Below are 461,373 nucleotides of genomic sequence, written 5' to 3' on the forward strand. Positions count from 1 at the left end.
GCACGGTGGTAGCATCCGCCATGGCAGACCGCCGCGCAACAGATACAGGATCGCCTCGACAATTCGCCTGAGCGGCCATTTGCGCGGACGGCCCACATGCGACGGCGGTGGCAAAAACGGCTCAAGCAGCGCCCATTCGGCGTCGGTCAAATCACTTGGCAAAGCCAAGTCCGCGCGGGCATACTGCGCCCGAGTGGTGTCGGTCCACATCCTTGATCTCCGGTAGTCTTCGCAAAACCACCTGAATCAACGACTTGGGCTCGCGTCAAGCTAACCCACTGATACCACTCAACTTAGTTTCGGATCAGGCTCTAAGATGCATGGCTGATCCCGGCCTCGGGGCTAATGTCGGCCACGACAACGCCTTCCGCTCGCTGCGTCGAAATCAACGCCTTCTGCGCATCTGAGAATCTCGATGCCTGCATTGGTCCTTCGCTCGCCCCACCCAAGGGAGATTGCAACGAAGAACTCTAACTCCAAGTGATCCGGCTTTCCAGGATCAGGTCAACACCCCACGACCCCAAATCGTTATGTCATATACCATATGGGTCATGTCAAACCTGCAACATCGCTTACTCATGCCTCCGAAGAGCTCTCGGTCAATCGAGCAGTGCCGCAGGGAGATAGTTCTAAATGGCTTTTTCACGTCAACTGTTGATTGGTGCAATGACCGCTGCGCTGGTCGTGCCAATGCCGGTGCTGGCCCAACAGCAGCTGCCTGCACAACTGCTCCAAGGGGCTGGCTCGGAAGTCCCGGTCGCCACGCAGGTGATGCGCTGGCACATGAACGACGCCGACGTGAATAGCTTTGCTTTCCGCAATATGGACCAGCTCTTTACCACACGCACCGTCCCCCATTCCGGGGCGGTCTGGACCTTGCCCAAAGTCGAACGCGCCGCAGACTTCACGTATAACTTCGGCGGAAAGACGATCACCGCGCAGGAGGCACTTGAGCGTACCTACACCAATGCCCTTCTGATCATGAAGGATGGGCGGATCGTCACCGAGATTTATCGCAACGGATCAAACGAGCGCACCCGTTTCATGGGCTGGTCGATGACCAAGTCCGTCACATCGACACTGGTTGGAGCAGCGCTGGAAGATGGCTTGATTGCTTCGCTTGACGATCAGATCACCCGCTACCTCCCCGAGCTCAAAGGCAGCGGCTATGACGGCGTAACCATTCGCCAGATTCTGCAAATGCGTTCTGGCGTTGCCTACGAAGAGCGTTACGATTTCGCCAATCCCGGCATTGCTGCCAGCAATCACATCAATGCCCTGGTCAAGAACGTCGTGCGGTTTGCCGACGCGGCCCGCACGATCAAGCGCGCGCACAAGCCGGGCGAGGTCTTTGCCTACAAGACTATCGACACCGCCGTACTGGGCTGGCTGATCGAGCGCGTCAGCGGTGGATCGGTTGCCGCCTATACCGCGCGCAAGCTGTGGGAACCACTGGGCACCGAAGCCGACGGATTTTACATCATGGACGGCCAGCCAGGCACAGGCCGCGAATTCAGCGGCGCCGGCTACAACGCAACGCTGCGTGATTGGGCACGCTTCGGACAGATGATGCTGAACGGCGGCATCGCCAATGGCAAGCGCGTGGTAAGCGAGGAATGGGTGAAATTGGCGCAAGCCCCTGCGGGCGCCGAAACCGGCGTTCTGGGAGGCTATGGCTACCAATGGTGGACCATGCCGAATTCGGCCGCTTACTCGGCCATCGGGCTGCAAGGCCAGTACGTATACATCGATCCGACAAGCAGGACAGTTGTAGTCAAGCTCAGTTACTTCCCGCCGCAGGAAGAGGCCGCTGAGCAGGAGACTCTGGCGTTCCTTGCTGCCGCATCGGCGTGGACGCCGAAAGACTAATCAAAGAAACGGGAGGTAGATTTGAAAACACAATCCATGATGGGAGGAGCTCTTGCTCTCGCCCTTGCAGCGCAACCGGGAATTGCACTGGCGCAAGCGCAAGGCGCGAACGTCGGCGATTCCTCCGTCACCGGCAACGCCGATGAAGAAGGCGTTGGCGAAATCATCGTCACCGCGCAGCGCCGCAAGGAAAAGCTGCAGGATGTCGCCGTCTCAGCCACTGCCTTTGACGCCAGTGCGCTGGCTGACAAGGCCGTAACCAACCTCGCCGACCTGCAGAACGCCAGCCCGGCGCTGTCGATCTCGGACGGTGGCATCACCCAGTCGATCAACATCCGCGGCATCGGCCTTGCCAGCAACTCGCCGGCCGTGACTGCGGGCGTCGCCACCTACGTCGACGGCCTGTTCCAGCCGCCGATCGTGCAGGCCAACAGCTTCTACGATCTTGCCAGCGTGGAAGTTCTGCGGGGGCCGCAGGGCACGCTGGTCGGCTCCAACTCGACCGGTGGCGCAATCTTCATCAACACCCAGAACCCGCTGCTCGGCGAGGGCCTCGGTGGCTATGCGATGTTCGGTGGGGGCAACTACAACTCGGTCCAGTCCGAAGCTGCCATTAACCTGCCCGTCTCGGACACGTTCGGTTTTCGCGCGGCAGGTTTCTACCGCAATCGCGATAGCTTTTACAAAAGCGTCGGGCCGGTCGGCAACGACGCGGGCAAGCTGCGCGAAGGTGGCGGCCGCTTCACCGCAATGTGGAAGCCGGGTTCGTTCCAGGCCGTTGCCAAGGTCTCGTTTAACGACCGCGACTCCGGCGGTTACGCCTATCGCCCGATCCTCGGCACGCCGTCAGCTGCATTTCGCGTGGGTGACATCCGGACCCTCAGCTACGATACTCCGGTTGCTGAACGCCAGAAGGCCTTCCAGGCTAGCCTCGAACTGCGGCAGGAACTGGCCAGCGGCATCACGCTGCGCTCCGTCACCGGCTATCAGAACAAGAGGATCAAGGCCCTCAACGATCTTGACGCCTCGACCGATCCGAATGGTATCACCGAAGATTACTTCGCCGGCGAGAAAGTCTACACGCAGGAAATCAACATCATCTCGCCGACCGAAGGCCGGTTTGACTGGATCCTCGGTGGCTATTTCCAGCGCAACGACATTGATGTCCGCATTTTCCAGGATCAGAGCGGTTTCCTCACCGACATCGTCCCCAAGAACCAGCGCACCACGACCGGGTTGTTTGCCCAGGGCAATTACGAGCTCGTCCCGGGCCTCGAGGCGCAGCTTGGCGTGCGCTATTCGACCTACAAGGCGACCGGCAGCGGTGACGTGAAGATCGGTCGCGGCATTCCGGGCTTCCCGCCCGAAGGTGCCTCGGTTGCCGATCTGGGCGGCAGCCACAAGGATTCGCTGGCCACCGGCAAGTTCGCCCTCAACTGGAAGGTCGATCCCGACAACCTGCTCTACGCGCTGGTCGCCCGCGGCTACAAGCCGGGCGGCTTCAATTCGCCCACCTCCAACTTCGATCCTGAACGCGTGATCAGCTATGAAGCGGGTTGGAAGTCCGCCTTCCTGCGCAACCGCATTCGCACCCAGATCAGCGCGTTCTACAACAAGTATTCGAACTTCCAGTTCAACGTGGTTGAGCCCACCACCGGTTTTGCCGGGGTGGAGAACATCTCGACCGTGGAGATCAAGGGCGTGGAAGCGCAGGTACAAGGTCGCTTTGGCGGCTTCGGCTTCGATGCCAACGTGGCCTATGTCGACTCCGACCTGGCCAGCGTCACTTTCGTCAACACCCGGACGTTCGGCGGGGCCGCGCTCGGCCCGCAGTGCCCGACCGGTACGCCGTCATCGCCGCCGGTCTGCTTCAACTATACACCGTTCATCCAGACCACCGGCGGCGGCCCGAACCTCTATGCTCCGCGCTGGACCTGGGGCGGCGGCGTGGAATACGAGATCCCGCTGGGTGGCGAAATGTCGCTGACGCCGCGCGTGAACTATGCCTACGTAGGCGAGCAGTTCACCTACATCGGCTATTCGCCGCTGTCTGACCGGCTCAATCCGCGCGGACTGCTCTCGGCGATCGTGACGCTCAGGATCAACGACAAGCTGAAGCTTGAGGCCTGGGGCACGAACCTGACGAACAAGGAGTACGTCACCGGCCAGCTCAACTCGAACGAGTTCTATGGCGCCCCTCGTGAATACGGGGTCAAGTTGCACGTAACATTCTGATGTCAAAGGGCCGAAGTGGTTAACCCTGCTTCGGCCCTTCTGATACGGAATGCGGTTTGAACCCCGATCTCTAAAGCCGTGCGAGGGACTGGCAAACCTGCCGGACCAGATCGGCCTGCCGCCCCACACCTGCCTTTGTCAGCGCGCTCTTGAGCTGCATCCGGGCTGTACCCTCGGCAATGCCGCGATGGGCCGCAAACTCCTTGACCGTCATCCCGCCGACCAGATGCGTGGTCAGCGTTGCCTCTGCCATGGTAAGACCGAACAGATGCGCCACTTCAGTGGCATCGATACGCGGAGCTGTGCCCGGAGAACATAGGGCAATCAGCGCGAGATTCCGGCCCCACCGGCGCTTGTCCGCTGCATCGCGGCGAAGGACACGCAGATGCAGGACCTCAGAAGGCTGATCTCCCTCCACTCTGCAGGTATCGCCACGCTGCCCGTGTATTACTCCTCGAACCATGGACATACCATCGTTCGACCGGAAACGCAGCCTGCCGTTCAGTTGCGCCACTTGAGGCAATCCGTTGACCAGGCTTTCGGCAGCGGCATTCATCCAATGAACCCCAAGGTCCATGTCGCACGCTACCAGCGCCAGACTGGTGGAGTCCATGAAAGCTTCCGCCACTGACAGTCGAGCCTTGATTCCCGCAACATCTGTAAGAAGCCGCGACATTTGCCGAAAATGCGGGAGGAGCAGGTTCATAAAATGCAGATCGGCGTCTGTCATGTCGCGCCCGTCACCCGGATAGCGATGAAAGATCATCGTCGTGTGCTCACCTGGGGCAGTTCGGCAACCAAGCCAGAAGCCGGCACCAAGGCCACAAGCCGCGAGCCCCTGCTTCAGGTTTTCACGGTCTGTTGCGCTGAATGCAAGGCAGCGGTGGTCGCTCTCGATCTCATCCTGCCCGCGAGGCTCGGTATCGCGCCGGAAACGGGGGTTGAGCGGGGAATTAGCCCAAGCATCATGACGGGTCGCCTCCTGCGTGGACCACGTATCGCGAAGGCTGATTACCGGAATCAGGTCATCCCTGTCGGCCACAAGGCGCTGGAAGACCGCGCTCGCGACACCCAACCGCGATTTGAGCGCATCAAGGACCTCGGTCCAACGAGTGTCCTCGCTGACCGTGCCATACAATGCAGCAATCAGGTCGTTGTCGTCCACCGCCCGCCTGCGCTCCCTACCCTCACGTACCCGATGCCTTCTTATCCCATATTCTCCCTACGCGCGACATAACCTTCAGGCTGATTGGACCTTCGGATCGCGAGCGGCGATATGGGAGACTGCGTTGATGCGTCTGATGTGTGGCGAGCGATGCTTCGCACGTTACCGTGCCCTCCCCTGGGGACAATAGCACATCGAGATGTGATTTGAATTGACGCTTGCCATGTCGATGTGCGACATCCCGAATCATGGCACAGGACATTGTGGCGCGTGCGCGCAAGCTCATCGAGGATCGGGTCATTTCGCGGGCGGCGCTTGCCCGCGCGGCAGGTCTTCATCCCAACACCTTGCGCGACGCGCTGTCGCCGGACTGGAACCCCACCGCCGACACGCTGACCAAGCTCGAACGGGCGATGGACGACAGCGACGACGATGACTTCAGCCTCGCCACGGTCGAGGAAATCATCGCAGACGTGCGCAATGGGCGCATGGTCATTCTGGTAGACGACGAAGACCGCGAGAACGAGGGCGATCTGGTGATCCCCGCGCAGATGGCAACCCCGGAATCGATCAACTTCATGGCAACGCACGGTCGTGGCCTGATCTGCCTGTGCCTGACCAGCGACCGCGCCAACAAGCTCGGGCTCGAACTGATGAGCCGCAACAACGGCACGCGCCATGGCACCGCATTCACCGTTTCGATCGAGGCGCGCGAGGGCGTGGACACCGGGATTTCTGCGGCAGACCGCGCCCGCACCGTTGCCGTGGCCGTTGATGCCACCAAGGGCCGCGACGATATCGTGACGCCGGGCCACGTCTTCCCGCTGATCGCACGTGACGGCGGCGTGTTGGTGCGCGCCGGTCACACCGAGGCTGCGGTCGACCTGCCCCGTCTTGCCGGGCTCAATCCTTCGGGCGTGATCTGCGAGATCATGAACGACGACGGCACGATGGCTCGCATGGATGACCTGATCCCCTTCGCGCGCAAGCATGGCCTCAAGATCGGCACGATCCGCGACCTGATCGCCTATCGCCGCAAGCATGACCACCTCGTCGAGTGTCTCGAGCAGGCGCCGTTCTATACTGATTACGGCGGTGACTGGACGATCAAGACCTATCGCAACAAGGTCGACGGTTCGGTCCACCTGGTGCTGCAGAAGGGCCCGATCCTGGCCGACAAGCCGACGCTGGTGCGCATGCACTCGATCTCGGTCCTGTCCGACGTGCTCGGCCAGCCCGGCCCCCGCAAGCGGATCCTGCAGCGGGCGATGAGCGAAATCGGCGAAGCGGGCTCGGGCGTGATCGTGTTGCTGATGCCGACCGATCCCGAGCAGCTCCAGCGCGAAGTCAGCGGCACGGCCGGACACGACATGGAACTGCGCAGCTATGGTATCGGCGCGCAGATCCTTGCCGACCTTGGCATCCACGACATGGTGCTGCTGACCAATTCCCACCACAATCTGGTGGCACTGGAAGGCTATGGCCTGAACATCGTGGGCGAGCGGGCGATTCCTTCGATTTAAGCCGGGCTACCGGTACTGGTAGCCCACATGCTTGTCGTGATCGCGAGCGTAGCGAAGCAGTCCGGAGGTCGTTTCAGGCCGCGCTGGATTGCTTCTCCCTCCTTGCGGGCACTGAATGACGAAGGGAAGTTCTCAGCAGGTGGCGCTTGCAGCCATGACTTGCCTGCCATCATGGGCGAAGGCGGCAAGCTCGATGACCTCCCCTTCCCCACGCATGACTAGATGCAGGGGCTCGTTGCAGATCGCCGGTGACAAGCCGCGGAAAGCGAAGCCTTTGAGCGCGTTGTCGCCGAGTTCGGCCTGCGCAAGGTCCAGCAGCAAAGTGGCGGTCAATGGGCCGTGGACGACGAGGCCACGATAGCCCTCTTCCTGCGTGGCATAGGGCAGATCGTAGTGGATGCGGTGACTGTTGAAGGTCAGCGCCGAGAAGCGGAACAGCAGGCGTTCGTCTGGCACGATGGAACGGTGAGCGGACCATGGTGATGGCTCGAAGGAGGTGTCGGCGGGTGGCGGCGGCACCGCAGGGCTGCCGGCTGCTGCTGCGTCGCGATAGACGATGGTCTGCATCTCGCGCACCGCAAGCTCGCCCTCGCACCGGGTTTCGTGTGCGATGTCGACGAAGACCAGATGGCCACTGCTGCCGCTTTTTTCGCTGATCGCCATGACGGTGGAGAGGCGTTCTACCCGTGCCAGAAGCGTGAGCGGAGCGAGGAACTCGACCTTGCTCGAGGCCCACATGCGGCGGGGAAGTGGCACCGGGGGCAGGAAGCTGTCGGGACGTTCGTCACGCCGGGGATGCCCGTCGGGGCCAAGCTGCGATGTTGGCGCATCAGGTGTGCACAGGCACCAGTGGAAACCCTGCGGCATGGTGTTGCTGGCGGGCGCTTCACGATCGAGCGTGGCAAGCCAGCGCATGGCAAGGCTACTGTCGACCCGCTCGGTGCGGCGCTCGCTCCTACCGATCCACGCGTCCCACATGCCCGTCAATTGCGCCCCTCCAGCAGGCCCTTCGCGATCACCTGTGCCTGAATTTCTGCGGCACCTTCGAAGATGCTGAGAATGCGCGCGTCGCACAGCACGCGGCTGATCTCGTATTCGAGGGCATAACCGTTGCCGCCGTGGATCTGCAATGCGGCATCGGCATTGGCCCATGCGGTGCGCGCGGCGAGGAGCTTGGCCATTCCCGCCTCGATATCGCAGCGCTTGCCCGAATCCTTGGCGCGGGCGGCGGCATAAGTAAGCTCGCGGGCCATGACGACGTCGACGAGGCTCATCGCCAGCTTGTCGGCGACACGGGGAAATTGGACGATAGCCTTGCCGAACTGCTTGCGATTCAGCGCATAATCCAGTCCGAGTTCCAAAGCGCGACGGGCTACGCCGACGGCGCGGGCAGCGGTCTGGATGCGGGCGCCTTCGAATGTGCGCATCAGTTGCTTGAAACCCTGCCCTTCCTCGCCACCGAGCAGGGCATCGGCGGGCGCGGCCATGCCGTCAAACTGCAGCGCATATTCGCGCATGCCGCGATAGCCGAGGACTTCGATCTCGCTGCCGGTCATGCCCTGGGCGGGGAACGGCTCGGCCTCGCTGCCGCGTGGCTTGGGGACGAGCAGCATCGACAGGCCGGCATAGCCCTTGGCTTCCGGCAACGTGCGGGCGAGCAGGGTCATCATGTCTGACCGGGCGGCGTGGGTGATCCAGGTCTTGGCGCCGTCGATAACCCATTCGCCTGACGCAGAACGGCGCGCGCGGGTCTGGAGCGAGCCGAGGTCGGAGCCGGTATCGGGTTCGGTGAAGACGGCGGTGGGCAGGACCTCTCCGCTGGCGATGGCCGGGAGCCAATGGGCCTTCTGGTCTGGTGTGCCGCCGAGCACGATCAGTTCCCCGGCGATCTCTGATCGGGTGCCGAGGGAGCCTGCGCCGATCCATCCGCGCGACAGCTCTTCGGTGACAACGCACATCACCAGCTTGCCGAGGCCGAGGCCGCCGAACTCTTCGGGAATGCACACGCCGAAGGTGCCGAGATCGGCCATGGCGTGCACGGTCTCATCGGGGATCAGGGCGTTGGCGAGGTGCCACTTGTGTGCGTGGGGCAGGATCTGCGCATCGGTGAACCGGCGGAACTGGTCACGGATGGTGTCGAGGTCGGCATCGCCGAAGCTGTCGGATGGCCACTGGCCCTGAGTGAGCGCGGCTGCGATTTCGGCGCGGGTCTGGGCATGGTCGACAGCGATCATGTCGGCGCAGGTCTCGGCCAGGACGCGTGCGGCTTGGCCAAGCCCGAGGTCTGCAGGGCGGACAATCTCGTTCTGCCCCATCGGCAACCCGCCGACGAGCTGTGCGAGCGTTTCGGCAAAGGCGAGGCGGGCGACGGCATGGTCGAGCGCGGAACCGCTGCGCGCAGCCCATGTGGCAGTAGCTTCGAGTGCGGCAACGCTGGTGGCGATCCAGGCGAAGCCGTGGGCTGCGCGTTGGCGCTCGTCAATGCGTGAACCCTCCAATAGCGCTGCCAGAGCAGCCCTTGCCGCTGCCTGATAGTCCCGCGCTGCGACCAGTTCGCTATTGAACATTCTGCTCTTTTTCCGGATTGAAGATTGTAAGCATTGCTATTATCGCCACAGTATGAATGTCAACGTGGCCTTCTTGTCATCTGATATCGGACGCCTGTTCCGCAAGCGGTTTGCCGCGAGCGCGCAGCACTTCGGCGTGACCGGGCCGCAGTGGCGGATGCTGGCAGCGATCCTGCGCGAGCCGGGCACCAACCAGGGCGCGCTGGCAAACTGGCTCGAAGTCGAGCCGATCACGGCCGGCCGAATGATCGACCGGCTCGAGAAGATGGAGCTAGTCGAGCGGCGGCACGATCCTTCGGACCGCAGGTGCTGGTGCCTGCACCTGACGGCGAAGGGCGAGGACCTTGTCAGGCACATGGCGCCTCTTGCCCAGCAGGCGATCAACGAAGCGGTTTCGGGACTTTCCGACGAGGACCATGCCCTGCTGCTCGCCCTGCTCGAGCGAGTCCGGTCCAACCTTTCCAACGATGCAACTCCTGAAGCGAACCTGATCCATGGCTGAGGCTGACCCCTTCCCCAACCAGACCAAGACGGCCGAGACCACGCCTGCGGCGCAAGCGGCCAGCGACCATGCCGGAGCGACGCGTTCGAAGCGGATGCGCACGATATTGATGATCCTGGGACCGGTTGCGGCGGTGGCCGGCGGCCTGTGGTACTGGTTCGGCAACCCAGGCGTGGTGGAAACCGACAACGCCTATATCAAGCAGGACATTGTTGCCGTGGCGGGCGAGATCACCGGGCTGATCACGCAGGTAAAGGTGCGTGACAACCAGCACGTGAAAGCGGGTGACGTGCTGTTCACGATCGATCCTTCGACCTTTGCCGCAACCGTTCAGCAGGCCGATGCCCAGATTGCGACCGCGCAGGCCAGAGTGACCGCACTGAACGCCGATGTTGCCGCCAAGGCTGCAGACCTCGCTGCGGCGGGCGACGATCTCGCGCTGGCGCAGGCCAACCTCGCGCGCGAAAAGGCTTTGATGGACAAGGGGTTCAATACTCGCGCGCGGATGGATGCGGCAGAGCATGCCGTGGCCGTGGCGCGCGACAAGATCGTCTCGATCCGCGCCGAGGTGGAACAGGCACGGGCAGAACTGGCCAACGGTGCGCAAGTGCCGGGGGTCAATCCCGCGATCGCCGCGGCGCAGGCCAACCGGGCCAAGGCGACGCTCGATATCGAGCGCACGGTCGTCCGCGCGCCGGCCGATGGCGTGATCACGCAAGTCTCGCGACTTCAGGTGGGGCAGATGGTGTTCCCTGGCGTGCCGATGCTGTCGATCGTGCGCGATGGCAGTGCTCGGGTGGAGGCGAACTTCAAGGAGACCGACCTCAATCACATGCGCCCGGGCCAGCCTGCCGAGATCGAGATCGACGCCTATCCGGGGCTCAGGCTGAAGGGCCATGTCGATTCCATCGGTGCTGGCACGGGGTCGGAATTCTCGGTGCTTCCGGCGCAGAACGCGACGGGCAACTGGGTCAAGGTCATCCAGCGCGTGCCGGTGCGCATCGCCATAGACAGCAAGTCCGAGCGGCCACTCATCGCGGGGCTGAGCTCCGACGTCACGGTTCATGTCGGGAAGTAGCGCGGAGATACCGCCACTCGTCTCGCGCAACCGGCCGCTGATGCTGGTCGGCGCGATGGCGGCGATGGTCATGTACACGCTCGACACGACGATCGCGAACGTTGCGCTTCCGCACATGACCGCCTCGCTCGGCGCGACTCAGGATACGATCACCTGGGTGCTGACGAGCTACGTGCTGGCCTCGGCCGTCGCGCTGCCCCTGGCGGGTTGGCTGGTCGACAGGTTCGGAATCCGCACGATGATGCTGGCCTCGGTCCTGCTGTTCACAGCCGCGTCAATGCTGTGCGGCGCGGCGCAGAGCCTGGAGCAGATGGTGTTGTTCCGCATCCTCCAAGGGCTTGGCGGCGCGTTCCTGTCGCCACTGGCGCAAACGGTCACGCTCGATTCGAGCACGGCTGCAGAGCGGCCCAAGATGATGGGCATCTATACGCAGGGGGTGATGCTCGGGCCGATTACTGGTCCGATTATTGGCGGGTTCCTGACAGACAATTACAATTGGCGCTGGGTGTTTTATGTGAACCTGCCAGTCGGCCTGATCTGTTTCGTGCTGCTGTTATTTTACCTGCCCAAGACGCCGACCAAGCAGCGTCGGGTGGACTTTACGGGCTGGGTGCTGGTGGCGCTCACCGTGTCGGCGCTGCAATTGATCCTGGACCGCGGTCTGACGCTTGACTGGTTCGCATCTGCCGAGATCGTGACTTATGCCGTTGTCGCCTTGGCCTGTGCCTGGCTGGCCGTGTTCCACTTGTCGGGCACAGCCAATCCGCTGTTTCCGGCAGGCCTGTTCCGCGACCGCAACTTCTCGGTGGGACTTGCCTTCATGTTCCTGGTCGGGCTCGTCATCATGTCGGTCATGGCGCTGCTGCCGGGACTTCTCCAGCAGATCTATGGCTACACGCCGATGCAGTCAGGCATGCTGCTCGCGCCGCGCGGGATCGGCATGCTGGCGTCGATCACGCTGTTCGGGCGCTTCATGGACAAAGTGGATGCCCGCGCGCTGCTGGCGCTGGGATTGCTGCTGATGGGCGCATCGTTGTGGTTGATGACGGGATGGTCGCTGACAATGCCCCGCGGCCCGATCATCGCGGCCGGTTTGCTACAGGGCCTTGGCCTCAGCTTCACGTTCATGCCAATGAACCTGATCTCGTTCGCGACCCTGCCACCGCAATACCGAACCGACGCTGCAAGCCTTGGCAACCTGATGCGCAATCTCGGTTCGTCGATCGGGATTTCGGCGGCCTCGGTGGAACTTGCACGGAATATCCAGGTCAACCATGCCGAGTTGGGCGCGCACGTGACGCGCACGCTGGTTCCGTTCGATCTTGACCGGATAACTGCCTATGGCGGGGCGGCCGACGCGATGCTGCGAGTGATGGATGGCATGGTCAACCAGCAGGCGGCGATGATCGCCTACATCAACGACTTCTACGTCTTGTCTCTAGCTTGCTTCCTCGCAATCCCGATGTTGGTACTGGTACGCCCAGCCAAGCGACAGACAGAGCCCAAGCTCTCAAAGTAAGAATCAAGAAGACAAAAAAGGGGGCTGACTTGCGCCAGCCCCTTGGAAAGTTTGGGAGAGGATGCCTGAAAGGCACCCCCTCTATCCACTTTGGCGCCCCATGCTGCAAGTGCGAACGGCGCTAAGTGAGTTGCAAATCATGCATGCGATGCGCGCTTCGCGGCCAGAACCGTGTTGCTAAGCAGACAAGCGATGGTCATCGGGCCTACTCCGCCGGGTACGGGCGTAACTGCCTTGGCATGGTCAAGCTCATGCGTGGCGCAATCGCCAACGATCCTGGTGTTGCCATCGTGATCGACCACGCGGGTGATGCCGACATCGATGACCACCGCGCCGGGCTTTACCCAGTAGCCGCGCACGAGATGCGGGGCACCGGCTGCGGCGACGATGATATCTGCCTTGCGCGCAACATCGGGCAGGTCCTTCGTTTCGATGTGGGTGACGGTGACGGTTGCCTCGCGCTCCAGCAGCAACATCGAAACGGGCTTGCCGACGATGTTCGACTTGCCGATGACCACGACGTTAAGGCCACGATAGTCGTCGATCACGCTGTCGAGCAGGAGCATGACGCCAAGCGGGGTGCAGGGCACGAGGCCACCGGTGCCGGTGGACAGGCGGCCGACGTTGACCGGATGGAAGCCGTCGACGTCCTTGCCGGGGTCGATCCGGTCGAGCACCAGCGCGGCGTCGATGTGCTTGGGCAGCGGAAGCTGGACGAGGATGCCGTGGATCGCGGGATCGGCGTTCAACTCGTCGATCAGGCCAAGCACGGTTTCTTGCGGCGTATCGGCGGGCAGACGGTGCTCGATCGAGCGGATGCCGGCCTTGCGGCACTGACTTATCTTGCGACCGACATAGACTTCGCTTGCCGGATCATTGCCGACGAGGATGACGGCAAGACCAGGTGCCGTGCCGCCGCTCGCAACGATATCCGCCACGTCCTGTGCGGTGCGCGCCAGCACTTGCGCAGCAAGCGCCTTTCCATCGATAATCTGGGCCATTCCTGTTCCTCAACCGATAATTTGTATGTGTTGCATACAATATTAGCGGTGGGCGTCGCGGAACGCAACCGCCTCTGGCACGACATCAGCCAGGACATGGGCCAGGGCGCGGGCGTTGAGATCCTGCGCCTTCTCCTCGCTTTCCGCCTCACTGTAGCAACGCAGTTCAGGCGCATTCCCCGAGGGTCGGAAGTGGATGATCGCGCCATCGGCAAAGGTCATGCGATAGCCGTCTGTCGTATCGATGGCGGTGGGGAAACCGGCAATGTCGCCGAACAGGCGGGCGATGCGGGCGAGTTGTTCGTCCTCCGGCCCATGCGACAGGAAGGCGATGAGCGCGGCGCTGTTGTCCTGCGGGAAATCGGCGACGCGATCGGAGAAAGTGAAGCGCGGGGGCAGTTCGGCTACCACATCGGCAAGCGGGCGGTCCTTGGCGTTCAGCACAACTGCGATGATCGGCAGCAGGGCGTCGCGCGTCGGCAATGCGGCCAGATCGTCCACCTTGCTGCCGAGCAGGAAGCCGCCATTGGCCTCATAGCCGCAGACGCGAGCGGCAGGGTCGGCCTCGGCAGCGTCCATCATCGCGCGGATCACATAGGGCGAGCCGATCCGGGTGCGCACTACGGACGGAGCCGTGCTGCTGAGTTCGAGAACGGTGTTGGAGCTGACCGGCGTGACCACCACGTCTGCAGCCACTGCGCGGGCGCAGAGAAGGCCGACGATGTCACCCCGCAGCCAGGTGCCTGTGGCATCGGCGACCAGCGGACGGTCGGAATCGCCATCGGTGGAAATGATCACGTCGACCTTGTTCTGAGCAGCCCACTGCGCGGCAAGATCGATGTCCTCCTGCCGGATCGCCTCGGTATCGACCGGCACGAAGACCGTCTCGCGCCCGAAGGGCACGGCTGTGGCGCCCAGTGCCTCGACCGCGCGGACGAGGACGTCCCGACCGACTGCTGTGTGCTGATAGACGCCGATCGTCATCCCGGCGAGCGCATCGGCACCGAAATGGCGTACGTAGCGCGCAATGTATTCGTCAACGACCTCGGTGACGGCGGGCATTTCGACCGGGTCGAGCAGGCTGTCATCATTGCCGAAGCGGGCCGGGTCCTGCGCCACGCGCTGGGAGACGATGCCGCCTTCGTCGCTCTTGAGCACTTCGCCATGGGGGCGATAGAACTTGATGCCGTTGCGGTCTGCCGGGATGTGGCTGCCGGTGACCATGATCGAGGGCATGCCGATCCCCATGGCGTGGAAGGCCAGCGCAGGTGTGGGCGTGAGGCCGCAGAACACGACCTCGCCACCGCAATCGCGCACGGCCGTGGCGCAAGCGGCGAGGATGCGGGGCGTGCTCACGCGCAGATCACCGGCAAGAGCGACGCGATCACCGGAAGAGAACTCTCCGATCTGGCGAAGATACTGGAGAAATGCCGTTGCATAGGCGTGGCAGAGCTTGTCGGTCATGGCCACGGCCAGACCTCGCACGCCGCTAGTGCCGAAGGGCACCCCGCTGCTTGCCATGAGTTCGGCTACAGTCACGCCGCCTTCGATCGACATATCATTCATATACAACAGTTTTCCATTTCAAAGCCGATGCGTACCGAGCAGCTGCAGCACGCACCCACGATCAGACCGGCTTAACCACACCGGAGATGCCTTGGCAAAGGCGCACTCCTCCTCACCGAACCGGACGCTCCGTTGTCGGTTCCCCCGGATCGTAATCTTGCCGCACTATTTCGGCTTTGTGGCAGACCCGTGTCCGGGAGGGGCTCTTGCAGTTCAGCAAAAAAAGTTCACACAACATTGCCACAAAGACATCAAAGCGCCTCCACTTGTGCTGCACTTGCGAAGATTGGATTAGCCCAAGATCATGGCCGTTGCCCACTCCGAAACGTCAACGGGAGCGAACCATCACCACGTACCGACGGTCCGCGACTTTTTCCGCTGGTCGAATCAGGTACTTGCCCCTGATGGCGCGTTTATCCGGCTGGCACTGCTGTTCGGTGCTGCAATATCGCTGCTTTCGCTGGCGACGCCGATTTCGGTGCAATTGCTGATCAATTCGGTCGCCAACACCGCCCTGCCCGCTCCGCTGCTGACGCTGGCGGCGATTCTCTTTGCCCTTCTCTTGCTGTCCGGCATCCTCAGCGCGTTCCGGGTGCATCTGCTGGCCAAATTCGAGCGGAGGTTCTTCGCCCGGCTCGTGGCAGAGATCACATTGCGCGCGGTTCACGCCCAGAACCCGTTCTTCGTCGATTCCCGACGCGGAGACCTGTTCAATCGCTTCTTTGACATGGGAGTGGTGCAAAAGGCGCTGACCAGCCTGCTGATCGGCGGCTTCACCATTGTCCTGCAAAGCTTTGTGGGGCTGCTGGTGACGAGCTTCTACCACCCGTTCTTCCTTGCCTTCAATCTGGTGCTGGTGCTGCTGGTCCTGCTCATCTGGCGCGTCTGGGCGAATTCTTCGATCGCCAGCGCCGTGACCAAGAGCCACGCCAAGCACGCGACCGCACATTGGCTGGGCACGGTGGGCGGCTCCAACGGCGTCTACAAGTCGAGCCGGCACATGGCCTATGCCATCCGCCGGTCCGAGGACATGACCGCGAACTACGTGTCGGCCCATCGCCGCCACTTCCGCTATACCTTCGGCCAGACCCTCGCTCTGCTGCTGCTCTATGCGCTGGCGAGTGCGGGTCTGCTGGCGCTGGGCGGGTGGCTGATCCTTCAGGGTGAGCTTTCGATCGGCCAGCTGGTGGCTGCAGAGCTGATCCTTTCGGGCGTGTTCTACGGCATCGCCCAGCTCGGCACCTATCTCGAAGTGTTCTACGAGCTGGCGGCGAGCCTCGAGGAGTTGAACCTGTTCTGGGAAGTGCCGCAGGAAGGCGCGCCTCTCGCCGGGACAGAGGGCGACGCTGCGCGGCTGGTGGATGGGTCTATCCGCCTGCGCCAGGTCGAACATGGCCCGCATCGCTTCGACTTTGCCGTGCCCGGCGGCGCGCAAGTGGGCGTGCTTGCCGCGCCCGGCGTGGAGCGCACGCTGGCGACGCTGCTAAAGCGGCTGGAAGTGCCACGCAGCGGCTTCGTCTCGGTCGGCGGCGCGGACCTTTCGACATTCGACATGTACCGCCTGCGTTCTGACGTGATCGTGCTCGACCGCCCGACCATCGTCGAGATGTCGGTGCGGGAATACCTCGGCCTCAGTGCACCCGACCGGCCCGACGCGATGATCCAGGCGCTGGAGCTTGTCGGGCTCGACCGGCGCGTCGGAGCGCTGGATGGCGGGCTCGATGCCCTGCTTTCCAGCACGGGCTTCCCCTTGACGGTGGGCGAAACGATGACGCTGAAACTGGCGGGGGCCGTGCTGGCGCGTCCGCGCGTGCTGATGCTTTCACCGATCTACGACATGCTGCCGCCCGAACGGCTCGATGGCGTGTTCGCAGCGCTGCGCGAGCATGGCACAACGATCCTCCAGTTCACCGCCCGCCCCGAGGGACTGATGCGCGACCGCTGGTTGTGGCTTGGCCCGAACGATCAGCGCGAAGGCGCCTGCCTTGAAGATATCGAGCCGTTCGTCCGCGGCGAAGGTTTCGCGCAGGGGGAGCGCTAAGCCATGGCCATGATCCCTGGAACGTCAGTGCGACACGACCTGTCCGCCTTCCCGACGCTGGCCGGCCTGAAGGTGCCGCGCACCACCCGCACGCTGGGGCGGATGATCGCGGTGGCCATTCCGCTGCTGCTGATCCTGCTCTTCGCAGTGAAGTGGGTCCAGACAGCGCCCGGCCGGGGCGAGGTCATCGCGCTCAACCCCGAGGACCGCGTGCAGCAGGTGACCGCACTGGTGCCGGGCAGGGTCGAGCGCTGGTTCGTGGTCGATGGCCAGCAGGTAAAGAAGGGCGATCCGATTGCCCGGATCATCGACAACGATCCCGACCTGCTTGCCAGCCTTGCTGCCGAGCGCGCGCAGGTAGTAGCGCAGATTGCGGCAGCCGAACAGGCGCTGGCGACGGCGCGACTGGACGTGACGCGCACGTCGCAGCTCTATGCCGACGGTCTTGCCGCCCGCCGCGACTACGAAAACACGCAGATCAAGGTGGCCGAGATGGAAGCCAAGCTGGCCGAAGCGCGGGCCAAGCTAAACAAGGCCAACATCGGGTTGAACCGTCAGTCGGCACAGCTGGTCCGCGCGCCGCGTGACGGGCGCATCCAGCAACTCAACACCGCCGCCGGTGCAACGCTGGTCAGCGCGGGCGACTGGCTGGCGACGATTGCCCCGGAGCGCCAGCAACGCGTGGTCGAACTTCTGGTCGACGGGCGCGACGTGGCGCTGGTGCGGCGTGGACAGCCGGTGCGCTTGAACTTCGAGGGCTGGCCCGCAATCCAGTTCAGCGGCTGGCCATCGGTGGCACAAGGCATGTTCGACGGGCGCGTACTGGCAATCGACCCCTCGGCGCAGAACACCGGGCTGTTCCGCGTGCTGGTCGAGCCGATGCCGGGCAAGCCTGCCTGGCCGGACGACAACTACGTCCGCCTGGGATCGAAGGTGCGTGGCTGGATCCAGATGGAGACGGTGACCATCGCCTACGAACTGTGGCGGCAGCTCAATGACTTCCCGCTGGAATTCCCGGTCCCGGTAGATACCGGCCCACGCAAGGGCACCGCGCTCAAGGCGCTGACCGACAAGGAAGCGACCAAGGGCAAGAGCGGCGGCAAGTCGGACAGCTATGGCGGTGCTGATTACGGCGGGGGCGAGGAAGAGAAATGATCTTCCGGATCGTGGCCGCGATCCTCGCCTTCCTGTCGCTTGCGGCTCCGGCAGCGGCGCAGGCAGTCAAGGAGGGCGAGCTGTCCTTGCGCGAGGTGTTGCAATCCTCGGCCACGCACGCGCCGCAGATCCTCGAGGCGATGGCGCGGCAGCGGCAGGCCGATGCCCGTGCGCTAAGTGCCGAAGGACAGTTCGACCTTGTGTTCAATGCCGAGGCCATGGCGCGACCGCTGGGCTACTACAACGGATCGACGGCGGAAGTTTCGGCCTATCGTCCGCTGCAGAACAACGGCGGACAGGTCTATGGCGGCTATCGCAAGTCGTTCGGCGACTTTGCCTCCTACGAGGGCAAGTCGATCACCAACGAGCTGGGCGAGATCAAGGCCGGGATGCTGTTCTCGCTCCTGCGCGACCGGGTGATCGACGAACGGCGCGGGCGGCGCGAACTGGCAGGAGCAGACATCGAACTGGCCGAGCTGGACCGCGATCTGGTCGCCATCGGCGTCCAGCGGCGCGCCATCGAGGCCTATCAGCTGTGGGTGGCTGCGGGCATGCGCGTGCGCATCTATCGCGAGATCTACGATCTGGCCAAGGAACGGCAGGCTTCCATCGAACGCCAGATCGAACTGGGCGCCCGCCCCTCGATACTCGGCACCGAGAACCAGCAGAACATCGTCCGACGTCAGGCACTTTTGGTGCGCGCAGAACAGGATCTGGAGCTGCAGGCAAATGCGCTTTCGCTGTTCCTGCGCGACGGGCTGGGGCAACCGGTCGTGCCGTCGGCGGAGCGCCTGCCGCCGAGACTGCGTGACAGCGTCACCCCTCGCCTTGTCGACCAAAGCGCGGCCATCGCAGCGCGACCCGACCTGCAGTCGCTGCTCACGCGGATCGAGCAGGCGGGCATCCGCGCGCGCCTTGCGGAGAACGACCTGAAGCCGCGTCTGGACGTGCGCGTGGAAGCATCGAAGGACATCGGCGCGGGATCGCCCGTTCGCACGCCGACCGAGGGGATGGTTGGCCTGCGCTTCTCGGTGCCGCTCGAACAGCGGGCAGCCAAAGGGCGGATTGCCGAGGTGGCGGCGGAGCAGGATGCCCTTTCGCTGCGGCTGCGCCTTCTGGAGGAACAGATCGGCGTTGAGATTGCCAACCTCCGCACGCAAGTGAAGGGCGCAGAAAAGCTCGCCGGGCTCGCCACCGCCGAGGCCGCCCTCGCCCGCAAGATGGCCGAAGCCGAGCGCCGCCGCTTCTCCCTCGGCGCAAGCGACTTCCTTGTGGTGAACCTGCGCGAAGAATCGCTGGCCGATGCCACCGTGCGCGAGATCGACGCGAACTATCGCCATGCCGCCTCGCAGGCGGAACTCGTTGCCGCTCTGGCCGACCGGGAGCAGCTGGGGCTCTAAAGCATTAAGCCGGTTTTTTCGGCTTCTCGTGGATACTGCGCGGCGGAGGAGGGTTCAGCGTGGATGGGTCGGCGGTTGCGTCGACCGCTTTGCGGAGTTTTCCATGGCGAGCCTGACCGGTACCAATCTTTCAGACGCACATACCCAGCAGCCAGCCCTTGCGGGCAAGCGCGTAGTCGTGACTGGCGGAACGACCGGCATTGGACGGGCAATCGCAGTGCTGCTCGCGAGCGAGGGCGCGCAGGTTTTCGTGTGCGGCCGGGACGAGAACCACCTCGCCGATGCTCTGGCGCGCATCAACGAAGTGGGCCGTGGCGATGGAGTCGCGGTCGATTTGGCCACGCCCGAAGGCATGCGGCGCTTCTGGAGCGCAGCTGATGCAGCCTTGGGTGGCGCGCTAGACGTGGCGATCATTAACGCCGCCGTTCCGGCCGGGACCGCGATGGAGGTGAACGAGGAGGAACTGCGCTACCAGCTCGAGACCGATCTCGTCGCCTACGTGATCGCATCGCGTGAGGCGGCGCGGCGGATGAGTGGAAGCAGCGACACGGGGGGCGACATCGTTCTGATCGGATCGATGTCCGCCGTGTCGCGGGGCAAGGGCAGCTCAACCTACGTGGCGGCCAAGTCTGGCGTGCAGGGCTTTGCCGCCGCCTTCCGAGAGGAAATGGCGCCGAAGAACATCAAGGTAGGCCTGATCGAGCCGGGGCTGACTGGTGCAGACCTCCAGTATCCCGAACATTCGGCGCAAGACCAGCGCGACATGATCAATGACGGGCAGATGCTGCGCGCCGAGGACATCGCCACGGCGACGTACTTCATGCTCACCCAGCCCCGCCGAACGGCGGTTTCGCTGATACGGGTGGAACCGCGGCTGGATCAGCGCTGATGGCATGCGGCCTCTTGCCCCGACTTGGGCCTCGCTTCGCTCAAAGCCTTTTTTTCACGACCTGTTGAGGCATCGAGACAGAAAGGCGGGCGGAGCTATTGCCCCGCCCGCCTGCTGTTTGCCGCCCTGATTCCACGCTGGTCCAGGCTGGCGAGGGAGCCGAGTTCAGAACTTGATGCCAGCGCGCACGCCGTAGGTGCGCGGATCGGCAAGCTGGACTGTGCCATTTGCACCCGAAGCGATGGACGAGACGGTCACGTTGTCTTCCAGGTTCTTCACGAAGAGCTGGAGATAATAGTTCTTGTCTGGCGCGTTGTAAGTCAGGTTCGCGTCAGTCTTCGAGAAGCCCGGCTGCTTGAGTTGCTGGACGTTGGCAAGGCCCGCCAACTGGTAGCTGGTGCTGATGCGCGTGCGAATCTGCGCATCGATGGTGCCAGCGCTACCGATATCAAAGGTGTGGACGTAGTTGAGGTTGACCGTCCAGCGCGGCGAACGGTCCAGGTCGAGACCCTTCCAGTCACGCTCGACGGTAGCTCCGCTGATGATCAGGTTCGGCTTGAAGTTGCCATAGCGGGCATTGAGCCATGCCACGGCAACGTCGAAGTGATCGTTGTCGCCAGCCTGGATATTGCTTTCGAGTTCGATGCCGTCGACCTTGGCAGTCGCCGCATTGGTCGTGACCTGGCACTGGCCGCCTGCAGGAGTGCACGTGGCGACCTGGCTGACCTGCAGGTTCTTGTAATCGTAGTGGAAGCCCGAGAGGTTGAGACGGACACCGCCGCCGAGACGCGTCTTCAGACCGGCTTCGTACGAGGTCAGCGTTTCTGGCTCGTAGTAGAGCGCGCCGAGCGTGCGGTTCTGGTTGCACGAAGCGTTCTCTGCAGTGTTGCAACCGTCGTTGAAGCCGCCTGCCTTGTAGCCGGTCGAGACGGTGGCGTAGAGCAGCGTCGTGGCGTTCACGTCATAGTCGAGGCCGAGACGCCAGGTGGTCTTGCTGAACGAACGCGCGGCGTTGTTGTTGGCCTTGGTATCGGTCGGCAGGTTGCAGGCCACGGTCGAGCAGGTGACGGTGTTGCCGATGCGCGACTTGTCATCGTGCGAATAGCGGATACCGGCTGTGAAACGCAGCGAATCCTGCAGGCTGTAGGTGGCCTGCGCGAACCCGGCATATGACTTCGCCTTGGTCGGATCCTGCGGGAACCCGAAGACGTAGCCCGGCGCGTTGGGGGTCGGGTTGAGCAGGCCGAGCAGGTAGAAGCCGATACCCGACTTCTCCTCGAAGTAGTAGCCGCCGATCTGGGCCTTCAATGGACCATCGCCATTGGTGGCGAGGCGCAGTTCATGGCTCTGCTGCCAGTATTCGCCATCAAACCGGGTAGCAATGGCACGGGCACCGAGGCCACGGATGTTGATGCCATCTTCGTGGCGTTCGAATTCGCGGTAGGAGCCGAGGTAGTTCACCGTGACCGGGCCGAGGTCGTAGCTGAAGTCAGCCATCACGCCCCAGGTCTTGTTATTGCGATCAGTGCCGAAATTGGCAGGCACGTTGAGCGTGCGCAGCTCGCTCGAGGAACGGTCACCGCCGATGTAGGTCGGATTGACGAAGTTGGTGGTGACGTTCGAGTAGACGTTGCTGAGTGGCAGGGCGTTGACGGTCGTGCCATCGATGTTGGAATAGTCAGCACGGACGACGAGTTCGCCGCTACCCAGGTCAAAGAGGGCCGAGCCGCGAAGCGACAGGTTTTCCTTGAACGGGCTGAGGCGTGAGGTGAACCCCGTGCCCGCCTTGAGATAACTGTCACGGCGATCATAGTTGACCGCGCCGCGCAGCGCGATCTTCTCGCTGACCGGGACGTTGATCACGCCAGTGGCCTGGAACGTGTTGTAGTTGCCATAATTGAGGTCGACCGATCCTTCGAACTTGTCGAGCTTCGGCTTGGCAGAGATCACGTTGACCACGCCTGCCGTGGTGTTGCGACCATAGAGCGTACCCTGCGGGCCGCGCAGCACTTCGACGCGGCCGATGTCGAAGAATGAGACTTCCTGAACCTGCGGGCGGGCAATGTAGATTCCGTCAAGCATGAATGCAGCGGAAGGATCACCCTTTTCGGTGCCGTCAGTGCTGGTCACGCCCCGGATGGTGATCTGCAGGCCGTTGGCACGGTCGATAGAAAGGTTGGGGACGGTTTCGGCCAGGGCGGTCGGGTTGGTGATGCCTTGGCTGACGAGGGCCGTACCTGCCACTGCAGTGAGCGCCACAGGCGTCTTGGAAGCAAGTGACTCGGTACGATTGGCGGTAACGATGATGTCGCCGCTGTCCACGGGCTGTTCGGCCGCTTCCTGTGCAAAGGTCGATGTTGCAGACAGGGCCAGAACCGAGGCCAGGCAGGTGAGTTGCAGTTTTCTCATTGGTATCCTCCCACAAAGCAGATGCTGCCGCGAGACATCGCTGTCATGCGAGGGGGATCCAGCCTCCATTCCGGACGATCTGCTTCAGGCCTCCCCTCGCGTTGCAGTGTGTATGCACGCGAACGTTATGGGCCTTGCCTTGCATACCGACTTTGACAGCGCAAGGCAAAAATGCACAGATCGATACATATCGATCCTGCGCATGCTAACCTATCGATACTTTGGCTTTGTGCATGCAACTAAGGTCAGTAAGATTTCTTCTCGACCTGACGAGCAAAGCCTTCGAGAGCGCTTGAGGCATTGAACATGTGCGCGCGCATCAGCTTGGCCGCTTCCTCGCCATCACCGCGCATCACAGCCTCGACAAGTTCGCCATGTTCGTGCCGCGACCGCTCGGGCCGTCCGCTCTTGCGCAGCTGTGCGCGACGGAAGGCAGCCATGCGTTCCCGCAGAGCCTTTGCTTGCTCGACGATATAGGCATTGTGCGTGCCTTGGTAGATCGCATCGTGAAAGCGCCAGTTGAGCCGATCGTATTCATCGACATCACCACGCGCGACGGCGAATGCAGAATCCTCATGAATTTGCCGCAAAGCGCTGCGCTCAACCGGCGTCATGCGCCATGCTGCAAGGCGAATGCACATCGCTTCGATCTCGGCTGACAGCTCGAACATCTCGAATATGCGCTCAGCGGTCATTTCTGCGACGACCGCGCCGCGGCGAGGCCGCATTTCGACAAGGCCGGACGCCGCCAACTGGCGCAGCGCTTCTCGCACCGGCGTCCGAGAAGCGCCGAAGCGATCTCCAAGCAACTGTTCGTCCAGCTGTGCCCCGGGGAGAAGCGCCCCAGTCGTGATCTCGTCAGCCAGGGCCAGCCTGATGCGATCGGATAGCAGCATGGCAGGGCCCACGTCAGGTTCGGATTTCATGTTGATGCATGCTCGATAATGTGATTATTGGAATATTGCATACACATTGGCTGCAAACAACCTTATCCGGCAAGATGCCTCAAGGACTTTACTGTTGTCCCAATCCGCTGCTCAGGACGTTCTGTCCCTCTTCCTTGCCAATTGCACCAGCAACCCGGACGCGCCGTTCCTGATCTCGCCTGACGGAGCTGCCCTGAGCTATGCTGCAGCACGCGGGAAGTCTGCCCGACTGGCGCATGCCTTCCGCGCGGCAGGCGTCAAGCCTGGTGACCGCGTGGCGATACAGGTGGAGAAATCACAGACCGCGTTGCTGACCTGGCTGGCGGCACTTCAGGCAGGCGCGGTCTATCTGCCGCTGAACACGGGCTACACCGTGGGCGAGTTGCGCTATTTCCTGGGCGATGCAAAGCCTGCGCTGGTGCTCTGCCGGACAGAGGACGAAGCGGCAATGGCAGCGCTGTGCAGCGACCTGGGCGTTCCCGCCCTGCTGACGCTCGATGCGGCGGGCACCGCCGGATCGCTGGTCGATGCCGCTGTGGGGCAACCGGACACTTTCGATGCGGTGCCGGTTGAAGCCGGCGATCTTGCGGCGATCCTCTACACCTCCGGCACTACCGGTCGCTCGAAAGGGGCCATGCTGAGCCATGCAAACCTCACCTCCAATGCGCTGACGCTGCTCGATTACTGGCGCTTCACCAGCGCAGACCGGCTACTCCATGCCCTGCCTATCTTTCACACGCATGGCCTGTTTGTTGCCACCAACCTGACGATTGCCGCAGGCTCTGCGATGATCTTCGTCGAACGGTTCGATGCCGGTGAACTGGTCAGGCTCATGCCCCAGGCCTCGGTGCTGATGGGCGTGCCGACATTCTATTCCCGCCTGCTCGCCCAGCCCGGTTTCACGCGCGAACTTGCGCAGGGGATGCGCCTGTTCATCTCGGGCTCGGCACCGCTCTCGGCCGAAGTGCACAAGGATTTCAGCACCTTGACCGGCCATGCCATTCTTGAACGCTATGGCATGACCGAAACCAACATGAATACCTCGAACCCTTATGAGGGCACGCGCAAGCCGGGCAGCGTCGGGTACCCGTTGCCGGGCGTGGCCTTGCGCATTGCCGATCCGGAAAGCGGGACGGCGCTGGCTCAGGGCGAGATCGGAGTGATCGAAGTCAAGGGCCCCAATGTCTTTGGGGGCTACTGGCAGATGCCCGAAAAAACCGCCGAGGAATTCCGGGCAGACGGTTACTTCATCACCGGGGACCTCGGATTCATCGATGCGGATGGCTACGTCCATATCGTCGGGCGGGCCAAGGACCTGATCATTGCAGGGGGCTTCAACATCTACCCCGCCGAAGTCGAAGCCGCGCTGGACGAGATTCCCGGCATTGCCGAGAGCGCAGTGATCGGCGTGCCCCATGCAGATTTGGGCGAAGCCGTCGTCGCGGTAGTGAAGGCGACAGATCCTGCACTGGATCAAACGGCCGTGACCAGCGCCCTTGCCGACCGCCTCGCCCGTTTCAAGCAACCGCGCGCGGTGGTGTTCGTGGACGAACTGCCGCGCAACACGATGGGCAAGGTGCAGAAGGCGTTGCTGCGCGAGGCTCACGCGGGCCTTTTCGCGGGTTGAGCGTAGCGCGATGATCCTCCTGTCCATCGCGATCCTCGTCGCGATCTTTGCTGCGGCGGTTTGGCTCCCAGTCAACATGGGGCTGATCGGCCTTACCGCAGCGTTGGCTCTTGGTGTTTTCGGCGCAGGCCTTCCGGTCAAGGACATTCTGGCAGGATTCCCGGCGGACCTGTTCCTGACCCTGCTCGGTATTACCTACCTGTTCGGCATCGCAAGCCGGAATGGTGCGATCGACTGGCTGGTCGCGCGGGCCGCAGCACTGCTTGGACGCCATACGGCTCTGGTGCCGCTGCTGGTGTTCATGGTCGCAGGCACACTGACCGGCCTTGGCGCGATGGGGCCTGCTGCCGTTGCCATTGTCGCGCCGGTGGCCATGAGGCTCGCGCGCAGCCATGGCTTCTCGCCGCTGATGATGGGCCTGCTCGTCGTTCATGGCGCGCAGGCGGGCAGCTTCTCGCCGATCTCGATCTATGGCGGCATCACTGCCAAAGTGCTCGGGCAAAGCGGTATCGCGCCCGATGCGCAGTACCTGTTCCTTGCCAGCGCTGCGTTCAACGCTGCCATTGCCCTGCTGGTCTGGGCATTCTTCATCCGGCGTGAAGCGGTGGCGGGCGCCGGGCATGAATCCCACCTCGAACCCGTTGAACTTGATCGCAACGGTGCATGGACACTTGCTGGCCTTGCCACGCTGGCAGCAGGCGCGCTGCTGTTCAAGATCGACATCGGGTTCATGGCACTGCTGGTGATCCTCGCCCTAGCCGTGGTCGCGCCGCGCACGCAGGATGGCGCGCTAAAGCAGGTCGACTGGTCGACGATCCTGCTGATTTCGGGGATCGTGATCTATGTCAGCCTGCTTGACCGGATCGGCACACTTGATGCGGTCAGCGCGATGATCGAACGCGTCGGCTCGCCGATGCTGGCGGTGCTGCTGTTGTGCTATCTCGCAGGCGTGGTCTCGGCCTTCGCCTCCTCGACAGCGCTGCTGGGCGTGATCATTCCGCTCAGCCTTCCGATCCTTGCCGCAGGACAATTGCCGGTGATGCCGGTTGTCGCCGCCATCTGCATCGCAAACACCATCGTCGATACTTCGCCCTTCTCGACCAATGGAGCGCTGATCGTCGGCAATGCACCTGAGGACGAGCGGCCCGCGATGCTGCGCAAGCTGCTGGGCTATGCCGCGATCATCGTAGGCATAGGACCGTTGCTGGCCTGGGCGGCATTTGTGGGACTTGGCAGCCTCTAGAGCTTCACCACCCGCATCGATGGCACGATGTTCTCAGCCGCATTGATCCAGCGCCAAAGGCCAGTGCCCGAGCGATGGCCCGCTAGGTCGACCCAGTTGCCAAAACCGGGGTCCGCATCGGCGCAGACCACGACCACGCGGCCATCCGCCTCGTACTTTGCCATGGAATTGTTGAGCCAGACCTTCTGGTGAACGTGGTCCAGCGATTCCATCCACCAGTTGTCGATCTGCAAGTTCCACATGCGGCAGTCGGGGACTGGCGTCTCGATCACGAGAGCCTCGCCCGGCTGGAGATCGAAGTAGAAGTGCCCGTACCATATGTTGGGATCGCCGCCTGCCTTCCAGAATATCTCCTGCGGGGCGTCATAGAACTGGTTCGGGTGGGCCTTGAACCATTCCGACCAGTTGGCGAAAGTGTTCGCGGTTCCCTTGGCCCATGCGGCTGACGCCATGAGTTGCTGTTCGATCAGTTCGGGCGTCAGCAAAGCGGGCACTGCGGGCCCTGCGCTGATCCGCTCGACCGTGATGTCGGCGGGGACTTGCGTCTTCTTGTCGTCAAAGGTCTGACGCACGATCAGCAGAGTAGTGTCATCGGCCATGGGCAGCCAGTTGCCCGGTTGCGGATCGCGGCTGGCGATGATCTCGAACGTACCGTCCGGGCCGAATTCCATCTGCGCAAACTCGATCTCGCCGGTCGAGGCCATGGTGCCGTCGATGGCGTAACGGTTGGCCTTGCTGCCGATCGAGAAATAGGGGACCGAGTTGCGCTTGCCGGTGATGCGATAGGTGCGATCACCGCGCACGACGCACTGCTGGTAGAGGTTGTCGGGATTGTCCGCACCGATCTTGATCTTGTCGTCGCACAGCAGGAACAGGCGCGGAAAATCGGGGTCAGCGCTGTCGACCAGCATGTTGAGCGCCGTGCGCGCAAGGCGGCTAAGGTAACGCAGGCCCTCAGCCTGATCGAGCGCGCTCATCGGCGTGGACGGCCGGGCGAGAACGTCACCCGCTTCGGCCAATTGTGCGCAGAACTTGCGCCAGACATGGTCCAGAGAACCAACATTGGTGGAGGGGGCAGTCACGGTCTCATCCTGCCAATTGACCGCCATCGACCGTAAACAGCGAGCCGGTGATCTTGCGCGCCTTGTCGCTGGCCAGGAATGCAAACATCTCGGCGATGTCCTCGGGCTGGCACGCACCGTCAACCAGCTTGGGCGCGTTGCGCATCATCAGTGCCCAGTCCACGCCCTCGGGGGGAAGGGTGTTCTGGGTCATCGGGGTGATGACATGCCCCGGACAGATGGCATTGATCCGCACGCCTGCCGCCGCATATTCGATGGCGAGGCCCTTGGTGATCGCCGCCACCGCGTGTTTCGATGCCGAATATGCCGCGTTGTAGGGCTGGCCCTGCAGCGCTGCAGTCGATGCGGTGTTGACGATATTGCCCTTGCTTTCGAGCAGGTGCGGCATCGCTGCCTGGCAGATCACGAACACGCTGGTTGCGTTGACGTGCATCAGAAGGTCGAAGTCTTCCGCTGCGAACGTGTCGGACGGACCCCACTTGAGCAGACCGGCAATGTTGCAGACGATGTCGAGACCGCCCTGAGCGGCGGTAGCCACCAGCGCGCGGCACGAACCGTAGTCAGTCGCATCATAGGCCTGCACCACGGGCGCAGACTGGCAAGCGGCGGCAATCATCGCCGCCGTCTCCTCGAGCCCTGCAAGGTTGCGATCGCCGATGGTGAGCGCAGCGCCCTCCGTTGCAAAGCGGATGGCAGTGGCGCGGCCTATTCCAGAGGCCGCGCCGGTCACCAGCGCCCTTTTGCCCGCAAAGAGCATCAGAACTTCACGCCCAGCGTGAGGCCATAAGTGCGCGGATCGGGGAAGTACCCCACCGTAAGGCCGCCAAACCCCGGACCGAAGTCGATGAAGTTTGAGGGATCGCGTTCCTTTGTCAGGTTCTTGACCCACAGCGCGAGCTCGGCCTTGGCCCCGCCCAGCGGCACTTCCGAAACTGCAGCGCGCAAGTTCACGATCGTGCGGCCTTTCGACCTGGTGTTGTTGGCGTTCTGTGCCGAAGGGTTGGTCGTCACCAGCGCATAGGGGAAGGTGTAGTAGCTGGAGACATAATTGATATCGCCGTTGACGTTCAGGCGCCCCCAGTTGCCCTGCGCCACCCGAAGATCGACGCCTGCTGCAGCCGTCGTCTTGGGCGTGTGCGGGAAGGCGCGGTTCTTGGCAACGTTGGTATCAACGCCGTTCACCGCCTCGATGTAGTTCTTGTACTGTGGGTCGAGGAACGCGAGCGAGCCATTGATCGTCAGCACGTCGATCGGACGGAGTACCGTCTCGATTTCGAGACCCCGGATGCGGGCCGAGGCGGCGTTCTTCACGATCGAGGAGGCAGCGCCATTGGCCGTAAAGACCGAAAGCTGGATGTCCTTGTGCTCGTCCCAGAAGCCGGCGACGTTGAAGATCACCTTGCCATCGGCGAGGCGGGTCTTGACGCCGACTTCGTAACTGTCGACCGTTTCGGGGCGATAGGGATTGCAAAGCTCGAACGCGCCGGTTGGGCACGAAGCGGTCGGCGCACGGAAGTCGTTGGTTTCACCGTTGAACCCGCCAGACTTGAAGCCTTGCGCGAAGCGCGCATAAAGGTTGATGTTCTGGTTTGCCTGATATGCGAGGGTAATGGCCGGGTTGAAGCGGTTGTACTTCGCATCCGGCACGCCGCCATAAGGGATGTTCGCCGCCACTGTGGGCGCGAAAATGCCGTTTGCCGGATCGAAGTTGACGCGCAGGAAGCGGCGCACGTCCTTCTTTTCGTGCGTGTAGCGGCCACCGAGAGTGACCTTCAGCGCGTCGGTGAAGTTGTAATCAAGCTGGGCGAATACCGCGAAAGCCTCGGTGTTCGAGCCATAATCCGACTGATAGGATGCACCGCCGCCAAAAAAGCTCTGCGGCCCCAGTGTTTCAGCCTTTTCCTTGTAGTAGAACACGCCCGCCACGTATTTGAGCTTGTCGCTCATGGCCTGTCCGGAAACCTGCAGTTCCTGGCTCCAGCTGTGGAAGCTGGTATCGCGCTGGGTCAAAGCCACGGGCAGCGGCGAACCATCAAGGTCAATCGAGTCCGCCCATTTCAGGTTGCGATAGGCCGTGATCGACTTGACCGTAGCACCGCCCAGATCAAGCGCGAGTGTCAGCGCATGTCCATATGTCCGTGAACGTTCGTAAAGCGGGTTGGCGTCAAGCGAGGCGGTCGACTGGCGGTCGGCACGATCGTAGAAATTCAGCGGAAAGAACGCACCGCCGAAAGCATAGCCTGGCGAGTTGGGATCGAAGATGTCTTCCGGGCGACCATTGCGGTTCACGCGGATCAGCTGGGCATAGTCCGGGCGCTGGTCGAACTTCGAATAATCGAACATGTAATCGGCAGTGAAGTTGCTGCCTTCGGGCTTGAACCGCAGCTGCACCATGCCGCTCTTGCCGTCGAGATCATTTGTGCGCCCTGTGCGGGCAGGCCCTGCGGCAACTGCCTGCGGATAGGGATTCGGCGTCAGCTTGATGAAGCCGTCGCGCTTCTGGATCTGGCCGGAAAGCTTCAATGAGAACGGACCCATCGCCGGAAGGTCGAGCACGGCGCGACCCTTCCAGTAGTTGAAGTTGCCGTAGCTGACCTCTCCCTTGAAGCCCAGTTCGCCGCTCGGCATCTTGGGCACGAGGTTCACGGCACCTGCCAGCGCATTGCGGCCATAGAGCGTACCCTGCGGCCCGCGCAGGATTTCGACGCGCTCCAGATCGGCCACGTCGAAGATCGAACCCTGTGCCTTGGCGATATAAACACCGTTCAGGTAGAGGCCGACCGCCGGTTCCCAGGTCACTGCCGGGTTGATCGTGACCGAGCCGCGAATGGCGATCTGCGAGATCGTCTTGTTTGACGGCGCGCGCTCGAACTTCACGTTCGGCGCGATCGAGCCGAGGCTGTCGATCGAGGTGATGCCGCGCGTCTCTAGGAACTGGCTGCTGACCGCCGAGATGGCGATCGGCACGTTCTGGATATTCTCCGAACGCTTCTGCGCAGTGACGACAATCTCGCCAATGCCGGAGTCGTTCTGGGCAGCACTATCCTGAGCAGCGTCCTGCGGGGCAGCCTGTGCGAATGCGGGGCCTGCGATAAAGGCAAGCGAGCTCAATGCCGTGGCGGCAAGCAGATTCCTCACGATGTCCTCTCCCTCTCGTGGATTCGTTCAGATACGCCGTTGCGTATTCCAATTCGGTTGAATGTCTATGTTTTTGAAACGAGATTGACAAGCGATTCTTGAAAATCGTAGCTGAATGCGTTTTTTGAATAGCTAATGTCTGCGCAGAATGGCCATTGCAGCAAGGAGGGCGACCCATGGAGCAGGCACGCGGCAAGGCAGGGCCGCTTCATCCGGAAAGCGTTTGGCGCACAAGCACTTGCACAGCATTGCCGCCACCGGGATCTCCGATACGGAGTTGGGGCCTTGCCATCGACGCGCCACTTCGTCTCGGTGACGCCGATGCGCACGACTGGGCTGGCGAAGCAGACGTGGTCATCGTCGGGCTGGGCGGCGCCGGGGTGTCCGCAGCGCTTGAAGCGCTTGAACAGGGCCTGTCGGTGATCGCGCTCGACCACTACGACGGCGGCGGCTCCTCGGCGGCAAATGGCGGGGTCTATTATGCGGGTGGAGGCACATCGATCCAGCGCGAGGCCGGCGTCGAGGATGATGCCGAGCGGATGGAAGCCTACTTGCACACAGAAGTGGGCGACGTGGTGCCCGAACACGCGCTCAAGGACTTCTGCGAGCGCAGTGCCGAGACGTTCGAATGGTTGCGCAGCCACGGCGCGCCTTTCAGCGCCACCCTCTATGGCAAGAAGACATCCTACCCGCCGCTCGACCGGTTCCTCTATCACCCCGACAGCAGCCTTGCCGAACCCTTCCGCAGCCACACCCCGCCCGCCGCGCGCGGACATCGCACGGTCCGGCGCAACGGCAACAAGCCCTGGGGCCTGGGCGCCGGGATCTGGGAGCCACTGCGCGATGCGGCGTTGGCGCGCGGCCTGCAACTCCACACCCAGGCCGAAGCGCGCCAGCTCGCACTGGATGAGACAGGGCGGGTCATCGGCGTGCGCGTCGAGATGTTCCGCGATCCAGCCATACGAGCGAAGCATTCGCGCCTTGTGGGCAAGGCCAACGCATGGATGGCGATGTTGCCTCCCACCTTCCCGGGCGCACGGTTGACCTATGCGCGGGGCTTCAAGTTCCTTGCCAAGGCGCGGGCACTTGAAAAGACAAGCCGCAGCAGCGCATGGTTCCGGGCGCGCAAGGGTGTGGTGCTCAGCGCGGGTGGCTTCATCTGCAATCCCGAAATGGTCCGCCATTTCGCTGCACCCTATGCTGCGGGCCTGCCCAACGGCACGCTGGGCGACAACGGCAGCGGCATCATGCTTGGCGTCACGGCCGGGGCTGCAACCGGCCTGATGGAGCGCGTATCGGCATGGCGCTTTCTCTCGCCGCCTGCCTCGTGGGGGCGCGGCATGCTGGTCGACGGAACCGGTGTGCGCTACGTCAACGAGACATGGTACGGCGCAAGGATCGGCGATGCGATGGTCGAGCGCCACGGCGGCCTGGGCTGGATCGTGCTCGATCGCAAGCTCTTCCGCCAGTCGCTGCGCGATGCCTTCGCACCCGAGACGTTAGCCTTCCAGCGCGACATCACGCTGGTCAACGCGCTGTTCGCAGCCGTGAAGGCCGGTTCCCCCGCCGCGCTTGCCGCAAAGCTCGGGTTTGATCCGGCGGTCTTCTCGCAGACCCTGGAGACCTACAACAGAGCCGCGCGGGGCGAGATCACCGATCCCCTGTACAAGACCGAGGCAGACCTGGCCGTGCTGGATGAAGGCCCGTTCTATGCCATCGACGCCTCGGTCGATGCACGCATGTTCCCCATCGCCTGCATGACAGTCGGCGGATTGCTGGTGGACGAGCGGACCGGCGCGGTCAAAGCGCTCGATGGTGGCCGGGTCGAAGGGCTTTACGCGGCGGGGCGGAATGCGGTCGGCATCTGCTCCAACCTCTATGTCAGCGGGCTGTCCTACGCCGATTGCGTGTGGTCAGGCAGACGTGCGGCACGGGCATTGGCTGCGCTCGAACTGAAACCGGGCAGCACGCAGGTCGAGGGAGAATGAAGTCATGATTCCAAGATTGCTGGACCGGGCCATGATCGTCGTCGGGGCGGGCACAGGAATTGGGGCGGCAACAGTCGAGCGCCTCTGTGCCGAAGGCGCTCGCGTCTGTGTTGCAGACGTGAACCTTGCAGCCGCGCAAAGCGTGGCAAACCGCATGACCGAGGCCGGGTACGAAGCGCACGCCAGTGCGGTTGACATCACCGACGAAGCCGCGGTCCACGCTTGCTTCGCCGATGTCGTCGCAAGGTTCGGCCGGCTTGATGGTGCGCACATCAACGCAGCGGACTTGCGCACGATCTTCCTCGATTCCGATGCGCTCTCGCTTGATCTGGCGGCATTTGACCGCACTCTGTCTGTAAACCTTCGCGGACATCTGCTGTGCACCCGCGCGGCGCTGCCACACCTGCTGCAAAGCGAACATGGCGCGATCGTCTATACGAGTTCGGACGCGTGGCTATCAGGCGAGCCGGAGCGGCCCTCCTATGCCGCTTCGAAAGGCGGCCTGAACGCTCTCATGCGGCATGTCGCAAGCAAATGGGGCAAGCAGGGTTTGACCGCCAATTGCGTTGCGCCGGGCTTTGTGATGACACCTGAGATGGTCGCAGGCGGCGCTGTCCCGCAAGACTGGATAGATCACTGCATCGCCCAGACCCGCAGCACCCGCCTTGGCAAGGTGGAGGACATCGCAGCAATGGTCGCCCTGCTGCTGTCGGACGACGGACGGTGGATCAACGGTCAGGTCATCCATGTGAACGGTGGCGCCCTGCTGACCTGACAGGTCAAAGGTCCAGGGTCAGGGTCCTACGGGCAGAATCACCGGCGCGAAGGTCGAGAGCAGTGCGGCATCGAGAACCTGTGCCTGCCCTGTAATGAACCCGGCAGCCGGGCTCGAAAGCCATAGCGCCACTTCCGCCACGTGCTGGGCGCTGCCCATGCCGCGCAAGGGCACCCGCGGAAGGGCCTGCGGATCGATCATGGCCACGTCAGCCGCACCGATCAGTGGCGTCTCCACGCCACCCGGGCAGATCGCATTGATCCTGGCCCCGCGCGCCGCAAAAGCGTCGACGCAGGACTTCACCAGCCCGACGATACCGTGCTTGGCCGCGCTATAGGCGGGATTGGCCGGATGCCCGACCACGCCTGCCGCCGAAGCGGTGACCACGACTGCGCCGCCCTGCGCGATCACCGGCTGTACCGCCTTGATGCCGCCGAAGGTGCCCTTCAGATTGATCGCCACGACCTTGTCGAAAAACGCCTCGTCCACGGTGTCGAGCCCTTCGGCAGCACCGTAGAAACCTGCGTTGAGAAAGGCGATGTCGAGCTGGCCTGCCTGCGCCAACACTGCGTCGACCATCGCCTGGTTGCTGGCATAGCTCGCAACATCGACCTCCACGGCACTGGCATTGCTGCCGATCTCGGCCGCAACCGCTTGCGCGCCTGCGAGATTGAGGTCCGCACAGAACACCCGCGCGCCTTCCTGAGCAAAGCGGATCGCCGCCGCGCGGCCGATACCCGATGCCGCGCCCGTGACCAGCGCGACCTTGCCTGCGAAAGTTCCGGCCATCCTCTTGTCTCCCTTATCGCCTCTCAGCCACGCAGTTCGGTCTTGAGTACCTTGCCCGCCGCATTGCGCGGCAGGTCCTCGACCAGCACGAAGCTGCGCGGCACCTTGTAGTTCGCCATGTTCTCGCGCGACCACGCGGTCAGCTCTGCTTCGGTCGCAGCCGCGCCGGGGCGCAGCACCACGTAGGCGCGGCCCACTTCGCCAAGCCGTTCGTCCGGCACGCCGACGACCGCCGCCATGCCGATCGCGGGGTGCTCGGCGAGCAGCTTCTCGACTTCCGCCGGATAGACATTGAAACCGCCCGAGATGTAGAGATCCTTCATCCGGTCGGTGATGCGCACATAGCCGCGCTCGTCCATCGTGCCGACATCGCCGGTATGGAGCCAGCCCTCGGCATCGATGGCCTCGGCAGTGGCTTGTGGGTTGTCGAGATAGCCGAGCATCACGCCTTGCCCCCGCACCTGCACCTCGCCGGTCTCTCCGCGCAGCACCTCGTTCCCGTCGGCATCGGCAATGCGCACCTCGTTGCCGGGGAAGGCCTTGCCGCAGGTGCGTGCGATGGTTTGAGCATCGTCACCCGGCACGCAAGTGGTGATATTGACGCACTCGGTCATGCCATAGGCGGTGATCAGGTCCACCATGCCAAGGTCGTTGCGGATGCGCTCGACCAGCGCTGGCGGCACGCTGGCCGCTCCGGTCGTCCCACCGCGCAAGGATGAGCAATCCCACTGCCGCTTGTCGAGTTCGGCCAGCAGCATCTGGAAGATCGTCGGCGGCCCCGGCATGAACGTGATCCGCTCACGCTCGATCAGGTCGATGGCCTGCGCCACGTCGAACTGCGGCATCGGAACGGCCACTGCACCCGCAAGAATGCAGGCCACCCAGCCCACCTTCATCCCGAAGGAATGGAAGAACGGATTGGCGATCAGGTAGCGGTCACCCTTGCGCAGGCCCGTATTCCGGCACCAGATCGCCGCCTGCGGCAGCACGCGGCCATAGGTCATCAGCACGCCCTTGGGGCTACCGGTCGTGCCGCTGGTAAAGAGGATGTCCGAAACCGTATCGGCATCGATGCCCGCCAAAGCGGCATCGACGGCCGGATCGTCGGCACCATTCCCACCCTGCGCCAGATCGCTTTCCGACAGGAGCGTCACTTCGAGCGCAGGCAGATCCTCGTCCGCGATCAGCGCGCGGTAATCGATGCCGAGGAAGCCCTCGACCGTGAACAACAGCTTCGCATTAGTGCGGCGCAGGATGTCCCCTGCCTCGCGCCCTTTCAAACGGGTGTTGAGCGTGACCACCGCCCCGCCGCAGGTCATCACCGCAATCGCGGCAACAATCCACTCGCGCGAATTGGGTGCCCAGATCGCCACCCGATCCTCTGCCCCAACGCCACGTGCCAGCAAGGCAGAAGCCGCCGCTCGGCTCCGCTGCCAAAGTTCGGCAAAAGTCCAGACCTCTCCATTCTCCAGCACCGCCGGAGCATCGGGCCAGGTCTGCGCCGCTGCCTGCGCAGCGTGGGGTATCGTCAGCGGAAGCGGATCGAGCACGACGGGTCAGGCCACTTCGAACAGGCCGGCAGCACCCATGCCGCCCGCCACGCACATCGATACAACCACGTATTTCACGCCCCGGCGCTTTCCCTCGATCAGGGCATGGCCGACCAGCCGCGATCCGGTCATGCCGAAGGGATGCCCGATGGCAATGCCGCCGCCATTGACGTTGAGCTTTTCCGGATCGATCCCAAGCTTCTGCTGACAATAGACCGCCTGCGAAGCGAAGGCCTCGTTGATCTCGAACAGGCCGATATCCTCGATCTTCAGGCCCGCACGGTTGAGCAGCTTGGGGATTGCGAAGACCGGGCCGATGCCCATTTCCTCCGCCCCGCAGCCTGCCACCTGGAAACCGCGATAGATGCCCAGCACCGGACGACCCTCGGCCTTTGCGGTATCGAGGTCCATCAGCACCTGCGCCGAAGCGCCATCAGACAACTGGCTGGCGTTGCCTGCCGTCACATGCTTGCCTTCAGCGATTACCTGTCCGTTCTTGAACACCGGCTTGAGGCCCGCCAGCGCCTCGTAGGTCGTGCCTGCGCGCACGCCCTCATCCTTGGCGAGCATAACCTCTTCCTTGCCGGTCTCGTTGCCTTCCTTGTCGAACAAGGCCTTGGTCACGGTGATCGGCACGATCTCGTCGTCGAACTTGCCCGCTGCCTGCGCAGCAGATGCGCGCTGTTGTGAAAGAGCCGCGAACCGGTCCTGCTCCTCGCGCGTCACGCCATAGCGTTCGGCCACGATCTCGGCCGTCTCGATCATCGCCATGTAAGCATACGGGTCTGCCGCCTTGATGAATTCTGAACGGTTGCGAAAGGTGGGCGCGCGCTTGTTCAACGTCAGCGAAATGCTTTCCATGCCGCCCGCCACGGCCACGTCGATCTCGTTGCACATGATTCCGCGCGCAGCCAGCGCGATGGCGTTGAGGCCGGAAGAACACTTGCGATCGAGCGTGAAACCGCCGGTCGTATCGGGCAGGACCGATCCGTGCACGGTCAGCCGCCCAAGGTTGTAGCTCTGCGTGTTCCAGTGGTTGCCGACGCCGAGGTAGACATCATCCACCCGCGCAGGATCGATCCCGGCCCGTGCGATGGCAGCATTGACCACGTGGGACGACAGGACCGGAGCTTCGGTGTCGTTGAAGGCTCCGCGATAGGCCTTGCCCACGCCGGTGCGGGCGGTCGAAACGATGGCGGCTTCACGCATGTTTGCGTCCTCTCAGGAAAATCCGTGCATGTTGGTCGGCCCGAAATAGGCCCGCATTTCGACGACCTTGCCGTCGTCGTTGAACTTGAACGTATCGATCACGTCGACATGCATGTCCTTGCCGCCAAGGTTCAGCAGGACCGAGAACGCGAAGGCGGCATAGGGCCCGCAGACGCGGATCGGCCCTTCGAGCCGCAGCTTCGCGCCCGTCTGCATCGAGGCGATGTAGAATTCGAGGATCGCGGCCTGCCCCACCTTGGGCTCGGTCCCGACCGGGTCTTCCACGCTCGCGTCGTCGGAAAAAAGCGCGGCCACCCGCTCCGGAGAACCGGCATCGAAGGCCGCGACATATTCGTGGACGGCGGCTTCCATGGTCTTGGCATCGGTCATCGCACTTACTCCGGAAAATAGCGGCTGATGGTATCGAGCACGCAGGCGGGCTTGTCCTGCCCCTCGATCTCGACGGTGACGCGCACGACCGACTGGATCGCGCCTTTCACTTCCGAGACCGAGACGATCTCACCCACACCGCGAATGCGGCTGCCGACCTTGACCGGCGAAAGGAAGCGCAGGCGGTCCGCGCCCACGTTCACCGCATGAGCAAAGCCGCGCACTTCGATCAGTTGGGGCAGGAAGTAGTTGACCAGGCTCATCGTCAGGTAACCGTGCGCGATGGCCCCCCCGAATGGCCCATCCTTCGCGCGCTCGACATCAACGTGGATCCACTGGTGATCGCCGGTCACATCGGCAAAGCCGTTGACCCGGTCCTGATCAATCGGCAACCACTCGGTCGGCGGCAGCTGCGTGCCTTCCCTGCCCAGCAGATCAGCCGGTTTCTCGAATACCACCGCCACGATCAGGCCCTCTGGCTTGAGACCGGGACGATCTCGCCGGTCATGTAGGAGGACAGGTCAGAGGCAAGGAACAGCATGACGTTGGCCACTTCCCACACCTCGGCGGGCCGCCCATAGGCCTCGGTCTTGACCAGCTCTGCAAGGCGCTCCTCGGTCGTCACCTTGGCAAGGAACGGATGCATGGCAAGGCTCGGCGCCACCGCATTGATGCGCACGCCATGATCCGCTGCCTCAAGCGCCGCACACCGGGTAAAGGCCATCACGCCAGCCTTCGCCGCCGCATAATGGGCCTGCCCCTTCTGCGCGCGCCAGCCCAGCACCGAGGCGTTGTTGACCATCACGCCCTTCTTCGCCGCATACATCGAAGGCAGGAACGCTCGCGTCATCCGGAACAGACTGGTCAGCGTCACGTCGAGAACGCGGCTCCACTGCTCGTCGGTCATGTCGATCACGTCGACTTCGCCGCCAAGACCGGCATTGTTGATCAGCACATCGACCGAGCCAAGTGCGGCCAGCGAGGCATCGCGAAGGCCCTGCACCGCTTCTTCGCTGGTCACGTCGCAGACGAATGTGGCCGGACGCTCGCAGCCGACTTCGGCGGCGATGCGGTCTGCCGCCTCGCCCAGACGACGCTCGTGGAAATCGCTGATGAGGACGCGCGCGCCCTCTTCGGAGGCACGTTTGGCGACCGCGAAGCCGATGCCGGTGCCGGCAGCGGCAGTCACGACCACCGTCTTGCCCTTCAGCATGCCTAGTGGCGTCGGATAAGGAGGAACGGGAACGCTCATGCTTGGCCTCTCGGTTCAAGTCTGGTCATTGCGAGCCACGAGGCTCGCGAGGAAGTCCCAGGCCGCGCTCGGCGATCAGGTTGCGCTGGATCTGGTTGGTGCCGCCGTAGATCGTGTCGGCACGGGCATAGAGAAACAGGTTGGGCAGTTGCGGCCACCCGTAGTGCGCGCTGGCCGAGACTTCCCCGGCCTGCCCCAGCACCTCCATGCCCAGCTCACCCAGATCGCGCCGCCACGTTGCCCACTGGATCTTGTAGGTCAGCGCAGCGCCGTCGATGGCGGCAAGATCGGTGCCCGAAAGCATCCGCAGCGCGCCATAGCGCATCAGGCGAAGGCCGATTTCCGCCCGCGCGATCTTCTGCCGCAGCACCGGATCGGAAGACTTGCCGTTGGCCTTGGCCGCATCGATCACGGCGTCCAGCTCGTTCCTGAACTGCATCTGCTGGCCCAGCGTGGAGACCCCGCGCTCGAACGCCAGCAGCGCCATCGCCACTTTCCACCCCTCGCCCTGCGCCCCCAGCATGGCATCGGCCGCACAGCGCGCGTCGGTGAGGAAGGTCTCGTTGAACTCAGCCTCCCCGTTGATCTGGCGGATCGGGCGCACCTCGATGCCCGGCTGGTCCATGTCCATCAGCAGGAACGAAAGCCCCTTCGGCCCCGCCGAACCCTCCTCGCTGCGCGCGACGACGAAGATCATGTCCGAATAGTGCGCAAGGCTGGTCCAGACCTTCTGGCCATTGACCACCCACTGCCCATCCTCCAGACGCGCCTTGGTCTTCACGTTGGCAAGGTCGGAACCGGCATTCGGCTCGGAATAGCCTTGGCACCAGATTTGCCGCCCCGCCGCGATCTCGGGCAGGTAGCGCGCCTTCTGCTCGTCTGATCCGAAAGCAAGGATCGTCGGCCCAGCCAGTTCCACACCGATGTGATTGATGCGGTTGGGAGCGCCCGCACGCGCATATTCCTCGGCAAAAATCACCTGCTGCGCGATGGTGGCATCGCGGCCACCCCATTCGCGCGGCCAGCCAATGCAACCCCAGCCCGCCTCGCCCAGCCGCTGCTCCCATTCCTTGCGACGCGGGATGGCGTCGCACAGGTTCGGAATGCCGCGAATGTCGGCAAACTCCCCTGTCATTTCCGCCTGCAGCCATTCCGCGCACTCGGCGCGGAAAGCTTCATCAGCCGGGGAAAAGCCGAGCTTCATGCAGCCGCGCCCAAAACTGCCGAGGCAACCTGCTCACGGTGCCACTGCCCATCGCCCAGCAGCGTCTGGATCGAACGTGCCCGCTTGAAGAACAGGTGCGCGTCATGCTCCCAGGTGAAGCCGATCCCGCCGTGAAGCTGGATCATGTTGCCCGCACACATGAAATAGGTGTCCGCGCAGAACGCCTTGGCCGAATGCAGCGCCACTTGCGCCTCGTCCGACCCTTCGTCCACCGCACAGGCCGCCCAGTAGACGGCAGAGCGCGCCTGCTCGATCTCGATCATCATATCGGCAAGGCGGTGCTTGTAGGCCTGGAACGAACCGATCTGCCGCCCGAACTGCACGCGCTCCTTCGAATACGCCACCGTGCGGTCAAGCGTCGCCTGCGCCCCGCCCAGCGCCTCGGCGGCAAGGCATATCCATCCGGCGGCAAGCGCGCCCGCAATCGCCGCATCGCCATCGGCCAGCCGCTCGCCCTGCGCGCCGTCGAGCGTCGCGGTGGCAAACGGACGCGTCTGGTCCATCGTGACATGGGCCTGCACGCTCACGCCCGCGCCCTTGAGGTCGACGATCCACGCCTCGCTGCCCGAATGCACCAGCAGAAGGTCAGCCGAAGCCCCATGCGGCAGGAACGGAAAGGTGCCCGAGATCCGGGCATCCATCACGCTGAGTTGCGGCGCCCATGCCACCGTCGCGATCAGTTCGCCCGCAGCCAGACGCGGCAGCCACTCGGCTTTCTGCGCTTCGGACCCACCGCGCGCGATGGCTTGCCCGATCATCACGTGGCCCAGCAACGGTAGCGCCGCCACCTGTGCCCCTGCAGCCTCGGCCACCTGCGCCATCTCGACCATGCCCAGCCCGGCACCGCCATGCTCTTCAGGCAGGCCGATCCCGGCAAGGCCAAGCTCGGTGGCGAACGAAGTCCACAACTCGCGGTCGATACCGTCCGCCGCCATGGCCCGCCTCGTGCGCTCGCTCGTCGCGTTCTCGGCAAAGAAGCCGCGCACGGTATCGGCGATCATCGCCTGTTCGTCGGTGAAGGCAAATTCCATTGTCTCTATCTCCGTCCGGCTCTCAGGCCGTGCCCCAGACCTTGCGCGGCGGAACGCGCGCCTCGATCAGCTTCGCCACCGCATCGCCCACTTCGGCGGGCTCCCAGCGCGCGCCCTTGTCCACCACCGGACCCTCGCGCCAGCCATCCTCGAGCATGATCTTCCCGCCTTCGAGTTCGAAGACGCAGCCAGTCACATCGCGGCTCGCGCTGCTGCCCAGCCACACCACCGTCGGCGCGACATTGGCCGGGTCCATCACGTCGAAGGCCTGGCCCTCTGTCGCCATCTTCTCGGCAAAGGCCTGCTCGGTCATCCGCGTGCGGGCCGAAGGGGCGAGCGCATTGGCGGTGATGCCATAGCGGCCGAGCTCTGCTGCCTGCACCAGGGTCAGCGAGGCAATGCCGCCCTTCGCCGTCGAATAGGCCGCCTGCGCGATCGAGCCCTGAAGCCCCGCGCCGCTTGACGTGTTGATGATCCGCGCATCGGGATCGCGCCCGTCCTTCTGCTTGGCCCGCCAGTAGTTCACCGCATGGCGCGCAATGCAGAAGTGTCCCCGCAGATGGACGTGCATCGTCGCATCCCATTCCTCGAGCGTGGCCGAAACGAACATGCGGTCACGCACGATGCCCGCGTTGTTCACCACCACATGGAGATCGCCGAAAGCATCCAGAGCGGCCTGAACGATGCGGCCCGCTGCATCCCAATCGGTGATGTCCTCATAGTTGGCCACGGCCCTGCCGCCTGTCGCCACAATCTCGGCCACCACGCCATCGGCGGCGCTGGTATCACGGCCTTCGCCGCCCAGCGATGTGCCGATGTCATTTACCACCACGTTCGCACCCTCTGCGGCAAAGGCCAGCGCATAGGCCCGGCCCAGCCCGCGTGCGGCTCCGGTGATGATGACGGTGCGGTTCTCGCAAATGCCCAAGGCAATTCTCCCGTAAGGTTCTTCAGCCGACCGGCAGCAGCAGGTGCTGCGAAAGGTCGCCGATGTAATCGAGCATGGAATAGTCGCGCGTGGCGAAGCGCCAGGCTCCGTCCACGCATTCGAAGGTGTCGTGATAGCGGCCCGAGGCGATGGCCTGCAGCGGCAGCTCCGGCGCTTGCTGGAACACGGTATAGACCGAGCGACAGCTCGCCCATCCCGCCGCCTCGTCGATCTCCACGATCGGGTTGGTGATGACGTGCCGCGTGCGCGGCGTGCCGCAAGGGTGGATGCGCACGAACGCCCGCCACTGCTCCAGCATCGCCGCACTGCCTTCCACCACGCGTCCACCACCGAGAGTGACGCGCGCATGGCTGAACATCGCGGCGACCTCCTCGAGCCGGCCTGCATCCATCAGTTCCGCGTAGCGGTAGAGCAGGTTGGTGATGGCGGTGGCGGACCCCATGACGCTCAGAGCCGCTCGATGATGGTGACGTTGGCTTGGCCCCCGCCCTCGCACATCGTCTGCAGGCCATAGCGGCCACCAGTGCGCTCCAGCGAATTGAGCAGCGTCGTCATCAGCCTCGCCCCGGTTGCGCCAAGCGGATGGCCCAGGGCAATCGCCCCGCCGTTCACGTTCACCTTCTCATGCGGAATGCCCAGCTCCTTCATCCACGCCATGGGCACGGACGCAAACGCCTCGTTGCATTCGAACAGGTCGATGTCGGCCACGGTCATGCCCGCCTTCTTCAGCGCGTGCTGCGTCGCCGGGATCGGCGCGGTCAGCATCCACACCGGATCGTCGGCGCGGACAGAGATGTGGTGAACGCGAGCGCGGGGCTTGAGATTATGCTCCTTCACCGCCCGCTCGCTCGCCACCAGCAGCGCGGCGGCGCCGTCGCAGTTCTGGCTGGCAACGCCTGCGGTGATCACCCCGCTTTCCTGCACGGTGCGCAGCGAAGCAAGGCCCTCCAGCGTCGTGCTCGCACGGATGGTCTCGTCATGGGCAAGGCCGTTCAGCGGTGCGATCTCGCCCGCAAACCAGCCCGCATCGGTGGCCGCCTGCGCACGCTGATGGCTGGCGAGCGCGAAGGCTTCCATCTCTTCGCGAGAGATGCCCCACTTGGCCGCGATCATCTCGGCCGAATTGATCTGGTTGAGAAGCCCATCCCCATACCGCTCGCGCCACGCGACCGAGCCGGTGAACGGATCGCCAAAGCCATACTGCTCGCCTGCGAACATCGCCGCCGAGATCGGGATCGCGTTCATCGCCTGGCTTCCGCCTGCAACGACCAGATCCTGCGTGCCCGACATCACCCCTTGCGCGGCAAAATGCAGCGCCTGCTGGCTCGATCCGCACTGGCGGTCGATCGTCGTGCCCGGCACATGCTGCGGCATTCCGGCGCAGAGCCATACGGTGCGGCCGATATCGCCAGCCTGCGGACCGATGGTATCGCAGCAGCCCCAGACCACGTCGTCCACCAGATTGGCGTCGATCCCGGTGCGCTCGACCAGCGCCTTGATCGGATGCGCGCCAAGGTCTGCCGGATGGACTTCCGCAAGACTGCCCTTCTTGCGCCCGATGGGGGTGCGGACGGCGTCGATGATATAGGCTTCGGGCATTGTCCGTCCTTCAGGCAAATGTGTGTTCGGGGCCGATGGCCAGTGCGCCACCCAGCACGGCATCGTCGATACGGGCATAGTGAAATGCGCGGTCGCCCCACGCCCCGGCCAAGGCCCAGGCGCGCTTCATCCAGAAGTGCAGGTCCACCTCATAGGTGTACCCCATCGCGCCATGGACCTGGATCGCTGTCTCGGCGGTGAGCATCGCCGCATCGGTGGCTGCAAGCTTGGCATGGCTGACATGGACGGCAGCGCTGGCCGCACCGTCCTGCAAGGCCGAGGCCGCGCGCCACACCACCGGCTTGGCAAACTCGATAGCCACCGAGCATGACGCCAACTGGTGCTTCAGCCCCTGAAACGCCCCCACCGGTTGTCCGAACTGGGTACGGATCTTGGCGTATTCCACGGCTTGGGTCAGCATGGCGTCGACAAGCCCGACCAGCTGCGCCGCGCTCATCAGCGCGCCAAGGTTCAGGAGGTCCGCATCGTCTGTCGCCTCGCCATCGCGCAGCGCAAGGTTGCGCAAGGGATCGACGCTCTGCACCGGCGCGCCTTCGCCGTCGGCCACCCATGGGTTGATCGCATGGCTCAGCGCAATACGGCGCTCACCGGCAACTACGGCTTCCAGCCCCTCGGCTTCACCCCGACCCACCAGCCACGGCACGCCGACGAAGGCGGTATCGACCAGCGGTTCGGCCAGACAGGCGCGCCCGCATTCCGCAGCAATGAGCGCGGCCTCGACCAGCCCCATGCCAAGGCCACCCTGCGCTTCGGGCACCAGCAGCCCCGTCAGCCCCATCTCGACCAGGCCCTGCCAGATCGCCGGATCGCGATTGCCCTCGGTATCGAGGCGGCGCAGCACTTCGGGACCATGGGTGCCAGCCAGATAATCGCGCACGCTTTCGGCAAGGGTCAGCTGGTCGTCGGTGAAACGGAAATCCATCAGCCTGCTCCCACACGCGGCAGGCCAAGCAGCCGCTCTGCGATGATGTTGCGCTGGACCTCGTTCGATCCGGCATAGATCGGGCCGGAGAGCGAGAAGATGTATCCCTCAAGCCACTGGTTCACGCGCCCATCGTCGAACCGCTTGAGTTCGGCCGCTGCCCCCAGGAGTTGCATGGCAGTCCGGTGCATGTTGCGGTCGAGTTCCGACCAGAAGATCTTGTTGAGGCTCGCCTCTGCGCCGATCTTGCCGCCCGCCATGATCTTCGAGGCGACCGCATACGTGTTGTAGGCATAGGCCTGCGCCGCGCCCCAAGCCTGCAACACCGCTTCGCGCGCGGCGGGCGAGGCCTTGTGGCCATGCTCGCGGTAAAGCTCGACCAGCCGCTTCGCCGTCGCCTGAAACCGCCCGGGCGAGCGCAGCATCAGCCCGCGCTCGAACCCCGCCGTCGCCATCGCCACGCTCCAGCCCTGCCCTTCGCCCGCCAGGCAGTTCTCCACCGGCACGCGCACTTCGTCGAAGAAAAGTTCGGCAAATCCGGTGTCGCCATGCAACTGGCGGATCGGGCGGCGGGTGATGCCAGGCGAATTGATGTCGAACAGGATGAAAGTCAGGCCCTTGTGGCGCTTGCTTTCAGGGTCTGTGCGGAAGATGCCGAAGCCCCAGTCGGCAAAGGCCGCGCGGCTCGACCAGGTCTTCTGCCCGGTAATCACGTAATGATCGCCATCGCGAACCGCCTTTGACTGGATCGCCGCCATGTCGCTGCCCGCGCCGGGTTCGGACCACGCCTGCGCCCAGATCACCTCGCCCCGCGCCATCGGCGGCAGGAAGCGCGCCTTCTGTTCGGGCGTGCCGAATTCCATGATCGTGGGGCCAAGCAGGAAGATGCCGTTCTGGTTCGCCCGGTTCGGCCCCCCTGCGCGGAAGTATTCCTCCTCGAAGATCAGCCATTCGATCAGGTCCAGCCCGCGCCCGCCGAACTCTTCGGGCCAGGTCACCATGCCCCAGTTGCCGCTCGCAAGCCTGCGCTCCCATTCGACGTGGCTGTCATATCCTTCGCGGCATTCCAGCGTGACGAGCGGCTCCTTCGGCACGTTCGCTTCCATCCACGCGCGCACTTCGGCGCGGAAGGCCTGCTGCCTGGGGGTGTAGGTCAGGTTCATCGGTTCAAATGTCCTTCGTCACCCCCGCGCAGGCGGGGGTCCAGTCAAGGTTGCGCGCTGGATTCCCGCCTTCGCGGGAATGACGAAATCGAGGGCACATTTGCTGCATCAGAACGTCGCCGCCTTGCCGGTCTCGACGAAGGCATCGCGTGCCTTCTGGCTGTCTTCGTGCATGTACATTTCCAGCGTGAAGCCCTGCTCCCACCGGTAGCCACGATCCACGTCGCGCGGCTCCAGGCCGTTGAGCGCCTCCTTGGCGATCACCAGCGCCTTGCGGCTCTTCGACGCGATCACGGCGCAGAACGCGCGCGCTTCCTCGACCAGCTTGTCGCGCGGCACCACCTTTTCCACCGCGCCCAGCCGATAGGCCTCTGCCGCCGGGATGTTGCCGCCGGTAAAGAACGCGGCGCGCACCTTGTGCAGCGGCAGCATGCGCGAAAGATGGCTGGCCCCGCCCATCGCGCCACGGTCCACTTCGGGCAGCGAGAAGAACGCATCGTCCGCAGCAATGATCGTGTCGCTCGCCCCGCAGATGCCGATGCCCCCGCCGATGACGAACTTGTGCGCGGCCACCACCACCGGCACTTCGGCATCGCGAATAGCCTTGAACGTCAGGTAGTTACCGCGATTGAGCACGGTGATGCGCTCGGGGTGCGCCTGCATCTCCTTGATGTCCACCCCGCCGCAGAAGCCCCGCGAGGATTCAGCCGCGCGGATCAGCACCACATTGACCTCCGGATTGCTCGCCGCCGCCGTGATGATCGCGGGCAGCGACATCCAGGTCTCGCTGTCGAAGGCGTTGACCGGCGGCACATCGAAGACAATCTCGGCAATCCGGTCACGGATTTCGGTGGTAATGGGCATGGGTCAGTTCCCGTTACAAAGCGCGGCTATCCGCCCGCGCGCTTCGGTTTCGATCTCGTTCAACAGGTCGGCGCAAGTCGGCAGGTCCTTCAGCCGCCCGGCAACGACGCCGGTCGCCATCAGCCCGTTCTCGGCATCGCCCGATACAACGGCGCGCATGATCATCATCGGCGCTGCTGCTGCCATGATCGCCTGTGCCAGAGGCATCTCGCCATGCGCGGTCATGGCGCGGGCGGTAGCGATCACCTGCCCCCAGCTCATGCCATTCTGGCGCTTCATCTCCAGCCCCGCTTCCATGGCCCGAACCCACATCGCCAACTTGCCTGATCCTTCGATGCGGCGCAGCAAGGGGTTCAGGATCATGCGCTGCGGAATGCCATCGACCTTCGTGGAAATCGCAATGTCCGCCGTCCCGGCCTTGACGTAAGCGGCCTTGGGACCTTGCGGTACCGGGCTTTCCGCCGTCATCAGGAAACGCGTGCCCATGGCAATGCCGACCGCGCCATAGGCAAGCGCCGCCGCCAGCCCGCGCCCGTCGCCAAATCCGCCTGCGGCAACCACCGGAACGCCAACCGCATCCAGCACTTGCGGCAAAAGCACCGTCGTCGGCACCGCGCCGGTATGCCCGCCGCCTTCTCCGCCCTGCACGGTCACCATCTCGCAGCCGAGCTGGACCATCTTTTCGGCATGCTTCACGGCACCCACGGTGGGGATGCACAGGATGCCGGCATCGCGGAATGCGCCGATCATCTTCGCATCCGGCCCGCGCCCGAAGCTCACCGCACGCACACGGTCCTTGTTGGCAAGGATCAGCTGGACAATCTCGGCGGCACCCGGCTGGAAGCTGTGAAAATTCACACCGAACATGTGCGGGGTCAGGTCCCGCAACCGGGCGATTTCCTCGGCAGCTTCCTTGGGCGTCATCACTGCTGCCGCAAGAAACCCGAAAGCCCCGGCGTTGCTCGATGCTGCCACCAGCTCCGGCTTGGCGACCCAGCCCATCGCGGTCTGGATCACCGGCAGCCGGCAGCCAAGCCGCTCGGTCAGGACAGTGGCAAGCGGATCGGCCATCAGGACTTGTCGGCCTTGCCAGAGTCACTCTTATTCGCAGCCGCCGCCGATTTGCCGCTCACCCCGGCAATCGAATTGCCGGTGACGAGATCGTTCTGGGCATGGGCGAAGTGGTGCATGTGGTACACCGCGTCCATCGCCGCACGCTTGCCGCGCAGTTCCTCGACGTGGTTGACCGACTGCTTGGTCAGCCAGTTCCCCAGTCGCCCCTGCCCCGCCAGCTTGTTCGCCCAGGCCGCCGTCGCCTCGCGCAGTTGCTCGCGCGGGACCACCTTGTTGACCATGCCAAAGCTGTAGGCGCGCGCCGCCGGCATGCGCTCGCCCAGCAACAGGAATTCCTTGGCCACGCGTGGCGGCAGTTCATAGGCGTGGGCGAAGTATTCGACGCCTGGAATGCCCATCAGCGGGTTCACCGGATCCTGGAAGAACGCATCTTCCGATGCCACGATCAGGTCGCACACCCAGGCCAGCATCAGTCCTCCGGCCACGCAGGCGCCCTGCACCATGGCGATGGTCGGCTTGGAGATGTCGCGCCAGCGGCGGCACATGCCGAGGTACTGTTCCTGCTCGCGGGTATAGAGCAGTTCGGCGCCCGGCTTGTTGGTGTGCGGCGGGAACATCAGCCGCTTGTCGAACTCGTGGTGCAGGTCGCGCCCCGGCGTGCCGATGTCGTGCCCGGCCGAGAAGTGCTTGCCCTCGCCTGCCAGCACGATTGCCCGCACGTTGTCGTCCTGCACCGCGCGATTGAATGCATCGTCGAGCGCGTAGGTCATCTGCCCGTTCTGGGCATTGTTGAACTGCGGCCGGTTCATCGTGATCCAGGCCACGGCGTCGATCACCTCGTAACGGACGGGCTCTTCCGTCTCATAGACGATGTCGACCTTCTTCGGCTCGACGAGGTCGGTCATGCTTTCATCTCCCTCAGGCGGCGGCGCGAACGGCGGGCGGATTGTCCTTGAGCACCGAGGCGCGGACGTTGTGCGGATCGAGGCTGGCGATGACGGCCAGTTCCTCCGCCGTCGGCAGCGGAGTCACTTCCACGTTTTCGGCTTGGGCCAGTTCGAAACCGGTCGCGGCCTGCACTTCCTCGAAGGTCACGCCCGGATGCAGCGAGATCACGCGGATCTGGTTGTCCGGCCCGCCGAAGTCCATCACGCACAGGTTGGTCACGATCCGGCGCAGGTTCACACCCGAGAAGTTGCCGCCCGGAACCCGCTTGGCCGGATTGTATCCAACGCCCGAGATCATATCGACCTGCGGGACAAACACGCGCGGTCCGTGTGCCGGGAAGAAGAACGAGTTCGGGTGATAGATCGTGTTCCCCGGAAACCCGCGCACGCCCAGCATCTGGGTCTTCGGCTTGTCGTAGGTGCCGCCCATATAGGACAGGTTTATCTGGCCGAAGCGGTCAAGCTGCGTCGGCGTGACCATGGCATGACGACGGCCGGACCACACTGCACTGTCGAAGAAGCGCGAGAACGGTAGGTAGCCCGCCGGCTTGCGGTCGTCGTACTTGCGCGGGCCCAGCGGCACCGGCTGCTCGACGAGATAGGCCTCGCCATCGGTCATCATCAGCTCTGGTGTATGGGTCAGCTTGGCGAGCCCAGCCGCAAGCCGCGGCACAGGGCCAACGCCGGTCGCCACGATCTCGCCATTGCCCCGGAAAGCTTCCGAACAGGCGACGATGCACAGGTCTACAAGAGTTATGTCGCTCATCAGAAAATCGGCAGCGAAAGAGCCGCTACCGCCTCCTTTCCGCCAATGGATTCAAGATATTCGGCTTCCGAAGCGCCTACGAAACGGTCTGCCACGGCCGACCAGTCGCCCGGATCGCGGGCGGCGTCGGCGTAAGCCTTGAACGCCTTCATATCCCAGCCATAGTGCGGCGGCATCGAGCTTGGGTGCGCCCCGCATGGCATTTCGACCACGCCGGAAACGAAGCACCGCTCGAACAGGTTGTCCTGCGCGCCTTCGGGGTAATGGTCCTCCATCCGGTCGACCAGCTCTTCGCACGAAACGTAAGCCTTGGTCGCCGCCTTGGCGAACCACTCGTCGTAATAGACGTCCGGCCCGAACACCTGCACGTTGCCGCGCCAGTCGCTGCGGTTGACGTGGATCAGCGCCGCATCGAGCTTGAGCGCGGGCATCGCGATCAGCGTCTCGGCATCATCATAGGGTGACTGCACGGTCTTCAAACCGCCCAGCTCGGCAAGATCGGTGCCCAGTCCCACCCGCGTCGGCAGGAACGGCAGGCCGAACGCAGCCGCCTTGAGGCCCCACTGGAACATGCCTTCGTCCAGTTCCAGCACCTGCAGCACGCCGCTCTCGCGGGCCTTGCGGAACCATGGCTCCAGCGGAATCGCATCGAGGCTGACGAAGGCGAAGACCAGCTTCCTGACCTTCCCCGCCGCGCAGAGCATCCCCACATCCGCACCGCCATAGGCGACCACGGTCAGGTCCTTGAGATCCGATCGCATGATCTCGCGCACCAGCGCCATGGGCTTGCGCCGAGGCCCCCAGCCACCAATGCCGATGGTCATGCCATCGGACAATTGCGCGACGATCTCCGCCGCCGTCATCCGTTTATCGAGGCTCACGCCTGTTCCCCCTGCTGTTCTTTCATGGCTTTCTGCCAGGCCCATTCGTGCCCCCACACGCTGATCGCTTCGTGGCGGGTCGTCTCCCAGTTGGCCGGATCGATCACCAGGCTGTCGCAGCCGATTTCCAGATCGAAGCCCGAGGGCGTCTGCACATAGAAGCCGGTGGTCTCGTCATTGACATGCCGCCCCAGCGTCGCGCTTTCCGGATATCCGAAGCGCTTCATCCGGTCGTGCGCCTTGCCCACGTCGATCAGCGTCGGCAGCTCCAGCATGATGTGCACCGCGCCCGAAGGCGGGATCGGCCCTTCGCCGAACGCGATCGAATGGTGCCGCCCATTGTCGGCATGAAGGAAGGCAAAGCCCATCGACGGACCTTCCGGGCCGAACAGCTGGAACCGCGGCATGTCGGTCTGGCCAAAGCCCAGCACGTCGCAATGGAAGGCAATCGTCTCGTCAAAGTTCGGCGCGGAGAACACCGCATGGCCCATGCCCATTGCGCCGGTAACGAATCCGGGGACTCCTATGGGCGAGACAAAGGGCGCATCGGTGCGCGCATCACCGCAGTACAGCTCCAGCCCGTTGCCGGCCGGATCGCTGGTGCGGAACATCGCCTCGGCACCGCGCCCCTTGGCCTGAGCTTCGTCCGCCCATTCCACCGGACGGCCCGCGGCTGCAACCTTCGTCGCCAGCGCATCAAGCGTCGCGCGGTCGTCCACTTCATAGCCCGCCGCCACGAACCACTCGCGAGAGCCGCTCTCGATGCGGAAGCGAAACACCCGGTCGTCCACGCGATAGAGCGCCGCGCCGTCACTAGCATCGGCTACCCGCATGACCCCGACGAATTCCGTCAGGAAGCGGCCCCATTCTTCCGGCTTTGCGGTTTCCACCACGACATAGCCAAGCGCCTTGATCGACATGGCTGCTTATCCTTTCACGAGGTCGAGGAAGTATGGCCGCTCGCCCCCGCCATCGACGTTGATGCGCGCGCCGCTCACCCACGAGGCGAGGCTGGAACTCAGCCACAGCACCGCGCCCGCAATGTCCGCACCGTCACCCATGCGCTGCAGCGGCAATGATCTGGCGACCGCAGCCTGCGCCGCGGCATCGCCATAGGTTTCTTCCGCAGTCTCGGTCTGCATCAGCCCGACGATGATCGCGTTCACACGCACCCCGTCCGGCCCCCACTCCTGCGCCAGGCTCTGCGTCAGGCTCAGCAACCCTGCCTTTGCAGCACCGTATGCTGCCGTCATTGGCGAAGGCCGGATGCCCGAAACGCTGGCGATGTTGACGATGCTGCCCGCACCCGCCTTCGCCATGTGGGCATAGGCATATTGCGACATGTACATCGCCGCATGTAGGTTCAGCTTCACGATCGCGTCGAAGAAGCGCGGGCTCGACGTGGCAGGCGCGTGCGGCGATCCCCCGGCATTGTTGACGAGGATGTCGATGCGACCATGCTGCATCGCCACCGCCTCGACCAGCGCATGGGCCTGTTCGGGATCGCGAATGTCGGCGGCCCGGAACGCAACACCCGCAGGCAGGTCCGCAGGTTCGCTTCGTCCGCAAACCGTGACGTCCGCTCCGGCCCCGGCAAGGGCCTCGGCGATATGCCGCCCCAACCCTCGCGTACCGCCCGTGACGATCGCAACCTTGCGCGACAGATCGATGTGATCAGTGCCCTCCACGGGGCCGCTCTCCCTTTGCTCTTGTTGATACGGGCAAAACCCTCATCAACAGATTCGAAATCGCCAATATCGAAAGGCGATTGGGTTTTTAATTGACGATTTGCGTATCCAATGCAATCTGAAATTACGAATGCGGTGCAGAAATGTCGAATTGAGTCGGGCCAGGCCCCTTGCCGGGGCGGCCTCTGAACGGCGGACAAGACGATCCGCGATGGCTTGGGAGCGGAAGACCGGAATGACAGCCTATTCTCAATATCGGCCACTGCCGCTCGCGCAGGTTCCGCAGTGGGATTTCGAGACGGACGTCGCCATCGTCGGCTTCGGCGCAACCGGTGCCTGTGCCGCGATCGAGGCCCGCACAGCAGGCGCGCGCGTCATGCTGTTCGAACGCAGTTCGGGAAGCGGCGGCGCATCGGCCCTGTCGGGCGGAGAAATCTACATCGGCGGCGGTACCGATGCCCAGAATGCCGCAGGCTTCGACGATACTGTCGAGGACTTTACCGCCTATCTCAAGCTCGCCGGCGGCCCCTGCGCGGACGACGCCAAGTGCGACCGCTACGGCCGCGAGGCCCTCTCGCATTATCAGTGGCTCAAGGATCAGGGCGTGCCCTATCGCGGTAACTTCCTGCCGGGCAAGATCATCGAACCCACCGACGATTCAACCCTGATCTGGTCGGGCAGCGAGGCAGCCGCGCCGTTCTACAAGCTGGCCAAACCCGCCCCGCGCGGCCACGTGATCCAGCACATGGGCTGGGGCGGCGGACGTCCGCTGGTGGATATCCTCGAGACCCGCGCCCGCGATCTCGGCACCGAGATCCACGTCGATGCCCGCGCCGTTGCCCTGATTACAGAAGGCACCCGCGTTGCAGGCGTGGTCGTGCGGATCGACAACAAGGACCGGTTCGTACGCGCGCACAAGGGCGTCGTCCTTGCCACCGGCGGCTTCGTGTTCAACGATGCGATGCGCCGCAAGTACTGCCCCGAAAGCTTCAGGGTAAACAGCCCCATCGGCGACAAGGACGACGGCATCGGCATCGAGCTTGGCGCTTCGGTCGGCGGCGATCCGATCCACATGGACCAGTTCTTTACCACCTGCCCATGGACCATCCCGGAAGAGCAGGCCTATGGCGTCTTCGTCAACGTCGCCGGACAGCGCTTCATCAACGAGGACTGCTATCACGGCCGCGTCAGCCGTTGCGCCGTCGACCAGCCGGGCGGCAAGGTCTACCTCCTGCTCGACAGCGCGCACTTCACCCAGCCGCTCGACCTTGCCGGCATAACCATCGCCGGCACGGGCGAGACCTGGGAGGAAGTCGAAGCCGAACTCGAAATGCCTGCCGGAACGCTCTCGGCAACGATGCACTTCTACAACACCCACGCGCGCGAAGGCCGCGACCCCCTGTTCGACAAGCAGGCACCGATCCTCAGGCCCCTCGACCAGTCACCCTTCGTCGCGCTCGAGTGCAACTTCGAGACGAGCTACTTCAGCTTCTTCACGTTGGGAGGCCTAAAGACCTCAGCCGATGCCGAAGTGCTCGACCGCACTGGCCAGCCGATCCCCGGCCTCTTTGCAGCAGGCCGCTGCACTTCGGGCCTGCCCGCCTGGGGTCACGGCTATTCCTCGGGGATGAGCCTTGCCGATTGCACCTTCTTCGGACGCTACGCAGGCATGAACGCCGCGAAAGGCTGACCCTGCGGTCCTGAAAGGATTACCAAGATGCTCTCTCGCGTAACCTTGAACAACACCGACCTCACCGTCAGCCGCCTGTGCTACGGCACCAACATGCTCGGCTGGATGCTCGATCAGGGCAAGGCCAACGCCATCCTCGATACTTATGCAGGCCTCGGCGGCAACTTCATCGACACTGCCCGGAGCTATGGCGACTGGATCCCCGATGCGCCTGTGGGGGCCAGCGAACGCGCGCTCGGCGCGTGGCTCAAGACGCAGAAGCGCGACGACTTCGTGATCGCCACCAAGGGCGGCTTCTATGACATGCGCGTGGGCGATTGGCGCAACCGCGTCACCTCGGATGACGTCGCGGCAGACTTGGCGCAAAGCCTCGATCACCTCGGCGTTGATACCATCGACCTCTATTTCCTGCATAGGGACAACCCGGAAAGCCCGGTCGAACCGATCATCGACGCACTGATCGCCCACCGCGAGGCAGGCCGCATCCGCCATTTCGCCGCGTCGAACTGGTCAGCGTCACGCATCAGCGCCGCCAATGCCTATGCCGCCTCCATCGGCAAGGAAGGCTTCGTCGCCTCGGAAACCTTCTGGGGCCTTGCTGTCCCCGATACCGCGGCCGCCGCGCAGCAGGGCTACCAGCACTACTATGAAGGCGAATACGAAGACCTCCACGCCTGCGGCCTGCCAATCGTCGCCTATGCGGCGCAGTCGGGCGGGTACTTCACCAAGCTCGCCTCAGGTTCGGTCGGCGAACAGCTTGCCGCGCGCTATGCCAACCCGGCCAACGAACGCCGCCTTTCTGTCGTTCAGTCATTGGCCGAAAAACACGGCGTGTCGATCAACGAGATCGTCCTGTCCTACCTGCTCAGCCAGCCCAACCAGACTGTGGCCATCTTCGGCGGATCCTCGCCCGAACAGGTGACCGACAGCGCCAAGGCCGACGCCCTGACCCTGACTCCAGAAGAGCTCACCGCCCTGCGAAGCGCCTGACCTTAACCTGTAGCAGCGCGCGCGCTATCGACGGCGCGTCGCGCACGCGTCGCGGTAGTCTCGGTACCGACCGCGTGGTTGCGCGGGATTTCCACGCTTATCGGGCACCCTTCCGGCAGTGCGCGCACGAAGCCCGCAACGTCGAACGCGCCCTGCCCGCACAGCAGTCGTTCCGACGAAGCTTCCTCTCCGGGGTCTTCGGGCGCCAGCGCAGGACCATCGGCCACCTGCCCATAAAGCACATACCCTGCCGGAACCGCTGCCAGTTCGCCAATCGTGCCGCCCGAGCGAATGAGGTGCAGCAGATCGACATTGATTCCGACCCGTTCTGGCCGCGCCACCTGCCCCACAAGATCCAGCGCGGCAGCCAGAGAAGGCACCTGGCTTGGCGGATAGAACTCCACACCGACCCTCAGCCCAAAGCCATCCGCCATGTCGCAGAAGCGCGCGAACGTATCCAACCGGCGCGCCGGATCGCGGTCATAGAGCAGCGCATTGATCATCCCGGCGCCAAGCTCTGCCGCACATTCCATCGCCGTGGCAAAGGCGGCAACATCGGTGCGGCCGGTCAGGGTGAAGGGATAGGCAAGGTCCAGCGAAACGCCCAGATCGCGCATTACCGACTTCAGCTCCGCCCGCGTGACCGGGTCGCCGCAAATGTCGAATTTCGGCATCAGTGGCAGGACGTCCATCGGCTCCATGAACAGGCACATGCCATCGCAACCGACAGCCCGCGCCGTCTGCGCCAAGTGGATCGGCGTTGTGTCAATGGCGGTCAGGTGATCGAGAGCAAGACGCTTCATCAGCCAGATCCTATCGCCTCAACCGCATGCACGCCACCGATTTCAGATACGCATTCGGATGACATAATCTTATTCATATAATAATATTCGAACATTGATCGATTCATTCATACGCATTTTCATAAAAGCGCAGAGTTGAAAATGCTACGGCAGGTAAGCCGCGGTGAAAGGCTGCGTGGAGAGGAAAGGCTCACATGGCAACGACTGCACCCGAAATCGCGATCTCCCCTATCACCGATGGCGGCCTGTCGATGGGCCACCTCGCCCTGCATTACGGAAAGCCGGAGGACGGCCCCACTGCCTCGCGCCTGCTGCAGATCGCGGGCCTCAGGGAAACGCAGGTCCTGCCCCTGCCCAGTGGCAGCTTCTACCGCTTCGTCGTTTCGGGCCGCCACTTCGCGCGCGGCGATGGCATCATTTATCTCTCATGCCTGCCCGAACCCCAGCAGAAGCTGATCGCCGCGATCCACGCCGCGTTGCGCGTCGGCACCGATGACGAGCACGAAGCGGTCAAGGCCTACCGCGCGATGATGGCGCAGGACTTCGAAGCCAGCTTCCACTTCGGCTTCCTCGTCGAATCTCTGGAAGAGCTTGAGAAGATGGTCCTGACCCTTCAGGATCTCTCCGAGAATGACCCCACCTTCAAGGGGCGCCTCAACATCGGCTTGAATCGCGCCCGCCGTGGCGATGACGCGATCGATGCCCGCTTAGATGCCTCGCCCGTATTCGGGAAGGCGACCCGCTACGCCTACGGCAGCGCTGGCGTGCAGGTCTTCGTCGAGACCGATCTGATCTGCGCTGGCCCGCTTGGCGAGAGCATGGTTCTCGAGTTCGATTACGTCTTCCCGGACAAGCAAAGCCACATCCTCTCCGTCGTCGAACTCTGACCCGGTTCGGCGTGGCGACCATGGAAAGCCTCGAATTCGACTTCGTGATCGTCGGTGCCGGGGTGGCCGGATGCGTCCTCGCCAATCGCCTCTCCGCCGATCCGGAGTGCCGCGTGTTGCTGCTCGAAGCGGGCGGCAAGGACAACAGCCCGCTGATCGCCGCGCCGGGAGGCTTGCTCCCGATCATGATGTCAGGCGCCTACGCCTGGCCCTATGTCTCGGCGCCGCAGCGTCATCTCGATGACCGCGTGCTCTACCTGCCGCGCGGCAAGGTGCTGGGCGGCGGCTCCTCGATCAACGGCATGGCCTACGATCGTGGATTCCACTCCGACTACGATCGCTGGGCGCAGGCCGGTAATCGCGGCTGGTCCTTCGCCGATGTGCTTCCCTACTTCCGCAAGCTCGAAAGCTACGGCCCTGCCCGCAATGAATGGCATGGGACCAATGGGCCGATCCACGTCACCCGCGCCGCACAGGACCATCCCTTCGCCCGCGCCTTCCTGAAAGCCGGAGCCCAGGCAGGCTATCCCCTGATCGGAGACCTCAACGGTGAGACCCGCGACGGCTTCGCCGCGGTTGACCTCACCGTCGGCAAGGGTCGCCGCTCCAGCGCTTCCTCGGCTTACCTCCGCCCCGTTCTGAAACGCCCGAATCTGTCCGTGCTGACCGAAGCCCACAGCCGGCGTATCCTGTTCGAAGACGCCCACGCCACCGGTGTCGTGTTCCGCCGCGCAGGCATCGACGCACTTGCCAAGGCGCGGCGCGAAGTGATCCTCTGCGCAGGCGCCATCAACACACCGCAACTGCTGATGCTCTCGGGCGTCGGCCCCGCCGCTCACCTCGCCGAACGCGGCATCGCGCTGGCCCACAACCTCCCCGGCGTCGGCCAGGGCCTGCAGGACCACCTCGCCGCGCACGTCAAGTACCGCTCGACCAAGCCGTGGTCGATGCTGCGCTTCCTCAATCCTGTGCGCGGTGCGCTGGCGATGGCGCAGTACCTTGCCTTCCGCAGCGGCCCGCTGGCCGATCCCGGCATGTCGGTCGCCTGCATGGTGCGATCCGACCCGGCGCTGGACGAGCCTGACATCAAGATGCTGCTGGTCTCGGCACTGTTCGGCCAGAACGGACGCAAGATGGTGCCGATGCATGGCTTCTATGCGCACATCAACGTGGCGCGCCCGGAATCGCGCGGCAGCGTCACGCTTGCCAGCGCCGATCCCGATAAGCCCCCGGTGATCGACCAGAACTACAACGCCACGCAAAGCGATCGCCGCGTCATGCGCGAAGGCATACGCATCGCCCGCCGCATCTTCGGCCAGAACGCCTTCGACGAAATGCGGGGTGAGGAACTCAACCCCGGCCCGCAAGTCCAGTCAGATGACGAGATCGACGCCTACATCCGCGGCCATGCCGAAGCCGATTACCACTCGACCAGCACTGCCCGCATGGGCTCGGATCCGATGGCCGTGGTGGACGATGCGTTGCGCGTGCACGGCCTCCGGTCGTTGCGCGTGGTCGATGCCTCGATCATGCCGCACCTGCCCGGCGGCAACACCGCCATCCCGGTCGCCATGATTGCCGAGAAGGCCGCCGACCTGATCCTCGGGAAAGGCCCGCCCCCATGAAAACCAGAGCAATGGTCTGCCACGCACCCGGTACGCCGCTGGTCGAGGAATTGCTCGACCTCGCCCCTCCCGGCCCCGGAGACGTGCTGATAGAGATCATGGCGAGCGGGCTGTGCCACACCGATCTCAGCCAGATCGAAGGCAAGGCCGCGCCCTATCCCTTCCCGGTCGTCGTCGGCCACGAGGGCGCCGGGATCGTGCGCGAAGTCGGCGCGGAAGTCACCTCGGTCAAGGTCGGCGATCACGTGATCCCGGTGGGCATCGGCGAGTGCGGCACATGCCGCAATTGCCGGTCGGGCAAGACCAACCTGTGCGAGGCCTTCCTCGGCGACATTGCCCTCCAGCCCAGCCCGTTCTCGCTGAATGGCCAGCCGGTTTCGGCCTATTCCGGCGTCGGCAGCCTTGCCCAGTTCATCGTCACGGCCGAGCGCAACGTCGCGGTGATCCGCAAGGACGTGCCCTTCCACCTTGCCTGCACCGCGGGGTGCTGCGTGGCAACGGGCATCGGCGCCGTGATGAACACCGCGCATGTCGAAAGCGGCGCGACCGTTGCGGTCTTCGGCCTCGGCGGCATCGGCCTCAACGTTGTGCAAGGCGCACGCCTTGCCGGGGCCTCGCGGATCATCGGCGTGGACATCAATCCCCTGCGTCACGAACAGGGCCAGCGCTTCGGCCTGACCGACTTCATCGACGCGCGCGAGGGTGATGTGGTTGCGGCGATCCAGGCGCTCACCGATGGCGGCGTCGATTACGCGTTCGAGTGCGCGGGCAACGTCAGGCTGATGGCCCAAGCCTTCGAATCCACGCGGATCGGCTGGGGCTGCACCGTTGTCCTCGGCGTGCCGCCCGATGGGCAGGCGATGGAACTGATCCCCTTCCAGCTCCAGCTCGGACGGCGGGTGCAAGGCTCGTTCATGGGCAACGTCAAGGGCCGCAGCCAGTTGCCCAGCCTGCTCGATCATTTCGCCGCAGGCCGCCTCAACCTTGCCGACCTTGTCACCCATCGCCTGCCGATGAGCGAAGTCAACGAGGGCTTTGCCCTGATGAAGCGCGGGCAATCGCTGCGCTCTGTGGTCGCCTTTTGAAGACGGCCTGTTTGTTGATGAAATGTTTCCCCGGGGAAACACGTCGAAGGCTGCACCACTTCAACCCCTGACATCTAAAGTTGCAGAATAGAAAATCTCCTATTCTACGCAAATGGCAATTTCAAAGCAAAATATATAAATAACTGCACATGCATTGCAGCCATTTGGAAGCGCATTTCAACTTGCTCCTCTCCGAACGGTCGAGTAGCTTCTCTGAAAGAAGATGGGAGAGCGACGATGACCGCAAAGGCCGACCTGCTGATTCGCGGGGGAATGATCGTCGATGGCACCGGGACAGAGCCCCATTTCGGCGACGTGGTTCTGCAGGGCGACCGCATAATCCAGGTCGGCGGCTCGTTCGCAGGAGCCGCGGCCGAGGTGATCGAGGCCGAGGGGCTGGTCGTGACCCCGGGCTTTGTTGACATCCACACACATTACGACGGGCAGGCGATCTGGTCCGACACGCTCTCGCCAAGCTCCTCGCACGGCGTGACGACCGCTGTGCTGGGCAACTGCGGGGTCGGCTTCGCGCCTTGCCGCACTGCTGATCACGAGGCGCTGATCCAACTGATGGAAGGCGTGGAGGACATACCGGGCGTGGTGATGGCAGAGGGCCTGCCGTGGGACTGGGAGACCTTTCCGCAATACCTCGACGCCCTCGCCGCCCGCCAGCGCGACATCGACGTGGCCTGCCTGCTGCCGCACAGCCCGTTGCGCGTGTGGGTGATGGGCGAGCGGGCCATTGCGCGCGAAGAAGCGACGGATGAGGACTTGGCCCGGATGCGGGCTATCGCTCTCGAGGCGCTGGAAGCAGGGGCCGTGGGCTTTGCCACGTCTCGCCTAAACATTCACCGCACCAAGGCAGGCGAACTGATCCCGACGTTCAACGCCGAAACGCGCGAACTGTTGGCGATAACCGGAGCGCTGGCCGAGGCCGGGACCGGCGTGTTCCAGGCGGTGCTCGACGCGCCGTTCCAGAGCTGGGAAGAGGAGATGGCTCGGCTCCTTGCCGTGACCAAAGCCTGCGGCCGGCCTTCCACCTTCACGCTGGGGCTGGTCAACAGCGGTCCACGCAACTGGGAAGAGGCGCTCGACAAAGTCGACGAGGCGCGCGCGCAGGGCATGGAGATCTGGCCGCAGGTGCTTCCGCGCCCGATCGGACTGATCTCAGGCTGGGCGCTTTCGACCCACCCGTTCTGCCTCTGCCCTTCGTATCAACCGCTTGCCGCCCTGCCGCTCGAGGAACAGCTGCCCCGCTTGCGCGATCCGGCGTTCCGCGAACGGCTGATCGGCGAAATGCCACAGGAGGGCCATCCGCTGGCGATGCTGACCCGCATCTGGGACTGGATGTTCCCCTTCGGCGATCCCCCGCAGTACGAACCCGCGACCGACCAGAGCATCGCCGCGCTGGCCCGCGCGCAGGGGCGCTCGCCCGAGGACGTCGCCTACGACGTGCTGATGGAGCGTGACGGCACGGGCATGATCCTGAACACGCTCGGCAATTTTCACGAAGGTCGGCTCGATGCCCTGCTCGACCTTGTGCGCCGCCCGGATACCGTGATCGGCCTTGGCGATGGCGGCGCGCACTACGCCGCCATCTGCGACGCGAGCTATCCGACCTTCATGCTGACCTACTGGGTGCGCGACCGGGCAGGTGAAAGGCTGTCGCTGGCCGAGACCGTGGAGATGCTGGCCGCCCGCCCCGCGAAGGTCATGGGGCTTGAGGATCGCGGCCTGCTGCGCGTGGGCTACAAGGCAGATATCAACGTGATCGACCTGGAGCGCCTGACGCTTCACGCCCCCGTCATCCGCCATGACTTGCCGGGCGGAGGACGCAGACTGGACCAGACCGCAACCGGGTACTGCGCAACCGTCGTCAGCGGTCAGATCATACGGCGCAATGACCGGCCAACCGCGCTCCGGCCGGGTCAGGTCGTGCGCGGGGTGCAGAAGGCTTGCGCCGATCCGGTCGGGTCAGGCGAAGACGTTTTGCCTGATCCAGTCCACGCTCATCGCGGTCGTCGCGAGCCGCTGTTGCCCGAGCACCCGTGACCAGTAGCCTTCCGAGCCATCGGCCATGCGCCATTCGTGCAGGCGGCGGGTGAGGAGCTGCAGGTCGTATTCCTCGCTGATGCCGATGGCACCATGGACGGCGTGGGCAGTGGCGGCGATGCGCGGGGCAGCAGAAGACGTGGTGATCTTGGCGGTGGCGGCGGCGGCGAGCGGCACTTCCAGACCATGCGACGCGCCAAGCTGAGCGGCGATCCGGCAGGCGATCATGTCCTCGGCCATCACGGCCAACATCTGCTGCAGCGATTGCTGGCGGCCGATGGGCTTGCCGAACTGCACGCGTTCCGAAGCATAGGCCGTCGTCACATCGCACAGGCGCGCGGCGGCACCGGCGATCAGCGCGGCGCGCAGCACGGCCGCGATGGGGCGCAGGCCAGTGCCGGGGCGCGGTAAGGTCTGGCCTTCGGGGTTGCCGGAGATGCGGGCTGCGAGCGAATTCGTGACGCCTGTCTGCTCGGGCGAAAGCTGCGCCATTTCGCACAGCACCAGTGCATCGCCGCGATCGAACAACACGGCCTGCGCCACCAGTCCGCAGGGAACCGGTTGAGCCAGAGAGGTGACCAGCGCGATCGGCCCATCCGGCGCAGCCACGCCCGCCGACGCCAGCAGGGCGCGCGCCACAATCGTCTCTGCCACAGGCAGCGGCACGGCGCGGGCGCCGAGCGCCTCTATCAGCGGCTCGATATCAGCAAGGCTCAGCCCTGCTCCGCCGTACTCTTCGGCAACCAGCGCATCGAGGAAGCCGGACTGGGCGATTTCGTCCCACAGTGCGGCAGCGGAACCGCCGTGTTCGATGGCGCGCACCACTGCAGGGGGCGCCGCCGCATCAAGCATGCGGACGAAGGGTTCGAGCAGTTCGTTGATGTCCATCTTGTCCTCTCGCTTCAACGCAGGCCCATGCCGCGCGCGATGATCCCGCGCAGGATCTCGCGCGTGCCGCCGCGCAGGCTGAAGCTTGGCGCGATGTGCGTGACGTAGAGCAGCGTGCGATACAGCTCCTCGCTCACCGCCTCGTCCGGGTGCGCGGCAAGATCGTCAGCGATCACCACCGGCAGTTCCTGTTCGAAGCCGGTGCCACGATCCTTGACGATGCTCGCTTCGACCACCGGGCTTTCCCCCGCCACAAGTCGCGCGGTGCAGGCAATCGACATGGCGCGCAGCGTGGCGAGTTCGGCGGTAAGCCGCCCGACCAGCGCTTCGCAATCCTTTCGGCCCACTGCCTGCACGTGCTTGATCCAGGCATCGAGCAGGACGGCGCTGGAATAGATGCGCTCCGGCCCCGATCGTTCGAACGCGAGTTCGGCGACGACCTGCTTCCAGCCCTCCCCTTCCTGCCCGACAAGGGCATCATCGCCCAGTTCCACATTCTCGAAGAACACTTCGGCAAAGTGGGCATCGCCCGTCAGGTCAACGATGGGGCGCACGGTCACGCCGGGCGCCTTGAGATCGATGATCAGCTGCGACAGGCCTCCCTGCCGGTCCGCCGAGGTGCCGGACGTGCGGATCAGCGCGATCATGTAGTCCGAATGCATGGCATTGGTGGTCCAGATCTTCTGGCCATTGACCACCCAGCCGCCACCCGTGAGCTCTGCCCGCGTGCGCACGCTGGCAAGGTCGGAACCCGAACCCGGTTCGCTCATGCCGATGCAGAACAGCTGCTCGCCCCGGCAGATTGCGGGAATGTGCTTGCGGCGCTGCGCCTCGGTGCCGAAGTTCAGGAGCAGAGGGGCGCTCTGCCGATCGGCGATCCAGTGCGCCGCCACTGGTGCGCCAGCGCTCAGCAGTTCCTCGACCACCACGAAGCGGGCGAACGGACCCTTGCCGTGCCCGCCGTATTCCTTCGGCAGGGTCAGGCCAAGAAAGCCCGCCTGCCCCAGCGCACGGCTGAACTCCGCGCTGAAGCCCTGCCATGAACGCGCGCGGCGATCCATCGGGATGCTGGCGATGTGTTGGTCTATGAATGCGCGGATGGCGGGGCGCAGTGCCTCGTCCTCGGGCGGAAGTTGGGCAAGCGTCAGGGTATCGAACACGGAAGGGCGGCTCCTGTCCCGGGCGGTGCATCATGCCACCGCTCCAGGGGGTCGAGCGATGCGCCCGCAGACCCTCTGCATCAAATATTTATTTTGCCCTGTCCGATAGCGATCGAATATCAATCTTGACAGCCGGCGAGGGCGGTGCGCACGAAATTCTGTGCCAGCACCGATGGTTCGTTTGCCCGCGCGATGCCCATTGCGATCGGCAACGGCTCTGCCAGGGTGACGATGCGCACGCCCTCCCCGGCGAAGCGCGCACTGCGGCCGGGGATCAGCGCCACGCCAAGTCCTGCTTCGACAAGACTGAGAATGGTCTGCACCTGCACCGCCTCCTGCGCGACGCGCGGGGTGAACCCGGCGCGGTGGCAGGCGAGGCGGATCGTGGCATGGAGTACGCTGACGGGACTGTAGATGATGAAGCTGCGGTCAGCCAGCGCGCCAAGGTCGAGCGTCTTGCGCCGGGCGAGCACGTCGCTGGCGGGCAGGACGGCCACCAGTTCGTCGGTCTCGATCACATCGAAGGCGACGGGCGCGGAGTCCATCACCGGCAGGCGCACCAATCCGACATCCAGCCGGCGCGCGGCGATGGCACGGACGATCTCGACGCTGTTCATCTCTTCCAGCGCCAGTTCAACTTCCGGGTAGGCCTGGCGAAAGGGCGAGACGATGCGCGGCAGCAATTCGCCGATGGCCGAGCCGATGAAGCCGATCGACAAGCGCCCACGCAGGCCTGCCGCGCCCTGTCGCACCGATTCGCGCACTTTCTCCGCCGCCGCCAGTGCCTCACGCGCAGGGGCAACGGCGGCGAGGCCCGCAGTGGTCAGGCGCACTCCGCGCGGATCGCGTTCGAACAGGGCGACGCCGAGTTCGTCCTCCAGCTTGCGGATGGCAACTGTCAGCGGTGGCTGCGATATGTGCAGGCGCTCTGCCGCACGGTGGAAGTTCAGCGTCTCGGCAAGGGCGCTGAAATAGCGCAGCTGGCGCAGGTCCACGATACATACTCACTATCGAAGCTGGAAAATTCAATATTAGCCCGTAAGAGCACCGGGGCCTAGCTGTTTTGCCCAAGCAATAGCCCATGGAGTGTGCGCAATGTCCGAAACCCCCTTCCTGCTGATCGAACGCGATGGCCCGGTGGTGATCGCCACGCTCAACCGGCCGGACACACGCAACGCGATTTCGGAAACCGCGCACAGCGAGGAAATCGCTCAGTTCTGCGCCGACGTGACCCGCGATGCCTCGGTGCGCGCTGTGGTGCTGACGGGCGCAGGCAAGGCCTTCTGCGCGGGCGGCAATGTCAAGCACATGGCGGAGAAGACCGGCATGTTCGGCGGATCGCCCTTTTCGATCCGCAACCAGTATCGCACCGGCATCCAGCTGATCCCCACAGCGCTCTACGACCTTGAAGTGCCTGTCGTCGCCGCCGTCAACGGCCCGGCTATTGGCGCGGGGCTCGACCTTGCCTGCATGACAGACATCCGGATCGCGTCGGAGTCCGCGCTCTTTGCCGAAAGCTTCGTCAAGCTTGGCATCGTGCCGGGCGATGGCGGCGCATGGCTTTTGCCGCGCGTGATCGGCATGGCCCGCGCCAGCCTGATGACCCTGACCGGGGACACCATCGACGCGGCGAAAGCGCTGGAATACGGCCTTGTCAGCGAAGTCGTTGCACCAGACCGGCTGCTGCCGCGCGCACTGGAAGTGGCCCACGCCATCGCCGCCAACCCCGGCCACGCCACGCGCATGGCCAAGCGCCTGCTGCGCGAAGGGCAGGACATGAAGCTTGCGCCGCTGCTCGAACTTTCCGCTGCCTATCAGGCGCTGGCCCATCATACGCATGACCACCATGAGGCCGTCAGCGCCTTCCTCGAAAAGCGCACGCCGGAGTTGAAGGGCGAGTGAGGGAACCGCAGGCTGCCGGCCCGCTTGCCGGAATTACCGTCCTCGATCTTTCGCGCGTGCTGGCTGGGCCGTGGTGTTCCCAGGTTCTGGGCGATCTTGGCGCAGACGTGATCAAGGTGGAACAGCCGGGTCAGGGTGACGATACCCGCAAGTGGGGCCCGCCGTTCCTTGACGATGGCAGCCGCGATGCCGCCTATTACCTCTGCGCCAACCGCAACAAGCGCTCTGTCGCGATCGACATGGCAAAGCCTGAAGGCGCCGACCTGATCCGCCGGTTCGCCGCGCGGGCAGACGTGGTGATCGAGAACTTCCGCGTCGGCGGCCTTGCCAGGTACGGGCTGGATTTTGACTCGCTGCGCGCGATCAAGCCGGACCTGGTCTACTGCTCCATCACGGGTTTCGGCCAGACCGGACCCTTGCGCGATACGGGCGGCTACGATTTTCTGATCCAGGGCATGAGCGGGCTGATGAGCGTGACTGGCCTGCCCGATGGCGAGCCGGGCGGCGGGCCGATGAAAGTGGGCTTGCCGGTGTGTGATCTCCAGACCGGGCTTTACGCCGCCATCTCGATCCTTGCCGCGCTCCACCACCGCCACGCTACCGGAGAGGGCCAGCACATCGATCTTGCCCTGCTCGATACCCAGGTCGCGCTTCTGGCCAATCAGGCGTCCAACTGGCTGAACGGTGGCGTCACCCCTCGCCGCATGGGCAACCTGCATCCCACGGTGGTTCCCTATCAGGATTTTGCATGCGCCGATGGCGATGTGCTGGTGGCAATCGGCAACGACCGCCAGTTCCGCCAGTTCATGGACCTCCTTGGCCTTGGCGCGCTGGCCGACGATCCGCGCTTTGCCATCAGCAGCGGCCGCTGCCTCAATCGTGATGCGCTGATGGACGTGATGCGGCCGGTCATCGCGCGATGGCAGGCGGCAGACCTGATCGCGGCGATGCAGGCCGCAGGTCTGCCCGGCGGCAAGGTCAACGAGATCCCGGAAGTGCTGGCGCATCCTCAGATCGAGGCTCGCGGGCTGGTGCACGAAATGGCGCGGTCCGATGGCACGCCGGTCAAGGTGCTGGGCTTCCCGGCACAACTTTCCGCAACGCCCGCGACCTATCGCCACGCCCCGCCGCGTTCGGGCGAGGACACCGTAGCGGTCCTTGGCGAAAGGCTGGGGCTGGACCGCAACGAGATCGACCGCCTGCTGGCTGCGGGCGTGATTGCGGAGCGACTATAGTCGCTCAATCCACCGCGATCTGGCGGGCGATGTCGGGCATGATCGGCGCGATCTGCTCCTGCAGGAACTTCACCCGGCCGCCGATGATCTGCTTGCTCATCTCGGGCTGGCTGTGAACCCAGAACCTGTTCTGCGCCATCTGTTCAAGGAACAGGCGGCAGCCTTCGTCCAGGTCCATGCCATGGTCGCGCATCATCTCGAACATCGCGCGGCGGTGTTTCGCTGCGTTGTCGGGCTCGCCTTCCCCCGCCTCAGCGTTGAAGATATTGGTGCGCATCATGCCGGGTACGATTGCCGATACGTGGATCGGCAGGGCCTTCAACTCCATCTCCAAATAGAGGCATTCGCTGAACGCCTGCACCGCGTGCTTGGTCACGGTATAGGCAGTCTGCCCCGGCATCTGGCCGAACGCGCCGACCGACGACAGGTTGCCGATCCACGCTTCCTTGCCGCTGGCGATGATGCGCGGCACGAACGCGCGCACGCCATGGATCACGCCATGCAGGTTGATATTGAGCGTGGCCTCCCAGCGCGCGGCTGGCACTTCCCAGCTGTTGCCGACGGTTTCGATCCCGGCATTGTTGATCAGCAGGCGCACTTCGCCGTGCCGGTCGAACACCAGTTCGGCGAGGCGGTCCAGTTCCCCGGGGACTGACACGTCAACCTTCTCGGCCTCGGCCCTGCCGCCTGCTGCCTCGATTGCGGCAACTGTTTCGGCCGCCGATGCCTCGTTGATGTCGGTCACGACCACAGTCATGCCCAAAGCGCCTGCGCGCCGCGCAAGGCCTGCCCCGATGCCCGATCCGGCGCCGGTAACAACGGCCACTCCGCCGGAAAATACGTCCTTGTCGGGTGCCACCTTTTCTACTCCTGAATGTCGATCGATTACCGCGCGATCGGTGGAGGACACCACGCACGTGAAGCAAGACTGCTTCGCGGATCGGGCCGACCAGCGTGGTGAGGTCGTCAACGACGACGCCAACGATATCTTCGTAGGAGAATTGATTATCCTATACGCAAATGCAAGCATCAAGGGGAGCATTTTGGGCAGATGTAGGATTTCCTGGCATTCTGATGCACGGTATCCTTTATGAGCGCTTGCCCTCGGAGAGGAGATCCGAGGACCTTGCGTGCAAGACTGACGCTTCCGCGCTGTGTCCAGCCCACCTCTGACTGCCGCCCACGCACCAGCAACGCCGTTCATCGGCAAAATTCGCGAATATCCGAAGTGTATTGGCTTTTTGATTGACCATTTGCGTATCTTGGATCATTTTGAATTACGAATACGGAGGACGCCAATCGGGAAACGAGTCGCCGTGCAGTGAACGTGATTTGGGAGAGATGGGGACCATGGCCAGCGCTGTCGCAATTTCGCAGACGGATGCGATTCCATCGGGCGAGGAACTGGTTGCCCGCGCCAGGGCGATGATCCCGACCCTGCGCGAACGGGCCCGTGCCTGCGTTTCCGGCCGGGACGTTCCGGCACAATCGATCGCGGAGTTCCAGGAGGCAGGCTTCTTCCGCATCCTCCAGCCCAAGCGCTGGGGCGGCTACGAAATGCATCCCAACGTGTTCTACGACGTCCAGCGCGCGCTGGCCGAAGGCTGCATGTCCACCGGCTGGATGTACGGCGTCGTCGGCTGCCACCCATACGAGATCGCCCTGTTCCATGAAGAGGCGCAGGCCGAGGTCTGGGGCAAGGACACCTCCACTCTCGTCTCCTCGTCCTACCAGCCCGTCGGCAAGGTCACCCCGGTCGACGGCGGCTATCGCCTTTCGGGCCGCTGGGGGTTCTCGACCGGTTCGGTCCACTGCCAGTGGGTCGTGCTCGGTGCGATGGTCCCACCGCGCGAGGCGGGCGGCGCGCCCGACATGCGCGCGTTCCTGTTGCCGCGCGCCAACTACGCCATCGACACCGACAGCTGGCACGTATTCGGCCTTCAGGGCACCGGCAGCCATGACGTGATCGTCGATGACGTCTTCGTGCCCGAGCACCGCACCCACCGCTCGATCGACGGGTTCCTCTGCACCAACCCCGGACAGGAGACCAACACCGGCCCGCTCTATACCCTGCCATGGGCGCAAGTGTTCATGCGCTCGGTCTCGACCGCAGCGTTCGGTGGCGCGCGTGCGGCCATTTCCGCCGCGATGGACATCGCCCAGAGCCGCGTCTCGACCAACACCGGAAAGGCATCCAAGAGCGACCCCTTCCTCCTTGCCGCCATCGCCCGCGCGCAGGCCGAAGTGACCGAGATGGAGCAGACCCTGCGCCTGACCTTCGAGGAACTGATGGCGCTCGCCGAAGCGGGCAAGCCGATCCCGATGGATAAGCGCACGCTGTTCGCCTACAATTCAGCCAGCGTCGTGCGCCGTATGGCCGACCTTGTCGACGACATGGTCAAGCTGCTTGGCGGCCGTGCGATCTACACCTCGAGCGCGATCATCCAGCCCTGGCTAGACCTCAACGCTGGCCGCGCCCACGTTGCCAATGATCCGGCCAACCGCACGCTCGATGTCGTGGGCGCAATGCTGGGCGAAGCGCCCACCTTCACATTCCTTTGATCGGAGCGCCCCTTGGCTGACCTGACCCAGACCACGCATCGCGTTTCCGGCGGCTACGACATCGTCATTGCCGAAGCGGGCGATCCGTCCGCACCTGCCGTCGTTTTCCTGCACGGCAGCGGCCCCGGCGCTTCGGGCGCATCCAACTTCCGCCAGAACATCGATGCCTTCGTCGGTGGCGGATACCGCGTGATCCTGCCCGACCTGATCGGCTACGGCGGCTCGTCCAAGCCCGAGGGGCTGGACTACACGCTGCAGCTCTTCACCGACACAGTGCATGAAGCGCTTGTTGCCCACGGCGTGACCAGCGCCAGCCTCGTCGGCAATTCGCTGGGCGGCGGGATTGCCCTGCTGATGACGCTGGATCACCCGGAGTTCACAAGGAACCTCGTGCTCATGGCGCCGGGCTGCGTGGCCGAGCGTGAGGCCTATTTCGTGATGCCCGGCATCACCAAGATGGTCTCCAGCTTCGGCGGGCCGGACTTCAACCTTGCCGAACAGAAGCGTCTCGTCTCGAACCTCGTCCACCCCGATTTCGCGAGCAAGATTCCAGATGCGCTGGTGGAGGAACGCTTCGCTGTCGCCCGCACCCAGCCCAAGGACGTGCTGGTGCGCATGCGCACGCCCGATCTGTCGCCGCGCCTGCCGGAGATCACTCAGCCCGTCTTCGTGCTCTGGGGCCTGAACGACGAATTCTGCCCCGAAGCCCACTCTCGTCTGTTCCTTGAACACTGCCCGGACGTTCGTGCGATCACCTTCGGCCGCACCGGCCACTGGGTGCAAGTCGAGCGCGCCGCCGAATTCAACGCCTATGCCATCGAGTTCCTCAATGCCCGCCGATAAGATCCAGCATTTCGGTGCCGCGCTTTACGAAGCGCTGCGCGCCCGCAAGACCATTGCCCCGCTGATAGAGCAGGACCCCTCGCTGACGCTCGACGATGCCTATGCGATCAACCTCGATTTCCTGTCGCGTCGCGTGGCTGATGGCGAGAAGGTCGTCGGCAAGAAGATCGGCGTGACCAGCAAGGCCGTGCAGGACATGCTCGGCGTGCATCAGCCCGATTTCGGCTTCCTGACCGACTGGATGCATGTCGCAGGCGACATCGATATCGACGCCAAGGCCCTGATCGCCCCGCGCGCCGAGGCCGAGATCGCCTTCATCCTCAAGAGCAGCCTCAACGGTCCCGGCGTCACTGCCGCCGACGTTCTCGCCGCCACGGAGAGCATCGCCCCCTGCTTCGAGATCGTCGACAGCCGCATCGACGACTGGAAAATCAAGATCGTCGACACCGTGTCGGACAACGCATCATGCGGGGTCTACGTGATCGGCGAAGAGCGGCTTGATCCCAAAAAGCTCGACCTTCCCAACCTACACGTCGCCGTCACCAAGAATGGCGAGCCCCTGTCCGAAGGCTATGGCCACGCTGTGCAGGGCGATCCGGCGCAAGCGGTGGCGTGGCTCGCCAACACGCTCGGTGCCTATGGCGTGACGCTCGATGCAGGGGACGTGATCCTGTCCGGCAGCCTCGTCCCGCTCGCGCCCGCCGTGAAGGGCGATCGCTTCGAAATGACTCTCAGCAACGATGCGGGGCCGCTCGGCACCTGCGTTGCCAACTTCGTTTAAGGAACTCCGAATGGCACGCGTGAAAGCGGCAATCATCGGCTCGGGCAATATCGGCACCGACCTGATGATGAAGATGATCAAGTACCCGCAGAACATGGACCTCGCCATCGTCGTCGGCATTGACGAGAAGTCCGAGGGCCTGGCCATGGCGCGCGCGCACGGCATCGCCACCACGCACGAAGGCCTCGAAGGCCTGCGCGCCCATCCGCTCTACAAGGACATCGGCATCGCCTTCGATGCGACCAGCGCCTATGCCCACAAGGTCCACGACGAAGCCCTGCGCGCCGATGGCATTCAGGTCGTCGACCTGACCCCTGCCGCGATTGGCCCCTTCATCGTGCCCCCGGTCAACATGGAAGCAAACCTCGGCGCCTCCAACGTCAACATGGTGACCTGCGGCGGGCAGGCTACGATCCCGATGGTCGCCGCCGTCAGCCGCGTCGCCAAGGTTCACTACGCAGAGATCGTCGCGTCCGTGTCCTCGCGCTCGGCCGGTCCCGGCACCCGCGCCAACATCGACGAGTTCACCCGCACCACTGCCCGCGCCATCGAGCAGGTCGGAGGCGCGACGCGCGGCAAGGCGATCATCATCCTCAACCCGGCCGAACCGCCGATGATCATGCGCGATACGGTGTTCACCCTGTCCGAAGGCGGCGACGAGGACGCCATCCGCCAGTCCGTGAAGGACATGGTCGCCGAAGTGCAGAAGTACGTCCCCGGCTACCGCCTCAAGCAGGAAGTCCAATTCGAACGCTTCGGCGACAACAACAAGCTGAAGATTCCAGGCCAGGGCGAATTCAGCGGCATCAAGGCGATGATCATGCTCGAAGTCGAAGGCGCAGGCGATTACCTGCCGCCCTACTCCGGCAACCTCGACATCATGACCGCGGCCGCCAAGGCCACCGGCGAACTGCTCGCCGCCCGCCGCATGGCCGCTGCAGCCGCCTGAAGGAGAACGGACGATGACTGCCACCTTCAACGTCGAACGCGGCGACAAGCTCTACATCCAGGACGTGACCCTGCGAGACGGCATGCACGCCATCAAGCACATGTACGGCATCGACCATGTCCGTGCGATCGCCTCGGCCATCGAGAAGTCTGGCGTCGACGCCATCGAAGTCGCCCACGGCGACGGCCTCTCGGGCGCCAGCTTCAACTACGGCTTTGGCGCACACACCGATTGGGAATGGCTCGAAGCCGTGGCCGATGTGCTCGACAAGTGCGTGCTGACCACGCTCATCCTGCCCGGTGTCGGCACGGTCGAGGAACTGCGCCGCGCCTACGACATCGGAGTCCGCTCGGTCCGCGTCGCCACGCATTGCACCGAGGCTGATGTTTCCAGACAGCACATCGGCATCGCCCGCGATCTGGGCATGGACGTCTCTGGCTTCCTGATGATGAGCCACATGATCGAGCCCGATGCGCTGGCCCAGCAGGCCGTCCTGATGGAAAGCTATGGCGCGCAGTGCGTCTATGTCACCGACAGCGGCGGCGCGCTCGACATGGATGGCGTGCGCGCCCGCTTCGAGGCCTATGACCGCGTGCTCAAGCCCGAAACCCAGCGCGGCATGCACGCGCACCACAACCTCGCATTGGGCGTGGCCAACTCCATCGTTGCCGCGCAGTGCGGTGCCGTGCGCATCGACGCCAGCCTCACCGGCATGGGCGCGGGCGCGGGCAATGCCCCGCTCGAAGTGTTCATCGCCGCCGCCGACCGCAAGGGCTGGAACCACGGCTGCGACGTGATGATGTTGATGGACGCCGCCGAAGACCTCGTGCGGCCCCTGCAGGACCGCCCCGTCCGCGTTGACCGCGAGACGTTGGCGCTGGGCTACGCCGGGGTCTACTCCAGCTTCCTGCGCCACGCCGAAAAGGCTGCCGAAACCTACGGCCTCGATACGCGCACGATCCTCGTCGAACTCGGCCGCCGCAAGATGGTCGGCGGGCAGGAAGACATGATCGTCGATGTCGCGCTCGACATGCTGAAAGAGCGCGCCTGACTTGAACCAAACCAACCGGCGAGAGGGCGAAACGCCCCCGCCCTACCGGGAGAGAATGCGATGATCCTCAAGGACAAGGTCGTCATCATCACTGGCGCTGGCCCCGGCATGGGCCAGGCTGCCTGCCGGGGGGCCGCGAAAGAAGGCGCAAAGGTCGTCGTCACCGCCCGCTCGAAGCAGGCTATCGAGGAGGTGGCGCACGAGATCGTGGCCGCAGGCGGTGAGGCCATCGCCGTCCCGCTCGACGTGACGCAGACGGACCAGTGCCAGGCCGCTGCCAAGGCCGCGCTGGACCAGTGGGGCCGCATCGATGGTCTGGTCAACTCAGCCTACTACCACCCGGACTGGGGCCCGCTGATCGAACATGACATTGACCAGGTCCTGCAGGCCTTCAACGTCGGCGCGGCAGGCGCGCTGCGCATGGCCATGGCGGTGTTCCCGACGATGAAGGCGCAAGGTTCGGGCTCGATCGTCAACATTTCCACGCTCTGCACCCGCAAGCCGATGCCCGGCGAAGGCGGCTACGGCATGGCCAAGGGTGCATTGAACCACATGACGCGCCACCTCGCGATCGAGTTCGGCGGCACGGGCGTGCGCGTCAACACCGCGCTGATGGGCTGGATGATGGGGGCGCCATTGGAAGGCTTCATCCAGAGTCTCGGCGAAGGGGCTGAAGCCTTCCGCAAGCAGCGCGCCAGCGAAATCCCCGTCGGCCATATCCCGCCCGACGCCGATTGCGCGAAGGCGGTCTACTTCCTGCTCTCGGACTACGCATCGGAAGTGACCGGCGCGATGCTAGACGTCAACGGTGGCGACTGGGTCGCGGCATAAGGAACCTCGCGCCATGCTGCTCGACTGGATGAAGAGCCACCCCACCCTTGCCGACGATCCTGTATCGGGCTTCGATCCCGATGCGGTTACGGTCAGCGAAACGGTGGAGATTGCGGCCCCGGCCAGCGTGGTCTGGGCCGTGCTCACCGACATGCCGCGCTACAACGAATGGAACCCCTTCTGCGTGCGCGCCTCGTCGACGCTCGAAATGGGAGCGGCGGTCGACATGACGCTGATGAATTACGCGGTGCCCGGCACGCTCGTGCCCAACTGCGAATACATCTGCGCATTCGAACCGGAGCGCATGATCTCGTGGGAGATGATCCACTCCGATTTCTGGCCCTACCCCGCCCGCCGCGATCAGGTGATCGAGCCGACGGGCGAGGCCTCCTGCCGATATTTCTCCACCGACGCCTTCCTTGGCGCCAACGGCATCCACGTCTTCCGCTTTGCGGGACCGTGGGTAAAGCGTGCCTTCGACGACAGCGCCCGCGCCCTCAAGGACCGCGCCGAAATGCTCTACGCGCAAGAACAGAAAGCCTGATTTCGCAATGCCCTACACCCTGCAGCAGCTTTCCGACATGGAAGAGATCAAGGTGCTCAAGCACCGCTACTTCCGCGCCATCGACACAGGCGATTTCGCCGCCCTGCCCGCGCTGTTCACGGCAGACGTTGCCTGCACCTACAACGGTGGCACCTACAAGGTCTCGCTCTCGGGCCGCGAGGCGATGGTCGAGTTCCTGTCCAACTCGTTCCATTCGGGCGCGCTTGCCATGCACATCGGCGTCATGCCGGAAATCAACGTGACCGGCGACAACAGCGCCACCGGCCTGTGGTACCTGCAGGACGTGTTCATCGACCTTGAAAAGGACGCCCACACCTTCGGCACCGCGATCTACACTGACGCCTATCGCCGCGAAGGCGGCGTGTGGAAGATCGAGTCCACCTACTACGACCGCGTGATCGAGGTCCTGCGCAAGTTCAGCGAAATGAAGGGCAAGCCCACCGTCCAGCGCCTCGCCACCACCGGCCGCAAGCCCCACGAACGCACCGACATCAACCATCTCATTCACTGGGACGAATGACCCGAAAGACTGCGCGCTACTTCAGTCCATAGCCCGCATATTCCTCGACGAGGCCGGGCATGACCTTGCGAAAATAGGCAAGGTCGGCCTTTGCCTCCGGTTTTCCCAGGCCATTGGCCACCCAGGCTCGGACATATTGCGTCGAGACCTGCCCCGGGGACACTTTCAGAGCGGCCTCGGCGTCAACCAGAGCATTCGCCAGATTGCCTTGCGCGATCCACGCCATCGCCCGGCTGTCGAGCACCGCAGAGGCATTGGAAGCACGCTCCACCGCCTGATTGCACACCTCCATCATGCCTTCGGCTCCCACGCGGAACCGTGCCCGATACCAGCATGAGGCATTGAGCAGCGAGGTATCGCCGGGCTTTTCGTCGATCAGTCCGTCAATTTCCTTGAGGCCCTCGGCCACCTTGCCGCCACGCGCAAGCACATCGGCACGGATCTGCACGACCGAGGAGTGCTCGTCACCCATGTCATCGTACTCAGTCAACAGGGCCAGCGCTTCGTCGGTCTTTCCGGCAAAGCCCAGCAGATCGGCCAGCGGCAGCGCGGTGTCGATCGAAGGCGACAGCTTGAGCGCCTCGCGCAGGTCGGCAATCGCAGCCTCGGTCATCGCCAGCTGCTTCTTGAGATAGCCGCGCCGAATGTAATTGCCTGCATCAGGGCCCAGTGCGATGGCCTTGTCGTAATCGGCAATGGCACCCTTCAAGTCATAGGTCCCGGCGCGGAAGCTTGCCCGCGCCACCAGCGCCGCACCCTGCTCTTCCGCCGGATCGCGAGCGATAGCGAGCGCATAGGCTTCCTCGACCGGCGCGATCCGCGCGCGGTAGGCCGGGGCCTGATAGCGCCAGGCCCGCGCTGCCGTCACCGGAGCGATCAAGAACGGCACGGTATTGCGCAGCCGCAGCGCCTTGGCCTTTTCGGCGGGAATGTCGGCCGCGGCCAGTTCCCCGCCCAGTGCCGAATGCTCCTCGCTCACCACGAACCGCGCGCCATCGAGCAGGCCCTTGCGGACCACCGTCGTCCCGGCAAAGCTCGCCTCGTAGTCCGCCTTGCCGCCGGGCTTGTATCCCGGCTCGTCCGCCGGAAGAAGCACTTCCACGTCCTCGCGCGTGCGACGTGCCGCGCCGAGATCGACCGGCAGCGCCTTCCAGGCCGCGCGACTGCGGTCGAAATCGAGCGAGAGGTTGGCACTTGAAAGCGCGCCCATATCCATCCGCTTTGTGCCGTCGCGGGAGACGAACTGGGTCGTGACGATGCCTTTGACAACAGCAGTGGCCGTCCCCGTCTCGGGATCGAATGCCATGCTGCCGTCGGTCACCAGCCCGCCATTCTTCGAAAGTGTGCCAAACATCGACCCGGCAAAGGCGTCGATCATCTGCTTCTTCTGTTCGGCACTCGCCTGACCCAGCGCCGCGCCAAGGTTGCTCCCCAACATTCCCGAAAGCGTCGTCGTCGCCGTGACCAGCGCCGGAATGTCCACCCCGGCGCGCTGGTCAATCACCATCTTGACCGCCACCATCGGCACTTCGGGCACGCGCGGTGCAATGGCGATCAGGCCTGCGCCTTCCGCCCGGATCGGCAGGGCATGGCGGAACGGCGGCGTCTCGCCGATCGTCGCAAGGCGCGTCCCCGTGGCGGTTCCGTCAAGCCAGTAGGTGACGCCGCCGATCTCGGCCCGCACGATCACGTGGTCGAAAGCCGCAGGCATCGGCAGCGAATCCGGCACGGCATCCCCGGTCTGGCTTTTGACCGCCACGACTTCAGCCTTGATGCCCAGCGCTTCGAGCAGCGAGAGCAGCAGCAGCGACTTCGCCTTGCAATCGCCGAAGCGCGAAACCCATGTCTCGGCAGGTGCCTGCGGCACGTAGTTGCCGCCGGACATGCCGTTCATCAGATAGCTCACCTGATCCTGCACCAGACGGGTGGCGAGCGCGGCGCGGGTCAGCGGGTCCGGGCTTGCAGCGGCGATCTTCGCCACTTCCGCCGCCAGTGGACTGCCCGCAGGAATGGCGTCTTTGGTGGCATAAAGTGGCGCGAACACGCGCGAGACTTCTTCCCAGCTGGCAAAGTTGGTCGCCTCGATCGTCGGCCCGCGCGTGAAGCGCGAAGGCACGCCCGATGGCATGTCCTCGCGCTTAGGCAGTGGCAGCGCCACGCTCACCGTGTGCCAGCCGTTCTTCACCGCCTCGCTTGCCGTGCCGACGGCAGGCCCTGCCCGCCACTTGACGCTTGCGCCCTCCGGCCAGGAAACCGTCGTCCGGGCAAAGCCGGCTTCCACTGGCAGCGTCAGCAGCGGCGTGTCGATCTGGACCTTGCCCTGCAGCGCCTTGTCCCGCGTGGTCTGGCTGTAGGCGATGCGCAGCACGTCGCCCACCTGCAGGCCCGGAATGGCGAGCGTCGCGGTCAGTTGCCCGTCGATCTGACGGCGCTCGAGCCCGGTCTCGCGTCGCAGCACCTGATAGCGCGCGCCGCCCTTGATCACGTCGATCACCTTGCCAGCGCGCAGGATCTCGACGCGGTGAACCGTAAGATCGCCCTTGTCGGGCATCCATGCCGCCGTGCTCGTGCCGCCCTGCGTCAGCGATTCGGGGCTGGCCAGCTTGTAGGCCTGGTCAACATAGACCGTCAGCGTCTCGCCCTCGATCCGCTCCTGCACGTCGTACAAGGCAAGCGCCGTGTTCGATGCTGTGTCGATCTTCGCCCCATCGCGCACTTCAGCCCATTTCGGAGCAGGGCCATAGAGCACGGCCTCACCGGCAAGGGCGGGCGCGGTCGTGCCCAGCAACCCCATGATAACAGACGCGAATCTTCTGCCCACGCAAACCCCCTGAACACAGGGGACTTACCTGCCCGCGATCACGGTCTCTGGCAATTGCCGTTCAGGCTTCGGCGGGCAACGCGGCGATGCGGGATAGCACCATTTCGGCGTGTTCCTGCCGGCAGATCAGCAGGTCGGGCATGTAGGTGTCGGCCTGGTTGTAGACCAGCGGGCTGCCGTCAATGCGGCTGCAATGCAGGCCATGCGCCAGCGCCACGGCCACAGGCGCGCAGGAATCCCATTCGAACTGCCCGCCCGAATGGAGATAGATGTCGGCATCGCCAAGGATCACCGCCATGGCCTTGGCCCCGGCGCTGCCCATCGGCACAAGCTCGGCACCGATCGCCTCGGCCACGGCCACGGCCTCACGCGCGGGGCGGGTCCGGCTGACGACCATGCGCAAGGTTTCCGGCGCTGGCGGAACAGCGCGCGGCTGATCAGTGCGCAGCACTACGCCAGCGCCCGGCAACGCTACCGCGCCAACCGTAGCCACGCCATCGACCGCCAGCCCCACATGCACCGCCCAATCGGTCCGCGCCTCGCCATATTCCCGCGTCCCGTCGACCGGGTCGACGATCCACGTGCGCGCAAACTGCAGGCGGTCGAGGTTGTCCTTCTCTTCTTCGGAAAGCAGCCCATCCTCGGGACGCTGTTCGCGCAGGGCGTGGACGAGGAACTGGTTGGCCGTGGCATCGCCCGCCTTGCCCAGCGCCTTCAGGCTGAGCATCCCGCTATCCCGCACCGTCAGCAACAGCTTGCCTGCCACCTCGGCAAGGTGGGCGGCCAACTGAGCATCGGTCATCGTATCGGTCATCTCGGTATCCATCTCTCAGGCTCGCCTTGCAATTCATCGCTTCGCCCTTAAACCAAAGCTCCCATATGGGAGGAAAAGGTAGTGTTCAATCACAGTGACCAGCAGGAGCTGTTCCTGCCCTTGGTCGAAGGCGTGCACGAAACCCCGCCGTGGGGCGCGTTCATGCGCAATCTGGTTGCCCGCACATATGCCCGCCGCGCTTTCCTGATCATTACCCTTGCCAGCGCCATGCCGACGCAGGAACCGACCGTGATCCACGTCTCGGCCCCCCGCGCGGTCAAGGAACCGCCGCTCGACTTCCGCCGCCTCGACGGCCTCGGGCTGCACCCCTACGGCCAGCTGCGCCCCGGCCGGGTCTATGCGATCGACGAGGTGCTCGATTTCGACAATGCCGAGCGGCTCGCCTTCCAGCGCGCTGCACTGGCCGAGATGGGCATACGCTATGGCCGCTGGTTGCGCGTTACCGCAGGCGGCGCGGCCGATGCCTGGCTTCTGCTGGTGCGCGAGCGCGAGGACTTCAGTTCGAGTGCCGTCTCCACCCTCGCCGCCATCGGCCCGCACCTCACCGCCGCGCTGCGGACGCTCGCCGCGCTCACCCAGCAGCGCCTGCAGACAGCGATGGCGCAATCGGCGCTGGCGCGGCTCGGCGTCGGACAGCTGGCCTTCGATGCCGCAGGCCGCGTGATGGCGGCAGACCCGGTGGCCGAAGAGCTCCTGCCCTACTCCAACGCACCCGAAGCTCGCGCCGGTCGCCGCCTTCAGCTCCTGCCAGCCGTTTCGTCCGCGCTCGAACAGGCCTGCGCTGCCATTGCCGAGGGCCGATCCGAAGGCGGCACCCTGCTGCTGCTAGACCCGTCCCGAAACCTCCACTTGCTGCTGCGCAAGTCCGACCTGAACCTGCCCGAGCCCCGCGCCGTGCCGGCGGTCATCGGCACCCTGCGTATCGCCCGCCGCGAGGACGAGCGGGCTGGCGCACTGGTCCTGCGCGGCATCCATGGGCTGTCGGACCGCGAGGCAGCGCTCGCCGAGAAGGTCAGCCGTGGCGAAACGATCACCGACGCTGGCCGCACCCTGCGGCTGACCGACGAGACCGCGCGCAACTACTCCAAGCGGATCTACGCCAAGACCGGCACGCAAGGTCAGGCAGATCTTGTCAGGGATATCCTCAGCGGACTGACGCCTCTGGCATGATCTTGCGCGTATAATAACAGTTTCGCCGCTCTGTTCAATTTTTGCGTATTGAAGTATTCTAAATGATACGCATCATGAAGGGAGAGTCGGCATGATCAAGGCTATTGCGCTGCTGCGCCGCAAGCAGGGGCTCACCCGCGAAGCTTTCATCTCCTACTACGAGACCCGCCACGCACCACTGATCCGCTCGCTGCTGCCCGGCATCGCCGACTATCGGCGCAATTATGTGGACCGTGCTGGAGCTTTCGAAAGCCCGATTGCTGCCATCGACTTCGACAGCGTCACCGAAATGCGCTTCGTCGATCGCGCCACGTACGACGCGTTCCTTGCCCGTGCTGCTGACCCCGAAATCGCCCGCCGCATCGCCGAGGATGAGGAACACGTATTCGACCGCGCCGCCACGCGCATGTTCGTGGTCGAGGAAACGCCAGCCGCGCCTTCCTCTGCGGCACTCGGCGAACTTCTTGCCGAACGCGCCATCCGCGAAGGCCTTGCCCGCTTCGCCCGCGTGCTCGACCGCAAGGACTGGGCTGCCTTGGGCGAAGTCTTCGCGCAGGACGCGACGTTCGACTATGGCCTTGGCGAACAGGCTGGCCTGCAAGCCCTGACCGCCAACATGCGCCGCTTCCTCGACATCTGTGGCCCCAGCCAGCACCTGATCGGCAGCATCACCGTCAGCGTCGATCCTGGCCATATTGCAGCCACCAGCCGCGCCTACGTGCAGGCCCGCCACCAGCGCTCCGGCGACAGCGGTGGCGCGGTGTTCGACAGCAATGGCGAGTACGTCGACCGCTGGGAAAAGCGCGGCGAAGGCTGGCGCATCATCCGGCGAGACGCACTCTGGCAGACCCAGAGCGGCGATGCAGCCATCATTTGGTCTGGCGAACCGTCAGGCGGCTGATCAGCCCCCGCGCGAAACCGGGATCAGCGCGCCCGAAATCGCGCGCGCCGCAGGACCTGCAAGGAACACGATGACCTTGGCCAGCGCCTGCGGGCTCACCCATTGCGAGAAATCGGCGTCAGGCATGTCAGCACGGTTGGCCGGGGTGTCGATGATGCTCGGCAGCACGGCGTTCACCGTGCAGTCGGTGCCCGCGAGTTCCGCCGCGAGGCTCTCGGTCAGCTTGTGCACGGCCTGCTTGGACGCAGCATAGGCCCCCATTCCCGCACCGGCGACCAGCGCCGAACCGGCACCGATATTGACGATGGCCGCGCCCTTGGCTGAGCGCAACAGCGGCAGGGCCGCCGTGGTCATCGTCACGCAGGTCGTCGCGTTCATCGCGAACATCCGCGCCCAGGTACCCGGAGCCTCGTTGCCCACGGTCTCCCACGTAAAGCCGCCAGCCACGTTGACCAGCACGTCCACGCCGCCATGCGCCGCCTTGACCTGATCGACAGCCGCTGCCGCCTGCGCCGCATCGGTCAGGTCCACTCCGCCAAGGTCCAGCCCGCCGGGGTTGGCATCGGCGGCCGATGGCGCAAAGTCAATCCGCGCCACCTTGTCGCCGTTGTCGCGGAAAGCCTGCGCCACCGCACGGCCCAGCACGCCGAACCCGCCTGTCACGATTACGGAACGCATGTCTTCTGAAGCTCCTTCAAGGCCGCTGCGAATGGCGGATGCCACCATCGACGACGATCTCCGCCGCTGTGATATAGCTGGCCTCGTTCGACAAGAGGAAGCGTATCACAGATGCAATTTCCTCAGACTTGCCAAACCGGCCGATGAAGATACGCGGCCCGTAAAGCTGTGCCATTCCGTCGCGCATCTCGCCAAGGATCGGCGTGTCGATCATGCCGGGGCTCAGCGCATTGATGCGGATGCCGTCCAGCGCCAGTTCGTCGGCCATCGATCGCACCAGCGAGATCACCGCGCCCTTTGCGGCCGTGTAGATCGGGATCATCCCGCTGCCGAACCACGCATTGATCGAGGAGATGGCAACGACCGATCCGCCGGCATGCGCCTTCAGATCCTCGCGGAAGGCCTGTACGAGTTCGATCACCGCGCGCACATGCAATGCCATCCCGGCATCGAAGTTTTCAGGCGTTACCCCGCCGATCCCGGTCTGCAACGCCGTGCCCGCACCATGGACGATGCCTCCCACGCTGCCTAGCGCCTCGCGCGTTTGCGCCGCTGCGGGCGCCACGGCCTGCGGATTGCGCAAGTCCACCACCAGCCCGATCGTCGCCACGCCATGGCGCGCGGCGATGTCGGCCGCTGCCGCCTTCACGCCCTCGGCATTGATGTCCCACAATGCCACCGGCCGACCCACTTCGGCCAACGCATGGGCTGCGGCAAGGCCGATGCCCGATGCGCCGCCGGTGATGACGACGCCGGTACCCGGCGCGCCCAGTCTTTCGTCGCTCACCCTCACGCGGCCTCCTTCTCGGGCCCGAGCCCGGCAAGGCATACTGTGTCGAAGCCGAGCACGTGGGCCACGCGGCCAAGTCCTGCCCACGCCGCCGTACAATGCGCCAGATCGACGATCTCGCCATCACTGAACGCGCCGTGCATCATTGCCCAGAAGTTCTCGTCCGATGCCAGCGCCTGTGGCTCCGTTCCGAAGCGTTCGGCAAATTCGATTGCCAGCCGCTCGCGCTCCGAGAACAAGCCTGAGGTCCGCCACGCGCTGACCGCGCCATAGAAATCCTCGTCAGGTCCGGGTCCGTTGGCCGTTACCAGCCGGTTCGCCTCGTCTGCATCGCCATAGATCTTGGGCACATCGCGTTGTGCGCGGAAATCCCGGCAGATCATGCAGCCGTTGATCTGCGCCGTGCGCATCCTTGCCCCTTCGAATTCGCGCAGGGAAAGCCTGCTCTCGCGATAGACCGCCTCTGAAAAGGCAGCTCCAGCGGCCATGATCGGCACGGCATGGTTGCGAGCTGCGTAGCCATAGGGATTGGCCTGTTCGTCATCCGGAATCGCTATTCGCGCCATGGCACTCATCCTCTCTTTCACTTCTTTGACGGCAGACGCCGCGAATTCACATGCCGGGCGAGCCGGGGAAGCCCATGTAGTAGGTTCCAACCGTCATTCCGCCGTCGACCACGAGTTCCGCACCATGCATGTAGGAAGCATCGTCGCTCGCCAGGAACGCGCTGGCCGCGGCCACTTCCTCAGGGCCGCCGATGCGCTGCAGCGGCACGTTGGCATAGCCCTTGTCCACTTCCGCGCGCGGCGCGGCATTGTGGTTTGACATCACCGTATCGACGCCGCCGGGATGGACCGAGTTCACGCGCACGCCCTTGTGGCCAAGCTCCATCGCCGCAACCTTAGTCAGCCCGCGCACGCCCCACTTGGACGAGGCATAGGCGACAAGGCTGTTCGCGCCCTTCATCCCGTCGACCGACGAGATGTTGACGATCGAGCCCTTGCCCCGCGCAATCATCCCCGGCGCCACCGCCTTGATGCCAAGGAATTCGCCGACAAGGTTCACGCCCAGCACCCGCTCGTAATCGGCCTTGGTCGTCTCGAGCAGGCTCTTGAACATCAGGATGCCGGCATTGTTGACCAGCACGCTCACCGGCCCGAGATCGGCCTCTACCGCCGAGACCACCTTTGCCCAGTTCTCTTCGTTGGTCACGTCCAGCCGGTAGAACCGCGCCGCGTCACCCAGCTCTGCCGCCAGCGCCGAACCTTCCGCCTCGAGCACATCGGCAATCGCCACTTTCGCACCATCGGCCACGAAGCGCCGCACCGTCGCCGCACCCATCCCGCGCCCACCGCCGGTGACGATGGCAACCTTGCCTTCAAGCTTTCCCATGATCTCTCCCAAATTGTGCCTGCTGTCAGCAAATCTCAGGCGGAGGCGCCATCGGCGGGACGTTGTGCGTCCAGCCCATCTCCTCGTAGCGCTCGGCAATGCGCCAGCCTTCGGCCGTGCGCACCAGCCGGTCGCGGTACCAAAGCCCGATGAAGAACACCTGTTCGGTCCCGTCCTGCGCCTTGTACGTCATCGGGTTGAACAGGATCGTCCGGCTGCGCGCCTCGTCACCTGCCAGCTCCAGCTTGGTCGTCGCCACCATGTGCTGGAACATCGGAAAGCGCTCGAGCGCGACCGGCAGCCAGGCCTTGATCTCAGGCAAAGTGCCCTTCGCCCCACCCGTCTCGGTGTAGTCAATCCGAGCATCGGGCATGAACACCGTGTCGAGCGCGTCAAAGTCGCGCTCGTCGATGGCAAAGCTGTAGCGTGCGAACAGATCCTGGATCTCGATCCTGTCCGAAATCTCCTGCAGCGAGAGCACGTGCCGAACTCCCCTTCAGGCGACCTTCTGGCCCGGTCGTTTGTCGAGCGTGACGTGCAGTCCGTTGACGCGGTCCTGTATCTCGGGCGCCTTGTCCCGCGGATTGTAGAACTGGCGGTACCACAGCCGCACCTTGGCGTAGGGACCATCCTTGGGGATCGCCAGCGGGTTTATGCAGGCACGCTTGTTCGCCCAGATCTCCACGTCCTGCGCAAAGGCAAGGCGGCTGCCTTCCTGATAGGCCAGCGCCATCTCGCGATCTTCCCTGGTCGTCTCGCGGCTACCATCATGAACCTTGACCATCAGCGCATGCCAGCACCGTGAAACCCCATCCTCGATCGGCGTATTGGCGATCATGATGAAGCTGTCGAACGTGCCCGCCATCTCCGACTGGAGGAAGCCGGGGCCTTCGTACCAGGTGTCGAGCACCAGCGCGTCTTCCGGATTGGCCGTCAGCGTGCGGTGCCCGGCGCTGTAGTACTGGTGCAGATGGCCACCCATGAACTCGTTGGCGAAATACTGCCAGTCGGTCGCCCCGTGGATCGGGACGAAGTGTCCGAAGTCGGCCATGTTGTCGACGATCTCGATGCCGTGGCTGCCCAAGTCGCCCATGTAGTCGATCTTCCATTCGACCCAGCCCGGCTCACCATAGTGGCCGCCGAAATTGGCCAGCTCGACATCAGGCTCAAGACCTTCGGGATCGTGCCACATCCACACGATCCCGGCGCGTTCGATCACCGGATATGTGGCCAGTTTCGCCGCCTTGGGGATGAAGTCCGAGTATGGAATGTGGTTGCACGCGCCATCGGTGCCAAAGCGCCAGCCGTGGAACGGGCAACGGATAGATTCCCCTTCCACATGCTCGCCGTCGCGCACGATATAGGAGGTGCTGTTCTTCGCCAGATGCGCGCCCATGTGCGGGCAATAGGCATCGACGACATAGGCCTTGCCGCTCTCGCCGCGATAGATCACCAGATCCTTGCCGAAATAGCGGATCGGCGCGGGCGTGCGCGTGGCATCGGCAGAGGTGCCGATCATGAACCAGCCGCGCGGGAAATCGAACTCACCCAGGCCATACTCTTTCGAGGTTGCCATCTGCATCACTCCTGTAACCGGTGCGCCGCTTCCAATTGGCTGCTACAGCGCATTTTATGGTCTTTCATCCGAATCATACGCGATTTGCGAAACCATTTTAGGCTTTCCGTGCCGCACGAAGATGACACGCCTTCGTCACCAGAGCAAGAGACCGCTTTGCCTGATGCTGCGTTGACCAGCATCTTCTCAGTTACGCAAATCGTTTGCCTTGACGGTTTTTCATTCTCAATTGCGTCTGGATTTTTGGTTTGCAGTTTGCACCATGCCATGGCAACAATCCGAAAAATGCGTATCGAAACGCTCTCGTCGCTACGCACCCCGGGAGAGACCAATGACCGCAGCCACCCTCCGGTTCGACCGTGAAACCCTGCTCGCCGCCGCGCGCGAACGCACCGGCCTGACCGACTTCGGCAACACCTGGTTTCTGGAACCGATGGACCGCTACATCCAAGCCGCCAATGCGCAGGGCAACCTCACCGAAGCAGGCTTTGCAGGGCAAACCGAGTCCATCCTCAAGGGCCTCGCCAGCCGCCTGCGCATGGTCGAGGACATCCGCCTCCACCCAGAAATCCTCGACGAGAAGGTCGAAGTCGCCGCGATCATTCTCGGCCTGCCGCGCACCGGCAGCACCATCTTCCACCGCCTGCTCGCCTCCGCTCCCGGCATGACCGCGATCCGCTGGTACGAAGCGCAGAATTACGCCCCGCTGCCCGGTGACGAGCCCGGCAACCCCAAGGCACGCCGCGCCTATGCCGAAGCGATGATCGAAGGCTGGCTCAACCTCTCGCCCGAACTCGCCTCGATCCACCCGCTCGATCCCGATGCGCCTGACGAGGAGATCATCATCCTCGGCCAGTTGTTCATCACCACCATGGTCGAGGCGATGACTTTCGTCCCTGACTTCGCCTCATGGCTCAACGGCTACGACCAGTCGCAGGGCTACGAGGATCTCAAGGTCATCCTCAAGTACCTGCAATGGCAGGACCCGTCGCGCCGGGGTCGTAAGTGGGTGCTCAAGAGCCCCTCGCACTTGCCCTATACCGAAGCCGTCGCAAGTGCCTTCCCGCAGGCTGCGCTGGTGATGACCCACCGCGATCCATTGGAAGTCGTGCCCAGCTACGTCTCGATGGAAGCCGCGCTCTACAAGCTGAACTCCACCCATTCCGACGAAGCGGTCGGCGCATTCTGGTTCCCCCGCCTTGCCGAATGGATGCACCGCTTCGAAGAGGCCCGCGCCCGCATCGGCGAAGACCGCTTCATCGACATCGACTACCGCGAAGTCGCCCGCCAACCCCTCGCCCAGGCCACGCGCGTGCTCACCCACATCGGCATTCCGGTCGATGATCAGGTCGAAGCCGCGCTCGCCGAATTCATGGCCGGCAACAGGCGCGAACAGCGCCCGATGCACGACTATTCCCTCGCCCGCTTCGGCCTTGACGAAGCCACCGTGCGTGACGCCTTCACCAGCTACCGCCAGCGCTACATCACCAAGGACTAGACTTGCCGACCTCGCCCGGCTTTTGTAAGTGTTACTAACAAAACAAGGGCAGAGGAGCCGCAGCGTGCAAGACTTCGCAAATCAGATCGCGTTCATCACCGGCGGCGCCTCGGGTGCCGGGCTCGGCCAGGCGCAAGTCTTTGGCCGCGCAGGCGCAAAGGTCGTCATCGCCGACATCCGCGCCGAAGCGATCGAGCAGGCCCTCGCTTCCCTACGCGCCGAGGGCATCACCGCCCACGGCCTCGTGCTCGACATCATGGACCGCGCCGCCTACGCCCGCGCCGCCGACGAGGTCGAAGCGGTGTTCGGCGCCCCGCCCACGCTCCTGTTCAACACAGCCGGCGTCAACAGCTTCGGCCCTGTCGAGAACACCAGCTACGACGATTTCGACTGGATCATCGGCGTCAATCTTGGCGGCGTTATCAACGGCATGGTCACATTCGTGCCCCGCATGATCAGGAGCGGCAAACCCGGCCACATCGTCACCACCTCGTCCCTGGGCGGCCTGATGGGCAGCGCGCTTGCCGCGCCCTATTCGGCAGCCAAGGCGGCAGTGATCAACCTGATGGAGAGCTACCGCCAGGGCCTCGAAAAGCATGCAATCGGCGTCTCGGTCCTGTGCCCTGCCAACATCAAGTCCAACATCGCCGAAGCCAGCCGCCTGCGCCCCGCCCAGTTCGGCCAGAGCGGCTATGTCGAAAACGAGGACTCGATCGCCTCGCTCCACTCGATCCACCAGCACGGCATGGACCCGGTGGAACTTGCGCAGCACGTCAAGCGCGGCATCGAGGCGAACCAGCTCTACATCATCCCCTATCCCGAAGCGAAAGACGGCCTGCGCGCCCACTTCGACCAGATCGTGGACTCCGTCCTCCCCCTCGAAGCCGACCCCGAAGGCGCACGCATCCGCACCGAAGCCTTGCAGAACTGGGCGGCGGGCCGGGCAAAGGTGTTCATGGAGAAAGGAGGCTGAACCCGCCTCGGGCTGATCGCTGCATGAGCCAGCGGGTGACGCAGACTGGACGAAGGCCGAAACCACAAACTTTGCGTCCGAACTTGAAATAGCCTGATTATCGCCCTCCTGATCCACTAGAGCCTGGTGGTCAAAGCCCAGCGGTGGAGACGTTAGCCGCCTTGGGCAGCATGGAGTGGTCTTATGATAGGTTCAATTCTGCGAGCGTTGCGCGGTTGCGATGGCCGCGAGGCTAGCTCGCGTGCAACAGCTGATCCTGCCATTGGCGACATCACCCGATCGGGCTTTCTGAAGCTGGTGGCGGGTACGGCAATGGCCGCGGGGCTTGGCGATGCCGCGTCGGCACACAGACGGCACACCAAACCCAAGATTCCGCCCGTCACCGACATCGACAAGCTCTACGACGCCTGGCAGGACCGCATGAACGTCGGCGATCTTGAAGGGTTGGTCGATCTTTACCTGGATGACGTCACGTACGTGAACCCCGATGGCAAAGTGCTCCATGGCAAAGCTGCAGTGCGCGAGGATTTCACCGCGATACTGGCGCTCAAGCCGCAGATCGTCCTGGGAGATCGCAAGCACCTGCTGTGGCGCGATGTGGCGCTGACGACCAACCATTGGCGCATGACCTTCGCTGGCCCCGACGGCAAGGAGCAGGTCCTGACCGGTGGTGGCATCGAAGTGATGCGCAAGCAGGCCGATGGCGGCTGGCGCTACATCATCGACGACGCTTCAAGGTCGGCCTCAAAGTAAAGGCAAAGGGCGCGCTGGCCACTTTCGGCCGGCGCGCCACTCGCTCATTCCGGCGCAGGCGCAAGCCTCAGGACAACCGCATTGTCCTCGTCCGTCACGGCATAGAGCAACCCGTCCGGCCCCTGCCGCACATCCTTGAACCGCTGGTGCAGGCCATCGAACAGCACTTCCTGGCGCAGCTCCTGCAGCTTGTCGTTGAAGACAACGCGGATCAGCGCACCCGTGCCGTTGATCTGCCCGCGCCTGGCACTGGCAATGAACAGATTGTTCTTCCAGCGCGCAAACCTCTCACCCGAATAGAAGGCGATGCCCGAAGGCGCGATGGCGGGAAGCCACACCATGTTCGGCCCCTGCGTCCCTGCCTTGACCGGCGCGTGGGGCAGCGGTGACCCGCCATACTCGTTGCCATAGGTCGAGATCGGCCAGCCATAGTTGCGGCCCGGCAGGATCTGGTTCAGTTCGTCCCCACCCTGCGGCCCATGTTCGGATGCCAGCAGTGCACCGCCTTGCGGGTCGATCGCCATGCCAAGCGGATCGCGATGCCCATACGTCAGGATCTCGGCACGCGCACCCTTGCGACGTGCAAACGGGTTGCCGGAAGCAGGTGTGCCGTCATCGTTCAGCCGCAAGACCTTGCCGTAGATATTGTCCACCCGTTGCGCCGACATGATGTCGCCCGTGCTCAGGGCCCCGACCGATACATGAACAAGACCATCACGGCCGAACTGGATGCGCGATCCACCCGCACCGATCACCGGCTCACCCGTCATCAGGTCCTTCATCTCGACAAGGCGCATCCCATCGAGACGGGCGCGCGCCAGTATCGTCGCGACGGTAAGCCGCCCGGCCTTGGCATCGAAAGCCATTGGCTTGTTGTAGGTAAGATAGATCAGCCGATTGCTGGCAAAGCCGGGATGCAGCGCGATGTCCTGAATGCCCAGCACATCGTCGGGATGAACGTGCTCCTGCCTGCTGTAATCCGGCACGCCGCCAAGGCCATCGGCAACAAGGTCCGGCTTATCGGAGATCGCCCCGCGCAACAGCCGCAAACGCGAACCACGTTCTACCAGCAGCGCGTCACCATCGGGCAGGAAGGCAAGGCTGTAGAGATGCGAAAGGCCACGGGCGATCACCCGTGCGCTAACGCCATGCTGTTCGGCGCTGTCGAAGCGGTACTCCCTGTCTTCGACGGCAACGGGCTTCAGACCGACTTCTTCCTCTCCAGCGGCCTGTGCCACTCCAGAGCTTGCCAGCAGCGTGACCGCGAAGCCTGCCTCAACCACGCGCCTGAAAACCGCAGCCCCCATTCCCAGCTCCATATCCTTGTGCGCAGGCCGGTGACCCGCCTCGCAACCACCGGCCAATGGTAGTCCGCCTGCGCAACCGGGTGTGATTGCGCAGGCGGTCATCGTCTTGTCATTACGGGCCAGCCCGCTTCAGGCCACGCCCTTTGTTCAATCGCGCAACGATAACGTGAGCCCGATCGTGCGTGGGCGGAAGCTGCCAGCACGGAACCACACCGAATCCGGCGTGTCATGATAAAGCGCGAGAAGCGGCTGTTCGTTGGTCACGTTGTTGATGAACAGACTGAGATCGGCCTCTGCCTTGCCGCCAAGCTTGAACCTGCCGCCAAAGCGCAGGTCGAGCTGGGAAGTCGCGGGCGGACGCGGCAGCGCCGGATCGACCAGTGGCGAATTGAGGTCGATCGGCTTGTTGTTCTTCGATGAGTAGGAGAAGTCTGCACGGCCATAGACTTCGCCATCGCCCACCGGCTGCGTCCATTGCCCGTTGAGCTGGATGGACCAGGGTGCGGTGGGGAAAGGCTCACCCGCACGGCGGATGGTCGTGGCGTTCGGTCCTGGAATGTTGGTCGAATACCGGGCGTTGGTATAGGCGACCGAGGCCCCGATCTGCAGCTGATCGATCGGCTTTACCGCCAGCGAGAAATCGAACCCGTCGATCTTCGCATTGCCAAGGTTGAGCGTGGTGTAGATCGTGCAGACCGGCAACGGCAGCAGCGTCTGGACGTTCTTCCAGTCGATGTGGAATGCCGAAGCGTCAATTGCCAGCTTGCCGTCGAACAGGCGGTTCTTCGAACCCACCTCGTAGCTCCAGATCGAATCCGGCTTGACGTTGACCGAACGCAGCGGATCGAAGCCAACCGCAGCCGCGTCGTCCGCGCAAGTCGCACCCACCGGCGGCGAAACGCCGGGGCCGCGCACGCCCTTGGCTGCGCTTGCATAGAAAAGATTGTTCCGGTCGGCCTGGAAGGACAGGCCAAGGCGCGGCGTGAAGTCCTTGCTGGTGACGCGCAGGTTCTCGGTCTGCCCGTCGGTGGTATAGAACGGACCCGCGCTGAAGCCCTGGAAGCGATACTTCGCGATGGTGTAGCGCCCGCCCAGCGTAACCTTCAGGCGCGGCAGGATTTCGTAATCGGCCTGGGCATAGGCAGCGATCTGCTCGTCGCGGTGAATGTTGCGCTGGAACAGGCTGAACTGGCCTTGATAGAGCTCAACGCCGAACGCATCGGTCAGGCTGTCGAACCGCGGCTCGCCAAGATTGTCCTGGCCGAGGTTGAGCACATCGAGAAGGCGCAGATCGCGGCCTGCATACTGATCACGCACGTAGGACTTCTGGTAGAATGCACCGACGATCCAGTTGAACGGATCGTTCGAACTGTCGTTCTGCAGGCGCAGTTCCTGGGTGAAGGCGGTCTGCTTGGTGCGGCTGCCGGTCGATGGCACATAGTCGACGAAGCCTGCCGGGAATGCACCCGAAGTCTGGCCAAGCAATGCAATGCCGAGCGTGGAATCATCGCTCTGCGTGCTCGTGGTGCGATAGAAGTACGAGGTGTCAGAAACCAGCGTGGCACCGCCCAGTTCAAGCTCCACCTTCAGCGCCGGAAGATAGAAATTGTCCTTGTGGTTCTCTGGCTGGCGGTTGAGGCTGAGGCGCTGATCGCCGCTGTCGAGATCGCTTTCCGCAACCTCGAAGCGCGCACCATCGCGGATGGTCTGGTGCTGATAGTACATCGACGGCGTGATGGTCAGCGCCTCGGTGGCCTTCAGGCCCACCGCGATGCGGGCGGTGAAGGAATCCGAACTGTTGATGTCCTTTTGCACCACCTGCTTGGTCACACGATCGAGCCGGTCGATGTAGCCGCCATCGCGGCGATACCAGGCGCTGGCACGCAGGCCGATCTTGTCGGTCACGATCGGCGCGCCCACGGCAAGGCCTGCCTCGTAGCTTGCGGCGCCGTGCTTGGTCGCGGCGATTTCGGAGCGACCGTAGATCGCCAGATCGTCATAGCTCGGCTTGGGCATGATGAAGCGCAGCGCGCCGCCCACCGACCCGCTGCCGAACAGCGTGCCCTGTGGCCCGCGCAGCACTTCAACGCGATCGAGGTCGAACACCTGCGGATAGGGATTGGAAAGCGACGGGCTGACCCCGACGCGCGTCTGCACCGGAGTGTCATCGATGTAGATGCCGGTAGTGGGAATGCCCGACGATGAATCGACACCGCGAATGGCAATCGTGGTCTGGCCCGTGCCGTAAAGCGTGGCGCTCTGGCCGAAGCTGATGCCCGGCGTGATCTGGGCGATGTCACCGACCGAGCGCACGCCCTGGACGTCGAGTTCTTCCTGCCCCTTGGCAACGATGCTGGCAGGCACGCGGCTGAGCGACTGAGCCTTGCGCGTAGCGGTGACGATGATCTCGCCCACGCCAGCGCCCTCGCCAGCTTCGGCGGAATCCTCGGCTCCAGCCTGCGTCGCTTCCTGCGCTTGTGCGGAATGAGAAACGATCATCAGCGCGATTGCACAGCCGCCCAGCAATCTGTTGCGGAATGCGGTCGCGGCTTGGACGGTTCTTGTGCGTGCCATTTTCGTGTCTCCCTTTTCGTGCTGTTCCAGAGAGCCTCGGCCCCTCGAACTGGGTGCGCGATACCTTGCCCAGCCGTCGATCACGGTCCGGCCTCCAGCGGCGGGCATCCCCTGTGCCTGCCGACTCGTATCTGGACGTCGATTTATTTTAGACCTAAAATAATTGCAACTGTATGTTGCGTCTCGATTCCATTAAGACTCGATGCGATCAGGCACGGCGGGATTTTCGGGACCCTGGAAAGGGGAGGTTTGAGCTTGGAATCGACAAACGATGGCAACTCCACGCCCTTCCCGCCGGAAATGGAGCGTGAAGTTGCGCGCTTTCGTGCGGCGCTTTCGGCAAGTCGTTCCGCTGCCCAGCTCAAGTTGTTCGATTTCCTTGCCGAACGTTCGGCCGATTCCCGGTCGCCCAAGGAAATCGAGATTGCCATCGCCGTTTTCGGCGGAGAAGGCAGCCTGCCCGATGGCGCTGCGGATTCGGGCGTCAGGGTCTATGTGCACCGGCTCCGCAAGCGCATCGACGAGTTCTATGCTGGCGAGAACGGCGCACGCCTGGTCATTCCCAAAGGCGAGTACCGGCTGACCCTGCAACGTCCTGCTGCGGTCGAGCAGAAGCAAGGACTGGTCGAGCGCGCTCTGGCATCTTTGGCACGCCCGACCCGCTGGCACTGGATCGCCTTGGGCGCTGTGCTTTGCCTTATCGTGGCAAGTGCAATCTTTCTGCCCGCAGGCGGTACTGCCGACGATGATGCGCGCAAGCTCGCAGCGACGCGCTTCTGGAGCGGGCTGGATGACACAGCCCCTGTTACCTTGCTCGCAGGCGATTCCTTCATGCTTGCCGAGACGCGCGACCAGAACAGGGTTGATCGCATCATTCGCGACAGCGCCATTCAATCGCGGGAAGACCTTGGACAGCATCTCAAGTCCCATCCCGAAGCATTCTATCGGCTCTATGATCTGGATTTGCACTATGCTCCTGCAAGCACCGTTCAAGCCGTTTGGGATTTGCAGGCATCCTTCCCGCCAACCCGCTCAGGCAAGACGAGAAAGCTCTCGGTTTCATCGCTGTCCGGGGCTGACGGCTCGATCTTGCGGGCGCGGACGATGCTCTATGTCGGCCGACTGGCCGATCTTGGCACGCTGCGCGACACTTACCGTGCGGTTTCCAAATTCGTGCCTGAAGGAGATAGCTCTATTCGCGACATTGCCAGCGGCAAGGTGCTGGGCACCTCGTCTCCCGAAGCTGGTTCAAAGGATGCCGCCAGAACGACCGACATCGGTACCATTGCCAGCATGCGTGCGCCTGATGGCCGCAGGTTGATCTTCATCTCCGGCCTGGGCGATCTTGCCCTTGCCGACATGGTGCGCCTTGTCACTGATCCGGTGGCGCTTGGGCAGCTTGAGGCAAGAGCAAGAAAGGGGCGCTATTACGAAGCATTGTTCCAGGTGCGCTCGGTCGATGGAATCCAGACCGATCGCCAGCTGGAGGCTATTCACCCGCTCGGCTGATGGAGCAGTGATGATCGAATCGATGCTGGGATAAGCGACAGAATACAGGCCGATCCCGTCAGAACCCTGCGCGCCGCAGCTGCGCGCAATGACAAGGGCCGGCTCGTACCGCCACCCGATATCCTCGGTCACGCACAGGCGATCCGGTTGTCGGCAACGACGCGATCAGGCAAAGCCAGACCCGTTGTACGGATGACATTGGGGACGGAGATGGAAGAACGGTCGGCGCGAGAAGAGCCTGCAGGCGCAGGGTCTCCCGAGCTGCGCCTGTGGGTGCGCTTGCTGCGCTGCGCCAAGATTGGCGAAAAGCAGTTGCGGCGCAATTTCGAGGACCAGTTCGATACGACCCTGCCACGCTTTGACGTGATGGCCGCCCTCCATCGCGAACCCGATGGCATGAGCATGGGTCGCCTGTCGAAGGCGTTGCTCGTATCCAACGGCAATGTCACGTCCATCGTTCGCCAGCTGCATGCTCAGGGACTGGTCCTGTCGCAGCCCGATCCTCAGGACGGCCGCTCGGCCATCGTCTCGCTGACAGAACAGGGCGAACGTCAGTTCAGGCAGTTGGCGGAGGCCCACCACCGCTGGATCGCAGACATATTCCGGGACGTCCCGCCAGCCCGCATCTATCAGCTGGTCGACGGGCTGGGCGAAGTGCGAAGACTGTTGGGGGACAAGACTTGAGCGCCGATCTGGCTACAACGGCGCACCCCAGGCGCTGACCGGAACGATATCGAGGCTGCTGACCCGCCCGTCGGCCGTTTCGATCAACCGCAGGTCCAGAGCGCCACCGTCATAGCGCGCACGCAGGCGCGATACCACGCCGCCGCAGCCTTTTTCCGTGGCGAACACCGCAACCTCGCGGCGGGCGCCCAGCGGTGCGATCGTGCCGGCGTATTGCGCCACCATCTCCAACAGGTCGACCTTGGCATAGTCGGCGTACTTCGCCGGGATCACGCGGTTGGCGGCAAGATCATCGAGCAGGGCCTCGACGCGCGCGATCTGGTGCGGATCGTTTGCGGCAACCGGTGCCGCTCCGTTCGATCCCGCCTGCCACAGCCCGGCGATCCTGCGCCCAAGCGTGGGCGCGTCGGCCGCCTCGCCATTGGCAAGGACAACCACTGTCATGTCTCGCGCAGGATTGCGCAGCGCGAATGTCTGGAAGCCCTGCCACGATCCCGCATGCGACCAGACACCGCCGTCCTGATACCAGCCAGGACCGTAGCCGCAGCGGCTGCCGTCCCGAAGCTGCGCAGGCTGCGCCATCTTCTCCCACGATGCCGGGGAAAGAATGCCCTTGCGCGCCATCACCTGCGCCCATGCGGCATAATCGAGCACCGAGAGATATAGCGACCCGTCCGCCGTTGAATTGGCCGTGGCCGAAATCTTCTCTGCATTGCGCAGCTTGCCATCGCGCACTTCATAGCCCGACGCGCGGTCAGGAATGATCGCCAGTTCATCGATCCCGCGCACCCGGCCCATGCCTGCCGGTGCGAACAGGCGCTTCTGAAGATAGGTGGCAAAGTTCTCGCCGGTCACTTTCCGGATGACGAAGCCCATCACCACATAGCCCGCATAGCTGAACCGCCAGCGCTCTCCCGGTTTGAAATTGGTCTCCTGCCCGCCGATGATGGCCAACAGTTCGGCCTCGGTGTATTCCTTCTGAAAATCGCCGCTGGGCGTGGCAGGAACGCCGGACGTGTGATTGAGCAGCTGCCGGATCGTTACCCGGGCCCAGGTCCTGGGCAAAGCCGGCAGGTATTTGCTAATCGGATCGTCCAGGTCGATCTTGCCGTCCTGCGCCAGCAGGAGGATGCCCGCCGCGGTGAACTGCATGCCGGTCGCACCGGCCTTGAACAGGGTGTCGGGATGGACCGGCGCTTGCAGTTCGATATTGGCAAGGCCATAGCCCTGCACCTTGCGCAAGACGCCATGTTCGATCACGCCCACCGCAATGCCCGGCACTTGCCCCCGCTTCATTTCTGCAGTGACCAGATCGTCGACGGGATCGGCCTTAGCCATTGAAGGGATTGCGGCAAGGCTCAGGAACGCGATTGCGATGTGCAGGTGGATCTTCATGCTGCCATCCTGCCCTGTCCGATGCCAGAGCCGTATTGCCGAACCGGACGTTTCCTTTTCACACCCGGCCATGCCTTCATCGCGGCGTGGCGCTCGGTGCAGCGATGGGGCGATATTCGGGCGTCGTGGCAGAACGATCCCAGATGCCCTGCGTCCGGATCGCCCGCTGAAACACGGGCGCCGCCCCGAGATTGACGCTCCCCAGGGTGCGGACCTGATAAAGCGCCTCGAACCCTTGCGAAGACAGCACGGCCTGGGTCCGAAGCGGTGCAAGGCGTGATGGATCGACCACAAGTTCCGCCATTTCCCTTAGGCCGGGATCGCGCAGGGCCGCGATGACGATCAGGGTATTCCCCGCAGGCCCGGGAATTCTCGCGACATAGCCATAATCGCGTCGCGATATCTGTTCGTCGCGCAGTTCGACCCCGTCCGATCGATACTTTCTGCCAGTGGCCATGTCTGTCACGCTGACCAGATCGTCATCCAGCCGAAGTGGTGACGCCTGCACCAGTGGATCGCGCAGGATCGCGCTGACCCCGCTGAGCTGGCCGATGTAGATCACGTCGGTCGATTTCAGCAGGTCTGGCGAAAGCTGCGATGCTGAGATCAGCCGTACCTCGCGCTTACGGAACACGGCGTCGCGCCGCAGCGCTGCCCGAACAGCAAACGCACCGGCAATCGTCCCTGACGAAACATAGTGCTGGTTCGTGTCGAGCACGCGATCGGCCTTTTCCGGGTTGAGCATCTGGTAGATGATCAGGTCCTCGGGGGTCGGCACCTGGCGATCCCACACAAGTTTTCGCGTATCCGGCCTGCGCTGGTTCTCGCCCGCAGCATCGGGCAGGCTTTCGTAGAAATAGTAGTCGCCCATGACCACCGTGATCGGACGGCTTGATCCGCTGATGGCCGCCCAGGGCATGGAATCGGCCAAGCGCGTTTCATCGGCCGGCTTCAACGCGAACCACGCCGCCAGCCCTGCCATTGACAGCAACACCAGAACGGCGCTCCACCGGAAGACGGGACGGGTGAGCATGGGACGCGGGGCAGCCGGAACCGCCGCAGCAATTCCGCCGGCATCCGAATCCTTTTCCGTAGCATCAGTCACAAGCCGCAGCAGATAGCTTCCAACCGGCAGATCCAGCCGGTCGCCATCAGTGCCTGGGGGAAGTTCCTTCAGCACCTTGCGCAGGCGATGAACGTAGACCCTGACATTGGCGTCCCCACGCGGCGCATTGGTGCGTCCGGTGGAGAAAACCTCGTCCGCGATCTGCTGCTCCGTGGGGGGATGCCCCTCGAGACTGCGCTTGAGGAGGAAGTCGAACAGGCGAAGCAACTTGTCGGATCGGTTGCCTTCCAGTCCAGGGCGCACGCATGCGGCCGCAGCGAGGAACCTTGCCTCGTCAAGCGCCGCTTCGTCGCCATCCTGTCTCAAGTCAGCCATTGATCAAATATCAACAATCACTTTCAAAGGGCAAGGACCGTTGAAAAATGTGAACTTGCGCCGAAGCCCTGTGACAGACGTTACACGAACCTTTCCAGCCCTGAAACCAAGGATTTTCAGCGCTACTGTAACGGTTTCACAACTGTAATCGGCTTCGCTCCTTCGCAGACTCCGCTCACCATCGGTTGCAGGTCGCCGCCAGATGACAAGATGCCCTTCGCCAGCCGACTCAGCTGGCAGGCAAATCGGCATTGTTACGGCGCACGTCATCGTTCGAGAGGAGTACATATGATCCGCATCCGCAAGACCACCGCTGCCTTCATTGGTGCAGCAGCGCTTGCTGCAGGCGTCGTGTCGCCAGCCATCGCCCACCATTCCTTTGCGATGTTCGATCAGACCAAGATCACCACCAAGGTGCGCGCCACCGTTTCCGAATTCCGTTTCACCAACCCGCACTCGTTCGTGGTCGTGAACGTGAAGGAAGGGGCAGGCGTCACGCGCTATGCTTTCGAATGCAGCAGCGTGAACATGATGAGCCGCGCTGGCTGGAAGCACAACACGCTCAAGGCGGGTGACACGGTGGATGTCACCTTCTTCCCGCTGCGCAACGGCAAGCCGGGCGGCATGCTCAAGACCATCAAGGTTGCCGACGGCCGCACGCTCAGCGGCTGGTAAGCCGATCAGTTACCGGGGGCGACGGATGCAGTCGCCCCTCCTTCAAGCAACAAGCAGATGCGGGCGGCGAAGGATCGGGCCGGATCGCACGGGAGAATCTTGCATGCGTCTTATCGCCATCAAAGCTCTGGCTGGCGTCGCTGCGCTTGGACTTGCCAATTCGGCTCTGGCTGCAACGGCGCCTGCCCCTGTGCAGCCGGCCGTTCAGGCGAACAAGGCCGAACCTGACATCAACGGCATCTGGGAAATCTACCCGGACCCCTTCGCAGGTGAAGAGAACACCTTCCTCGAGCTTCCCGTCCCCGGAGACGGGCCGAAGCTGCGCGAGCCTTATGCGACCGAGTGGAAGACGCTGCGCGCCAATCGCGATGCAAAGCTGAAGGCCGGCACGCCTCTGGTCGATCCCAGCACGCAATGCACACCTGAAGGCATGCCTTCGGTCATGGGCGCGATCTTTCCTCTCGAATTCCTTCAGACGCCCGGCCAGGTCACCGTTCTGGCGGAATTCATCACGCAGACCCGCCGCATCTACCTCAACAAGAAGATGCCTGCGCTCGAAGAGCTGACGCCCTCTTATTACGGCATGTCCGTCGGCAAATGGGAAGGCGACACGCTGGTCGTGAAGACCATCGGCGTAAAGGAAGAAACCCGCTTCTTCGAAATTCCGCACAGCTACGAAATGACCATCACCGAACGGATCAAGGTGACCGGCCCCGGCCTGATCGAGAACGAGATCACGATCGATGATCCCAAGGTCCTGCTCGAACCCTACCGCTTCACCTACGGATACAAGCGCAATCCCGAATACCAGATCATGGAATACTACTGCGATCGCGAAGATCCGCTGTTCAAGGTCAAGGAAGACGGAACCGTAGAGATGAAGACCGCGGACGAGATCAAGTAACGCCATGACATCCCGCCGCGAACTGCTCGTCCAAGGGCTTGTTGCATCCGTCGCCCTTGCCTCGCCGGCAATGGCACGCAGATCGGTTCGCGTCGTCTCGGCGACAAGGCGCGATGACACGATCCGCAATCTTGGCGGGCTTGGCGATGGCTACAAGATGACGGTGCGGCCCGATGGGTCGCACCTCATCGCGGTCAACGATGGACCGGGCTGGGCAGATCCGCCCAAGGCCTTTTACACAACCCGGACATGGCAGATGGCTGGCGGGCCCGGGGCGGTCAAGTTCGCCGATCTTGCAGGCTACCCGATCCTCAATCGATCGGAGCGCCCGCCCGAGGCACCGCATTACTACGGCCACGGGCTGGTGCAGGTCGGGAACACGATCTACCAATTCCTTGGAACGCTCGATCATGCCGAGGACCGGCCGCGCCGCTGGACCGGGGCCAAATTGATCTGGTCTTCCGACAACGGCGCCACCTGGCGCAACCAGGATGGCTCGACGCCGGTCGTGTGGGAAGACTGGAAGGACCAGTCCCGCACCAGCATGGCCTTCTTCGAGCCCGACGGCTGCTTTTCCCTGCTTTCGATCCTGCAATATGGCGCAGGAAAGGCTGGCCCTGACGGCTATGTCCATGTCTATGGCCTCAACGGCAGCGTCGATGGCAAGATGAACGAACTGGTCCTGTTCCGCGCCAAACCGCAGGACCTTGCCAGAAGAGCCGGTTACCAGTTCTTTGCCGGCCATGACCGCGCCGGCCGGCCGCGCTGGAGCGCTGATATCCTTGAGCGCAGGCCCGTGCACACCTTTCCGCTGGGCTGGGTCAACAGCGTGAACCTGTTCCCCGGCGATCTGGTCGTTGAGTCATGGCTGCCGAGCGTGGTCTACAACGCTCCACTTGGCCTTTACATGATGTCCAGCGCAGGCATCGGTGTTGCATCAGATGGCACTGAGTTCGGCAAGGCCAGCTACTTCGGACTTTGGGTTTCACAGCATCCCACCGGCCCATGGCGGCAGATTCACGAAGACACCGCATGGAAGCCGGGCGGAGATCCACAATCGCTGGCCTATGCTCCACAGATCGCACCCGGCTGGATCGCACCAGATGGCAAGTCCTTCTGGCTGGTCTGGCCCGATCTCAGGGGTATCCGTGAATTCGGCGCCAATGGCGAAGGCGAGCTTGAAGCAGCTCTGTCAAAGGCGAACACCGCCGAAGAGCGCACCGTGATCGAAACTGGCGTTGTCAGGCGCTTCATGCCCGGCTTCAGCATGAACATGCAAAGGATCGACCTGACATTGGCTTGACCTTCTTTATATCTCAATTTATGCATTTGCATATTAATTGGGACTCGGAGAAGGATTGCCATGGCCGAACGCTCTTTTGCAAAGGAGGTCGAACACCTCCGCCTTGGCGAGGGTGAGACGTTCAAGGGTGAAGCGATCCTCGCAATCACCAAGGGGCTGTTGCAGGCTGGCGTGTCCTACGTCGGCGGCTATCAGGGGTCGCCGATCTCGCACCTGATGGACGTGCTGTCGGATGCAAAGGACATCCTCGACGAACTGGGCGTGAACTTCCAGAGTTCAGCCAACGAGGCCACCGCCGCAGCAATGCTGTCGGCGTCGGTGATGTACCCCTTGCGCGGTGCAGTTGCGTGGAAATCCACGGTCGGCACCAACGTCGCGTCAGATGCCCTTGCCAACCTCGCTTCGGGCGGCGTGAAGGGCGGCGCGATGGTAATCATCGGCGAAGACTACGGCGAAGGCTCCTCGATCATGCAGGAGCGCACGCATGCCTTCGCGATGAAGTCGCAGATGTGGCTGCTCGATCCCCGGCCCGATCACACCTGCATCGTCGATCTGATCGAAAAGGGCTTCCAGCTATCGGAGGCGTCGAACACGCCGGTCATGCTCGAAGTGCGCGTGCGCACCTGCCACATGCACGGCAGCTTCGTGGCCAAGGACAACGTCCGCCCGGCCTTCACGCTGCAGGATGCCCTCAACAATCCCTCGCGCGATCTCGATCGCATCGTGCTTCCGCCTGCCGCCTATCAGCACGAACAGGAGAAAATCCACCATCGCCTGCCTGCCGCCATCGATTTCGTGCGCGATAACAGGTTGAACGAATGGTTCGGCCCGGAGCAGGGCAAGGTCGGCCTCGTCCTTCAGGGCGGCATGTACAACAACGTGATCCGCGCGCTGCAGTACCTCGGTCTGTCCGATGCCTATGGCAACACCCAGGTCCCGCTCTACGTGATGAACGTGACCTACCCGGTCATCGACACCGAGATCGTTGATTTCGCCACCGGCAAGGATTCGATCCTGATGATCGAGGAAGGCCAGCCCGAATACCTTGAACAGGCCGTCAACACGATCCTCAAGCGCAAGGGAATTGCCACCCGCGTTCAGGGCAAGGACGTGCTGCCGATGGGTGGTGACTATTCGGTGCAGGCCCTGCTCAGCGGCATTGGTGCATTCCTCGAGGAAAACCACCCCCACCTGCTCGGCAACCGCCCGCCCTTGCCTGATGCGCGCGACGTGCTGACATTGCCCCAAGTCGAAAATCTAAAGACCGTCGTACCCAGCCGCCCGCCGGGCCTGTGCACCGGTTGCCCCGAACGCCCGATCTTCGCCGCAATGAAGCTGGTCAATCAGGACCTAGGCGAACACCACGTATCGGCCGACATCGGCTGCCACCTCTTCTCGATCCTGCCGCCGTTCAACCTTGGCAACACCACCATGGGCTTTGGTCTAGGCGCGGCATCGGCAGCGGCGTTCGGCCAGAAGGGCGGCAAGCGCTCGATCGCGGTGATGGGCGATGGCGGCTTCTGGCACAACGGCCTCACCAGCGGCATCGGCAACGCCGTGTTCAACAAGCACGACGGCGTGTTCCTGATCGTCGACAACTACTATTCATCGGCGACCGGCGGGCAGGACATTCTCTCCTCCCGCGCGAACAACCGCAATCGCAAGACCAACAACCCGATCATCAAGGCGGTCGAAGGCGTCGGCGCGACATGGGTCCGCGAGGTCGATCGGACCTATGACGTCGGCAGGATGAAAGAGGTGCTGACCGAGGCCCTTACCACCAAGGAGGAAGGGCCGAAGATCATCATCGCTTCATCGGAATGCATGCTTAACAAGCAGCGCCGGGTGAAGCCACTGGTCACCAAGGCGATCAAGGACGGCAAGCGCGTGGTCAAGGAGCGCTTTGGCGTGGACGAGGACGTCTGCACCGGCGACCACGCCTGCATCCGCCTGTCGGGCTGCCCCTCGCTCTCGGTCAAGCAGCTTGACGATCCCCTGCGTGACGATCCGGTCGCGGCGATCGACAATTCCTGCGTTGGTTGCGGCAATTGCGGCGAAGTGTCGGAGGCGGCGGTGCTGTGCCCTTCGTTCTATCGCGCCGATGTCATTCACAACCCCACGTGGTGGGACAAGTTCAAGGCGAGTTGGTCGTTGGCCCTCGTGAGTTACCTGCAAGTTCGCCGTTCGCGCCGTAGAGTTGGAGTTCAGTTCGCATGATGCGCGATGACACGGTTCGCCTGCCCCTCGCCCCTGCCGGAGATGCCACAGAACGCCCGATTTCCCTGGCTATCGTGGCCATGGGCGGCCAGGGCGGCGGGGTCCTGACCGGCTGGGTGGTCAAGCTCGCCGAGGATGCGGGCTGGGTTGCCCAGTCCACCTCGGTTCCCGGCGTGGCCCAGCGCACGGGCGCAACGATCTACTATGTCGAGATGATGCAGGCCCAGAACGGGCGGAAACCTGTTCTCGCCCAGATGCCCACCCCCGGCGATGTCGACGTGGTGCTGGCGTCCGAGTTCATGGAAGCGGGCCGTTCCATCCTGCGCGGCATAGTCACGCCGGACAAAACGACCCTGATCGCCTCGGATCATCGCTCGCTCGCGATTTCGGAAAAGAGCGCGCCAGGGCTTGGCATTGCTGACAGTGACGCGGTGACCGAAGCAGTAGGCGTGGTGGCGCGTCAGGAGATCGTGTTCGACATGAACGCGCTGGCCATCGAGAACGGCAGCGTGATTTCCGCCGCGATGTTCGGTGCGCTTGCGGGATCGGGCGCCCTGCCCTTCCCACGCGAGGCGTATCACGCCGTCATCGGTTCGGGCGGCAAGGGCGCTGCGGCAAGCAAGCGCACGTTCGACGCGGCCTTCGATCGCGCCTGCGCTCCCGCAAAGCCCGCCGAGGCAGTTGTCGCCACACCACCGCCTGCCACTATACCCCGCTTCGAAGATCGACGCATGGCTGCCCTCGGCCAAAGGATCGAAGCACTTGGCCTGCCGTTGCGGGTTACAGAAATGGCACTGCACGGCCTTGCAAAAGTGGTGGATTTTCAGGACCTTGCCTACGGCACCGAGTACCTCGATCGTCTCGAAGCGATCCACAGGACGGACCGAGCGCTGGACGGAGCAAGCCAGGATTACGATCTGACCTTCCAGGCCGCAAAGTACCTCGCCAATGCCATGACCTATGACGATATCGTGCGCGTGGCAGACCTGAAGACACGCGCCGCACGCCGTCAGCGGATCGTTGACGAGATCGGCGCAAAGCCCGACCAGATCCTGCACACGACCGAATACATGCATCCGCGGCTGGAAGAGCTGGCAGGCATTCTCCCTGTCGGTCTGGCCCGATGGCTGAAGCACAGGTCCGGCCTGTACAACTGGCTAGATCGCAGGATCGACAAGGGCCGCCGTGTGCACACATATTCCGCCGGCTGGTTCATCCTGCTTTATGTAGTTGGCGGGCTCAGGAGCTGGCGGCGCAGATCGCTGCGCCATGCCTCGGAGATGGCGCATATCGCAGAATGGCTTCAGCAGGCGCTTCACGCAGCCCAGCAGGATTATGAACTGGGCGTCGAGATCATGAAGTGTCGCCGCCTGATCAAGGGCTATTCCGACACGCACGAGCGCAGCCAGTCGAAGTTCTCGAAAGTCATTGCCACGATCCAGCAGTTGCAAGGCCGCGATGATGCCGCGCAATGGGCCCGGCGGCTTCGGGAAACGGCTATCCGCGAAGGCGAAGGCGGCGATCTCGACGGACTGATCAGGACCATCCGCTCGTTCGCCTGATCTGCGCTGGCGTGCTTGCCTCGCAAGGAGCAACGCTGCAAAAGCCCCGAAAGGCATTCCGCAAAGGCAGACAGTCCCGATTATGCACGATCGCAGTTTGGAAGTCCGCGTCTGGGTCGCTGCGCTGTCGTTTCAGTCCGAGTTCTATGTTCGCCTCAATCGCGCTCTGATGCGCGAATGCGGGCTGACCTTGGCAAAGTATGATTTTCTTGCGCAGATATACGGCGTCGACGACGGCCTCACTCTCGGGGAGCTGACACGCAAGCTCAAGGTTACAGGGGGCAATGTGACCGGGCTTGGCAAACGCCTTGTTGCCGATGGCCTCGTCACCAGGGAAGCCTCGCCGACAGACCGCCGATCGTTTATCGCCCGGATCACGCAAAAGGGCTCCGAAGCCTTCGAAGCGGCACGGGCTTACCATGACAGTCTGGTGGACGATTGGCTGGGCGAGAGCGTGCCGGAAGGAAACCTTGAAACGACGCTCGCCTCGCTGGAGATGCTGCGGACCGCGCTTGGCAGGAAAGGCAAGGCCAATGGCAAGTGACGCGGCCCCTCCCGCTACCATTGAAGCGCTGGAAGCGCAGCTTTCGTACCTGATCAATCGCCTTGCCAGCCACGGCCAGTCACGGTTGGGTGCGATGCTGAAGCAATCCGGTGCATCGCTGATCGTGCTGCGGACGCTGTCTGTCCTGCACATCGAAGGCGGGCTGACGATCAACGAAATCGCGGAACGCACGTTCAGCGAGCAGTCCAAGGCCAGCCGCACGATTGATTCGATGGTCGCGGCCGGACTGGTCGAACGCCACACCCCGGACAATGATCTCCGCCGCCGCGAAGTGGTGCTGACGCAAGCCGGGCGCAAGCTGCTGCTGGATTGCTGGCCCCAGATGGAACTGTTCAATGCCCTTGTCTGCAAAGGGATTTCCGAAGAGGATCTGGCAACGACCCGGCGCGTGCTGATGGCCATGACAGCAAACCTGCGCCCCTGACAAAAGCCTCGGAAGCGTATGACAGGATCACTTGACGAAATTTAGTTTATAGCTCAATTTATGCATATAGATATTTATCAGGGGAGTGACGCGTGAGTCTGCAAGACCGGAATGGACCGGGCGAAACCGTATTCTCGCGCTTTGCCGCCACTGCTGCGCGCTATCCCGCCAAGCCGTTCCTGAACGTCCTGCCCGAAACAGCTGCGATCTATGGCATCGCGGCGGGCGAGATCACTTATGCCGCAATGTACGAAGCTGCCGCGCTGCGTCGCTCGGCGCTTGCCGCGGCCAATGTCGGCAAGGGCACACGCATCGGCCTGCTGCTCGAAAACCGCCCGGTCTTTCTCGAGATTTTCCTCGCCGCCAACAGCCTCGGTGCCTCGATCGTTCCGATCAATCCCGATCTGCGCGCTGCGGAACTGGAATATCTTGTCTCCCATTCCGAAATGGCGCTTGCCTTCGTGACGCCCGCTCGGCGCGCCGAACTATCGGCCGCAGCGAAAGCCGGCGGGTGCCCGATCCACTGCATCACGCCAGACGACGCGGTTCCGGCACTGCAAGGCGCTGCCATGGCCAATGCGGTTCTCGGCCCATCAACGGAAGCCGCGCTGCTTTACACGTCAGGCACCACGGGAAGCCCCAAGGGCTGCGTGCTTTCGAACGAGTACTTCCTGCATTCGGGTGACTGGTATCGCGATACGGGCGGGCTGATAACGCTGGTCGAAGGCGAGGAGCGGATGCTTACGCCCCTGCCCGTGTTCCACATGAACGCGCTTTCGGTTTCGGTCATGGCGATGATCACCGTGGGCGGATGCCTTACCATCCTTGATCGCTTCCACCCCCGCACGTGGTGGCAATCGGTGCGCGACAGCGGCACAACCTGCCTCCACTACCTCGGTGTGATGCCTGCGATGCTGATGAGCGCCCCGGAGAGCGATGAAGATCGCAAACACTCGGTGCGCTTCGGCTTTGGCGCCGGCTCACCGCGCGAACTGCACACACCTTTCGAAGCGCGTTTCGGCTTTCCGTTGATCGAGGCATGGGCCATGACCGAAACCGGCAGCGGTGGTGTGATCAGCGCCCACAACGAACCGCGCAAGGTCGGCACGAGCTGCTTCGGTCGCCCCGGCCCGCAGCTCGAGATCCGCATTGTCGATGATGCAGGCAACGACGTCGGCCATGATGCGCCGGGCGAGCTTCTTGTTCGCCGCGCCGGTGACAATCCCCGCTATGGCTTCTTCACCGAATATCTCAAGAATCCCGAAGCCACCGCCGAAGCGTGGGATGGCGGCTGGTTCCACACCGGTGACATCGTCCTGCGCGATCCCGAAGGCGATCTTCACTTCGTCGACCGGAAAAAGAACGTCATCCGCCGCTCGGGCGAGAACATTGCCGCGGTCGAGGTCGAAGCCATCCTTGCCCGTCACCCCGGCATCCGCGAAGTTGCCGTCGCCGCTACGCCCGATCCCGTTCGGGGCGATGAGGTTGCCGCACTCGTCGTCAGCAACGATGCCGAAAACCCCGCCGAAACGGCAAGCGACATCGTGCGCTGGGCGCTGGGCCAGATGGCCTATTACAAGGCGCCCGGCTGGCTTGGCTTCGTCAGCGAACTGCCGCGCACGCCCACCGAGAAGATCCTGCGCGCCGCACTGAAAACGGTCGTCGCCGAGAAAATGGAGCGGGGCGAGTTGCACGATACCCGCGCGCTCAAGAAGCGGCAGCCATGAGCAGGGCCCAGGCCCCTTACACCGGCGTCGCAGTCTGCGCTCCGATTACGGTGCCGTATCAGCGATTTTCGGCTGAACCTGCACACTGGTGGGCGGGCCGTGCCTTGCGGTTGCTGCACGAGAACACGGGCCTGCGCCCGGCAGACATCGATGGGTTCTGCTTCTCAAGCTTCTCCTGCGGCCCCGATACTGCCGTGGGCATGACCCAGCATCTGGGCCTGACTCCGCGCTGGCTCGACCATATTCCGACCGGGGGCGCCAGCGGCGTGATGGCCCTGCGCCGTGCCGCCCGCGCTGTGCAATGCGGCGATGCCGAACTGGTCGTCTGCCTGGCAGCGGACACGAACCAGATCGACAGCTTCCGGCACAGCCTTGCGGGCTTTTCCCGCTTTTCGCAGGACGCGGTCTACCCTTATGGCTTCGGTGGTCCGAACGCCACCTTTGCCCTGATCACCGACGCCTACATGCGCGAATATGGGGTGACGCGCGAAGACTTCGGCAAGCTGTGCGTTGCCCAGCGCGCGAATGCAGGATCGAACCCGCTGGCCCTGCAGCGCAAGCCTTTGTCGCTGGACGCCTACATGGCGGCGCGGCCGATTGCCGATCCGGTCCACCTGTTCGATTGCGTGATGCCCTGTGCCGGGGCGGAGGCATTCATCGTGACCACACCCGAACGTGCCGAAGAGCTGGGCCTGAAGATGGCGCAGATCCTCGCCACGATCGAACGGCACAATGCCTTCCCGGAAGATCCGGTGCAGCTTCGCGGCGGTTGGGCCATGGACATCGAGGGCTTTTGGCAGACCGCCCGGATAACGCCGGCAGAGGTCGATACCCTGCAGGTCTACGACGATTACCCGGTGATCGTGGCCATGCAGATCGAGGACCTTGGCTTCTGCAACAAGGGCAAGGTGGGTGAGTTCATCCGTGCCAATGAGTTCACGATCGATGGCGACCTGCCGCTCAACACCAATGGCGGCCAGCTTTCCGCCGGTCAGGCGGGCGCAGCCGGCGGTTTCCAGAACGTGACCGAAGGCTTGCGCCAGATCCTGCACGCGCCGCTGGGCGATCAGGTGCCCGACGCCAGCATCGCGGCGATATCTGGCTTTGGCCTCGTGAATTACGATCGCGGTGTCTGCACGGCCGCGGCATTGCTGGAGGCTCTGCCATGACCGCCGCTCGCGAAAGACGCGATCCGCTTGCCCGCAAGAAGCTGCGGCATGTGCCATCAGGGCTGCGGAGCCGCGCTATGCATGCGCTGTCTGCCCGTGCGGCCCAGGGACTCTTTGCGTTGCAGGCCTGCACCGAATGCGGGACCGCAACCTACCCACCGCGCGATGCCTGCCCGCTGTGCTGGGGGGAACTCGCTTGGACAGAGCAGCCCAGTGGCGCGAAGGTGCTGTGCGAGACGACCATCCGCGTTTCGACCGACCTTTATTTTCGCGAACACATGCCCTGGCGCATGGGCAAGGTCCTGCTTGATGCCGGGCCTGTCGCCCTTGTCCACCTTCATGCCGCCTTGCATCCCGATGACCGCGCAGACGTGCGCATGATGATCGACCGGGGCGGCAACGCCGCGCTTTTCGCCGTACCCGCAGGAGACACCGATCTGATGAGCGATCCGCAGTGGCGCGAATTCATCGTGCCGATCGAAGGCCGCATCGTGCTGGTCAGCGATGCACGCAATGCCATCGGCAGGGCCATGGTGAAGGAACTGCAGGCAAGAGGTGCAGAACTGATCGTGGCAGGCCTGCCCGGCCCCGCGCTGGCATCGGATGCCACCGATGCCGTGCTCACGCTCGACCGGGTGCAGGCCATCGCGCTTGACGTTACCGATGCGACATCCGTTGCCGAAGCGGCCAGCCGGATCGGTGGTCCGCTCGATATCGTGGTGAACACCGCACGCCATGTCCGCGCCGGGGGCGTCAGCGCCAATCCCGGTTTCGTCGAGCAGCGGAGGGCGTTCGAAGTTTCGGCCATGGGTCTGTCGCGCCTTGCCAGCACCTTTGCTCCAATGCTGGCAGGCAGGCCGAACGGCGCCTTTGTCGATGTGCTGTCGTCGGCGGCACTGGTCGGCGATGCTGCGCAGGCTGGTTTCGCGGCGGCAGAGGCTGCGCGCCATTCCCTGCTGCAATCGCTCCGCCATGAGATGCGCGGGGCAGGCGTTCGCGTCATGTCGGTGTTCACCGGCCCGGTCGACGACGCTGACCATCAGGCCCTACCGCCGCCGAAGGTTGCGCCTGCGCGCATTGCCGCCAGCGTCGCCGAAGCGCTTTTGAACGGGCGTGAACAGACCTGCGTGGGCGATGTCGCCCAGGACGCGATGGAACGCTGGCTGGCCGACCCTGCCCTTCTTGCCCGGGAGAAGAACCTGTGACCGACGCGCGCACCCTGATTGCCGATCTTGCCAGTGCCATTGCCGGCGGCGGGATCGAGATTGTCGACCTGACAAACGTGCTCTCTCCCGATTTCCCGGTGATCGTGCTGCCGTCGGAATTCGGCCAGTGCGAACCGTTCCGCATGGAAACAGTCTCTCGCTATGATGGCAATGGACCGGCGTGGTACTGGAACAACATCTCGATGAACGAACACACCGGAACGCATTTCGATGCACCGGCGCACTGGATCACCGGCAAGGACGTGCCCAACGGCACGGTCGATGCCGTTTCGCCGCAGGATTTCTTCGCCCCTGCCGTGGTCGTGGACATCTGCGCCGAAGCTGCTGCGGACGAGGACTTCATCGTTACCCGCCCGTTCCTCGAAGCCTGGGAGCAGGCCAACGGTCCGATACCGCCTCGCCACTGGGTGTTGCTGCGCAGCGACTGGTCGAAGCGGGTCGGCACGCTGTCCTATCTCAACCTGCGCGATGATGGCGCCCATTCGCCCGGCCCGGATGCCGATGCCATGCGCTTCCTGGTGCATGAGCGCGACTGCGTGGGGCTGGGCGTGGAAACGGTTGGCACCGATGCGGGACAGGCCTCGCACTTTGACGAGCCGCTCCCCGCTCATTCCATTCTCCACGGCAATGGCCGCTTCGGCCTGCAATGCCTAACGGGCCTTGATCGCCTGCCCACGTTCGGGGCGATGATCGTGGCGATGCCGCTGAAGATCAAGGGCGGTTCGGGCAGCCCCTTGCGCGTGGCAGCGATGATCCCCGCGTAGCGCAAAAGCGTGGCTGGCCGGATTTACAATCCAATCCGGTTGAAGCGCTATAAGCCTCGTCCGCCAAATGTGGCACTCTTCCTGCAAGCGACAATACGCTCAACCCAGCAAACGAGCATCGATGTCCAGCACTGATCAAGACGTTTCCGCAAAAGGCGGTCTGCTTCCCGGCATGCTGGGAACGGGCGACATCATCTTCATGATCCTTGCCTGTGCCGCGCCGATGGGCGTGCTGGCGGGCATCATCCCGCTTGCGCTGGCGTTCGGCAATGGCGCAGGGATGCCCGGCACGCAGTTGATGATCAGCGCGGTCATGGTGCTTTTTGCCGTGGGCTACGTGCGGATGATCCCCCACGTTCGCAACGCCGGTGCGTTCTATGCCTACATCGCGGTCAGCCTGAACAAGGAGGCGGGCATCGCCGCCGCCTATACTGCGGTGGTGGCCTATATCTGCGCGGCGGCTTCGGTTCTCGGGGCGATGGCATTTTTCGCCTCGGACCTCGTCAAGACCGCCTTCGATATCGAGACGCCCTGGCTCCTCTGGGCCATGCTCGCCATCGCGGTGATCTCCTGGCTCGGTTATCGCAAGATCACCATGGCCGCCAAGGTGCTGGCTGTTGCCCTGCTTCTGGAGGTCGGCCTGATCCTGCTGGTCGACGCTATGATCCTTTATGATCGCGGCTGGGCCGGGCTCGATTTCAGCAGCTTTGCCCCCTCATCGATCTTCGCACCGGGCCTTGGCATCGCCGTGATCTACGCAATCAACGGCTGCATCGGGTTTGAGGCTACCGCGATCTATCAGGAAGAAGCGCGCGACCGGGAGCGCACGATCCCGCGCGCTACGTATGGCGCGGTACTGGTGCTTGGCACGTTCTACGTGCTCTCTGCCTGGTGCCTTGTCCTTGCGGAATCCCCTGCCCGCATCCAGCAGGTCGCCGCTGCCGACCCCGGGCGACTGGTGACCGGAATTGCATTCCGCTATCTTGGCAGCTTCGGGCGTGAGGCGCTGAATTTGCTGACGGTGACCAGCCTGTTCGCGGCGGCTCTGGGCTTCTTCAACAACATCGCCCGGTATTTCTTTGCCCTGTCACGTGATGGGCTGATCCCGCAAGGGTTGGGCCGGGTTCATCCCGTGCACGGCTCGCCATACAATGCCTGCAAGCTGCTTACAGCGGTGCTGATCACGATCATCGCGCTGTTCGCAATCGCGGGCCTTGATCCGCTGCTGAACCTTTCGACCAGCCTGTCCTCGATGGGTGCGGTCGGTCTGGAAATCCTGCTGACGGTCACCTCGCTGTCCATCCCGGTGTTCTTTGCGCGGCGCGGGGAGTATTCCCTCGGCAAGACTTTGGCCCCGCTGCTCAGCGGCGTGATCATCGGCATTGCCACGATCCTGTCACTGGCCAACTACCATGCGCTTACCGGAACGACGCTGCTGATCGTCAACAGCCTGCCGCTGCTGTTTCTTGTCACGGCCATGGCAGGAGTGATCCATGGCGGATACCTCCGCCGCAAGGCTCCGGACACTTATGCCCGCGTCGGCACCACGCAAGTCGAGGGCGATGTCGCCCCTGTTGCTGCCTGACCAACGATCAATCCCTTCAGGAGCTTTCCATGGCCACCGCTTTGAACGCCCGTCCCCAGACCCTGCCAAGCGGCCTGATCCTGCTCGACGGCAAGCTGGTCGAGCCCATCCGTCCGGACCGGATGATAACCTCGATCGATCCCGCCACGGGCAAGCCGATCATGCAGTTCCACGCCTGCGGGCCGGAGGATGCCGATCGCGCGGTGCAGGCAGCCCAGCGTTGCTTCGAAAGCGATGCCTGGCAGAACATGCGCCCGATCGACCGCGGCCGCCTTCTGGAAAAGCTTGCCCTGCTGGTCGAGCGTGACCGCGAAGAGCTGGCCGCGCTTGAATCGCTGGATAGCGGAAAACTGCTGTTCGTCACCAACGCGGTCGATCTTCAGTTCACCATCGATGGCCTGCGTTACTTTGCCGGCTGGGCCTCGAAGATCGCGGGCGAATATGTTTCGCATTCGCCGCTCATGCCCGAACCGGCGATCTATCGCGCCTATACCCAGCGCCGCCCTGTTGGCGTGGTGGCCGGAATCACGCCGTGGAACTTCCCCATCGGCCAGGCAATCCAGAAGATTGCGCCTGCCATCGCGTTTGGTTGCACGGTCGTGCTCAAGCCGTCCGAGGAAACCTCGCTCACCACGCTGCGCCTTGGCGAACTGATCGTCGAGGCAGGCTTCCCGGCGGGCGCAGTCAACATCGTTACCGGCTATGGCGCGGAAGTGGGCGCGGCGCTGGTGGATCATCCCGGCGTGCGCAAGATCGCCTTCACGGGTTCAACCGCCACCGGCCAGCGCATCATGGAATCGGCCGCCCGATCGATGAAGCGCGTAACACTGGAACTGGGTGGCAAATCGCCGTCAATCGTCCTGCCCGATGCGGATCTCGACCGCGCCATTCCGGGCGTTGCCGGGGCAATCTTCGCCAATTCGGGCCAGATCTGCACGGCAGGTTCGCGCCTGCTGGTTCATTCCTCGATCTATGACCGCGTGATGGAAGGCGTGTGTCGCATCGCTTCGGACATTCGCATCGGATCCCCGTTCGATGATGCAACGCAGATGGGCCCGCTGATTTCTGCCCGCCAGCGCGACCGGGTTGCCGGACTCGTCGCCAAGGGCCTCGACGAAGGCGCAACCGCGCTTGCCGGCGCACGTGTTCCGGATGGCAGTGGCTGGTACTACACGCCAACTGTGCTGGGCGGCGTGGAGCGGGACATGACCGTGATGCGCGAGGAAATCTTCGGGCCGGTGGTCTGCGCGATCCGCTATGACGACGTGGCCGATGCCATCCGCATCGCCAATGACACGCCCTTCGGCCTTGCCGCCAGCATCTGGACGCGTGACCTTGATCGTGCGCATCTTCTGGCAGACAGGATCGATGCAGGCACGGTCTGGCTGAACACGCACAACGTTCTCGATCTTGCCATGCCTTTCGGTGGCAACAAGCTTTCCGGGGTTGGCAGGGAATTCGGCAGCGAAGCGATGCAGTCCTTCACCGAACCCAAGGCGGTCTGCATGCGGTTTGATCTGCCTTCGGCAGGGTTCTGACCGATCAGGCCACCGCGCGAGCGGCGTAGCGTTCTGCCAGCATGACCCCGCCGATGACCAGCAAGGCCCCCGGCAACATGGCAAGCGTTACCCGCTCTCCAAGAAAGAGAACCGCAAGCGCGGCGGCAACAACCGGCAGGCCGTTGAAGAAATTGGCCGCGCGCGCTGGCCCGATGCGCACGATTCCGCCCATCCAAAGCAGCGGCGCCGCAATCGATGCAAGCACGGCTGCATAAAGCACGATCGGCAGATTGGCTGCATTCACGCCCGTCCGGTGTGAAAGCGCGAAAGGCACGGCCAGCACGATCGAAGCGCTTGTGGCCTGAAGTAACAGACAGGTTACCTGCGGCAAGGCGTTGCGCCATTTGCGGACCAGCGTGCTGTAAAGGGCAAAGCAGGCGGTGGCCGCCAGCATGAACGCATCGCCGGGGTTGATCCCTTGCGCGATCAGCCTTGCGGGGTTGCCCTGCGTCACCACGACCGCCACGCCCAGCAAGGAAACCAGGGCACCGATCCAGACCACGGGCGAGAACGTCTGCCGGAACAGAACCATGGCCAGGCCAAGCGCCATGATCGGCATCAATGCCTGGATCACCCCCATGTTGATCGCGCTGGTATGGGCGGCGGCCAGATACATCAGCGTCGGGAATAGCGCTGAACCCAACAGCCCAAGTACGGCTTGCCGACCAACGCTTTCCCGCACCTCAGCCCACTGCGCCTTCAGGGTTGGCAGGGCGAAGGGCAGGAGCACCAGCGCTGCGATCAGCCAGCGCCAGAAGGCGATCTCGGCCGCGCCGATAACCCCTGCCGAAGCCTTGGTGACAACCGCATTCCCGCCCCAAAGCAGCACTGCGGCAATGGGAAAGGCATAAGCGCCGCGCAGGCTCATCAGGCCCTGAAGCGTTCGAGCCGGTACGGCGTGGGATCGATCAGCGGCTTATCGCCCATCACCAGATCGGCCACCAGATGTCCGGCTGCTGGCCCTGTGCCAAAGCCGTGCCCCGAAAAGCCGGTGGCCAGCGTCAGGTTCGGCAACTTCTTCACGCCACCGATCACCGGGAGCGAATCCGGCGTGACATCGATCATGCCACCCCATTCCTGCGCGATCTTCGCCTTGGCGAATACGGGCCATGCTTCGATGAGATTGTGCATGGCCTCTTTGTTCAGCGCATGGTTGATCGCCGGAGACATGGTGCGCACCTTCTCGAACGGCGATGTGCCATCGGCCTTCCACCGACGCGGCAGGCCAAGGTCGGCAAAGAACTCCTTGCCAAACGAGACGCGGAGGTTCTTCCATTCGGCCTTGAGTACCGGAAGATAATTCATCCCGATCATCAGGTGATCGAGCGTGAGTGGCGCAAACAGCGCGCCGCGCTGGGTAATCGTGTACCCGCCGTCCAGCCGCTTGCGGAACGAAAAGTTGGAAGCTCCAACCGCGCAATCGGCAGGGCCTTCGAACGGCTCGGTCCTCAGCACCGCTGCAACAAGCGGCAACGTCAGCAGTTCAACCCCGTGATTGGCCAGAAAGCGGCGTGACCACACGCCACCTGCCAGCACCACATGATCGCAGGCAATCTCGCCATGTTCGGTCACCACGCCCGTGACCGCACCGCCAGTCTGGACAAGCGTACGGACGGCGCAATTCTCGATGATCACCGCGCCCTTGGCCATGGCCGCGCGGGCAATGGCGCTTGATGCCAGCTGCGGCTCGGCGCGTCCGTCCGATGGCGTGGTGATCCCGCCAACCCAGTCGACCGTGCCGCCCGGCACCATCTCTTCGATCTCACGGCGCGAAAGCATGCGGGAATCGAGCCCCGCGCCCTTCACCGTCTCCAGCCAGCCTTCGTGCTTGGCCATTTCCTCCTGCGTGCGCGAGACATAGGTGATGCCCGAATGGCGAAAGCCGCAATCGCTGCCGACGCGGGCCGGCATTTCGGCCCACATCCGCTCCGCCTCGATCGCCATCGGCAGGTCGGGGATCGAACGCATCACCTTGCGCACCCAACCAAGGTTGCGTGAAGATTGTTCGGCCGCGATCCGCCCCTTCTCCAGGACGACCACGGGCACGCCGCGTTCCGCCAGGGTGAGCGCCGTCGAAAGGCCGACGATGCCGCCGCCGATCACCACCACCGTGGTGCGCGGCGGCATGACGACGGACGTTTCGACCGGGTCGATCTGCGGCCCCATGCTCACAGCGTAATCTGGATTTCGCGAACGTTCGCCTTCGACGCACCGCGATAGGCAACCACGTCGATCTCGACCTTGTATTCGGTCGATCCCAGCGGCGGACAGGTCATTGTCAGCGTGGGATTGATGCCGCGCATGCGTTCGCCATAGGCCGTCATCACCGCCATCACATCATCCGGGAACTGCACGAAGACACGTGCCGAAACGACATCTTCCAGCACGGCATCGACCGAGGCCAGCGCCGCCGAGATATTATCGAGCACCTGGTTGGTCTGCTCGGCAAGATCGGTCGGGATTTCCCTGGTGCGCGGATTGCGGCCGGCGGTGTTCGATACGAAGATAAGATTGTCGACCGCCACGAGGCGCGAATAGCTGCCGTGTTCCTCGAACTTGTTGCCGGTCTTGACCTTGATGACTTCAGTCATTGTATTTTCCGTTCAATTGAATTGGGACGCCACAGCTCACTTGAGCGCGGGTTCGGTCCAGAGGTTGAGGCGTGTGCCGATCCCTTCGGCAATGGCCCGCCGGTAAACGTGCGTGCCCCAGGCCACGTCTTCCACCGCCATGCCGCCAACCGAGAGCATGATGATCTCGTCGTCATTCTGCCGACCCGGCGCATCGCCGGAAACGATCCGGCCGAGGTCTTCAAGACTTTCGCGCGCGATACGGCCTTCTCCGGCAAGGTCGAACCAGCGCACGCCGACGGCGGGAATGAAGCGGTGGACCGGCGCGGGCATTTCCTCCTCGTAGGCTTCGTAAAGCCCCGTGAAATCAAGCACCTTGCGGATCTCGGGTGCTTCCATGCCCTGATCGATGTTGCACGGGGCCGGCATCGAAAGAAATGTGCCGGGCCGCACCCATTCGCGGCGGACAGTCGGGTAGATCGAAGGATCGCCTGTGGCGACCGAGGCGCAGAAGGTAGCGATATCGGAATCGCGCACGGCTTCCTCCTCGGTGCCGACCACGCGCACCGTGGTGATCTGCGGGAACTTCTGCGCCACCCACGAGCAGAACGCCTCGAGGTTCGCCTGCCCGCGCCCCTTGATCTTGACCGTATCGATGTTCGGACACGTCGCCATGAACGCTTCAAGCGAGGTGCGAGCCATCACGCCGGGGCCGACAATGCCCACCACGCGCGAATCCTTGCGCGCCAGATGCCGCGCCCCGACGCCTGGCACGGCCCCGGTGCGGTAGGCCGAGAGCAGGTTGGCCGACATGTAGGCCAGCGGTGCCCCGGTATCGGCATCGTTCAGCACGAACGTGAGGATCGAGCGCGGCAAGCCCTTGTCGCGGTTCTCGATGTTCGATCCGTACCACTTCATCCCGGCGGTGCGGAAGCTCCCGCCAAGGTAGGCCGGCATCGCCATGAACCGGCGGTCCGTCGTCGGCTTGGGCATGTCGGGAAACGGGGAATCGTCGGGGAAGACGATGATCGCGCCGTGCTGGTTGTTGTTGCCGCCTGCCATGCGATAATCGCCGCGGTGCAGCAGGCCGAACATCTCTTCCATCGCATCGACGCAGGCTGGCATGTCGGTCACGCCAGCACGGATCATGTCTGGTTCGGACAGGTAGATGAAATCGATGGCTGGCAGCGCCGCGGCACGATCTGCAGAACTTGCCAAGTCGGCCAAAGCACTCTTCCCTTTGGATAAGGTGTTGACAGAGGCATCCGATCCGGAGACTTCATTGACGATTATCTGATCAGACACTCACGCCTCACTTTCCGCGCATTCCGGTGATTTTCCGGTATCGATCGCCGGATTTCCAAACTTTGGCGGTTTTCGGATTTCGCACAGGCAGAGTAAATTGCAGGTCGGGATGACCCCTTTGCAGAATCGGCCAACTCGGGGAGAAGAAACAATGACGGACGATGTTCGGGACAATACCGTCGAAGCGCCTGCCAAGGGCAGTCAGGCCACGATCCGCCTGCTGTTTCTCAGCGCGCTGTTCACCGCGCTCGAGGATGTTGGCCGCCGCATCGACCCGCTGTTGCGGGATCACGGCATGTTCCATTCGCAGCAGGAAACGCCATACGAACGCGTGCCGTTGCACCGCTATGTCGCCTTGCTGGAAAGCGCCGCCGCCAAGTTTGACCGCCCTTATCTTGGCCTTGCCATGGGGTCCTCGTTCGGGCTGACCGAGCTCGGCCCTTTCTATGCCTTGCTGCGGGCCTCAGGCACCTTGCGCGGTGCACTCGATTACCTCGCGCTGTTCCAGTCCCGGTTGCAGAGCCAGACACTTTTCGAAAGCACGATCGACGACGAAACCACGACCTACAGCTACCGCATTCAGGACGCCAAGATCTGGCCACGCGTGCAGGACGCAGAGTTTGCGATTTCGGGCTACGTCAATCTGGCCAAGCAGCTGACCTCGTCGAAGTGGAACCCGGTGGAAGTTCATTTCGAACACTCCATCGCCGGGCGGCAGGATCAACTGGTGCAGCATTTTCGCTGCCCGGTCCATGGCAATCAGATCGCCAACGGGCTGGTTCTGCGCAATGCCGATCTCGACATGCCCTTTGCCAGCGCGATCCCTTCCGAGGATCGCAAGCTGCGCACCATCCTCGAATGGCACCTGCTCGATCTGATGGGGCCCGAGGCCACGCCAAGCGACAGCTTCGTCGATCTCACGCGCGATGTCATCGCGCGCTGGCTGGGTCGAACCCATGTGGACTGCGCATCGGTCGCGGCGGAACTGAAGCTGTCCGAGCGCTCGCTGCGCCGACGCCTGACCGAAGAGGGCACGTCGTTCCGCGAACTCCTGCAGGAAGCCCGGCAGGAACGCGCCAAGACGATGCTTTCGAAGTCGGGAATTTCGCTTGCCGTGGCGGCCGAACAGCTCGGCTATTCCGACACGGCCGCCTTCTCGAGAGCGTTCAAGGAATGGACCGGGGTTTCCCCCGGCCGCTTCCTTCGGCAGGATGATCCGCCGGAATAGGCTTCAGAACAGAACGTCGAGCGTGAAGCCGATCCAGCGGCCCAGCACGATGACAACCGTCCACAGCGCCAGCGACAGGAAGCCGGAAACGCGGGCGGCGGCCGGGGGCGGCAGGTCCGTATCCCAATCCGCAATGCGGCGATGGGCGGTTGAATGGAAGATGGCCATGTTCACCCCGGCCAAGGCAATGGCCACAAGCTTGAGCTGGAATTCAAGGTTGGCGGCATAGGCAGGCGCGTTGGAAACGAACATCAATACGCCGGAAATCACGGCAAGGGCAAAGGCAACCCAGGTATAGGGCAGAAGCTCGCGGATCAGCCGGTCCGCGCTGCGGCGATGGGAAGCAACGCCGACAAGGCGCAGATCGACGATCAGGATCGTCCCGAAGACGAGCGTGATTGCCAGAACATGCAGGGATTCGATCAGCGGAAAGGCGTTGACGTTCTCGCGGATCGAAGCGGAAATCGGCAGGTCATAGATCTGCTGGAGCGTGGTTTCGAGTGACATGGGCGGGTATCTCCCCCTGAAAACTGGTGTGTGCTTGGGCGCTTGGCGAAAGGCTCAGGTGTAGGCGATGAAACGGCCGCAGAAGATCACGACCACCCAGACCGCCAGCAGCAGAAAGGCGATCGGCTTTGCCGGTGTCGCAGCATCACCTGCCTGCGCAGCCAGCAAAGGCCGCCGGAAGGCCAACGTCAGAACGAAGGCACCAAGTACCAGCGCCATCTTGACCCAGAAGATCGTGTTGCCCAGCGTACGCGCCGGCTCTGCCACGATCAGCAGCGTGCCGCTTGCCAGCAGGACGATCAGGGCTCGCCAGATCCACGGCAGATAGCGCCGCACGACATTGCCGGGTGCCTCATCCGTGGCGATCAGGCCCGCCAGGCGCAGTTCGGAAACCAGTGCCGATCCGATGACAACCGCAATGGCAAGGATGTGGATGCTCTGCACCGCAGGTATGACCCACGTGATATCACGAAAGGTCGTCGATATTGGCGTATCGTAAAGCCATTCCCCGAAGGACTGGATGAACATGCCTCATTCTCCCGAAAAACTGATGTGTGGCCATTGCGCCGTACCGGGCGCCTGCGTGCCCACGATCCATGCAGAACCCACGGCGGCAAACACAGATTGAAACGGTACGATACCGCGACACACGCTGGCGAAACGGTGTGCCATGGTGTTCAAAACGCTGCAGAAAGTGTGACACGCAGCGAACGCGGCTCGAGCGGGTGGAAGTGCAGATCTTCCGCGCCTTGGGCGCCCTCGCCATTCAGCCTGCTACGGTAATAGTAGTCGGCCGCGTTATCCTTGCTGCCAAGCAGGTTGAACACCTCCGCCCGCAGCGTCAGGTGCGAACCAAGTTGACGGGCAAGCGCCAGGTTGACCTGCGAATAGCCGGGGGAGCGTACCGAGTTGTCCTCGACCAGCGGATGCGCACCCAGCTTCCGCCAGACCAGACTGCCCGACCAGGGGCCGAAACCATCGACCAGGATTCCTGCAGATCCGATGAAGCCCGGCGCATCCTCGATAAAGCGGGTTGCCAGCGGCCCGTCGGTGTAACGCGCGTGGCTGAAGGCGAGGTTGCCGTTGATTTCAAGCCAGGGTGCCGGACGATACTGGGCAGTGAATTCCACGCCCCTGCGTCTGCTTGGCCGACCTGCCTCGGTCTGCCCCGCATCGGCTGAATAGGTCAGCTCTGAATCGAAATCCATGCGGAAGGCCGTTGCGGTAAGCGTCAGGCGTGGGATCACATTGCTGCGCACTCCCACTTCATAGCTGCTGGAACGGACCAGCAAGGGCGGCCGGACATAGCTGGCCTGCCCCTGCTCATCCTCGATCAGCCCCGCCCTCGCATCGTTGGAATGGAAGCCACGCCCGGCTGAAAGGTAGAATTCGGTGTGCTGCCACGGAGCCAGCACGACGCTCGCCTTGGGCTGGGCCAGAGTGGCGTTTTCACGACCCACCGTGTCGCGCAGCCTGTCCCGGTCGGTGGTACGGAAGTGATCCCCGCGCAAACCGATCACCGTGCGCAGCCACGGCGTCCACTGGGCGCGATGTTCCATGTAGGCCGAAACGCTCAGCTCATCGACGCGATTGTCGCGGTCGACCGAAAAGGGCACCCGCTGTTCGGTCGATGCAAGATCGACGTCGATCACATCGGCACGCACCTGCGTTCCAAACGTAAGGGTGTGGCTTGCGCCAAACGCCGTAAAGGGCACCCGCAGCGTTGCGCCTCCGCCGCCGATCCACCTGGCATCGTTCTGCGCGCGTTGGTCGCCACGTACCGGGTTGTCGAGATAATGGGTGAAGTTGCTCCACAGCGTCATGTGCTGGCGCACGCCATAGGCGGACATCTCAAGGTCGCATTCACCCAGTTCCTGAGCCAGCCTGAACGACAGCGAATAGCGCGAGGCCTTTCCTCCGTCGCTGGGGTCCAACGAGCCGAACCGCCCGATCAGACCCGCTTCGACCGCGCGCAAGGGCTGGTCTGTCGTTGCGTTCCACCTGCCGTCGTAAGCCATCGCCGTTATCGATGCGCCGCTGGCCTGGGTGCCGGTAGACCAGCGCAACACGGCGTTGAACCGGCGCAGGCGGTCAGGATTGTCCCATGGCCCATCGAGGCGAAAGTGCTCTGCTGCGGCCAGCAGCCTGCTGCCGCCGGGCAAGTCGGTCGATCCGCCCGCAAAGACGCGCCGGTCGCCCACGGTTCCCGCCCCCAGACCTAGCGTCAGCGGCATCGTGTCACGCAACCAGAGATGCGCGCTGCCGACTGCCGCAAAGTCACCTTCGGATGCAAAGTAGGCACCCTTTGTATAGTCGATCCCGCCGATCATTTCCGGCAGGAGGAAGTTGACGTCGGTGTAGCCCTGGCCATGGGCGTGGGTGCGCTGGTTGACGGGCATTCCGTCAATCCAGGTGGCAAAATCGGTTCCGTGATCCAGGTTGAACCCGCGCAGCAGGTGCTGGTTCGCCTTGCCCTCGCCACTGTGCGACGTGACCGACAGGCCGGGTATCGATTCCAGATACTGGCCGACGCGATAGGCCGGGCGCTGCTCTATCTCCTGCCGGGTAATCGATCCTTCGCTGGCAGTTGCGGCCACGCCTATCATGTCGAGCTTCGAAGCGGTGACGACGATCTGCCCTCTGGCACCGTCGGCAGCATCGTCCTCTTCAGCCCTGACCGCAGCAGGAAAAAGGACCAGGGTCAGAAGGCACGTCCCCCGGAGCAGGCGTGACGCGCTAGATGACGCTCTTGTGGCATCTTGCATGTGGATTCTCCCCAAGGCTGACAGTCAGCCAATGCCCTCGGGGTTGTCCGCGATGATCACGCAGACAAGTTACGAACGGTTTGCAACGGCCATGGCCTGCCGGAGCACTCACCCCCTTCACGCAGTTCCGTCACAGGTCCATTTGACAAAACCTTTTAATTTCATCGTGATAGAGTTGTGTAACGAGGGTGTAACTGCCCGGTTACCGGAAAAATCTACGGCAATCCTGTCAATCCGGGCACACTTGCGACGACGCCGAAGGATGTGCGTTCCGGGAGGGACCCAAGTGAAACTGAAATCCGCTGCTCCACTTCTGCTTGCCCTGGCTTCGGCAGGTTGCAACAACCAACCGACGCCGGTGGCCTTTGATGTAAAGGCGCTCATGGCCACGCAGGTGCAACCAACGGCCGAGACCTACTGGAATTCGGTACAGTACATTTCCGATGCCGCCGGATCGCGAAAGATTGAACCCAAGACCGATGCCGATTGGGCGCGCACGCAGGAAGCCGCCGCCAAGCTGCGCGAATATGGCGAAAAGATGAAAAGCCCCGCCGTCTCGGCCGGGCGCGGAACCGACTGGGCCGATTACGCGCAGGGCCTCACCGATATTGCCACACAGGCCGAACAGGCCGCGAAAGAGCGCAATCCCGACAAGGTCTTCCAGATCGGCGGATCGATCTACAACGTGTGCAGCGCCTGCCACGAGGTCTACATGCCATCACCCGGTGGCGGCAGTCCTGCCGTAGCAGGGGCAACTGCCGCGGAAACACCCGCGAAGTGATCGGGAAGCCGGGCGACCGATGGCCATGCTTGCCGGTCCTTCCGGCTCTGGCCCTGCTCGCGCTGATAATCGTCCTCGCGCCCGACAGCGCCTTTGCGCATGACGTGGCGCGCAGCGACCGGGCTTTCGTCCAGACGGTAAGCGGGCCGGCATTCTTTCCGTTCTTCTATCTCGGTGCCAAGCACATGGTGACGGGGTACGACCATATCCTGTTCCTGCTTGGCGTGGTCCTCCTCCTGCGTGCCTTCCGCGATGTGGTGCTGTATGTTTCGATGTTCACCATCGGCCATTCAACCACCCTGCTCCTGGGCGTGCTGACCGGCATCGGCGCGAATGCCCACATTGTCGATGCGATCATCGGATTGTCGGTGGTATACAAGGGTGTCGACAACCTCGGCGGCTTTGCCCGTCTCGGTCTGCGCCCTGATCAGCGCCTCGTCATCCTTGTCTTCGGCCTGTTCCATGGCCTCGGGCTTGCCACCAAGCTGATCGATCTGGCGATGCCTGCGAATGGCCTTCTGACCAATCTTGTTGCCTTCAACCTTGGCGTCGAAACCGGGCAGATCCTTGTTCTTCTGCCCCTTGTCGCCCTGCTTGGCCTGTGGCGCAGCGGGGCTTCGTTCACCAGTGCCGCCCGGCTGACCAGCGCACTGCTCGTCGCCTGCGGGCTCATCATCATGTTCCAGCAAACATCGGAGTACATAGCCTCATGACCAGCGAACCGGCTGACCGGCCATCACGCCGCGCGCTCTTCTGGGGGACAGCCATCGCTCTGGCGGCAGGTGCCGCAGCAGTAGTGCTGTTCGTCCTCCCCGCCGAGACCGGCATCGATCCGACAGGCTTCGGGAAAAGCAGCGGGCTCTCGTCGATGGCAAATCCACAGGCCGATGAGGCCCTGAAGCGCGGGCAGCAGCACCCGGACGCCTTCACGCCCGGCAATGGCACGCAAGCGGCAGAACCGGGTCCGAAGGACCGCTTTACATACGAGCTTGCACCTTACGAGGAGATCGAGCTCAAGTACGTGCTCGACAAGGGCGCACCCATCACCTTCAGATGGAAGGCCGATGGCCCACTGAACTACGATATGCACGCCCACCCGTTCGAAGGCGGCGAGGCTCTGACCGAAAGCTACGCCGTTACCCGCGCCGACCAGCAGGCCGGGCGCTATGTCGCCGCCTTTTCCGGCATCCATGGCTGGCATTGGCAGAACCGCACGCTTTCGACCGTGCGCATCACGCTCGACACTTCGGGCAGGATCAGCGGCTCAAAGCTGTTCGGCCCACATGGCGAGCAGGATCGCGCGCTGACACCGCCAGCAAGCTGATCCCGGATTGCAGCCAAAGGAAAGGCCGCAGCAGTCGCGCACCGCTGCGGCCTTCAAGGTATCTGCCAGCCCTGTCTTTCGGCAAGGCTGGCAGAGAGAGAGCCGTCAGAACTTCACTTCTGCGTTGATCCCCACCGTGCGGGGCTGGGAATAGTTGAACCAGTTCGTGTTGTAGCTCGTTTGGTTCCAGAAGCCGCCGCCGATCACGCCGCGCTTGTTGGTCAGGTTCTGCACATAGGCGCTGAGCGTCAGGTTGCGGATCTCGAGCGAGGCATTGAGATCGAACTGGACATAGCCCGGATAGGTCGCCCGCAGCGGAGCCGCTGCCTCGAACGGCACGAACTCACCCTTGCGCTCGCCCACGTACGTCGCCGCGCCGCCGAACGAAAGCTCGGCCTCTTCATCGACCATCGTCTTGTAATCGAACGAGAAGCGGCCCGAATGCTGGCTGGAGAACGGCAGGCGATCGCCCGCTTGCGCAAAGAAGTTCGCATCGACGAATTCCTCGCGGAGCTTGGCATCGACGTAGGAGTACCACGCGCTCAGCGTCAGGCCGTCGGCCGGGCGCAACGAGAACGAGGCTTCGAAGCCGCGGCTGCGGGCACGGCCGGCGTTGCCGTTATAGGTGAACACATCAAGCACCTGGACGATCTGGATGTCCTTCCAGGTGATGTTGAACACCGAAAGGTCATACGAGAACAGGCCATTGGCGAACTGGCCCTTGGCGCCCACTTCGTAGTTCACCGTCTTGTCCGGCTTGAACTGGCACGGAACATTGGCCGGCAGCGCCAGCGGGCCACAAACTGCATTGGTGCCACCGGGACGATAGCCGGATGCCAGACGGCCATAGATCATGTGATCGGGCGAAGGCTTGAAGCGCGGCGAGATCTGGTAGGTGAACGCGCTGCCGCTGGCCTGCGGACGGTTCGTGGCTTCGACTGGCGGGTTCGGATAGGGATCGAACTGGAACCACTCGTGGTGGAACATGTCCTGATCGTTGTGGCTGTAGCGACCGCCGAACTGCACGTCGAATTGATCGGAAAGACGCACGGTCAGGTTGCCGAAGCCTGCATACTCCTTGAACTTGATGGTATCGCGCCAGACGATGATCGTGCCGCGCTGTGGGCCGGTGCCATCGTTGATCGGGACACCCAGCGTGGCGCCCGTGGCCGGATCGACAGCATAGTTGTCAAGATCGTAGTTCGCGTCTTCGTTGGTGTAGAAGCCGCCGACGATCCAGTCGACGTTGTCGCCGAACGAACCCGAGAAGCGGGTTTCGTGCGAAACCTTGTCGACATTGTAGCCTTGACGAAAAACGTCACCGATCGGGCTGATTCCGGGAAACAGGATCGGGAAGATCGGCGCAAACTCGACCAGCGGCGAGGCGGTGAAATCAAGGAAATCGTAATTCTGCGCACGTGAGTAGGCCGTGATCGAGGTTACGTCGATTGCGCCCAGTTCCGCCTTCAGCTCGGCCGTGTACATCTGTGTTTCAGAGCGGCTGCGGCCCGAACCGATCTGGTCGGTCTGCTTGTAGAGCGAACCGGTCGTGATATCGACGTTGGACGAGCCATAGATATCGCGAATCTGGTAAAGGCCGCTCAGCTTCAGCGAGAATGCATCCGAAGGCTTCCACAGCGCCGAGACGCGTCCGCCCCAAACCTTGGAATTGTTCGCATCCTTGACGCCACTGCGGACGTTGTCGATGTAGCCCGCTTCCTTGCGCACGAACGCGCTGCCGCGAACCGCCAAGGTTTCACCGACCGGAACATTCAGCGCACCGCGCAGGTTGTAGCCCGCCTCGCCACCTTCCTTGATCAGGTTTGCACCGGCGGCAACCGAACCGCTCAGGGCCTTGGTGTCCGGATCGACCGTCACGTACTTGACAAGGCCGCCCATCGAGCTTGCCCCATAGAGCGTGCCTTGCGGACCACGCAGCACTTCAACGCGCTGGAGATCGGAAGGATCGAGATCCGGTGCAGATCCGAACAGGCCGCCCTGCCCGGTCGAAGCTCCGAACGGGGCATCGTCGATGGTGTAGCCCACCACCGGGTTGCCGCTGACAGGGCCGGTGGAAATGCCGCGAATGGAAAGCTGGGCGCGGTTGTTCTGGAACTGCAGGTTCACGCCCGGCACGCTGGCGAAGAAATCCTGCGCCTTGGTCTGGTTCTGGGCGATCAGATCGCCACTGCCGACGGCAGTTACCGGCACCGGCACATCGCGCAGGCGCTCCTCGCGCTTCTGTGCCGTCACGATGATTTCATTGGCACTGCCGGTGTCCTCGGCCGCCGATTGCGCCGCTGCCGGCGATGCCAGCAGGGCCAGCGCGACCATGCCGGACAAGGGCACGGCCGTGCATTTCAGTACTTGCTTGAACTTGCCACTCATTACGTTTTCCCCTTCACGTCTTTATTCTGGTTTTGGAATTGAAGTGCTCGCCATCGGCGAAACCCTTGGTCTGGCGGGCCGCTGGCTCCGCCGGCGCCACCACAGCAGCACGCCGGTCATCGAGATGCCGACGACGATCAGCCCGAATATCGAAACGGCGATCTGCCAAGCGCGTCCGCCGATGGCCGCCACGTGCAGCGCAATGATCCAGCTGGTCACCGTGTTGCCTGCGCGCTGTCCGGTCGGCAGTTGCAGCCCCAGCATCCGTCCGGTGCTTGCATCGATGGCCAGCGTTGCCGCGGTCGCGGGGGAGTCCGTCTCCGTCGGATTGCCCTGCGCGTCCAGCAGGTCACGCGATGTGTGCATCAGGAAGAAATAGACGCCCAGATCGCGCCGGTATTCGATGGCGGCTGCTTTGCCGAGCGTGAAGCCTTCTGCCTTTGCCGCTTCGGCGAAATAGCGCTGGCCCAGTTCCGCCGCCTCGAACCAGTCAATCGGCGGATCGATCAGGGGCACCGGCAGCGGCGCGCGCGGCGGCAGTTCCTGAAAGTGCTCGTACGGTGCGAAAAGCTTGAGGAAGCTGCCGTAATAGCCACCAAGGTTCAGGGCAAAGCCGGTCACCGCGAACATCATCAGCAATGGCCATAGCCACAGTCCGCTCGCGCGGTGCCAGTCCAGCAGCAGGCGGTTGCCGTTCGCCCCCTGGCTGATTTTCCACGATGTCGCCCAGCGCTTGTGGAATGGCCGGGGCTTGTTGCCGGCCTTGCCCCGCTTCACTTTCGCGGGCAGCGTCAGGTACAATCCCGTCAGGCTCGCCACCGCCCAGACCAGTCCCAGTACCCCGATCATCAGGATGCCGATGCCCAGCGGGAATATCAGAGCGTAGTGCAGGTAATAGAGGAACGATGGCACACCCTGCGGGCGCAGCGTCGGTTTGCCGATGATCCTCTGCCCCAACCTTTCGCCGGTGTAGGGATTGGCGAAGACCTCGTCATAATCGATCACTGAGACTGCGCCCGAAACCGGGTCGATGGCGGGCATCACGCGCGAGAACAGCGGCTCATCGGGCCTTTGCGGGAACTGCAGCGAGAAGACGTGCGCGCGCGGGTCTTCTTCCTCGAGCCGCGCACGGATCTTCAGTGCATCGGCGATCGTGACCTCCCTTGCCTGCGGAGCGACCACACGCATCCGTGAATTCAGGACGCGCTCGAGATCGTCGTAGAAGGCAATCACGCTGCCCGTCGCAGCAATGATGATCAGGAAAAGCGCAAGCAACAGCCCGAGGTAACGGTGAAGCGTCACCGTCAACTCCCGGATCTGACCTGCCTTTGCCACTGCCCTAAAACCCCCGGTTCAAGATCATGACGCGCAGCAGCCTGCAGCCGGGAAATCGCGCATGCGCGCGTCCCGGTTTCCCGATCCCGCATACGCGGTCCGGAGTGCCAAAACTGTCGTCATCAGGCGCCTGGCGTTAAGCCATCAGCCTTGTCTCGAGTTTGTCATGACCCCGCGCTGGCGGTATTGCGGCGGCGGTCCGATAGATTGTATTTTCGGCCAGAGGCAAAAAGGGTGGCCGCTTTTGATGGCTTCGAGCGCCTTTGTTTCCAGCTATTCCGGCCGCTCGCCCACCGATGGACCGGCGCTGGCAAGTTCGGCCTCGTATTCAGCAAGAGCTTCGGCGGCGATGCGCGTGGAGTCTATTCCGGCGGGAATTCCGCAGTAAACGGCCACCTGCAGCAGGGCCTCCCGGATTTCCTCGTTCGTCAAGCCATTGCGGCGCGCGGCCTTCACGTGAAGGCGCAGCTCGTGCGGGCGGTTGAGCGCGCTGATCATGCCAAGGTTCAGCAGGCTGCGCTCCCGCCGCGAAAGGCCGGGACGGGACCATATCTCACCCCAGCAATAACTGGTCGAAAGCTCCTGCATCGGCCGGGTGAAATCATCGGCCCGCGCCATTGCATTTTCGACATAGGACGCGCCGAGCACGTCCTTGCGCAGGGCAAGGCCACGCTCGAACCGATCTTCGTCACCGACCTTGCCCACGCCTATGCCCTTTCGTGTTGATGGCAGGTCAGACCCCGCCGACCAGGCAATACTTCACGTTCATGTAATCGGCCAGACCGTGGCTCGATCCTTCGCGGCCAAAACCGGATTCCTTGATGCCACCGAACGGGGCGACCTCGGTCGAGATCAGCCCGTCGTTGACCCCGACCATGCCATATTCCAGCCCTTCCATCATCCGCCACTGGCGTGCGGCATCTGCTGTGAAGACATAGGCGGCAAGGCCGTAGGGCGTATCGTTGGCAATGCGCAGAGCTTCGGCCTCGGTATCGAACCGCAGGACCGGCGCGACAGGTCCGAAGATCTCTTCGCCCGCAATCGTCATGCCCTCGGTCACGCCTGCCAGCACCACCGGAGGGTGGAACGCGCCATCGGCGGGAACGGCATGCACTTCGCCAACACGCCTTGCGCCTTCACCCACCGCCTGTTCGACCAGTGCCGATACACGTTCAACCGCACGCTCATCAATCAGTGGGCCCATGGCCCCTGGCGATGCCACGCCATCATCCACCTTCAGTGCCGCAACTGCAGCTGCCAGCTTCTCGACAAAGGCATCGTGCACCCCTGCCTGAACCAGGAAACGGTTGGCGCATACGCAGGTCTGGCCAGCGTTGCGGAAACGCGAAGCCATTGCTCCGGCAACGGCAAGATCGACATCGGCATCGTCGAACACGATGAACGGCGCATTCCCGCCCAGCTCAAGGCTCAGCCGCTTAACCTGCCCGGCAGCCTTGGCCATGATGACCTTGCCCACCTCGGTCGATCCCGTGAAGCTGATCTTGCGTACCAGCGGATGGGTGCAGAACAGGTCACCTATTGCGGAAGACTTGCGCGCCGGGGCCACGCGGAACAGGTCTTCGGGCACGCCTGCCCGGTGCGCCAGCGTTTCCAGCGCCAGTGCCGAAAGCGGCGTGGCTTCGGCCGGCTTGACCACGATCGAACACCCCGCCGCCAGCGCCGGAGCCACCTTTCGGGTGATCATCGCCAGCGGGAAATTCCACGGCGTGATCGCGGCACAGGTGCCAACCGGCTGCCGCAGCGTCAGCACGCGCTTGTCTGTCGCAAATGTCGGGATGACCTCGCCATAGGCGCGCCGCGCTTCTTCGGAAAACCATTCGATGAACGAAGCGCCGTACTTCACCTCGCCCCGCGCCTCGCCCAGCGGCTTGCCGCTTTCAAGCGTCATCAGCAGCGCAAGGTCCTCGCCGTGCGCAACCATCAGGTCGTACCAAGCGCGCAGCACGTCGCTGCGCTGCTTGGCGGTGCGCGCGCCCCATTCGCGGCGCGCCACATCGGCGGCATCGATCATCGCGGCGGTCTCGTCCACGTCATAACGGCGGACCATCGCCACCAGCGCGCCATTGGCGGGATTGAGCACCCGCAGACCTTCGTTTGCATCCAGGGTTTCCGGACGCAGCAGTCCGAGGGCAGAATCTGCCGTCATGTCATTCGCCTTGATAGTATGATTGTCGGGGTCAGAGCATCCGCGGCAGGACGTCGGTTTCGCCGCCCTTGTCGAGAATGCGATGCTTTATGGCGCCTGCAGCATGGAGTGCGACGAGCGTGAGCAGCGCATAGGCACTGTACTTGTGGAGTGCCTGGAAGATCTCGAACGCATTGTCGTTCTTCGGCAGGATTTCCGGCAGTTCCCCAAAGAAGAAGAACGGCACGCCGTCGCTCTGCGTGAAGCTGGCCGACATTGAATAGCCGAGCAGCGGGATCAGCACGGTCAACAGCATGATCAGCCGGTGCACGGCATGCGAAAGCGTCTTTTCCCAGGGCTTCAGCGCTTCGGGTTCATGCGGCAGCGTTGCCCGGTTGCTCCAGCGGATCGCCAGATGCACCAGCGCCAGCAGCCATACCAGCACGCCGAACTGCTTGTGGTTGGGGTAGAACAGGTCGAAGGTGGCCATCGGCGTGTCTTCGGGAAGGCTGGTCATGTACCAGCCCGACCAGATCAGACCGAGGATGATGACAGCGCGCAGCCAATGCAGAACGCGCATTGAAAGCGGGTACTTCGTTGCCTGAGCCATTTCGCCTGCCATTGTCCTTGTCCCCTTCAAAGATAGATGCCGCGAGAATATCCACCATCGACTGTCAATGACTGGCCGGTAATCGAACAGTCGGGCGCACCTGCAAGGAACGCCACCATCCGCCCCACGGCATCGACATCGAGAATGGCGCCGGTCGGGATGTCCGCCGTGAATTCGGCCTCGATCACTTGGGCATCGACACCCCGCTCCTTGGCCATCTCGTCGAACAGTTCGACCAGATGCGGCGTACGGACGATGCCGGGATGCACCGCATTCACGCTGATGCCGAAGGGACCGAGCTGATCGGACAGGACCTTGGTCAGGTGCACCACGCCCACGTTGCGCAATCCGCTCAAAGTGTCGCTCGATCGACCGGTCAGCCCGCCGATGTTGATCACGTGACCTTCCCCTTGCGCCTTCATCACCGGGACGATGCCCTGAATATAGCGCAAGTATCCGCCGACCTTGATGTCCACATCGGTCATCAACATGTCGATATCGACCTGTTCGATCGCTCCGCCGATCGGGTTCGAACTTGCCGCGGCGTTAACCAGCACGTCGATCCGGCCAAAGCGCGAAAGCACGCTGTCGACCATGTGCCGGATGCTCACCGGATCGGTAGCGTCCGAGCCAAGCGCAAGCACAGTTCCATGCTTGCCCAGTTCCTCGGCCGCAGCCGTCAGCCGCTCAAGTCCGCGCGCGGTGATCACGACGACAAACCCCGCATCGCACAGCGCCCGCACGATGCCCGGAGCGATCCCGCCGCTCCCACCTGTCACGATGGCTACGGGATCGGTGCTCATGGCAGCTCAGCCTGGATCAGCATTGGGCCATCGTGCGCAAGGCCATCGCGCAAGGCTGCTTCCAGTTCGCCAGAAGTCGTCACGCGAACCGCCTTCACGCCATAGCCCGCAGCCAATGCGGTCCAGTCAACGCGTGGATTGTCGAGCCGGGTCAGCCCCGCGATCACCGCATCGTCCAGCGGCGCATCGGCGCGGGTCAACTCGGTCTGCAGGATCGCATAGCGATGGTTGGCTGCCATGATGACAGTCACGGCAAGGTTCTCGCGCGCCATCGTCCACAGCGCCTGCAGAGTGTACTGCGCACTGCCATCGGACTGCAACGAAACGACGCGCGCCTCGGGCTCAGCCAGTGCCGCGCCGACTGCGCAGGGCAACCCTTGCCCGATGGCGCCGCCGGTGTTGGTCATCACCCGGTGCCTGCGCGCACGGTGCGCGTTGCGCAGCCACGGTCCGCCAAGCGTCGAACCTTCCAGCGAGATGATCGCATCGTGCGGCAGCTGTGCCAGCAGTTCCTCGACCACCAGCGCCGGGTTCAGCGGCGCATCGCGATCGGCTGTCGGCGCCGCAGGATCGGGCGCAGGCTGCACGGCAAGCGTTGTCGCGCCCAATGCCTCGCCAAGATCGAGCAAGGCCCCGACAGCGTCGTGCTCCGGCCCGGCCAGGCGGACCAGGCGTTCCTCTGCAACCAGCTGGCTTGGCCAGCCTTCATAACCGAAGTAGCTGATCGGCATCCGCGATCCGGCCAGCACGACCGTGGCGTTGCCCATCTGCGCGATCACGTCGTCCGGGAAGTAGGCCTGGCGTTCCACCGCGGGCAAATCGCCGCCCAGCGTGACGATGGCGGGATAGGGCTCCATCAGCAGCCGCCCGCCAAGGCGCGCGGCCAGCGCCGCGCCAGCGCGCACGCCTGCTTCGGTCAGGGCATTGCCACCCAGCAGCACGATGACATCGTCCGCCGCTGCCAGAGCTGCCCTTGCCTGCGCAATCTTCTCTTCCCCCACGGGCTGGCCGGACCATGCCCGTGCAACAAGCTGCTGCACGTCTCCCGAAGCTTCCGCGTCGATCACGTCGGTCGGCACGATCAGGGTGGCCGCGCCACCTTCCGCTTCGCAAGTCGCCGCAAAGGCCGCGTCAACGTCCTGTGCGATGGCTGCAGTCGAGGCCATGCGGATGACCTGCCGCGAAACGGGCGAGGCAAGCGATTCAATGTCCGATGTCAGCGGTGCATCGTATTCCAGATGCCAGGTCGCATGGTCGCCGATCACGTTGATGATCCGCGAACCCGCACGGCGCGCATTGTGCAGGTTGGCAATGCCGTTGGCAAAGCCGGGGCCAAGATGCAGCAGCGTCAACGGCACCTTGCCCGAAACGCGGTTGTACCCGTCTGCCGCTCCGGTGCACACGCCTTCGAACAGGCTCAGCACCGATCGGATCTTGCCGTTGCGGGCAAGCGCGCTGACCATGGTCATCTCGGTGGTGCCGGGATTGGCAAAGCAGATCTCCGCCCCGCCCTGATAAAGCGCGTCGAACATCACATCGGCGCCGGTACGCTTGCTCATGCCTTGTTACCTTCTGCAGATGCAGCGCCAACTCCCGCAAGGAAGCCTTCTACCAGTCTCAGGAAATCCTGCGGTGCATCGTCGTGTACATAATGCGATGCGCCTTCAACGGTCGCATGGCGCAGAAAGGCATTCCGCCCTTCCAACTGGCGCACGGATTCGAGATTGCAGAAATCCGATCTGCTGCCGCGAACGACCAGCGTCGGCACCGCAATGCCTGCGATTACCGGCCAAAGGTCCACCACCCTCGCCGGATCCGGCGAAACCCGAGTTTCAGCAATGCCTTCTGCGTCATAACGCCAGATCACCGATCCATCGCTCTGGCCGCGCATGCTTTCCCACAGGCGCTCTTCGATCGCGGCATCGCCCACGTTGGGCCGCAGCTTGCGCCAATAGGCCCGCGCCTCGCCCCAATCGGCAAAGCGCGTTGGCAGCGCCTTCATCTCGGCGACGATCCGTTCGAACCCGGCACCCGAAACGGACGAGCCAGCGGTGATGTCCTCCACCACCAGTGCTACAAGCCGCTCCGGGTTCTGGTTGGCATAGACATAGGACGTGGTCCCGCCCATCGAATGCCCGATCAACGTGAAACGATCGAGCCCGAATGCTGCCACCACCGCTTCCAGATCAGAGACATACGCGTCGGTATAGTAATTCCGGCCTTGGTCCCAATCGCTCTCGCCACGTCCGCGCGCATCGAAGGCGATCATGTGGAAGCGGTCGGACAGGGCCCGCGCCAGATTGCGCCAGGTTCCCGAATAGCCGCGCAGACCATGCAGCAGGACAAGCGCCGGTTTTGCCGGATCGCCCCACTCGCGGACATGGATGTTCACCGCCCCGTTGGAGACCGTGCGCGTACGCTCACCAACCAGCAGGGCAACCGGCTGCGGCGGAGAATCGAGAACCTGTGCAGTCATCGCCAGCCCCTCAGGTCAGGCCATTGCCTTCGGCGTCTTCTGCGCGAAGGCCACCAAGACGGGCGTTGAGACGGCCGCGCGTGGCAAAGGCCCAGCACACGATCACTTCGTCGCGGTTCGGACCATCGTCGAACGAAACGCTCATCGTGTCATAGTGCGAACGCACATAGAGCGCGTCCTTGTGACCCAGCGGAATGTCGAGGATCGTGCCCGGCACGCCGCGCTTGCCGGTGCTCGGCACCCACGAGGCGCCACCGCCAACCGCGTCACGGATGGGATTGGCAGCGGGATTGGTCAGCAGGGCATTGCCGTGCTCGTATTCGCCATCGATGCCAACCAGGATCGCCTTGCCATAGCTTTCGATCTTGGCATTGCCCGAAAGCGCGTTGAGCCGGCGGCCGATTTCGACGCCGAGTTCCGGCGATGCATCGATCCAGCCTGAAAGGTCCTCGACGAACTGGCCGGCGTAAGGGTTCTTGATGCAGGCACCGATCATGTACTTGAACACGGGCGCGCCATCGGCGGCAGCTCCCGTTTCGCCCGCCCAGATTTCCTGAACCTGCGCATACCAGCGGCGAATGTGAAAGGCGCCAAAGTTGGCGGCATAAGTCGTCATGATAACTCCCCAGTCAATTCTGGTCGTGGCCACCTTTGCGGCAGCTCACGACGTCAATCTTGCCATCAGAGGCTGGTCGGATCGGCCTGCCCCTGGTTCCGGTTCAATTCGGCCTGCGACAATCCCCCTGCCTGCGGCACGCGCTGGCAGAACACCTCAAGCATGTGGCCGTCGGGATCGTAGAAATAGATCCCCACCGACACGCCATGATCGAGGATCTCGGCGATCTCGACCCCGCGCTCGTTGAAGAAGGCATAGTTGGCGCGCAGGTCTTCCATGCTGGTGCTCTTCAGCATCAGGCCGACATGCTCGAACTCCTTGCCCTTGGTGGCGCCTTCCTCGGCCTTGAACAGGGCAATGTCGTGGTCGCTCTCGCCAAAGCTCATGAACACGCCGCCCTTGTAGGGGCCATCTCCCGCGCGCGCGGTGATCTTCATGTTCAGCACGTCGCAGTACCACTGCGCCGAGGCTTCGGGATCGCGCACGAACAGGACGATGTGCGCGATGCGATCGACATTAATTGGTGACATGCGGCAACCCCAGATCCTGCGGCACACCTTCAACCCAGGCGAGATCGGTGATCTCGTTGAATTCGCGCCATTCCTTGGTCCAGTTCCGACCACCGTCGGTGCTCCGGTAAAGATAGCCGAACTTGCTTGCGGCAAGCAGGAAATCCGGATCGGCAGGGTTTGAACCGAACGCCCACATGCACGAGTTCGATGGCTTGTCGAGCGCGGCATGGGTCCAGGTCAGGCCCGCATCGTCCGATGTCAGGATCGCTGCGGTCGTGCCCGGCGTGCCATCGCCGATGCCTACGGCAATCTGCGTTGCACTGCCCGGCTTGCGCAGCATCACGCGCGAATAGCGCAGACCCCAAGCGGCCTTCGCTGGCGTGCGGTCCCAAGTCTTGCCATCATCGGTCGAACGATAAAGGGCAATGACGGTCAGTGCCAGATGCACCGTGCTGCCATCATCCTGCGGCAGGATCATGATGTCGTGCAGGTCCGAATTGCCACCGAACTCCGACCACGTCGTGTCGATGCGGTCCCAGGTGTCGCCGCCATCGCGGCTGCGCCACAGGCCACCTTCCTCGACGCCCGCCCAGACATCCTTCGGATCATGCGGATCAACAACCACCGCCAGCATACGCGGGCGGTTCACGCCTTCGCAGAACTCGGGCATTTCCAGCGTGGTCTTTTCCCAGGTCTGTCCACCGTCGATCGAACGGAACAGCGCCGAACGCGATGGTGCGCCGGTTCCGGCATACATCACGCGCGGATCGCTTTCGCTCACCGCCAGTTTCCACACGGCATAGCCGTTCAGCGCGCAATCGATCCGGCGCCAATGGACGCCACAGTCTTCGGAATAGAACAGGCCCTTTTCAGCACCTGCAAACACCGCTTCCGGGTTTGCGGGATCAACCAGCAGGCAACGCACCCGGTCATCGTATTCAAGATCCTGCCGGATATTGATGCGATACCAGCTCTTGCCATCGTCGTGGCTGCGCATGACGGCCTGTCCGTCGGTTGCGACTATGAGTGTCTTGCTCATGGTTTTCGTGTTCCTGCTGCCTTGGCGCTTCTTGACGGATCAGCTGAGGTTGACCCAGACGCTCTTCACTTCGCTGTAGAGTTCCATCGCCTGTCGGCCGTGTTCACGGCCCCAGCCCGATTGCTTGAATCCGCCGAACGGCGTCGCATTGTCGACCAGGTTGAAGCAGTTGACCCACACGGTCCCCGCCTTCACCGCAGCGGCCATGCGATGCGCCTGCTTGAGGTTGTTGGTCCAGATGCCTGCCGAAAGGCCGAAGTCGGAATCGTTGGCCTGGGCCACCAGGTCTTCCGGATCGGACCAGCTCAGCGCGCTCAGCACCGGGCCGAAGATCTCTTCGCGTACGATGCGCATGTTGCTGGCCGCATTCGCCATGATCGTCGGCTGGAAGAAGAAGCCTTCGTTCAGGCCCTGCGGACGCGATCCGCCACAGACCAGTTCGGCACCTTCACGCTGCCCGATCTCGACATAGGAGCTGACCCGATCCCACTGCTCTTCCGAAACCAGCGGGCCGAAGTTCACAGCAGGATCAAGCCCGTTGCCGATGGTCAGCTTCGCTGCATGATCGGCAATGCGGGCAAGCAGATCGTCGTGAATGTCGGAATGGGCATAAAGGCGCGATCCTGCCGTGCAGGTCTGGCCCTGGTTGAAGAAGATACCCGCTGCGATCGAAGCCGCTGCCGCATCAAGGTCTGCATCGGGCAGCACGATCTGGGGCGACTTGCCGCCCAGTTCGAGGCTCACCTTCTTGAGGTTGCCGGTGCTGCCGCGCACGATCGCCTTGCCCACTTCGGTCGAACCGGTGAACGCCACCTTGTCCACGCCGGGATGATCGACCAGAGCCGCGCCCGCTTCACCAAAGCCGGTGATCACGTTGAACACGCCCGCCGGAATGCCTGCTTCCAGCGCCAGTTCGGCCAGCCGCAGTGCGGTCAGCGGCGTCTGCTCTGCGGGCTTGAGGACCACGGTGCACCCGGCGGCCAGGGCCGGAGCGACCTTCCATGCAGCCATCGACATCGGGTAGTTCCACGGCACGATCAGCCCGCACACGCCCACCGGCTCGCGCACGGTGTAGTTCAGGATCTTTGCGCCACTGCGCGGCGAAACCGGCAGCGTCTCGCCACCGAACTTGGTCGGCCAGCCGGCGAAATAGCGGAAGGTCTTGATCGACCCTTCGATCTCGACCGCCTTGGTCAGCGTGGCAGGCTTGCCGTTGTCGATGCATTCCAGCACCGCCAGTTCCTGCGCATCGCGCTCGATCAGGTCAGCAAGGCGATTGAGCAGGAGCGAGCGGTCCACCGCGCTCATATCGCGCCATGCCGGATTTTCCAGCGCACGGCGCGCCGCCCGCACGGCGAGGTCGACATCTTCTACCCCGCCCTCGGCCACCTGGCAGATTTCCTTGCCCGTGGCCGGATTGTGCGTGGCAAAGGTCTTGCCCGTGACCGACTGGACCGACTTGCCATCGATGATCAGGCCGCGCGGCGCGCCCTTCAGCCCGGCTTCAAGCCGTTCGGCAATGGAATACGCATCGGATGCGCTGGCTTGTGCGAGTGCAGACATTGCCCCTCCTCATAATTTCCACCGGCGGGATAACCGGGATCGGCCAAAGCCTGCGCTGCGAGAAATCGATGCGCGCAGGCCATGCCCCGTCAACTTCGAATCACCTGATAACGCACCTTCATGAAGTAAACAATGCTGGATTTTTAAGTTTGGTTGTTTCATATGATCGACAATGCAGAAGCGCGCTGCCGATTTGCCGTGGGCCGCGTGCGCAATGGGGAGAACGCGGCATGACAGATACCGGGGCAACCCTAGAAGGCCTCCTGCTGGATGCTCGCGCGCGTAGCGCAACCTTGCCGCTTCCGGCGGTTTCACCATCTCTATCAGAGGCATACGCCGTGCAGCGCGCTCTCATGAGCGCGACCAACCTGCCGGTCATGGTATGGAAACTCGGGCTGACATCGCCCCCTGCGCGCGAAGCGTTCGGGGCAAGCGAACCTGCAGTCGGACGTCTGGCGGCCAGCGCGATTCTCAATACGGGAACCGAAGCGCGGCAGGTCTGGCCGGAAACCTTTGCCGAAGCCGAGATCGTCTTCGAACTCGGCGCAGACCTTCCGCCTTCCGGCGCGCCCTACACGCGCGAGACGGTCCTGCCGGCGATCAAGGCGATCCATGGGGGCATCGAACTGGCCGCGCCGCGGTATGACACGTCGGACCTGCCGCTTGGCCTCTTCGTCGCCGACAATGCGATGGGCCATGCTCTCGTCCTCGGAAAGCGCCTTTCTCATGCCTGGGAAGACCGCTTTGCCGACATGGCCGTCGACATTCTGGTCGATGGCCAGGTGCAGGAGCACGGCAGCACCACGCGCGTCATGGGCAACCCGCTCGATGCGCTGGTGTGGCTTGCCAACTGGCTTTGCGAGAACGGCGAAGGCGGCCTGCGCCGTGAGCAGCTCGTCACCTCGGGCAGCTGCACCGGGGCCACGCCAGTCGCGGCCGGAAACATCATCACCGCCGCCTTTGGCGGCATCGACGCCGCGCGCGTCACTCTTGTATCGTGAACATATCTGGAGATCTGAACATGAACCTTGATTTGGGACTCGACGGCAAGGTTGCCGTCATCACCGGCGGCGGCGTCGGCATCGGCAAGGAAACCGCACGCAAGCTGTTGCTTGCTGGCGCCAAGGTCGTCATCGCTGCCCGCACTGCATCCAAGCTGGAAGCTGCCGCCGAGGAACTGCGCGCCAGCACCGGCGGAGAGATCATCGCCGTGCCGACCGACACGACGTCCAAGGCGTCGGTCGAAGCGCTCGTCGCAGCCGCGGTCGAGAAGTTCGGCGCCGTCCACATCCTCGTCAACTGCGCCGCAGCCCCTGGTGGCCTGGTGCGCAACGCCATCGAACTGGCTGACGAGGACGCGCTGATGCTTGATCTCAACACCAAGCTGTTCGGCTATTTCCGCACGGCCAAGGCCTGCGTGCCGCACATGCGCAAGGCAGGCTGGGGCCGCATCGTCAATGTCGGCGGCCTGACCGCGCGCTGCACCGAGGCGCTTTCGGGCATGCGCAACACCGCGCTGGTCCACTTCACCAAGACCCTGTCCGATGAAGTCGGCAAGGACGGCATCACCGTCAACATCATCCACCCCGGCGTGACCCGCACCGAACACATCGAGGAATGGTTCGCCGAGATGGCTGCCGAGGAAGGCACCACCGTCGACGCCATCGTCAAGCGCGAGGCCGGCGATCCCGCCGCGCTCAAGCGCATGCTCGAAGTCGAGGAAGTGGCAGATCCGATCGTGTTCCTCTGCTCGAAGCTTGGCAGCGGCATCACCGGTGAATCCATCGCAGTCGATGGCGGACTTTCGCGCGCGGTATTCCTGTGACGCGAAAGGGGCGCCGATCGCAAGACCGGCGCCCCTTCCCCTCCCAACCGGAGCAATCTGAATATCGGCGGCTCAGGCCGCCTTTTTCGTGCCTGACGTGGCCCAGATCGTCGCCACCACGCTCAGCACCAGCACCACGCAGCATGAATAGAGCATCAGGTCGAAGCTGCCCGTGGCAAGCGTCGCCGCCGCTGCCGCAGGCCCGAGCCCGGTGCCGAACGTCTGGATCGAACCCATCGCGCAAACCACCCGCCCGCGCTTGCACGCCTCCGAACAGATTCCGGAAAGCAGCGGCTGCGCAAAGTTCCAGCTGAACATCATCAGCACGCAGGCGATCACGAAGGCGCCGTTCGTCACCTGCCCGCGGAACATCAGGAAGCCGATGACCCCGGCGATCGCGCTTACGATCAATGGCCCCGCCCGGCCCCAGCGCTGGGGCAAGAAACCGGCAAGCCCGGCAGCCACTACGCCCGCCATTGTCCCGATCGAAAGGCCGCTTGCGATGGTTCCGGTAGGCACCGCGCTTTCAATGCCGATGCGTTCGGAATAGCTCCATCCCGCACCCATCGCGAAGAACAGCAGGAACACGCCGACCAGCGAACCGAACGCGATCCGCCGGTCGAGCGCGCCGCCCCCCGCAAAGATATCAGCCTCGTCTTTCGAACCATCCGGCAGCGCCTTCAGCGAAAGGATGACCAGCAGGCTAGCCCCTGCGATCGTCGCGAAAACGGTGCTCGGGCTGAAGGCCGACTGTATCTCCGGCAAGGCATAAAGGAACATCGTGCTGAACAGCGCGCCAGCCACCAGGTAGATGGAAAAGGCACGGTCAGGGTTACGCGCCCGGCCAAGCGCCGCGAATGCAAAGCCGACCGCGATCCCCGCGCCCGCCCCTGCCACAACCCGCGCCGCCGCCATGGCGAAGAAGCTTGTCGTCAGCCCGGTCAGCAGGTTGCCAGCCGCGATCAGCACCAGCCCCAAGGCCACGGCAACACGCCACGAAACGCGTGAGAGCGCGAAGGTGCTGAGGCCGATCGTCACCCCCATCGCGTTTATATCCCACGCGACGAGATAGCCCAGCTGGTCGTTGTCGAACCCGGTCTGCTGCGCGACAAGCGCGAGGAAGCCGGGCGTCACGAAGATCACCAGAGCACCGATGATGCCCACCGCGACGGCGCTTGCAAGGCCGGCGGGCGTCAGGCGCGCCACCGTCATCTCCGGTGGTGCAACCTGCTCCATCATCACTGCCTGTTCCATCGTTCCACCCACTCCCCGCGCTTCACGTTCTGATTATCAGGCGGGCAGCACGTCCTGGACAGCCAGCGCAAACTTGTCGACCAGCTCGTCCACCTCGGCGCGGTTGATCACCAGAGGCGGCGCGAAGACCAGCGTATCGCCCAGCGCACGCGTGATCAGGCCCCTCGCCGCCGAAGCCTTGAGGATCTGGCGTCCGGTGCGGTTGGCCATCGGGAAGGTTTCCTTGGCCCCGCGATCCTTCATCAGTTCGATGCCGATCATCAGGCCCTTGCCGCGAATGTCGCCGACATGGGCATGCTGGCCCAGGCGGTCCTTCAGCTGCTGGAGCATGTAGGGCCCGACATCGGCCACGTTGTCCACGACCTTGAGGTCGTCGATCAGCTTCAGCGCGGCCAGTGCGGCTGCCGCACCCACCGGATGTGCCGAATAGGTATAGCCGTGGCCGAACAGTCCTGCCGTGGCAGCCGCACCTTCGATCACGTCCCACACCTTGGGCGAGATGAAGCAGACAGACATCGGGAAGTAACCCGAAGTCACGCCCTTGGCCGACGTGATCAGATCAGGCTCGTAGCCATAGGTCTGGCTGCCCCAGTAGGTGCCAAGGCGACCGAAACCGGACACGACTTCGTCGGCCACCAGCAGGATGTCATGCTTCTTCAGGATCGGGCCGATTTCCTCGAAGTAGCCTTCGGGCGGCGGGATCAGGCCGCCTGCGCCCATCACTGCTTCGGCAAAGAACGCCGCGATCGTATCGGCGCCTTCACGCTCGATCGTGTCTTCCAGTTCCTTGGCCAGCTGCTTCGAGAAATCCCGCTCGCTCATCCCTTCGGGGGCATTGCGGTAATAGTAGGGCGCGCTGACGTGGATGATCGGGCCCTTGGGCAGATCGAACAGGGTGTGCATGCCCGGCAGGCCGGTCAGGCTGGCCGTGGCCACGCCCGAACCGTGATAGGCGTTCCAGCGGGCAATGATCTTCTTCTTTTCCGGCTTGCCGCGCAGGTTGTTGTAATACCAGATCAGCTTGAGCTGGGTTTCGTTGGCATCGCTGCCCGAAGCGCCGAAGAACACGCGCGACATCGGCACCGGAGCGCGCTTCAGCAGTTCCTCGGCACACTCGGCAACCACGTCGGTCGACATGCCGTTGAACGTATGGAAGAACGAGAGCCGCTCGCTCTGCCTGGCGATGGCTTGGGTGATCTCCTTGCGGCCATAGCCCAGGTTGACGCACCACAGGCCTGCCATGCCGTCGAGGTATTCCTTGCCGTCAACATCGGTGACGCGGACGCCAGAGCCACTGGCCATGACGGTCGGGCCATCGGCCATCAGATCGGTTATGGAAGTGAAAGGATGGAACTGGCTGCGCTGGTCGCGCAGCGCGGCCTCTGAAAGCTGGCCCTCTGAAATCTGGGTCGCCATGTGGTTTCTCCCCTTGCCGTCCCTGTCTCGCCAATCGAATCAGAGCAGCACATCTATGACACGGCACCCTTCGCGCATTTGATCCGATTACGCAACAGTGATAGTTTTATGATGTTCGTTTTCCCGTTTAGTGAACAATCAACAGCCGGTCGGATTGGCAATCCCGGCGTAACAATACCCGTCCTGAGCGCAGTCGCCATTGACTTGCAGCCAAGCCTGAATGAGTAGGAAGCATGGACGAGAAACCCGATCTTGGTAACGTCATGGCGATGATGTCATTCGCCGCAGTCGTCAGCACAGGCGGCTTTTCCAGCGCGGCCGACATGCTGGGATATTCAAAGGCCGCGGTCAGCCGCCAGATCGCCAAGCTGGAACAGAGCATCGGCGTGCGCCTGCTCGATCGCACGACCCGGTCGGTCACGCTCACCCCCGCCGGGCGTGAAATGTATGCCCGCTGCGCCCGCATCGTCGAGGAAGTGAGCGAGGCCAACCAGATCATCAGCGGCATGGTGTCCAAGCCGCGCGGCGAACTGAAGGTCAACGCGCCGGTCGTCGCCTCGCTGTTCGATCTTACCTCGATCATGCCGCGCTTCCTGCAGACCTATCCCGAAGTGCGCCTGTTCGTGAACCTTTCAGACAGCAAGGTCGATCTGATCAAGGGCCGGTTCGACGTTGCCTTCTGGATGGGGGACACGTTCGACAGTTCGCTCGATTCCGTACGCCTGCGCCACTACCCGATGGTCCTCGTCGCCTCGCGGCCCTACCTTGACCGTTCGGGCCGTCTCAACGCGGCAAACGATCTCAAGGACCACACCTGCATCGTCGAAACGCACATCTCCAAGGTCGGCGAATGGCGCCTGTCGGAGGACGTGACCGTGCCGATCAATCGCGGTCCGCTTACCAGCAACTCGGTGCGCATGGCCCGTGAAGCCACGCTCGAAGGCCTCGGGATCAGCTACCTGCCACGCTTCCTGGTTGCGGACGACATCGCCGCAGGCCGCCTCGAACCGCTGCTGCCCGATCTGGTGACAGAGCGTATTCCGCTGCACATCATTTTCCCGCGCGGCAACTATGCCCTGTCGAAGGTCCGCGCCTTCGTCGATTTCGTGCGCGAGGAAATGCGCGACGAGGACGCGCCCGCTTCGGGCAACGTCCTCGCGCTGGCATCGGCTATCTGAACCTTACAGGTCCATGCAGTCGTTCTCGTACCCGAACGCCATCGCGCCCACGTTGCGCGCATAGGGGTACGGGTTGTTGGCCACATGCGCGCGGGCGCAGTGGATATCCAGGAACGCACGCTGGATCTGGTTGCCAAGGTAGATCGCCTTGCCGCCGGAAAACAGCATCAGCAGGTCGATCGCCTTCACGCAGTTGTTGACCATCGAAGTGGTGTGATGGCCAAGTTCTGCCCGTCGCTCGATCGGCCAGTCGTTGGCTTCGGCGCGGGCATCCAGTTCGGCAAGGTCGCTCTTCAGGCGCAGTTCCATGTCGTTGAGGATCACCTTCACCTCGGCCACGGCTTCCTGGATGGTTGTATCCGCAGCAAGACGCGCGCCGGTATACGTCGCACGCTTTTCACGCGTTGCCTGCACGAACGTCTCCAGCGCGCGGCGCAGCGAACCCAGCGACGTGGTTGAAACCGTGCGGTTGAAAATCTGCGCAAACGGAATGCGATAGAGCGCACCCGGATTGGCATGCTTGCCGGGGACATCGATGTTGAACATGTCCTTTTCGCGCATCACACGGTGTGCGGGCACGAAGGCATCGTCCACCACGATGTCGTTGCTGCCGGTCGCGCACAGGCCCATCGTGTGCCAGGTATCGATGATCTGGTAGTCCGAACGGGGGATCAGGAAATTGAACGGTTCGGGCGCACCGCCCTCCTCTGCCACCATGTTCGCACCCAGCAGCACCCAGTCGCAATGCTCCGATCCGCTGGAGAAGGCCCAGCGCCCGCTGATGCGATAGCCACCTTCTGCCTTCGTCACCTTGCCCATCGGCATGTAGGACGAACTGATCAGCACTTCGCCATCATCGCCCCACACATCCTCGGCCGCCTGCGGATCGAACAGCGCCAGCTGCCAGTTGTGGACCGCCACCACGCCATAGACCCAGGCGCTGCTCATGCAGCCTTCGGCCAGCGTCCGGGCAATCTCGCAATAGACCGCGGGCGACATCTCGTAGCCGCCATAGCGCTTTGGCTGCAGCACCTTGAAAAAGCCCGCGTCGATGAAATCGCGAATTGTCTGCGCCGGCACCTGGCGGGCGGCAATGGCCGCGCTTTCCCGATCGCGCAGCACCGGCACCATGGCACGGGCCCGCGCGATAAGTTCCGCTCCGCTCGGCATCGTGGCGCCGCTGGCGTTTGCCACATGTGCGACGGAGCCTGTTGCTGCAGTTGCCATGATCTTTCCCAATCCCTCTTTTCGTTGACGCTCCGAATCTGCGAATCCGACTTCGGCAGTGGCTGTACAGTTTGCGAAGGCAAAAGCCCGCCGTGCTGCCACCCTGTCCGTTTCGCGCAACTCACTCCGGCTCGTCGTTTGACACCTCTGGTTGAACCTATTCCACTCAAATCAGCCGGTTTGCAGGGGCTTCCGGCTGATCGAATCAGCTCATTCCGTCGTTTCCCTTACGCAACAATAATGCCTGATTGCCAGTCACTGTAAACCATGTAATAACATGAGCCGTTCAGCAACATGAACAATCGGGCACGACACCAAGCGCGTGAGAGGGAGACGCCGTCGTGCAATCGGGGAGAAAGTCACGATGAAACGTACTCAGAAATCCGCGCGAATTGCCGCGCTTATGCTATCCACCGCGGCCCTCGCCGCAGCGTCTGCCGCCTTCGCGCAAGAGGCCCAGCCGCAGGACCAGAATGCCCAGGCCGAATCGGGCGAGAGCGGCGGCCTTGCCGATGCGATCGTGGTCACCGCCAACAAGCGCAACGAAAGCCTGCAGAAGGTTGCGATCTCGGTCAGCGCCTTCTCGGGTGAGCAGATCGATCGTCTCGGCATCACCGAGACAACCCAGATCACCCAGCAGATTCCGTCGCTGCGCGTGAATGCCTGGTCGCCGAACCTGACCATCTTCAGCTTGCGCGGCATCTCGCAGAACAACTTCACCGACAACCTCGAAGCGCCGGTCGCGGTCTATCAGGACAACGCCTACATCGCCTCGATGAACGCGGTTGCCGGCCAGCTGTTCGACATCAAGCGCGTGGAGGTTCTGCGCGGACCACAGGGGACACTGTTTGGCCGCAACGCCACCGGTGGCCTGATCCACTACCTCAGCGAAGATGCCAGCAAGGACGATTTCAACGGCTACGCCCAAGGCGAATATGGCCGCTTCAATTCGTGGTCGCTGGAAGCCGCTGCTGGCGGTGCGCTTGCACAGGGCGTGCGCCTTCGTGTTGCCGGCCGTGTCGAGAAGGCTGATGGCTACATCAAGTCGCGCGACACGCTCGATTCCAACGGCGCGCTCATTGCGCCCGGCAGCGGGCAGGACCTTGGCGGCAAGAACGGCTGGGCGGCGCGCGCCAACCTGCAGTTCGACCTTGCGCCTTCGGCCACGCTCAGCCTGTGGTACAAGCATTCGGAAGACAACAACGTCGCCACCGGCGGCTACGTGTTCGAGAACTGCGAATACCTCGCCAACGGCTATTGCGACACGAACGCTGCCGGCCTCAGCGACAGCCAGAACGGCGTCATCAATGGCGTGACCGCTGAGAAGGCCAGCCCGTGGGAGCACTTCGGCGAACGCCCCGGCCGCCTCGATCGCGTGATGAACAGCTACCAGGCCCAGCTCGACTGGGATCTGGGCGGCGTGGAACTCACCTCGATCACCAACTACCTGAAGATGGACAAGACCTACGCCGAGGATGGCGATGCCTTGCCCTTCACCATCGTGAACGTCGATTCCCGCGTGAACTTTGACCAGTTCTCGCAGGAACTGCGCCTCGCGGGCGAAACCGGCATGCTCAAGTGGCAGGTCGGCGGCTATTACCTCGACATGAAGTACGATGGCTCGCACGCCGTCACCGGCGCGCCGATTCTCGATCTTGCCGTTGCCGGCAACGGTGGCTTCTCGCTGCCCAAGGTCGATCAGCAGTACGTGCTGGATTCGAAGAACTGGTCGATCTTCGCGCAGGGCGATTTCCGCTTCACCGATCAGCTGACGCTGACCGTGGGCGGGCGCTACTCGAAGGACAACAAGAAGATCGATTACAAGAACATCCTGATCGATCCGACTTACGCCCCGCAGCCCAATCCGAAGCTGCTGTTCACCGGCAAGGACCTGGCCGCAGTGGTTCCGGGTGCTGACGAAGATCACTATGGTGATTGGGCGGCACGCGTTTCGCTGAACTACCAGGCAAACCCGGACACGCTGGTGTTCGTATCGTGGAACCGCGGCATCAAGGGCGGCAACTGGTCGCTATCATCGAACATTGCTCCGCAGGACTTCCGCCATCGTCCGGAAACGCTGAACAGCTTCGAAGGTGGTTTCAAGACCACGCTGATGGGCGGCAAGATGCGCCTCAACGGCACCGTCTATCACTATATCTACGACGATTATCAGGCCTTCTCGCTCGCCGGTGGTGTGCCGAAGGTCTACAACAGCGATGCGCGCGCGACCGGTGCGGAACTTGAAGCGTTCCTTTCGCCCTCGCGCAACTTCGATGCGGTGTTCGGTGCAACCTACGAAACCTCGTCGGTGGACAGCATCCCCGGCACTGGCGTTCAGTTCGGTCCGGAATTCTTCCCCGGCGCGCCTGATACGCAGTACTGCACCAATCTGGGTGGCGTGTTCCGTTGCGATTTCCCGCAGGCGAACATCACCAAGGCCGAACTGCCCAACGCCCCGCGCTTCAGCTTCAACTACCTGCTGCGCTACAACCGCGATGTCGCGGGCGGCAATGTTGCCGTGCAGGTCGATGGCGTCTGGTACGATGACCAGTTCCTTGAAGTGACCAACGGCCTCGGTTCGCTGCAGAAGGCCTACAACGTCACCAACGCATCGTTGACCTATCGCCACGAGGACACCGGCATCTCGCTTACCGCCTGGGGCCGCAACGTGTTCAACAAGGCCTATCGCGCCTACGCGCTCAACCTTGGCATCCTTGGCGTGACCTCGATCTACGCTCCGCCGGCAACCTATGGCGCCACCTTGCGCATTCCCTTCGGCGCAAGCCGCTGAGGCCCGGATGAGAAAGGGGTGCCGGTCGCGCATTGCGCCGGCACCCTGATCGTCCTTATCTGATCCGAACTGATCAGATAACCTATTTGGAGTGTTTCCCCGGGAAAACACTCCATTTTTGTTCTTGGCGTTCCAGCGTCCCCACAGGGATGCAGGCGGATCAGACGTCGCCGATGGTCTCGATCTTCCGGGCCATTGTCCGCGCCAATGCCAGCCGGAGGCCGTTGATCAGCGCATCCAGCGCAAACCGGAACGCCTGATCGTGGTCATAGCTTTCCGTGGGCCGATCGGCGCGCTGCCGTTCGCTATCCTCGTGCAGTTGCCAGCCGACCATGAAGCGCGTGATCAGCTTCGAGCCGTAGATCGCGTGTTCTTCCGAAAATCCCGCTTCGCGCAACGGCTTTGACAGCAGGTCACGCGGTTCGGTTGGCAGCGAAGCCGCCACGAGCCTGGCACCGTCGCGGTAATCAAGCACGACCTCGTAGCTTCTGGTCGCCACCGCGCGAAGCCATTCGTCCCACGGCTCTCCCGGGTGCGGCGCGCGCAGAACAGGCAGCAGGATCGCCGCGGCCATATGGTCAAGCAGCACGGCCTTGCTGGGAAAATGGCGATAGAGCGCAGGCCCTTCCACGCCAAGGTGATCGCCCAGTCGGCGCGTGGTCAACTTGTCGAGGCCGATCTCGTTCAGCAGCACCAGACCAGCTTCGACGATCGTCTCCCGCGTCAGGGTTGCCTTCCGGTCCAGTTCCTTGCTCTTGCGGTCCATCAACGCCTCGTCACGCCATGGCCGCAAAGGGAGCGGCCACCGGCAGGGCGCGGGTTAGCACCAGAAACATTGCAAGTAACCCGGTATTCTGCCCATATCGGCAAGGCAGGACGGGGAAGGATGGCCACCACCCTTCCCCGCCATCATCAAAGTGCCGCGATTTCCGCCTTGGCAGCAGCAACTGATGCTGCGCGCATTTCGGGGCCGAAGCCGATCTTGTCTGCCCGCACGATCGTCAGGTCCGTCACGCCGATGAAGCCGAAGAACACGCGCAGCAGGCTTTCCTGATGCTCTGCCGCATCGCCCGCTTCGTACATGCCGCCCTGCGTGGAAGCGATGATCACGCGGGTGTTCCCGGCAAGGCCCTTCGGGCCGGCTTCGGAATAGGTGAACGAAACGCCGGGCACGCCAAGCCGGTCGATCCATGCCTTGAGCTGCGATGGCACGGTGAAGTTGTACATCGGCGCACCGATCACGGCCACGTCCGCGCCCATGAACTGCTGCAGATAGGCGAGTTCGGCCGGAGCCGCAGCCTTCATCGCATCGCTTTGCGCCTCGGGCGGCAGGCGCAGGGCGCCCGTCGTCACGTCGTCAAGATGCGCAACGGGATTTGCCACAAGATCAAGGCGTTGCACTTCTGCGCCGGATGTCTTCGCGGCCAGATGCGTTACGATTGCCGCGGTAAGTTCGCGGCTGACCGAATCCGGGCCGGTGGTTGAACTGTCGATATGCAGGATCTTCATTTTGGTCCTCACAGGTTGGAAACTTCAACTTTGGCCAGTGCCCGCGCAAAGGATTCGAGCAGGTGATCGGCCTCGGTCACATTGATCGGAAGCGGCGGCCGTATCTTCAACGCGGCATTCCCGCGGCCCGCTGCTCCGATCAACACGCCGCCACGCCGCATGGCATTGACGATTGCGGCCGCAATATCGCCAGAAACGGTCTGCACCCCGATGAACAGGCCCGCGCCGCGCAGCCCCGTCAGCGCAGGTGACGCTTCAATCATGGGAGCAAGGCCGGCCATCAGGCGCTGCCCGATCCGCGCGGCATTGGCGATCAGCCCTTCGTCCTCGATCACGTCAAGCGTGGCAAGTGCAGCCGCGCATGAAACGGAGCTTCCGCCAAAGGTGTTGAAATACCGCTGCATTCTGGCGAATTCCAGCGCCAGCATATCGCGCATCACCAGCGCCGCCACAGGCTGTCCGTTGCCCATCGGCTTGCCGGTGGTGACCAGGTCCGGCACGATGCCATGCCGCGCAAAACCCCACATGCCAGCGCCAGTGCGGCCAAAGCCCGGCTGGACCTCATCGGCGATGAACATGCCGCCTGCCTTCCGAATGGCATCCACCCCGCCCGCCAGGAAGCCCGGCGGATCCGCAATCGCGCCATCACTGCCAAAGATCGTATCGACGAGCAGCGCTGCCGGGCGAATGCCATCGGCTTCCATCCGCGCAATCGCCTCGCCAACAAGTGCTGCGAACTGCTCAGGCCCCTCCGGCGCAAGTGGCATGGTGATCGCATGAACATCCGGCCCTAGAGGCAACCCGGTGACCGGCGACATGCCCTGCAAGAGATCGGACGTACCATGATAGGCGCAATCGGTGACGATCACGCCGCGCCTGCCTGTCACCATGCGGCTGATCCGGATCGCCAGATCATTGGCCTCGCTGCCAGAATTGGTGAGGATCACCTTGCCCAGGGCATCGGGAAGTGTGGCCAGGAGCCGCTCTGCCAGAAGGATCGGGTGTTCGGTCAGGTAGCGGGTGTGCGTGTTCAGCACATCGCCCTGCTGCGCCATCGCCGTGACGATCCGCGGGTGGCAGTGCCCAGCCACAGGCACGTTGTTGTAGGCATCGAGGTAGCGCTGGCCATCCGCGTCTTCGATCCAGCACCCTTGCGCGCGCACCGCATGGACCGGCTGCTCGTAGAACAGCCGGTAGCTGGGGGAAAGCACACGTTCGCGCCGGGCAAGAAGATTGGATGTATCACGATTCATCGACTTGCCGGGCCTTCTATCGATCAGAAGTTGCGCGTCAGCGTCAGTGCCCACTGTCGTGGTGCGCCGGGCGAAACCGAAGTGAGCCCCGACTGCTGCGCCTGATCGAAACGCGTGTTTTCGTAATACCGGTTTCCGAGGTTGGTAACTTCCAGTGCCAGCCCCCAGTTCCGGTCTTTCGACTTCCAGGAAAGGCGGGCCGTGGCAAGAAAGTACCCTTCGATCCGGTTTGTGGGCCCGTTGAGCGCTTCGGTAAAGACATGGCTCTGGTACGAACCGTCCGCGCGCAGGCTGAGCAACCCGGCATCGCCATCGAGGATATCGTACTGGATACCGGCAGCGCCCTTCCATTTCGGAGTGAACGGGGTGACCATGTTGAGCGCGATGAACGTGGCCGGATCGGTCCGCCGGTACTTGAAATCAAGGTAGCTACCCGAAAGATCGAGCGAGAGGCGATCAGTCGGATAGGCGGAAATCTCCACCTCCACGCCCTTTACCTTCGCAGTACCGGCGTTGTTGGGCTGGAAGCACGGGGCAATCGGGCAGGCCAGGACATTAAGGATGATGTCCTTGTAATCATTCACGAAGCCCGCAACGTTGAAGCGCAAGCGGCGATCGAACAGATCGGTCTTGAACCCGATTTCATAGGACGTGATCGTCTCTGGCTTGAACGACTTGAGCTGACCCACATCGAAGGGCACGCCATTGAACGGATCGATCTGCCCGTTGGCGACCGGCAGGATCGTACCCGGTGCAAAGAACGGGCGCGGGTTGACGCCACCGGCGCGATATCCGGTCGACACCTGGCCATAGACCAGCACTTCGTCGGAGAAGCGATAGTCCAGCGCCACGCGCCAATCGAAGCGCTTGCCTTCGTACCCGTCCGTCAGTCCATTCAGACCAAGCAGCGCGCAGTTGGGCGCATTGGCCGGATCGAAAGGTGCGCGGCCGGGGAGACAGGGCGTGGCGGGGATCGTGCCATCGGGGTTTGAGCGGAAGTATTCCTGCGTCTTGCGGTCCCAGGTATGGCGGATGCCGCCGGACAGGCGCAGGGCATCGGTCAGTTGGTAATCGCCATTGAGGAACAGCGCGGTCGATTTGCTGCTGCTGTCCTCTGGCCCCTGGTTGAAGTTCAGGCCAACGTACGTGAGGGCAAGCCGCGCGGCAAAGGTTGCCGTGCCGCGGAAGTGGAAGGCGCCTGCCGTCAGGTTCAGCTTGCCGTCCATCAGCCGGGCATTGGCGCGCAGTTCCTGGCTGAACTGCCAGTTCTTCAGCTTCTGCAGCGCCAGCTGGTTCATTACCGGGCTGCCATCGGCGTCTTCGGCAAAGGTGGCCGTGTAATCGCGGTATGCTGTGATCGAGCGGACCTGGAGATTGTCAGACACGTCCCATTTCACGTTGCCCGAGATGCCATAGCTGTCCAGGTGCGACACGATGGGGATGCTGAACGGGGTATAGGGGTCCTGCCCCGTGGGTGCGCGCGTGTCGGTGAATGTCGAATAGGTCCAGTATCGGTTGCGCCCCGCCGTATCACACGAATTGGGCCCATAAGGCACGAAGCGGCAATCAAACGGCACCGGCGGCGTTGCCGGGTTGCCATCATCGATCGTCAGGCGCGGATTGTTGGCAAAGCGCAGGACATCTGCACCTGCCTCCGAACGATCACGCGTGAGATCACCGATCAGGCTGACATCGAGGTTGCTTGCCGGCAGCCAGCGCAGATAGATGCGCCCCGCGGCCAGCGACTGCCCGCCCAGCGTACCAAGCTGGCAACCATCGCCAAGGTTGGGGGCGGCGGAAACACCCGATCCGGGATGGGTGCAGGCATAGTCCATCCGCTTCACGAAGCCTTCCCGGCTGCGCGAAACAGCCGAGACGCGGGCAAAGAGCTTGTCCGGCGCGATCGTGAAATCGGCCATGGCCCGCGCATCGAAGCGCTTGAAGGCGCCACCGGTAACGGACACCATGCCTGAATTGTCGCCCGATGGGGCCTTGGAGAACATCTTCACGGCGCCGCCGATGGAATTGCGCCCGGCCAGTGTGCCCTGCGGACCGCGCAGCACTTCGACGCGATCGAGATCGAGCAGTTCGACGAGCGATCCGGTGAGCGTGGAATAGTACACGTCATCGACATAGATGCCGACACCCGGTTCCAGCGCGGGGATGAAATCAGACTGGCCGACGCCGCGGATGAACGCCAGCATGGTCGACCCGAAGGCCTGCCCTTGCGGGGCGAGCGTGACGCTGGGCGCCTGGCGGGCGATTTCATAGACGCTGGTCTGGTTGCGTGCCTGCAGCATGTCTCCGGTGACGGCCGTGATGGCGATCGGCGTGTCCTGCAGGCGTTCGTTGCGCAGGGTTGCGGTGACGACGATCTCTGCGCTCTTGGCACCTTGCTGTGCGGCAGCCGGATCGGCGTTCTGCGCAAGAGCAGCTGAAGATGCGAACGTTGCGGCCATGGCCAGAGCCGACGCGCCAAGGCGCGCAGACATGGCATTGCGGCGTGACACTTGATGCTGTGCTGACATGTTTCCCCCCTCTTTTCCAAGAAGCCGTTCTCGTTCCTGCGCCTTCCGATCCATCATTTTTGATTGTTACGATCAGAAGCTTGTTAGCAGTGGTATCATTACGATTGTTTCGTGCAAAGAACAAATTTCACGATGCGCGGATCGGCCTGGCAGGGCAGGGCACGCAGCCCTTGCCTTGCGCCCTGCAGCGCTATCAGGTGTGACGGCGGATCAGATCCTGCACAAAGGCCACGCGCCACCCGAAATAGGCCTCGTCAAAGCCAGAAAAGTGCTCGGATTCCGCGGCTTCCTGCTGATAGAAAGCTGTCATGACGACGTTCTGGACCACCCTTGCAGCGACGAGCCGGGGCAGGATCTCGCGCTCGCCTGCGGCAAGTGGAGCAATGCATTCGTAGCCGGAAAGGAAGGCTTCGATCATCGCCCCGGCACTATCTCGATCAGCCATCTGGCCGATCATGCCGACGGCGATATCGCACACCCGCGCCGTGTGAACCGAGTCGCCAAAATCGATGATTCCTGCGATTCGATCATGATTTTGGATAGCAACGATAACATTCCGGGCATTGAGATCGTTGTGCACGAACTGGCGCGGCAGCGCATCAAGGGCTGGCGCCACGTCGCTGGCGAAGCGATCGATGAACGGCAGCACGAATTCGGCAAAGGGCACGCGGCGAAGATCCGCTGCGATTGCCGCAAGATCCGAGAGGCGGCGCAGGTCCCAGATCAGCCGCCGATGCATGGCGGGATGGGAAAAATCGCGCAAAGCGTGGCCAAGCTGTGCCGCCAGCGCCCCACAGGCCTGCGCCTGCGTGATGCTCCGCCGTACCTCCATCAATGGGGTGCCGGGCAGGAAGGTGTAAAGCACCGCCAACCGTCCGCCGTCCAGCATGACGAACGGCGTGGCAGGCGGGGCCGCTACCAGACGCGGAACCGGCAGTCTGGGCGCACGATCCTGAAGATGGCGCAGAACTGCGCAGAGCATGTCCGCCTCATCCTCTGGCGTTCCGGGCCCAAACACCTTCAGCACGAGCTGGCCCTGTGCCGACTGGACACGGAAATTCTCGTCACGCTCTGCGGTCAGTGGCGTGATCTTGCCGGACAGGCCGAAATGCTGCCCGAGAATCCGGGCAGCACCTTCGGTTCCAAAGATCACGGCTTCAGCCGACACGATCGACAAGCCGCAGCTTGGCCATCTGGATTGCCGTGTGTTCGCGCTGGAGCACCGGGTGCGTGCGCAGGACCACAATGTTGCGCAGGAAGCGGCCGATCGGCATGCCGTGTTTGGCCGATGCCGTCGTGCCCGCCGTGCGATAGATCAGATCGATCGCCTGCCACGAAAGTTCGACGCAGCGCTGGGCAACCATCGTCAACTGCAGCCCTTTTGCGGTGTCGAACGACGTGCCTTTATTGCGGGCTGCTTCGGCAAAGGCCATGTAATCCTCGCCCGATTTCACCATTGCGGCTTCGGCCGTCAGCACCAGCGACAGTGCCTCGCCATAATATTGCTGGGCCACGGGATCGTGGCAGCGTTCAAGGAACGGAGGAGCCATGGACTTCTTGGTCAGCAGCAGCTCTTCGTAAATGTCCAGCGCGCCCCGCGCCGCCCCCACCGCCACGGCCGCCGTCTCGCCAATCAGGAATGGGCCGATGAGCCCCGAATACATCGGGTTTTCGTGCATTGGCACGTGGGCATCAAGCGGTTCGGCTCCGCGCGCCATGCCGCCCACGGCCAGCGCGCGATGATCGGGCACGAACAGGTCGGTCACGGTCACCCGCTTCGATCCCGTGCCGCGCATTCCCATCACGAACCAATCGTCCTCGATCGAACAGTCCGCAATATCGACAAGGAGTTGCACCAGGGTTCCACCCTCGTCGCCATCCACCCGGGCAAGCCCCATGAAATGCGTGCCAAGATCACAGCCCGAAGCCGAAACCCAGCTGTGGGTGATGCGGTAGCCGCCGGGTTCGCGCGTGGCAGTGCCCAGCGGGGTGAGCGCGCCGGGGCAGCGCACATCACCCTGCGCACCATAGATTTCCACCTGTGTTTCGGCCGGATAGCGTGACAGCAGCAGAGGGTGACCGCCGACCAGTGAGGTAACCCAGCCGGTTTCGCTGCAACCGCGCGCAATCTCCATGATCACGCGGTAGAACGTTGCGATATCGAATTCATAGCCGCCAAAATGGCGCGGCTGCACGATGCGGAAGAAGCCGCCTTCGATCAGCGCATCCGCAACCTGCCGAGGCACGCGGCCGCCACCTTCGCATTCGGCCTGCGATGCGCGCAGCAAGGGGCGCAAGCCACGGGCACGATCCAGCAGACGCTCAGGCGTCAGGCCCGGTTCGGGCTGTGGAAGAGGCTTCATCCGTGCACTGGCTTCGGATGCAAGACTGGCCATGAAAACTGTCCTTCGTGAAATATTTCAGGTGCTTACCGCAGATCAGACGAGCGGCGGCGGAGCGCGGAAGCAGCAGTCAAGCTCTGCCTCGAGCAGCGCGGCAAGGCGCACGGTCGTGCGATCTTCCATGAACGGACCGATCAGCTGCAGCCCCAGAGGAAGCTCTCCGGCCTTTCGCGGCACAGGCACGACAGTTGCCGGCAGATCGGCAACCGTCGCAAGGCTTGGCCACGACAGTTGCGAAAGATAGACATGGCTTTCACCATCCACCAGCCTGCGCCGATGCAGTTGCGCAGCGATGCCTTCGCCCGACAGATCATGTTCGAATGCCGTGGTCGGGAATACCGGGCAGACGATTGCGTCCCACGATTGGAAGAACGTGGCCCATGCCGCCTTGAGCGCCGCACGCGCATCGCGCAGCGCCTGCCATGATGGACCGCTGCCATTGGCGCATTGTTCCAGCACATCGGCGTACCACAATGCATCGTGGCCCAATTCTGCCCGCTCCGCTTCGTCGATGCGGAAGGGCTGGCCGCCCAGCACGATGGAGAACAGGCTCCTGACATATGTTTCAAGCGACGACATCGCATCGAATGGCGGGCGGGCCGTGGTCGATACTTTCGCCCCCCGGGCCGAGAGCGCCTGCGCCAGATCATCCATCGCGGCGATCGTCTCGGCGCTTGCCGCATAGGGCAGGTCCCCCGTCCACAGGGCGATGCGGAAATCGGCAAGGCGTTCGTGCCGGCTTGGCGGAGCGTGGGTGCCTGCGCGGGTCAGCGCATCAAGGCCAAGTTCCAGATCGGCTGCGTTGCGCGCCATCGGCCCAGCCACCGAGAGTTCCGGCTCCACTTTCACTTCGGGCATGGGTGGAACATGGCCAAGCGTGGGGATCAGCCCGAAGCTACCCTTGTGGCCGAACAGGCCGCACATGTGCGCAGGGATGCGGATTGAGCCGCCGATGTCGCTGCCAAGTTCCAGCGGAGTGAGACCGGTGGCAAGCGCTGCAGCGGCCCCGCCCGATGATCCTCCGACCGTTCGAGAGAGATCCCAGGGGTTGCGGGTGAGGCCATAGATCGGATTGGCGGTCTGGTGGTCGGCCCCGCCGATCGGCACGTTGGTCTTGCCGAAGATTACCGCGCCTTCGCCGCGCAGGCGGGCAACGGGCCGGGAATCCTCGGCCGAGACGTTGTCGGCAAGGAACGGCAGGCCCACCGTGGTGCGCATGCCCGCCATGCCCCAGGTTTCCTTGACCGTCATCGGCAACCCGCCGAGCAGGCCATGTTCCTCCCCTGCGCCGCGCGCATCGAAACGGCGCGCAGCGGTTCGGGCGCGGTCGATATCGAGCGTGACAACCGCATTTATCGCGGGATTGAGCCGCTCCACACGGGCGAGGTGCTGATCGAGAAGCTCCTCGGCGCCGATCTTTCGCCCACGGAGCATGGCAACGAGGTCTGTCGCCCGAGCCATTGCCAGATCGCTGTCCAGAACCTCGGCCATATCAAGACGCCACCGCGAAAGTCGTGCGGCCGACAGCGTGTGCCGCATCTTCCATCTGGAGCACCGCATGCGTGCGCAGGACGTTGAAATTGCGCAGGATCCGCGTCAACGGATGGCCTTCACGCGCGGCCGTGGATGTTCCGCCCGCGTGGAAGATCAGCTGGAATGCTTCCCAGCCCAGCTGGACCGATTGCACCGCGATGGAGCGCAGGCGCAAAGCGCGCATCTGATCGAACGGGACCCTGCTTGCCTGCCATTCCTGCGCATAATCCATGAATTCGTGCCCGGCCTGCACCAGTGCCGCTTCAGCGGTGGAGACGAGCCGGAACGCCGTGCCATAATTGCGCTGGTGGATCGGGTCGGTGCCCTTTTCATGATAGGGGGGATAGGCCGACTTCTTCGTGCGCAGGATCTCTTCGTAGTGATCGAGTGCGGCCCTCGCCGTGCCAACGGCCACGCAGGCCGTCTGGCTGATGAGGAAGGGAGAGATCGAAGCCGAATACATCGGGTTGTCGCTGGTGGTGCAGGCAAGATCGAGCGGTTCGGCCCCACGCATCATGCCGTGGCAGCGCATCACGCGATGTTCAGGCACGAAGAGATCGTTGACGACGACGCGCTTCGATCCGGTTCCGCGCATGCCGATCACGTTCCAGTCATCGACAATCTGGAAATCCTTGCGATCGATCAGGATCTGCGCTGGCTGCGGGCCATCCGGTGCCTCGATCATCACCAGCGGCATGAAGTGGGTGGAGATATCGCAGCCCGATCCATTCTGCCAGGCGGCGGTCACGCGGTAGCCGCCGTCGACGGGTACGGCCTTTCCGGGAGGGGCGAACGAGCCCGAGGCCCGGAATTCGCCTGTGGTGCCATAAGCCTCTGCCTGGGCCTGTTCGGGAAACCGTGCGAGAACCATGGGCTGACCGGATACGAGCGCCATGACCCAGCCGACATCGGTGCTGCCGCGGGCCAGTTCCATCATCACCTTGTAGAAGGTTGGCACATCGCATTCGAGCCCGCCGAAGCTGCGCGGCTGGACAATGCGGAAGAAACCTGCCCCGTCCAGTTCCTCCATCAGGTCCTGCGGCAGGCGGCCCTGACGCTCGGCTTCTGCCTCCATCGCGCGCAGGCGTGGCCGGAAGGCGCGCGCGCGCTCCAGCAGTGCATGCGGCGTGATTGCAGCAAGTTCGCCCTTCACAGGCACAGGCTGATGATCTGCGGAAAGCGCAGCGGATGCCATCGATCTTTCTCCCGCCAGCGTGCCCTGACGGCACGTTATCACTGGTAACGAATCGCTTGTTATCAGTGATAACGCCGCGCGGTCAAGCCGTGATCTCGAGGCGCCGCGAGGGTGCGCGCAAGGACCGGGCAAAGGCGGAAGGAGAAGGGACGCCGATCAGGCCGGGTCAGCTAAGGTCAGGTCTGGTCGCTCATGCAGGCTCCCGGCGTGCCGAGCGCCATCCGCACCAGTTCCGCCTGCCGCGAGGCGCCGGTCTTTGCCATCAGCGCCTTCAGTTGCGAGCGCGCGGTGTGGATCGAAACATCGCGCAGGGCGGCAAATTCGCCCAGATCCCCGCCCAGGGCCAGATGGCGCAGCAGCAGCGCCTCGGCATGGCTGATGCCAAAGCTGCGGGCCAGGTCTTCGGCGTGGACCGCAGGCGGATCTTCCGGATCGGCAAGGGCAAGCACCCAGCCGGGGCTGCCCGTCGTTCCAACCGGCGCCTTTGCGCAGTCAAGCGAGAGGAGCAACGCATCGCCTGCCTGCGCCATGCCCAACGGCATTGCGCAGACCTGCAGTTCCTGCGCGCCGCCCTGCCAACGCAGGACCCGCTCTCCCGAAACCACGCGCGCCATCAGCGATCGCGGCAAGGTCGCACCCGGACGGAAACGTGACGACTGGCAGGTTTCGCTGGCCTTGCCCAGCAACCTCACCGCGCTGGAATTGATCGAGGTTATGCGGCCAGCGCCATCGCATGTCAGGATGGCGTGGCGCAGATGATCCAGCGCACCCAGCAGGTGGCCCTGCCCCTGCCGCAGTTCCTGCATCCGCAACACGTGGCCAACCGCTTCGCGCACATGGGGCATGAGATCTATCAGGAAATCCCGGCTTTCGGGATCGAGCGGGCCACCTTCGATGCGGCCATGCAGTGCCACGCCAACCTCGTGCCGGCCATCGAGCGTGATCCTTGCTGCAAGGAACTGCCCCATGCCGAACGAACGCAGCTGTTCCTGCCATCGGCGCACTTCGGGCTGGAAGCTGTCCGGCAGATAGTGATCTTCCAGCACGCTGGGGCCGGACATCTCGGGATTGCAGTGCGCGACGGTGCGGGGATTGAGCTCGTCGAGAAGCGCCATCTGGTTGGCAGCCTGCGGCGTGTTGGAGCAGGAAGATTGCCAGCGATGGCGCAGACGCTCTGGCGTGCGTTCGAACAGGTGGAACGTGGCCGACATCGCGTTGGTCCGCAGGCGCACACTGTCAAGGGCGGCAGTCAACCGGCTGCGATCAATCGCGGCCCCATAGAAATCGGCCAGCAGTTCGGCTCGCACCATAACGCCCTCCCCCGGCAGTCGCCCCACATGGAGTCTTGCAGTTCAGGCAGACTGGATTGTTATCATCGGTAGCACCAATACGCCAAATGCACCCGGCGCCGCTTTAATTCCGATTCCGGACAATGCCGCACGAATTTCGTACACCGCCCTGGCCCGCCCATCCCGCAAATGGGCGATGCGCGCCGTCTACGGGCCATGCATCGTGCCCCGATCATAATGAAACCGGGGGAAATCACCGTGAGGAAATCAGGCTTTCGAAGCGCATTGATGTGTGCCGGGTGTGCTGTTGCCGTCGTCGCCACGCCGGCACAGGCGCAAGAGACGCAGGACGACAACGGTCTTGAAACGATCACAGTCGTGGCGCGAAAGCGCGCCGAGAACGTGCAGACGGTTCCGATCTCGATCACTGCGCTGACCGGCGAGACCCTGCAGGAGCGCGGCATCGCCCGCGTCAGCGATCTGGTCAGCTCGGTCCCCAACCTTTCGCAGGACGGCGGCGGATCGGTGATTGGCGCGATCGGCATCCGCGGCATCGTCTCGCAGACGCGCAACATCGGTTTCGACAGCGGTCTTGGCGTCTATGTCGATGGCGTTCTGGGCGTGCGTCCCAATTCGTTCGACCAGGAACTGCCCGATATCGCCACGCTGGAAGTGCTGCGCGGGCCGCAGGGCACGCTGTTTGGCCGCAATACCACTGCTGGCGCGATCAACATCACCACCCGCAAGCCCGATCTCGAGGCATTCCACGTTGAAGGCCGCGCGGCCTATGGCAATCTCGATCAGGCCGAGGGCAGCATCTACCTGACCGGGCCGCTGGCACCGGGCAAGCTGGGGCTCAAGATCGCCGGTTCCATCGCCACCCGCGATGGCTATATCCGCAATCTGCTTTCGGACGAGAAGCTGAACAACCTTGATCGCAAGTCGCTGCGCGGTGGGCTTCTGTTCAAGCCGACCGACGATGTTGACGTGGCGCTGGGCGGCAGCTGGCTCAAGCAGTCCGACCGGCTCCTGCTGGGCCAGATTGCCGACAACACGGTGGGCGGACTTGCCGGCCTGCCGGGCTTTTTCGCCGATCCCTATACCGTGGCGCAGGACGGTCAGAACCAGCAGGATCGCGAGATCTGGACGGCCAACCTCAACATCGATGTGCGCCTGGGCGATTACACGCTGACCTCGATCAGCGCCTATGGCGACAATACGTCGCGCCTGATCGTGGACAACGATGCGAGGCCGATCCCGCTTTCGACATCGGATTTCAAGGATGGCGCACGCCAGTTCACGCAGGAGCTGCGCCTGGCCTCGCCCGCAGGCGGCTCGTTCGATTACCTCGTCGGCCTCTACTACCTTTATCAGGACGCCGATGCAGATCGCTCGACCGTGGCGCTTGGCCCTCCCGGCCCCGGCGCGTTCTTCGGGTCCATTTCCAGCACCTCGGCGCTCAAGACCAACGCCTATGCCGTGTTCGTCAACGGCAACCTGCGACCGACCGACAGCGTGACGATCAGCGGCGGTCTGCGCTACAACATCGAAACCCGCGATCTGGATTTCGTGCAGACCAACACGTCGTTCGTGCCGCTGCCGAACCTGACCGCCCAGTTGCATCGCAAGGATGAAAACCTTTCGGGCAATGCGAGCGTGACCTGGCAGTTTGCCGAAAATGCGCGCGTCTATGCCAGCGTGGCGCGCGGCTTCAAGAGCGGCGGGTACAACCCCGATATCGTCGGCGATACGCAGATCAGCTTTGGCCCGGAAAACGCCTGGAGCTATGAAGCGGGGTTCAAGGCAGACCTGCTGGACCGCAAGCTGCGCGTGAACGCGGCAGCATTCTATACCGACTACAAGGACCTGCAGGTTTCGGCGCTGGTCGGCGCGGCTTTCCAGATCCGCAACGCGGCAGCCGCAAAGATCAAGGGCTTCGAACTGGAAGTGACCGCAAAGCCGGTGCGCGAACTCGAGCTGAACTTTGGCGCTGGCTATACCGACGCGACCTATGACGATTTCCCCGGCTGCGGCCCGGGCCTCAATTGCGCCGGCAACCGCCTGCCTTTCGTACCCAAGCTGTCACTGAGCGCAGGCGGACAGCTGACCTTGCCGGTGGGCGATGGCTCGCTCTCGCTCCGGTCCGACCTGTCCTATCGCAGCAGCGTGTTCTACGAAGCCAGCAATGCGCCTGACGGCCGCCTGCCGGGTTACGTGCTGGTCAACGGGCGGATCGGCTATACCTTTGCCGAAGACAAGGTGACCGTGGCGGTGTTCGGCCGCAACCTGTTCGACAAGCGCTATCGCGACTTCTCGTTCTACCTTGCCCCGTTCGACCAGCGGATGGACCGCTGGGCCGTGCCGCGCACCTATGGCGTGGAATTGAGCACCCGCTTCTGATCCCGTCCGGCCACTCCTGATCACGGGGGTGGCCGGACCCTTTTTGCAAGACACGAGATTCCAGATCATGCGCAAACCGCTTCGCCTCACGCTTCTGGCCACGTCGCTGCTGACGATTGCCGCACCGTCCACTGCCCAGTTCAAGGATGCCGTGGGCAATCAACCGCCGGTTCCGGCTGATGTGATCTATGTTCACGGCCATGTCTCTACCCCCGCCGGGTGGCAGGAGGCGATCGCGGTTTCGGGCAGCACGATCGTGGGAACCGGCAGCGAGGCGGATCTGGCCAAGCACCGGACGGCCACGACGAAGGTGATCGACCTTGAAGGACGCACGGTCCTTCCCGGCCTGATCGACATGCATGTCCATGCCGTGGATGCTGGGCTTCAGGCAAACAACTGCATCTTCCCGCAAGGCGCCGCGATGGCAACCGCCATTGCCACGGTCAAGGCCTGCGCGGCCAAGGCCAGGCCCGGAGCATGGATCGAAGGCGGGCAGTGGGATGGATCATCACTGGGCAAGGCAAAGCCGACGGCAAAACTGCTCGACGCGGTTGCTCCGGCAAACCCGGTGGTGCTGCACGATATCAGCCTGCACAGCGTGTGGGTCAATTCCGCCGCGCTCAAGGAAGCGGGGATCACCCGCGATACGCCGAACCCGGCAGGCGGCGTGATCGAGCGCGACGCCAAGGGCAATCCGACCGGCGTGCTGCGCGAAACCGCCGCCATCGCCCTGCTCAACAAGGTGCCCGCCCCCAGCGAGGAAGAGCGCATCGCCGCACTGGACCGCGCCACGCACGCCATGCTGGCGCAGGGCATCACAGCCTATGAAGAAGCGTTGATGGCTTCGGCCAATGCGAAGATCTATGCCGCGCTGGCCGACCGGGGCCGGCTGGTGCAGTACGTGCGCACCTGCATGTGGGACAACGATCAGGACCTGATCGCGCAGCGCCAGATCTATGCCCGCCCCCGGCTCGACCTCGGCTGCGTGAAGATGATCCTCGATGGCGTGCCGACCGATGCGCACACCGCCGCGATGCTTGAACCCTATGCCGATGCCGATCACGCGCTGGGGCCCGAAAGGCAGAAGGGCTCGCTGATCATCGATGCGCCCTCGATCATCGCAAGGATCACCCGGTATGACGCGGCGGGCCTGACCGTGAAGCTCCATGCCGCAGGCGATGCTTCGGTCCGGGCCGCGCTCGATGGCATTGCCGCGGCGCGCAAGGCAAATGGCGGCTATGGCCCGCACCACGAAATCGCCCACGCGAATTTCATCGCGCCCGAGGACGTGGCGCGGGCCGCGCAACTGGGCGCGACATACGAATTCTCGCCCTACCTGTGGTTCCCCAGCCCTCCGGTGCGCGACGTTGTCACCACCGTGGGGCCAAAGCGCATGGAGCGCTTCACGCCGGTGCGCGATGCGCTGGATGCAGGCGCGCGGGTATTGATGGGATCGGACTGGCCGGTGATCCCGTCCATGTCGCCATGGGTCGCCATCGAAACGCTGGTGACACGCCAGGCGCCGGGCGGATCGGCCGAAGTGCTTTCGCCCAGCCAGCGCGTTTCTGTGACCGATGCGGTGACGATGCTGACAACGAATGCGGCCAGGCAGCTTGGCATCGGACACATCACGGGATCGATCGAACCGGGCAAGCAGGCAGACTTCATCGTGATCGACCGCGACATCTTCGCCGTGGCCCCGACGCAGATCCACCAGACCCGCGTGCTGCGCACGGTGGTGGGCGGCAAGGAAGTCTACTCGGCACAGTAATCGCGGAACGGGTGCAAAAAAGGAGGCGCCGGGGGTGATCCCGGCGCCTCAGACATTTCCAGGGCTGGAATGAACTCAGACGAGCGCGTGGTAACGGCGGCCGAAATAGACGAGGCCGCCCTCACCCGTGCCCTTCAGTATCTCGCGCACTTCGCCCAGCACGACGCTGTGGGTCGATGCCTCGATCGTCATGGTGACGGCGCAGGCCAGCGTCAGTTGTGCAGCGCCAAGGCCGGGTACATCGACCGCGGTACGCACGAGATCCCCCGCAGAGGCGAAACGCTGGGCCATCGGCAGGTCCGCGTTGGAAAACAGGCGCGACAGGTCTTCCTGACCCGCCGCAAGCACGTTCACCGCGAAAACCCCGTTCTGCGCGAGAACATCGTGCATCCGCGAATTCCGGTTGATGCAGACCAGCAGCGAGGCCGGGCTATCCGACAGCGAACAGACCGCCGTGGCGGTCATCCCGTGACGTCCTGCCGGCCCATCGGTGGTAATGACGCTGACCGCCGCACCCAGCGATGCCATGGCATCGCGGAAGCTGGGCGACGGTGGCGTCGGTTCAGCGCATGAAGAGGCCACCGTTTGCATCCCAGACAGCTCCATTGGCAAAGGCCGCGTCCCTGCCGGCAAGGTGCACGGCGGTACGGGCGATGAATGCGGTATCCCCGAGCTGGCGCACGGGGATCGTTTCGACCAGCGCGGCAAGCTGGGCCGGCGGCACCAGTTCGTGCACCGCAGGGGAATCAAGCGGACCCGGCGCGATCGCCGTAACTGCGACGCCCGCAGGGCCAAGATCACGGGCAAAGACCTTGGTCAGCGTGATGATGCCCCCCTTGGACGCGGCATAGTGCGCGCCGGTGGCAGTGCCGCCGTTCTGCCCCGCGAGCGAGGCGATGTTGACGATGCGGCCATAGCCCGACGCCTTGAACAGGCGCCCGAACACCTGACAACCGATGAACGTGCCGCGCAGGTTCACCTCGACCACGGCGGAGAACTCGTCAGGATCGATCTCGAGCACGGGCCGCGCCCTGGTGACGACGGCGTTGTTGACCAGCGCCTCGACACTGCCCCAGCGCGCAAGCACGGCATCACGCGCGGCTTCGAACTGGGCAGCCTGACGCACGTCGAGCGCGAGGCCGAGCGCAGTTTCACCCGATGGATCAAGGCCTTGCGCAAGGGCCTGTGCAGCCTCGCCGTCGATGTCGGACACGGCTACGCGCCAACCCGCAGCGTGGAAGGCGCGCACCAGTGCCTCGCCCAGTCCCCGCGCGCCGCCAGTGATCAGGACGCTGTCAGCGGCCATCGCTCAAAGCTCCGGAATCACGAGCTCGCGGCCGATCCGCGCTTCGAAGCGCATGTAGCGCCACAGGCGATAGCCATCGATCTCGATCGTGCGTAGCAGGTTGCACGCGGCAACCACCGTATCGCGATCGGGCATGTCGGCCAGGATGTAGAACGTCCAGGGCCAGCCGGTGGGCGATGTGCCGACCATGGTCTCGTCATCGTCGATCGTGCCAAGGATGGTCACGCCCGGCAGATCGCGGATGCCCCGCAGCAACTGGCCAGTCGCCTGCCAGACCTTGCCGATCTCGGTCGAAGGCAGGTCGAAGAAGTTCTGCAGCACGGCTCCGCACAGCAGGACGCGCAAGGGGCGGCGGGGGGTATCGGTCATGGCAGCTCTCTTTTGCTGATCAGGGGAAACCGGGGGGCGGGGTCAGCCCGAAGAACACCTTGCCCGCGCTTTCGAACGTGCCATCGGCAAGGAACGCGTGCTGCGGCACGATCATCGCATCGTGCATGTAATGCGCCACGGGATGGCCTTCGAAGATGCCGGTTGTCCCGCTCATCCGATAGACCGCGCCTGCAACATCCGATCCGGCGCGCGCCGCGTGGCTGGCCCCAAGGCGCAGCAGTGCGATCTGCTTCGGCGTCAGATCGTCGCCACGCTGCAGGACGTCGAAGGCTTCCTCGGTCGTTTCGTAGAAGAAGGCACGGGCCGAACGCAGCGTGGCTTCGGCACGGGCGAGGTCCATCTGCACGTTGGGCCGGTTGGCCAGGGTCGGCGCGCCGGTGATCGAGGTTCGGCCAAGCGCGTAGTCCATCAATTCCTCGATCGCGGCACGGCCCACGCCCAGCGCGACCACCGCCAGAACCTGCGCGGCCAGGGCCATTGCCGGATAGCGGAAAAGCGCGCCTTCAAGGTTGGATTTGCTGCCACGAACGAAGGTCCACTCGCGCGGGACCATGACCTTGTCGACCACGACATCATGGCTGCCCGTGCCCTTGAGGCCGATCACGTTCCAGTTGCGCACGATCTGCGCCTTGTGCGCGGGCATCACGGCGACGAGCGGCAACCCGCCGGTCGAGGCATCGCCTTCAACCTTGATGCCGACGCCGATGTAGTCCGCACCCGTGCTGCCGCTGCCCCACGACCACCGCCCGCTGACCTCCAGCGCATCGCCGACCGGCGTTGCCGGTTGCGGCGGAAAAATCATGCCGGAGAAGACGACATCTGGCCCGTTCGCGTACATTTCCTGCAGCGAAGCCATCGGCAGCGAGCCGAGATAGGTAGCCGAAACGCCAAAGCTCGCCACCCAGCCTGCCGAGCCATCGGCCTGGGCGATGCGCTCGATCATGCGCAGGAACGTGGCCGGGGAAACCTCGTCCCCGCCAAGCGACCTTGCCACGCAGGCGCGATAGACGCCCGCCTGCTTCATCAGCTGGACGACGTCCTGGCTGATCTGCTGCTTTTCACCGAATTCGTCGCGGCGGGCGCGGCAGGCGGCAAGCAGCCGCGCCATCGGATCGGCGGCGGCTTCATCGGTTATCGGGCGGGTCTGCTCAAGGGGTGCAGTAGCCATCGGGTCCTCCCTCATCTTGTAACCCATCTGACCCCGGAAGCCGCGCAGGCGCTATGCAGATCGCGCAGCAACCGCGAGTGCCCAAACTACAGGACAGGCATCGTGACCGACTTGACCTCGGTATAGAGGTCGATGGCGCTGTGCCCCAGTTCGTGGCCATAGCCGGACATCTTCCAACCGCCGAACGGCACCGCCGGATCAAGGATGTTGTGCGCGTTGATCCACACGTTCCCGGCCTTCAGCCCGGCGGCAAAGCGGTTCGCGGCATGAAGATCGCCCGTCCACACGCTGGCCCCAAGGCCGAAGCAGGTGTCGTTGGCAAGGCGCAGCGCCTCTTCCTCGGTATCGAACGGCAGCGCGATCACCACCGGCCCGAACACTTCCTCGCGGAAGATCGTCATCTCGGGCGTTGCATCGGCGATGACGGTCGGGCGATAGAAGAAGCCATCGCCCTCCGGCGCGAAGCCGCCAGCGGCAAGGCGTGCGCCCTGGGCCAGCGCGCCTTCGACATAGCCGTTCACCCGGTCACGCTGGCGGGCCGAGATCAACGGCCCCATCTGCGCCTGCGCATCGGCAGGCGCCCCCAGCGTCATGCCGTTGGCTGCTGCGGCAAGGCCTTCGACCACTTGCGCATAGAGGCTGCGATGGATCAGCAGGCGCGATCCGGCCGTGCAGACCTGCCCGTGGTTGAAGAAGATCGCACCCGCTGCGCCTTCCACTGCCATCGGCACCGGGCAATCGGGCAGGACAACGACCGGGCTCTTGCCGCCCAGTTCCAGGCTGAGGCGCTTCATCGTGCCGGCGGCGCGGCGCTGGATATCCTGCCCGGCTGCGGTCGATCCGGTAAAGGCGATCTTGTCGACATCGGCATGCTCGACCAGCGCCACGCCCACTTCGCGCCCGCCGGTGACGATGTTCAGCACGCCTGCCGGAATGCCTGCCTCTGCCGCGAGGCGCGCAAGGTAGAGCGCGCTGAGCGGCGTGTCCTCGGCAGGCTTGAGCACAACGGTGCAGCCAGCAGCCATCGCCGGGGCAATCTTCCAGATCGCCATGACCAGCGGGAAATTCCACGGGATGATCTGGCCGACGACACCGACCGGTTCACGCACCGTGCGCGACGAGAACGTGACATCGGGAATGTAGGAGAACGAAGGGTTGATGGTGGTGCCTTCGATCTTGGTGGTCCAGCCTGCGGTGTAGCGCAGCGAATCCAGCGCGATCACCACGTCACCATGGCGCGCGGCGGGAAGGATCTTGCCGGTATCGGTCGCCTCGATCCGGGCGAGGATATCGGCGTCACGCTCGATCAGGTCAGCCAGGCGGTGCAGCAGGCGTTCGCGTGCCAGTGGCTTCATCCGTCGCCATTCGGGCGATTCAAAAGCCGCGCGGGCCGCGCTTACCGCGCGATCGACATCGTGGGCAGTGCCTTCGGCCACCATGCAAACGACCTTGCCCGTTGCCGGCTCGATCACATCGCGGCGTGCGCCGGCAATGGCCGGAACATCCTGCCCGCCGATCCACAGGCCGGGCGCGGAATCGATGAATGCTTGTGCGGCCGCCTTCGCATCGGTTGCTTCAAGAACTGCACTGGCCATAACACCGGACTCCCGCTTCTGGCCTGACGAGGCCCCTTGCTCTCCGGGCTAGGGCGCAACGGGCAGGCCCCGCTATCCGTATTGCGCAAGGGGTGTGCCGAAACGGAATGGGGCTGCATTCATGCATGGCGGCATTCCGGCAAGGCGCTTGACTCACCGCGGCAACGGGTGTGTCGTCGGATCGGAAATCTGAAACCTGCGGGCCTGGGAGAGAGCATGGCCACGCGGGACAACCATTTTGGAGCGTGGCCGTGCTTGCATCCCTTGCCCAAGCCAATGTGCCCGGCGTGTCGAGCCTGTGTTCGAACGACGCCGAAGTGGTGCACAACGCCCTGACCCGCCAGCTTTCGCGCCACAGCTTCGATTGCAGCCCGAGCGCACGGCTTGACGCCAGGGTCTACAGCGCCGAGATCGGCTCCATCCAGATCGTCGACCTGCAATATGGTGCGGACGTCTCTGTCTCGGCCGAGTTGGGGGACAGCCACGTGCTCGTCCACCTCGCTCTCGATGGCGAGACGACGATGTGGGCCAATCACGGCAAGGTCGTTCTGCGGCGTGACGAAATGCTCGTCTCCTCGCCCGGAACGCCGCTGCGCGTGCAGATGACGCCGCAGTGCAGGCATCTGGCCGTGCGCCTGCCGGTGGCGACCTGCACCGAGTATCTTGCGCGCGAACTGCACATCCCGGTCAATCGCCCGCTCGAATTCTACACCGGCCAATCCGGCACGCGCGAACTGCCGCTTGTGTGGCGCGGCATGGTGCAGCACTTGAGCGAACAGATGCGGCTTGGCCCCAGCATCATGGCCAGCCGCCGCCTGAAGCGGCAGTACGAGATGGTGCTGGCCGAGGTGCTGCTGGGCAATTACTGCAACAGTTATTCCGAACAGATCGCGCTGCACGGCAACGACATTTCACCGCGCCACGTACGCCGCGCGCGCGAGATCATCCACCAGTCGCTGGACGACAATATCTCGATCAATGCGCTGGCCGCGCAAGTGGGCGTTTCGGTGCGGTCCCTGCAGAACGGCTTCCGCGATTTCCTTGGGCTGACGCCGCTGGAATATGTCCGCCGCCACAGGCTCGAACGGCTCCATTCGGCCCTGATGAACGCCTGCGGTGAGACCAGCGTGACCGAACTGATGCTGGAATGCGGCATCGTGAACTTCGGCCGCTATGCCCAGTATTACCGCCAGCAGTACGGCTGCCTGCCATCGGAAACCCTGCGCCGCCGCGTCTGAGCGCGCTTCTCGGGATTGGGCTCTCGGGATTGGGCGAGTGGGCCGGGCGGCAAGCCCGGCCCTTTGCTGTTACAGCAGATAACCGATGCCGTGCAGCGGATCATCGCAGTTGATCAGCGTCACGACCTTGCGCGCCAGCTTCAGGCCATCGGCGGAAAGCGCGATGCGATAATCGACATCGGCGGCAAGCACGCGATGGCGCTCGTACTTGTACTCGACGATCACCTGCGCCGCCCGCAGATCGACGCTGGTCTCGCTCCGCGCGGTTTCGACAAAGCGCGATACCGTGCGCACCGTGCGCGCGGGCGGGGCGCTGCTCATCGAGAACCCGCTGAGCAGGCGCTTGACGCGCATCTCGCGCATTTCCGCATCGTCATACAGAACGTTGACCGCGTTGGCATGGTCGGTCACGCCGCGTTCCACGGGCACTATGTAAAGCCCGTCGGCGGACCACAGCTTCAGCCAGTCCTTGTAGGCAAGGCGATCGAGCAGGTCGGCCTCGGCCCAGACGAAGGCGGTGAGATCGGCGAGCGTCACGGCGGGGCGTTCAAGAGTCACAGCGCTCATTCCTCCATCATCCTCTTCCACATGCGATAGGCCGCGCGCATGCCAACCTCGCTGCTGACATCCCCGGCATCATGGCCAGGCTCGGCGGTTCCTTCGGGCGCGGGCACGCCCCGGTTGACGAGGATCGGCATCCCCTCGCCCGCACGGACGCCGCGCTGGACGCGCTCCCACCCTTCGGCATCGTCGGGCGTGCCGAAGCCCATCGGGCCCTGGAAGTGTTCGTGCAGGCGGATGCGGGCGCGGTTCGCCGGGCCGACGCTTTCACCGCCGTTCATGCCGATGGCAACGTGCGTGATCTCGGTCGTTTCCACGTCGATCGGGCGCAGCACGCGGAAGAACGCCATCGAACAGGCGACATTGGGGAACAGGTTCAGGTTGAACCCTGTCCCGCCCACGGCACGGACGAGGCGCCGCACGGTCATGTCATCATGGCCTTCGGCGGCAAGTTCTGCCGCCAGATCGGCAAAGCGATCGGGGATCGGCGCTTCGAGATCGGCTTCGAGATCGATCAGCGACGGGATCATCACCATCACCGAATGGCCATTGCCGAGATCCTCGACCCAGCCACCCTGCCCCAGAACGTCGAAAACGTTCTCGGTTTCCTCGTCCAGACTATCGAGGAAGGTCTTGTGAACGATGGGGAAGTGATAGGCGTCGGTGGTGTTTTCCAGCTGGATCTTCCAGTTGCCGGGAAAGCGGAAACTGTGCTGGCCGAGCACCTTCACGCCGAACCCGCCGCCCTGCTTCATGAACAGGTCCATCCACTTGCGTGCTGCACCCAGATGCTCTTCCAGTGGCGGGGCATCGGCATTGAACGTGGCAAAGATCATGCCCGCGTACTGTTCCACCCGCAGCGAGAACAGCGGATAGTCGGCCGGATCGAAGTTCTCGTCATAGCCCCAGCGGTGCGGCACCTTGCGCAGCGAACCATCGGGATCATAGGACCAGCCGTGATAGGGGCAGACGAATACGGACTGCTTGCCCTTCTTCTTCTCGCACACGCTGGCCGCACGGTGGCGGCAGCGGTTCAGCAGGACGTGGACCTCGCCCTTCTTGTCGCGCGTGATCAGGACCGGGCTGGTGCCGACATTGCCGGTCTTGAACGTGTTCGGGCCGGGCAGTTCGCTTTCGTGCGCTACCCAGACCCAGGTCTGCTTGAAGATGCGGTCCATTTCCGCATCGAACAGGGCGGGGTCACGATAGATCGCGCCATCGGCACGATCACCCTCGAACAGCGCGCCCCAGGGCCGCTCTGCTACGGCATCCTCGCTGTGCATCTCAATTCTCCCGATCGAGCCCGGAGGCCACTGCGAACAGTCCCGCAGCCTCAAGGCGTTGAACCACGTTGCGCGCTGCGGCGCAGAGCTGTGCGTCTTCCCCGCGCCGCCCGACAAGCTGGAGCGAAACCGGCAACCCATGGCCTGCGCGCAAGGGCAGGCTGATCGCCGGATGGCCGGAAAGGTTGAAGGGACGGACCAGCCGCGTCAGCGGCACCAGCGCCGGGGCGTCACCCGCATCGGCCAGCAGGGGGGGCACGACCGGCAAGGTCGGCAGCGCCAGCACATCGCACCGATCCAGTGCCGCATCGACCTCGGTGGCGAAGCGCAGCCGCACGGCCTCCGCCTCGGCAAGCTGCGCGTCGGTCACCGCGCCGCCGGCGCGTACCCGCAGCCGAACATCCTCACCCATGGCGGGGTGATCGACATGAGCCTTCAGGGCATTCCAGCTTTCGCGGCCGATGATCGTCATGCCGGCAACGAAGGCGTCCTGCAGCGACGGCAGCGTGACCTGCACCCCGACGCCAAGCGTATCGAGCGCTTTGCGTACCGGCGCCGTCACGGCCTCTTCAGCCTGAACCTGCACGATGCCCAGCTGGATCGAAGGCTCGGCCTGCAGCACGAAGCCCGGCGCAATTGCCTGCATCATCGCCTCGACCATCGCCACATCGCGTGCGAACACGCCGATGCAATCAAGCGAGGATACCGCGGGCGATGCCCCCGTCCGGTCCACCAGCCCGTAAGTGGGCTTGAACCCGATCACGCCGCAACATGCAGCAGGCATCCGCACCGATCCGCCGGTGTCTGTGCCAATGGCAACGTCTGCCAGTCCTCCCGCAACGGCCACGGCACTGCCGCTTGATGATCCGCCGGGAATGCGGGTTGGCCAGCCGGGATTGACCGGGGTGCCGCAGGCCGGATTGATGCCGGTGACTCCGAACGCGAATTCATGCATCCGGGCCTTGCCGACGATGCGCCAGCGCGGATCGCTCAATATCCCCGCCACCGCTGCAGCATTGCGCGGGGCAGGTGCAGCATCGTGCAGCACGGCACTGCCCTGCACGGTCTGCATGCCTGCAACATCGAGGCAATCTTTCACGACGACGCGGGAAGGACCATTGCCAAGGTCGCACGCCTCGCTCAACGCGCCAAAGCGGTCATGTTGCTTGTGGGGCTGCTGGTTCATGGTGGTGTCCGCTGTTCCCGGCGTGTGAGGCAAGTCCTGCCCTTGTGGGACAGCATCGCAAGCTTTGCCGCTATCCGTAACGCGCAAGGCGGTGTACATTTCACGCCGGAATCGCGACTTCGCCGCGAGCCCGGATCAGCGTGTACCAAAGGGCAAGCTGCGGGAATCGGCAGAAATCCGGCAATCGCATTTTGCGCTAGTTCCGCCACGCAATCGATATCCGGTTTCGGCAAGCCAATTGGATTGAATTGGCCGACGATTCCTTCAAATTCGATGGTGAAGCAAATACCACGGCGCGGGCATTGCCTGCGCCAGACGATTGCGCGACTGTGCCGACGATGCACGGGTCGCAGGGGAGCAAGACCGACAATGCGTTCACGGCGATTCAAAATGCTGGCCCAGATGCTGGCTGGCGGTTTCGGGGTCATGGCACTCGCCACGACCACGGCCTGCGCTGCCCCCAGGAAGGCTCCTCCCGCGCCAAAGGTCCCCGTGCTCGCCGTGGAAGACGTGACCACGGTTGAGCTGAAGGACCGGATTCCCCCGCACTGGCTGGTGGTGAACGACGTGGTCTTCACTCACCTGCTGGATGGCCGCGCCTATATCGTCGATGGAGACAAGGGTGAATACCTCGGCATGGTGCCCGGCGGGCATTCGCATGTGGGCGTGCAATTCACACCCGATGGTTCGCACCTGCTGATGCCCGGAACGTTCTTCGCGCGGGGCAGCCGGGGCGAACGGACCGACGTGATAACCTGGTTCGCGCTGAAAGACCTGATGCCCGGCGAAGAGGTGGTGATCCCGCCCAAGCGCATCCAGTCACTCCCGCTGCTGTCGTCGATTCCGCTGACCGACGATGGGCGCTTCGTGCTGATCTACAACTTCACGCCCGAGCAGAGCATGACCGTGGTCGATGCGGCGGCAAAGTCGGTCGTCGGTGAATTCGAAACGCCCGGATGCGCGCTTGCCCACATGACCGGGCCGCGCAGCTTCATGATGCAATGCGCCGATGGCAGCCTGCAATCGGGGGCGCTGGACGAAAGCGGCAAGATCACGCTGGGCGCAACCACTCAGCCCCTGTTCGAACGCGAGGACCCGGCAAGCGACAAGCCGGTGCGCATTTCCGCCTCGCGCTGGCTGTTCATCACTTTCGCCGGGGCGGTGGCCGAAGTGGACAATGCCAGCGGCACGCCGACGCCGGGCGCGCGCTGGAAGCTGACCGGCCCTGGCGAGGATGCGTGGCGCCCCGGCGGCCTTCAGCCCTACACCTTCCACGCGCAAAGCGGCCTGCTCTATGTGCTGATGCACCAAGGCGGCCCGGGCACGCACAAGCATCCCGGCACCGAAATCTGGGTGTTCAACGTGGCCAGCAAGCAGCGCGTGGCGCGCCTGCCCATCGAAACGCCATCCACCGCGATCGAGATCAGCAAGGACGCAGACCCGCTGCTTTACACCGCGCTGTTCGGTTCGGGCACGGTCGTGGTGCGCAAGCCTGCCGATGCTTCGGTCCTGCGCAAGATCGAAGGGCTGGGCAATGACATTTCCGTGCTGCAGGCGCCGCCGGTGGTCCCTGCCGCAGGACCTGCCAAGTGAACGATCCGGTGATCCTCTGGCTGGGCGCGATCGGCCTTGGCACACTTTTCGTCGCCTCTGCCGTGCACAAGCTGCGCGATCTGCGGCACTTTGCCGGGTCGATCGCAGGGTATGACCTTGTCCCGCGCGGGATGACCCCGGCGCTGGCGCCTGTCATCGCCTTTGCCGAACTGGGCGCGGGGCTTTGTGCCCTGATCACGCCTCTGGCGCAAACGCCGGGGCGCACAGGCATGATCGCCTGTGCCGCAATCCTCCTGCTTTATGCCGCGGCCATCGCCATCAACATCGCGCGTGGGAACACCGCCATCGATTGCGGCTGCTTCGGCTTCGGTGCGCGGGGGCCCGGGCTTCGGCGCGGGATGATCGTGCGCAATGTGGCGCTGGCAGCGCTTGCCATGCCCGCCCTGCTGCCGCCTGCATCGCGCGGGCTGGTCTGGCTCGATGCGCTGACCCTCGTTGGGGGCCTTGCCGTGCTGGCCCTGATCCATGCCGGGGGCGAAATTGCTTTGAACCTTCCAACCAAGGAGTCTGCGGCATGAGCAACGCCGTGATTGCCGCGCTGATCGCGCTGTGGGTGCTGGTCATCGGCCTGTGCCTCGTCGTCGTTGCCCTGCTGCGCCAGGTCGGGATGCTGCACGAACGTCTGGGGCCGGTGGGTGCGCTGGTCATGCCCGGTGGGCCATCGGTGGGCGATGCCGCACCGAATTTCGATCTGACCGCTGTTGACGGGCGCGCCGTGCGCCTTGGTGGGCAGAGCCCGCATCCATTGACGCTGCTTTTCTTCCTTTCACCCAATTGCCCGGTCTGCAAATCAATGCTGCCGCTGATCCGGTCGATCGAACGGGAGCGGCGCGGAGCCTTGCAGGTCGTGCTTGCCAGCGACGGGGACCTGCCCGCCCAGCTGGCCATGGTGAAGCGCGAAAGGCTGGAAGCCTATCCGCTGGTGCTGTCCACCCCGCTTGGCCTTGCCTATCAGGTTTCCAAGCTGCCCCACGCGGTGCTGATCGATGCCGAAGGCAAGATCGTCGCCAAGGGGCTGATCAACAATCGCGAACATCTTGAAAGCCTGTTCGAAGCCCATCGCATGGGCGTTGGCTCCTTGCAGGAACTGGCGGCTCGCGGCCTTCAGGAAGTGGCCGCATGATCGCGAACAGGAAGACCATTCACAGGGAAATCGAACATGCGCAGATTTGACCGTGCGGCCGAATATCTTGCCCGCTCTGCCGCGCGCAGCACCTCGCGCCGGGGCTTCATCGGCAGGCTGGGTGCGCTGGTGACGGCAACGGGGGCGGCCACGCTTCTCCCGGTGTCGCGCGTGCGGGCTGAAAAGGCCGCCGTGCCGATCCAGGTGCAGGAAGAGGGCGATCCCAATTCGTGCGATTACTGGCGCTATTGCGCAGTCGACGGGTTCCTCTGTTCGTGCTGCGGCGGATCGGCATCATCATGCCCGCCGGGTACGGAACCTTCGCCGATCACGTGGCTTGGCACCTGCCGCAATCCGGCAGACGGCCGCAACTACGTGATCAGCTATAACGACTGCTGCGGCAAGGCCGCCTGCGGCCGCTGCAACTGCAGCCGCGATGAAGGCGCATCCCCGGTTTATCAGCCGACCACCGCAAACGACCTCGACTGGTGCCTCGGCACGCAGGTTGGCGTGGCCTATCACTGTTCGCTTTCGGTCGTCACCGGCCCGGCAGACTGATGTTGCCGATACGCCGCCTTGCCCTTTCGGCGCTGTTGCTGGCTGGCGCGGCAAGCGCGAGCCAGGCGATCCAGCCCGCGGACATGGAAGCAAAGCCGCGAGTTCAGGTGGATTATGCCCTGCATTGCCAGGGCTGCCACCTGCCCGACGGACGCGGCATGGCGGGCAAGGTGCCGGACTTGCGCGGATCACTGGGGCGTTTCTTCGAAGTGCCGGGGGGCCGCGCCTATCTGGTGCAGGTGCCGGGGGTTGCCACTTCTCGCCTTGATGACGAAGGCACGGCCCGCCTGCTGAACTGGCTGGTGTCGCAGATGGGCCCGCCACAGACCTGCCGCCCCGCGCCCTTCACCACCGAAGAAGTGCAGGGCCTGCGCCGCAACTGGTTGCGCAAGGCGCGCCCGGTTCGCGATGCGCTGATGCAGCAGATCCCGGCAGCAACCCAACCGCGCAAGCGATCATCCCTGCCTGCCTGCCCGGCCTGAGCCTGCTTCGATACCCGGCGGGTATCGGACTTGCTATAATGACTCGTTATTGGCGGCGATCTTTCCGGCTAGGCAGTAAAAGTATCCGTCATACAGGACTCGATCCCAGCCCATGTCGTCCAAGATCTACTCCAGCCCCGCTGCAGCGCTCGAAGGCCTGCTGTTTGACGGGATGACCGTGATGTCCGGAGGCTTCGGCCTTTCCGGCAATCCCGAAAGCCTGATCCCCCAAATCCGCGATTCCGGCGTGACCGGACTGACCGTGATCTCGAACAACGCAGGCGCCGATGGCTTTGGCCTGTGGATGCTGCTGAAAACGCGCCAAATCCGCCGGATGATCGCATCCTATGTGGGTGACAACAAGCTGTTCGAGGAACAGTATCTTTCGGGCGAGCTGGACCTTGAGCTGAACCCGCAAGGCACGCTGGCCGAGCGTATCCGCGCAGGCGGTGCAGGCATTCCCGCTTTCTACACCCGCACTGGCGTTGGCACCGTGGTGGCCGAAGGCAAGCCGACCGAGGTGTTCGAAGGCGAGGAATACGTGCGCGAGACCTGGCTGCGCGCCGATCTTGCCATAATCAAGGCGTGGCGCGCCGATCCTTCGGGCAACCTCATGTTCCGCCGCACCGCGCGCAACTTCAATCCGGTCATGGCCACGGCCGCGAGGATGACGGTGGTGGAAGTGGAGGAGATCGTGCCCGCAGGCACGTTCGATCCCGACTGCATCCATACCCCGGGAATCTATGTCGACCGTATCGTGCTTTCCACCATCAACGAAAAGCGCATCGAAAAGCTGACCACGCGTCCGCGCTCGGAGAATGTCCAATGAGCTGGTCCCGCGACGAGATGGCCGCCCGCGCTGCGCAGGAACTGCGCGATGGCTATTACGTGAACCTTGGCATCGGCATTCCCACGCTGGTGGCCAACCACGTGCCCGCCGGCATCAATGTCACGCTGCAATCGGAGAACGGAATGCTGGGCATCGGCCCCTTCCCGTATGAAGGCGAGGCTGACCCCGACCTGATCAACGCCGGCAAGCAGACCGTCACCGCCCTGCCCGACAGCAGTTTCTTCTCCAGCGCCGACAGCTTTGCCATGATCCGTGGCGGCCATATCGACATGGCCGTTCTTGGAGCGATGGAAGTTGCGGCCAACGGCGATCTGGCCAACTGGACGATCCCCGGCAAGATGGTGAAGGGCATGGGCGGCGCGATGGACCTTGTCGCAGGGGTCAGGCGCATCGTCGTGGTCATGGACCACTGCGCCAAGGATGGCAGCCCCAAGATCCTCGAACGCTGCACCCTGCCCCTCACCGGGCGCGGCGTGGTGGACCTGATCGTCACCGATCTTGGCGTGATCGCGGTGGACAAGGGACAGGGCCTGCGTCTGGTGGAATGCGCTCCCGGCGTGAGCGTTGACGAGATCGTCGCCCGCACCGGCGCGCCGCTGAAGGTTGCGGCATGATGGCCGAGGCTTTTGTCTGCGATGCCGTGCGCACGCCGATCGGGCGGCTGAACGGCAGCCTGTCCTCGGTCCGGGCCGATGATCTTGCCGCCCTGCCCTTGCGCGCCCTGATCGAGCGCAATCCAGGTGTCGACTGGGCCGCGCTCGATGACGTTCTGCTCGGTTGCGCCAATCAGGCAGGTGAGGACAACCGGAATCTGGCGCGCATGGCGGCGCTGCTGGCAGGCCTGCCCGAGGCGGTGCCGGGCGCCACGATCAACCGCCTGTGCGGTTCGGGCATGAATGCAGTGGGCAGTGCCGCGCAGGCGATCCGCGGCGGCGACGCGCAGTTCCTCATTGCCGGTGGTGCCGAGAGCATGACGCGCGCCCCTTACGTGCTGGGCAAGGCCGGCAGCGCCTTCGGGCGCGACCAGAAGATCGAGGATACGACGCTGGGCTGGCGCTTCATCAATCCGGCGATGAAGGCCGCTTACGGTGTCGACACCATGCCGCAGACGGCGGAGAACGTCGCCGCGCAATGGCAGGTCAGCCGCGAGGAGCAGGACCGCTTTGCGCTTGCCAGCCAGCAGAAGACCGCAGCCGCACAGGCCAGCGGCAGGCTGGCGCACGAGATCGTGGGCGTGACTGTCCCCGCCGGAAAGGGCGAGACGCGCCTGTTCGAAAAGGACGAACATCCCCGCCTTTCCGCGCTGAACGCGCTTTCCGCACTGCGCCCGGTGGTCCGCGCGGATGGCACCGTGACCGCAGGCAATGCCTCGGGCCTCAACGATGGCGCGGCGGCGATGATCGTGGCGAGCGAAGTGGCTGCCACCAAGCATGGCCTGACGCCCCGCGCCCGCGTGGTCGGCATGGCTTCGGCAGGCGTTGCCCCGCGCGTCATGGGTATCGGCCCGGTCGACGCTGTCCGCCGCCTGCTGGCCCGCACCGGCCTGAGCATGGCGCAGATGGACGTGATCGAACTGAACGAGGCCTTTGCCGCGCAGGCCATCCCCGTCCTGCGCGAACTGGGCACCGATCCCTTCGACCCGCGCGTCAATCCCAATGGCGGCGCAATAGCGCTGGGCCATCCGCTTGGCATGTCGGGCGTGCGGCTGGTGCAGACGGCGGTCGAGGAATTGCACGTGTCCGGTGGCCACTATGCCCTTGCCATGATGTGCGTTGGCGTGGGCCAGGGCATCGCAATGATAGTGGAGCGTGTGTGATGGCCGATGCCATGATCGTGACGACGGATGACGGCGTTCGCCTTGCCGTGGAAGTCCGCGGGTCTGAAGGGGCGCCAGTGCTGCTCCTTTCCAATTCGCTCGGCACCACGATGGCCATGTGGGACCCGCAGGTCGCAGCGCTGTCGCAGCGTTATCGCCTTGTCCGCTATGACGGACGCGGTCAGGGCCAGTCGGCCTGCCCGGCAGGCGCGGCCTCGATGGACAGGCTCGGGCGCGATGCGCTCGCCGTGCTGGACGCGCTGGGCGTGGAGCGTGCGCATTTCTGCGGTCTTTCGATGGGCGGCATGATTGGCCAATGGCTGGCGGCGCGCGCGCCCGAACGGCTGTTGCGGCTGGTGCTGGCCAATACCTCGGCCTGCATGGCCCCGCCTTCGGCCTGGCAATCGCGGCTGGAAGGCGTGCTTGCCGATGGCATGGGGCCCCTTGCGGAAGCTTCGCTGCAACGCTGGTTCACGCCCGCATTCCTTGCCGCCGAACCGGACAGGGCCGATTGGATCAGGCAGATGCTGCTCGCCAACGATCCACAGGGATATGCCGCCTGCTGCGCCGCCATCCGAGACATGGACCAGCGCCGCACGGCATCGCTGAACACCGTGCCCACACTGGTCATCGCGGGTGATGCCGATCCGGCGACATCCGTTGCCGACGCGCAGTTCCTCGTGGATGCCGCCGCCGACGCCCGCCTGGTAACGCTTCCGGCCGCCCATCTTTCGAATGTCGAATGCCCCGCGCTGTTCACGCAGGCGGTGATCGATCATCTGGGCTGAGCCGAAAGGCCTTCAGCCCAGATCGCCACCGGCAACCGGAAGGATCGAGCCGGTGATGTAGCTGGCTTCGTCGCTGGCCAGGAACAGGATCGGGGCGATCTGTTCATCGAGCGTGCCATAGCGTCGCATGAAGGCTGACGCGGTGACCTGCGCCACGGCCTGCGCCATCCAGGCCTGCTCTGCGGCACTATCGCCGTGCGGGTTGCGCGGTACCTTGCGATCAGGCGCCTGCGTTCCGCCCGGTGCCGTGGCGACGACCCTGATGCCCGCTTCGGCATATTCCATGGCAAGGCTTTGGGTCAGCGCATTGATGCCGCCCTTCGCCGCCGAATAGGGCACGCGCCGGATGCCGCGCGTGGCATTGGACGAGACATTGACGATCGTCCCACCGCCTTGCGCGATCATCGCGGGAAGCACCGCATGACAGCAGTAGAGCGTAGGCATCAGCGAGCGTCTGATCTCGGCGTCGATCTGTTCGGGTTCGAACTCTGCAAATGGCCGCATGCGGATCGCCCCGCCAACGTTGTTGATCAGGACATCGATCCGCCCGAACGCGGCAAGCGCCGTGGCCACCGCCTCTGCAGCTCCGGTGTGCACCTCGAGATCGGTCTGGCACGACACGGCCTTGCCCCCGGCGGCAACAATGGCAGCTTTCACCTCGCCCACGATTGGCGCGCGGTCGACAAGCACCACCGCCGCACCCTCGGCTGCCATGCGCATGGCAACGCCAGCGCCGATGCCCTGCCCCGCGCCCGTGACAATGGCGACCTTGCCATCGAAACGCCCGGTAAAGACCCTGCTCGAACGATCAGACATGATAGATATCGATCACCTGGTGGATGTAGTCGTCCTTCAGAACCACCTTCTTGCGCAGGATGCGATAGCCATTGTCGCCCGCAGCAAGGGTATAGAACGATGTGCCGAAGAACTGGCTGGTCTGTCTTGCGCGGTGGCTCGATGTCAGCCAGTTGAAGCGCAGGTCGATGGTCCCTTTGCCCTCGCGCAGGATTTCGACATTGGCGATCATGTGGGCGGTGCGCGGTTCGGGCATCGATGCGCTCGAGCGTTCGGTCCTGATGCGATAGACCCTGTCCTCCAGTCCCTTGCGATCCGGGTAGTAGATCAGCGAGATCTGGCTTTGCGGATCTTCGGTCAGGGTATCGTCATCGGTCCATGACGGCATCCAGAACTCTGCAGCAGGGTCATAGCAGGCAAGCCACTCGTCCCACTCTCGGTCGTCCAGATACCGGGTCTCGCGGTGAAGGAAGGCGCAAACGGCCATGTAGTCTTCATGGGTCACGCCGGAACGCTTTCCGAGGCGACTGCCTTGAGCATCGCCTGCATCCAGTATTCGTGCTGGCGGACGAACAGACCTTCGTCCTCGCTCCGCTCGCTCGAAAGCAGCGGATTCATGCCCATCGCCTTCGCGTTCTCGTCGGGCCCCGCGATCCACCGGGTCGCCCCGCGGCTGAGATCGTTCCAGAGATCGCCGGCCCCGGCATAGGCAGACTGGCAACTCCGGAATTCCTCGAGATCATCAGGCGTCCCCATTCCGCTGACGTTGAAGAAATCCTCGTACTGGCGGATGCGGGTTGCGCGCAGTTCCGCACTCTCGCCACGGGGAGCGAAGCAATAGATCGTAACTTCCGTGCGATCGACGCTGATCGGGCGGACCACGCGGATCTGCGTGGAGAACTGGTCCATCAGGAAGACATTCGGATAAAGGGCCAGGTTGCGGCTTTGCGAGACGATGATTTCTGTCCGCGCCTTACCGAGACGCGCCTCAAGCGCATCCTTTTGTGACCAGACAGGACGCACTTCGGGATTCAGCACGTTCGTCCACAACAGGATGTGACCGTTCTCGAAGGCGTAGACGCCCGCCGTGCTCCTTGACCAGCCATTGGCATCGACCGCCTTGGTAAAGGCCTTGCCGCCCGCCTCCTTCTCCGCCTCGCGCGAGCGGTGCGACATCGTTGCGGCGTAATTGTAGTGAACCGAGCTGACATGGTAGCCATCGCAGCCGTTCTCCATCTGCAGCTTCCAGTTGCCATCGAAGGTATAGGTGGAACTGCCCGCAAGGATCTCGATGCCATCGGGCGCCTGATCGACGATCTGATCGATGATCACGCGGGTTTCCCCCAGATAGTCTTCAAGCGCCATGGCATCGGGATCGAGCGAGCCGAACAGAAAGCCGCGATAGTTTCCGAACTTCGCCACCGGCGTCAGATCGTGCGAACCGTCCTGCGCGAAGCTTGCCGGATAGGCTCCGCTCGCCTGGTCCTTGGCCCGCAACAGCTTTCCATCGTTGGTGAAGCTCCAGCCGTGGAACGGACAGACGAGAATGGGCTGGTTGCCACGCTTGCGACGGCACAACTGCGCGCCGCGATGCGTGCAGGCGTTGATAAAGGCCCGCAAGGCTCCATCCTTGTGCCGCGTGACGATGACCGGCACCCGCCCGATCCAGGTGGAATACCAGTCATTCACTGCGCCGATCTGGCTTTCGTGGGCGAGGTAGACCCAGCCCCGCTCGAAGATGTGCTTCATTTCCAGATCGAACAGCGCAGGATCGGTAAAGATGTCACGTCGGCAGCGGAACACGCCCGCTTGCGCATCATCGACCACCGAGGATTTCAGGCGTTCTTCAAGAGACAGCGCCACAGGATTCTCCCATCGCAAGGCTTCAGCCTTTGGTGTGGGCTAATGCCTTGGCCTGACGGGATCAAAGACCATTGCGGTCGCATCATTATACCGCCAAGGTATAGCAATGGACATCAGGCACCTTCGCCATTTCATCGCCGTTGCCGAAGAGCGCAATTTCAGCCGCGCGGCAGAACGCCTCCACATCGCGCAGCCACCGCTGAGCCGGACGATCCAGCATCTCGAAGCAGAAGTGGGCGCCCCGCTGTTCGACCGCCAGGCCCGCCCGATGCGGCTCACCCCGGCAGGCAGCCTGATGTACGAACAAGCCTTGCAGATCCTGCGCCGCATGGAGGAAATGCAGGCCATGATGCACGAGGCCGTGGCCGCCGAGCGCCGCCGCTTCGTGATCGGCTTCGTCGCATCGACGATCTATGCACGCCTGCCAGAACTCATCCGCGCCTTCAGGGCACAAGCTCCAGACGTCGAACTGGTGCTGATCGAGCAGACCTCCCTGCAGCAGATTGCCGCACTCAAGGATGGCCGCATCGATGTCGGCTTCGGCCGGATCCGGTTTGACGATCCAGCCATAAGACGTACGGTGCTGAGGGAGGAGACACTCGTCGTGGCAATACCTTCGCAGCATAGGCTGGCCCAGGAGGATGAGCCTGTTTCGCTACACGAACTCGCTGCCGAGCCGCAGATCGTCTATCCCAGCGCTCCCCGGCCAAGCTATGCCGATCAGGTGCTATCGCTGTTCCGCGATTGCGGGCACGAACCGCGCGTGGTCCACGAAGTGCGCGAACTGCAGATCGCCATCGGGCTGGTTGCGGCCGAGGAGGGACTGGCGATCGTGCCGGAATCGGTCAGCCGTTCCCGGACGCACGACGTGGTCTATCGCCCTTTGCGGGAACATGCCACGTCACCGATCATCATGAGCCACCGGATCGGCACGATCTCGCCGGAACTGCGCCTGATGATCGGCGTCATCCAGCAGCGCTATGCCGAATGGGGCTATCCGGCGGTGCAGACCAGCGCCTGACCGGGCGGCTGAAGCTTCAAGCCGTCTTGGGCCAGGTTTCCCGCCCTGCGTTCCGAAACGCGCGCGCTGCCGCGCTGCTGTCTGTCGCACGCTGGCTGAGGATGACGGGCGAAATCGCGCCGATGCCCGCCAGCGGACGATAGACTATGCTGCCGTGGCGCGTCTGGCTTAGGGCTTCGGGCACGATCGCCATACCCTCGCCAATGGCGACAAGGCCCAGCGCCGTCTGCACCTCGCGCACCTCGCGCGTGGACGAAGGCACGACGGCATTGCGCGTGAGCATAGCCAGCACCTGATCGGCATAGCTTGGCCGCGGCTGGCTGGGGTAAAGGATCAGCCGCTCCCCTTCCAGCATCGCGATCGGCACCGCGCCGCCATTCTCAGCCAAGGGGGAATCCGCAGGCATCGCCACCATCAGCGGCTCTTCCAGCAGCACTTCGCGCACGATCGCCGGATCGTCGATCGCCACGCGGCCCAGCCCGGCATCGATCCGTCCGGTCTTGAGCGCGGCCACCTGTTCGAGCGTGATCATCTCGACCAGTTCCACCTCCACCTCGGGCATCATCGCGCGGAACCGGCGGATCATGGCAGGCATGTCGCCATGCAGGATCGAGCCGACCACCCCCACCGCAAAGCGCGGACGGCGCGCCTGCTTCCACCGCTTCATCATCGGCTTGATCTGGTCGAGCGCGGCGACGACCGGGGCTGCCTGTTCGAACAGCAGGCGTCCCGCCTCTGTCAGCTGCACGGGCCGGGTCCCGCGTTCGAACAGCTCCACGCCCAGTTCGATCTCGAGATCGCGGATCTGGCGGCTGAGGGGAGGCTGCGATACGCCAAGATGCTCGGCCGCGCGCGTAAAGCCCCGCTGCTCCACCACGGCCAGAAAATAGCGCAAGTGTCGAACTTCCACGATACCTCCCGGGTATGATCCCCCCCGGAACTAGTCTTTCCCGATAGCTCGCGCAACGCCTAGTCAAAGAACGCATGAGCTTACGCGAAAATCCCACGATTCTCGGGATCGAGACGATCATTCTCGATCTTCCGACAATCCGCCCGCACGTGCTGGCAATGGCCACCATGCATTCGCAGACGATCTGCCTTGTCCGCATAACCTGCTCTGACGGTATCATCGGGATCGGGGAGGCCACCACCATCGGCGGTCTAGCCTATGGGCCCGAAAGCCCCGAAACGATCAAGGTTGCGATCGACAGCTACTTCGCGCCACTGCTCGAAGGACTTGATGCCGCCCGCCCCGCGATGGCGATGGCGCTGCTGGCGCGCCATGTCGTCGGCAACAACTTTGCCAAGTGCGCAATCGAGACAGCGCTGCTCGACGCGCAGGGCAAGCGGCTGGGCCTGCCGGTAAGCGAACTTGTCGGCGGGCGGCGGGTCGATGCCTTGCCCGTTCTCTGGACACTGGCAAGCGGCGATACCGCGCGCGACATTGCCGAAGCCGAACAGATGCTGGGCATGGCCCGCCACAACGCGTTCAAGCTCAAGATCGGCAAGCGTCCGCTTGAACAGGACGTGGCGCACGTTGGCGCGATCAAGGCGGCCATGGGTTCGCGCGCCTCGGTGCGGGTCGATGTCAACATGGCGTGGGACGAGGCCACCGCACGGCGCGGCCTTGCCATGCTTGCCGATGTCGGCTGCGACCTGGTGGAACAGCCGATCATCCGCCACAACCGCGATGGCATGGCCCGCCTTACTGCGCTGGGCCTGATCGCGGTCATGGCCGACGAAAGCCTCACGGGTCCTGCCAGCGCGATGGATTTTGCCCGTAGCGCCGCGGCCGATGTCTTTGCCGTGAAGATCGAACAATCCGGCGGCCTCGATGCCGCGCGCGCCGTTGCCCAGATCGGCCATGCCGCGGGCATTGCGCTCTATGGCGGCACGATGCTCGAAGGCGCGATCGGGACCATTGCCTCGGCCCACGCCTTTGCAACGTTCCCGGCGCTCGAATGGGGCACGGAACTGTTCGGCCCGCTGCTACTGACCGAGGAAATCCTCGAAGAGCCGCTCGCCTATCGCGATTTTGCCCTGGCCGTGCCCACTGGCCCAGGCCTTGGCATCGCGCTCGACGAAGATCGCGTCGCGCGTTTCCGCCGCGATCGCACCACCAGCCAATTCGCCCTGCAAGGAGCCTGACCGATGCTGTTCCAGGTGGAGATGACCGTCAACATCCCGCTCGATTTCGACAAGGCCGAGGCCGATCGGATCAAGGCGGTGGAAAAGGCCTATAGCCAGAACCTGCAAGCCAGCGGCGAATGGCGGCATATCTGGCGCGTGGCGGGGCTCTACGCCAACGTCTCGATCTTCGATGTCGCCAGCAACGAGCGCCTGCACGAGATCCTGATGGGCCTGCCGCTCTATCCGTTCATGACCATCAAGGTCACGCCGCTGTGCCGGCACCCCTCTTCCATTCGCGACGACGATCGCTGAAACCACAAGACACCCGGGAGTAACGAGATGCCTGCGAACTTTGCCAGCACCGAAGCCGTCCAGAAACTGCTAGACCGCGCCAGCGGGCTTGATGTCGACGGCGGCAATCCCCGCCTCAAGGCGATCATGCGTGACCTGCTGCAGGCGACCGCCGACATAATCGTCAAGCACGACATCAGCGAAAGCGAATTCTGGCAGGCGGCCAAGTACCTTGCCGATGGCGCGGGCGAGATCGGCCTGATCCTTCCCGGCATCGGCCTTGAACATTTCCTCGATCTCTACATGGACGCCAAGGACGCCGAAGCAGGCCTTTCCGGCGGCACCCCGCGCACCATCGAAGGCCCGCTCTACGTCGCCGGTGCCCCGCTGGTGGATGGCACCTCTGAAGTCGACCTGACCTCAGACCCCGACGATACCGATACCCTGCACATGACGGGCATTGTTACCGGCCCCGATGGCGAACCCGTGAAGGACGCCATTCTCCACGTCTGGCATGCCAACAGCCAGGGCTGGTATTCGCACTTCGATCCGACCGGCGAACAGACCCCGTTCAACAACCGCCGCCGCATCAAGCTGGCCGCCGATGGCCGCTACGCCTTCCGTTCGAAGATGCCGCACGGCTATTCGGTGCCGCCGGGCGGCGCTACCGACGTGCTGATGCAGGCGCTGGGCCGCCATGGCAATCGCCCCGCCCACGTTCACTTCTTCGTCGAAGCGCCGGGCTATCGCACGCTGACCACCCAGATCAACTTCGGCGACGATCCCTTTGCCGCAGACGATTTTGCCTTCGGCACGCGGGAGGGCCTGCTGCCGGTGCCGAGCCGTCAGGGCGACACCGCGCACATCGCGTTCGATTTCCAGCTGCAGCGCGCGAGGAACGACGAGGACCAGAGCTTTTCACGACGCGCGCGCGCGCAGGGCTGATCGCGTAATCCGGCTAGGGAAGGGGAGTGACGAAAACCGTCGCTCCCCTTCTCTCATTCCACGGACATCAGCACCGAATTGCCTATCAGGGTCTGTGCCCACCCGCTCGGCAGGTCGCCGATGAAGAGGTTCTCGGTACGGTAGCGGGCGATCTTCCAGCCGGCGTCAGTGCGGCGGAAGGTTACGCGCAGGCGGCTCGACCGGATCAGGGTCGAGCCATCGTCGTGCACCCAGGGCTGGAACTGGACCCAGGTGCCCTCTGCATGGTCCTCGCCCACATCGTAGATCTGTTCCGACGTCAGGTAATGGGTGTTGAAGACCTGTCGCGGCCTGGCTTCGGCAAAGAAACGGCGCATGTGTGCGGCAACCCCGGAGGGTCCGCGATGTTCGCCGAACTGCGCCCCGTGCGCACCGCCCACCCCCTGCCAGATACCATCTTCGGCAAAGAGGCTGCCGATGGCCTCGGCGCGTTCGTCATCGGTCAGGCCCGGTTCCGGCAAGGGTACGTCACACAGATACAGATAGCGCGCCAGCAGGCGGCGCACGGCGGCCTCCGCTTCCAGCAAGGCTACGCGATGCCGCAACTCAGCCAGTTCGTCCATGCGCCATTCTCCCGTGCATTGCCTGCTATTGCCGGTATCTGCCCCAGCCCTGCCAGTGCAAACGCTGCTTGCCCGGCCCGCACGTTTCCTGCGCATCCCGCGCATGGATTGCGCAAATCACCGGATAGGAGCACAGCGCCGTCGCGCTACCCGCGGGCCCGGTTGCACGTCCTGAACCCGTGGCCCAGCGGCGATTATTCCCAGAGCCTGCCCTTGCGAACGACGCAGCAATGATAGCAGGCCGAAAGGGTGTGGTCCTTGTTGTACCATTGATGCGATCCACCAGCTCGCTCGCAGTCCTCACCCTTCGGCACCATGCTCATCATGAAGTGGGGCAGTATCTGGCGTAGCCACGTTCGAAGGCGATACGGTTGCCGAATAAGGCTAGCCAGCTTTCCCATGCCAAGTTGCCCAAACCTGTAGGTCGCAAGGCCAGCCAATTCCGGCCCTCCAGCGCTGCAGAACCTAATCCCGTCGCCGCCCGCCAGCAAAAAGGCAGAATGCCGCATCGCGTCAGGGATGACGAGAAGATGTGCATGGCTGCATCTCAGACCGGCCCCTTCGCCCCGCCCGCTCCCAGTGCCTCGGTCCACGCGATGATCCCGTCCACCCGCATCGGCTCCATGTCCAACCCACGCATCACGCTCAGCATCCCGTACCATCCACTTCCCGGCGCTGCCGGGTGTGCGATGTGGTCGCGTTCGGCCAGGGCCTGCACTTCCACGTGATGCCGCTCGATCAGTTCGGCCAGTTGTGCCGCGCCGGCAGGCGATAGCTTGACCGTCTCGGCGCTGTAGATCGTCTCGGGCTGCGAATAGTCCAGTTCGAAGAAGGTGCGCTTCATGTGCGCCTCGAACAGCGCGCGCAGCGGCTGCTTGCGGAACACCAGCGCGCGGTCGACCAGCGGGCGCACCCGGCCGCTGCGCAACCGGTCAATCAGCGCCAGCCGCTCCAGCCGGTCGAGCGCGGCATCCATCGCCGCCTTGGGCACGTTGAAGTCTGCCGCCACTTCATCGGGCGGCACCCCGCCCAGCAGCGCCATGAACAGGAACGACAGGAAGATATTGGTCGAAAGCGCCTTCTCCTGCGCCAGCGTCAGTTCGTGGGCCAGATCGCCGGGGCTCTCCTCCGCCTCGCGCGCCAGATCGCCCAGCACCAGTCCGCACAGCTGTGCCATTCGCTCCAGCCGGTCGATGGTGAGGCCCTTGCCCGCCAGCCACCGCTTGACCGTCGCCTCACCGACTCCAAGTTCTTGCGAAATTCGCAAAACAGTCCATCCTTCTCTGCGCAAATTGCGGCGAAGGGCAGAAATCATTGCGGATGCAGTTGGATCGTATCGCGTCATGATCCGAATTAGATAACAGGATGATCCGTTTGGCAAGAGCCCTGCTTCGCAAGTCAGGCCCCGCGCATATGCTGCACCCAACGAACAAGATTCTGCACGGGTGCTGCGCAACAAGCGGCAGTCCGGCGAGCCAAACGGGAGAACACAATGTCCGACATCCTGATCAAGAACGGTACCGTCGTGGACGGCACCGGCGCGCCCGCCTTCAAGGCCGACGTGCGCGTGAAGAATGGCGTGATCGCCGAAGTGGGCCCGAACCTGCAGGCCGCAGGCGAGCGCGTCTTCGACGCCACAGATTGCCAGGTCACCCCCGGCTTCATCGAAAGCCACACCCATTATGACGGCACGATGTGGTGGCAGGCCGATCTCGATCCGCTGCCGGGCTATGGCGCGACCACGATGGTCATGGGCAACTGCGGCTTCTCGCCCGCTCCGCTGCACAAGTACATGCCCGCCCAGCGCGAGATGATCGGCATCTTCTCGTTCTTCGAGGACATCCCCGAAGGTCCGTTCATGCAGAACCTGCCGTGGGACTGGAACAGCTGGAGCGAATATCGCGCCTCTGTCGAACGCAACGTCAAGGTTCCGCTCAACTACGCCGCCTACGTCGGCCACATCGCCATCCGCCTTGCCGCGATGGGAGTCGAGGCGTGGGAGCGCGAAGCGACCCCGGAAGAGATCGCCAAGATGGCCGAACTGCTCGACGATGCGCTGGCCGCAGGCGCATTGGGCCTGTCGGACAACATGCACGACCATGACGGCCAGAACCGCCCGGTCCCCTCGCTCAAGGCCTGCGACGCCGAGTTCGAAGCCCTGTTCGACGTGATGGAGCGCTACCCCGGATGCTGCTACCAGGTCATCGTCGACACCTTCATGCGCATGACCGGCCCTGCGAACCTCGAACGGCTCGCAAGGCTGCTCGGCGGCCGCAAGATCAAGGTGCAGATCGCAGGCGCCATCCCGACGCTTGAATTCCAGAAGCCGATCCTGCCCGCGATGCAGGAGTCTGTGCGCAAGATGCGCGAAGCCGGTGTCGACGTCTGGCCGGGCTATGCCCACGTCTCGCCCACCTCGACGCTCAGCCTCGTCAAGTCGCTGATCTTCGCGCAGTCGAACGATTACGTCTGGCATGAAGTCGTGCTGGAAGACGATCACCACAAGAAGGCCGCTCTCCTTGCCGATCCCGCATGGCGCGCCCGTGCCCGCGAAAGCTGGGACACGCAGGCCTGGGATCACTCGCCGCTCAAGAACCCGCAGGAGTTGTTCCTGCTCGATAGCGAGAACGGCACCGGACCCCTCAACATCACGCTCAAGGAATACGCCGACAGCCTCGGCCTGCACCGTTCGGACGCGATGGCCGACTGGATCCTCAAGAACGGCACCCGCTCCACCGTCCACATGGCCCCCTTCCCCAAGGACGAGGCGCTGACGCTGGAACTGATGAAGGACCCTCGCACCGTCGGCAATATCTCCGACGCTGGCGCCCACCTGCAGATGCTCTGCGGTGGCGGCGAGAACGCGCTGCTGCTCACGCAATATGTCCGCGAGGAGAAGAAGCTGACGCTCGAGCAGGCCATCCATGTGATGACCGGCAAGCTCGCCGGGCACTTCAACCTGCACGATCGCGGCGTGATCGCCGTGGGCAAGCGCGCCGATATCGCGGTGTTCAACATGGACGAGATCCAGCGCCGCGAAATGGTCAAGGCGCACGATGTGCCCGATGGCCGCGGTGGCACCACCTGGCGCTTCACCCGCGCCGCGATGCCCACCCGCCTCACCCTCGTGAACGGCGTGCCCACCTTCGAGAACGGCGCCTTCACCGGCGCGATGCCCGGCCAGTTCCTCTCGCCCGCCAACGATGATGCCGCGCTGGCAGAGGCTGCCGAATGATGCCCTTAGCGAGGGCTAACCCCCAAAGATGATCCCTCGCACAGGGGGCGTCCACTCCCTCCCGGACGCCCCCGAACCTGTTTGCAGAACATAAGGAAAGCCAAAGTGGAAAGGATGCCGACATGAGCGAAGCAAAGATCGGCGATGCCGACCGGGCCTACTTCAACGGCCGGATCCAGAAGATCGAGACGCAAAGCTCGGTCCTCGTCAGCTCGTCCAAATACCTCAACCATTCAGGCCTGCGCGCGCTCATTTCGCAGGAAATGCTGCGCCGCAACGGGCCTGACCTGCCCAACACCGCCTACATCCCCGAAGTCGCGCAGATCCTCCACGATCTGGAAGACATGCCCCGCATCATCGAACTGTTCGAGATGGAAAAGGCCCGCCTGCCGCTGTTCAAGCGCTGGCTCGATCGCAAGAGCCTGTCGAACTTCACGATCGAGGAAACCAAGGGCTGCGCTCCCGGCACGCTGGGCGCGAAGATCCACGATTTCATGGTGAACTCGGGCTATCAGCTTGACCTGTTCTTCCAGGAAATCCAGGTCGTCAACGACTTCACCTACTACCTGCGCCAGACCGCGCTTTCGCACGATATCGAGCACATGGTCACCGGCTTCGGCCCCAACCATGGCGGCGAAGTGGCGCTGCTTTCGGCCAACATGCACGCCAAGTCGCTCTACTTCCACCCGGAGCTGAGCAACTTCTTCAGCCGCATCGCCTTCTACCTCAAGGCCAAGACCACGATGAAGGACGCGCTGTTCTATCCCGAAGCGATGGTCGTCAACCTCGAGGCCGAGTTCATCGGCGCGCAGCAGGGCCGCAACTGGAAATACCCGCTGATGCTGGTCGACTGGCGCGAATATGCCGACGTCCAGATCAAGGACATCCGCCGCGAATTGAACATCACCCCGGTGATCGACAGCCGCTGGGACGACACCAACCGCCTCTGCAACGAGGACGACCCCAACTATGGCGTCCCCATGATGGAAGCCGCCGAATGAGAGCGGGTCCGATCAACTCCAGACCACCTGACTGAATACCGGGGCGGCGGGCGCAATGCGCTGCGCCGCCCTTTGCCTTGCAGCGCCACGGCAAGAACCCGGGCGAGACGAAAAGACGACAACACAACGGAGGGAGAGACATGATGAAAGCACGGCATTTCCGGACGCGCCTCCTGCGCGGTTCGATCCTTGGCCTGAGCGCCCTTTCGCTTGCGCCCATGGCGCAGGCCGAAGAGGCAGAGGAGCCTCAGGCCACCGGCCAGTCCGCCTCGGTCCAGGAAATCATCGTCACCGCGCAGCGCCGCGAGGAAAGCCTGCAGAAGGTGCCCGTTGCCGTCACCGCCATCGGCACCGAACAGCTTGAAGCCCTGCGCGTCACCAGCGTGCGCAATCTCGCAGGCCTTGCCCCCAGCCTGCAGTTCAACAACCAGGGCCAGCAGTCCAACCCCACGATCATCATCCGCGGCGTTGCCTCGGGCACCTCGTCCAACTCGGTCGATCCCAAGGTCGGCATGTATATCGACGGCGTCTATATCGGCCGCGCGGTCGGCTCGTTGCTCGACTTTTCCGATATCCAGCGCGTCGAAGTTCTGCGCGGGCCGCAGGGCACGCTGTTCGGACGCAACGCCACCTCGGGCGCGATCAGCATCGTCACCGCCGCGCCCAAGGGCGAATGGGGCGTCCGCGCCACCACTTCCTACGGCAACTATGATGCGTTTCGCGGCAAGGTCTCGCTCGACCTGCCGCAGATCGGCCCGTTCTCGATCCGCTTGTCCTACCTGCATGACCAGATCGATGGCGATGTGACCAACACCATGGCCGGCAAGGGCCTCAACATTGCCCTGCGCGCGCCCGAATTCGGCACTCAGCGCTTCGTCAGGAAGCTCGGCCATCGCAACGTCGATGGCGGGCAGATCGCGGTGCGCGGCGAATTCGGCGCGCTGACCGCCGACTACCGCTTCGACTATACCGACACCCGCGCCTCGGGCCGCGCGATGCAGAGCCTTGGCGTGATCCCCGATGCCTCTGGCCAGTTGCTCGGCCCCATCGTCGCGCTGCAACCGTTCTTCGGCGGCACCACCAACGAAGGCCTGAACGGCCCGCTGTCCTCCGTGGCCGCCGCCACCAGCGAGGAGCATGTCGTCACCCAGGGCCACAGCCTGACGCTGACGCTGGAAGCGAACGACAATCTCACCGTCAAGTCGATCAGCGCCTATCGCAAGTTCCGGCAGGACCCGGTGATCTTCGATCTCGGCTCGGCCGGCGGCATGCGCTTCACTTTCCAGCAGCTGGGCGCGTTCCTCACCCCCGGCCTTACCCCGCAGCAGATCCAGGCAATCCTGTTCAACCCGGCCAACGCCCCCGGCCCCAACGACTACTTCTTCCCGCTGCTCTCGGCCCGCGCCACGCGCCAGGAACAGTTCAGCCAGGAGCTGCAGTTCCAGCTTTCCAACGACAGCTACCAGCTGACTGCGGGCCTGTTCTACTTCCACGAGAAGTCGCCCGGCACCGAAGTGCTCGGCATCCTTTCGCCCACGCCTTCGGCCACGATCGTGCCCAGCCCGCTCGACAACATCTTCGGCAGCGGCATCACCCGCACCGAGGGCGTCAACGATTCCATGGCCGGCTATGCCCAGTTGACTTGGCACCTGTCCGACAGTTTCGACCTGACTGGCGGCCTGCGCGGCACGATCGACGATCGCGAGCTCAAGATCTTCGCAATCTCGGGCGCGCAGGGCGGGTCATTGGGCGTGGGTGATTACAAGGCGACCTACAAGAAGCTGACCTGGACCGGTATCGCCACCTGGCGGCCGAACGAACAGACCACGCTCTTTGCCAAGATCGCCACCGGCTACGTCTCGGGCGGCATCCTTTCGGGCATTCCCTATCGGCCTGAGAACCTGACCTCCTACGAACTCGGCGCAAAGACCCAGTTCCTCGACAACAAGGTCCGCCTGAACGTCGCGGCTTATTACAACGATTACAAGGACCTGCAGACCCAGAACTTCATCAACGGGCGGCAGTTCTTCGACAACGCGGGCAAGGCCAAGATCAAGGGCTTCGAAGCCGAACTCGATGTGGTGCCCGTTGCCGGCCTGAACCTGTCGGGCAGCGTCTCCTACACCGATTTCGACTACAAGCAGTTCATCCTCAACGGGCAGGACGTCGCCGCCTTTGCCCGGCCGACCTACTTCTCGAAATGGACCGGCAGAGCCGCCGCCACCTACAATTCGCCCGATTTCACCAGCAACGGCGGCCATGTCTCGGCGCTGATCGAAGGCCGCTATCGCAGCACCTACTACCTCACCTCCACTCCGTTGCGGAACATCCTCACCGGCCAGCCCGTTCTTGAAGACCGCAACAGGCAGCCGGGATACTGGCTGGTCAACGGCCGCCTCGGCGTGGCCGAAATCGGGCTGGGCGGCGCACGCGTCTCGCTTTCGGTGTTCGGCGACAACATCTTCGACAAGCGCTACATCGCCTTCGGCGCGCCGGTGCTGCTGTTCACCGGCACTTACGAACGCGGCCGCACCTATGGCGTGGAGCTTGGCGTAAACTTCTGAGGATCAACGGATAAACAGGGAGAGGGGCCGGGGCGAAAGCTCCGGCCCCTCGGTTGCTTGTGCTATCAGCTATATTCCGGCCACAACCGCGAAGCCTCGCGGCTATCGAGGTCCACCGCGCCGACGATGCCGAGCGTCGCCCGTGCTTCCTGCAGCGGCAGATGGAACACGTCCTCGTACTTCGCCATCCAGTAGGGCCCGGACCGCTCGCCCACGTCCATGCCGCAGCGCACCGCCTTCAGCGCAGTCGGAAACGCCGCCGGATAGTGCAGCCCGGTGCGCGAGACGAGCCGCAGCGCACCCAGCAATTGCCCGGCATTGATCAGTCCGACGAGTTCCGGATCGAGGAAGCGCGGCAGGTTCGATAGCCGCGCGAAATAGGGCACAAGCTCGCCGATGATGTCGAACCCGCCGCCGCAGACGATATGCTCCAGATCATGCGTCTGCCCGCTGCGCAGCGAGAAGTATTCGAACTGGTTGCGGGGCACGAAGCGCGGCACGATGTCGATCTCGAACCCGTTGTCGCGCAAGTAGCGGCCGAAGGTGTGGCCCAGCGATCCTTCCGGATTGGCCAGCAGTTCGTCCACGGTGAAATTCGACGAAAAGCCTTCCTCGAACCACGCGTCCAGTTCAGGCCAGCGCTTGCGCTCGGCAGTGAACAGCGCCTCGATCCGGGGCACGTCGAAGATGTCGGCAAGGATGCCATAGAGTCTGTGCGCATCGAGCGTGGTGGGTGAATCCTTGCCGCTCTTGCGCAGATAGGCAGTAGCCAGCCAGTCGCGCAGGCGCGGCTCGTTGAGGTAGTCCGAATTGCTGACCAGCACGGTGCTGTCGGTCGCCACCGGCTTAGCACCGCGCGCAAGGTAGGGCAGGTCATCGGCCATCGGTCAGTTCCTCTCACGCATATACTTGTCGCCCCAAATCCTCGTCATTGCGAGGAGGCGCAGCCGACGAAGCAATCCAGAGCGTCGTGCAAGCCGCTCTGGATTGCCGCGCGACCTGGGGTCGCTCGCAATGACGAAAGCGGGAGGCGTCTTTACACCAGCCCCCTCGGCACTCGCACCGGCATTTCCAGCAGGTGCTGCGCCATGCTCTTGGCCGCCGCATCAAAGCGCGGCGAGAGATTGATCCCGCCGCCTTGCGCATCGTGCGCCACGAAGTTTATCGCATGGGTGCCGGGCACCTCGAACCGCTCGACCCGCGCATGGGCGGGATCATCGAACAGGTGGCGATACCAGTCGGTCACCGCTTCCACGCTGAGGCTCGCCCGGATCCACGACAGGGACGCCGGATCGCGCGCGATGACGGCCACGTTGAACAGCCGCCCCTTGTCGCCACTGCGAGCCCAGGCCAGCCGGATCAGCGGCACTTCGACGAGATCGTCAGCGGTCGGCGGGACCGGGGCTTCGAGCTGCGGCAATGCGGCCGGATCGAACCCCGGCCTGACCGGATCGGCAAAGTCGAGCGCAATGCCATCCAGCGCCACCGCTTGCGCCACCCGCGCCCGCTCGATCAGGCCGAAGACCATCCCCGTCAGCGGAAAGGCACGCGGCGCGGCGATAATCGGCGCAATCGAGGTACCGACTGCCATGTTCATGATCGCCGTCGTCTGCTCGCGCCCGAAGAGCAGGCAGGCCGCAGGCATGGCATGATCGACCACGATCTTGAGCAGGACTTCGCGGGGGGCAAGCGCCTGCGCCCTCGGCCCCCATGCCGTCTCGGTGCCGATCACCTCGACATGTGTCTGCCGCCACGGCCCACAGCCGCGCTCGTCGAGCATGGCCGAGACGCGCTCCAGCAGCGCATCCGCCGTCCGCCGCGCCTTGGCCACCGCATCGATTCCGCTGACGGGGATCAGCGCGACGGAGCGCCAGCCGTCGTCATAAGTCCCGCACAGCTTCAGCGTTTCAGGCGGCGCGTAACCCTTGGCCCCGCGCACCAGAACCCGGTCCGGCCCCACCTGCTCCAGCGTGATCCCGGTGAAATCGCAGACCACGTCGGGCACGATATAGGCGCGCGGATCGCCCACTTCGTAAAGCAGCTGTTCGGCAATCGTGCCGACCGAAACCAGCCCTCCGGTGCCCTCAGGCTTGGTCATCACCACGCTGCCATCGGCATGGCATTCCCCCACCGGGAAGCCGATCTGGGCCCAGTCCGGCACGTCCTGCCAGTCGGTAAACGTCCCGCCCGTTGCCTGCGCGCCGCATTCCAGCAGGTGGCCCGCCACGGTCCCCGCCGCCAGCAGATCGAGATCGTCTGCGCCCCAGCCGAACTCGTGGATCAACGGCCCCAGGATCAGCGCGGAATCCACGACACGCCCGGTAATCACCGCATCGGCCCCGGCCTCCAGCGCGCGGGCAATGCCGAATGCGCCGATATAGGCATGCATGCCGATGCTGCCCTCGGGCAGAGGCGCGCCGCTGTACATGTCGCGCAGTCCCTCGGCGCGCAGTTGCGGCACGAGATGCTCGACATCGTCGCCAGTCACCGTCGCGACACGCAAGGTCAGCCCCTGCTCGCGCCCGCGTTGGCGGATCAGTTCGGCCAGACCTTCCGGGTTCATGCCCCCGGCATTGGCGGTCACACGGATGCCGCGCGCCTTCAGTTCCTTGAGGTACGGCCCGATGTGGATGTCGACAAAGTCCGGCAGGAAGCCCGAGGCAGGATCGGCTTGGCGCATCCGCCGGAAGATGCCCATCGCCCCTTCGCCAAGGTAATCGAAGGCGAGGTAGTTCAGGCCCTCCACCTTGAGCAGCCCCGGCACGGCAATCGCACTGTCGTTGAGCGCCCCGCTCGCCCCGCCGATGCGGACGATCTTGCCCGCGTCAGGCATTGGCCCCGGTCAGGTCCCGCGCCGCGACATAGCCGAAGGTCATCGCCGGGCCGATGGTAACGCCAGCGCCCGGATAGCTTTCGCCCATGGCCGAGGCCGCGTTGTTGCCCACGGCATAGAGGCCCGCAATCGGCTGCCCGGCATCGTCCACCACCTGTGCCTTGGCATTGGTGCGCAGGCCGCCGTTGGTGCCGATGTCGCCGGGGTAGATCGGCATGGCATAGAATGGCCCTTCGGTCAGCGGGCGAAGGCAGGGATTGGGCTGGTGGCGATAGTCGCCATACATCCGGTCGTAGGCCGCATCGCCGCGATGGAACTCGGGGTCCTCCCCCTTGGCCGCGCCGGCATTGAAGCGCGCGATCTGCAGTTCCAGCGCCGCCGGATCGACGCCCATGGCCCGCGCCAGTTCACCGATCGTGCGCCCCTTCTTGAGGATAGACTTGACCGCGCCCGATTGCAGCCAGTCGGGCACCAGCGGCAGCAGCGGGCCCATCGGGAACTGGTGGCGATACTTGTGGTCGAACACCATCCAGCTGGGTGACGCGTCGCCGAATTCCTTTTCCCGCCGCGCCATCTGCTGGCCGACGATGTGATACGAAGCCGCCTCGTTCAGGTAGCGCTGGCCCTTCTGGTTGACCATGATGCACCCCGGCAGCGCGCGCTCGATGGTGCACAACCGGCCGCGATCCTCGCCCGGAACATGGAACACCGGCGCGGCCCAGGCCGACTGCATGTTCATCGTGCCCGCGCCCACGGCCTGCCCTGCCCGAATGGCATCGCCGGTATTGCTCGTCACCCCGCCCGATGCCCAGGCTTTGTTGTAGAGCGGCGCGTTCGCGTCGCGCATCTGCTGGTTCTTGTCGAACCCGCCCGCCGCCAGCACCACGCCCTTGCGCGTGCGGATGGCGAAGGGCTTGCCGTCCTTCTCCACCACAATGCCGACAACGCGCCCGTTCTCGGTCACCAGCTCCTTCATCGGCGTGGCCAGCCAGAGCGGCACGCCCGCCTCGTTGAGCGCAACGCGCAAGGCGCCGGTCAGCGCGTTGCCCAGCGTCAACCGCCGGTCCTTGCGCGAAGTGAAGCGCAGGGGCCAGTCGAACCAGTACTTGGCCATGTTCTTCGCCAGCCCCGTCAGCCAGCCGGAGCCGCGATAGAGCAGCTGGTAGGTCTCGGCGAAAGTCCAGTTGAGGTAGCCGAACAGGCTCGCCGCGGGCGAGGGAAGTCGCTGTGTTTTCAGATCGTTACCGAGCAGCGTGCCGTCGAACATCTCGGGCAGGTGGGTGCGGTATCCCGTCACCGATCCGCCGGGATTCTCAGCGTGGTAATCGGGATAGGGCTGCGAGGTGTAGATCACCCCGGTGTTCGCCGTCACCCAGCGCAGCATCGGCGCGGCGTTCTCGACATAGGCGCGGATGTTCTCGTCGGGCACGTTATCGGCGGACAGTGCACGGACATACTTGAAGGCGTCGTCGAGATTGTCCTCGAATCCCAGGGCCTTGGCCTGATCGCTCCCGGGGATCCATATGCCCCCGCCCGATGTCGCGCTGGTGCCGCCCCAGAGCTTGTCCTTCTCGACCACCAGCACGTCGGCCCGGTTCTTCGCCGCCACCAGCGCGCTGAGCATCCCGCCCGCGCCCGAGCCTACGACGACGACGTCGACTTCCTTTTGCCAGTTCACCGTCATATTGTCCTGCCAGCGGGGCACATCGGCGCCCTCTCTCCCGAAATTTGACGCAAACGTCGGCCAGACTTGCGCTCATGTCAACTCCATGCGTAGAATGGGCTCAAGGATTCTACGAAAAAATGGGTTAGGAGAGGCTGAAGCGATGGAAAAGGTCGTCGCCGCGCTTTGGGTGCCACCGGGCGAAACGCGCGAGGCCTATGGCGCGCGCCTGCTCGAAACGCTGCCGCAGGCGCTGGTCTCAGCAGGCGCCAGCCGCGTGCGTCTCAACATCCGCGATGCCACGGTAGCGCCGGGAGAGGCACTGGTCCAGCAGTGGCAGGCCCCGCAGCAGGCCGCCGTCGCACAATTCTGGATGCCGTCCGCCAACGCCCGCTTCCGGGGCGAGGTAGATGTCGCGCTCGCCGCGCACAGCGCATGGTTTGCCGCGTGGCTGGTCTGCGAATCGGAGATCATCCCGAACACCGCACACCCATGTTCTGCAAATGTTTCCCCGGGGAAACAACTGGGGGAGATCCCCGAGCGCACATGGGGCTGGAGCCAGGCGAGCTTCATTTCGTTCCGTCCGGACCTCTCGCGCGAAGCGGCCATCGCCCACTGGCATTCGCACCACACCCGCGTGGCGATCGAGACCCAGGCCAACTTCGAGTACGTCCAGAACCTGATCGTGCGCCCGCTGACCGAGAATGCGCCCGCTTACAGTGCCTTCGTGGAAGAATGCTTCCCGATCAATGCCTTGAGCGAACCGGAGGCCTTTTTCGACGCGGTCGGCAATCCGGCCAAGTTCAAGGCCAATCTCGATGCGATGATGGACAGCTGCCACGCCTTCCTCGACTTCACCCGCAACGACATCATCCCCACCAGCCAGTTCGACTTCGCCCAACGACTTCGCCCATCTGGGCTGACCTGAATCAAGAGGAACCGACATGTCCGACCAACCGAAGATCGCGCCAAAGGTCGCTCTCGTCACCGGTGCCAGCCGGGGTGCAGGCGCCGGGATCGCCCGAGGCTTTGGCGAGATGGGATACACCGTCTATGTCACCGGCCGGACCGTCACCCCCGGCGATGCCAAGGGCTGGGATGGCACCGTGCTGCCCGGCACCGTTTCCGAAACTGCACAGAAAATCAATGACCTGGGCGGAAAGGGCATTCCGGTCGTCTGCGATCATGCCGACGATGCGAGCGTTGCCCGCGTATTCGAGCAGATCATGGACGAGCAGGGCCGCCTCGACGTGCTGGTCAACAATGCCGCCTACATGCACCACCAGCTGATCGACAAGGCGCCGTTCTGGGAGAAGGAGCTCGACGCCCAGAAGATCATCGATGTCGGCCTGCGCAGCGCCTACGTGGCAAGCTGGCACGCGGCCCGGATCATGGTGCCGCAGAAGTCGGGCCTGATCGCGATGACCTCCTCGTTCGGCGCGACCTGCTACATGCACGGCCCCGCCTATGGCGCGCAGAAGGCCGGGCTCGACAAGCTGGCGCACGACATGGAGCACGATTTCCGCGGCACCGGGGTGATCGCCGTCTCGCTCTGGCTTGGCCCGCAGCTGACCGAGCGCGCGCTGATCGCGGCCAAGACCAATCCGGAGCAGTACGAAGGCTTCCTCTCGATGGCCGAGAACCCCGAGTTTTCCGCCCACGTCCTCGCCGCGATCGACAGCGCGCCCAACCGCGACGAGCTTTCGGGCCAGACGCTGATCGTGGCGGAGATTGCCAAGGAGCTGGGCGTTACCGACCGGGGTCATGACCGACCCTCGCACCGCGATATGCTGGGCAGCCCGCGTCCGAAGAATCCGGCGGCGGTTTATTGAGGGGTAGTGGGAGGGCCCACCCCTAACCCCTGTCGGCCAAGTTCACCCGATGATCCCCCACGGATCATCGGGCGATACCTCACAGCCCTGCCCCCTTGCGCCCGATCCCGCGCTCCATACGCTTCGCCCGTCAAGCCGGAGCAACCGGCCGATTGGGAGAAAATCGCATGGCAAGCGCAGCACCTTCTGCCGGTGGCCTTCCCTTGCTCGATGGAGGCACGCCACTTCTTGGGCATCTCGCACAGTTCTTCCGCGATCCGGTTTCGGTCCTGAAGCGCGGCTACCGCAGCAAGGGGCGGATGTTCGCGATGAACTTCATGGGCCAGCGCATGAACGTGATGCTGGGGCCCGAACACAACCGCTTCTTCTTCGAGGAGACCGACAAGCTGCTCTCGATCCGGGAGTCGATGCCGTTCTTCCTCAAGATGTTCTCGCCCGATTTCTATTCCTTTGCCGAAATGGACGAGTACCTGCGCCAGCGCGCGATCATCATGCCCCGGTTCAAGGCGGCATCGATGAAGCAGTACGTGCCGGTGATGGTCGAGGAATCGCTCAACCTCGTCGACAGGCTGGGCGAGGAAGGCGAGTTCGACCTGATCCCGACGCTCGGCCCGGTGGTGATGGACATTGCCGCGCACAGCTTCATGGGGCGCGAGTTCCACGAGAAGCTGGGGCACGAATTCTTCGACCTGTTCCGCGATTTTTCGGGCGGCATGGAATTCGTCCTGCCGCTGTGGCTGCCGACGCCCAAGATGGTGAAATCCCAACGCGCCAAGAAGAAGCTGCACGCGATCCTGCAATCGTGGATCGACAAGCGCCGCGCGAGCCCGCTCGATCCGCCCGACTTCTTCCAGACGATGATCGAGACGAAGTATCCCGATGGCCGCCCCGTGCCCGACGAGATCATCCGCCACCTGATCCTGCTGCTGGTCTGGGCGGGGCACGAAACGACGGCCGGGCAGGTCAGCTGGGCGCTGGCCGACCTGTTGCAGAACCCCGGTTATGCGCAAGTGCTGCGCGACGAGACGGCGGCGCTGCTGGGTGGCGGCATTGGCGGAAACCTGAGCTGGGAACATGCCATCGCCATGGAGAAGATGGACCTTGCCCTGCGCGAGACCGAGCGGCTTCATCCCGTCGCCTACATGCTCAGCCGCAAGGCCAGCGCCGATATCGAGCGCGAAGGCTATACCATTCGCAAGGGCGAGTTCGTGCTGCTGGCGCCTTCTGTCAGCCACCGCATGGAAGAGACCTTCCGCAATGCCGATGCCTATGATCCCGAACGCTTCAACCCAGCCAACCCCGATGCGCAGATCGAGAGCAATTCGCTGATCGGCTTTGGCGGCGGGGTGCATCGCTGTGCGGGCGTGAACTTTGCGCGCATGGAAATGAAGGTGCTGGTGGCGATCCTGCTGCAGAACTTCGACATGGAACTGATCGACGAGGTGCGGCCGATTGCCGGTGCATCGACCTATTGGCCGGCCCAACCCTGCCGCGTGCGCTACAGGCGGCGCAAGGTGGACGGGGCTGCGGCGAGCGCGGACGTTGCGGCGCTGGCCAAGGCGGCCGGTTGCCCGGCACATGCGTGAGGCGCACTGAATGGCCAAGGTGACATTCGTCCAGCCGGACGGTTCGCAGCGCACGTGCGTGAACTTCGAGGGCATGACCCTGATGCAGCTCGCGGTCGGCAATCTTGTCGACGGGATCGACGCGCTGTGCGGGGGGATGATGCAGTGCGCCACCTGTCACTGCTATATCGATCCGGAGTGGCTCGACCGCACGGGTTCGGCGCGGCCTGACGAACGCGAGATGCTCGAGGCCATCGAGGGGGTGGAGATCCGCCCGAACAGCCGCCTGTCGTGCCAGGTCCAGCTTGGCGAGGAGCTTGACGGGCTGGTGGTGCACATTCCGGCGGATCAGCCCGGTATCTGATTGCCGCACGACCTTCGCGAGCGGACTGCCCACCCCGCTGCGACTAGCCTCTCCTATGGTTCGTCAAGTCTCGCTCCCCTCCCGCAGGCGGGAGGGGTTGGGGGTGGGTCTCCAGCGTCAGCCAGAATGATCAAACATCTGCAAATCTTGACTTCTTCTCTTACGCATCCGGTTGACATCCCGATCATCCGAAAACACTATGCGTAGAAATAGTAATCATGTTCGCCGAATCATCGGCGTGGAGAGGGACGACATCCGATGACTGCGGGAACGAATGCTGGCCTTGCTGCGCAAGCGCTGGACTTCACGGGGAAGACAGTGCTCGTAACCGGCGGCGGCGTGGGCATCGGGCGCGCCATTGCCGAGGCCTTTGCCGGAGCGGGCGCGCATGTCGTGATCGCCGAGATCGATCCGGCCAATGCCGATGCCGCTGAAGCCGCCATGCCATCTGCCCGCGTGTTCCGTTGCGACGTGCGCCAGCGCGGTGTGGGCGCGATGCTGGCCGAGCGGATCGCGGCGGAAACCGGCAGGCTCGACGTGCTGGTCAACAATGTCGGCCACTTCGTTCACGCACGGCCCTTTTCCATGCTGGAAGACGAGGAGGCGGAGGAAATCCTCGACGTGAACCTTGGCCAGTTGCTGCGCATGACCAAGGCGATGATCCCACTTCTGCGCAAGGGCGCGCCGGGCTCCTCGATCATCAATGTCACCTCGATCGAGGCGCATCGCGGCATTCCCTATTGCTCGGTTTATGCCGCAGCAAAGTGGGCGGTGACGGGCTTTACCAAGAGCCTTGCACTGGAGCTTGGGCCCGAAGGCATCCGGGTGAACACCATCGCGCCCGAGACGACCGACACGCCGCAAGTGGCGCTCGACTACATGATTCCGCCCGAGAACCGCACCCACGAAGAGCGCTGGATTCCGCTGGGCCGCTTCGGCCAGCCGTCGGACTGCGCGGGTGCCGCGCTCTACCTTGCCAGCCCCCTGGCGGCGTGGGTGACGGGCAGCACGATCAATATCGACGGCGGCGCGCTGGCGGCTGCAGGCTGGTATCGCACGCCGCAGGGCGAATGGACCAACGTGCCGCTGATCTCGGGCAATGGGCTCGTGATACCGGGCACCGTTTCGTGAGCGACCTTTCCGCCCTGCGCCGCACCGCCGAACGCTATGCCGTCGGTGCCGACCGGCGGAACAAGGCGCTGTGGCGCGAGGTGCTGGCCGACGACATCGAGATCACCGGCCCCGGCTTCAGCATCACCGGCCTCGAAGCCAACCTCGGTTCGATCGACCACCTCGCCCACGCCTTCACCATGACGCGCCATGTGGTGCACGACATGGATGTGACCGTGGACGGCGACACGGCGCGAGGCGAAACCCGCTCCACCGCCGAACACCGAATTGCCGCGCCCGATGGCGACACGCTGCTGGTCTGGGCGATCCGCTATCAGGACCAGTGGCGGCGTGAAGGCGACAACTGGAAATTCACCCGCCGCACCCTGATCGTCGATTGGGAAGAACTGCGGCCGATCAAGGGAACAGGCGCATGAAGGTACTGGTCATCGGCGGGACGGGGGCGCTGGGCGGCCATGCCGCGCTGCATCTGGCGGCACAGGGGCATGAGGTAACGATTACCGGTCGCTCTGCCGCGCCGACAGGGACGCCGCTCACCGGCCTCGGTTTCCTCAAGGGCGATTACGTCGCGGGCGATTTTACCGCCGACCGGCTTGCGGGCTTCGACTGGATGGTCTTTGCCGCTGGCAACGATCCGCGCCACGTGCCGCAGGGCGAGGACTTCGCGGCGTGGCTGAAGAAGGCCAACCACGAGGCACTCCCCGCCGTATTCGCCGCCGCGCGCGAGGCCGGGGTGCAGCGCGCGGTGCAGCTTGGCAGCTTCTACCCGCAGGCCGCGCCGGAGCTGATCGCGGGCAATGTCTATATCCAGTCGCGCCTTGCCGCCTGCCAGCTCGCCCGCGACGAAGGGCGCGAAGGCTTCGATGTGGTCAGCGTCAACGCGCCCTTCATGGTCGGCGCGGTGCCGGGCCTGCCCAGCGCGATCTTCGAACCCTATGTCGCCTGGGCCAAGGGGCAGATCCCGATCCCGTTTTTCGCTCCAACCGGCGGCACCAACTTCATGTCGTTCCGCTCGCTCTCCGAGGCGATCGAAGGGGCGCTGCTGCGGGGCGAGCCGGGCAAGGCCTATCTGGTGGGCGATGAAAACCTCACGTTCCGCGAATACTTCCAGCTGTTCTTCGATGCGGTTGGAAGTGATGTCGATCTGGAAGAGCGCGACGAGGAGTTGCCGCTGCTGCCCGATGTCGCCATCCCGCAAGGGCGCGGCAACACGATCAGTTATGAACCAGACGCTGGCGAAACCGCGCTGCTCGGCTATCGTCGTGGTGACGTGGCGGCGGCTGTGGCCGAAATCGTCGCCCAATACGGCTAAGGGAGAGACCACCGATGACGCTCAATCCGCAGGTCGAGGCGCTGCTTGGCTTCTTTGCGCAGATGCCGCCGGTCGATTACGAAACGGTCACGCCGGAGGAACTGCGCGAGGCGAACAGGCCGATGCAGATGGGGCCGCCGCCTGCAGTGGCAGAGGTGCGCGACGTGACGCTGGCGCTGACCGGGCGCACGATCACGGCGCGGCTCTACAAGCCAGAGGGTGCCGGCGAGAACGCGCCACTGGTGCTGTTCTACCATGGCGGCGGATGGGTGGTCGGTTCGGTCGAGACGCACGATGCTTCGGCCCGTGCACTGGCCGTGGCGAGCGGGGCGGCGGTGCTGTCGGTGGAGTACCGGCTCGCCCCGGAAACGCCCTTCCCGGGGCCGCTCGACGATTGCCACGATGCGCTGCTCTGGGCGGTGGAGCACGCGGGCGAACTGGGCATCGATCCGGCGCGGTTGGCGGTGGCGGGCGACAGCGCAGGTGGCAACCTTGCTGCCGCCGTGGCGATCCGTGCGCGTGATGCAGGCGGGCCGAAGCTGGCGCATCAGCTGCTGATCTATCCGGTGACCGACACCGATTTCACCAACGGTTCCTACACCGAGAATGCCGAGGGCTATTTCCTGACCACGCGGATGATGCAGTGGTTCTGGGCGCATTACGTGGGCGACCACAGCGATCCGCACCCGCACGCGGCGGTCCTGCGTCACGACAACCTGGAGGGCCTGCCGCCCGCGACGGTGCTGGTGGCGCAATACGATCCCCTGCGCGACGAAGGGCTTGCTTATGCCGAGGCGCTGAAGGCTGCGGGGGTTCCGGTGGAGACCGAACTGGCGCCGGGCATGATCCACGGCTTCTTCTCGATGTTCGAGGCGGTGCCCGATGCCCTACCCTATATCGAACGGGCAGGTGCGCGGGTGAAAGCAGCTTTCGCGGAGGGCTGACGGGTCAGCTGGCGATGCGCACCGGGGATTCGCCCAAGGCACGCCGACTGCGGGCAAGATGGGCAACAAATTCGTCGAGCGGCATGGGCTTGCCAAACAGGAAGCCCTGCAGCTTGTGGCATCCTGCCTTGCGCAGCAGGTCGGCCTGCTCGTCGGTCTCGACGCCTTCGGCGATCACCCGCATGTCGAGCCCGCATGCCAGCATGATTGCGCCAGACACCAGCATCGCGGCCTTGCTGCCGGGGCTGAGGCCGATGAGCAGGGACTTGTCGATCTTGATGTGGCTGAAGCCATAGCTGCGCAGGTAATGGATACTGGTGAAGCCGGTGCCGAAATCGTCGAGCGCAATCGATAGCCCCCGGCTCTTGAACGTCTCCACGGCGCGGACGACGCGTTCCGGATTGGCGAGCAGGTAGCCCTCGGTGATCTCGAACTGCAGCCGGTGAGGCGGAAACTGCGTCTGTTCGAGCACATGGGCGACTTGCCGTTCGAAATGGGCATCGCGGAACTGGGCGGGGCTGACATTCACGCTCAACCGCAGATTGCCGAGCGGGGCGATATCGCGGCAGGCGCGTTCGAGCACGAACATGCCGAGCGGGTGGATCTGGCCAGTAGCTTCGGCGATCTCGATGAACTCGTCAGGTGGCAGGGGGCCTTCGAGACGGCGCGGCCAACGCAGCAGCGCCTCTACCGCCACGACTTCGCCCGTCTTCGCATCGACCTCGGGCTGGTAATGGACTTCGAATTCGCCGCTCGACAGCCCGCGCCCGATCTGCGCCTCGACCGCCAGGCGGTGCAGGCGGCCCTCGTCGAAGGTCGGGTTGTAGACCGCGATCTGGCCTTTGCCCTGCGTCTTGGCGTGATACATCGCCGTATCGGCGCGGCGCAGAAGTTCTCGTGGATTGGCGGAATCGTCGGTGTTTGAGGCGATGCCGATGCTGGCACCAACCTGCAGCACGTGGCGTTCGACCACGACCGGGAGCGAGACTTCCTCGAGCAAGGTGGCGGCAAGCGTCAGGGCTCTGGCTTCGGCTCCGGGCGCATCGACCACCACGGCAAACTCGTCACCACCGATGCGGGCAAGCCGGGCTTCGAGCGGGCAATGCTGGTTCAGCCGGATGCAGATGCTGCGGATCAGTGCGTCACCCGCCTGATGGCCATGCTCGTCGTTGACCGCCTTGAAGCCGTCGAGATCGATGAAGATCAGTGCAAGCGTGTCGTACGCGAGATCGGAGCGGGCCTCGAGCCGGTCCAGCCGCGTGAGCAATTCGCGGCGGTTGGGCAGTCCGCTCAGCGGATCGCTGAAGGCGATGCGGCGGTTTTCCTCGGAGAGCTTTTCGGTTTCGCGCTGGCGGATGCGCAAGTGGCGCTGCGAGCGGATCAGCGCGGAAAACGACAGGTTGTAGCGATGCGTGACCACGACCATGCCCACGGCAACGATGCACAGCACGATCGACTGGGACAGCATCTGCCAGTCATCGACCCACGAGAAGTAGAAGACGAACGAAGCCGTGCTGACCAGCGCCACGCGCATGGCGGCGGCGCGCAAGGTCATCAGGCAGAACACCGTGCTGACTTCGGTCAGTGCGAGGAAGAAGGTGAGATTGGCACGGGTATAGCCGCTGCCATCCTGGAAAACCCACATGCACCATGCCTCGAACGCCACGGTCATGATGACCGCAAGGTTGCAGGTGCGCTTCAGATAGCTGTCGATCTGCGCGTCCGTCAGCCTTGCCGGATCGCTCTGGCGCCACCACCAGACCGCCCGCCAGATGGCGATGCTGCAGATGAACAGCGGGGTGACGAAGGTCTTGAAGAGCAGGTTTGCGTCGAAGAACGAGACCGTGATCGCCACCGCATTGCACACGAGAATCGCGTAGAGCAGCGGCATGTGAACCGAAAACGAGCGGAATTGCGCGCGGGAAAGCTCGGCATCGCTGGTGTCCAGCTTGAAGAAGTCCCGCGTCCTGCGCATTGGCCAAAACATCCGCCGGGAGAAGTTACACCCCGGTTAAGATACGGACAATTATCGTTTTTTTCTAAAAATATGCTGCCAAGGCGACGCGTAGATTCCCTTAGCGGTTCTGCGGCTTCAGCAGGAAAACGACATAGCCCTTGAACTGTGGCTGGCTTTCGAGGCCGGGTGGCGCCTGCCACTCTCCGCCTTCGACGAGAGCGACCCGGAACGGGATCGGGAAGCCTTGCATCTTCGCGAAATAAGCCTCGTATCCCGGGATGGTGGAGCGAGCCTGATAGGTCTGGACGACGACCTCGTCGACCGTTCCGGCAAGCTGCGCCAAGGCTTGCGGATCGCCGTGGGCGCTCCAGTCCATCAGGCCGGTGATCGAGAGGCGCAGGTCCGCGGGCAAGCGGGCGCGCAAGTCCTTGAGGAACGCGGCGTAATTCCCAAGGCCGCGGGTGGAGGCATCGAAATCGACCTGCAGGCCTGCGACATCGTTGCCCGCCGCGCGCCATTTGGCCAGGTTGGCAAGGATCGCGGCGCGGGTGGCGTCTGTCCAGTCCAGCCGCTCGGCCCGCACCACCAGCCACAGCGTGCGGCCGGGCAGACGCGGGGTGCCCATGCGCAAGGGGTGGAGCCGCGCCGCGCCTTCGCGCCGCACTTCGCCATCGAGCAGGTAGACGGTCTTCGCCTTGATCTGCGGCGAGGGATGGACGCCAGGCCAGACGAACACCGCCCCTGCCGTTTCGGCCTGCACACGGGGTGCTTGCGCCTGCCGTTCGCACGACGCGAGCAGCAGCAATGCAGGCAGGATCGGAGCGCGCCAGTTCACCAGTAAAAGCGCAGCGCCTTGGCCCACTGGCTTTGCGGGTAGCGCTTCTTCAGCTCGTCATACCAGCCCTTGCGCACGGCCAGCGGCGCCTGCGCGGCTTCGAGTTCTGCCGTGGAGCGGGCAGGCCCTGCGCAACCGTTGTAGCCCGCAGGCGCATAGCAGCGCACCGCGCGGTAGAGCGCATAGGCGCGCAGGTCCGCCGGGGCTGCCTTGTCGGCAATGATCGCGGCATAGATCGCATCGCGATAGCTGGACTTACCGGGGAAGAGGTCTGTCCCCTTCCCCAGCACGTTTGCGCCATCGCCGGGCGTATGCAGGGCAAACCCATCAAACCCGTTCAAGCGCCAGAAATCGCCGAGGCACAGGCGGGCGCGCTGGTCTGCGGGATTGCGGGCGAGCGTGGCGGCAGTCTGCGCGATTGCGGGGCAGGCGAAGCCATCGGACCACTGGCCCTTGGTGAACAGGCCGACCGGCACCTTGTCCTGCTGGGCAAAACCCCACAGGCCTCCGTCGGAATTTGCTTCGCCGGGCACCAGCGCCACGTCGCGCGTGAAATCGGCAAAGGCCCCGCGCGTCAGGTCCTTGTGCAGCAGCGAGAACCGCGCAACGTCGCGCTCATGGCCTGATCGCGAGGCATCCTCCGCGCTCGCGCGCAGGATCGCGGGGCTGGCCACCGTCTGCAGCAGCACCTCGCGGATCGACTGCTCCTGCACCGGCGATCCGGGGTCGAAGACCTGATCCACCCGGCCATCCTTCTGCCAGCGCAGGGCAAGGCCGAGTTCGGCGAGCGGCCGCTGGTGGAACGGGCTGGCCGCGCCGATCAGCTCACGCCAGAACCCGGCCTCGTTGGGATCGCGCAGCGCGGAAAGTGCCTGCCCGCGCACGAACTGGCGGCTGAAGGCCAGAGGCGTCATCCCCTGCGCCTTCGCAGCATCGGGCAGGAGAGCAAGGATCGGTTTCGCGTTCTCGCCCGCGTAGGTGATCCGGGTTGCTTCCAGCAGACCATATAGATCGGGATATGAGGCCAGCAGCGGCTTGTGCGCGGCAAGGTCGGCGGCGGAAAGCCCCACCGCCGGCCCGTCATAGACCGGGCGCATCTTCTTCATGTCGGCCAGCGCCAGCAGCAGTGGCGCCTTGCCCTGCTTTGCCACAACAGCTGCCGCATCCTCACGATCTAGCAGCTTGCGGTCGATTTCCTCGGCCAGCTGGGCCGCTGCGACGCTGGAGGCGGGCGTTGCCTTCAGCATCGCCTCATATGTGCCGACCAGCGTATCGATATCGCCGCCCATCCACGCCACGCGCCGCTTCAGACCTTGCGCCGATGCGGCATAGCGCCCCTTGGGATAAGCGGCGAGGTAGGCATCGATCGCCTTGGCCGCCGCGCTCAGCGCTGCCCGGTCAACCTTGTCCGGCCCGGCAAAATCGCCCCATTCATCAAGCGACGTCGCCGCCGCACGGCGCAGGCCGGTGCGGATCGGCATGTAGCGCGCCGTCTCGACAATCCACGGATTGCCCGCCTTCTCCAGCGCGGCAAAGCCCGCCTCCGCCGCCGCATAGTCCGCCTTGTGGAAGGCATCGGCGGCTTTCAGATAGGCAAGGAACGCGCCGCCCTGCTTGCTGGCTATGGCCGCGTCGTTCCACTCACCCTCATGGCAGCCTGCCGTGGCGCGCAAGGCAGTCAGCGCCGCCCGTTCTCCCGCCGGAACACCCTTGTCTGCCGTCAGCGCCTCAAGAAAATCGCCACTGCCCGCCTCAGCCTCGGTGCATTTCTTCTCGTCATACTCGGGCTCGGCAACCTCCGGCTCCGGCCAGAGCGAGGCGCGCAGGCCCTCCCACGAAAGGAACACCTTGCCGAACTGCGGATCGTTGGGATCAATCTTCGCAGCGGCTGGCAATGTCGCACCCGGCTGCACGCTCTGCATCAGCATGACCATGTTGATGCGCGTATCGTTGCCCGGGCTGATCAGCGCGCGGCCTGCGCAGTCATACTCCAGCGCGCCCAGCTGCCAGCCAGGATAGCACGAGGTATCGGCACAGGCCCACAGCGCAGTGCCTATACCAAGGCTGCCGAGCGCCAATGCGCCAGCGGTGGTGAGGACGGGATGCTTGGCAAACAGGCGCTTGATCATGCGCGGCACGGTGGCGCAACCGCCCCCTCGCGCGCAATGGGCTTCATCACATTGTCACACCATTTCCGCCACCCGCGTCTCTGCCGGGGCCAGTGGCGGCAGGCCCCGGATCACGTCGGCGATCTTCTCGGCGATCACGATCGTAGGGGCATTGGTGTTGCCCCCGATCAGCGTCGGCATGACCGAGGCATCGATCACGCGCAGGCCTTCCAGCCCGATCACCTTGCAGTCCTTGTCGACCACGGCCAGCGGATCGTCCGCCGTGCCCATCCTGGCGGTGCCGACGGGGTGGTAGATCGTCTCGCCCTTCGCCCGCACCCATGCGTCGATGTCCGCGTCGGACTCGACATGTGCCCCCGGCCAGATCTCCTCGCCGCGATAGGGGGCCAGTGCCTCCTGCCCTGCGACCTCGCGCGCGATGCGGATGCCTTCGCGCACCACGCGGCGATCCTCCTCGGCGGCGAGGAAGTTGGTGAGGATCGAGGGATCGGCATAGGGATCGGTGCTGGAAAGCGAGACGCGGCCCCGGCTTTCCGGGCGCAGCTGGCAGACGTGGAAGGTGAAGCCATCGCGCTTGGCCTGGACCTTGGCATGTTCCTGCATGATCGCGATGACGAAGTGGATCTGCAGGTCCGGCCGGTCCAGATCGGGCCGCGATTTGAGGAAGGCCCCCGCTTCCAGCCCGTTCTGCCGCCCGGTGCCCTTGCCGGTCAGCAGATATTGCAGTCCCACCTTCAGTTGCCCCAGACCCTTGATCTCGTTGTAGAGCGAGATCGGCTGCGTGCAGGCCCAGTTGAGCGTGACGTCGAGATGGTCCTGCAGGTTGGCGCCCACGCCCTTCAGCGCATGGACCGGCGTGACGCCCTTGGCCCGCAGCGCCAGCGGATCGCCTATCCCTGAAAGCTGGAGGATCTGCGGAGACTGGAATGCGCCTGCACAGAGCAGCACTTCACGCTTCGCATCAGCGCGGTTCACGGGCTTGCCCTGCCCGAGAGAATACTCGACGCCCGTGGCGCGCCCGTTCTCGACGACGATGCGGTGGACCCGCGCGCCGGTCACCACGGCAAGGTTGCTGCGCTTGCCCGCGATCGGCGCGAGGTAGCCGCGCGCCGCACTCCAGCGCTGGCCATCGTTGATGGTCAACTGGTAGCGGCCGAAGCCTTCCTGATCCGCCCCGTTGAAATCGGGCGTCACCTTGTGTCCGGCCTGCCGCCCCGCCTCGATCACGCCGCGATAGAGCGGGTGATCCGAATTCTCCCCCCAGTTGACCTTGAGCGGACCACCGGTGCCGTGGAACTGGTCCGCGCCGCCCGAATAATCCTCGGCCTTGCGGAAATAGGGGAGGACATCGGCATAGGACCAGCCATCCAGCCCCATCTGCCGCCACTGGTCATAATCGCGGGCGTGGCCGCGGATATAGACCATGCCGTTGATCGCCGAAGATCCGCCAAGGCCCTTGCCCCGTGGATGCCACATGCGGCGATTGTCCATGTGGGGCTCCTCTTCCGACCAGAAGCCCCAGTTGTGCTTGCTCTTCTGCTTGATCAGCGTGCCCACGCCCGCCGGCATACGCACCAGCACCGAGGTGTTGCGCCCGCCCGCCTCAAGCAGGAGCACGCGCACGTGGGGGTCTTCGGTCAACCGTGCGGCCAGCACGGATCCGGCACTGCCCGCGCCAATCACGATATAGTCGAACGCGCCTTCGGCCATCATCCACCTGTCCCGATTCCGCGTTGCTCGCGGCTTTGCTTACACAGGGGTAATTAAGCGCACGGTTAAAAGCAAGGGCGAGCGTTGCCAATGCGGCAGCATGTTGATACCGCTACCATTCAACGATTTGAAGAGGATGCCGATGTTCCGCACCCTGCGCCGGATGGCCGTGGGCCTGCTGCTGGCCATGGCGGTGGCAGGCCCTGCCCATGCGGATGACGGCTACCGCCTGTGGTTGGGCTCCGCGGGCGGCAACGCAAGCGTTACGGTGGAAGGCAACAGCCCCACGCTCATCCTCGCCGCCGATGAACTGCGCCGCGCCCTGCCCGCCAATACGCCGCCGATCCGCCTTGCACGCGTCAAGGATGCTGGCCTCGGCAACGAAGGCTATGCCGTGCGGCGCAGCGGCAGCACGCTGGTCATCAACGGGCAGACCGACGTCGCCGTGCTCTACGGTGCCTTCGCGCTGATCCGCCATGTCCGCAGCGGCGGCGATCCGGCGCAAGCGAGCCTGCGCTCCACGCCGCGCGTGGCCCTGCGCCTGCTCAACCACTGGGACAATCTCGATGGCTCGGTCGAGCGCGGCTATGCCGGGCAATCGCTGTGGGACTGGTGGACGCTGCCCGACTACCGTGACCCGCGCTACACCGACTACGCCCGCGCCAACGCCTCGATCGGCGTGAACGGCACCGTGCTCAACAACGTCAACGCCAAGGCGGAAAGCCTCTCCGCGCCCTATATCGCCAAGGCCGCGGCGCTGGCCGATGTGTTCCGCCCGTGGGGCATCCGCGTCTATCTCTCGGCCCGCTTTTCCGCCCCCATCGAACTGGGCGGCCTCAAGACGGCTGACCCGCGCGATCCCGCCGTCGCCGCATGGTGGCAGGCCAAGGCTGACGAGATCTATCGCGCCATTCCCGATTTCGGCGGCTTCCTCGTCAAGGCCAACAGCGAAGGCCAGCCGGGGCCCCGCGATTATGGCGCCAGCCATGCCGATGGCGCGAACATGCTGGCCGCAGCGGTAAAGCCCCACGGCGGCGTGATCCTGTGGCGTGCCTTCGTTTATGCCGACAGCGACCCGACCGACCGGGCAAAACAGGCCTATGCCGAGTTCCAGCCGCTCGACGGCCAGTTCGCCAGCAACGTGATCGTGCAGGTCAAGAACGGCCCGATCGATTTCCAGCCGCGCGAACCGGTCCACCCGCTGTTCGGCGCGATGCCGCGCACCCGCCTTGCTGCCGAGTTCCAGATCACCAAGGAATACCTCGGCTTTGCCACCCACCTCGCCTACCTCGGCCCGCTGTTTGCCGAAGCGCTCGATACGCCAACCGGACATGTGACCCAGGGCAATGAAGCGGGCCAGACCGTCGCCGATACCCTTACCGCTGTCTCAGGCGTGTCCAACATCGGGCGTGACCGGGACTGGACTGGCAGCACATTCAATCAGGCGAACTGGTACGCTTTCGGCCGCCTCGCCTGGGACCCCACCCTGCCAGCGCAGGCCATCGCCCGCGAATGGGCGGCGCAGACCTTCGGCCCCGACGCCCGCGTGATCGACACCGCCAGCGCGATGATGATGCGCTCGCGCGAGGCGGTGGTCGATTACACCGGCGCCTTCGGCCTTGCCCACCTTTTCAGCAGCGATCACCACTACGGCCCCGGCCCGTGGATCGACGATCTGAAGCGCCCCGAATGGAACCCGGTCTATTACCACCGCGCCGATCGGAACGGCATCGGTTTTGATCGCACCCGGACCGGCAGCAACGCCATCGCGCAATATGCGCCCGCCATCGCGGCAAGGCTTGCCCGCCCGGAAACCACCCCGCCCGAATTGCTGCTATGGTTCCACCATCTGCCGTGGGAGTGGCGCATGGCCGATGGCCGCACCCTGTGGGAAGCCCTTGCCCGCCGCTATGACCGTGGAGTTGCGGAAGTGATGGCCATGCGCCGCGACTGGGCCACGCTGAAGGGCCGCGTCGATCCCGAACGCTGGGCCAAGGCCGATACCTACCTCGCCATCCAGACGCGGGAGGCGAAGTGGTGGCGCGATTCCAGCCTTGCCTACTGGACCAGCCTGAACGGCCTGCCCCTGCCCCAAGGCATGGCCGCGCCCGAGCACGACCTTGCCTGGTACAAGGCGCAGCACTTCACCCACGTGCCGGGCGCGCCGTAGTGTCGCTTCAGATCAGAACGCGGTCGCCCCGCCGTCCACCACCATCGCGTGCCCGGTGACGAAGCTTGCTGCTGGCGAACACAGCCACACCACCGCCTCGGCAATCTCGCTGGCCTGTCCCATGCGCCCCATCGGCGTCATCCCGTCGATCAGCGCCTTCATTTCCGGGTTCTGCACCAGCGGCGCGGTCATCGGTGTTTCGATCACGCCGGGGCAGACCGCATTGACGCGGATGCCCGCCTTCGCCCAGCGCAGCGCACCGTGGCGGGCAAGGCCGACGACGCCGTGCTTCGCCGCAGTATAGGCAGGCTGCCCGCCATTGCCGACAAGGCCATTGATCGAGGCGGTGTTGACGATCGACCCGCCGCCATTCTGCAGCATCACCGCCGCTTCCTCGCGCATGCAGCGCATCACGCCCGACAGGTTGATCGCAATATCGCGCTCCCAGATCGCGTCGTCGTACTGGTCGTCGGTGATGCGGTTGATCCCGGCATTGTTGAACGCGCAGTCCAGACCGCCAAACGATGCGACCGTGGCCGCGACCATCGCCTTGACCTCTTCGGCATTGCTCACGTCGCAGCGCACGAAGGCGGCCTTGCCACCTGCCGCCTCGATCAGCGCGACGGTCTCTGCACCGCCCGCCTCGTTCACATCGCTGACCATCACGCTCGCGCCCGACCGCGCGAATGCCTCTGCCGCCGCGCGGCCGATGCCGCCGCCCGCGCCGGTCACCAGCGCCACCTTGCCATCGAGGCCGTAATTGATTGCCATGTCTGGAATTCCCTTTCGAAGGTCAAGCGGCCGGCGCTTCAGCCAGCGCGATCACGGTGACGCTGCCGTCCTCGTCCACCTGCTCGGTCAGCATCGAGGTGACGCGGCTGACCGTCTCGACAATCCACCAGCGCCCGTCGCGCTTTTCGTAGACGTCGTCATACTCCACCGCGAGGCGCACCACCTGGCGCGGGCCGGTGAGGATCGTGCGGAAATTGAGCGACCACTTGCCCGTCGCCCGCGTCTCGCTCTCAAGCTCGATCTGCCAGTTGGTGGCGTGGTGGATATCATAGACCCCGCCGTTGCAGGCCATCTGCTGATAGATGGCGACGAAGGCATCGCGATCATCGAATTCGGGGAAGTTCTCATACGCGATGCGGATCTTGCCGGGCGCAAAGCAATCGCGCACATCCTCCACCTGCTTCAGGTCGCAGGCCCGCAAGTAGCGCGCCTTCAGCGCCCGGATCGCTTCCTTGTCCTCAAGCGCGGTCAGCCGCGCGGCGAGGTCTTCAAGGCTGATCGTCATCACGGCTCTCCCACGCGAACCTTGCATGATTCGCTTTCGCACAAGCTATAGGGATACGCATTCGGTTGTGAAGATGCGTTTTTATAACATGAACGCGTAATTACGGAAAAGCCCCGCTCCTGCATCTGCAGAAGCGGGGCCGCCCGAGGATGTTGCCATCCTCCCCAAGATCAGAACTTCACGCCAACGGTGACGCCGTAAGTGCGCGGATCGGCGTAATAGCCGCCGCCGTAGCCCAGCGCGCCGAAGTCGATGGCGCGGACGAGATTGTTCTCGTCGGTCAGGTTCTTGACCCAGAAGCGAACCATGGCCTCGCTGCCCGCCAGCGGGATGCGATCGATGGCGACCTGCGCGTCGACGATGTTGCGGTTCTCGCCCTTGATCGCTTCGTTGAAGGGCGAGGCGAGCACGTTCGAGAAGCTGTACTTGCCATCTTCGTAGGCATAGCTGACGCGGCCGGTCAGGCGCATGCCGTTGTCGCCCAGCGGGAATTGCGCGTTCATCGCCAGATTGGCGGTGAAGGGCGAAGTATAGCCCGGCGTGGCAAACTGCGCGATGTTGACCAGCGGCTGCCCTGCGGCGACCGGGAGACCTGCAAGGAACTCCTTGTACTTGATGTCGACGTAACCGGCGTTGGCTTCGAAAGTGAAGTTGTCGGTAAGAACCGCAGTCAGTTCCGCCTCGACGCCGGTGTAGGTCACCTTGCCTGCGTTGGTGATCTTCGTGGCGAAGGTTCCCGGTGCGAGATTGGTGATCGGCACGGCAAGGGCCAGATCCTTGTATTCGTTGTAGTACCCGGCAAGGTTGAAGCGCACGCGGCGGTCAAACAGTTCGGACTTGAGCCCGACTTCGTACGAGGTCACGTTTTCCGACTTGAACGAGGGCAGCACGCCCGCGACCGAGGGGTCCTGCGCGTTGAACCCGCCCGAGCGGTAGCCGGTGGCGATGCGGCCATAGACGTTGACGTTGTCGGTCACATCATAGCCGACCATCAGGTTCCAGGTGAACTTGCTGAAGCTCGACCGGCCCTGTTCGGGCGTGGCGAGCGGGGCCGCGCCGTTCTGGCGGCGGACCATCGACTTGTTGTCCCAGGTATAGCGTCCGCCTGCGGTCAGGCGCAGGCCACTGTCCTTGCCGCCGGGATAGAACGTCGCCTGTCCATAGACTGCGGTGCTTTCGGCGGTCGCGGTGTAATCGAGCACCGAGAGCGTCTGGACCAGACGATAGCGCGCCGGATTTGCGGCGACGAACGATGGGCCGAGCGGACCGAAGTTGCCGAGGAAGATCCCGTTGGTATCGAGCACGAAGCCACTGTTCTGCGGGTTGTACTCCGAACCCTTCTCCCAGAAGTAGAACGCGCCCAGCACCCAGTCGAGATTGTCGGTCTCGTTGCCGATCTCGACTTCCTGGCTGAACTGCTTGTGACGGCGCCTGTTGTTGGTGTCGAACAGGTTCTGCTGCACCGTCGGCACTGGAGATGCGGCAATGAACGGGCGGAAGTTGGCCGGGATCGACGGGATGAACTGCAGCAGGCCAACCGGCATGCCGTTGAACAGCGTGGCATTGGTGAAGCGCGGCGCGGTGAACGCGCCGATGCCGTCAAGGTCGGTGACGCTGTCGTTGTTCCAGAAGCGGTAGCCGGTGGTCGACTTCAAATGGAAGGCGCCGAAATCGTTCTGGACCTGAACGTTATGGCCCCAGGCCTTGTCGGTCGAACGGCTGTTGATGTCGTTGCACACCGTCTTGCGCCATTCGCGGTTGGGCGTGGCAAGCGCGGCGCAGCGCGGGTCGAGGAAGTTCACCGTCTGCAGGAACGGCGCGACCGGGGCCTGCTGCGTGACGACCACGGGAACGCCATTCACCGTCACCGGCGGACGCACGCCGCCCGGCGCAACGTTGGTCAGCTGGAAGTTGATCGGCGAGGCATCGGTGCGGCTCCAGTCGAAGATGTACTGGATCGAACCTGTTCCGCCGATGTCCGCCTTGGCAGCAACGCGGAACGAATCCGTGTTCTGCGCGCCGGGATCGCGGGAATCATCGGGCTCGTTGAGGTTGTCGACGATGCCGTTGCGCTGGCGGTGCGAGTAGGTGAAGCTGGTGGCGATCCCGGCAATCTCGCCCGGATCGAGCGTGATGCGGCCGTTGAACGCATTGTAGTTGCCATAGCCGCCCTGTGCGGTCAGGCGGAACTGCTTGGACGGCGCGCGCGAAATGAAGGCGATGCCGCCGCCGGTGGTGTTGCGGCCGAACAGGGTGCCCTGCGGCCCGCGCAGCACTTCGACGCGCTCGATGTCGGTCACGTCCAGCGCGCTCCCGCCCGAGCGGGCGATGAACACGCCGTCGATGTAGAGGCCGTTGGCGGTGTCGAGACCGAAGGTTTCGGTTGCGGGCGTGGGTATGCCTCGGATCGAGATCACCGCCGCGTTGGCGTTGGTCGTACCCTGCACGATGGTCACGTTCGGCGCGAGGCCGGACAGGTCCTTGGCATCGCGGATGCCGAGCTTCTCGACCTTGTCGGCGCTGATCGCGCTGATCGCCAGCGGCACGTCCTGCAGGTTCTGCTCGACCTTCTGCGCGGTGACGACGATCTGTTCGAGCTGGCCCTGATCATCCGTTGCCTGCTGCTCTGCCCCATCCGCCGGAGCATCGTTCGCAAAAGCGGTTCCGCCAATGGCAGCCAGGCTGGCGCCGAGCATGAGACGCACGGCGAAGCATGCGCAGTTACCGGTGTTCATAATAACTCCCCCAAAACCCTTGTCGTCGGGGAACATAGCAAATGCGTATCTGATGGCAAGTTGTAATACGCAAACGTGCCTTTCTGCTCGGATTTGTGCGCTTTATCAGATTTCTTGCGAGGCCATCCAGCGCAAACGGAGTTGAAAGAGCCTGTCCAGCAGATGCCTCCGGTGCGACAGATAGCGAATCACCAGACTTAGTGAATGCGAAGAAATGTCCGATATGAAACGCTGATTGCGCAGACAGAAATCTCGTGATATGCCGTTTTGCATAATTCAAGCGTCCTTAATATCCGCAATTATGCAATGACGGGAGAATCGGGATGAAGGGCCTCAAGGGCAAGGTCGGTATCGTTGCGGGCGGCGGGCGCGGAATTGGCACAGCCACGGCCCGGCGCCTTGCCGAAGAAGGTGCCCAGGTCGTCATTGGCGACCTCATGGGCGACTGGGCGGGCGAAGTTGCCGAGAGCATCCGTGCCACCGGCGGCAGTGCCACCGGCATCCAGCTTGACGGGACGCAAGCGGACTCGCAAGCCGCGATCGTCGCCTGCGCGGTCGAGACCTACGGCGGGCTGGATTTCTACCACTCCAACCTTGCGGGCGGCACCGGGGGCGACAACGACATCCTCGACTGCACCGAGGACGTGCTGGACCTCAGCTTCGCGATCAATACCAAGAGCCACTTTCTCGCCACGCAGGCGGCACTGCCGAAGATCATCGAGCGCGGCGGCGGGGCGATGATCTACACGTCCTCGGGCGCGGCATCGGGCGGGGCGCCGTGGCAGGTCGCCTATCCGATGACCAAGAACGCGATCCACGCGCTCGCCCGCCACGTTGCCGCAAAGTTCGGCAAGAAGGGCGTTCGCGCCAACGTGATCTGCCCCGGTCTCGTCCTCACCGAGGCGGTCAGGCAGCACCTTACCGACGAATACGTGACGCGTGGCCTCGCCGCCGTTCCGCACACCCGCCTCGGCCAGCCTGAAGACATTGCCGCTGCCGTGACCTTCCTCGCCTCGGAAGATGGCGCATGGGTCAACGGGCAGGTCTGGCATGTCAACGGCGGCGCGCAGATGCGGGATTGATCGGCATGGCCGCTCCCATCACGGCAGGCGCTGCCGCGCGCTTCACGGCAAGTGGCCAGCCTCTCACCAACCGCTGGCTGGCGCTGGCGCTGCTGGTCATGGTCGCGGTGCTCAACTATGCCGACCGCTTCCTGATCCCGGGCCTTGCCCAGCCGATCAAGGCGCACTTCGGCATCAGCGACACAGTGATGGGCGCACTGATGGGCCCGGCCTTCGCGCTGCTCTACAGCGTCTTCACCCTGCCGATCGCCCGCGCGGCCGACCGCCGCTCGCGCGTGACGATCATCGCGCTGGGCTGCGGCTTCTGGAGCTTCTTCACCCTGCTTTCGGGCCTTGCGACCAGCCCTGAAATGCTAGCGCTCGCCCGCGTCGGCGTGGGCATCGGCGAGGCCGCCTACCAGGCCCCCGCCGCCGCCCTGATCGCCGCCTATTTCCCCGCCAACGAACGGGGCCGCGCCTTCGCGCTGCTGGGAACCGCGATCTATGTCGGCCAGATGGCAGGACTTGCCGGAGGCCCCGCCATCGCAGCGGCTTCCACCTGGCAGACGGCCTTCCACGCGCTGGGCATTGTCGGCATCGTCATCGCCATGGCGACATGGCTGATCGTGCGCGAACCCGCGCGCGAGGCTGCGGACGCCGCCACCCCCACGCTCCCGCTCAAGCAGACCATGCGCCTGCTGATCGGCACGCCCTCGGTCATGCTGCTGGCCACGATCATGGCACTCGGTTCACTGTCGGGAGTCACGTTCGGCATGTGGGGCCCTGCCCTGTTCGAGCGCGCCTATGGCCTTTCGACGCAGGCTGCTGGCGCCACTTTCGCGCTGTCATTCGGCCTGCCCGGCCTGCTTGGCGTGCTTGGCTTCGGCTTTCTGGCCGACCGTCTCGGCAAGGGCGACGCCACGGTCCAGATGCGCCTGACCGCGCTGGCGCTCGGCGGCGCAACGACGGCGATCCTGCTCGTCACCTGGAGCGACAGCCTGACAATAGCCCGCCTGATCGCCGTGCCTGCCGGCCTGATGGGCGGAGGCTGGTCGGTCGGCGTGCTTGCCGGGCTGCAGCACATCCTGCCCAACAACCACCGCGCCACCGGCACCGCACTGGTCCTGCTGATCGCGAGCATGTTTGCCAACGTGCTCGGCCCAGTCCTTGCGGGGCAACTGTCGGACTGGATCGCCGGAGCCGGCCCCCACGGCCTGCGCATCGGCCTCTCGGTCGCCATCCCCACCGGCTATATCGGCGTCTGGGCTGCCCTGCGCGCCGTGCGCACGCTGGAGCGCGACAAGGCCGCGCTGGCGGGTTAGCGCTTCAGCGCGAGCAGGCGGCGTTGCAGCAGCGTGGTGAAATCCCGGCGCCCGTCCGCGACCATGGCGATGGTCACCACATCATCGCCCAGATGGTAGACCACGCGATAGGGCGCATGGAGCACCTGCCGCCACCGCTTGTCGCCCAGATCGACGAGTTCCGGCACTTGCGGCCCACGCTCGGGATAATCCGCCAGCCCATCAATCGTGGCCAGGATCTCGGCAACCAGCGCCCGCGCACCATCCCAGCCATCGGCTCCGCGCTGCGCCAGCCGCTGCTCGAAGATTTGCCGGAGATCCAGCCGGGCCTGTTCGGTATAGCGAATGCTCGCTTCAGGCATCGGCAGGTCGCTCGCCGGTAATGCGGTCAAGCATGCCTTCGGCCGGATAGGTCCGGCCTGCGTCCATGTCTTCCTTCGCCAGCGCCAGCAGCTTCAGCAGGGCCATCGTCTCCTGCATCTGGTAATAGCTTGCCGCATCCTGCAGCACGGCCTTGGCCTCGCCATTCTGGGTAATGACCAGTGGCTCTGCGCCCTCGTTCAACTCGCGCAGCACTTCGGCGGCGTTGGCCTTGAGGTAGCTTATCGGCTTGATGCGGCTTTCAAGGCCCATGACACGGCTCCGTCCAAATTCAGACCGAATGTAGTCCGGATCTGGACGGCTCGCAAGGTCAGGCCGCGAATGCGAACTCATCGGCCACCGGCTTTGCCATGGCATTGGCAAAGTCATGGTAGCCCCATGGCCAGGTTGCCGGGATACCGGTCTTGTCGAGATACCAGCTGGTGCAGCCCGATCCGAAGATCGTCTTCTTCGCGGCCTCGATGCGGCGTGCCTCGTAGGCCTGATAGGCGGGCTGTGAGGGCTCGACCGTGCGGGCCTCTCCGCTGCGGACGGGTTCGAGCAGCTGCTCTATGTAGTCCCACTGCCGTTCGGCAATGTCGATCAGCGGGAAGTTTCCGACCGGCGCACCGGGGCCGTTGAGCATGAACAGGTTCGGGAAATCGGGCATGGCGATCGCATAGTGCGCGGTCGGGCGCGTCGCCCAGAACTCGTCAAGCGAGCGCCCGCCCCTGCCCGTCACCACCGCCGGGCGGATGAAGCTGTCGGCGCGGAAACCGGTGGCGAGCACCAGCACGTCAAGCTCGTGCAAGGTGCCATCCTTCATCAGCACGCCTTCCGGAACGATCCGCTCGATCGCGCCGACCTCTACCGAAACGCCGGGACGCTGCACGCACTCATAGTATTCCCAGGAATAGATCAGCCGCTTGCACGCCGCGTGGTAATCCGGGCGCAGCTTCTCGCGCAGTTCCGGATCGTGCACGTTCTGTTCGAGGTTCTGGCGGCAGTAGCCCTCGATCTCCTGCATCTGCGGGCTGGTGAAATCGGTGACTCCTTCGGTGAAGCGATAGACGGCTTCCCAGTACTGCGGATCATTGCGGATCGCCTCGATCAGCGAGGGATCGGCGGCAAAGGCGGCGCGCTGTTCGGGGGTGTACTCGAACTGCACCACCGGCATGATCCACTGCGGCGAACGCTGGAAGTGGACCAGCTTGGCCGCCCGACTGCTCAGCGCGTTGACGATCTGCACGCCCGTGGAACCGCAACCGATCACGCCGACCCGCCCGTTATCGAGCACCGCGCTGTCGTCCCAGCGGGCCGAGTGGAAGGCCTTTCCGGCAAAGGTCTCCAGCCCCGGCAGGTCCGGCATCTTCGGATGGTGCAGCACGCCCGTGGCGACGATCACCACGTCGGCCTCGTATGTCGAGCCATCGACAATGCCGAGCGTCCAGGTCTTCGTTGCGTCATCGAAGGTGCACGAGGTCACTTCGCTGTTGAAGCGGATGTAGGGCATCACGCCGAAGCGTTCGGCCACGCCCTTGAAGTAGGCGTGGATTTCCGGCCCGGTCGCGTAATAGGCGCTCCAGTCCGGGTTGAGCGCAAAGCTGTAGCTGTAAGCGTGCGAGGGCGTATCGCAGGTCAGCCCCGGATAGCGGTTGTCGCGCCAGGTGCCGCCAAGCTCCGCGCCTTTCTCGAACACCGCGAAATCGGCATCGCCGCGCTGCAGCAGCTTGATCGCTGCCATAACGCCCGACATCCCCGCACCGATCACCGCATAGCGCAGTCTGCGCTGGCCGTCGTTCTCAGTCATTCTCATCCCATCCCGATAATTCGCAACTTGTCGCCAGACACTCTCCGCAAGCGCATCCGGGTTCATCACCCGAACGGGCTACGCGTAATCTTTATTTCCTGTTGCTACGCATTATCCGCCTCTATACGCCTTGCGGAAACGGAATCGAAAGGAAGAGCGATGGCAAATCTGGCAGGCAAGGTCGCGCTTGTCACCGGCGGCGGGCAAGGCGTGGGCCAGGGAATCGCGCTCGCGCTGGCAAGCGAAGGCGTGGCCGTGACGATCACCGGGCGCACGCTGGCCAAAGTGGAAGAGACCGCGCGGCTGATCACCGAGCGCGGCGGCAAGGCGCTTCCCCTTGTTGGCAATGTGAAGGACGCCGCCGATCTTGCCGCGATGGTCGACCAGACCGTCACCACGTTCGGCGGGCTCGATATCCTCGTCAACAACGCGCAGGAAGTGCCGCTGGGCAAGCTCGAGGACGTGACCGACGAGGCATTCATGGCCGGGTTCGAATCCGGCCCTCTCGCCACCCGTCGCCTGATGAAGCTCGCCCGCCCGCACATGGCGGCGCGCGGCGGTGGCACGATCTTCAATCTCTGCTCCTCGGCCGGCATCCGCTGGGACATGGCGGGGTACGGTGCCTATGCCGCGGTCAAGCAGGCGATCCGCTCGCTCACCCGCGCCGCCGCTGCCGAATAGGGCCGCGAAGGCATTCGCGTCCTCACAATCGCGCCGCATGCGGAATCGCCGGGGCTGAAAGGTTGGCTGGAGCACAATCCGGAAGAGGCCAAGGCCTTCTTCAGGACCATCCCGCTGGGCCGCATCGGCAAGCTGGAGGAAGACATCGGCCGCGCGATCGTCGCGCTATGCGGGCAGGATCTGGGCTACCTGACCGGAGCGACGATCCCGCTCGATGGCGGGCAGGCGAACTTCGACTGAGGTTGCGCTATTGCCCACCCCCGGCCCCTCCCGCTTGCGGGAGGGGGGTGAAACGTCAGCGCTGCAATCCTGCCCTCCCGCAGGCGGGAGGGCCGCGAGACTTGGCGAGCCGAAGGCGAGGTTAGTCGCAGCGGGGTGGGCAATCAGCCCCCGAACAACCCCAACCGGGAATAGACCGGATCATCCGCCCCGACTCGCCCGGTGCCGACCCCTTCGCTGCCGAAATCATCGCCAATGTTGGCGGGCAAGTCCTCGGCATGGTCGAGGATGAAAGAGCGGCGCGCGAAGCGCCAGATGCCCTGCCGCCGCTCGTAGTGATCGGCATAGCGGCCCCAGGCGACGAACTGGCGCGTGCCGTCCAGCGTCAGGTGCCATGCCCGCGCGGTCACTTCGCCCTCGGCGCGGTCGCCATCCAGCACCAGCAGTTGCGTGAAGGCGGTGTGCATCGTCGCCCGCCAGTTCGCCATCATTCCCGGCAGCCAGTCGATGTAGCCGCTTGCCGAGCCGCAATAGTATGGGGTGTGATCGTCCACCGCATCGTCGTGATACAGCGTGCGCAGCAGGTCCCAGTCACGGCGATCGATGCCATGGCCATAGGCGTCGACGAGGTGGCGCAAGGCCGCGCGTGCCGCCGCTTCCTCGGGCGACATCACGCGCGGAGCCAATGGATGCTCAGACACCGAACCCGCCCGAGACCGAGATCGTCTGCCCGGTGACGTAGTTGCCGCGGGCCGAGGCGAAGAAGACTGCGGCCTGCCCGATGTCCTCGGGCGCGCCCCAGCGGCCTAATGGCAGCATGGCCTTGACCTCCGCTTCCCATTCCGGGGTGAAGGTGCCGACTTCCTTGTGGACCTTGAACTGCCCCGCATCGATCACGCCCACCAGCACCGAATTGGCGCGGATGTTGAACTTGCCCTCCTCCTTGGCGATGCCCTTGATCAGCGCTTCGTTGCAGGCCTTGGGCGCAACCGAAAGCCCGTCCTGCGCGGGCCACCAGTCGTGTCCGGCAGAGCCGAGATGGACGAAGCTGCCCCCGCCCATCGCGCGCATGTGCGCCAGCGCGGTGTGGACCGCATTGTTGAAGCCGAACGCCTCGATCTCCATGGAATCGCGGAACATCTGTTCGGTCCAGTCGCCGATGTGAACCTGCGGCACGACCGGCCCTGCACCCCACACCACCGTGTGCACGCGGCCATGCGCGGCGACCGCTTCGGCGAATGCGGCCTGCACCTGCCCGCGCTCGCGCACGTCGGCCTGGTGGATCGTGACCTTGCGCCCCATCGCCGTGATCAGCGCCGCCGCTTCCTCGGCCACGGCCTGCTTCGAGCGATAGACGATTGCGACGTCGGAGCCTTCGCGCGCGAACTCCAGCGCCACGCCGCGCCCCAGCCCGCCGCTGCCGCCGAACACGATCACTGCGCCATCCGGAAACCGGTCCGTCATCCTCAATCTCCTGCCATTTTCTGTCTTGCACTTGGCGCGGCTGCGCTCTGCTTCATACAAACCTGCCAGATTTGCGTAAGCCGTGCCACAAAACCTTGCGCATATTCGGTAGAATGAGGCAAGAAACAGCCAATGCGCAAATATTATAGCTTTCAAATCCGCATATGCTGTCATAGACCATAGCGAAACGATGGCCTGCATCGATTCGATGGGAGAAGTTCAATGTATCACCGGTCCCGGCATGAGCGCGCCTGACGCCCTGCTCGCCGCCGATCCGGTGCTGACCAAGGTGGCCGGGCCAGGCTCTCCGTTCGAGATCGGTGAGCGTGAAGGCCTGCGCCAGTTCGTCGCCGCCCCGCCCGATCTCAACCTGCTGATCGAATCCGCGCGCCGCTTTGGGACACGCACCTGCGTTGTCGATTTCGACAGCGCCGGCACCGAGCGCCGCATGTCCTACGATCAGGTCTTCGCCTGGCGCGACCAGCTCGTACCGATCCTGCACATTGCGCGCGGAGACCGCGTCGCCATCGCCATGCGCAACCGGTCGGAGTGGCTGGTGGCGTTCCTTGCCGTGATAAAGGGGGGTGGCGTGGCGGTGCTGGTCAACAGCCGTGGCTCAGGGCCCGAACTTCTCGCCATGCTCGAGGACGTCGATCCCGCCGTGGTGCTGGCCGACAGTGAGCGCGCCGCTGCGATCCGCGAGGCAGGTTTCACCGGCCGCGTGCTCGATCTGACCAAGCCTTTCGACGCCGAGGAACTCGCGCGCCGCGCGGGCAATGCTGCGCCTGATGCCGGTTTGGCAAAGGCAACCGATCCCTGCGCCATCCTGTTTACCTCGGGCACGACGGGGCGGGTCAAGGGCGCGGTGCTTTCGCATCGCAACGTCATCACCGGGCTGATGACCACGCAGATGTCGGGCATGATCGTGCTGGGCAACATGGCCGCGCAAATGGGCACGACGACCGAAGCCCTGATCGCGCAAATGCCGCAGCAGGCCTCTTTGCTGGTCTATCCGCTGTTCCACATCTCCGGCCTTGGTTCGGGCTTTCTCTCGCCGTTCCTCGGCGGCGGCAAGGTGGTGATCATGCGCCGCTGGGATGCCGAGGAAGCCGCGCGGCTGATCGCGGCAGAGCAGATTTCCATGTTCAGCGCCGTGCCGACGATGCTGTGGGACATCCTCCACCGCGCCCGGATTGACGGCACCAGCCTTTCAAGCCTGCGCAATATCGGCTGCGGCGGACAGGCGCTGCCGGTCAACCTTGTCGAGGAAGTCCACGCGCTGTGCCCGCATGCGCAGATCGGCACCGGCTATGGCATGACCGAGTGTTCGGGCGCGATTGCGCAGGCGGTTGGGCCGGAATTCATGGCGCGGCCTGCGGCAGCGGGGCGCAGGCTTTCGATGGTCGACGTGCGCATCGAAGGGCCAGATGGCGCGATCCTCCCCCCCGGCGAGACCGGCGAGATCGTGGTGCGCGGGGCGCAGGTCATGCTGGGCTACTGGAACCGTCCGGAGGAAACCACCGCCGTGCTGACCCCCGACGGCTGGCTGCGCACTGGCGATGTCGGTCTCGTCGACGAGGACGGCTATGTCTTCATCGTCGACCGCAAGAAGGACATGGTCATCTCAGGCGGCGAGAACATCTACTGCGCCGAGGTGGAGCGCGTGCTCGGCACGATCCCCGGCCTCACCGAATGCGCCGCATTCGGCCTGCCCGACGAGCGGCTGGGCGAACGGCTGGTCGCAGTCGTCATCGCGCCGGACATCGATGAGGCGGGCGTGATCGAATGGGTCGCCAGCCACCTCGCCCGTTACAAGGCGCCCACCCGGGTTGCCGTCACCACCACCCCATTGCCGCGCAACGCGCTGGGCAAGGTCGACAAGATCGCCCTGCGCAAGCTGTGGCCCACCCTTTCCGGAGAACAATGACATGGCAATGCCAGACAACATCGGCATCATCGACTGCATGCTTGGCATTCCCGATGCCGAGGACCGCGCCGAATGGTTCGCGCCGTTCCGTGCGCTGATCAAGGATCAGCAGACGCTCGGCCAGTTCGCCATGCCCGCGCAGTACATGTTCAAGGACATTCCGCAGTCGGGCAAGCAGGACGATTACCTTGCCTGGACCGTGGCGCAGATGGACAAGCACAATGTCGAGAAGGCGCTCGTCGGCTGGAACGAGAACGAGACGTCGTACCGTGCCAAGGAACTCTACCCCGACCGCTTCTTCTTCGACCTGCCGATCAATCCCAACAACGGCACCGAGGAAGTCCGCCGGATCAAGCGCATCCATGCCGAAGTCGGCCTTTCGGCGGTTTCGTGCTTCCCTTCGGGCACGCTGCCGCAGGTGGCGATCAACCACAAGTACATGTGGCCGATCTATTCGACTTGCGAGGAACTGGGCCTTCCGATCCTGCTCAACGTCGGCATTCCCGGCCCGCGCATCCCGATGGAAACGCAGAAGGTCGAACATCTCGACGAGGTCTGCTGGTTCTTCCCCGAACTGAAGGTGGTGATGCGCCACGGGGCCGAGCCGTGGGAAGCGCTGGCGGTGAAGCTGATGCTGAAATGGCCGAACCTTTACTATTCGACCAGCGCCTTTGCGCCCAAGCATTACCCCAAGGCGATAATCGACTATGCCAACACGCGCGGCGCCGACAAGGTGATCTACGCCGGGTACTTCCCCATGGGCCTCAGCCTCGATCGCATCATGTCCGACATGCAGAACGTTCCGTTCAAGGACGAGGTATGGCCCAAGTTCCTGCGCGAGAACGCGATGAAGGTGTTCGGGCTCTGACAGCTTACGGGAGCCGGGAAGTCTGCTCCCCCCAGTGATCGCCGGCATGCGGAGACAACCCCCGCCCCGGCAATTCAGGAGTGAAACCATGGGCGACACAGTGGCAGCAGATGCCCGCACCGCTCCGGTGGCGGTGTGGCAGATACTCGAGAAGCTGAAAGGCAAGGACCTGACCGACTGGCGTACCGCGCCGGTGCCGGGGCGGGCTTCGGTGGCCGAACGCAATCTCGACATCGGCTTCCCGTTCGGCTGGTATCCCATCGACCTTTGCGCCAACCTTGCCGTGGGCGAGGTGAAGCCGCTGCGCTATTTCTCGCAGGATCTGGCGATGTGGCGGGGCGAGGACGGCAAAGTCCGCGTGATCGATGCCTATTGCAAGCATCTGGGCGCGCACATGGGCCATGGCGGCAAAGTCCATGGCAACCTGCTCGAATGCCCGTTCCACGCCTGGCGCTATGATGGCGAGGAAGGGGTGGTGAAGGAGATTCCCTACTCCAAGTCGATCCCGCCGCAGGTGAAGCGCAAGTGCACGCGCACCTGGCACGTGACCGAGGCCAACCGCTGGATCTGGGTGTGGTATCACCCCGAGGACGCCGCGCCGCTGTTCGAGGTGGAGCATCTGCCCGAGGCGACCGACCCCGAGTGGACCGATTACGACATCTACGAATGGAACGTCTACGGATCGATCCAGAACATGGCCGAGAACGGGGTGGACGTGGCCCACTTCAAGTACATCCACGGCACCGCCAACGTGCCGCTGGGCGATCTGCGCTGGGGCGAATGGGGCCGCGGGGCCGACGTCAAGGCCAAGATGGGCACGCCCTGGGGCGAGGTCGACGGCCAGATCAGCTATGACACGATGGGCCCGGGCCAGAGCTGGACGCGCTTTACCGGTATTTCCGAAACGCTGCTGGTGGCCTGCATCACGCCGGTCGAGCTGGACCATGTCCACGTGCGCTTCTGCTTCACCCAGCCGCGTGCCCAAGCCGAGGGCGAGCGCGCCGGGGTTGCCCGCGCAATCATCCGCGACATCTGCAAGCAGTTCGATCAGGACAAGGTGATCTGGGATCGCCAGAAGTTCGAGCCCAACGCGCTGATCTGCGAGGGCGACGGCCCCATCGCGCAGTTCCGCAAGTACTATTCGCGGTACTACGTGAAGTGAAAGCCACCAGACGGGAAGCCCTAGCTGGCGGGATCGCGCTTGCCGCAACCGCCGGCCTGCCGGGAAATGCACACGCCATGAGCGAAGTACTCGATACCCACGACAGCCTCGGGCTTGCCGATCTGGTGAAGAAGCGCAAGGTCTCGGCCACCGAACTGCTCGAAGCCGCAATCGCGCGGGCCGAGGCCCTGAACCCGCGCTTCAATTTCATGGCGCAGAAGCACTACGACTATGGCCGCAAGGCCATAGCGGCGGGTCTGCCGCAAGGTCCGTTCAGCGGCGTGCCGTGGCTGCTGAAAGACCTCAACACCTATATCGCGGGCGAGGTGACCGAGAACGGCAGCCGCCTCTACAAGGGCCAGCGCGCGAGTGTCACCTCTGAACTGGTGCGCCGGATCGAACGCGCGGGCTTCGTGATCTTCGGCAAGACGACCACGCCCGAATTCGGCCTCACCGGCACGACCGAGAGCGTGGCCAACGGCCCGACGCGCAATCCGTGGAATCCTGAGCGGATCGCCGGTGGCTCGTCGGGCGGCGCGGCGGCGGCAGTGGCGGCGGGCGTGATTCCGGCGGCGCATGCCACCGACGGTGGCGGCTCGATCCGCATTCCGGCGTCCGCCTGCGGCTTGTTCGGCCTGAAGCCATCGCGCGGGCGGGTACCAATGGGACCTGCGCGGACAGAAGGCTGGGGCGGCATGTCGGTCCACCACGCGGTCAGCCGCACGGTGCGCGATTCCGCCGCGATCCTTGATGCGACGCATGGGGTAGAGCCGGGCTCGCGCTATTCCGCGCCAACGCCCGAGCGGCCCTACCTGCAGGAAGTGGGGCGCGATCCTGGCAAGTTGCGGATTGCCCTGATGCTGACGCCCAATTCCGGCGCGCCGGTCGATCCCGAAGTGGTGGAGGCCACGCGCGCGGCGGCAAGGCTGCTCGAAAGCCTTGGCCACCATGTCGAGGAAGCCGCGCCGAAGATCGACATGGCTGCAATCGGGGCCAGCAGCTTCGCGCTGATGGCATCGTCAGTCGCCGCCGATTGCGTGGACCGCGCCAGAGCGCTGGGCATCGAACTGGGGCCGGACGTGCTGGAGCGGACCACGCTCGATTTCATCGCGATGGGCAAGAGCTATACCGGCATGGACTACGCCCGCGGCAACAATGCCTATCAGGCCGCGGCGGTGACGATCGCGCAGTTCATGGAACGCTGGGACGTGATCCTTTCGCCCACGTTGTCTGCCCCGCCGCTGCCGCTGGGCCGCATCGGGCTGGATACCGGGCGCAGCATGATGGACTGGGGGCGCGAGGTCGGCACCTTCACCGCCTTTACAGGCATCTACAACGGCACCGGCCAACCCGCGATGTCGCTGCCGCTGGCAATGTCGAAGGACGGGTTGCCCATCGGCGTGATGGTCACCGGCCGCTATGGCGAGGAAGGCCTGCTGTTCCGCTTGGCCGGACAGGTCGAAAAAGCCGCGCCGTGGATTGGGCGGCGGGCGAAGGTCTAGGTGCCGGGGTAACGCCGTTTCCGTTCAGTCGTCGGCTTCACCCTGCCCGCGCAAATCCTCCACCGTGGCAATCGGCCCGATGGCAGCGTTGTATTTTACCGTCTGGAGGACGAGTTCGGTCTCGGCCTCGCGGATGCCGTCCAGCGCCAGGACCTGGTTGGTGACGGCGGCGGCGTCTTCGAGGCTCGGCAGGACGCAGATGGCGATCAGGCGCAGGGCGGCGTTGGCATCGTAGAGCGCGCGTACCTGCGGCAGGGCGAGCAGGCCTTCGCGAACGGCATCCAGCTTGCCGCTAGCGCATTTCACCGTCACGAACATCATGTGCTGCCCGGCGTTGGTAGCATCAAGTCCGCGCGCGATATCGACGATGGGGACGAGCTTGAGCAGCCCTGCGTTCTGGAGCCGCTTCACCCGTCCGCGCACGGTGCCTTCGGTTACGCCAAGGTCTGCGGCGATCTTGCGGAAGGAAAGGCGCGCATCATCAGCGAGCGCCTCGGCGATCTGGCGGTCAAGCTCGTCGGTCTGCGGGAACTGGTCGATCATGCGGCGATGGGGCCAACGGCGGTGTTGTAGCGATAGACGGTGTTGAGCAGTTCGACGTCGACGTCCTCGACCCCGGCAATCCCGGCCGAGACATCGCGCGCCGCTTCGATCATCTCGCGCGCGGCGTGGAAGGCGTAGAGGCAGCTCACCGGATAGCGGCCAGAGGTGAGGTGGACCGACAGGACGTGTTCGCGCGTCGCCAGTTCCTGCGCCACTTCGAGCGGGGCGCGGCCGCTCACCTGAAGGCGGATGCGCGCGAGCAGGCGATAGCCGTGGACGCGGAAATCCGACAGGGCAACCACGCGCATCAGCCCGGCGGCGTCCATTGCGCGGATGCGGTTGGCAACGAGATTGCCGGTCAGCCCCAGTTCCTCGCCGATCACCGTCGATTGCGCGCGGCCATCGCGCTGCAGCACTTCGATGATGCGAAGGTCGATCTCGTCGAGCGCGCCAGCTTTGGCGCGGCGTGTATTCGGCTTGTCCTCGGCCAAGTGGTACCCCCCGGATTGCGTAAGCGAAGCCTAGAGCGCGCTACGCATCGGGGCAAGGGTGAGCGTGTCTCTGGCGATCAGCCGCCCACTAGCCCCTCGGCTCCCTTGGCAGGCCCAATCCCCGCTCGGCAATGAGGTTGCGCTGGATCTGGTTGGTGCCGCCGTAGATCGTATCGGCGCGGCTGAACAGGAACAGGTTGGGCAGGACATCCCATTCGTAAGTCTCGCCCGCGGCAACCTCGCCAGCCTGCCCCAGCACGTCCATCGCAAGTTCACCAAGGCGGCGGCGCCATGAGGCCCACTGGATCTTGTAGGTCAGCGCCGCGCCATCGATGCTGGAATGGTCCGCGTTCGAAAGCATCCGCAGCGCGCCATAGCGCATCAGGCGCAAGCCGATCTCGGCGCTGGCGATACGCTGGCGGATCACCGGATCGCGGTCCTTGCCCGTCTGCTTCGCCGCCTTGATGATCTCGTCCAGCTCATTGCGGAAGCCCATCTGCTGGCCGAGCGTGGAGACACCCCGTTCGAAGGCGAGCAGGCCCATCGCGATCTTCCAGCCATCGCCGGGCGCGCCGATCAGGCTATCTGCCGGGCAGCGCGCCTCGGTGAAGAAGGTCTCGTTGAATTCGGCATCGCCGTTGATCTGGCGGATAGGGCGGACTTCGATGCCGGGCTGGTCCAGTGGCATCATCAGGAACGTCAGCCCCTTGGGGCCTTGTGATCCTTCCTCGGTGCGGGTGACGACGAAGATCCAGTCGGAAATGTGGGCAAGGCTGGTCCAGATCTTCTGGCCATCGACGATCCATTCTCCATTTGGCCATTCCCCACCTTCCAGTCTGCCCTTGGTGCGCACGCTGGCAAGGTCCGATCCCGCGCCGGGTTCGGAAAAGCCCTGGCAGAAGATCGTGCGGCCAGCGGCAATATCGGGGAGGAAGCGGCGCTTCTGTTCCTCGGTGCCGAAGGTCAGGATCGTGGGTCCGGCAAGCTCGACCCCGATATGGTTGATCCGGCCCGGAACCCCGGCGCGGGCATATTCCTCGGCGAAGATCACCTGCTGGGCCAGCGAAGCATCGCGCCCGCCCCACTGCTTCGGCCAGCCGATGCAGCCCCAGCGGTGTTCGCCCAGCTGCTGTTCCCATTCGCGCCGCCGTTCGGGCATAGCGGTAAGCTGTGTGACGCCCCTGATGTCGCGGAACTCGCCCGCCATCTGGCCCTGCAGCCAGGCGGCGCACTCTTCGCGAAATGCCTCGTCGGCGGCGGAAAATCCAAGCTTCATGTGTTAGCCCGGCATGTAGAGTTGCGCGGCCTTGCCCCCATCGACGGGCAGCGCGGTGCCGGTGATGTAGCTCGCCTTGCGCGAAAGCATGAACACGATGGCCTCGGCCAGTTCATCCGGCTCGCCCCCGCGCTGCATCGGGATCGCACGGGTCGTGGCGGCGGCAAAATCGGGCGCGCGGCTTTCGTAATCCTGCGTCGCGGCAGTCTGGACCTGCCCCGGCACGATGGCGTTGACGCGAATGCCAAGCGGCGCACCCTCCATCGCAGCTGCCGCAGTAAAGTGCACCAGTGCCGCCTTCGATGCCGAATAGCTTGCCATGTTGGCCAGCGCCTTGATCCCGCAGGTCGAGGCGATGTTGACGATCGAACCGCGCTGGCGGCCTTCGGGCTCCTGCCGTGCCATCACCGCCATCGCCGCCTTCGTGCCCACGAACACCGCATCGGCATTGACCGCAAAGTCCTTGCGCCAGTGCTCCAGCGTAAGCTTGGCAATCGGAGCGTAGTGGACCGACATGGCGTTGTTCACCAGCATGTCGAGCCGGCCATGGCGCGCGGCCACGTCCTCGATCAGCGCGGTGAAGGCATCGAAGTCCGAGACGTCGAGCTTGGCCGCCTCGACCGTGCCGACCTCTGCGATCTCGGCGCGCGCTGCCTCGAGCCTGTCGTCACGGCGGGCGCAGATAACCACGGTCGCGCCACGCGCGGCGAGCAGTTTCGCGGTGGCGAGACCGATGCCATCGCTGCCGCCGGTCACCACGGCGACTTGCCCTGCGAAGTCCTGCAAGTTCGAATCCTGCGCCATCACGGCCTCCTCTTCCAAACCTTCCGGCGGTTCAGCGCATCTGCGATGATTCGGGCCGCCATGTCAATCCAATGCGTAATTCAATATTATCCAATTTACGAATCAGTGGATGAATTGTCCCCTAACGACCCGGCTCTGCGGAAGCTTTGCCTCGGGTTTTGCAGAAATTCTGCTTTATCCCCTGTCACTTTGGGCATTGCGTGATTTTTTCTCTATAATATCACGCATAAGACAGTATGAGTCTTTGAAAGGCAGTATATGCGGAGAAATTAATTCCAGCATGTGCGCATGAGTTTTGGGGAGACTACCGATGGCCATTTCCGCTTCCACGCTTGATCTGGTGGCCACCCATGCCGCCGAGGGCCGGAAAGCGCGGCGCATTGCGCAGCCGGTGGTCGATGCGCTGACGGCGGACGGCTTCTTCCGCCACTTCACGCCAAAACAGTACGGCGGCCACGCCGGTCGCCCGCAGGACTTCTTCCTTGACCAGATCGCCATTGCCGAGCGGGACATGAGCACTGCCTGGGCGCTCGGCATCGTCGCGGTCCACAACTACCAGATCGCGCTGATGGACCGCCGCGCGCAGGAAACGATCTTTGCCGATGGCCCCGACGCGATGATCTCCAGCTCCTACAACCCTGTGGGAGCAAGGGCCGAGAAGGTCGATGGCGGCGTGATGCTCTCGGGTCGCTGGGGCTGGTCAAGCGGCTCGGCGCATTGCAACTGGGTGCTGCTGGGCGGCGTCATCCCCGAAGAGGGCTATCGCACCCACCTCGTGCCGAACACGCAGTACCGCATCGACGACACCTGGTTCACCATGGGCCTGCAGGGCACCGGGTCGAACGATATCGTCATCGACGAGCCCGTCTTCGTGCCCGACCACATGACCCACAAGCAGATGGACGGGTTCAACTGTCTCCACGAACAAGGCCCCGGCGTCTATGACCTGCCATGGGCACAAGTGTTCGTGCGCGTCGTCAACACCAGCGCGATCGGCGCGGTGCGTCATGCCATCTCCCTGATGCGCGAGCGCGCCGGGATGACCACCACCGACATGACCAAGAGCAACGCCGACCCCGACGTGCTTGCCCGCATTGCCCGCGCCGCCAACCTTGCCGATGAAGCCACCGCCGTGATGGTTCGCGCCTATGACGAGATGGAAGCAGCGGACTGGCGCCCGACCATGCTCGACCGCGTCCGCTATCGCTATCAGGCAAGCTTGGTGGGCGACCGCTGCATCAAGGCGATGGACCTGCTGATGGATGTGGCGGGCGGCCGCTCGGTCTATGCCGGCAGCGCATTCCAGGACCTGTGGCACGACGTCCGCATGGCCCGCGCCCACGTTGCCAACAACCCTGTCGGCTTTGCCCGCAATTACGCCAACATGCTCATGGGCGGCGAGAACGGCGATCTCTTCCTCTGACGCTGCCTTGCCAGCGCGCGGCGATCGCACAACGCCTGAAGGGGCCGCCTTTTACCAAGCGGACCGGGCTTTCGGCTTGTTCGATGATCATGTCACCCCCCAGGCCCGGGCCTTCCCCGCAGGGGATTTCCTCCCCGCGCGCGAAGCTGCTGGCCCGGTGAAGCGGGGCCAACTGTTGAAATCGCATTCTGAGAGAATCCACGGGAACCAATAACTTGGCTGAGGGTTGGGTATGCCTGCGCAGTTGCAACCCGAATTCTGGAGGCCTTGCTCGTGGCATCGAGACCAGCCCATTCCTGCCGCCGGGACAGCTCGCCTGTGGACGTTCAGGCCGGAAACCGTAGGAGATCGAACGCGGCGTTGATCTCTGCGTTCAAGCTGGCGGTTGCCATCAACCTCCTCGCCTGCATCCTTCTCCTGCCCGAGCTCATTGCCCAACGCGAAGCCAGCAGGATGAGCGCTCGTATAGCTGCGGAAATAGGCGCGATACCGGCTTCTAGCTGAACCACGCCCCGCCATTGACGTTGACCGTGCTGCCGGTGGCATAGCTGGCATCGTCGCTGGCGAGATAGGCCACCGCGCCCGCCACTTCCTCGGGCCGCGCCAGCCGCTTCATCACGCTGTCGGCCGCAACGGCGGCTTTCACCTCTTCGGGCAGGGGCGCGTAGATCGGCGTTTCGGTTGCCCCCGGATTGACCGCGTTGACCCGGATGCCGCGTGGCGCCAGTTCACGCGCCATCGCGCGGGTCATGCCGAGCACCGCAGCCTTGGCCGTCACGTAAGGCACCGGCCCATTGCCCGCGAGCGCGGCGGTGGAGCCGATGTTGACGATCGTGCCTCCGGTCCCCTGCTCGCTCATGATCCGCACCGCCGCGCGGCTGCAGCGAAACGCACCGTCGAGCGTCACCGCCAGCACGCGTGACCAGCCCTCGTCGCTGCAATGGATGGTCTGGTCGGCAAAGGCGCTGTCATCGCCCCCGGCGCGCGCGGCCTGCCCTGCATAGAACTCGGCCATGCCATCGCCCGGTGCGCTGCCGATCCCGGCGTTGTTGACCAGAACATCAACCCCACCGAGCTTTGCCGCCACTTCGGCAAAGGCCGCGTCTACCGATGCACTGTCGGCAACGTCGCATGCCACGCCGATGTGAGGATGCAACAACACCGTGCCCGCCTTCTCCGCCGCTAGATCGAGCACGGCGACAACCGCGCCCTCGTCCGCCAGCCGCCGCGCAATCGCCGCGCCGATCCCTTGCGCCCCGCCGGTCACGACCGCGCGCTTGCCTTCGAGTCTTTGCATGTCGCCTCTTTCAACCCGCACGCGGATAATCGGTATAGCCGCGCGCGTCGTCGCCGTGGCCGGTGTAGAAGGTGTTGCGATCCCCCTTGGCGAGCGGCGCACCCGTTCGGAATCGCTCCACCAGATCGGGATTGGCGATATAAGCGTATCCGAACGAGACCGCCTCGGCCTTGCCCTCGCCGATCACCGCATTGGCCTTGTCCAGCGTCAGCCCGCAGTTCTCGATCACCGCGCCCGTCCAGTTGGCCCGCACCAGTTCCAGCGCATCAAACCCCGCATTGGGAATATGGATCAGGTGGCAATAGGCCAGACCCATGCCGTCCACCGCCTTCAGCAGCGTGGCGTAAGTCTCCGCCGGGTCCGCATCGGCCATGCCGTTGAAGGTCACTCCCGGACAGATCCGAAAGCCCACGCGCCCCGGCCCCACCGCCGCCGCCAGCGCTGCAAGCGTCTCGACCACGAAGCGCACGCGGTTCTCGGCACTGCCGCCATAGGCATCGCTGCGCTGGTTCGAATTGGACGAAAGGAACTGCATCGGCAGGTAGCCGCTGGCGCAATGCAGCTCCACCGCATCGATCCCGGCTTCGCGGGCATTGCGCGCCGCGCTCACATACTCGGCAATCACGCCCGGAATCTCGTGCGCTGCCAAAGCCCGTGGCATCTCGGTCGACACCGGCACGCCATCGGGGCCGGGTATCGGATCGGGGCAGGCAATGGCACTGGGCGCAACCGTCTCGGCATCCGCCGCCTTGTTCGCGCGCACCGCCGCGCGGCCCACGTGCATTAGCTGCATCGCGATGAGGCCGCCTTCTGCATGTACCGCATCGGCCACGTTGCGCCAGCCTGCCACCTGCTCGGGCGAATGGATGCCAGGCGTGCGCCAGTAGCCCTTGCCATGCGGCGAAGGCTGGGTGCCCTCGGTCACGATCAGCCCCGCCGAGGCGCGCTGGCGGTAATATTCGACCATCAGGTCGGTCGGCTCGTCGAGCGGCCCCGCCCGGTCACGCGTCATCGGGGCCATGACCACGCGGTTGCGCAAGCTCAGATCACCGATGTGGACTGGCGAGAAGACGTCAGCCACGCCGGTCAACTCCGCACGCGGGGCTTAGGCAACGGCGCACCGCGGCGCATCGTCTCGATGAACTTTTCCAACGGCGCGGGCGGCTCGACCGGCCCGTCATGCGGTTGCCCCTGCCGTGCCCAATAGGTCTTCCAGCTGGGGAACAGGTCGTGGAAGCTGCCATGATAGGGCGGCACACCCGGCCAGCGCATCTTGCGATCGCCGATTGGCGGTTTGTTGAGGTCGCTCGCGTACCAGTATAGCGGCAGGCGGCGGCGGAAGTACCAACGGCCCTCGATGCGTTCGTACTGGTCAAAATACATCATCTGCATGATGACCCAATCCGCGCCGCACTCGTGCTCGTTCTTGGAATAGACCACGCCTTGCGCATGGTCGGGATCGTCGAAGTCGATCACGTGGCCGCCGATGTGGTGGCTCGTCCCGTCGAACTGCATCGAATGCGTCTCGTCGAACCAGTCGCGCAGCGCCTTGCGCCCGCTCTTGCCGCCGCCGACGCGGACGTCCTCGGGGAACAGGTTCACCCAGGCATCGCCATCGCGCATGTCCAGCGCGAGCGAATACTTGGCGGGCAACTGCCGGATCGCGTCGAGCGATTCCAGCCGGTCGATGCGGGCGAGCAGGGATTGATCGGTCATCGGGTTTGCGCCTTCAGGAAATTGGAGCGGGCCGGCAGAGCGCGCCATTGGCCCAGCCGAGGATGTCGTCGCTGCCCGAGGTGATCAGGTCGTCCACCTCGCCCACCAGCAGGTCGTGCGTGCCGAAGCTGACGGATTGGCGGATCGTGCAGAAGATCGCGGCAGGCGCATTGTCGATGAACCACACGCCCCCATGTCGAGAATTGGCATGTGAATGGTGCACATGTTGCCGCCAATCCTCCTGCGTGAACCGGGCATCGCGCGCGGCGGGATCGGCAAAGGGCAAAACGTGCCCGTCCTGCCCCGCCTGCAGCAGATTGATGCAGAAGCGCCCTGCCCGCACCATCGCGTCATAGGCGCTGCCCGAACGGTTCACGCAGATCGCCATGGCGGGCGGATCGAGGCACACCGGCATCAGTGCCGACATCGCCAGCCCCACCGGCGCGCCACTGTCTGGATCGAAGCTGGTAACGATGCCCAGCGGCGCGGGCATGAACCGCAGCACGCGCTTCAACCGGGCATCGAGCGGAAGGCTGGTCTGCGTCAATCTCACTCCCCTCACCCGGTCCGCGACTGACGGGCGAATCCGGATCAATCTTGCCATCTGCGCTATTATATATCATTTGCTCTACGCAAATGCAAAGTGAAACGGCTCAACCCGCCACGAACCCGCAGCCACCCCGCACCCGTCCCCACCATCGGCACAAGACCGACAGCACATGGATCCCGGCCTGCGCCGGGATAACGTGGAAAATTCTGTGAAATTATGCCGTCAAGGCAACCGTCACCCCGGCGCAGGCCGGGGTCCATTGCGCTGCAGACCGTCGCAACCCCGCCGCTCGGGCCCGAAACGCTCAGGCCCCGAAACGCTCAGACGTCGTCGTCGATCACTTCAGGCTTGGTGATCTTGGCCATGCGCGAGTTGTACTTGACCGTCTTCACCGCGATCGAGGTTTCGACGTGGTGCACGCCATCGATCGCCAGGATCTTGTCCGAGGCCAGTTCGACCAGCGCATCAAGCTCATCGATCAGGCACAGCGCGGCGAGGTTGAATTCGCCCATCGTGATCAGCACCGCGTTGATGCCGGGAATGTCGGCCACGACCTGCGCCACTTCGCGCACGCGGTGCACGTCGGCCTGGATATTGATGAAGGCGAGCCGTGCGCGCTTGCCCATCTCGAAGCCGGTGATCGCGGTGAACGCGATCAGACCGTCCTGCTGCAACCGCTTGATGCGGCCGCGCACGGTGCCTTCGGTCACGCCCAGTTCCGCCGCGATCTTGCGGTTGGAAACGCGCGCGTCTTGCGAGAGCATTTCGATCAGCTGCTGGTCGAGCGCGTCAAGTGCCGGTGCCGCCATGGTTCAGCCCTCCCCGCCCTTGGTCACGCCGCTGCGGCCCGCGATCGGGGCCACGTCGAACTTGTACTTGATGATGTCGACCACCACAGCCGGGGTAAGCGAGCGGATGCCGCGGATGCCGGAAAGGTCATCGAGCAGGAACTGCGAAAGATCGTCAAAATCATGCAGCGCCACGAGCATGTCGATGTCGTAGCGACCGGTCACCAGATGCGTTGCAAAGACTTCGGGCAAGGCCGCCAGTTCGGCCGCCACTTCCGAAGCAGGACGTCCATCGACCTGGACCGAGATGCGCAGCAGCACATTGAAGCCATGCGCAGTGAAGTCCGAGACCGCCACCACGCGCAGCTGGTCGGCATCTTCCATGCGCTTGATGCGCGTGGATACCGTCGTCGCCGTCAGCCCGAGCTTCTCGGCGATCTGCTGGTTGTTGGCCCGCCCGTTCAGGCGGAGTTGTTCGACGATGTTGAGATCGGTCGCGTCGTAGCTGAAAGTCTGCGTCATGGTCCCCGGCGTGCCGCCCGAATTGTCTCGGGTCGGTTTGCGCAAGGGGTTGCGATCCGTCAACCTCATTATCGACCGCAATCGGCGCGAGTGCGGATCATGCGCAATGCAAGAGCGCCCCTGTCACGCATCGGCCAGCGCGCGCACGGCATCTGCGGCGCCGCGCATCGCACCCTCGATATAGCCAACGCCATTGGCATCGCCGATCGCATGAACGGTGAACCCGGCCGCGCGCAAGGTATCGGCCAGCGAATGGTCCCCTTCCGCCCCCTTGGCCACGATCACGTTGCCCGCCGGCACCGATAGCTGCTCGCCCGCCGCATTGACGAAGCTCACGCTGTCCTTGCCGATGACGATGTCCCTCGCCCCGCCGTGCAGCCCGACGCCGTGTTCGGCCAGCTCCGCAATCAGCCGCATCCGTCGCACCAGCGTCAGCCCCTTGCCCAGTCGTGGCGCTTCCTCGATCACGTTGACGGTGCGTCCGCGCTCGCAGAGGAACTCGGCCAGCTCCAGCCCCACCAGTTCGCCGCCGATGATCGTCACGCTGTCGGCCAGCGGCATCCACGCATGGGTCGCCTTGCGCACCAGCGCGAGATTGGCCGTTGCCCCGGTCGCCGCGCCGACCTTGGTGGCAAGGCGCGTGAACAGCCCGGTCTTGCGCTTCAGGGCCGCCGTATCCTCGCCCAGCATCATCGCGCGCATGTCGTCGCCGGAATAGACGTGGGTCCCGTCGTTGCCGGGAATGGCGGGCATCCCGCGCACCGCCCCGCTCGCCACGATCACCGCCTCTGCCCCCAGCCCCCGCAGCAATTCGGGCGTCGCCAGCGTCGAAAGCTTCACCTCGACACCTGCCTCTGCCACTTCGCGCCTGAGCCATTCCAGCACGCGCTCGTTGGGTTCATAGGCAAGGCTGGCAAAGCGCAGCGTGCCGCCAAGGCGATCCGACTTCTCGATCAGCGTGACCTTGTGCCCCAGCCCCGCCAGCCTGCGGGCTGCCTCCATGCCGCCGGGACCACCGCCCACCACTGCGAACTTGCGCGGGCCCTTGCTCGAACCTTGGGCGTGCGCAACCGCGCCCTTGAACTCCAGCCCCAGATCCGGGTTGACCGCGCAACGCGCGCTTTCGCCCATGTAGATCGCGCTCACGCAGGTGTAGCAATAGACGCAAGGGCGAACCTTCTCGTCCTGCCCTTCCGCCAGTTTCCTCGGCAGATGCGGATCGGCCAGCAGCTTGCGCCCCATCGCCACGAAGTCTGCCTCGCCCCGGCCGATGGTCGCGTCCGCCGTCTCCACCTCGACACGGCCCGCACCGATTACCGGGATCGACACCACTTCGCGGATCGCCTTGGCGGCGGGCAGGTTCCAGTCCTCGATATGCGGGATGTTCGATTCCGAATGGAGCTTGCCCACAGCAGTATCGTGGTACGCGGTCACGGCAATCGCATCGACACCCGCCGCCTCGACCAGCCTTGCTGCCTCCTGCGCCATCTCCAGCGTGATGCCGCCCGGCTTGCCCACCTCGCGCGAATCGAGCTTGATCCACACCGGGTAATCCCTGCCCACCTCGGCGCGGATTGCGCGGATGACCTCGCAGGTCAGCCGCAGCCGGTTTTCCAGACTGCCGCCATACTGGTCGGTGCGGCTGTTGGTATAGGGCGAGGTGAACGAGGACAGCAGGTAGCCGTGCCCGCCGTGGATCTCCACGCCATCGAAGCCTGCCTCCTTCGCCCGCCGCGCGCCTTGGGCAAACTGGCTGACGGCGAGATCGATGTCCTCCTGCTCCAGCACCTTGATCTCGGGCATCTTCATGCCTGCCAGCGCCTGCAATTCCTCCATCAGAAAGTAGTCGATGAAGCTGCCCTTAGGCGCGGGCGGCACCGCAGGGCCCCACAGCTTGTGCCCCCAGCGGTTGTAGGAATAGCCGGCCACGAACCCGCCATGGTGCAGCTGCGCGGCGATCTTCGCCCCGTGCCTGTGCACGCGGTCGGTCATTTCCCTGAGCTTGGGAATGAAACGGTCCTCGGAGATCGCGGTCTGGCCCATGGCCACCGCGCCCACCGGCCATGCCACCCCTGCCACGCCCGAGACGATCAGCCCGACGCCGCCTTTCGCCTGCTCCTCGTGATAGGCCATGATCCGCTCACCCACGGTGCCATCGTCTTCCGAAAAGCTCACCCCCATCGCAGCCACGGCGATGCGGTTCCTCGTCTCCATCGTGCCGATGCGGCCCGGCGAGAGCAGGTGGGGAAAGCGGTTCGAAGTCATGCTGGCAGCTCCGTGATGCCGGAGCGAACGACCTGCGAATCCTGCGCAGCCATCCCCTTATCCCCGGCCATTATCTTATCTTGCGTAATTCATGATCTATTGAATTACGTTTTTCAAGGAGAATGGCGCAGGCCCAACATGAAATTCGCAAGGACTACCCGGCCAGCGACGCGAGCAGCGCCACCAGCTGCGCCTGCCGGTGCACCCCGGTCTTGGCGAAGACCGCGCGCAGCTGCACCTTGGCGGTGTTGTGCGCGATGCCCAGCGCCCGCGCCGCCTCGACCAGGCTCATCCCCTCGGCCAGCACCGAAGCCAGCCGCGCCTCGGCCATGGTCAGGCCAAGCAGTTCGCGCAAGAGCGCCGGGTCCTTGCGGCTTTCCGGCCCCTGCTGGCGATGCGGACTGGCAAGGAACAGCGCCAGCGCTCCGGTCCCGGCGTGAATGGCGCTCAGGTCCAAGGGCCGCGCCGTCACCACCAGATCGCCATGGCCGGGCCGCTCGATGCGAAAGCGCGTCAAGCCACCGCCGCGACGGCCATCGGCCAGCAATTCGCCCACCAGCCGCTGGTGCGCGCCGTCGGCAAAGGCCAGCTCTTCGCCCCTCCTCCTGAAGCCTTCATCCTGCGCCAACAGGCTCTCGGCCAGCGCATTGCTGCTGACGATACGGCGATTGCGGTCAAGCACCAGCAGCGCAAGGCCCAGCCCCTGCGCGGTCGCATGGAACATGCCGTGCTCGGCGCCTGCAAACTGCAGCTTCTCGAACAAGGTCACCGCAATGCGCAGATGCTGCGCCAGCGCCTGCAGCCGCGCGCGCTCCTCGCGGGTGAAATCGGGCAGCGAGTTGTGGCGGCTGATCCGGAACCGAGCCTCATAACGCCCGTCGTCGGGCCGCCCGGCCCTGCTCCCGCCGAAATGCAGATCGATCCCCAGCACCCGGTCGAACCCGCTTTCTGCCATCGCGCGCCGATAGGTGGCAAAGGCGCCCTCCGGCAGATCGGCCATGAATTCGGCATAGGAGGTGACGACGCCATCGCTCAGCCCCTGGAACGGGTCCTCGGCAAACAGCGTCTCGGTATAGGCCGCGTCGAAGTCTGCATCCGATCCCGGCGTCAGGAATGTCGCGGGCTGGCGCTTGCCCGGCGCCGTGATGATCAGCGTCGCAAAACTCGCCTCCATCCACCGCGCCAGCGCTTCAAGAAACGCGCGCCAGGGCTGCTCGCCCGTTACGCCCGGCGACACCCCGGCATAGAGCCGGGCCAGCAAATCCGAAAAACCCTCGTCGATCGCTCCGCCCATGTCCCAGTACATAGGCCGCGTCCCCGCGATCCGACAACCGCCAAGCACCCCACCCAGCCAGCATATCACCCCTCAACCAGCGCCAACCGACAGCAAATGGATCCCGGCCTCCGCCGGGATGACGCTAAGAGTCGAACGAAATGTCTTACGTCACCCCGGCACAGGCCGGGGTCCATGCGCTCACGCCATGAATCGATAGCAGAGGCCTACTCCGCCGCCTCCATCACCCCGGCCGCAGCTTCTTCCAGCGCGCGGAAATGCGGGATCACCTTCTCGCCGATGTTGCGGATCGTCTCCATGATGATCTCGTGCGGGATGCCGCCCATCTGGAAGATGAACAGGATCTCGTCGGCGCCCGCATCCTTCAGCCGCTGGACATAGCGGATGCAATCGTCGGGCGTGCCATAGGCGTCCTGCGCCACGGTGTAGTTCGAAAGGTGCTCGTCCCCCACTGGGATCGCCTCTTCGGAGAGGTAGGCGATGGTTGCCTGCTTGCCCTGCTCCAGCACCTTGGCGTGGTCCTCGGCATCGAGGTTCTCATCCACCGTCGGCTTCGGTCCGCCCTGATACCAATAGGCGATGGATTCGGCGAAGAAGCGCTGGCCGCGCAGGCCGATCTTGCGCGCCTTGTCGCGGTCATCCAGCACGGTCGCGGCACAAAGCGCGGCGAGATGCTCGGTCGGGCGGAAGCCGACCTGGTCCTCGGCCTTGCGGGTGCGGAAGGCCTCGCGATAGATCGCGTTCTTCCTGGCGATCTCTTCCGGCCCGGAAAAGCCCAGCACCAGCGCACCGATGCCCCGGCTGCCTGCCGCCACCAGCGTGTTCTCGCGCGTGCAGGCCATGTACATCGGCGGGTGCGGGTCCTGCCATGGGCTCGGGTGGATCGGGCGCTTGGGGATCTTGATGTAAGTGCCGTCGTGCTCGATCTCGTCCTGCACCATGATCTTCGGGATCAGGTACATCGATTCATCGATCATCGGCTGCAGGTCATTCAGGTCGTAGCCGAAGGTCCCCGCCTCCTGCTGCGTCCCGCCCTTGCCCACGCCGAAGTGCAGGCGCCCCTGCGAAAGAATGTCGAGCGTGGCGATGCGCTCGGCCACCTTGACCGGGTGGTTCATGGCAGGCGGCAGGCACACCACGCCGTGCCCGATGTGGATGCGGCTCGTCGCGCCGGCAATGAACGCCAGCACCGTCTCGGGCGCAGACATGTGGGCGTACTGCGTCAGCGCAGTATGTTCGACGCACCAGATGCAGTCGAAGCCCATCGTTTCGGCATACTTCGCCTGCTCGACGATCTGGAGGAACACCGCGCGCTCGTTCTCGCGGCTCGTGTCCACCATCTGCGCTTCGTAGATGATCGAGAATTTCATGTCGCTCTCTCCGGGCACCGCCTTGTGATCAGGCGTTTTGGTTCCGGAAGCGAGGCTATCCCACGCGGCACGCGCGCGCATAACCTGATCGGGTTACATCTGCTGCGCGCCCAAGAGATCTGCGGCTGACCACCCTCCCCCAAGCGCCTGATAAAGACTGATCCTTGCGTTCAGCGCATCGGCCCGCGCCTGGATCAGCGCCAGTTCCGCACTCAGCAGCCCGCGCTGGGTGTCAAGCTGTTCGAGCAGCGGCGAATAGCCTTCGCGATAGCGGTTCCCCGCCAGCCGGTTCGCCTCGGCCAGCGCATCGCGCTGCGTCGTCTGGATCGCAACCTGCCGGTCCAGCCCTTCGACCGAGGCAAGCGCATCGTTGACCTCGCGAAACGCCGTCAGCGCCGCCTTGCGATAGCCGAACGCCGCCGCATCGCGCTGCGCGCCTGCCGCTTCGGCACCCGCGCGCAGCCGCCCACCTTCGAACAGCGGCGCCAGAATGCTCCCGCCGATCGACCACAGCCCGACAGGGTTCGCCAGCAAGTTCGAGAACGCCACGCCCGCCGATGCCGAAAGCCGCAGCGATGGCAGGAACCGCTTGCGCGCCGCCGCCAGATTGCTGTCGGTCGCGGCCAGCTGATACTCCGCCTGCGCCACGTCGGGCCGCCTGCGTAGCAATTCGGACGGCAGCGCCTCAGGCACCGGCGGCTTGGTCAGCGCGGCAAGCCCTTCCGCGCGCTCGACCGGCCCCGGCACCCTCCCCGCCAGCACGCTCAGGGCATTCTCCGCCTTCGCCCGCGCCTGCTCCAGCGCGGGCACCAGCACCAGCGCCGCCTGATAATCGACCTCGGCCTGCTGCAATTCCAGCTTGGGCGAATAGCCCACATCCACCCGCCGCCGGATCAGATCGCGAGAGCCCTTGCGCGTCTCTGCCGTGCGCCGGGCCAGCGCCAGCCGGTCATCGAGCGCCAGCAGCGTGACATAGGCGTTGGCCGTGGCCGAGGCGACCGAGAGCCTTAGCCCATCGCGCGCCGCCTGGCTCGCCAGCCAGCCAGACCGCGCAGCGCTCACCTGATCCGACAGGCGCCCGAACAGGTCCACTTCCCACGCCGCCTGCAACTGCGGCTGCGCGGCGCGCTGCACCACCGGCATGCCGAACGGGCTGATCGTGCGCGAATCCGTTGCCCCCAAGGCTGCGTCCAACGAGGGCAACATCGCCGAGCGCGCCAGATCCTGCTGCGCCCGCGCCTCACGCACCCGCGCCGCGGCAATGTTGATATCGGCATTGCGCGCCAGCGCCTCTTCCACCAGCGCCGCCATCTGCGGATCGCCAAAGCTGCGCCACCACTCCGCCGTCACGGGCACACCGGGTCCGAGATCAACCCGAAATGCCCCCGGTGCCTCCACCGGCGGCACTTGCGCGGTCTTCACCTGCGGCCCGGCGCAACCCGCCAGCAGAGCCACCGCGCCAAGCAGTGCGCGCCTCATGATCCGGTATCCACCCGCGCTTCAACCGACATCCCCGGCCGCAACCGCTTCGCCAGCGCCTGCCCCGGATCGACCCTGATCCGCACCGCAATCCGCTGCGCCACTTTCACGAAGTTGCCGGTCGCGTTGTCTGCCTTGAGCACCGCGAATTCGGACCCCGCAGCCGGCGCGATGTTCTCCACCTTGCCCGTCAATTCCTCGCCCGCCAGCGCATCTACGGTGAACTTTGCCGGTTGCCCCACCGCCATCCGCGCGGTTTGCGCTTCCTTGAAGTTGGCGATGACCCAGATCTCGTCGGGCACAAGGAACAGCAGCTGCGTGCCCGCCGTCACGAACGCGCCCAGCCGCACGCCCACTTCGGAAAGCTGCCCGTCTTCGGGCGCGCGGATCACGGTGTTTTCAAGGTCCACTTCGGCCGCATGCAACTGCGCCCGCGCTGCCTCGACCGAAGCCGCCAGCCCCCCGCGCCCGACGATCACGCTCTTGACGTCCTGCTCGCCCACGCCGCGCGCAGCCTCGGCCTGCCGCACGCTGGCCTCTGCCGCCAGCAGCGCCGCGCGAGTCTGGTCGCGCTCGCGTTCGGAGATCGAGCCATCGCCCACCAGCGCCGAGGCCCGCGCCATGTCTGCCCGCGCCTTGGCAAGGTTGGCCTGCGCGCTGGCAATCGCCGCATCCTGCCCGCCCAGCGCCGCCTTGCGCGATCGCTCGCTCTGCTGCGAATTGGCGAGCGCTGCTTCCTGCGCCGCAAGGTTCGCCCGCGCCTGTTCGACCTTGGCCCGATACTGCCGCTGGTCGATCACCGCGATCGCCTGCCCCTTCTTCACCCGGGCAAAGTCTTTCACGAAGACCTGCGTGACATAGCCACTGACCTGCGGGCTGATCACCGTCACCTTGCCCCGGACATAGGCGTTGTCGGTCGATTGCGAGAGGCCCGCGAACGGCGGCAGGTGCCAGGCATAGAGCACCGCAACCACCGCACCCAGCACGGCAATCGCGATCAGCGCCAGCCGCCCCCTGTTCGGGCGCGGCGGCTTCCAGCTGTCTGCAGGCGCGGCGCCCGGTGCAACTGCTGAATCATCGCTCATTCGGGTGTCCTCGGGGGTGTGGTTGAAGGTTGGGCAGCGCCCGCAGCCGCCTGCATCTGCAGCTTCTGCAAGGTAACCAGCGGCGATTCCTCACCGCTCCGCTGGATGCGCCAGCGTTCGAAATAGGACCAGATTGCCGCCAGCACAGCGAGCACGCCGATCAGCAGAAACACGTCGTTGAACGCCAGGATGTTGGCCTCGCGCGTCACCTGCTGCGAAAGGATTCCGGCACCCTGCAGATTGCGCAGCACCGGATCGCCGATGGTCCGCGCCACCAGCCGCCCGCCCGCCGCGATGCGCGCGGCCACTTGCGGGTCGGTCATCACGATGGACTGCACCAGCTCGGCCGAATGCATCTTCTCGCGCACCACCTGGAACGTGCCGAGCAGCGCCGCGCCAAGCAGCCCGCCCAGCGACTGGCTCATCGTGAACAGCACGGTAAAGCTCACGAAATTGCGCGGCCCCGCCAGCAGCGTCCGGGCAAGGCCGATGATCATCGCCTGGGCCAGGAACAGGATCGAGGCGAAGCCGATCAGCGCCTGGCTGAGGTAGAAGTTCTCGGGCCGCGTCAGGTTGGTCGCGCCCATGTCGAGGAAGGCGGCAATCGCGATCAGCACCAGCGAGATCGAGATCGGCCGCGCAGGCCTTTGCGGATCGATCGTCAGCAGCGCCACGATCAGCCCGGCCAGCGAAGCTGCGATGATCACCAGATTGAGGCCGACCATCTGCTCGTTGGTCATCCCCACCACCGTCAGCAGCCCGACCGAGCCGAAGGCCTGCTCGGACAGCAGGATACGCACGGCGGCGGCAATGCCGATCAGCCGCACCATCTGCCGCGTGCCCAGCCAGCGCGTGTTGATCAGCGGGTTGCGGCGGAAATGCTCGATCACGAAGGCCGTCGTCACCAGCACCAGCCCGCCGATCAGCGCCCAGCCCATCCACGCCCTGCTGGTCCACCACTCGATGCGTCCCTGCGTCAGCACCGCGATCAGCAGCGACATCCCCGGCACCAGGAGCGCGATGCTCAGGCCATCGCCCTTCTCGAAGGCCTTGCTGCGCTCGCTCGGTGGCAGCGGCAGGGCAAGGATCGCGGCGAGAGAGGCAAGGCCAAGGCCCAGCTCGAACCAGTAGAGCATGTGCCAGTCGCCCGAAACCAGCAGCGAGGGCGAGACCACGCGCGCCAGCGGCGTTGCGATCTGTGGCACCGAAATGCCGATCATCAGCCCGGCCAGCCGCTTGGCCGCAGGCATGGCCTGCATCAGGTAAAGGATCGTCAGCGTTGAAAGCGCACTGCCCGCAAGACCGCCTGCCGCGCGCACCGCGATGGCCGACCAGAAGCCGTGGACGAAGAGGTGGAACACCGTCGCCACCACATAGACGCCCAGCATCCAGCGAATGAACGGCTGCAGACCGAACTGCTGGCGGTATTTCACCAGCACCAGGTTGGCCATGGTATTGGTCATCAGGTAGGCAGCGGTCAGCCAGCCTGCCTCGTCCGGCCCCAGCCCGAGCGTCCCTTGCGCAAACGGCAGGTTCACCGCGATCAGGGCATTGCCAAGCCCCCCCGCCAGTCCGATCAGCACTCCGATCGCGCCATAGGCCACGCGGCGGCGCGCGGGATGATCCGGATTCGCGGGCGAACCGGGCAGCGTCGGCCGTTCGTGCGGCTTGAATTCGTAAGCCCCAACCTCAGGCACTGTGCGCCTCAGCCATCGAGAATCCCTGTTGCAGCAAGCCTGTGGTGCCCGGACACGAGTCTGCCCCGGCCGCGCCGAAATCGAGCGCGGTCTGCGGATGAGAATCGCCTGCGCGGAAAACCCGAAACGGACTGAAACGTTCCGCCAGACCACGGCAAATTCGGGGAGATCTTCCGTGCTTGCGCCTGATCGAAGGATTAGGCCAATTCTTGCAATGCCTTAGCCACTCGCGCGCGGGGTTGACCCAGTAGCCCAAGAATGGGCAGAACCCGCAGGTGCGCGCACACTCCCTTCGGCATGCAAAACGCGTCGATCATCGCGTTCTTGAGATGTTTCGCCACCTCATTGCGCAATTGAAGGAAATCGGTTAACCACTCGCCCAAACAGCTTCAAACAGGCGGGCGATGTCGGATCCGAATTCAATAGTCAGCCAGATCGGCGATCTTGCCTCAGCGGGCGAGAAGATGATCGAGCGCCTGCGCCGCAAGGCTTTCCTGCCAGACAGTCGCAAGGGACTCAACGTCCGCATCGGCATTGCCGAGGCCGCGCAACTGCTCGGCTGCTCGACGAATCGCATCCGCATGGCCGAAGACGATGGCCGCCTGCCCCCTCCCCCTTCGGGCGAGAACGGGCGGCGGCTGGGCTATTCGATGGAAGAGCTGATGCACATGCGTGAAGTGCTCGGCGCCTCCCCTGCCCGCGCGCCCGACGATGTGCCCGCAATCATCGCGGTGCAGAATTTCAAGGGCGGCGTCGGCAAATCCACCGTCACCACTCACCTCGCCCACTATTTCGGCGTGCAGGGCTATCGCGTGCTGGTCGTCGATTGCGACAGCCAGGCGACGACGACCACGCTGTTCGGCTTCAACCCGCACTTCAACATCACGCGCGACGAAACGCTCTATCCCTATCTTTCGATCGACCCCACGCAGACCGACCTGCTTTACGCGGTCAAGCGCACGCCCTGGCCCAATGTCGATCTGATCCCGTCGAACCTCGAACTGTTCGATGTGGAGTACGAACTTGCCGCATCCGGTGCCGATGGCCAGTCGGTCCTCGCCGCGCGTTTCCGCAAGCTCAAGGCAGGGCTGATGGACATGGCGCGCGACTATGACATCGTGATCCTCGACCCGCCGCCCGCGCTCGGCACCATCTCGCTGGCGGTGATGCAGGCGGCCAATGCCCTGCTCGTGCCGCTGGCCGCCACCACCCCAGATTTCTGCTCCACCGTGCAGTTCCTCTCGATGATGGACCAGGTCATCGCCCAGCTGATCGAGGCCGGGATCGCGGTGGACTATTCCTTCGTCCGCCTGATCTGTTCCAAGTTCGATGGCGGCGATCCCAGCCATGAAATGGTCCGCACGATCATGGAGCAGACCTTCGGCCCCGCCCTGCTCCCCGTCCCCATCCTCGAAAGCGCCGAGATCAGCCACGCTGCCCTGCGGATGATGACGGTCTACGAACTCGAAAAGCCGATCGGCACGCCCCGCACTCATAAGCGCTGCCGTGCCAACCTCGATGAAGCGATGGGCCAGATCGAACAGCTCGTCCGCGCCGGCTGGGGCCGCGTCGCCCCGGCCAGAGAGGAGGACGTGATCCATGCGTGAGGGTGTTTCCGCTTTCCTACACGGAAATGTTCACTTTATGTTCCGCGCCTTTCGCAAAGAGGTGATTCATGGCGCGTAAGCAATCCGATTATCTCGCCGCCCTGCTGGCCGACGAGGAAGCCATCGAAACCAAGTCCGCTGCGCCCGATGGGTCAGACGGGGCTGGCGAAGTGGTGGCCGAGGATGCGGCACCGCCCCCCTCCCCCACCCCGGCAGCGCGCAACGAACGCCTGCGCGGCACCACCCTGCTCGGCCGCGAGAGCGCGCTGGCGCGGGTGGCGAGCGGTGAGGTCCGGCAGGTCACGCAGCTCCTGCTCGATCCGGCGCGGGTGCGGGTGTGGAAGGGCAACGCCCGCTCCTACGAACACCTCTCGGTCGATTCCTGCCGCGAGCTGATCGATTCGATCATTGCCGAGGGCGGCCAGAAAGTCCCCGCCGTGGTCCGCCGCATCGATGGCGACCCGGACCATGACTATGAAGTCATCGCAGGCACACGCCGCCATTGGTCGATCTCGTGGCTGCGCAGTCACTCCTACCCCGAGATGCAGTTCGTGGCGCAAGTCGCCCAGCTGGACGACGAAGCCGCCTTCCGCCTCGCCGATCTCGAGAACCGCGCGCGCAAGGACGTCTCCGATCTCGAACGCGCGCGCAACTATGCGCAGGCGCTCTATGATCACTACGGCGCCCACCTCACCCGCATGGCGGAACGCCTAAACCTTTCAAAAGGCTGGCTTTCCAAGATGCTGAAGGTGGCGTCTCTGCCCGATGCCGTGGTTGCAGCCTTCGCCAGCCCGGCCGACGTCCAGCTCAAGCCCGCCTACCCGCTGGCCCAGGCTCTCGACAACCGCGAACTCGCTCCGGCGATCCTGCGCGAGGCGAAGACCATCGCCCGCCTGCAGGACGAACGGCGCAAGGCAGGCGATCCCGCGCTCCAGGCCAACGAAGTCATCGCCCGCCTGATGGCCGCCCGCACCACAAGGGCCGACGGACCCCCGAGCGAGATCGTGATTCCGGGTCGCGGCGGACGCCCCGCCATCACCTTGCGCTCGATCAACCGCCAGGGCGTCACCCTGCGCTTCCACGCAGGCTCGGGCATGCATCTCGACGCTCTTCTCGAACTGGCGCGCGAGGCGCTGACCGAACTCGAGGACGAGGGCCGGAGCATCCTGCTCTGATGGAACAGGGGGGGAGGATAGCAGCGACAAAGGAGTGTTTCCCCGGGGAAACATTTTTCGCGCGCACCCCTTCCCCCTCGATCAAGACGCGTGTTTCCCCGGGGAAACACAGCGAAGCGAAGTTCAGCGGCACTAAGCACAGTGCAGCGTTGGGCCTTCCAAAGAAACAGGCTGAGCGGATTTCAGGGTCGGGAGCGCGGCACGGCAGTCTTGTCACTCAATGCCGCCCTCCCTCCCCCGCTCATCCTGATCTCATCGAACGGCACCCGCCGCAGGGTGGCAGCCTTGGTGTTTCCCCGGGGAAACACTCGGAACGCACGACATCGCTGAGCGCTCGCAAAGAATGTTTCCCCGGGGAAACACGCGAAGTCCGGCGAAGCCAAACACCCCCGAAAGTCCCCTCCCCTTGACCCGCGCCCGCCCTGCCCCTTCACGAGCCGCGCCGACCAGCGACCAGTTCGACCTGTTCCTGCCTTACGTGGCGGACATGCCGATGCGCGATCAGCGCGAGATGATGGAACGGCCGTTCTTCAGCCTCGCCAAGTCCAAGCGGGTCAAGCCGATCGACTACACCTCGCCCGACGGCAAGCTGTGGGTCCACGTCTCGGCCAGCCCCGAATATGGCATGGCGACGATCTGGGACGCCGACATCCTGATCTACTGCGCCAGCGTACTCGCCGACATGGCGCGGCGCGGTGTGAACGACGTGCCGCGCAAGCTCAACCTCATGCCCTACGACCTGCTCCGCGCCATCGGCAGGCCGACCACGGGGCGCGCCTATGAACTGCTCGGCCAGTCGCTCGACCGCTTGGTGGCGACGACGATCAAGACCAATATCCGTGCGGAAAACCGGCGCGAGGCGACGTTTTCCTGGCTCGATGGCTGGACGCAGCTGGTCGACGAAAAGACTGAACGCTCGCGCGGCATGACCATCGAGTTGTCCAACTGGTTCTGGGAAGGCGTGATGATGAAGGGCGGCGTGCTCTCCATCGACCGCGCCTATTTCAATATCACCGGCGGGCGCGAGCGCTGGCTCTACAAGGTGGCGCGCAAGCACGCGGGCGGGGCAGGGGAGGAGGGCTTTGCCATCTCCATGCCGACGCTGTTCGAGAAATCGGGTGCCGAGGGCGAATACCGCCGCTTCAAGTTCGAGATTCTCAAGCTCGCCGAAAAGGACGCCTTGCCGGGCTATGGCCTCAGCGTCGAAACCGCCAAGGGTGGCGAGCCAATGCTCCGCATGCGCCGGATCGATGGCAAGGACGGCGCAGACCGCGCTCTGCCAATACCACGGGGCGAGGGGGCAGCGGACGTGCTTCGACAGGCTCATGACGAGCGGATCGGGGCGGAGCTTGCCCTTGAACCCGCTCAACCTCAGCCAGTCAAAGCCCCCTCCCGCAAAAGTGTTTCCCCGGGGAAACATAGCGAAGCGAAGTTCAGCGAAGCTAAGCACGCCGAGACCGTCGATGCCTCAGCGCTGATCCGGCGCGCGGTTGCGGGTCTCAGCGATACGGCGACGCGCGGCTTCATGACCGACGAGACCATCGAGACCCTGCGCGCCACGTGCCCGGGATGGGACTTGCACACGCTCCACGCCGAGTTCGAGAAGTGGGTCAACGCCGATGCCGCACGGCTTCCTGCCAACTGGCAGAAAGCCTTCATCGGCTTCGTGAAGCGCCACCACGAAAAGCACGGGCACACGCTGCGGCGCTGATGCGTTCGCAAAATGTCGTCTCCGAAAGTCCGTGCCGTTCCCGAAGTGTCGGGCGCATTTTCACGCTGATCCCTGCCTGTTCCAACGCCAGCGCGCTTTCCACAGAATTTGAACGTCCTTGTTGGAGTTCTGTTGGAAAGTGATTCAATCGCCCTGTTCTCCAACACCCCGTTTCCGGACCATCGATACAACAGGAACGCCGATTTGCGGACCATCGACACTCCGGGAACGATGCTTCGACCTTTCAGGAACGCCTCGCCGATCCTTCGGGAACGATGCTTCGACATTCCGGGAACACGCAGACCGATGCGAATCGTGGGAACATCGCGAGTCGGCAGGCCCCGCGGGGCGCTTAACTTTTCTAACTACCTGTAAAAGCCTCTAACCCGTTCAGGAAGCTTCGCTTGTTTCGGGAAAAAGGGGAGAAGGGCGTCAGTCTTCTACTGCAATGCCCAGCTTGCGCAGGCGTTCCTCGATCTCGGCCATCTCGCTGTCGAACGACTGGAGGATCGCCTCGACTTCGGGAGCAGGGGCTGAAGCCGATGGGGGACGCCCGCGCTCGGCGCTGCGCAAGCCGAGGGACACGGCGATGTCGGGCGCGACGTAGGTCCGCCAGGATCCGCGACCGGAGACTTCGGCGAGGAGGCCGAGGGTTGTCGCACGTTCGAGCAGCTTGCCTGCGCCCGAGACGGTGAGGCCGGTGAGCGGGGCGAGGCTGCGGGCGGCGAGGCAGGGGCGGGCGAGCGCGATGCGACCGAGGTCTGCGAGCTTGCCGGGACGGTGCTCTGCGGCGATGGCGCGGGCGGTGCGACGTGCGGTTGCCTCGAGCCGGTCAAGGCGCTCCAGACCGTCCTCAGCCTGCTTCCTGACAGTCTTGAGCAGGCGGCGCAGGAGCACGGGCCTTGGATCAATGGCGAAGCGCTGGGAGGCGTCTCCGGGGACCATGCAGGGCAGCGCGGTGCGGGTGAGGCCGATGCGGCGCGCGGTGAGCGGGAAGGCGAGCCACGGCGCCACGGTGCGATCGGCGCGGGCGGCGGCATCGAGCAGGTGGAGCGCGCGGACGAGGGCAGGGGCCTCGCGCCAGCCAGCGGGCGGGTCGAAGGTGAAGGGCAGGCCATCGGACCAGTGGCGGCCCTCGGGTTCGGTCAGGAGGGCAGCCCATGGCTCGTAGGCGGCGAAGGGTTCATCCTCGGTGCGGACGAGGGCGCGGCCGGGGAGGCGCAGGGCACAGCGCTCGGCAATAATGTCGATTTCCTCGACCGGCGACTGTTGCAGGGTGAGCGCGGCGGCATAGCCTGCCCATGAGGCGCGCAGGAGCCAGGCGGCGCGCAGGGGACTGGCCGAAACGCGGGCGTCCAGACGCGCCAGCGCGGCGGATGCTTCCGCAAGGCTGTCGGCCAGTGCGGGCGTCCATGGAACCGCTGTGAGGGGAAGGGGAGGGGTGGCCACGAACACGATTGTAGACTGAAAATGGTGCTTCAGTCCACGTGCTTTGATGGCCGGTTCATGGGGTTGCCACGAGCTTTCCGGCGCTCGCCCGGTAGTGCAGGGTTGCAGCGGGATTTTCGACCCTGCCCGAGGGAAGATGCAGCACCGAGCCGGGTCCGGCAAGGGTCATGGTGACGGATGGGCTCTCGAGCGGAGCGCCGGGCGTGGCGCTGCGCAAGAGCGCGCCGCCGGCGATCCATGCCGCCCCGTCGGGGTGGGGCGTGGCGAGGCGGGCACTGCCGTCGGGTTCGACCATGAGGGCAGCGTCCTCGTCTATGCCCAAGCCGATCATGGACTTGCCGGTCAACGCCTGCGCCTTGGCGAGGAAGGCGAGCAGGCGGCCCTGACGGGCGCGCTGGGCAAAGTGGCTGTCGGTGATGACGCCGGACAGCAGGGGCAGGTGCAGGAAATCGCGCTCGATCGTCACGCCGGGGCCGAAGGGGTCGGCCAGGGCTTGCGCGCTGGTGATGCTCTCGCCATCCATCGCGCCGTAGAGCGCTTCACCCAGCACGGCGAGACCCGCGCTCGTGCCGCCCAGGGGCTTTCCCGCCGCCACATGGGCATCAAGCAGGCGGGCGACTTCGGTGCCGCCCCAGAACCGCACGTAACGCGCCTGATCGCCGCCTGCGATGAAGATGCCATCGGCGTGGGCGAGGCGTGCGAGGACTGCGGGGTCGGCGCTCTGGCTGCGGGCGTGGAAGACCAGCACTTCGACCGAAGCGGGGCCTTGGGGCGTGCGGAAGAATTCCTCGCCCATGTCCTTGCCGTAAGACGCGCTGATGATGACGACGTGCCCGCGCGCGGCCTTGGCGAAGAACCATTGCAGCGCGGTTCGATCGCGCTTGCCGCCGCCCATGAGGAGGAGGCCGGGGGTGGGGTGGCCGCGGGTGGGGGCGGTGACATCGCCGAATGTGTAGAATTCGGGCGCTTGTTCGGGTGCTTGAGCCGCGCGAGCGGGGAGGGCGATCAGCAGTAGGAGGAGGAGGAAGGCGCGGCGTGGCATGGGGGCTCCTGCCTTGGGGGCAGGAGCACGGTATGACGTGGGAGACAGTCAGGGCAACGGGGATGCGAACAAAGGTGGGAGTGGTGCGCGGTGCGCGAGACGGTGGTTTCAGCCGCCGCAGAGTCAGCTCCGAACCTGAACCTCGAGCACCTGTACGAAGCCGCCCTCTCTCTCCAGATCCGTCAGCGCAAGCGACCTGATTTTGCCGAACGGTACGACTGCGAGGACAAATTCCTTGCGGATTGGCGAGGGTGCGAACTGGAAGGTTTTCGGGCACTTCCGCCGTTCCTGCAGGCAACGGGCGATATCGCGGCGAACATAGCCCAGCACGTATTTCCTGCCGCTCCGGCGATGGTGGATTTCAAAATCACCGGCCTTAGCGATCCGGCGCACGCGGACCTTGGCCGGGTTCGCGCGTCCGAACGAGACGAAGGAGCCGGGAAATACAAAGCCAAAGGTCGCAGGGGGCATATCGCGCAACGGATCATTGGCACCGATCAGATCGAGCCGGTGCTCGCTTCGAACGATCGTCGCAGCGTTGCGTTCAAAGTAAAGATCAATCTCTTCAGTCTCAGGCGCTGCCTGCGGTTCGGCAGGTTCGGTGGCATCATCTGAGGGCGCGGCTGACCAATCGTCGGTTGGTGTTGACGAGGCTTCCGGTTCGGACTTGTCCGCCGGTTTGACGACGCAATTCGGGTTTGCGCCGGTGACGAAGTCGAGCGGGCCGACCTTGATGCAGGGCGGATCATAGACCATCTTCATGGCGAGCAGGCCGATCGCTCCGAAAATGAGCGGGCCACCAAAGACTCTTGCGCGCGGCGACAGGGCATCGAACCATTTGCCAAGCAACTGTCCCAAGAAGTTAAAGAAAGACATGACGATCCTCCGGCCCCCCGTTGTCGGGTGGTTCTCAAAGATAGTAGAAGTCGTCCGACCGGGGGTGGCCCGGCCCGCGCGTCAGGCCCGCGAAGTTGCGGGCGGATCGGGACAGAGGGAGCATGGCTCCTTGTCGGCGCTGGTCCGGCTGATGGACCTGTGCTGGAATGAAACTGTGGATATTGTGCGCTGCAACAATTGGCTTGTCAATCACGTGAAAGGGTTTTGGGCTACAAGATTGACACGTGTTTGATAAATTTCAGGAGAAAGGGTGTTCCGATGGACTCCGAACTTCATGCCGACGGACTTGGCGCCTTCAGGAAAGCGCGGGATCGGCTGCGTGCCGAATATGCAGGTGGCGGGCTAAGTCCCCAGAAAAAGGCTGTTTTTTCCGCCGCTACGCTGTCCCGATTGCTCAAGCCCGAATCGGAATACGATAGTTCCCAATTTTCCCTGTCGATTCGCGAGCGCCTCATCTGGTCGTTGAGTGATGACGCTGGCCCGAGCGTTTACGGTGGAATCGAGGAACTGATGGGCCAATCGCCGATCAGCAGGCAGATCATCAAGGAGAACTTTCAGGGAGACTACCGGATATTCCGATACACCAAGGCATCGCCCCATACGCCAGATCCCGATTCACAGGACGGGGTAGTCAGTCCGATGATGCAACAGCGGCGCCTGCTCGAACTCGAGTTTGTAGAAGAACGCCTGTGCATTTTCTTTGACGACATGAAAGAGCCAGCGTTCCATTATTGGGGCAGGGAGTGGCAAGAGGAAGACCCTGAGATCGCTGGGGCCGTGTTCTACAGCCTCGGCAAGCTCTATCTCACAGGGGCCGCGCGCGACACGATGAGCATGGGCATTATCTCGGTTACGCGGACAACTGAGCCGATGCAGGGGTTCTGGACTTCGACGTTCCACAAGGGCGTGCGCGCGCCGTTTTCAGCGCGTATTCTGCTGGTTCATGAAGGCAACGAGACACTGCTTGCCGCGCTGCGCGACAGTGCAAAGGGGCCGGAACTGTTTCTGAACATAACCGACGGGGGTTATGCCTATTACATGACCATGAGCTGAGCGGCGTAACGCCTTACCCCGCATCCTCCAGGATCATCTCCGCTGCGCGTTCCGCTACGGCCATCGCCGGGCCGTTGGTGTTGCCGGAGACGGGGGTGGGCATGATCGAGCAGTCGACGACGCGCAGGGCGCCGATGCCGTGGACGCGGGTGCGGGCGTCGGTGACTGAGGTCGCCTCATCGGTGCCCATGGCGCAGGTGCCGGTGCCGTGGAGCCCGACTTCGACCATTCTGGCGAGTTCGGCGAGGATTGCGGCTTCGTCCTGCACGTCGGGGCCGGGCATGCGTTCGGTGCCGATGTAGGCCTTGAGCGGTTCGGACCCGGCGATGGCACGGAACAGGCGGAAGAGTTCGAGGCTCTTGGCCCTGTCGGACGGATCGGACCAGATCGCGGCATCGGCGACGGGCGCGTCGCGGTAGTCCGGCGAGGTGAGGCGGATCGAGCCGCGGCTCTTCGGGCGCAGGTGGTAGCCCGAGAAGGTCAGGCCGGGATTGGGGGTGAGGGGGCTGCCGGGGCGGGCGGCCATCTCGTTCACGGTGCGCATGGCAAAGGGCGCGGCGGCGACCTGGAGGTCGGGCCAGTCCTCGGGCGTGCCCTCGCTGGCGTAGAGGCCGGTCAGCGGCATGCCGACGCGGGCGAGGTGGCCGGTGCCGGTGAGGAAGTACTGGAGGGCATTGCGATAGAGCCGCCATCCGAAGAATTCGCGGTTCGTGCCGGGGTGGTTCGCAAGGTCGAACGAGACGCCGAACTTGGTGTGATCGGACAGGTTTCGGCCCACCATCGGCAAGTCCTTGATCACCGGAATGCCGAGGTCGCTGAGGGTTGCGCCTGCGCCGATGCCGGAGAGCTGGAGCAGCTGGGGCGAGCCATAGACGCCGGCTGAAAGGATCACTTCCTTCGCCGCGGTGTGAATGCGCTCCTGCCCGTGGGCGTGGGTGACGACGCCGGTGGCGCGGCCCTGCTCGATCACCACGCGCGAAACGGCGGTGTGCTGGGCGATGGTGAGGTTGCGGCGCGTGAGGATCGGCATGACGAAGGCCTTGTAGGCACTCTCGCGCACGCCCTTGCGGTCCACGGTGTATTGGCTGCGGCCGACGCCCTGCCTGCCCGGCGTGGTGATGTCATCGAGCCAGGGCATGCCTTGCGTGGCAAAGCCTGCGGCAAGCGCATCGAACACCGGCGACTTGTAGGTTGAGGCGGTGACCTGAAGCTCGCCGCCATGGCCGCGTCCGGGGTGGGCGCCGGGTTCGCGGTAATCCTCGAACTTGCGGTAGCAGCGGGCGATATCGGACCAGCCCCAGCCGGAGAGGCCCTGCGCGGTCCAGCTGTCGAAGTCCTTGGGGCTACCGGTGAGATACCAGGTGCCGTTGATCGCCGAGGAACCGCCGAGGCCGCGCCCATAGGTGTGGATGCCGCCGCGCATGCCTTCGCGCGGCTCGGTCTGATAGACGCGGAAATAGTCCGGGTTGCCCATGATCTTGATGAAGCCGCCGGCCATCTTGATGAAGGGATGCTGATTGTCGCCCCCGTCCTCGATCAGCAGGACGCGGTTGCGCGGGTTGGCGCTGAGGCGGTTGGCCAGAACGCAGCCTGCCGAGCCCGCGCCGACGATGATGTAATCGAATTCCGCCATGACCCTCTGGCACCCGCCCCTATATTGAACTTGGCTGATATTAGAATAGAACTAAAGTTCGGTTTTTATCTGCCGAGTGCTTGACCGCGTGTCAAGCCATGATTAGAAGAACAATTCTAATTGAAAGCGGGAGAGCGAACGTGCTGCCAGTCGAACGGGTGATCGGAGAAGAGGGGCTTGCCGCTACGGCGGGTGGGCTTAAGCTGGCGATGCGCCTGCCGTGGTATCGCTCGCTGCCGTTTTCGGTGGTCGAGGTCGGGCCGCTGACGATCGATGGAAAGGCTGTGGATCTCTCGGATGCGCGCATTTCCTACGATGGCGAGGAATGGGCGCTTTCAGACAATGGCGAGCGCGTGGACACGTTCTGGTTCGTGCGCGATTCGGCGTTCCTGGTGCTGCCTTCGCTGAACGCGGACGCGGGTTCGAGCCATGAGGTCTCGCTGAACCTGTTCGTCAGCCCGCCCTACATTCCCGGCATGAAGCGGACCAATCCGCAGACGTCGACCCTTACCGTCGCTGCTGCCTGAGAGGATTTGCACAATGGCTAATACCGCAACCGGCCCGCAGACCGGCGTCACGCTCTATTCGTTCACCAACGAGTTCCTGACCCGCCAATTCGAACTCGATACGCTGCTGGCCGAAGTCGCCAAGCGCGGGCTGGGCCCGAACATCGAGATCATCGGCTTCCAGAACTTCCGCGAATTTCCGGACGTTTCGGACAAGTTTGCCGAAGAGTTCAAGCAGATGATTGCCGAGACGGGGCTGAACCCCGTTTCGTGCGCGATCAATTCCGACCGCTTTCTCAAGCCCGGTCAGCAGCCGATCGAGGATGCGGCGCTGGTGGAATATCACAAGCGCCAGCTGCGCTCGGCCAAGAAGATGGGCTTCAGCCTCGTGCGCTACCAGTTCGCGCTGCCGGTGCACCTTCTGCCCGAAATCGCGCCCTATGCCGAGGAGCTGGACATCCGCATGGGCGTGGAAGTCCACGCGCCGATGTGGGCAGGGCACCCTGCCGTGCAGGCCTATGGCGAGATGTACGACAAGCTGAACACGCCGTACCTCGGCTGGATTCCCGACTTCGGCGGCACGGCGAGCCGCATCCCTGAATCGATGCTCGACGCCGCGCGCGCCAAGGGGGCCAAGGAAGACCTGCTCGACAAGCTGAAGGAAGTCTGGCTCGAAGGCGGCATGAGCCACGAGAAGGCCGGGCGCTTGCGCGAATGGGCCGTGGCGAAGGGTCATGGGCCGATGGAAATCCAGGCCGCGTGCCTTGCGTTCTTCATCCTCTCCAACCACGATCCCAAGAGCTGGGCCGCGCTGGTCGATCGCACGATCCACATCCACGGCAAGTTCTATGGCGTGAGCGAGGATCTGGTCGAGGAAGCGATCGACTACGACACGATCCTGCCGCTGTTCAAGGACGGCGGGTTCACCGGCACGATGGTCTCCGAATGGGAAGGCCATGCCTATGACACGCGCGATGCCTTCGAGCAGGTCCGCCGCCATCAGGCGATGGCCCGCCGCATCTGGGGGGCCTGAGCCATGGCTTTCGATCTCTCGGTAAACCTTGAGTACGGCTTCACCGAAGCGGGCGACAAGATCGAGGACCGCATTGCGGCGGCGGCGGCAGCGGGCTTCCGCAAGGTCGAGCTTTTCCTGCTCAAGGGGCGCGATCTGGCGGCGATCAAGGCGGCGCTGGAGACCCATGGCGTCGAACTGGTCAGCACGGTGGCGGACTATGTGACGCAGCTGGTCGATCCTGCAACGCACGAGGGTTTCCTCGAAGTGTTCCGCGACGCGGCTTCGGCGGCGAAATCGCTGGGTTGTTCGAACGTGGTGGTGACATCGGGGCGCGGCGTGCCGTGGCTCAAGCGTCCGGTGCAGCTTGGCATCTTTGCCGATGCCCTGCGCAAGCTGGTGCCGATTGCCGAGGAGCTGGACGTCATGATCCTGCTCGAATCCGCCAACACGCGCTTCGATCATCCGGGCGTGCTGTGTTCGACGACCGAGGATAGCGTGGTGGTGGCCGACATGGTGGCGCACCCGCGCGTGAAGGTGCTCTATGACCTTTACCACTCGGTGGTGGAAGGCGAAGACCCCGAGGCCGCGCTGTCTGCCGCGATGCATCAGGTAGTGCATGTGCAGGTGGCCGACGCACCGGGCCGCGGCGAGCCGGGGTCTGGCAAGATCGACTGGCCGGGCGCTTTGGCGATGTTCGAGCGCGTGGGGTACAAGGGCACGGTAGGTCTGGAACTGCAGCCCACGAAGCCTTCGGCCGAGGCGTTTGCCTATATCCGCGGGCTTTGCGCCTAGTTTCGCAAGGTGGCGTTCGTCATTGCGAGGAGACGCAGTTCGCTGCGCTCGCAATGACGACGAGCTTGCAAGTGGCCTCATCGCTGGGAAACCCCTCTCCCAACCCTCTCCCCTGAAGGGGAGAGGGCGAGGGCGTTACTCGCCCAGTGCCTCGCGCCATGCGCCTAGACGTTCGCCTCGCTCCACTTCGGGCATGCGGGGTTCGAAGACGTCGGTGCGGGGGATGAAGGTGCGGGCGGTGGCGAGGTCGGGGAAGAGGCCGGCGCCGATGGCGGCGAAGATTGCCGCGCCCCGCGCCGTCGTCTCGACATCGGTCGGGCGTTCGCAGCGCAGGGCGAGCACATTGGCGATGTCCTGTGCCAGCCAGTCGTTGGCGCTCATGCCGCCATCGAGGCGCAGCACTTCCCAGCCTGCGCCGTCTGCCGCATAGGCACGCGCGAGGTCGTGGAACACGTGGGCGATGGATTCCAGCGCCGCGCGCGTCACGTGGGCGCGGGTGGCGGCGAAGGTCAGGCCGGTGATGCTGGCGCGGGCCTCGGGCTGCCAGTAGGGCGCGCCGAGGCCGGAGAGCGCGGGCACGAAGACCACGCCTGCGCTGTCGGCCACCGAGCGGGCGAGCGCTTCGCTTTCCGCCGAGCTGGAGAGCATGCCGAGGCTGTCGCGCAGCCACTTGATCACGCTGCCGGCGGCAAAGACCGAGCCTTCGAGCGCGTAGGTGCGCGCGCCGCCGAGTTCGCACAGCACGGTGCCGAGCAGGCGGTGGGTGGAGTGCGGCGGGGTGGTGCCCATGTTGGAGAGGATGAAAGCGCCAGTGCCGAGCGTGGCCTTGGCTTCTCCTCTGGCGAAGCAGCCCTGTCCGATGGTGGCGGCCTGCTGGTCTCCGGCAAGACCGGTGATGGCGATGGGCGCGCCGAACATTTCAGGCAGGGTGCGGCCGAATGCGTCCGCGCTGGGGACGACTTCGGGGAGCGCGGACCGGGGCACGCCGAACAGATCGCACAGGCCTTCGTCCCACGTGCTGCCGACGAGGGGGAAGAGCGAGGTGCGGCTGGCGTTGGAGACGTCGGAAATGTGCAGGCCGCCGGTGAGCTTCCACACCAGCCAGGATTCGACCGTGCCGAAGGCGAGGCGGTCACCCAGTGCGGCGGCTTCGGGCACGTTGCGCAGGATCCACGCCATCTTGCTGGCGGAAAAATAGGGATCGAGCAGCAGGCCGGTGGTATGCTGGATTGCAGCTTCGTGGCCGGCATCGCGTAAGGCACGGCATTGCTCTTCGGTGCGGCGGTCCTGCCAGACGATGGCGCGGGTGACGGGTTCGCCGGTCTTGCTGTCCCACGCGACGATCGTCTCGCGCTGGTTGGTGACGCCGATCCCGGCGATGTGCGAGGGGCTGCCAGCGCGTTCGACCATGGCGCGGGCGCAGCGCAGCGTGCGCTCCCAGATCTCAGATGCGTCATGCTCGACGAGGCCGGGGGCGGGGTAATGCTGGGTCAGTTCCTCCTGCGCGATGGCGAGGACGTCACCGGCTGCGGAATAGAGGATCACGCGGGTGGAGGTGGTGCCCTCGTCGAGCACGAGGATGCATTGGTCATCGCTCATTTCGCGGCATTCTCTCCCATGAAGCGGCGCAGGCTTTCCTGCTGCTGCGCTGACAGGCGCAGGCCAAGCTTGGTGCGCCGCCACAACACGTCTTCTGCCTCGACCGCCCATTCGCGCGCAATCAGGTACTGCACTTCGCGCGCAGTGAGGCCGTGGCCGAAATGCTGGCCGCAATCCTGCAGTCCTTGCGCATCGCCAAGGACCGCAGGCGCAAGCGAGCCGTAGCAGTGGATCAGGCGTTCGGCCCAGGCGGGTTCGAGGAAGGGGTAGCGCGCCCTGAGATCGGCGATGCGGCTGTCCACCTCGTGCACGCCGAAATCGCCGCCGGGCAGGGGCTTGGCATCGGTCCAGTGCGGTGCGGAAAGGGCGGGGATGCGTGTGGCCATGCGGTCCACCGCTTCCTCCGAAAGGGTGCGGAAGGTGGTGATCTTGCCGCCGAAGACCGAGAGGATCGGTGCGCCTTCGTCTTCGGGGCTGAGTTCGAAGCGATAGCCGCGCGTGGCAGCTTCCGGCTTGCCCGAGCCATCGTCGACGAGCGGGCGGACGCCGGAATAGGTCCAGACGACATCGGCGGGCGTGACCGGTTTGGCGAAAAAGCGGCTGGCGCCTTCGCACAGGTACGCGATCTCCTCGGCGCTGGCGACGATGGGGGTGCCCGGCATGTGGTCGCGGTCGGTCGTGCCGATCAGGGTGAAGTCGTGCTCGTAGGGGATGGCGAAGAAGATGCGGCCATCGGGGAGCTGGAAGAAGTAGGGGTGGGGGTGGTCGAACAGTTTGGGCACGACGATGTGCGAGCCGCGCACGAGGCGGATCGACTGGCTGTGCTGCTCGCCGCTGCGGTCGAGGATCGAGAGGACCGAGGGGCCCGCTGCGTTGATCACCGCGCGGGCGCGGAAAGTGCCTTGCGCGGTTTCGATGCGCCAGAGATCACCCTCGCGCGTCAGCGTTTCGACCGGGCAGCGTGTGCGGATTTCGGCGCCTTTGTCTGCCGCGTCGCGGGCGTTGAGCACGACGAGGCGCGCGTCATCGACCCAGCCATCGGAATAGACGAAGCCGTGGACGAACTCGGGCTTGAGCGGCTTGCCAGCGGGGTGGCGGTCGAGCCGGATAGTCTCCGTCGCGGGGAGCAGCCTGCGCTTGCCGAGGTGGTCGTAGAGGAACAGGCCAAGGCGCAGCAGCCAGCGCGGGCGCAGGCCCTGCACCCACGGCAGGACGAAACGCATCGGCCAGATGATGTGCGGGGCGATGGCCCAGAGCTTCTCGCGCTCGCCAAGCGCTTCGCGCACGAGGCCGAACTCGTAGTGTTCGAGATAGCGCAGGCCGCCGTGGATCAGCTTGCTGGAATTGGACGAGGTGCCGCTGGCAAGATCGTGCGCCTCGAGCAGGAGGACGCAAGCCCCGCGCCCCGCTGCATCGCGCGCTATGCCGGTGCCGTTGACGCCGCCGCCGATCACGGCGACGTCGAAGATCCGGTCCTGCTGTTCCACGACGTTGCCCATGTCAGATGTCGAGAGGCCCATGGCTGATGTGCGGGAGCACGTAGCGGCTGAACATGTCAGCTTCCTGGACGTGCGGATAGCCCGAGAGGATGAAGGCCTCGATGCCTTCGGCCTGATAGGCGCGCAGCTTTGCAAGGACCTGGTCGGGCGTGCCGACGATGGCAGCGCCACAGCCGGAGCGGGCGCGGCCGATGCCGGTCCACAGGTTCTCCTCGACAAAGCCATCGCCATCGGCCGCGCCGCGCAGTTCCTGCTGGCGCTGCACGCCGAAGTTCTTGGCGTCCAATGACTTCTCGCGGATGGCGCGGCCTGCCTCGTCATCCAGTTTGGACAGGAGGCGGTCGGCATAGGCGCGGGCCTCGTCCTCGGTCTCGCGCACGATCACATGGACGCGGTAGCCGAACTTCAAAGTGCGGCCATGGTTGGCGGCGCGGGCCTTCATGTCGGCGATTGTCTCGCGCACCTTGTCCATGGTGTCGGGCCACATCAGGTAGACGTCACAGGCCTCGGCGGCGCATTCGCGGGCATCTGGGCTGAGGCCGCCGAAGTAGAACGCGGGGCACTTGCCTGAAAGGGTGCCGATGCGCGGGGGATCGAGCTTCAGCTTGTAGAACTCGCCCTGGAAATCGAGGTGCTGGCCATCGAGCAGGGTGCGCACGATCTTCATGATCTCGGTGGCGCGGGCATAGCGCGGGCCGCTGGCAATCGTCTCGCCCGGCATGTCGGACGAGATGATGTTGACGTTGAGGCGCCCGCCCGTCCCGGCAGCGTTGGGGCCGAGGATGCGGTCCAATGTGGCGATGCGGCGGGCAAGCTGCGGCGGCCAGTCCTCGCCCATGCGCGTGGCCCAGAGCAGCTTGATCCGGCGAACCTGCGTGGCAACGGCGGCGGCAAAGGCAGTGGTATCGAGGCCGAGGCTGTAGCCCGAGGGCAGCAGGATGTTGTCGAACCCGCCTTCCTCGGCGCGCAGCACGATGTTGCGGCAATGCTCCCAGCTGGACTGGAGATACTTGTCGGGCACACCGAGGAATTCGTAGTCGTCGTCGCACAGCGCCGAGAACCAGGCGATCTCGCAATTCTGTTCGGCCATCTTGCCTCTCCTTCTGCGCAGCGGACGCAGGTCTTTACCGGCAAAACCGTGGGGCCGGTGCCGTCCGCCTTGAAAATCAAACTGTTGCGGCTGTTACGGGAGCCGCTCGCCCCGCGCCGCGACGAGCACGGCGTACCAATCCGTTCGTGTCCAGCGCACCGAAAGCGCAGCAGCGCCCTCGGCAATGCGCTCTGCCTTCTGCGATCCGATGATCGGCACGATCCCGGCGGGGTGTGCCATGAGCCACGAATAGGCCGCGACCGTGCGCGAGACGCCCTGCGCCTCGGCCACGGCATCGAGCGCCGATGCGACGGCCTTGTCGCGCGCGCTTTCGGGCGCTGCCAGACGGCCACCGCCAAGCGGCGACCAGGCCATTGGCGTCAGGCCAAGCTGCATCGCCTGGTCCAGCTCGCCGTTCTCGAAGCAGGTGATGCGCAAGGGGCTGATCTCGGGCTGCGTGGTCGCCAGCTTCTCGCCAAGGAAATGGTTGAGAGCGGCGATCTGTGCCTGCGTGTAGTTTGAGACGCCAAGTGCGCGGACCTTGCCCGAGGCGACCGCATCGTCGAGCACGCGCGCGGTCTCGTGCGGGTGGGCGAGGATATCCGGGCGATGGATCTGCCACAGGTCGATCACGTCGGTCTTGAGGCGGCGCAGCGAATCCTCGATGGCCTTGCGCAGGTAATCGGGGCTCTGGTCATAGGGCAGGGGCGGGAGGATGCCGCCCTTGGTGGCGAGGACCATGCGGCCACGCAGCGCAGGCTCTGCTGCCAGCACTTCGCCGAGCAGCGCCTCGGCATCGCCGAAGCCGCCCTTGCCGTCGAAGCCATAGATGTCTGCTGTGTCGAGGAAGTTGATCCCGGCATCCAGCGCGGCATGAACAAGCTTTGCCGCATCGGCAGCGCTGCGGCCATCCTCGGCAAGGCGCCACATGCCCCAGGCAATCGGCGACACGGCAATGCCGGTGTGGCCAAGAGGGCGGAAAGCAGGGGGCAGTGGCAAGAGGCTCATGAAACAGTCCTGTATGGCGGCGCGACCGAAGCGCGCTCTACGAGTGTATGGGGCAGGCGGCGGTGGGTGATGTCGCCCCCGGCAATGAGGATTTCCGTGGCGGTGCGGGCAAGCTCGGCCATCGGCTGGTGGATCGTGGTGAGCGGCGGCCAGACGGTGCGGGCCAGCGTGGTATCGTCAAAACCCGCGACCGACAGTTCGGCGGGCACATTGATGCCCCGGTCATGCGCGACGGCAAGGACGCCTGCGGCCATGTCGTCGTTGGAGGCGAAGATCGCGGTCGGGCGGTTGGGCAGGTCGAGCAGGGCCTGACCGCCGCGCGTACCGGAATCGAAATCGAACTCGCCCTCGCGCACCAGAACAGGATCGTAGGAAATGCCCGCCCGGTCGAGCGCGCGGCGATAGCCGAACAGGCGGTCGTCCGAGGCCATGTGGTTCTGGTGGCCCTTGATGAAGCCGATGCGGCGGTGCCCGGCGTTGATCAGGTGCGTGGTCATGTCATCGGCGGCCTGGGCATCGTCCATGAACACCGAACTGGTCAGCGCGTGGTTGGTGCCGGGCGATATGCGCACGAACGGGATGTCCATCGCCTCCAGCGCGCGCAGCACCGGATCGCAATCGGTCACCGGCGAGGACAGGATGATCCCGTCGACGTGAGTCTCGCTCACGAGGCCGCGTACCTGTTCGCCCACCTGAGGGTCGGCCACGTCGACCGGCTGGGCGAGCAGGCGGATGCCGTTCGAACGGCAGAAGTCCCAGCAGCCGGACTGGATCTGGAACATGTAGTAAGGGCTGTGATTGTCGTAGATCAGGGCGATCTGGTTCGACTTGGCGCCCGAGAGGATGCGCGCGGCGACGCTCGGACGGAAATCGAGCGCGCGCATGGCTTCCTCGACCCGGGCCTTGGTATCGGCACTGACATAGGGATGGCCGTTGAGCACGCGGCTGACGGTTTTCACCGCCACCCCGGCCCTTGCCGCAACGTCCCTGATGTTTGACCGCTCGCTCATTCTGCCAATGCCCCCTTGATCCCCTCGAACAGTGGCGCGAACGCGCTGTCCGGACGGAAGAAAACCGGCGGCTGGCCGATGGGCGCAGGGATGTCGTGCGTGCCGGGGGCGAAGTCCTCGCCCGACCAGCAATGCCGCCAGGGTCCGGTTCCGGGAAGAACCACCTGGCGATGACGAGCCCCCTCCTCGATCACCGGAGCCACCAGCAGGTCGGCACCGTAGAGGAACTGGTCCTGCACCGTAAAGAGCGCAGGTTCCTGCGGATAATGCAGAAACAGCGGGCGCTGCGCGGGCAGGCCCGAAGCGCTCGCCTCTTGGCAGAGGTGGCGGACATAGGGCGCAAGGTGCGCGTGGACGCGGCTCCATGCGGCAAAGCAGGCGAGCAGTTCGGGCGTGCTGTCGTACTGCAGGTTGTCGTCGGGGCGGTTGCCTTCGTGGCTGCGCATGACCGGCGCGAAGGCGGCAAGCTCGCACCAGCGCTGCATCAGCTCTGCAGTGCGAACATTGCCATGGAGCGAGGTGTAGCCGCCGCAATCTGAGTGGCTGTAGGCATTGCCGACAAGCCCTGCCGAGAGCGCGCCGGTGACGACCGTGCCGATGCCATCGTGGCGGGTGAAATCGACTGACTGGTCACCGGCCCAGAGCAGCGGGCAGAAGCCTTGCACGCCCGAAAACCCGGCGCGCATGAAGAACAGCGCATCGCCGGTCTTGCCGCGCGATGCCAGCGCCATGGCGTTCACCTCTGCCCAGAGCACCGGCCAGCGGTTGTGCGCTTCCATCGGATCGGAACCATCGGCAAGGCGCAGATCAGTCGGCAGGTACTCGCCGAAATCGGCCATCCAGCCAGAGATGCCGATGTCGAGCATTTCGCGGCCCAGCACGCGCTCGGCAAACCAGGCGCGGGTTTCCGGGCGGGTAAAATCGACCACGCCGCAATCGAACTCGCCGAAATCGACGAGGTGGACCTCGTCGGACGTCTGGTTGAGGCAGAAGTGACCGCCGCTGCGCGCTTCGTCATACAGGTCGCCATCGACCGCGATATAGGGGTTGGCGTAGGCCAGGAAGCGGATGTCGCGGGCCTCGAGCTGCCGGATCTTCGCGCGAAGATCGGGGTAGCGCTGCGCGCTGCGCGCTCCGGAGTGCCAATCCCAGAACAGGCGGCGGCCGAAGGTGGTTTCGCGGATGCCCGCCCAGTCCTCGCACCACAGGCCCGAGACGGCAGCGCCTGCCGCGATGAACTGTTCGAGCCGGTCGAAGCTGGACGCGCCCGATTTCAGGCCGACGATTGCGCCGCCGATGGCCCAGTCGGGCAGTTCGGGCTGGCGGCCGAAGCGGGTGGAGAGCTGGCCGACGAGGTCTTGCGGACCATCGGCGGCGAAGATCTCGAAGCGCGCCGTGTTGCTCCACACTTCGACCAGGTGGCTGTCGTCCTGCGTGAAATCGAGGACGCTGTAGCAGCTGGCATCGAGGTGGATGGCGAGCCAGCGCGAGGTCAGGAAGGTGGGCTGCGGGTAGTTGGTGTTCCAGTAATCGCCGCCGGCCATGCCCTCGGCGTCCATGATCCGGGTGAGCTCGGTCGACTTGTCGCGCCCGACGCCGGGCTCGCTCGTCCAGATCGGGAATTTCCGCCCATTGAGAGCGAGATAGCTCATCTGCTCTCCGCCACCCCAGACGCATTCGCCGGGTTCGGCGTGGAAGCGGACGTGGAGACGGTCATGGCCGGGAAGGAGCGAGCGGACTTCGAGTCCGGTGCCCGAGAAGGTCAGGCGGGCAACGGGGCGGCCCCCATCAGACAGTTCGGCATCAAGCAGTTCGATGCCGCCGTCGATTTCCTGCCAGGCGGTGGGCGCGATCTCGCCGGTCGGCGCGTCAGAAATGGCGAAGTTGCCGCGATACATAGCCACGGTTGGCTGTCCGCATGCCATGACTACCGCAGGACATAAGGGGGAGTGGCGCAGCACGACTTGCTCCCCAGCGCGGAGAGAAAATCCTTTGTTTTCGGCGTGCAGCCGGAGTTCCAACAGTGCTTTCCTCATCCCTGAACGGCCAGTGTGGCACATTGGCCGCAGACTCTGTCCGTTTTTCTGACACCGCTTGACATATCCATCCCACCATAGCAGATCAAGCACCAATCGCGGCCGATCGACGAGGGAGCATGACTACCCTTGGAAGACCGCTTTTCGCAGGGGAGAGATCCATGAGGCTTATACATTCCGCATCTGCGCGCGCATTGGCATTGTCTGCCAGCGCGCTGTCACTGGCCTTCGCAGGCGCTGCCCACGCGCAGGACGCTGCTGAAGATAACTCGGGCGGCATCAGCGAAATCGTCGTCACCGCACAGAAGGTGAAGGAAAACGTCCAGGACGTTCCGATCGCCATCACCGCGCTGACCGCAGACCGACTTGAGTCGACCGGCACGACCAGCCTCGAAGGGCTGACCCAACTGGTTCCGTCGGTCACGTTCCGCAAGGGCACGACCAGCGCCAACAGCGCCATCGTGATGCGCGGCGTCGGTACGATCACCTTCTCGGTGGCGGCAGAGCCCAGCGTGTCGACGGTAGTCGACGGCGTGGTGCTGAGCCGTTCGGGCCAGGCCTTCATGGACCTCGTCGATGCCCAGCGACTTGAAGTGCTGCGCGGGCCGCAGGGCACGCTGTTCGGCAAGAACGCCTCGGCCGGTCTCGTCAACATCGTTTCGAAGGGCGGAACCGACACGCTGCAGGGCGAAGCGCGGGTCGAGGCCTATGAAGGTGACGAATATCGCCTGCGCGCCTCGGTTTCCGGGCCGCTGTCCGAAGGCCTGACCGCGCGCGTCACCGGCTTCTACGGCAGCTATGACGGCAACATCACCAACGTCTACGGCGGCAAGAACAACAAGGTGAACGGCTACGAGCACTACGGCGCTCGCGGCATTCTCGATTATGAGAACGGCGGATCGAAGTTCCGCCTGATCGCCGACTACTTCCGCGCCAACGACGATTGCTGCGCCGACGTGACTACGGTCAGCCGCGGTGCGGTGCTCGATGCAGAGCTTGGCCTGCCGGGCGGCGTTGCGCAGGGCCTGAACCAGCGCTACATCAACCACGATCTGGTCACGCGCACCAAGGACCGCCAGTGGAGCCTGACCGCGTCGGGCGATTTCGACGTGTTCGAAAGCCACACGCTGAGCGTGATCGCGGGCTATCGCAACTGGAAGAACGAGGAACAGCGCGACGGCGACTTCCTGCCGCGCGCCATCGTCGGCACCGGCCAGCTGCATGACTTCGGCGAAGTCAACACGCAGCAGCTCAGCCTTGAAGTGCGCTTGGCTTCTGACCAGACCCAGCCGTTCTTCTATCAGGTGGGCGCGTTTGCCTGGGGGTCGAACAACCAGCAGGACTTCACCCGCCGCAACGTGACTTGCGCCAGCTCGACCTTGCCGACAGCGGCATCGGGCGCGACGCCGTGCAACCTTGCGGACACGGTCAACACGATCTTCCCGACCGCGACTTCGCGCAGCGAAGTGGAATCGCGCAATTACGCGGTGTTCGGCCAGGCGACCTATCGCTTCAGCGACATGATCTCGCTGACCGGCGGCCTGCGCTATACCTGGGATGACCTGAGCTACACCCACACCCGCGCGCCTGCGGTCAACGCCACTACGGGTCTTCCGGCAACCGGCCCCGGCACCAACGGTAACCCGGCCGGCGGAACGCTGGCCTCGGGCGGCAACGGCACCAACACCTCGGCCGGATCGAGCAACAACGGCAACCTTTCGGGCCGCGCCGTCCTGCAGATCACGCCGACCGAGGACGTGATGCTCTACGGCAGCTACACCCGTGGCTACAAGGGCCCGGCGTTCAACGTGTTCTTCAACCACACCGCGCCGACCAACGCGATCCCGATCGACGAAGAAATCTCCGACGCCTTCGAAGCGGGCTTGAAGTCGCAGTTCCTCGACAACCGCGTGCAGTTCAATGCGGCGGCCTTCACCGTCACCTACAAGGGCTTCCAGGCCAACAACTTCGTGCTGCTTAACGGCGTGCCGGTTTCAAACCTGACCAACGCGGGCACCGTGCGCAGCCAGGGCTTCGAGCTTGACCTGCTGACCGTGCCGGTTGACGGCCTGACCCTGCGTGCAAGCGCGGCCTATGCCGATGCCAAGGTCAAGAAGTTCAATCCGAATCCACAGACCAACGCGCCTGACGCCCGCAACGGCACGCGCCTGCCACTGGCGCCAAAGTTCACCTACACGCTGGGCGGCAGCTATGAGCGTGATCTGGGCGGATTGAAGCTCTATCTCGACACCGACTTCCGCCATGTCGGCAAGCAGTTCTCCGATCTCGGCGAAAGCGGCCCGATTGCGGGCTATGGCATCTGGAACGCCAGCGTCGGGTTCTCTGACGCGGACGACAACTATCGCCTGTCGTTCCTTGCGCGCAACATCACCGACAAGTCCTATGCGCTGCTCAACGTCAGCGCCGGCCAGCGCCTGCAGATCCCGCGCGACGCCGACCGCTACTTCGGCGTGAGCCTGCGCGCCAAGTTCCAGTAACCGCCCACCCCTCCCTTGGGCGCACGAAGAGGCTCCGGGCGAAAGTCCGGGGCCTCTTTTTTGGCTGGGGTGGTGGGCCGGCTAGGGTGCCATCTCGTCAAGAGCGGGCGTTCCGGTGACGACGCAGTTGCAGTCATCCCATTCTTCATGCTTTTCTGGCGACGATGATGAAGTCAGTCGCCGCCTATCTCGTTAACGGACGAGTTCTGATCGCGCCATTGGTCCGCACAACGAGCGGCGTTGGCTTGGAGATCAACCCGCAAAATCTTGGCTCAAGCCCTGACCACAAAGAAGTTGAAGCCGGATTGGCTATTGCCTTCGCTCGATCTGAGTGGATGGTTCCGCACCCAGCGCAGAGCGAATGGAAGGGATTCTTTGACCCTTTTCTGAAGGCAGCTGGCGTTCGGAGCTTAAAGGCGTTCATGGCAACGGCACAGCTGTTGAACGTCGAAGAGAAAGTTGGCGAGTGGATTGTCACTCCCCACCGCAATCTCGGAGCGAAAGAGGGCTTTGAGCCAATACTACAGGATCAACAAAGGCTTCCCGATTTGAGTGCGGTGGCCAACGCATTGCTCAAGCTAGAGCAATAGGTCTGAAGTCCGCTCCCCACCCCAAAGCAGCCATCCAAGCTGCAAACTCGCAATCCCAAAACCAGCCATCACCCCGGGCTTGACCCGGGGTCCCGCTGCCTTTGCGCGACAGCACAGCGCTGTCGATGCGGAATCCCGGGTCAAGACCGGGATGACGAGGGTAGAGAAAACATCAAGCTTCCGGGGGCGTGCAGGCCGTCACTCACCCACCGCCAGTTCCAGCTTGGGTAGCATCAGGTGGATGAAGGCCAGCGCGACGAGGTAGGCGCTGCCGCAGATTGCGAACATCGGGACGTAGCCCAGGCCATTGGTCAGCGACCAGCCCGCGAACTCGATGATCGCCGTGCCCGAGAGGTTGCCGGCGACTGCGCCCAGCGCGATCACGCTGGCGACGCGGGTGGCGGGGATGACGTCGGCGGTCATGCCGAAGACGTTGGTCGAGAAGCCCTGATGCGCGAAGAGGCCGAGGCCGATGAGCACGGCGGCCATCCACGGGTTGCCGGTGAACAGGGACAGCGGCATGGCCAGCACGACCAGCGCATAGAAAAGCATCGAGGTCTTGCGCGCGCGGTTCACGCTGAAGCCCTTGCCGAGCAGGATCGGATAGAGCCCGCCCGAGGTCAGCGCGCCCAATGCGGCCAGCGTGAAGATGATGGCGATGGGCCAGCCCAGTGCGCCTTGGCTCAGGCCGAACTGGCGGTTGAAGAAATCGGGCATCCAGAACAGCACGAACCACCATACCGCATCGATGCAGAATTTCGCGCCGATCACCGTCCACGTCTTGCGATCGGAAAGCAGCACGCCCCACGGCACGCGCGCGCGCTCGGGCATGTCGCCCAGCGGCTTGAGGTTGCGGGTGCCCAACCACCAGCCGCCCAGCCAGATGAAGCCGAGCGCGCCGGTGACCCAGAAGGCGGCCTGCCAGCCAAAGGCCAGCGCAAAGGGCGGGATCAGCAGCGGGGTGAGGATTGCGCCGATGTTGGGTGCAGTGTTGATCAGGCCGATGGCGAAACTGCGCTCTTTCACCGGCAGATACATTGCCGCCGCCTTCAGCCCGGCGGGCGTGCTGACGGATTCGCCTGCCGCCAGCACGATGCGCGCGGCGACGAACTGCTGCACCGTCTGCGCCAGCGCATGGGCCATGCCGGCCGCGCTCCACACCGTGACGGCGATGGCATAGGCGATGCGCACGCCCAGACGGTCAACGAACCAGCCGACAAAGAGCAGCGTGCCCGCTGCCGCGATCTGGAAGGAGGAGCCGAGGTGGGCGTAATCGCTGTCGGTCCAGCCAAATTCAGCCTCGAGCGTGGGCTTGAGCAGCGCCAACACCTGCCGGTCGACGTAGTTGAGCGCATTGCCGAGGAACAGCAGCAGCACCAGCGCAATCCCTGCGCTGCGCGCCATGCTGGGCCCGCCAACGCCGCCCTGGGCCTGCCCCAATCCGTTCATCAGTGCTCTCCCGCCATGCGTGCGCTGCTCTTGCGCTTCTCGCTTGCAAGATAGCCGCTCCGGCGCGTAAGGAAAGCACAATATGACACCGTGGGACATAAATGGCCCACGCAACGAAAAATCCAGGCAGGAGAACGGGTTTGGAACGCCGGACCACAGGCCAGATCGATTGGGTTTCGCTGCCATCGGCGGCGGACCTGTTCGGCGAAATGCACCTCGCAGAGTTGGCGCCTGCGCCTGCCCCACAACGCGAGACGGTGTTTCACGGCCTTGCCGTCTGCGTGATCGCGGCAGCGGCAGCGGCATGGCTTTCCGAGCACTACCACTTCCCGATCATCCTGCTGGGCCTGCTGATCGGCCTATCGTTGAGCTTTGTTGCCAAGGACCCGCGCAGCCACATGGGCCTCGACTTCGCATCGCGCACTTGCCTGCGCTTTGGCGTGGTGCTGCTCGGTCTTCAGGTGACGTTCGGGCAGATCGGATCGCTGGGGCCGCAGCCCTTCGCGGCGCTGCTGGCGATCATGACCGTCACGTTCCTGGCCGGAATTGCCGGGGCGAAGCTGGTAGGCGAATCCCGCTACACCGGCATTCTGGCAGGCGGTGCCACCGCCATCTGCGGAGCGAGCGCGGCGATGGCGCTCTATGGCATCATCGGGCGCGAGCGGCTGAGCCAGTCGCAGTTCGCGATCACGCTCGTCGTCGTCTCGCTCGCCAGCGCGCTGGCGATGTCGCTCTACCCGATCCTTGCGGAATACCTGGACCTTACCGACAGCCAGGCCGGTTTCCTGATCGGCGCCTCGATCCATGACGTGGCGCAGGCAATCGGCGGAGGCTATGCCTTTTCGGCTAGCGCTGGCAGCTATGCGACCATCGTCAAGCTTTCGCGCGTGGCGCTGCTCGCGCCGGTCGTCATCCTGACCGGGCTTGCCATCGGCAGCGCGCAGAGCAAGGGCGACGATCCGATCTGGAAGCGGCTGGCGCTGCCTTGGTTCATCGTGGCGTTCTTTGCCGTGGTTCTGGCCAATTCGATGGTGCAGGTGCCTGCAGACCTTCGCGACGCGGCGCTCAATGGATCGAAGGGCCTGCTGCTGATCGCGGTGATCGCCACGGCCATGCGCAGCCGGCTCGACCTGCTGATGGAAACGGGGCTCAAGCCCGCCATTCCGGTGACGATCGCCACGCTGGTCAGCTTCGTCGCCTCGCTTGCGTCGGCTTATCTGATCAGCTGAGCGGCCTGCAGGGCCCGGAACCAGCGCCCAAATCGCCGGTTGTGCATGTGACGCGGGAAGCCCATAGGCTGGTGATGCCGGAAACACATGTGATCGTAGCCGTAGTCTGGGCCGTCGTGCTCGGAGGACTCGGCGGAATGCTGACCAAGATCGGGCCGTGGTATCGCGACTTGCGCAAGCCAGCGTGGCAGCCGCCTGACTGGCTGTTCGGCCCGGCATGGACGATCATCCTCGGTCTTGCCGCCTGGGCCATGGTGCTCAGCTGGGAAGGTGCGAGCGACGACTGGGGGCGTCGCGTGATCATCATGCTCTATGCCGCCAACTTCGTGTTCCACTTCCTGTGGTCGCCACTGTTCTTCACGCTCAAGCGGCCTGACTGGGCGCTGGTCGAGGTGGTGCCGCTGTGGCTCTCGGTCCTCGCACTCTGCGTGGCGTTGCGGCAGTTCTCGGAACTGGCGAGCTGGCTGATCGTGCCCTACCTCGTGTGGGTGAGCTTTGCCGCCTGCCTCAACATCGCCATCGTCTATCTCAACGGGCCGTTCCCGACCAAGGAGATCATCACGCACGAGAGTGAGCGAAATCTTCACGAGGTGTGAAGTCCCGCACATATTCCGGATCGTACCTGGGCTATTCACGCCTTGCGACCCGAAGGGCTCTGCCAGCCAGAGTTCCTTAACTTCAAAGGGGCGGTGCGATTGATCGCGCCGCCCCCTTTTTTGTCTGGTGGTTTCGTGGATCAGGCGGCGAGCGCGAGGTCCTTGGTGTCCTTCGTGGTGGGGACGAAGGGCAGGTACGAGACGCGATAGCGCACGGCGAAGGTGATCTGGTGATCGCCTGCGGCGAGGCCGCCGTTCAGCACGATGATCTTCGCCTTTTCGCCGAAGTTCCAGCGGTCATCATAGACCGTTTCCATCTCGTCGAGCGTGTACGTCTTGCCGCGCACGCTGAAGCGAACGGATTCACGCGACTGCACTTCGCCGTCGACGGTGACCTGGATGTCCTCGATCATCGAGAGGCCGAGGCCGCGGTAATAGGGCAGGCGCCCGAGGAAGGAAAAGCCGCCGTCTTCCGACTGGAGGCTGCCCTCGACGATCATCTTGTTGTCCATCATCGCTGGGGTTTCCTTATTCTGCGGCTTCGCGGGTCGCTTCGGCGTCGGCCGAGGCGGTGGGCGAGGTCTTGATCGTCGGGACTTCGGCTTCGCCCAGAAGCTTCGCGAGCATGACCTGCTGGCGGCGCACCTGTTCGACCGAGTCGGGCTCCTCGGCGTCCTCGATCCAGCGGTTGCCTTCGTATTCCGAGCAGATGTAGCCTTCGTACCCGCCCTGCTGCAGGACCTTGACGATCTCGTCATAGGGGATCGAGGGTTCCACGCAGTCCCCGTTGGTGTCTTCCATCATCTGGTAGAACTTGCCGTGGATGTTGTGGATGCGCGGCATGTAGTCGAGCATGCGCTTGGGCTCGAACGCGGCGTTGTGGCGCAGCGTTTCGGCCATGGCGATAGCCGGGCCGGTGCCGCCCATCTCCTGGACTTCGAGGATGACGTATTCCGAAAGGACGCGGTCGGCGTAGGCCTTCTCGATGTAGTCGGCGATGTTCCGGGGCACGCCGATGCGCAGGAATTTTTCCTTCCACACCGGCGGGAACGCGTGGAGGAACATGCCCATATCGGGCAGGAAGCCGAGCGCATCTGAGCCCGACTTCTCGAAGGCTTCGGCGTGGCGCACGATCCACGGGTGATCGAAGTGCAGCGGGGCGTGGACTTCGATCAGGATCTTGATGCCGTGCTCTTCAGCATGTGGCGCGGCGGCCACGAGCACTTCGGGCGCGATCGAGACGAGCGCGCGGATGAACTTCATGCCGAGACGGGCACCGAATTCGATGTCTCTCTTCACGCTGGCGACCTGCTCGTCGAAGGGCATGATGCGGCCCTTGTAACGCTTGTAGTCGAGCATGAAGTCATGGCTGACGGGCGTGCAGTCGTACTGCTTGATCAGGCGGTGCCAGTTTTCGACATCGGCATCGGCCGCGCCATATTCGGGCCAGCCCCAGAAGGTCTGCTCGCCAATGATCTCGATGCCACGGGCGCCGAGTTCCGCGCTGGTGCGGATGCAGTCCTCAAGGGTCATCTTACCCTGGAAGGTCTCGTTCTGGTAGGAATAGAGGCTTACGCCTCTTTTGATCTTGGACACAGGTCACCTCCTGGCGGGGTTGCTTTAGGTTAGCCGGGCACAGGCTGCGGTTCGGTTCCGTGCCGAGTTTACAGATCGGACAGGGCGTGGGCCGGGCCATTGCGGGCCGCATGCCTTTCGCTCTCTCCAAAGGGTCTGGCGCCCTCTATTGGAATGGACATTCTACTAATTCAATCTTGCCGTCAAGGCTTGTGAATAGGTGCTTGATCCCATTTTAGAATCAACATACTTATTTTTGTACCAGGCAGCAGCGAGCGCGAAGACGTGCCGCGAACCGAACTGCCAGAGGGAGAGCAACATGAAGATTCATCAATTGCGCAAGAGCATGCTGGCGTTTGGCGCGGCCAGCCTGGGAATGGCATCTCCGCTGCTGGCCAAGGAAGATATTTCGGCCGAAATCGCCGCGCTCAAGGGCGAAGTCTCGCAACTCAGGGCCGCGGCGCAGACCTCGCGTGACCGGGCCGAGGTGGAGAACCTGTTCTCGCGCTACATGTATCTGCACAACGCCTTCCGCGACACCGAGATCATCCCGCTCTGGGCGAAGAAGGGCACGCCCGACGTGCGTTCGCAGTACAGCAACCTTGGCGTCTATACCGACTGGGACAAGATCATGTCCTATCACCAGGGTCGCCCGGCACCGGTGAGCAAGCTGGTGTTCCACTACATCACCACGCCGATGATCGAAGTGGCCGGTGACGGCCAGACCGCAAAGGGATTGTGGATCGTCAACGGGCTGGAATCCGGGCTGGTCGAGCCCGATCATGCCAAGAACATGCCGGCCTGGATGTTCGAGAAGGACCTTGTGCAGGGCAAGAAGGTCTGGATGCACAACGTCTATCTCAAGTACGGGATCGACTTCATAAAGCAGGACGGTCAGTGGAAGATCTGGCATTTCCACTGCTTCGAAGTGGCGCGTGCACCCTATGGCATGGGCTGGATCCCCTTTGCCGCCGCCGCGCAGGACGATGCCTTCAACGTTGACCTGATGTACGTGGGCGATGATGGCAAGCCGGTGTTCATGCCCAAGGTCGATGGCCCCGCCACGGTGCTTTCTAACACCTATCGCACCGATACCTCGCAGAAGCTGGAGGCACGCCCGCCCGAGCCTTATCGCACTTTCAGCGAAACGTTTGCGTACTGAGCGGCATGTTGAGGATTGCAAGCTTCGCCGGGGCGCTGGCCCTGTGTTTCGCTTCGCAAGGTGCGCTGGCCCAGAGCGTCGTCGCAACCAGCGGCGGCGAGGTTCGCGGGACGGTAAACGGGGGCGCCGAGGCTTTCCTTGGCATCCCCTATGCCGCGCCGCCGGTGGGGGCCAACCGCTGGCGCGAGCCGCAGGCTGCAGAGCCCTGGCAGGGCGTGCGCGATGGATCGGCGTTCGGGCCGGTGTGCCAACAGGGCGTGCCCGCACCGTGGGGGCCTTATACCGCAGAGTTCCTCGCCGCGCCGCCGATGAGCGAGGATTGCCTGACGCTCAATGTGTGGCGTCCCAAAGGCGCGGCGGGCAGGTCGCCGGTGCTGGTGTTCATCCACGGCGGCGGCTTTGGCGGCGGAGCGGGGAGCCTGCCGATCTATGACGGGGCAAAGCTTGCGGCCAAAGGCGCGGTGGTCGTCACGATCAATTACCGTGTCGGCGTGTTCGGCTTCATGGCACATCCTGCGCTGACGGCGGAATCGCCGCTCGGCTCTTCAGGCAACTACGGCCTGCTCGACCAGATCGCCGCGCTGAAATGGGTGCGCGCCAATGCCGCGAGGTTCGGCGGCGATGCGGGCAACGTGACCGTCTCGGGCGAGAGTGCGGGCGCGGCTTCGGTGGCCGACCTCATGGTCTCGCCAATGGCAAAGGGCCTTTTCGACAAGGCCGTGGCCTTCAGTGGGGCGAGCATGGCGGTAGACGTGCCCCCGCTGCGGCAGAATGAGCAGATCGGGACCGACCTTGCTGCCAAGCTCGGCAAGACGACCATTGCCGCCATGCGCGCAGTCCCCGCCGAAGCGCTGATCGAGGCGACGCGTTACGTTCCCGGCGCGAGCAGTGGTCCACCGCGGCTGATGTTCGTGCCCAATGTCGATGGCAAGGTCATTCCGTTCGATCCGATCCGGGCGACCGGCCCTGTGGCCAGCCCGGTGCCGCTGATCTCGGGCTATAACAGCGCGGAGATGATTGACCCGTCGGTGCGCACGCCCGCGCAGTTCGAGGCGGCGGTGCGGGCGCGCTATGGCGCTTCTGCCGAGCGTCTGCTGGCGCTCTATCCGCACGCCACGGGAGCCGAGGCGGTGGCCTCCAACACGCTGATCGCGCGCGATCGCTACATGGCGGGCTTGCTGCTCTGGGCGCGCGAGCGCACGCGTAGCGCGCAGCAGCCGGTTTTCGCCTATCTCTACGGCCACGCCTATCCCTCGGTTAAAGGCGGGCAATCTTGGGGGGCCTTTCACTCCTCGCAGCTGCCCTATGTCTTCGGCAACATCGGCATCGGCGAGCGGGCGTGGACCCCTGCCGACGGGCGCGTGGTCCGGCAATGGCAGGACCGTCTGCTCGCCTTCATGCGCACCGGCGTGCCGGGCGAGGGCTGGGCGAAGGTTTCGAAGACCAGTGCTGCGGTCATGGGGCTGGGCGACCGCGAGGACATGCGCCCCGCCGTATCTTCGCCTGAACGCTTCGAGGCGTTTCGCGCCTATGCCGAAGGCGGGGGCAAGCTCGGGCTGATGTAGCGTACGATTGGCCTTGAGCCGGGGTGCGCGCTTTATGGCTACGCCTCGTGCCGTTAATGGCAATGGACGCGTGCACCCCCGCCCGATAGTCCCGCGGCAATGGCAAAAGGGGCGCGTATCGCATTGGGTTTGAGCGGGCTGCTGGCGGCATCGAGCCTGCTGCTGTCCGCGCAATCCGGGGCCGAGCCGGGGGTCATTGGGCCCGATGCTATCGCGCAGGATCGCGCGGCGATGGTCGAGCCGCTGCTCGATAAGTACTGCTCGCGCTGCCACAACGATTTCGATCACGTCGCCGGGCTTTCCGTGGGCGATCTCAAGGCGTCGGACCTTGTCGATGGTCGCAATGCGGAGGCGTGGGAGAAGATCCTGCGCCGCATGGCGACGGGCGAGATGCCGCCCCATTCCAAGCCGCAGCCGGAGCTTGCGCAGCGCGCCGCCGTGGTCGAATGGCTCGACAGCGCGCGGGCGCAATATGTGGCGGCGCATCCCGATCCCGGCCGCAGCGCGGTGCGCCGGTTGAACCGCACCGAATATGCAAATGCGGTGCGCGATCTGCTGGGGGTTCAGGCCGATCTTGCCCGCGCCCTGCCGCCCGACAATTCGGGCTTCGGGTTTGACAACATCGCCGACGTGCTGAGCGTCTCGCCCACGCTGATGGAGCGCTATGTCGCCGTGGCGGGCAAGGTGGCGCGGGCGGCGACGGGGCTGGTGCCCAAGCGCGCCTTTGTCACCACATGGCAGGTGCCCAAGGACGGTTCGGTGATGAACGGCGGCGTGCCTGCGTTCAACGAGCGCGCCGTCGATGCGTTTGGCGCAGGCGATCTGCCGCCGGCCTCGCGCGGGGGCACGGCGGTGCGCTATGTCGCGCGGGTTGACGGGCTTTACGATGTCGTCGCCTGGCTCAATTCCAACACAAACAACGAGACCGACCGGCTGGTCGAGGACCGCTATTCGTTGCGCGTGGGCCTGACTGCGGGCGAGCACCGCATCGGCGTTTCGTTCCGCCGCCAGACCTGGCCGGACGAGAGCGTGCAGTTCCTGCGCAACGATACCGACTACGTGCCGCTGCCGCTGGATACGCCGAAACTGCTGCCGATGGACGTGTGGGTGGATGGCAAGCGGGCGGGCACGGTGCAGGTGCCCTCGTGGCGGATGCATCCGCGCTATTCGCAGCGCAACTATCCGCGCGACGTGCTGCAGCTGGATGTGGCGGGGCCTTATGACGCCAAGGGCGCAGGGGTCACGCCGCAGCAGGCTGCGCTATTCCAGTGCCGTCCGCGCACTGCGGCCGAGGAAGGGCCTTGTGCGCAGGCGATCGTCTCTTCGCTGGCGCGGCGGGCGTGGCGCAGGCCGGTGACGGCGGCAGATGTGGCGCCCTTGCTGCGGATCTATGGCGCGGCAAGGGCCGGAACCAGTTTCGAGCAGGGCATCGAGGCCGCGGTGGAGGCGATCCTGGTATCGCCGCAGTTCCTGTTCGTGGTGGAAAGCCCGCCCCCTACGGGGATTTCGGGTGCGGCCTATGGCGTGTCGGACCTTGATCTGGCCACGCGGCTGGCGCTGTTCCTGTGGAGTTCGATCCCGGACGAGCGGCTGCTGGCGCTGGCCGAACAGGGGCGCTTGCGCGCGCCCGGCGTGCTCGATGCGGAGATTGCGCGGATGCTGGCCGATCCAAAGGCGCAGGCTTTGACCGACAACTTCGCCGGGCAGTGGCTCTACCTGCGCAACCTCGATCAGCAGCGCCCGGACATCACCGAGTTTCCCGATTTCGACACGCGATTGCGCAGCGCGATGGCGACCGAGACCAGGATGTTCTTCGCCTATGTCATGGGCGCCAACCGGCCCGTCACCGATTTCATCCGCGCCGACTATACTTTCCTCAACCAGCGGCTGGCGCGGCACTATGGCATTCCCGGAGTGAGCGGTACGGCGTTTCGCAAGGTCAGGCTTGATCCGGCAACGATGCGCGGCGGGCTGCTCGGGCAGGCGAGCATCCTGACCGTCACGTCCTATGGCAACCACACTTCGGTGGTGAAGCGCGGCAAGTGGGTGCTCGACAACATGCTCGCCTCGCCCCCGCCACCGCCGCCGCCAGATGTGCCCGCGCTCAAAGCCGAGCATGACGGGCGCAAGCTGACTGCGCGCCAGCAGCTGGAACTGCACCGCGCCAACCCGACGTGCGCCGCCTGCCATGCCAAGATGGACCCGCTGGGCTTTGCGCTGGAAAACTTCGACGCGGTGGGCGCGTGGCGCTCGGTCGATGCGGGGCAGGACATCGACAACACCGCCGTGCTGCCCGATGGCCGCGCGATTGCCGGGTTCACCGGGCTGCAGCAGGTGCTGATGGACCGGCGCGACGAGTTTGCGCAGGCCTTTACCGAGCGGCTGATGACCTATGCCCTCGCGCGTGGGCTGGGGCCGCAGGACATGCCCGCCGTCCGCGCCATCGCGCGCAAGGCGGCGCAGGAGGACTATCGCGTGCAGACCATCGTTCGGGGGATCGTGACCAGTTCGGCGTTCACGATGCGGCGTGCGCCTGCGCTGAAAGTGGCGGAGTTGAAGCGATGATCGTGCGCCGCCCTGCTCTGTCTCGTCGCACCGTGTTGCGCGGGCTTGGCACGATCATGGCGCTGCCGTTCCTCGAGGCGATGATGCCGAGCGCGAAGGCGGCGGACATTGCGCAGCGGCCCAAGCGGTTGCAGGTGTTCTATACGCCCAACGGCATGACCATGGCCGAGTACCGGCCCGTGGGTGCGGGGGCCGAGTTTACGCTGTCGCAGACGCTTTCACCGCTTGAGCCTTTCCGGAAGGACCTGCTGTTCGTGACAGGGCTGGGCCACCCGCAGGCGGCGGCCTTCGGGGATCGTCCGGCGGGGCATGGCCGCTCGTGCCCGGCGTTCCTTACCGGCACGCACGCGAAGCAGACCGAGGGGCCGGACATTCGCTGCGGCGTGTCGATGGACCAGGTCTTTGCGGCGCATCTGGGAGACGCGACGCAGCTTCCCTCGCTCGAACTGGGCATCGATCAGGCGAGCCTGCTGGGCAGTTGCGACATCAACTATTCCTGCGCCTATACCAACGGAATCTCGTGGGCCACGCCGACGGTGCCGCTGCCGGTGACCGCCAATCCGCGCGACGTGTTCGAGCGGCTGTTCGGCGATGGCGAGGCGCTGGACGAGACGAGCCGGTTGGCGCAGCTGCGGCGGCAGACCTCGATCCTCGATTTCGTGCGCGACGATGCGGCGCGGCTGTCGGGCGCGCTGGGCACGGAGGACCGGCACAAGCTGGACGAATATCTCGACGCGACGCGCGCGATCGAGAAGCGGATACAGCGGGCGCAAGGCGAACCGGCGCCGCAGGGAACTACGATGCAGGCGCCACCGGGCATTCCCGATGACTTCGCCGCGCATGTGAAGCTGATGATCGACCTGCAGGTGCTGGCCTTGCAGGCGGACCTGACGCGGGTTGGCACTTTCATGATCGGGCGCGAGATCTCGAACCGGACCTATCCCGAAATCGGCGTGCCGGATTCGCACCACATGCTCAGCCATCATGGCAAGAACCCCGAAAAGATGGCCAAGCTGGCGCTGATCAACCGCTATCACATGAGCTTCTTCGCCTACATGCTGCAGCGGCTGAAAGAGGTGCGCGACGGCGAAGGATCGCTGCTCGATACCATGCTGGTGCTGCGCGGATCGGCGTTCGGGGATTCGAACGACCACGATTTCATGGACTTGCCGGTGATCGTGGGCGGCGGGCTGGTGCAGGGCGGGCGGCACATGACCGTGGCACAGGGGACGTCGATGTCGGACCTGATGCTGGCCGGGCTGAACCTGCTGGGCGTGCCGGCGACGAAGTTCGGAGACAGCAGCGGGCCATTGAAGGGCCTCGCCGATGCTTGAGCTTGTCGCCGGGTTGCTGCTCGCAGGCGCCTCGCCAGTGGCCGAGGCCATCGCGGCGGACGATGCGGCGGCCTTGCAGGCCGCGCTGGCGGGCGGGGCCGATGCCAATGCGCCGCTCGAATACGGCGAAAGCCCGCTTGCCCGCGCGGTCGAGGTTCAGGACCTGGCGCTGGTGGCAGCGTTGCTGGGCGCGGGCGCGAAACCGAACCTTGCCGATGTGAACGGGCTGACGCCGCTGGCGCTGGCTTGCGAGCGGGGAAATCCGGCGATTGTCTCGGCGCTGCTCAAGGCCGGTGCCGATCCGCGCAGGGCCGGGGCGGAAGGGGCCTGGCCGCTGGCACTCTGCGCGCGGTTTGCACCGCCTGAGACTGTGGCGGCGCTGCTGGCCAAGGGGGCGAAGGCTGATGCGCCCGATCCGCGCGGGCAGACGCCGCTGATGTGGGCGGCTTCGGCGGGCAAGGCCGATGCGGTGGCGCTGCTGGTCAAGGCAGGGGCCAAGGTCAACCGGGTGACGCCCGCCGGGTTCACGCCGCTGTTCTTCGCCATCGCGGGCGGGAATGTGGATGCGGTGGCGCTGCTGGTGGATGCGGGCGCCGATCTGGGCCATCGCGGGCCGGAGAATACCAGCGCGCTGCAACTGGCGCTCTACCAGAAGAACTGGGCGGCGGCCGAGCTGCTGATGGCGCGTGAACGCTGGGACCTTGCCGAGATCGACCGCAACGGCAACCGCCCGCTGCACGTTGCCGCGGCGGCGGGGCAGGGTTCGTTGGTGGCGGCGCTGCTGCGCGCCGGGGCCGATGCCAATGGCCTGACCGGACCTTCGCGGATCACCTGGGTGACCGAGGCGAACTTTGGCGTGGCGCCGCCGCCCAAATCTCCAACTCCCCCCCTGATCTCCGCAGCAGAAGGGGGGCAGGCCGGGGCCATGCGGCAACTCATAGAGGCAGGGGCACAGCGCGGGGCGGTGCTCGACAATGGTACCAACGTCCTCCTCGCCGCCGCTTCGAGCCGCAGTCCGGATGCGCTCGAATATGCGCTGACGCTCGCCCCCGATGTGACGTTTGCCGATGCCAACGGCATGACCGCACTGCACCGCGTGCTGGGCGGCGCGTGGCATCCGGGGCTTGAGCGGATGCTCCGCCTGCTTGCCGCCAGGCGCGCGCGCACCGACCTTGCCGACAAGTCTGGCCGCACGCCGGAGACGATGGCCGAGGGTGGCCTTGCCACGGTGCGCGAGGTCTATGCCAAGGTCTTTCCCCAAAAGCCGCCTTCCGCGCTGGCGCTGAAGCCGCTTTGATCTGCCCGTTCTATCGAGGAACCCGACCCATGATCCGATCCGCCGTTCTTGCCCTTGCCCTTGCTGCCACTGGCGCGTCTTTCGCCATCGCCGCATCTCCCGCCGATACGATTGCGGCGCGGCAGGCGAACTTCAAGAAGATGGGCGGGGCGATGAAGGTGATCAAGGACGAACTGGCAGGCGGGGCGGACAAGGCCAGGATGGTGGGCGCGGCCCGGACGATTGCCGCGATGGCGCGCGCGCAAGGCCCGTTGTTCCCCAAGGGCACCGGCCCCGGCGCGGGCGTGAAGACCGACGCGCTCCCCGCGATCTGGACCGACCGTGCGACGTTTGATGGTCATGCGCGCAAGCTGATTGCCGAGGCGGACAAGCTGGTGGCCGTGGCGGGCAGCGGCAATGCGGCTGCGGTGGGCGCGCAGTTCAAGGCGGTTGGCGGCACGTGCGGCGGGTGCCACAAGGCGTTCCGCGCCGACGATTGATCCGGTGCGGAACGAAGGGGCGATCTGTGACTGAAGTTGCGACGGGCAAGGTTCGGGTTTGGGACGTGCCGGTGCGGTTGTTTCACTGGTCGTTGCTGGGGCTGTTCTGCTTTTCGTGGTGGAGCGGGGAGAACCATGAGATGGACTGGCACCGGCAGTCGGGCCTGCTGGTGCTGACGTTGCTGCTGTTCCGCCTGTTCTGGGGCCTGGTCGGATCGCGCACCGCGCGGTTTGCGCAGTTCCTGAAAGGCCCGCGCGAAGTCATCGCCTATGTACGCAAGGCGGGCGACGAACATGCCACCGACGGGCACAATCCGCTGGGCGGGTGGAGTGTGGCGGCGCTGTTGCTGGTGCTGCTGACGCTGGTTGGCGCAGGGCTGTTCGCGGTCGATGTGGACGGTTTGGAGTCAGGTCCGCTGGCCGATTACATCAGCTTCGATGCGGGGCGGCAGGCTTCGGAGATCCACGAAATCGCGTTCAAGCTGGCGCTCGGGCTGGTCGGTTTGCACGTCTGCGCGATCGGCTATTACCAGTTCCTCGTCGGCCGTGACCTCGTCAGCCCGATGATCACCGGCAAGCGCGAGCTGGCGCCGGGCGAGAGCGTGGACGGGGTGCGCTGGTCACCCCTGCGGGCGCTCATCGGGCTTGCCGTGATCGCCGCGCTGGTCTGGGCGGTGTCGAAGGGCTTTCGCGTCTAGGCCAGGCGCTCGGGCACGGCCTGTGCTTCTTCGGCAAGCGTATCGGCGGTCATCACCGCTTCCCACGGGAACACGAACCAGCGCTTGTCCTGGGCGCGGTCGATCACTTCGGCGGTGTAATCGACGCGGGCCTGCGAGCGGCAGTTGTCCATCAGCACGGCGAAGCGCAGGTTTTCCTTGTTGCAGCCGAAATCGGCCAGCAGCTTGCGGATATAGACGATGGTGCCGCCGCTGTCGTTGATGTCGTCAACGAAGAGCAGGCGCGTGCCATCGGCGGATTTGCCCGCGACCTTGCCCAGCAGCTCGTCGGCAAAGCCGGGGACTTTCGAGGAATGGTCGATCGAGAGCATCGGCACTTGCAGTTCGTGGCTGATATAGACCGCCGGGACGAGGCCGCCGCGCCCGATGCCGATGATGAAATCGGGCTTCCAGCTGTCAGCCGCCAAAGTCCGCGAAAGGCCGCGTACCTTGGCGAGGAAGTCCTCGTAAGCGATGTAGTTGAGCACCGGAGCGGCAGAAGTGGTCGCGGAATCGGGCATGACCGGACGATACCTTGGCAGATGTACAAGATTCGCGGGGTATCGCCTGGAGCGGCGTGGGGCAATCGCCGTTCCCACGTCTTTTTGGGTTTTGCCTGACCTGCCGCGTGCGGACGCTCTGGATTGCTTCGCTTCGCTCGTAATGACGATGGGGTGTTACGCCCCGAGCGGGCTCATCGCGGCGGGATAGGCGAGCTGGCCGAAGGCGGTCTGCATTTCGCCCAGCACGATGTCGGCCGCGTAAGTCGGCGGGCGGGCGGTGGCGGTGCACAGGGCGAGCGTCATCGGGCGCAGGACGGGGTCGGAAATGCGGGTGAACGAGAGAAGGCCTGCGCGGACTTCGGTCATCACGTCCAGCGAGGTGAGGATGCCGATGCCGACGCCTTGCAGCACCAGCGACGTGATCATCTGGATGTTGTTGCTCGTCGCCTTCTTGTCGAGCGTGGCGCGGGTGGTGCCTTCGAGCACGGCGATCTGCTGATGGACGGCGAGTGCATTGGAGGGGACGACGACGGGCGAGCCGATGCAGGCGGAAAAGCGCGCCTCGGCCTGCTGGCCGAAGGGGTGGCCGGCAGGCGTGATGAAGCCGAGGTGGACATCTACGAAGGCGCGCACGGTGATGTCGCGGAAGGATTCGGGATCGAAGAAGATGCCGAAATCGACCTCGTTGCTGGCGATCATGCGGCGGACCTGATCGTTGCCGGTGACCTTCACATCGATGGTGATGCCGGGGTAGCGGCTCTGGATTGCCTGGATCGCGGCGGGGATCACGCCCTTGGCCAGCGCATCGATCACCGCGATTTCAACGTGGCCGCGCTTCAGTCCGCGCAAGTCCTCGATCTGGGCGCGCACTTCGGAAAGGCTCTTCTGCCAGCGCCCGCCTGCGGCCATCATGATCTCTCCCGCAGAGGTCAGGCGCAGGCCGGTGGGCAGGCGCTCGAACAGGGGCATGCCGATCTCGGCCTCGACGTTGAGGATCTGGCGATCGATCGCCGAGGCCGAGACGTTGAGCTCGTCCGCCGCCTTGCGGATCGAGCCGAGGCGGCCGACCGCGAGGAAATAGCGCAGGAAGCGGGAGAATGCTGGCACCGGACTTGACCCCTTTAACCCTACCTAATTTTTGCAACGGCCTGTGGGATTCATTGCGTTTGTGTGGATCAGGTCAAGTCCTTAGGCAAAACCTATCGCATTTTTCGCGATGGAGGGTTCGCAGACATGGCAGGGGTCAAGACGGCAGCAGGCTGGCGTGCGCACATGCGCGGCGCAGCTGTCTTTGCCGTTCTGGCGCTGGGAATTTCCCCGGCCTTGGCCGAGACGCTGCCGCTCGATCCGGCGCGCGAGGCGGCGGTTGCGGCGCTGATCGACAAGGCCAGGGCGAGCCCGCCCGCACTGCGGGTCCTGCTGCGCGGGATGCCCAAGGGTGGCGACCTGCACAATCATCTGGGCGGTGCGATCTATGCCGAGGATTTTCTCGAATGGGCGGGCGACAAGGGCTTCTGCGTCAAGGCCGATGGCCTCAGCGTGGAGCCGCCGCCGTGCCCGGCGGAGCGCACCATTGCGCGGTTTTCGGTTGCTGACGAATTCGGCTACGACCGTCTGGTCAATGCCATGTCCACGCGCGGCTGGCAGCGCGGAGTCGGCCGCAACGACGTGAGCGGGCACAACCAGTTCTTCGGTTCATTCAGCCGGTTCGGGCCGATTGCGGGCGAGAACGCGAAGATGCTGGCGGCGGCGCGACGGATCGCGGCGGGCGACAATCTTTCCTACCTCGAGCTGGATCACAACACGACCACGCTTTCCGCGAGCTTTGCCGCTGCGCCTGCGGGAGAGCTGGACGCGGCGGGGCTGGAGGCGCGCTATGCCGCCGAGGTCAAGGCCTTGGCGCCGCTGATCCCGGCGGCGCGCAAGGAGCTGGACGCCGACGAGGCCGAGGCGGGGAAGGCGATGGCCTGCGGCACGCCACGCGCCGAGCCGGGGTGCAAGGTGGCAGTGCATTACCTGTTCCAGGCGATGCGCGCGCTGCCGCCGACATATGTTTATCGCTCGCTGATCCTCGGATTTCTGATGGTCGAGGCCGATCCGCGCTTTGTCGGCGTGAATATCGTCATGCCTGAGGACGCCTACCCAGCGCGGCGTGACTACAGGCTGCACATGGCGATGATCCGCCTGCTGGCGAAGAAGCATCCATCCGTGAAGCTGACGCTCCATGCAGGCGAGGTGACGCTGGGCCTCGTGCCGCCGCAGGACTTGCGCGACCATATCGAGCAGGCGGTGGCAGCAGGCGCGAAGCGCATCGGCCACGGCACCGGCATCGCCTTCGAGGACAACGCCGAGGCGACCATGGCGCGGATGGCGCGCGAGGGCGTGGCGGTGGAGATCAACCTTTCGAGCAACGACGTGATCCTTGGCGTGAAGGGCGCTGACCATCCGCTGAACCTCTATCGCGCGCATGGCGTGCCGGTGGTGCTTTCGACCGACGATCAGGGCGTGCTGCGCTCTGACATGACCAATGAATACGTTCGCGCGGTGACCGAGCAGGGGCTGGGCTATGCCGAGCTGAAGAAAATCGCACGGGCAGGGCTGCACTATGCATTCCTGCCGGGCGAGGCGCTGTGGGCCGATGTGGCGGGGCTGAAGCCGGTGGCGGCGTGCGCCGACCTCGCCGCGCCCTCATGCGCAAAGTTCCTGTCTGCAAACGAAAAAGCGCGCCTTCAGGCCGATCTCGAGCAGCGCTTTGCCGCTTACGAGACCGTGCGGCTGGCGCGCGCGGCAGGGGAGAATTGACGGCGCAGGCCAGCGAGGCGGGCGCCGGGGAACAAGCAACGTGCGCGACTTGCGTATTCATCGCCGCAGCGCGGCATGATCGAAGGGACGACAGCACGAAAGAATGAGGGAGAGGCGCGGTTCAACCAGGCGACGTCCGGACTTCAAGGGGAAGACGGAGCGCCAAAAGCGTCCAGGGGGGTTAAAACAATGCAAGACCCGATCACACTCGCAGCCAACACCACGTTTCGCAGCCGCAGCCTGATGAAGGGCCTTGCTGCCCTCCTGACCTGCACCGCGCTGACCACGCCTGTCTTTGCGCAGGAAGCGGCCGATGCGGAAGAGCCGCCCAAGGAAGAGATCGTCGTCACCGGCTCGCTCAATGCGCTGCCGCTGAAGGACGTCGGCTCGATCTTCGGCTTCGACAAGAACCTGGTGGAAACGCCGCGTTCGGCCTCGTCGATCTCGAAGGAGCAGATGGAGCGCTTCGGCGTGACCGAGATCTACGATCTCGTCGCCCAGTCGCCCGGCACCTTCACCAATTCGTTCTTCGGCGTAGGCGGCGCGCTCGACATTCGCGGCACGCCCGGCGAAGTCTATTTCCGTGGCATCCGCCGTCTGGACAACCCCGGCAACTACCCGACGCCGATCGGTGCCTCCGACCGCATCGACATCGTGCGCGGCCCCGCCTCGCCGATCTATGGACCGTCGAAGACCGGCGGCTACATGAACTTCGTGCCCAAGTCTGCGCGCGTGGCCAGCGGCAAGTACATGGACAGCCCCGAAGGGCAGCTGACCTTCACGACCGGGAGCTGGGAAAAGGCGGTGCTTTCGGCAGACCTGCGCGGTCCGGGCCATCTCGGCACGCAGGAATTTGGCTACAGCCTTTATGCCGAAGTCGAGAATTCGGGCAGCTACTACCGCAACATGAGCACCAGGCAGACGATCCTGCAGGCGGCGTTCGATACCGACATCACGCCAAACCTGCGGCTCGAGTTTGGCGGCATGTACCATGACTTCAAGGGCCAGCAGAACGGTGGCTGGAACCGCCTGACGCAGGAGCTGGTCGACAACGGCACTTATATCACAGGCTCTGCGCAGCCGGTCGATACCGATGGCGACGGGCAGATGTCGCAGGCCGAAATCAACGCGGTGAGCCCCGGCGGCTTCTCCAAGTTCGGCACGTTCGGCTGCGGCGGCGGTTCGGTCTTTGCCTCGGGCTTTACCGATGCGTGCTTTACCAGCGCCTATCCCTACCTTGCGCTGACCAATGTCGGCACGGCCAAGCTTGACCGCCGCAACACGCTGACCGGCCCGAACGACAAGCTGAACAACAAGGCCAAGACGTTCTACTTCGACCTGATCTTCGATGGCGGGGACGATCTGGAGATCAAGAACCAGTTCTTCTACGACGGCTACACCAACCTCAACGAAAACGCCTACGGGTTCTCGCAATTCCACGATTCCTATGCGATCGAGGACCGCATCGTCATCGCCAAGTCGTTCACCAATGACATGGGCAAGTTCTCGTTCCAGGCCTCGCCGTCGATCCGCTACACCAAGTTCAAGCACGGTGACGACTTCAACTACGAGTACTTCCACCGCGTCGACCTGACCAAGGGCTATACCCCGCTGTCGGATCGCCTGCTCTCGACCGAGTGCGACTGCGACTACACCTCGTACAACCAGGGCCACTATACCGACCTTGGCGCGGCGTTCCTGACCGATCTCGATTTCAACTTCGGTCTCGGGATCACGGCGGGTGCGCGGTATGACCATATCTCGGTCACCACGGCAGACGTTGCGGCGAAGCTGGAAGACCCGTCCTCGGCGGCCAGCGCGAAGGACAGCAAGGGCGCTTGGTCGTGGTCGGCCAGCATCAACTACAAGACGCCGTTCGGCCTGATCCCCTATTTCACCGTATCGCGCCAGTCGACCGTGATCGCCGGGCAGGGTGCCGAGATCTATGCCGGCGACGTGGCCGCAGGCACCTTCATCAGCGCGTCCAAGCTCTATGAAGGCGGCATCAAGGGCTCGTTCCTCGACAACCGGCTCTATGGCGCGGTTTCGGTGTACAAGCAGACCCGCGTGGACCGCAATGCGCAGGCGATCGTCACCAACCAGGCGGTCGAGACCAAGGGCATCGAGGCCGAAGTGCGCTGGTCGGTCGACCGGCACCTGCTGATCACCGCCAACTACACCAAGACCAAGGTCTATAACCTGACGGCGCTCGGCAATGGCGTGCTGTTCAGCTTCTTCGGCATCGAGGATCTGGTCAATGTCAGCAACCCGGCGCTCTACCTTGGCGGCCAGCCGATCGGCCTCGTGCTGATCACCAACAAGGAACAGTCGCGCCGCGCAGGCATCCCCGAAGACCTCTACTCGGCCACCGCGACCTATTCGTTCGACAACGGGCTGGCCGTTGCGGGCAGCATCACGCGGGTGCCGGAAGTGTTCTCGGGCCAGTCGCAGGCGGTCAAGCTGCCGGCCTATACGCTGGTTGACGCCTCGCTGTCGTACACCACGGGTCCGTGGCTGCTGCGGGCGGTGGTCAAGAATGCCACCAATGCCAAGTACTTCCGCGCCAACTTCACCGAACTGTTCGGCAGCACCATCGCGCTGCCGGAACGTCCGCGCAGCTGGCAGGCTTCGGTCGTCTACAAGTTCTGACGACTGGTCTGAATGCGAGGGGCGGTTTCCTCCCGCCGCCCCTCGCAACCGGGCAATCTTTCAAGGTTACAGACATGATGCGAACCATAGCGCGCGTTGCGCTTTCCGTTGCGGCCCTGCTGGCCGGAGCGCTGCCTGCCCATGCTGCGCCAGTGGCCGATGCGGCGACCGTTGCGGCGGTGAAGGCCTGCGTTCCGGCGCGGCCTTGCGCGGCCAAGCTGCCGGTGCGGGTGGTGGTCGTCACCATGTTCGAGATCGGCAAGGACAGCGGCGACAAGCCCGGCGAGTTCCAGCTGTGGAAGGAGCGGCGCGGGCTTTCTGTGACGCTGCCGTTCCCGCAGGGCTGGCACGACCTTGCCTATGATCCGCAGACCGGCGTGCTGGCGATGGTGACGGGGATGGGCTCGATCAAGTCGGCCACGGCGGCGCTGGCGGTAGGGCTGGATGACCGGCTGGACCTGTCGAAGGCCTACTGGCTGGTGGCGGGGATTGCCGGGATCGATCCGGAGGATGCCTCGGTCGGCTCGGCCGCATGGGCGCGCTACCTGATCGATGGTGACATCGCGCACGAGATCGATGCGCGTGAAATTCCGGCAGGGTGGAAGAGCGGCTACTTCGCGCTGCACAGCAAGGGGCCGATGGACCCGACGCCGCTGCCGCCGGAAAATGGCGAGATGTTCGAGCTCAACCCTGCGTTGCAGGAATGGGCCTTCGCGCTGACCAAGGACATGAAGCTGCCCGACGATCCGGCGATTGCCACGGCGCGCAAGGCCTTCACCGGCTATCCCAACGCGCAAAAGCCGCCGTTCGTGCTGAAGGGCGACAATCTGGCGGCGATGACCTTCTGGCACGGCGCGAAGATGAACGCCTGGGCCAACGACTGGACGAAATTCTGGACGCGGGGACAAGGCGAGTTCGTCACCTCTGCCATGGAGGAGACGGGGACGTTCCAGTCGATCGAATACCTGACCCGCGTGGGCCGCGCCGACCGGGACCGGGTGATGGTGCTGCGCTCTGCCAGCAATTTCAGTATGCCGCCGCCGGGCGTCGATCCCGCAGGTTACCTGCTGAGCGAGAACCAGGGCTATGCCGGGATGACCGCGGCGCTGGAGGCGCTCTATCTCGTGGGCGGCAAGGTGGTGGACGAGATCACCGGACATTGGGACCGTTACGAGAAAGCGCCGCCCAAGTGAGGGGCGCTTGCTGACATGGCTCTGACGCTGATCCGCAATGCCGCCGTCGTGGCCACGATGGACGATGACGGCATTGGGACGGGCACCGAGATTGCGGGCGGTGCAGTGGCGATGCGCGACGGGGTGGTGCTGGCGGTGGGGACCACGGCCGAGCTGGCACCGCTGGCGGGCCATGCCGATGTTATCATAGAGGCGGCGGGTTGCGTGGTGACGCCGGGGCTGGTGAACACCCACCACCACTTGTACCAGACGCTGACCCGCGCGCTGCCGGGCGCGACCGAGGCTTCGCTGTTCGGCTGGCTCAAGCGGCTCTACCCGATCTGGGCGACCTATACCCCCGACGACGTTTTCGCCGCGACCCAGCTGGGGCTGGCGGAACTGGCGCTTTCGGGCTGCACGATGAGTTCGGATCACCTCTACCTGTTTCCGAACGGGGTGACGCTGGACGATACGATCCACGCGGCACAAGGCATCGGCCTGCGCTTTCACGCCACGCGCGGGAGCATGAGCGTGGGGACAAGTGCGGGCGGGTTGCCGCCGGACAGCCTGGTAGAGCGCGAGGATGCGATCCTGGCCGACTGCGTGCGGGTGATCGACCGGTTCCACGATGCTGCCGATGGCGCGATGGTGCGGGTGGGGGTGGCGCCGTGCTCTCCCTTCTCGGTGAGCCAGGGGCTGATGCGCGATGCGGCGCTGCTGGCGCGCGACAAGGGCGTGATGCTGCACACCCATCTGGCCGAGGATGCCGATGACGTGGCGTTCAGTCTTGAGCGGTTCGGCTGTCGTCCCGGCCAGTATGCCGAGGAACTGGGCTGGACCGGGCCGGACGTGTGGCATGCCCATTGCGTGCAGCTCGACATGCAAGAGATCGACCTGTTTGCGCGGACGAAGACCGGAGTGGCGCATTGTCCGGGCTCGAACTGCCGCCTTGGATCGGGCGTCGCGCCGGTGCGGGCGATGGTCGATGCAGGCGTGCCGGTGGGGCTTGGAGTCGATGGCTCTGCCTCCAACGATTCCGGCAATCTGCTGGGCGAGGCGCGTCAGGCGATGCTGTTGCAGCGGGTGACGCATGGGGCGACGGCCTTTGCCGCGCGCGAGGCGCTCAGGCTTGCCACGCGGGGCGGGGCGCAAGTGCTGGGACGGCATGACCTTGGCAGCCTGACGCCGGGCAAGCGCGCCGATTGCGCAGTGTGGGACATGGGCACGGTCGCCTCTGCCGGAGCGTGGGATCTGGTGGCGGGGCTGGTGCTCGCGCCGCCTGCAGGAGTGCGCGACCTCTTCGTCGAGGGCCGCGCGGTGGTGCGGAACAGCGAGCTGGTGCTGACGACGAGGGCGGCGGTCGTGGCCGCTGCGCACAAGTCGCTCAATCGCCTGATGGCGCTGGCATAGGAGGGGGGACGGCATGGCCTTGCCCGCAGCAGTGACCCGCGATCAGGCGCGCGATCCCGATTTCTTCCCCGGCTTTGGCCTCGCCATTCCGCTGGGCGTGCAGCACGTGCTGGCGATGTTCGTATCGAACCTGACTCCGCCGATCATCATTGCAGGCGCGGCTGGCTTCGGCTTCGGATCGCCCGATCCTTCGGCGCTGATCTACATGATCCAGATGTCGATGCTGTTTGCCGGTATCGCCACGCTGCTGCAGGCGGTGGGCGTGGGTCCAATCGGGGCGCGGCTGCCCTTGGTGCAGGGGACGAGCTTTGCCTATATCCCGGTGATGATCCCGATCGTGGCGGGCAAGGGCGTGGAGGCGATGGCCGCGCTGACCACGGCGGCGCTGATCGGCGGACTGGTGCACGGGATCTTGAGCATGTTCGTGGGCCGCGTGCGCTTTGCCCTGCCGCCGCTGATCACCGGGCTGGTGGTGCTGATGATCGGCCTGTCGCTGATGCGGATCGGGGTGCAATATTCGGCGGGTGGGGTTCCGGCCATCGGGACGCCTGCATTCGGCGCGGGGCAAAGCTGGCTGCTGGCGGCGGTTGTCGTGCTGGCGACGCTGGGGCTCAAGTTCTTTGCGCGGGGGATCTGGTCGACGGCTTCGGTGCTGCTGGGGTTGCTGGCTGGATATGCGGTGGCGCTGGCGATGGGGCGGATCTCGTTCGATGCGGTGGCGAGCGCTCCGGTTGCCATGCTGCCGAGCCCGTTCCATTTCGGCTTTGCGCTTTCCGCTTCGGCCATCCTCGGCTTCGTGTTGACCGGGTTCGTCTCCTCGATCGAATCCATCGGCGATGTGGAAGCGATCTGCGAGGGGACGGCGGGACGGCCCGCGACCGATGCGGAGCTTCAGGGCGCGGTGGCGGCGGATGGCGTGGGCACAGCGCTGGCGGCGGTGTTCGGGGCGATGCCCAACACGACGTTCAGCCAGAACGTGGGCCTGATCGCGATAACCGGCATGATGAGCCGCCATGTCGTCACGCTGGGCGCGGTGTTCCTGATCCTGTGCGGACTGGTGCCCAAGATCGGCGCGGTGGTGACGACGATCCCCATCGAAGTGCTGGGCGGCGGGGTGATCGTGATGTTCGGCATGGTCGCCTCGGCGGCGCTCTCGATGCTGGCTTCGGTGGAATGGAACCAGCGCAACATGCTGGTCTTCGGGGTGAGCCTGTCGCTGGCGCTGGGCCTGCAGCTGGAGCCCGACGCGGTGGCGCACTTGCCCGAGACGGCGCGGGTGCTGCTGACATCGGGCGTGCTGCCAGCGGCGGTGCTCGCCATCGTGCTCAACCTGATGCTGCCGCGCGAGACGGCTGATGAGGAGCCCGCTCTGGTGGCGGCGGAGTAGGCGTGGGTGGGGGCGCTCTCTTTTTTGCAACGATGTGTGCCGATCATTGCGTTGGATCGGTAGGGTGGGGCGGGGCATAGCGGGACGAGCCATGGCCACGCGCAGCAAACTTCCCTCGGTCGATCCGTTCCTGCTCTGGCTGGTGGGCACGGTCGTGGCGGCGAGCCTGCTGCCGGCGCGAGGCGTTGCGCTCGAAGCGTTCGATGTGGCGGCGGATGCGGCGATCGTGCTGCTGTTCTTCCTCCATGGCGCAAAGCTGAGCCGCGAGGCGGTGCTGGCGGGCATCGGCAACTGGCGGCTGCATCTGCTGGCGCTGGGCTTTACCTACCTGCTGTTTCCGCTGCTGGGGCTGGGCGCGGCAAGGGTCGCGGGGATGGTGATCGATCCGGCGCTGGCGATGGGTCTGCTGTTCCTCGCGCTGCTGCCATCGACGGTGCAAAGCTCCATCGCGTTCACCGCGATGGCGGGGGGCAACGTGGCGGCGGCGGTGTGCTCTGCCTCGCTTTCCAACCTTGTCGGGATCGTGCTGACGCCGCTGCTGGTGGCGCTGTTCATCCATTCGGGCGGCGACGGCGGAGTCGACGGATTCTCGTCCGTGCAGAAAATTGCAACGCAATTGCTCCTGCCGTTCGTGGCGGGGCATCTGCTACGGCCGGTGATTGGCAAATGGGTCGATGCGCACAAGAAGCTGCTGCAACCGGTGGACCGGTCGTCGGTGCTGCTGGTGGTCTATTCGGCGTTCAGCGCGGCGGTGGCGAACGGGGTGTGGAGCCGGGTCGGGCCGTTTGACCTTGGCGTGTTGCTGCTGGCCTCGGCGGTGATCCTGGGGGTGGTGATCGCGGTCAATGGCGTGGTGGCGAAGCTTGTTGGCCTGCCGCGCGAGGATGCCATCGTGCTGCTGTTCTGCGGATCGAAGAAGAGCCTTGTTTCGGGCGTGCCCATGGCGGGCGCGCTGTTTGCGCCGGCGCAAGTGGGCATGGTGATCCTGCCGCTGATGATCTTCCACCAGTTGCAGCTGTTCGTCTGCGCCTGGCTGGCGGGACGCTATCGGCGCGAGCTGGATGCAGCCGCTGCGATCCTTCCGCCGCAGGATGAGGCGGCGGCGCTGGCACGGGCGCAGGCGATTGGCTTGCCGATACCTGAGGCGTGCCGCGCGGGTGTGGTTGCCAATCTCGAACTGCTGACGCGCCATGCGCGGGTGCTGGATGGCGGCAAAGTGGGCGGGGGCGGGGCATGAGATCGGCTGTCGAGATCGCCGCTGCTGTGCGGGCGGGACAGGTCAGTGCATCCACGCTGGCCGCGCAGGCGATTGCCGCGCTCAAGGCCGATGCGCATGTTGCCGTCACGCGGATTCTGGAAGAGCGCGCTCTGGCCGAGGCGGCGGCGGTGGATGCCTTGGTCGCCCGCGGCGACGATCCGGGACCGCTGGCGGGCGTGCCCTATGGGGTGAAGGACCTGTTCGACGTGGAGGGCTTGCCGACGACGGCAGGTTCTGCGGTGTTGGCGGGCGCTGCGCCTGCGCAGGGCGATGCCGAGGCGGTCTGCCGGTTGCAGGCGGCGGGCGCGGTGCTGGTGGCGACGCTCAACATGGACGAGTTCGCCTATGGCTTTGCCACGATCAACGCGACTTATGGGACGACGCGCAACCCGCATGATCCGGCACGGCTGGCGGGGGGATCTTCGGGAGGTTCGGCGGCGGTGGTGGCGGCGGGGTTGGTGCCGATCGCGCTGGGGTCTGACACCAACGGGTCTATTCGCGTGCCCGCCAGCCTGTGCGGGCTCTATGGGCTGAAGTGCGCGCATGGATCGTTGCCGGTGGCGGGGACTTATCCCTTTGCCGAGAGCTTTGACGACATCGGGCCGTTTACCGCCAACCTTGCCGACATGGCGCTGGTGTGGGGCGTGCTGCGGGGTGAAGCGGTGCCGGAATGGACCGGCGATGTGCGCATTGCGCGGCTGGGCGGGCGGTTCCACGAGAATGCCGATCCGGCGCAGCTGGCGGCTATCGACGCGATCGCGGCGCATGCGCCGCTGGTGGAACTGCCTGACATTGCGCGGGCGCGCAGCGCGGCGTTCCTGATCACCGCGTTCGAGGGCGGGCACCTGCACCGCGATACGCTGGCCACGCGGGCGATGGACTACGACCCGGCGGTGCGGGATCGGCTGATTGCAGGCGCGCTCCTGCCGGATGAGCTTTACGGCAGGGCGCTCGCCTTCCGCGCAGACTTTCTGGCGCGGCTGGAGGGGCTGATTGCGGATTTCGACGTGCTTGTGGCCCCTGCCACGCCTTGCTCTGCGCCGCTGATCGAAGATCCGCGCATCATGATCGACGGGGCGCTGAGCCCGGCGCGGGCGGACCTTGGGATTCATACGCAGCCGATCACGTTCACCGGCCTGCCATCGCTGGCGGTGCCGCTGCACAGGCCGGGCGCGCTGCCGCTGGGGCTGCAGCTGATCGGCAAGCCGGGGGGCGAGGGCGCGCTGCTGGCGCTTGCTGCGCGGCTTGAAAATGAGGGATTGACCGGCGTGAGCGCGCCGGAGCGCTCGATTGCGGGGGAACTGATATGACGGGGGAAACCACTGGGGCATCGGGGGCTGAGGGCGGCATGCTCGAACGCCACTTCCGGATGCGCGAGCGCGGGACCAATACGCGGACCGAGGTGCTGGCGGGATTCACCACCTTCCTGACCATGGCCTATATCGTGCTGGTCAACCCGGCGATCCTTGGGCAGGCAGGCATGCCGGTGGCCTCGGTTGCGGCGGCGACCTGCTTTGCCGCGGCCTTTGCCTCGATCCTGATGGGCATGGTGGCGAACACGCCGCTGGCGCTGGCGCCGGGGATGGGGCTGAACGCCTATTTCAGCTTTACCGTGGTGCAGCAGATGGGTGTGCCCTGGCCGGTGGCGCTGGGCTGCGTGTTCATCTCGGGCGTGGCGTTCCTGATTCTGACGCTGACGGGCGTGCGGCAGCTGATCGTCTCGGTCATTCCGCAGCACCTGTTTGCCGCCGTTGCGGGCGGGATCGGGCTGTTCATCGGCTTCATCGGGCTGAAGGACGCAGGCATCGTCGTGGCCAATCCCGCCACGTTCGTCGGTCTTGGCAGCGTGACGCAGCCGGGACCGGCGCTGGCGCTGTTCGGGCTGGTGGTGATCGGTACATTGAGCGTGTGGAACGTGCGCGCGGCGATGCTGATCGGCATCGTGCTGACGACGATTGCCGCGTGGATCGTGGGCCTGGTCAGTGCGCCGACCGAGCCTTACAGCCTGGCCGCGCTGACCGGGACCGCGTTCCAACTGGATATCGCGGGCGTATTCGGGCTTTCGGGAAAGCACGGCATCGGGTTGCTGGAAATCCTGTTCGTGTTCCTGTTCGTCGACCTGTTCGACAATATCGGCACGCTGGTGGCCGTGACCAAGCGGGCCGGGCTGATGGACGCGGCGGGCAAGATTCCGGGCCTCAACCGCATCCTGATGACCGATGCCGTGGCAACGATGGTCGGCGCGATGGCGGGGACCAGCACGGTCACCAGCTATGTCGAGAGCGCTGCGGGCGTGCAGGCGGGCGGGCGCACAGGGCTGACGGCGGTGGTCTGCGGGCTGCTGTTCTTCGCCACGATGTTCGTCGCGCCCTATGCGCAGCTGGTGCCGCTGGCGGCGACTGCGCCCGCGCTCGTCGTGGTTGGCGGGCTGATGCTGTTGCCCTTGACCGAGGTCGACTGGGAAGACCCGATGGCGGCGATCCCGGCGTTCCTCACCGTGGCGATGATCCCGCTGACGTTCTCGATCGCCAATGGCCTTGCCTTCGGCATCACCGCCCACGCCCTGCTCAAGCTGCTCAAGGGCAAGGCGAGCACCAAGGACTGGTTCCTGTTCACCCTCGCCGCGCTGTTCGTGGCGCGCTTTGCCTGGATGGCCGCTGCATGATCCGGAAGATTGCCTTCGCCCTCGCCACGCTGCTCCTGCCTGCGAGTGCGCAGGCGCAGAAGCTCGATGATACCCCGCGCACCGTGGTGATGACCGCGTTCCGGCCGGAATGGAACGCGCTCGTCCATACGGTGAAGGATGCGAAAGAGCATTCGATCAACGGCGGCACGTTCCTGACCGGAACGATGGAAGGCAAGCCGGTGGTGCTGATGCAGAGCGGGGTCAGCGTGGTGAATGCCGCGATGAACACGCAGCTGGTGCTCGACCGGTTCAGCGTGAAGCGCATCGTCTTTTCCGGGATTGCGGGCGGGGTGGACCCCAAGCTTTCGATCGGGGACGTGATCGTGGCCGAGAACTGGGGGCAGTATCTCGAGGCCTCGTTCGCGCGCAAGACCAAGGGCGGGTGGATGCCGCCCGACAAGGGCAGCGCGGAAAGCCCGGCCAACTGGTTCTTCATCTTCCCGCGCGGGACGGTGATGGCCAATGCCGCCACGGCTCCGAAGCGCATCTATCGCGTGCCGGTGGACGCAGGGCTGCTCGATCTGGCGCGCAAGGTGGTGCCTTCGATCACGCTGGAACGCTGCGTGCCACCTTCGGAAAAGATGCTCGAAGGATCGGAGCTGTGCCTGCCGAGCGTGCCCAAGATCGCGATTGGCGGGACCGGGGTGACGGCGGGCATCTATGCCGACAATGCCGAGTTCCGTATCTACCTGCACAAGGCCTGGGGCGCGCGCGTGCTGGACATGGAAAGCGCGGCGGTGATGCAGGTGGCCTATTCCAACATGGTCCCGGCCATCGTCTTCCGCAGCCTTTCCGACCTTGCTGGCGGTGACAAGCACAAGAACATGGAGGACACGTTCGAGCACCTCGCCTCGGTCAATTCGGCGCATGTCGTGCGCGCCTATCTCGCCGCGCTGCCGGACTGATCGCGATGGCTCTCGAAACCGTCACCGGAACGAAGGGCATGGTCACCGCGCCGCATTGGCTTGCGGCAGAGGCAGGGCTTTCGGTGCTGCAGGACGGCGGCAATGCGGTGGAGGCGACCGTGGCGGTCGCCGCGTGCCTTGCCGTGGTCTATCCGCACATGACCGGGATCGGCGGGGACGGGTTCTGGGTGATCCACGAGCCCGATGGCGCGGTGCATGGCATCCATGGCTGCGGCGGGGCGGCGCAGGCGGCCTCGCTTGAGCTTTATGCGGGGCTGGAGGCGGTGCCATTCCGGGGGCCACTGGCGGCCAATACCGTGGCGGGGACGATTTCGGGGTGGGCAGCGGCGCTTGAGAGCGCGGGCGGATCGCTGCCGCTGTCGCGCCTGCTGCGCGATGCGATTGCCCATGGCGAGGCGGGGGTGGCAGTTCCGGCAGGGCATGCCGCGATTGCCACTGCCAAGGGGCCGGAGTTGCGGGTGCAGCCGGGGGCTTATGCGCATGTCTTCGAGCCGCAAGGCCGTCCGCTTCATGAGGGCGATGTGCTGCGTCAGTCGGTGCTGGCGCAGACATTGCGGCGATTGTGCGAAGAGGGGCTGGAGAGCTTCTACACCGGGCCGCTGGCGGCAGATATTGCCGAGGATCTGGCGGCGCTGGGCAGTCCGGTTTCGGCTGCCGATCTTGCCGCGCATGAGGCGACCCGGCCCGCGCCGCTGACGACGCGGCTGCACGATTGCCGGTTGTGGAACAGCGCGCCGCCGACGCAGGGGTTCGCCTCGTTGGTGATCCTTGCGCTGTTCGACCGGCTGGCGGCGGATACGGCAGACGGGTTCGATCACGTCCACGGGCTGGTCGAGGCGACCAAGCAGGCGTTTTTGCTGCGCGATGTGCATGTGGGCGATCCGGCGTATCATGACTTTGACTGGCAGGGGTTGCTGTCCGATCACGCAGCGCTGGATGAACTGGCCGCCCGGATCGATCCGGCAAAGGCCCTGGCATGGCCGCAGCCGCCGCAGTGGGGGGATACCTGCTGGTTCGGGGCAGCGGACGGCGAGGGGCGCGTGGTCAGCGCGATCCAGTCGACCTACTTCGAGTTCGGATCGGGGCTGGTGCTGCCGAGGACCGGGATCACCTGGCAGAACCGGGGGAGCAGCTTCCGGCTGGCGGCAGACGGGTGGAATGCGCTGAAGCCGGGGCGCAAGCCGTTCCACACGCTGAACCCCGCTCTGGCGCGGTTCGATGACGGGCGCGTCATGGCCTATGGCACGATGGGCGGCGAAGGGCAGCCGCAGACGCAGGCCGCACTGTTCAGCCGCTATGCGCGTTTTGGCGCGGACTTGCAGGATGCGATCTGCGCGCCGCGCTGGTTGCTGGGGCGGACGTGGGGGGAACAGTCCACCACGCTCAAGCTGGAGGACGGGTTCGATCCGGCGCTTTACGAAGCGCTGGCCGAAGCGGGGCACGATGTAGAGCGTGTGGGGCCACTGACCGCGACGATGGGGCATGCGGGCGCTATCGTGCGCCATGGCGACGGGCATCTGGAAGGCGCGACCGATCCGCGCAGCGATGGCGGAGTGGCGGCGTGGTGAGTGGCGCGCGCGCTGTCCTGCGGTGCGACGAGCTGACGGTGCCGCCGTTCAGCGACAGCGCAAGCGGGCTGACGCGGACCTATCTTTCGCCAGCCTACAATGCCGCGCAGGACCGGCTGGCCGGATGGATGGCCGAGGCCGGGATGACGGTGCGGCGCGATGCGGCGATGAACCTGATCGGGCGTTATGAAGGTGTGGTGGGAGGTTCGCCCGCGCTGGTGATCGGGAGCCACCTCGACAGCGTGCGCAATGCCGGGGCCTATGACGGGCCGCTGGGGATCATGCTGGGCGTGGAGGCGGTGGCGGCGCTCCACGCGAAGGCCGCGCGCCTGCCCTTTGCCATCGAGGTCTATGCCTTCGGGGACGAGGAAGGCTCGCGCTTTCCTGCGGCGATGCTGACGAGCCGGGCGGTGGCGGGCACGCTCCATCCGGCGGCGCTGGAGGTGACGGACCGCGAGGGCGTGGCGCTGGCCGAACTGGTTGATCTGGCGGCCTACCCTTCGGCGGCGCGAAGCCGGGGCGAGGTGATCGCCTATCTCGAGGCGCATATCGAGCAGGGGCCGGTGCTGGAGGCGCAAGGGCTTGCGGTTGGCACCGTCACCGGCATTGCCGCGCAATTGCGCTATGAGATCGAACTGGGCGGGACGGCGGGCCATGCCGGGACGACGGCGATGGACCTGAGGCGTGATGCCGTGGCGGGCATGGCCGAAATGGTGCTGGCGGCCGAGAGCGTGGCCAGGGCGGGGCCTGCCGATCTGGTGGCGACGGTGGGCGTGGTGCAGGTGCCTTCGGGCGCGGCCAACGTGATTGCGGGCAAGTGCGCGTTCACGCTTGACGTGCGGGCGGCGAGTGCCTCCACCCGCGATGGCGCGGCGGACGAGATCCTGCGCCGCTTTCGCGCCATCGCCAATGCGCGCGACCTTGGTCTTGCCGTGCGCAAGGGCCACGACCTTCCCGCCAGTCCCTGCGATCCGGCGCTGATGCACCTGCTCGATCGGGCGACGGAGGCGGCGGGGCATGCGCCCTTCCGCCTCGTTTCGGGCGCGGGGCACGATGCCATGATCATGGCTGCGCTTTGCCCGACGGCAATGCTCTTCGTCCGCTGCCGGGGCGGGGTGAGCCACAATCCTGCCGAGCATGTCGATCCTGCCGATGCCGATGTGGCGCTGCAGGTCATGCTCGGCTTCATCGAACAACTGGGAGCCAGTCTTGAGCCCGCTTGATCCGACTCTCTTCGGCGAAATCGACCCTCCGCAGCGGCTGCTGATGGGGCCGGGGCCGGTCAACGCCCATCCGCGCGTGTTGCGGGCGATGTCGGCGGACCTGCTGGGGCAGTTCGATCCCGAAATGACCGGGTTCATGAACCAGGTCATGGCGCTCTACCGACCGATCTTCGGCACACAGAACCAGTGGACCATGCTGATCGATGGCACCGCGCGCGCGGCGATCGAGGCTTCGCTGGTGAGCCTGGTCGAGCCGGGCGACACGGTGCTGGTGGTGAACTTCGGGCGCTTTGGCCTGCTCCTGACCGAGATCCTCTCGCGGCTGGGGGCAAGGGTCGAGCAGGTCAGCGCGCCGTGGGGCGAGGTCGTGCCGCTGGAGGTGATCGCGCGCGCCATCGAGATGCATGGGCCGAGCGTGGTGGCGACGGTCCATGGCGATACCTCGACGACCATGGCGCAGCCATTGGAAGGGCTGGGCGCACTGTGCAAGGCGGCGGGGGCCTTTGCCTATGTCGATGCGACGGCGACGCTGGGCGGAATGGAAATTGCGGGCGACCGCTGGGGCGTGGATGTGGTGACGGGCGGCTTGCAGAAGTGCCTTGGCGGGCCTTCGGGCAGTGCGCCGATCACCATTTCCGACCGCGCGGCGCAGCGCATTTTCTCGCGCCGGCATGTGGAGCAGGGCATCCGGCGCGACGACATTGCAGATGGCAAGGGGCCGCGCATTCCATCCAACTACTTCGATCTGGCCATGATCATGGATTACTGGTCGGACAAGCGGCTGAACCACCACACCGAGGCGACCTCGATGCTCTATGCCGCGCGCGAATGTGCCCGCGTGGCATTGGGCGAGGGGCTGGAGGCGCGGTTTGCGCGGCACCGCAAGGCTGGCGCGGCGATGACGGCGGGCCTGCGCGCGATGGGGCTGACGGTGTTTGGCGACGATGCCCACCGCATGACCAACGTGACCGGGGTCTACATCCCCGAAGGCGTCGACGGCGAGGCGATCCGCACGATGATGCGCGATCACTTCGAGATCGAGATCGGCACCGCCTTCGGGCCGCTGCAGGGCCGGATCTGGCGGCTGGGCGCGATGGGCTACAACGCGATGAGGCACAAGGTGCTGCTGACGCTGGGCGCGCTTGAGGCCTGCCTCAAGACGCAAGGTTTCAGCCTGCCGCTGGGCGAGGCGGTGCCGGCGGCGATTGCGGCGTGGGAGGCGGCATGAGCGTCCACCGCGATCTGACCGGTTACGGCGCAACCCCTCCCGCCGCGCAATGGCCGGGTGGGGCGCGGATCGCCGTGCAGTTCGTGATCAATTACGAGGAAGGCGCGGAGAACTCCGTGCTGAATGGCGACAAGGGATCAGAGGCGTTCCTGTCGGACATGGTCGGGGCGGCGAGCCATCCGGCCCGGGCGATGGCGATGGAAAGCCTTTATGAATACGGCAGCCGCGCCGGGTTCTGGCGGCTGCACCGGCTGTTCGCCGCGCGCCGCGTGCCGGTGACGGTGTTTGGCGTGGCAGCGGCGATGGAGATGAACCCGGCGGCGGTCGAGGCGATGCTCGAAGCCGGGTGGGAGATCGCGAGCCACGGGCTACGCTGGATCGACTACCAGTACGTGCCCGAAGAGGTGGAGCGCGAGCATATTGCGCAGGCCATCGCGCTGCACACCAGGCTGACCGGCGAGCGGCCGCTGGGCTGGTATCAGGGGCGCACCTCGCCCAACACGGCGCGGCTGGTGGTGGAGGAGGGCGGCTTTCTCTACGACGCTGACAGCTATGCCGACGATTTGCCCTACTGGGACGTGCGGCATGGGAAGCCGCAATTGATCGTGCCCTATTCGCTTGATGCCAACGACATGAAGATGGTGGCGCTGAACGGCTTTACCGAGGGCGAGCAGTTCTTCCGCTACTTGCGCGACACTTTCGAGCAATTGCGCGAGGAGGGCGGGCGGATGATGTCGGTCGGCCTGCATGGGCGCATTGCCGGAAAGCCGGGGCGGGCGCGGGCGGTGGCGCGGTTCCTCGACCATGTGATCGAAAGCGGCGATGCGTGGATCGCGCGGCGGATCGACATCGCGCGGCACTGGCTGGCGCTGCACCCCTATGCGGGAGGCGCGGCGTGACGATCGACGATCCGGTGCTGCTGGCCGAAGTGACCGCTGCGTTTCAGGCTTATGAGCGCGCGCTGATGGCGGACGATCTGCCCGCGATGGACGCGCTGTTCCACGATGCGCCGACGACCAACCGCTTCGGTGTGGGTGAAGTGCTGTGGGGCATGGAGGCGATCCGGGAGTTTCGCAAAGGGCGCGGCGGATCGCCGCAGCGCCGGTTGGGGCAGGTGGCTATCACGGTTTACGGGGACGGGTTTGCCACGGCGGACGCCGAGTTCTTCCGCGAGGGTAGCGACCGGCGGGGACGGCAGAGCCAGGCCTGGGTGAAGTTTGCCGATGGCTGGAAGGTCGTCTCCGCACTCGTCAGCCTTGAGGGGAGCACATCGTGACCGCGCTGTTCGAGCATAGCCCCTGGGTTGAGGCGCGGGCGGATGCCCTGCCATCGAGCGGGGATCGCCATGCCGATCTGATGGCGGTGGTTCATGCGGCGAGCCCGGAGGAGCAGCTCGCGCTGATCCGGGCGCACCCCGAACTTGCCGGGAAGGCGGCGGTGGACCGCACCCTGACCGAGGCTTCGGCGGCGGAGCAGGCGAGCGCGGGGCTCGACCGGCTGAGCGAGGCGGAATTCGCGCAGTTCCATGAATTGAACGCGGCCTACCGGGAGCGCTTCGGCTTCCCGTTCATCATCTGCGTGCGGCTGACCGACAAGGCGGGGATTCTGGCCGCAATGGAAGCGCGACTGGCGAATGACTGCGAGACCGAAATTGCCACCGCCATCGCGCAGATCGGCGAGATCGTTCGGCTTCGACTGGAGGACATGGCGTGAGTGTCGATTGGGGCGAATGGCTGAACCTGGCGATCCGCTGGTTCCACCTGACGGCAGGCATCGCGTGGATCGGCTCGTCGTTCTACTTCGTCTGGCTCGACAACCATCTGGTGCCGCCCAAGGAGGGCGAGGCGACAGGCGAAGTGTGGTCGGTCCACGGTGGCGGGTTCTACCACAAGCAGAAGTATGCCGTGGCGCCGGCCAAGATGCCCGAGGATCTGCACTGGTTCAAATGGGAGGCCTATACCACCTGGATCACCGGCTTTTCGCTGCTGGTGCTGGTCTATTGGGTGGGGGCCGACAGCTTCCTGATCGATCCGGCCAAGGCGCAGCTTTCGCAAGCGGCTGCCATTGGCATAGGGGCCGCATCGCTGGTGGTGGGCTGGCTGGTCTATGATCTGCTGTGCCGATCACCATTGGGGCGTGACAACCGGGTGCTGGGGGTGGCGTGGTTTGCCTTTCTGGTGCTGGCCGCATGGGGGCTCGACCGGGTGTTCAATGCGCGCGGGGCCTATCTGCATGTGGGGGCGATGATCGGCACGGTCATGGCCGCCAACGTGTTCTTCGTGATCATCCCCAACCAGCGCAAGGCGGTAGCGCAGCTGATGCGAGGGGAAGCGCCCGATCCGGCTCTGGGCAAGGCGGGCAAGCAGCGCTCGGTCCACAACAACTACATGACGCTGCCGGTGCTGTTCATCATGATCAGCCACCATTACGCGATGACCTTTGGCGCGGCGCGGCCATGGCTGGTGCTGGCGCTGCTGGGGCTGACCGGCGTTGCGGTGCGCCATGTGTTCAACTTGCGCCATCAGGGCAGGAAGACCGGGCGGGCGATGGTCGTGGCCGGCGTGATGGCGCTGGTGAGCGTGACATACGTTTCGGCAGAGAAGGCGACTTTGCCTGCGGTCGCGCAGGCCGCGGAGACATCCGAGCTGCCTGCGACATGGGCCAGCGTGGAGCCCATCTTCCAGAAGCACTGCACAAGTTGCCACGCCGCCAAGCCGACCAGCGAGGCTTTCACCGCGCCGCCATTGGGGGTGATGCTCGACAGCTATGACCACAGCCGCGCCGCTGCCGAGCGGGTGAAGAAGGTGGCCGTCGATGCCGAGATCATGCCGCTGGGCAACATGACCGGCATGACCCGTGCCGAGCGCGATGCGCTGGGCCGCTGGATCGCAGCAGGAGCGCCGCAATGACCACGCTTTCGACCCACGTGCTCGATACGATGCATGGTTGCCCGGCTGCTGGCGTGAAGCTGCGGCTTGAGGACAATTCGGGTGCAGTGCTGTTCCTTGGCGAAACCAATACCGATGGACGCTGTCCGGGACTAATCGAGGCCGTGCCGGAACTGGCATCGGGGCGCTACGCGCTGGTCTTTGCCGTGGCAGACTATTTCCGCGGCATGGGCGTTACCCTTGCCGAGCTGCCGTTTCTGGATGAGGTGCGCATCGCCTTCGGCATGGCCGACGAGGGGCATTACCACGTGCCGCTACTTGTCTCGCCCTTTGCCTATTCGACCTATCGGGGAAGCTGAGCGATGGCGGTGCGCTTCCTCCTTGATGGTGATGTGATCGAGATTGCCGACTGCGATCCTACGGGCACGCTGCTGGATTACCTGCGCGGGGCCCTGCGCAGGACCGGCACCAAGGAAGGTTGCGCCGAGGGGGATTGCGGGGCCTGCACGGTTCTGGTGGGCGAACCTGAGGGCGCCGACGTTCAGTGGCGGGCGGTCAATGCCTGCATCGCGTTTCTGCCAATGCTGCACGGCAAGACATTGATGACAGTGGAGAGTCTCGGCGTTGGCGGAGCGCTCAATCCACTGCAATCCTGCATGGCGGCCAACGGCAGTTCCCAGTGCGGGTTCTGCACGCCGGGGTTCGTTATGTCGCTGCATGGGCGGGCGATTGGCGCTTTGGGGAGCGAGTTGCCGGTAGCCGATGTGATCGCGGGCAACCTGTGCCGCTGCACTGGGTACGGGCCGATCCTTGAAGCGGGCGAGAACGTCTCGCAGATTGCGCAGGATGATGCGGATGTGGCGGCGGCGCTGTCCGGATTGGGCGGTGATGCCAGCGGGACGTTCGGAGGACGGCAGTGGTTCGCGCCGCGCTCTTCGCAGGCTCTGGCCGACATTCTGGCGGCGCATCCCGATGCCCGGATCGTGGCGGGGGCAACCGATGTCGGTCTGTGGGTGACCAAGGGCCTGCGCGATCTGGAAACGGTGGTGTTCATCGGCGATGTGGCCGATCTCAAGGGCATCGAGGAAACGCCCGAGGGCCTGCGTCTGGGGGCGGCGGTGCGCTATGCCGAGGCTCATCCTGCGATGGCGCGGCTGCATCCGGATCTGGGCGAGTTGGTGCGGCGCATCGGCGGATTGCAGGTGCGCAACTCCGCTACGGTCTGCGGCAATATCGCCAATGGCTCGCCCATCGGTGACGGGCCGCCAGCGCTGATCGCGTTGGGGGCCGAGTTGACGCTGCGCTCTGCGGCGGGGCGGCGGACCTTGCCGCTGGAGGACTATTTCCTCGATTACGGCAAGCAGGACCGCCAGCCCGGCGAGTTTGTCGAAAGCGTGTTCGTGCCGCGCCCTGCAGCCGGTGCGGTGGTGCACATTTCCAAGCTCTCGCGGCGGTTCGACAGCGATATTTCCGCGGTGCTGGGAGCCTTTGCGCTGACGGTGGAGCAGGGCACGATCACCGCGGTGCGGGTGGCTTTCGGCGGCATGGCGGCGACCCCCCGGCGCGCGTCCGGATGCGAGGCGGCGCTGGTGGTGCAGCCGTTCGTGGAGGCGACGATTGCCGCTGCGGCAGAGGCCTTGCGCGGGGACTTCCAGCCTTTGACCGACGTGCGCGGGACGTCTGCCTATCGCATCGAGGCGGCGGCGGCGCTGCTGTGGCGGTTGTGGCATCGCGAGCAGGGCACTGCCGTCTCGGTTCTCGACGTGGAGGCCTGATGATGGCAGACGCCGATCCGCTCTGGCCTGCAGGCACAATGCCTTCGAACCCGCATGACAGTGCGCACCTCCATGTCGCAGGGCTGGCTCGATACGTGGATGATGAGCCGGAAGCGACGGGCATGTTGCATCTCGCGTTCGGGCTTTCGAGCCAGGCGCGGGCGCTGATCGTGGGTATGGACCTCTCGGAAGTGCGCGCCTTTCCGGGCGTGGTGGGGGTCTATGTTGCAGGCGACATACCCGGCGAAAACAACGTCGGCCCCATCGCCCATGATGACCGCGTGCTGGCCGATGGCGAGGTTGTCAGCCATGGGCAGCCGGTGTTCCTCGTGGCTGCAGAAACGCGGATGGCAGCGCGCAAGGCGGCGCGGCTGGGGCGGATAGACTATGCGCCGCTGGACCCCGCGATCACCGTGGCGCAGGCACGGGCGGCGGATGCGCGGATCGAGGCGGATCAGCGCATGGCGCAGGGCGATGCTGATGCTGCACTGGATGCTGCGCAACATCGGCTTGCCGGAAAGCTAAGGATCGGGGCGCAGGATCACTTCTATCTGGAAGGGCAGGTTGTCCATGCGCGGGCGGGGGAGGACGGGCAGATCCACGTCGTCTCCTCGAGCCAGCACCCGAGCGAAGTGCAGCACCTTGTCGCGCTTTTGCTGAACAAGCCCAGCGCCGACGTGACCGTGGAAGTGCGGCGCATGGGCGGGGCATTCGGGGGCAAGGAAAGCCAGGCCGCGCTTTTCGCCGCCGCTGCCGCGCTGGTGACGCATCATACCGGGCGACCCGCCAAGTTTCGCTGTGACCGCGATGACGACATGATCGTGACCGGCAAGCGCCACGATTTCGAGGTCGATTACGAGGCGGGGCATGATGACGAGGGCCGGCTGACCGCGGTCAAGCTGCGCTTCGGCGGGCGCTGCGGCGCGACGATGGACCTCTCGCCCGGCATCAACGACCGCACGATGTTCCATGCCGACAACTGCTATTTCCTGCCCGATGTCGAGATCGTTTCGGAGCGGCTGAAGACCAACACGGTATCGGCCACGGCCTTTCGCGGCTTTGGCGGGCCGCAGGGGATGCTGGCGATCGAGCGGGTGTGCGATCACGTGGCGGCGCGGCTGGGGCTCGATCCGCTGGAGGTGCGGGCGCGCAATCTCTACGGGCCGGAGCGCGATGTGACGCCCTACGGCATGAAGCTGGAGGACAACATCGCGCCGCAGCTGATCGCGCGGCTGCGCGAGACGTCGCGCTACGATGAGCGGCGCGGTGCGATTGCCGCGTTCAATGCGGGCAGTCCGGTGCTGAAGAAGGGCATCGCGCTGACGCCCGTGAAGTTCGGGATCAGCTTTACCACCACCCACCTCAACCAAGCGGGCGCGCTGGTGCATGTCTATGCCGATGGGTCGATCCAGGTGAACCATGGCGGGACCGAGATGGGGCAGGGGCTCTATATCAAGGTGGCGCAGATCGTGGCCGACGTGTTCGCGGTGCCGGTGGGGCAGGTGCGGATCACCGCGACGCGGACCGACAAGGTGCCCAACACTTCGGCCACGGCGGCGTCGTCCGGGGCTGACCTCAATGGCATGGCGGCGCACCATGCGGCCATGACGATCCGCGAGCGGATGGCCGCGTTTCTTGGCGGCCTGTTCGGCGGGGAGGTCGTGTTTACGCAGGACGGCGTCATTGCTGGGGATAAGCGGATGACTTTCGCCGAGGCCGCGCGCAAGTCGCATCTCGGGCGCATATCGCTATCCTCAACGGGGTTCTATGCCACGCCCGAGATCGCCTATGACCGTCCCTCGCACAAGGGGCGGCCGTTCTATTACTTCGCCTACGGCGCGGCGGTTTCCGAAGTCGTGGTCGATACGCTGACCGGCGAGCACAAGGTTCTCAGCGTCGACATCCTGCACGATGTGGGCCGTTCGCTGAACCCGGCGATCGATCGCGGGCAGATCGAGGGCGGGTTCGTGCAGGGGCAGGGCTGGCTGACCACCGAAGTCGTCGAATGGGACGACAAGGGCCGCCTGCTCAACCATTCGCCCGCGACCTACAAGATCCCGACCGCTGCGGACCGGCCCAAGCGGCTGCGCATCGACCTGTGGGACGGGGAGAACGTGAAGCCCACGGTGCACCGTTCAAAGGCGGTGGGCGAGCCGCCGCTGATGCTGGCCAATTCGGTGTTCTGCGCGATCAGCGCCGCGATTGCCGCGACAGCTCCGGATCGGCGCGAGCTGCCACCGCTCGATGCTCCCGCCACGCCCGAAGCGGTGCTGCGCGCGATTGCGGCGCATAAGGGGGCGGTGTGATGGAGTGGATCGAACAGCTCCGCACATTGCCATCGCGCGGCCCCATCGCGATGATCAGCGTGCTCGCCACCGAAGGCTCCGCGCCGCGCGGGGCGGGGACGCGGATGCTGGTCACGGCGAGCGGCGAGCATGGCACCATCGGCGGCGGGGCGCTGGAGTTTCGGGCGGTGGAGCAGGCGCGTGCCGTGCTGGCGCATCCGCCGGGGACGTGGCGGGTGCAGGACTATCCGCTGGGGCCGCTGCTGGGGCAGTGCTGCGGCGGGCGGGTGCGGCTGCTGGTGGAGCATGTCGATTCCATGGCGCTCGGCTGGCTGGGCGATGCGGCAGAAGGCCGCGTTCTGATCAGTCAGCTGAAGCCGGGCGCGGTGCAGCGGCATGTGAGCGACGGGCCTGCGGTGCCGCTTTCGGCGCGGGGGGACCGCCCGCGTGAGGGCAGCCGTCTGGCCGAGACGATCGGGCAGGTGCGGCGTCCGCTCTATCTGTTTGGTGCAGGGCATGTGGGGCAGGCGATTGCGCGGCACGTGGGCGGGTTGCCGCTGCGGCTGGCGTGGTTCGATACGCGCCCGGTGTTCGAGACGATCGAGGGCGTGGCGGTCGTGCCTGAAAGCGGGATCACACAATGCGTGGCCGAAGCGCCGAGCGATGCCGCCCTGGTGATCCTGACGCATGACCATGCGCTGGACTATCGGTTGACCCATGCGGCGCTGACCCGCGCGCCGCTGGCCTTCATCGGTTTGATCGGATCGCAGACCAAACGCGCCCGGTTCCTCTCGCGGCTTGAGCGCGAGGGTGTGAACGCCGAGGCGCGGGCGCGGCTGACCTGCCCGATCGGCCTGCCGGGGGTGACGGGCAAGGAGCCTGACGTGATCGCGGTCGCCCTGTTGGCGCAGTTGCTGCAATTGCCGGATTTGGCGCAGGTTCAGGCCGTGGCGGCATGAGCTTGCAGGGCTTTCGTGGCGAAATCCTGAGCCTTTCCAACGACCCCGCCGAGGGCTGCGATGCGGTGCGGCATGACGCTGATGGACTGCTGGTTGTGGAGCATGGGCGGATCGTGGCGCGCGGAAGCCATGCCGATCTCTCTTTGCGTTTCCCCGGCCTCGCGGTGGAGCGGCTGGAGGGGTTGATCGTCCCCGGCTTCATCGACGCACACGTGCATTATCCGCAGCTCGATTGCATCGCGAGCCACGGCGAGCAGTTGCTCGACTGGCTGGAGCGGCACATCTTTCCGGCAGAGCAGGCCTTTGCTGATCCGGCCCATGCGGGCGCGGTGGCGGGTGCGTTTCTGGACGAGCTGCTGCGCCATGGCACGACGAGTGCGCTGGTATTCGGCACGGTCCATGCAGGCAGCGTCGATGCGTTCTTCGAGGCCGCGCAGGCGCGCGAGCTTCGCATGATCTGCGGCAAGGTGCTGATGGATCTGGGGCCAGACGGCTTGCGCGATACGGCAGATAGCGGCGCGGCGGAAAGCAAGGCGCTGATCGCCAGATGGCATCGGCGCGAGCGGCTGGGCTATGCCGTGACGCCGCGCTTTGCGCTGACATCAAGCGATGCGCAGCTTGAGAGCGCAGGGCAATTACTGGCCGATCACCCCACCGTGCTGCTGCACACCCACCTTGCCGAGAACACGCGCGAGATTGCCGAAGTGGCGGCGCGGTTTCCGCAAGCAGCGGACTATCTCGACGCCTATGACCGTTTCGGGCTGGTGACCGAGCGATCCGTCTTCGCCCATGGCGTGCACCTGCCCGACCGGTCCTGCGCCAGGCTGGCGGAGAGCGGGGCGGGGGTGGCAGTCTGCCCCAGTTCGAACCTGTTTCTGGGCTCGGGCATGTTCGACTTCGCGCAGGCCGAGCGGCATGGCGTGCGGCTGGGTCTGGGGTCAGACATTGGCGCGGGGACTTCACTCTCGCTGCTGCACAACGCCGGGATTGCCTATCAGGCGGGGCTGTTCAAGGGCTACCGGCTCGATCCCTTCCGCGCCTTGTGGCTGGCGACCGGAGGCTCTGCGCGCCTGCTGCATATCGATGGCGATGTAGGGATGCTGGCCGAGGGGCAGGAGGCAGACTTCGTGGTGCTGGATGACAAGGCCACGCCGCTGCTCGCGCGCCGGACGGCCCGGGCGACGCTCGAGGAGCGGTTGTTCGCGCTGCAGGTGCTGGGCGATGATCGGGCGGTGCGGCGGACCTATGTCATGGGGCAATGCGCTTGGGACCGCGATGGGTTAAGGTGCGCGGCATGACCGATCTCGACAGCTTCATCGCCCGCCTGCCAAAGGCCGAACTCCACCTGCACATCGAGGGTAGCCTCGAGCCCGAGCTGATGTTCGCGCTGGCCGAACGCAACGGCATCGCGATACCCTATGCCAGCGTGGACGAGGTGCGCGCGGCCTATGCCTTTTCGAACCTGCAGGACTTTCTCGACATCTACTACGCCGGCGCCGGGGTGCTGCAGACCGAGGCCGATTTCCATGATCTGGCCATGGCCTACTTTGACCGTGCCGCTGCCGATGGCGTGGTCCATGCCGAGATCATGTTCGATCCGCAGACCCACACCGATCGGGGCATAGCCTTCGCCACGGTGATCGAGGGCCTGCTTTCGGCCATGGTCGAGGCCGAGGCGAAGCACGGGCTGACCAGCGCCCTGATCATGAGCTTCCTGCGCCACCTCTCGGAAGAGGCGGCGTTCGAGACGCTGGCGATGGCAGAGCCGTGGCTGGACCGGATCACTGCCGTCGGTCTGGATTCGAGCGAGGTTGGCCATCCGCCATCGAAGTTTGCCCGCGTGTTCGCGGCGGCGCGGGAAAAGGGGCTGAAGCTCACGGCCCATGCCGGTGAAGAAGGGCCGCCTGAATATGTGCACGAGGCGTTGGACCTGCTCCAAGTCGATCGGATCGACCACGGCAACCGCGCGCTGGAAGATGGGGCGCTGGTGCGGCGGCTGGCTGGCGATGGCATGACGCTGACCGTCTGCCCGCTTTCCAATCTCAAGCTGTGCGTGGTGGGCGATCTGGCCGGGCACCCGATCGACCGGATGCTTGCCGAGGGGCTGAAGGCGACGGTAAACTCCGACGATCCGGCCTATTTCGGCGGCTATGTGGCCGACAACTATCGCGCGGTGGCACAGGCGCGCGGCCTGTCTCGCGACGATCTGGCCCAGCTTGCGCGCAACAGCTTCACAGGATCGTTCCTGCCACCCGACGCGGTGGCGCGGCACCTTGCCGCCATCGATACCTTCGTCAGCCATTCATAGGAGTTCCATGCGCCGCCTCTTTGTCCTCATCGCCCTGCTCTGCGCCGCGTTCGGTGCCGCCCATGCGGCAGAGCCGCGCCGCAAGGTGATCATCGACGACGAGGGCTTTGCGCTGATGCACCTGCTGCTGCTGGAAGACCGGCAGGTGGAGGTCGTCGGGATCACTACCGTTTCGGGCAACACCTGGGCCAATCGCGCCACTGCAATGGTGCTGCGCGGGCTGGAACTCAGTGGGCACGAGAGCGTGCCGGTGGCGCAAGGGGCGACCTTTCCGATCCTGAATTCGGAAGCGCGGACCGAGCGGTGGGAGGCGCTCTATGGCAAGCTCGTGTGGAAGGGCGCGTTCATGAAGCAGTGGGCCGAGCCGACGGTCCAGTCCACGCCAGATCATCACGGCCCGTTCGATCCGGTTGACCTGCCCTGGGGCAATGCGAAGCTCAAACCCCTGCCCGAAGCTGCCGCGCTGTTCATGATCCGCACCGTGCGCGCCAATCCGCATCAGGTGACGATCATGGCCTGCGGGCCGCTGACCAATCTTGCCCTGGCGCAGCGGCTGGACCCCGAGTTCGCCTCGCTGGTCAAGGAAGTGGTGGTGATGGGCGGGAGCCTCAACCCGCAGCAGGTGCTGGACAACACGTCGGCCGCGCAGTTCGCGCGCGAGTTCGTCAACACGCCGCGACGCGAGTTCAACATCCGCTTCGATCCGGAAGCGGCAAGCATGTTTGCCCATGCGCCGTGGCCCAAGGTGACCTTCGTGCCGGTCGATCCTTCCACCGCCACGCAATTGACCCCGGCGCTGGTTGAACGGCTGGCCAAGGCGGCGCGGCCGCCGGTGGCGGCGATGATCCGCCGAATGGAACCGGGCTTTCCGATGTGGGACGAGATCGCCGCCGCCGTCTGGCTCGATCCTTCGCTGGTCACGCGCCAGCAGCGGCTGTGGTACGATTTCGACGTCCAGTTCGGCCCCGGTTACGGTGACATGCTGACATGGTACGATGCCTATCGCCCCGGTCTGGACGAAGGGCAGGCGGACATGGTGCTGACGGTGGACGTGGCCGCCATGGAAGCGCGGTTCGCGCAAGCGCTTACCGCCAAGCCCTGACCCATTCGCCTTCGCCTGATTATTTCACCGGGTAGTCCTTTGCCTCTTCCAGCACGGGAAGCGTGACTTTGCCGGTGGCCGCCCATTCGGTGCCGCGCAGGATCAGCGTCTGCAATGGCTGGAAATGGAGCGAGACTTCATCATGCCCCAGCGTGATCGAGAAGACGCGGCCCTTGCCATAGTCGGCGGTCCAGACTTGCGGGTGATCGGCATCGATGCCCTTCATCGCCTTCAGCTTTTCGGGCGTGTAGGCGGCGGCAGGGTATTTGGGGCCGGTCAGCTTCGGGTCGTAGGCGGCGGCTGAATCGTGAGCGGTAGCGAGGACGTGTATCTTTGCTTCCGGGTCCATCGCCATGTTGGTGTACATGTCGTCGTTGTAGGTCCACACGAACTCGCGCATTCCTGCCGTGATCGGGTGCGTGCGGTCGACGAGGTGGACGGGGAACGCACCCGGAGGCGCACGGCGGCTTGAACCAGGCTCCATCGCCGCACCGATCAGCTTCTTGTATTCGGGAATGTCGCGGCCCCAGGTAAAGCTGGAGTGGTAGGCGACGAGCCCGCCGCCCTCGCGCACGTACTGGTAGAGCGCCTTGAACGCGCTGTCCGACCAGACATGCTGGACTGGATCGGCATAGTTCCAGCGGCTGGAATAGTTGAGCAGGACCACGTCGTAGCCCTTGAGTGTTTCCAGCGTGCCGTTGTCGAAGTCCTGGGTCACGCGCACGTCGAAGCGCTTTGTGTCCTGCATCATGGTGCGCAGCATGTTGTTCACGCCGGTCCAGTCATGTTCGTAGGAATTGCGGCCCGAGATGATCAGTACTTTTAGACGGTTCTCGGCCGGGTTCACCGGAATGGCCACGCGCTGCACCGTTTCGGGCGGGCGATAGTCGATGGTGACGATGACCTGCGCGATTGCAGGCGTGACGACACAGGCCGCAACGGCTGCGGCTAGAAGCTTCTTCACGGGCACTCTCCCTTATTCCGCGGCTGCGAGGTTTCGCGAGGCGATGTCGTTGCGGATGGTTTCGTGCATGCCGTCCATCGGCCACATCAGGACGACCACGGTCTGCAGGGCGAGCAGGACGACGGCGCTGCCGTAATAAGTCCAGCGGATTGCCTCGCGCGCAGTGTCGGTCACAGCGTCAGGGGCATAGCCTGCCGCGCCGAGCATGAACGCAAAACCCGCCGTGCCGATGGCCATCCCGACCTTGGTCGAGAGGCTGATCCCGGCCGAAAGCAGGCCCTCGCGACGGGTGCCGAACTTCCATTCATGGTAGTCCACCGTCTCGGCGATCATCGCGAAGGCGGCGGTGATGGTGATCGAGGTGGCAAGGCAGGCGGCGATGTAGAGCGTGAGGAAGGCGGCGGTGTTGCCTTGGGTGAGCGGCAGGACGGCGAAGATCATGGCTGCCAGCGCAAGGACGAAGGCGCTGCCCTTCCTGATGCCGGTGCGGGCAAGGATTGGCGGGGCGACGAACGAGGACAGCAGCAGCATGCCCGAGACCGCCGGAAGCATGACCGAAATCATCCACGGCTCGCGCAGCACTTCGATGGCAAAATAGGCGGTCGCGCTCATCATCAGGCCGAACCGGATGAAGTAGAGCAGGCACGAGGCGAAGACGACGAGCCAGGCCTTGTTTCGCAGCATTTCCTTGACCGCAGGGCCGATGGCGAAATCGGGCGAGGAACCGTCGTCGAAACGCTCCTTGCAGTTGCGGAAGAGCGCCAAGGTGCAGACAAAGCCAACGGCGGCAAACAGCATCGCGACGAGCTGGAAGCCCTTGTTCTGGTCCTCCCCCCCGAACACGCCGACAAGCGGCATGACCGCCGCGGTGCCCAGCACCACCGAGATCGAGGTGCCTACCCCGCGCATGCCCGACAGCTTGAGGCGCTGCGAGGTGTCGAGCGTCATCATCGGCATGAGCGCGGTGTAGGGGATCGCCTGGACCGACATCAGGATGCCTAAGCCCTTGAACGTGACGAAGGCGTAGACCAGCTGCGCGCCATGGCTCCATGCAGGCACATGGAAGACCGCGACGGTGAGCAGCGCATAGGGCAGCGCCGTGAACAGGAAGTATCCGCGCGTGCGGCCCCAGCGGCTGCGCGTCTTGTCCACGGCAATGCCCACGACCGGGTCGATGATCGCATCGAGCAGGCGCGCGATCAGGAACACCGTCCCCACCCCCGCCGCCGGCATGCCGACGACGTTGGTGTAGTAGAACAGCAGGAACCCGCTCGCCATGTTGTAGGCAAGGCTGGTGCCCATGTCGCCCAGGCCATAGCTCAGGCGTTCGGCGAAGCTCAGTTTTGTTTGTGCCACTTGTCCTCTCCCGGATCGCGGCGTTCCTTGTTTAGCAGCCCAGCGTTTTGCGGGTCAGCGCGAGGGATTGGTCCATTGGCAGGGTGGGGAAGTATTCCATGCCGATGCTGCCGGAATAGCCGAGTCCGGCAAGCGTGCTCATGACATGGCCCCAGTCGACCGTGCCGGTGCCCGGCTCGTTGCGGTCTTCCATGTCGGCCACCTGCACGTGTGCAACGAGATGGATTCGATCCTTCAAGACTTCAGCGATGTCCTCGCCCATCACGGCGCTGTGCCAGACGTCGTAGAGCAGGCGCAGGTTGGGGCTGCCGACGGCTTCGATCAGGTCCAGCCCGAGCGTGGTGCTGACCAGGTACATCGCCGCGAACAGGCGAGTGTTGAGCGGTTCGAGCAGCAGCGTGACGCCTGCCGCCTCGGCAAGGGTGGCAGCTTCCTTCAGGGCGGCGACGGCGTTGGCGAAGTGGTCTTCCTCGCTCATGCCTTCGACCTTGAAGCCCGAGGCGACGATCAGCGGCGGCTTGCCAAGCGGTGCGGTGGCTTCGATGGTTTCGGCCACAGCCTTGACCATCTCGGCACGCTCTGCCGGGTCGACGATCGAGCGGCGCGGATCGACGCAGATGCCGGTGAGCTTCACCCCGGTCTCGGAAAGGGCGCCGCCGATGGCCTCGACCGGCTTGTCGCGCCAGAGGTGGAATTCGACCAGATCAAAGCCGCCGGCCCTGGCGGCGCGCACGCGCTCGGCCAGGTCGCCAGCTTCGGCGAATTGCCATTCGATACAGGATGAAAGTGGATAAGCAGCAGGCACGTCGATCTCCCAATCGGCGGCCCCGCACCCCAGAACGGGCGCGTTTGCCTGGCGGCAAAGGGCCGCTACTTTATTGGAATATACATTCTCATTCTTCGCAACGAAGGTCAATAGGCCGCCGACGCAATTCCTATCTCAAGGGGGCAAGGTCTGGCACGCGTCTGACGAAATGCAGATTTCTAGGTAATCACCCGCTTCCTCTGTAAGGAGCGGGTGAATCGCAACACTCGCGCGCAAAGCGAAAGGCGCCACTCGAAGTCATGACGTCACACGCTTCCCGATTGGACGAACTGGGCTGGAGGTCCTTCTTCAGCGCGCAGTTGTCCGACGCGGAGGTGGCGCAGTGCGTCCCCGTGCGGGTCATGGCGGTGCATCGCGGATTCATTGCCGTGGCGGGCGATGGCGTTGAAACGCTGATGCCCTCGCAGATTCCGGGGGCGGATGGCGAGGAAGACCGGCCTGCAGCGGGCGACTGGCTGCTGCTCGCGCGGGAAAGCCATGAGCCGGTGAGGCTGCTGCGCCGTGCCAACCTGTTCAAGCGGCTGGCGGCGGGGGTTCGGCAGAGGCTGCAGGTGATCGCGGCCAATGTCGACACGTTGTTCGTGGTCGCCTCGTGCAACGACGATTTCAACATCGCGCGGCTTGAGCGTTATCTGGTGCTGGCCCGCGACGTTGACGTGACGCCTGTTGTCGTCCTGACCAAGACCGACCTTGTGGACGCGTGGGAGCCCTTTGCCGAAGCGGCGCGGGCACTTCAGCCCGATCTGATCGTGCAGGCCGTCAACGCGCGCGATCCGCAAAGCGTGGCGGCATTGGCGAAGTGGTGCGGACCGGGGCAGACGGTTGCGTTTCTGGGCTCGTCCGGCGTCGGCAAATCGACCCTGATCAATACGCTCAGAGGCTCGGACACGCTTGCCACGGGCGCGATCCGCGAGGACGATGGCAAGGGGCGGCATACGACGACGGCGCGCGAGATGCATCGGCTTGAAGGCGGCGGCTGGCTGCTCGATACGCCCGGCATGCGCGAATTGCAGCTTTCCGAGGTGGCATCGGGCATTGCCGAGGTGTTCGACGATATCGTCAGCCTTGCGCAGGAATGCAGGTTCTCGAACTGCACGCATGAAGCCGAGCCGGGGTGCCGGATCGTGGAGGCAATCGATGGTGGATCGCTCGATCCGGCGCGGCTCGCGCGCTGGCGCAAGCTCGCCACCGAAGAAGCGGCCAATTCGGCAAGCAACACTACCCGCAAGGCGCGCATTGCTGGCCGGGTCAGCGCAGCGCCGCAGCCCTCAAACAGAAACGGGCGGCGTCCGCGGCGATAACGTCATGGGCTGCGCGCGCGATTATTGGAGATATCATGGCCGACTTGTACCTGCGTGCGCTCGAATCCGAACGCAAGAGTCTCTGGGCGATGTGCCGGCTCAAGGGGCTTTCCAAGGACACGCCCGAGCGCCGCCGCATTGCCGAACTGGATGATCTGATCGGGACGCACAAGGCCAGGAAGGCCTGAGACCGCGTGCGGCCATACACGGCTAGCCGCATCTGTACCCCCCGAAGGGTACTCGCTATTCGATTGCCTGTGCCTAAACCTCCCGCCGCACCATGAGGCCCTTACGGTGCCTGCTGCAAACGGGAAGCACGATGCTGCAATTTTCTAGAACCTGGCTGTCTGCAACAGTGTCCTGTGCCGCGATGGCTCTGGCACCCCTTTCACAGGGCCACGCACAGGCAAGCGGCAGGATTGAAATCCTTGCCGACACCAATCGCGATGGCACCGTCGACGCGGCTGACCGTGACGGCAAGTATGAGTGGTCCTCAAACCGTGGCGCGATCTTTCTGCCAAACATCGGAGATAGTGCGAAGCGCTGCCCGCGCAGCGCAGACAAGGCGATCAGCGACGCCGCGCTGGAAGCCTGCAACGATGCTCAAGGCGATGTGGCCTGGGCGCCGGAAAACCTTGCGCCGCTGCGGACTGCGCCGATCAAAGGCCTTTCCGGCAAGGCGAGTGGGCAGGTAGTACCGACAGGCCCGGGCGCAGACCGGGTCCGCGTGTTCCTCAAGCGTGGCACGCGCTGGGTAATGATCGGCAATGGTTTGGTCGTTTCAGAGCGCGAGCTTGCCGCAGGACTGGAACTCGGGGTCGATGGTCGCGATGTCGCCCGCGATCTGCGCAAGTGGGATGGCCGGATTACCATCGAACTGCGGGTGAAGGACCGGGGTGTTCTGGCCAGTGACAGCGTGGTGATGCGGGTCGCTCCGGTGATCGTCCACAATCACACACAGCGAGCGCAAGACATCTTCGGGCCAGACAGCGGACGCTATGCACCGCACAAGACCTTCATGACCGATATGGAGGTTGCATTGCGCAAGGGCGGCTATGACCGGCCGATCCGGCGCATTCAGACCAACGACAACTGGGCGCAGGATTTCGTCGAATTCGGCTATGCCAGCATGCCCGGTGCAGGCGGTACGCAGAAGGCCATCCGCATCGCGATCCGCTCACCACAACCGGGACGCGCCGCGGGGCGGGCGCTGTTCGACTTGCGTGGACCAGGCATGGGCGTGGTGCAGATGGGCGGTCAGGGCTACCATCAGGTCGATTCTTTCGGCAATCTTGAAACGGCACCGCCCTATCGACTTGCGGGCAAGGACTATCCCGTGGGCCGGGTGGTTTACGGAGATGCCGGAGATGGCGTGGCACCGCACGAGGACTGGATAAACTTCTTCGCCGCGCAGCAGTTGCAATCACCAATCGTGCTGGACACATCATGGCTGGCCATCGGCCATGTCGATGAATTCGTGCAGTTCATTCCGGCAAACAACGTGCGCGGCTGGACTATTGCGGTCAAGGACGTGGACGCGGCGCTGGCTTTGCTGCGCAAGGCCAAAGCCGAAGGGCATGGCAAGGTTGCCGCATTTTCGCGCCCTGACGTCCGGCCACGCAGCATTGACGACCTGCTGGGCAATGCCGATTGGCTCCGGCAGAACGAGCAGGCGAGCCGCAAGATCGCTCTGAACATGGCGCTGCTCATGGCAGAGACCGGCATTTCCGAAGAGGAAGTGGTGCGCGTGCCGGGTCTGTTTACGGAAAGCGACTTCCACGATTTCGTGAGCACGGTGACAAAGAAGGCATCGGCGCCACCTGCGGGAAGCTATCCCGATGGCATCCTGCTGCCACCCGAAGACATCACCTACGGCCCCGGCGTGCTCATTGCCGATTACCCCGCCCCGGTGAACGGCCTGCTGGTGGATCGCACGCACTACATTGCCCCGCGCCAGTGGGGGCCGGTGATCGATGGCGTCGATATTCTGGAAGCAGCAGTGGCGAAGGCCTATGCTGCGCAAGGGATCGAGACGGCCTTCGTGGATGACTGGATGACCCACCACATCATCGGCGGCGAAATCCACTGTGGGACCAATGCAACGCGCGAGATCGGCGCGCCATGGTGGCGCTGAAGTGCCGCACCATGCCTGAGCGGGGTGACGTGGTGCTTACGCGGCTTGCGCAGCTATCGTCCGGCTTTGCACTAGCTGGCGGAAAGTCGGTGCATCGGGCCAAGGGGGGCAAGATATGAAGTTCCGCAGCGTCCTTGCGCTTGTCACGGGTGCTGTCCTTGCCCTGCTGCCGCCTGGTGCGCATGCGCAGGGCGGGGCGAGAGTGCACAGGCCTGCGCCGGTCGATACGGTGCTCGTCAACGGTGCGATCTACACCGCCGATGCCGCCAACAGCGTGCGCGAGGCTCTGGCCATCCGCGATGGACGCGTGGTCAAGGTGGGGTCCAATCGGGAGATTCGGGCGCTGGCGGGCAAGCATACCCGAGTGATTGATCTCCAGGGCCGCATGGCGATGCCCGGTTTGATCGACGGCCACATCCACCCCTTCAACGGGGGGCGCATGTTGCGCAGTTGCAACCTCGAGTACCGGCCGCTGACAGAGGCGCAGTTCCTTGCCGGAATCCAGTCCTGCCTCGATGCGGAATCCGGGGCGGCGGACGATGCGATCCTCAACGTGGTGGGTTGGTACCGCCAATACATGCAGCCTGCGGGAACCGAGGCGGATCGTCATACGCTCGACAAGCTGAGGACGCGCAGGCCGATTGCCGTGACCAACCGCGATCTCCACTCGGTGCTGCTCAACAGCCGCGCGCTGGCGTTTGTCGGCATCGACGATACCACGTCGAATCCCGAGGGCGGCGCGATAATCCGTGATGCCCAGGGCAAGGCCACGGGCATTCTGGAAGATGCGGCGATCGGCTTTCTGTACAAGGTCATGCCCGCCCCTGCCGCAGATGATGACCGCCGCGATCTGGAAGCTGCACTCAAGGCCATGGCGCAGGCGGGCGTAACCACATTCCTCGATGCACTTGGCACCGAGGACAAGCTTCCGATCTATGTCGAGATGCTCAACAGCGGGCGGCTGACATCGCGCGTTCACGTGGCCTATCTGCTTGATACGCGAAGCGAAAAGAATGCAGGGAAGTTGATTGCGGATGCGGTGCGGGTGCGGAAGGCCTTTGACCGCCCTTCGCAAGGCGTGCTGCCGAGCGTCCGCATCGACCACGTCAAGCTGGTGATGGACGGGGTGATACAGGCCCCGGCGCAGACTGCCGCGCTGGTGGAGCCCTATTGGGTGCCGCAGGTGGGGCTCGGCCACGATCATGGCAAGGCAGACGAAGAAGGGGCAGGCTGGGTTCCGGGGGCCAATCGCGGTCCGGTCTACATGCAGGTAGGTCAGTTACGCGATATTGTGGCGGGTCTGGCCAGCGTTGGCATGGACCCGCACATTCACGCCATTGGCGATCGCGCTGTCAAAATGACACTGGATGCGATCGAGCAAGTCCGTGCCGCAGGTGCGCCCGATGACTTCCGGCCGGCCATTGCCCACGCCGAACTTGTCGAGACAGTGGACCTTCCGCGCTTCCGGGCGAACGGCGTGTTGCCGGTGATGTCATTCCAGTGGAGCATCCCCGGGCCGAACTCCGTCACCGGCGCGAAATACCAGCTAGGACCCGAGCGGTTCGAGCGGATGGAGCCGTTCGACAAGCTGGCAGCAGCCGGTGTCCGGGTGGTTTACGGCAGCGACTGGCCGGTCGACAGGATGAACTACTGGCTGGCGCTGAAGGGCGGCATAACCCGCGCAGGCGGACGCGATACGCCGCCCGAGTTTGCCGGAAGGCTGAATGATGCACCGGGCCTCAGCCGTATCCAGGCATTGCGATCGCTGACCATCGATGGTGCCTTTGCGCTTCATGCCCAGGACAGGATCGGCTCGCTCGAAGCTGGAAAGCTGGCCGATCTGGTGGTGCTGGAGCGCAACTTCCTTGAGGTTGCGGAAGATAGCCTTGCGGAGAACCGAGCCCTGCTCACCATGGTGGGCGGATTGATTACTTATGATGCCGGGGTGATTGGCCAGAAGCCGCCCCCCCCATCGCATGAGTGAACGGAATTGCGAGATGTCAGACGGGGAATCGACCGCGATGTTCGGCCGGACTACATGAAGCAGGACATGCTTGCACAATGACACGTGACCCTCACCGCACTGGCGACACAGTTTCCGGCCATCCAGCCCTGCGCCGCGTGTTCGGCACTGGTTCGCTTGTCATGTTCGGCCTTGCCTATCTTGTACCGCTGACCGTCTTCACCACGTTCGGATCGGTCAGCAAGCTGACGCAGGGCCACTTGCCGCTGGCCTATGTTCTGACAAGCATCGCGATGCTGTTCACGGCAGCAAGCTATGCCCGGCTGGTCAGGATCGTGCCTGCGGCCGGGTCAGCCTTCAGTTACGCCGGAGCGGCTTTCGGGCGCCGTGTCGGGTTCATAACCGGTTGGACCTTGCTGCTCGATTACATCCTGCTGCCCGCGATCAACTACCTGATCCTCGGGATATATCTCGGCGCGCAGTTTCCCTCGGTTCTTGCGCCGGTCTGGTCGCTTGGGGCTATCGCGCTCGTGACCGTTCTGAACATCATCGGCGTGGACGTGGTTCGGCGCGCGAGCATGGCGCTGGTTGCAATCCAGTTGGTGTTTGCCGCTGTCTTTCTGTTTGCCACTTTTACGAGTGCGAGCGTCGTGCCGGTCGCCGATCCCTTCATGGCCGATGCTGGATCGTGGTCTGGCGTCGTGGCAGGGGCGGCGGTTCTTTGCTTGTCATTTCTGGGCTTCGATGCGGTTTCGACCCTGTCGGAAGAGGCACGCGACCCGGCGCGAACCGTTCCACGCGCAATCTTGATGACCACGCTGATCGGCGGGGCCATTTTCGTCGCCCTCGCTTACGCCGGAACAAGCCTGCTGCCCGACTGGCGCATGATAACCGCATCGGACAGTGCAGGCCTTGAAGTGATGCGCCCGCTGGGTGGTTTCATGTCGGCGTTCTTTCTGGCGGCTTATGTCAGCGGATGTCTCGCCTCTGCGCTTGCTGCGCAGGCCAGCGTGGCCCGCGTCCTCTATGCAATGGGCCGCGAGAACGTGCTGCCCCGATCGGTGTTCGGCCAGCTCAGCGCCAGATTTCATACGCCCGTACGGGCAACCATGGTGGTGGCGGCGCTATCCGCCCTGGCCTTGCTGCTCACGCTGGATACGCTGGCATCGCTCATCAGCTTCGGTGCTCTGTTCGCGTTTTCGCTGGTAAACCTTGCCGTGGTGCGGCTTGATGCAATGAGTCACAAGGCCCGGCCGCGGCTGCAGGTCGCTGCGATGGCGCTATGTCCGGCGCTGGGTTTCCTGGCGACGCTGTGGCTCTGGTTCAACCTGTCAGCCCTTGCCCTGATCGTGGGCATCGCTTGGCTTGTTGCCGGGCTGGTCTATGGCTTCATCCGGCAGGATGTGGCCGACCGGGTTGGCGAGGCACTTGGCTGAAGCGGATAGCTGGACACAACTCTTCAGATTGCGCGACGACCGCCCCCAAGTCTGGTAGTGCCCGGTCTGCCGCGTGCAAGAGGAACTTCGGGGATGGGCCAGGCTGCGAACAGGAACGAGAGCGGGGCACGGTCAGTACCGGAAGCGGAAAGCGCGAGTGCCACGGACGATCCGTCCACGCGGTTTGCCTCCGAGCAGGAGTTCGCGCCGGAAGGCGGCAGATATTTCGCACTGCTGGCGGTAGTTCTGGAGGAGCTTGGCGGCAGCAAGTTTCCGGCAGCGCTTGCCCGCCTGATGCAGGAGGCAGGCGGATATGAAACCACCGTCATCGCCGCTTTTCCCGAATCCGGCCGTCCCGTCAGACTGTTCAGCAACCTCTCGCCCGAGGATGAAGAGACGACGCTGCGCCCCTATTTCGACAACACCTACCTGCTCGACACCTGGTACAACATGGCGCGCGGCAAGGTTGCGGATGGCGTTTATCGGTTGGAGGAGCATGTGCCCGACAATTTCCGAGATACCGACTACTACCGCAACTTCTATGCAGCAACGGGGCTGCGCGATGAATGTGGCGTGTTCGTGCGGTTGAGCGAACAGATCTGCATCGTCGCAATGCTGGGCATCCGGTCCGAAGGTTCGCCTCCGGGCAACCTGCGGGATATCAACCTGATACTGCCGTGCATCGCGCCGATTGCGCGCAGGCATTGGGCGGGCCTTTCGACCCTGACCGTGACGTCAAGCGAGAACCTTGAAACGCTGTGCAGCGTGCATGGGCTGGTCGGGCGCGAGATCGAAGTCACCGATCGGTTGCTGCGTGGTTATTCCAACAAGCTGATCGGACGCGAGCTCGGCATCAGTCCGGAAACCGTGAAGGTCTATCGCAAACGCATCAACAAGAAGTTGGGCACCACCAGCGCCCGTGAAGTGTTTGCCATGTTTTTCCGCAAGGCCATCTGACAGCGTGCGGGGGCGCTGGAGAGACGCACCACAATCGCTGATGCGTCTCCCGTCGCCATAAGGGTCACGATGCCATCAAGGCAGGGCCAACCTCCGACATCGTTTCGTGCAGCGTGTCGACGATGATGTCGATCTCGGCCTTGCTGATGACCAGGGGCGGGGACAGGACGATCACGTTTCCGACAGGGCGGACGATGACGCCGCGCTGGCGAGCGGCGACGAAGACCTTGTGCGTCGCACCGGAATCGGGAGCGAAGTTGATGCGCCTCTCCCGGTCCTTGACCAGTTCGATCCCGGCCATGAGGTGGTCGCCACGGACGTCGCCTACCACTTCATGACGTAGCAACTCCTTGAGTCTGGTCTGCATGTAAGGCCCGACCTCGCGGACATGGGAAAGGATGTTCTCACGCTCGATGATATCGATCGTGGCGAGCGCGGCGGCACAAGAGACTGGGTGGCCCGAATAGGTGAAGCCGTGGGACAATACGCCTCCGGGCGCCTGCGGCACAGCAATGACCTCGTGGATCGCGTCGGAGAACAACGTGGCGCCCAGCGGGCAGTAGCCCGAGGAGATGCCCTTTGCGCTGACAATAACATCGGGGACATGACCGAAGCGATCTTCGGAGGCGAACCAGTGACCGAGACGGCCAAAACCGGTGACGACCTCGTCTGCGATATAGAGAATTTCGTTCTCGCGGCACAATTGTGCCACGCGGCGATGGTAGCCAGCAGGAGCGACCAGCACACCGCCTGCCCCCATTACCGGCTCGGCAATAAACGCGGCCACGTTCTCGGCGCCTAGCTGATGGATACGCTGGCGCAGCTCATCGACGAGGTAATCGCAGAACTGGGCTTCATCCATGCCTGCAGGCCGACGATAGAGGTTGGCCGCAGAGACGTGGTGGACGAGGTCCTGCGAAATACGGTCAAAGCCGAGATGGACACCGTGAATGCCGGTCAGCGCCGAGGCGAAATAGGTGGAGCCGTGGTAGCCATCGTTGCGCGAGATGATCTTCTTCTTCGCGTGCCTTCCCAGCCGGTTGAAGTAGTAGTGGATCAAGCGCACAGCAGTGTCGTTCGCGGTCGATCCGCCGGTCGAATAGAACACATGATTGAGAGAGCCGGGCGCGCGCTTTGCCACTTCGGCAGCCAGAAGCGAGGCAGGGACATTGGTGGAATGGCCGAAGGTGTTGAAATACGCCATCTTCCGGGCCTGTTCACCCATCGCATCGGCAATCTCGGTGCGGCCATGACCAAGGTTCATGCACCACAGCCCGGCAATCGCATCGAGATAGGCCTTGCCACCAGTATCAGTCACGGTGACGCCGGAAGCTTCACGGATGACCTGACTGCCTTCCTGCTGGAACGTGGTGAAATCCGTGTAGGGGTGGATGAAATGGTCCTTGTCTGCCAGCCAGGCGCGGTCTTCGGGCCGCTCGTTGGAAGCCGTGTCGGCGATGGCGGCGAAATCTGTGGCCATTGTGCTGCTCCGATAGCATGAAGTCTTGCGTGCCTGATTGGGCGAGGACGCAGAACAGGCAAAGTCACCCGCATGGGGTATTTGCGCCAATGGCATGTACCCTTTCAGGGTAGCTTGAAGGGCAGGGCCGGATGCAGTCATCTGACTGCACGTTTTCCGGAGTGTTCACAGTGAGCCGTCCTGCCTTGCAAATAAACAGCGACCGTCTGTGGTCGACCCTTGAAGAAATGGCCAAGATCGGTGCGACGCCGGCGGGAGGGTGCAACCGGCAAGCCCTCACCGATCTCGACCGGCAGGCGCGAGATCTATTCGTGCACTGGGCGCAAGAAGCGGGTTGCACGGTCGAGATCGATGAAGTGGGCAACATCTTCGCACGGAGGGAAGGGACAGAACCCGATGCGCCTGCAGTGCTTGCCGGAAGCCATCTCGATACTCAGGCAACCGGCGGGAAGTATGACGGCGTCTACGGTGTCTTGGCGGGCCTCGAAGTGCTTCGCGTGATTCACGAGAACGCGATAGCAACCCGCGCCCCGCTGGAAGTTGCGGTGTGGACAAACGAGGAAGGCTGCCGCTTTGCTCCGGCAATGCTTGGTTCGGGCGTGGTGAGCGGAGCCTATACCCGCGACTTTGCGTATGACGTGCAGGACAAGAGCGGCTTGCGCCTGCGCGATGAGCTGGAGCGCATCGGCTATATGGGCGAGCGCGCCGCGGCACCCCGGCCTTACGCGGCGATGTTCGAGGCGCATATCGAACAGGGACCCATTCTCGAGAAGGAAGGGCTGACGATAGGCGCGGTCACGGGCATTCAGGGCGCATACTGGTTCGATGTGACGTTTACCGGCCAGTCCTGCCATGCAGGGCCAACGCCGATGGAGATGCGCCGCGATCCCTGGGATGCAGCGCTGCCCGTCATGGCCGGGGTCCTCGCGCTGGCCAGGGCCAACGGACCGTGGGGCCGAGCAACCATCGGGGACGTGCGGGCCGAGCCGGGTTCACGCAACACCGTGCCCAACACGCTGACCGTATCGATCGACATTCGCCATCCCGATGCCGACACGCTGGAGGAAATGGTCGGGCAATTGCGGGCGCTGGTGGAGCTTGAATGTTCTGCCCACACGATCGAGAGCAAGATCGAGCAAGTCTGGCACATGCCAGCGACCGCCTTTGATCCTGCGCTGGTGGAATGCGTTGCCTCTGCGGCAGACCGCCTTGGTTACAGCTGGATGAGAATGGTCAGCGGGGCCGGCCACGATTCCCTTCATACCGCACAGTTCGCGCCGACGACGATGATCTTCGTTCCTTGCGCCGACGGGTTGAGCCACAACGAGGCAGAGTCTGCAACCATAAGCGATCTTGCCGCAGGTGCGAACGTGCTGCTGCAGGTGATGCTCGAAATGGCCAGTGAGGTGCCAGCCCACCTGACCATCGCAGCTTGAGGGAGTTCTCAACAAGACTGCGAATGCTGGTTCGGCGGAAGTTTATGCATTGAATCAAGTGTCTGACAGGTGTCAGAAAGCTCCTGGATTTTTGCTCTCCAAATTTTCATTGACGACACAATGAAAATTTGGTGTCACTGGCATCACAGTTGGCGGCAGTGACTTGTGTCACGCCAGGCAGCCGTGCGGCTGCGTGCGTTTCATCTGGCTCGTCCGGCCTGGCGGAACATGCCGAGACCCACTGTCGGGGAGATGAGCTGATGAACGCGTCGTTACGACATGCCATGAGAAGCGCCATGCTGCTGGGTGCTTCATGCGCATTCGCCTTCGGCTTGCCCGCAGCTGCGATCCATTCCGAAACCGGGGCACCGGCAGGTGCGTGTGCAAACCTCAAGCGGTTGGGAACCGACGATCTGCGGGTTCTTGAGGCTCACGACGTCCAGGCCGGCGCTGCTCCTGCCTTTTACGGCGAGAACGACGATCTGAAGATGCCGGACCATTGCCTGATGCGCGGCAGTTTTGGCGAGCGCAAGGGCGTGGGAGGCCGTACATTCGAGACACGGTTCGAACTGCGCATGCCGGCCAGGTGGAACGGTCGCTTCGTATTCGAAGGCGGTGGCAACATGGACGGCGTCGACTGGCCTGCGCACGGAACTCTGTTTGGACGCCTTTCACCCAGTGCGCTTGAGCGCGGATTTGCGGTGGTCCGCACCAATGGTGGTCATGTCAGCCCAGGCAACAACTCCACCGATGGAACCTGGGCTCTCGATCAGCAGGCGCGCATCGATTATGGTTTCGTGGCCCTTGATCGCGTGGCGATAGCCGCAAAGCGGATTGTGGCCGAATACTATGGGCGGCCTGCGGAAAGGTCATACTTCGTCGGCTGTTCGAACGGTGGCCGCCAGGCCATGCTCGTGACGCAGAAATTCCCCAGCTATTTCGACGGCGTGGTGGCAGGCAATGCAGCCTTCAATCTCATCCGGATCGCCCCGCGATTGACATGGACGACTGCGCAGTTGCACAAGATTTCGCGTCCGGGCATCGGGGCCTTCACCAAGGCGGACCTGAACCTCGTGGCGAAGGAGGCCGTCCGGCAATGCGACCGGCTGGACGGTTTGGCCGATGGCCTGATCCAGGATATGGCAGCATGCAAGATCGATCCTGCCGTGCTGCAATGCAAGCAAGGCAAAGTGGCCACCTGTCTGTCTGCGGTGCAAGTCACAACTCTCAAACGGATCATGGCCGGGCCGCTCGATGCGCAGGGCAAACCCTACTACGCGCCCCTTCCCTACGGCTCGACGCCTCCGTACTGGGCAGGAGAGCAGGCCGCTGATCCGGTTGCGCCGTCGCTGTTCATGGATACGATGCGCTACTTTGCCACGACACCGGCCAACCCCGGTCTGGATGCACGGCAGGTCCAGTTCCCCGGCGTCTTCCAGAGCCTTGTCAGCACCAGCGAGATCGTTGACGCGGAGGGCACGATGCTCAACAGCTTCGCGCCTCAATCGAAGCTGATCATCTATCACGGCACAGGCGATTATGCCCTTTCGGCGTTTGAACTGACGCGCTGGTATGACCGCCTTGGACAGGACACCGGCGGCCACACACAGGACTGGGCACGGCTGTTTCTTGTGCCGGGCATGATGCATTGCGGCGGCGGCAAGGCCACGGACGAATTCGATCCGCTGGCGGCGATCCAGTCATGGGTAGAGGAAGGCAAGGCTCCCGATCGGATCATTGCCACGGGCAAAGAACTGCCAGGTATCAGTCGGCCGCTTTGCCCGTGGCCAAAGGTGGCGCGCTATCGTGGCGGAAACCCGGCCAGCGCCGAAAGTTTCGATTGCCGGTAAGCGGACGGCATTACGCCTGTCCGATCCAATCTTCGTGAACGGGCCCCGGGACGATGTGTCCCCGCCGTTCTGCTTGGCACCATACGCCCATACTTGAGAGGTAAACCATGTCGCGTATTCGCAAGCTTCTGGCCGTAGCTTTGGCTTCGGGAATGGTTCTTGGTCCGGTGGGGCCGGCGCTTGCAACCGACGAGGCTCCTTCGCACGCAATGCAGGAGTTACGCCGCATCTTCTTTGCTGACCCTCGCATCAACATGCTGACGTTCCATAACATGGACGAAATCTTCCATACCCTCCCGGTCCGCACGCGCGGGAAGGCCAAGCCCATGGCGCGGGCAGAGTTGCCAATCGATTTCAGCTACAGCTTTCGGGGCGAGACAGTGCGCGCCGAGGATTTCCTCGAACGTTCTTTCACCAACGCGCTGCTGATCATCAAGGATGACCGTATCGTCTACGAGCGATACCGGAACCTCACCGGTCCGCAGACAAAGTTTCTTTCGATGTCCATGGCGAAATCAATCACGTCGATCCTGATCGGTGCGGCTGTGCAGGATGGCTTGATCACGTCTGTCGATGATCAGGTCGTTGCATACGTGCCCGAACTGAAGGGCACTGCCTATGACGGAGTTACGATCAAGGACACCCTGCTCATGCGAAGCGGCATCGAGCGCAGCGATCGCTACGATCCCGATCCGAACAGCGAGATGACGCGCCTGCGCGAAGCGACCATGATCCAGAATACGCGGCGTGCCACCGACGAGGCACTGACTGTCAAGCGGCGCGATGAGCCCGGCGCGCGGTTCAACTATTCGACCTTGAACACGACCGTGCTCGGCTGGATCATCGAGAAGGCAAGCGGCAAGACCCTGCCCGAATACATGAGCCGTCGCCTGTGGCAGCCGCTGGGTGCAGAAGCCGACGGTTTCTTCATCACCGACGGGCCTCCGGGCGTCGGACGTGCGACCAACGGCATGGGCTATAACGCGGTGCTGCGCGATTATGGCCGGATCGGCCAGATGATGCTGCACAACGGCAAGGCGAATGGGCGGCAGATCATCCCTGCCGCATGGGTGCGTGAATCCACGGTGCCCATCGGCCCGGAACCTGCAGATGGCGAACAGACGCTTGGTTATCAGTACCAGTGGTGGACGCTGGTCAATTCCAACGCCTACATGGCGGTCGGGCTGCAGGGCCAGTTCATCTACGTTGACCCGGATACGCGCACGGTCGTCGTCAAGCTGAGCTACTTCCCGCTTGGCAATGAAACCCCCTCGGAAGAAAGCGAGGCGTTTTTTCGGGCCGTGTCTTCATGGAAACCAGCATCGCGCTGAGCAGCGCGTTGTGTCAGGCGCTGTCGATGATGAGTCATGGATTGGTGTCATTCTGGAACGGCACAGAAGTGGACGATACCCTCGTCGGCTTCTATGTCGGACCGAGACACGAGTTGGAGCAATCGCTTGCCGACCAAGAAACGAAGCGTGACAGATAGTGCGGCAGCGGCAACCGGCAGCGCGCGGGATCTCAATGGGTGGGTCATGGCCGGTCTGGATTATCCAACCTTCCGGTTGAACCTGTTGTGCAAGCTGATGGACCGCCGCACGCTTCGCCAGTTGGCAGAACGCGCCAACTGCACGTATCCCGAATGGCGAGTGCTATCGCGGCTGGGCTGTACGGTGGGTGGTGCCACGGTACGGCAGATTGCCGAGGCAGCCTGGGCCGATCGCGCCGAGGTGAGCCGCGCGGTAGCTTCGCTCGAGGCGCGTGGTCTTGCGTCCCGGCTTGACAACCCGCAGGACCGGCGTGCTCCGATCCTGTTCCTGACAAAGTCGGGGCTGCAACTCTATCGGCGTGTTCTGGAGATGCGTGGCGCGTTCCACGAGGAGGTCATGGCTGATCTCGATACCGAGGATCGGGAAGCGTTGGACCGCATTCTCGCCAAGCTGGCAGGCCGTCTGCAAGCGATGCCCTGAACCGACGTCCCATACGACAGGCCTGCGAGGCTGGCTCCATTGATGGTGCAATGAACAGCTCCTCGGTCACATGGGGTGCCCCCTTTCGCGTCGGTATCTTGCGAGGATGATGAATGGCGTTGTGGGGGGTAGTTAGAGCCTCGCTGGTGGCCTTGCTTTTGCCGTCCGCCAATGTCGTGGCGGTGCAATCGGTGCGCGCGGCATGTCCGGTTGTCAGCGATGGCGACAGATTGGCGGTGAAGCAGGCGTTCGCCCGGTATCTTGCACTTCTCAATGCCGGTGACAGCAGCGCAAGCGCCTGTCTCGGGCCAACTTTTGCGATAGAAGCGCCTGATGCTCCCGAATTCGCCGAGATACTTCGTGATCCGCGCAGGAGCGGGCGGATTCTGGTAGCCCACCAGATACTCCTGGACGATGGTGGACTCCAGCTTGCCATCGAGATGGAAGCGCGTCCGCTGGACGGAGCTTCTCCTCCGAGGAAGACGATTGCGCGCAGGACAGTTTTCTTCACGCTGCGTGACGGTAAAGTCGATGTTGCTCGCGTTGCACTCGATAACTTCACATCTTTACCGCGCTCGCAAAGCCCGCGTGCAAGACCTGCCGCGCAACTATCATTTGAAAGCCATCTCCCCGCCACGGTTGACCAACCCTTCATGACGAGGGGCAAGTTTGAGGATTACCTGCGACTGTTCGGTATCTTCGACGAGCGATTTGTGCGCTTCTATCATCCGGATGTCGTGTTCGCGATTGCCCCTGCTGCACAGCCATTGCACGGTCGGGAATCGGTGCTGCAACTCTATCGTCCGTTGCGACGGACGCTGGACGAGGAAGTCTTGATCAGGGCGCTGGTGATCGACAGTGAACAGGGTGTGATGGCTGCCGAGATCAGCAACACCATGACAGCGAGAGGCCCGGTGCGCCTCCCGATGCTTCGCATGGAAGCGGGAGATCGGCGCATGGGGTCTGGCGTGATTTTCTATGGTCTGAAAGACGGGAAGATCATCAGTCTTAGGGAAGGCTCCTGAGGTGCGGTGCTGGAAGAAGACTGGGCCAGCCCGAAGGGGTCACCCTGAGCCCACACCACCAGCGACGACACGATAGCGCGAGATGCCCGCCTCGAGCATGTCGAGATCGGCACCGTCGGGCGCGAGGGCCAGCCTGCTTTCAAGGTTGAAGAGCATGGTCGGACGGGTTTCATCATAAGGTTGCCAGGAAGGAATGCCCGCGTGCTGGGGATTGCCGTTGCGGGCGAAGGCCAGCCAGGCGTTGCTCATCTGGCGTTGCATCCGGCGCTGCCCTTCCAGTTCCTCGGGCAGGACCGGCTCTGCACCGATGGTATCGAGGACGAAGGCGATGTCGATTGCATGGGGCGACATCAGCTGTCCATCGCGGGCGCCGGTCGCCCAATCCATCCGGTAGCTCCAGACAGGGGCACCGCGAAGGCTTGCCTGCGCATCGGCGATGCGCCGGGAAAACAGACGTGTCGGCCAATCGGAGCGAACAAGAGCATCCACTTCCCACAAGCTTGCTGCAGGGTGCGCCGCGCGATAATGTGCGAGAATGGTTTGAGCATCGTCGCCGAAGATCGGGGTGAGATCGCGCACGACTTCGGGAACCGTCCGCTGTGGCGCGGAAGGGTGGGTATTGAGGTAGTACTCGGTCATTTCCGTGCGGGTCGAACCGATCATCAGCGGAATGTCGCGTGAAAGCGCGGATGCGCCGTTCCAGAAGGGATGCTGCGGCAAGGTGGTGCCATCGACTACGGGCGCGAAGTCCTGGATCACGCCCATGACGCCGAAGCCTCCGATCTCTTCGAAAATGCGGTGGTATGCACGCATGATCGCGTTGAGCGGCACCTTCTGGAGATCGGCCACACGCCCCGGCCCCACACCCACACCATCGAGAAGTTTCCTGCTGAGCGTCTCGGCATACGCAGGTTCGAGAGCGAGAGGTGCAGGGCCGCTTTGGATGATGGCCTTGTGAAACAGGCCCTGCGCTGCGGGCATGGCCATGAGCAGCGAAACTTTCTGGCCGCCACCGGACTGGCCGAAGATTGTGACATTATCGGGATCGCCGCCGAACTCCTCGGCATGATCGCGCACCCATTGCAGGGCCTGTACGAGGTCGAGGATACCGGCGCTGGCGGAGCCAGAGAACTGCGCGTCCCATTCTTGAAGCCAAGCAAAACCCAGAACGCCGAGGCGATGGTTCGGGCTGACCATTACCACATCGCCATGGCCAGCAAGGTTGCTGCCGTCCTGATAGGCCCCTGCGGCTGACAAGCGCCACAGCCCGCCGCCGTGGAGCCAGACCATTACGGGTCGCTTGCGTCCGTCGCGCAGGGCGGGGGTCCACACGTTGAGCGTGAGGCAATCCTCGCTTTCGATTGTCGTGCCCGACCGGGCAGGTTTTGCATGGTCCGGATCAGCCTGCGGGGAGGCAGGGCCATCTTGCACTGCAAGCAACGGCTCCTTCCATGGCGCGACTGGCGTGGGCGGCATGAAGCGGTTTTCGCCACCAGTTGGGCCGCCATAGGGGATGCCCTTGAAGGCAATGGCCGGACCATGCTTTCGCCCAACGACCAACCCGGCCCGTGTCCGTGCGATAATGCTGTCGGAGCAACGCCGGGTGGCTGCTTGTAGTGTAGCTGGCAGACCCGCCGTAACAGCGCCCAGAAGAAGCGGCGTGCCGAGCGCCTTCATCGCATGGCGTCGGTCGATTGTGGGCATTCTGGCTTCCTTCCGCAGGTCTGCCGGTCAGTGGGCGAGGGCGAGCGCTGGCTGGGCGTGGCCAGACAGGCGGGCAACGAGCGCGTCGACATCTGCCGGAAGCGCATGGCCCCGCCACGCGACATGGCAGTCCGGGCGACTGAGCAGCAACGCATGCTCATAAGCTGCGGGCGGCGCCTCTTCTGTCAGATCTAGAACAGTGAGCGGAAGGCCAGCACGGCTGGCCGCTTGAACCAGGGCCGCGATGTCAGTGTCCTGTTCCAACACCAGAAGCGTGTAGCCTGAACCCATCCGGTCATAGAGCGAGGTTCCATCGGCGAGAAGGAAATGCGGCGTGCGGCATCCGGGCACAGTCGACGGCGTATAGTCGTACATCGTATATGCTGGAGCAGAGGCGCCGTCATAGGCGATGATCGGCGAGGCCGGGTAAAAATAGCCGAAGTTTAGACCGGCGCAGGCAAACTGCTGTACGTGCAGAGCATAGGCCTCGGCCCCGATCCTCGCGCGCATGGCCTCCGCCTCAGGGCCGTCGCTATCGACTTCAGCAGGGATGCTTTGCCGCTCGGCAATCGCTTTCTGCGCGTGGCTCATCGCATAGCGCGAGACCTGGTCAGTGATGGGATGTCGTTCTGCCTCATAGGCATCGAGGATGGCAGGGCTGGCCCAACCATTGATGGTTGCGGCCAGTTGCCATGACAGGTTCATGGCATCGGCAATCCCGGCATTCATGCCATATCCCGCATAGGGAACCCACAAGTGCGACGCATCACCGCAAATGAAGGCGCGACCAGTGCGGAACTTGTCGGCAACGAGGCGGCGGCCGATCCAGTCTTCCTGGCGGATGATCTCGTAGTGGAATTCCTCGTCCACGCCGAGAAGTGCGCGCAACCAGTAATCGCGGTCGACTTCGCCGAAGTCGCTTTCCTGAGGCAACAGATAGTTGTGCAGGAGCCAAGTTTCCTTGCCATCGATGGCAACCAGATTTCCCGCCCTGTTGCCAATGTAGAGATAGCTCATCCACGCAGGATCGTGCTTCATCAGGCCCAGCAATTCCGGCGCACGGAAATATGTCGACTGGACGCGCTGGATGACCGCGTCACCTTCAAGAACGGCGCCAATCTTCTTGCGGATCGTTGAGCCGCCGCCGTCACACCCGACAAGGTACTGCCCGGCAAGGCGAAGTGACTGGCCGGTGCGCGTGTTCCGTGCCACGCAGATTACGGCATCGCCTGCTTCGGTGAAATCCGTCACTTCGACGTCGTTGATCAGCGTGATCAAGGGACTGGCGAGTGCCCGTTCCAGCAGGATCGGTTCGAAGAAGATCTGGTTGACGCGGTGTGGGGGTTCGGCTGTCGGCCACCAGCCATCGGGCACATCCTTTTTCGTGAAGCGATCACGCCGACAAGGGATGGGGATGCGGGTCAATTCACGTCCGGTTGCCTGGGTCCGCACCACGACATCATTGGGATAATCGTCCGGCAATCCGACCGCGCGGACCTCGGAGGCGAAACCAAGCCGGCGAAATGTTTCCATTGTGCGGGATGAGACATGGTTGCAGCGCACCGTTTCGTTGGCGCCTGCCGGACTGCGTTCTGCAACTATGCTGCCCACCCCGTGCGAGGCGAGATCGAGAGCAAGGCACAAACCGACGGGACCTGCGCCAACAATAACGACAGGAGCGGAAAGCGTTTCGGGCATTCTTGGATCTTTCATCGCGATTAAGTTTGTTGTCCGGCACCCGCGTTTGGGCGCAGGGGGATGCGGACGCGATCGTTGAAGGCGGTCACGAACTTGCCCAGCAGCGCGGTCAGCTGGGCCATTTCGTCAGCGCTTAGAGCGTCGCGCATTCTGCCGGATATTGCTTCGGTCAGTACGGCCGTGCGCGAAAGCAGTGCTTCGCCTTCTGGCGTGAGGCAAAGCTGGTTGCGCCTGCGGTCTTCGGTGTCCTGCGTGCGCAAGACCAAACCGTTCTTTTCCAGAAGCCGCAGCACCACGGTCGCGGTTGATCGATCAATCCCGATGAGTTCGCAAAGCGCGGTCTGATCTACCCGTGGGTGAGCCCGCAGGGCATGAAGTACGCTGTACTGCGTGGTGGTGATGCCAAAGTCTGCAGCAGCTTCATCGAACAGGGCCAGAACAATCTGGTGTGCGCGCCGGATCATGAAGCCTGGGCGCCTGTACAGCGCCTCCATCGATGTGGAATCTGGACCTGTCACCGCACCATTCTCCATGTTCGCTTTCCGAAACCTGACCGGATGGTAGCTTAGCATTACCCCCGGAGCGACAGGCCGCTGTGTCAGTTTCAGTCGAAGACCCGACACTGACACAGCGGGGTTGCCGTCAGTTGCGGAACGTAACCGTCAGGCCGACCGTGCGGGGCCGAACGGTGCCGTAGTAGTAAAGCGGAGAGGCTGCCGTATCGTGTGACTTGCCTAGCAGCGGTGCTGTATCGAACAGATTGTTCACGAAGATCGATGCATCGACCGGGCCTGTGCGAAGGCCGATACGTGCGTTCACTTCAGTGATGGCCGGATCGAATTGCAGGTTGGGATCGTAACCCGAGGCCGTGGGGTCGTCGTACGAGGCAAGCTTGCCGTTGTTGCGACTGTTGTAGCGCATGTCCGCGTGGAGATAGCCCTTGGTGCTGTCGCTCAAGCCGGCGGTATAATCGACGTTGCCGGTGAACTGCCACGGCGATCCGGGGAGGGAGTCTCCCTTGCGAGCAAACGTGACGCCATCGGAAATGACCGTCTTGTTGTACTTTGCATCGACATATCCAACCGAGCCGCTCAATTGCAGCGCGCTGCTGGCCCGCAGAGTAAACTGGAGGTCAAAGCCCTGGCTGCGTGCGCCACCGATGTTGTCGCGGAAGCCATTGCCCGCGCAACCGGCAAGGATGAATTGCTGGATATTGTTCCAGCGGATGTGAAACACGCTGGCTTCAGTACGCAGAGCTCCGCCAAACAGACGGTTTTTCGTCCCGGCTTCAAAGCTCCATGTCGTGTCGGGCCCGAAGGTCGAGGGATAGTTCTTGACCTGGCAGCTGGCGAAAAGTGGAGGGTTCACGCCACCAACGCGAAAGCCCTTGGCTGCCGAAGCATAAAGCATGTTGCCATCATCGATTTCGTAGCTGAGGCCGAACTTGGGCGTGAATGGCTTGGCCTTCTGCACGCCGGTAGTCGTGACGGTTTCGGGACCGCTTCCTGCGTAATTGAGCGGACCGCCAAGATCACGTCGGTAATCGAACGTTGTGCCGCTGTAGCGCAGGCCGAGGGTTGCGGTGAGGCCGGGCGCGGGGTGCGCATCGAATTGCGCAAAGACCGCCCACTGCTTGTCCACCGTGTCGTTTGCAGAGGTGAAGATGTACTTTCCATCGGTCAGCCCGATGCCGAAGATCGCCTCCAACGGAATAATCCGGGCGGTGGTCTGGTCCTCGATCTTGAAGCTTTCGATCTGGCGTGCGCGGCTGTAATAGGCACCGACGGTCCAGCGGACCGGGGCATCACGATCGGTGGAGGAGAGCCGGACCTCCTGCGAGAACACCTTCTGCCGCGCCGTGGCGAGGCCCGGTGCTTTCCAACCAGGCACGAAGGGATACGGGGTTTCGAAGATGAAATTCGTATTGAGGTTGGTGTAGTCTTGAACGCTGGCACCCTTGCGATCGAAATAGGCCGTAACGGCGGCAAGTTCCACTGATCCGAGATCGACCGAGATATTCAGGCTTGGCAACATGAAGCGATCGTTGGCGGTCTGTGCCAGCGAGTATCCATTGACGAAACGACCCTTCCAGGAATCGGTCAGATTGCCCCAGAGCGTGCCAGTATCATCATTGCGCACGCGCTGATAATACAGCGACGGTGTTAGCGTGACCGTCTCGCCCAACTGGAACGTGGCAGCGCCGCGCAGGGCCAGCGTGTCAGAGCCGTTGGCGTTCTCGTAGAATTCAGTGCTGCCTGGCGTGGCCACGTTGAATGGCCTGCGATCGACCCAGCCGCCATCCTTGCGGTAATAGGCGCTTGCGCGGACGCCGATCTTGTCGGGAACAATCGCAAAGCCAGCAGCAAGACCGCCTTCGTAGCTCGGGTCGCCACTGCGGGTCAGGGCCAGTTCGGCACGCCCGTAGAGTTCTGTGCCATCAAGGCTGGGCTTGGGCGTGATGAAACGGACCACGCCGCCTTGCGCACCTGCGCCGAACAGCGTGCCTTGCGGTCCGCGCAGCACTTCGATGCGATCGAGATCAAAGACTCTGGGGAAAGCTGTGCCAAAGGCCGTCTGTGCGTTCGAGCGGATCTGGATCGCCACGTCATCGACATAGATGCCGGTCGTTGCTGCGCCCGACCCCGAGGAGATTCCGCGGATCGAAATGTTGGTGCTTGTGCCTGAACCAAAGGTGTCTTTGCTGAAGTTCAAACCCGGCGTGATGCGGGCGATGTCGTTGATGTTGCGAACGCCCTGTCGGTCCATGGTCTCTGCCGTGAAGGCTGCGACGCTGACGGGCACCTTGCTGAGCTTTTCGTCCTGCCGAGTGGCGGTGACAACAATCTCGTCGCTTGGATTTCCGGTTTCTCCCGCACCCTCATCAGGGGTGGATCTCTGCGCCAGGGCGGGGGACGCGATGGAAAAAGCCAGAGCGGCAGCCAGAGCGACTGTGTTTGTCGACCTCAGCAGAGTTGTTCGGATAGTTCCCATGGTTTCCTCCCGGTTGTGTGCGCCAATCCTTTCCCCAAGGACTTGGCCGCATCGTTGAACCATAATGATCAGATGACTGAGTAATTCACTGCGACAAAACCGTCAACGATTCTTTGATTAATCAAATAGAATCTGGTTCAAGGCGATCAGCGGTGGATGGGAGACCTTGCCAGCGCCCAGCTGAGGAACGCGACCAGGACCGCAACGGTCAAAGGGAACGTTGCGACGACGGCAAGCGTGATCTGCAAGGAAAATGCCTGTGCCAGCGCGAGGCCTCCAAACAGCGGCAAGACTACGCCACCAATCCTGCCGGCACCGCCAGCCCAGCCAATGCCGGTGCTGCGGATGTGGGTTGGATATACGCGTGCCATCGTCATGTTCAGCCCAGCCTGGCCTCCACCCTGAAAGAACGCCATGGCGAAGAGTGCAGGGGTGAACCAGACGCTGGCGAACGGCACGAACCCAAGAAGCAGGATGGCCATCGAATAGCCCAAGAAGAAGATCGGGATCGGGATGCTTCTGTTGACCCGGTCAAGCAGGACACCGATTGACATCATCCCGACGATCCCACCCAGCAATCCAATCATCGCGGAACGGGCGAAGTCCTGAATTGAAACGCCTGCCATCTGCTGCAGGAAGCTCGGCAGCCAAGCCGCCACGAGGGCGATCGTGCCCATCGAAAAGAAGCACGCGCCAAACAAAAGCGTGCTGATCGTGCCGCGCCCTTCGCGAAACAGGTCCAGCGGGTTGGCGCGGGCCTTGCCGGAATGGATCGTGCGGGCGACGAAATGCTCCTCGCCTGTAAGCATTGCGTTGGGGGCCAGGCGCTTGATAGTCCGGGCGATCGCCGGATCGGTCGGATTCCTGGCCGCACGGAAGGCGATGGACTCTGGCAATGCCCAGGCCAAGGCGGGCAGCAAGGCCAATGGCATTGCGCCACCCAGCAGAAACCCTGCTTCCCAGCCGTAACGTGGAACCAGCAGTGCTGTCATTGAGCCTGCGACGTTGCCGAGGCTGTACCCCGCCATGCCTGCCGACAGGAACATGGCGCGCTGGCGCAGTGGCGTGAATTCCGAGATGAGGGCGACCGCATAGGGCAGGACTGCTGCAAGGAAGAGACCCGTAATCCCGCGCAATGCAGCCAGCGCGATGATCGAGGGCGAGAACGCTGTCGCAATCGTCAGAACGCCGAACATGGCAAAAGCGATGAGCAGCATCAGCTTGCGTCCGAGCTTGTCGCCAAGTGGGCTCATCAGGAACGCGCCAACGGCAAGCCCGATTTGCTGCATGACGATGACCGGCGTCATTGCGGCTGGGGCGATGCCGAAATCCTTCGCGATCGCGGGCGCGATCTTGCCGACCATGTAAATGTCGAAACCATCGACGAACATGACGAGAAAGCACAGGGCAAGGATCCCTAGATGTACCGGGCGGAGCCGCTGTCCATCGATGAATTCATGCACGTCGAAGGTCTTGGTCGCCATCGTGAATTTCCTTTCCCCACGTGTGCTCAAACCTGATGGATGGTCTTTGTTACGAGACACGCCATCAGACCTTCAGGACCGTCCTCTGCACCATGACCACTCTGCTTGACGCCACCGAAGGGCGCGTCGGCTGCAGCAAGGCCAGTGGTGTTGATGCCAACCATGCCGGATTCGAGCGCATCAGCGATGAGGTTGGCCTGTCGGGCGTTTTCGGTAAATGCAAAGGCGGCTAGGCCAAATGGCAGGCGATTGGCCTGGTCTACCGCTTCATCCAGCGTGCGGAACCTCGCAATGGCGGCGATCGGGCCAAAAGGTTCGTCGTTCATGACACGTGCGGTGAGCGGCACATCAGCCAGAACCGTTGGCTGCCAGAAGTTGCCCGGCCCATCGTTGCGCGCACCTCCGCCAAGCACGCGGGCGCCCTGTACTTCGGCATCACCAACGATCTCTGCCATGGCCGAGATGCGGCGGCTGTTGGCCAGCGGTCCCATCTGCGTATCTGCGTGCAGGCCATTGCCGACCTTCAGGCCGCAATACCGCTGGGTGAAGGCGGCGACGAAGCGATCGTGGATGGCGTCCTGCACATAGAAACGTGTTGGTGAAACACAGACTTGCCCAGCGTTGCGCGACTTTCCGATCGCCAGCGTCTCGACCGTGCGTTCGAGGTCGCAGTCGTCGAAGATGACGACCGGCGCATGTCCCCCCAGTTCCATCGTCGTACGCTTTACCGTATCCGCCGCGAGACGGATCAGATGCTTGCCGACAGCGGTCGAACCCGTAAAGCTGACCTTGCGAATGATCGGGCTGGCTAGCAGGTGCCGCGAAACCTCGTCGGGCACTCCGAACACCAGTTGCACGACGTCGGTCGGGCAGCCTGCATCGATCAAGGCCTGGACCACGGCCATGGCCGACGCCGGTGTCTCTTCAGCCGGCTTCAGGATTACCGAGCACCCGGCGGCAATGGGTGCGCCAAGCTTTCTGCCCGGATTGTGCACCGGGAAGTTCCACGGTGCGAAGGCTGCAACAGGGCCGACAGGTTCGTGGACCACCAGCGAACGGGTGCCCGCTGGGCGTACCAGCACACGTCCGTAGGTTCGCTTGGCCTCCTCGGCGTAGAAGTCGAACAGCCCGGCGCATGCCATGGTCTCGATACGCGTCTCGGCAATTGTCTTGCCTTCCTCAAGCGTGGCAATTGCTGCAATGTGATCGACGCGTGCCCGCAGCAATCGCGCGGCTTCATGCAGCACTAGCGCACGTTCGGCCACGGGCGTTGCGCGCCACTGGCGGAAGCCACGTTCTGCGCCATGCAACGCCTCGTCGAGATTGGCAGCACTTGCCAGAGGCAGTTCGCCAAGCGTTTCACCCGTAGCCGGATTGACGACGCGGTGGCTGCGGTCTGCCGAGGTTATCCATTGGCCGCCGATATACATGCCAAGGCGTGGGTATGCCGCCTGCGCGTCCAGAGTCATTCAGATTTCCTTTGTGGTACGAGTATGCGTCAGGCTGCGCGATTGGTGGTCTGTGCCCAGTTGCCGTGCAGACCGGGGCGAATGCGGAACGGGATGGCAATTGTAGCGATCGGGCCGGGGGCAAGGTCCAGCGCATCGAAAAGGAGAAGGCGCGAGGCATTCTCCGCCAGGCGGTTTTCGATCACGACCAGATAGCCGTCGCCTTCATCGGTTGACCCGGGGCGGGGAATGAATGCGGGCTCCTGCAAGGAGCTTGTCGGGCCGACCCACCAGGTATCGGTTTCACCGGAGATGCAGTCTATTCGCGCAAGCGTGTTCATCATCAGGCCGGTGGCGCTGCGCATTCCAGGAAGGTCCACCGGCCGGGAGCCATCCTGGACGAGCTGCCAGCCATGGCGGTTTGCGCGACCGGCGAAACGATCGTCGATCCGCGGAAATTCGCCGACGAGATCGGCGAGAGGGGCCATCCGGATTCCATCATCGTTAGCCGACATGTCGACCGTCCAGCGCATCATCCGCGCGGCAGCGGCCACAGGGTCAAAGGGTGCGCCTTCGGTGTCGGGGAAGAACGGAAACATGTTGCCTGCAGCGGTCGGCACGTCAAAGTTGACGATGCTGCCAACGTTGTGGGCGTTCATGACGTGGCTGGCGAAGCAGGTGGGTGCGCGGAACCAGCGCAGATCCTGCGCCTGCCCGCGCCGGGGCATCACGCCAAGATAGACTTCACGTTGGCGATCAAAGCCGAAGTGCGGAAGGTTGGCGCGCAGTCGGTCCCACGATCCGACGATCGGCACGACATGAAACACGACGTAGTCATCGGTGAAGGCAAAGTCGTGCATCATGCAGTAGTATGGCAGCTCGAACCAAGCCTCGTGGTCGATTTCGCCATCGGCGCCAATCACGTAGTAGGCCATGTCGCGCGTGCACAGGCCACGAGCGGCATAGCCAAAGGCAAGCATCTCGCCGGTGCGCGCGTCGATCTTGGGGTGTGCAGTGAATGTTTCGGACGTCATCCGGCCACCGAAGCGATAAACCGGGTCGATCGTCGTAAGCGTGGCAGGGTCCATCCATACCGGCGGGCTGTCTTCTTTAAGCGCGAGGAGCTTGCCAGCGTGCACGATGACGTTGGTGTTCGCAGTGCTGCGGACCATCCCATCGACGGAAGAATCATCGGTGAGCGGGTTGCGGTAGGCTCCGAACAGGGCGCGCCCGGCTTTGCGTTCGGCCACGAACTTTTCGGTCCGTACCCAGCGTTGCCGCAGTGAAACCGTGCCATCGCGAAAGCCGAACCGGCTGACCATGCCATCGCCGTTGAACCAGATGTCGTCTCCAGCCAGTGGAGGGAACTGGGGGTCTGGTGCGACACGGAAGAATGCCCCATCGAGATCGACAGGGACGGCGCCCGAAAGCACTTCTAGGCGGGCGACGTCAGCCTCCACTCCGGAAGGTGCGAAGATCCCGGTGAAGTTGGCTGTGGCGGGGAACTGCAAGCTGGACATCCTTGTTCAAACTCATTGACTACTCAATGACACGTTTGAGTAATCAAGGAGCGTGCTTGCTGGCAAGCGTTTTCTGTGGTTGAGTCACGGGCGGGCAGTGGTGCAAACCGGGCGCACACCCCGACAACTGGACTTTTGGGTGCGTGATGGCGGAAAAGTTGAAATCGACAGTGACAGGGCAACGCGACAAAGATGCGCCCGTTGATGCCCTTGGGCTGCCTGGCTGGGAGATCAGCGGGCTGGACTATCCGACCTTTCGTATCGGTTTGCTGGCCAAGGTGATGGATCGGATGACCATCCGCGACCTGATGGATGTTGACGGCCTGACTTACGCCGAATGGCGCGTGCTGGTGCGACTTACTGCGGTAGAGGATGGCGGAACGCCCGGCCGTGTTGCCGAACTGGCCTGGGCTGACCTTGCCGAGGTCAGCCGCGCAATCGGCTCGCTCGAGCGGAAGGGACTGGTCGAACGCCACAAGAATCCCAAGGATCTGCGGACCTCGATCCTGCGGCTCACGGCAAGCGGCCGGGCACAGCACGAGGCCACGCTAATCCGCCGCAATGCCTTCCATGAATTCCTGTTGACCTCATTGTCTGATGACGAGCGCGGCCAGCTTGACGGATTGCTGGCAAAGATCGGTTCCCAATTGCGCGACCTTGCCTTGAACGGGACGCCAGGCGAAGGTCACAAAACTGCGTAATAGCGAAACAGCGAATGGTCGGGTTCGCCACTGCCTTCCACACTAGGACGGCGGACGCCTTTGCCGATGATGACGGTACGGTTCAGCCAGTCGTGCACCCCGTCCGGCGCGCGGAAGTAGGGCGTGCAGCGGAAGTATGGATGTATCGGATCGCGGCCAGGCCGGTCAATCGTGCCATGGACATACCCAAGGTTGCGGATGTAGATCAGTGCCCCGTCATCGGCCCGGATCATGTAGTGGGCATTGAGTTCCACTACGCCGTCTGTGCGGACCATTGGCCAGTCTGCCCCGCTGTGATCGACCAGTTGGCCTTGCAGGCGAGGGCCACTGACCGTGCCCCCGGCTCCCACTGAGGTGTAGGCGAAGCGTGGCCCACCCGGATGAATGGCCTCGGTCGACCAGCGACGATCAAAATTGATCCTGATATCAAACACATGTTCGAGGCTTAGGGATAGATCGATCTGGTCCACGCGTGAGTCCTGAATAAGCCGGTTGATAGGCACTTGTCGTTATTCTTATTGATTAATCAAATACCTTGCTTATGCAAGCGCCTCGTAATCGCGAGGGAGACAGAGATTGATTGATTGGCAAAGCTTTGCACCGAAGCTCCGCTACGCGTTCTCGATTTCATTGACGTTGAGCAAGGCTTACTGGCTGAAACCCACCACGATGGGCGCGACCAGAGCCGGCGTATATGCAGTGGATGGAGCAATTGAGGGGCCAGGCGTCAACGGCCGGGTGATTCCGATGAGCGGTGGTGACTGGCCGCTCCAGCGCCCCGACGGCGTGATCGATTTCGATGCCCGTTACTTGCTTGAACTTGATGACGGCACGGTGATCTACATGCAAAACAGAGGCTACCGGTGGGCTTACACGCCCGAAGTAGCCGAACGCATGGCGCGCAATGAACCCGTTAATCCGGACGAGTATTATATGCGCGTCACGCCCAAGTTCGACGTGCCCGAAGGCCCGCACGACTGGATGGCGCGGCATGTCTTTGTGGGCGTGGCTGAAAAGATCCCCGGGGCGAACCGGATACACTATTTCGTTGTGGAATGAACGGGGTGACGAGGGGGCGGCTCTGCCCCCTCGTGCGTATGTTTCAGAGGCCAAGCCGGTCGCGCATAGCGTACCAGAGAGAGCCCAGGATCGTCAGAGGAACGCGGAAGTGCCGCCCGCCGGGGAATGGATAGTGGGGAAGGCTTGCGAAGATATCAAAGCGTTCCATCTGTCCGCCGATCGCTTCGGAAAGCAGACGTCCAAGCAACTGGGTTGTGGTCACGCCGTGCCCGGAATCGCCATGGGAAAACCACACGTTGCTCGAAAGGCGACCGATCTGCGGCATCCGATTGAGTGTTAGAGCAAACTTGCCGCTCCACGCGTGATCGAGCCGCACCCCACGCAATTGCGGGAACGTCTTGAGCAGGCCCGGCAAGATACGCCCCTCGATGCTGGCCGGATCCCCTCCGCCATAGACGACGCCGCCTCCGAACAGAATTCGGCCATCTGCGGTGCGGCGGAAGTAGTCGAGAATGTAGTTTGCGTCCTCGACGCAGGTATTGGCAGGCAGCAGCTCCTCGGCGAGCCCGCCCAGAGGTTCGGTCGTTACGACCTGGCTGGAAACTGGCATGATCCGGGCTGTCAGTTCGGGCTTTGCGTCACCGAGATAGGCATTGCCGCACAACAGTAGGGTGTCGCAGGTCATGCAGCCTTGCGCGGTCTCGATCATCGGGCGGGCGCCTTCGGTAATCTTCAGCACGCGGCTGTTCTCGAATATCCGGCCGCCCATTGCCTCAAACGCCGCCGCTTCGCCCAAGACGTAGTTCAGCGGGTGAAAGTGTCCACCAAGCGGATCAACCATCGCGCCGACATAGCGATGGCTGGACACGATCTGTTGCAGGCCATCCCCTTCGATCATTTGCATGCCCGGGTGGCCATAACTTGCCCATACTGCAGCCTGCCCTTCCAGCCAACGCATCTGCTTGGGCGTCAGCGCCACGACGGCAGAACGGTCAACCAGATCGCAGGCAATGCCGAAGCGCGCGACACGCTCCCTGATGATGGCACTGCCTTCCAGCGCGACCGAAGCAAGATCACGCGCGCGATCTTCGCCCAGTTTTGCGGCAAGGAAATCCAGCGGACGGCTGTAACCGTTGATCAGTTGCCCACCATTGCGGCCTGACGCGCCGAAGCCGACGCGCTGATCCTCGACGATGGCCACACTGAAGCCGCGCTGCACCAGTTCGAGTGCTGCCGACAGACCGGTGAAGCCACCGCCGACGATGCAGATGTCAAACGAATGACTGCCCTTCAGCGCGATTCGGTCAGGAGCGGGATTGGCGCTCGACGCATAATAGCTCGGCATTGCGGCGTAGGCCCTGACGGACGACGCATTCACATTCATCTGAGACTTCCTGGGCAATCTGGCGTGATTTGATGACGAGGCTTTTGCGCTCCTCTATCTGTGATCTCATATTTCAGCGGACAACGATTGTCCATAACAAAGCCTGCACTAAGAAAAGGTAGATATGGGTTCTTGCGTGGGATCGCAGATTGCGCAATGTGTGCACGCGCTGCAGATCTGGATCGATCAGGCAGATCGGCAAAGCCAAGGCAACGGTAATGGTCTGCGGACAGGTTGCCGCAACGGGGAGCACGAATGGCAGAGGTCACAGAGGCCAAGACGCAATATGCGGCCAAGGATGGCAAAGGTCTTGCCGGAAACAGCGTTGGCCTGATCGGAGCCATCGTGATCGGCGTGTCGTGCGTTGCGCCGGCTTATACGCTGACGGCTGCGCTTGGGCCTATTGTCTCGGTGGTAGGCTTACAGACTCCCGCGATCCTGCTGATCGGCTTTCTCCCGATGCTGCTTGTGGCCATGGGCTATCGCGAACTGAACCGGGCAGTCCCAGACAACGGCACATCCTTTACCTGGGCAACTCTGGCATTCGGGCCTTATGTGGGCTGGCTCGCAGGATGGGGACTGGTCGCATCGACGGTTCTGGTCCTCTCGAACAGTGCGGGGATCGCGGTCGACTTCTTCTATCTGATGCTGGCACAGGCATTCTCGGCGCCAGGGATCGCGGCCTTGTCGGCCGACAAGTACATCAATGTTGCCACCTGCCTCGCCTTCATGGGAGCGGCTGCATTCATTTCCTATCGGGGTATGCACACCACTAAGGTCGTGCAATATCTGCTGGTGGGCTTGCAGGTGATTGTCATGGCTGGCTTTGGCATTACTGCCCTGGTCAAGGCACAGGCGGGCCTTGCTTTCGATTACACGCCGATTCAGGCAGAATGGTTCAATCCCTTCGCTGTCACCACAGCCGGAGCGATTGCTGCGGGATTGTCTCTTTCGATCTTCATCTTCTGGGGGTGGGACGTCACCCTGACGATGAACGAGGAGACCGAGGATGCCGCGCGCAATCCGGGCCTTGCCGCAGCGTTGACTGTGGGCGTGACCATGCTGCTCTACGTGCTGGCATCTGTCGCCTCGATCGCGTTTGCAGGCACCGGAACCACAGGCGTCGGCATGGGCAGCGCAGACGTGCAGCGCAACGTCTTCCTTGCCCTCGCGCCTGCTGTTTTCGGGTCGGCCAGTGTCGCCATGGCCATTGCGGTGCTGTGCAGTTCGGCAGCATCCCTGCAATCTACCATGGTGAGCCCATCGCGCACCCTTCTGGCGATGAGCCACTATGGCGCCATGCCGAAGCAATTCGCGCAGATCAGCTCCCGCTATCGTACGCCGTATGTCGGCATCTTCGCTTCTTCGATCGTGTCTTCGGTCTTCTATGCGGTGATGCGCTTCATCTCCGAGCACGTGCTGTGGGACACGATAACGGCACTCGGCATCATGATCTGCTTCTACTATTCAATCACCGCGTTGAGCGTGGTGTGGTACTTCCGGGCAAGCTGGTTCAGTTCATTCGGCGCATTCCTGAACCGGTTGCTGATGCCGCTGGTCGGTGGCGTTGTGCTCGGCGCGCTTTTCTTCCGTACCGTGTCAGACAGCCTTGACCCCGATTTCGGCAGTGGGTCGCATCTGGGCGGCGTTGGTCTGGTGTTCGTGATCGGTCTTGTGATCTTCGGCCTTGGTCTTCTGGCAATGTTGGCTATGCTGGTGCGCAACCCTGCGTTTTTCAGAAACGGGGCTGCGCAAATGCGGGCCGAACAGGAGCGTCGCTGAGAGCTGCTGCTGGCAGCAATCTTTCGGGATCAGGCCGGTAGTGCGGAGGTGATCTTGGGCAAGGCATCACCCCGCATCGCAGCGCCTAGCGCAGCGAAGAACCAGTGAGACTGCGGATTAGTGGCAAAGTCCCATTCGGGGTGCCATTGCACGGCCATGACGCAAGTGCTGGCTGATATCTGGCTGAAGGCCTCCACGAGACTGTCGTCGGCCATAGCTTCGACCTGCAATCCATTGCCCAATCGCTCAATGCCCTGAAAGTGCACGGAGTTGACGGTGGCATGGCCGGTCTGCCAGCATTGTGCCAGAACCCCGCCATCAGTGAGTTCAACTTGATGGCTTTGCGCAAACATCTCCTCGAGGGAGGCCGTGTCGGGGGCGTGGTGCTGCACTTCGCCATGGGGCAAATCGCAAAGCTTGCCGCCAAACAGGACATTGAGCTCCTGAAATCCGCGGCAGATGCCAAAGACTGGCTTTCCGGCTTCGACCATCTGTGCGGCGAGCCGCAGGCTGGTGGCATCGCGTGCCGGATCGAACGGACCATTGCCGTCCGCTTTGCCATAACGCGCTGGCATCATGTTCGATGTGCTGCCTGTCAGCAGGAGGCCGTCCAGCCTGCGCGATAATCCGACGCTTGCCGAAACGTCTTCCATGGCCGGGACAAGAACGATGTCCGCATCACAGACGGCTGCTGGGGCCTGTACATAGCGATCGATAACGCGATGAATTTGCTCTCCCTCGAACTCGCGCTGACAGCAGCCGATGCCCAGCAGGGGCCGGCTTGCGCTAGAGGCGGGATCAAAGGCTCGTATCATGGACATCCGCTTGCACCGAAATGTGTGATCACTGAATTGCTCTTAACTTACCGAAGTGACAAATCTGTGCAAGCTAACTGGTGCTGAAGGCCCAAGCTGGCGCGCCGAAAGATGGTAATTTCTGCATGCGAGAGCTGGTTGTTCAAAGTGCGCTGGACAGGTCAAGCCAGATTCAATATGTGATCACACTATGCATGAAACGAACGTCAGCTTCACCGATTGGCTTGCGCAGAACCCGAAGATCACGCGCATCGAAGCATTCCTTGCCGACATCAATGGTGCGCCAAAGGGTAAATGGCTTGAACGCGACAAGGCGCAGGCGCTGGAGGCCAAAGGGCTGCCGATGCCGCTCTCGGTTTTCGCGCAGGACGCTTGGGGTTGCGATGTTCCGGCAGCCGGCCTGGCCTTCGGCACGGGTGATCCAGATGGTCTTTGCCAAGCTGTGTCCGGGCGGTTTGCGCAGGCGCCCTGGCTAGGCGAAGGTTGCGCACAATTGCTGATCGAGATGAAGGCGGGCGATGCGCCCGCCGATGCCGATCCACGCGGCGCACTGCAACGTGTGCTTGCGCGCTACGCCGCACGGGGGTTGGTGCCGGTGGTAGCGACCGAGTTGGAGTTTTATCTTTACAAGCTGGAGAACGGCTTGCCGGTGCCGCCTGATGGCAACCCGCGCCGCAACGACACGCTTTCGACCGTGCCTCTGGCCCGCCATGGTGCACTGTTTGATGCGATCTTTGCTGCAGCGTCTGCGCTTGGCATCCCTGCCGATGGCCTGATCAGCGAAGCAGGGCCCGGCCAGTTCGAAGTCAATCTGCTGCACCGCGCCGATGCGCTTGCCGCAGCGGACGACGCGATTCTGCTGCGACGCCTGATCCGGGATATCGCCCGCAGCCATGGCCTTGGCGCAACCTTCATGGCCAAACCCTATGCAGATGCATCTGGCAGCGGGATGCACATCCATGCAAGCCTGCTCGATTCCGCCGGAATCAACGTGCTAGCGCAAGGCGACGGACAGCCCAGCGATGTCCTGCATCATGCAGTAGCGGGCCTTTTGCGGGCGATGCCAGAGACGATGCTGGCCTTCGCACCGAACGCCAACTCGTTCCGCCGCATCCGACCCGATGCCCACGCCCCGATATCGGCTGGCTGGGGCGTTGACGATCGTTCGGCTGCAGTGCGCGTCATTGTAGCCGATGCTAAGTCTACCCGGATCGAACACCGTATCTCTGGCGCAGACGCAAATCCCTACATCACGCTTGCGGCCATGCTGGGGGCGATGATCGAAGGGATCGAAGCGGGAGAGATGCCGCCGTCCGCACAGGATCCGATGCAACCCGGTTCGGGCGAGCGCCTGCCGATTGAATGGGGTGCCGCAATCGACCGTATGGCCGGTTCGACTTTGGCCGCGAGCATTCTGGGCGAGCGATTTCGCGACATCTTCATCGCTTGCAAGCGGCAAGACCGCGATGAATTCCTCAATCGGATCAGCAGGTTCGAATACGATACCTATCTGTCTCTGCTTTAAGCGGAAAGGTTCAAGCGGTCCCAGTCTGCCATCAGGCTCGAACAATCGCCGATGTCTGCCTGGATTGCGGCCTCGACCGCGACCGGGTCTGATGCGGCGATGGCGTCAGTGGCGGCCTGGTGCTGGTCAATCATGTTGGCGGTGCCGTAACGACCATAGACCACGCGCATGAAGGGGCCAAATTGCATCCACAGGCTTTCGATCATGCGGTTGGCTATCGGCATCTGTGCCGCCGAATAGATCAACGAATGGAAGCGGAAGTTCGATTCCATGTAACCCGTGACATCTCCATCCCGCAGCGCATTATTCGTCGCCGCATCGGCCTGACGGATCAGGCGCAGACGTTCGGCCGTTATGTGCGGCAACGCTGCCACCGCCATCATCGGTTCAAGCAGCAGCCGCAGAGCCATGATTTCGCCGAAGCGCTCGACCGTCATCTTCGGCACGGTGACCGCCCGTTTCGACCGAATCTGTAACGCACCTTCATTCGCTATGCGAGACAAGGCATCGCGCACCGGCATCTGGCTGACATTGAGCTGCTGGGCGAGGCCTCGTGTCGAAATGCCGACGCCAGGGGCAATCTTGCCGGTGATCAGCCTGAACCGCAGATCTTCATAAACCTGTTCGCGCAAGGATGGCGCGAACTCGGTTTCGTCATCGTCTGGTTCTTGCCCGACCGACAGTGCGTCTTCTGGCTTCATTGCGGCCCTCGAACGGTTCCAGATCTGTTCACGACAGTGATCCTAGATGAGGACGCCGAACAAGTGAAGCCTTGGATAACCGAGATACTGCCCGTTCGAGTACGGGCAGTATCTGGGATGTTAGAGCCCGAGGCAGGTCAACTTGATATCGAGGTAATCATCCATTCCGAAGGATGACCCTTCGCGGCCGAGGCCAGATTCTTTCACACCGCCGAACGGTGCAGCTTCGGTGGAGATCAGGCCAGTGTTCAGCCCGACCATGCCGTATGCAAGCGCTTCGGGCATGCGCCAGCTGCGTGCAAGGTCCTGGGTATAGACATAAGCCGCGAGACCTGCGTCGGTATCGTTAGCGATGCGGATGGCTTCGTCTTCCGTCTCGAAGCGGATGAGCCCAGCGACGGGTGCAAAGGTTTCTTCCCTGCACAGCAGGGCATCGCGCGGAACATCCGCGATGACCGTCGGTGCGAAGAAATTCCCGTCAGCAAGCGCGCCTTCGATCAGACGGGTGCCGCCTGCCAGAAGACGGCCACCGCGGCTGACGGCATCATCGACATGGGCCTGCGCCTTGGCCAGTGCCCGGCTGTCAATCAGAGGGCCTTGATCTGTTGGACCGGCCAGGCCAGGTCCGACCCGAAATGTTCGGACCCGGTCAGCCAGACGAACAGCGAAATCATCGTGCACGCCCGATTGCACAAGGATCCTGTTTGCGCAGACGCAAGTCTGCCCAGCGTTGCGGAACTTCGATGCTAGCGCGCCTTCGATTGCCGCATCTATATCGGCATCGTCGAATACGATGAACGGCGCATTGCCTCCGAGTTCGAGCGATACCCGCTTTACGGTTCCAGCACACCTTGCCGCCAGCAACTTGCCAACCGCAGTGCTGCCGGTGAAGGTGAACTTGCGCACCCGCTTGTCACCGGTGAGTACGTCCCCGATGGCTGGCGCATCACCCATCACGACGTTGAACACGCCGCGAGGAACACCTGCTTCCTCGCTCAGCCGAGCAAGCGCCAGAGCCGAGAGCGGGGTGAGTTCGGACGGTTTGACGACGATCGTGCAACCCGCCGCCAAAGCAGGTCCGGCCTTGCGCGTGATCATCGCAAGTGGGAAGTTCCACGGCGTTACGGCTGCAACGACACCTACCGGGCTTTTCCGGACGAGAAGGCGACGGTCTGAGGCGTGGGGCGAAAGCAGGGCACCGGTGACGCGGCGCGCTTCCTCGGCGAACCATTCGAGAAAGCTTGCGGCATAGGCGACTTCGCCCGAGGCCTCGGCAAGTGGCTTGCCCTGTTCGGCCGTCATCAGCCAGGCCAGTGCTTCGCGGTGTTCGAGCATGAGCTCCGCCCAGCGCCGGAGGATGGCGCCACGCTCCTTGCCTGTTTGTCCTGCCCATGCACCTTGTGCGCGGTGGGCAGCGGTCACGGCCAGTCGCGTTTCCTCGGCACCGAACAGGGGAACCTTGCCGACAAGAGATCCGTCAGCCGGGTTCAGCACCTCAATGGTCCGTAGACCGTGCACCCACGCGCCATCAATGTAGGCTGCATCGCGCAGCAGGTCTTGCGCAGCAGTACGCATATCGGAACGATCCAGTACCAGTTCCATCACGCTGCCTCGGTCACGCAGGCAAGAGCATCGGCCATGATGGCAAGTCCCTCGTCAATGATGTCGTCGCTCGCGGTCAAAGGCACCAGGATGCGGATCGTCTGCCCGCGCGTGCCGCATGTGAGCAGGACGAGCCCGCGGTCCAGGGCTGCGCTGGCAACCCGCTTGGCCGTGGTGCCATCGGCAACGCCGACGGGATCGGGAACATCGAAGGCGACCATTGCGCCGGGGCCGCGAAGGCCGGTGATGTCTACGGTATCGTTTCGCGCCGCCGCTGCTTCCACTGCAGTCCGGATCCGGGCGCCAATCTGGTTGGCCCGGTCGTTCAGCTGTTCATCTTCGATCACATCGAGCACGGCGAGTGCCGCAGCGACGGCGATCGGCGATCCGGCATAAGTTCCGCCAAGGCCGCCCGGACCAATGGCATCCATCACTTCGGCCCGGCCGATGACGCCGGCGAGCGGGAAGCCGCCAGCGAGCGACTTGGCAACTGTAACCAGATCCGGCTTGACCGGCTGATGTTCGATGCCGAACATCCTGCCGGTGCGGGCAAAACCCGACTGCACCTCATCAGCGATGATCATCATGCCCCATTGCTCGCGAAGGCGGGCAAGCGCCTGATAGAGTTCGGGATCTGGCATGTGGAAGCCGCCTTCGCCTTGCACCGGTTCGATGATGAACGCAGCGATACGTTCCGGTTCGATGTCTGCTGCGAAGAGGAAGTCGAGGGCGCGCAGTGTCTCGTCGAGGGTTACGCCATTCGTCGGCGACGGCAGCGGTACATGATAGATCTCTGCCGGAAATGGCCCAAGTCCACGCTTGTAGGGATTGACCTTGCCGGTCATCGCCGATGACAGCAGGGTTCGCCCGTGGAAACCACCGGCAAAGGCGATGATGCCCGGTCGGCCCGTGGCGGCACGGGCGATCTTCACGGCGTTCTCGGTCGCCTCAGCTCCTGTGGTAAAGAAGATCGTCTTGGCATCACCTTCGACCGGCGCGATCGCGTTCAGCCGCTCTGCGAGTTCGATGTAGGGCTCATAGGCCATGACCTGAAACGCCGTGTGGGTGTAGGCGCGCAGCTGCTGTTCTACCGCCGCCACGACGCGAGGATGGCGGTGTCCGACGTTGAGCACTGCGATTCCACCAGCAAAATCGACGTAGCGCTTTCCTTCGACATCCCAGATTTCGGCATTCTCGGCTCTTGCGGCAAAGACGGGCGTCGCGGTGGAAACGCCACGCGGCACCGCATTGGCCCGACGGGTGAGGAGGGTCTGGTTCTTCATGACGCGTTGCTTTCGGCAGGGAAGGTCTGCTTCGACCCTAGGGCGCGCATGACCCTCGCGGGAGGCGCCTTGCGCAGCAGGGGTGGTAACGCTAGGTCACCAGTATGGCTTTGCCGACACTGCCTCCCTTCGCCACCTTGCGGGCGTTCGACATGGTCGGGCGCAGTGGCGGCATACGCAAGGCGGCGGCACAGCTCGGGCTGAGCCATGCGATCGTCAGCCGCCATCTGGCGACGCTTGAACAGTACCTTGGCCTGTCATTGTTCAACCGGCGTACTGGTGAGCTGACGGAACACGGCCGCCGGTATCACGCACGGATTGCTGCAGCCATTGCCGAGTTGGAAGCGGCAACCACGGACATTCGCGGCACGCGGGAGCATTCGCTGTCGATCTGGTGCTCTGCAGGATTTTCGCTGCACTGGCTGGCGCAACGGCTGGCAGACTTTCAACGCCGCGCAACGTCGGCGGGGGGGCTTGTCGTTGATCTGCGCTCGACCGATGCCGAACCGATGTTCGAAAGAGGCGAAGCAGACGGCGACATACGCTATCTCTCCGATGCCGCTGCCAAGAGCCTGCCTGCTGCAGTCCGTGCCGAACTGCTTGCCCGGCCGGACGTTTTTCCAGTCACCTCGCCTGAACTGCTCGGCTTTCTGTCACATCCGTTGCGATGCCGCGCCGACATTCTCCAGCTTCCGCTAGTTGACGAAGGCGGCGGCGAGGAATGGGCGGAATGGCTGGCTGTGCAGAGGGTTGCAGCAGACCTGCGAAAGCCCCCGGTTGCTCGTTTTGGGCAGGCCCATCTTGCCCTTATGGCGGCGCGTTCTGGGCAGGGAGTGGCCCTTGCCAATGCTTATCTCGTTGCGGATGATCTTGCGCGTGGAACGCTCGTCAGGGTGTTGCCTGGTGATGACATTTGGGAGCCTGCGCCAATCGGTGCGTATTATTTCCGGTGCGCGCGGGCTCGGTGGTCCGACCCCTTGCTCGCACGCTTCCGGCGCTGGTTGCGAAACGCGGTGCAAACCTCGGCGTGAAGCCTCGGCCGCACCACATCTGGCAATCAGATCACCACTTGTAGCCGGCCGATAAGCCGATCGAACGCGGCTCGCCATACGTGCGATAGAAGCTGCCGACCCCATCGTTGCCAGCGTCAGTGACATAAGCCTTGTCGAACAGGTTTTTGCTCCACACCGAAAGGCTGATGCCAGAGTCTGTTTCAAGCATGATCCGAGCGTTGGCGACACCATACCCCGGAATCCCACGCAGTGACTGATCAACAGGAGTCTGGCCGATCCGGTTGGCGGTGCGGAAGTTGTAGTCTGCGCTTGCAGTCAAGGACATGCCGTTGCCGACCGGCGCAGTGTAGCTGGCTGCCAGGTTCCCGCTCCACGACGGTGCAAACTCTAGCCGCTGGCCCTTCCAAGGTATCGGCTGGTTGTCGAACGAGAAGAACACGTTGTTGCTCTGGGTGATCTTGGTTTTCAGATAGCCGAGCGACCCTGAAAGGCGCAGCCCTGCCATCGGGCGCACCACGACATCCAGTTCGGCACCGAAGTTATAGCCGCTGCCGATATTGGTAAGGCGGAATGCGAACTGCCCGGGGGTGAGGGTGCTGGGCAGGGTGGTGAATGCCTGGATGTCATTGTGATCGTAATAGAAGATTGAGCCGTTGATCTGCAGCTTGCGATCAAGCCACTCCGTCTTGAAGCCACTTTCGAAGTTGAGGACGAATTCCTCTTGATACGGCAGGGTATCTTCCGGGGTCTGCGGGAAGCCTCCCGGGACACCCCCCGACTTGTACCCGCGCGAAATCGTGGCATAGAGCGTGGCGTCGCTATTCGGCCGGTATGACAAAGTTGCAGAACCAGTCCAGTGATCGCCAAGGCGGTAATCACGGTCGATGTCGCCAACAGCGATCAGATCGATTCCCCCCGACGCCGGGAAGCTGGTGATCTTGCGGAAGCCGGTGCGACCGTCACGATAGGTTGTCCGTTCATCGGAATAGCGAACGGAACCGCTGAAAGTGAGATCCGGGGTCAGATCATAGTCGAACTGGCCGTAAATGCCCCAGTAGCGCGTTTTTTGGCGATAGGTCACGTCAAGGAAGAGGTCCTGATAGTCGATCCCGAAGATCGGGTTGAACGTATCGAAAAGCAGGGGATTGTCGGTCCAGTTGAATTCCTTGAACTCGTTGAAGCGGTAGTTCGAATAGATCGCACCCACTTGCCAGCGGAAAGCGCCGGATGAGGGCGAGGCAAGACGCAGTTCCTGCGTGAAGTTGCGCAGCTTTGCCTGTTCGACCCAGCCACCGAGGTTGAGCTGGCTGGCATCATAATCGAAGGCAAAGCCGAAATCGAACTCGGTATAACCGGTGATCGAGGTGAATGTCAGGCCGCCAAGATCGGCCGACAGGTTCAACGCAGTCGAGAACTCCTCGTTATCGAGCTTGTTGCCGGGCTGTGAAAGCACCACACGGCCATCGTCACTTTGTGCACCTGCGCCGGCCAGTGCCGGATTGATCGCTTGCGCAAGGGTCAGGCAGTTGGCCTGATCGAGCCTGCCTGAAAGCACGGCATTGCAGAAGTCCGGACCGGTCGGCGAATAGGCACCCGATGCGGAGGCAAGCACCGTGTCGCTATTGTCACGCGCGTAGTAGACCTTGAGCTTTGCGGTCACTGCGCCGATTTCCGACTTGAGGATACCGCGAGCAGCGATCCGGTCCGGTTCGCCCCACTTACGGCCACCGGCAAGACTCTTCTGCCAACCGCCACCGAAGCTGCCATCATTGAGGAATGAAAGGCGAAGGGCCGTGTTCTCACCCAGCGCGATCGACTGGCCTGCCTCGATGCGGTAGCGGTTCCACGAACCGTAATCGAGTGTGACGTAGCCATCGTTCTCGCCCAGCTTTGCCTCGCGAGAGATGATCTGCACCGCGCCGCCGACCGCATTGCGGCCATACAGACCCGACTGCGGCCCTTTGAGCACTTCCACCCGCTGCAGATCGAATACGCCGCCTGCTCCCATCACCAGCGAAGGCTGGTAGATTTCGTCGATGTAGATTGACGTCGATGGGCTGTTGTTGACATTGAAATCGAACAGGGCGACGCCGCGGATCGTCCAGTTCGGCTGGCTGCCGCCCTTGTCCTGATATATCTGGGTGTTTGATACCAGCGAGCCGATCTCGTCGATCGTGCGGGTTTGCCGTTCGCGCAGGCTATCTCCCGAGACCGCTGTGATCGCGATGGGCACGTCCTGAAGATTCTGTTCGCGCTTCTGCGCCGTGACAACAATCTCGTCGCTTTCACTCTGAGCCTGTGCGAGCGCGGGCGTGGAAACAATAGCAAGGATCGAAGCCGATCCAATCAGCACGGCACGCATACATCTACTCCCCATTTGTTCATTTCGTTCATCTCAGCGCGCGAGCTGCCTGCCTTGTCCGGTGCCCGGCGATGTCACGAAGCGCACGGGTGGATCTTGCTGAAGTTTCCGGACAGATCAGTTTACGCCAATAATGTGATCACATATTTGCAGGTGCGGTTGTTGTCAATGTGATCAACGGGAGCTACCTTCAGTCTCAGTATCGATCGCAATCGTTCGCCATGAAGTGGGCAAATCTTGAAGGAAGCCAACCGGATGCCAGAGATGCTGGAAGAGGCGACCATCCAGCAGCGCGTTCATGGGCGGTTGCGCACAGACATCATGCTGGGGCGGATTGCCCCTGGAGAACCGCTGACCATCCGGGGGCTGGCAGAGAAACTGGGTGTAAGCGCTATGCCTGTGCGAGAGGCGCTGCGTCGTCTCGCGGCAGAGCAGGCGATTGAACTTCTGGGCAACCGTCGTGTCCGCATCCCGATAATGTCGGTTAGTCGGTTTGAAGATCTGCTAGCAGCGCGTGTCACGTTGGAATCGGAGGCTGCAGTGCGTGCACTTCCGCATGCTACGGAACAGACAATCTCTGAAATGGAGCGCCATGATGCTGCATTGGATGCCGCCATGGTCCGGAACGACTATGACAACTGGCTGGCAGCAAATTTCGCCTTTCACCGCACGCTGTACTCTGCCCGTCCAGATTCGGTTTTCCTGCCTCTGATCGAATCGTTGTGGCTTCAGGTCGGGCCATTTCTGCGGATGGCCCTTGAGAATGTGGGGCCGTCGTACACAGTCGATCGCCATGTCGAAGCGCTGCAGGCCTTGCGTGAACGCAATGTGATGGCATTGCGCATTGCAATCGAGGCTGACTTGCGTGACGGCATAACCCACCTCGGCCAGCGTCTGATGCGCATGGACGAGGGATTGGCTTTACCGCAAAAGCGGGGTGGCCACCGTTCCAGAACGCGTGATATCAGTCGACCACCAACCTGAAGATCGAAAGCTTGACGGCAGGAGCTTCAGCGGTGCCCGCAGGATTGATTGTGCCTGTGAAGACATAATGGTTAAGCCAGGCGTAGGGCCCTTCGGGCGCTTCGAATTGCGGCGTCGTCACCGCATAGTCTGCTGGCCAGTCGCCCGTCTTGCTATGCCACAAGCCGTTATTTCGGATGTGGATCTGGACGCCATCGTTTGTTTGCATAAAGTAGTCGGCAGCGATTTCCCAATACCCGTCCGCGCGGACGAGCTGCCAGTCATACCCGCCTGCAATGATCTCACCTCGAAGCGATGGCCCCGCAAAGCTTCCGCCAATGATCGGTACGCGGAAGCGTTCTCCCCTGATCGTGCGGCCGTGCGGTACTTCCTTTTGCAAGAGCGCGACGGCATCGTAAATCCATTCGGCTCGCGGCGCCTTTGCGGGTGTGGCGCTGTCGACTGTGGCGGCAGAGGCGCGGGACGCTCCCAACACGCCCGTTGCACCAGCCATTGTTGCAGCGATTAACATCTCGCGACGCGTTTGACCTGCAGTCACATCCATTCCTTCTTCATCACAAAGAATGAGGTTCAGATCTGCCATAGGGTTTATAAGCCTGCAACAATTTTGTGATCACAATATTTGCTTCCACCGACCGCTACCGCGTCATCGATTATCAACCCGCTGCAATTGTCCGTGCATGTGACCTGGTCCTTTGCGCGCAGCGCAGGATTTCGCGTCGGACGTCTTCTTTTGGCCTGAGTCGAGGGAGGCGAGCGCTCCATGGACTAAATGCCGCAATCAGGCAGGCCTGTGTTCGGAGGTCATGTCCCGGATAAAGGCTTGCAGGCAATACCTTAGAATTCAAAGCAGCCTTGGCAGGGCATTGCGGCAGGCGATGCGCTTTTCCGTTTCCGGGCACGCGATCCATCGCGGGGGCGATGGATCGTCAAGTGTGCCGGTATGCGCTGTTATAACAAGTCGGACAGCAGTATCAGTAAGTCCGCGACGCTGTGCTTCCGTGGTCAAGCGGTGGACGGCAAACGCTGTATAAACTGGGGAGGATAACTTTGCGTACTTGGCAAACTGCATTTCTGCTATCGACAGTCGCAATTCCAGGCGTTGCTCTGGCGCAGGCTTCGACGGATCAGCCGCAGGCAGAGGGCGAATCTGTCGGCCTTGCCGAGATCATCGTGACGGCACAGCGCCGCAGTGAGTCTTTGCAGAAGGTTCCGCTGGCTGTGTCGGCGTTCGATGCAAAGGCTCTTGAGACCAAGGGTCTCACCAACCTCAACAATCTTTCTGCGTCAGTGTCGCCCGGTGTTGTGGTTGCACAGTTCGCCGGAACTCCCAGCACGCTGGCATTCAACATCCGTGGTGCCTATTCTTCGGACCCGGGCATCGGGCTCGCCGAGCAGGGTGTCGCGGTCTATGCCGATGGCGTGCCGCTTGGCCGTGCTTCGGGTACGGGCATCGAACTGGGCGATATCGAGCGCATCGAAATCCTTCGCGGCCCCCAGGGTACGCTGTTTGGCCGCAACGCAGAAGGCGGTGCGGTGCAGTTTGTCACGCGTCGTCCCACAGGTGAAGCAGGTGGCAAGATTGAAGCGGGAATCGGAAACTTCAATTCCAAGCGCGTCATGGCGCAGATCGAGCTTCCGAAATTTGCGAACATCTCGATCAAGCTCGGTGGCCTCATCAACAAGCGCGATGGCTTCACGAACAACATCGCCGCGCGCCCCGGGATCGATTTCCTTTCTCCAAACGCAGCGCTGCCCAAGGCAGTTCTGAATCCAAGCAAGGGCAGCAACCTGCAGAACCTCGGCCTGCAGGATCAGCGGGGCTTCCGCATCGGCGTCCAGTGGGAACCGTCACCTGACTTCAATGCCTACTATACGTACGACTATTCGGATCTCGACTACACCATCCTTTACAGTGCCCGCACCGGTGGACGCGTTCCCTCGAGCTATGCCTGGTGTCGCGATCCCCGGTATGCCGCTACCTGCGCCAGCGGTGCAAGCATTGCGGCCAACGTATTCTATGGTTCGCAAGGGCCTGAGGGCGACATCGTACCAAAGTACACCTCCGTGCCACTGTTCACTCCGCTCAACAATTCCAAGGTGCGTGGCCACGGACTGACGTTGGACTGGCATCCCAGCGACAGCCTCCAGATCAAATCGATTACCGGACGGCGCTCCTTGAAGGAGAACAACGGCAGCAACCTCGGTCTGAGCCAGGTCTTCGTTCAGACGGTGCCGACGTCGGCATTCGGATCACCCACCGCACCGGCGGGTTCATTGATCGCCTTCACCGGAACTTATGCGGCCGCAACGATCGACCAGAACCAGTTCAGCCAGGAACTTCAGGTGATCGGTGATCTGGGCGATCTGAAGTTCACCACCGGCCTGTTCTATTACCATGAACGGGTATTCGACACGCGTGGTTCTGCGTTCTCGGTCGCCTACCAGTTGAACGAAACCGCGACCGATGCCCGCCCAATCGCGATCAATCCCTTTGACCTCAGTGGGGTCAGCGCCGTTGACGGCTTGCCGAACTCGTACCAGCTCTACAAGGGCGTTGCGAACTCGTACGCGGCCTATGCGCAGGCTACGTATACTCCGAGCAGCGTGCTCGATGGCAGGCTCTCGCTGACGGCAGGGCTGCGCTACACGCGTGACAAGAAGGAGTTCACGCGCCTTCGTGCTGCTGCCGGTTCGGGCGGATCGAATACTTCGAAATTCGATCAGGACCGCTTTGACCCTGCATTCACCCTGGCGTTCCAGGCAACGCCTGACATCAATCTCTATGCCCGTTACGCCCGCGCTTACCGTGCAGGTGGCACCGGCATCCGCAACAAGCTGGCGCTGTCGACGTACAAGCCCGAAGTTAACACGACTTGGGAAGCCGGCCTCAAGAGCCAGCTTCTTGACAATCGCGTACGGTTCAATCTGGCTGCCTATCACTCGACGATCAAGGATACGCAGGTTTCGTTCCAGAATTCTGCCCTTGATCCTTCGAGCACCGACACGATCAATATCAAGAATGGCAACGTCAAGATCCGTGGTATTGAAGTCGAACTCAATGTCGCGGCAACGCGCGAGCTGGCGTTCAACGTCGGCTACAGCTTCATGAGCCCGAAGCTGAGTGGCTTTGTTGCGGGGCCAGTCAACCTTGGCAATGGCCAATTCGGCAACTTCTCTGCCCCGTTCGTGTTTGCGCCCTATGTGCCCAGGCATCAGCTGGCAATTGCCGGTGACTACCAGCGCGAAATCGGCGACGATGGCGTGAAGGTGTTTGCACACGCCGAATACAATTACATGAGCCCACAGCACAACGAGCCGGCATCGAAGCTCTCGCAGTTCGTTCGCGAACCGCTGCGCTCGCTTTCGCAGGCAAACGCGCGTGTTGGTCTTCGTGACATTCCGATCGGTTCCACGACCATGGATTTCACAGTCTGGGGCAACAACCTGTTTGACAAGCGTGACATCAGCTACGGTTACATGATTGGTGCCACAGACTTCACGATCCAGCCAGGCCAGGAAGGTGGTGCGGCATACGGCACCAACCCGCGCACTTATGGGGTTCAGGCCAAGATCCAGTTCTGATCTCGAAGTAACAGCTGACAGGGGGGTCGGATCGTTCCGGCCCCCTTTTTTGTGCGCTGCGCAGAAGCGGTATCTTGAGGCTGTCGCCACGCCACTGGTCCAGGTGCGCCCTGAGGAAAGACTGCCCTTGGAATGGACTTCTACCGAAGTCTCGCCCGGTTCCTGCCTCCCGCCCGATTAACCTCGGCCTTGGCCCATCAATGGTTTGGCGTGGGGTGAGCTGCGGGCCAACATGTAGGCAAACAGTAGCGCTGATGCCGGACTCATTCGCCCTGCAATCAACAAACCCAGCGATGCGTAAACGCGCCGCAAACCTCTTTGGCTTGCATGGCTGGAAACTGCTCTGAGCTACTTCTGCGTGATCAGGCTGAAAGTCAGCGTGTCGCGTGGTGTTCTTCTGCTCGGCCGTATCCGGCGTTGGGTGGGATCACGACTTTCGTCACGCCATCACGCTTCTCAATTCTTGGTAACACCGTGATGACTTTACGGGCCTTTGCTGCGGCAAGCGCTTCGGCAACAGTGCGGCTTTTCGCCAACAATTCAAGGTTCAGTCTGGTCGGGAAGACGACCTTGCGCTTGCCTGCAGCCGCCTCTTCCAGGATCTGCGATGGAGACGCCCAGACGACTTCCATTGCTTCGTTTCCGTCACAGCAGGCTTCCTGCCTATGAGGCGCGACGGCTAGAAAGAAGTGCGTATCGTAGCGGCGCACATTCGTTTCGGGCGTGATCCAATGCGCGAAATGCACCAGATCATCCAGATGTAGAACTGCGCCGGCTTCCTGAACGGCGTGCTGAAAATTGCTGCAGGCATGCTGCACAGAGTCGACATGCGTTCCGTCCGGTCCTCGCGCCAACAGCAGACCACATTCTTCAAACGTTTCCCGAAACGCTGCAATCCGAAGAGCTCTCTCTTTTGCGCAGAGCGTTTCGTCACCATGGAGGTTCTGCAACCACGTCTCATCGTGATCGGAGGGATCAACGATGCCTCCGGGAAAGACCATCGCCGATGAGAAATCCTGTTCGGCGTGACGGGAAATCATAAGGACCTCGAAAGGGTCATCTCGCAAGATAAGGACCGTCGCAGCCGGGCGAGGGTCGGAAAAGTCTTTCACTGTGCCGTTCCCAGCACGGGGCTCTTTCCAAGTCCGATCGCTAGCGTGAGGCTCAGAACTGCCAGTGCAGAAATCAGCAGGAACACGGAAGCCGGCCCTTGCGCGGCACCAAGTGAGCCGCTGATCAAGGGGAAGGCCAGTTGTGAACCGTAGAGGCAGAACGTCATGACCCCGAGGGCGGCAGGAGTATTCCCGGCCGGCCCCACCCAGTCTATGGCTGCAGCATAGGCAGCGGCCGAAAACACCGCGAGCCCCATCCCCAGAAAGCACATTCCCGTGACAGCGGTTGGAAGGGCACTGGCCATGCCCATGGCAAGGCATCCCGCGGCTGTTGCAGAAATTCCGAGGATCAGCAGCCCGAAGGTTCCTATCCTCCGATGGAGCCATCCATAGCTGCCCGAGCCAAGCAGCGAGCACAGCGACATCAATCCGAGGAATTGCCCGACCTTTGCCGAGCCTGTCACGCCTAGTGTCGAAAGCAGAAAGGGCGAGTACATCGAGCTCGATACTATTGCCAAGCCCATCAAAGCGGTTGCAACTGCAAGCTTTGCCGGTACGCCCGCGAGTATCCCGCGGTTGACGCGACTGGCTACGTGGCCGGTGGGCAATGCCCTATCCTTGCTGTTGCCTGGCAGTGACAAGCCGGGAAGGATCATAACGAGCAAGATAGCATGGACAAGAAAGGCGTTGCGCCAACTCTCTTCGGCCAACATCCCGACCAAGGGAAAAAGTGGCAAGCAGATGGCGCCGCCGACAAAGCTGTTGAGCCCCAGAATGGCTGGACGCTGGTTATCGGGCAGGCGGGCGATGCCTGACATTCCCGCCGTAAATCCGCCTGCCACACCAAACGCCAGCAGCACTCGCATGGCGAGGATGGCGTAAAGGCTGTCGCAAAAGGCAGGGGCGACTCCGCCGACCGTCATCATCAGGACGGAAGCGATGTAAACATTGCGCACACCGAGTCGTCCGATCAGCCAACCCGCCAGTGGCGAGCCAATCGCAAAGAGCGGTGCAACGACGGTTCCGATAAGCTGAACCAGAGCGTCCGCATTCGGCTGTCCGGCAACATCACTTGCGAGCTTGGGAAGAGCAGCGCCCATCGAGAACAGCCCGATAGATACAAACGGACCGATGCCAACGAGCGCGGATTTTCCGACGACGCCGAGGCGGGACCAGTCAGAGTCCGTAACTTCCATTGCGTCGCACTCCCCTATGTTCTTGACGCAAGGTTGTATCGTGAGTCCGCGAGGCCGAAACCTCTGAAGACTAAAGAAGGGCATTCATCAGGGTTGCGATCCTTAGTGCGGCAGTGCGAAGATATACCATCCGCAAGCGTCCGAAAGGTGTCGCTGGTCGGCTGGCAACGACATATCAGGAAGATGCAGAGAGCATCACCGACGCAGCAGGCTGCAGCAATGCCTGCACACGTTTCAGGGCCTCGCCAACGGGCTTCAATGCTTCTGCAGTCCAGGTCGTTGTCAGGCCACTGCCAGCAAGCCCCCAGTATCGCAGTTGCGATCCCCGCCCTTCGATGATCGGGACGGCAGCTGCTGCGTACTGCCCATCGAACATGTCCGTGACGACGACGAATCCGGTAGACTCGTATTGTGCAAACGCATGACGAATGCGCTCCTGACGACGCGGCCACGCGGCAGGATTAGAGGCTTCGATGACGCCAAGCATTTCATCGCGCACGGCTTGCGGCAGGACCGCCAGTACGGCCAGTCCGCCGGCAGATGAGGCGAGTGACGCACGCCAGCCGATTGGTTGGCCCGGCACTATGAAGCTTCCAATCGTCTGATCGATTGACAGCATCTCGGCCCCATTCCGTAGGCTTAACGACACCGTGACGCGGAATTCGTCGGTAGTCTGCGCCATGTAGGGATGAGCCAGGCCTGGCAGATCCTGGCCCTGGATTGCTGCGTAACCCAGCGTCATGGCGGGCGCTCCGATGCGAAGTGCAGCACTGCCAGCCGCCTTTACCAGAAACCCCTTGTCAATGAGCGTTCCGCAAAGCCGCCAAGTGGTGGGCTGGCTCAGCCCGACGCGCCTTGCAATGTCAGACACGGTGAGTTGCACGCCCGGTCGATCAAAGCACTGGAGTATCGACAAGCCACGAGCAAGCGCCGTGACTCCACCGTCACGCTTTTCAGCACTGGTTGACTTACCTCTCGTCATCGTGATATCTCTTCATTTAATGAATAAGCTATTCGCACAGTGAATAATCTGTGTCAATCGTGGATCATCGAGGAGAGCACGAAATGTTGGATGCGACGTTCACGCAGGATACTCCGATCAGCCCGGTGGATTGGCCGATGGATCGTGAGACCAAGGACAGCGGTTGGCGCCCGCCAGCGGGCACTCGAGTGATTTCTGTCGATGATCACGGCATGGAAGAAGAGGGCCTGTGGGAAAAGCGGCTGTCCGGCGCAGACAAGGGGCGGGCGCCAAAGTTGTGGCAGGACAAGAGCGACAACCGCTGGCACATGACGGTGGACGGCATGAGCTATGACGTCCCTGGCATTGAATCGCATATTGGTGAAGGGCGTCCAGGCTTCTGGGATGCCAAGGAACGTCTGAAAGACATGGATGCCGAAGGCATTGACGTTTCCCTGTTCTTCCATTCGCGTGCGATGTCACTGGTCCGGTTGGAGGATAAGGCCTTCTTCACCCGCTGCATGGACGCATACAACGAGTGGCTGGCTGAAACCTGTGCTGCAAATCCAAGCCGGTTGGTTGGCGTTGGCATCCTGCCGACGATCTACAAGCCCGAAGACACAGCCGCCTACATCGACAAGCTCAAGGGCTGGGGGATCAAGGCTCTGGAAATTCCATCCGCTCCCAAGAACGTGCCCTACAATGCATCAGCCATGGAGCCCATGTGGGAAGCGATCGCAGCCAGCGGAATTCCGGTGATGTTCCATGTCGGCGCCTATCTCGAGTTTCGAGGCAAGGGTGCTACTGGCGCAAACCTCACGAAGAATCTCGGGCCCTATCGCCCCTTGTGGTCGCTCCTTGCGTTCTCGGGAATTCTTGAGCGCCATCCGAACCTCAAGGTTGTGTTCTGTGAGGGCGGATTCGGCTGGGTTCCGTGGACACTGCAGGATGCAGACCGCATCTATCAGGTCTACGAAACCGAAATGAAGCCGAAGCTTCAGGAACTCCCGAGCTACTACTTCCGTCGGCAGTGCTATTCAGCGATCATGTCCGATGATGTCGGCCTGAAGCTTGCCAAGGAATACGATCTGACCGACAACATGCTCTGGTCATGTGATTATCCGCATGGCGAAAGCGTCTTCGGCGAATCCCGCAATGAGATCAAAAAGATCTTCGACGTGCTGGGCGAAGAAAAGGGCAAGGACGTCGCAGGCAGAAACGCGGCGAAGCTCTGGAACCTCTGATAATAACAACACCATTGCGTTAAAACCCCCGGCCAGCGCCAAGGCAGGCCGGGGGGTTTTACGGCATCTTTGAACTGGCTGCGCGCCATGCAAACGCGCCTGAGCCGGCAGTGGACCAAGTGCAGACTGCCACCGCTCGCAAGCCATCGCCCCATGCACCGAAATGGCGCAACAGAGCGTGCTTTGCCGCAGAACCGTTGAAGTGGGCGGACAAGATCGCGACACCAAAGTCGTTGATGCGCGATCTTGTGAGATTCAAGTGCCTGAAGCCCGGCGGATGTGATGGTCGATATCGCCTGCGATCTTCTCAAGGGTGAGAAGATAGCGATAGTGGTGACTGATCTCATATTCATCTGTCACGCCATAACCGCCATGCAATTGAATGCCTTGGCGCGAAACCAATTGGCTCGCCTCGCCAATGGTAATTCCGGCAAGGGCAAGCGCTTTGCTTCGGGCAGCCCGATCCTTGTCGCTGTTTGCCAACGCCTGATAGAGCGCCGAACGTGATTGGTGGGTAGCGACGAACATATCGGCCATAATGTGCTGCAAGGCCTGAAACTTGCCGATCTGCTGGCCGAACTGCTTCCGTTCCTTGAGATAGGACGAACAGATGCGCAGGATCTCTTCCATGGATCCTACAGCCTGCGCGAGACGTGCGGTCATCGCCTTGTCCTGCGCGTCCACAAGCAGGGCCGCAGCGTCTGGACCCTTTGCCAGAATTGCATCCAAGCTGACCGCAGTGCCATTGAAGGCAATGTCAGAAGCGCGGCTTCCATCAATCAGGGGATAATTTACGCTATCGATCCCATCTGCCCCAGCTTCGACAAGCACAAGCGCAAAGCCTTCACCGGGCAATTCAGCCGAAACGACAAAGTGCGTTGCAAGAGCAGCGTCTGGCGCGAAGAACTTCTGGCCGGTGAGCCGAAAGTCTTGACCGTCAGGCTTCAGTTGTGTCTGCCGCTTCTCGGCGTTTGCATATCGTTCACCGGGCTCCGTATGAACCAGAGCCAGACGTGCGGTGCCGCCTGCAATCTGTTCGAGCAGTTCGGTGCGGGGCACCTCGGCGTTTGCGAGGAAATGTACGCCTTGCACTGCCGTGGTCACAAACGGCTGGCTGACACATTTGCTGCCCAACGCTGCGGCCAGAACGGATACGTCAGCAGGCGAGCCGCCAAGTCCGCCAAACTCGTCAGGAATCGCCAGCGCGAGCCAACCAAGCTCGGCAAAAGTGTTCCAGGCGGTATCGTCCAGCCCGCTACCGCTGTCCCGCAAATGACGGCGACGTTCCAGCGTGAAGTGCTCTGCAATAAAGCGTTCTGCACTGTCCAGCAGCATGCGTTGCAGATCGGAGTAATTGAAATCCATGGCTCGTCCTTCAGAGGTCGAATGCGATCTTGGCGATGATGTTCTTCTGAATCTGCAATGATCCGCCGTAGATCGTCGCCGCTCTCAGAATCAGGGCGCGGGAGGTGAGGTATTCGCTCTCTTCCGACCACAGGCTGCTGCGGATCGGACGTTCGGCGACTTCAGCAGGATAGAGGCGCAGTGATTCCGCACCCATGAGATCAACGTGGAGTTCGCTAAGTGCTTGCTGCAGCCGCGATCCGACGATTTTCAGAACGGACGCTGCCGCTGCTTCGGGATACTGGAAGTGTTCGTTCGCGAGCACGCGAAGGACTGACCATTCCAGTGCAGTGACCTCGGCTTCAAGCTGCGCGATGCGGCCCTGAAAGCGCGGGTGACGGTCAAGTGTCACACCATCCAGCGTGCGACTTGCCGCCACCGCTTTCGCCAGTTCAACGGCTGCCTTGTTGAAATAGATGAAAGAGCTGGTCGTGCGTTCGTGATCCAGCAGGAACTTGGCGTAAGTCCACCCCTGACCTTCCTCTCCGACGAGGTTCCCGACCGGCACTTCGACATTGTCGAGGAACACCTCGCAAAGCTCGGCCTCGCCGTTGATCTGCGGAATGCGGCGGATGGTTATGCCGGGGCTCTTCAGATCGATAAGCAGGAAAGAAATGCCGCGTTGCGGCTTCACGGTGGGATCGGTGCGGACGAGGAAGAATCCCCACTCTGACGCCCAAGCGCAGCTGGTCCAGATCTTCTGCCCATTTACCACATAGACGTCGCCGTTTCTCACTGCAGCTGTGCGCAGGTTTGCAAGGTCCGAGCCGTTGCCCGGCTCTGAAAACCCCTGCGCCCAGAAATAGTCGCCGTTGCGGATTGCCGGCAGGAATTTGGCCTTCTGTTCCTCCGAACCGAAAGTGTAGATTACGGGGCCGCACATGTGCGTGCCACCCCAGCAACTGTCCGGAGCGCCAGCGCGGATCAATTCGTCCTGAAAGACGAAGAGTTGCATCGGCGACCATCCACATCCGCCATACTCTACCGGCCAGTGCGGCACGGTCCAACCGCGCCCGGCGAGGATACGGGTCCATTCCATCGTGTCGCCGGGTTCGGACTGATTGCCGGCAAATCTGCGTTGGCGTTCTTGAAGGCGAGGTGGCAGATCTTGCGCGATGGCATCGCGGACCATTTGCCGGAAATCCTCAAGGCCTTCGTCTAACTGGAAATCCATTTGCTAAACCTTCGCGTTGCCGAAAGACTTCATCACAATATCTTGCAGACCCTCGTGAGGTTGAATCACACGGCCATGAACCCGCTTGCCATGCCATGGCTGAAGGCACCGGCAATGATTTTCTGCCACATATCGGGTGTGCGAAGGGGGTGATCGGTCATCCATCGTAGAGGCGATGTCGCTATAGCCGAGCGGGCAGGACCGCGCGGCAATCTGCGCAGCATTTCCAATCTTGCGGACTGGCTGGCCGACATTGGCATTCGGCTCAACTTCGTCTCTGGTCAATGCCATACCGGTCAAAGCCAAGACTGCATTTTGTACCTTTGAATTTATCGTAGTGCTGTTGGCGTTTGCAGAATTGGCGGGAAGGAGTTGCACGGCTTGCCGTGAGGGACCTGCCTTGGCTCAATCCAGTAGGCGACGGTGTCACGCACCGCCGTTCTTGCTAACCTGACCTTGAGGTCAGGGCCAGCAATCGCGTTTGCGATCTTGTGCCATGCCCAAGCGTTTGATGCGGTTCTGCACTCCCTCGGTTGCTGAATTGACCCTATGTCAATCGTGAGATTGCGCCCTTCAGAGGAGAAATTCAGATGGCCACTTCACCGGCCCCGGCCCTGACCAAAGTCTACAGCGGTCCAATTTTTGACTGCGACAGCCACATTCACGAACGCAACTACGACTTCATGAAAAAGTACCTTCCTGAAGAACTTCACGCCGAGTGGCTGACGGCACGAAAAGTGGGTCCTGACGGACGCTTTGGCCTGCATGTCGGCGACCGGATGATCGAGAATGCGGAAGCTCGAGAGGAGGGGCTCGTTCCGCCTCCCGGAAAGCTGAAGGAATGGCTCAAGGCGGTCAAAGAGGGCAAGTCGAACGTCGAAGGCTGGATCAAACCCACCGAAGACATGATGGGGCCGGAAGCTCGCGTGAAAAAGCTCGACGAATTCGGCGTGGAGGGTTGCATCCTCTTCGTCGGCGAGTTCGTTTCCACGTTCGGGTATTATCCCCAGGACGCCACCGGCAACCGCATCCTTCACGCGTATAATGAGTACCTGCACAACGAGTGGGGCTTCGCCTACGAGAATCGCATCTTCACCACTGGATTGCTCAGCCTGTGGGATCTTGAATCCTCGATTGCCGAAGCAAAATGGCTGGTTGAGCGTGGTGTTCGCGTGGTTTGCATGCCGATGGGCCCTGCAGGAGGTCGTTCTCCGGCTGATCCCTACTTCGATCCGGTGTGGCAGATCCTGAATGACAACAATGTCGCGGTGACCTTCCACGTCTCTGAAGCGAACTTCATGCATCCACTGATCCGGGAGTTCGGTGAACAGCCGCTGCAGTCACGCCGGACCGGGCAGACCGCATGGCAATGGATGTTCTGCTATTCCGAACTGCCCGTGCAGATCACGCTGGCCAATATCATCTATCACAACTTCTTCGAGCGTTTCCCCAACATCCGTATCGCCAGCGTCGAGAACGGAGCGAATTGGGTGCCAGGCTTCCTTGAGAAGATGGACAAGATGCGCGGCATGGCGAAGAACGGATATTGGCCCTGCGGGCAGCTTTCGGAGCGTCCGAGCAAGATCTTCAAGCGCCACTGCTATGTCGTGGCCTATCCGGAAGACAATGTTAAGTCGGTGGTCGAGCAGATCGGGACGTCTGATTGCATTCTCATGGGGTCGGATTATCCACATGCCGAGGGTGTGCCCGAGCCACGCGATTTCTTTGCCGAAGCGCTGACAGGCCTGCCCGACGAAGATGCTCGTGCGATCATGTATGATAACGGCAAACGATTCATGCAGGTCTGATAGCGACGGTCTAGTCGTTGAACGCCCGGCCCTTCCCGCAGGGGAATGGCCGGGTGCTTACATTCAAGAACCGTGAGACACCGAAGGGCAAAGAGGGTCCCGATGACTGATACGATCCTGCTGGATTCCCCCGAAGAGGGCGTCTGCCGCATCACCCTCAACCGACCCGAAGTGCTCAATGCGTTCACCTGGCCGATGTATGAGGCGCTTCTTGATGCCTTGGCAGATATCCGCCGCGATCCTGCAACTCGCGTGGTGATCCTGACTGCCACAGGCAGAGGTTTCTGCGCGGGTCATGATCTCAAGAACGCCGGACCATCACCTTATCATCCAGACGGCGTGGGCAAGGCATACGGTAACCGGCACAGCCTCATAGGCCTTGGCCAGATCCCCGTCGCAATGCGAAATCTCCCCCAGCCAATTGTCTGCGCGGTGAATGGGACGGTTGCGGGCGTCGGCTACACGCTTGCGCTGGCCTCGGACATGACCATCGCAGTGCGTTCGGCTAAGTTCATAAACACTATTCACAATGCCGCAACGGGAGCAGAGCTTGGCCTTTCCTACATGATGTCCCGCGCCGTGGGCAGCCAAAGGGCAGCCGAACTCCTGCTCACATCTCGACCGGTCATGGCGGACGAAGCGGAGCGGATCGGGTTGATCCTGCGCGCAGTCGACGACGACAAGCTGATCGACGAAGCATTGGTGCTGGCGCGAGGTGTGATGGCTAACGTGCCCATGGGCATCTGGCTGACGAAGCAATCCTTGTGGCTCAACCAGTCAGCCGGAAGCCTTGAAGCGGCGATCGAACTGGAAAATCGCGCGGTTGCCATCGCTCAGGCTACAGAAGATGCCAAGGAAAAGAGGGCAGCTTTCTGGGAGAAGAGGCAGCCCAAGTTCAAGATGGAGTAATCGGCGATCTCGCTTGTCGATATCAGGACAGGGCGGGGCGTAGAATGATGGCCAGCGTCATCGAATCCAGTTCGGCTAGGAAAGCCTCGTCGTTGATGCTCAAGCGCGCCGGATCATCCTTGGCCATCTGGTCGCGCTCCACCACTGCGTCGTAAAACGCAAGCGAGCCGGTGCGCATACGAAATTCGAACATGGACTGCGAAACTTCGGGTGCGAAGGACTTCAATCGGCGAATGAGTTCCGCGATGATCGAGGACGAGCCGAAGACTGTCTGACGGATTTCACGGCCGATCCGCGAACGCAGCATCTCGCTGACAAATGCAGCATGAGGATGAGTACCGTCCTCATTCCGGATGGCAAGGACCGGGCGCGTGATCGCCTGCAAAACATGCAGTGGACAATCGACGTCTCCGGACTGCTGCATCTGGGCAAACATCCGGCTCCGTTCTTCAGATACCGTACCGTCGCGCCAGTTCGAGATAGCACGTAACAGACCGTCTCGATCTCCGAAATGATAGGCTATCGCCGAGTTGTTAGCCATTTTTGCCGCGCGTGTGATCTGGCGCATGGAAACGCCTTCGATGCCATGGCGTCCCATGAGCAATTCTGCCGTTTGCATGATCGAAACGGCGCCCGAAGACCAGTTCGGCGCGTTTCCGGCAGCTTCCGTGATCGAAATCTCCTCCGACATGGCAGGGGCCATATCGCGTTGGCGATGTGAGCGCAATTCAAGCAAACCCGGCCCGGCCCCATTGAGTTTAAGAAACATGTCTTGTATGCAAAGCCCAAGGCCATGCCGTTCAAGGCGAAGGGCCAGACTGGAGAGTTGCTCATGGGCGGTGCGTCTTTCAGCACGGTTGAAAAGCCGGACCACGTCCCGGCCGACCGGGTCGTCGATTTCGACTATATGCACCCAAAGGGCATCGAGGACGGTACTGTCTACGATGTGCTGCGCGCGCTGCAGAGTGGACCGGACATCGTGTGGACGCCCCATAACGGGGGGCATTGGGTCGTTACGCGCTTCGATGACGTGAAGTGGGTGCAGGAAAACTTCGCGATCTTCAGTCACGAGGAATTTACGATCCCGCGCGAAGCCTCGCCGGTCAAGATGCCGCCTCTCACGGTCGATCCACCGCTTCACGCGCGCTATCGGGCCGTTCTCAATCCCTTCTTCACGCCGAAGAAGGTTGGCGAGATGACAGAACAGGCGCGAGCGCTGACCAATGAATTGATCGATAAGGTGATCGACAAGGGTGCCTGCGATTTCCGCGCCGAGTTTTCTGAAGTCATGCCGCCAGCCATGTTCCTTGGCATCGTTGACCTGCCTGCAGATAAGCGGGAGCAGTTCATCAAGTGGGGCAAGGCCTTCATGCACGCCGATAGCGGAGCGGCCCGTCAGGCGGCTCTGGGGCCGATAGTTGCCTACCTTTCCGGCGTAATCGACGAGCGCTACGCTGCAGGCGGGGAAGACATGCTGGCAGCCATCGCGCGCTGGCGGGACAATCCACGCTTCGGTGGCGAGCACGAAGTTATGGGCATGGCGCTGCTGGTCTATTTTGGCGGACTGGACACTGTCACGAACCTGCTCTCGTTCGTCGCATGGCATCTTGCTGAGAATCCCGGTCATCAGCGCCGCCTGCGAGAAGACCCGGCAATCATCCCTGCTGCGGCAGAGGAGTATTTTCGGCGCTTCGGACTTTCCAACACGGGTCGGCTCATCCTTTCCGATGTCGAACGTGACGGGGTGACCATGAAGGCTGGCGAAATGGTGATGGTGCCGATTGGCGCATCTTCCATCGACGATCGGCGATATGCTGATCCGTTCACCGTGGACTTCGACCGGGAAGGCAATTTTGCACCGGGTGGTGGCAGTCACAACACCTTCGGCAATGGTCCGCACAAGTGCGTTGGCCAGCCACTGGCACGCGCGGAGCTGCGTGTTTTCCTTGAGGAGTGGGTAAAGCGCATACCCGATTTCCGCCTCGATCCGGAACGGCCGCCGGTATCTCACATGGGGAGCGTAAACGGGGTAACCAGCCTCCATCTAGTCTGGGACAAGTGACCGTGGGCGGCATCCTGCCCATGGGGAATTTCTATCAGTTCGGATACCTGGCGAGCGATATCGACGCGGCGGAGCGATCCCTTGGTGAGCTTTACGGCATCACCAAGGTTCGCCGTAAGCGCGCTAGCGAATGGATGGAAACGCTGCATGCATGGACTGGCGACACCATGGTCGAGGTGATCGTCTGTGGCCCGGGTGCGCCGTCGATCTACACGAACCAGCCATTTCCCGTAGCCGGAAATCTCATGCTCCACCATCTGGGGCGTCGGATTCTTGACGAGGGCACCTGGCACCAAATGGAGCAGGCCGCTCGGCAACGCGGGCTGTGCACCGAGATGATGGGTTCGGTAATGAACGGGCAGCTGCGATACGCCTACGTCGATACTCGCGCGATGCTGGGCGTCTATACGGAGTACGTCATGCTGAGCGGGGACGCTCTGCACATTTACGATGACGTTCCCCAGAACGATCTCCAAGTTTCTTGAAAGGTCTCTGCATGAATCCCCAATTCGAGACGCAGATTGCCCCGATGTTCTGCCTTACTGGCAAGGTCGCGCTTGTCACCGGCGGTGCTGTCGGAATGGGTAAGAGTGTCGGCCTGGCTTATGCTGCGGCTGGAGCAACAGTCGTACTTGCCGACAGTGACGAGCGGGTTGCGGCGCTCGTTGACCTCCCTGCAGGCGTCTCTGCCCGAAGCTATGACATAACCAGCGAGGAAGCCATTGCCACGCTGGTTGCGGATGTCGTGAGTGAATGCGGCGGAGTCGATATTCTGGTGAACGGGGCTGTGGTCAACCACAACAAGCCGATCCTCGAAACCTCGGCGGCAGAGTGGGACAGCGTTCAGTCGGTAAACCTTCGCGCTGCGTTCATCACGACGCGCCAAGTGGTGCCATCGATGCAAGCCCGTGGCGGCGGCAGAATAATCAACATCACCACGATCGGTTCGGTCAATCCCGTCCTTATAGGTAACGGTGCGTACTCGGCATCGCGCGCGGGCCTGAACCAGTTCACCCGCAATTGTGCGCTGGATTTTGCAGGTGACGCAATCACCGCAAATGCGATCCTTCCGGGCGCCATCATCACCGAGACGATCCCATCCAGCTTGAAGCCGAGGGGACCCGGTGCAGACCCCACGCGGCATCTGGGCGGGTTTGGCAAGCCCGAGTACGTCAATGGCATCGCCCTGCTCCTTGCGTCGCCAGCAGGCCGGTACATCACCGGCCAGCTCATCGCCGTCGATGGCGGCTTTCTCATTTCCTGATCTTTCCAGAAAGGCCGACCAAGCATGTCCATCAACACTCAGGCCATTTGCGATCTCTTCGCCGTTCCTGGTAAGGTCGCGATCGTCACCGGTGCCGGATCGGGCATCGGCGAGGCAACAGCCCATCTTTTCAGCAAAGCCGGAGCCAAGGTCGTCATCGCTGACCTCGTCCTCGAGGACGGTCAGCGCGTCGCTGATGCCATCAATGCGGATGGGGGCGAGGCCATCGCGATCTCGTGCGATGTTTCGGATGAGCCGCAAGTGCAGGCGATGGTCGCAAAGGCTCGTGAAACCTTTGGCGGCATTGATATTCTGGTCAACAATGCCGCCTATCGTCCCAAGGCCGACTTCTTCGGGATGGGCGTGGATGACTGGGACAGGATGCACGCTGTCAACACACGCGGCACTTTCCTGTGCATGCGCGAAGTGATCAAGGTCATGCGTGATCAGGGCAAGGAGCGTGGCGGCGCGATCATCAACATATCGACGATCGGAACTGCGCTGCCGACGATCGTCAACAACGTCCACTATGATAGTTCGAAGGCAGGCGTTAACTCGATCACGAAGAGTACGGCATCGGAATTCGCAGTCGACGGCATTCGCATCAATGCAGTGATGCCAGGCGGTGTCTCCACTGGTGGTGCGAAGAAGATGCAGACCGACCCTTCGCGAAACTTCGTGCCCAAGGGTCCTATCATGATGCCGGGTCGGCTGCTGCTTGGCATGGCAGAGCCGATTCAACTTGCCAGTGCCATTCTCTTCCTGGCGAGCCCTGCTTCAAGCTACATGACCGGCCACATCATGGCGGTAGACGGCGGCTATCTGGTCGGTTGAAAGGTAAAGCTCATGATTGTCCATCCCGATGCAGACCTGCTGCCGCGTAAGGCTCTGTTGATTGGTGATCGCCGCTTCGACACTGCCAGCGGCGGCACCCACCGTCATATCTATGCTGCGACCGGCAGACCGACAGCAGACATTCCACTTGCCGGAGCGGCGGAGGTCGATCTCGCGGTTGAAGCTGCGCGCAATGCTTCGACGATCTGGTCGCAGATGCCGCGCAACGAACGACGCGATTGTCTGATCAGGATGGCTCATCTTCTGCGCGAACACGCCGCCGAGTTGACGCAGTTGTCGGTGATCGACAATTCCATTGCGATTGCAACCCAACAGTATGGCGGTCACGTTGCCGCCGATCTGTTTCTTTACAACGCAGGTTGGACAGACAAGATCGGCGGAGACGTCATCCCGACGTGGCCGGGCAATGCGCTCGATTACACGCTTGACGAGCCCTTCGGTGTTGTTGCTGTCATCATTCCCTGGAACGGCCCGGTCTATGCACTTGGCATGGTGCTCGCTCCGGCGCTGGCGGCAGGCAATACGGTTGTCGTGAAGCCTCCGGAGCTTGCGCCATATGCAGCCTTGCGCTTTGCGGAACTTTGCCTTGAGGCAGGGATGCCGCCCGGCACGGTAAACATGATTCCGGGCGGGCCTGAAGCGGGCGCAGCACTCACAAGCCACCCTGGCGTGGACAAGATTTCGTTTACAGGCAGTGGCAACACAGCGCGCCATATTCTCACAAGCGCGCAAAAGAGATTGACGCCTGTGCAGCTCGAACTGGGCGGCAAGTCCGCCTCGATCGTGTTCGACGATGCGGATCTGGAGGCGTGGTCGCCCTATGGCCTTGCCGGGATAGTCAACAATGTTGGCCAAGGCTGTATCAATCCCACGCGCGTTGTGGTGCAGCGGGGTATCTATGCCGAGGTGCTCGCGCGCCTAGAAGCTGCGGCTGTCGGGCTCAGGATCGGTGATCCGACGGACCCGACAACAGTGATCGGGCCAGTGGTCGATGACCGCGCAGTTACGCGGATCATGGGCATGATTGATCGAGCAAACGCGTCCGGGGCGCGTCTGCTTACCGGCGGTGCCCGCGGCAAAGGCGATCTTGCCGAAGGCTATTTCATCGAGCCGACCGTCTTTGCAGATGTGGCGCCGGATTCCGAACTCGCGCAACATGAGGTGTTCGGTCCGGTTCTGGCAGTTACACCTTTTGATACCGAGGACGAGGCCATAAAGCTGGCGAACGGTACCGAGTTCTCGCTTGCTGCCTATGCCTGGACCCGCGATCTCAAGCGGGCTCATCGTTGTGCACGCTCGCTTGTCGCCGGTAACGTCTGGATCAACGGGTTCACCGGCATTCCCGGTTCGGCACCGTTCGGTGGCATGGGGGAAAGTGGTGTTGGCCGGTTAGGCGGCATTTATGGAATTCGCGAGTTTACCCGGCCGAAGAACGTGTGGATCGGGTTGGACTGAACCTTCTGGGTGTCGCAATGGTGCGCTACTTGGAGGTATTTCCCGGAAAACTCCCTCGAGTTGGTGGTCTCTAGCTCTTGTCCATGGATCGTCTTGGGCGATCGTGGGCAGTAACGGAAAATGTCTCGATGAACATCACAGCTGACTATGTCATCGTCGGATCAGGCAGTGCCGGTGCAGTTCTCGCCGCACGCCTGAGTGAAAATCCTGCAGTCACGGTGGTGCTACTCGAAGCTGGGAAGGATCGGACAAAGGAGCTGTTTGTCCGGATGCCTGCGGGCTCGTTCGCAATGATGCAGCGGGAACGCTACGACTGGTCTTATCAGACCGAGCCCGATCCTACCATTGGCAACAGGACGCTGAACTGGTCGGGCGGCAAGATGCTGGGTGGATCGAGTTCGATCAACGGCATGGTCTATGTTCGGGGCAACCGGCAGGATTACGATCGCTGGGAAGCTGATGGCGCGATTGGTTGGGGCTGGAACGCCATGCTGCCCTATTTCCTCCGTTCGGAGCAATTTACAGGGCCAAACAGCCAGTGGCATGGGTCCCACGGTCCCATGAAGGTAGGACCAGCAAACGCCCGCCATCCGATCTGCGACGCAGTCATCGGAGCATTCGAGGCATGTGGTGTGCCACGTCTTTCTGAATACTGCGCGGGTGAACAGTTCGGCGTATACGATATTTACACCACCGCGCCCGGCGGAACACGAAGGAGCACTGCCGAAGCTTTCTTGTCCGAGGCACGGCACAGGCAAAACCTGACTATCGTCACAGACGCTATGGCCGACAAGGTCATCATCAAGGATGGCTGCGCCGTCGGCGTGCGTGCTCTGGTAGGCGGGGAAGCGCGCGATTTCATGGCGGGCGAAGTCATCGTTTCTGCCGGAACGCTGCAGAGCCCGGGCGTCCTCATGCGATCTGGCATTGGACCATCGGCGCATTTGCAGGAGCTAGGCATTCCGGTCGTGGCTGATCTGCCCGTCGGCCGCAATCTTCATGATCACAATGGTGTCTCGACCAGCCGCTTTATCGACATGCCGACATACAACAGCCCGTTCGGGCCGTGGACCATCGCAAAGAATCTTGCACGCTGGATGATCAAGAAGGATGGCCCGATGGCCAGTGCGGCGGTCCACGTCATGGCTGGCGTGAAATCACATCTGGCATCAGATGAAGCAGACGTCTCCATCAGCATGCTCGCCCTGGCGATTGATATCAGTAGTGGCGCGCCACGCATGTCGAACCGACCGGGCATCACGATTGGCGGCAGCAACATGCGGCCACGGAGCCGAGGCGAGTTGCGTCTGCGCAGTACTGACCCGCGTGATAAGCCGGTGATCGATCACCGCCTTCTATCGGACGAAAGTGATCTCGAACGCCTCGTGTTTTTCCTTAAGTTCGTAGATCAGGTCTGGTCGTCGCAACCCCTTTCAAATCATGTCACCGGCATGAACTCGCCCGAGCGCCCGCTTGTTACAGATGATGAGCGTCGCGACTGGATCAGGTCGATGGTCGGGATCGGCTATCACCCTGTTGGCACCTGCCGGATGGGGGGAGTAGGCTCGGTATGCGACCCCGAACTGCGCGTGCGCGGGGTGTCCGGTTTGCGTGTTTGCGATGCCTCGGTAATGCCTCAGGTTGTTTCCGGAAACACGAATGCTGCCACAATCGCACTTGCTGAAAGAGCGGCAGATCTCATCCGCGGCTAAGGCAGGGGCACGTCGGTAATCAGGTCATGGCAGCGTTCGCGGTGTGACCTTGTCTGCGTGACGTGGAAGTGCGGTACGACGGGCTATTCGCCAGCGTCACTGGGACCGGCCGCAAGCTTGGCTCCTGGCAGGGCGGTCGTGCTCTCCAGACGCACGTTAAAAGTCCTCTTCAATGACATCGTTGTTGCGCAGCATGGCATCAAAAACAATGCGGTATGCGATCTGGGATTATCCTGTTGGTCGAAGGATTTTCCGCCAATCACTCATTCAACGATTGGTATTTCATGTGCGGCCCTGGTACGTCGCTCCCATCGTCGTCTACGCTGATGCATTCCGCTTTTGCGCATCGATCATTGACTGAACGATCTGGCCATGTTCCGGTCCTTGTGTCTGGGCAAACTGCAATTCCATTTGCGCCCGCAGAACGGTGTCCATGACAGCCTTTGAATACTGATTGAATAGCTGTTTGGACCCAGCAAGCGCACTGCGAGGTTGGCGTGAAATGCGCTCGGCCATAGAAAGCGCTTCGCTCATCAAATCCTGAAGCGGCACGACCTTGTTGGCTAATCCACAGGCGACCGCTTCGACTGCGGGCAACCGATCACCGGTGAACGCCAGTTCCTTTGCCTTGTGCAGCGAGGTCAGGAACGGCCAGGTAACGGAGATCCCATCGCCTATGACAAGGCCTACGTTGACATGGGGCTCGATGATGAAAGCATTCTCGGACATGATGACGATATCGGAAAGGGCAAGCAGCGTAGCGCCAAAACCAACGGCAGCGCCGTTCACTGCCGCAATGACCGGTACGGGGATGTCCAGCATTGCAGCGATGAAGTCCCGCCCATTTGCAATCGTATCGTTAGCGACCTGAGGATCGCGCGCCGTTGCAACGAAATGGGCAAAGTCTCCGCCGGCGCTGAACGCCTTGCCAGCGCCGGTTATGATCACGGCCCGAACACTATCGTCTGCAGCAAGTGACCGGGCGGTTTCTGTCAATTTGAAAAGCAGTGCCGTAGACGCAGGATTGCGGTCTGCGGGTCGATTGAGCGTCAGGACTCGCACTGATCCATGGTTCTCAATCAGCAGATCGTCTTGTGCCTCATAATGTGCAGCAGTCATCGCAATTCCTACGTTTTCTCGTGAGACGTACCATGACTAATGACATAGCCCTGCAAAAGCGATGTTCGCCGCGGAGGCTCCGTTATCGGTCATGCGATCCCTTCGAAGCGATTCTTGCGCCTGAATGGACACCGGGCCAGCGGTAGGCCGTCGGTCGCATGCACGTCGCTACGGGAATTGGCCAATGATTGCGCAGGGAGACGATCTGCTTCGTTCCGCCGAGGCCGCTACTGGCCATGGGGATTGGGGCGGACCGGAGCACTTTGAAGCAGAGTTTCGAAGATTGTTGCATGCGATGGTCGAAGACTTGAACGGTGCCGCAGATCTGACCAAAGCTGGCCGTGAAGTGGCCCGGAGGAGGATTGCCGCTGTTCTGACGGCTCGGCTCGAGTTTGTTGCTGATCGTCGTGCCGACCCTGCGATCGGCAGCGAGGAAATAACAGCGCCGCTGTTCATTACCGGAATGCCAAGATCGGGTACCACGTTCCTGCATGGATTGATGGCGCAAGATCCCCGCAATCGAGCGCCGGTGGGGTGCGACCACGCTTGGCGTTGCAGAAAGCCCGCCTGGAAGATCGCGTTTTGCTTAACATCCGGGCCACATCTTCGACATTCCCGGCCTTCTCCAGGCCTATCCCGATGCGCGCAATGCCGCGAAGACAACCCTTGTCCCGCTGTCCGAACTTCGCGAGCATTTGCCAGCAGACGTGGCGCGTGTCACGCCCGCCCGTCGCGCAAAAGACTATTGCAGCGCGCAAAAAGGGCTTTCTTCGCAGGCACGACTGGGGCCGCTGAGCTTTCGTGAGAACCGGCCCTTCACCTAATCCGCCTTCGCTCTCAAAGTGCAGGCGTCATGTCAGAAAGCAGGCTTTATAATGAACGGGGTCAAGACTTTTGAAGGTACGCTGTTCGACCTGACCGGACATACCGCCTTGGTGACGGGCGGCAGCCGCGGGATTGGACGGGCGATCTGTGAGCGGCTGGCTCAGCATGGAGCCAATGTGATCATCGCTGGCCGCAAGCTTGATTCGGCTGAAGCAGCGGCCTCGGCGATCAACGCCCGATCGGGAGGAAGGGCTCTTGGCGTTGCCGCCAACATCACTCGTGCCGATCAGCTTGAAGCTCTTGTTGCTGCAGGAGAGGCTGCATTCGGCACAATCGACATCCTTGTCACCAATGCTGGCCTGCACATTCATGTCGGCCCAAGTGCCGAGATGACTGAGGCTGTTCTCGAAAAGACGATCGACGGAAACTTTCGCGCCCTTCATCGGCTGGCACAGCGGCTGCTTCCGGGAATGTTGACGCAAGGCTGGGGCCGGATCGTCAACATCGGGACGATTGCAGCGCACTTCGGCAGTGGCGTGTACCACAGCTATACCCTGAGCAAGCAACTGGGGATGCAGTACACTCGCAATATTGCAGTCGAACACGGTGCCGCAGGCATACGAGCCAACACGGTTTCGCCAGGTCTTATCAAGACCGACATGGCTCAGGGATTGATCGATAATCCTGCAGAACTGGCGAAGGAAATGGCGCGATCCACTGTTGGTCGGTTCGGTGATCCAGACGAGATCGCTGGCGTTGTGGTCATGCTGGCCAGTGCCGCCGGCGGATACATCAACGGCCAGACCATTCCTGTCGATGGCGGGCAGACGATACGATACGTGGTTTAAGGAGTGCGATGAATGGCTACAGATAAAATCGTCCTGGTGACAGGCGCTACCGGTATGCAGGGCGGGGCAGTCGTCGACGCCCTTTTGGACAAGGGTTTCAAGACAAGAGCGCTGGTCCGCGATACAAATTCAGCTGCTGCGCGCGCACTTGCCGAACGCGGCGTAGAAACCTGTCAAGGCAGCTTCGATGACGTAGCAAGCCTCGAAGCCGCCATGGACGGCGCCTACGGCGTATTTTCGATGCAGAACGTATCGCTTCCCGACGATCCGGATTCCGAATTGCGGCATGGGGCCAATCTCGTCGATGCGGCTCGCAAAACTGGCGTTCAGGTTTTTGTGCATACGTCTGTTGCACGTGCAGGCAGGCAATCGGAATTCGCTGGATGGTCGGAAGGCCGGTGGTACGAGGGTTACTGGAACGGCAAGTCTGGCGTGAATGACATCGTGAGGGCGTCTGGCTTGCCGAACTGGGTTATCATCAAGCCAGCCTACATGCTCGAGAACTTCCTGCCACCCAAGGTCTCTTTCATGTATCCGGGATTTGGCGGCAAGGTTATTGAGACCGCCATGTCTGCAGACGCCCGGCTGGATGTTGTTTCCGCGACAGACGTAGGCCGTTTTGCAGCAGCAGCTTTTGCCGATCCGGCTCGGTTCTCTGGCGAAGAGATCGACCTTGCAGCTGCCAAGGTCACCATGGGTGAAATGGCAAAGTTCATTTCCGATGCCACTGGCGTGTCGGTTTCGGCTCATAGCTTCGCTCCGGATGACCTCGTCGCCAAGGGTTACATGCCAGGTCTTGTCGACAGTCAGGTTTGGGCGACAGTCGAGGGGTATCAAGTCGACCTCGATCGGGCCGCATCCTTCGGGGTGGACCTCGAAAGTCCAGAGGCATGGGCAAAACGCAACAGCACTCGCTTCCAATTCGATCCCAACTGAGCGGATGCACGGTGGAAGGTAAAGCTATGAACATCGTTTATCCCGCCGGAGCCTCGGCATTGGCCGACAGGGCTGCCTTCCACAATCGCCTCAGGCGAGCCGGCCCGGTTTCCCGAGCCGGCGATGGCGACTACTATCTTGTCGCAGGCTTCGAAGCGGTGAAGACTCTGCTTGAAGACCATGGCCGCTTTTCAAAGGTGGACGGCAATCAGCTTGCGCCAATGGAGCACAATTACGCACTGAATCAGGACCCTCCGTCGTTCAGTCGGTTCAGGGCAATCTACAATGCCTACATGTCGCCCAAAGGTGTCCGCCGATGGGCAGACGCGTGCACCGAGATTGCCGAGGAGCTGCTTGACCGGCTTGAACCCCTTGGCTCAGGCGACCTTCTGGACCTTTTCGGCAAGCCATTGCCAGCTGCGGTAACCGCCAAGGCAGTTGGCCTGCCGGAAGGGCAGATCGAGCGGTATCGGACATGGACCGACGCGTTTCTCGGCACCATGATCGAAGATCCGGCAATGCAGATGCGCATCATCGAGGAAATGTACGCGTTCTTCGATGAGGAGCTGGAGAGGAGGCGAGCCACCTTGCAAGCCTCAGGCATCGACAGGCCTGCACCGGATCATGTGGGAACGGTCCTCGGAGATAACCTGATATCTCTCCTGCTGACAACACAGGTCGGCGGACGGTACCTGACAGATGACGAAATCCGCCGCACGGTTCGTGGGTTCTTTCTTGGAGGTGTCGACACCACTGGAGCCCTGATTCTGAACACGTTGCATCGGCTGTTAGAGCAGCCTGAGTTGTGGCAAGCAGTCAGAAAGGATCACAGCCTGATCCCTGCTGCAATCGAGGAATCGCTTCGTTTTGATCCGCCAGCGTTCGGAATGTTCCGCGGTACCACTTGTGATTTCGCGATGGGCGAGACCGAACTATGTGCCAATTCGCGCGTCTTGTATTCAATCCCCAGCGCCAACCGCGACCCTGAGATATTTGAAGATCCCGACACCTTCCGTCTCGACCGAAAGCCGGTAAAGGGCGGTATCAACCACCTGTCGTTCGGGGGCGGAGCGCACTTCTGCCCAGGCGCATGGACGGCGCGCATGGAAGCGGGCATTGCCTTGCGCCTGATCGTCGAGCGACTGCCGAAGCTGCGGCTGGTGGGGCCGGTAGAGCACTATGACCTGATAAACTTTTGGGTCGTCCGTCGCTTCCCGGCAGCGTGGGATTGAGCTCCGGCTGAATCACAATCGGCCCCGCCTGACCGTTTCAAGGAACGATCGATATCGGGCTCATGCTTTCCCACGCCCCAATGCCGATAATGCCTGCTTGCGCAGCTCGAACTTCTGTACTTTGCCCAATGGCGTGCGTGGGAGTTCCTTCACCAGAAACAGATGTCTTGGGACCTTGTAGTTCGCCATCTGCTCGCGGCACCAGGCTGTGAATGTCGCAAGAGTGATCTCGGCATCATCTCGCGCAATGACAAACGCAGCAGTTACTTCTCCCATACGTTCGTCGGGCAATCCGATGACTGCCGCCTCAAGGATATCGGGATGTGCACCGAGCATGATCTCGATTTCAACCGGGTAGGCGTTGAACCCGCCGACGATAACGACATCCTTCAGCCGGTCGAGTATTCGCAGACGACCATCATTGTCGAGGCAGGCAACGTCCCCGGTATGGAGCCAGCCGTCGATGATTGTGGCCGCCGTTTGCACAGGATCGTCGAAAAACCCTTGCATCACGTTCGGCCCGCGGACGAGTAATTCACCCTGATCGCCGACTGCTACATCCGATCCATCTGCCGCCACAATGCGCACCTGGGTTCCGGGTATGGGACGCCCGACCGTTGTCACGATGGCATCCAGCGGATCGCCGGGATAGTTCGTCGAGATCATCGCAGTGGCCTCGGTCTGGCCATAGCTGGTCAGAAAGATATCGAAGCCCAGTACCTCATAGCCCGCCCGAATGATCTCGGGCGGCGTCTTTGCACCGCCTGTATGGCCCGTGCGGAGAGACGAGATATCGCGTTTGGAGAAATCGGGATGCTGCATCAGCGAGTAAAACACTGTTGGAGCGCCCGAAAGCTGGGTGATCTTCTCGCGCTCGATCAATGCCAGCATCTCGCCTGCATCAAACGCACTGAGCGGCCACATCGTCATCCCGCCCATCAGCGCTGACATCCAACCCGAGCGATAGCCAAAGGAATGGAAGAACGGATTTACGATGGCTGTCCTGTCGGTTGACTGCAGGTCGTTGGATTGGCTCCAGAGGCCAGTCATCCAGAGTGCCTGTCCATGACCATGCATGGCGCCCTTGGGCTGACCAGTCGTACCGCTTGTGAACATGATGTCCAGCGTCGTGTCTGGCGTGACCTTTGCTGCGGCTTCGGCGAAGCGATTTCTGGCAACTTCATTCAAATGGTCTGGAGCAAAATCCTGATCATCAATACGGATCAGGGCCTTGAGGCGCGTCAATTCGGCAATCGGCCTGCCATCGGCACTGGCGCCACCGCCTGCAGCAATGGCCATGGACGCATAATCCGTGCCGAGAAAACTGCCGACAGTAAAAAGCACCGAAGCGCCTGACCGTCGAAGAACATAGAGGATTTCAGGTCCCTTGAAACGGGTGTTGATGGGGACAAGGATTGCGCCGACGGACTGTGCCGCACAAGCCGCAACAATCCATCCGCTGCAGTTCGGCGCCAGAATCGCCACACGATCGCCATATCTCACGCCAAGTTCAAGGAGGTGAGCTCCCAGCCCTGCCACGCGCCGCTCGAGTGCAGCAAAAGTGGTGACAGTGCCGTCCTCATCGATGCAAAAGGGCTTGTCCTGCCACTTTGCCGCCACATGTGCGATGACCCGTGGTAGAGTATGAGTCAGCCCAATCTCCAAGCCACCGTATACTCCGACCATCGCTGTACATCCCCTAGAGCCAATGCCGGTCATTTCCGTCACGCACATCGTTTGTTCGCCTTGAACGAGTTGAGCAACAGCGCTTGGACATAAGGCACTGCTGACATCGCAGCCGCGATCCGGTGACAGCCATTCAGGTCTGTTGAGACGCAGCCCCTTACGTCACCGGCCAGATTCTGCCCGTAGACGGAGGGATCCACGTCCATCGGGCAGTCATTGGCCAGAGTTGAGCCGGTGGGACCAACGCAAGTGCTGCCTGCGACCTCCCGGTGGCTCCAGAATCAATTGGAAGCTCTGGCGGCCATGATCTCCTTGTAGACCTCGCTTACGTCTGCAGTGACCTGCTTTACACCTCCACCACCATCCACCGGGAGAAGTTCGCCCGTGGTAAAGCTGCTATCGTCGGATGCGAGAAAGGCCACCATCCCAGCTATGTCAGCCGAGCTGCCAGCTCGCGGAATCATGTGAGTGGCGCGCATTGCGGCTCCGGCGACGGGATGGTCATGCAGGTGCGCATTCTGGGACGTCCTGATTGCACCGACTGCAATGCAATTGCTGCGGATGTTGTAGCCGGCATAATCGGTCGCAACCTGGCGCGACAGGCCTTCGAGAGCCGCCTTCGAGGCAGAGTACGCTGGCAGTCCGGGGGTTGCCTTCGTGCCGGCGCGGGAAGACAGATTCACGAATGATCCCCCGCCCGATTTCTGCATCTCCGGGATCGCGTATTTGAAGAACCAGAATGGCCCCCAGAGGTTGATCAGCAATTGCCGTTGAAATCCATCGTTCGTCTCATCGATGACCGGCAGCGCACCGCCGCCACGGATCGCATCCACAGCTGCGGCAAGATTGACGACGATGTCCAGTCGCCCGAACGTCTCGACAGTCGAAGTGACGATGTTGCGGACATCTGCTTCAACACCGACATCAACCCGCTTGAACACGGCAATGCCGCCAGCCTTCACGATCCTTTGCGCACATGCCTCTCCGCGATCGGCGTCACGCCCACAACAGACAACCGACGCACCTTCCATTGCCAGGCGCTCGGCCACGGTTTCGCCCATTTCCTTGGTCGCGCCCGTCACAATCGCAATCCTGCCAGCCAGCCTCTGCATCGCCTCTCTCCTTGGGAAATTTTGAGAAAGATGTCTTAATTTGTCTTGACGGTCAATTCTTGGCTTGGGCTTGTTCATCCAATAGCTAGTGCGTCGCCATGGACCTTTCCGGGTTTGACTGGCGGTTGCGGCGCAAGTGACGGACATCCTGGAACGCCCTAATCGCAGGTGCGATGGCACCAGGCGCCACGGTCTTGGTGCTGGCCGATGTGACTTGATCCAATTACTTTACTTGGTGAAGCGATGCTCTCTGCGTTCCTCGGGGTTCGCAAAGCAAACTCGCCACCGGGAGAAGATGCCATGGCAAGTGCCATTCCCGAATGGATCGGGACCAACGATTATCATTTGTCGTCACGGAATCCGATCGCAACTGCAGATCAGATCTGGGTCGAGCAGAAATCCTTGCGCCTGCTTGCGCGCACCGATGTTCAGGCTGCAATTCGACAGGCTCAGTTTCTATGGGCGACCGTGTCTGAAACAGTAACCGATCAGGCCAAGGGGCTGCTTGGTGACTTCATTCAGGAGTACGCGCTGAATTATATAAACAAGGCATGCAACAGTGACGCCAACTACCCGCGGATCTTTCAGAACTGGATGATCGAGCACGAATGGTTCGGTCATAAGGTTCCTTCTGCACGTATCGGGGGCGACAATCCCGACAATGGCTACCGTTTGATCCCGGTTGAGCATGGTGGCCACTATCGGATCGATGGACGCTGGCTGGAGACAGGTCCTGCTGACGTAACCTGGACGATCGTGGGTAATCCGGGCACTTCCATCACGTTGGCAAGCCTCGACAATGAAGATTTGGTCGTAGGAGAAGACGGCAGCTTCACCGTCACGGTCGATGACCTGCCCGCGAATGGCAGGCCCAACCACCTTCAGACCAAGCGAGGCGCGCTTTTCCTGTTCGTTCGCGATGCCTTGGGTGATTGGGATAATGAACGTCCAAATGTCCTGCGCGTCACCAGGCTCAACCCGACCGACGCAGCGCCTATCGATGAAGACGAGATGGCCTATCGTGCGATCCAGTGGATGCTGGGCGACGTGCCGTTGTATTATTGGTTCACGATGCTGACCCACGGGAAACCAGTCAATCGGCTCATCCCACCGACTCCTTCGGGTGGGGTAGGTGGCCTGCGCTCACAGTTCGGATGCTATGGCACACTGCGCATCGCGGATGATGAGGCGTATGTGATCAAGGTCAACGCAGGCAACGCAGCCTTCCGGGACATTGTGGTTCATGATTGGTGGCATCGCAGTATCGCGCCTGACCGGTTTACCGGCTCGCTCAACAACGCACAGATCGCTCCCGATGCTGACGGCCACTTCACATTCGCGATCGGGCCGAAGGATCCGGGCATCCACAACTGGCTCGACACCGGCGGACTGAACGAGACGATCCTGTTGCTGCGCTGGCAAGGCGTGCCCCGCGCAACGCCAGACGACCAGTTGCCCCGTCTGCTGAGCGAGCAACTTGTCAAGCTCGACAATATCGAAGCAGCAACGGAGGGTGCGCGCACCATCAACTCGGAGGGGCGCGCCAAGCAGATCTCGTCACGTCGTGCCAGCTGGGCAGGCCGGCTTTCGCTCTGACAATGGTTGGCAGGAAAGGAACCGCGGCAGTGAGTGCCAGCAGCGCAGGTTCTGGCTCGGGGCGAATTACCGATCTTCTTGACAGGGCGGAGCAGCATTGGGCCGTTGACAGTTCAACCGATGATGCGCGTGCGTACGCGCTTAGCGCCCGCGTTCTGTATGTTGCCCGGCTCATCGAGCAGGGGTTTGTAGCTAAATGCCGTTCTTTCGGGTTGGCAACTGGCGAACTTCTGGTGCTGGAAGCATTGCATCGGTTGGGTGCACCCTACGAAGCCACTCCGGCACAATTGCGCAAATACTTCTTCGTGTCGTTTGCCGGCATCGGCAAGCGCGTGAACAAGCTGGAGGCGCTGGGTTACATTGAGCGCGGCGTGGTCGAAGCTGACAAGCGGAGCCAAACCATACGCCTGACGCAGACTGGGTTGACAGTCCTGTCGAACAGCAGCCGATCCGGACACGAACAACTGCACCGCGCGGCCCTGTCTTCCATGTGTTTGGAAGATCAGAAAACGCTAGCCGCGCTGCTGCGCCAACTCCAACAAAACATGGAAAAGATCGGTGCAGACCATGCCTGAAGGCACGACGCGTCCGAAATCCTACTGGTTGCACGCCGGGCAGCGCGCAGCCTTGCGGATCGAGCATGTCAGCCGAGAACTTCTGGAACAATAATGCAGCTGCCGCCTGCAGGCCGCGGTTGGGTGACATAGTGAATAGGAGAAGAGACATGAAACGTTTGAGCAATAAGGTGGCGATCATTACCGGCGGCGGGCAGGGCGTTGGGCTCGGCATTGCGCAGGCATTTGCAGACGAAGGTGCTTCGATTGTCCTGACCGGTCGGACGCCTGATAAACTTGCCGCGGTCGTGCCCGATCTCGAGGCTCGCGGGGCGAAGGTTGCGATCCACCCGGCCGATGCCCGTTCGCGAGCGGATGCCAACAAAGTCGTCGAGTTCACCGTGGAAACATTCGGCGGGATCGACATTCTCGTCAACAATGCCCAGTCGACCATTCCCGGGTTGTCGTTCAAGGACTACGGTGACGAAGAGATCGCTTCGACGGTCGAGTCCGGCCTGTACGGCACGATTTACCACATGCAGGCCGTGTGGCCGCATATGGCAAAGCGCGGCGGGGGCTCGATTATCAACTTCGGTTCGCGGCAGGGCATCGTCGCACCTGCTGGCTATTCGGTCTACGGCGCCACGAAGGAGGCTATCCGTGGCCTCAGCCGTGTCGCCGCCAGAGAGATGGGTCCAGACGGCATTCGCGTCAACGTTATCAACCCTTCCGCAATGTCGCCTGCCGCGCTGAAGTGGCTCAGCGACTTCCCCGAGGAAGCGGCAAGCAACCTGCTGGAGGTTTCGCTCCGGCGTTGGGGCGATGCGAACAAGGATATCGGCCCTGTCGCGGTATTTCTCGCTACAGATGAGAGCCAGTACGTGTCGGGCCAGACGATTAACGTCGATGGCGGCATGGTCATGCTGTGATGGATCGCGGCATCGTGCAGGGAAGTCTCCCACCCGTCATCATTGATGCACACCACCACATTTTCGGTGGCATGGCTGAGTTGGGATATCCTGACTATGAGCCAGGAGATTATCTGCGCGATGCTGCTCCGCTTGGGTCGAACTTGCGTGCGACGGTGTTTGCGGAATGCAACACGCATTATGACGCTGCGCAGCCGCCAGGCCTTGAAGCGACGGGTGAGACGCGTTTTGCGGCCCGGCTGGGCGCACGATTCGATGAAGAGCCGGTGCGTTGTGCATCGGCCATCATCGGGTTTGCCGATCCCTTTGCTGACCTGCCCTTCGAAAAGATCGTCGACGCTCAGGTGGTAGCAGGCGATGGCAGACTTCGTGCAATCAGACGGTCAACCGCATGGGACGAAGACGCACAATTCAACTATCCGATCCTTAAAACGCTGCCGCACATGATGCGCGATGAACGGTTCTGCCACGCGCTTCATGTTCTGGCGCAGCGTGATCTGGTCTTTGATGCATGGCTCTACCATCCGCAGTTTGGCGAACTGGTCGATCTGGCGAAGCGGGTGCCCGACTGCACGATCGTGCTCGATCATGCGGGGATGGTGCTGTCGAAAGGCAGATATGCAGATTCGAACAGGTCCTGGTCTGATTGGCGCGATGGGATCGCAAGACTGGCAGAGCGACCTAACCTCAACGTCAAAATTGGGGTGCTCGCGTCAATCCATGGGCTGGACGAGATCCGCCAGAAGACATGCGGGGAGCATTGGACGGGACCAGCTCTCGCGGAACATCTGGCACCATGGCTTGATCATCTGGTCTGCAGTTTTGGTCCGGAGCGCTGCCTGTTCGAAAGCAACTTTCCGATCGACAAGGCACACTGCGATTTCGCCACCATCGTCGAAGCCTTTTCACTGGCCTTTGGCGGGTTAGGGCCAAGCGAAAGAAACGCGATCTTTGCCGGGAATGCGGCCCGCATCTACAAAATCGATCTGCAGGACGAAGGCGTATGAGTTTCACGGGACGGGTCGCCATCGTGACGGGTGCTGGCAACGGGATAGGTGCAGCTTGTGCGAAACTGCTCGCCGAGCGTGGCGCTGCCGTGGTTGTATGCGATATTTCTGAAGATGCAGGGGCTGCAGTAGCCGACGCAATCAATGCCAACGGAGGGCGTGCTGCGTTCATCCAGGCTGATGTGACGCAGGAAGATGATGTAATCGCCTTAGTCTCGCGCACGGTTGCTCTGTTTGGCCGCCTCGATCTGGCCCATAACAATGTCGGTCTATGCATACCGGGGCCGACCATCGTCGACATGACCGTGGACGATTGGGACGTGACAATGAACAGGTCGTTGCGTGCCACCTGGCTCGGAATGAAGCACCAGATCCCCATCATGCTCGCACACGGCGGCGGTGCGATAGTCAACACGGCTTCAATGGCGGGGCATCGTTACATGGAGCTTGCCCCCCCGGCTTATGCTGCGGCCAAGGCCGGCGTCATCCACCTGAGCCGCTATGCATCGGATGCTTATGCCAGCCGCGGCGTTCGGGTTAACAGCGTCTCGCCCGGGCTCGTTGTGACAGAGGCGGTGGCGCGGGTGATGACGCCTGAGGAACAAGTCGGGCTAGCGGGGCGGGAACAGCGCATAGCGCGCGGGACGACACCTCTGGAAGTTGCCGAATTGGTTGCTTACTTGATGTCAGATGCGGCGGCGATGGTTACAGGATCGGACATGCAGATCTGTGGCGGCGCTCTATAAGCACGACAGCCAGGCGCTAACACATCGATATTTCCAGTGTCGGTGCGGCCACTGCGGGTGATGTCTAGGCGGAATGCCGGGATTGCCCAACGCCGTGGCGTGCTGCGGTGCGATGCCAGCCAACACCTTGCCCTTCTTTGTTAGGGCGGTGTGATCGATGGTCGGTCAGGCCGTGTCACCACAGAGCAGATCACCTGCCAGGTCAAAGCTGCCGCGCGATATATGCCGTCCAGATCAGACGTCGCGACTTGTTCCCCATCCCCTCCGGATAGGGATCAAGCCACCGCTAGTTATCTTCCTTCCGGTCCTCGTTCGTCCCCAGCCTCAGAAAATGCTGGCTCTGCACCCATCAGTGAAATCCTCCTTAAGGAGTCGCAAAAATCAAACCTCTGTCAGAACAGGGCTGGATCACCCAATGCGCTTCAAACCCCGAAGCGGCGACCGACCTCTGCCCGCCGGGCAAGGAGTTGCGCGTGGCGCTGTTCTGGCGTGATGATCGGCGTTTCCGCCGGCAAATGGTCTCGAAGGTCTGCCACCGCGACGAGCTTCGTAGCAGGAACCGGGAAGCGATCACTCAGGTACCAGCGCCATTGTGCATAGCCTTTGGGGAAGCCTGACGGGTCAACCCAGTTGGGCACGCCAGGATCCTTGACCGACATCACGATGCGGACCTTGCCATCTGCATCGACCACGGCCTGCTTGTTATTGATCGACGACTGATGGAACCGATAGTCTGTTGTCTGGTAAAAGTAATCCGCGAGCTGGAGGCTCCAGTGTTTCACATCCGGAATCTCAGTCTCGATGATGATCGCATCGTCCGGGCCTAGATCATAAAGCATCTTCACATAGGCGGCGAGCGGATTGCCGCCGATCTTGGTGGTGTCCTCGTCTGGCAGCCAGAAGCGGTTGCTGCCTACCGCCTGATCGACCTCTTCGATCATGCGCATCCAGGTATCGAGCGAGAAGCGCGTCTGGTAGGCGATGCCGCGTAATCGGTCTGCGATCTCCTCCTCGGTCAGAACCAAAGTGTCGTCTGAAAGCATGTCCAACGGTTCAATGTGGATCGTTGCCCCAGTGGTGCCCTCCCATTCATCCCAGATGTCGCGGACAAGCAGGCACGTGTTGGGAGCCGCAGGGTCAAGCTTCATCCAGTTGCCGGGACGTTCATCGGGCGAGGCGATGATCTCGAAGCTGCCGTCCGGCGCGATTGTGAAGTTATCGACATCCCATGCACCAATATTGGCCTGGTCAGGATCGCCCCACCAGCCCTTCTGTGCCTGAATATGCAACCACGGCGTATCTCCCCTGGTGCCCCAGATCCGATATGCACGCGAACCATCGATCTTCGTCCAGTGATAGCGGAAATCAGGGCTGGGCGCCCCCCAGTTGTACTCAACCGGCGTGAACATTAGGTGGGAGAAGAACGTAGGATAGGCTGTGCGCGGCCCCATGTAAGTGTTGAAGCCAAAGGCCTGCATCATGGAAATAAAGTACATTGCCTGCGTTCGCATCTCGGGCGACTGGGCAAAACGCCAATCCAGCGCTGCGCGACGGGCTTCGTCTATTGCCTTCTGATATTCGTTCCATGCGTCATCAGCCAATGGCATTGTCATCACCCTTGTTTTGCAAAATCGTCAGTGTTGCAGGCTTGAACGTCATTTCTCGAGCTCAGGCTCAGGGTATCTTCCCATTGCCAAGTAGAGAATGGCGGCTACGACAAGGAGCCCTGCACCCGCGATCAGGGCCGGATCATAAGTGGCAAGGTGATCATAGCACGCTGCTACTGCGATACCGCACAGAGCGCTCGCGATCGAAATCGCCGTAATCGTGATTCCGAATATTGCCGCAAGCTGTTCTATGCCCAGATAGCGGGCAATCATAAATCCTGCGAGATCGATCTCCGCCCCTTGCCCGAGCCCGATAAGTGCCAGAGCAGCGATCGCCCAGTTGACCGAGAGTGTCTCGGCGCTGAGCATGAGGCAGCCGCATGCCGCTGCGATGGTGAACAGGCACCCGATCAGTGGCGCCCAGACCCGATCTATCAATGCCCCTGTCAAAATCGTCCCTGCAAAAATCGATGCAGCCAATACGCCTCCCAGCGCCGCAGCAGCCTGTAAAGCAAGGCCTTTGCCGCTGAGGATGGGTTGAAGCTGGCCAATGATGCCCACAATCGGGCCCAAGGTCAGGCTGACGGCGCCGCACAGGATCAGAACATGCCGATTTCGCAGAAGCTGAACGAACCCGGAGAGGCTGACATTTCCGCCTCTGCTAACTCCGCGGCGGCGCAAAAGACGCGTGGCTGGCCATCCAACCAACAGGGCCAGCAAGCCAAGCAGCACATAGCCACCGCGCCAACCAAACCTAGCGATCGTTCCGTAGCACATGATGGGTAGCAACACGCCCGCAACCGCTACTCCGAGTCTGGATGCTGCCAGCGCAAGGCCACGCGATTGATTGAAGCAGGCAAGCACTGCGCGGCTGAAAACAATGCCTGCGGTTCCCATCCCGAACATCGGCAGCGCAAGCATAAGCCCGTAAAAGGCGGCGAGGGAATTGGGCATTGCAGCCAGCCCAAAATAGGTTGCTGCCACCAATGGAAAGCAAGCAGCCGCAATGGCTCTGGCTCCGAAGCGATCAACCAGCAGCCCGAAGGCTGGCGCCAACAGGCCGGCGAGTATCTGGGCATTGAGTGCCAGAGACTGGCTCGTGCGGCTCCATCCGAACTCGGCTTGCAGTGGTAGGATGAACTGGCTCGATACAAACGAAAACACGCCCATACCTGTGGCGATGCCAAGTGCGGAACCGACCACCACCAGCCAGTTCGACCGCCATTCCTCAATGCGGGGCGAGGGAGGATCAGATGTTGTCATGGGAGGTCATTGCCGTCAGGTCATCATCTGGCCGCCATTCAACGACCATGTCTGACCAGTGATGTAACTGGCGTCCGGCCCCGCCAGAAACGCGACAGCCCGACCGATGTCAGCAACAGGATCGCCCAGACGACCGAGTGGAATGCTGGCCAGTACAGCGGTAGCCCGCTCCGGGAAATCCTTTTGAAACTGTTCGGCAGATTCCGTCAGTGATGCGGGGCAGACCGCATTGACGCGGATACCGTGACCGCCCCAATCTCGCGCGGCAACACGGCTGAGGCCCTTCAAACCTTCCTTGGCAGCACCGTAAATGGACATGCCAGCATGACCGAGAATACCTGCATTCGATGCAATGTTGATGATTGATCCGCCGCCTTGCTGCTTCATCGGGGCAAACGCAGCCTGCATGTGGTGAATCGCCCCGATGAGTCCTGAATTGACGACCATCGCAATGATTTCGTCAGTCACAAGTTCAAGCGAAACGCTGACCGGTCTTGGGGTGGATTGCGCATTGTTGACCAGAATATCCAGTCGTCCGAAACGGGCCAAGGTGGTGGCCACCGTCCGGTCGGCATCGTGTCGTTCGCCAACAGTCGCCACCATGTGGCTGACCTGACCTCCCGTCAGTTCCGAAATTTCGTTGGCACAAGCAGTGAGTTGGCTTTCCGTACGCCCTGTCAGCACCACGGAAGCGCCTTGCTCGCTCAGCGCGATGGCAATACCTCGCCCAACGCCGCGTCCTCCGCCAGTAACAATTGCAACCTTGCCTGCCAGCGGTGCCTTCTGGTTCAGCATGGAAATTGCCTCACTTTCTCGACCGGCTCCGGCCAAAGGCACGCAGGATGCCAGATTGGAGCGTTGTACAACTTGCAGCTGCCGCTATGCCCTCGCACCTCTGCCCGATGACGATCATCACGGCTGGTCCGGCTGAGCCAGCCGGCCACTCATACAAAGCGTCAGCAGCCAAATGACTTCATGCTCGTCTGATCATGCCAAAAACAGAATTTCTCTTTACCCAGTTGCCTACTTCCGACCTTGCTCGCCCCAAAGTTGACAGCAGGGAAGCCTACGGGAAGAGGCATCGCATAAGCGATCCAGTGCTGCGTGCGCATTTTCAGATAGCCTCATTAACAAGGTCAATATAGTTTTCCGGGCTATCTAGATCTGCGCTCTCGAAGTTTGGTTTGGGGCCAGAGAATGGGCGCAAAGGAGAAAGGCACCTCCAGCTTTCGGATCCCGGCAAAATCGACGGCGGAACACAACCGGCCAACGCCATTTTTGAAGCCAAACGACCCGAGGGTCATGACCGTAGTTTGCGACAGAGAGCGTATTTGAGGGGCATCTATCAAGATTGAGTCAGACGATCTGAAGTCGGCCAAAACGCCCCGCTATCGCAGTGTGACCGACGTTTTGTGAAGGGCCTGGCGAGTTGCCAACGCAAGGAATGCTCATGGATCTCAAGCTGAAATACAAGGCGGCCATCGTTGCCGGTGGTTCCAGAGGGTGCGGTTTCGCCATTTCTGGAGCGCTGGCAGCAGAGGGCGCGAAGGTTGTCATTACCGGCCGTGAAGCCGAGCATGTCAACAAGGCTGTCGAGCAGATCAGGGCTGACGGAGGCACAGCATCTGGGGTTGTGGCCGACATGTCAAACGCGTCCGGAGCAAAGCGCATTGTTGATGAAGCACACGCCGCGTTCGGCCCGATCAGCGTTCTTGTTGTCAATCCCCGGTCAGCGTCGCAGACGCGCGGCTTCGAGGCGCTAACCGATGAAGAACTGGATGACGCCCATCAAACGTGGGTGATGAGCATCGCCCGCCTGGCCCGTGGTGTGTTGCCAGACATGAAGGCAGCACAGTGGGGTCGCATCCTGTGCATCGGCTCGATCGGCATGAAGGTGCTTCATCTGGAAGACCCGATGTATGCACAGAACCTGCGAGTTGCAGCGGCAGCCTTGATAAAGACCTTGAGCCATGAATACGGCACGTTTGGCATCACCGCGAACACCATTGCAACAGGGCCATTCATGAGTGAAGTCGCGCGTCGATATATGGAGACTGGCGGTTTGAGCGCGGAAACGATGCTGGCCAAGACTGCTAGCGGCCGCTGGGGTGATCCGAAGGAAATGGGCGCTGTTGCAGCATTTCTGTGTTCTGATCAGGCCAGTTTTATCACTGGTGAAACGATCCGGGTCGATTCCGGCTATACGCATAGCCTGTTCTGAGGCGGCAAGTTGAGACTGGATATGGCAGGGCGTGACACTGGCAATGTGAGCGATTTGATCGATCAGGCTGAGAAGGTTTGGGCGTTGGCAGACGATGTCGCCAATGCGCGTATCAATGCGCTGAGTACGCGGATACTTGAGGTGGCAAGATCAGTTGAGCGCAGTTTTGAGGCGCAGTGCCGTGCGCGCGGCCTGAGTACCGGCGAATTGCTCGTTCTTGATGCATTGCACCGGCTCGGATTACCCTATGAGGCCACACCATCGCAGTTGCGGCAGCATTTCTTCATTTCATTTGCTGGGCTCGGGAAGCGCGTGAACGCGCTGGAAGGGCTGGGCTATGTCGAGCGTAGCCAGCAAGTGACAGACAGGCGGAGCCAGAAGATCCGTTTGACCAGTAATGGCCTTCATTTGCTGCGGGCTTTTGATGGACGTCAGAATACGATTCCGCACCGGGTTGCCATCGCATCTCTTGAAAGTGCAGAGCAAGAAATGCTGGCGATGCTGTTGCGTAAGCTGCACCGCAAGATCGAAACGACCACCGCAGGCCTATCCGATGATCCACCGCAGGCATGATCAGTATCTTCGGCGTCTGGTCCCCGTCCAAATAACAAGGAATGCAGGCGGTTGATAAAAAGAGATTCGAATATGGGGGTAGGACTGTGGAAGACAAAGATCGTCTGCTCGACATCGATTCCGTGATCGCATCAGCTGAAATTGCATCGGGTACGTCAGGATTTGTCGATGACGCTCTGCGAAGCCGTGTGGGCAAGTTGCTGAGAGCGCTTCGTGGTGCAGGTGAGTACACTGTCGACCAGCGTATCGCCACTCGCCGCCAGATTGTCAGATTGCTGGCGCGGCGGCTGAATATTTCGCGCGATATCGCCAATCACCCTGAAATATTGGATGAGGAGGTCATCGATCCCATCTTCATAATTGGGTTTCCGCGTACTGGAACATCAATTCAGCAGGAATTGCTCGGCGCAGATCCTGCCAACCGGCCTGTAAGGGCCTGGCAGGTTCATGAGCCTTCTCCGCCGCCAGGAGAACGCCCGGTAACTGCCGCGCGCAAAGCCGCCGCCGCCGATGTGGTCAGACATTACGTCGACCGGTGTCCTGGCATTCTATCCCTGCATCCCTACTGGGATATGGGTGCTGAGACGCTTGTGGAGGACGAAGAGGTTCTGACGCTCGACTTCTTCGACAACTACCCTGTCGTACTGTGCGATGCGCCGACACTGGCCGTACGGGTTGGAGAGGATGACTTCGAGGATGCGTATCGCTTCCTCAAGCTCTTCCTGCAACATCAGCAGTGGAAGCAACCGCGCAAGCGTTGGGTGTTGAAAGGGATCGAGCACCAGCGGCACCTGTCCACGCTATTCAAGGTATTCCCCGATGCTCGGTGTCTTTTCCCGCACCGGGAGCCGGAAAAATTCCTGCCATCAAATCTGACGATCGTCGGTGTCGTCTATGACGGGATTACCTGCGGAGCCATCGATCGCGCGACATTGGCAGCAGGCTATCTTGCCGACTTCTCCGGCCGGCTTGCGGCAGTCATGGCAGATCCAGCCATGGATGACGCGCGCGTGCGTCATATGAAGTTCAGCAGCTTCATCAGCGATCCGATTTCAGCATTGAGGCAATGCTATGCCGAGTGGGGTTTTCCTTGGACTGCAGAAGCAGAAGCGGGGATGCAAGCATGGCTTGATGATCCGGCGAACGATAGCGATCGCTATGGTCGTCATAAATACACCTTCGAGCCTTTCGGGGTGGATTGGCAGGCACTTAGCCCGAGCTTTGACGCGTATCGGCAGCGCTATCTTTCGCAGGGCGAGTCCTGAAAGCCGGATCGGCGCCTGCTTGCGTTCATGAATGCCAATTCCAGCGTGTCGAAAGTGCTGACTTTCGCGGAGACTGCGGCGGCAATCTGACACGTGATGCCAATGTCAGCAGCGAAGTCATTGGCATTGCTGTGTTCCGTGAAAATCAAGCGGTTTGGCTCATTGCCCTGCCCATGCCCGACCTTTACCTGCATTTGTGCAATCAGGTCAGTCGGGTCAGTGAATCCGGGTCAAATGGCGGCAGAGGTTCACCTCTGCGCACGTTTGCCACCCATTGCGGATCGTGCAGGATCATGCGGCCAACCGATGCGATGTCAAATTCCCCGTTCTCGAACCGCTTGAGCAACAAGCCGAGATTGTTCGATGCCTCGGCTGCTGCTGAAACGGTGTCGTACATGCCCTTGACGATGCCGATGCCGCCTACCGCGCCGGACAGCTTGCCAGTGACCTTCTTGGCCCAGCCGGCCAGAGATAGTTCGCTCTCCTGCGGAAAGGCAGGAGTATTGAAATACCGCACACTGGCATCGAAAAGGTCGACCCCTGCGTCTGCAATGGGGCCAAGTATTGCTTCCAGTTCTGCTGGCGTTGAAGCCAGCCTTGCTCGGAAATCCTGTTGCTTCCATTGCGAAAAGCGGAAGATCAGTGGTCGATCTTCGCCGAGTTCCGCGCGGCAGGCCTTGACCACCTCGACAGCGAACCGGGTGCGGGTAACGGCATCGCCGCCCCATGGTGCAGGGCGATGGTTTGTTTCTGCCCAGAGGAAGGAATCGATAAGGTAGCCATGCGCGCCATGAAGCGCGAGGCCATCGAAACCAGCTGTAACGGCATCGCGAGCGGCACGCCCGAAGCTGGCAATAACGTCTGCTATATCCTCGTCACTTGGCACAGGCATTGGCGAGGCCGAGATGATCTTTGCTTTTTCGACATAGTAGTCTGCTGCCTTAGACGGATCACCGTATCGACCTGATGGGGAGAAGGCTGGATTGACGCCGTCAGGCATCCGCATCGGTCCCTGATGCCAGAGCTGCGGAATTATGTGCCCGCCGTGCGCATGTACGGCATCAGCGACGCGTGACCAGGCAGACACGGTCTCGGCTCCACTGAACAGTGGCAGGTTCATCTCTCCCAATCCGGTATCGCCGATGGCCGAGGGGTGATCCGTTCCGATCGCTTCGGTGATGAGCAGACCGGTTCCGCCATCAGCACGGCGTGCGTAATAATCAACCACATCGTCACCCGGCAGGTTGTCCGGGCAGAAGCTGCGTGTCATCGGAGCCATGGTAAAGCGATTGGCAATGGTCATGCCGCGAATGGTGAGCGGCTCGAACAATGGGGACAGGTCCGAGTTGAGCTCTGTGTCGAAACCGATCGTCATATGTGCTTCTTCCAAACAATTGGGCTTGTTGGGGTTGCGGCTAGACGGATTTGCCGTTTTGCCGATGTTGGAGCGAAAGACGCCTCCCGGTGACCAAAAGAGCGCGCAGCCGGCGCTCCGATCAGACTGGTCGGTCGATAGTCCGGATCATGGTCAAGGGTGCCTATTCCGGCAGCCACTGCACCACGTTTTGCAATGGGTGAAGCATTGCACCTTGCAGGCGTGATAAGCGCAGGGACGACGACCGGACCGCTGCGTTTGCCAAGCAGAGGTGCTGTTGTCACAGAGCGAATGTCCGGACGGCAAAATGCAATCTGGTGAGCCCTCCAATGTGTTGTGCGGTTAAGGCTGTGCCATCACGAACGGGCCGATGCGAGCGATCCGCAGGGGTTACTCGCCATGATCGCGTGTGCGATAGCAATCTTGTCGCGCCGCCGTTCGTCGCGGATGCTCGCCGGGCAGAGGTCGTGCTTATTGCTGCGGCCTGTTTGCAGAGCCAGAAAGGCTGGCGACGCGCAAGGTTTAGAGAGCCCTTATCAACGCGTCGCAGAATGCCATGGAATAACGGGTCAGTTACCAGTAAACTGCGGCGGGCGTTTCTCGACGAATGCCATCACGGCTTCGCGGTGATCGTCAGACATGGCCGATATCGCCTCAAAGAATACGCTCGCATCGATCATGCCTTCAAAATGTCTACGCAGTGGCAAGTTGATGGCCTGTTTGGTCATGTTTATGGCGATCGTTGCGCCGTTGGCGAGCCGTTCGGCCATTCCGAAGGCTACCGTATCAAGTTCCGCCATCGGCACGGCCTTGTTGATCAGGCCCATCGCGGCTGCATCCTTTGCCAAGATCGGATCTCCGGTGAGCAGATATTCGCGAGCACGCATATAGCCGATGAGCTGTGGCCAGATAAGTGCGCCGCCATCACCTGCAGCATAGCCGACCGCAACATGGGGGTCTGCAATGCGCGCAGTTTCGACAGCGTAGCAAAGGTCTGAGAACAGGGCGAGCGTAGCGCCAAGGCCGATGGCATGGCCATTGAGGCGGGTGATCAAGGGCTTCTCCAGGCGGAGCAACGCGTTGAGCAGGCGTCGAGCCTCGACAAAGCCTTCTACAGTCTGACGAGGCTGATCGAGCAATTCGCGCATGTGCTGAATGTCACCACCGGCCGAGAAGGCCTTTTCACCTGCACCGGTGAGCACAATTACCTTGGTTTCACGGTCATAATTCACATCTTCAAGCGCATGGCGCAGTTCGTCGTGCATCGGGTCGCTGAATGCATTCGTGGGCGGGCTGTCCAGCGTCAACACAAGGATTCCATTCCCGCGTCGCTCGACCTTCACGTTCTTGCAGTATTCGTACATGGGATCCCTCCGCCTGATCACGTGCCCGTGGAATAGAACGGCCGGAGACGGTCTGGCCAGATGTAAGCACATATGCCCTGCGATATCAGCCATGCGTTGGATGATGGTATTTCCGGGGCGGCCATGACAATCGTCAGCAAATGGGACGTTTCACGCTCAGGAGCGCATGGGTGCTCACTGGCCCCGTCGCCTCGGCATGCACACTGCCATGGCCCAAGTGCGCGGCAGCAGAATAACCATCGCCCTTTTGATCAGGTGGCCGAATGAATTGACAGCATCCCGACAACACAACGTAAGCTTCCGATTACAAGAGTCGGGTTGGCCCATGTCGCAGCCCGGAATTTTACGGGAACAGCATGACAGACCAGTCGATCTACCGTCGCTTTCAACAATCGGCCCGTATCCATGCAGATCGCATTGCCATACGCACCAGCTCAGGTGATCTCTCGTATTCAGGACTGGAATCCGCGAGCCGTGACTTGGGCCGAGCCTTGTTGGCGTTGGGCATTGAACGCGGGGACCGGATTGCAATCTGGGGTGTAAACAGTGCGCAGTGGACAGTGGCTGCGTTGGGCATCCAGGCAGCTGGTGGCACGCTTGTTCCGATCGGCACCCGGTTGCGCGGGCGTGAAGCCGAAGGCATCCTGAACGACGCCGGTGCCCGCATCGTGTTCTGTGACGAGCAGTTCGGCAGCTTCAACTTTGTCGAGGCATTGCTGGAGCGTAACATCCCGACGCTGGAAACGATTGTCATACTGGATGGTGGCAGTGCAAGTGAAGGCAAGGTCATCAGCCTAGACGCGCTGCGTTCGAAAGCCGCGGCAGTGAGTGAAGAGGCGCTTGACCAGCGCATCGCGCAGGCCGCCGGCGACGATATCGTGGACATCATCTTCACTTCGGGAACCACCGGCAAGCCAAAGGGCGTGCCGATGACCAGCGCGCAAAGTCTTTTCGCCTGTGATGTCCAGCGTGACGAAATCGCCTTCTTGACCCCGGACGACATCTTTGCGGTCACCTATCCCTTCGCTCACAATGCTGGCTATCGGGCTGGCTGGCAGGTGTCTGTCCTGAATGGCGTGCGAGTCATCCCGGTCAGCACTTTCGAGCCAACTGATCTATTGCACATGATCGAAGCCGAAAAGTTGACCTTCATGCCGCTCGCGCCACCCATTGCACAGGCGATCATCGACCATCCCGACAGATCGAAGATCGACCTTTCGAGTGTTCGCCTGGTCGCCACGGGTGGCACGACCATTCCGGTGCGGCAGGTTGAAGAACTGCGTGATGTCTTCGGAGCAGGAACCGTGGTGCAGACAGGGTATGGCCTGACGGAGACGGCTGGGTCGGTCACGACTACGCTTCCTGGCGACGCACCGGAAATCGTCGCGAGAACAGTGGGGCGTGCGCTCAAGTCCCTCGATGTCAAGATTGTCGGCCCCGACCATCAAGAACTCCCAGTCGGCGAGGTCGGAGAAATTGCCGTTCGCGGGCCGCAAGTGTTGAAAGGGTACTACAAAAACCCTGAAGCAACTGCCGCTGCCTTCACCGCCGACGGCTTCTTCCTTACCGGTGACGCCGGGTGGGTAGATGAGCACGGCAACTATTCGATCACAGATCGCATCAAGGATATGTATCTGGTCGGCGGGTTCAACTGCTATCCGGCCGAGATCGAGGGCATGATCCAGGGCCTGCCGGGCGTCGCCCGCGTTGCGGTGATCGGTGTGGACGACCAGAGGCTTGGTCAGGTGGGTCGGGCCTTCATAGTCAAGTCACCGAATGCAGACCTGACAGAAGAAAGCGTGATCGCCTGGTGCCGTAAGGAAATGGCGAATTACAAGGTCCCTCGCTCCGTCCGCTTCATCGACGCCTTGCCTTTGAACGCAACGGGCAAGGTTGCCAAAGTCGAGCTCAGAGCAATGGATTGATATAAACAAGCGTTTTCACCAAGGTGAACGATCTGCTTAACGTCACGCCCATTCCAGGCGTAAACGCTTCGCGGCGGATGCCATCGTAGTCAGCCCTTGATGCCCGAGTACCGGGCGTACTGCATATTGTGACCATCACGCCATTTGGGTCCAAAGTCTTTTGCAGGCCATCACAGCTGCATTCACCGGTTTCGTTGAACCGACCGATTACATTGCAGGCAGACATGCGCAACCAGATATTCCGCACGCACCTCACAGAACTGCTGGGCATTCGGCACCCTATCCTTGCCGGAGGATTGGGGCCGGGCGTTTCAGATGGACGATATGTTGCCGCCGTCGTCAATGCCGGTGGCATGGGCTTCATCGTTCACACTGGCTATGACGATCCTGATCAGTTCATCGATGAAATGCGGATCTGCCGCGAACTTACAGGCGGCAAGAGCTTTGGGGTCAACCTCTACATTTCGCGCGTGGCTGGATCCGTTGAAAAGATCATCGCGCGGATCCCTCAGCTTGTCGAACACGGATGCAGCGTGGTGGAAACAGCCGGGCAAAACCCGGCTCCGATTGTCCCTGCACTGCGCGAAGCCGGGATCAAGGTGATCCATAAGGTTCCAGGCGTACGTTATGCTGTATCTGTAGCCAGAACTGACGTTGATGCCGTGATCGTGGTCGGCAATGAATGTGGCGGCCACCCGGGCATTTACCAGATCGGCACCATGGTTCAGGCAGCGCAGGCTCCTGGGGTAATTGACAAGCCGGTGATCATCGGAGGCGGTATCGGAACCGGCAGCCAGATCGCTGCTGTGCTCGCGATGGGCGGCGCTGGTGTGATCATGGGAACGCGCATGATGGTGGCCGAGGAACTGTGGCCAAGCCGCGCCTACAAAGATCAGATGGTGGCCGGAAATGGAACAGAAAGCGTGGTGATCAAGAAGATCCTGCGCGATAATCACCGCGTGTTGGCAAATCATTCCACGGCCGCTGTCCTTGCCCTAGAAGCCCAAGGTGTAACCGACTTTGAAGCCTATCGTCCTCATGTGACCGGCGCCTTGACCCGTGAAGGATACCGCACTGGAAATCTGGCGACTGGCACCTACGACTGGGGTCATGCAGCGATCTTTGCGGACCAGGTGGAACCGGTTGAGGCTATCTTTGACCGGCTGATTGATGATGCAGCACAAGCCGTTGGCCGCATCAACGCGATGAGATTTCTTTGCTGATCTAATCGTTGGTGTCAGTAGCGCTGCCTGAAAATCTCCGTCCAGCTGCTGAATAACCAACTCGAAACGAAGGGCAGGCCCGACAGTTCATGGGCCAGAACTCTGAAACTGACACCGTGCGGGGTGACTCGTGCCATTCGCGGGACTAGCGGCTCTCACTCACCCTTCATCTGTTACTCTCATTCCAGGCGCGCTTTCTAACGCATGGGCGATAGATTGAAGAGGATCAGCTGTTCCCAATGAAAATGGCGTATCTGCAACATGCCGCACCTGATCGCGGCCGGGGGAGATAAGGGCATACCTACCGGTCCCTCGCATTCTGGTGCGCTTTCCATGAACTTTTGAGGAGACAAGCATGCCACAGGTCCTCGGCTACGCTGCGAGTGAAGCTGGCGCACTTCTCGCTCCTGCCACCCTCTTGCGTCGCGAGCTTCGATCAAATGACGTAGCTGTCCGCATCAACTATTGTGGCGTATGTCATTCCGACCTGCACCAGACCCGGAATGACTGGCACAACACAGTTTTCCCGTGCGTCCCCGGCCATGAAATCGTGGGCGAGGTAACTGATGTGGGATCAGCGGTTACCAAGTTCAAACCCGGTGAGCTCGTCGCGATCGGCTGCCTTGTGGATAGTTGTCTGAAGTGCCCCCGATGCGAAAAGGGGATGGAGCAGTTTTGCGAAGAATACCCAACGCCCACATACAACGGGCGTGATCGCCTGACAGGCGAACTTACGAATGGAGGCTATTCAGAAACTATCGTCTCGCGTGAGGAGTTTGTGCTGCGGTTGCCTGAAGGTCTTGATCCTGAACGCGCAGGTCCATTGCTCTGTGCCGGGATCACCACGTGGTCGCCGCTGCGCCATTGGAATGCAGGGCCAGGCAAGCGCGTTGCCATTGCCGGGCTTGGTGGTCTGGGACATATGGCTGTGAAGCTAGCCGTGGCTTTGGGCGCGAACGTCACCGTGATCACGACTTCGCCTGCCAAGGTGGCCGATGCCATTGCGCTCGGTGCGCATGAAGTGCTGGTGTCAACTGATGCCGACGCAATGGCCAAGGCCAAGAACCGGTTTGACATCCTTATCGACACGATTCCTGTTTCGCACGACGTTACGCCTTATCTCAGCCTGACTGCGCTTGAAGGCGCGATGGTCATTGTGGGCGCAATCGACATGCTTCCCGCAATCCACACCGGATCATTGCTCATGGGCCGCAAGACACTGGCCGGATCGATCATCGGCGGGATTGCTGAAACGCAGGAGCTACTGGATTTCTGTGCTGCAAAAGGCGTTCTGCCTGATTGCGAAACGATCGCAATTCAGGACATCAATCAGGCATTTGAACGCATGGAGCGGTCGGATGTGAAGTACCGTTTCGTGATCGACATGAGCACACTTGCCGATTGATCTCTGGCTTTGGGCTGGAGACTTCAGGCTTGATCCGTACGCTCGGCACGAAGTGCGGCCCGGCGCACCTTTCCCGCATCGTCGCGAACCCGTTCATACGTGAATTCAGCTGAGCGGGGACGTTTGAACGGTGCGAGCAATTCCAATCCCGGCGCGAGGAAAGATAGGGCATCGGTCGGTGCAGGCATTGGAACGCAGTCACTCAGTTCCACCACGGCATGGATCCGGTTGCCGATGTCGGCATCGGGCAGCCCGATCACGGCCGCACACAAGACGCCCTGCACGCGCTCAAGCGCGGCTTCAACTTCGGCTGGCCAGACGTTGATCCCTCCCACGAGGATCATATCCGTCCTCCTGTCCGCGATGTAGAGATAATCATCCGCATCAAGCCAGCCCATGTCACCCAAACCGTCAAGATCACCCCTTATCCGGGTCTCCGAGCCAATATAGCGGTAGCTCGTGCCAACTCCGACGGCGCGTCTGAACAAGATTTCACCAATTTCACCTGTCGCCAATGGCATGCCTTCTGGGTCGACAATGACGATGGTATCGCCTGGCAGGGCACGGCCAACCGAGCCGGGATGTTCAAGCCATTCGGTGCCGTTGATCAATGTCGAACCGAGACGCTCGGTTGAGCCATAGACTTCCCAGATGACGTCCGCGCCAACCTTCTCAAGCCACCACCGCTTCACATCTTGTGGACATGGTGCCGAAGAATGCATGATAAATTTGAACGAAGACAGGTCCGCAATCGCAGTAATTGACGGATCAAGTCGCGCGATCCTGCTCATCATTGTTGGCACCATCGCAGCCACAGTTGTGCGATGCAGTTCGGCTAGACGCAGCCATTCCTCGGCCTCGAAGCGCTCCATGCACACGACATGCGACCCTTCGGCCAAAGCGACGATGGCAAATGCAAATGGTGCGGAGTGGTAAAGCGGGCCTGCGCTCAGGATTGTGCTGAATGGCGGCCGGTAGGTGTTGGTCTTGTCAGGCCCCCAGCCTGAATTGCGTGGATCTACAATGAGTTTCGGGCGGCCTGTGCTGCCGCCGCTGGCCAGTATCTTGCCCGGCGATGAAACCACTGGCGGAAGTGGGCAATCGTCGATCGCAGAATCCAACGGGCAATCTATGTCCAGCAGCGGCCAACTGCCCGTTGGTGTTGCGCTTGTACCGACGATGAGTGCCGGTTGTGCGAGTCCAATGACGTCGGCGAATTCATTAGTCGTCAGTCGATGGGAAATCGGGCAGGGGGTCGCCCCTAGTTTCCATGCTGCATAGGCGGCCTGCACATACTCAGGCCGATTGGGCATCGACATAACAACGCAATCGCCCTGCTTCACGCCGCGCAGCATGAAGGCGCGCGCGAGCCGGTTGGCCGCCGCATCCATCTCCGCATAAGTCAGGGTCTGCCCACCGAACGTGAAAGCTGGTGCGTCGTGCTTGCGCGCTGCCTGCGCGCTGAGCAGGATTCCCATCGGGGCGCCAGCGCATGGAATGCCAGACTTGTCGAGCCAGACTTCTTCCAAGCTGTCGGGCCGCTGGCTCAACTCAGGATATCCGTCATCCCCGCATGGCATTCTGGCCACCATCCACCGGCAGGCAGATGCCAGTGATCATCGCAGCCTCGGCCGAACAGAGAAAGGTTACGGCAGCAGCGATTTCTTCCGGTTTGACCGGCCGCTTGATGATGTGGTCACTGGCCAATGCTACCTGCTGTTCATAGGTGTACATTTCGCTGATGATCTTGGTAGCGACCAACCCCGGTGCGATGCAGTTCACGCGTATGTTATGCTGCCCATAAGCACGCGCCGCGTGGGCAGTCATCTGGATAACTCCAGCCTTGGCCCCGGCGTAGGGCATATCGGCAGCTTGGGTGGTGCTGATACCGGCCATCGACGCAGTGTTCACAACTGATCCACCACCGCGCTGCCGCATGACCGGCAACTGATATCGCATGCCGAGGAATGCGGTCTTCAACGACAGGTCGACCGAGTAATCGTAGTCGGCTTCAGTCAGCTCTTCCAATGGCTTGCCAACGCCGCATCCAACGTTGTTGTGCGCAAAATCGAGCGAGCCAAACTGGTCCAGCGTGGCTTTGACCAACCGCTCCACTTCGCCGGCATCGCTCGCATCGATGCGCATCGCTTCGGCCTTGCCGCCAGCGGCGTGGATCATCGCGGCCGTCTCTTCAGCTCCTGCGAGATCGATGTCGCAAACCATGACCTTGGCGCCACGTGCGGCGAAAGCAAGCGCCGACGCCTGTCCGATCCCGGCCCCCGATCCGCTCACCAGCGCAGTCTTGCCAACGAAATAAGGGTCAGCCATGATCTCTCTCCGATGCGTGTTTGATCATGAACTATCTGCGCATCTTGCCGGTGACAACGCGGCGCGCGTGCCCTGCCGAGGCATCGCATCAGCGATTATGGTGATAAACTCTGTTGATCCATCGTGATGGCCCTGACCTTGCCACTTTAAAGCATTCAGTTCTGCGAGCCTTCGCGGAGCATTGCGCAGCGATCACCTTCGCGCACCACCACGAGACGCATGCCAAGCATCATATACTCGGCAAAAGTCTCAAACGCCTCTCGTTTGCCACGACTGATCGGTCGAAGGTAGCTTTCCGCGTCCACTGAAAGGGTAACCGTGCCGACCACAGGATCATCGGCCTCGACCGTGACCGAAGTTGGCGTAAATGCCGTAACTGTAGCGGCGAACGCACTAGGGTTCGCAGCCGACTGCACGCGAGTGTCAAACGAGATGCGCAATCGGTCGGACGTATTGGCTGTGCCGACATGGGGAGCGTCTGGATGGACAACCAGCAGGTCGCCCGGTTCAAAATCGATCGTGGCCCAGCTGTCCGGATTGATTATGCCTTCAGGAATGGGGAAGGGGTTCGGCTTGGCCAAATTGTGAACTAAGCCCTTCTTGTGTTCGCCCACGGCAATCGCAAGACCGCCCACTTCACGCGGGCAGGCCACCAATGGTATCCAAAGCGGGCGATAATCGCGGATTCCCGGGCTGTAGAAGCCATCCTGATGCACCATCCCTAGTGGATTGTTGGGTGGATAGAGGCGGTATTGGACGATCGGGACCATGCAGGCACTCTGCCCCAAAATCTTCGCCAGCAGTTCCTGATTGGCTGGGTTTTCGATCAAGCGGCGGGAGATTCCCGCGAACACCGGCAACTCTTCGGCCCACTGCGGCGCAGCCTTGCCTGTCCAGCGACCTAGTGCATCCGCCTTCTCAACCAGCCCGAACTCATCGGCGGCAACCGCCAACATGGCATCGCGTGCCTCCGTCACGGACTGCTGATCCAGCACATCGCGGAAGAACAGGTAGCCATTTTCGTGATAGAAACGGTCAAGCGAGGTATGATCGTCGAGGAGGTGATTGCACTGCTCAAAGATGCGGGTCGGGCGAACTGAACTTGCATCCAGATCGACGGCGTCAGGCAGATGGAGCGGCTGGGCGTTCATGGTTACGATCCTCTCGTGGGGTTCTATCCCTTGCACACACTATCGCATTGCCCAGCTTACCCCGACAGGATGATGATTTTGATCATGCGGATGAAAATATCCGTATTGTTGATGAGCAGAGTGCTGCGAGCGCCATCCGCAAGCATATCGTCGGGATCAGGCCGGGTATCGACAGTCGTCTTGGGAACAGGGTGTCGAACGGACACTGCGCGCTGCTTCCAGGCGCTGTCTTTGACATCTCGGCCGCTGCATCGAAGATCCAGCCATTTTCAGGACGCGAGGATGGACGCGCATGCCTTATTGGCCGAACCGGGCGTCACCGCGGCCTTGATCGGTGTATTTCGACTCAGTTCCCAATCAGATTGAGCACATTGTGGTCCAGCATTGCTGCGCCAAAACGTGCTGCATAGGCTGTGTTTATCGCTTCAGTCTGGAAGCGGATTTCATTGATCAGGAAGATGAACAGGCCATAGGCGATGTAGCGCCGGTACTGCAGCCAAGCTTCATCCCAGTCTGGTGCGGATACTCCGCATTCTGCCAAGGAGGCGAGATAGTAGCGCAACAGGTCCTGCTCCCAAGCCTTCCGATCCGCCAAATCCAGCGCGCACACGATATGGTAGGCCACTTCCATGAACGGAGAAGCCTTCGACGGCTGGGAATCAAGAAAGCCAGGTGTTCCATTCGCTTCCACGTACAGGTTACCGAGGTGAGTATCACCGTGGATGATGCACATCGGTCCTTCGCGTTCGAGCGTCCGCAGTTGCACCAAGACACGCCGCATCCAGGCGCAATCGTGCAGCTGCGTCGAAATAGCCGCGCCGCGCGGGCTCTCGCAGTAATGTTGCCATACTTCTGGCTTCAGATACCGCTCTGCGTAGACCATCGACCAGTCTGAAAACCGTCCAACGAGCCAATCCCATCGTCCGCCCGGCGCAAGGCCTTGATCATTCCAGCTTGCTGCGTGGAAGCGAGCCAAATCGCCCAGTCGCCGCTTCACAGCCGCATAAGCTTCCGGACGCTGGGCATGAAGAAACGTCACGCCTTTGGCGACCAGATCTTCCATGATCACGATCGACTGATGGCTTTCCGGGTCCGATCCGGCAAACCAGCATTTCGGCGCGTGAATTGGCAATGCTGGGGCGATACGAGTGTAAAACGCAACCTCGTTCGCATACATTTCCTTCATCATCGGGCTGTGCTCTTCAAACCCGCCTTTTACGATCAGCGATTCTGGCAATCCTTCGGCCTTCACGCGAACGCGGATCTTGGTTGATGTGCCCAGGATGATGTCCACCACTTGAGCGCTGTCAACGACATGCCCGGTCGCCGCGCTTAGCCAAGCGGCAGTCACCTCTTCAGGTGTCAGCGGCAAAGGATACGGCGAACCGGAGGATGCATTCACCGTCTTCTCTCCTTCGCCCATGCTTCTGCAATCGTACGCATGGCCGTGACGAGTGCCAGAGGCTGATCGACCATCACGTGATGGTATGAATCAGGTATTCCCACGAACAGTGTGTCTGGCCGCAGGAACCTCCGTTGCAGCGCCTCGTCGTCTTCAGTGACAATATTCGACAGTTCCCCGCGGACGAATGCAAGTTTGCAACGCGCTTCTAGAAGTGCTTCCCAGCCATTCCCATTTTCCAGCTTGGAAAAGAAATCGGGATCGAAGCACCACGTCCATGAACCATCGGGCAATTGCTTCACACCGGCGCGGGCGATCGCGTCCAGCGCGAACGGCTCACCACCAGGTTGATCAGGTGACAGCCGGAAGCGGGCAATGGCATCGGCCTGGGTCTGGTAAAGGCGGCTGCGATAAGGCGGCGGGCGGCCAATGCCCTGATCTGGTACAACGAACGAGTCGACGAAGATCACGCCCAACAGTCGCTCACCGATATCGCTGCCGGCAATCAGGCTGCCGGCTTTCCCGCCAAAGCTGTGGCAGGCTACAATTGGCGGTAGGTCGGCATCGAATAGCCCGGCCGCGCCTAATGCCGCACGGGCTTCCTGTGCCATCTGCACCACGGAATATGCTTCACGGTGCCCGGAGCCGCCCATGCCGGAAAAGGACATGGAGCAGACTCTGTATTCCTTGGCGAGCAAGGGCGCGACAGCGCACCACCAGTCGGCATGGGCCATTGAGCCATGAAGCAGCAGCATGCCCGGTTGCCCGCGCTTGCCCCAACAAATCAGCTCGATGTCACACCCATCGACGGCAAATGTGATCCGGTCACGCGGCATCTGCTGGGCATCGATGAACCATTGCGGCGCGGGTGGTCGCTCGCCGCCATAACTGTCCAGCATCCGGGGAAGCTCTCCCCAGCCCAGACTCCCATCATCAAACCGCGGGGTCAAGACGGGTCTGCCCACGGCGGTGTTCCAGAGTGAATCGTTCGGCCTTGTCCAGTAGCTTCCAGCCAAACCCGCACTGGCGATCGAGGATCTTGGCCCGCCGGCCTTGCTTGGCCGCTTCTCGAACCATTTGGCGAAAGTCCGCCAGATTTTCGTAGAACCAGAGAACCATTCTGCACGCCCTTTTCACGGCTGCCGGGCATCAGCACAAAGAGCACTATGCCTGTCATGTCCATGCGACTGATCCTGCATTGCCACGACTTCACTCTGGGGCAATGGCTTTCAGGCAAGTATCAGCGACGCAGGGAACGCAAGGCTCAACGTATCAAGGAGGCGATGGATTGCGTGGCAATGAGGCGAGGGAAGCCCTTCAGATCGGTTTCCACGAAAATGGCTACCCGCACGCAGGGAACGCACAGCTTCTTCGCCTCACTCCCACTGCTAACCGGCTGCCTGAGGCGTTGATCCCCTGTCGTGGCGCCGGATGGCCAGAATGCATAACGCACAGCCGATCTGCGCGATCGCTATTGCCAGAAAAAAGCTGCTCGCTCCCCATGCCAGAGTAGCCGCGCCGAGAGCCGAGCTGAGGATGGCTCCTATCCGCCCGACACCTGCCGCGCTGCCAATGCCGGTGGTCCTGATGTGCGGCGGGAAGACGTGAACCGCCAGGGCGTAAAGCAGCGGTTGAACGCCGCCGAGGCAGAAGCCTTGAACGGCAAGTGCTATCATAAGCAACGCTGAACGGTCAGGCGTCGGCGGGACGAGCATCAACGCAATGGCACCGGCTGCGGCGAACCCAGACAGCAACAAAAGAGGTGTCCGGGTGCCCACGCGCGAAGCGATGGCGCCGACTACAATACCTGATACCACGCATCCAATGTTGTATGCCAGAAGTCCCTGGCTTGTGGCGGACAGCTGGAATCCTGCATCAGCAAGCAAAACAGGCAGCCAATTGAAGTAAAGATATCCCGACATGAGGGATGCGCCAAATGCCGCCCAGAGCACGAAGGTATCGCTTAGCAAGTCGTCGGATTTGAGTGCGTGAAAAAACCTCTCGTGTTGCCAGGACTGGTGCCTATCGGTCCGTTTCGCATCACCTGCATCGGCCATTCGTGCAGCGCGCGTCTCAAGGTACGAAGGTGACTCCGGAAGGGCAAACACATGAGCGACTGCAACGATCAACGGCAGGCTCCCGGCAATTGCGAACAAGCCCTTCCAGCCAATCAAAGGCAATAGCGGCGCGGCCAACAGGCCTCCAACGATTCCGCCGACCGGGATGCAGATGATGCTGATCGACACTGCTAGGCTCTTGCGGTGGGCTGGGGTTATCTCTGCAACCAAAGCTGCTGCGATCGGAAGGGCTCCGCCTAATCCAAGGCCGGCTATGAAGCGATAGGCGCCAAGTTCGATCAGGCTGTGGGCACCAGCCATGGCGCAGGTTGCAATGCCGAACAAGACCGTGCTGCCGATCATGCCGAACCTGCGGCCAAGCCGGTCCCCGACATAGCCCCCCGCCGCTGCTCCGAGTGACATGCCAAACAGGCCGATGCCCAGGATCGGGGCAAGCTGTGCCTTGGTGATGCCCCAGTCGGCCAGCAGGGCTGGGGCAGCAAAGCCGATGACTTGGGTGTCGAAACCGTCAAGGACGATGGCCAGAGCACAAAGCACCAATATGGATTTCTGGCGCATGGTCCATTCAGGTGCGGTCACAGTTTTACCTCAGCCAATTGGGCGCCAGTTTGATGATGGCCCGACCTTGCACACGAACCAGGATCGGTTGGCGCGCCGCCGGTATTCCTTACTGACACGCGCAGTATTTGCCAGACCTCGGTTAAGCCCGACGTCCCAATGCAATAGGCGATCGGAATGGCGACAATCACCGGTTTTGGCGCAATCTGCCTGGTGCACGCGTTCATCACCAACGTGATTGTGAGTGTAACCCATTGTCAGCGGGCCAATCCCGTCGCAGCCAAGGTAGATGAGCACCATCGACTTTGACCGGCTGATTTTACGACCAATGGCTCTGGTCATCGGGTGCGCGATGCGCAGAGCAAGTACGAAGAAGTGTAGCTATCATGAGGCCTATTGAAAGCATGACAGCGATAGCTTTCGACCCTGCAAATGGAGATCGGTCAGGTGACTTCCGTCATGCATGCCCATTGAGGGGCAGATCGTGCTGGCGAACGTCCAAAGCAGACCACGCTGCGGGCCTTAAAAGGCTGGTCCAGCTGATGGGCGTTGCAATGGCGGTGCTCTCAGAAGGCGAGCAACCAGCCCTGCCGTTGCGAACTCGGCTGAATAGTCTCTGACCGGCATAATCTGGAGCACCACGATGAAGCTCTACGCAGTACCTCACTCTCCTTTCGCAGCGCGGGTGCGCCTGGCTTTGCGAGTCAAGGGACTGGCATATGAAATGGAGCCGCCACCGGGCGGAAGCACGCGCTCGCCCGAGTACCTCGCACTCAATCCTATCGGCAAGCTGCCGGTCCTGGTGACGGACGATGGCCTGAAGATCGCGGAATCGGAGACGATCATCGACTATCTCGACGAGATCTTCCCGGTGCCCTCGCTGATCCCGGCAGGGGTTGCTGAGCGGGCGCAGATGCGCAACGCGATACGCACAATTGAACTCTATGTCGTGCCGGCTGCCTTGCGGCTGTTTGGCCAGTTGGATCCGGCCAAACGAAACGACAGTATCGTCATTGCCGAGCTGGCAAATATGAGCAGCGGGCTTTCGCTGGTCGAAAATTTCGTCGATGACGCTGTCTACGTAACAGGAAATGCGATCTCAAAGGCAGACTGCATCGTCCTGCCAACTTTGATCCTGTGCGATCTTGCTGGCCATCTGTTTGGCGCAAACGGCATCGTTTCGGAATTCGAAGTCCTGTCCCGTTATGCAGCGAAGGCCCGCTCGGATGGGCGTATGCTGACGATCTGGGACGAGACTTCTGCGGCATTGGCCAAGCTTACGGGATGACACATCGTATGCTCGTTCGCGCGTGGCGCATCAAAGCCTGTGATCTGGGTGCGATCATAGCATTTCGGGCTATTTCTGACGTTGCGGTGGCGCAATCAATCAATTGGCTCATGCGGTATTTTCAGTTTCAGGATCGAACTTCAATAGCGACAGAAATCCCTGAACTGCATGAAAAATATCAATCCGAAGCCGAACTCGCGGGCTTTACCAAGGCCAGAACGTTGAACGCCGAGCGCCAGTTCAACCTGTAGCACTTACTTTATATCAAGGAGAGTTTCACCATGGCAACGACTTCCCGGATTCAGGATTTTGATGATCCGACGTACAATCCGTTCCTCTCGCACGAGGACAATTTCGGCGCTGATGCGGATCCCTATCCCCGTATCCACGAACTGCGTGCCCAGGCAGCAGTGGTGCCTGGGTCCTTCCGCCAATTGATGGGCTATCCGTGCTACTATCCCGATGTGCCCAAATTTTCGGTTGTGGGAAGCAAAGAAGTCGAAGAAGCCCTGATCGATCCCGCTCGGTTCTCGAACTCTGGCTATGAAGTTACCCTTGGCCATACCTTTGGCATGGGTAGCATCAGCGTGATGGACAATCCGGTTCACGGCAGGTGGCGGCGGATTTTCCAGAAGATTTTCCTCCCGCAACACGTCAAAACTTGGGGCGAAACCATCGTCGACCCGGTCGTGCACGGCCTGATGTCGTCATTTTTGCCTCGGGGTGAAGCCGATCTGGTGGCCGAGTTCACGCACAGCTATCCGTTTGAGGTCATCTATAAGCAACTCAATCTGCCACGCTCCGATGTCGGAACCTTTCAGCGCTTGGCGATCGGCCAAACCGATTTCGAACATATGCCGCAGGCGATCGAGGCTGGGATCAAGCTTGGCGAGTATTTTCGAGCGCTTGTCGAGGAACGTCGCGCCAATCCCGGCGATGATCTCATCAGTATGCTGGCAACGACTGAAGATGATGGAGTTCACCTGCCAGAGTTGGTGCTGATTTCATTCCTGCGCCAGTTGATGAATGCGGCAGGTGACACGACCTATCGCGGCACAAGCATCCTGCTCTCGGCACTCCTGCGCAATCCCGATCAGCTTGAAGCGGTTGGCAAGGACCGTAGTCTTATCCCAGCAGCAATCGAGGAAGCGTTGCGCTGGGATGGCCCGGTGCTGTCCCAGACGCGTGTCGCTGTCCGGGACACCGAGCTCGGCGGGGTGAAGATACCAGCGGGCTCCTATCTTGACGTGCTTGCCGGGGCGGCCAATCGTGATCCTGCGATCTATCCCGACCCTGACCGCTTCGATATCTTTCGCGAAAGGCACGCGCACTACTCGTTTGCCCGTGGTCCGCACATCTGTGTCGGTCAGCACCTTGCCCGTGTGGAAATGACCCGTGCACTTCATGCGGTGATGGATAACCTGCGCAACCTGCGGCTCGATCCTGACAAGCCCGCGCCTGCAATACGTGGCTACATGATGCGCGTGCCCGAGCATATCTACGTCAAGTTCGATCGGGTGACTGTTGATGGGTGAAGTGCCGGTCGCACTCGTCACAGGCTGCTCGACGGGCATCGGGTTGCACACAGCTCTCCGTTTGGCGCAGGCCGGATATCGAGTTATTGCGACCATGCGCGATACTACGCGGAAGGTGGACCTGCTCGAGGCGGCCAGGTCTGCCGGGCTGGAGATCGAAATTCGCGCCCTCGATGTTGCCGATGCGTCCTCGATAGACGTCTGCATTGCAGAGGTGATCGCGGCGCACGGCGGCGTCGACCTTCTGATAAACAACGCAGGCGCTGGGTTGGTTGCATCGATCGAGCAGACCAGTGACGACGCGCTTCGTCGCATCATGGAAGTTAATTTCTTTGGTGTGTGGAACACGGTCAAGGCTGTCATCCCGCACATGCGCGCAGCAGGATCCGGCCGGGTGATCACTGTGACCAGTATAGGCGGCCTGGTTGGGCAACCATTCAACGACGCCTATTGCGCCTCAAAGTTTGCCGTTGAAGGTTTCATGGAGTCATTTGCTCCGCTGGCGCTCACGATGGGCATAAGGTTGAGTGTCGTGGCACCGGGCCCGGTCAATTCGGCCTTCGTCGCAAATGTGCGGTCGACATCGCGGGATGCCGCAGCAGCTATGGCACCACCTTACGATCGTATGCTGGATCGCTACAACGAACTATCGAATCAAACGTTTGCCGGCATGGGGCAGACCCCTGACGAGATTGCACAGATCATCGTCGATCTGAGCTGTGCCGACGACCCGGCCTTCCGTGTTTTAACGGCACCAATGGTAGGCGCGACCGTATCTGCCAAAGCAAGCGATCCTACGGGAAGCGGCTTGATACGAAGCTTTGCGCAGGTCCTCGGTGCCTAGCCCATGTACTTTGGGGAAATGATCCAGCGCTCAGCCACTTATCGAAATCGTGATACCGTGTGAAATCGACGCGTTTGATCCGGCATACAGGTTGCGCCGCGAAATGGTGAAAGTCATGGCGTTACATCCAGTTTACCCCCGCAAGCCGAGTTCGAGAGGCTAACCCGATGCAAGACCTTATGGCCGAAGTGCGCGAAAGCATCAGAACGGTGCTTGATGAGCGATGCACGAGCTTGGCAGTCCACGCTTTTATCGATGGAAAGGCGTCAGTCGATCAAGACTTGCGCGAGCTTGCAAAGGACCTTGGCTGGCTCGCAATTTCCTTGCCCGAAGCACACGGCGGCATTGGATTGGGCGCGAATGGACTTGCCGTACTTAATTATGAGCTAGGCCGGGCAGCAGCACCAGGGTCAATTATAGCTACCAGTGTCGCCTTGGAAACGCTGGCGCGAAGCGAGGTGAGCGCCGACCCCGCAATCGCCGAACTCATAGTGAGCATCGTTGAAGGCACGACTTCTCTTGCAATTGCGACGAGTTTCAACACGCCTCACGCGGATGGTGCCATCAGGTTGATCGGCGACGCGTCTGCAAACGTGGCCTTGATTCCCGGCGAGGGTGACGATCTTTTGCTGGCTGACCTGAGCAATGCCGTGGCGGATCAGGTGGTGATTTGGGACGAGACCAGATCGATCCTGTCTTTACCTTCGTCATCAATGAAGGCGCTTGCTGTTCTGCGCGGTAGCCGTCCGGTGCTCTTTGCTCTTTATGCGATTGCCATCGCGGCAGACAGTGCAGGTGCGGCACGTGGTACGCTGGATCGGACAATTGCTTACATGAAGCAGCGCGAACAGTTCGGTCGATTGATCGGATCGTTTCAGGCGCTCAAGCATCGGTTGGCCGATCATCAGGTCAACGCCAAAGGCTGCGACGAGCTGGTCTGGCAAGCAGCCGAGCAATTCGATAATGGGGCAAAAGGCGCATTGATGTGGTCACTGATGGCCAAAGCCAATGTCACGGATGCAGCGCTGAGGATCGCAGGCGACTGTGTCCAGTTGCACGGCGGCGTGGGCTTTACCCGCGAATATGACCCGCATCTGTTTCTCAAACGCGCATGGCTAAACGAAGCACTGTTGGCGCCAAACGGCGCGCTGCGTGACAAGGCAGCCAGCGCTTTCGGCGAGGCGCTGAAGAACGGTCACGAAGTTCTGGAGATCGCGTGATGATTATCGATTTGCGGGAAGACGTGGGCGCTTTCAGGTCCGCCATTCGCGACTGGATCGCGCAGACCCTACCTTCCGATTGGGCCGAGGTTGCCGATCGAGGGACGGAAGACGAGGCGGTGGAATACCAGCGCTGGTGGTTTGCGGAACTCGCAAAGCAGGGACTTTCTGTCCCGCACTGGCCAAGTGAATTTGGTGGGGTTGGTCTCGGCATCGCAGGCCAGATGATCGTGGCCGACGAGATGGCGCGGGCCGGAACACCGCCGCTTAACGTCTTTGTCGTGACCCTCAACCATCTTCCCGGCACGTTGATTCCTTGCGGCAATGCTGATCAGCGTGCCCGCTACTTGCCGGCGGCCTCCAAGGGCGTCGTGTGGTGCCAGGGATTTTCCGAACCGGGGGCAGGCTCCGATCTTGCGTCCTTGCGCTGCCGTGCCGTGCGAGATGGCGACCATTACGTGATCAACGGCCAGAAGATATGGTCGTCAATGTCGCGTTTTGCCAAGCATTGCATCCTGCTGGTTCGTACAGATCCCAATGTTGCAAAACACGCCGGCATTTCGTTCCTGATCATGGATATGGATACCCCGGGGCTTGAGGTGCGCCGGATTGAACAGATTGATGGACAAGCCGATTTCTCAGAACTCTTCCTGACCGACGTGCGTGTTCCGGTGGCCAATCTGGTCGGAGCTGAGAATGATGGATGGAGAGTCGCTCAGGCCACGTTGGCCTCTGAGCGCGGCGTCTTGGCATTCGAGGCGGGTGAACGGCGCCGTCACATGCTCGAAGACTATTATCGCAATGCTGTTGCCGTAAAGGCTGCGTGGCTTGAGGATGACGAGTTCCGGCGGCAATTCATGACCCATCTTGCCGACCTGCAGGCGAGTCGACGCATGATACGCCAACTGCTGCACGATCACGAAAATGGCGAGGCGCATGCAACCACCGCAATGGCTTCGGCGCGGATCAAGCTGTTCCAGACTACGTTGATTCAGAAAATCGCCGAACTTGTCGCACGTCTTGAAGGGTTAGACGGCCATTTGCGGCAACCCTTCAACTCGCAGCGTCGGTTCGTCGGTATGTTCGACTACCTGAACTCGTTCGGCTGGACGATTTCAGGCGGAACCAACGAGATCATGCGCAATGTCATTGCTGAACGGGATCTGGGGCTGCCGCGAGGTTGAACTGGTATTTCTGGTCAGGACTGCACCGCCGTGTCCTTGGCAGGGTCCTTGACCATTCCCCGGACAACCGCGCTGATCCACCGATCTGTCAGATCTTCGGTAGAAAGGTCGACACCGCTGAGATACGTTTCGCTGAGGCCTCGCAATGTCCCGATCATGATGAAACGGCAATGGCGTGGTGTAAGGTCCGAGTGGAGTTCACCTCGCTGCTCAGCGAGCAGGAACATCTCATCCATGTTGGAGCGAAACTGTGCGGTCAGGTCGCGTATACGGTTCAGCGCAGGGTCGCTTAGCTTGTCACGCTCACGGATCGAGACGGCCACGTAATCTGCGTGCTCGATCATGTCATCGCGCTGGCACTCGAAAAAGTGGCGGATCTGTTCCGCCAACGTTTTCTGCTGGCGGGCCGAGTCAAGATACGAGAGCGAACGCTGCATGCCCAAAATGCAGATTTCCGCCAACGCGTCTTCCTTTGACGCGATGTGGAAGTAGAGGCTCGCGACCTTGATCCCAAGGGCCTCAGCAATTGCCCTTGTGCTTGCGCCATTGAAGCCATCGCGGGCAAAGATTGCAGCAGCAGCATCGATTGCCTGTTGCCGCCTCGCCGTATGCTTGCCTGTCGCTTCGCGCTGCGAAACATATTCCTTGGCATCAGTCGCCATGCCTGTCGATATCCCTCTATTGAGCCTTTGCTTCAGGCTATTGCAGCACGCCATATGCCTTCTTCAACCCTCATCACGGCCTGCCGGTATTTATTCGATACGCCAGTGAAGGAGCTGCAACGGCAGCGGTCAGTCGCCTTTTAGCCGAGTTTCTTAGTGCCTAAGTGCTCTGAATAAAAGAATATGGATGTGATCGATCATGCCTTTCGATCAGGATGGCATGACACAGCTGCAATGAGAACCCACTATACAGTAGGCTGCTTTGACGGCGGCAGCTAACTCCCATGATAAAAAGGGGACGTAAGGGAATGGTGCGAAAGCTTGGACTTGAATTTCTGGGAGTGTTCGGGCTTTCCCCTGTGGACCTTGTTCATTTGGCTGCCGACCTCGACTGCCAGTTTATCGGCACAGTGCCTGCACCGATCGAGTTTAATCCTGAAGGCTTTGCACCGTGGAGCTTGATTGAGGATGCGGCATTGCGCCGTGATCTGAAGTCGGCCTTGGCAGAACGCGGTGTTGAACTTCTGCTCGGGGATGGCAACGCGTTTCTGCCTGGTCTCGAGGCCCGTGAGGCGCTGGCACGGCAGCTGGACATGTATCAGGACCTTGGCGTGGAGAGGGTCAATTCGATCAGCTTCGAGCCCGATCTCGAACGCACCTTGGATCAGTTTGCCACGTTCGTCGAAATGGCTGTGCAGCGCGGAATGAAGCCATCGATCGAGTTCTGTCCTATCTCGGTGGTGAGCAATCTCGCAACCGGTGTGAAGGCGGTGAAACATGCGGGCGAGCACGCCCGCCTGCTACTTGACACCATGCATTTCTTCCGGAGCGGATCGAGTGTGCCCGAACTGGCAGAGGTTGCCGATCTGATCGGGCATATCCAGCTCTGCGATGCCCCGCGAGAACCGAAACTCCCCGATTATCTCGAAGAGGCGATGTATGAGCGCATGATCCCCGGAGACGGTGATGCACCATTGAAGGAAATTCTTGCGGCTCTGCCAAACGTTCCATCCATCGGTCTGGAAATCCCGCTGCGGTCACTTGCGGAGCAGGGAATTGGTCCGCATGAACGGATGCAACGGTGCGTCGATGGATCGCGCAAGATTCTGGCCCTCGCCGACCGTGCGTAGCTTTGGCCGACGCTGAACTGACTGGGTGGCCACTTGGCAAAGCCAGTCTGATTCAATCGATGGATAGCCGGCATGATCTGACCGATCCATTTCGCCAGCTTCCGTAGCGAACGCGATCTGGTGCGCAAGCCGCAGACAAACGCAAGCATTCAAGATGGAGAGGATGGGATGACCGAGAGTGCAAGTGTAGAGGGTCTCTCGATCGAGATCGATAATGGGGTGGCCATTCTCACTCTGGACATGCCTTCGAACCGCAACGCCTTCGGTAGTGACGTTGCGCTCGAGTACGCCACGTTTTTCCAAGAGGCCAATACGCGCCAGGACGTTCGCTCGATCCTGATCCGCAGCGCGGGGGACCGCGATTTCTGCTTAGGTGGGGCCGTTTCCAGAACGCCTGTTCCGCCGCCACGCAATACGATCGACTATCGCTTTGTCTCAACGCCCCATATCGAGATGTTCAAGGCGATGTGGGAGTTGGAACGTCCGGTTGTCAGTGCCGTGCAAGGGACGGTCGCGGGGGTTGGCTGGCTCCTTGCGCTGCTAGCCGACATGGTCGTTGCTGCCAAGGGAAGCCGCTGGTCGCATGTGTTTGTGCGTCGCGGCATGATCCCTCATGCAGGGGATTCCTTCTACCTGCCTAGAATCATTCCGTTTCATCGGCTGAACGAGATTGCACTCCTCGGCGATACGGTCACGGCCGACACGCTGGACAAGTGGGGCCTGATCAACCGTCTGGTTGATCAGGAGGAGGTTGGAGATACGGCAATGGCGCTCGCGCGGCAGTTCGCAGAGCAGCCGACACGTGCCGTAGGGCTGGCAAAGCGGCATTATCGCCGCTCACTGGAAGTCGACTGGAACACCATGCTGCGCGAGGAAATGGCAGGCCAGGCGCTTTACACGACTTCGGCCGACCGTAACGAAATCCTGGCGGCAGGCCGGGAAGGGCGCAAACCGGTGCTGACCGGCGACTGAAAGCACCGGAGGCGGCATGCGTCAGAGCATGACCATGCCGCCATCGACGTTGATTGTCTGTCCCGTAATGTAGCGGCTTTCGTCGGAGGCGAGGAACAGGGCGACAGGTGCGATGTCCGTGGCAGCATCGCCCCACCGCCGCAGAGACACTTCCTTCAGGTTCTTGGCTGCTTCATCGGGGAATTCGGCGAAGAACTTTTCAGCAACGGGGGTGACAGCGGAAGGGTTGATGACATTGACCCGGATGTTGTCGACTCCCCATTCACGGGCTGCGCCGCGGCTGAGCCCGCGAATGGCCTCTTTGGTAGCGGCATAGATCGACCATCCGGGCGGTGCGATGATGCCCTGGCGCGAACCGAAATTGATGATGGAGCCGCCGCCGCGCTCGGCCATATGAGGCCTTGCTGCCTGCATGTGGTAAATGGATCCGTGTAGGCCGGATTCCATGACTTCGCCAATGAGTTCATCGGTGTAATCGCTAAGCATGATGCCAGCCCGCGCTGTCTGGGCGTTGTTGACCAGAATATCGATGCCACCGAAGCTTTCGACTGCAAACCGGATCACCCTGTCAGCATCGCTCCTCGAGCGGGCATCGGCGGCGATGACGGCCACTCTCGCACCATGTGCTTCCAGCTGCGGTACGACGTTCTGCAGCTTATTCAGCGTACGGCCACTTAGGACAAGTGAAGCCCCTTGGCGAGCGAACGCATCGGCTATTGCCAGGCCGATGCCCTGACCCCCGCCGGTAATGATCGCGATCTTGCCGTCAAGCCGTCCCATGCGCATACCTCCCATGCTTGAACAGAGCCCGTCCGGCGGACAATTCTCAGCGTTTCGCAATCATGCCGCCGTCCACTGGCAAGACGTGGCCCGAGATCATCGCCGCCTGATCAGAGCAGAGGAACACCACAGCCGCAGCAACCTCCTCCGGTTTGACAAGGCGTGGAAAAAGATGGTCGGCTGCCATCGCGATTTGTTGCTCTGGCGAGAACATTCCGTTCACGATCTTTGTCGCAACCAAGCCGGGCGCGATGCAGTTAACGCGAATGTTGTATTGACCATAAGTCCGTGCTGCATGAGCGGTCATCTGCATGACTGCCGCCTTGGATCCGGCATAGACGATATCGGCGGTCTGCACCGTGCTGATCCCTGCCATCGAGGCGGTGTTGACTACGACTCCTCCACCGTGCGCGCGCATGACCGGTAGCTGGTAGCGCATCCCAAGGAACACCGACTTGAAGGAGGCATCGCTGATCCATTCATAGTCTTGTTCGGTCAGATCTTCGAGCGGCTTGCCATTTCCGGCGCCGACGTTGTTGTGCGCGAAATCTAGTGAACCGAACCGTTCGAGAGTTTTAAGAACTAGGCGGTCGACCATTTCGCTTTGCGTGGCGTCGCATTGTATCGCTTCCGCTACGCCCCCTGCGGCATGAACGAGCGCGGCGGTTTCCTCTGCATCGGCCAGAGACAGGTCTGCAGTCATGACGCGAGCACCTCGCTCTGCAAAAGCGATGGCAGTTGCCCGGCCAATTCCTGCGCCGGCACCGATCACCAGAGCGGTCCTTCCCGCAAAGTCACGGGCCCTCATATGTTCTTCCACCCCGGTCATTATCGCGGAAAATGGTCGAGGACTGTCACGTCAGAATACCGACCGACGCTGGATCGAAAGCAGGAAGGGGATCGCCATTCCGGGCCTTGTTCACCCATTGCGGATCGTGGAGGATTGCCCGCCCGACCGACGCGATATCGAATTCTCCCGCCTCGAACCGGCGCAGTACAAGGCCAAGGTTGTTCGAAGCTTGCGAGACGGCGTTGTCCGTATCATACTTGCCGTTACGAAGGCCAATCCCACCCACGACCCCGGAAAGCTTGCCGGTCAGCTTCTTTGCCCAGCCTGCAAGGGAAAGGTCGCCGTGTTCAGGAAAGGCCGGGGTATTGAAAAAGCGCACGCTTGAATCAAAGAGGTCCACACCTGCATCCGCAATCGGGCCGAGAATGGCTTCGAGCTCCTGCGGTGTTTCACCCAGCTTCGCCCTGAAATCCTGCTGCTTCCACTGAGAGAAGCGGAAGAACAGGGGGCGATCCTCGCCGATGGCCGCGCGGCAGGTTTTCACCAGTTCCACAGCAAAGCGCGTACGTTCGACAGAATTGCCGCCCCATGGTGCACTGCGCCGGTTCGTTTCGCCCCACAGGAACGCATCGACAAGGTAACCGTGCGCACCGTGGATCGCCAAGCCATCAAAGCCGGCAGCAACCGCGTCGCGCGCGGCCCGGCCAAACCCAGCGACAACATCCGCAATTTCTTCGTCACTCGGCACGGGCATCGGTTCGGCAGCGATGATGCGCGCCATCTCGATATAGGAAATGTCGGCCTTGGCCGGATCGCCATAGTGACCTGAAGGGGAGAACGCGGGCGTCTTGCCATCCGGCATCCGCATTGGGCCTTGATGCCACAACTGCGGGATGATGTGTCCGCCCTTGGCATGAACTGCATCGACGACCTTCCTCCAGGCTGTAATGGCCTGTGGATCCCGGAACACGGGAAGGTTCGTTTCGCCGAGACCGGTATCACCTACAGAGGCTGGATGATCGGTGCCAATCGCCTCGGTGGTGATCAACCCGGTTCCACCCTCGACGCGACGCTCGTAATACCCGACAACATCGTCGCCCGGCAATCCGTCCGGGCAAAAGCTGCGCGTCATCGGCGCCATGACGAAGCGGTTCGGGATCGTCATGCCCCGAATTGTCAACGGCTCGAACAGGGGCGCAAGGTCTGCGGGGCTAGGGGGCTGCTCAGTGCTCAACGGTTGACCCTTGGCTATGCATGTTCCTGACCGCAGCCTAGAACTGTGTTTCGGGAATGGTCACTTCCGCGCCGGAAAGCGCCGCGCTCAGCTTGATCTGGCAACTCAGCCGACTTGTCGGGCGTCGTTCGCTGGAAACGATGTCCAACATGTCGACCTCGTTTTCCGAAGGCGCTTCGGCCTGCGCAAATGTCGTCTCGTCGAGATAGACATGGCAAGTGCCGCACGACATGGAGCCACCACACTCAGCGGTTATGCCTTCTATGCCATTGGCATAGGCAACTTCCATCACGGTTTCGCCAGCAGCGCCGACGACCTGCTGTCGCGTGCCATCTGCCGACAGGAAGGTGAACTTGATCTTCTCCGATTCCATGTAACCTCCAAGCTCAGATCGAGCTTCCAGACTTCTTGCCAGACGGGATCGCTTGCCTATGCGTAAAGCCTTACCGGCAATCGTGAGGGCCCTCTGAATGTAAGAACGCCGACGATTTCGACCGGGTCATCATTGACCAGAGACATGTCGGGGAACGCCTTCGTCAGTTCCTCAAGCATCATCCGCACCTGCATCCTGGCGATCGGCGCACCCATGCAGAAATGGATGCCATTGCCAAAAGCAAGGTGCGAACGGGCGTTCTTGCGCCGGATATCAAAGACATCACCATTCTCGTGCACGCTTTCGTCCCGGCTTGCAGAAGCGAGAGATAGCAAAAGTTTCGTCCCGGCAGGCAGACTGACCCCGCCCAATTCGAAGTCTTCCTTGGCAACACGGCGCCAAGAGACGACCGAGGAACAGAAGCGAAAGCCTTCCTCGACCGCGTTGGGTATCAGTGAAGGATCGGCAACGAGGGCGGCCCAATCATCCGGGCGGCGGAGCAATTCGAGGATGATGTTTGCCGACGCGTTTGATGTCGTTTCGTGGGCAGCAAGCAGCAGTGCGAAAACGAGACTCTTGAGTTCATTCTCGGTGAGCTTCTCATCGTCGCCACCGCGCGAGGCGAGTAGCCAGCTCGGGTAGTCGTCGCCAGGGTTCTGCTTGCGCTGCTCGACCAGATCGCAGGAGAAGCGCCAGAAGTCGAGCAGGTCATCGCCAGCGGACATCTGTTCCTCCCGCGTCGGAAAGCCGTGCATCAGCTTGACGCGCAGCTCGGTCCAGGCCTTGATCCGGCGTGGATCGATATCCTTCACGCCGAGCAGCAGAAACGCAGTCATGGCTGGAAGTTCGTAGGTCAGCGCATCAACAAGATCGACGGTATCCTTGCCTTTCATCGCCTCGACGTAGCTCTGGACTAGCTGCCGCACTTCGGCCTCGAAGGATTGCAGCTTCTTCGGGTTGAGAAAGCCCTGCACGTGACTGCGCACCCGGCTGTGGCGTGGAGGATCGCATGCGACCTGAACGCTCTCATTGGTGAAACCGTTGTCGGCAAGAAACTGCAGCAGTTCAGGCGGCCATGGTACCACAGCCTGCGTGGCGACAGAGGCAGAGAACCTTTCATGGTCGCGCAGGACGGAGATGACGTCTTCTCGCCGACTGACGACCCAGTAGTCGATCTGCGGTGCATAGAAGATCGGCACATCCTTGCGGTACTCCGCAAGCTGCTCGAACATGCCATCGTGCTCGAACGGCTGGAAGCGCTCGCCTGCCGCGTGCATGGGGCAGCCAACGGGTATCGCTGCCGGATCGAGTTGGGTGGCCATGAATGTCTCCCGAAATACTGGTTCGCTCATTCGAGCCTGGTGAGGCCCACATGCCGGTTGGCTGTTCCGCTTATCGCCCACGTACACAATGCAGGACAGATCTGCGAATATCGGAAGTGATTGTGGCGATGCATTGTGAGGATCGAAATCGACCTAGCGCTTCTTAATATATCGCCATAATTCAATATTTTAACAGAAAATCAGCAAAGCTTTTGTGATCTATCAGCACCATGATATCGGGCTGCGAGAGGCATTCGTCTCACTGAAATAAAGCCAGACGAGGCTGCAGACCTACAGAGCAAAGGTTGTTCGCCAAAGGGGGCCAATGGACTTTCAGACCTTCTTCGTCGGGAATGGGTTGTCCCAGGGAAGATTGACTTCGTATTGTCCGGCATTTGCCAAATGCAGGTGCAGCAACGCGCTTGCGATGCCGGACGCGCCGATCATGTAACCTGCTTCGGCATTAACATTGGCAGGCTCGACTCTTGCCCAAGCCATGTACCATTTGGCACCCTTGCCATCCAGATTACTCGAACGGCTGGATATCGTTGCCGCGGCCCGTTGTGCGACCTTAAGATACTCCGGATTGCCGTATCTCGCCCATAGACCCAGAAACAGCGTAACATGGCTGGCTACGCCGCAGCATTGTGTGACAGTGTTCCACATGCCGCGGCTTTCGAGTTCTGGTGCCCCAGCTGACAGGATGCCTTCGGCGAGACGGCTGGTCCAGTCGAGGTAAAGGCGCTCTCCGGTCAGATTGTGAAGCTTGTAGAACAAGCGCGCGGTACCGGCCGCGCCGTGGCAGAAGCCGAGGTAGAACACATCAGGATGATCGGGCAAGGCATAGGGGATCAAAGCCGCCTTCCCATTTCCGACTGCGAGATTCATGAGATGTTGCGCGCCGCGTTTAGCCGCATCCAGGTAGCGCGGGTCACCGGACTCTTCATGGATCGATGCAAGGGTATAGGCGATGCCAGCCGTACCCAATTCAAATCCGGGGTAGTAAAGATTCGGAAAGACCGGGTTCTGCGGCCCCTTCCATGCGAGCGTTCCGTCAGTTTCCTGCGATGCGAGGCTGATCAACCTGTCTCCAGCCATCTCCGCTGTGCGCAGGTAATCCTTACGATTCAGAATCCTCGCAGCGTGCAACAGGAACAGGATCGTGCTGCTGTCTGCAATATAGCCTGCGAACGGGGTCCAAGTGCCTTTGGTATTGTTGTGATCGGCGGCCGCAACGATACGGTCTGCGATCGACTGCAGGGCTGCTGTGAAGCGTTGCTCCGACAGCATGTCTCCAACCTTGTAAAGCGCCATGCCGATACCGGAAACGCCAAAAATCATGCTCCAGCGCATGTCGATTGTCGGAATGGGTGTATCGGCGATAGCCCTCCACCGTTTAAGCAGGCGTTCGGCCCCCGCGATTGCCGCTTCACGATAACGCACCTCGCCGGTTTTCTGCGCCAGTTCTGCGAAGGTCACTATCATTCCGGCGATGCCGCAATAGAATGACTCCGGAGAGCTCGATGTCATGAAAAGTCGCTTTGGATTGCTCGGGTCCGCAGGAAAGAACACGCCAAACTCATCCGCACTTCTCGATGACAAGATCCAGTCTGCGGCAGATTTCGCCATCTCAAGGTAGTTGTTGCTGGGCCCAAACGATTGGCCGGTGAGCGGCGATGCCGACGCGGCCCCCGCAGCAATGGCCTGATGCGGTATGGCAGTCAGCAACGACCCGGCTCCGGCTGTCGCGACACCCGCGTGCAACAGATCCCTTCTTGAAACCGACGTATTGCTGGCCTCGTGTACGCAGACCATGTTCGCCCTCTCCATTGTTCTCGTCACAGGATTGCTGAAAAGCGGCGCTATGACTGCCATCTTGCAATGGATGCAGAGGCGCTGATCCCGATCAGGTCCGTTGGGAGAGCGTATGGCGGTGCTTCTGGCACGACAAGGACCGTCGAGTGCCACAGTACCGGTTTCATCTACCTGATAAGCTTGGGCTGGATCGCCGATGGACGCCATGTCTGAGATTTGTTTTCGCAAGACCGCAACAGCCAAATCTCAATCATGATTGTGTAAGGTTGATGCTGCTTTTTCCATGGCTTGTGCCACGTCAGGATTTACGCTTCGGAGAAGTCCTGGACATGGGGCTGGGCGGGAGAGCAGATGAGCGGATTGTTCAGCGTGCTGTCGGTTGGCGCAGTTCAGCTGCGAAACAGGTTTGTTCTTCCAGCCATGCAGCGCGGGCTCGCGGTCAATTACACGCTGACGCCACAATTGATCGAGTACTACCGACGCTGTGCGCATGGTGGTGCAGGTCTGATCATCACGGAATCAGTTGCAGTCAATCATCCCACTGCCACCGGCCATGATGGCTTTGTCATGATGATCGATGCGTCGCGAGCCGATTCCTGGACCCGCTGCTTCGATGCCGTACATGGTGAGGGTAGCCGGATTCTGGTTCAGCTGAACCATACAGGGGCCTGCCGCGTGGAGAACTCCGGAGGGCCGAGGCCGGATATGGCGTCCTTGAGCCCGAGTGGCCTAATCCGGGCAGGCAATCCCAATGGTCGGGCTGCGACGTTGGCAGAACTCGCCGAGATTCGCGATGGCTTCGTCGATAGCGCGATGCAAGCGAAGGCATTCGGCGCCGACGGTGTCGAAGTCCACTGCGCCCACGGCTATCTTCTGGATCAGTTTCTATGGTCGGAGACCAATCTTCGTGCCGACGACTATGGCGGCGCGACCCTGGCGGAACGGGCTCGTTTCCCCGCTGAGATCGTAGCCGCTATCCGGAAGGCTGCAGGCGCTGATTTTCTGATCAGCGTTCGCTTTTCCCAATGGAAGGAAGCCGACTATTCGGCTCGCATCGTTCATTCTGCGCAGGAATTGCAACCTTTTCTGAAGCGCATGCAAGATGCCGGAGCGGACCTGTTCCACGCATCGACGCGGCGGTTCTATGAACCCGCGGCGGTTGACGCCCCGACGACCTTTGCCGGTTGGGTGAAATCGCAAACCGATCTCCCCGTGATTACGGTAGGTTCAGTCGGTCTCAATGTTGATGTCATGGACACTATCTACACCGAGCAGGTAATCGAAAGCCGCACGCAGCAAAGTATCGAAAAGCTCGAAACCTTGTTCCGCGAGGGACAGTTTGATCTTGTAGCGGTAGGCCGCAGCATGATGGGCGATCCGGATTGGGTCAACAAGATCAGGGAAGGGCGCTATGCCGACGTGATCCCCTTCCGACGTGAGATCGTGAAGCAGGCGCTGAGCGAATGGGACGACTCCGCAATCGTTGGCTCAGCAACTTCGCATGATTGATCGTTTCGGATCGGGGCATTCCAAGCGCTAGGGTCAGGACCTAGTAAGGTCATTGTTGCGCGATGCCCTGAATGCTCGACGCGCCCTTCGCAAACGCCTTCATCATGTGATCACTGACTGGCGACGTGCGGCCTTGCGGCTTGGTTTGGCTCTCGCCAATGGTCGCTGGAATTGACGCTATCGATGACCGCGAGATGCACTCAGGCCGGAACTACAGTGACGGGCAGAGCAGAATAAGTGGGCATGCCTGTCAGCTTGTTGACGTGTTCCAGGCTGGTCAGTGCGTTGGCGTTGATATCGGCAAAACCGTGCGGCACGTTCATGACTCCGCGCGATAGGGTCTTGTCGATGCGCACAATTCCCTCAACCGAACCGTGCGCGCTGCGCACGATGGCTTTGGCCCCTTCGGAAAGCCCAGCCTCCATCGCATCTTCATCGTTCATGATGATGCCGCCCGCTTCCTTCGTGCCATTGCTGCGCGAATTGAAATGGAGATGGAGGCGACGCGAAATCATCAGCAAGGGCGCGTCGTGAACGCTGATAGTAGCGAGCTGTTCGACAAGTGGCGCGGGAGCCAGCCGCCAACCGCCGACCTCACCAATACGTTTGAGGAACCAGCCGAACACGGCGGGTGTCGCCTGCACATATCCCTTTTCTTTCATTTCTGGCAGTGAGGTGGGGCTGTCAGACGTAAGATAAGCCATGAACTCTTCGTCGCTGGTGCTGTCGGGATCCACACCGAGCGCAAGATCATAGCCTAGCCGCTTGCCGATCTGTGCCAGCACCCACCAACCTGATCTCACGCCCGGCGGCGGCGGAATGACGACATCGGTATAGCTGGTGGCGACAGCGGGAGAAATCATGTCGAGGCACATTGAGGCATCGAGACGTTCGAGTTGCGCCTTGAGCGGCAGGACATGGGTTGAGATTTGCGTTGTTTCTGTTTCGACCACATCGAGCGTGGCCAAGACCTCAAGGCTTTCTAACGCTGCCTTTGAGCGGGCAACGTCGGGCATACATTGAACCAGCCCGCCGCTCAGGTTGATCAGGGCCCTCAGGTTCCCGGCTGCAATCTCGTCGGGCATCGCCGCAACCGGATACTCTCCGATCCAGCTGGAGAGTTCAGGCCGACTTGCGGGGCCCGGACGTACATAGCCTTCCGGCGGAGCGCTCGGGATGTCGCGCTTGTCGGCTTGAGTGTGAAAGCCCGGATTGAACCATACCCCGCCTTCCTGATCAAGCGAACCAGTTATGGCCATCAGAGCCAGCGACAGCCAGTGCACCACGCCACCGGTAGATGACATCGACACGCCGGTTCCGCACTCAATCGCAACACGGCCATGCCTTCGCACTGCAGCAAGTAGGTCTTTAAGGCTGTCTTCGCCAAGTCCGGTTGCCTGTGACGCTCTGGCAAGGTCGAACTGGGAGACTGCCTCAGCCAGTTGCTCGACGTCCTGGCAGTGTGACGAGATGTATGCACGGTCTGCGCCATCCTGAAGGATCTCGCGCACCAGATAGGCAAGGATGGCATGATCCGATCCCGGCCGAACCACTAGATGGTGGGTTGCGTTGCGGGCCGTTTCGGTCTTGCGCGGGTCGACAACCCAAACCTCACTGCGCTTTGCTACATCGCGTAGCAGTTTGGTCGGATTGGAATGGGCAGTAGCCTGCCCGTGCGACACAAGCGGATTGGCCCCGAAGTACAGCAACATTCGGCACCGTTCGAAATCGGGCTGGGTCAGCGCCATGGGTGAGCCGGCCACCAGTTCGCATGCGATGCTCTTGGGGATCGAGTCGATGGTCTGGTCTGAATAAGCCTGCGGTGTGCCCATCTTTGCGGCGGCGCCCCGTGCAGTCAGATAGAGAAGCCCATCGAAGAAGGCACCGGCGCCAATGAAGAAGCCGATGGCCTGAACGCCAGATTGCTCAACGATCGTGCGCAGATTGTCAGCCAGATCGTCCAGCGCTTCATCCCAATCAGTCGTGGTAAATTCGCCATTGCGGCGGATTTTCGGGGCAAGTAGCCGTCGTGGACTGCGATGGAATGCGGGAAGGTTGCGGCCTTTGGAGCAGGAGTACCCACCGCTCAAAGGGTGATTTCGATCGGCCCTGAGCTTGACCACCTCTCCATCGTCGACGTCCGCGATCAGTCCACAGGCTGAATTGCAGATACGGCAAAAGGTCTTCACTTCCTGCATTACCGCGTACGCTCCCAAATCGCGGAGCATACTAAGGCGCATACATTTGCCGGTCAGGTGGGAACGCCTTTATGCTGTGACAATCACAAGCAGGATACTTGAGAGTAACCTCTCCATTCGGAAACCCCGCAGCCGGGCTGGTCCATATCATATAGGAGATCAAGTCCGTGTGTACGCGGCGGGCGGGGCGTTTGGGCTTGCCAAGCCAGGAATGCCTTCACAGGATTGCTCGATGAATGACTTCGATTACATCATCGTGGGTGGGGGCTCTGCGGGCTCTGTCCTTGCCGAGAGGCTTTCGTCCGATCCCGCCTGCAAGGTCCTGCTTGTCGAAGAAGGCGGAGACGGAGATTCGTTCGTTATCAAGATGCCCAAAGGGTTCGGCAAGACATTGACTGACCCGGCCACCGCGCATTTCTACCCTACAGTGCGGTCGCGCGACGACGGCGCAGGGCAGGAAGTGTGGGTTCGCGGCAAGATGCTCGGCGGGTCTAGTGGCGTCAACGGCATGGTCTGGAACCGAGGCGTTGCAGCGGACTATGATCGGCTTGCAGACCTTGCGGGTGAGCAGTGGTCTTGGGCGCACATGCAGCGCATTTTTCTGTCGCTGGAGGATCACGCCAGCGGTCCCAGCGCGGATCGTGGTGTCGGTGGACCGATCCGGGTCAAGACTCACCCGGCTCCTTCGCCTCTTTTGAATGCCTGGCTGGCAGCAGGAAGCGAGATGGGCCTTCCTATCAAGTCGGACCATTCCGATCCCCGGCAAGAGGGTATCGGCCCGCTGCAGTGGAATATCGATGCCAAAGGGCGCCGCGTCTCCGCTGCCAGAGGTTTTCTCGCAAAGGCGAGAAACCGGCCTAACCTAAAGATTGAAACCGGTGTCCGGACGGACAGGGTCCTTCTCGAAGGTCGTCGGGCTGTCGGCATCGCTGGGATTCGCAGCGATGGCGCGAAGGTCGAATTTCGGTGTGGCGGAGAGGTTATTCTCTCGGCGGGGGCAATCGGCTCTCCGCGCATTCTCCAGCTGTCTGGCATTGGTGGTGTCAAGGATTTGCAGCGGGCGGGGATCGAGGTCGCGCTGGATTGCCCCGGCGTTGGCCACCATATGCGTGAGCACAATCTGGTGATGATGAACTTCCGGCTGCGTCATCGGCGTGACAGCGCGAACGATCAGTTCACCGGGGCAAGGCTGCTTGCGAATGTTGCCAAGCATGTCATGGGGTTAAACAACACAATGAGCTTCGGCTCATCGGAGGCGGCAGCATTTGTCAAGGTCCTGCCGGAAAGTGAGCGACCTGACAGTCAGCTCATGTTTGCGCCGTACAGTCTCGATATGGCGGCGGGAATGGCCATGGAGGCCGAGCCGGGAATGCAGGTCTTTTCTATGACCTTGCGGCCGCGAAGCGAAGGTCATGTGCTGGTGACAAGCAGTGATCCAGCAGCGATGCTGAACATCGATCCCAACTTCATGTCAGACGATTATGACCGGCGCGCGGCGATCGGCCAGTTCCGCTTCATCCGAGAAATGATGGCAAAGGCGCCCCTTAAGGAATTTGTGGTTGGAGAAACCGACTTCACGGCGCAGGCGCGAAGCGACGATGACATCATAGATCTATTCAATCGCTATGGCAGCGCCGGTTATCACGCCACAGCAACTGTGCGAATGGGCATGGACAATTCCGCTCCGCTTGACGGACGGCTCCGCCTGCGCGGCATCGACGGACTGCGCGTCGTTGATTGCTCGGTCTTCCCTGAAATGGTGGCAGGCAACACAAACGCCCCGACTATGGGGATGGCCATGCGCGCTGCAGAACTGATCCAGGAAGATCGCCGCGCTGCTTCGGTCCGTGCGGCCTGATCGCTGCGGCGGGACCAGAATATCAAAAGAATGGAAGATTTGAATGGTTGATGAAGCTCAGGGCGACGCTGGAGGCCAGCCGGAGCAGATTCGGTACGATGGCAGAGTGGCGATCGTAACCGGCGCGGGCAATGGCATGGGGCGCCATTATGCGCTGAGCCTGGCGGCAAGAGGCGCGAAGGTAGTCGTTAACGACCTTGGGCTCGACACAAGTGGTGCACCACTTGCTGCCAGTGATGATAGCCCGGCGCAAGCCGTGGTACGGGAAATCGTTGCCAGCGGCGGTGAAGCAGTAGCGTGCCATGAAAGCTGCGCGACCCGTGATGGCGGCGCAGCAATCGTGAAGGCGGCCCTGGATGCCTTTGGACGACTTGACATCCTCGTCCACAACGCCGGTTTCCTGCGCAACGCACCGTTCGAAGCGCTCGACGACACGCAGATCCGATCCATCCTGGACGTTCACCTGATGGCGGGGTTCTATGTCGGTCAACCGGCGTTTTCGGCGATGAAGAAAAACGGCTTTGGCCGCATCCTGTTGACCAGTTCGGCGTCTGCCATGTTCGGCTCACACTGGCAGGCCAATTATTCAGCCGCCAAGGCGGGGCTGGTCGGCCTCGTCAACGCGATTGCGGTCGAAGGAGCCGAGTTTGGAATCACCGCAAACGGTCTGTTGCCTGCGGGTTCCGGGCGACTGGGAACGGCAACCGATCTCGATTGGCCGGACAGTTTCTATGCGCGGCTGAACCCGGACATGGGCATGGTTGTCCCCGCAATGACAACCGATTTCGTCACCCCGATGGTGCTTTGGTTGGTCAGCGAGCGATGCCAGACCACGCATTCCGTCTACAGCGCCACGGCTGGACGCTACGCCAAGGTTTTGATTGCTGCGACCAATGGTTGGTTGAGCAACTATGATGCCGCGCCAAGCCCAGAGGATATCGAGCGGCACATCGCCGAGATCGATGACCCTTCAATCATCCACACGCCGCAACATGTCCTCGATGAATTTGCCCCAATCATCGAACTGCGCAAGCGCTTTCTGGAAGGAGCAAACACGTGACTGTCCTCGCTGTTGATCGCCCGGCCCACGTTCCTGTCGAACTGGTCGTCGATGCCGATATCTATGCACTGCCGGGTGGAGAGACCGATCCGCAGATGGCGTGGAAGTCGCTCGATATTCCCGGCAATCACGGACTTGTCTGGTCTCCCCACAACGGAGGACACTGGATCGCAACTTCGGCAGAACTGCTTTGGGAGCTATATGCCGACACGGATCGCCTGTCGGCGAAGAATATCTCCGTTCCGCCCAGTGAGGGGCCGCTCAAACTGATTCCGAACGAATCCGACGATCCAGAACACCACTACTATCGCAAGATCGTACTTCCATTCGTTGATCCGAAGTCAGTTCGTGCGCTTTCCGGCAACGTGCGCGAGCTGACAGTCAACCTCATTGAGTCATTCCGAGACCGTGGTCGTTGCGAATTCATGACCGAGTTTGCGCGTCACGTGCCGATGACCATTTTCCTGTCCTTGGTGAACCTGCCCCTGAGCGACCGGGAGATGCTGGTCGGTATTGCTGATCGGGTTGTGCGCCCATCCAGCATGGAAGAGTTGGCCCAGAGCCAGCAGCAAATGTCTGAATATCTCCAATTCTGGATCGATGAGCGTCGGGCAAACCCGGGCGGCGACCTGCTGAGCAAGATCGTTCACGGCAAGGTTGGCGAACGGCCTATGAACGAGATCGAGGTCATGGGCCAGAGCATGGATGTCATGTTCGGCGGGCTCGACACGGTTGCCAGCATGATGGGTTTCACCATGGGGTTCCTCGCCCGCAATCCCGAACATTATCGTGCACTAAGCGAGGATCCTGCGAAGATCCCGTTTGCAGTCGAAGAACTGATCCGCCGACACGGAGTGGCAACTGTCGCCCGTCGTGTGACCGCCGATATCGAGTACAAGGGTGTAACGGTGCAGGCCGGCGAGATGATTGTCTTGCCGACATGTCTGCATGGCCTGGACGACAAGCGTTGGGAAGACGCTCTTACGGTCAACTTCGATCGCAAACGTGAGATGCATTGTACCTTCGGCAACGGGATTCACCGCTGCCCCGGGGCGGGCCTGGCCCGCAGCGAGCTTGCGATCATGCTGGAGGAGTGGACCAAACGGATTCCGCAGATCATGCTTGATCCGGAAAGTCCCCCTCAGACGGCCACCGGTGCGGTCAACGGCGTCAATCGCCTCGATCTCGTTTGGCCGACCTGACGCTAGCGAAATCGGTATCAGCGCGCCTGTCGGACGGTAGAGGCAGCCATGGAAGAAATGCCGGATTATGTCATCGCAGGCGCCGGTAGCGCAGGGGCGGTTCTGGCCGCTAGGTTGACAGAGGACCCCGATGTCCGTGTGCTTCTGATTGAAGCAGGAAAGGACCGCAGTTCGAACCTGTTCGTTCGCATGCCGGCTGGTTCCTTCCTGATGATGGGAAACAAGTCCTTCGACTGGGCCTACAAAACAGAACCCGACCCAAGTCTTGGCGGGCGAAGCCTTGCGTGGGCTGGTGGCAAGATGCTTGGAGGGTCCAGTTCGATCAACGGGATGGTCTACGTTCGCGGTAATCGGCAGGACTACACCCGGTGGGTTGGTTGCGGTGCCGAGGGCTGGGATTGGGCAGATATGCTGCCCTATTTCAAGAAGGCCGAAAACTTCCAGGACGCACCATCGCAGTGGCACGGCAGCCTTGGGCCCTTGCGGGTCGGCTTGCAGAATGCCCGGCACCCGCTTGCCGATGCAGTCATCGCGGCATTTGTCGAGAACGGTGTGCCGCATAAGCCAGACTACTGTGATGGCGATCAGTTCGGAGTCTATGAAAACTTCACGACTGCGCCTGGTGGACTTCGGTCCAGCACCGCGAGCAGTTATCTGGCCGACGCGCGAAAGCGGCCCAACCTCAGGATAATGACCGAGACACTGGTTGACCATGTCCTGATCGAACAAGGCAAGGCAACCGGTCTTCGCGTGCACCGAAATGGCATCACCAGCGACATCTCTGCACGGAGGGTTCTGGTATGCGCGGGTGCAATCCAGTCTCCAGCGATCCTGATGCGCTCCGGGATCGGCCCGGCGGCAGACCTGGCCGCGATGGGGATCCCGGTGGTTTCAGACAGACCTGTGGGCCAGAACCTGCAAGACCATTGCGGCATAGGCTTCAGCAAGCTTGTCGATGTTGCCACATACAACAGCCCGTTCGGGCCATTCACTATCGCCAGGAATCTTGCTCGCTGGATGTTAACGCGCAAAGGGCCGATGGCGTCGGCCGCCGTTCAGGTAATGGCTGGTGTGCGTTCAAGCCCTGATCTGGACGAGCCGGACATCTGCGTGTCCTTCCTCCCGCTGGCCATAGACCTCACCAGCGGCAAGGGGCGGATGCATGAGAAGCCCGGGATATCGCTGGGCGGCCATTGCATGAGACCGGACAGCCGGGGCGAACTGCGCCTCAGAAGCCGCAATCCCAACGATGCGCCTGTGATCGACCACCGTCACTTGGGCGACGAGCGCGACGTCATTCGTCTCATTGCGTTCTGCAAATTTCTTGAGAACGTGTTTGAGAGTAAGCACCTCGCCTCGCACGTGGTCGCAAACAACTCGCCAGCCGAAATGCCCCGCACTGATGCGGAATGGGAGGCGGTGATCCGCGAAACCGCGGTCGTCGGTTATCATTCTGTCGGAACATGCCGCATGGGTGGCGAAGATGCGGTGCTTGATCCCGAATTGCGCGTGCGCGGGGTCGCCAATCTGCGGGTTATCGATGCCTCGGTGATGCCGCTGCTGATTTCCGGTAACACCAATGCAACGACCATTGCCATTGCAGAGCGCGCCGCAGATCTCCTGCGCAGCCAGCACTAGGAGCGGTGCGATGTCCTTAGCAGCTTACTTCGACAAGCGCGCTGGATCGATCTCGAGCGGGCGCATATAGGCGGGATCGGACGTGTCGCGCGATGTGGGATGGAAGGTTGCATCGCCAGCCTGGCCTTCAGGGTCAAAACTGGCGCCGAAGGAATTGATCACGCAGATCCGGCGCACTATGCCCCAGCGTCCGTCGCGTCGCTCGAACCGGTCGATGTAGCGTCCTGACGTTATCGCCTGATGCGGTGCTTCCCGGTTAACCGAGTGGAACGTGAAGTACGTTTCGGCATGTGCGGTATCGCCATCAAGTTCGCATAGATGATTGTGTATGCAATGAAGCGTGCGCAGCTGATGTTGCTGGTGATAGTTGAACGCCCAGTCGATAAAACCCTCGACATCGCCGACATACTCACCGTGATCGTCGATCGCATCCGCATGATAGGCGGAACGAACGGCCTCTCGATCGAACCTGTCAACCCCGCGACAATAACGATGAAGGCAATCCAGGATTTCCTGCCGATCCTTGAGCGAACGAAGGATCGGGTCTGCAGCGTCGGTCATTGGTCGCTCCACATCTGGCATTCCGAGTGCCTGCTGTAACAAGCGTTGGGCTTAAGCATAGACGGTGGCGCGATATGGTTCTTCTTTGGCCTGCAATATCCGCAATGTGATCAAAGCAGTGTCAGTGCGGCCGGGCAAAGCGCATTGGTTGGAATCCAGCGGGCGTTGTGCGACGGATATACAAAATCTGCCTTCCGTGCATCCGCGGGACTGGCCTTATCGCAGGAGCTGAGATGGCTACGAATGGAACTCTCGTGCGTTCGCAAAACGTGGAAGAGACTTTGCACAGACTGGTTGCCGAAGGCCAGGAGATCGGCGTTCAGGTGACAGCTTATCTCCGCGGCAAGCTGGTGATCGACGCATGGGCTGGACTGGCCGATCAGGACACAGGCCGCAAGGTCGATGGCGATACGCTGTTCAACATGTTTTCGGTGACGAAACCGTTTGCCGCCACCGCGCTTCATATGCAGATCGCACGCGGTCTGGCCGACTATGATGCCCCGATCGCGGACTATTGGCCTGAATTTGGTGTCAACGGGAAAGAGGCGACGACCATCCGCCATGTGCTGACTCACCGGGCGGGTATCCCCCAGATGCCGGAGGGTGTGACGCCTGAACTGATGGCTGATTGGGATTGGATGACGCGCGAACTTGCGGCATTGACCCCGCTTGCTCCTCCGGGCGAAAAGACTCTCTATCTCTCGTTGACGTTTGGCTGGCTGGTCGGCGAAATCGTGCGCCGGACCGACCCCAAGGGTCGTGACATTGGCACATTCATTCGCGAAGAAATCGCGCTTCCGTTGAACGCACCTGATGTCTGGGTCGGTCTCCCCGATGAACAACTCCCCCGGGTGGCCAAGCTCGTGAACGCGATGCCTGCGATGCCACCCGAGATGCTGTCGCCGCTATCCTTGCGGGCCATGCCACCGCAGGTAGATCTGATCCCCGAGGTATTCGAGCAGCCAGTGGTTCGCCGCGCACCCATTGCAGGGGTGGGCGGAATCTTCACGACCCGGAGTTGCGCGCGGTTCTGGTCAATGATCGCCGAGGGGGGTGAGCTTGATGGGGTCCGCCTCTTGCCTGCAGACCTTGTTGCCACATTCAACACGCCGCGTTCCAACAGCAACGAACCAGATCCGGTCATCATGGGTTTCCCGGTGCCTTTGAGCATTGCCGGCTTCTGGCTGGGCGGAAAAACGTTCTCAACGGCGGCGGCCAAGCATCGTCGCGTTGTATGTCATCCCGGTGCTGGCAATTGCATCGGCTTCGCCGATCAGGAAACCGGGCTGGCGGTTGCCATCGCACACAACCGAATGCAGGTTGCCATGTCGCCTGAGGAGGACACAATGGTGATGATCGCCGACGCCATCCGTGCTGATTTAGGCATCGACTGACGGGAGTGGTGCTTGCCGGATCTGATTTTTGTCGAGAACGAGGGCGTTGAAGTTCGTGTCAGGGCGCGCGTCGGCGATACAGTGATGCGTGCAGCACGTGTTGCCGGCGTGACTGGGATCGTAGGTGATTGCGGTGGCTGCATGAGTTGCCTCACATGCCATTGTTATCTGCCAGAGGAGACTGCCCAACGCGTACCTCCGCCGACTGGAGACGAGGTTGCCCTGCTTGAGGACCTTGCCTTGCGCAAGGCAGGCAGCAGGCTCAGTTGCCAGATCGTCGTCACCGAAGCGCTCGACGGAGCAACCTTCCTCGTGCCCGCGTGGCAGGGCTGAAGACCTGGTTCGAGGCACTCGCCGGCTAGCGATATGCCTTTTTGAAGTGATCTATAGATAGATTCCGCAGGTTTGACCTTTGTCGAGGCCATGGATGCGGATTGAGGAGATGATGATGGCTACCAACCCCAAGCAGTCGCTTCCGCTCAACAAAATCAGCACGGAGAACTATCTTTCGCGCGAGTTCGCACGTGCGGAGAACGAGCATCTTTGGGGCAAAGTCTGGCTGGTCGCCGGGCGTGTCGAAGAGCTCAAGGAGGTCGGAGATTTCCTGACCTTTAACGTCGCCAATGAGTCGATAGTGGTGGCTCTGGGCAAGGATGGGCTGGTAGCCTATCACAACGTCTGTCCGCATCGCGGCCGGAGATTGGCTGAGGGCTGCGGCCGAGCGAGCCAGTTCCGTTGCCGGTATCACGGCTGGTCTTTCAACCTCGATGGCAAGAACACGCAGGTTCTTGACCGGCAAGACTGGGACGGCGCGCTTGATGACGAGCGGCTCGATCTCTGGCCGGTAAGGGTCGATACTTGGGCCGGCTTCATCTGGATTTGCATGGATACCGAAGGTGAGAGCCTTGCAGAGTACCTTGAAACCATGCCGGAGTACCTCGATCCGTTCGAGCTGGAGGAAATGCGCTTCCGCTGGAAGGTTGAGCTGCACCTCGGGGTGAATTGGAAGGTTGCTCTTGAGGCGTTCATGGAGGGCTACCATGTCGCCGCAACGCACCCTCAGCTGATCACAGTGTCCGGCAATGACTATACGCAGAGCTATGCGCACGGCAAACATGCGCATTTCGGCTACTGGAAGGACGTTCAGCCGCTTGGCACCAGCTCACCGCGCCTTGCCGGCAACGTTTACCCCGATGCGCGGGAAGGCGTGGTAGAGTTCTTTCGCCAGATCGAAGAAGATCTCAACGCGATCCAGACCGATCGTGACTTCGCCGCGGCGAAGAAGATCATGGATATCCTGCCGCCGGACGTTGATGCCATGACGGCCATGGGGACCGCTATCGAACTGGGCCGCCAGGCTGCGATTGATGACGGCACGAACTATCCCGAAGGTCTGACCTACGAAGCCTTGGGCAAGGCTGGCAGTGACTGGCACATCTTCCCGAACTGTGTGACGCTGCCCTATTTTGACGGCGCATTGTGGTATCGCGCACGTCCTGACAAGTCGGAACCCGATAATCCCGATAAATGTTTGTTCGAGATATGGTCACTCAAGCGCTACGCCCCTGGCAAGGAGCCCAAGGTTGAAACGCGAGTTATTACCGACCCGACGAAGGAAAGTGTCTGCCTGATCCTGGATCAGGATATCGCCAATTTGACCGAAGTTCAGGCGGGGATGAAATCCAGCAAGTTTGCCTATGCCCGGCCCAATCCGGTCCAGGAAATGGAACTGATCAACTTCCACAAGACATTGGAGAGGTACGTCTTGGGACAATCACGCAACTGAGCGGGAAGGGCCGAGTGGGCGAACATGTGCTCGCCCACTCGAATTGAAGTGATGCCCTGACGGCACGTGTGAAGCAAACTATCCAAAGCCTCTGTGTAGAGAAGAATTTCTGAAAGGCATTTCGGCATTCAAGAGATTGCCGATTCGCTAATTCGCTCAAATAAACGGCAGCATCGAACCGTATCGGGGCGCTGAAAAGTCGATTGTCGTTGGCAAAATAGCCCCTTCCTGATGCGGGCGAATGCCCCGACCTATCGGATCCCAAATCGACTTACTCAAGCACGCCTTCAGGAATTGGAATCACCGATGCGCCTGTGGTTCGTTGTCCGACTCTTCTTTGTCTGCGATAAATCTGCCATGTGATTGCTGCGAGGCGTCTAATTGCACAGGCAGCAAGTCTCCTACTGCAGGGGACTCAGCTATCGGTCGACGTCATCCGGACGGGCACATTGCCTTGTTTGCGTGCAGCCGTGCCAGCCAAATCGTTACCATAACATAGGTAAAGCATTGAAAATAAAACGTTGTTCGCATCCTGAACGACGCCAGTGCCCAATGCTTATCGTTCAAAGTGATTTCGCTTTGAGGTCATGCACAATCGCCAGATCAAGCTGGCCGCGACCGTCTTCTCATCGATTTATCACTCCGGTAATGAACCGAACGATTGTTCGGTTTTAATTGCTGTTCGCTCTCAACAGCCGTATGCTGCGGGCATCAATCGACTTGCACGGTGGAGCCGGCGGTCCTTGTTCTCAGGTTAAACAGGAGATTTTTTGGTGGCTGGAAAGCAATCTGCCCTTAGGTCGGTCGATGATGGTATCCCAACGTATGAAGGCCCGATCTTCGACGGCGACACTCATATCCAGGAGAAGGACTATTCCTTCTTCGAGCGTTACCTGCCCGAAAAGTTTCACAAGGATTGGCTGCCGCAGCGTAAGCATGGCCCAGATGGTCGTTTTGGCCTGTTCATCGGCGAAACCCGGATCGAAAATGCTGATCTTCAGGAAGACGGCCTGATCCCGCCGCCGGGCAAGCTCAAAGAGTGGCTCCGCGCCATCTCAACTGGGGAGGCTGTCGCTGCCTCGCACGTTACCACACCTGACATGTACGAACTTGGTCCGCGTCTCGCAAAGTTGGACGAATTCGAGGTCGACGGTTCGATCATGTTCGTCGGCGAGTTTGTCTCGGCATTCGGCCAGATTCTGCTCAAGGCGGAGGAAATGGGCGCTGAAGGCGCCAATGCTCTCTTCCACGCCTGGAACGAATATCTCGTCAAGGAATGGGGACTCAACGCCCAGGACCGCATCTACACCACGGCAGTGCTCTCGTTGCATGACCTGGATTGGGCTGTCGCGGAAGCCAAGTGGTTGATTGAGAACGGCTTGCGAGTTGTTGTCATGCCGATGGGGCCGGTGAGTGGCAAGTCACCAGCAGATCCCTGCTTCGACCCGCTATGGAATGTGCTCAACGACGCCGGGGTCGCTATTACCTTCCACGTTTCCGAGGCCAATTTCATGCACCCGGTCATTCGTGAATGGGGCGAACTCCCGCTGCAATCGCGCAAGTCCGGACAGACGGCGTGGCAATGGATGTTCGCCTACAGCGAGATCCCGGTCATGATGACCATGGCGAACTTTGTTTACTGGAACTTCTTCGAACGCTTCCCGAACCTGAAGATGGCCAGCGTCGAGAACGGTGCCGAATGGCTGCCGCGCTTCCTTTACAAGATGGACAAGATGCGCGGCATGGCGCGCAGTGGCTTCTGGCCGATGGGACAGCTCAAGGAACGTCCGTCGACGATCTTCAAGCGCCATTGCTTCGTCGTCGCCTACCCGGAAGATGACATCAAGGGGATCGTCGACCAGCTCGGCGGTGACGCTGGGTGCATTCTGATGGGTTCGGACTATCCCCATGCAGAAGGCGTTGCCAGACCGCGCGACTTCATTGCGGAAGGGTGCAAGGGACTGACCAACGAACAAACCGAACAGATCATGTTCTCGAACGGTCGACGCTTTTTGCCGAAGGGACGGCGCGGCATCACTGGCTGATTCGACCCACAATTAAGGGCCATACAGGGGGTATGCGGCAACGCATGCCCCCTTCGTTCATGGTCTTGCATGAAAGCGGGATCGCCTTGCGCCACCAATTCAGCAGATGGCGGGTACGTGCACGGGCCAGGTGAAAAGCGCATTTATCTTTGTCTGGGAGCCACCATTCGTGCACCCGTGCCGAATGCGGAATTCAGGCTGTTGGCACGTTTCCGCTCGCCATCATTTCGGCGAGTTCCACAGATGATGACAGATGGGACGCACTTCCCCCATCGACCTGAATTACCTGGCCAGTCACATAGGCTGCGCGATCGGAAGCCAGAAAGGCCACCACTTCGCCGATATCCGATGGTTTGCCAAACTCGCCAAGCAGAGTGTGTCGACGATAGATTTCTCGCAAGTCATGCGGAAGACCGCGTTCCAGCGATGACGTCAGGATTGGGCCGGGAGAGACAGCGTTGCAGCGGATCTTCTGCGGTCCGTATTGCGTTGCGATATAGCGCGTGAGCGTTTCCACTGCGCTCTTCGATGCGGCATAGGCTGTGGTGAAGAATGTTCCGCCGGTGGCGGTGCCTGAACTGATGTTGATTATCGAACCGCCGCCGCCCTTGATCATTTCAGGAATTGCATGCTTGCACATCAACATCGTTCCGCGGGTGTTGACCGCAAATGTCTGATCCCAAAGCCCTGCATCCATATCGGTGACAAGCAGATCGGCGCCAACGGCAGTCCGAGCCGCGTTGTTGTCGATAATATCGAGACGGCCGTACGTGCCGACGGTGAATGCGACCAGGGACTTGATGGCATCCTCGCAGGAGACATCGGTCACGCATGATGCGACGGAATAGCCCATGTCAGCCAGCGAACGGGTCGTTTCCGCGAGCATGTCAGCCGCGACGTCGGCGAGAACGACGGTTGCACCTTCGCGTGCCATGATCTCCGCAGTCGCTGAACCAATGTTTCCCGGTTGGGCAGCGCCTGTGATGATTGCGACCTTGCCTTGCAACTCTCCGTTCTTTGCGATCATCCTGAACTCTCCCCGTATTATGCCTCGCCGTTTCCGTCACCCGGGCATGGACACACTGTGGGCCTGGGATGAAGCAATCCCGATTACGTTACCGAAGCTGCAAAGGTCCGTCGCGCCACTCGCGTTGCCGTCTTCTGGATATCACATGTGTAACGGATCGATGCAGATCAGGCCGGTCATGTGATTGCCCCTTGGTATCGTGAGCGTTTGTCTATTAGCACCCCGACAAGAGGTGCGAAAACTCGCTTAAGGAAATGCACTTTTAAAAGCACCAATGGCATCGACACCGTGGGAGGATCGAATGGATCTGGAACTGAATGGCAAACGCGCACTGGTTACCGGGAGTAGCTCTGGTATCGGTGCGGCGACCGCGAAACTCCTTGGGGCGGAAGGTGCCAGGGTCATGGTCCATGGCCGTGGTGCTGAAAGGGCCAAAGCTGTCGCGCAAAGCATCATCGATGCTGGCGGACAGGCGAGTTACGTCCTGGGAGACCTTAGCAATGAGGCTGTTTGCACCGACGTAGCCAAGCAGGTGCTGGAAGAGTTTGGTGGGATCGACATTCTTGTCAACAATGCTGGCGGCTCGGCAGCAGCACACCGTCCCGACACGACGGCGGAGGTCTTTAACCGTGCATGGCTTGATACGCCTTGGGATGACTGGCGGTGGACGTACGAGCAGAACGTAGGTTCGTCTGTCCGATTGATTCAGGCTTTTGCCCCTGGAATGATTGAACGCGGCTGGGGCCGGATCATCAACATGTCGAGTGCGGCCGCAACACAGACTGAGCCCGATCTGGCGGATTATCAGCCCGCCAAGGCGGCGATCACCAATATGACCTCCGGCCTAGCAAAGTCTCTCTCAGGCACGGGCATCACGGTCAACTCTGTGACACCCGGTACAATCGCGACAGAGGGCGTTCGGGCAGGCTTCGTGGAATGGGCAAAGCAACTCGGCTGGACCGAACTCGATTGGCCAACGATCGAGCGTCGATTCACGCATGAAGTCATTCCGCAGCCGACAAAGCACTTCGGGCGACCTATCGATATTGCTCGGATGGTCGCGTTCCTGGCAAGCCCGCAAGCAAGCTACATGACAGGCGCCAACTATCGTGTCGACGGCGGGCAGTGCCGCTCGATCAACTAGGAATAGTCGGATGGAAGAGACCGAGCGGCTTGCCGCCATCGAAGATATCAAGCGGCTAAAGGCCAAGTACTTCCGCTGTGTCGACACAAAAGACTGGGAAGGGTACCGCTCGGTCTTTGCGGATGATCTCGTCTTCGACATCACGGCTGACATGCCCGATGTCGGTGTGATTGTCGGCGCCGAAGCAGCTGTGGCCATTCCCCGTGGCTCGCTGACCAGCGATGTCGTTTCCATTCATCATGGCCACTGTCCTGAGATCGAAATCCTTTCGCCAACAATGGCCAAAGGAATCTGGGCGATGGAAGACAGACTGTTTTGGGGGCCAGGCAGCGATAGCCCAGGACAGTCCATGCATGGCATGGGGCACTACACTGAGACTTACGAGAAGACCGAGCAAGGGTGGCGCATCAAGAGTCTGAAACTCACACGTCTTCGCGTCGAGTTCAATCCAGCTTCCCCGGTTTCCGCATAGCGAAGCGTTGCGGGATGCGACGCAAGGCTCTCCTGGCAGGAAGCGCCCACGAGTAACGAAGGATGCAGAATATGAGCCGGGCAGAATTGCGATACGATGGGCGTGTTGCCATCGTGACAGGGGCTGGTAGCGGCCTGGGCCGGGACTACGCGCTAAACCTAGCCAAGCGCGGCGCAAGCGTGGTCGTAAATGATCTCGGTGTAGACACGCGTGGCCGACAGGCTGCCGAGGGGAGCGAGAGTTCGGCCCAGGCCGTCGTGCGGGAGATCGAAAGTGCTGGAGGTAAGGCTGTTGCCTGCCATGAAAGCTGCGCAACGCGTGCCGGCGGCGCGGCCATCGTCCAAGCTGCGCTTGATGCCTTTGGCAGGGTCGATATCCTGATCCACAATGCGGGCTTCCTGCGCAACGGGCCTTTTGAAAGCCTGACTGACGAGCAGATTCATTCGATCATGGATGTGCACTTGCTGGCTGCTTTCTATGTCGGCCAACCAGCTTTTGCTGCCATGAAGCAAAACGGTTATGGTCGAATCTTGCTGACGTCGTCTGCCTCGGCGTTCTTCGGGATGCCTTGGCAGACCAACTATGCAGCCGCCAAGCTAGGCCTTGCCGGCTTGGTCAATGCCTTGTCGCTGGAAGGGCAGGCGCATGGTATCAACGTGAACGCGCTGCTGCCGACGGGTTCGGGCCGTCTCGGCAAGGGCGATTCCGATATGGACTGGCCGGACGGCTTGATGGCTTCAGTCCCAGCCGGCATGGAACTTATTGCCCCGCAAATGCGGAACGAGTTCGTCACCCCGATGGTGATGTGGCTGGTCAATGAACGCTCAAAGACTACACATGGCTACTACAGCGCCACGGCTGGACGCTTTTCCAGGATATTCATCGGTGCCGCGCGTGGCTGGCTAAGTGATGCGATGAATCCTCCGATGCCCGAAGACATCGAGGAGCACATGGCCGAGATCGATGACATCTCGCGCTATGATATCCCACTGAAGGTATTCGATGAGTTCGAGCCGATCGTGGCGGCCCAGCGCGCGTTGCTGGAAGGCAAGGGGGACTGACCGTGCTCAATATGGCGAAGACCATCGTCGAACGGCCAGCACACGTTCCGCCTGAACTGGTTGTTGACGCGGATATCTATGATCTGCCCGGCGGGGATCACGATCCCCACATGGCGTGGAAGGCGCTTGATATTCCGGGTAATCCCGGCTTCGTCTGGACCCCGCATAATGGGGGGCACTGGATCGTAACGTCGGCTGACCTGCTTTGGGAGCTGTACCCTGATCTTGACCGGGTTTCGTGCAAGGACATCTCGATCCCGCCAAGCGAGAGCCCGCTGAAACTCATCCCTGCTGAATCGGATGAGCCGGAGCATCATTACTACCGCAAGATCGTGTTGCCCTTTGTGGGTCCCAAGGCCGTCCGTTCGCTGATGGTACAGGTTCGCGCGATGAGCGCCCAACTCATTGATGGCTTCCTGCATCGTGGCTCCTGCGAGTTCATGACCGAATTTGCGCGCCATGTGCCAATGCGCATCTTCCTGTCTCTGGTGAACCTGCCGGATTCGGACCGCGAATGGCTGGTTGACCTTGTGGACAGGGTCATTCGCCCCCAGTCTGAGGAAGATCGCACCAGCAACACGTCGCGGATGGCAGCCTATCTGGGTGAGTGGATCGAGAAGCGGCGGAGCGCTCCAGGCAAAGATCTGCTCAGCGCAATCATTCACGCCAAGGTTGGTGATCGCCCGATGAACGAGCTTGAGGTGCTAGGGGAATGCATGGACGTTATGTTCGGCGGCCTCGACACCGTTGCGAGCATGATGGGCTTCATCATGAACTTCCTCGCAACGCATCCGGACCATTACCGGACGCTTGTAGAAAGCCCCGAGCGCATTCCATTGGCAGTCGAGGAAATGCTCCGTCGGTTTGCCGTGGCCAATCCCGGTCGCCGGATTGTGCAGGATATCGAGCGCCAGGGTTACAGCATGAAGGCGGGTGACATGCTGGTGCTCGCCAGTTGCCTGCATGGTCTCGACGATGCGCGCTGGGGCAACGCGGCCACCGTTGATTTTGATCGCAAGCGTAGCACGCATTGCACATTCGGCACAGGCGTTCACAATTGCCCAGGTGCCGGACTTGCGCGCAGCGAGATCGCCATAATGCTCGAAGAATGGATTGCCCGCGTACCGGCCTTCGGACTTGATCCTGACCAGCGGGTGATCACGGCCAGCGGTGCTGTCAACGGGGTTGTCAAGCTACCGCTGATCTGGCCGTGCTGACTATGGCGCAGCCCTAGCCTCCAAGGGCGCACTGGGAAATTCCATGAGTAAAGCTCTCCGCATTTCCGATTTTGACGATCCTACTTTCGATCCGTCTAGGACGTTCGATCAAGCAGCCGGTCTGTTCGAGATCGAAGATCCATGGCCCCGCTTTCATGAACTGGCCGCCCGCGGGCCGGTTCAGGTGGGCTCGCTGCGCGAAGCGTTTGGCCTTGAGGAATTCAGTCTCTGGTCCGATCTGCCAAGCTATATGGTGTTCGGGGCGGAGGCGGTAACCAAGGCCTACTTGAAAGCGCCGACCTTCTCGAACGAGATCATGATGCGCGTCTACACCGATTCCTTCGGGGCATCGATCAATGGAATGGATGCGCCCGAACACACTCGGTATCGGCGGCTGTTCCAGCAGGCCTTCATGCCGGCTCAGGTGCTGAAATGGGGTGCCCATCTCGTCCCTGAAGTGGTCAATCGCCTCATCGATAGCTTCGCAGGCACAGGCAAGGCTGAGCTGGTACGCGATTTCACCAGTCGCTATCCGTTTGATGTGGTCTATGCACAGCTAGGCCTTCCGCCTGAAGAAGGGGCGGTGTTCCAAAAGTTGGCAGTGGGTCTGATGTGTATCCTTGTCGACTATCCACACGCCGTCGAAGCCTCTCGCAAGATGGGTGATTACTTGCTGACGCTTCTGCACGAGAGGCGCTCGATCAAGTCCGACGACATCGTGACTATGCTGGCGCAGGCCGAAGTAGGCGGAGAACGCCTACCTGACGATATCGCAGTGTCGTTCCTGAGACAGCTCCTCAATGCGTCGGGTGATACGACCTATCGCGGCACAAGTTCGCTGCTCGTCGGGCTCCTTACGAATCCGGATCAGCTGGAGGCGGTTCGCGCTGACCGCTCATTGATCGATCAGGCGATTGACGAGGCACTGCGCTGGGATGGTCCACTGACCGCAATGACCCGGCAGACACTTTCCGACGTGGAACTGATGGGGGTCACCATTCCCGCCGGTTCCAAGGTCGATATTGTTCAGGCGAGCCTGAACCGTGACCCCTCACGTTATCCTGACCCGGACAAGTTCGACATCTTCCGGGAACGCAAACGCCATTCTGCTTTCGCTCTTGGGCCGCATGTTTGCATAGGGCAGCACCTTGCCCGTATCGAGATGGATCGTGCTGTTAATGCCCTGCTTGATCGCTTGCCCAACTTGCGGCTCGATCCGGATTACCCGCCACCGCAGATCGTCGGCTTCAATTCTCGCGCGCCGCTTGAGCTCAGGGTACTTTTCGACGCCTGATCCTGGTACCGTGTGAGCGCGGCAGCAGGCGCGGCGCAAGGAGCTCGGCCATAAAGTCGGCACCTTCCGCCGCTTCAAGGCACGCTGTTATGAGCCTTTGCGACAGCGTCCTTTGCAGCGATGTATCCAAAGGTAAAAGCGGGCGAAATGCTTGCTCCAGGTCCAGGATAAGATCGGCCCATTACAGAGGAAGTGCAGTTTCCGGTGGCGTAAAGGCCATCGATGATCGAGCCATCCGCGCGAAGGACCCGAGCCTTTTCATCAGTGACCACACCGCCGAACGTGCCCACATCACCCGGGTAAATGCGCGTTGCGTAGAAAGGGCCCTTGGCGATTGAGCCGACGCAAGGGTTGGGTTTGTGCGTGGGATCGCCGCGGAAGCGGTCATATTGACGTTCGCCCTTGTGAAACTCCTCGTCTATGCCGGTCTCTGCAAAACGGTTGTAGCGTTCTACCTGCGCTCCAAGTCCGACTGGATCAATCCCAGCCTTACGCGCCAGTTCATCGATCGTGTCGGCCATTATCAGGAAACCTGATTCAAGCCATTTCTTGATCGGTTTGGTGCCGGGCATCAGCGTTCCGTAGGCATAGCTCTTCATGGCGCGGTCGTCGAAAACAGCAAACGCGGGTACGGCATGGTTGTTGTACATGGCTTCGCCCAGTTCCATGTATGAACTGGCCTCGTTCACAAAGCGCCGCCCGGTCTTGTCGACCCACATGTAGTGTGGAATCGCAACCTCACCGACATGCATGAATGGGTATTCGTTGCCTTGCTTGTCGATCGCGCCGGCAGGCAGCGATCCATCGGGATTGAGCGACGTCGGAACCCAGACGGCCATATCAAGGTTTTCGGTATCGGCGCCGAGGCGGATCATCTCCTCAATCATTTCTCCTGTGTCGCCAGGATTGGCATTGGTCCATGTATTGCTGATCGGATGACGCTGGTACTTCTGGCGCATCGCATCGTTGCGCGAAAACCCGCCAACGTTCATCAATATTCCGAAACGGCTGCGGACCGTGGTCCGCGCGCCGTTATAGATACCTTCAACAGCAACCACTTGCCCGTTTTCTTCGACGAGACGGTCGGTTGCAAACCCGCCAAAAAGGGGAATGCCGCGCTTGAGAGTCATTTCCAGCATGCGACCTTGGATCGCGCTGCCGTGCGCGTGAACCCGTCGTCCCAGCAGCTTGTTCTTGGCAATTGCCAGCGCCAGCCGGGCCATGATTCCCTTGGCCTCCCAGGTCTTCTTGAACATGAGCATCCGGATCAGCGGTAGCGACGGGAAGGGAATTCCGTTGAAACCCATATAGCGGGAAAGTTTTTCCTCCCACGGACCAAGCTTGCGAATGTCGTAAGGGACCGCTGTCAAGGACCGGCCACGCGGTTGCCCACCATCGCGATCATCATAGTAGTCCGACCAGCCATCTGGGTATTCGAACTGCATACCCTGTTCTTCGAGGAATCGGATCATTTCCGGTGCCTCGTCGAGGAACGCCTTTCTGCGTTGCGGCGTCGTTCCCTTGCCAACGAAGTCGACCGTTGCATCCATGTAGCGCTCTGCCAGCTCCCGCGTGTCCTGCACGCCGAACCGCTTGATGATGTGGTTGTTCGGAACCCACCAGACGCCTCCTGAGAAGCCGGTCGAGCCACCGAATTTATCCCGCTTTTCAAGTATGACGGGCTTAAGACCGGCAAGTTGGGCAAGGATCGCTGCGACCATGGAGCCACCGCCACTGCCGACAATCACGAAATCATATTCTGGCTCTAGAACGAACGATTCTGGTGGCGGCAGCTTCACGACAGGCTCTCCGGTATGATTTTGCAGAATGGTTAGGCCTCGCTCTATGCAGGCGCAACAAGCGTGGCAGCAGGCCCCCAGGTCATCAGCGGCGTGATGGCAAAGGCGTATCTGCTATTCTATGGTTGCGGCGACATCGGCGGCATCCTTCATCGCCTGGGCAATGTATCCCACGCCCCTGCAATCGCCCACTGCATGCGTCTCGAACCCGGCTGCACGCAATTGCGTGACGAGCGAAAGATCCTCGGTTGCGCCCTTGGCAAGGATGACATTGTCAGCAGCAAAGGCCCTGTTGACGCCCTCACGGTCTGTGCAATGTACGTCCTTCTCATGGATGGTGATAGCATGCACGCCGGGCACCATGACGACACCCATTGTCTCTAGTTCGTCAAGAATGGCACCTCGACGCAACGGCGCCAGTCCGACGCCGAACTTTGCGGTGTCGTCAACGACAGTTACAGAACGGCCACGGTGGGCAAGAAACTCGGCGAGTTCCAATCCGACCAGATCACCGCCGATGATCACGATTTGCTTACCCAGAGGCATCCAAATGCGGCTGGCTCTCCGGATTAACTGAGGTGAACCAATCAGGCCAAGCTTTCGGCCCGACGCCATCAGCGCCCGCGTTGCAAGAGAAAATCTGGTAATGCTGTCAGCATTGCCTGGCTCCCCTAACAGTAACTCTCGCAGGTCGTTGCCATCGAAAACATGTGATAGGTGAGCCCCGGAGATCGCGGGGCGATCGCGGGCTGCACCCGTGGCCACGATCACGACATCAGGTTCCAATGTCTTGATCGCATCAAGGCTTGCCTTGCTGCCAAGCTGGACGTCAACGGCGCCTTTGGACAGCTGCCGCTTTAACCAGGCAACAAGGCGGCCATTCGGCTCATATGCAATGGCGGCAATCAGTGCCGTTCCGCCCAATTGCCCTGACGCTTCAAGCAGGGTCACCCGATGCCCCGCCTTATCGAGCAGGCGGGCAGTCTCCATCCCTCCCGGGCCGCCGCCAACGACGACCACCTTGCGGGAAGATTTGGTGGGAGAATGCGTAACGAGTGATTCTCGGCCGGTCATGCCGTTTGCAGCACACCGGACATGGCGATCGAGCGCAATTTCAGAGAGACACAGAAAGCAGTAGATGCATGGCCTGATTTCGTCAGGTGTCCCGGCGACGACCTTATTCGGCAGATCGGGGTCAGCCAGAAGCTTTCGCCCCATTCCGATGAAATCAGCTTTGCCTGCGGCCAGCAGATCGTTGGCAACATCTATTTCGAGCCTGCCTGCTGCGATCACGGGAACGCTGACAGCTTCCCTCACCTTGGAGGCATAGCTCGCGTAGTTCGCCGGGTTCATTGGAGCAGAGCCACTGACCAGGCCCTTCCCGCGAGCGCTACCGCTGAAGGAACTTGCCGTGATCGCGTCAACGCCGGCACGCTGTGCAAGCTGTGCGACGATACATGCATCGTCCACAGTGAAACCGTTCTCGATATTGAATTCTACAACGTTGAACTTGGCCCACAGTGGAAAATCTCGGCCAATCGCCTGCCGTATGGCTGAGATAATTTCGACAAGGAAGCGAGCACGGTTCTCAACCGACCCCCCGTACTCGTCCGTCCGGCTGTTGGTTGCTGGAGACAGGAAGCTCCGGATCAGAAATCCGTGCGCAGCATGGAGTTCGATACCGTCAAATCCCGCCTCGACTGCACGCCTTGCCGCGTCGGCAAACTGCCTGACGACAAGTGCGATATCAGCCTTGTCCATGATCCTGAACGTGGGCGCGTGGGTGATCCGACCAAACGGGGACTCCTCGATCTCGTCATCGAACAGCAAGCCGGACAGAACGCTTGACGACGGCGTTGGTGGAGAGGGGGTCAAAAGCGGGCGACCATCTATCATGTCCCCGGTCGAGGACGGACCGCCATGCTGAAGTTGCGCGGCGATCTTTGCACCATGGGACTGCACCGCCCTTGTCACTCGTCGTAGCCCCGGAATGAAACGGTCTTCCGAGATGCCAACCTGGTTGCGCATGACCAGGCCATGCGGATAAGCAACTCCGATTGCCCCCATATTCACCAGTGCCGCGCCGCCGCGGGCACGGGCTTCGTAGAAGGAAAGGGTTCGGTCGCCACATTGACCATCTGGCTCGGCATGGTTGGAACCCATTGCCGTCTGGAACATGCGATTACGCAGTTCCAGCGTCCCGATCCGGCCGGGGGAGGCAAGATTGACCGTGTTATCGATCGCCGGTCTCGCTGAGTATCAAACTCGTGGAACCCATCCATCGCGATTGTTCAAGGTGCCGGGTCATCTCAATCAAGCCTGACACCGTGGTAGCAGCATAGCTTGTTGCCGTCTGGATCTCTGAGGTACGCACCGAATGCACCGTTTGCACGCGGCTTCGGCTCGGGTTTCCCTTCGCATGTCCCGCCGTTTGCGATGCCCGCAGCATGCCAAGCTGCGACCTGCTCGTCGCTATCGGCCGCGAACATGATCGTTCCGCCATTGGCATAGGTAGCCGGCTCGCCATTGCGCGCGACACCTACTGCAAAGCTGGGGCCACCCGGAATGCTGTACATGAGAAACGGGGGATCGAACTGTCCCGACGAAGGCGGCAGGCCCAGTATCCCGAATGTCTCGTCATAGAAGGCGCGCGCCTTTTCGAGATCGTTGGTTCCAAGCCTTAGATACACAAGTTGCATCCGTCATTCCTTCGCAGACGTACTTGGGAGACTTTGAAATGGCGGCTTCCAGCTCAATGGAGTGACGATGCGTCTGCTTCACCTCTCTCCAGCGCTTCTACAGCATTCAGAACGTTCAATCGGGTCACTTTGCCGACCGGATTGATTGGCATGCTTGGCAGGGTATGAATTGCCTTGGGCGCGCGGACCGAACCGAGTGCCTCCTTGGCAAAACTGACGAGTTCTTCCGGAGTTGTCTTACTGCCGTCGGCCAGGACAACTGCTGCCTCCACGCGTTGGCCCCAATAATCATCGGGCCTCGCAATCACGGCCACGTTAAGCACATCCGGATGGGTCGACAGGCAAGCTTCAACGTCTCCAGGATAGACATTGAAACCACCGGTTATGATTACGTCGCGCAATCGATCCTTGAGAAACAGATATCCGCGCTCATCGAATAGTCCGAGATCCCCGGTGTGCAGCCAACCGTCGACGATAGTTTGCTCAGTCAAGTCAGGGCGATTCAAATATCCCCGCATCACAAGATCGCCACGCACGACCACTTCACCAAGTTGCCCGGCGGGAAGTAGCGTGCCGTCCGGTCCCATGACCTGCACGTCGTTGTAGGGGCATGGCCTTCCGACGGATTCGATGTTTGCACTATCCGCTAATTCACTGGCCGTTATGGCAGTGATCATCGTGGGAGCTTCGGTCTGACCGTAAATCGCCGCAACGGTTGGTCCGAAGACTTCTTGCGCCTGACGGATTCTGGCTGCCGGCATCGGAGCGGCCCCATAGATGAGGTGCTTGAACTGAGTATAGCGTAAACCTGTCGCGATTGCGTGGTCGACCAGCGAGTAAATGAGAGTAGGCGGCATGAAGCTTGCGGTGATGCCTTCACGGATAATCACTTCAGAGATGGCCGGTGCTTTCGCGCCATCGACGAGCACAATTGATCCGCCTGATGCGAGAATCGGCATCAGGAAAGTGCCTGCCCCGTGTGTCAAAGGAGCAACTACCAGCATGCGATCATGCTCATTGAACCCGAACGTGGTCAACATGCTGGCGATGCAACTCATGAAGGCGCGGTAGGGCTGGAGCACACCCTTTGGATTGCCCGTAGTACCACCGGTGAACTTGATCGCCGCAATCTCGTCGACGAGATGCGCGATATCCGCAGGCCGACGACCACGATGGGTTTCGCAAATCTCTGTCAGGCTCTCGATTCCCGTTCGCGCCTGCCCTGCCATCAGGATCATGGCGCAATTGGAATCGGCAAAGAGCGGGATGAAATCATCGTCCGCAGCTATCAATGAAAGGTCTGCGGCTGTGGCAATCCCTGTGAGTTCGGCTCGCGAATTGCGTGGGTTCAGTGGAACCCACACATGACCAGATGCAAAGATGCCGAGCATCATGACCACATGATACCAGTTGTTATGTCCGCAGACGCCAATGCGGGTCTGCGGTTCCGGGAACCGCTCCTGCAGATAAGTGGCTATTGCATCAACACGAGTAGCAAGTTCACGATAAGATAATCGCACAGATCCATCGGCCAAGGCTTCTCGTTCCGGGTTCAGACGCAGCCCCCGGTAAATCATCTGAACTGGCAGCATCTGTCTTCACCCCGAAAACTCTGTCCCATTCGACAGCTTCCAGCCCTGTTCCCTAACCGGGATACACATGGGACCATCGCCGTGCTTCAGGCTTTGCAATCAATTGGCATCGACAAGCCCGCGCGGTGTCCAACGCTTTCCTTCAGCCAGCCCCAACAGATCTGTGCCGGCGTCACGCAACGAGTTGTTTGAGACCACGAGGTGTTGGGTTGCCGAGAATGTGTCACGCAAGGTACGCTCAAGAGTACCCTTGCGGAGGCCGACGCCGCCGCTAGCACGATGCGCGAAAATGGAGTTTTCCATCATGGCAGTGGTGGCATGGCTCAACGCCAGTCGGGCCCATGTGAACTGTCTCACCTGAACGGCTTCGCCTCTGCTGACAGTTTCGCTAATGTCGTTCCAGACATCAAATGCGAGCGCGCGAGCCGCACGGAGCTTGGCCTCGGCTGAAGCGAAATCCTCTTTAAAAGAATCGGAACCACCAAGGTTGGCCAGTGCCGACGGACGACCAGATGGCGCATTCACGAGCGCTGCCAGTTCATCCAGCACGCGTCGACCATGTCCCAGCGCCACGCCTGTGTGGCCAAGGGCGCTGAAACCGACAACGCCGATCCGGTAACTGTCGCCCCCACGCTTCCCGACGAGTTCGGAAGGCGGATGGGTATGATCGTCGGGAATGAACACGTCGGTGACCGAATAGTCTATGCTGCCGGTCGCTCTCAGCCCCAGGACATCCCAATTACCCTTCTTTTCCACTTCATGCGCGGGGATCAGGAAGGTTCGAGCTTCAGGCGCGTTGGTGCCAGGCACCAGTTTCGGCTTGCCTCCTTCAGTCACGATTGCGCCCGCATGGAAATAATCGCAATGGAGGCAGCCGCTGCCGTAGGTCCAATGGCCGGTAAGGCGGTATCCGCCATCAACGACCTCAGCCTTGCCGGTAGGTGCACCAGCGCCCGCGATGATGGGGCGAGATTTGCCGAAGATATCCTGAAAGCCTGCGTCGGAAAGAAATGCAGCCGCCGCCGCCGTTGCCACGTTGGCTGCCATGACGACCCAGCCAGTCGCAATATCGGCTTTGCAAAGCTCCTCGACAACCGAGAGTACCTGAACGGGATTTGCGTTCAGCCCGCCCACGGATTCGGGAACCATCATGCTGAAGAAGCCGGCCTCGTGAAGCGCCGATATTGATTGGTCGCTGACTCGTCCATTGGCGTCGTTCTCTTCGCCCTTGCTCGCGATCTGCGGAGCAAGACGTTTGGCTTCGACAAGCAATGGGAAGTCGGCGCGAGAGATGCTTGCGATCTTTTCGTGAATCATGGTCAACGATCCTGGATCGGAGGGATACGAAGCAGGCAATGTGGGGATTTGGTCAGCACGCAGTCCATCCACCGTCCTGAGTGATGACCTGCCCCGTCAGATAGGCAGAAGCAGGCGAGGCAAGATAAAGCGCGAGGCCGAGAATCTCACTCGCGTCACCACGACGTTTCATGGGTATGCGGCGATTCATCTCGGTGTAGAAGCGCTCTTCCTCTTCCTTTGTGCGCTCCTTGCGGCGGCCATCGCCAAGTCGGGTTCCGCCGTGCCAGCCGGGGGCGATTACGTTTGCCCGGACCTTCTCAGCGGCGTATTCGACCGCGACCTGGCGCGTAAAGCCTATCACTCCTGCCTTCGAGGCAGCATAGTCCGCGCTCGATGCAGGAAAGTCAGGATAATAGCCGCCCAAGCCGAGTATCGATGCGACGTTGATGATCGAACCGCCGTTGGCGCGCAAATTGGGCAGCAGCGCTCTCGTCATGAAAAAGGTACCAGTCAGGCTGATGCCGACGCCACGCTGCCAATCTGCAGTCGAAAGTTCGTGAGTCATGGTCGGCGGTGTTGCGACACCTGCGAAATTCACCAGAACATCGAGAGGTTGTCCGCCCATGTCTTTGGCCAGCTGCGCAACGGCTGCCTCATCCCATACGTCGAGAACGCACGCTTCTGCCTGTCCGCCGTTGGCGCGGATGGCGGTCACGACCTCATCCACCCTGTCGGGAAGCAAATCAGCACAGACCACTCGCGCGCCCACTTGTGCATACCCTTCCGCAATCACCCGGCCAAGGCCGCTTCCGGCGCCCGTAACCAGTGCGGTGGTGCCATTCAGGCCAAACAGTTCATCCAGCAATTGCATCTTGGAGTTGTTATCCTGATCAGGAGGTCGCAGGCCCGGACAGATCTAGGTTCGGGCAATATTCGCAGTGAATTAGAAGTCTGCGCTGCGGTGATGTCAACGCGCCCTGCCCATTAGAGAGTCCGAGATCATATCCGAGATTGATTCCCGAGCACGGAGGTCAATTCCACTGAACAATCCCCCGCATGTCGCTGGGTGAGCGGGCGCTTGCGTGCGTCTGGACAGTTGCCCAGTGGCATAACCTGGACCGGTTACTTGCGGCTCTCGTCGATGTGTGCAGCAAAGCCCGGTGGAGCGTTCGCCGCAATCTCTTCCTTCAGTTCGAACTTGCGTTCTGTATAGTCTTCAGCCTGCCGCCGATAAGGGATCGGCGAGATCGTGAACAAGGTGCGCATACGCTCACGTACTTCCTCGGCGATACTGTCGTAGCGCTCCTGTTCCATCCGGTCTGTACGATGCAGCACGCAGGACGGCAGTACATCGAAGCCTGGGTACCACAGCATCCCGTGATTCAGCGGGAAAAGGAGGTCATCAATCGGTCCATTGACGCCGCGGTCGCTGAAATAGGATTCACCGCCTCCGACCATCACCATGAGCATTGCGCGCTTGCCAACCATG

At 62.8% G+C, this 461,373-nt stretch carries 395 protein-coding genes and 3 pseudogenes (1 of these 398 only partly in view); 200 read left to right on the forward strand and 198 right to left on the reverse strand.

Annotation, left to right across the window (positions count from 1 at the left end):
- Both IQ25_RS05040 and IQ25_RS21320 read right to left on the reverse strand, forming a co-directional pair.
- Nucleotides 1-210 (reverse strand): transposase (locus IQ25_RS05040; protein WP_144903246.1); only part of this gene is annotated, 210 nt, incomplete at its 3' end.
- A gap of 104 nt (nt 211-314) precedes the next feature.
- Nucleotides 315-425 (reverse strand): annotated as a pseudogene (locus IQ25_RS21320) (IS3 family transposase); the annotation flags it as partial.
- A gap of 208 nt (nt 426-633) precedes the next feature.
- Between IQ25_RS21320 and IQ25_RS05045 the strand changes: the two are divergent.
- Nucleotides 634-1,869 carry a serine hydrolase domain-containing protein gene (locus IQ25_RS05045; protein ID WP_144903249.1) on the forward strand — a complete coding sequence of 412 codons (1,236 nt, stop codon included), beginning with the start codon at nt 634-636 and terminating at the stop codon, nt 1,867-1,869.
- Between the two features lie 21 nt (nt 1,870-1,890).
- Nucleotides 1,891-4,104 (forward strand): TonB-dependent receptor, encoded by a 2,214-nt coding sequence (locus IQ25_RS05050; protein ID WP_144903252.1) that lies wholly within the window; start codon nt 1,891-1,893, stop codon nt 4,102-4,104.
- Between the two features lie 70 nt (nt 4,105-4,174).
- Here the strand turns inward: IQ25_RS05050 and IQ25_RS05055 are convergent, their stop codons facing one another.
- Entirely contained in the window at nt 4,175-5,269 is a 1,095-nt protein-coding gene (locus IQ25_RS05055) for a helix-turn-helix transcriptional regulator (protein WP_144903254.1), read from the reverse strand.
- A 248-nt stretch (nt 5,270-5,517) separates the two neighbouring features.
- Here IQ25_RS05055 and ribB point away from each other — a divergent pair, with 248 nt between their 5' ends.
- Nucleotides 5,518-6,792: a 3,4-dihydroxy-2-butanone-4-phosphate synthase gene (ribB, locus tag IQ25_RS05060; RefSeq protein WP_144903257.1), complete on the forward strand. Its 1,275-nt coding sequence runs from the start codon at nt 5,518-5,520 to the stop codon at nt 6,790-6,792.
- A 132-nt stretch (nt 6,793-6,924) separates the two neighbouring features.
- On the opposite strand, the gene IQ25_RS05065 is transcribed toward ribB, so the two are convergent.
- Together IQ25_RS05065 and IQ25_RS05070 are read right to left on the reverse strand one after the other, a co-directional pair.
- Nucleotides 6,925-7,770: a hypothetical protein gene (locus IQ25_RS05065; protein WP_144904170.1), complete on the reverse strand. Its 846-nt coding sequence runs from the start codon at nt 7,768-7,770 to the stop codon at nt 6,925-6,927.
- A 5-nt stretch (nt 7,771-7,775) separates the two neighbouring features.
- The gene (locus IQ25_RS05070) at nt 7,776-9,359 is read right to left on the reverse strand and encodes an acyl-CoA dehydrogenase family protein (RefSeq protein WP_144903260.1); all 1,584 of its coding nucleotides are present in this window, start codon (nt 9,357-9,359) and stop codon (nt 7,776-7,778) included.
- 64 nt (nt 9,360-9,423) lie between these two features.
- Between IQ25_RS05070 and IQ25_RS05075 the strand changes: the two genes are divergently transcribed.
- Genes IQ25_RS05075 through IQ25_RS05085 form a run of 3 tightly spaced genes read left to right on the forward strand, consistent with a single transcriptional unit; the run spans nt 9,424 to nt 12,458 of the window.
- Nucleotides 9,424-9,861, forward strand: coding sequence for a MarR family winged helix-turn-helix transcriptional regulator (locus tag IQ25_RS05075; protein ID WP_258536950.1), 438 nt, complete (start codon nt 9,424-9,426; stop codon nt 9,859-9,861).
- Complete coding sequence (locus IQ25_RS05080; protein ID WP_144903266.1) at nt 9,854-10,939, forward strand: HlyD family secretion protein; 1,086 nt, start codon at nt 9,854-9,856, stop codon at nt 10,937-10,939. The genes IQ25_RS05075 and IQ25_RS05080 overlap by 8 nt, the downstream gene beginning before the upstream one ends.
- Nucleotides 10,926-12,458, forward strand: a complete 1,533-nt coding sequence (locus tag IQ25_RS05085; RefSeq protein WP_144903269.1) for a DHA2 family efflux MFS transporter permease subunit — start codon at nt 10,926-10,928, stop codon at nt 12,456-12,458. Before IQ25_RS05080 ends, IQ25_RS05085 begins: the two co-directional genes overlap by 14 nt.
- A 137-nt stretch (nt 12,459-12,595) precedes the next feature.
- On the opposite strand, the gene folD is transcribed toward IQ25_RS05085, so the two are convergent.
- Nucleotides 12,596-13,459 carry a bifunctional methylenetetrahydrofolate dehydrogenase/methenyltetrahydrofolate cyclohydrolase FolD gene (gene folD, locus IQ25_RS05090; RefSeq protein WP_144903272.1) on the reverse strand — a complete coding sequence of 288 codons (864 nt, stop codon included), beginning with the start codon at nt 13,457-13,459 and terminating at the stop codon, nt 12,596-12,598.
- Between the two features lie 42 nt (nt 13,460-13,501).
- A complete protein-coding gene (locus IQ25_RS05095) occupies nt 13,502-15,025 on the reverse strand; it encodes a phosphomannomutase (protein WP_144903275.1) in 1,524 nt (507 codons plus the stop codon).
- Nucleotides 15,026-15,329: 304 nt separating this feature from the next.
- Here IQ25_RS05095 and IQ25_RS05100 point away from each other — a divergent pair, with 304 nt between their 5' ends.
- The 4 genes from IQ25_RS05100 (at nt 15,330) to IQ25_RS05115 (ending at nt 20,510) form a co-directional block, all read left to right on the forward strand.
- Complete coding sequence (locus IQ25_RS05100) at nt 15,330-17,066, forward strand: ABC transporter transmembrane domain-containing protein (protein ID WP_144903278.1); 1,737 nt, start codon at nt 15,330-15,332, stop codon at nt 17,064-17,066.
- Nucleotides 17,067-17,075: 9 nt separating this feature from the next.
- On the forward strand, nt 17,076-18,221 hold the full coding sequence (locus IQ25_RS05105; RefSeq protein WP_144904172.1) for an HlyD family secretion protein: 1,146 nt from the start codon (nt 17,076-17,078) through the stop codon (nt 18,219-18,221).
- Nucleotides 18,218-19,621 carry a TolC family protein gene (locus tag IQ25_RS05110; RefSeq protein ID WP_181447187.1) on the forward strand — a complete coding sequence of 468 codons (1,404 nt, stop codon included), beginning with the start codon at nt 18,218-18,220 and terminating at the stop codon, nt 19,619-19,621. The genes IQ25_RS05105 and IQ25_RS05110 overlap by 4 nt, the downstream gene beginning before the upstream one ends.
- A 103-nt stretch (nt 19,622-19,724) precedes the next feature.
- Nucleotides 19,725-20,510 (forward strand): SDR family oxidoreductase, encoded by a 786-nt coding sequence (locus IQ25_RS05115; RefSeq protein WP_144903281.1) that lies wholly within the window; start codon nt 19,725-19,727, stop codon nt 20,508-20,510.
- Between the two features lie 165 nt (nt 20,511-20,675).
- On the opposite strand, the gene IQ25_RS05120 is transcribed toward IQ25_RS05115, so the two are convergent.
- Both IQ25_RS05120 and IQ25_RS05125 read right to left on the reverse strand, forming a co-directional pair.
- Nucleotides 20,676-22,919: a TonB-dependent receptor gene (locus tag IQ25_RS05120; RefSeq protein WP_144903283.1), complete on the reverse strand. Its 2,244-nt coding sequence runs from the start codon at nt 22,917-22,919 to the stop codon at nt 20,676-20,678.
- Nucleotides 22,920-23,164: 245 nt separating this feature from the next.
- A complete protein-coding gene (locus IQ25_RS05125; RefSeq protein WP_144903286.1) occupies nt 23,165-23,845 on the reverse strand; it encodes a GntR family transcriptional regulator in 681 nt (226 codons plus the stop codon).
- A 94-nt stretch (nt 23,846-23,939) separates the two neighbouring features.
- Between IQ25_RS05125 and IQ25_RS05130 the strand changes: the two genes are divergently transcribed.
- Nucleotides 23,940-25,472 (forward strand): malonate--CoA ligase, encoded by a 1,533-nt coding sequence (locus IQ25_RS05130; RefSeq protein WP_246415631.1) that lies wholly within the window; start codon nt 23,940-23,942, stop codon nt 25,470-25,472.
- 10 nt (nt 25,473-25,482) lie between these two features.
- A complete protein-coding gene (locus IQ25_RS05135; protein WP_144903289.1) occupies nt 25,483-26,715 on the forward strand; it encodes an SLC13 family permease in 1,233 nt (410 codons plus the stop codon).
- Here the strand turns inward: IQ25_RS05135 and IQ25_RS05140 are convergent.
- The 3 genes from IQ25_RS05140 to IQ25_RS05150 are packed head-to-tail and all read right to left on the reverse strand — an operon-like array spanning nt 26,712 to nt 30,935.
- Nucleotides 26,712-27,797 (reverse strand): DUF1214 domain-containing protein, encoded by a 1,086-nt coding sequence (locus IQ25_RS05140; protein WP_258536951.1) that lies wholly within the window; start codon nt 27,795-27,797, stop codon nt 26,712-26,714. The genes IQ25_RS05135 and IQ25_RS05140 overlap by 4 nt on opposite strands.
- 4 nt (nt 27,798-27,801) lie before the next feature.
- A complete protein-coding gene (locus IQ25_RS05145; RefSeq protein ID WP_144903294.1) occupies nt 27,802-28,554 on the reverse strand; it encodes an SDR family NAD(P)-dependent oxidoreductase in 753 nt (250 codons plus the stop codon).
- Nucleotides 28,554-30,935: a TonB-dependent receptor gene (locus IQ25_RS05150; RefSeq protein WP_144903297.1), complete on the reverse strand. Its 2,382-nt coding sequence runs from the start codon at nt 30,933-30,935 to the stop codon at nt 28,554-28,556. The genes IQ25_RS05145 and IQ25_RS05150 overlap by 1 nt, the downstream gene beginning before the upstream one ends.
- 176 nt (nt 30,936-31,111) lie before the next feature.
- On the opposite strand from IQ25_RS05150, the gene IQ25_RS05155 reads away from it, so the two are divergent.
- Nucleotides 31,112-32,923 (forward strand): FAD-binding protein, encoded by a 1,812-nt coding sequence (locus IQ25_RS05155; RefSeq protein ID WP_144903299.1) that lies wholly within the window; start codon nt 31,112-31,114, stop codon nt 32,921-32,923.
- A 4-nt stretch (nt 32,924-32,927) separates the two neighbouring features.
- Nucleotides 32,928-33,698 carry an SDR family NAD(P)-dependent oxidoreductase gene (locus IQ25_RS05160; protein ID WP_144903302.1) on the forward strand — a complete coding sequence of 257 codons (771 nt, stop codon included), beginning with the start codon at nt 32,928-32,930 and terminating at the stop codon, nt 33,696-33,698.
- An 18-nt stretch (nt 33,699-33,716) separates the two neighbouring features.
- Here the strand turns inward: IQ25_RS05160 and IQ25_RS05165 are convergent, their stop codons facing one another.
- The 20 genes from IQ25_RS05165 to IQ25_RS05260 all read right to left on the reverse strand — a co-directional run bounded on the left by IQ25_RS05165 (nt 33,717) and on the right by IQ25_RS05260 (nt 52,018).
- Nucleotides 33,717-34,487 carry an SDR family NAD(P)-dependent oxidoreductase gene (locus tag IQ25_RS05165; RefSeq protein ID WP_144903305.1) on the reverse strand — a complete coding sequence of 257 codons (771 nt, stop codon included), beginning with the start codon at nt 34,485-34,487 and terminating at the stop codon, nt 33,717-33,719.
- A gap of 23 nt (nt 34,488-34,510) precedes the next feature.
- A complete protein-coding gene (locus IQ25_RS05170; RefSeq protein ID WP_144903307.1) occupies nt 34,511-36,037 on the reverse strand; it encodes a FadD3 family acyl-CoA ligase in 1,527 nt (508 codons plus the stop codon).
- Nucleotides 36,038-36,043: 6 nt separating this feature from the next.
- A complete protein-coding gene (locus IQ25_RS05175; protein WP_144903310.1) occupies nt 36,044-37,246 on the reverse strand; it encodes an acetyl-CoA C-acyltransferase in 1,203 nt (400 codons plus the stop codon).
- Between the two features lie 12 nt (nt 37,247-37,258).
- Nucleotides 37,259-37,636, reverse strand: a complete 378-nt coding sequence (locus tag IQ25_RS05180; protein ID WP_144903313.1) for a steroid Delta-isomerase — start codon at nt 37,634-37,636, stop codon at nt 37,259-37,261.
- Between the two features lie 5 nt (nt 37,637-37,641).
- The gene (locus IQ25_RS05185) at nt 37,642-38,100 is read right to left on the reverse strand and encodes a MaoC family dehydratase (protein ID WP_181447188.1); all 459 of its coding nucleotides are present in this window, start codon (nt 38,098-38,100) and stop codon (nt 37,642-37,644) included.
- Nucleotides 38,101-38,102: 2 nt separating this feature from the next.
- Entirely contained in the window at nt 38,103-38,888 is a 786-nt protein-coding gene (locus tag IQ25_RS05190; RefSeq protein WP_144903318.1) for an SDR family oxidoreductase, read from the reverse strand.
- Between the two features lie 25 nt (nt 38,889-38,913).
- Nucleotides 38,914-40,092: an acyl-CoA dehydrogenase family protein gene (locus tag IQ25_RS05195; protein ID WP_144903320.1), complete on the reverse strand. Its 1,179-nt coding sequence runs from the start codon at nt 40,090-40,092 to the stop codon at nt 38,914-38,916.
- Complete coding sequence (locus tag IQ25_RS05200; RefSeq protein WP_144903323.1) at nt 40,089-41,144, reverse strand: acyl-CoA dehydrogenase family protein; 1,056 nt, start codon at nt 41,142-41,144, stop codon at nt 40,089-40,091. Before IQ25_RS05200 ends, IQ25_RS05195 begins: the two co-directional genes overlap by 4 nt.
- A 22-nt stretch (nt 41,145-41,166) precedes the next feature.
- Entirely contained in the window at nt 41,167-42,072 is a 906-nt protein-coding gene (locus IQ25_RS05205; protein ID WP_144903325.1) for an SDR family oxidoreductase, read from the reverse strand.
- Between the two features lie 22 nt (nt 42,073-42,094).
- Nucleotides 42,095-42,535 (reverse strand): nuclear transport factor 2 family protein, encoded by a 441-nt coding sequence (locus IQ25_RS05210; protein WP_144903328.1) that lies wholly within the window; start codon nt 42,533-42,535, stop codon nt 42,095-42,097.
- A gap of 5 nt (nt 42,536-42,540) precedes the next feature.
- Nucleotides 42,541-43,692 carry an acetyl-CoA C-acetyltransferase gene (locus IQ25_RS05215; RefSeq protein ID WP_144903331.1) on the reverse strand — a complete coding sequence of 384 codons (1,152 nt, stop codon included), beginning with the start codon at nt 43,690-43,692 and terminating at the stop codon, nt 42,541-42,543.
- A 10-nt stretch (nt 43,693-43,702) separates the two neighbouring features.
- On the reverse strand, nt 43,703-44,635 hold the full coding sequence (locus IQ25_RS05220) for an acyl-CoA dehydrogenase family protein (protein ID WP_144903334.1): 933 nt from the start codon (nt 44,633-44,635) through the stop codon (nt 43,703-43,705).
- Entirely contained in the window at nt 44,635-45,798 is a 1,164-nt protein-coding gene (locus IQ25_RS05225; RefSeq protein WP_144903336.1) for an acyl-CoA dehydrogenase family protein, read from the reverse strand. Before IQ25_RS05225 ends, IQ25_RS05220 begins: the two co-directional genes overlap by 1 nt.
- A gap of 108 nt (nt 45,799-45,906) precedes the next feature.
- On the reverse strand, nt 45,907-46,662 hold the full coding sequence (locus IQ25_RS05230) for an enoyl-CoA hydratase family protein (protein ID WP_144903339.1): 756 nt from the start codon (nt 46,660-46,662) through the stop codon (nt 45,907-45,909).
- Nucleotides 46,663-46,665: 3 nt separating this feature from the next.
- A complete protein-coding gene (locus tag IQ25_RS05235) occupies nt 46,666-47,733 on the reverse strand; it encodes an NAD(P)H-dependent flavin oxidoreductase (protein ID WP_144903342.1) in 1,068 nt (355 codons plus the stop codon).
- Nucleotides 47,733-48,641, reverse strand: coding sequence for an enoyl-CoA hydratase (locus tag IQ25_RS05240; RefSeq protein WP_144903345.1), 909 nt, complete (start codon nt 48,639-48,641; stop codon nt 47,733-47,735). The genes IQ25_RS05235 and IQ25_RS05240 overlap by 1 nt, the downstream gene beginning before the upstream one ends.
- Before the next feature lie 13 nt (nt 48,642-48,654).
- Entirely contained in the window at nt 48,655-49,449 is a 795-nt protein-coding gene (locus IQ25_RS05245) for a CoA-transferase subunit beta (protein ID WP_144903347.1), read from the reverse strand.
- Nucleotides 49,449-50,330, reverse strand: a complete 882-nt coding sequence (locus tag IQ25_RS05250; RefSeq protein ID WP_338112207.1) for a CoA transferase subunit A — start codon at nt 50,328-50,330, stop codon at nt 49,449-49,451. The genes IQ25_RS05245 and IQ25_RS05250 overlap by 1 nt, the downstream gene beginning before the upstream one ends.
- Nucleotides 50,327-51,250 carry a VOC family protein gene (locus IQ25_RS05255; RefSeq protein WP_144903353.1) on the reverse strand — a complete coding sequence of 308 codons (924 nt, stop codon included), beginning with the start codon at nt 51,248-51,250 and terminating at the stop codon, nt 50,327-50,329. The genes IQ25_RS05250 and IQ25_RS05255 overlap by 4 nt, the downstream gene beginning before the upstream one ends.
- A 6-nt stretch (nt 51,251-51,256) precedes the next feature.
- The gene (locus tag IQ25_RS05260; protein ID WP_144903356.1) at nt 51,257-52,018 is read right to left on the reverse strand and encodes an SDR family oxidoreductase; all 762 of its coding nucleotides are present in this window, start codon (nt 52,016-52,018) and stop codon (nt 51,257-51,259) included.
- A gap of 235 nt (nt 52,019-52,253) precedes the next feature.
- Between IQ25_RS05260 and IQ25_RS05265 the strand changes: the two genes are divergently transcribed.
- Together IQ25_RS05265 and IQ25_RS05270 are read left to right on the forward strand one after the other, a co-directional pair.
- Complete coding sequence (locus tag IQ25_RS05265; protein WP_144903359.1) at nt 52,254-53,708, forward strand: FAD-dependent oxidoreductase; 1,455 nt, start codon at nt 52,254-52,256, stop codon at nt 53,706-53,708.
- Nucleotides 53,709-53,735: 27 nt separating this feature from the next.
- A complete protein-coding gene (locus IQ25_RS05270; protein ID WP_144903361.1) occupies nt 53,736-54,698 on the forward strand; it encodes an aldo/keto reductase in 963 nt (320 codons plus the stop codon).
- Between the two features lie 2 nt (nt 54,699-54,700).
- Here the strand turns inward: IQ25_RS05270 and IQ25_RS05275 are convergent, their stop codons facing one another.
- Nucleotides 54,701-55,501 carry a sugar phosphate isomerase/epimerase family protein gene (locus IQ25_RS05275; protein WP_144903364.1) on the reverse strand — a complete coding sequence of 267 codons (801 nt, stop codon included), beginning with the start codon at nt 55,499-55,501 and terminating at the stop codon, nt 54,701-54,703.
- A 194-nt stretch (nt 55,502-55,695) separates the two neighbouring features.
- On the opposite strand from IQ25_RS05275, the gene IQ25_RS05280 reads away from it, so the two are divergent.
- From IQ25_RS05280 to IQ25_RS05295, 4 genes are all read left to right on the forward strand, one after another.
- Nucleotides 55,696-56,388, forward strand: a complete 693-nt coding sequence (locus IQ25_RS05280) for a hypothetical protein (RefSeq protein WP_144903367.1) — start codon at nt 55,696-55,698, stop codon at nt 56,386-56,388.
- A 20-nt stretch (nt 56,389-56,408) separates the two neighbouring features.
- A complete protein-coding gene (locus tag IQ25_RS05285; protein WP_144903369.1) occupies nt 56,409-58,013 on the forward strand; it encodes a choline dehydrogenase in 1,605 nt (534 codons plus the stop codon).
- Nucleotides 58,010-59,098: an alcohol dehydrogenase catalytic domain-containing protein gene (locus tag IQ25_RS05290; RefSeq protein ID WP_144903372.1), complete on the forward strand. Its 1,089-nt coding sequence runs from the start codon at nt 58,010-58,012 to the stop codon at nt 59,096-59,098. Before IQ25_RS05285 ends, IQ25_RS05290 begins: the two co-directional genes overlap by 4 nt.
- A 237-nt stretch (nt 59,099-59,335) precedes the next feature.
- Complete coding sequence (locus IQ25_RS05295) at nt 59,336-61,150, forward strand: N-acyl-D-amino-acid deacylase family protein (protein ID WP_144903375.1); 1,815 nt, start codon at nt 59,336-59,338, stop codon at nt 61,148-61,150.
- On the opposite strand, the gene IQ25_RS05300 is transcribed toward IQ25_RS05295, so the two are convergent.
- The 3 genes from IQ25_RS05300 to IQ25_RS05310 all read right to left on the reverse strand — a co-directional run bounded on the left by IQ25_RS05300 (nt 61,073) and on the right by IQ25_RS05310 (nt 64,193).
- Complete coding sequence (locus IQ25_RS05300; RefSeq protein WP_144903377.1) at nt 61,073-62,038, reverse strand: acyl-CoA dehydrogenase; 966 nt, start codon at nt 62,036-62,038, stop codon at nt 61,073-61,075. The two genes, IQ25_RS05295 and IQ25_RS05300, sit on opposite strands and share 78 nt — an antisense overlap.
- A gap of 14 nt (nt 62,039-62,052) precedes the next feature.
- Nucleotides 62,053-63,198: an acyl-CoA dehydrogenase family protein gene (locus IQ25_RS05305; RefSeq protein ID WP_144903380.1), complete on the reverse strand. Its 1,146-nt coding sequence runs from the start codon at nt 63,196-63,198 to the stop codon at nt 62,053-62,055.
- Between the two features lie 119 nt (nt 63,199-63,317).
- Entirely contained in the window at nt 63,318-64,193 is an 876-nt protein-coding gene (locus tag IQ25_RS05310; RefSeq protein WP_144903383.1) for a LysR family transcriptional regulator, read from the reverse strand.
- A gap of 100 nt (nt 64,194-64,293) precedes the next feature.
- Here IQ25_RS05310 and IQ25_RS05315 point away from each other — a divergent pair, with 100 nt between their 5' ends.
- Entirely contained in the window at nt 64,294-65,100 is an 807-nt protein-coding gene (locus IQ25_RS05315; RefSeq protein WP_144903385.1) for a crotonase/enoyl-CoA hydratase family protein, read from the forward strand.
- Nucleotides 65,097-66,335 carry a CaiB/BaiF CoA transferase family protein gene (locus IQ25_RS05320; RefSeq protein WP_258536952.1) on the forward strand — a complete coding sequence of 413 codons (1,239 nt, stop codon included), beginning with the start codon at nt 65,097-65,099 and terminating at the stop codon, nt 66,333-66,335. Before IQ25_RS05315 ends, IQ25_RS05320 begins: the two co-directional genes overlap by 4 nt.
- A 4-nt stretch (nt 66,336-66,339) precedes the next feature.
- Here IQ25_RS05320 and IQ25_RS05325 read toward each other — a convergent pair whose 3' ends face one another.
- Nucleotides 66,340-67,194 (reverse strand): SDR family NAD(P)-dependent oxidoreductase, encoded by an 855-nt coding sequence (locus tag IQ25_RS05325; protein ID WP_258536953.1) that lies wholly within the window; start codon nt 67,192-67,194, stop codon nt 66,340-66,342.
- Nucleotides 67,195-67,685: 491 nt separating this feature from the next.
- Between IQ25_RS05325 and IQ25_RS05330 the strand changes: the two genes are divergently transcribed.
- From IQ25_RS05330 to IQ25_RS05365, 8 genes are read left to right on the forward strand one after another with little or no spacing between them, the layout of a single operon-like run.
- Nucleotides 67,686-68,897, forward strand: coding sequence for an acyl-CoA dehydrogenase family protein (locus tag IQ25_RS05330; RefSeq protein ID WP_144903391.1), 1,212 nt, complete (start codon nt 67,686-67,688; stop codon nt 68,895-68,897).
- Between the two features lie 12 nt (nt 68,898-68,909).
- Nucleotides 68,910-69,740 carry an alpha/beta fold hydrolase gene (locus tag IQ25_RS05335; protein WP_144903393.1) on the forward strand — a complete coding sequence of 277 codons (831 nt, stop codon included), beginning with the start codon at nt 68,910-68,912 and terminating at the stop codon, nt 69,738-69,740.
- Nucleotides 69,727-70,521 (forward strand): fumarylacetoacetate hydrolase family protein, encoded by a 795-nt coding sequence (locus IQ25_RS05340; RefSeq protein WP_144903396.1) that lies wholly within the window; start codon nt 69,727-69,729, stop codon nt 70,519-70,521. Before IQ25_RS05335 ends, IQ25_RS05340 begins: the two co-directional genes overlap by 14 nt.
- A gap of 10 nt (nt 70,522-70,531) precedes the next feature.
- Nucleotides 70,532-71,470 carry an acetaldehyde dehydrogenase (acetylating) gene (locus tag IQ25_RS05345; RefSeq protein ID WP_144903398.1) on the forward strand — a complete coding sequence of 313 codons (939 nt, stop codon included), beginning with the start codon at nt 70,532-70,534 and terminating at the stop codon, nt 71,468-71,470.
- A 13-nt stretch (nt 71,471-71,483) separates the two neighbouring features.
- On the forward strand, nt 71,484-72,521 hold the full coding sequence (gene dmpG, locus IQ25_RS05350; RefSeq protein WP_144903401.1) for a 4-hydroxy-2-oxovalerate aldolase: 1,038 nt from the start codon (nt 71,484-71,486) through the stop codon (nt 72,519-72,521).
- Between the two features lie 60 nt (nt 72,522-72,581).
- Nucleotides 72,582-73,352 (forward strand): SDR family oxidoreductase, encoded by a 771-nt coding sequence (locus tag IQ25_RS05355; RefSeq protein WP_144903404.1) that lies wholly within the window; start codon nt 72,582-72,584, stop codon nt 73,350-73,352.
- A gap of 13 nt (nt 73,353-73,365) precedes the next feature.
- The gene (locus IQ25_RS05360) at nt 73,366-73,896 is read left to right on the forward strand and encodes an SRPBCC domain-containing protein (protein WP_144903407.1); all 531 of its coding nucleotides are present in this window, start codon (nt 73,366-73,368) and stop codon (nt 73,894-73,896) included.
- Between the two features lie 7 nt (nt 73,897-73,903).
- Nucleotides 73,904-74,437: a nuclear transport factor 2 family protein gene (locus tag IQ25_RS05365; RefSeq protein WP_144903410.1), complete on the forward strand. Its 534-nt coding sequence runs from the start codon at nt 73,904-73,906 to the stop codon at nt 74,435-74,437.
- A gap of 16 nt (nt 74,438-74,453) precedes the next feature.
- On the opposite strand, the gene IQ25_RS05370 is transcribed toward IQ25_RS05365, so the two are convergent.
- Together IQ25_RS05370 and IQ25_RS05375 are read right to left on the reverse strand one after the other, a co-directional pair.
- Nucleotides 74,454-77,258 (reverse strand): DUF3857 domain-containing protein, encoded by a 2,805-nt coding sequence (locus IQ25_RS05370; RefSeq protein ID WP_144903414.1) that lies wholly within the window; start codon nt 77,256-77,258, stop codon nt 74,454-74,456.
- A 61-nt stretch (nt 77,259-77,319) separates the two neighbouring features.
- Nucleotides 77,320-78,072: a 3'(2'),5'-bisphosphate nucleotidase CysQ gene (locus tag IQ25_RS05375; RefSeq protein WP_258536954.1), complete on the reverse strand. Its 753-nt coding sequence runs from the start codon at nt 78,070-78,072 to the stop codon at nt 77,320-77,322.
- An 81-nt stretch (nt 78,073-78,153) separates the two neighbouring features.
- Here IQ25_RS05375 and IQ25_RS05380 point away from each other — a divergent pair, with 81 nt between their 5' ends.
- Together IQ25_RS05380 and IQ25_RS05385 are read left to right on the forward strand one after the other, a co-directional pair.
- Nucleotides 78,154-79,263 (forward strand): helix-turn-helix transcriptional regulator, encoded by a 1,110-nt coding sequence (locus IQ25_RS05380; protein WP_144903420.1) that lies wholly within the window; start codon nt 78,154-78,156, stop codon nt 79,261-79,263.
- Between the two features lie 91 nt (nt 79,264-79,354).
- A complete protein-coding gene (locus IQ25_RS05385) occupies nt 79,355-80,164 on the forward strand; it encodes a nuclear transport factor 2 family protein (RefSeq protein WP_144903423.1) in 810 nt (269 codons plus the stop codon).
- On the opposite strand, the gene IQ25_RS05390 is transcribed toward IQ25_RS05385, so the two are convergent.
- Genes IQ25_RS05390 through IQ25_RS05415 form a run of 6 tightly spaced genes read right to left on the reverse strand, consistent with a single transcriptional unit; the run spans nt 80,165 to nt 84,600 of the window.
- The gene (locus IQ25_RS05390) at nt 80,165-80,842 is read right to left on the reverse strand and encodes an SDR family NAD(P)-dependent oxidoreductase (RefSeq protein ID WP_144903425.1); all 678 of its coding nucleotides are present in this window, start codon (nt 80,840-80,842) and stop codon (nt 80,165-80,167) included.
- 16 nt (nt 80,843-80,858) lie between these two features.
- Entirely contained in the window at nt 80,859-81,629 is a 771-nt protein-coding gene (locus tag IQ25_RS05395; protein WP_258536955.1) for an SDR family NAD(P)-dependent oxidoreductase, read from the reverse strand.
- Nucleotides 81,630-81,631: 2 nt separating this feature from the next.
- Nucleotides 81,632-82,198 (reverse strand): carboxymuconolactone decarboxylase family protein, encoded by a 567-nt coding sequence (locus IQ25_RS05400; RefSeq protein ID WP_144903432.1) that lies wholly within the window; start codon nt 82,196-82,198, stop codon nt 81,632-81,634.
- Between the two features lie 46 nt (nt 82,199-82,244).
- Entirely contained in the window at nt 82,245-83,024 is a 780-nt protein-coding gene (locus IQ25_RS05405) for an SDR family NAD(P)-dependent oxidoreductase (RefSeq protein WP_144903435.1), read from the reverse strand.
- Nucleotides 83,025-83,049: 25 nt separating this feature from the next.
- Complete coding sequence (locus tag IQ25_RS05410; RefSeq protein ID WP_144903438.1) at nt 83,050-83,505, reverse strand: nuclear transport factor 2 family protein; 456 nt, start codon at nt 83,503-83,505, stop codon at nt 83,050-83,052.
- Nucleotides 83,506-83,520: 15 nt separating this feature from the next.
- A complete protein-coding gene (locus IQ25_RS05415; protein ID WP_144903441.1) occupies nt 83,521-84,600 on the reverse strand; it encodes a Rieske 2Fe-2S domain-containing protein in 1,080 nt (359 codons plus the stop codon).
- Nucleotides 84,601-84,931: 331 nt separating this feature from the next.
- Here IQ25_RS05415 and IQ25_RS05420 point away from each other — a divergent pair, with 331 nt between their 5' ends.
- The 3 genes from IQ25_RS05420 to IQ25_RS05430 all read left to right on the forward strand — a co-directional run bounded on the left by IQ25_RS05420 (nt 84,932) and on the right by IQ25_RS05430 (nt 87,824).
- Entirely contained in the window at nt 84,932-86,098 is a 1,167-nt protein-coding gene (locus tag IQ25_RS05420) for a sulfotransferase family protein (protein WP_144903443.1), read from the forward strand.
- A gap of 64 nt (nt 86,099-86,162) precedes the next feature.
- Nucleotides 86,163-87,071 carry an SDR family NAD(P)-dependent oxidoreductase gene (locus IQ25_RS05425; RefSeq protein ID WP_144903446.1) on the forward strand — a complete coding sequence of 303 codons (909 nt, stop codon included), beginning with the start codon at nt 86,163-86,165 and terminating at the stop codon, nt 87,069-87,071.
- Between the two features lie 183 nt (nt 87,072-87,254).
- Nucleotides 87,255-87,824 (forward strand): YybH family protein, encoded by a 570-nt coding sequence (locus tag IQ25_RS05430; protein ID WP_144903448.1) that lies wholly within the window; start codon nt 87,255-87,257, stop codon nt 87,822-87,824.
- A 44-nt stretch (nt 87,825-87,868) separates the two neighbouring features.
- On the opposite strand, the gene IQ25_RS05435 is transcribed toward IQ25_RS05430, so the two are convergent.
- Both IQ25_RS05435 and IQ25_RS05440 read right to left on the reverse strand, forming a co-directional pair.
- Nucleotides 87,869-89,131, reverse strand: a complete 1,263-nt coding sequence (locus IQ25_RS05435) for a PQQ-dependent sugar dehydrogenase (RefSeq protein ID WP_158637669.1) — start codon at nt 89,129-89,131, stop codon at nt 87,869-87,871.
- A 147-nt stretch (nt 89,132-89,278) separates the two neighbouring features.
- Nucleotides 89,279-91,705 (reverse strand): TonB-dependent receptor, encoded by a 2,427-nt coding sequence (locus IQ25_RS05440; RefSeq protein ID WP_158637670.1) that lies wholly within the window; start codon nt 91,703-91,705, stop codon nt 89,279-89,281.
- A 255-nt stretch (nt 91,706-91,960) separates the two neighbouring features.
- On the opposite strand from IQ25_RS05440, the gene IQ25_RS05445 reads away from it, so the two are divergent.
- Both IQ25_RS05445 and IQ25_RS05450 read left to right on the forward strand, forming a co-directional pair.
- Nucleotides 91,961-93,214 (forward strand): hypothetical protein, encoded by a 1,254-nt coding sequence (locus tag IQ25_RS05445; protein WP_144903457.1) that lies wholly within the window; start codon nt 91,961-91,963, stop codon nt 93,212-93,214.
- Between the two features lie 210 nt (nt 93,215-93,424).
- On the forward strand, nt 93,425-93,898 hold the full coding sequence (locus tag IQ25_RS05450; protein ID WP_220094519.1) for a MarR family winged helix-turn-helix transcriptional regulator: 474 nt from the start codon (nt 93,425-93,427) through the stop codon (nt 93,896-93,898).
- 12 nt (nt 93,899-93,910) lie between these two features.
- On the opposite strand, the gene IQ25_RS05455 is transcribed toward IQ25_RS05450, so the two are convergent.
- Both IQ25_RS05455 and IQ25_RS05460 read right to left on the reverse strand, forming a co-directional pair.
- On the reverse strand, nt 93,911-95,293 hold the full coding sequence (locus IQ25_RS05455) for a serine hydrolase (RefSeq protein ID WP_144903460.1): 1,383 nt from the start codon (nt 95,291-95,293) through the stop codon (nt 93,911-93,913).
- 76 nt (nt 95,294-95,369) lie between these two features.
- Nucleotides 95,370-96,734: a helix-turn-helix domain-containing protein gene (locus IQ25_RS05460; protein WP_144903463.1), complete on the reverse strand. Its 1,365-nt coding sequence runs from the start codon at nt 96,732-96,734 to the stop codon at nt 95,370-95,372.
- Between the two features lie 288 nt (nt 96,735-97,022).
- Between IQ25_RS05460 and IQ25_RS05465 the strand changes: the two genes are divergently transcribed.
- The 13 genes from IQ25_RS05465 (at nt 97,023) to IQ25_RS21135 (ending at nt 112,393) form a co-directional block, all read left to right on the forward strand.
- On the forward strand, nt 97,023-97,409 hold the full coding sequence (locus IQ25_RS05465; RefSeq protein WP_144903465.1) for a DUF6152 family protein: 387 nt from the start codon (nt 97,023-97,025) through the stop codon (nt 97,407-97,409).
- A 103-nt stretch (nt 97,410-97,512) separates the two neighbouring features.
- Nucleotides 97,513-98,313 carry a hypothetical protein gene (locus IQ25_RS05470; RefSeq protein WP_220094520.1) on the forward strand — a complete coding sequence of 267 codons (801 nt, stop codon included), beginning with the start codon at nt 97,513-97,515 and terminating at the stop codon, nt 98,311-98,313.
- A 4-nt stretch (nt 98,314-98,317) separates the two neighbouring features.
- Nucleotides 98,318-99,616, forward strand: a complete 1,299-nt coding sequence (locus IQ25_RS05475; RefSeq protein ID WP_144903468.1) for a DUF4185 domain-containing protein — start codon at nt 98,318-98,320, stop codon at nt 99,614-99,616.
- Between the two features lie 60 nt (nt 99,617-99,676).
- Complete coding sequence (locus tag IQ25_RS05480; protein WP_144903471.1) at nt 99,677-101,833, forward strand: thiamine pyrophosphate-dependent enzyme; 2,157 nt, start codon at nt 99,677-99,679, stop codon at nt 101,831-101,833.
- A complete protein-coding gene (locus IQ25_RS05485) occupies nt 101,830-103,395 on the forward strand; it encodes an indolepyruvate oxidoreductase subunit beta family protein (protein ID WP_220094521.1) in 1,566 nt (521 codons plus the stop codon). Before IQ25_RS05480 ends, IQ25_RS05485 begins: the two co-directional genes overlap by 4 nt.
- A gap of 82 nt (nt 103,396-103,477) precedes the next feature.
- A complete protein-coding gene (locus IQ25_RS05490) occupies nt 103,478-103,939 on the forward strand; it encodes a MarR family winged helix-turn-helix transcriptional regulator (RefSeq protein ID WP_144903474.1) in 462 nt (153 codons plus the stop codon).
- Nucleotides 103,929-104,384: a MarR family winged helix-turn-helix transcriptional regulator gene (locus tag IQ25_RS05495; protein ID WP_158637671.1), complete on the forward strand. Its 456-nt coding sequence runs from the start codon at nt 103,929-103,931 to the stop codon at nt 104,382-104,384. The genes IQ25_RS05490 and IQ25_RS05495 overlap by 11 nt, the downstream gene beginning before the upstream one ends.
- Before the next feature lie 92 nt (nt 104,385-104,476).
- On the forward strand, nt 104,477-106,111 hold the full coding sequence (locus IQ25_RS05500; protein ID WP_258536956.1) for an AMP-binding protein: 1,635 nt from the start codon (nt 104,477-104,479) through the stop codon (nt 106,109-106,111).
- Entirely contained in the window at nt 106,108-107,280 is a 1,173-nt protein-coding gene (locus tag IQ25_RS05505; protein ID WP_144903480.1) for a thiolase family protein, read from the forward strand. The genes IQ25_RS05500 and IQ25_RS05505 overlap by 4 nt, the downstream gene beginning before the upstream one ends.
- Nucleotides 107,277-108,485 carry an SDR family NAD(P)-dependent oxidoreductase gene (locus IQ25_RS05510; RefSeq protein ID WP_144903483.1) on the forward strand — a complete coding sequence of 403 codons (1,209 nt, stop codon included), beginning with the start codon at nt 107,277-107,279 and terminating at the stop codon, nt 108,483-108,485. Before IQ25_RS05505 ends, IQ25_RS05510 begins: the two co-directional genes overlap by 4 nt.
- Entirely contained in the window at nt 108,482-109,270 is a 789-nt protein-coding gene (locus tag IQ25_RS05515) for a cyclase family protein (RefSeq protein ID WP_144903486.1), read from the forward strand. The genes IQ25_RS05510 and IQ25_RS05515 overlap by 4 nt, the downstream gene beginning before the upstream one ends.
- A gap of 121 nt (nt 109,271-109,391) precedes the next feature.
- Nucleotides 109,392-110,855: an APC family permease gene (locus tag IQ25_RS05520; RefSeq protein ID WP_144903489.1), complete on the forward strand. Its 1,464-nt coding sequence runs from the start codon at nt 109,392-109,394 to the stop codon at nt 110,853-110,855.
- A 29-nt stretch (nt 110,856-110,884) separates the two neighbouring features.
- Nucleotides 110,885-112,393, forward strand: coding sequence for an aldehyde dehydrogenase family protein (locus IQ25_RS21135; protein WP_181447189.1), 1,509 nt, complete (start codon nt 110,885-110,887; stop codon nt 112,391-112,393).
- Nucleotides 112,394-112,397: 4 nt separating this feature from the next.
- Here the strand turns inward: IQ25_RS21135 and IQ25_RS05525 are convergent, their stop codons facing one another.
- From IQ25_RS05525 to IQ25_RS05540, 4 genes are read right to left on the reverse strand one after another with little or no spacing between them, the layout of a single operon-like run.
- Nucleotides 112,398-113,282 (reverse strand): DMT family transporter, encoded by an 885-nt coding sequence (locus IQ25_RS05525; RefSeq protein ID WP_220094522.1) that lies wholly within the window; start codon nt 113,280-113,282, stop codon nt 112,398-112,400.
- Nucleotides 113,282-114,580: an NAD(P)/FAD-dependent oxidoreductase gene (locus tag IQ25_RS05530; protein WP_144904188.1), complete on the reverse strand. Its 1,299-nt coding sequence runs from the start codon at nt 114,578-114,580 to the stop codon at nt 113,282-113,284. The genes IQ25_RS05525 and IQ25_RS05530 overlap by 1 nt, the downstream gene beginning before the upstream one ends.
- Nucleotides 114,581-114,582: 2 nt before the next feature.
- Nucleotides 114,583-115,005: a Rid family hydrolase gene (locus IQ25_RS05535; protein WP_144903492.1), complete on the reverse strand. Its 423-nt coding sequence runs from the start codon at nt 115,003-115,005 to the stop codon at nt 114,583-114,585.
- 36 nt (nt 115,006-115,041) lie between these two features.
- The gene (locus tag IQ25_RS05540; protein ID WP_258536957.1) at nt 115,042-116,211 is read right to left on the reverse strand and encodes a tyramine oxidase subunit B; all 1,170 of its coding nucleotides are present in this window, start codon (nt 116,209-116,211) and stop codon (nt 115,042-115,044) included.
- 229 nt (nt 116,212-116,440) lie between these two features.
- Between IQ25_RS05540 and IQ25_RS05545 the strand changes: the two genes are divergently transcribed.
- Nucleotides 116,441-117,517 (forward strand): AraC family transcriptional regulator, encoded by a 1,077-nt coding sequence (locus tag IQ25_RS05545; RefSeq protein ID WP_144903495.1) that lies wholly within the window; start codon nt 116,441-116,443, stop codon nt 117,515-117,517.
- Between the two features lie 3 nt (nt 117,518-117,520).
- Here IQ25_RS05545 and IQ25_RS05550 read toward each other — a convergent pair whose 3' ends face one another.
- The 3 genes from IQ25_RS05550 to IQ25_RS05560 form a co-directional block, all read right to left on the reverse strand.
- Nucleotides 117,521-118,024: a DUF6644 family protein gene (locus IQ25_RS05550; protein ID WP_144903498.1), complete on the reverse strand. Its 504-nt coding sequence runs from the start codon at nt 118,022-118,024 to the stop codon at nt 117,521-117,523.
- Between the two features lie 54 nt (nt 118,025-118,078).
- Nucleotides 118,079-118,552 carry a DUF6644 family protein gene (locus IQ25_RS05555; RefSeq protein WP_144903501.1) on the reverse strand — a complete coding sequence of 158 codons (474 nt, stop codon included), beginning with the start codon at nt 118,550-118,552 and terminating at the stop codon, nt 118,079-118,081.
- A 149-nt stretch (nt 118,553-118,701) separates the two neighbouring features.
- Complete coding sequence (locus IQ25_RS05560; protein WP_144903504.1) at nt 118,702-120,789, reverse strand: TonB-dependent receptor; 2,088 nt, start codon at nt 120,787-120,789, stop codon at nt 118,702-118,704.
- A 286-nt stretch (nt 120,790-121,075) separates the two neighbouring features.
- On the opposite strand from IQ25_RS05560, the gene IQ25_RS05565 reads away from it, so the two are divergent.
- From IQ25_RS05565 to IQ25_RS05575, 3 genes are read left to right on the forward strand one after another with little or no spacing between them, the layout of a single operon-like run.
- A complete protein-coding gene (locus IQ25_RS05565) occupies nt 121,076-121,570 on the forward strand; it encodes a hypothetical protein (RefSeq protein WP_144903506.1) in 495 nt (164 codons plus the stop codon).
- A gap of 29 nt (nt 121,571-121,599) precedes the next feature.
- On the forward strand, nt 121,600-122,283 hold the full coding sequence (locus IQ25_RS05570) for a HupE/UreJ family protein (RefSeq protein WP_144903509.1): 684 nt from the start codon (nt 121,600-121,602) through the stop codon (nt 122,281-122,283).
- Nucleotides 122,280-122,894: a hypothetical protein gene (locus tag IQ25_RS05575; protein ID WP_220094523.1), complete on the forward strand. Its 615-nt coding sequence runs from the start codon at nt 122,280-122,282 to the stop codon at nt 122,892-122,894. The genes IQ25_RS05570 and IQ25_RS05575 overlap by 4 nt, the downstream gene beginning before the upstream one ends.
- A gap of 105 nt (nt 122,895-122,999) precedes the next feature.
- On the opposite strand, the gene IQ25_RS05580 is transcribed toward IQ25_RS05575, so the two are convergent.
- From IQ25_RS05580 to IQ25_RS05635, 12 genes are all read right to left on the reverse strand, one after another.
- The gene (locus tag IQ25_RS05580; RefSeq protein ID WP_144903512.1) at nt 123,000-125,282 is read right to left on the reverse strand and encodes a TonB-dependent receptor; all 2,283 of its coding nucleotides are present in this window, start codon (nt 125,280-125,282) and stop codon (nt 123,000-123,002) included.
- A gap of 21 nt (nt 125,283-125,303) precedes the next feature.
- Nucleotides 125,304-126,584 carry a PepSY-associated TM helix domain-containing protein gene (locus IQ25_RS05585; RefSeq protein ID WP_158637672.1) on the reverse strand — a complete coding sequence of 427 codons (1,281 nt, stop codon included), beginning with the start codon at nt 126,582-126,584 and terminating at the stop codon, nt 125,304-125,306.
- Between the two features lie 306 nt (nt 126,585-126,890).
- A complete protein-coding gene (locus tag IQ25_RS05590; protein WP_144903518.1) occupies nt 126,891-127,322 on the reverse strand; it encodes a carboxymuconolactone decarboxylase family protein in 432 nt (143 codons plus the stop codon).
- 28 nt (nt 127,323-127,350) lie between these two features.
- Nucleotides 127,351-128,784 (reverse strand): NAD-dependent succinate-semialdehyde dehydrogenase, encoded by a 1,434-nt coding sequence (locus IQ25_RS05595; RefSeq protein ID WP_144903520.1) that lies wholly within the window; start codon nt 128,782-128,784, stop codon nt 127,351-127,353.
- A 31-nt stretch (nt 128,785-128,815) separates the two neighbouring features.
- The gene (locus IQ25_RS05600; protein ID WP_144903523.1) at nt 128,816-129,385 is read right to left on the reverse strand and encodes a cytochrome b; all 570 of its coding nucleotides are present in this window, start codon (nt 129,383-129,385) and stop codon (nt 128,816-128,818) included.
- Between the two features lie 14 nt (nt 129,386-129,399).
- Nucleotides 129,400-130,176, reverse strand: coding sequence for an SDR family oxidoreductase (locus tag IQ25_RS05605; RefSeq protein WP_144903526.1), 777 nt, complete (start codon nt 130,174-130,176; stop codon nt 129,400-129,402).
- Nucleotides 130,173-131,735: an acetolactate synthase large subunit gene (locus IQ25_RS05610; protein WP_144903529.1), complete on the reverse strand. Its 1,563-nt coding sequence runs from the start codon at nt 131,733-131,735 to the stop codon at nt 130,173-130,175. The genes IQ25_RS05605 and IQ25_RS05610 overlap by 4 nt, the downstream gene beginning before the upstream one ends.
- The gene (locus IQ25_RS05615) at nt 131,732-132,652 is read right to left on the reverse strand and encodes an alpha/beta fold hydrolase (RefSeq protein WP_144903532.1); all 921 of its coding nucleotides are present in this window, start codon (nt 132,650-132,652) and stop codon (nt 131,732-131,734) included. Before IQ25_RS05615 ends, IQ25_RS05610 begins: the two co-directional genes overlap by 4 nt.
- A gap of 10 nt (nt 132,653-132,662) precedes the next feature.
- Complete coding sequence (locus IQ25_RS05620; RefSeq protein ID WP_144903535.1) at nt 132,663-133,268, reverse strand: amino acid synthesis family protein; 606 nt, start codon at nt 133,266-133,268, stop codon at nt 132,663-132,665.
- 65 nt (nt 133,269-133,333) lie between these two features.
- On the reverse strand, nt 133,334-133,798 hold the full coding sequence (locus tag IQ25_RS05625) for a VOC family protein (protein ID WP_144903556.1): 465 nt from the start codon (nt 133,796-133,798) through the stop codon (nt 133,334-133,336).
- Nucleotides 133,785-134,819, reverse strand: coding sequence for a WD40/YVTN/BNR-like repeat-containing protein (locus IQ25_RS05630; protein WP_144903559.1), 1,035 nt, complete (start codon nt 134,817-134,819; stop codon nt 133,785-133,787). The genes IQ25_RS05625 and IQ25_RS05630 overlap by 14 nt, the downstream gene beginning before the upstream one ends.
- Before the next feature lie 39 nt (nt 134,820-134,858).
- Nucleotides 134,859-136,382, reverse strand: a complete 1,524-nt coding sequence (locus IQ25_RS05635; protein ID WP_144903562.1) for an aldehyde dehydrogenase family protein — start codon at nt 136,380-136,382, stop codon at nt 134,859-134,861.
- Between the two features lie 338 nt (nt 136,383-136,720).
- Between IQ25_RS05635 and IQ25_RS05640 the strand changes: the two genes are divergently transcribed.
- Entirely contained in the window at nt 136,721-137,383 is a 663-nt protein-coding gene (locus tag IQ25_RS05640; RefSeq protein WP_144903565.1) for a 2-keto-4-pentenoate hydratase, read from the forward strand.
- Between the two features lie 20 nt (nt 137,384-137,403).
- A complete protein-coding gene (locus tag IQ25_RS05645) occupies nt 137,404-138,207 on the forward strand; it encodes an SDR family NAD(P)-dependent oxidoreductase (protein WP_144903568.1) in 804 nt (267 codons plus the stop codon).
- A 72-nt stretch (nt 138,208-138,279) separates the two neighbouring features.
- Here IQ25_RS05645 and IQ25_RS05650 read toward each other — a convergent pair whose 3' ends face one another.
- Nucleotides 138,280-139,461, reverse strand: a complete 1,182-nt coding sequence (locus tag IQ25_RS05650) for an MFS transporter (protein WP_144903571.1) — start codon at nt 139,459-139,461, stop codon at nt 138,280-138,282.
- Nucleotides 139,462-139,497: 36 nt separating this feature from the next.
- Nucleotides 139,498-140,877, reverse strand: a complete 1,380-nt coding sequence (locus tag IQ25_RS05655) for an aminotransferase (protein WP_221236677.1) — start codon at nt 140,875-140,877, stop codon at nt 139,498-139,500.
- A 233-nt stretch (nt 140,878-141,110) separates the two neighbouring features.
- On the opposite strand from IQ25_RS05655, the gene IQ25_RS05660 reads away from it, so the two are divergent.
- Complete coding sequence (locus IQ25_RS05660; RefSeq protein ID WP_246415636.1) at nt 141,111-142,055, forward strand: LysR family transcriptional regulator; 945 nt, start codon at nt 141,111-141,113, stop codon at nt 142,053-142,055.
- Nucleotides 142,056-142,058: 3 nt separating this feature from the next.
- Here IQ25_RS05660 and IQ25_RS05665 read toward each other — a convergent pair whose 3' ends face one another.
- Complete coding sequence (locus IQ25_RS05665) at nt 142,059-143,282, reverse strand: acyl-CoA dehydrogenase family protein (RefSeq protein WP_246415637.1); 1,224 nt, start codon at nt 143,280-143,282, stop codon at nt 142,059-142,061.
- 364 nt (nt 143,283-143,646) lie between these two features.
- Here IQ25_RS05665 and IQ25_RS05670 point away from each other — a divergent pair, with 364 nt between their 5' ends.
- Entirely contained in the window at nt 143,647-146,073 is a 2,427-nt protein-coding gene (locus IQ25_RS05670; RefSeq protein ID WP_181447190.1) for a TonB-dependent receptor, read from the forward strand.
- 160 nt (nt 146,074-146,233) lie between these two features.
- Here IQ25_RS05670 and IQ25_RS05675 read toward each other — a convergent pair whose 3' ends face one another.
- The 9 genes from IQ25_RS05675 to IQ25_RS05715 form a co-directional block, all read right to left on the reverse strand.
- Nucleotides 146,234-146,839, reverse strand: a complete 606-nt coding sequence (locus IQ25_RS05675; protein ID WP_144903574.1) for a TetR/AcrR family transcriptional regulator C-terminal domain-containing protein — start codon at nt 146,837-146,839, stop codon at nt 146,234-146,236.
- Nucleotides 146,840-146,985: 146 nt separating this feature from the next.
- A complete protein-coding gene (locus tag IQ25_RS05680) occupies nt 146,986-147,582 on the reverse strand; it encodes an FMN-dependent NADH-azoreductase (RefSeq protein WP_144903577.1) in 597 nt (198 codons plus the stop codon).
- A gap of 8 nt (nt 147,583-147,590) precedes the next feature.
- Nucleotides 147,591-148,835, reverse strand: coding sequence for an aspartate aminotransferase family protein (locus IQ25_RS05685; RefSeq protein ID WP_144903579.1), 1,245 nt, complete (start codon nt 148,833-148,835; stop codon nt 147,591-147,593).
- Between the two features lie 23 nt (nt 148,836-148,858).
- Complete coding sequence (locus IQ25_RS05690; protein WP_258536958.1) at nt 148,859-151,363, reverse strand: TonB-dependent receptor; 2,505 nt, start codon at nt 151,361-151,363, stop codon at nt 148,859-148,861.
- 193 nt (nt 151,364-151,556) lie between these two features.
- A complete protein-coding gene (locus tag IQ25_RS05695) occupies nt 151,557-152,531 on the reverse strand; it encodes a phosphotransferase (RefSeq protein WP_158637673.1) in 975 nt (324 codons plus the stop codon).
- Entirely contained in the window at nt 152,521-153,759 is a 1,239-nt protein-coding gene (locus IQ25_RS05700; protein ID WP_144903585.1) for an acyl-CoA dehydrogenase family protein, read from the reverse strand. Before IQ25_RS05700 ends, IQ25_RS05695 begins: the two co-directional genes overlap by 11 nt.
- Nucleotides 153,760-153,801: 42 nt before the next feature.
- Nucleotides 153,802-155,256 carry an amidase family protein gene (locus tag IQ25_RS05705; RefSeq protein WP_158637674.1) on the reverse strand — a complete coding sequence of 485 codons (1,455 nt, stop codon included), beginning with the start codon at nt 155,254-155,256 and terminating at the stop codon, nt 153,802-153,804.
- Between the two features lies 1 nt (nt 155,257).
- Nucleotides 155,258-156,493: an acyl-CoA dehydrogenase family protein gene (locus IQ25_RS05710; RefSeq protein ID WP_144903590.1), complete on the reverse strand. Its 1,236-nt coding sequence runs from the start codon at nt 156,491-156,493 to the stop codon at nt 155,258-155,260.
- Nucleotides 156,494-156,669: 176 nt separating this feature from the next.
- The gene (locus IQ25_RS05715; RefSeq protein WP_144903593.1) at nt 156,670-157,803 is read right to left on the reverse strand and encodes a helix-turn-helix transcriptional regulator; all 1,134 of its coding nucleotides are present in this window, start codon (nt 157,801-157,803) and stop codon (nt 156,670-156,672) included.
- A 267-nt stretch (nt 157,804-158,070) separates the two neighbouring features.
- Between IQ25_RS05715 and IQ25_RS05720 the strand changes: the two genes are divergently transcribed.
- Together IQ25_RS05720 and IQ25_RS05725 are read left to right on the forward strand one after the other, a co-directional pair.
- A complete protein-coding gene (locus tag IQ25_RS05720; RefSeq protein WP_158637675.1) occupies nt 158,071-160,182 on the forward strand; it encodes a TonB-dependent receptor in 2,112 nt (703 codons plus the stop codon).
- A gap of 67 nt (nt 160,183-160,249) precedes the next feature.
- Nucleotides 160,250-161,953 carry an amidohydrolase gene (locus tag IQ25_RS05725; protein ID WP_144903597.1) on the forward strand — a complete coding sequence of 568 codons (1,704 nt, stop codon included), beginning with the start codon at nt 160,250-160,252 and terminating at the stop codon, nt 161,951-161,953.
- Between the two features lie 75 nt (nt 161,954-162,028).
- Here IQ25_RS05725 and IQ25_RS05730 read toward each other — a convergent pair whose 3' ends face one another.
- The 5 genes from IQ25_RS05730 to IQ25_RS05750 form a co-directional block, all read right to left on the reverse strand.
- On the reverse strand, nt 162,029-162,544 hold the full coding sequence (locus IQ25_RS05730; protein WP_206066029.1) for a flavin reductase family protein: 516 nt from the start codon (nt 162,542-162,544) through the stop codon (nt 162,029-162,031).
- Nucleotides 162,516-163,259, reverse strand: coding sequence for an SDR family NAD(P)-dependent oxidoreductase (locus IQ25_RS05735; RefSeq protein ID WP_144903600.1), 744 nt, complete (start codon nt 163,257-163,259; stop codon nt 162,516-162,518). The genes IQ25_RS05730 and IQ25_RS05735 overlap by 29 nt, the downstream gene beginning before the upstream one ends.
- 3 nt (nt 163,260-163,262) lie before the next feature.
- Nucleotides 163,263-163,628, reverse strand: a complete 366-nt coding sequence (locus IQ25_RS05740; protein ID WP_144903603.1) for a hypothetical protein — start codon at nt 163,626-163,628, stop codon at nt 163,263-163,265.
- 19 nt (nt 163,629-163,647) lie between these two features.
- Nucleotides 163,648-164,817: an acyl-CoA dehydrogenase family protein gene (locus tag IQ25_RS05745; RefSeq protein WP_144903605.1), complete on the reverse strand. Its 1,170-nt coding sequence runs from the start codon at nt 164,815-164,817 to the stop codon at nt 163,648-163,650.
- Nucleotides 164,818-164,903: 86 nt separating this feature from the next.
- Nucleotides 164,904-166,412, reverse strand: coding sequence for an aldehyde dehydrogenase family protein (locus tag IQ25_RS05750; RefSeq protein WP_144903608.1), 1,509 nt, complete (start codon nt 166,410-166,412; stop codon nt 164,904-164,906).
- Between the two features lie 251 nt (nt 166,413-166,663).
- Here IQ25_RS05750 and IQ25_RS05755 point away from each other — a divergent pair, with 251 nt between their 5' ends.
- Entirely contained in the window at nt 166,664-167,650 is a 987-nt protein-coding gene (locus tag IQ25_RS05755) for an AraC family transcriptional regulator (RefSeq protein WP_144903610.1), read from the forward strand.
- Nucleotides 167,651-167,719: 69 nt separating this feature from the next.
- Here the strand turns inward: IQ25_RS05755 and IQ25_RS05760 are convergent, their stop codons facing one another.
- Genes IQ25_RS05760 through IQ25_RS05770 form a run of 3 tightly spaced genes read right to left on the reverse strand, consistent with a single transcriptional unit; the run spans nt 167,720 to nt 170,680 of the window.
- Nucleotides 167,720-168,217 (reverse strand): aromatic-ring-hydroxylating dioxygenase subunit beta, encoded by a 498-nt coding sequence (locus tag IQ25_RS05760; protein ID WP_144903613.1) that lies wholly within the window; start codon nt 168,215-168,217, stop codon nt 167,720-167,722.
- On the reverse strand, nt 168,214-169,494 hold the full coding sequence (locus IQ25_RS05765; protein ID WP_144903616.1) for an aromatic ring-hydroxylating oxygenase subunit alpha: 1,281 nt from the start codon (nt 169,492-169,494) through the stop codon (nt 168,214-168,216). The genes IQ25_RS05760 and IQ25_RS05765 overlap by 4 nt, the downstream gene beginning before the upstream one ends.
- Before the next feature lies 1 nt (nt 169,495).
- A complete protein-coding gene (locus IQ25_RS05770) occupies nt 169,496-170,680 on the reverse strand; it encodes an amidase (protein ID WP_144903618.1) in 1,185 nt (394 codons plus the stop codon).
- Between the two features lie 390 nt (nt 170,681-171,070).
- Here IQ25_RS05770 and IQ25_RS05775 point away from each other — a divergent pair, with 390 nt between their 5' ends.
- The 9 genes from IQ25_RS05775 to pcaD all read left to right on the forward strand — a co-directional run bounded on the left by IQ25_RS05775 (nt 171,071) and on the right by pcaD (nt 177,911).
- Nucleotides 171,071-172,273, forward strand: coding sequence for an amine dehydrogenase large subunit (locus tag IQ25_RS05775; RefSeq protein WP_144903621.1), 1,203 nt, complete (start codon nt 171,071-171,073; stop codon nt 172,271-172,273).
- Nucleotides 172,270-172,812: a MauE/DoxX family redox-associated membrane protein gene (locus tag IQ25_RS05780; protein WP_144903624.1), complete on the forward strand. Its 543-nt coding sequence runs from the start codon at nt 172,270-172,272 to the stop codon at nt 172,810-172,812. The genes IQ25_RS05775 and IQ25_RS05780 overlap by 4 nt, the downstream gene beginning before the upstream one ends.
- The gene (gene mauD / locus IQ25_RS05785) at nt 172,809-173,417 is read left to right on the forward strand and encodes a methylamine dehydrogenase accessory protein MauD (protein WP_144903626.1); all 609 of its coding nucleotides are present in this window, start codon (nt 172,809-172,811) and stop codon (nt 173,415-173,417) included. Before IQ25_RS05780 ends, mauD begins: the two co-directional genes overlap by 4 nt.
- Nucleotides 173,418-173,453: 36 nt before the next feature.
- The gene (locus IQ25_RS05790; protein WP_144903628.1) at nt 173,454-173,975 is read left to right on the forward strand and encodes a methylamine dehydrogenase light chain; all 522 of its coding nucleotides are present in this window, start codon (nt 173,454-173,456) and stop codon (nt 173,973-173,975) included.
- On the forward strand, nt 173,975-174,457 hold the full coding sequence (locus tag IQ25_RS05795; RefSeq protein ID WP_246415640.1) for a c-type cytochrome: 483 nt from the start codon (nt 173,975-173,977) through the stop codon (nt 174,455-174,457). Before IQ25_RS05790 ends, IQ25_RS05795 begins: the two co-directional genes overlap by 1 nt.
- 112 nt (nt 174,458-174,569) lie before the next feature.
- Nucleotides 174,570-175,286: a CoA transferase subunit A gene (locus tag IQ25_RS05800; RefSeq protein WP_144903630.1), complete on the forward strand. Its 717-nt coding sequence runs from the start codon at nt 174,570-174,572 to the stop codon at nt 175,284-175,286.
- Nucleotides 175,283-175,921, forward strand: coding sequence for a 3-oxoacid CoA-transferase subunit B (locus IQ25_RS05805; RefSeq protein ID WP_144903633.1), 639 nt, complete (start codon nt 175,283-175,285; stop codon nt 175,919-175,921). The genes IQ25_RS05800 and IQ25_RS05805 overlap by 4 nt, the downstream gene beginning before the upstream one ends.
- Nucleotides 175,921-177,123, forward strand: a complete 1,203-nt coding sequence (gene pcaF / locus IQ25_RS05810) for a 3-oxoadipyl-CoA thiolase (RefSeq protein WP_144903635.1) — start codon at nt 175,921-175,923, stop codon at nt 177,121-177,123. Before IQ25_RS05805 ends, pcaF begins: the two co-directional genes overlap by 1 nt.
- Entirely contained in the window at nt 177,123-177,911 is a 789-nt protein-coding gene (pcaD, locus tag IQ25_RS05815) for a 3-oxoadipate enol-lactonase (protein WP_181447191.1), read from the forward strand. Before pcaF ends, pcaD begins: the two co-directional genes overlap by 1 nt.
- Before the next feature lie 12 nt (nt 177,912-177,923).
- Here pcaD and benD read toward each other — a convergent pair whose 3' ends face one another.
- The 3 genes from benD to IQ25_RS05830 are packed head-to-tail and all read right to left on the reverse strand — an operon-like array spanning nt 177,924 to nt 180,569.
- The gene (benD, locus tag IQ25_RS05820) at nt 177,924-178,727 is read right to left on the reverse strand and encodes a benzoate diol dehydrogenase BenD (RefSeq protein ID WP_144903638.1); all 804 of its coding nucleotides are present in this window, start codon (nt 178,725-178,727) and stop codon (nt 177,924-177,926) included.
- Nucleotides 178,720-179,193, reverse strand: coding sequence for a benzoate 1,2-dioxygenase small subunit (gene benB / locus IQ25_RS05825; RefSeq protein WP_144904210.1), 474 nt, complete (start codon nt 179,191-179,193; stop codon nt 178,720-178,722). The genes benD and benB overlap by 8 nt, the downstream gene beginning before the upstream one ends.
- Before the next feature lie 14 nt (nt 179,194-179,207).
- Nucleotides 179,208-180,569 (reverse strand): Rieske 2Fe-2S domain-containing protein, encoded by a 1,362-nt coding sequence (locus tag IQ25_RS05830; protein WP_144903640.1) that lies wholly within the window; start codon nt 180,567-180,569, stop codon nt 179,208-179,210.
- Nucleotides 180,570-180,675: 106 nt separating this feature from the next.
- On the opposite strand from IQ25_RS05830, the gene IQ25_RS05835 reads away from it, so the two are divergent.
- Nucleotides 180,676-181,590 carry a LysR family transcriptional regulator gene (locus tag IQ25_RS05835; RefSeq protein ID WP_144903643.1) on the forward strand — a complete coding sequence of 305 codons (915 nt, stop codon included), beginning with the start codon at nt 180,676-180,678 and terminating at the stop codon, nt 181,588-181,590.
- Nucleotides 181,591-181,606: 16 nt separating this feature from the next.
- Here the strand turns inward: IQ25_RS05835 and IQ25_RS05840 are convergent, their stop codons facing one another.
- Nucleotides 181,607-182,500 (reverse strand): LysR family transcriptional regulator, encoded by an 894-nt coding sequence (locus IQ25_RS05840; RefSeq protein ID WP_144903645.1) that lies wholly within the window; start codon nt 182,498-182,500, stop codon nt 181,607-181,609.
- A 74-nt stretch (nt 182,501-182,574) separates the two neighbouring features.
- Here IQ25_RS05840 and IQ25_RS05845 point away from each other — a divergent pair, with 74 nt between their 5' ends.
- The 3 genes from IQ25_RS05845 to IQ25_RS05855 are packed head-to-tail and all read left to right on the forward strand — an operon-like array spanning nt 182,575 to nt 184,956.
- The gene (locus tag IQ25_RS05845; protein ID WP_144903648.1) at nt 182,575-183,738 is read left to right on the forward strand and encodes a muconate cycloisomerase family protein; all 1,164 of its coding nucleotides are present in this window, start codon (nt 182,575-182,577) and stop codon (nt 183,736-183,738) included.
- Between the two features lie 3 nt (nt 183,739-183,741).
- A complete protein-coding gene (gene catC / locus IQ25_RS05850) occupies nt 183,742-184,032 on the forward strand; it encodes a muconolactone Delta-isomerase (protein WP_144903651.1) in 291 nt (96 codons plus the stop codon).
- A 27-nt stretch (nt 184,033-184,059) separates the two neighbouring features.
- Nucleotides 184,060-184,956 carry a dioxygenase family protein gene (locus tag IQ25_RS05855; protein ID WP_144903654.1) on the forward strand — a complete coding sequence of 299 codons (897 nt, stop codon included), beginning with the start codon at nt 184,060-184,062 and terminating at the stop codon, nt 184,954-184,956.
- A gap of 53 nt (nt 184,957-185,009) precedes the next feature.
- Here the strand turns inward: IQ25_RS05855 and IQ25_RS05860 are convergent, their stop codons facing one another.
- Entirely contained in the window at nt 185,010-185,558 is a 549-nt protein-coding gene (locus tag IQ25_RS05860; protein WP_144903657.1) for a nuclear transport factor 2 family protein, read from the reverse strand.
- A 547-nt stretch (nt 185,559-186,105) separates the two neighbouring features.
- Nucleotides 186,106-186,825 carry a hypothetical protein gene (locus IQ25_RS05865; protein WP_181447192.1) on the reverse strand — a complete coding sequence of 240 codons (720 nt, stop codon included), beginning with the start codon at nt 186,823-186,825 and terminating at the stop codon, nt 186,106-186,108.
- A 225-nt stretch (nt 186,826-187,050) separates the two neighbouring features.
- Between IQ25_RS05865 and IQ25_RS05870 the strand changes: the two genes are divergently transcribed.
- The 3 genes from IQ25_RS05870 to IQ25_RS05880 all read left to right on the forward strand — a co-directional run bounded on the left by IQ25_RS05870 (nt 187,051) and on the right by IQ25_RS05880 (nt 192,358).
- Nucleotides 187,051-188,793, forward strand: a complete 1,743-nt coding sequence (locus IQ25_RS05870) for a D-aminoacylase (RefSeq protein WP_144903660.1) — start codon at nt 187,051-187,053, stop codon at nt 188,791-188,793.
- A gap of 122 nt (nt 188,794-188,915) precedes the next feature.
- The gene (locus IQ25_RS05875) at nt 188,916-189,794 is read left to right on the forward strand and encodes a Coq4 family protein (RefSeq protein ID WP_144903663.1); all 879 of its coding nucleotides are present in this window, start codon (nt 188,916-188,918) and stop codon (nt 189,792-189,794) included.
- Nucleotides 189,795-189,937: 143 nt separating this feature from the next.
- Nucleotides 189,938-192,358 (forward strand): TonB-dependent receptor, encoded by a 2,421-nt coding sequence (locus IQ25_RS05880; protein ID WP_181447193.1) that lies wholly within the window; start codon nt 189,938-189,940, stop codon nt 192,356-192,358.
- 65 nt (nt 192,359-192,423) lie between these two features.
- Here IQ25_RS05880 and IQ25_RS05885 read toward each other — a convergent pair whose 3' ends face one another.
- The 3 genes from IQ25_RS05885 to IQ25_RS05895 form a co-directional block, all read right to left on the reverse strand.
- Complete coding sequence (locus tag IQ25_RS05885) at nt 192,424-193,242, reverse strand: Coq4 family protein (protein ID WP_144903665.1); 819 nt, start codon at nt 193,240-193,242, stop codon at nt 192,424-192,426.
- Between the two features lie 152 nt (nt 193,243-193,394).
- Nucleotides 193,395-195,191: an acyclic terpene utilization AtuA family protein gene (locus tag IQ25_RS05890; RefSeq protein ID WP_144903668.1), complete on the reverse strand. Its 1,797-nt coding sequence runs from the start codon at nt 195,189-195,191 to the stop codon at nt 193,395-193,397.
- On the reverse strand, nt 195,184-196,875 hold the full coding sequence (locus IQ25_RS05895) for an FAD-dependent oxidoreductase (RefSeq protein WP_181447198.1): 1,692 nt from the start codon (nt 196,873-196,875) through the stop codon (nt 195,184-195,186). Before IQ25_RS05895 ends, IQ25_RS05890 begins: the two co-directional genes overlap by 8 nt.
- Before the next feature lie 142 nt (nt 196,876-197,017).
- Between IQ25_RS05895 and IQ25_RS05900 the strand changes: the two genes are divergently transcribed.
- The 8 genes from IQ25_RS05900 (at nt 197,018) to estDL136 (ending at nt 204,002) form a co-directional block, all read left to right on the forward strand.
- On the forward strand, nt 197,018-197,782 hold the full coding sequence (locus IQ25_RS05900; RefSeq protein ID WP_144903673.1) for an EthD domain-containing protein: 765 nt from the start codon (nt 197,018-197,020) through the stop codon (nt 197,780-197,782).
- Nucleotides 197,783-197,798: 16 nt separating this feature from the next.
- Nucleotides 197,799-198,686: an SDR family NAD(P)-dependent oxidoreductase gene (locus IQ25_RS05905; RefSeq protein WP_144903676.1), complete on the forward strand. Its 888-nt coding sequence runs from the start codon at nt 197,799-197,801 to the stop codon at nt 198,684-198,686.
- A 167-nt stretch (nt 198,687-198,853) separates the two neighbouring features.
- Complete coding sequence (locus IQ25_RS05910) at nt 198,854-200,272, forward strand: cytochrome P450 (protein WP_144903679.1); 1,419 nt, start codon at nt 198,854-198,856, stop codon at nt 200,270-200,272.
- Between the two features lie 10 nt (nt 200,273-200,282).
- Nucleotides 200,283-200,615: a 2Fe-2S iron-sulfur cluster-binding protein gene (locus IQ25_RS05915; protein ID WP_144903681.1), complete on the forward strand. Its 333-nt coding sequence runs from the start codon at nt 200,283-200,285 to the stop codon at nt 200,613-200,615.
- Between the two features lie 258 nt (nt 200,616-200,873).
- Entirely contained in the window at nt 200,874-201,746 is an 873-nt protein-coding gene (locus tag IQ25_RS05920; RefSeq protein WP_144903684.1) for an SDR family NAD(P)-dependent oxidoreductase, read from the forward strand.
- On the forward strand, nt 201,743-202,162 hold the full coding sequence (locus tag IQ25_RS05925) for a nuclear transport factor 2 family protein (protein ID WP_144903687.1): 420 nt from the start codon (nt 201,743-201,745) through the stop codon (nt 202,160-202,162). The genes IQ25_RS05920 and IQ25_RS05925 overlap by 4 nt, the downstream gene beginning before the upstream one ends.
- Complete coding sequence (locus IQ25_RS05930; protein WP_144903689.1) at nt 202,159-203,058, forward strand: NAD-dependent epimerase/dehydratase family protein; 900 nt, start codon at nt 202,159-202,161, stop codon at nt 203,056-203,058. Before IQ25_RS05925 ends, IQ25_RS05930 begins: the two co-directional genes overlap by 4 nt.
- A 14-nt stretch (nt 203,059-203,072) precedes the next feature.
- Complete coding sequence (estDL136, locus tag IQ25_RS05935) at nt 203,073-204,002, forward strand: chloramphenicol hydrolase (RefSeq protein WP_144903691.1); 930 nt, start codon at nt 203,073-203,075, stop codon at nt 204,000-204,002.
- Nucleotides 204,003-204,006: 4 nt separating this feature from the next.
- Here estDL136 and IQ25_RS05940 read toward each other — a convergent pair whose 3' ends face one another.
- From IQ25_RS05940 to IQ25_RS05955, 4 genes are all read right to left on the reverse strand, one after another.
- The gene (locus IQ25_RS05940) at nt 204,007-205,977 is read right to left on the reverse strand and encodes a putative bifunctional diguanylate cyclase/phosphodiesterase (protein ID WP_144903694.1); all 1,971 of its coding nucleotides are present in this window, start codon (nt 205,975-205,977) and stop codon (nt 204,007-204,009) included.
- A 100-nt stretch (nt 205,978-206,077) separates the two neighbouring features.
- Nucleotides 206,078-206,794, reverse strand: a complete 717-nt coding sequence (locus tag IQ25_RS05945; protein WP_258536960.1) for a DUF3142 domain-containing protein — start codon at nt 206,792-206,794, stop codon at nt 206,078-206,080.
- Nucleotides 206,791-208,923, reverse strand: a complete 2,133-nt coding sequence (locus tag IQ25_RS05950) for a hypothetical protein (RefSeq protein WP_144904217.1) — start codon at nt 208,921-208,923, stop codon at nt 206,791-206,793. The genes IQ25_RS05945 and IQ25_RS05950 overlap by 4 nt, the downstream gene beginning before the upstream one ends.
- Before the next feature lie 54 nt (nt 208,924-208,977).
- Nucleotides 208,978-210,633, reverse strand: coding sequence for a choline dehydrogenase (locus IQ25_RS05955; RefSeq protein ID WP_144904219.1), 1,656 nt, complete (start codon nt 210,631-210,633; stop codon nt 208,978-208,980).
- A gap of 142 nt (nt 210,634-210,775) precedes the next feature.
- Between IQ25_RS05955 and IQ25_RS05960 the strand changes: the two genes are divergently transcribed.
- Nucleotides 210,776-212,803, forward strand: coding sequence for an alpha-glucuronidase (locus IQ25_RS05960; protein ID WP_144903697.1), 2,028 nt, complete (start codon nt 210,776-210,778; stop codon nt 212,801-212,803).
- Nucleotides 212,804-212,815: 12 nt separating this feature from the next.
- Here IQ25_RS05960 and IQ25_RS05965 read toward each other — a convergent pair whose 3' ends face one another.
- The 3 genes from IQ25_RS05965 to IQ25_RS05975 all read right to left on the reverse strand — a co-directional run bounded on the left by IQ25_RS05965 (nt 212,816) and on the right by IQ25_RS05975 (nt 216,835).
- Nucleotides 212,816-213,574, reverse strand: a complete 759-nt coding sequence (locus IQ25_RS05965; RefSeq protein ID WP_144903700.1) for an SDR family NAD(P)-dependent oxidoreductase — start codon at nt 213,572-213,574, stop codon at nt 212,816-212,818.
- 22 nt (nt 213,575-213,596) lie between these two features.
- Entirely contained in the window at nt 213,597-214,100 is a 504-nt protein-coding gene (locus tag IQ25_RS05970) for a nuclear transport factor 2 family protein (RefSeq protein ID WP_144903703.1), read from the reverse strand.
- Nucleotides 214,101-214,270: 170 nt separating this feature from the next.
- Nucleotides 214,271-216,835: a TonB-dependent receptor gene (locus IQ25_RS05975; protein ID WP_144903705.1), complete on the reverse strand. Its 2,565-nt coding sequence runs from the start codon at nt 216,833-216,835 to the stop codon at nt 214,271-214,273.
- 323 nt (nt 216,836-217,158) lie between these two features.
- On the opposite strand from IQ25_RS05975, the gene IQ25_RS05980 reads away from it, so the two are divergent.
- Complete coding sequence (locus IQ25_RS05980) at nt 217,159-217,917, forward strand: SDR family NAD(P)-dependent oxidoreductase (protein ID WP_144903708.1); 759 nt, start codon at nt 217,159-217,161, stop codon at nt 217,915-217,917.
- A 5-nt stretch (nt 217,918-217,922) separates the two neighbouring features.
- Nucleotides 217,923-219,218 (forward strand): MFS transporter, encoded by a 1,296-nt coding sequence (locus IQ25_RS05985; protein WP_144903711.1) that lies wholly within the window; start codon nt 217,923-217,925, stop codon nt 219,216-219,218.
- On the opposite strand, the gene IQ25_RS05990 is transcribed toward IQ25_RS05985, so the two are convergent.
- Genes IQ25_RS05990 through IQ25_RS06000 form a run of 3 tightly spaced genes read right to left on the reverse strand, consistent with a single transcriptional unit; the run spans nt 219,215 to nt 221,367 of the window.
- Entirely contained in the window at nt 219,215-219,559 is a 345-nt protein-coding gene (locus IQ25_RS05990) for a type II toxin-antitoxin system RelE/ParE family toxin (RefSeq protein ID WP_144903714.1), read from the reverse strand. The genes IQ25_RS05985 and IQ25_RS05990 overlap by 4 nt on opposite strands.
- Entirely contained in the window at nt 219,552-219,830 is a 279-nt protein-coding gene (locus IQ25_RS05995; RefSeq protein ID WP_144903718.1) for a type II toxin-antitoxin system Phd/YefM family antitoxin, read from the reverse strand. Before IQ25_RS05995 ends, IQ25_RS05990 begins: the two co-directional genes overlap by 8 nt.
- A 58-nt stretch (nt 219,831-219,888) precedes the next feature.
- Entirely contained in the window at nt 219,889-221,367 is a 1,479-nt protein-coding gene (locus tag IQ25_RS06000; RefSeq protein ID WP_144903721.1) for a flavin-containing monooxygenase, read from the reverse strand.
- A 159-nt stretch (nt 221,368-221,526) separates the two neighbouring features.
- Between IQ25_RS06000 and IQ25_RS06005 the strand changes: the two are divergent.
- A pseudogene (locus tag IQ25_RS06005) lies at nt 221,527-222,288 on the forward strand (SDR family NAD(P)-dependent oxidoreductase).
- Nucleotides 222,289-222,431: 143 nt separating this feature from the next.
- Here the strand turns inward: IQ25_RS06005 and IQ25_RS06010 are convergent.
- A complete protein-coding gene (locus IQ25_RS06010; protein WP_258536961.1) occupies nt 222,432-222,968 on the reverse strand; it encodes a nuclear transport factor 2 family protein in 537 nt (178 codons plus the stop codon).
- Nucleotides 222,961-223,731, reverse strand: a complete 771-nt coding sequence (locus IQ25_RS06015; protein ID WP_144903724.1) for an SDR family NAD(P)-dependent oxidoreductase — start codon at nt 223,729-223,731, stop codon at nt 222,961-222,963. The genes IQ25_RS06010 and IQ25_RS06015 overlap by 8 nt, the downstream gene beginning before the upstream one ends.
- 241 nt (nt 223,732-223,972) lie before the next feature.
- Between IQ25_RS06015 and IQ25_RS06020 the strand changes: the two genes are divergently transcribed.
- The 4 genes from IQ25_RS06020 (at nt 223,973) to IQ25_RS06035 (ending at nt 229,190) form a co-directional block, all read left to right on the forward strand.
- The gene (locus IQ25_RS06020) at nt 223,973-225,658 is read left to right on the forward strand and encodes a class I adenylate-forming enzyme family protein (RefSeq protein WP_246415642.1); all 1,686 of its coding nucleotides are present in this window, start codon (nt 223,973-223,975) and stop codon (nt 225,656-225,658) included.
- 1 nt (nt 225,659) lies between these two features.
- Nucleotides 225,660-226,526: an amidohydrolase family protein gene (locus tag IQ25_RS06025; RefSeq protein WP_144903729.1), complete on the forward strand. Its 867-nt coding sequence runs from the start codon at nt 225,660-225,662 to the stop codon at nt 226,524-226,526.
- Nucleotides 226,527-226,614: 88 nt separating this feature from the next.
- Entirely contained in the window at nt 226,615-227,688 is a 1,074-nt protein-coding gene (locus tag IQ25_RS06030) for a Rieske 2Fe-2S domain-containing protein (protein WP_246415643.1), read from the forward strand.
- A 77-nt stretch (nt 227,689-227,765) separates the two neighbouring features.
- Nucleotides 227,766-229,190: an amidase gene (locus IQ25_RS06035; RefSeq protein WP_246415644.1), complete on the forward strand. Its 1,425-nt coding sequence runs from the start codon at nt 227,766-227,768 to the stop codon at nt 229,188-229,190.
- A 24-nt stretch (nt 229,191-229,214) separates the two neighbouring features.
- Here the strand turns inward: IQ25_RS06035 and IQ25_RS06040 are convergent, their stop codons facing one another.
- The 4 genes from IQ25_RS06040 to IQ25_RS06055 all read right to left on the reverse strand — a co-directional run bounded on the left by IQ25_RS06040 (nt 229,215) and on the right by IQ25_RS06055 (nt 232,304).
- Nucleotides 229,215-229,733 (reverse strand): Lrp/AsnC family transcriptional regulator, encoded by a 519-nt coding sequence (locus IQ25_RS06040; RefSeq protein ID WP_144903734.1) that lies wholly within the window; start codon nt 229,731-229,733, stop codon nt 229,215-229,217.
- Nucleotides 229,730-230,224: an Lrp/AsnC family transcriptional regulator gene (locus IQ25_RS06045; protein ID WP_144903737.1), complete on the reverse strand. Its 495-nt coding sequence runs from the start codon at nt 230,222-230,224 to the stop codon at nt 229,730-229,732. Before IQ25_RS06045 ends, IQ25_RS06040 begins: the two co-directional genes overlap by 4 nt.
- Nucleotides 230,225-230,312: 88 nt before the next feature.
- Nucleotides 230,313-231,500: an acyl-CoA dehydrogenase family protein gene (locus IQ25_RS06050; protein ID WP_144903740.1), complete on the reverse strand. Its 1,188-nt coding sequence runs from the start codon at nt 231,498-231,500 to the stop codon at nt 230,313-230,315.
- Between the two features lie 3 nt (nt 231,501-231,503).
- A complete protein-coding gene (locus tag IQ25_RS06055; protein WP_144903743.1) occupies nt 231,504-232,304 on the reverse strand; it encodes an SDR family NAD(P)-dependent oxidoreductase in 801 nt (266 codons plus the stop codon).
- A gap of 310 nt (nt 232,305-232,614) precedes the next feature.
- Between IQ25_RS06055 and IQ25_RS06060 the strand changes: the two genes are divergently transcribed.
- On the forward strand, nt 232,615-233,727 hold the full coding sequence (locus tag IQ25_RS06060) for an acyl-CoA dehydrogenase family protein (RefSeq protein WP_144903746.1): 1,113 nt from the start codon (nt 232,615-232,617) through the stop codon (nt 233,725-233,727).
- A 496-nt stretch (nt 233,728-234,223) separates the two neighbouring features.
- Here the strand turns inward: IQ25_RS06060 and IQ25_RS06065 are convergent, their stop codons facing one another.
- From IQ25_RS06065 to IQ25_RS06120, 12 genes are all read right to left on the reverse strand, one after another.
- Nucleotides 234,224-235,024 (reverse strand): SDR family NAD(P)-dependent oxidoreductase, encoded by an 801-nt coding sequence (locus IQ25_RS06065; RefSeq protein ID WP_144903748.1) that lies wholly within the window; start codon nt 235,022-235,024, stop codon nt 234,224-234,226.
- A 10-nt stretch (nt 235,025-235,034) separates the two neighbouring features.
- Nucleotides 235,035-236,105: an alkene reductase gene (locus IQ25_RS06070; RefSeq protein ID WP_144903751.1), complete on the reverse strand. Its 1,071-nt coding sequence runs from the start codon at nt 236,103-236,105 to the stop codon at nt 235,035-235,037.
- A gap of 5 nt (nt 236,106-236,110) precedes the next feature.
- A complete protein-coding gene (locus tag IQ25_RS06075) occupies nt 236,111-236,740 on the reverse strand; it encodes a nuclear transport factor 2 family protein (protein ID WP_144903753.1) in 630 nt (209 codons plus the stop codon).
- Between the two features lie 13 nt (nt 236,741-236,753).
- On the reverse strand, nt 236,754-237,293 hold the full coding sequence (locus tag IQ25_RS06080) for a flavin reductase family protein (protein WP_258536962.1): 540 nt from the start codon (nt 237,291-237,293) through the stop codon (nt 236,754-236,756).
- A gap of 317 nt (nt 237,294-237,610) precedes the next feature.
- Nucleotides 237,611-238,099: an Lrp/AsnC family transcriptional regulator gene (locus IQ25_RS06085; protein ID WP_144903759.1), complete on the reverse strand. Its 489-nt coding sequence runs from the start codon at nt 238,097-238,099 to the stop codon at nt 237,611-237,613.
- A gap of 3 nt (nt 238,100-238,102) precedes the next feature.
- Complete coding sequence (locus tag IQ25_RS06090) at nt 238,103-238,645, reverse strand: Lrp/AsnC family transcriptional regulator (RefSeq protein ID WP_258536963.1); 543 nt, start codon at nt 238,643-238,645, stop codon at nt 238,103-238,105.
- 78 nt (nt 238,646-238,723) lie between these two features.
- Nucleotides 238,724-240,865 (reverse strand): oxidoreductase, encoded by a 2,142-nt coding sequence (locus IQ25_RS06095; RefSeq protein WP_144903762.1) that lies wholly within the window; start codon nt 240,863-240,865, stop codon nt 238,724-238,726.
- Nucleotides 240,866-241,019: 154 nt separating this feature from the next.
- On the reverse strand, nt 241,020-242,171 hold the full coding sequence (locus tag IQ25_RS06100; protein ID WP_144903765.1) for a helix-turn-helix transcriptional regulator: 1,152 nt from the start codon (nt 242,169-242,171) through the stop codon (nt 241,020-241,022).
- A gap of 194 nt (nt 242,172-242,365) precedes the next feature.
- Entirely contained in the window at nt 242,366-243,529 is a 1,164-nt protein-coding gene (locus tag IQ25_RS06105; RefSeq protein WP_144903768.1) for an LLM class flavin-dependent oxidoreductase, read from the reverse strand.
- A 93-nt stretch (nt 243,530-243,622) separates the two neighbouring features.
- The gene (locus IQ25_RS06110) at nt 243,623-245,008 is read right to left on the reverse strand and encodes an efflux transporter outer membrane subunit (RefSeq protein WP_144903770.1); all 1,386 of its coding nucleotides are present in this window, start codon (nt 245,006-245,008) and stop codon (nt 243,623-243,625) included.
- Nucleotides 245,005-246,093, reverse strand: coding sequence for an HlyD family secretion protein (locus IQ25_RS06115; RefSeq protein ID WP_144903773.1), 1,089 nt, complete (start codon nt 246,091-246,093; stop codon nt 245,005-245,007). Before IQ25_RS06115 ends, IQ25_RS06110 begins: the two co-directional genes overlap by 4 nt.
- Entirely contained in the window at nt 246,090-247,790 is a 1,701-nt protein-coding gene (locus tag IQ25_RS06120; RefSeq protein WP_258536964.1) for an MFS transporter, read from the reverse strand. The genes IQ25_RS06115 and IQ25_RS06120 overlap by 4 nt, the downstream gene beginning before the upstream one ends.
- A gap of 404 nt (nt 247,791-248,194) precedes the next feature.
- On the opposite strand from IQ25_RS06120, the gene IQ25_RS06125 reads away from it, so the two are divergent.
- The 3 genes from IQ25_RS06125 (at nt 248,195) to IQ25_RS06135 (ending at nt 252,283) form a co-directional block, all read left to right on the forward strand.
- A complete protein-coding gene (locus IQ25_RS06125; protein ID WP_144903776.1) occupies nt 248,195-249,397 on the forward strand; it encodes an AAA family ATPase in 1,203 nt (400 codons plus the stop codon).
- A 68-nt stretch (nt 249,398-249,465) separates the two neighbouring features.
- Nucleotides 249,466-250,572 carry a ParB/RepB/Spo0J family partition protein gene (locus IQ25_RS06130; RefSeq protein ID WP_144903779.1) on the forward strand — a complete coding sequence of 369 codons (1,107 nt, stop codon included), beginning with the start codon at nt 249,466-249,468 and terminating at the stop codon, nt 250,570-250,572.
- Between the two features lie 487 nt (nt 250,573-251,059).
- Nucleotides 251,060-252,283 carry a replication initiator protein A gene (locus tag IQ25_RS06135; protein WP_246415669.1) on the forward strand — a complete coding sequence of 408 codons (1,224 nt, stop codon included), beginning with the start codon at nt 251,060-251,062 and terminating at the stop codon, nt 252,281-252,283.
- Nucleotides 252,284-252,715: 432 nt separating this feature from the next.
- Here the strand turns inward: IQ25_RS06135 and IQ25_RS06140 are convergent, their stop codons facing one another.
- The 3 genes from IQ25_RS06140 to IQ25_RS06150 all read right to left on the reverse strand — a co-directional run bounded on the left by IQ25_RS06140 (nt 252,716) and on the right by IQ25_RS06150 (nt 255,530).
- Nucleotides 252,716-253,732: a hypothetical protein gene (locus IQ25_RS06140; protein ID WP_144903784.1), complete on the reverse strand. Its 1,017-nt coding sequence runs from the start codon at nt 253,730-253,732 to the stop codon at nt 252,716-252,718.
- Nucleotides 253,733-253,787: 55 nt separating this feature from the next.
- The gene (locus IQ25_RS06145; protein ID WP_144903787.1) at nt 253,788-254,774 is read right to left on the reverse strand and encodes a cyanophycinase; all 987 of its coding nucleotides are present in this window, start codon (nt 254,772-254,774) and stop codon (nt 253,788-253,790) included.
- A gap of 123 nt (nt 254,775-254,897) precedes the next feature.
- Nucleotides 254,898-255,530: a hypothetical protein gene (locus tag IQ25_RS06150; protein WP_144903790.1), complete on the reverse strand. Its 633-nt coding sequence runs from the start codon at nt 255,528-255,530 to the stop codon at nt 254,898-254,900.
- A gap of 399 nt (nt 255,531-255,929) precedes the next feature.
- Here IQ25_RS06150 and IQ25_RS06155 point away from each other — a divergent pair, with 399 nt between their 5' ends.
- Nucleotides 255,930-256,724: a hypothetical protein gene (locus IQ25_RS06155; protein ID WP_144903793.1), complete on the forward strand. Its 795-nt coding sequence runs from the start codon at nt 255,930-255,932 to the stop codon at nt 256,722-256,724.
- Nucleotides 256,725-256,737: 13 nt separating this feature from the next.
- On the opposite strand, the gene IQ25_RS06160 is transcribed toward IQ25_RS06155, so the two are convergent.
- On the reverse strand, nt 256,738-258,357 hold the full coding sequence (locus IQ25_RS06160; protein WP_144903796.1) for a GMC family oxidoreductase: 1,620 nt from the start codon (nt 258,355-258,357) through the stop codon (nt 256,738-256,740).
- Between the two features lie 140 nt (nt 258,358-258,497).
- On the opposite strand from IQ25_RS06160, the gene IQ25_RS06165 reads away from it, so the two are divergent.
- From IQ25_RS06165 to IQ25_RS06175, 3 genes are read left to right on the forward strand one after another with little or no spacing between them, the layout of a single operon-like run.
- Nucleotides 258,498-258,884, forward strand: coding sequence for a C-glycoside deglycosidase beta subunit domain-containing protein (locus IQ25_RS06165; protein ID WP_144903799.1), 387 nt, complete (start codon nt 258,498-258,500; stop codon nt 258,882-258,884).
- Nucleotides 258,885-258,897: 13 nt separating this feature from the next.
- Nucleotides 258,898-259,896, forward strand: a complete 999-nt coding sequence (locus tag IQ25_RS06170; protein WP_144903802.1) for a sugar phosphate isomerase/epimerase family protein — start codon at nt 258,898-258,900, stop codon at nt 259,894-259,896.
- Nucleotides 259,897-259,899: 3 nt separating this feature from the next.
- Complete coding sequence (locus tag IQ25_RS06175) at nt 259,900-260,670, forward strand: TIM barrel protein (protein ID WP_144903804.1); 771 nt, start codon at nt 259,900-259,902, stop codon at nt 260,668-260,670.
- A gap of 135 nt (nt 260,671-260,805) precedes the next feature.
- On the opposite strand, the gene IQ25_RS06180 is transcribed toward IQ25_RS06175, so the two are convergent.
- The 6 genes from IQ25_RS06180 to IQ25_RS06205 all read right to left on the reverse strand — a co-directional run bounded on the left by IQ25_RS06180 (nt 260,806) and on the right by IQ25_RS06205 (nt 268,912).
- A complete protein-coding gene (locus tag IQ25_RS06180) occupies nt 260,806-262,269 on the reverse strand; it encodes a glycerol kinase (protein WP_144903807.1) in 1,464 nt (487 codons plus the stop codon).
- Nucleotides 262,266-263,789, reverse strand: coding sequence for a glycerol-3-phosphate dehydrogenase (gene glpD, locus IQ25_RS06185; protein WP_258536965.1), 1,524 nt, complete (start codon nt 263,787-263,789; stop codon nt 262,266-262,268). Before glpD ends, IQ25_RS06180 begins: the two co-directional genes overlap by 4 nt.
- Nucleotides 263,770-264,858 carry an LLM class flavin-dependent oxidoreductase gene (locus IQ25_RS06190; protein ID WP_144903810.1) on the reverse strand — a complete coding sequence of 363 codons (1,089 nt, stop codon included), beginning with the start codon at nt 264,856-264,858 and terminating at the stop codon, nt 263,770-263,772. The genes glpD and IQ25_RS06190 overlap by 20 nt, the downstream gene beginning before the upstream one ends.
- A 93-nt stretch (nt 264,859-264,951) precedes the next feature.
- Nucleotides 264,952-265,866, reverse strand: coding sequence for an aldo/keto reductase (locus tag IQ25_RS06195; RefSeq protein ID WP_144903812.1), 915 nt, complete (start codon nt 265,864-265,866; stop codon nt 264,952-264,954).
- The gene (locus IQ25_RS06200) at nt 265,863-266,876 is read right to left on the reverse strand and encodes a LacI family DNA-binding transcriptional regulator (protein ID WP_144903815.1); all 1,014 of its coding nucleotides are present in this window, start codon (nt 266,874-266,876) and stop codon (nt 265,863-265,865) included. Before IQ25_RS06200 ends, IQ25_RS06195 begins: the two co-directional genes overlap by 4 nt.
- Nucleotides 266,873-268,912 carry an alpha-glucosidase gene (locus IQ25_RS06205; RefSeq protein WP_144903818.1) on the reverse strand — a complete coding sequence of 680 codons (2,040 nt, stop codon included), beginning with the start codon at nt 268,910-268,912 and terminating at the stop codon, nt 266,873-266,875. The genes IQ25_RS06200 and IQ25_RS06205 overlap by 4 nt, the downstream gene beginning before the upstream one ends.
- Nucleotides 268,913-269,073: 161 nt before the next feature.
- Here IQ25_RS06205 and IQ25_RS06210 point away from each other — a divergent pair, with 161 nt between their 5' ends.
- Nucleotides 269,074-271,410 (forward strand): TonB-dependent receptor, encoded by a 2,337-nt coding sequence (locus tag IQ25_RS06210; protein WP_144903821.1) that lies wholly within the window; start codon nt 269,074-269,076, stop codon nt 271,408-271,410.
- A gap of 167 nt (nt 271,411-271,577) precedes the next feature.
- Complete coding sequence (locus IQ25_RS06215; RefSeq protein WP_144903824.1) at nt 271,578-272,000, forward strand: hypothetical protein; 423 nt, start codon at nt 271,578-271,580, stop codon at nt 271,998-272,000.
- A gap of 198 nt (nt 272,001-272,198) precedes the next feature.
- On the opposite strand, the gene IQ25_RS06220 is transcribed toward IQ25_RS06215, so the two are convergent.
- On the reverse strand, nt 272,199-273,404 hold the full coding sequence (locus IQ25_RS06220; RefSeq protein WP_144904231.1) for an MFS transporter: 1,206 nt from the start codon (nt 273,402-273,404) through the stop codon (nt 272,199-272,201).
- Between the two features lie 254 nt (nt 273,405-273,658).
- Between IQ25_RS06220 and IQ25_RS06225 the strand changes: the two genes are divergently transcribed.
- Both IQ25_RS06225 and IQ25_RS06230 read left to right on the forward strand, forming a co-directional pair.
- The gene (locus IQ25_RS06225) at nt 273,659-274,678 is read left to right on the forward strand and encodes a YeiH family protein (protein WP_407070584.1); all 1,020 of its coding nucleotides are present in this window, start codon (nt 273,659-273,661) and stop codon (nt 274,676-274,678) included.
- Nucleotides 274,679-274,767: 89 nt separating this feature from the next.
- On the forward strand, nt 274,768-275,274 hold the full coding sequence (locus IQ25_RS06230) for a TspO/MBR family protein (RefSeq protein ID WP_338113534.1): 507 nt from the start codon (nt 274,768-274,770) through the stop codon (nt 275,272-275,274).
- A gap of 140 nt (nt 275,275-275,414) precedes the next feature.
- Here the strand turns inward: IQ25_RS06230 and IQ25_RS06235 are convergent, their stop codons facing one another.
- Together IQ25_RS06235 and IQ25_RS06240 are read right to left on the reverse strand one after the other, a co-directional pair.
- Nucleotides 275,415-275,789, reverse strand: a complete 375-nt coding sequence (locus IQ25_RS06235) for a C-glycoside deglycosidase beta subunit domain-containing protein (protein ID WP_144903829.1) — start codon at nt 275,787-275,789, stop codon at nt 275,415-275,417.
- Between the two features lie 13 nt (nt 275,790-275,802).
- Nucleotides 275,803-276,807, reverse strand: a complete 1,005-nt coding sequence (locus IQ25_RS06240; protein ID WP_246415672.1) for a sugar phosphate isomerase/epimerase family protein — start codon at nt 276,805-276,807, stop codon at nt 275,803-275,805.
- Nucleotides 276,808-277,168: 361 nt separating this feature from the next.
- Here IQ25_RS06240 and IQ25_RS06245 point away from each other — a divergent pair, with 361 nt between their 5' ends.
- From IQ25_RS06245 to IQ25_RS06275, 7 genes are all read left to right on the forward strand, one after another.
- A complete protein-coding gene (locus tag IQ25_RS06245; protein ID WP_246415648.1) occupies nt 277,169-278,011 on the forward strand; it encodes a nuclear transport factor 2 family protein in 843 nt (280 codons plus the stop codon).
- A gap of 5 nt (nt 278,012-278,016) precedes the next feature.
- Complete coding sequence (locus IQ25_RS06250; RefSeq protein ID WP_144903835.1) at nt 278,017-279,576, forward strand: carboxylesterase/lipase family protein; 1,560 nt, start codon at nt 278,017-278,019, stop codon at nt 279,574-279,576.
- A 123-nt stretch (nt 279,577-279,699) separates the two neighbouring features.
- A complete protein-coding gene (locus tag IQ25_RS06255; RefSeq protein WP_258536966.1) occupies nt 279,700-282,141 on the forward strand; it encodes a DUF1592 domain-containing protein in 2,442 nt (813 codons plus the stop codon).
- Nucleotides 282,138-283,475, forward strand: coding sequence for a DUF1552 domain-containing protein (locus IQ25_RS06260; protein ID WP_181447194.1), 1,338 nt, complete (start codon nt 282,138-282,140; stop codon nt 283,473-283,475). Before IQ25_RS06255 ends, IQ25_RS06260 begins: the two co-directional genes overlap by 4 nt.
- A complete protein-coding gene (locus IQ25_RS06265; RefSeq protein ID WP_144903841.1) occupies nt 283,468-284,772 on the forward strand; it encodes an ankyrin repeat domain-containing protein in 1,305 nt (434 codons plus the stop codon). Before IQ25_RS06260 ends, IQ25_RS06265 begins: the two co-directional genes overlap by 8 nt.
- A gap of 29 nt (nt 284,773-284,801) precedes the next feature.
- Nucleotides 284,802-285,251, forward strand: coding sequence for a c-type cytochrome (locus IQ25_RS06270; RefSeq protein ID WP_144903844.1), 450 nt, complete (start codon nt 284,802-284,804; stop codon nt 285,249-285,251).
- Nucleotides 285,252-285,277: 26 nt separating this feature from the next.
- Entirely contained in the window at nt 285,278-285,949 is a 672-nt protein-coding gene (locus IQ25_RS06275) for a cytochrome b/b6 domain-containing protein (RefSeq protein ID WP_258536967.1), read from the forward strand.
- Here the strand turns inward: IQ25_RS06275 and IQ25_RS06280 are convergent.
- Nucleotides 285,946-286,488, reverse strand: a complete 543-nt coding sequence (locus tag IQ25_RS06280; RefSeq protein WP_144903847.1) for a phosphoribosyltransferase — start codon at nt 286,486-286,488, stop codon at nt 285,946-285,948. The genes IQ25_RS06275 and IQ25_RS06280 overlap by 4 nt on opposite strands.
- A 156-nt stretch (nt 286,489-286,644) precedes the next feature.
- Nucleotides 286,645-287,577, reverse strand: a complete 933-nt coding sequence (locus tag IQ25_RS06285; RefSeq protein WP_144903850.1) for a LysR family transcriptional regulator — start codon at nt 287,575-287,577, stop codon at nt 286,645-286,647.
- A gap of 126 nt (nt 287,578-287,703) precedes the next feature.
- Between IQ25_RS06285 and IQ25_RS06290 the strand changes: the two genes are divergently transcribed.
- The 23 genes from IQ25_RS06290 to IQ25_RS06400 all read left to right on the forward strand — a co-directional run bounded on the left by IQ25_RS06290 (nt 287,704) and on the right by IQ25_RS06400 (nt 316,096).
- Nucleotides 287,704-289,272 carry an amidohydrolase family protein gene (locus IQ25_RS06290; protein ID WP_144903853.1) on the forward strand — a complete coding sequence of 523 codons (1,569 nt, stop codon included), beginning with the start codon at nt 287,704-287,706 and terminating at the stop codon, nt 289,270-289,272.
- A 189-nt stretch (nt 289,273-289,461) separates the two neighbouring features.
- Nucleotides 289,462-291,921 (forward strand): TonB-dependent siderophore receptor, encoded by a 2,460-nt coding sequence (locus IQ25_RS06295; RefSeq protein ID WP_144903855.1) that lies wholly within the window; start codon nt 289,462-289,464, stop codon nt 291,919-291,921.
- A 74-nt stretch (nt 291,922-291,995) separates the two neighbouring features.
- Nucleotides 291,996-293,114: a purine nucleoside permease gene (locus IQ25_RS06300; protein ID WP_246415649.1), complete on the forward strand. Its 1,119-nt coding sequence runs from the start codon at nt 291,996-291,998 to the stop codon at nt 293,112-293,114.
- Between the two features lie 15 nt (nt 293,115-293,129).
- Nucleotides 293,130-294,503 (forward strand): 8-oxoguanine deaminase, encoded by a 1,374-nt coding sequence (locus tag IQ25_RS06305; RefSeq protein ID WP_144903857.1) that lies wholly within the window; start codon nt 293,130-293,132, stop codon nt 294,501-294,503.
- A 13-nt stretch (nt 294,504-294,516) separates the two neighbouring features.
- A complete protein-coding gene (locus IQ25_RS06310) occupies nt 294,517-295,890 on the forward strand; it encodes a uracil-xanthine permease family protein (RefSeq protein WP_144903859.1) in 1,374 nt (457 codons plus the stop codon).
- Nucleotides 295,891-295,981: 91 nt separating this feature from the next.
- Nucleotides 295,982-297,127 (forward strand): AtzG-like protein, encoded by a 1,146-nt coding sequence (locus IQ25_RS06315; protein WP_144903861.1) that lies wholly within the window; start codon nt 295,982-295,984, stop codon nt 297,125-297,127.
- On the forward strand, nt 297,124-298,458 hold the full coding sequence (locus IQ25_RS06320) for an AtzE family amidohydrolase (RefSeq protein WP_144903863.1): 1,335 nt from the start codon (nt 297,124-297,126) through the stop codon (nt 298,456-298,458). The genes IQ25_RS06315 and IQ25_RS06320 overlap by 4 nt, the downstream gene beginning before the upstream one ends.
- A complete protein-coding gene (locus tag IQ25_RS06325) occupies nt 298,455-299,813 on the forward strand; it encodes an NCS2 family permease (RefSeq protein WP_144903865.1) in 1,359 nt (452 codons plus the stop codon). Before IQ25_RS06320 ends, IQ25_RS06325 begins: the two co-directional genes overlap by 4 nt.
- Nucleotides 299,810-300,739, forward strand: coding sequence for a 5'-methylthioadenosine/S-adenosylhomocysteine nucleosidase (locus IQ25_RS06330; protein WP_144903867.1), 930 nt, complete (start codon nt 299,810-299,812; stop codon nt 300,737-300,739). Before IQ25_RS06325 ends, IQ25_RS06330 begins: the two co-directional genes overlap by 4 nt.
- Before the next feature lie 5 nt (nt 300,740-300,744).
- Nucleotides 300,745-302,328, forward strand: coding sequence for a gamma-glutamyltransferase family protein (locus IQ25_RS06335; protein ID WP_144903869.1), 1,584 nt, complete (start codon nt 300,745-300,747; stop codon nt 302,326-302,328).
- Nucleotides 302,322-303,551: an allantoate amidohydrolase gene (locus IQ25_RS06340; protein ID WP_144903871.1), complete on the forward strand. Its 1,230-nt coding sequence runs from the start codon at nt 302,322-302,324 to the stop codon at nt 303,549-303,551. Before IQ25_RS06335 ends, IQ25_RS06340 begins: the two co-directional genes overlap by 7 nt.
- Nucleotides 303,552-303,594: 43 nt before the next feature.
- Nucleotides 303,595-304,779, forward strand: a complete 1,185-nt coding sequence (locus tag IQ25_RS06345; RefSeq protein ID WP_220094532.1) for a pyridoxal-phosphate-dependent aminotransferase family protein — start codon at nt 303,595-303,597, stop codon at nt 304,777-304,779.
- Nucleotides 304,776-305,678, forward strand: coding sequence for an allantoinase PuuE (gene puuE, locus IQ25_RS06350; RefSeq protein WP_144903873.1), 903 nt, complete (start codon nt 304,776-304,778; stop codon nt 305,676-305,678). Before IQ25_RS06345 ends, puuE begins: the two co-directional genes overlap by 4 nt.
- The gene (gene hpxZ / locus IQ25_RS06355) at nt 305,675-306,055 is read left to right on the forward strand and encodes an oxalurate catabolism protein HpxZ (RefSeq protein ID WP_144903875.1); all 381 of its coding nucleotides are present in this window, start codon (nt 305,675-305,677) and stop codon (nt 306,053-306,055) included. Before puuE ends, hpxZ begins: the two co-directional genes overlap by 4 nt.
- A complete protein-coding gene (gene uraD / locus IQ25_RS06360) occupies nt 306,052-306,492 on the forward strand; it encodes a 2-oxo-4-hydroxy-4-carboxy-5-ureidoimidazoline decarboxylase (RefSeq protein ID WP_144903877.1) in 441 nt (146 codons plus the stop codon). The genes hpxZ and uraD overlap by 4 nt, the downstream gene beginning before the upstream one ends.
- A complete protein-coding gene (locus IQ25_RS06365) occupies nt 306,489-307,688 on the forward strand; it encodes a urate hydroxylase PuuD (RefSeq protein WP_144903879.1) in 1,200 nt (399 codons plus the stop codon). Before uraD ends, IQ25_RS06365 begins: the two co-directional genes overlap by 4 nt.
- A complete protein-coding gene (gene uraH, locus IQ25_RS06370; protein WP_144903881.1) occupies nt 307,685-308,026 on the forward strand; it encodes a hydroxyisourate hydrolase in 342 nt (113 codons plus the stop codon). The genes IQ25_RS06365 and uraH overlap by 4 nt, the downstream gene beginning before the upstream one ends.
- A 3-nt stretch (nt 308,027-308,029) precedes the next feature.
- The gene (gene xdhA / locus IQ25_RS06375) at nt 308,030-309,442 is read left to right on the forward strand and encodes a xanthine dehydrogenase small subunit (RefSeq protein WP_144903883.1); all 1,413 of its coding nucleotides are present in this window, start codon (nt 308,030-308,032) and stop codon (nt 309,440-309,442) included.
- Between the two features lie 2 nt (nt 309,443-309,444).
- Nucleotides 309,445-311,748 carry a xanthine dehydrogenase molybdopterin binding subunit gene (gene xdhB / locus IQ25_RS06380; RefSeq protein WP_144904245.1) on the forward strand — a complete coding sequence of 768 codons (2,304 nt, stop codon included), beginning with the start codon at nt 309,445-309,447 and terminating at the stop codon, nt 311,746-311,748.
- The gene (gene xdhC, locus IQ25_RS06385) at nt 311,748-312,686 is read left to right on the forward strand and encodes a xanthine dehydrogenase accessory protein XdhC (protein WP_181447195.1); all 939 of its coding nucleotides are present in this window, start codon (nt 311,748-311,750) and stop codon (nt 312,684-312,686) included. Before xdhB ends, xdhC begins: the two co-directional genes overlap by 1 nt.
- A complete protein-coding gene (gene guaD, locus IQ25_RS06390) occupies nt 312,683-313,984 on the forward strand; it encodes a guanine deaminase (protein WP_144903887.1) in 1,302 nt (433 codons plus the stop codon). The genes xdhC and guaD overlap by 4 nt, the downstream gene beginning before the upstream one ends.
- On the forward strand, nt 313,981-314,994 hold the full coding sequence (locus IQ25_RS06395; RefSeq protein WP_144903889.1) for an adenosine deaminase: 1,014 nt from the start codon (nt 313,981-313,983) through the stop codon (nt 314,992-314,994). The genes guaD and IQ25_RS06395 overlap by 4 nt, the downstream gene beginning before the upstream one ends.
- A 7-nt stretch (nt 314,995-315,001) precedes the next feature.
- Complete coding sequence (locus tag IQ25_RS06400; protein WP_144903891.1) at nt 315,002-316,096, forward strand: nucleoside hydrolase; 1,095 nt, start codon at nt 315,002-315,004, stop codon at nt 316,094-316,096.
- A gap of 19 nt (nt 316,097-316,115) precedes the next feature.
- Here the strand turns inward: IQ25_RS06400 and IQ25_RS06405 are convergent, their stop codons facing one another.
- Genes IQ25_RS06405 through IQ25_RS06415 form a run of 3 tightly spaced genes read right to left on the reverse strand, consistent with a single transcriptional unit; the run spans nt 316,116 to nt 319,221 of the window.
- Nucleotides 316,116-317,060 carry a ThuA domain-containing protein gene (locus IQ25_RS06405; protein ID WP_144903893.1) on the reverse strand — a complete coding sequence of 315 codons (945 nt, stop codon included), beginning with the start codon at nt 317,058-317,060 and terminating at the stop codon, nt 316,116-316,118.
- Between the two features lie 12 nt (nt 317,061-317,072).
- Nucleotides 317,073-318,416 (reverse strand): MFS transporter, encoded by a 1,344-nt coding sequence (locus tag IQ25_RS06410; protein ID WP_144903895.1) that lies wholly within the window; start codon nt 318,414-318,416, stop codon nt 317,073-317,075.
- Between the two features lie 31 nt (nt 318,417-318,447).
- A complete protein-coding gene (locus IQ25_RS06415) occupies nt 318,448-319,221 on the reverse strand; it encodes a TIM barrel protein (RefSeq protein ID WP_144903897.1) in 774 nt (257 codons plus the stop codon).
- A 260-nt stretch (nt 319,222-319,481) separates the two neighbouring features.
- Between IQ25_RS06415 and rsgA the strand changes: the two genes are divergently transcribed.
- The 6 genes from rsgA to IQ25_RS21325 all read left to right on the forward strand — a co-directional run bounded on the left by rsgA (nt 319,482) and on the right by IQ25_RS21325 (nt 327,033).
- Nucleotides 319,482-320,543: a ribosome small subunit-dependent GTPase A gene (rsgA, locus tag IQ25_RS06420; protein WP_144903899.1), complete on the forward strand. Its 1,062-nt coding sequence runs from the start codon at nt 319,482-319,484 to the stop codon at nt 320,541-320,543.
- A gap of 35 nt (nt 320,544-320,578) precedes the next feature.
- Nucleotides 320,579-320,731: a hypothetical protein gene (locus IQ25_RS21140; protein WP_181447196.1), complete on the forward strand. Its 153-nt coding sequence runs from the start codon at nt 320,579-320,581 to the stop codon at nt 320,729-320,731.
- 182 nt (nt 320,732-320,913) lie between these two features.
- Nucleotides 320,914-322,677 carry a protein-arginine deiminase family protein gene (locus IQ25_RS06425; RefSeq protein WP_158637676.1) on the forward strand — a complete coding sequence of 588 codons (1,764 nt, stop codon included), beginning with the start codon at nt 320,914-320,916 and terminating at the stop codon, nt 322,675-322,677.
- A gap of 115 nt (nt 322,678-322,792) precedes the next feature.
- Entirely contained in the window at nt 322,793-324,661 is a 1,869-nt protein-coding gene (locus tag IQ25_RS06430) for an amidohydrolase (RefSeq protein WP_144903903.1), read from the forward strand.
- Nucleotides 324,662-324,738: 77 nt separating this feature from the next.
- Nucleotides 324,739-326,076 carry an APC family permease gene (locus IQ25_RS06435; protein ID WP_144903905.1) on the forward strand — a complete coding sequence of 446 codons (1,338 nt, stop codon included), beginning with the start codon at nt 324,739-324,741 and terminating at the stop codon, nt 326,074-326,076.
- A 93-nt stretch (nt 326,077-326,169) separates the two neighbouring features.
- The gene (locus tag IQ25_RS21325; RefSeq protein WP_144903907.1) at nt 326,170-327,033 is read left to right on the forward strand and encodes a helix-turn-helix domain-containing protein; all 864 of its coding nucleotides are present in this window, start codon (nt 326,170-326,172) and stop codon (nt 327,031-327,033) included.
- Nucleotides 327,034-327,097: 64 nt separating this feature from the next.
- Here the strand turns inward: IQ25_RS21325 and IQ25_RS06445 are convergent, their stop codons facing one another.
- Entirely contained in the window at nt 327,098-328,513 is a 1,416-nt protein-coding gene (locus IQ25_RS06445) for an aminotransferase (RefSeq protein WP_144903909.1), read from the reverse strand.
- 170 nt (nt 328,514-328,683) lie between these two features.
- On the opposite strand from IQ25_RS06445, the gene IQ25_RS06450 reads away from it, so the two are divergent.
- From IQ25_RS06450 to IQ25_RS06470, 6 genes are all read left to right on the forward strand, one after another.
- The gene (locus IQ25_RS06450) at nt 328,684-329,949 is read left to right on the forward strand and encodes a Zn-dependent hydrolase (RefSeq protein WP_258536968.1); all 1,266 of its coding nucleotides are present in this window, start codon (nt 328,684-328,686) and stop codon (nt 329,947-329,949) included.
- A gap of 296 nt (nt 329,950-330,245) precedes the next feature.
- The gene (locus IQ25_RS06455) at nt 330,246-331,799 is read left to right on the forward strand and encodes a tannase/feruloyl esterase family alpha/beta hydrolase (RefSeq protein WP_158637677.1); all 1,554 of its coding nucleotides are present in this window, start codon (nt 330,246-330,248) and stop codon (nt 331,797-331,799) included.
- 107 nt (nt 331,800-331,906) lie between these two features.
- Nucleotides 331,907-333,130 carry a serine hydrolase domain-containing protein gene (locus IQ25_RS06460; RefSeq protein WP_144903915.1) on the forward strand — a complete coding sequence of 408 codons (1,224 nt, stop codon included), beginning with the start codon at nt 331,907-331,909 and terminating at the stop codon, nt 333,128-333,130.
- Nucleotides 333,109-333,288, forward strand: coding sequence for a hypothetical protein (locus tag IQ25_RS20985; protein WP_158637678.1), 180 nt, complete (start codon nt 333,109-333,111; stop codon nt 333,286-333,288). Before IQ25_RS06460 ends, IQ25_RS20985 begins: the two co-directional genes overlap by 22 nt.
- Nucleotides 333,278-333,769: a MarR family winged helix-turn-helix transcriptional regulator gene (locus IQ25_RS06465; protein WP_158637679.1), complete on the forward strand. Its 492-nt coding sequence runs from the start codon at nt 333,278-333,280 to the stop codon at nt 333,767-333,769. The genes IQ25_RS20985 and IQ25_RS06465 overlap by 11 nt, the downstream gene beginning before the upstream one ends.
- Nucleotides 333,770-333,915: 146 nt before the next feature.
- Nucleotides 333,916-334,794, forward strand: coding sequence for a nuclear transport factor 2 family protein (locus IQ25_RS06470; RefSeq protein ID WP_144903919.1), 879 nt, complete (start codon nt 333,916-333,918; stop codon nt 334,792-334,794).
- A 39-nt stretch (nt 334,795-334,833) separates the two neighbouring features.
- Here the strand turns inward: IQ25_RS06470 and IQ25_RS06475 are convergent, their stop codons facing one another.
- From IQ25_RS06475 to IQ25_RS06505, 7 genes are all read right to left on the reverse strand, one after another.
- Nucleotides 334,834-336,498, reverse strand: coding sequence for a carboxylesterase/lipase family protein (locus IQ25_RS06475; protein ID WP_144903921.1), 1,665 nt, complete (start codon nt 336,496-336,498; stop codon nt 334,834-334,836).
- Between the two features lie 27 nt (nt 336,499-336,525).
- Nucleotides 336,526-338,196, reverse strand: coding sequence for an FAD-dependent oxidoreductase (locus tag IQ25_RS06480; RefSeq protein WP_144903923.1), 1,671 nt, complete (start codon nt 338,194-338,196; stop codon nt 336,526-336,528).
- Nucleotides 338,197-338,216: 20 nt separating this feature from the next.
- A complete protein-coding gene (locus IQ25_RS06485) occupies nt 338,217-338,660 on the reverse strand; it encodes a MarR family winged helix-turn-helix transcriptional regulator (RefSeq protein WP_158637680.1) in 444 nt (147 codons plus the stop codon).
- Between the two features lie 178 nt (nt 338,661-338,838).
- Nucleotides 338,839-341,187 (reverse strand): TonB-dependent receptor, encoded by a 2,349-nt coding sequence (locus IQ25_RS06490; RefSeq protein WP_158637681.1) that lies wholly within the window; start codon nt 341,185-341,187, stop codon nt 338,839-338,841.
- Nucleotides 341,188-341,333: 146 nt separating this feature from the next.
- The gene (locus tag IQ25_RS06495; RefSeq protein ID WP_144903929.1) at nt 341,334-342,671 is read right to left on the reverse strand and encodes an MFS transporter; all 1,338 of its coding nucleotides are present in this window, start codon (nt 342,669-342,671) and stop codon (nt 341,334-341,336) included.
- A gap of 26 nt (nt 342,672-342,697) precedes the next feature.
- A complete protein-coding gene (locus tag IQ25_RS06500) occupies nt 342,698-344,140 on the reverse strand; it encodes an NAD-dependent succinate-semialdehyde dehydrogenase (protein ID WP_144903931.1) in 1,443 nt (480 codons plus the stop codon).
- Between the two features lie 29 nt (nt 344,141-344,169).
- Nucleotides 344,170-345,639, reverse strand: coding sequence for a carotenoid oxygenase family protein (locus IQ25_RS06505; protein ID WP_144903933.1), 1,470 nt, complete (start codon nt 345,637-345,639; stop codon nt 344,170-344,172).
- A 158-nt stretch (nt 345,640-345,797) separates the two neighbouring features.
- Here IQ25_RS06505 and IQ25_RS06510 point away from each other — a divergent pair, with 158 nt between their 5' ends.
- The gene (locus IQ25_RS06510; RefSeq protein ID WP_158637682.1) at nt 345,798-346,340 is read left to right on the forward strand and encodes a MarR family winged helix-turn-helix transcriptional regulator; all 543 of its coding nucleotides are present in this window, start codon (nt 345,798-345,800) and stop codon (nt 346,338-346,340) included.
- On the opposite strand, the gene IQ25_RS06515 is transcribed toward IQ25_RS06510, so the two are convergent.
- Nucleotides 346,325-346,810, reverse strand: coding sequence for a DUF3237 domain-containing protein (locus tag IQ25_RS06515; protein WP_158637683.1), 486 nt, complete (start codon nt 346,808-346,810; stop codon nt 346,325-346,327). The two genes, IQ25_RS06510 and IQ25_RS06515, sit on opposite strands and share 16 nt — an antisense overlap.
- A 106-nt stretch (nt 346,811-346,916) precedes the next feature.
- Between IQ25_RS06515 and IQ25_RS06520 the strand changes: the two genes are divergently transcribed.
- Nucleotides 346,917-347,399 (forward strand): DUF3237 family protein, encoded by a 483-nt coding sequence (locus tag IQ25_RS06520; protein WP_144903940.1) that lies wholly within the window; start codon nt 346,917-346,919, stop codon nt 347,397-347,399.
- Between the two features lie 43 nt (nt 347,400-347,442).
- On the opposite strand, the gene IQ25_RS06525 is transcribed toward IQ25_RS06520, so the two are convergent.
- Complete coding sequence (locus IQ25_RS06525) at nt 347,443-348,744, reverse strand: NAD(P)/FAD-dependent oxidoreductase (protein WP_144903942.1); 1,302 nt, start codon at nt 348,742-348,744, stop codon at nt 347,443-347,445.
- Between the two features lie 255 nt (nt 348,745-348,999).
- Between IQ25_RS06525 and IQ25_RS06530 the strand changes: the two genes are divergently transcribed.
- A complete protein-coding gene (locus tag IQ25_RS06530; protein ID WP_144903944.1) occupies nt 349,000-350,526 on the forward strand; it encodes an APC family permease in 1,527 nt (508 codons plus the stop codon).
- A 29-nt stretch (nt 350,527-350,555) separates the two neighbouring features.
- Here IQ25_RS06530 and IQ25_RS06535 read toward each other — a convergent pair whose 3' ends face one another.
- The gene (locus IQ25_RS06535) at nt 350,556-351,341 is read right to left on the reverse strand and encodes a gamma-glutamyl-gamma-aminobutyrate hydrolase family protein (RefSeq protein ID WP_144903945.1); all 786 of its coding nucleotides are present in this window, start codon (nt 351,339-351,341) and stop codon (nt 350,556-350,558) included.
- A 190-nt stretch (nt 351,342-351,531) separates the two neighbouring features.
- Between IQ25_RS06535 and IQ25_RS06540 the strand changes: the two genes are divergently transcribed.
- Nucleotides 351,532-352,866, forward strand: a complete 1,335-nt coding sequence (locus IQ25_RS06540) for a glutamine synthetase family protein (protein ID WP_144903947.1) — start codon at nt 351,532-351,534, stop codon at nt 352,864-352,866.
- Here IQ25_RS06540 and IQ25_RS06545 read toward each other — a convergent pair.
- The 3 genes from IQ25_RS06545 to gabT form a co-directional block, all read right to left on the reverse strand.
- A complete protein-coding gene (locus IQ25_RS06545; protein ID WP_144903949.1) occupies nt 352,863-353,567 on the reverse strand; it encodes a GntR family transcriptional regulator in 705 nt (234 codons plus the stop codon). The two genes, IQ25_RS06540 and IQ25_RS06545, sit on opposite strands and share 4 nt — an antisense overlap.
- A gap of 120 nt (nt 353,568-353,687) precedes the next feature.
- On the reverse strand, nt 353,688-355,169 hold the full coding sequence (locus IQ25_RS06550) for an NAD-dependent succinate-semialdehyde dehydrogenase (protein ID WP_276509804.1): 1,482 nt from the start codon (nt 355,167-355,169) through the stop codon (nt 353,688-353,690).
- Complete coding sequence (gene gabT / locus IQ25_RS06555) at nt 355,169-356,452, reverse strand: 4-aminobutyrate--2-oxoglutarate transaminase (RefSeq protein ID WP_144903951.1); 1,284 nt, start codon at nt 356,450-356,452, stop codon at nt 355,169-355,171. Before gabT ends, IQ25_RS06550 begins: the two co-directional genes overlap by 1 nt.
- 104 nt (nt 356,453-356,556) lie before the next feature.
- On the opposite strand from gabT, the gene IQ25_RS06560 reads away from it, so the two are divergent.
- The gene (locus tag IQ25_RS06560; protein ID WP_144903953.1) at nt 356,557-357,483 is read left to right on the forward strand and encodes a LysR substrate-binding domain-containing protein; all 927 of its coding nucleotides are present in this window, start codon (nt 356,557-356,559) and stop codon (nt 357,481-357,483) included.
- A gap of 31 nt (nt 357,484-357,514) precedes the next feature.
- On the opposite strand, the gene IQ25_RS06565 is transcribed toward IQ25_RS06560, so the two are convergent.
- Nucleotides 357,515-359,827, reverse strand: a complete 2,313-nt coding sequence (locus IQ25_RS06565; RefSeq protein ID WP_144903955.1) for a TonB-dependent receptor — start codon at nt 359,825-359,827, stop codon at nt 357,515-357,517.
- A gap of 237 nt (nt 359,828-360,064) precedes the next feature.
- On the opposite strand from IQ25_RS06565, the gene IQ25_RS06570 reads away from it, so the two are divergent.
- Complete coding sequence (locus tag IQ25_RS06570) at nt 360,065-360,811, forward strand: GntR family transcriptional regulator (RefSeq protein WP_246415650.1); 747 nt, start codon at nt 360,065-360,067, stop codon at nt 360,809-360,811.
- Here the strand turns inward: IQ25_RS06570 and IQ25_RS06575 are convergent.
- Nucleotides 360,792-361,394 carry a DUF3237 domain-containing protein gene (locus tag IQ25_RS06575; RefSeq protein ID WP_246415651.1) on the reverse strand — a complete coding sequence of 201 codons (603 nt, stop codon included), beginning with the start codon at nt 361,392-361,394 and terminating at the stop codon, nt 360,792-360,794. The genes IQ25_RS06570 and IQ25_RS06575 overlap by 20 nt on opposite strands.
- 467 nt (nt 361,395-361,861) lie before the next feature.
- On the opposite strand from IQ25_RS06575, the gene IQ25_RS06580 reads away from it, so the two are divergent.
- Nucleotides 361,862-364,396, forward strand: a complete 2,535-nt coding sequence (locus IQ25_RS06580; RefSeq protein ID WP_158637684.1) for a TonB-dependent receptor — start codon at nt 361,862-361,864, stop codon at nt 364,394-364,396.
- 374 nt (nt 364,397-364,770) lie between these two features.
- Here the strand turns inward: IQ25_RS06580 and IQ25_RS06585 are convergent, their stop codons facing one another.
- The 4 genes and pseudogenes from IQ25_RS06585 to IQ25_RS21465 form a co-directional block, all read right to left on the reverse strand.
- Nucleotides 364,771-365,508, reverse strand: a complete 738-nt coding sequence (locus tag IQ25_RS06585) for an NUDIX hydrolase (RefSeq protein WP_158637685.1) — start codon at nt 365,506-365,508, stop codon at nt 364,771-364,773.
- Nucleotides 365,505-366,704, reverse strand: coding sequence for an MFS transporter (locus IQ25_RS06590; protein WP_158637686.1), 1,200 nt, complete (start codon nt 366,702-366,704; stop codon nt 365,505-365,507). The genes IQ25_RS06585 and IQ25_RS06590 overlap by 4 nt, the downstream gene beginning before the upstream one ends.
- Nucleotides 366,705-366,879: 175 nt before the next feature.
- On the reverse strand, nt 366,880-367,446 hold the full coding sequence (locus IQ25_RS06595; RefSeq protein WP_246415652.1) for an IclR family transcriptional regulator domain-containing protein: 567 nt from the start codon (nt 367,444-367,446) through the stop codon (nt 366,880-366,882).
- Between the two features lie 51 nt (nt 367,447-367,497).
- Nucleotides 367,498-367,686 (reverse strand): annotated as a pseudogene (locus IQ25_RS21465) (helix-turn-helix domain-containing protein); the annotation flags it as partial.
- Nucleotides 367,687-367,769: 83 nt separating this feature from the next.
- On the opposite strand from IQ25_RS21465, the gene IQ25_RS06600 reads away from it, so the two are divergent.
- Nucleotides 367,770-368,909 (forward strand): amidohydrolase family protein, encoded by a 1,140-nt coding sequence (locus tag IQ25_RS06600; protein ID WP_144903965.1) that lies wholly within the window; start codon nt 367,770-367,772, stop codon nt 368,907-368,909.
- Between the two features lie 255 nt (nt 368,910-369,164).
- Here the strand turns inward: IQ25_RS06600 and IQ25_RS06605 are convergent, their stop codons facing one another.
- Nucleotides 369,165-370,274: an acyl-CoA dehydrogenase family protein gene (locus IQ25_RS06605; RefSeq protein WP_144903967.1), complete on the reverse strand. Its 1,110-nt coding sequence runs from the start codon at nt 370,272-370,274 to the stop codon at nt 369,165-369,167.
- A gap of 10 nt (nt 370,275-370,284) precedes the next feature.
- Entirely contained in the window at nt 370,285-371,487 is a 1,203-nt protein-coding gene (locus IQ25_RS06610) for an acyl-CoA dehydrogenase family protein (protein WP_144903969.1), read from the reverse strand.
- Nucleotides 371,488-372,077: 590 nt separating this feature from the next.
- Between IQ25_RS06610 and IQ25_RS06615 the strand changes: the two genes are divergently transcribed.
- A complete protein-coding gene (locus IQ25_RS06615) occupies nt 372,078-373,295 on the forward strand; it encodes an amidohydrolase family protein (protein WP_144903971.1) in 1,218 nt (405 codons plus the stop codon).
- Between the two features lie 102 nt (nt 373,296-373,397).
- Nucleotides 373,398-374,204, forward strand: a complete 807-nt coding sequence (locus IQ25_RS06620; RefSeq protein ID WP_144903973.1) for an enoyl-CoA hydratase/isomerase family protein — start codon at nt 373,398-373,400, stop codon at nt 374,202-374,204.
- Between the two features lie 22 nt (nt 374,205-374,226).
- Here the strand turns inward: IQ25_RS06620 and IQ25_RS06625 are convergent, their stop codons facing one another.
- Nucleotides 374,227-374,973 (reverse strand): TetR/AcrR family transcriptional regulator, encoded by a 747-nt coding sequence (locus IQ25_RS06625; RefSeq protein WP_144903975.1) that lies wholly within the window; start codon nt 374,971-374,973, stop codon nt 374,227-374,229.
- A 3-nt stretch (nt 374,974-374,976) separates the two neighbouring features.
- Here IQ25_RS06625 and IQ25_RS06630 point away from each other — a divergent pair, with 3 nt between their 5' ends.
- From IQ25_RS06630 to IQ25_RS06655, 6 genes are all read left to right on the forward strand, one after another.
- Entirely contained in the window at nt 374,977-376,266 is a 1,290-nt protein-coding gene (locus tag IQ25_RS06630; RefSeq protein ID WP_246415653.1) for a cytochrome P450, read from the forward strand.
- Between the two features lie 2 nt (nt 376,267-376,268).
- A complete protein-coding gene (locus tag IQ25_RS06635; protein WP_144903977.1) occupies nt 376,269-376,751 on the forward strand; it encodes a hypothetical protein in 483 nt (160 codons plus the stop codon).
- Between the two features lie 11 nt (nt 376,752-376,762).
- A complete protein-coding gene (locus tag IQ25_RS06640; RefSeq protein ID WP_220094524.1) occupies nt 376,763-377,530 on the forward strand; it encodes an SDR family NAD(P)-dependent oxidoreductase in 768 nt (255 codons plus the stop codon).
- Nucleotides 377,531-377,554: 24 nt separating this feature from the next.
- Nucleotides 377,555-378,364 (forward strand): SDR family NAD(P)-dependent oxidoreductase, encoded by an 810-nt coding sequence (locus IQ25_RS06645; protein WP_144903979.1) that lies wholly within the window; start codon nt 377,555-377,557, stop codon nt 378,362-378,364.
- A 12-nt stretch (nt 378,365-378,376) separates the two neighbouring features.
- On the forward strand, nt 378,377-379,840 hold the full coding sequence (locus tag IQ25_RS06650; RefSeq protein WP_144903981.1) for an aldehyde dehydrogenase family protein: 1,464 nt from the start codon (nt 378,377-378,379) through the stop codon (nt 379,838-379,840).
- Nucleotides 379,841-379,923: 83 nt separating this feature from the next.
- On the forward strand, nt 379,924-381,552 hold the full coding sequence (locus IQ25_RS06655; protein ID WP_220094525.1) for a GMC family oxidoreductase: 1,629 nt from the start codon (nt 379,924-379,926) through the stop codon (nt 381,550-381,552).
- Between the two features lie 318 nt (nt 381,553-381,870).
- Here IQ25_RS06655 and IQ25_RS06660 read toward each other — a convergent pair whose 3' ends face one another.
- Nucleotides 381,871-382,671: an enoyl-CoA hydratase/isomerase family protein gene (locus IQ25_RS06660; RefSeq protein ID WP_144903983.1), complete on the reverse strand. Its 801-nt coding sequence runs from the start codon at nt 382,669-382,671 to the stop codon at nt 381,871-381,873.
- 295 nt (nt 382,672-382,966) lie between these two features.
- On the opposite strand from IQ25_RS06660, the gene IQ25_RS21470 reads away from it, so the two are divergent.
- From IQ25_RS21470 to IQ25_RS06680, 4 genes are all read left to right on the forward strand, one after another.
- Nucleotides 382,967-383,476 carry a sulfotransferase gene (locus IQ25_RS21470; protein WP_407070585.1) on the forward strand — a complete coding sequence of 170 codons (510 nt, stop codon included), beginning with the start codon at nt 382,967-382,969 and terminating at the stop codon, nt 383,474-383,476.
- A 70-nt stretch (nt 383,477-383,546) separates the two neighbouring features.
- Nucleotides 383,547-384,344, forward strand: coding sequence for an SDR family NAD(P)-dependent oxidoreductase (locus IQ25_RS06670; RefSeq protein WP_144903987.1), 798 nt, complete (start codon nt 383,547-383,549; stop codon nt 384,342-384,344).
- Nucleotides 384,345-384,356: 12 nt separating this feature from the next.
- Nucleotides 384,357-385,280, forward strand: coding sequence for an NmrA family NAD(P)-binding protein (locus IQ25_RS06675; RefSeq protein WP_144903989.1), 924 nt, complete (start codon nt 384,357-384,359; stop codon nt 385,278-385,280).
- Nucleotides 385,235-386,512, forward strand: a complete 1,278-nt coding sequence (locus IQ25_RS06680) for a cytochrome P450 (protein WP_144903991.1) — start codon at nt 385,235-385,237, stop codon at nt 386,510-386,512. Before IQ25_RS06675 ends, IQ25_RS06680 begins: the two co-directional genes overlap by 46 nt.
- A 60-nt stretch (nt 386,513-386,572) precedes the next feature.
- Here the strand turns inward: IQ25_RS06680 and IQ25_RS06685 are convergent, their stop codons facing one another.
- Together IQ25_RS06685 and IQ25_RS06690 are read right to left on the reverse strand one after the other, a co-directional pair.
- Nucleotides 386,573-388,177: an AMP-binding protein gene (locus IQ25_RS06685; protein WP_258536969.1), complete on the reverse strand. Its 1,605-nt coding sequence runs from the start codon at nt 388,175-388,177 to the stop codon at nt 386,573-386,575.
- Between the two features lie 302 nt (nt 388,178-388,479).
- Nucleotides 388,480-389,388, reverse strand: a complete 909-nt coding sequence (locus IQ25_RS06690; protein ID WP_158637687.1) for an SDR family NAD(P)-dependent oxidoreductase — start codon at nt 389,386-389,388, stop codon at nt 388,480-388,482.
- 222 nt (nt 389,389-389,610) lie between these two features.
- On the opposite strand from IQ25_RS06690, the gene IQ25_RS06695 reads away from it, so the two are divergent.
- From IQ25_RS06695 to IQ25_RS06715, 5 genes are all read left to right on the forward strand, one after another.
- Nucleotides 389,611-390,906, forward strand: a complete 1,296-nt coding sequence (locus IQ25_RS06695) for a DUF1214 domain-containing protein (RefSeq protein WP_158637688.1) — start codon at nt 389,611-389,613, stop codon at nt 390,904-390,906.
- A gap of 29 nt (nt 390,907-390,935) precedes the next feature.
- Nucleotides 390,936-391,481, forward strand: a complete 546-nt coding sequence (locus IQ25_RS06700) for a MarR family winged helix-turn-helix transcriptional regulator (protein WP_158637689.1) — start codon at nt 390,936-390,938, stop codon at nt 391,479-391,481.
- 149 nt (nt 391,482-391,630) lie between these two features.
- A complete protein-coding gene (locus IQ25_RS06705; protein WP_144904001.1) occupies nt 391,631-392,389 on the forward strand; it encodes an SDR family NAD(P)-dependent oxidoreductase in 759 nt (252 codons plus the stop codon).
- 14 nt (nt 392,390-392,403) lie between these two features.
- Nucleotides 392,404-393,396: an amidohydrolase family protein gene (locus tag IQ25_RS06710; protein ID WP_158637690.1), complete on the forward strand. Its 993-nt coding sequence runs from the start codon at nt 392,404-392,406 to the stop codon at nt 393,394-393,396.
- Nucleotides 393,393-394,142 (forward strand): SDR family NAD(P)-dependent oxidoreductase, encoded by a 750-nt coding sequence (locus IQ25_RS06715; RefSeq protein ID WP_144904005.1) that lies wholly within the window; start codon nt 393,393-393,395, stop codon nt 394,140-394,142. Before IQ25_RS06710 ends, IQ25_RS06715 begins: the two co-directional genes overlap by 4 nt.
- A 422-nt stretch (nt 394,143-394,564) precedes the next feature.
- On the opposite strand, the gene IQ25_RS06720 is transcribed toward IQ25_RS06715, so the two are convergent.
- The 3 genes from IQ25_RS06720 to IQ25_RS06730 are packed head-to-tail and all read right to left on the reverse strand — an operon-like array spanning nt 394,565 to nt 397,807.
- A complete protein-coding gene (locus IQ25_RS06720; protein ID WP_144904007.1) occupies nt 394,565-395,749 on the reverse strand; it encodes a DUF1214 domain-containing protein in 1,185 nt (394 codons plus the stop codon).
- A 48-nt stretch (nt 395,750-395,797) separates the two neighbouring features.
- Nucleotides 395,798-397,012: an MFS transporter gene (locus IQ25_RS06725; protein WP_144904009.1), complete on the reverse strand. Its 1,215-nt coding sequence runs from the start codon at nt 397,010-397,012 to the stop codon at nt 395,798-395,800.
- A gap of 15 nt (nt 397,013-397,027) precedes the next feature.
- The gene (locus tag IQ25_RS06730; protein ID WP_144904011.1) at nt 397,028-397,807 is read right to left on the reverse strand and encodes an SDR family NAD(P)-dependent oxidoreductase; all 780 of its coding nucleotides are present in this window, start codon (nt 397,805-397,807) and stop codon (nt 397,028-397,030) included.
- 655 nt (nt 397,808-398,462) lie between these two features.
- Between IQ25_RS06730 and IQ25_RS06735 the strand changes: the two genes are divergently transcribed.
- The 3 genes from IQ25_RS06735 to IQ25_RS06745 all read left to right on the forward strand — a co-directional run bounded on the left by IQ25_RS06735 (nt 398,463) and on the right by IQ25_RS06745 (nt 401,071).
- Nucleotides 398,463-399,233 (forward strand): SDR family NAD(P)-dependent oxidoreductase, encoded by a 771-nt coding sequence (locus tag IQ25_RS06735; protein WP_158637691.1) that lies wholly within the window; start codon nt 398,463-398,465, stop codon nt 399,231-399,233.
- 21 nt (nt 399,234-399,254) lie between these two features.
- Nucleotides 399,255-399,806: a MarR family winged helix-turn-helix transcriptional regulator gene (locus IQ25_RS06740; protein WP_144904015.1), complete on the forward strand. Its 552-nt coding sequence runs from the start codon at nt 399,255-399,257 to the stop codon at nt 399,804-399,806.
- Between the two features lie 86 nt (nt 399,807-399,892).
- Nucleotides 399,893-401,071, forward strand: a complete 1,179-nt coding sequence (locus IQ25_RS06745; RefSeq protein ID WP_158637692.1) for a sulfotransferase — start codon at nt 399,893-399,895, stop codon at nt 401,069-401,071.
- A 202-nt stretch (nt 401,072-401,273) separates the two neighbouring features.
- Here the strand turns inward: IQ25_RS06745 and IQ25_RS06750 are convergent, their stop codons facing one another.
- Together IQ25_RS06750 and IQ25_RS06755 are read right to left on the reverse strand one after the other, a co-directional pair.
- Complete coding sequence (locus tag IQ25_RS06750) at nt 401,274-402,446, reverse strand: oxidoreductase (protein ID WP_144904019.1); 1,173 nt, start codon at nt 402,444-402,446, stop codon at nt 401,274-401,276.
- 569 nt (nt 402,447-403,015) lie between these two features.
- Nucleotides 403,016-403,810: an enoyl-CoA hydratase/isomerase family protein gene (locus tag IQ25_RS06755; RefSeq protein WP_144904259.1), complete on the reverse strand. Its 795-nt coding sequence runs from the start codon at nt 403,808-403,810 to the stop codon at nt 403,016-403,018.
- Nucleotides 403,811-404,166: 356 nt separating this feature from the next.
- On the opposite strand from IQ25_RS06755, the gene IQ25_RS06760 reads away from it, so the two are divergent.
- The 3 genes from IQ25_RS06760 (at nt 404,167) to IQ25_RS06770 (ending at nt 408,363) form a co-directional block, all read left to right on the forward strand.
- Nucleotides 404,167-405,735, forward strand: coding sequence for an AMP-binding protein (locus tag IQ25_RS06760; RefSeq protein WP_144904021.1), 1,569 nt, complete (start codon nt 404,167-404,169; stop codon nt 405,733-405,735).
- Between the two features lie 224 nt (nt 405,736-405,959).
- Entirely contained in the window at nt 405,960-406,958 is a 999-nt protein-coding gene (locus IQ25_RS06765) for an NAD(P)H-dependent flavin oxidoreductase (RefSeq protein WP_144904023.1), read from the forward strand.
- Between the two features lie 355 nt (nt 406,959-407,313).
- Entirely contained in the window at nt 407,314-408,363 is a 1,050-nt protein-coding gene (locus tag IQ25_RS06770; protein WP_144904026.1) for an NAD(P)-dependent alcohol dehydrogenase, read from the forward strand.
- A gap of 23 nt (nt 408,364-408,386) precedes the next feature.
- Here IQ25_RS06770 and IQ25_RS06775 read toward each other — a convergent pair whose 3' ends face one another.
- From IQ25_RS06775 to IQ25_RS06805, 7 genes are all read right to left on the reverse strand, one after another.
- Nucleotides 408,387-409,913, reverse strand: coding sequence for an AMP-binding protein (locus IQ25_RS06775; RefSeq protein ID WP_246415656.1), 1,527 nt, complete (start codon nt 409,911-409,913; stop codon nt 408,387-408,389).
- Nucleotides 409,914-409,926: 13 nt separating this feature from the next.
- On the reverse strand, nt 409,927-410,691 hold the full coding sequence (locus tag IQ25_RS06780) for an SDR family NAD(P)-dependent oxidoreductase (protein ID WP_144904028.1): 765 nt from the start codon (nt 410,689-410,691) through the stop codon (nt 409,927-409,929).
- 155 nt (nt 410,692-410,846) lie between these two features.
- Complete coding sequence (locus IQ25_RS06785; RefSeq protein ID WP_144904030.1) at nt 410,847-411,842, reverse strand: phytanoyl-CoA dioxygenase family protein; 996 nt, start codon at nt 411,840-411,842, stop codon at nt 410,847-410,849.
- Between the two features lie 346 nt (nt 411,843-412,188).
- Nucleotides 412,189-413,265 (reverse strand): phosphotransferase, encoded by a 1,077-nt coding sequence (locus IQ25_RS06790; RefSeq protein ID WP_144904031.1) that lies wholly within the window; start codon nt 413,263-413,265, stop codon nt 412,189-412,191.
- A complete protein-coding gene (locus IQ25_RS06795; protein ID WP_144904033.1) occupies nt 413,241-414,143 on the reverse strand; it encodes an alpha/beta fold hydrolase in 903 nt (300 codons plus the stop codon). The genes IQ25_RS06790 and IQ25_RS06795 overlap by 25 nt, the downstream gene beginning before the upstream one ends.
- A gap of 34 nt (nt 414,144-414,177) precedes the next feature.
- The gene (locus tag IQ25_RS06800; RefSeq protein ID WP_144904035.1) at nt 414,178-414,363 is read right to left on the reverse strand and encodes a hypothetical protein; all 186 of its coding nucleotides are present in this window, start codon (nt 414,361-414,363) and stop codon (nt 414,178-414,180) included.
- A gap of 269 nt (nt 414,364-414,632) precedes the next feature.
- Entirely contained in the window at nt 414,633-415,901 is a 1,269-nt protein-coding gene (locus IQ25_RS06805; RefSeq protein WP_144904037.1) for an MFS transporter, read from the reverse strand.
- 622 nt (nt 415,902-416,523) lie between these two features.
- Between IQ25_RS06805 and IQ25_RS06810 the strand changes: the two genes are divergently transcribed.
- From IQ25_RS06810 to IQ25_RS06835, 6 genes are all read left to right on the forward strand, one after another.
- On the forward strand, nt 416,524-417,168 hold the full coding sequence (locus IQ25_RS06810; RefSeq protein WP_144904039.1) for a glutathione S-transferase family protein: 645 nt from the start codon (nt 416,524-416,526) through the stop codon (nt 417,166-417,168).
- Between the two features lie 8 nt (nt 417,169-417,176).
- A complete protein-coding gene (locus tag IQ25_RS06815; RefSeq protein ID WP_144904041.1) occupies nt 417,177-417,419 on the forward strand; it encodes a hypothetical protein in 243 nt (80 codons plus the stop codon).
- Between the two features lie 30 nt (nt 417,420-417,449).
- On the forward strand, nt 417,450-418,703 hold the full coding sequence (locus IQ25_RS06820; RefSeq protein ID WP_144904043.1) for a cytochrome P450: 1,254 nt from the start codon (nt 417,450-417,452) through the stop codon (nt 418,701-418,703).
- Entirely contained in the window at nt 418,696-419,547 is an 852-nt protein-coding gene (locus IQ25_RS06825) for an SDR family NAD(P)-dependent oxidoreductase (RefSeq protein WP_144904045.1), read from the forward strand. Before IQ25_RS06820 ends, IQ25_RS06825 begins: the two co-directional genes overlap by 8 nt.
- Nucleotides 419,548-419,726: 179 nt before the next feature.
- Complete coding sequence (locus tag IQ25_RS06830; protein ID WP_158637693.1) at nt 419,727-420,767, forward strand: acyl-CoA dehydrogenase; 1,041 nt, start codon at nt 419,727-419,729, stop codon at nt 420,765-420,767.
- The gene (locus IQ25_RS06835) at nt 420,767-421,951 is read left to right on the forward strand and encodes an acyl-CoA dehydrogenase family protein (protein WP_246415685.1); all 1,185 of its coding nucleotides are present in this window, start codon (nt 420,767-420,769) and stop codon (nt 421,949-421,951) included. Before IQ25_RS06830 ends, IQ25_RS06835 begins: the two co-directional genes overlap by 1 nt.
- 14 nt (nt 421,952-421,965) lie before the next feature.
- Here the strand turns inward: IQ25_RS06835 and IQ25_RS06840 are convergent, their stop codons facing one another.
- The gene (locus IQ25_RS06840) at nt 421,966-422,613 is read right to left on the reverse strand and encodes a TetR/AcrR family transcriptional regulator (protein ID WP_158637694.1); all 648 of its coding nucleotides are present in this window, start codon (nt 422,611-422,613) and stop codon (nt 421,966-421,968) included.
- A 308-nt stretch (nt 422,614-422,921) separates the two neighbouring features.
- On the opposite strand from IQ25_RS06840, the gene IQ25_RS06845 reads away from it, so the two are divergent.
- Nucleotides 422,922-423,743, forward strand: coding sequence for a sugar phosphate isomerase/epimerase family protein (locus IQ25_RS06845; protein WP_158637695.1), 822 nt, complete (start codon nt 422,922-422,924; stop codon nt 423,741-423,743).
- A gap of 120 nt (nt 423,744-423,863) precedes the next feature.
- Nucleotides 423,864-424,715, forward strand: a complete 852-nt coding sequence (locus tag IQ25_RS06850; RefSeq protein WP_144904055.1) for an enoyl-CoA hydratase/isomerase family protein — start codon at nt 423,864-423,866, stop codon at nt 424,713-424,715.
- 21 nt (nt 424,716-424,736) lie between these two features.
- Here the strand turns inward: IQ25_RS06850 and IQ25_RS06855 are convergent, their stop codons facing one another.
- From IQ25_RS06855 to IQ25_RS06880, 6 genes are all read right to left on the reverse strand, one after another.
- On the reverse strand, nt 424,737-425,495 hold the full coding sequence (locus tag IQ25_RS06855; RefSeq protein ID WP_220094527.1) for an SDR family NAD(P)-dependent oxidoreductase: 759 nt from the start codon (nt 425,493-425,495) through the stop codon (nt 424,737-424,739).
- Nucleotides 425,496-425,541: 46 nt separating this feature from the next.
- A complete protein-coding gene (locus IQ25_RS06860; protein WP_158637696.1) occupies nt 425,542-426,267 on the reverse strand; it encodes an SDR family NAD(P)-dependent oxidoreductase in 726 nt (241 codons plus the stop codon).
- An 82-nt stretch (nt 426,268-426,349) separates the two neighbouring features.
- Nucleotides 426,350-427,519, reverse strand: a complete 1,170-nt coding sequence (locus IQ25_RS06865; RefSeq protein WP_258536970.1) for an oxidoreductase — start codon at nt 427,517-427,519, stop codon at nt 426,350-426,352.
- 37 nt (nt 427,520-427,556) lie between these two features.
- Nucleotides 427,557-427,892: a 2Fe-2S iron-sulfur cluster-binding protein gene (locus tag IQ25_RS06870; RefSeq protein WP_144904061.1), complete on the reverse strand. Its 336-nt coding sequence runs from the start codon at nt 427,890-427,892 to the stop codon at nt 427,557-427,559.
- Nucleotides 427,893-427,948: 56 nt separating this feature from the next.
- Entirely contained in the window at nt 427,949-429,214 is a 1,266-nt protein-coding gene (locus IQ25_RS06875; RefSeq protein ID WP_158637697.1) for a cytochrome P450, read from the reverse strand.
- A 333-nt stretch (nt 429,215-429,547) separates the two neighbouring features.
- Nucleotides 429,548-431,236, reverse strand: a complete 1,689-nt coding sequence (locus IQ25_RS06880) for a lanthionine synthetase LanC family protein (protein ID WP_144904065.1) — start codon at nt 431,234-431,236, stop codon at nt 429,548-429,550.
- Between the two features lie 144 nt (nt 431,237-431,380).
- Between IQ25_RS06880 and IQ25_RS06885 the strand changes: the two genes are divergently transcribed.
- Entirely contained in the window at nt 431,381-432,538 is a 1,158-nt protein-coding gene (locus tag IQ25_RS06885) for an oxidoreductase (protein WP_144904067.1), read from the forward strand.
- A gap of 200 nt (nt 432,539-432,738) precedes the next feature.
- Here the strand turns inward: IQ25_RS06885 and IQ25_RS06890 are convergent, their stop codons facing one another.
- Nucleotides 432,739-434,736, reverse strand: a complete 1,998-nt coding sequence (locus tag IQ25_RS06890) for a molybdopterin-containing oxidoreductase family protein (RefSeq protein ID WP_158637698.1) — start codon at nt 434,734-434,736, stop codon at nt 432,739-432,741.
- Between the two features lie 76 nt (nt 434,737-434,812).
- On the opposite strand from IQ25_RS06890, the gene IQ25_RS06895 reads away from it, so the two are divergent.
- Genes IQ25_RS06895 through IQ25_RS06910 form a run of 4 tightly spaced genes read left to right on the forward strand, consistent with a single transcriptional unit; the run spans nt 434,813 to nt 440,494 of the window.
- Nucleotides 434,813-436,594, forward strand: a complete 1,782-nt coding sequence (locus IQ25_RS06895; protein ID WP_144904071.1) for a GMC family oxidoreductase — start codon at nt 434,813-434,815, stop codon at nt 436,592-436,594.
- A gap of 43 nt (nt 436,595-436,637) precedes the next feature.
- Nucleotides 436,638-437,654, forward strand: coding sequence for an SDR family NAD(P)-dependent oxidoreductase (locus tag IQ25_RS06900; protein ID WP_144904073.1), 1,017 nt, complete (start codon nt 436,638-436,640; stop codon nt 437,652-437,654).
- Complete coding sequence (locus IQ25_RS06905) at nt 437,651-438,856, forward strand: cytochrome P450 (RefSeq protein WP_144904075.1); 1,206 nt, start codon at nt 437,651-437,653, stop codon at nt 438,854-438,856. Before IQ25_RS06900 ends, IQ25_RS06905 begins: the two co-directional genes overlap by 4 nt.
- 48 nt (nt 438,857-438,904) lie before the next feature.
- Nucleotides 438,905-440,494, forward strand: a complete 1,590-nt coding sequence (locus IQ25_RS06910; protein ID WP_144904077.1) for a GMC family oxidoreductase — start codon at nt 438,905-438,907, stop codon at nt 440,492-440,494.
- A 24-nt stretch (nt 440,495-440,518) separates the two neighbouring features.
- Here IQ25_RS06910 and IQ25_RS06915 read toward each other — a convergent pair whose 3' ends face one another.
- On the reverse strand, nt 440,519-441,055 hold the full coding sequence (locus IQ25_RS06915; protein WP_144904079.1) for a nuclear transport factor 2 family protein: 537 nt from the start codon (nt 441,053-441,055) through the stop codon (nt 440,519-440,521).
- A 233-nt stretch (nt 441,056-441,288) separates the two neighbouring features.
- Between IQ25_RS06915 and IQ25_RS06920 the strand changes: the two genes are divergently transcribed.
- The 4 genes from IQ25_RS06920 (at nt 441,289) to IQ25_RS06935 (ending at nt 446,280) form a co-directional block, all read left to right on the forward strand.
- Complete coding sequence (locus tag IQ25_RS06920; protein WP_144904081.1) at nt 441,289-442,449, forward strand: serine hydrolase domain-containing protein; 1,161 nt, start codon at nt 441,289-441,291, stop codon at nt 442,447-442,449.
- 12 nt (nt 442,450-442,461) lie between these two features.
- Nucleotides 442,462-442,782 (forward strand): 2Fe-2S iron-sulfur cluster-binding family protein, encoded by a 321-nt coding sequence (locus IQ25_RS06925; protein ID WP_144904083.1) that lies wholly within the window; start codon nt 442,462-442,464, stop codon nt 442,780-442,782.
- 115 nt (nt 442,783-442,897) lie between these two features.
- Nucleotides 442,898-444,235, forward strand: a complete 1,338-nt coding sequence (locus IQ25_RS06930; protein WP_220094528.1) for an aromatic ring-hydroxylating oxygenase subunit alpha — start codon at nt 442,898-442,900, stop codon at nt 444,233-444,235.
- 773 nt (nt 444,236-445,008) lie between these two features.
- A complete protein-coding gene (locus tag IQ25_RS06935) occupies nt 445,009-446,280 on the forward strand; it encodes an amidohydrolase family protein (RefSeq protein ID WP_220094529.1) in 1,272 nt (423 codons plus the stop codon).
- Nucleotides 446,281-446,473: 193 nt separating this feature from the next.
- Here the strand turns inward: IQ25_RS06935 and IQ25_RS06940 are convergent, their stop codons facing one another.
- On the reverse strand, nt 446,474-447,307 hold the full coding sequence (locus IQ25_RS06940) for an SDR family NAD(P)-dependent oxidoreductase (protein ID WP_144904085.1): 834 nt from the start codon (nt 447,305-447,307) through the stop codon (nt 446,474-446,476).
- Nucleotides 447,308-447,608: 301 nt separating this feature from the next.
- On the opposite strand from IQ25_RS06940, the gene IQ25_RS06945 reads away from it, so the two are divergent.
- The 5 genes from IQ25_RS06945 to IQ25_RS06965 all read left to right on the forward strand — a co-directional run bounded on the left by IQ25_RS06945 (nt 447,609) and on the right by IQ25_RS06965 (nt 452,495).
- Nucleotides 447,609-448,451, forward strand: coding sequence for an SDR family NAD(P)-dependent oxidoreductase (locus IQ25_RS06945; protein WP_144904087.1), 843 nt, complete (start codon nt 447,609-447,611; stop codon nt 448,449-448,451).
- Between the two features lie 10 nt (nt 448,452-448,461).
- Nucleotides 448,462-448,923 carry a nuclear transport factor 2 family protein gene (locus IQ25_RS06950; RefSeq protein WP_144904089.1) on the forward strand — a complete coding sequence of 154 codons (462 nt, stop codon included), beginning with the start codon at nt 448,462-448,464 and terminating at the stop codon, nt 448,921-448,923.
- Between the two features lie 71 nt (nt 448,924-448,994).
- Nucleotides 448,995-449,984 carry an SDR family NAD(P)-dependent oxidoreductase gene (locus tag IQ25_RS06955; protein ID WP_220094530.1) on the forward strand — a complete coding sequence of 330 codons (990 nt, stop codon included), beginning with the start codon at nt 448,995-448,997 and terminating at the stop codon, nt 449,982-449,984.
- Nucleotides 449,985-449,995: 11 nt separating this feature from the next.
- A complete protein-coding gene (locus tag IQ25_RS06960) occupies nt 449,996-451,201 on the forward strand; it encodes a cytochrome P450 (protein WP_183661187.1) in 1,206 nt (401 codons plus the stop codon).
- Between the two features lie 184 nt (nt 451,202-451,385).
- Nucleotides 451,386-452,495 (forward strand): cytochrome P450, encoded by a 1,110-nt coding sequence (locus IQ25_RS06965; protein ID WP_258536971.1) that lies wholly within the window; start codon nt 451,386-451,388, stop codon nt 452,493-452,495.
- Nucleotides 452,496-452,569: 74 nt separating this feature from the next.
- On the opposite strand, the gene IQ25_RS06970 is transcribed toward IQ25_RS06965, so the two are convergent.
- From IQ25_RS06970 to IQ25_RS07000, 7 genes are all read right to left on the reverse strand, one after another.
- On the reverse strand, nt 452,570-454,294 hold the full coding sequence (locus tag IQ25_RS06970) for an FAD-binding protein (protein ID WP_258536972.1): 1,725 nt from the start codon (nt 454,292-454,294) through the stop codon (nt 452,570-452,572).
- Nucleotides 454,295-454,408: 114 nt separating this feature from the next.
- Nucleotides 454,409-456,535, reverse strand: a complete 2,127-nt coding sequence (locus tag IQ25_RS06975; protein WP_258536974.1) for an NAD(P)/FAD-dependent oxidoreductase — start codon at nt 456,533-456,535, stop codon at nt 454,409-454,411.
- Nucleotides 456,536-456,603: 68 nt separating this feature from the next.
- Nucleotides 456,604-456,993, reverse strand: coding sequence for a VOC family protein (locus IQ25_RS06980; RefSeq protein WP_144904099.1), 390 nt, complete (start codon nt 456,991-456,993; stop codon nt 456,604-456,606).
- A gap of 53 nt (nt 456,994-457,046) precedes the next feature.
- The gene (locus tag IQ25_RS06985; RefSeq protein ID WP_144904101.1) at nt 457,047-458,585 is read right to left on the reverse strand and encodes a class I adenylate-forming enzyme family protein; all 1,539 of its coding nucleotides are present in this window, start codon (nt 458,583-458,585) and stop codon (nt 457,047-457,049) included.
- Between the two features lie 99 nt (nt 458,586-458,684).
- A complete protein-coding gene (locus IQ25_RS06990) occupies nt 458,685-459,902 on the reverse strand; it encodes an acyl-CoA dehydrogenase family protein (protein WP_144904103.1) in 1,218 nt (405 codons plus the stop codon).
- Nucleotides 459,903-459,954: 52 nt separating this feature from the next.
- Nucleotides 459,955-460,755, reverse strand: a complete 801-nt coding sequence (locus IQ25_RS06995; RefSeq protein WP_144904105.1) for an SDR family NAD(P)-dependent oxidoreductase — start codon at nt 460,753-460,755, stop codon at nt 459,955-459,957.
- A gap of 251 nt (nt 460,756-461,006) precedes the next feature.
- Nucleotides 461,007-461,373 carry the end of an NAD(P)H-dependent oxidoreductase gene (locus IQ25_RS07000; RefSeq protein WP_144904107.1) on the reverse strand. 401 nt of this gene lie beyond the right edge of the window, so only the last 367 of its 768 coding nucleotides appear in the window; its start codon lies off the right edge, out of view; the stop codon is at nt 461,007-461,009.

Origin of the sequence: Novosphingobium taihuense, from assembly GCF_007830315.1 — a bacterium.
GTDB classification, from domain to species: Bacteria; Pseudomonadota; Alphaproteobacteria; order Sphingomonadales; family Sphingomonadaceae; genus Novosphingobium; species Novosphingobium taihuense.

Coding starts and splice junctions, on each gene's coding strand:
- IQ25_RS05045 (WP_144903249.1), top strand. CDS start 634: ATGGCTTTTTCACGTCAACTGTTGATTGGTGCAATGACCGCTGCGCTG.
- ribB (WP_144903257.1), top strand. CDS start 5,518: ATGGCACAGGACATTGTGGCGCGTGCGCGCAAGCTCATCGAGGATCGG.
- IQ25_RS05065 (WP_144904170.1), bottom strand. CDS start 7,770: ATGTGGGACGCGTGGATCGGTAGGAGCGAGCGCCGCACCGAGCGGGTC.
- IQ25_RS05070 (WP_144903260.1), bottom strand. CDS start 9,359: ATGTTCAATAGCGAACTGGTCGCAGCGCGGGACTATCAGGCAGCGGCA.
- IQ25_RS05080 (WP_144903266.1), top strand. CDS start 9,854: ATGGCTGAGGCTGACCCCTTCCCCAACCAGACCAAGACGGCCGAGACC.
- IQ25_RS05085 (WP_144903269.1), top strand. CDS start 10,926: ATGTCGGGAAGTAGCGCGGAGATACCGCCACTCGTCTCGCGCAACCGG.
- folD (WP_144903272.1), bottom strand. CDS start 13,459: ATGGCCCAGATTATCGATGGAAAGGCGCTTGCTGCGCAAGTGCTGGCG.
- IQ25_RS05095 (WP_144903275.1), bottom strand. CDS start 15,025: ATGAATGATATGTCGATCGAAGGCGGCGTGACTGTAGCCGAACTCATG.
- IQ25_RS05100 (WP_144903278.1), top strand. CDS start 15,330: ATGGCCGTTGCCCACTCCGAAACGTCAACGGGAGCGAACCATCACCAC.
- IQ25_RS05105 (WP_144904172.1), top strand. CDS start 17,076: ATGATCCCTGGAACGTCAGTGCGACACGACCTGTCCGCCTTCCCGACG.
- IQ25_RS05110 (WP_181447187.1), top strand. CDS start 18,218: ATGATCTTCCGGATCGTGGCCGCGATCCTCGCCTTCCTGTCGCTTGCG.
- IQ25_RS05115 (WP_144903281.1), top strand. CDS start 19,725: ATGGCGAGCCTGACCGGTACCAATCTTTCAGACGCACATACCCAGCAG.
- IQ25_RS05120 (WP_144903283.1), bottom strand. CDS start 22,919: ATGAGAAAACTGCAACTCACCTGCCTGGCCTCGGTTCTGGCCCTGTCT.
- IQ25_RS05125 (WP_144903286.1), bottom strand. CDS start 23,845: ATGAAATCCGAACCTGACGTGGGCCCTGCCATGCTGCTATCCGATCGC.
- IQ25_RS05135 (WP_144903289.1), top strand. CDS start 25,483: ATGATCCTCCTGTCCATCGCGATCCTCGTCGCGATCTTTGCTGCGGCG.
- IQ25_RS05145 (WP_144903294.1), bottom strand. CDS start 28,554: ATGCTCTTTGCGGGCAAAAGGGCGCTGGTGACCGGCGCGGCCTCTGGA.
- IQ25_RS05155 (WP_144903299.1), top strand. CDS start 31,112: ATGGAGCAGGCACGCGGCAAGGCAGGGCCGCTTCATCCGGAAAGCGTT.
- IQ25_RS05160 (WP_144903302.1), top strand. CDS start 32,928: ATGATTCCAAGATTGCTGGACCGGGCCATGATCGTCGTCGGGGCGGGC.
- IQ25_RS05165 (WP_144903305.1), bottom strand. CDS start 34,487: ATGGCCGGAACTTTCGCAGGCAAGGTCGCGCTGGTCACGGGCGCGGCA.
- IQ25_RS05175 (WP_144903310.1), bottom strand. CDS start 37,246: ATGCGTGAAGCCGCCATCGTTTCGACCGCCCGCACCGGCGTGGGCAAG.
- IQ25_RS05180 (WP_144903313.1), bottom strand. CDS start 37,636: ATGACCGATGCCAAGACCATGGAAGCCGCCGTCCACGAATATGTCGCG.
- IQ25_RS05190 (WP_144903318.1), bottom strand. CDS start 38,888: ATGAGCGTTCCCGTTCCTCCTTATCCGACGCCACTAGGCATGCTGAAG.
- IQ25_RS05195 (WP_144903320.1), bottom strand. CDS start 40,092: ATGAAGCTCGGCTTTTCCCCGGCTGATGAAGCTTTCCGCGCCGAGTGC.
- IQ25_RS05200 (WP_144903323.1), bottom strand. CDS start 41,144: ATGGAATTTGCCTTCACCGACGAACAGGCGATGATCGCCGATACCGTG.
- IQ25_RS05210 (WP_144903328.1), bottom strand. CDS start 42,535: ATGGGGTCCGCCACCGCCATCACCAACCTGCTCTACCGCTACGCGGAA.
- IQ25_RS05215 (WP_144903331.1), bottom strand. CDS start 43,692: ATGCCCGAAGCCTATATCATCGACGCCGTCCGCACCCCCATCGGGCGC.
- IQ25_RS05220 (WP_144903334.1), bottom strand. CDS start 44,635: ATGGATTTCCGTTTCACCGACGACCAGCTGACCCTTGCCGAAAGCGTG.
- IQ25_RS05225 (WP_144903336.1), bottom strand. CDS start 45,798: ATGAACCTGACCTACACCCCCAGGCAGCAGGCCTTCCGCGCCGAAGTG.
- IQ25_RS05230 (WP_144903339.1), bottom strand. CDS start 46,662: ATGCCCATTACCACCGAAATCCGTGACCGGATTGCCGAGATTGTCTTC.
- IQ25_RS05235 (WP_144903342.1), bottom strand. CDS start 47,733: ATGGCCGATCCGCTTGCCACTGTCCTGACCGAGCGGCTTGGCTGCCGG.
- IQ25_RS05240 (WP_144903345.1), bottom strand. CDS start 48,641: ATGACCGACCTCGTCGAGCCGAAGAAGGTCGACATCGTCTATGAGACG.
- IQ25_RS05245 (WP_144903347.1), bottom strand. CDS start 49,449: ATGAGCGACATAACTCTTGTAGACCTGTGCATCGTCGCCTGTTCGGAA.
- IQ25_RS05255 (WP_144903353.1), bottom strand. CDS start 51,250: ATGTCGATCAAGGCGCTTGGCTATGTCGTGGTGGAAACCGCAAAGCCG.
- IQ25_RS05265 (WP_144903359.1), top strand. CDS start 52,254: ATGACAGCCTATTCTCAATATCGGCCACTGCCGCTCGCGCAGGTTCCG.
- IQ25_RS05270 (WP_144903361.1), top strand. CDS start 53,736: ATGCTCTCTCGCGTAACCTTGAACAACACCGACCTCACCGTCAGCCGC.
- IQ25_RS05275 (WP_144903364.1), bottom strand. CDS start 55,501: ATGAAGCGTCTTGCTCTCGATCACCTGACCGCCATTGACACAACGCCG.
- IQ25_RS05280 (WP_144903367.1), top strand. CDS start 55,696: ATGGCAACGACTGCACCCGAAATCGCGATCTCCCCTATCACCGATGGC.
- IQ25_RS05285 (WP_144903369.1), top strand. CDS start 56,409: ATGGAAAGCCTCGAATTCGACTTCGTGATCGTCGGTGCCGGGGTGGCC.
- IQ25_RS05290 (WP_144903372.1), top strand. CDS start 58,010: ATGAAAACCAGAGCAATGGTCTGCCACGCACCCGGTACGCCGCTGGTC.
- IQ25_RS05295 (WP_144903375.1), top strand. CDS start 59,336: ATGACCGCAAAGGCCGACCTGCTGATTCGCGGGGGAATGATCGTCGAT.
- IQ25_RS05300 (WP_144903377.1), bottom strand. CDS start 62,038: ATGGACATCAACGAACTGCTCGAACCCTTCGTCCGCATGCTTGATGCG.
- IQ25_RS05315 (WP_144903385.1), top strand. CDS start 64,294: ATGTCCGAAACCCCCTTCCTGCTGATCGAACGCGATGGCCCGGTGGTG.
- IQ25_RS05330 (WP_144903391.1), top strand. CDS start 67,686: ATGGCCAGCGCTGTCGCAATTTCGCAGACGGATGCGATTCCATCGGGC.
- IQ25_RS05340 (WP_144903396.1), top strand. CDS start 69,727: ATGCCCGCCGATAAGATCCAGCATTTCGGTGCCGCGCTTTACGAAGCG.
- IQ25_RS05345 (WP_144903398.1), top strand. CDS start 70,532: ATGGCACGCGTGAAAGCGGCAATCATCGGCTCGGGCAATATCGGCACC.
- dmpG (WP_144903401.1), top strand. CDS start 71,484: ATGACTGCCACCTTCAACGTCGAACGCGGCGACAAGCTCTACATCCAG.
- IQ25_RS05355 (WP_144903404.1), top strand. CDS start 72,582: ATGATCCTCAAGGACAAGGTCGTCATCATCACTGGCGCTGGCCCCGGC.
- IQ25_RS05360 (WP_144903407.1), top strand. CDS start 73,366: ATGCTGCTCGACTGGATGAAGAGCCACCCCACCCTTGCCGACGATCCT.
- IQ25_RS05365 (WP_144903410.1), top strand. CDS start 73,904: ATGCCCTACACCCTGCAGCAGCTTTCCGACATGGAAGAGATCAAGGTG.
- IQ25_RS05375 (WP_258536954.1), bottom strand. CDS start 78,072: ATGACCGATACGATGACCGATGCTCAGTTGGCCGCCCACCTTGCCGAG.
- IQ25_RS05385 (WP_144903423.1), top strand. CDS start 79,355: ATGATCAAGGCTATTGCGCTGCTGCGCCGCAAGCAGGGGCTCACCCGC.
- IQ25_RS05390 (WP_144903425.1), bottom strand. CDS start 80,842: ATGCGTTCCGTAATCGTGACAGGCGGGTTCGGCGTGCTGGGCCGTGCG.
- IQ25_RS05400 (WP_144903432.1), bottom strand. CDS start 82,198: ATGGCGCGAATAGCGATTCCGGATGACGAACAGGCCAATCCCTATGGC.
- IQ25_RS05405 (WP_144903435.1), bottom strand. CDS start 83,024: ATGGGAAAGCTTGAAGGCAAGGTTGCCATCGTCACCGGCGGTGGGCGC.
- IQ25_RS05415 (WP_144903441.1), bottom strand. CDS start 84,600: ATGGCAACCTCGAAAGAGTATGGCCTGGGTGAGTTCGATTTCCCGCGC.
- IQ25_RS05420 (WP_144903443.1), top strand. CDS start 84,932: ATGACCGCAGCCACCCTCCGGTTCGACCGTGAAACCCTGCTCGCCGCC.
- IQ25_RS05430 (WP_144903448.1), top strand. CDS start 87,255: ATGATAGGTTCAATTCTGCGAGCGTTGCGCGGTTGCGATGGCCGCGAG.
- IQ25_RS05435 (WP_158637669.1), bottom strand. CDS start 89,131: ATGGGGGCTGCGGTTTTCAGGCGCGTGGTTGAGGCAGGCTTCGCGGTC.
- IQ25_RS05440 (WP_158637670.1), bottom strand. CDS start 91,705: ATGGCACGCACAAGAACCGTCCAAGCCGCGACCGCATTCCGCAACAGA.
- IQ25_RS05450 (WP_220094519.1), top strand. CDS start 93,425: ATGGAAGAACGGTCGGCGCGAGAAGAGCCTGCAGGCGCAGGGTCTCCC.
- IQ25_RS05455 (WP_144903460.1), bottom strand. CDS start 95,293: ATGAAGATCCACCTGCACATCGCAATCGCGTTCCTGAGCCTTGCCGCA.
- IQ25_RS05460 (WP_144903463.1), bottom strand. CDS start 96,734: ATGGCTGACTTGAGACAGGATGGCGACGAAGCGGCGCTTGACGAGGCA.
- IQ25_RS05465 (WP_144903465.1), top strand. CDS start 97,023: ATGATCCGCATCCGCAAGACCACCGCTGCCTTCATTGGTGCAGCAGCG.
- IQ25_RS05470 (WP_220094520.1), top strand. CDS start 97,513: ATGCGTCTTATCGCCATCAAAGCTCTGGCTGGCGTCGCTGCGCTTGGA.
- IQ25_RS05475 (WP_144903468.1), top strand. CDS start 98,318: ATGACATCCCGCCGCGAACTGCTCGTCCAAGGGCTTGTTGCATCCGTC.
- IQ25_RS05480 (WP_144903471.1), top strand. CDS start 99,677: ATGGCCGAACGCTCTTTTGCAAAGGAGGTCGAACACCTCCGCCTTGGC.
- IQ25_RS05485 (WP_220094521.1), top strand. CDS start 101,830: ATGATGCGCGATGACACGGTTCGCCTGCCCCTCGCCCCTGCCGGAGAT.
- IQ25_RS05490 (WP_144903474.1), top strand. CDS start 103,478: ATGCACGATCGCAGTTTGGAAGTCCGCGTCTGGGTCGCTGCGCTGTCG.
- IQ25_RS05495 (WP_158637671.1), top strand. CDS start 103,929: ATGGCAAGTGACGCGGCCCCTCCCGCTACCATTGAAGCGCTGGAAGCG.
- IQ25_RS05505 (WP_144903480.1), top strand. CDS start 106,108: ATGAGCAGGGCCCAGGCCCCTTACACCGGCGTCGCAGTCTGCGCTCCG.
- IQ25_RS05510 (WP_144903483.1), top strand. CDS start 107,277: ATGACCGCCGCTCGCGAAAGACGCGATCCGCTTGCCCGCAAGAAGCTG.
- IQ25_RS05520 (WP_144903489.1), top strand. CDS start 109,392: ATGTCCAGCACTGATCAAGACGTTTCCGCAAAAGGCGGTCTGCTTCCC.
- IQ25_RS21135 (WP_181447189.1), top strand. CDS start 110,885: ATGGCCACCGCTTTGAACGCCCGTCCCCAGACCCTGCCAAGCGGCCTG.
- IQ25_RS05525 (WP_220094522.1), bottom strand. CDS start 113,282: ATGAGCCTGCGCGGCGCTTATGCCTTTCCCATTGCCGCAGTGCTGCTT.
- IQ25_RS05530 (WP_144904188.1), bottom strand. CDS start 114,580: ATGGGGCCGCAGATCGACCCGGTCGAAACGTCCGTCGTCATGCCGCCG.
- IQ25_RS05535 (WP_144903492.1), bottom strand. CDS start 115,005: ATGACTGAAGTCATCAAGGTCAAGACCGGCAACAAGTTCGAGGAACAC.
- IQ25_RS05545 (WP_144903495.1), top strand. CDS start 116,441: ATGACGGACGATGTTCGGGACAATACCGTCGAAGCGCCTGCCAAGGGC.
- IQ25_RS05550 (WP_144903498.1), bottom strand. CDS start 118,024: ATGTCACTCGAAACCACGCTCCAGCAGATCTATGACCTGCCGATTTCC.
- IQ25_RS05555 (WP_144903501.1), bottom strand. CDS start 118,552: ATGTTCATCCAGTCCTTCGGGGAATGGCTTTACGATACGCCAATATCG.
- IQ25_RS05560 (WP_144903504.1), bottom strand. CDS start 120,789: ATGCAAGATGCCACAAGAGCGTCATCTAGCGCGTCACGCCTGCTCCGG.
- IQ25_RS05575 (WP_220094523.1), top strand. CDS start 122,280: ATGACCAGCGAACCGGCTGACCGGCCATCACGCCGCGCGCTCTTCTGG.
- IQ25_RS05580 (WP_144903512.1), bottom strand. CDS start 125,282: ATGAGTGGCAAGTTCAAGCAAGTACTGAAATGCACGGCCGTGCCCTTG.
- IQ25_RS05595 (WP_144903520.1), bottom strand. CDS start 128,784: ATGACGGCAGATTCTGCCCTCGGACTGCTGCGTCCGGAAACCCTGGAT.
- IQ25_RS05600 (WP_144903523.1), bottom strand. CDS start 129,385: ATGGCAGGCGAAATGGCTCAGGCAACGAAGTACCCGCTTTCAATGCGC.
- IQ25_RS05605 (WP_144903526.1), bottom strand. CDS start 130,176: ATGAGCACCGATCCCGTAGCCATCGTGACAGGTGGGAGCGGCGGGATC.
- IQ25_RS05610 (WP_144903529.1), bottom strand. CDS start 131,735: ATGAGCAAGCGTACCGGCGCCGATGTGATGTTCGACGCGCTTTATCAG.
- IQ25_RS05615 (WP_144903532.1), bottom strand. CDS start 132,652: ATGACTGCACAGGTTCTCGATTCTCCGCCGCAGCCGGTTGCCCTGCTG.
- IQ25_RS05620 (WP_144903535.1), bottom strand. CDS start 133,268: ATGACGACTTATGCCGCCAACTTTGGCGCCTTTCACATTCGCCGCTGG.
- IQ25_RS05625 (WP_144903556.1), bottom strand. CDS start 133,798: ATGTCACCAATTAATGTCGATCGCATCGCGCACATCGTCCTGTTCGTG.
- IQ25_RS05630 (WP_144903559.1), bottom strand. CDS start 134,819: ATGAGCAAGACACTCATAGTCGCAACCGACGGACAGGCCGTCATGCGC.
- IQ25_RS05635 (WP_144903562.1), bottom strand. CDS start 136,382: ATGTCTGCACTCGCACAAGCCAGCGCATCCGATGCGTATTCCATTGCC.
- IQ25_RS05645 (WP_144903568.1), top strand. CDS start 137,404: ATGAACCTTGATTTGGGACTCGACGGCAAGGTTGCCGTCATCACCGGC.
- IQ25_RS05650 (WP_144903571.1), bottom strand. CDS start 139,461: ATGGAACAGGCAGTGATGATGGAGCAGGTTGCACCACCGGAGATGACG.
- IQ25_RS05655 (WP_221236677.1), bottom strand. CDS start 140,877: ATGGCGACCCAGATTTCAGAGGGCCAGCTTTCAGAGGCCGCGCTGCGC.
- IQ25_RS05660 (WP_246415636.1), top strand. CDS start 141,111: ATGGACGAGAAACCCGATCTTGGTAACGTCATGGCGATGATGTCATTC.
- IQ25_RS05665 (WP_246415637.1), bottom strand. CDS start 143,282: ATGGCAACTGCAGCAACAGGCTCCGTCGCACATGTGGCAAACGCCAGC.
- IQ25_RS05670 (WP_181447190.1), top strand. CDS start 143,647: ATGAAACGTACTCAGAAATCCGCGCGAATTGCCGCGCTTATGCTATCC.
- IQ25_RS05675 (WP_144903574.1), bottom strand. CDS start 146,839: ATGGACCGCAAGAGCAAGGAACTGGACCGGAAGGCAACCCTGACGCGG.
- IQ25_RS05680 (WP_144903577.1), bottom strand. CDS start 147,582: ATGAAGATCCTGCATATCGACAGTTCAACCACCGGCCCGGATTCGGTC.
- IQ25_RS05685 (WP_144903579.1), bottom strand. CDS start 148,835: ATGAATCGTGATACATCCAATCTTCTTGCCCGGCGCGAACGTGTGCTT.
- IQ25_RS05690 (WP_258536958.1), bottom strand. CDS start 151,363: ATGTCAGCACAGCATCAAGTGTCACGCCGCAATGCCATGTCTGCGCGC.
- IQ25_RS05700 (WP_144903585.1), bottom strand. CDS start 153,759: ATGGCCAGTCTTGCATCCGAAGCCAGTGCACGGATGAAGCCTCTTCCA.
- IQ25_RS05705 (WP_158637674.1), bottom strand. CDS start 155,256: ATGGCCGAGGTTCTGGACAGCGATCTGGCAATGGCTCGGGCGACAGAC.
- IQ25_RS05710 (WP_144903590.1), bottom strand. CDS start 156,493: ATGGCATCCGCTGCGCTTTCCGCAGATCATCAGCCTGTGCCTGTGAAG.
- IQ25_RS05715 (WP_144903593.1), bottom strand. CDS start 157,803: ATGGTGCGAGCCGAACTGCTGGCCGATTTCTATGGGGCCGCGATTGAT.
- IQ25_RS05720 (WP_158637675.1), top strand. CDS start 158,071: ATGTGTGCCGGGTGTGCTGTTGCCGTCGTCGCCACGCCGGCACAGGCG.
- IQ25_RS05725 (WP_144903597.1), top strand. CDS start 160,250: ATGCGCAAACCGCTTCGCCTCACGCTTCTGGCCACGTCGCTGCTGACG.
- IQ25_RS05730 (WP_206066029.1), bottom strand. CDS start 162,544: ATGCAAACGGTGGCCTCTTCATGCGCTGAACCGACGCCACCGTCGCCC.
- IQ25_RS05735 (WP_144903600.1), bottom strand. CDS start 163,259: ATGGCCGCTGACAGCGTCCTGATCACTGGCGGCGCGCGGGGACTGGGC.
- IQ25_RS05740 (WP_144903603.1), bottom strand. CDS start 163,628: ATGACCGATACCCCCCGCCGCCCCTTGCGCGTCCTGCTGTGCGGAGCC.
- IQ25_RS05745 (WP_144903605.1), bottom strand. CDS start 164,817: ATGGCTACTGCACCCCTTGAGCAGACCCGCCCGATAACCGATGAAGCC.
- IQ25_RS05750 (WP_144903608.1), bottom strand. CDS start 166,412: ATGGCCAGTGCAGTTCTTGAAGCAACCGATGCGAAGGCGGCCGCACAA.
- IQ25_RS05760 (WP_144903613.1), bottom strand. CDS start 168,217: ATGAGCGCTGTGACTCTTGAACGCCCCGCCGTGACGCTCGCCGATCTC.
- IQ25_RS05765 (WP_144903616.1), bottom strand. CDS start 169,494: ATGCACAGCGAGGATGCCGTAGCAGAGCGGCCCTGGGGCGCGCTGTTC.
- IQ25_RS05770 (WP_144903618.1), bottom strand. CDS start 170,680: ATGAACCAGCAGCCCCACAAGCAACATGACCGCTTTGGCGCGTTGAGC.
- IQ25_RS05775 (WP_144903621.1), top strand. CDS start 171,071: ATGCTGGCCCAGATGCTGGCTGGCGGTTTCGGGGTCATGGCACTCGCC.
- mauD (WP_144903626.1), top strand. CDS start 172,809: ATGAGCAACGCCGTGATTGCCGCGCTGATCGCGCTGTGGGTGCTGGTC.
- IQ25_RS05790 (WP_144903628.1), top strand. CDS start 173,454: ATGCGCAGATTTGACCGTGCGGCCGAATATCTTGCCCGCTCTGCCGCG.
- IQ25_RS05795 (WP_246415640.1), top strand. CDS start 173,975: ATGTTGCCGATACGCCGCCTTGCCCTTTCGGCGCTGTTGCTGGCTGGC.
- IQ25_RS05800 (WP_144903630.1), top strand. CDS start 174,570: ATGTCGTCCAAGATCTACTCCAGCCCCGCTGCAGCGCTCGAAGGCCTG.
- IQ25_RS05805 (WP_144903633.1), top strand. CDS start 175,283: ATGAGCTGGTCCCGCGACGAGATGGCCGCCCGCGCTGCGCAGGAACTG.
- pcaF (WP_144903635.1), top strand. CDS start 175,921: ATGGCCGAGGCTTTTGTCTGCGATGCCGTGCGCACGCCGATCGGGCGG.
- pcaD (WP_181447191.1), top strand. CDS start 177,123: ATGGCCGATGCCATGATCGTGACGACGGATGACGGCGTTCGCCTTGCC.
- benD (WP_144903638.1), bottom strand. CDS start 178,727: ATGTCTGATCGTTCGAGCAGGGTCTTTACCGGGCGTTTCGATGGCAAG.
- benB (WP_144904210.1), bottom strand. CDS start 179,193: ATGGCCGTTTGCGCCTTCCTTCACCGCGAGACCCGGTATCTGGACGAC.
- IQ25_RS05835 (WP_144903643.1), top strand. CDS start 180,676: ATGGACATCAGGCACCTTCGCCATTTCATCGCCGTTGCCGAAGAGCGC.
- IQ25_RS05845 (WP_144903648.1), top strand. CDS start 182,575: ATGAGCTTACGCGAAAATCCCACGATTCTCGGGATCGAGACGATCATT.
- catC (WP_144903651.1), top strand. CDS start 183,742: ATGCTGTTCCAGGTGGAGATGACCGTCAACATCCCGCTCGATTTCGAC.
- IQ25_RS05855 (WP_144903654.1), top strand. CDS start 184,060: ATGCCTGCGAACTTTGCCAGCACCGAAGCCGTCCAGAAACTGCTAGAC.
- IQ25_RS05860 (WP_144903657.1), bottom strand. CDS start 185,558: ATGGACGAACTGGCTGAGTTGCGGCATCGCGTAGCCTTGCTGGAAGCG.
- IQ25_RS05870 (WP_144903660.1), top strand. CDS start 187,051: ATGTCCGACATCCTGATCAAGAACGGTACCGTCGTGGACGGCACCGGC.
- IQ25_RS05875 (WP_144903663.1), top strand. CDS start 188,916: ATGAGCGAAGCAAAGATCGGCGATGCCGACCGGGCCTACTTCAACGGC.
- IQ25_RS05880 (WP_181447193.1), top strand. CDS start 189,938: ATGAAAGCACGGCATTTCCGGACGCGCCTCCTGCGCGGTTCGATCCTT.
- IQ25_RS05885 (WP_144903665.1), bottom strand. CDS start 193,242: ATGGCCGATGACCTGCCCTACCTTGCGCGCGGTGCTAAGCCGGTGGCG.
- IQ25_RS05890 (WP_144903668.1), bottom strand. CDS start 195,191: ATGCCTGACGCGGGCAAGATCGTCCGCATCGGCGGGGCGAGCGGGGCG.
- IQ25_RS05895 (WP_181447198.1), bottom strand. CDS start 196,875: ATGACGGTGAACTGGCAAAAGGAAGTCGACGTCGTCGTCGTAGGCTCG.
- IQ25_RS05900 (WP_144903673.1), top strand. CDS start 197,018: ATGGAAAAGGTCGTCGCCGCGCTTTGGGTGCCACCGGGCGAAACGCGC.
- IQ25_RS05905 (WP_144903676.1), top strand. CDS start 197,799: ATGTCCGACCAACCGAAGATCGCGCCAAAGGTCGCTCTCGTCACCGGT.
- IQ25_RS05910 (WP_144903679.1), top strand. CDS start 198,854: ATGGCAAGCGCAGCACCTTCTGCCGGTGGCCTTCCCTTGCTCGATGGA.
- IQ25_RS05915 (WP_144903681.1), top strand. CDS start 200,283: ATGGCCAAGGTGACATTCGTCCAGCCGGACGGTTCGCAGCGCACGTGC.
- IQ25_RS05920 (WP_144903684.1), top strand. CDS start 200,874: ATGACTGCGGGAACGAATGCTGGCCTTGCTGCGCAAGCGCTGGACTTC.
- IQ25_RS05930 (WP_144903689.1), top strand. CDS start 202,159: ATGAAGGTACTGGTCATCGGCGGGACGGGGGCGCTGGGCGGCCATGCC.
- estDL136 (WP_144903691.1), top strand. CDS start 203,073: ATGACGCTCAATCCGCAGGTCGAGGCGCTGCTTGGCTTCTTTGCGCAG.
- IQ25_RS05940 (WP_144903694.1), bottom strand. CDS start 205,977: ATGCGCAGGACGCGGGACTTCTTCAAGCTGGACACCAGCGATGCCGAG.
- IQ25_RS05950 (WP_144904217.1), bottom strand. CDS start 208,923: ATGATCAAGCGCCTGTTTGCCAAGCATCCCGTCCTCACCACCGCTGGC.
- IQ25_RS05955 (WP_144904219.1), bottom strand. CDS start 210,633: ATGGCCGAAGGCGCGTTCGACTATATCGTGATTGGCGCGGGCAGTGCC.
- IQ25_RS05960 (WP_144903697.1), top strand. CDS start 210,776: ATGTTCCGCACCCTGCGCCGGATGGCCGTGGGCCTGCTGCTGGCCATG.
- IQ25_RS05965 (WP_144903700.1), bottom strand. CDS start 213,574: ATGGCAATCAATTACGGCCTCGATGGCAAGGTGGCGCTGGTGACCGGC.
- IQ25_RS05970 (WP_144903703.1), bottom strand. CDS start 214,100: ATGACGATCAGCCTTGAAGACCTCGCCGCGCGGCTGACCGCGCTTGAG.
- IQ25_RS05975 (WP_144903705.1), bottom strand. CDS start 216,835: ATGAACACCGGTAACTGCGCATGCTTCGCCGTGCGTCTCATGCTCGGC.
- IQ25_RS05980 (WP_144903708.1), top strand. CDS start 217,159: ATGAAGGGCCTCAAGGGCAAGGTCGGTATCGTTGCGGGCGGCGGGCGC.
- IQ25_RS05985 (WP_144903711.1), top strand. CDS start 217,923: ATGGCCGCTCCCATCACGGCAGGCGCTGCCGCGCGCTTCACGGCAAGT.
- IQ25_RS05990 (WP_144903714.1), bottom strand. CDS start 219,559: ATGCCTGAAGCGAGCATTCGCTATACCGAACAGGCCCGGCTGGATCTC.
- IQ25_RS05995 (WP_144903718.1), bottom strand. CDS start 219,830: ATGGGCCTTGAAAGCCGCATCAAGCCGATAAGCTACCTCAAGGCCAAC.
- IQ25_RS06000 (WP_144903721.1), bottom strand. CDS start 221,367: ATGACTGAGAACGACGGCCAGCGCAGACTGCGCTATGCGGTGATCGGT.
- IQ25_RS06015 (WP_144903724.1), bottom strand. CDS start 223,731: ATGACGGACCGGTTTCCGGATGGCGCAGTGATCGTGTTCGGCGGCAGC.
- IQ25_RS06020 (WP_246415642.1), top strand. CDS start 223,973: ATGAGCGCGCCTGACGCCCTGCTCGCCGCCGATCCGGTGCTGACCAAG.
- IQ25_RS06025 (WP_144903729.1), top strand. CDS start 225,660: ATGGCAATGCCAGACAACATCGGCATCATCGACTGCATGCTTGGCATT.
- IQ25_RS06030 (WP_246415643.1), top strand. CDS start 226,615: ATGGGCGACACAGTGGCAGCAGATGCCCGCACCGCTCCGGTGGCGGTG.
- IQ25_RS06035 (WP_246415644.1), top strand. CDS start 227,766: ATGAGCGAAGTACTCGATACCCACGACAGCCTCGGGCTTGCCGATCTG.
- IQ25_RS06040 (WP_144903734.1), bottom strand. CDS start 229,733: ATGATCGACCAGTTCCCGCAGACCGACGAGCTTGACCGCCAGATCGCC.
- IQ25_RS06050 (WP_144903740.1), bottom strand. CDS start 231,500: ATGAAGCTTGGATTTTCCGCCGCCGACGAGGCATTTCGCGAAGAGTGC.
- IQ25_RS06055 (WP_144903743.1), bottom strand. CDS start 232,304: ATGGCGCAGGATTCGAACTTGCAGGACTTCGCAGGGCAAGTCGCCGTG.
- IQ25_RS06060 (WP_144903746.1), top strand. CDS start 232,615: ATGGCCATTTCCGCTTCCACGCTTGATCTGGTGGCCACCCATGCCGCC.
- IQ25_RS06065 (WP_144903748.1), bottom strand. CDS start 235,024: ATGCAAAGACTCGAAGGCAAGCGCGCGGTCGTGACCGGCGGGGCGCAA.
- IQ25_RS06075 (WP_144903753.1), bottom strand. CDS start 236,740: ATGACCGATCAATCCCTGCTCGCCCGCATCGACCGGCTGGAATCGCTC.
- IQ25_RS06085 (WP_144903759.1), bottom strand. CDS start 238,099: ATGGCGGCACCGGCACTTGACGCGCTCGACCAGCAGCTGATCGAAATG.
- IQ25_RS06095 (WP_144903762.1), bottom strand. CDS start 240,865: ATGACTTCGAACCGCTTTCCCCACCTGCTCTCGCCGGGCCGCATCGGC.
- IQ25_RS06100 (WP_144903765.1), bottom strand. CDS start 242,171: ATGTACTGGGACATGGGCGGAGCGATCGACGAGGGTTTTTCGGATTTG.
- IQ25_RS06105 (WP_144903768.1), bottom strand. CDS start 243,529: ATGAAATTCTCGATCATCTACGAAGCGCAGATGGTGGACACGAGCCGC.
- IQ25_RS06110 (WP_144903770.1), bottom strand. CDS start 245,008: ATGAGGCGCGCACTGCTTGGCGCGGTGGCTCTGCTGGCGGGTTGCGCC.
- IQ25_RS06115 (WP_144903773.1), bottom strand. CDS start 246,093: ATGAGCGATGATTCAGCAGTTGCACCGGGCGCCGCGCCTGCAGACAGC.
- IQ25_RS06125 (WP_144903776.1), top strand. CDS start 248,195: ATGTCGGATCCGAATTCAATAGTCAGCCAGATCGGCGATCTTGCCTCA.
- IQ25_RS06130 (WP_144903779.1), top strand. CDS start 249,466: ATGGCGCGTAAGCAATCCGATTATCTCGCCGCCCTGCTGGCCGACGAG.
- IQ25_RS06135 (WP_246415669.1), top strand. CDS start 251,060: ATGCCGATGCGCGATCAGCGCGAGATGATGGAACGGCCGTTCTTCAGC.
- IQ25_RS06145 (WP_144903787.1), bottom strand. CDS start 254,774: ATGCCACGCCGCGCCTTCCTCCTCCTCCTACTGCTGATCGCCCTCCCC.
- IQ25_RS06150 (WP_144903790.1), bottom strand. CDS start 255,530: ATGGTCTATGATCCGCCCTGCATCAAGGTCGGCCCGCTCGACTTCGTC.
- IQ25_RS06155 (WP_144903793.1), top strand. CDS start 255,930: ATGGACTCCGAACTTCATGCCGACGGACTTGGCGCCTTCAGGAAAGCG.
- IQ25_RS06160 (WP_144903796.1), bottom strand. CDS start 258,357: ATGGCGGAATTCGATTACATCATCGTCGGCGCGGGCTCGGCAGGCTGC.
- IQ25_RS06170 (WP_144903802.1), top strand. CDS start 258,898: ATGGCTAATACCGCAACCGGCCCGCAGACCGGCGTCACGCTCTATTCG.
- IQ25_RS06175 (WP_144903804.1), top strand. CDS start 259,900: ATGGCTTTCGATCTCTCGGTAAACCTTGAGTACGGCTTCACCGAAGCG.
- IQ25_RS06180 (WP_144903807.1), bottom strand. CDS start 262,269: ATGAGCGATGACCAATGCATCCTCGTGCTCGACGAGGGCACCACCTCC.
- glpD (WP_258536965.1), bottom strand. CDS start 263,789: ATGGGCCTCTCGACATCTGACATGGGCAACGTCGTGGAACAGCAGGAC.
- IQ25_RS06190 (WP_144903810.1), bottom strand. CDS start 264,858: ATGGCCGAACAGAATTGCGAGATCGCCTGGTTCTCGGCGCTGTGCGAC.
- IQ25_RS06195 (WP_144903812.1), bottom strand. CDS start 265,866: ATGAGCCTCTTGCCACTGCCCCCTGCTTTCCGCCCTCTTGGCCACACC.
- IQ25_RS06200 (WP_144903815.1), bottom strand. CDS start 266,876: ATGAGCGAGCGGTCAAACATCAGGGACGTTGCGGCAAGGGCCGGGGTG.
- IQ25_RS06205 (WP_144903818.1), bottom strand. CDS start 268,912: ATGAGGAAAGCACTGTTGGAACTCCGGCTGCACGCCGAAAACAAAGGA.
- IQ25_RS06210 (WP_144903821.1), top strand. CDS start 269,074: ATGAGGCTTATACATTCCGCATCTGCGCGCGCATTGGCATTGTCTGCC.
- IQ25_RS06215 (WP_144903824.1), top strand. CDS start 271,578: ATGAAGTCAGTCGCCGCCTATCTCGTTAACGGACGAGTTCTGATCGCG.
- IQ25_RS06220 (WP_144904231.1), bottom strand. CDS start 273,404: ATGGCGCGCAGCGCAGGGATTGCGCTGGTGCTGCTGCTGTTCCTCGGC.
- IQ25_RS06225 (WP_407070584.1), top strand. CDS start 273,659: ATGCACCTCGCAGAGTTGGCGCCTGCGCCTGCCCCACAACGCGAGACG.
- IQ25_RS06235 (WP_144903829.1), bottom strand. CDS start 275,789: ATGATGGACAACAAGATGATCGTCGAGGGCAGCCTCCAGTCGGAAGAC.
- IQ25_RS06240 (WP_246415672.1), bottom strand. CDS start 276,807: ATGACCCTTGAGGACTGCATCCGCACCAGCGCGGAACTCGGCGCCCGT.
- IQ25_RS06245 (WP_246415648.1), top strand. CDS start 277,169: ATGAAGATTCATCAATTGCGCAAGAGCATGCTGGCGTTTGGCGCGGCC.
- IQ25_RS06250 (WP_144903835.1), top strand. CDS start 278,017: ATGTTGAGGATTGCAAGCTTCGCCGGGGCGCTGGCCCTGTGTTTCGCT.
- IQ25_RS06260 (WP_181447194.1), top strand. CDS start 282,138: ATGATCGTGCGCCGCCCTGCTCTGTCTCGTCGCACCGTGTTGCGCGGG.
- IQ25_RS06265 (WP_144903841.1), top strand. CDS start 283,468: ATGCTTGAGCTTGTCGCCGGGTTGCTGCTCGCAGGCGCCTCGCCAGTG.
- IQ25_RS06270 (WP_144903844.1), top strand. CDS start 284,802: ATGATCCGATCCGCCGTTCTTGCCCTTGCCCTTGCTGCCACTGGCGCG.
- IQ25_RS06280 (WP_144903847.1), bottom strand. CDS start 286,488: ATGCCCGATTCCGCGACCACTTCTGCCGCTCCGGTGCTCAACTACATC.
- IQ25_RS06290 (WP_144903853.1), top strand. CDS start 287,704: ATGGCAGGGGTCAAGACGGCAGCAGGCTGGCGTGCGCACATGCGCGGC.
- IQ25_RS06295 (WP_144903855.1), top strand. CDS start 289,462: ATGCAAGACCCGATCACACTCGCAGCCAACACCACGTTTCGCAGCCGC.
- IQ25_RS06300 (WP_246415649.1), top strand. CDS start 291,996: ATGATGCGAACCATAGCGCGCGTTGCGCTTTCCGTTGCGGCCCTGCTG.
- IQ25_RS06305 (WP_144903857.1), top strand. CDS start 293,130: ATGGCTCTGACGCTGATCCGCAATGCCGCCGTCGTGGCCACGATGGAC.
- IQ25_RS06310 (WP_144903859.1), top strand. CDS start 294,517: ATGGCCTTGCCCGCAGCAGTGACCCGCGATCAGGCGCGCGATCCCGAT.
- IQ25_RS06315 (WP_144903861.1), top strand. CDS start 295,982: ATGGCCACGCGCAGCAAACTTCCCTCGGTCGATCCGTTCCTGCTCTGG.
- IQ25_RS06320 (WP_144903863.1), top strand. CDS start 297,124: ATGAGATCGGCTGTCGAGATCGCCGCTGCTGTGCGGGCGGGACAGGTC.
- IQ25_RS06325 (WP_144903865.1), top strand. CDS start 298,455: ATGACGGGGGAAACCACTGGGGCATCGGGGGCTGAGGGCGGCATGCTC.
- IQ25_RS06330 (WP_144903867.1), top strand. CDS start 299,810: ATGATCCGGAAGATTGCCTTCGCCCTCGCCACGCTGCTCCTGCCTGCG.
- IQ25_RS06335 (WP_144903869.1), top strand. CDS start 300,745: ATGGCTCTCGAAACCGTCACCGGAACGAAGGGCATGGTCACCGCGCCG.
- IQ25_RS06345 (WP_220094532.1), top strand. CDS start 303,595: ATGGGGCCGGGGCCGGTCAACGCCCATCCGCGCGTGTTGCGGGCGATG.
- puuE (WP_144903873.1), top strand. CDS start 304,776: ATGAGCGTCCACCGCGATCTGACCGGTTACGGCGCAACCCCTCCCGCC.
- uraH (WP_144903881.1), top strand. CDS start 307,685: ATGACCACGCTTTCGACCCACGTGCTCGATACGATGCATGGTTGCCCG.
- xdhA (WP_144903883.1), top strand. CDS start 308,030: ATGGCGGTGCGCTTCCTCCTTGATGGTGATGTGATCGAGATTGCCGAC.
- xdhB (WP_144904245.1), top strand. CDS start 309,445: ATGGCAGACGCCGATCCGCTCTGGCCTGCAGGCACAATGCCTTCGAAC.
- xdhC (WP_181447195.1), top strand. CDS start 311,748: ATGGAGTGGATCGAACAGCTCCGCACATTGCCATCGCGCGGCCCCATC.
- guaD (WP_144903887.1), top strand. CDS start 312,683: ATGAGCTTGCAGGGCTTTCGTGGCGAAATCCTGAGCCTTTCCAACGAC.
- IQ25_RS06395 (WP_144903889.1), top strand. CDS start 313,981: ATGACCGATCTCGACAGCTTCATCGCCCGCCTGCCAAAGGCCGAACTC.
- IQ25_RS06400 (WP_144903891.1), top strand. CDS start 315,002: ATGCGCCGCCTCTTTGTCCTCATCGCCCTGCTCTGCGCCGCGTTCGGT.
- rsgA (WP_144903899.1), top strand. CDS start 319,482: ATGACGTCACACGCTTCCCGATTGGACGAACTGGGCTGGAGGTCCTTC.
- IQ25_RS21140 (WP_181447196.1), top strand. CDS start 320,579: ATGGCCGACTTGTACCTGCGTGCGCTCGAATCCGAACGCAAGAGTCTC.
- IQ25_RS06425 (WP_158637676.1), top strand. CDS start 320,914: ATGGCTCTGGCACCCCTTTCACAGGGCCACGCACAGGCAAGCGGCAGG.
- IQ25_RS06430 (WP_144903903.1), top strand. CDS start 322,793: ATGAAGTTCCGCAGCGTCCTTGCGCTTGTCACGGGTGCTGTCCTTGCC.
- IQ25_RS06435 (WP_144903905.1), top strand. CDS start 324,739: ATGACACGTGACCCTCACCGCACTGGCGACACAGTTTCCGGCCATCCA.
- IQ25_RS21325 (WP_144903907.1), top strand. CDS start 326,170: ATGGGCCAGGCTGCGAACAGGAACGAGAGCGGGGCACGGTCAGTACCG.
- IQ25_RS06445 (WP_144903909.1), bottom strand. CDS start 328,513: ATGGCCACAGATTTCGCCGCCATCGCCGACACGGCTTCCAACGAGCGG.
- IQ25_RS06455 (WP_158637677.1), top strand. CDS start 330,246: ATGCTGCTGGGTGCTTCATGCGCATTCGCCTTCGGCTTGCCCGCAGCT.
- IQ25_RS06460 (WP_144903915.1), top strand. CDS start 331,907: ATGTCGCGTATTCGCAAGCTTCTGGCCGTAGCTTTGGCTTCGGGAATG.
- IQ25_RS20985 (WP_158637678.1), top strand. CDS start 333,109: ATGGAAACCAGCATCGCGCTGAGCAGCGCGTTGTGTCAGGCGCTGTCG.
- IQ25_RS06475 (WP_144903921.1), bottom strand. CDS start 336,498: ATGCCCACAATCGACCGACGCCATGCGATGAAGGCGCTCGGCACGCCG.
- IQ25_RS06480 (WP_144903923.1), bottom strand. CDS start 338,196: ATGCCCGAAACGCTTTCCGCTCCTGTCGTTATTGTTGGCGCAGGTCCC.
- IQ25_RS06485 (WP_158637680.1), bottom strand. CDS start 338,660: ATGATCCGGCGCGCACACCAGATTGTTCTGGCCCTGTTCGATGAAGCT.
- IQ25_RS06490 (WP_158637681.1), bottom strand. CDS start 341,187: ATGGGAACTATCCGAACAACTCTGCTGAGGTCGACAAACACAGTCGCT.
- IQ25_RS06495 (WP_144903929.1), bottom strand. CDS start 342,671: ATGGCGACCAAGACCTTCGACGTGCATGAATTCATCGATGGACAGCGG.
- IQ25_RS06500 (WP_144903931.1), bottom strand. CDS start 344,140: ATGACTCTGGACGCGCAGGCGGCATACCCACGCCTTGGCATGTATATC.
- IQ25_RS06505 (WP_144903933.1), bottom strand. CDS start 345,639: ATGTCCAGCTTGCAGTTCCCCGCCACAGCCAACTTCACCGGGATCTTC.
- IQ25_RS06525 (WP_144903942.1), bottom strand. CDS start 348,744: ATGAATGTGAATGCGTCGTCCGTCAGGGCCTACGCCGCAATGCCGAGC.
- IQ25_RS06530 (WP_144903944.1), top strand. CDS start 349,000: ATGGCAGAGGTCACAGAGGCCAAGACGCAATATGCGGCCAAGGATGGC.
- IQ25_RS06535 (WP_144903945.1), bottom strand. CDS start 351,341: ATGATACGAGCCTTTGATCCCGCCTCTAGCGCAAGCCGGCCCCTGCTG.
- IQ25_RS06540 (WP_144903947.1), top strand. CDS start 351,532: ATGCATGAAACGAACGTCAGCTTCACCGATTGGCTTGCGCAGAACCCG.
- IQ25_RS06545 (WP_144903949.1), bottom strand. CDS start 353,567: ATGAAGCCAGAAGACGCACTGTCGGTCGGGCAAGAACCAGACGATGAC.
- IQ25_RS06550 (WP_276509804.1), bottom strand. CDS start 355,169: ATGGAACTGGTACTGGATCGTTCCGATATGCGTACTGCTGCGCAAGAC.
- gabT (WP_144903951.1), bottom strand. CDS start 356,452: ATGAAGAACCAGACCCTCCTCACCCGTCGGGCCAATGCGGTGCCGCGT.
- IQ25_RS06560 (WP_144903953.1), top strand. CDS start 356,557: ATGGCTTTGCCGACACTGCCTCCCTTCGCCACCTTGCGGGCGTTCGAC.
- IQ25_RS06565 (WP_144903955.1), bottom strand. CDS start 359,827: ATGCGTGCCGTGCTGATTGGATCGGCTTCGATCCTTGCTATTGTTTCC.
- IQ25_RS06575 (WP_246415651.1), bottom strand. CDS start 361,394: ATGGCAGATCTGAACCTCATTCTTTGTGATGAAGAAGGAATGGATGTG.
- IQ25_RS06590 (WP_158637686.1), bottom strand. CDS start 366,704: ATGGAAGTTACGGACTCTGACTGGTCCCGCCTCGGCGTCGTCGGAAAA.
- IQ25_RS06595 (WP_246415652.1), bottom strand. CDS start 367,446: ATGACGCTGGGTTACGCAGCAATCCAGGGCCAGGATCTGCCAGGCCTG.
- IQ25_RS06600 (WP_144903965.1), top strand. CDS start 367,770: ATGTTGGATGCGACGTTCACGCAGGATACTCCGATCAGCCCGGTGGAT.
- IQ25_RS06605 (WP_144903967.1), bottom strand. CDS start 370,274: ATGGATTTCAATTACTCCGATCTGCAACGCATGCTGCTGGACAGTGCA.
- IQ25_RS06610 (WP_144903969.1), bottom strand. CDS start 371,487: ATGGATTTCCAGTTAGACGAAGGCCTTGAGGATTTCCGGCAAATGGTC.
- IQ25_RS06615 (WP_144903971.1), top strand. CDS start 372,078: ATGGCCACTTCACCGGCCCCGGCCCTGACCAAAGTCTACAGCGGTCCA.
- IQ25_RS06620 (WP_144903973.1), top strand. CDS start 373,398: ATGACTGATACGATCCTGCTGGATTCCCCCGAAGAGGGCGTCTGCCGC.
- IQ25_RS06625 (WP_144903975.1), bottom strand. CDS start 374,973: ATGTTTCTTAAACTCAATGGGGCCGGGCCGGGTTTGCTTGAATTGCGC.
- IQ25_RS06640 (WP_220094524.1), top strand. CDS start 376,763: ATGAATCCCCAATTCGAGACGCAGATTGCCCCGATGTTCTGCCTTACT.
- IQ25_RS06645 (WP_144903979.1), top strand. CDS start 377,555: ATGTCCATCAACACTCAGGCCATTTGCGATCTCTTCGCCGTTCCTGGT.
- IQ25_RS06650 (WP_144903981.1), top strand. CDS start 378,377: ATGATTGTCCATCCCGATGCAGACCTGCTGCCGCGTAAGGCTCTGTTG.
- IQ25_RS06655 (WP_220094525.1), top strand. CDS start 379,924: ATGGATCGTCTTGGGCGATCGTGGGCAGTAACGGAAAATGTCTCGATG.
- IQ25_RS06660 (WP_144903983.1), bottom strand. CDS start 382,671: ATGACTGCTGCACATTATGAGGCACAAGACGATCTGCTGATTGAGAAC.
- IQ25_RS21470 (WP_407070585.1), top strand. CDS start 382,967: ATGGTCGAAGACTTGAACGGTGCCGCAGATCTGACCAAAGCTGGCCGT.
- IQ25_RS06670 (WP_144903987.1), top strand. CDS start 383,547: ATGAACGGGGTCAAGACTTTTGAAGGTACGCTGTTCGACCTGACCGGA.
- IQ25_RS06675 (WP_144903989.1), top strand. CDS start 384,357: ATGGCTACAGATAAAATCGTCCTGGTGACAGGCGCTACCGGTATGCAG.
- IQ25_RS06680 (WP_144903991.1), top strand. CDS start 385,235: ATGGGCAAAACGCAACAGCACTCGCTTCCAATTCGATCCCAACTGAGC.
- IQ25_RS06690 (WP_158637687.1), bottom strand. CDS start 389,388: ATGAACAAGCCCAAGCCAAGAATTGACCGTCAAGACAAATTAAGACAT.
- IQ25_RS06695 (WP_158637688.1), top strand. CDS start 389,611: ATGGCAAGTGCCATTCCCGAATGGATCGGGACCAACGATTATCATTTG.
- IQ25_RS06705 (WP_144904001.1), top strand. CDS start 391,631: ATGAAACGTTTGAGCAATAAGGTGGCGATCATTACCGGCGGCGGGCAG.
- IQ25_RS06715 (WP_144904005.1), top strand. CDS start 393,393: ATGAGTTTCACGGGACGGGTCGCCATCGTGACGGGTGCTGGCAACGGG.
- IQ25_RS06720 (WP_144904007.1), bottom strand. CDS start 395,749: ATGCCATTGGCTGATGACGCATGGAACGAATATCAGAAGGCAATAGAC.
- IQ25_RS06725 (WP_144904009.1), bottom strand. CDS start 397,012: ATGACAACATCTGATCCTCCCTCGCCCCGCATTGAGGAATGGCGGTCG.
- IQ25_RS06730 (WP_144904011.1), bottom strand. CDS start 397,807: ATGCTGAACCAGAAGGCACCGCTGGCAGGCAAGGTTGCAATTGTTACT.
- IQ25_RS06735 (WP_158637691.1), top strand. CDS start 398,463: ATGGATCTCAAGCTGAAATACAAGGCGGCCATCGTTGCCGGTGGTTCC.
- IQ25_RS06740 (WP_144904015.1), top strand. CDS start 399,255: ATGGCAGGGCGTGACACTGGCAATGTGAGCGATTTGATCGATCAGGCT.
- IQ25_RS06750 (WP_144904019.1), bottom strand. CDS start 402,446: ATGACGATCGGTTTCGACACAGAGCTCAACTCGGACCTGTCCCCATTG.
- IQ25_RS06755 (WP_144904259.1), bottom strand. CDS start 403,810: ATGTACGAATACTGCAAGAACGTGAAGGTCGAGCGACGCGGGAATGGA.
- IQ25_RS06760 (WP_144904021.1), top strand. CDS start 404,167: ATGACAGACCAGTCGATCTACCGTCGCTTTCAACAATCGGCCCGTATC.
- IQ25_RS06765 (WP_144904023.1), top strand. CDS start 405,960: ATGCGCAACCAGATATTCCGCACGCACCTCACAGAACTGCTGGGCATT.
- IQ25_RS06770 (WP_144904026.1), top strand. CDS start 407,314: ATGCCACAGGTCCTCGGCTACGCTGCGAGTGAAGCTGGCGCACTTCTC.
- IQ25_RS06780 (WP_144904028.1), bottom strand. CDS start 410,691: ATGGCTGACCCTTATTTCGTTGGCAAGACTGCGCTGGTGAGCGGATCG.
- IQ25_RS06785 (WP_144904030.1), bottom strand. CDS start 411,842: ATGAACGCCCAGCCGCTCCATCTGCCTGACGCCGTCGATCTGGATGCA.
- IQ25_RS06790 (WP_144904031.1), bottom strand. CDS start 413,265: ATGGGCGAAGGAGAGAAGACGGTGAATGCATCCTCCGGTTCGCCGTAT.
- IQ25_RS06795 (WP_144904033.1), bottom strand. CDS start 414,143: ATGCTGGACAGTTATGGCGGCGAGCGACCACCCGCGCCGCAATGGTTC.
- IQ25_RS06800 (WP_144904035.1), bottom strand. CDS start 414,363: ATGGTTCTCTGGTTCTACGAAAATCTGGCGGACTTTCGCCAAATGGTT.
- IQ25_RS06810 (WP_144904039.1), top strand. CDS start 416,524: ATGAAGCTCTACGCAGTACCTCACTCTCCTTTCGCAGCGCGGGTGCGC.
- IQ25_RS06815 (WP_144904041.1), top strand. CDS start 417,177: ATGCTCGTTCGCGCGTGGCGCATCAAAGCCTGTGATCTGGGTGCGATC.
- IQ25_RS06820 (WP_144904043.1), top strand. CDS start 417,450: ATGGCAACGACTTCCCGGATTCAGGATTTTGATGATCCGACGTACAAT.
- IQ25_RS06825 (WP_144904045.1), top strand. CDS start 418,696: ATGGGTGAAGTGCCGGTCGCACTCGTCACAGGCTGCTCGACGGGCATC.
- IQ25_RS06830 (WP_158637693.1), top strand. CDS start 419,727: ATGGCCGAAGTGCGCGAAAGCATCAGAACGGTGCTTGATGAGCGATGC.
- IQ25_RS06835 (WP_246415685.1), top strand. CDS start 420,767: ATGATTATCGATTTGCGGGAAGACGTGGGCGCTTTCAGGTCCGCCATT.
- IQ25_RS06840 (WP_158637694.1), bottom strand. CDS start 422,613: ATGGCGACTGATGCCAAGGAATATGTTTCGCAGCGCGAAGCGACAGGC.
- IQ25_RS06845 (WP_158637695.1), top strand. CDS start 422,922: ATGGTGCGAAAGCTTGGACTTGAATTTCTGGGAGTGTTCGGGCTTTCC.
- IQ25_RS06855 (WP_220094527.1), bottom strand. CDS start 425,495: ATGGGACGGCTTGACGGCAAGATCGCGATCATTACCGGCGGGGGTCAG.
- IQ25_RS06870 (WP_144904061.1), bottom strand. CDS start 427,892: ATGGAATCGGAGAAGATCAAGTTCACCTTCCTGTCGGCAGATGGCACG.
- IQ25_RS06875 (WP_158637697.1), bottom strand. CDS start 429,214: ATGGCCACCCAACTCGATCCGGCAGCGATACCCGTTGGCTGCCCCATG.
- IQ25_RS06880 (WP_144904065.1), bottom strand. CDS start 431,236: ATGGCGTCCATCGGCGATCCAGCCCAAGCTTATCAGGTAGATGAAACC.
- IQ25_RS06885 (WP_144904067.1), top strand. CDS start 431,381: ATGAGCGGATTGTTCAGCGTGCTGTCGGTTGGCGCAGTTCAGCTGCGA.
- IQ25_RS06890 (WP_158637698.1), bottom strand. CDS start 434,736: ATGCAGGAAGTGAAGACCTTTTGCCGTATCTGCAATTCAGCCTGTGGA.
- IQ25_RS06900 (WP_144904073.1), top strand. CDS start 436,638: ATGGTTGATGAAGCTCAGGGCGACGCTGGAGGCCAGCCGGAGCAGATT.
- IQ25_RS06910 (WP_144904077.1), top strand. CDS start 438,905: ATGGAAGAAATGCCGGATTATGTCATCGCAGGCGCCGGTAGCGCAGGG.
- IQ25_RS06915 (WP_144904079.1), bottom strand. CDS start 441,055: ATGACCGACGCTGCAGACCCGATCCTTCGTTCGCTCAAGGATCGGCAG.
- IQ25_RS06920 (WP_144904081.1), top strand. CDS start 441,289: ATGGCTACGAATGGAACTCTCGTGCGTTCGCAAAACGTGGAAGAGACT.
- IQ25_RS06930 (WP_220094528.1), top strand. CDS start 442,898: ATGGCTACCAACCCCAAGCAGTCGCTTCCGCTCAACAAAATCAGCACG.
- IQ25_RS06940 (WP_144904085.1), bottom strand. CDS start 447,307: ATGATCGCAAAGAACGGAGAGTTGCAAGGCAAGGTCGCAATCATCACA.
- IQ25_RS06945 (WP_144904087.1), top strand. CDS start 447,609: ATGGATCTGGAACTGAATGGCAAACGCGCACTGGTTACCGGGAGTAGC.
- IQ25_RS06950 (WP_144904089.1), top strand. CDS start 448,462: ATGGAAGAGACCGAGCGGCTTGCCGCCATCGAAGATATCAAGCGGCTA.
- IQ25_RS06955 (WP_220094530.1), top strand. CDS start 448,995: ATGAGCCGGGCAGAATTGCGATACGATGGGCGTGTTGCCATCGTGACA.
- IQ25_RS06960 (WP_183661187.1), top strand. CDS start 449,996: ATGGCGAAGACCATCGTCGAACGGCCAGCACACGTTCCGCCTGAACTG.
- IQ25_RS06980 (WP_144904099.1), bottom strand. CDS start 456,993: ATGCAACTTGTGTATCTAAGGCTTGGAACCAACGATCTCGAAAAGGCG.
- IQ25_RS06985 (WP_144904101.1), bottom strand. CDS start 458,585: ATGCTGCCAGTTCAGATGATTTACCGGGGGCTGCGTCTGAACCCGGAA.
- IQ25_RS06990 (WP_144904103.1), bottom strand. CDS start 459,902: ATGATTCACGAAAAGATCGCAAGCATCTCTCGCGCCGACTTCCCATTG.
- IQ25_RS06995 (WP_144904105.1), bottom strand. CDS start 460,755: ATGCAATTGCTGGATGAACTGTTTGGCCTGAATGGCACCACCGCACTG.